393 protein-coding genes, 4 pseudogenes and 1 riboswitch (2 of these 398 running past the window's edge) are annotated in these 461,373 nt (G+C 71.8%); of the genes and pseudogenes, 221 read left to right on the top strand and 176 right to left on the bottom strand.

The window, feature by feature from the left end; all coding sequences use genetic code 11:
• On the bottom strand, positions 1–2,159 hold the 5' portion of the coding sequence (locus NNW99_RS08565) for a DNA topoisomerase (ATP-hydrolyzing) subunit A (RefSeq protein WP_215118106.1). It extends 298 nt beyond the left edge of the window; 2,159 of the gene's 2,457 nt are visible here — the first part of the coding sequence; its start codon is at positions 2,157–2,159; the stop codon falls past the left edge of the window.
• A gap of 324 nt (positions 2,160–2,483) precedes the next feature.
• On the opposite strand from NNW99_RS08565, the gene NNW99_RS08560 reads away from it, so the two are divergent.
• The 4 genes from NNW99_RS08560 (at position 2,484) to NNW99_RS08545 (ending at position 7,313) form a co-directional block, all read left to right on the top strand.
• Positions 2,484–3,854 carry a pitrilysin family protein gene (locus NNW99_RS08560; protein WP_215124206.1) on the top strand — a complete coding sequence of 457 codons (1,371 nt, stop codon included), beginning with the start codon at positions 2,484–2,486 and terminating at the stop codon, positions 3,852–3,854.
• On the top strand, positions 3,851–5,239 hold the full coding sequence (locus NNW99_RS08555; RefSeq protein WP_215118105.1) for a pitrilysin family protein: 1,389 nt from the start codon (positions 3,851–3,853) through the stop codon (positions 5,237–5,239). The genes NNW99_RS08560 and NNW99_RS08555 overlap by 4 nt, the downstream gene beginning before the upstream one ends.
• A gap of 203 nt (positions 5,240–5,442) precedes the next feature.
• Positions 5,443–5,607: riboswitch (cyclic di-AMP (ydaO/yuaA leader) on the top strand.
• A 12-nt stretch (positions 5,608–5,619) separates the two neighbouring features.
• A complete protein-coding gene (locus tag NNW99_RS08550) occupies positions 5,620–6,405 on the top strand; it encodes a M23 family metallopeptidase (RefSeq protein ID WP_215118104.1) in 786 nt (261 codons plus the stop codon).
• 212 nt (positions 6,406–6,617) lie between these two features.
• A complete protein-coding gene (locus NNW99_RS08545) occupies positions 6,618–7,313 on the top strand; it encodes a GntR family transcriptional regulator (RefSeq protein WP_215118103.1) in 696 nt (231 codons plus the stop codon).
• A gap of 147 nt (positions 7,314–7,460) precedes the next feature.
• Here NNW99_RS08545 and NNW99_RS08540 read toward each other — a convergent pair whose 3' ends face one another.
• A complete protein-coding gene (locus NNW99_RS08540) occupies positions 7,461–7,742 on the bottom strand; it encodes an HPr family phosphocarrier protein (protein WP_003993478.1) in 282 nt (93 codons plus the stop codon).
• 178 nt (positions 7,743–7,920) lie between these two features.
• Between NNW99_RS08540 and NNW99_RS08535 the strand changes: the two genes are divergently transcribed.
• From NNW99_RS08535 to NNW99_RS08520, 4 genes are read left to right on the top strand one after another with little or no spacing between them, the layout of a single operon-like run.
• Entirely contained in the window at positions 7,921–10,743 is a 2,823-nt protein-coding gene (locus NNW99_RS08535) for a bifunctional GNAT family N-acetyltransferase/acetate--CoA ligase family protein (protein WP_215118102.1), read from the top strand.
• 51 nt (positions 10,744–10,794) lie between these two features.
• The gene (locus NNW99_RS08530) at positions 10,795–11,382 is read left to right on the top strand and encodes a DUF5998 family protein (RefSeq protein WP_184589709.1); all 588 of its coding nucleotides are present in this window, start codon (positions 10,795–10,797) and stop codon (positions 11,380–11,382) included.
• A complete protein-coding gene (locus NNW99_RS08525) occupies positions 11,382–12,578 on the top strand; it encodes an alkaline phosphatase family protein (RefSeq protein WP_215118101.1) in 1,197 nt (398 codons plus the stop codon). The genes NNW99_RS08530 and NNW99_RS08525 overlap by 1 nt, the downstream gene beginning before the upstream one ends.
• Positions 12,579–12,622: 44 nt before the next feature.
• A complete protein-coding gene (locus tag NNW99_RS08520) occupies positions 12,623–13,273 on the top strand; it encodes a thymidine kinase (protein WP_215118100.1) in 651 nt (216 codons plus the stop codon).
• A 16-nt stretch (positions 13,274–13,289) separates the two neighbouring features.
• Here the strand turns inward: NNW99_RS08520 and NNW99_RS08515 are convergent, their stop codons facing one another.
• Complete coding sequence (locus NNW99_RS08515) at positions 13,290–14,087, bottom strand: VOC family protein (protein WP_215118099.1); 798 nt, start codon at positions 14,085–14,087, stop codon at positions 13,290–13,292.
• A gap of 252 nt (positions 14,088–14,339) precedes the next feature.
• Here NNW99_RS08515 and NNW99_RS08510 point away from each other — a divergent pair, with 252 nt between their 5' ends.
• Entirely contained in the window at positions 14,340–15,188 is an 849-nt protein-coding gene (locus NNW99_RS08510) for a sulfurtransferase (protein ID WP_215118098.1), read from the top strand.
• 89 nt (positions 15,189–15,277) lie between these two features.
• Here NNW99_RS08510 and sepH read toward each other — a convergent pair whose 3' ends face one another.
• On the bottom strand, positions 15,278–16,327 hold the full coding sequence (gene sepH / locus NNW99_RS08505; RefSeq protein ID WP_215118097.1) for a septation protein SepH: 1,050 nt from the start codon (positions 16,325–16,327) through the stop codon (positions 15,278–15,280).
• Positions 16,328–16,798: 471 nt separating this feature from the next.
• On the opposite strand from sepH, the gene NNW99_RS08500 reads away from it, so the two are divergent.
• Entirely contained in the window at positions 16,799–17,647 is an 849-nt protein-coding gene (locus NNW99_RS08500) for a hypothetical protein (protein WP_215118096.1), read from the top strand.
• On the opposite strand, the gene NNW99_RS08495 is transcribed toward NNW99_RS08500, so the two are convergent.
• Together NNW99_RS08495 and NNW99_RS08490 are read right to left on the bottom strand one after the other, a co-directional pair.
• Positions 17,571–18,890 carry a D-arabinono-1,4-lactone oxidase gene (locus tag NNW99_RS08495; RefSeq protein WP_215118095.1) on the bottom strand — a complete coding sequence of 440 codons (1,320 nt, stop codon included), beginning with the start codon at positions 18,888–18,890 and terminating at the stop codon, positions 17,571–17,573. The two genes, NNW99_RS08500 and NNW99_RS08495, sit on opposite strands and share 77 nt — an antisense overlap.
• The gene (locus NNW99_RS08490) at positions 18,850–20,091 is read right to left on the bottom strand and encodes an MFS transporter (RefSeq protein WP_215118094.1); all 1,242 of its coding nucleotides are present in this window, start codon (positions 20,089–20,091) and stop codon (positions 18,850–18,852) included. The genes NNW99_RS08495 and NNW99_RS08490 overlap by 41 nt, the downstream gene beginning before the upstream one ends.
• A gap of 170 nt (positions 20,092–20,261) precedes the next feature.
• Here NNW99_RS08490 and NNW99_RS08485 point away from each other — a divergent pair, with 170 nt between their 5' ends.
• Positions 20,262–21,389: a ferrochelatase gene (locus tag NNW99_RS08485; RefSeq protein WP_215118093.1), complete on the top strand. Its 1,128-nt coding sequence runs from the start codon at positions 20,262–20,264 to the stop codon at positions 21,387–21,389.
• 8 nt (positions 21,390–21,397) lie between these two features.
• Positions 21,398–22,213: an inositol monophosphatase family protein gene (locus NNW99_RS08480; RefSeq protein ID WP_215118092.1), complete on the top strand. Its 816-nt coding sequence runs from the start codon at positions 21,398–21,400 to the stop codon at positions 22,211–22,213.
• 121 nt (positions 22,214–22,334) lie between these two features.
• Here NNW99_RS08480 and NNW99_RS08475 read toward each other — a convergent pair whose 3' ends face one another.
• Positions 22,335–22,508 (bottom strand): hypothetical protein, encoded by a 174-nt coding sequence (locus NNW99_RS08475; RefSeq protein ID WP_215118091.1) that lies wholly within the window; start codon positions 22,506–22,508, stop codon positions 22,335–22,337.
• Positions 22,509–22,946: 438 nt separating this feature from the next.
• Here NNW99_RS08475 and NNW99_RS08470 point away from each other — a divergent pair, with 438 nt between their 5' ends.
• From NNW99_RS08470 to NNW99_RS08455, 4 genes are all read left to right on the top strand, one after another.
• Positions 22,947–23,600 (top strand): response regulator transcription factor, encoded by a 654-nt coding sequence (locus NNW99_RS08470; protein ID WP_016432179.1) that lies wholly within the window; start codon positions 22,947–22,949, stop codon positions 23,598–23,600.
• 6 nt (positions 23,601–23,606) lie between these two features.
• A complete protein-coding gene (locus NNW99_RS08465; protein WP_215118090.1) occupies positions 23,607–24,839 on the top strand; it encodes a HAMP domain-containing sensor histidine kinase in 1,233 nt (410 codons plus the stop codon).
• 406 nt (positions 24,840–25,245) lie between these two features.
• Complete coding sequence (locus NNW99_RS08460) at positions 25,246–25,542, top strand: DUF4193 domain-containing protein (protein WP_003993510.1); 297 nt, start codon at positions 25,246–25,248, stop codon at positions 25,540–25,542.
• Between the two features lie 13 nt (positions 25,543–25,555).
• Complete coding sequence (locus NNW99_RS08455) at positions 25,556–26,524, top strand: EcsC family protein (RefSeq protein WP_215118089.1); 969 nt, start codon at positions 25,556–25,558, stop codon at positions 26,522–26,524.
• Between the two features lie 43 nt (positions 26,525–26,567).
• Here NNW99_RS08455 and NNW99_RS08450 read toward each other — a convergent pair whose 3' ends face one another.
• Positions 26,568–27,035, bottom strand: coding sequence for a DUF3093 domain-containing protein (locus NNW99_RS08450; protein WP_215118088.1), 468 nt, complete (start codon positions 27,033–27,035; stop codon positions 26,568–26,570).
• 58 nt (positions 27,036–27,093) lie between these two features.
• Here NNW99_RS08450 and NNW99_RS08445 point away from each other — a divergent pair, with 58 nt between their 5' ends.
• The 8 genes from NNW99_RS08445 (at position 27,094) to NNW99_RS08410 (ending at position 34,955) form a co-directional block, all read left to right on the top strand.
• Entirely contained in the window at positions 27,094–27,678 is a 585-nt protein-coding gene (locus NNW99_RS08445; RefSeq protein ID WP_215118087.1) for a PaaI family thioesterase, read from the top strand.
• 86 nt (positions 27,679–27,764) lie between these two features.
• Positions 27,765–28,325, top strand: coding sequence for a dUTP diphosphatase (gene dut, locus NNW99_RS08440; protein WP_215124205.1), 561 nt, complete (start codon positions 27,765–27,767; stop codon positions 28,323–28,325).
• Position 28,326: 1 nt separating this feature from the next.
• On the top strand, positions 28,327–29,076 hold the full coding sequence (locus tag NNW99_RS08435; RefSeq protein WP_215118086.1) for a DUF3710 domain-containing protein: 750 nt from the start codon (positions 28,327–28,329) through the stop codon (positions 29,074–29,076).
• Between the two features lie 159 nt (positions 29,077–29,235).
• The gene (locus tag NNW99_RS08430) at positions 29,236–30,402 is read left to right on the top strand and encodes an alginate lyase family protein (RefSeq protein ID WP_215118085.1); all 1,167 of its coding nucleotides are present in this window, start codon (positions 29,236–29,238) and stop codon (positions 30,400–30,402) included.
• Positions 30,403–30,532: 130 nt separating this feature from the next.
• Entirely contained in the window at positions 30,533–33,076 is a 2,544-nt protein-coding gene (locus tag NNW99_RS08425; RefSeq protein WP_215118084.1) for an ATP-binding protein, read from the top strand.
• On the top strand, positions 33,073–33,756 hold the full coding sequence (locus tag NNW99_RS08420; protein WP_215118083.1) for a response regulator: 684 nt from the start codon (positions 33,073–33,075) through the stop codon (positions 33,754–33,756). The genes NNW99_RS08425 and NNW99_RS08420 overlap by 4 nt, the downstream gene beginning before the upstream one ends.
• Positions 33,757–33,809: 53 nt before the next feature.
• A complete protein-coding gene (locus tag NNW99_RS08415) occupies positions 33,810–34,208 on the top strand; it encodes an OB-fold nucleic acid binding domain-containing protein (protein WP_215118082.1) in 399 nt (132 codons plus the stop codon).
• A 3-nt stretch (positions 34,209–34,211) separates the two neighbouring features.
• Complete coding sequence (locus tag NNW99_RS08410) at positions 34,212–34,955, top strand: DUF3159 domain-containing protein (protein ID WP_215118081.1); 744 nt, start codon at positions 34,212–34,214, stop codon at positions 34,953–34,955.
• Between the two features lie 95 nt (positions 34,956–35,050).
• Here the strand turns inward: NNW99_RS08410 and NNW99_RS08405 are convergent, their stop codons facing one another.
• Positions 35,051–35,728, bottom strand: a complete 678-nt coding sequence (locus tag NNW99_RS08405; protein WP_215118080.1) for a TrkA family potassium uptake protein — start codon at positions 35,726–35,728, stop codon at positions 35,051–35,053.
• Positions 35,728–36,399, bottom strand: coding sequence for a TrkA family potassium uptake protein (locus tag NNW99_RS08400; RefSeq protein ID WP_215118079.1), 672 nt, complete (start codon positions 36,397–36,399; stop codon positions 35,728–35,730). Before NNW99_RS08400 ends, NNW99_RS08405 begins: the two co-directional genes overlap by 1 nt.
• Positions 36,400–36,683: 284 nt before the next feature.
• Here NNW99_RS08400 and NNW99_RS08395 point away from each other — a divergent pair, with 284 nt between their 5' ends.
• The 3 genes from NNW99_RS08395 to NNW99_RS08385 all read left to right on the top strand — a co-directional run bounded on the left by NNW99_RS08395 (position 36,684) and on the right by NNW99_RS08385 (position 41,393).
• The gene (locus NNW99_RS08395) at positions 36,684–37,598 is read left to right on the top strand and encodes an adenosine kinase (protein WP_215118078.1); all 915 of its coding nucleotides are present in this window, start codon (positions 36,684–36,686) and stop codon (positions 37,596–37,598) included.
• 265 nt (positions 37,599–37,863) lie between these two features.
• On the top strand, positions 37,864–39,915 hold the full coding sequence (locus tag NNW99_RS08390) for an APC family permease (protein WP_215118077.1): 2,052 nt from the start codon (positions 37,864–37,866) through the stop codon (positions 39,913–39,915).
• Positions 39,916–40,064: 149 nt separating this feature from the next.
• On the top strand, positions 40,065–41,393 hold the full coding sequence (locus tag NNW99_RS08385) for a class I SAM-dependent RNA methyltransferase (protein WP_215118076.1): 1,329 nt from the start codon (positions 40,065–40,067) through the stop codon (positions 41,391–41,393).
• Positions 41,394–41,514: 121 nt separating this feature from the next.
• Here the strand turns inward: NNW99_RS08385 and NNW99_RS08380 are convergent, their stop codons facing one another.
• Positions 41,515–41,748, bottom strand: coding sequence for a DUF4287 domain-containing protein (locus NNW99_RS08380; protein WP_215118075.1), 234 nt, complete (start codon positions 41,746–41,748; stop codon positions 41,515–41,517).
• A gap of 116 nt (positions 41,749–41,864) precedes the next feature.
• On the bottom strand, positions 41,865–42,194 hold the full coding sequence (locus NNW99_RS08375) for a TfoX/Sxy family protein (protein WP_215118074.1): 330 nt from the start codon (positions 42,192–42,194) through the stop codon (positions 41,865–41,867).
• Between NNW99_RS08375 and NNW99_RS39090 the strand changes: the two genes are divergently transcribed.
• From NNW99_RS39090 to NNW99_RS08360, 3 genes are read left to right on the top strand one after another with little or no spacing between them, the layout of a single operon-like run.
• The gene (locus NNW99_RS39090; RefSeq protein ID WP_215118073.1) at positions 42,082–43,392 is read left to right on the top strand and encodes an alkyl sulfatase dimerization domain-containing protein; all 1,311 of its coding nucleotides are present in this window, start codon (positions 42,082–42,084) and stop codon (positions 43,390–43,392) included. The genes NNW99_RS08375 and NNW99_RS39090 overlap by 113 nt on opposite strands.
• A gap of 27 nt (positions 43,393–43,419) precedes the next feature.
• Positions 43,420–43,857: an NfeD family protein gene (locus NNW99_RS08365; protein WP_215118072.1), complete on the top strand. Its 438-nt coding sequence runs from the start codon at positions 43,420–43,422 to the stop codon at positions 43,855–43,857.
• A 29-nt stretch (positions 43,858–43,886) separates the two neighbouring features.
• On the top strand, positions 43,887–44,996 hold the full coding sequence (locus NNW99_RS08360; protein ID WP_215118071.1) for an SPFH domain-containing protein: 1,110 nt from the start codon (positions 43,887–43,889) through the stop codon (positions 44,994–44,996).
• Positions 44,997–45,056: 60 nt separating this feature from the next.
• On the opposite strand, the gene NNW99_RS08355 is transcribed toward NNW99_RS08360, so the two are convergent.
• Positions 45,057–45,788 carry a MerR family transcriptional regulator gene (locus NNW99_RS08355; RefSeq protein WP_251057747.1) on the bottom strand — a complete coding sequence of 244 codons (732 nt, stop codon included), beginning with the start codon at positions 45,786–45,788 and terminating at the stop codon, positions 45,057–45,059.
• Between the two features lie 226 nt (positions 45,789–46,014).
• Here NNW99_RS08355 and NNW99_RS08350 point away from each other — a divergent pair, with 226 nt between their 5' ends.
• The 7 genes from NNW99_RS08350 (at position 46,015) to NNW99_RS08320 (ending at position 53,326) form a co-directional block, all read left to right on the top strand.
• On the top strand, positions 46,015–47,523 hold the full coding sequence (locus NNW99_RS08350; protein ID WP_215118069.1) for an alpha/beta hydrolase: 1,509 nt from the start codon (positions 46,015–46,017) through the stop codon (positions 47,521–47,523).
• A 31-nt stretch (positions 47,524–47,554) separates the two neighbouring features.
• Positions 47,555–48,208 carry a hypothetical protein gene (locus tag NNW99_RS08345; RefSeq protein ID WP_215118068.1) on the top strand — a complete coding sequence of 218 codons (654 nt, stop codon included), beginning with the start codon at positions 47,555–47,557 and terminating at the stop codon, positions 48,206–48,208.
• Positions 48,209–48,586: 378 nt separating this feature from the next.
• Positions 48,587–49,483 carry a hypothetical protein gene (locus NNW99_RS08340; RefSeq protein ID WP_215118067.1) on the top strand — a complete coding sequence of 299 codons (897 nt, stop codon included), beginning with the start codon at positions 48,587–48,589 and terminating at the stop codon, positions 49,481–49,483.
• A 91-nt stretch (positions 49,484–49,574) separates the two neighbouring features.
• On the top strand, positions 49,575–50,798 hold the full coding sequence (locus tag NNW99_RS08335) for a hypothetical protein (protein ID WP_215118066.1): 1,224 nt from the start codon (positions 49,575–49,577) through the stop codon (positions 50,796–50,798).
• A 146-nt stretch (positions 50,799–50,944) separates the two neighbouring features.
• Positions 50,945–51,358, top strand: a complete 414-nt coding sequence (locus NNW99_RS08330; RefSeq protein WP_215118065.1) for a hypothetical protein — start codon at positions 50,945–50,947, stop codon at positions 51,356–51,358.
• On the top strand, positions 51,355–52,485 hold the full coding sequence (locus NNW99_RS08325) for a hypothetical protein (RefSeq protein WP_215118064.1): 1,131 nt from the start codon (positions 51,355–51,357) through the stop codon (positions 52,483–52,485). The genes NNW99_RS08330 and NNW99_RS08325 overlap by 4 nt, the downstream gene beginning before the upstream one ends.
• A 238-nt stretch (positions 52,486–52,723) precedes the next feature.
• Positions 52,724–53,326, top strand: a complete 603-nt coding sequence (locus NNW99_RS08320; protein ID WP_215118063.1) for a hypothetical protein — start codon at positions 52,724–52,726, stop codon at positions 53,324–53,326.
• A 49-nt stretch (positions 53,327–53,375) separates the two neighbouring features.
• On the opposite strand, the gene NNW99_RS08315 is transcribed toward NNW99_RS08320, so the two are convergent.
• Complete coding sequence (locus tag NNW99_RS08315) at positions 53,376–54,992, bottom strand: sulfite oxidase (protein WP_215118062.1); 1,617 nt, start codon at positions 54,990–54,992, stop codon at positions 53,376–53,378.
• Between the two features lie 142 nt (positions 54,993–55,134).
• On the opposite strand from NNW99_RS08315, the gene NNW99_RS08310 reads away from it, so the two are divergent.
• The gene (locus NNW99_RS08310) at positions 55,135–55,551 is read left to right on the top strand and encodes an ATP-binding protein (RefSeq protein ID WP_215118061.1); all 417 of its coding nucleotides are present in this window, start codon (positions 55,135–55,137) and stop codon (positions 55,549–55,551) included.
• A 106-nt stretch (positions 55,552–55,657) separates the two neighbouring features.
• On the opposite strand, the gene NNW99_RS08305 is transcribed toward NNW99_RS08310, so the two are convergent.
• On the bottom strand, positions 55,658–56,506 hold the full coding sequence (locus NNW99_RS08305) for a DUF4394 domain-containing protein (protein ID WP_215124204.1): 849 nt from the start codon (positions 56,504–56,506) through the stop codon (positions 55,658–55,660).
• 305 nt (positions 56,507–56,811) lie between these two features.
• On the opposite strand from NNW99_RS08305, the gene NNW99_RS08300 reads away from it, so the two are divergent.
• Complete coding sequence (locus NNW99_RS08300) at positions 56,812–57,549, top strand: flavodoxin family protein (protein WP_215118060.1); 738 nt, start codon at positions 56,812–56,814, stop codon at positions 57,547–57,549.
• 51 nt (positions 57,550–57,600) lie between these two features.
• Here NNW99_RS08300 and NNW99_RS08295 read toward each other — a convergent pair whose 3' ends face one another.
• The gene (locus NNW99_RS08295; RefSeq protein WP_370869122.1) at positions 57,601–59,028 is read right to left on the bottom strand and encodes a hypothetical protein; all 1,428 of its coding nucleotides are present in this window, start codon (positions 59,026–59,028) and stop codon (positions 57,601–57,603) included.
• Positions 59,029–59,141: 113 nt separating this feature from the next.
• On the opposite strand from NNW99_RS08295, the gene NNW99_RS08290 reads away from it, so the two are divergent.
• Positions 59,142–60,410: a molybdopterin-dependent oxidoreductase gene (locus NNW99_RS08290; protein ID WP_215118059.1), complete on the top strand. Its 1,269-nt coding sequence runs from the start codon at positions 59,142–59,144 to the stop codon at positions 60,408–60,410.
• A 316-nt stretch (positions 60,411–60,726) separates the two neighbouring features.
• Here the strand turns inward: NNW99_RS08290 and NNW99_RS08285 are convergent, their stop codons facing one another.
• The 3 genes from NNW99_RS08285 to NNW99_RS08275 are packed head-to-tail and all read right to left on the bottom strand — an operon-like array spanning position 60,727 to position 62,920.
• Entirely contained in the window at positions 60,727–61,587 is an 861-nt protein-coding gene (locus NNW99_RS08285) for a bifunctional 2-polyprenyl-6-hydroxyphenol methylase/3-demethylubiquinol 3-O-methyltransferase UbiG (protein ID WP_215118058.1), read from the bottom strand.
• Entirely contained in the window at positions 61,584–62,201 is a 618-nt protein-coding gene (locus tag NNW99_RS08280) for a DUF2064 domain-containing protein (RefSeq protein ID WP_215118057.1), read from the bottom strand. Before NNW99_RS08280 ends, NNW99_RS08285 begins: the two co-directional genes overlap by 4 nt.
• On the bottom strand, positions 62,198–62,920 hold the full coding sequence (locus NNW99_RS08275; RefSeq protein ID WP_215118056.1) for a glycosyltransferase family 2 protein: 723 nt from the start codon (positions 62,918–62,920) through the stop codon (positions 62,198–62,200). The genes NNW99_RS08280 and NNW99_RS08275 overlap by 4 nt, the downstream gene beginning before the upstream one ends.
• 126 nt (positions 62,921–63,046) lie before the next feature.
• Here NNW99_RS08275 and NNW99_RS08270 point away from each other — a divergent pair, with 126 nt between their 5' ends.
• On the top strand, positions 63,047–63,787 hold the full coding sequence (locus NNW99_RS08270) for a response regulator transcription factor (protein ID WP_215118055.1): 741 nt from the start codon (positions 63,047–63,049) through the stop codon (positions 63,785–63,787).
• Positions 63,784–64,896, top strand: coding sequence for a sensor histidine kinase KdpD (locus NNW99_RS08265; protein ID WP_215118054.1), 1,113 nt, complete (start codon positions 63,784–63,786; stop codon positions 64,894–64,896). Before NNW99_RS08270 ends, NNW99_RS08265 begins: the two co-directional genes overlap by 4 nt.
• A 31-nt stretch (positions 64,897–64,927) precedes the next feature.
• Here the strand turns inward: NNW99_RS08265 and NNW99_RS08260 are convergent, their stop codons facing one another.
• Together NNW99_RS08260 and NNW99_RS08255 are read right to left on the bottom strand one after the other, a co-directional pair.
• Positions 64,928–65,929 carry an NAD(P)-dependent oxidoreductase gene (locus NNW99_RS08260; protein ID WP_215118053.1) on the bottom strand — a complete coding sequence of 334 codons (1,002 nt, stop codon included), beginning with the start codon at positions 65,927–65,929 and terminating at the stop codon, positions 64,928–64,930.
• A gap of 96 nt (positions 65,930–66,025) precedes the next feature.
• Positions 66,026–67,531, bottom strand: a complete 1,506-nt coding sequence (locus NNW99_RS08255; protein ID WP_215118052.1) for a SulP family inorganic anion transporter — start codon at positions 67,529–67,531, stop codon at positions 66,026–66,028.
• 392 nt (positions 67,532–67,923) lie between these two features.
• On the opposite strand from NNW99_RS08255, the gene NNW99_RS08250 reads away from it, so the two are divergent.
• The gene (locus NNW99_RS08250; protein ID WP_215118051.1) at positions 67,924–68,346 is read left to right on the top strand and encodes a MerR family transcriptional regulator; all 423 of its coding nucleotides are present in this window, start codon (positions 67,924–67,926) and stop codon (positions 68,344–68,346) included.
• A gap of 156 nt (positions 68,347–68,502) precedes the next feature.
• Here NNW99_RS08250 and NNW99_RS08245 read toward each other — a convergent pair whose 3' ends face one another.
• On the bottom strand, positions 68,503–70,488 hold the full coding sequence (locus NNW99_RS08245) for an FtsX-like permease family protein (protein WP_215118050.1): 1,986 nt from the start codon (positions 70,486–70,488) through the stop codon (positions 68,503–68,505).
• Entirely contained in the window at positions 70,488–71,234 is a 747-nt protein-coding gene (locus NNW99_RS08240) for an ABC transporter ATP-binding protein (protein WP_215118049.1), read from the bottom strand. Before NNW99_RS08240 ends, NNW99_RS08245 begins: the two co-directional genes overlap by 1 nt.
• Positions 71,235–71,382: 148 nt before the next feature.
• Between NNW99_RS08240 and NNW99_RS08235 the strand changes: the two genes are divergently transcribed.
• Both NNW99_RS08235 and NNW99_RS08230 read left to right on the top strand, forming a co-directional pair.
• Positions 71,383–72,660 carry a sensor histidine kinase gene (locus tag NNW99_RS08235; protein ID WP_215118048.1) on the top strand — a complete coding sequence of 426 codons (1,278 nt, stop codon included), beginning with the start codon at positions 71,383–71,385 and terminating at the stop codon, positions 72,658–72,660.
• A complete protein-coding gene (locus tag NNW99_RS08230) occupies positions 72,648–73,316 on the top strand; it encodes a response regulator transcription factor (protein WP_215118047.1) in 669 nt (222 codons plus the stop codon). Before NNW99_RS08235 ends, NNW99_RS08230 begins: the two co-directional genes overlap by 13 nt.
• 45 nt (positions 73,317–73,361) lie before the next feature.
• Here NNW99_RS08230 and NNW99_RS08225 read toward each other — a convergent pair whose 3' ends face one another.
• The 7 genes from NNW99_RS08225 to NNW99_RS08195 form a co-directional block, all read right to left on the bottom strand.
• Positions 73,362–74,531, bottom strand: coding sequence for a glycosyltransferase family 4 protein (locus NNW99_RS08225; protein ID WP_215118046.1), 1,170 nt, complete (start codon positions 74,529–74,531; stop codon positions 73,362–73,364).
• Positions 74,532–74,659: 128 nt separating this feature from the next.
• Entirely contained in the window at positions 74,660–75,802 is a 1,143-nt protein-coding gene (locus NNW99_RS08220; protein WP_251057745.1) for a glycosyltransferase 87 family protein, read from the bottom strand.
• Between the two features lie 440 nt (positions 75,803–76,242).
• Positions 76,243–76,734 carry a CinA family protein gene (locus NNW99_RS08215; RefSeq protein WP_215118044.1) on the bottom strand — a complete coding sequence of 164 codons (492 nt, stop codon included), beginning with the start codon at positions 76,732–76,734 and terminating at the stop codon, positions 76,243–76,245.
• Positions 76,735–76,887: 153 nt separating this feature from the next.
• Positions 76,888–77,118, bottom strand: a complete 231-nt coding sequence (locus tag NNW99_RS08210) for a hypothetical protein (protein WP_215118043.1) — start codon at positions 77,116–77,118, stop codon at positions 76,888–76,890.
• 33 nt (positions 77,119–77,151) lie between these two features.
• A complete protein-coding gene (locus tag NNW99_RS08205; protein ID WP_215118042.1) occupies positions 77,152–77,607 on the bottom strand; it encodes an SRPBCC family protein in 456 nt (151 codons plus the stop codon).
• 58 nt (positions 77,608–77,665) lie between these two features.
• Entirely contained in the window at positions 77,666–79,003 is a 1,338-nt protein-coding gene (locus NNW99_RS08200; RefSeq protein ID WP_215124202.1) for a carotenoid oxygenase family protein, read from the bottom strand.
• Between the two features lie 2 nt (positions 79,004–79,005).
• Positions 79,006–80,316: an MFS transporter gene (locus NNW99_RS08195; RefSeq protein ID WP_215118041.1), complete on the bottom strand. Its 1,311-nt coding sequence runs from the start codon at positions 80,314–80,316 to the stop codon at positions 79,006–79,008.
• 135 nt (positions 80,317–80,451) lie between these two features.
• Between NNW99_RS08195 and NNW99_RS08190 the strand changes: the two genes are divergently transcribed.
• Complete coding sequence (locus NNW99_RS08190) at positions 80,452–83,115, top strand: AAA family ATPase (RefSeq protein WP_215118040.1); 2,664 nt, start codon at positions 80,452–80,454, stop codon at positions 83,113–83,115.
• On the opposite strand, the gene NNW99_RS08185 is transcribed toward NNW99_RS08190, so the two are convergent.
• From NNW99_RS08185 to NNW99_RS08175, 3 genes are all read right to left on the bottom strand, one after another.
• Positions 83,077–83,451 carry a DUF2255 family protein gene (locus NNW99_RS08185; protein ID WP_215118039.1) on the bottom strand — a complete coding sequence of 125 codons (375 nt, stop codon included), beginning with the start codon at positions 83,449–83,451 and terminating at the stop codon, positions 83,077–83,079. The two genes, NNW99_RS08190 and NNW99_RS08185, sit on opposite strands and share 39 nt — an antisense overlap.
• Positions 83,452–83,544: 93 nt before the next feature.
• Positions 83,545–84,069 (bottom strand): DUF4232 domain-containing protein, encoded by a 525-nt coding sequence (locus NNW99_RS08180; RefSeq protein ID WP_215118038.1) that lies wholly within the window; start codon positions 84,067–84,069, stop codon positions 83,545–83,547.
• A 191-nt stretch (positions 84,070–84,260) separates the two neighbouring features.
• On the bottom strand, positions 84,261–84,569 hold the full coding sequence (locus NNW99_RS08175) for a hypothetical protein (protein WP_251057744.1): 309 nt from the start codon (positions 84,567–84,569) through the stop codon (positions 84,261–84,263).
• 139 nt (positions 84,570–84,708) lie between these two features.
• On the opposite strand from NNW99_RS08175, the gene NNW99_RS08170 reads away from it, so the two are divergent.
• The 5 genes from NNW99_RS08170 to NNW99_RS08150 all read left to right on the top strand — a co-directional run bounded on the left by NNW99_RS08170 (position 84,709) and on the right by NNW99_RS08150 (position 88,103).
• Entirely contained in the window at positions 84,709–85,311 is a 603-nt protein-coding gene (locus NNW99_RS08170; protein WP_215118037.1) for a response regulator transcription factor, read from the top strand.
• 52 nt (positions 85,312–85,363) lie between these two features.
• Entirely contained in the window at positions 85,364–86,104 is a 741-nt protein-coding gene (locus NNW99_RS08165; RefSeq protein ID WP_215118036.1) for a hypothetical protein, read from the top strand.
• A 131-nt stretch (positions 86,105–86,235) separates the two neighbouring features.
• Complete coding sequence (locus NNW99_RS08160) at positions 86,236–86,904, top strand: thioredoxin domain-containing protein (RefSeq protein WP_215118035.1); 669 nt, start codon at positions 86,236–86,238, stop codon at positions 86,902–86,904.
• 41 nt (positions 86,905–86,945) lie between these two features.
• Positions 86,946–87,341 (top strand): hypothetical protein, encoded by a 396-nt coding sequence (locus NNW99_RS08155; RefSeq protein ID WP_215118034.1) that lies wholly within the window; start codon positions 86,946–86,948, stop codon positions 87,339–87,341.
• A 108-nt stretch (positions 87,342–87,449) separates the two neighbouring features.
• Positions 87,450–88,103, top strand: coding sequence for a DUF3105 domain-containing protein (locus NNW99_RS08150; RefSeq protein WP_215118033.1), 654 nt, complete (start codon positions 87,450–87,452; stop codon positions 88,101–88,103).
• 1 nt (position 88,104) lies between these two features.
• Here the strand turns inward: NNW99_RS08150 and NNW99_RS08145 are convergent, their stop codons facing one another.
• Positions 88,105–88,242: a hypothetical protein gene (locus NNW99_RS08145; protein ID WP_215118032.1), complete on the bottom strand. Its 138-nt coding sequence runs from the start codon at positions 88,240–88,242 to the stop codon at positions 88,105–88,107.
• Between the two features lie 101 nt (positions 88,243–88,343).
• Here NNW99_RS08145 and dctA point away from each other — a divergent pair, with 101 nt between their 5' ends.
• The 5 genes from dctA to NNW99_RS08120 all read left to right on the top strand — a co-directional run bounded on the left by dctA (position 88,344) and on the right by NNW99_RS08120 (position 94,567).
• Positions 88,344–89,756, top strand: a complete 1,413-nt coding sequence (gene dctA, locus NNW99_RS08140; protein ID WP_251057743.1) for a C4-dicarboxylate transporter DctA — start codon at positions 88,344–88,346, stop codon at positions 89,754–89,756.
• Complete coding sequence (locus NNW99_RS08135) at positions 89,756–90,916, top strand: glycerate kinase (RefSeq protein ID WP_215118031.1); 1,161 nt, start codon at positions 89,756–89,758, stop codon at positions 90,914–90,916. The genes dctA and NNW99_RS08135 overlap by 1 nt, the downstream gene beginning before the upstream one ends.
• A gap of 37 nt (positions 90,917–90,953) precedes the next feature.
• Positions 90,954–91,883: a LysR family transcriptional regulator gene (locus NNW99_RS08130; protein WP_215118030.1), complete on the top strand. Its 930-nt coding sequence runs from the start codon at positions 90,954–90,956 to the stop codon at positions 91,881–91,883.
• Positions 91,884–92,005: 122 nt separating this feature from the next.
• Entirely contained in the window at positions 92,006–93,091 is a 1,086-nt protein-coding gene (locus NNW99_RS08125) for a tartrate dehydrogenase (RefSeq protein ID WP_215118029.1), read from the top strand.
• Positions 93,092–93,301: 210 nt separating this feature from the next.
• Complete coding sequence (locus NNW99_RS08120; RefSeq protein WP_251057742.1) at positions 93,302–94,567, top strand: phosphatase PAP2 family protein; 1,266 nt, start codon at positions 93,302–93,304, stop codon at positions 94,565–94,567.
• Positions 94,568–94,585: 18 nt separating this feature from the next.
• On the opposite strand, the gene NNW99_RS08115 is transcribed toward NNW99_RS08120, so the two are convergent.
• Entirely contained in the window at positions 94,586–96,319 is a 1,734-nt protein-coding gene (locus NNW99_RS08115; RefSeq protein ID WP_215118027.1) for a hypothetical protein, read from the bottom strand.
• Positions 96,320–96,567: 248 nt separating this feature from the next.
• Between NNW99_RS08115 and NNW99_RS08110 the strand changes: the two genes are divergently transcribed.
• Positions 96,568–97,629 carry an N-acetylmuramoyl-L-alanine amidase gene (locus tag NNW99_RS08110; RefSeq protein ID WP_215118026.1) on the top strand — a complete coding sequence of 354 codons (1,062 nt, stop codon included), beginning with the start codon at positions 96,568–96,570 and terminating at the stop codon, positions 97,627–97,629.
• A 33-nt stretch (positions 97,630–97,662) separates the two neighbouring features.
• Here NNW99_RS08110 and NNW99_RS08105 read toward each other — a convergent pair whose 3' ends face one another.
• Complete coding sequence (locus tag NNW99_RS08105; protein WP_251057741.1) at positions 97,663–99,153, bottom strand: alpha/beta hydrolase; 1,491 nt, start codon at positions 99,151–99,153, stop codon at positions 97,663–97,665.
• Between the two features lie 147 nt (positions 99,154–99,300).
• Between NNW99_RS08105 and NNW99_RS08100 the strand changes: the two genes are divergently transcribed.
• From NNW99_RS08100 to NNW99_RS08050, 11 genes are all read left to right on the top strand, one after another.
• Complete coding sequence (locus tag NNW99_RS08100) at positions 99,301–100,557, top strand: ATP-grasp domain-containing protein (protein WP_215118024.1); 1,257 nt, start codon at positions 99,301–99,303, stop codon at positions 100,555–100,557.
• On the top strand, positions 100,554–101,408 hold the full coding sequence (locus tag NNW99_RS08095) for a Rossmann-like domain-containing protein (protein ID WP_215118023.1): 855 nt from the start codon (positions 100,554–100,556) through the stop codon (positions 101,406–101,408). Before NNW99_RS08100 ends, NNW99_RS08095 begins: the two co-directional genes overlap by 4 nt.
• Positions 101,405–102,493, top strand: coding sequence for a PLP-dependent cysteine synthase family protein (locus NNW99_RS08090; RefSeq protein WP_215118022.1), 1,089 nt, complete (start codon positions 101,405–101,407; stop codon positions 102,491–102,493). Before NNW99_RS08095 ends, NNW99_RS08090 begins: the two co-directional genes overlap by 4 nt.
• Positions 102,490–103,542, top strand: coding sequence for a dipeptide epimerase (locus NNW99_RS08085; RefSeq protein WP_215118021.1), 1,053 nt, complete (start codon positions 102,490–102,492; stop codon positions 103,540–103,542). Before NNW99_RS08090 ends, NNW99_RS08085 begins: the two co-directional genes overlap by 4 nt.
• Positions 103,526–104,749, top strand: coding sequence for an MFS transporter (locus NNW99_RS08080; protein ID WP_215118020.1), 1,224 nt, complete (start codon positions 103,526–103,528; stop codon positions 104,747–104,749). Before NNW99_RS08085 ends, NNW99_RS08080 begins: the two co-directional genes overlap by 17 nt.
• Positions 104,746–105,552 carry a class I SAM-dependent methyltransferase gene (locus NNW99_RS08075; protein WP_215118019.1) on the top strand — a complete coding sequence of 269 codons (807 nt, stop codon included), beginning with the start codon at positions 104,746–104,748 and terminating at the stop codon, positions 105,550–105,552. The genes NNW99_RS08080 and NNW99_RS08075 overlap by 4 nt, the downstream gene beginning before the upstream one ends.
• Before the next feature lie 24 nt (positions 105,553–105,576).
• Positions 105,577–107,145: an ABC transporter substrate-binding protein gene (locus tag NNW99_RS08070; RefSeq protein ID WP_215118018.1), complete on the top strand. Its 1,569-nt coding sequence runs from the start codon at positions 105,577–105,579 to the stop codon at positions 107,143–107,145.
• Positions 107,146–107,225: 80 nt separating this feature from the next.
• A complete protein-coding gene (locus tag NNW99_RS08065; RefSeq protein ID WP_251058082.1) occupies positions 107,226–108,170 on the top strand; it encodes an ABC transporter permease in 945 nt (314 codons plus the stop codon).
• Positions 108,167–108,961, top strand: a complete 795-nt coding sequence (locus NNW99_RS08060) for an ABC transporter permease (RefSeq protein WP_215118016.1) — start codon at positions 108,167–108,169, stop codon at positions 108,959–108,961. The genes NNW99_RS08065 and NNW99_RS08060 overlap by 4 nt, the downstream gene beginning before the upstream one ends.
• Positions 108,958–110,532 carry an ABC transporter ATP-binding protein gene (locus NNW99_RS08055; protein WP_215118015.1) on the top strand — a complete coding sequence of 525 codons (1,575 nt, stop codon included), beginning with the start codon at positions 108,958–108,960 and terminating at the stop codon, positions 110,530–110,532. The genes NNW99_RS08060 and NNW99_RS08055 overlap by 4 nt, the downstream gene beginning before the upstream one ends.
• Positions 110,533–110,673: 141 nt before the next feature.
• A complete protein-coding gene (locus NNW99_RS08050; protein ID WP_215118014.1) occupies positions 110,674–111,822 on the top strand; it encodes an acyltransferase family protein in 1,149 nt (382 codons plus the stop codon).
• Between the two features lie 340 nt (positions 111,823–112,162).
• On the opposite strand, the gene NNW99_RS08045 is transcribed toward NNW99_RS08050, so the two are convergent.
• The 4 genes from NNW99_RS08045 to NNW99_RS08030 form a co-directional block, all read right to left on the bottom strand.
• The gene (locus NNW99_RS08045) at positions 112,163–112,390 is read right to left on the bottom strand and encodes a hypothetical protein (RefSeq protein ID WP_184589531.1); all 228 of its coding nucleotides are present in this window, start codon (positions 112,388–112,390) and stop codon (positions 112,163–112,165) included.
• A gap of 446 nt (positions 112,391–112,836) precedes the next feature.
• A complete protein-coding gene (locus NNW99_RS08040; RefSeq protein WP_215118013.1) occupies positions 112,837–113,859 on the bottom strand; it encodes a hemolysin family protein in 1,023 nt (340 codons plus the stop codon).
• A complete protein-coding gene (locus tag NNW99_RS08035) occupies positions 113,856–115,190 on the bottom strand; it encodes a hemolysin family protein (protein WP_215118012.1) in 1,335 nt (444 codons plus the stop codon). The genes NNW99_RS08040 and NNW99_RS08035 overlap by 4 nt, the downstream gene beginning before the upstream one ends.
• A gap of 200 nt (positions 115,191–115,390) precedes the next feature.
• Positions 115,391–115,894, bottom strand: a complete 504-nt coding sequence (locus NNW99_RS08030) for a MarR family winged helix-turn-helix transcriptional regulator (RefSeq protein WP_215118011.1) — start codon at positions 115,892–115,894, stop codon at positions 115,391–115,393.
• Positions 115,895–116,024: 130 nt separating this feature from the next.
• Here NNW99_RS08030 and NNW99_RS08025 point away from each other — a divergent pair, with 130 nt between their 5' ends.
• A complete protein-coding gene (locus tag NNW99_RS08025; protein WP_215118010.1) occupies positions 116,025–116,540 on the top strand; it encodes a YceI family protein in 516 nt (171 codons plus the stop codon).
• A 30-nt stretch (positions 116,541–116,570) separates the two neighbouring features.
• On the opposite strand, the gene NNW99_RS08020 is transcribed toward NNW99_RS08025, so the two are convergent.
• Positions 116,571–120,629 carry a bifunctional nitrate reductase/sulfite reductase flavoprotein subunit alpha gene (locus NNW99_RS08020; protein ID WP_215118009.1) on the bottom strand — a complete coding sequence of 1,353 codons (4,059 nt, stop codon included), beginning with the start codon at positions 120,627–120,629 and terminating at the stop codon, positions 116,571–116,573.
• Between the two features lie 194 nt (positions 120,630–120,823).
• Between NNW99_RS08020 and NNW99_RS08015 the strand changes: the two genes are divergently transcribed.
• The 4 genes from NNW99_RS08015 to NNW99_RS08000 all read left to right on the top strand — a co-directional run bounded on the left by NNW99_RS08015 (position 120,824) and on the right by NNW99_RS08000 (position 123,490).
• A complete protein-coding gene (locus NNW99_RS08015) occupies positions 120,824–121,219 on the top strand; it encodes a cell division protein SepF (protein ID WP_031134653.1) in 396 nt (131 codons plus the stop codon).
• Between the two features lie 129 nt (positions 121,220–121,348).
• The gene (locus NNW99_RS08010) at positions 121,349–122,524 is read left to right on the top strand and encodes an ATP-binding protein (RefSeq protein WP_215118008.1); all 1,176 of its coding nucleotides are present in this window, start codon (positions 121,349–121,351) and stop codon (positions 122,522–122,524) included.
• Positions 122,517–122,846, top strand: a complete 330-nt coding sequence (locus NNW99_RS08005) for a nucleotide pyrophosphohydrolase (RefSeq protein ID WP_215118007.1) — start codon at positions 122,517–122,519, stop codon at positions 122,844–122,846. The genes NNW99_RS08010 and NNW99_RS08005 overlap by 8 nt, the downstream gene beginning before the upstream one ends.
• Positions 122,847–123,019: 173 nt before the next feature.
• Entirely contained in the window at positions 123,020–123,490 is a 471-nt protein-coding gene (locus tag NNW99_RS08000; RefSeq protein WP_215118006.1) for a DUF6099 family protein, read from the top strand.
• A 117-nt stretch (positions 123,491–123,607) separates the two neighbouring features.
• Here NNW99_RS08000 and NNW99_RS07995 read toward each other — a convergent pair whose 3' ends face one another.
• Positions 123,608–123,790, bottom strand: coding sequence for a hypothetical protein (locus NNW99_RS07995; protein ID WP_215118005.1), 183 nt, complete (start codon positions 123,788–123,790; stop codon positions 123,608–123,610).
• Positions 123,791–124,028: 238 nt separating this feature from the next.
• Between NNW99_RS07995 and NNW99_RS07990 the strand changes: the two genes are divergently transcribed.
• A complete protein-coding gene (locus NNW99_RS07990; RefSeq protein WP_215118004.1) occupies positions 124,029–124,952 on the top strand; it encodes an LLM class F420-dependent oxidoreductase in 924 nt (307 codons plus the stop codon).
• Between the two features lie 78 nt (positions 124,953–125,030).
• On the opposite strand, the gene NNW99_RS07985 is transcribed toward NNW99_RS07990, so the two are convergent.
• Complete coding sequence (locus NNW99_RS07985; protein ID WP_215124201.1) at positions 125,031–125,783, bottom strand: SAM-dependent methyltransferase; 753 nt, start codon at positions 125,781–125,783, stop codon at positions 125,031–125,033.
• A gap of 166 nt (positions 125,784–125,949) precedes the next feature.
• Here NNW99_RS07985 and NNW99_RS07980 point away from each other — a divergent pair, with 166 nt between their 5' ends.
• The 5 genes from NNW99_RS07980 to fxsT all read left to right on the top strand — a co-directional run bounded on the left by NNW99_RS07980 (position 125,950) and on the right by fxsT (position 137,325).
• A complete protein-coding gene (locus NNW99_RS07980) occupies positions 125,950–127,422 on the top strand; it encodes a 3' terminal RNA ribose 2'-O-methyltransferase Hen1 (RefSeq protein WP_215118003.1) in 1,473 nt (490 codons plus the stop codon).
• Positions 127,419–129,959 (top strand): polynucleotide kinase-phosphatase, encoded by a 2,541-nt coding sequence (locus NNW99_RS07975; protein ID WP_215118002.1) that lies wholly within the window; start codon positions 127,419–127,421, stop codon positions 129,957–129,959. Before NNW99_RS07980 ends, NNW99_RS07975 begins: the two co-directional genes overlap by 4 nt.
• A gap of 178 nt (positions 129,960–130,137) precedes the next feature.
• Positions 130,138–131,688 (top strand): hypothetical protein, encoded by a 1,551-nt coding sequence (locus NNW99_RS07970; RefSeq protein ID WP_215118001.1) that lies wholly within the window; start codon positions 130,138–130,140, stop codon positions 131,686–131,688.
• The gene (locus NNW99_RS07965; RefSeq protein WP_215118000.1) at positions 131,685–132,776 is read left to right on the top strand and encodes a MoxR family ATPase; all 1,092 of its coding nucleotides are present in this window, start codon (positions 131,685–131,687) and stop codon (positions 132,774–132,776) included. Before NNW99_RS07970 ends, NNW99_RS07965 begins: the two co-directional genes overlap by 4 nt.
• A 1-nt stretch (position 132,777) precedes the next feature.
• Positions 132,778–137,325, top strand: coding sequence for an FxSxx-COOH system tetratricopeptide repeat protein (gene fxsT / locus NNW99_RS07960; protein ID WP_215117999.1), 4,548 nt, complete (start codon positions 132,778–132,780; stop codon positions 137,323–137,325).
• Between the two features lie 45 nt (positions 137,326–137,370).
• Here fxsT and NNW99_RS07955 read toward each other — a convergent pair whose 3' ends face one another.
• Positions 137,371–138,735 carry a cation:proton antiporter gene (locus tag NNW99_RS07955; RefSeq protein WP_215117998.1) on the bottom strand — a complete coding sequence of 455 codons (1,365 nt, stop codon included), beginning with the start codon at positions 138,733–138,735 and terminating at the stop codon, positions 137,371–137,373.
• 152 nt (positions 138,736–138,887) lie between these two features.
• On the opposite strand from NNW99_RS07955, the gene NNW99_RS07950 reads away from it, so the two are divergent.
• The 6 genes from NNW99_RS07950 (at position 138,888) to argF (ending at position 145,666) form a co-directional block, all read left to right on the top strand.
• Positions 138,888–140,054 (top strand): hypothetical protein, encoded by a 1,167-nt coding sequence (locus tag NNW99_RS07950; RefSeq protein WP_215117997.1) that lies wholly within the window; start codon positions 138,888–138,890, stop codon positions 140,052–140,054.
• A complete protein-coding gene (locus NNW99_RS07945) occupies positions 140,051–141,157 on the top strand; it encodes a caspase family protein (protein WP_215117996.1) in 1,107 nt (368 codons plus the stop codon). The genes NNW99_RS07950 and NNW99_RS07945 overlap by 4 nt, the downstream gene beginning before the upstream one ends.
• 99 nt (positions 141,158–141,256) lie before the next feature.
• Positions 141,257–141,484, top strand: coding sequence for a hypothetical protein (locus NNW99_RS07940; RefSeq protein WP_215117995.1), 228 nt, complete (start codon positions 141,257–141,259; stop codon positions 141,482–141,484).
• Between the two features lie 89 nt (positions 141,485–141,573).
• The gene (locus NNW99_RS07935; RefSeq protein ID WP_215117994.1) at positions 141,574–143,280 is read left to right on the top strand and encodes an HEXXH motif domain-containing protein; all 1,707 of its coding nucleotides are present in this window, start codon (positions 141,574–141,576) and stop codon (positions 143,278–143,280) included.
• A gap of 93 nt (positions 143,281–143,373) precedes the next feature.
• Positions 143,374–144,597 (top strand): arginine deiminase, encoded by a 1,224-nt coding sequence (locus tag NNW99_RS07930; protein ID WP_215117993.1) that lies wholly within the window; start codon positions 143,374–143,376, stop codon positions 144,595–144,597.
• A 61-nt stretch (positions 144,598–144,658) separates the two neighbouring features.
• Positions 144,659–145,666, top strand: coding sequence for an ornithine carbamoyltransferase (gene argF / locus NNW99_RS07925; protein WP_215117992.1), 1,008 nt, complete (start codon positions 144,659–144,661; stop codon positions 145,664–145,666).
• 7 nt (positions 145,667–145,673) lie between these two features.
• Here argF and NNW99_RS07920 read toward each other — a convergent pair whose 3' ends face one another.
• Positions 145,674–146,141: an ATP-binding protein gene (locus NNW99_RS07920; RefSeq protein ID WP_215117991.1), complete on the bottom strand. Its 468-nt coding sequence runs from the start codon at positions 146,139–146,141 to the stop codon at positions 145,674–145,676.
• Positions 146,142–146,451: 310 nt separating this feature from the next.
• Here NNW99_RS07920 and NNW99_RS07915 point away from each other — a divergent pair, with 310 nt between their 5' ends.
• A complete protein-coding gene (locus NNW99_RS07915) occupies positions 146,452–147,279 on the top strand; it encodes an enoyl-CoA hydratase family protein (protein WP_215117990.1) in 828 nt (275 codons plus the stop codon).
• The gene (locus NNW99_RS07910) at positions 147,264–149,615 is read left to right on the top strand and encodes a bifunctional salicylyl-CoA 5-hydroxylase/oxidoreductase (protein WP_215117989.1); all 2,352 of its coding nucleotides are present in this window, start codon (positions 147,264–147,266) and stop codon (positions 149,613–149,615) included. The genes NNW99_RS07915 and NNW99_RS07910 overlap by 16 nt, the downstream gene beginning before the upstream one ends.
• Here NNW99_RS07910 and NNW99_RS07905 read toward each other — a convergent pair.
• From NNW99_RS07905 to NNW99_RS07895, 3 genes are all read right to left on the bottom strand, one after another.
• Positions 149,612–150,181 (bottom strand): cysteine hydrolase family protein, encoded by a 570-nt coding sequence (locus NNW99_RS07905; RefSeq protein WP_215117988.1) that lies wholly within the window; start codon positions 150,179–150,181, stop codon positions 149,612–149,614. The genes NNW99_RS07910 and NNW99_RS07905 overlap by 4 nt on opposite strands.
• A gap of 116 nt (positions 150,182–150,297) precedes the next feature.
• On the bottom strand, positions 150,298–151,110 hold the full coding sequence (locus tag NNW99_RS07900) for a PaaX family transcriptional regulator C-terminal domain-containing protein (RefSeq protein WP_215117987.1): 813 nt from the start codon (positions 151,108–151,110) through the stop codon (positions 150,298–150,300).
• Positions 151,111–151,125: 15 nt separating this feature from the next.
• Positions 151,126–152,748: an AMP-binding protein gene (locus tag NNW99_RS07895; protein ID WP_215117986.1), complete on the bottom strand. Its 1,623-nt coding sequence runs from the start codon at positions 152,746–152,748 to the stop codon at positions 151,126–151,128.
• Positions 152,749–152,875: 127 nt separating this feature from the next.
• On the opposite strand from NNW99_RS07895, the gene NNW99_RS07890 reads away from it, so the two are divergent.
• Together NNW99_RS07890 and NNW99_RS07885 are read left to right on the top strand one after the other, a co-directional pair.
• Positions 152,876–154,015, top strand: coding sequence for an acyl-CoA dehydrogenase family protein (locus NNW99_RS07890; RefSeq protein WP_215117985.1), 1,140 nt, complete (start codon positions 152,876–152,878; stop codon positions 154,013–154,015).
• A complete protein-coding gene (locus NNW99_RS07885; protein WP_215117984.1) occupies positions 154,012–154,410 on the top strand; it encodes a RidA family protein in 399 nt (132 codons plus the stop codon). Before NNW99_RS07890 ends, NNW99_RS07885 begins: the two co-directional genes overlap by 4 nt.
• An 18-nt stretch (positions 154,411–154,428) precedes the next feature.
• Here NNW99_RS07885 and NNW99_RS07880 read toward each other — a convergent pair whose 3' ends face one another.
• Complete coding sequence (locus NNW99_RS07880; protein ID WP_215117983.1) at positions 154,429–154,620, bottom strand: DUF5999 family protein; 192 nt, start codon at positions 154,618–154,620, stop codon at positions 154,429–154,431.
• Between the two features lie 243 nt (positions 154,621–154,863).
• On the opposite strand from NNW99_RS07880, the gene NNW99_RS07875 reads away from it, so the two are divergent.
• The 6 genes from NNW99_RS07875 to NNW99_RS07850 all read left to right on the top strand — a co-directional run bounded on the left by NNW99_RS07875 (position 154,864) and on the right by NNW99_RS07850 (position 160,548).
• Complete coding sequence (locus tag NNW99_RS07875) at positions 154,864–155,304, top strand: DUF6299 family protein (RefSeq protein WP_215117982.1); 441 nt, start codon at positions 154,864–154,866, stop codon at positions 155,302–155,304.
• A 117-nt stretch (positions 155,305–155,421) separates the two neighbouring features.
• Positions 155,422–157,011, top strand: a complete 1,590-nt coding sequence (locus tag NNW99_RS07870; protein ID WP_215117981.1) for an ABC transporter substrate-binding protein — start codon at positions 155,422–155,424, stop codon at positions 157,009–157,011.
• 20 nt (positions 157,012–157,031) lie between these two features.
• A complete protein-coding gene (locus NNW99_RS07865) occupies positions 157,032–158,000 on the top strand; it encodes an ABC transporter permease (RefSeq protein ID WP_215117980.1) in 969 nt (322 codons plus the stop codon).
• Positions 157,990–158,877, top strand: coding sequence for an ABC transporter permease (locus NNW99_RS07860; protein WP_215117979.1), 888 nt, complete (start codon positions 157,990–157,992; stop codon positions 158,875–158,877). The genes NNW99_RS07865 and NNW99_RS07860 overlap by 11 nt, the downstream gene beginning before the upstream one ends.
• Positions 158,878–158,972: 95 nt before the next feature.
• The gene (locus NNW99_RS07855) at positions 158,973–159,899 is read left to right on the top strand and encodes an ABC transporter ATP-binding protein (protein WP_215124200.1); all 927 of its coding nucleotides are present in this window, start codon (positions 158,973–158,975) and stop codon (positions 159,897–159,899) included.
• Positions 159,892–160,548, top strand: a complete 657-nt coding sequence (locus NNW99_RS07850; protein ID WP_215117978.1) for an ABC transporter ATP-binding protein — start codon at positions 159,892–159,894, stop codon at positions 160,546–160,548. Before NNW99_RS07855 ends, NNW99_RS07850 begins: the two co-directional genes overlap by 8 nt.
• A gap of 28 nt (positions 160,549–160,576) precedes the next feature.
• Here the strand turns inward: NNW99_RS07850 and NNW99_RS07845 are convergent, their stop codons facing one another.
• The 5 genes from NNW99_RS07845 to NNW99_RS07825 form a co-directional block, all read right to left on the bottom strand.
• Positions 160,577–160,876, bottom strand: a complete 300-nt coding sequence (locus tag NNW99_RS07845) for a hypothetical protein (protein ID WP_215117977.1) — start codon at positions 160,874–160,876, stop codon at positions 160,577–160,579.
• Positions 160,877–161,028: 152 nt separating this feature from the next.
• Complete coding sequence (locus NNW99_RS07840) at positions 161,029–161,793, bottom strand: class I SAM-dependent methyltransferase (RefSeq protein ID WP_215117976.1); 765 nt, start codon at positions 161,791–161,793, stop codon at positions 161,029–161,031.
• 102 nt (positions 161,794–161,895) lie between these two features.
• Positions 161,896–163,092: an aminotransferase class V-fold PLP-dependent enzyme gene (locus NNW99_RS07835; RefSeq protein ID WP_215117975.1), complete on the bottom strand. Its 1,197-nt coding sequence runs from the start codon at positions 163,090–163,092 to the stop codon at positions 161,896–161,898.
• Between the two features lie 5 nt (positions 163,093–163,097).
• Positions 163,098–164,417, bottom strand: coding sequence for a pyridoxal-phosphate dependent enzyme (locus tag NNW99_RS07830; RefSeq protein ID WP_215117974.1), 1,320 nt, complete (start codon positions 164,415–164,417; stop codon positions 163,098–163,100).
• Positions 164,414–165,892, bottom strand: coding sequence for a Y4yA family PLP-dependent enzyme (locus NNW99_RS07825; protein ID WP_215117973.1), 1,479 nt, complete (start codon positions 165,890–165,892; stop codon positions 164,414–164,416). Before NNW99_RS07825 ends, NNW99_RS07830 begins: the two co-directional genes overlap by 4 nt.
• A gap of 328 nt (positions 165,893–166,220) precedes the next feature.
• Between NNW99_RS07825 and NNW99_RS07820 the strand changes: the two genes are divergently transcribed.
• A complete protein-coding gene (locus NNW99_RS07820; protein ID WP_215117972.1) occupies positions 166,221–166,853 on the top strand; it encodes a hypothetical protein in 633 nt (210 codons plus the stop codon).
• 13 nt (positions 166,854–166,866) lie between these two features.
• Here NNW99_RS07820 and NNW99_RS07815 read toward each other — a convergent pair whose 3' ends face one another.
• The 3 genes from NNW99_RS07815 to NNW99_RS07805 form a co-directional block, all read right to left on the bottom strand.
• Complete coding sequence (locus tag NNW99_RS07815; RefSeq protein ID WP_215117971.1) at positions 166,867–168,396, bottom strand: UDP-N-acetylglucosamine 1-carboxyvinyltransferase; 1,530 nt, start codon at positions 168,394–168,396, stop codon at positions 166,867–166,869.
• Between the two features lie 96 nt (positions 168,397–168,492).
• Positions 168,493–168,693 carry a DUF4236 domain-containing protein gene (locus NNW99_RS07810; RefSeq protein WP_033308449.1) on the bottom strand — a complete coding sequence of 67 codons (201 nt, stop codon included), beginning with the start codon at positions 168,691–168,693 and terminating at the stop codon, positions 168,493–168,495.
• A gap of 70 nt (positions 168,694–168,763) precedes the next feature.
• Positions 168,764–169,510, bottom strand: coding sequence for a class I SAM-dependent methyltransferase (locus tag NNW99_RS07805; RefSeq protein WP_215117970.1), 747 nt, complete (start codon positions 169,508–169,510; stop codon positions 168,764–168,766).
• A 312-nt stretch (positions 169,511–169,822) separates the two neighbouring features.
• Here NNW99_RS07805 and acnA point away from each other — a divergent pair, with 312 nt between their 5' ends.
• The gene (gene acnA, locus NNW99_RS07800; protein WP_285439949.1) at positions 169,823–172,540 is read left to right on the top strand and encodes an aconitate hydratase AcnA; all 2,718 of its coding nucleotides are present in this window, start codon (positions 169,823–169,825) and stop codon (positions 172,538–172,540) included.
• A 144-nt stretch (positions 172,541–172,684) separates the two neighbouring features.
• Positions 172,685–174,358, top strand: coding sequence for a HAMP domain-containing sensor histidine kinase (locus NNW99_RS07795; protein ID WP_251057739.1), 1,674 nt, complete (start codon positions 172,685–172,687; stop codon positions 174,356–174,358).
• Positions 174,359–174,366: 8 nt separating this feature from the next.
• Here NNW99_RS07795 and NNW99_RS07790 read toward each other — a convergent pair whose 3' ends face one another.
• The 5 genes and pseudogenes from NNW99_RS07790 to NNW99_RS07770 form a co-directional block, all read right to left on the bottom strand.
• On the bottom strand, positions 174,367–175,719 hold the full coding sequence (locus tag NNW99_RS07790) for an ABC transporter substrate-binding protein (RefSeq protein WP_215117968.1): 1,353 nt from the start codon (positions 175,717–175,719) through the stop codon (positions 174,367–174,369).
• Positions 175,720–175,778: 59 nt separating this feature from the next.
• A complete protein-coding gene (locus NNW99_RS07785) occupies positions 175,779–177,065 on the bottom strand; it encodes a sugar ABC transporter permease (RefSeq protein WP_370869120.1) in 1,287 nt (428 codons plus the stop codon).
• A complete protein-coding gene (locus tag NNW99_RS07780) occupies positions 177,062–177,841 on the bottom strand; it encodes an ATP-binding cassette domain-containing protein (RefSeq protein ID WP_215117967.1) in 780 nt (259 codons plus the stop codon). The genes NNW99_RS07785 and NNW99_RS07780 overlap by 4 nt, the downstream gene beginning before the upstream one ends.
• Positions 177,842–177,856: 15 nt before the next feature.
• Positions 177,857–178,939, bottom strand: a complete 1,083-nt coding sequence (locus NNW99_RS07775; RefSeq protein WP_251057738.1) for a substrate-binding domain-containing protein — start codon at positions 178,937–178,939, stop codon at positions 177,857–177,859.
• Positions 178,940–179,277: 338 nt separating this feature from the next.
• A pseudogene (locus NNW99_RS07770) lies at positions 179,278–181,656 on the bottom strand (SpoIIE family protein phosphatase); the annotation flags it as partial.
• Here NNW99_RS07770 and NNW99_RS07765 point away from each other — a divergent pair.
• Together NNW99_RS07765 and NNW99_RS07760 are read left to right on the top strand one after the other, a co-directional pair.
• On the top strand, positions 181,631–181,876 hold the full coding sequence (locus NNW99_RS07765) for a hypothetical protein (protein WP_215124620.1): 246 nt from the start codon (positions 181,631–181,633) through the stop codon (positions 181,874–181,876). The pseudogene NNW99_RS07770 and the gene NNW99_RS07765 overlap by 26 nt on opposite strands.
• A 261-nt stretch (positions 181,877–182,137) precedes the next feature.
• The gene (locus NNW99_RS07760) at positions 182,138–183,058 is read left to right on the top strand and encodes an aminoglycoside phosphotransferase family protein (protein WP_215117966.1); all 921 of its coding nucleotides are present in this window, start codon (positions 182,138–182,140) and stop codon (positions 183,056–183,058) included.
• Positions 183,059–183,143: 85 nt separating this feature from the next.
• On the opposite strand, the gene NNW99_RS07755 is transcribed toward NNW99_RS07760, so the two are convergent.
• Positions 183,144–184,235, bottom strand: a complete 1,092-nt coding sequence (locus tag NNW99_RS07755) for a lytic polysaccharide monooxygenase (protein ID WP_370869119.1) — start codon at positions 184,233–184,235, stop codon at positions 183,144–183,146.
• Positions 184,236–184,415: 180 nt separating this feature from the next.
• On the bottom strand, positions 184,416–185,096 hold the full coding sequence (locus NNW99_RS07750; RefSeq protein ID WP_215117965.1) for a TetR/AcrR family transcriptional regulator: 681 nt from the start codon (positions 185,094–185,096) through the stop codon (positions 184,416–184,418).
• Between the two features lie 100 nt (positions 185,097–185,196).
• On the opposite strand from NNW99_RS07750, the gene NNW99_RS07745 reads away from it, so the two are divergent.
• The gene (locus NNW99_RS07745; RefSeq protein WP_215117964.1) at positions 185,197–186,162 is read left to right on the top strand and encodes an NAD(P)-dependent alcohol dehydrogenase; all 966 of its coding nucleotides are present in this window, start codon (positions 185,197–185,199) and stop codon (positions 186,160–186,162) included.
• Positions 186,163–186,375: 213 nt separating this feature from the next.
• Here NNW99_RS07745 and NNW99_RS07740 read toward each other — a convergent pair whose 3' ends face one another.
• On the bottom strand, positions 186,376–186,783 hold the full coding sequence (locus NNW99_RS07740; protein WP_099284266.1) for a RidA family protein: 408 nt from the start codon (positions 186,781–186,783) through the stop codon (positions 186,376–186,378).
• A gap of 80 nt (positions 186,784–186,863) precedes the next feature.
• On the opposite strand from NNW99_RS07740, the gene NNW99_RS07735 reads away from it, so the two are divergent.
• Complete coding sequence (locus tag NNW99_RS07735) at positions 186,864–187,514, top strand: TetR/AcrR family transcriptional regulator (protein WP_215117963.1); 651 nt, start codon at positions 186,864–186,866, stop codon at positions 187,512–187,514.
• Here NNW99_RS07735 and NNW99_RS07730 read toward each other — a convergent pair.
• Both NNW99_RS07730 and NNW99_RS07725 read right to left on the bottom strand, forming a co-directional pair.
• Positions 187,511–188,410: a LysR family transcriptional regulator gene (locus NNW99_RS07730; protein ID WP_215117962.1), complete on the bottom strand. Its 900-nt coding sequence runs from the start codon at positions 188,408–188,410 to the stop codon at positions 187,511–187,513. The genes NNW99_RS07735 and NNW99_RS07730 overlap by 4 nt on opposite strands.
• Positions 188,411–188,466: 56 nt before the next feature.
• The gene (locus NNW99_RS07725; RefSeq protein WP_251058080.1) at positions 188,467–188,976 is read right to left on the bottom strand and encodes a GNAT family N-acetyltransferase; all 510 of its coding nucleotides are present in this window, start codon (positions 188,974–188,976) and stop codon (positions 188,467–188,469) included.
• 261 nt (positions 188,977–189,237) lie between these two features.
• Here NNW99_RS07725 and NNW99_RS07720 point away from each other — a divergent pair, with 261 nt between their 5' ends.
• Both NNW99_RS07720 and infA read left to right on the top strand, forming a co-directional pair.
• Positions 189,238–190,029: an N-acetyltransferase gene (locus NNW99_RS07720; protein ID WP_215117960.1), complete on the top strand. Its 792-nt coding sequence runs from the start codon at positions 189,238–189,240 to the stop codon at positions 190,027–190,029.
• The gene (gene infA, locus NNW99_RS07715) at positions 190,026–190,250 is read left to right on the top strand and encodes a translation initiation factor IF-1 (protein WP_123099872.1); all 225 of its coding nucleotides are present in this window, start codon (positions 190,026–190,028) and stop codon (positions 190,248–190,250) included. The genes NNW99_RS07720 and infA overlap by 4 nt, the downstream gene beginning before the upstream one ends.
• Positions 190,251–190,390: 140 nt before the next feature.
• On the opposite strand, the gene NNW99_RS07710 is transcribed toward infA, so the two are convergent.
• Complete coding sequence (locus tag NNW99_RS07710; RefSeq protein ID WP_215117959.1) at positions 190,391–191,389, bottom strand: acetylxylan esterase; 999 nt, start codon at positions 191,387–191,389, stop codon at positions 190,391–190,393.
• Positions 191,390–191,621: 232 nt separating this feature from the next.
• On the opposite strand from NNW99_RS07710, the gene NNW99_RS07705 reads away from it, so the two are divergent.
• The 9 genes from NNW99_RS07705 (at position 191,622) to NNW99_RS07665 (ending at position 207,682) form a co-directional block, all read left to right on the top strand.
• Positions 191,622–192,614 carry a sugar ABC transporter permease gene (locus tag NNW99_RS07705; protein ID WP_215117958.1) on the top strand — a complete coding sequence of 331 codons (993 nt, stop codon included), beginning with the start codon at positions 191,622–191,624 and terminating at the stop codon, positions 192,612–192,614.
• Positions 192,608–193,480: a carbohydrate ABC transporter permease gene (locus tag NNW99_RS07700; protein ID WP_215117957.1), complete on the top strand. Its 873-nt coding sequence runs from the start codon at positions 192,608–192,610 to the stop codon at positions 193,478–193,480. The genes NNW99_RS07705 and NNW99_RS07700 overlap by 7 nt, the downstream gene beginning before the upstream one ends.
• Before the next feature lie 43 nt (positions 193,481–193,523).
• Complete coding sequence (locus NNW99_RS07695; RefSeq protein ID WP_215117956.1) at positions 193,524–195,179, top strand: extracellular solute-binding protein; 1,656 nt, start codon at positions 193,524–193,526, stop codon at positions 195,177–195,179.
• Positions 195,179–196,690: a xylan 1,4-beta-xylosidase gene (locus tag NNW99_RS07690; RefSeq protein WP_215124195.1), complete on the top strand. Its 1,512-nt coding sequence runs from the start codon at positions 195,179–195,181 to the stop codon at positions 196,688–196,690. Before NNW99_RS07695 ends, NNW99_RS07690 begins: the two co-directional genes overlap by 1 nt.
• Positions 196,687–197,370, top strand: coding sequence for a hypothetical protein (locus tag NNW99_RS07685; RefSeq protein WP_215117955.1), 684 nt, complete (start codon positions 196,687–196,689; stop codon positions 197,368–197,370). The genes NNW99_RS07690 and NNW99_RS07685 overlap by 4 nt, the downstream gene beginning before the upstream one ends.
• A complete protein-coding gene (locus NNW99_RS07680) occupies positions 197,367–199,373 on the top strand; it encodes a beta-galactosidase (protein ID WP_215117954.1) in 2,007 nt (668 codons plus the stop codon). The genes NNW99_RS07685 and NNW99_RS07680 overlap by 4 nt, the downstream gene beginning before the upstream one ends.
• Before the next feature lie 178 nt (positions 199,374–199,551).
• Positions 199,552–205,065 (top strand): glutamate synthase-related protein, encoded by a 5,514-nt coding sequence (locus NNW99_RS07675; RefSeq protein ID WP_215117953.1) that lies wholly within the window; start codon positions 199,552–199,554, stop codon positions 205,063–205,065.
• Complete coding sequence (locus NNW99_RS07670) at positions 205,062–206,783, top strand: sulfite reductase flavoprotein subunit alpha (protein ID WP_215117952.1); 1,722 nt, start codon at positions 205,062–205,064, stop codon at positions 206,781–206,783. Before NNW99_RS07675 ends, NNW99_RS07670 begins: the two co-directional genes overlap by 4 nt.
• A gap of 2 nt (positions 206,784–206,785) precedes the next feature.
• Complete coding sequence (locus NNW99_RS07665) at positions 206,786–207,682, top strand: hypothetical protein (protein ID WP_215117951.1); 897 nt, start codon at positions 206,786–206,788, stop codon at positions 207,680–207,682.
• A gap of 14 nt (positions 207,683–207,696) precedes the next feature.
• Here the strand turns inward: NNW99_RS07665 and NNW99_RS07660 are convergent, their stop codons facing one another.
• The gene (locus tag NNW99_RS07660; protein ID WP_215117950.1) at positions 207,697–209,676 is read right to left on the bottom strand and encodes an alpha-glucuronidase; all 1,980 of its coding nucleotides are present in this window, start codon (positions 209,674–209,676) and stop codon (positions 207,697–207,699) included.
• Between the two features lie 20 nt (positions 209,677–209,696).
• Positions 209,697–213,500, bottom strand: coding sequence for a GH92 family glycosyl hydrolase (locus NNW99_RS07655; protein WP_215117949.1), 3,804 nt, complete (start codon positions 213,498–213,500; stop codon positions 209,697–209,699).
• A 368-nt stretch (positions 213,501–213,868) separates the two neighbouring features.
• On the opposite strand from NNW99_RS07655, the gene ngcE reads away from it, so the two are divergent.
• The 9 genes from ngcE (at position 213,869) to NNW99_RS07610 (ending at position 225,803) form a co-directional block, all read left to right on the top strand.
• Positions 213,869–215,323, top strand: coding sequence for an N-acetylglucosamine/diacetylchitobiose ABC transporter substrate-binding protein (gene ngcE / locus NNW99_RS07650; RefSeq protein ID WP_215117948.1), 1,455 nt, complete (start codon positions 213,869–213,871; stop codon positions 215,321–215,323).
• Between the two features lie 31 nt (positions 215,324–215,354).
• Entirely contained in the window at positions 215,355–216,281 is a 927-nt protein-coding gene (locus tag NNW99_RS07645; RefSeq protein WP_215117947.1) for a carbohydrate ABC transporter permease, read from the top strand.
• Positions 216,281–217,204: a carbohydrate ABC transporter permease gene (locus NNW99_RS07640; protein WP_215117946.1), complete on the top strand. Its 924-nt coding sequence runs from the start codon at positions 216,281–216,283 to the stop codon at positions 217,202–217,204. The genes NNW99_RS07645 and NNW99_RS07640 overlap by 1 nt, the downstream gene beginning before the upstream one ends.
• A gap of 183 nt (positions 217,205–217,387) precedes the next feature.
• Positions 217,388–218,599 carry an ROK family transcriptional regulator gene (locus NNW99_RS07635; RefSeq protein ID WP_215117945.1) on the top strand — a complete coding sequence of 404 codons (1,212 nt, stop codon included), beginning with the start codon at positions 217,388–217,390 and terminating at the stop codon, positions 218,597–218,599.
• Positions 218,600–218,732: 133 nt separating this feature from the next.
• The gene (locus NNW99_RS07630; RefSeq protein WP_215124194.1) at positions 218,733–219,839 is read left to right on the top strand and encodes a sugar ABC transporter substrate-binding protein; all 1,107 of its coding nucleotides are present in this window, start codon (positions 218,733–218,735) and stop codon (positions 219,837–219,839) included.
• Positions 219,840–219,957: 118 nt separating this feature from the next.
• Positions 219,958–220,749 (top strand): ATP-binding cassette domain-containing protein, encoded by a 792-nt coding sequence (locus NNW99_RS07625; RefSeq protein ID WP_215117944.1) that lies wholly within the window; start codon positions 219,958–219,960, stop codon positions 220,747–220,749.
• The gene (locus tag NNW99_RS07620; protein WP_215117943.1) at positions 220,746–222,047 is read left to right on the top strand and encodes a sugar ABC transporter permease; all 1,302 of its coding nucleotides are present in this window, start codon (positions 220,746–220,748) and stop codon (positions 222,045–222,047) included. Before NNW99_RS07625 ends, NNW99_RS07620 begins: the two co-directional genes overlap by 4 nt.
• A gap of 188 nt (positions 222,048–222,235) precedes the next feature.
• Positions 222,236–224,158, top strand: a complete 1,923-nt coding sequence (gene dxs / locus NNW99_RS07615) for a 1-deoxy-D-xylulose-5-phosphate synthase (protein ID WP_215117942.1) — start codon at positions 222,236–222,238, stop codon at positions 224,156–224,158.
• A gap of 145 nt (positions 224,159–224,303) precedes the next feature.
• Complete coding sequence (locus tag NNW99_RS07610; RefSeq protein ID WP_215117941.1) at positions 224,304–225,803, top strand: amino acid permease; 1,500 nt, start codon at positions 224,304–224,306, stop codon at positions 225,801–225,803.
• A 518-nt stretch (positions 225,804–226,321) separates the two neighbouring features.
• Here NNW99_RS07610 and NNW99_RS07605 read toward each other — a convergent pair.
• Positions 226,322–226,693 carry an NTP pyrophosphohydrolase gene (locus NNW99_RS07605; protein WP_215117940.1) on the bottom strand — a complete coding sequence of 124 codons (372 nt, stop codon included), beginning with the start codon at positions 226,691–226,693 and terminating at the stop codon, positions 226,322–226,324.
• A gap of 83 nt (positions 226,694–226,776) precedes the next feature.
• Between NNW99_RS07605 and NNW99_RS07600 the strand changes: the two genes are divergently transcribed.
• The 3 genes from NNW99_RS07600 to NNW99_RS07590 all read left to right on the top strand — a co-directional run bounded on the left by NNW99_RS07600 (position 226,777) and on the right by NNW99_RS07590 (position 228,711).
• A complete protein-coding gene (locus NNW99_RS07600; RefSeq protein WP_215117939.1) occupies positions 226,777–227,793 on the top strand; it encodes a hypothetical protein in 1,017 nt (338 codons plus the stop codon).
• A 62-nt stretch (positions 227,794–227,855) separates the two neighbouring features.
• A complete protein-coding gene (locus tag NNW99_RS07595; protein ID WP_215117938.1) occupies positions 227,856–228,554 on the top strand; it encodes a hyaluronoglucosaminidase in 699 nt (232 codons plus the stop codon).
• A 10-nt stretch (positions 228,555–228,564) separates the two neighbouring features.
• A complete protein-coding gene (locus NNW99_RS07590; protein WP_215117937.1) occupies positions 228,565–228,711 on the top strand; it encodes a hypothetical protein in 147 nt (48 codons plus the stop codon).
• A 54-nt stretch (positions 228,712–228,765) separates the two neighbouring features.
• Here NNW99_RS07590 and NNW99_RS07585 read toward each other — a convergent pair whose 3' ends face one another.
• The 4 genes from NNW99_RS07585 to NNW99_RS07570 form a co-directional block, all read right to left on the bottom strand.
• Positions 228,766–230,895, bottom strand: a complete 2,130-nt coding sequence (locus NNW99_RS07585; protein ID WP_215117936.1) for a 3-hydroxyacyl-CoA dehydrogenase NAD-binding domain-containing protein — start codon at positions 230,893–230,895, stop codon at positions 228,766–228,768.
• Positions 230,892–232,109, bottom strand: a complete 1,218-nt coding sequence (locus tag NNW99_RS07580; RefSeq protein ID WP_215117935.1) for an acetyl-CoA C-acyltransferase — start codon at positions 232,107–232,109, stop codon at positions 230,892–230,894. The genes NNW99_RS07585 and NNW99_RS07580 overlap by 4 nt, the downstream gene beginning before the upstream one ends.
• 122 nt (positions 232,110–232,231) lie before the next feature.
• A complete protein-coding gene (locus tag NNW99_RS07575) occupies positions 232,232–233,266 on the bottom strand; it encodes a LacI family DNA-binding transcriptional regulator (protein WP_215117934.1) in 1,035 nt (344 codons plus the stop codon).
• Positions 233,263–235,632 (bottom strand): glycoside hydrolase family 2 protein, encoded by a 2,370-nt coding sequence (locus NNW99_RS07570; protein ID WP_215117933.1) that lies wholly within the window; start codon positions 235,630–235,632, stop codon positions 233,263–233,265. The genes NNW99_RS07575 and NNW99_RS07570 overlap by 4 nt, the downstream gene beginning before the upstream one ends.
• A gap of 164 nt (positions 235,633–235,796) precedes the next feature.
• On the opposite strand from NNW99_RS07570, the gene NNW99_RS07565 reads away from it, so the two are divergent.
• The 3 genes from NNW99_RS07565 to NNW99_RS07555 are packed head-to-tail and all read left to right on the top strand — an operon-like array spanning position 235,797 to position 238,815.
• On the top strand, positions 235,797–237,110 hold the full coding sequence (locus NNW99_RS07565) for an ABC transporter substrate-binding protein (RefSeq protein ID WP_215117932.1): 1,314 nt from the start codon (positions 235,797–235,799) through the stop codon (positions 237,108–237,110).
• Complete coding sequence (locus NNW99_RS07560) at positions 237,110–237,988, top strand: carbohydrate ABC transporter permease (protein ID WP_215117931.1); 879 nt, start codon at positions 237,110–237,112, stop codon at positions 237,986–237,988. Before NNW99_RS07565 ends, NNW99_RS07560 begins: the two co-directional genes overlap by 1 nt.
• The gene (locus tag NNW99_RS07555) at positions 237,985–238,815 is read left to right on the top strand and encodes a carbohydrate ABC transporter permease (protein ID WP_215117930.1); all 831 of its coding nucleotides are present in this window, start codon (positions 237,985–237,987) and stop codon (positions 238,813–238,815) included. Before NNW99_RS07560 ends, NNW99_RS07555 begins: the two co-directional genes overlap by 4 nt.
• Before the next feature lie 81 nt (positions 238,816–238,896).
• Here NNW99_RS07555 and NNW99_RS07550 read toward each other — a convergent pair whose 3' ends face one another.
• From NNW99_RS07550 to NNW99_RS07540, 3 genes are all read right to left on the bottom strand, one after another.
• On the bottom strand, positions 238,897–240,186 hold the full coding sequence (locus NNW99_RS07550; RefSeq protein WP_215117929.1) for a ribonuclease D: 1,290 nt from the start codon (positions 240,184–240,186) through the stop codon (positions 238,897–238,899).
• A 186-nt stretch (positions 240,187–240,372) separates the two neighbouring features.
• Positions 240,373–241,035: a response regulator transcription factor gene (locus tag NNW99_RS07545; RefSeq protein ID WP_184589340.1), complete on the bottom strand. Its 663-nt coding sequence runs from the start codon at positions 241,033–241,035 to the stop codon at positions 240,373–240,375.
• Positions 241,036–241,406: 371 nt separating this feature from the next.
• A complete protein-coding gene (locus NNW99_RS07540) occupies positions 241,407–242,081 on the bottom strand; it encodes a DUF3000 domain-containing protein (protein WP_215117928.1) in 675 nt (224 codons plus the stop codon).
• A gap of 102 nt (positions 242,082–242,183) precedes the next feature.
• Between NNW99_RS07540 and hemE the strand changes: the two genes are divergently transcribed.
• Positions 242,184–243,251: a uroporphyrinogen decarboxylase gene (hemE, locus tag NNW99_RS07535; RefSeq protein ID WP_215117927.1), complete on the top strand. Its 1,068-nt coding sequence runs from the start codon at positions 242,184–242,186 to the stop codon at positions 243,249–243,251.
• Between the two features lie 7 nt (positions 243,252–243,258).
• Here hemE and NNW99_RS07530 read toward each other — a convergent pair whose 3' ends face one another.
• The 4 genes from NNW99_RS07530 to NNW99_RS07515 form a co-directional block, all read right to left on the bottom strand.
• Positions 243,259–244,479 carry a sugar MFS transporter gene (locus tag NNW99_RS07530; protein ID WP_251057737.1) on the bottom strand — a complete coding sequence of 407 codons (1,221 nt, stop codon included), beginning with the start codon at positions 244,477–244,479 and terminating at the stop codon, positions 243,259–243,261.
• 67 nt (positions 244,480–244,546) lie between these two features.
• Positions 244,547–245,605, bottom strand: a complete 1,059-nt coding sequence (locus NNW99_RS07525; RefSeq protein ID WP_215117926.1) for a Gfo/Idh/MocA family protein — start codon at positions 245,603–245,605, stop codon at positions 244,547–244,549.
• Between the two features lie 57 nt (positions 245,606–245,662).
• Complete coding sequence (locus NNW99_RS07520) at positions 245,663–246,547, bottom strand: HAD-IIB family hydrolase (RefSeq protein ID WP_215117925.1); 885 nt, start codon at positions 246,545–246,547, stop codon at positions 245,663–245,665.
• Positions 246,544–247,917, bottom strand: a complete 1,374-nt coding sequence (locus tag NNW99_RS07515) for a DegT/DnrJ/EryC1/StrS aminotransferase family protein (RefSeq protein ID WP_215117924.1) — start codon at positions 247,915–247,917, stop codon at positions 246,544–246,546. Before NNW99_RS07515 ends, NNW99_RS07520 begins: the two co-directional genes overlap by 4 nt.
• A 110-nt stretch (positions 247,918–248,027) precedes the next feature.
• Between NNW99_RS07515 and NNW99_RS07510 the strand changes: the two genes are divergently transcribed.
• The gene (locus tag NNW99_RS07510) at positions 248,028–248,936 is read left to right on the top strand and encodes a helix-turn-helix domain-containing protein (protein WP_215117923.1); all 909 of its coding nucleotides are present in this window, start codon (positions 248,028–248,030) and stop codon (positions 248,934–248,936) included.
• Between the two features lie 94 nt (positions 248,937–249,030).
• A complete protein-coding gene (locus tag NNW99_RS07505) occupies positions 249,031–249,360 on the top strand; it encodes a hypothetical protein (protein ID WP_215117922.1) in 330 nt (109 codons plus the stop codon).
• A 124-nt stretch (positions 249,361–249,484) separates the two neighbouring features.
• On the opposite strand, the gene NNW99_RS07500 is transcribed toward NNW99_RS07505, so the two are convergent.
• Both NNW99_RS07500 and NNW99_RS07495 read right to left on the bottom strand, forming a co-directional pair.
• Positions 249,485–250,882, bottom strand: coding sequence for an FAD-dependent oxidoreductase (locus NNW99_RS07500; RefSeq protein ID WP_215117921.1), 1,398 nt, complete (start codon positions 250,880–250,882; stop codon positions 249,485–249,487).
• A 27-nt stretch (positions 250,883–250,909) separates the two neighbouring features.
• Positions 250,910–251,926: a DUF4349 domain-containing protein gene (locus tag NNW99_RS07495; RefSeq protein ID WP_215117920.1), complete on the bottom strand. Its 1,017-nt coding sequence runs from the start codon at positions 251,924–251,926 to the stop codon at positions 250,910–250,912.
• Between the two features lie 189 nt (positions 251,927–252,115).
• On the opposite strand from NNW99_RS07495, the gene hemG reads away from it, so the two are divergent.
• Both hemG and hemQ read left to right on the top strand, forming a co-directional pair.
• Positions 252,116–253,579, top strand: coding sequence for a protoporphyrinogen oxidase (gene hemG, locus NNW99_RS07485; protein WP_215117919.1), 1,464 nt, complete (start codon positions 252,116–252,118; stop codon positions 253,577–253,579).
• A gap of 4 nt (positions 253,580–253,583) precedes the next feature.
• A complete protein-coding gene (hemQ, locus tag NNW99_RS07480; RefSeq protein WP_215117918.1) occupies positions 253,584–254,315 on the top strand; it encodes a hydrogen peroxide-dependent heme synthase in 732 nt (243 codons plus the stop codon).
• On the opposite strand, the gene NNW99_RS07475 is transcribed toward hemQ, so the two are convergent.
• From NNW99_RS07475 to NNW99_RS07465, 3 genes are all read right to left on the bottom strand, one after another.
• Positions 254,316–255,926, bottom strand: coding sequence for an alpha/beta hydrolase (locus NNW99_RS07475; RefSeq protein ID WP_215117917.1), 1,611 nt, complete (start codon positions 255,924–255,926; stop codon positions 254,316–254,318).
• 114 nt (positions 255,927–256,040) lie between these two features.
• A complete protein-coding gene (locus NNW99_RS07470; RefSeq protein WP_215117916.1) occupies positions 256,041–256,811 on the bottom strand; it encodes a TIGR04222 domain-containing membrane protein in 771 nt (256 codons plus the stop codon).
• An 86-nt stretch (positions 256,812–256,897) separates the two neighbouring features.
• Positions 256,898–257,620, bottom strand: a complete 723-nt coding sequence (locus NNW99_RS07465) for a DUF4142 domain-containing protein (protein ID WP_215117915.1) — start codon at positions 257,618–257,620, stop codon at positions 256,898–256,900.
• Positions 257,621–258,004: 384 nt separating this feature from the next.
• On the opposite strand from NNW99_RS07465, the gene NNW99_RS07460 reads away from it, so the two are divergent.
• The 3 genes from NNW99_RS07460 to NNW99_RS07450 all read left to right on the top strand — a co-directional run bounded on the left by NNW99_RS07460 (position 258,005) and on the right by NNW99_RS07450 (position 262,606).
• Positions 258,005–259,471 carry an aldehyde dehydrogenase family protein gene (locus NNW99_RS07460; RefSeq protein WP_215117914.1) on the top strand — a complete coding sequence of 489 codons (1,467 nt, stop codon included), beginning with the start codon at positions 258,005–258,007 and terminating at the stop codon, positions 259,469–259,471.
• Between the two features lie 97 nt (positions 259,472–259,568).
• Positions 259,569–261,140 carry a GMC family oxidoreductase gene (locus NNW99_RS07455; protein WP_215117913.1) on the top strand — a complete coding sequence of 524 codons (1,572 nt, stop codon included), beginning with the start codon at positions 259,569–259,571 and terminating at the stop codon, positions 261,138–261,140.
• Positions 261,137–262,606 (top strand): APC family permease, encoded by a 1,470-nt coding sequence (locus tag NNW99_RS07450; RefSeq protein WP_215117912.1) that lies wholly within the window; start codon positions 261,137–261,139, stop codon positions 262,604–262,606. Before NNW99_RS07455 ends, NNW99_RS07450 begins: the two co-directional genes overlap by 4 nt.
• Positions 262,607–262,618: 12 nt before the next feature.
• Here NNW99_RS07450 and NNW99_RS07445 read toward each other — a convergent pair whose 3' ends face one another.
• Positions 262,619–264,019, bottom strand: coding sequence for a DUF692 domain-containing protein (locus NNW99_RS07445; protein ID WP_215117911.1), 1,401 nt, complete (start codon positions 264,017–264,019; stop codon positions 262,619–262,621).
• A 162-nt stretch (positions 264,020–264,181) separates the two neighbouring features.
• On the opposite strand from NNW99_RS07445, the gene NNW99_RS07440 reads away from it, so the two are divergent.
• Positions 264,182–264,760, top strand: a complete 579-nt coding sequence (locus NNW99_RS07440; protein WP_215117910.1) for a potassium channel family protein — start codon at positions 264,182–264,184, stop codon at positions 264,758–264,760.
• A gap of 13 nt (positions 264,761–264,773) precedes the next feature.
• Here NNW99_RS07440 and NNW99_RS07435 read toward each other — a convergent pair whose 3' ends face one another.
• Both NNW99_RS07435 and NNW99_RS07430 read right to left on the bottom strand, forming a co-directional pair.
• Positions 264,774–265,226: a hypothetical protein gene (locus NNW99_RS07435; protein WP_215117909.1), complete on the bottom strand. Its 453-nt coding sequence runs from the start codon at positions 265,224–265,226 to the stop codon at positions 264,774–264,776.
• A 100-nt stretch (positions 265,227–265,326) separates the two neighbouring features.
• A complete protein-coding gene (locus NNW99_RS07430) occupies positions 265,327–266,259 on the bottom strand; it encodes a LysR family transcriptional regulator (protein WP_215117908.1) in 933 nt (310 codons plus the stop codon).
• Positions 266,260–266,373: 114 nt separating this feature from the next.
• Here NNW99_RS07430 and NNW99_RS07425 point away from each other — a divergent pair, with 114 nt between their 5' ends.
• Complete coding sequence (locus NNW99_RS07425; protein WP_215117907.1) at positions 266,374–267,267, top strand: NAD(P)H-binding protein; 894 nt, start codon at positions 266,374–266,376, stop codon at positions 267,265–267,267.
• 29 nt (positions 267,268–267,296) lie between these two features.
• Positions 267,297–267,662 (top strand): darcynin family protein, encoded by a 366-nt coding sequence (locus NNW99_RS07420; RefSeq protein ID WP_215117906.1) that lies wholly within the window; start codon positions 267,297–267,299, stop codon positions 267,660–267,662.
• Between the two features lie 9 nt (positions 267,663–267,671).
• Here the strand turns inward: NNW99_RS07420 and NNW99_RS07415 are convergent, their stop codons facing one another.
• Positions 267,672–268,457 carry a peptidyl-tRNA hydrolase gene (locus tag NNW99_RS07415; protein WP_215117905.1) on the bottom strand — a complete coding sequence of 262 codons (786 nt, stop codon included), beginning with the start codon at positions 268,455–268,457 and terminating at the stop codon, positions 267,672–267,674.
• Between NNW99_RS07415 and NNW99_RS07410 the strand changes: the two genes are divergently transcribed.
• Positions 268,456–269,322 (top strand): ATP-binding cassette domain-containing protein, encoded by an 867-nt coding sequence (locus NNW99_RS07410; protein ID WP_215117904.1) that lies wholly within the window; start codon positions 268,456–268,458, stop codon positions 269,320–269,322. The two genes, NNW99_RS07415 and NNW99_RS07410, sit on opposite strands and share 2 nt — an antisense overlap.
• A complete protein-coding gene (locus NNW99_RS07405) occupies positions 269,319–269,990 on the top strand; it encodes an ABC transporter (protein WP_215117903.1) in 672 nt (223 codons plus the stop codon). Before NNW99_RS07410 ends, NNW99_RS07405 begins: the two co-directional genes overlap by 4 nt.
• On the opposite strand, the gene NNW99_RS07400 is transcribed toward NNW99_RS07405, so the two are convergent.
• The 3 genes and pseudogenes from NNW99_RS07400 to NNW99_RS07390 form a co-directional block, all read right to left on the bottom strand.
• On the bottom strand, positions 269,982–270,161 hold the full coding sequence (locus NNW99_RS07400; protein WP_215117902.1) for a hypothetical protein: 180 nt from the start codon (positions 270,159–270,161) through the stop codon (positions 269,982–269,984). The two genes, NNW99_RS07405 and NNW99_RS07400, sit on opposite strands and share 9 nt — an antisense overlap.
• An 18-nt stretch (positions 270,162–270,179) precedes the next feature.
• Positions 270,180–271,012, bottom strand: a pseudogene (locus NNW99_RS07395) (polysaccharide deacetylase family protein).
• A gap of 62 nt (positions 271,013–271,074) precedes the next feature.
• Entirely contained in the window at positions 271,075–272,592 is a 1,518-nt protein-coding gene (locus NNW99_RS07390) for an FAD-dependent oxidoreductase (protein WP_215117901.1), read from the bottom strand.
• Between the two features lie 88 nt (positions 272,593–272,680).
• Between NNW99_RS07390 and NNW99_RS07385 the strand changes: the two genes are divergently transcribed.
• Both NNW99_RS07385 and NNW99_RS07380 read left to right on the top strand, forming a co-directional pair.
• On the top strand, positions 272,681–273,100 hold the full coding sequence (locus tag NNW99_RS07385) for a helix-turn-helix transcriptional regulator (RefSeq protein WP_251057734.1): 420 nt from the start codon (positions 272,681–272,683) through the stop codon (positions 273,098–273,100).
• Complete coding sequence (locus NNW99_RS07380) at positions 273,097–273,582, top strand: SRPBCC domain-containing protein (RefSeq protein WP_215117900.1); 486 nt, start codon at positions 273,097–273,099, stop codon at positions 273,580–273,582. Before NNW99_RS07385 ends, NNW99_RS07380 begins: the two co-directional genes overlap by 4 nt.
• Positions 273,583–273,591: 9 nt before the next feature.
• Here NNW99_RS07380 and NNW99_RS07375 read toward each other — a convergent pair whose 3' ends face one another.
• From NNW99_RS07375 to zapE, 7 genes are all read right to left on the bottom strand, one after another.
• Complete coding sequence (locus tag NNW99_RS07375; RefSeq protein WP_215117899.1) at positions 273,592–274,449, bottom strand: PPK2 family polyphosphate kinase; 858 nt, start codon at positions 274,447–274,449, stop codon at positions 273,592–273,594.
• 84 nt (positions 274,450–274,533) lie between these two features.
• Positions 274,534–275,919, bottom strand: coding sequence for a PhoX family protein (locus NNW99_RS07370; protein WP_215117898.1), 1,386 nt, complete (start codon positions 275,917–275,919; stop codon positions 274,534–274,536).
• A gap of 90 nt (positions 275,920–276,009) precedes the next feature.
• Positions 276,010–276,966, bottom strand: coding sequence for a slipin family protein (locus tag NNW99_RS07365; protein WP_215117897.1), 957 nt, complete (start codon positions 276,964–276,966; stop codon positions 276,010–276,012).
• Positions 276,967–277,161: 195 nt separating this feature from the next.
• Complete coding sequence (locus NNW99_RS07360; RefSeq protein ID WP_215117896.1) at positions 277,162–278,661, bottom strand: SulP family inorganic anion transporter; 1,500 nt, start codon at positions 278,659–278,661, stop codon at positions 277,162–277,164.
• A gap of 8 nt (positions 278,662–278,669) precedes the next feature.
• Positions 278,670–279,251 (bottom strand): carbonic anhydrase, encoded by a 582-nt coding sequence (locus NNW99_RS07355; RefSeq protein WP_215117895.1) that lies wholly within the window; start codon positions 279,249–279,251, stop codon positions 278,670–278,672.
• Positions 279,252–279,333: 82 nt separating this feature from the next.
• Positions 279,334–279,762, bottom strand: a complete 429-nt coding sequence (locus NNW99_RS07350; RefSeq protein WP_215117894.1) for a hypothetical protein — start codon at positions 279,760–279,762, stop codon at positions 279,334–279,336.
• A 199-nt stretch (positions 279,763–279,961) separates the two neighbouring features.
• A complete protein-coding gene (gene zapE, locus NNW99_RS07345; protein WP_215117893.1) occupies positions 279,962–281,059 on the bottom strand; it encodes a cell division protein ZapE in 1,098 nt (365 codons plus the stop codon).
• 37 nt (positions 281,060–281,096) lie between these two features.
• On the opposite strand from zapE, the gene NNW99_RS07340 reads away from it, so the two are divergent.
• From NNW99_RS07340 to msrB, 4 genes are all read left to right on the top strand, one after another.
• A complete protein-coding gene (locus tag NNW99_RS07340) occupies positions 281,097–281,903 on the top strand; it encodes a pyrimidine reductase family protein (RefSeq protein ID WP_215117892.1) in 807 nt (268 codons plus the stop codon).
• A gap of 164 nt (positions 281,904–282,067) precedes the next feature.
• The gene (locus tag NNW99_RS07335) at positions 282,068–282,541 is read left to right on the top strand and encodes an indole-3-glycerol phosphate synthase (protein WP_215117891.1); all 474 of its coding nucleotides are present in this window, start codon (positions 282,068–282,070) and stop codon (positions 282,539–282,541) included.
• A 76-nt stretch (positions 282,542–282,617) separates the two neighbouring features.
• A complete protein-coding gene (gene murC, locus NNW99_RS07330; protein WP_215117890.1) occupies positions 282,618–284,009 on the top strand; it encodes a UDP-N-acetylmuramate--L-alanine ligase in 1,392 nt (463 codons plus the stop codon).
• Positions 284,010–284,023: 14 nt separating this feature from the next.
• On the top strand, positions 284,024–284,431 hold the full coding sequence (gene msrB / locus NNW99_RS07325) for a peptide-methionine (R)-S-oxide reductase MsrB (protein WP_215117889.1): 408 nt from the start codon (positions 284,024–284,026) through the stop codon (positions 284,429–284,431).
• 8 nt (positions 284,432–284,439) lie between these two features.
• On the opposite strand, the gene NNW99_RS07320 is transcribed toward msrB, so the two are convergent.
• The gene (locus NNW99_RS07320) at positions 284,440–287,298 is read right to left on the bottom strand and encodes an ABC transporter substrate-binding protein (RefSeq protein WP_215117888.1); all 2,859 of its coding nucleotides are present in this window, start codon (positions 287,296–287,298) and stop codon (positions 284,440–284,442) included.
• A gap of 208 nt (positions 287,299–287,506) precedes the next feature.
• Here NNW99_RS07320 and NNW99_RS07315 point away from each other — a divergent pair, with 208 nt between their 5' ends.
• Positions 287,507–288,973, top strand: a complete 1,467-nt coding sequence (locus NNW99_RS07315; RefSeq protein WP_251057733.1) for a glycoside hydrolase family 3 N-terminal domain-containing protein — start codon at positions 287,507–287,509, stop codon at positions 288,971–288,973.
• 4 nt (positions 288,974–288,977) lie between these two features.
• On the opposite strand, the gene NNW99_RS07310 is transcribed toward NNW99_RS07315, so the two are convergent.
• Entirely contained in the window at positions 288,978–290,246 is a 1,269-nt protein-coding gene (locus NNW99_RS07310) for a cellulase family glycosylhydrolase (protein WP_215117887.1), read from the bottom strand.
• An 18-nt stretch (positions 290,247–290,264) separates the two neighbouring features.
• Between NNW99_RS07310 and NNW99_RS07305 the strand changes: the two genes are divergently transcribed.
• Positions 290,265–291,446: an N-acetylglucosamine kinase gene (locus NNW99_RS07305; RefSeq protein ID WP_215117886.1), complete on the top strand. Its 1,182-nt coding sequence runs from the start codon at positions 290,265–290,267 to the stop codon at positions 291,444–291,446.
• Positions 291,443–293,749 carry a glycoside hydrolase family 3 N-terminal domain-containing protein gene (locus tag NNW99_RS07300; protein WP_215117885.1) on the top strand — a complete coding sequence of 769 codons (2,307 nt, stop codon included), beginning with the start codon at positions 291,443–291,445 and terminating at the stop codon, positions 293,747–293,749. The genes NNW99_RS07305 and NNW99_RS07300 overlap by 4 nt, the downstream gene beginning before the upstream one ends.
• Here NNW99_RS07300 and NNW99_RS07295 read toward each other — a convergent pair.
• The 6 genes from NNW99_RS07295 to NNW99_RS07270 form a co-directional block, all read right to left on the bottom strand.
• Positions 293,713–294,591, bottom strand: a complete 879-nt coding sequence (locus NNW99_RS07295; RefSeq protein WP_215117884.1) for a carbohydrate ABC transporter permease — start codon at positions 294,589–294,591, stop codon at positions 293,713–293,715. The two genes, NNW99_RS07300 and NNW99_RS07295, sit on opposite strands and share 37 nt — an antisense overlap.
• Positions 294,588–295,625 (bottom strand): carbohydrate ABC transporter permease, encoded by a 1,038-nt coding sequence (locus NNW99_RS07290; protein ID WP_215117883.1) that lies wholly within the window; start codon positions 295,623–295,625, stop codon positions 294,588–294,590. The genes NNW99_RS07295 and NNW99_RS07290 overlap by 4 nt, the downstream gene beginning before the upstream one ends.
• 2 nt (positions 295,626–295,627) lie before the next feature.
• On the bottom strand, positions 295,628–297,001 hold the full coding sequence (locus NNW99_RS07285; RefSeq protein WP_215117882.1) for an extracellular solute-binding protein: 1,374 nt from the start codon (positions 296,999–297,001) through the stop codon (positions 295,628–295,630).
• Positions 297,002–297,115: 114 nt separating this feature from the next.
• The gene (locus NNW99_RS07280) at positions 297,116–297,715 is read right to left on the bottom strand and encodes a peptidyl-prolyl cis-trans isomerase (RefSeq protein ID WP_321170386.1); all 600 of its coding nucleotides are present in this window, start codon (positions 297,713–297,715) and stop codon (positions 297,116–297,118) included.
• A gap of 50 nt (positions 297,716–297,765) precedes the next feature.
• Positions 297,766–301,977 carry an NEW3 domain-containing protein gene (locus NNW99_RS07275; protein ID WP_215117880.1) on the bottom strand — a complete coding sequence of 1,404 codons (4,212 nt, stop codon included), beginning with the start codon at positions 301,975–301,977 and terminating at the stop codon, positions 297,766–297,768.
• Between the two features lie 141 nt (positions 301,978–302,118).
• Positions 302,119–303,003, bottom strand: a complete 885-nt coding sequence (locus NNW99_RS07270; protein ID WP_215117879.1) for a MurR/RpiR family transcriptional regulator — start codon at positions 303,001–303,003, stop codon at positions 302,119–302,121.
• 121 nt (positions 303,004–303,124) lie between these two features.
• Here NNW99_RS07270 and NNW99_RS07265 point away from each other — a divergent pair, with 121 nt between their 5' ends.
• Positions 303,125–303,889 carry a sugar isomerase domain-containing protein gene (locus NNW99_RS07265; RefSeq protein ID WP_215117878.1) on the top strand — a complete coding sequence of 255 codons (765 nt, stop codon included), beginning with the start codon at positions 303,125–303,127 and terminating at the stop codon, positions 303,887–303,889.
• 55 nt (positions 303,890–303,944) lie between these two features.
• On the opposite strand, the gene NNW99_RS07260 is transcribed toward NNW99_RS07265, so the two are convergent.
• Complete coding sequence (locus NNW99_RS07260; protein WP_251057732.1) at positions 303,945–307,073, bottom strand: beta-N-acetylglucosaminidase domain-containing protein; 3,129 nt, start codon at positions 307,071–307,073, stop codon at positions 303,945–303,947.
• A gap of 235 nt (positions 307,074–307,308) precedes the next feature.
• Between NNW99_RS07260 and NNW99_RS07255 the strand changes: the two genes are divergently transcribed.
• Complete coding sequence (locus tag NNW99_RS07255; RefSeq protein WP_215117877.1) at positions 307,309–308,367, top strand: LacI family DNA-binding transcriptional regulator; 1,059 nt, start codon at positions 307,309–307,311, stop codon at positions 308,365–308,367.
• A gap of 36 nt (positions 308,368–308,403) precedes the next feature.
• Here the strand turns inward: NNW99_RS07255 and NNW99_RS07250 are convergent, their stop codons facing one another.
• Both NNW99_RS07250 and NNW99_RS07245 read right to left on the bottom strand, forming a co-directional pair.
• Positions 308,404–310,047: a transposase gene (locus NNW99_RS07250; protein WP_215117876.1), complete on the bottom strand. Its 1,644-nt coding sequence runs from the start codon at positions 310,045–310,047 to the stop codon at positions 308,404–308,406.
• Positions 310,040–310,615 (bottom strand): IS607 family transposase, encoded by a 576-nt coding sequence (locus tag NNW99_RS07245; RefSeq protein WP_215117875.1) that lies wholly within the window; start codon positions 310,613–310,615, stop codon positions 310,040–310,042. The genes NNW99_RS07250 and NNW99_RS07245 overlap by 8 nt, the downstream gene beginning before the upstream one ends.
• Before the next feature lie 64 nt (positions 310,616–310,679).
• Here NNW99_RS07245 and NNW99_RS07240 point away from each other — a divergent pair, with 64 nt between their 5' ends.
• The 5 genes from NNW99_RS07240 to NNW99_RS07220 all read left to right on the top strand — a co-directional run bounded on the left by NNW99_RS07240 (position 310,680) and on the right by NNW99_RS07220 (position 316,954).
• On the top strand, positions 310,680–312,029 hold the full coding sequence (locus NNW99_RS07240; protein ID WP_215117874.1) for an ABC transporter substrate-binding protein: 1,350 nt from the start codon (positions 310,680–310,682) through the stop codon (positions 312,027–312,029).
• A 12-nt stretch (positions 312,030–312,041) separates the two neighbouring features.
• Positions 312,042–312,983: a carbohydrate ABC transporter permease gene (locus NNW99_RS07235; protein WP_215117873.1), complete on the top strand. Its 942-nt coding sequence runs from the start codon at positions 312,042–312,044 to the stop codon at positions 312,981–312,983.
• Positions 312,980–313,798 carry a carbohydrate ABC transporter permease gene (locus NNW99_RS07230; protein WP_215117872.1) on the top strand — a complete coding sequence of 273 codons (819 nt, stop codon included), beginning with the start codon at positions 312,980–312,982 and terminating at the stop codon, positions 313,796–313,798. The genes NNW99_RS07235 and NNW99_RS07230 overlap by 4 nt, the downstream gene beginning before the upstream one ends.
• Positions 313,799–313,827: 29 nt before the next feature.
• A complete protein-coding gene (locus NNW99_RS07225) occupies positions 313,828–315,888 on the top strand; it encodes a beta-galactosidase (protein ID WP_215117871.1) in 2,061 nt (686 codons plus the stop codon).
• A 127-nt stretch (positions 315,889–316,015) separates the two neighbouring features.
• A complete protein-coding gene (locus NNW99_RS07220) occupies positions 316,016–316,954 on the top strand; it encodes a Dyp-type peroxidase (RefSeq protein ID WP_215117870.1) in 939 nt (312 codons plus the stop codon).
• A 17-nt stretch (positions 316,955–316,971) separates the two neighbouring features.
• On the opposite strand, the gene NNW99_RS07215 is transcribed toward NNW99_RS07220, so the two are convergent.
• From NNW99_RS07215 to NNW99_RS07200, 4 genes are read right to left on the bottom strand one after another with little or no spacing between them, the layout of a single operon-like run.
• Positions 316,972–317,514 carry an MOSC domain-containing protein gene (locus NNW99_RS07215; RefSeq protein ID WP_215117869.1) on the bottom strand — a complete coding sequence of 181 codons (543 nt, stop codon included), beginning with the start codon at positions 317,512–317,514 and terminating at the stop codon, positions 316,972–316,974.
• 41 nt (positions 317,515–317,555) lie between these two features.
• Positions 317,556–318,299: an FAD:protein FMN transferase gene (locus tag NNW99_RS07210; protein WP_215117868.1), complete on the bottom strand. Its 744-nt coding sequence runs from the start codon at positions 318,297–318,299 to the stop codon at positions 317,556–317,558.
• A 4-nt stretch (positions 318,300–318,303) separates the two neighbouring features.
• Positions 318,304–318,717 carry an FMN-binding protein gene (locus tag NNW99_RS07205; RefSeq protein ID WP_215117867.1) on the bottom strand — a complete coding sequence of 138 codons (414 nt, stop codon included), beginning with the start codon at positions 318,715–318,717 and terminating at the stop codon, positions 318,304–318,306.
• A 13-nt stretch (positions 318,718–318,730) separates the two neighbouring features.
• Entirely contained in the window at positions 318,731–320,071 is a 1,341-nt protein-coding gene (locus NNW99_RS07200; RefSeq protein WP_215117866.1) for a ferric reductase-like transmembrane domain-containing protein, read from the bottom strand.
• A 152-nt stretch (positions 320,072–320,223) separates the two neighbouring features.
• Between NNW99_RS07200 and NNW99_RS07195 the strand changes: the two genes are divergently transcribed.
• From NNW99_RS07195 to NNW99_RS07170, 6 genes are all read left to right on the top strand, one after another.
• The gene (locus tag NNW99_RS07195; protein WP_215124190.1) at positions 320,224–320,922 is read left to right on the top strand and encodes a response regulator transcription factor; all 699 of its coding nucleotides are present in this window, start codon (positions 320,224–320,226) and stop codon (positions 320,920–320,922) included.
• Positions 320,919–322,406: a cell wall metabolism sensor histidine kinase WalK gene (locus NNW99_RS07190; RefSeq protein ID WP_215117865.1), complete on the top strand. Its 1,488-nt coding sequence runs from the start codon at positions 320,919–320,921 to the stop codon at positions 322,404–322,406. The genes NNW99_RS07195 and NNW99_RS07190 overlap by 4 nt, the downstream gene beginning before the upstream one ends.
• Before the next feature lie 66 nt (positions 322,407–322,472).
• Positions 322,473–323,606, top strand: coding sequence for an ABC transporter ATP-binding protein (locus tag NNW99_RS07185; RefSeq protein WP_215117864.1), 1,134 nt, complete (start codon positions 322,473–322,475; stop codon positions 323,604–323,606).
• Positions 323,603–324,301 carry an ABC transporter permease gene (locus NNW99_RS07180; protein ID WP_215117863.1) on the top strand — a complete coding sequence of 233 codons (699 nt, stop codon included), beginning with the start codon at positions 323,603–323,605 and terminating at the stop codon, positions 324,299–324,301. The genes NNW99_RS07185 and NNW99_RS07180 overlap by 4 nt, the downstream gene beginning before the upstream one ends.
• Positions 324,298–324,963, top strand: a complete 666-nt coding sequence (locus NNW99_RS07175) for an ABC transporter permease (protein WP_215117862.1) — start codon at positions 324,298–324,300, stop codon at positions 324,961–324,963. The genes NNW99_RS07180 and NNW99_RS07175 overlap by 4 nt, the downstream gene beginning before the upstream one ends.
• 63 nt (positions 324,964–325,026) lie before the next feature.
• The gene (locus NNW99_RS07170; protein ID WP_215117861.1) at positions 325,027–325,983 is read left to right on the top strand and encodes an ABC transporter substrate-binding protein; all 957 of its coding nucleotides are present in this window, start codon (positions 325,027–325,029) and stop codon (positions 325,981–325,983) included.
• Positions 325,984–326,038: 55 nt separating this feature from the next.
• Here NNW99_RS07170 and NNW99_RS07165 read toward each other — a convergent pair whose 3' ends face one another.
• The 6 genes from NNW99_RS07165 to NNW99_RS07140 form a co-directional block, all read right to left on the bottom strand.
• Positions 326,039–326,623 (bottom strand): ATP/GTP-binding protein, encoded by a 585-nt coding sequence (locus tag NNW99_RS07165; RefSeq protein ID WP_215117860.1) that lies wholly within the window; start codon positions 326,621–326,623, stop codon positions 326,039–326,041.
• Positions 326,610–326,969, bottom strand: coding sequence for a DUF742 domain-containing protein (locus NNW99_RS07160; RefSeq protein ID WP_215117859.1), 360 nt, complete (start codon positions 326,967–326,969; stop codon positions 326,610–326,612). Before NNW99_RS07160 ends, NNW99_RS07165 begins: the two co-directional genes overlap by 14 nt.
• A gap of 1 nt (position 326,970) precedes the next feature.
• Complete coding sequence (locus NNW99_RS07155; protein WP_020271575.1) at positions 326,971–327,402, bottom strand: roadblock/LC7 domain-containing protein; 432 nt, start codon at positions 327,400–327,402, stop codon at positions 326,971–326,973.
• Between the two features lie 14 nt (positions 327,403–327,416).
• Entirely contained in the window at positions 327,417–329,735 is a 2,319-nt protein-coding gene (locus NNW99_RS07150; protein ID WP_215117858.1) for a nitrate- and nitrite sensing domain-containing protein, read from the bottom strand.
• A gap of 131 nt (positions 329,736–329,866) precedes the next feature.
• Complete coding sequence (locus NNW99_RS07145) at positions 329,867–330,877, bottom strand: substrate-binding domain-containing protein (protein ID WP_215117857.1); 1,011 nt, start codon at positions 330,875–330,877, stop codon at positions 329,867–329,869.
• Positions 330,878–331,090: 213 nt separating this feature from the next.
• Positions 331,091–331,918, bottom strand: a complete 828-nt coding sequence (locus NNW99_RS07140) for an SAM-dependent methyltransferase (RefSeq protein WP_215117856.1) — start codon at positions 331,916–331,918, stop codon at positions 331,091–331,093.
• A gap of 182 nt (positions 331,919–332,100) precedes the next feature.
• On the opposite strand from NNW99_RS07140, the gene NNW99_RS07135 reads away from it, so the two are divergent.
• Both NNW99_RS07135 and mgtA read left to right on the top strand, forming a co-directional pair.
• On the top strand, positions 332,101–332,448 hold the full coding sequence (locus tag NNW99_RS07135; RefSeq protein ID WP_215117855.1) for a metalloregulator ArsR/SmtB family transcription factor: 348 nt from the start codon (positions 332,101–332,103) through the stop codon (positions 332,446–332,448).
• Positions 332,438–334,927, top strand: coding sequence for a magnesium-translocating P-type ATPase (gene mgtA / locus NNW99_RS07130; RefSeq protein ID WP_215117854.1), 2,490 nt, complete (start codon positions 332,438–332,440; stop codon positions 334,925–334,927). The genes NNW99_RS07135 and mgtA overlap by 11 nt, the downstream gene beginning before the upstream one ends.
• Here the strand turns inward: mgtA and NNW99_RS07125 are convergent.
• The gene (locus NNW99_RS07125) at positions 334,918–336,453 is read right to left on the bottom strand and encodes an LCP family protein (protein ID WP_251057731.1); all 1,536 of its coding nucleotides are present in this window, start codon (positions 336,451–336,453) and stop codon (positions 334,918–334,920) included. The two genes, mgtA and NNW99_RS07125, sit on opposite strands and share 10 nt — an antisense overlap.
• 92 nt (positions 336,454–336,545) lie before the next feature.
• Here NNW99_RS07125 and tatA point away from each other — a divergent pair, with 92 nt between their 5' ends.
• Positions 336,546–336,806 (top strand): Sec-independent protein translocase subunit TatA, encoded by a 261-nt coding sequence (tatA, locus tag NNW99_RS07120; protein WP_215117852.1) that lies wholly within the window; start codon positions 336,546–336,548, stop codon positions 336,804–336,806.
• On the opposite strand, the gene NNW99_RS07115 is transcribed toward tatA, so the two are convergent.
• From NNW99_RS07115 to NNW99_RS07105, 3 genes are all read right to left on the bottom strand, one after another.
• The gene (locus NNW99_RS07115) at positions 336,763–338,007 is read right to left on the bottom strand and encodes a cytochrome P450 (protein ID WP_215117851.1); all 1,245 of its coding nucleotides are present in this window, start codon (positions 338,005–338,007) and stop codon (positions 336,763–336,765) included. The two genes, tatA and NNW99_RS07115, sit on opposite strands and share 44 nt — an antisense overlap.
• Before the next feature lie 145 nt (positions 338,008–338,152).
• Entirely contained in the window at positions 338,153–338,611 is a 459-nt protein-coding gene (locus tag NNW99_RS07110; protein ID WP_215117850.1) for a DUF6114 domain-containing protein, read from the bottom strand.
• Entirely contained in the window at positions 338,611–339,273 is a 663-nt protein-coding gene (locus NNW99_RS07105; protein WP_215117849.1) for a DUF6230 family protein, read from the bottom strand. The genes NNW99_RS07110 and NNW99_RS07105 overlap by 1 nt, the downstream gene beginning before the upstream one ends.
• A gap of 656 nt (positions 339,274–339,929) precedes the next feature.
• Here NNW99_RS07105 and NNW99_RS07100 point away from each other — a divergent pair.
• Entirely contained in the window at positions 339,930–340,571 is a 642-nt protein-coding gene (locus NNW99_RS07100) for a Tat pathway signal sequence domain protein (RefSeq protein ID WP_215117848.1), read from the top strand.
• Between the two features lie 18 nt (positions 340,572–340,589).
• Here NNW99_RS07100 and NNW99_RS07095 read toward each other — a convergent pair whose 3' ends face one another.
• Entirely contained in the window at positions 340,590–341,537 is a 948-nt protein-coding gene (locus NNW99_RS07095; protein ID WP_215117847.1) for a lytic polysaccharide monooxygenase, read from the bottom strand.
• A gap of 363 nt (positions 341,538–341,900) precedes the next feature.
• Between NNW99_RS07095 and NNW99_RS07090 the strand changes: the two genes are divergently transcribed.
• From NNW99_RS07090 to NNW99_RS07070, 5 genes are all read left to right on the top strand, one after another.
• A complete protein-coding gene (locus NNW99_RS07090; protein ID WP_215117846.1) occupies positions 341,901–343,700 on the top strand; it encodes a S8 family serine peptidase in 1,800 nt (599 codons plus the stop codon).
• A gap of 257 nt (positions 343,701–343,957) precedes the next feature.
• Positions 343,958–344,605, top strand: coding sequence for a ScbR family autoregulator-binding transcription factor (locus NNW99_RS07085; RefSeq protein WP_215117845.1), 648 nt, complete (start codon positions 343,958–343,960; stop codon positions 344,603–344,605).
• Positions 344,606–344,649: 44 nt separating this feature from the next.
• Positions 344,650–345,834, top strand: a complete 1,185-nt coding sequence (locus NNW99_RS07080) for a damage-control phosphatase ARMT1 family protein (RefSeq protein ID WP_215117844.1) — start codon at positions 344,650–344,652, stop codon at positions 345,832–345,834.
• 105 nt (positions 345,835–345,939) lie between these two features.
• Complete coding sequence (cyc2, locus tag NNW99_RS07075) at positions 345,940–348,102, top strand: germacradienol/geosmin synthase Cyc2 (protein WP_215117843.1); 2,163 nt, start codon at positions 345,940–345,942, stop codon at positions 348,100–348,102.
• Between the two features lie 232 nt (positions 348,103–348,334).
• Positions 348,335–348,895 (top strand): PDZ domain-containing protein, encoded by a 561-nt coding sequence (locus NNW99_RS07070; RefSeq protein ID WP_215117842.1) that lies wholly within the window; start codon positions 348,335–348,337, stop codon positions 348,893–348,895.
• Here NNW99_RS07070 and NNW99_RS07065 read toward each other — a convergent pair.
• Positions 348,888–349,643 (bottom strand): phosphodiesterase, encoded by a 756-nt coding sequence (locus tag NNW99_RS07065; protein ID WP_215117841.1) that lies wholly within the window; start codon positions 349,641–349,643, stop codon positions 348,888–348,890. The two genes, NNW99_RS07070 and NNW99_RS07065, sit on opposite strands and share 8 nt — an antisense overlap.
• Positions 349,644–349,857: 214 nt before the next feature.
• On the opposite strand from NNW99_RS07065, the gene NNW99_RS07060 reads away from it, so the two are divergent.
• Together NNW99_RS07060 and NNW99_RS07055 are read left to right on the top strand one after the other, a co-directional pair.
• Positions 349,858–350,985 (top strand): aminopeptidase P family protein, encoded by a 1,128-nt coding sequence (locus NNW99_RS07060; protein WP_215117840.1) that lies wholly within the window; start codon positions 349,858–349,860, stop codon positions 350,983–350,985.
• 46 nt (positions 350,986–351,031) lie between these two features.
• Positions 351,032–352,012, top strand: coding sequence for an aminoglycoside phosphotransferase family protein (locus NNW99_RS07055; RefSeq protein WP_215124189.1), 981 nt, complete (start codon positions 351,032–351,034; stop codon positions 352,010–352,012).
• Positions 352,013–352,033: 21 nt separating this feature from the next.
• On the opposite strand, the gene treZ is transcribed toward NNW99_RS07055, so the two are convergent.
• Positions 352,034–353,779, bottom strand: a complete 1,746-nt coding sequence (gene treZ / locus NNW99_RS07050) for a malto-oligosyltrehalose trehalohydrolase (RefSeq protein WP_215117839.1) — start codon at positions 353,777–353,779, stop codon at positions 352,034–352,036.
• 173 nt (positions 353,780–353,952) lie between these two features.
• Here treZ and NNW99_RS07045 point away from each other — a divergent pair, with 173 nt between their 5' ends.
• Positions 353,953–354,519: a DUF1707 and FHA domain-containing protein gene (locus NNW99_RS07045; protein WP_215117838.1), complete on the top strand. Its 567-nt coding sequence runs from the start codon at positions 353,953–353,955 to the stop codon at positions 354,517–354,519.
• Between the two features lie 175 nt (positions 354,520–354,694).
• Entirely contained in the window at positions 354,695–356,053 is a 1,359-nt protein-coding gene (locus NNW99_RS07040) for a M14 family zinc carboxypeptidase (RefSeq protein ID WP_215124188.1), read from the top strand.
• 16 nt (positions 356,054–356,069) lie between these two features.
• On the opposite strand, the gene NNW99_RS07035 is transcribed toward NNW99_RS07040, so the two are convergent.
• From NNW99_RS07035 to glgX, 3 genes are all read right to left on the bottom strand, one after another.
• On the bottom strand, positions 356,070–357,320 hold the full coding sequence (locus tag NNW99_RS07035) for a M14 family zinc carboxypeptidase (RefSeq protein ID WP_215117837.1): 1,251 nt from the start codon (positions 357,318–357,320) through the stop codon (positions 356,070–356,072).
• Positions 357,321–357,506: 186 nt separating this feature from the next.
• Positions 357,507–359,876 carry a malto-oligosyltrehalose synthase gene (gene treY / locus NNW99_RS07030; RefSeq protein ID WP_215117836.1) on the bottom strand — a complete coding sequence of 790 codons (2,370 nt, stop codon included), beginning with the start codon at positions 359,874–359,876 and terminating at the stop codon, positions 357,507–357,509.
• Positions 359,877–360,002: 126 nt separating this feature from the next.
• Positions 360,003–362,132, bottom strand: coding sequence for a glycogen debranching protein GlgX (glgX, locus tag NNW99_RS07025; RefSeq protein WP_215117835.1), 2,130 nt, complete (start codon positions 362,130–362,132; stop codon positions 360,003–360,005).
• Between the two features lie 182 nt (positions 362,133–362,314).
• Here glgX and NNW99_RS07020 point away from each other — a divergent pair, with 182 nt between their 5' ends.
• The 4 genes from NNW99_RS07020 (at position 362,315) to NNW99_RS07005 (ending at position 366,681) form a co-directional block, all read left to right on the top strand.
• On the top strand, positions 362,315–363,127 hold the full coding sequence (locus NNW99_RS07020; protein WP_215117834.1) for a Tat pathway signal sequence domain protein: 813 nt from the start codon (positions 362,315–362,317) through the stop codon (positions 363,125–363,127).
• Between the two features lie 46 nt (positions 363,128–363,173).
• A complete protein-coding gene (locus NNW99_RS07015; protein ID WP_215117833.1) occupies positions 363,174–364,496 on the top strand; it encodes a copper amine oxidase in 1,323 nt (440 codons plus the stop codon).
• 114 nt (positions 364,497–364,610) lie between these two features.
• The gene (locus NNW99_RS07010) at positions 364,611–365,852 is read left to right on the top strand and encodes an SAV2148 family HEPN domain-containing protein (RefSeq protein WP_215117832.1); all 1,242 of its coding nucleotides are present in this window, start codon (positions 364,611–364,613) and stop codon (positions 365,850–365,852) included.
• Positions 365,853–365,958: 106 nt separating this feature from the next.
• Positions 365,959–366,681 carry a 3'-5' exonuclease gene (locus NNW99_RS07005; protein WP_215117831.1) on the top strand — a complete coding sequence of 241 codons (723 nt, stop codon included), beginning with the start codon at positions 365,959–365,961 and terminating at the stop codon, positions 366,679–366,681.
• A 34-nt stretch (positions 366,682–366,715) separates the two neighbouring features.
• Here NNW99_RS07005 and NNW99_RS07000 read toward each other — a convergent pair whose 3' ends face one another.
• Entirely contained in the window at positions 366,716–367,579 is an 864-nt protein-coding gene (locus NNW99_RS07000) for a phosphotransferase enzyme family protein (protein WP_215117830.1), read from the bottom strand.
• Between the two features lie 168 nt (positions 367,580–367,747).
• On the opposite strand from NNW99_RS07000, the gene NNW99_RS06995 reads away from it, so the two are divergent.
• The 3 genes from NNW99_RS06995 to NNW99_RS06985 are packed head-to-tail and all read left to right on the top strand — an operon-like array spanning position 367,748 to position 370,793.
• Positions 367,748–368,683, top strand: coding sequence for a carbohydrate ABC transporter permease (locus NNW99_RS06995; RefSeq protein ID WP_215117829.1), 936 nt, complete (start codon positions 367,748–367,750; stop codon positions 368,681–368,683).
• Positions 368,680–369,513, top strand: a complete 834-nt coding sequence (locus NNW99_RS06990) for a carbohydrate ABC transporter permease (protein ID WP_215117828.1) — start codon at positions 368,680–368,682, stop codon at positions 369,511–369,513. Before NNW99_RS06995 ends, NNW99_RS06990 begins: the two co-directional genes overlap by 4 nt.
• The gene (locus NNW99_RS06985; RefSeq protein ID WP_215117827.1) at positions 369,513–370,793 is read left to right on the top strand and encodes an ABC transporter substrate-binding protein; all 1,281 of its coding nucleotides are present in this window, start codon (positions 369,513–369,515) and stop codon (positions 370,791–370,793) included. The genes NNW99_RS06990 and NNW99_RS06985 overlap by 1 nt, the downstream gene beginning before the upstream one ends.
• Positions 370,794–370,816: 23 nt before the next feature.
• On the opposite strand, the gene NNW99_RS06980 is transcribed toward NNW99_RS06985, so the two are convergent.
• Entirely contained in the window at positions 370,817–371,713 is an 897-nt protein-coding gene (locus tag NNW99_RS06980; protein WP_215117826.1) for a DUF3152 domain-containing protein, read from the bottom strand.
• A gap of 139 nt (positions 371,714–371,852) precedes the next feature.
• On the opposite strand from NNW99_RS06980, the gene NNW99_RS06975 reads away from it, so the two are divergent.
• From NNW99_RS06975 to mgt, 4 genes are all read left to right on the top strand, one after another.
• Positions 371,853–372,548, top strand: coding sequence for a response regulator transcription factor (locus tag NNW99_RS06975; RefSeq protein ID WP_215117825.1), 696 nt, complete (start codon positions 371,853–371,855; stop codon positions 372,546–372,548).
• Between the two features lie 80 nt (positions 372,549–372,628).
• Complete coding sequence (locus tag NNW99_RS06970; RefSeq protein ID WP_215124187.1) at positions 372,629–374,053, top strand: cell wall metabolism sensor histidine kinase WalK; 1,425 nt, start codon at positions 372,629–372,631, stop codon at positions 374,051–374,053.
• Complete coding sequence (locus NNW99_RS06965; RefSeq protein WP_215117824.1) at positions 374,050–374,676, top strand: hypothetical protein; 627 nt, start codon at positions 374,050–374,052, stop codon at positions 374,674–374,676. The genes NNW99_RS06970 and NNW99_RS06965 overlap by 4 nt, the downstream gene beginning before the upstream one ends.
• Before the next feature lie 58 nt (positions 374,677–374,734).
• Positions 374,735–375,934, top strand: a complete 1,200-nt coding sequence (gene mgt, locus NNW99_RS06960; protein WP_215117823.1) for a macrolide-inactivating glycosyltransferase — start codon at positions 374,735–374,737, stop codon at positions 375,932–375,934.
• A gap of 107 nt (positions 375,935–376,041) precedes the next feature.
• Here mgt and NNW99_RS06955 read toward each other — a convergent pair whose 3' ends face one another.
• Positions 376,042–378,294 (bottom strand): MMPL family transporter, encoded by a 2,253-nt coding sequence (locus tag NNW99_RS06955; RefSeq protein WP_215117822.1) that lies wholly within the window; start codon positions 378,292–378,294, stop codon positions 376,042–376,044.
• A gap of 316 nt (positions 378,295–378,610) precedes the next feature.
• On the opposite strand from NNW99_RS06955, the gene NNW99_RS06950 reads away from it, so the two are divergent.
• The 10 genes and pseudogenes from NNW99_RS06950 to NNW99_RS06905 form a co-directional block, all read left to right on the top strand.
• A complete protein-coding gene (locus tag NNW99_RS06950; RefSeq protein WP_215117821.1) occupies positions 378,611–379,159 on the top strand; it encodes a DUF1697 domain-containing protein in 549 nt (182 codons plus the stop codon).
• On the top strand, positions 379,152–379,526 hold the full coding sequence (locus NNW99_RS06945) for a DUF4440 domain-containing protein (protein WP_215117820.1): 375 nt from the start codon (positions 379,152–379,154) through the stop codon (positions 379,524–379,526). The genes NNW99_RS06950 and NNW99_RS06945 overlap by 8 nt, the downstream gene beginning before the upstream one ends.
• Positions 379,527–379,611: 85 nt before the next feature.
• Entirely contained in the window at positions 379,612–379,908 is a 297-nt protein-coding gene (locus NNW99_RS06940; RefSeq protein ID WP_215117819.1) for a gas vesicle protein, read from the top strand.
• Positions 379,909–380,043: 135 nt separating this feature from the next.
• The gene (gene gvpJ, locus NNW99_RS06935; RefSeq protein ID WP_221298611.1) at positions 380,044–380,427 is read left to right on the top strand and encodes a gas vesicle protein GvpJ; all 384 of its coding nucleotides are present in this window, start codon (positions 380,044–380,046) and stop codon (positions 380,425–380,427) included.
• Complete coding sequence (locus NNW99_RS06930; protein ID WP_215117818.1) at positions 380,424–381,143, top strand: GvpL/GvpF family gas vesicle protein; 720 nt, start codon at positions 380,424–380,426, stop codon at positions 381,141–381,143. Before gvpJ ends, NNW99_RS06930 begins: the two co-directional genes overlap by 4 nt.
• 3 nt (positions 381,144–381,146) lie before the next feature.
• The gene (locus NNW99_RS06925) at positions 381,147–381,398 is read left to right on the top strand and encodes a gas vesicle protein GvpG (RefSeq protein ID WP_215117817.1); all 252 of its coding nucleotides are present in this window, start codon (positions 381,147–381,149) and stop codon (positions 381,396–381,398) included.
• Positions 381,395–381,757 (top strand): gas vesicle protein, encoded by a 363-nt coding sequence (locus NNW99_RS06920; protein WP_215117816.1) that lies wholly within the window; start codon positions 381,395–381,397, stop codon positions 381,755–381,757. Before NNW99_RS06925 ends, NNW99_RS06920 begins: the two co-directional genes overlap by 4 nt.
• A complete protein-coding gene (locus NNW99_RS06915) occupies positions 381,754–382,581 on the top strand; it encodes a GvpL/GvpF family gas vesicle protein (RefSeq protein ID WP_215117815.1) in 828 nt (275 codons plus the stop codon). The genes NNW99_RS06920 and NNW99_RS06915 overlap by 4 nt, the downstream gene beginning before the upstream one ends.
• Positions 382,578–382,793 carry a gas vesicle protein gene (locus tag NNW99_RS06910; RefSeq protein ID WP_215117814.1) on the top strand — a complete coding sequence of 72 codons (216 nt, stop codon included), beginning with the start codon at positions 382,578–382,580 and terminating at the stop codon, positions 382,791–382,793. The genes NNW99_RS06915 and NNW99_RS06910 overlap by 4 nt, the downstream gene beginning before the upstream one ends.
• Positions 382,781–383,053, top strand: a pseudogene (locus NNW99_RS06905) (gas vesicle protein K); the annotation flags it as partial. The gene NNW99_RS06910 and the pseudogene NNW99_RS06905, both read left to right, overlap by 13 nt.
• Positions 383,054–383,066: 13 nt before the next feature.
• Here the strand turns inward: NNW99_RS06905 and NNW99_RS06900 are convergent.
• The 15 genes from NNW99_RS06900 to NNW99_RS06835 all read right to left on the bottom strand — a co-directional run bounded on the left by NNW99_RS06900 (position 383,067) and on the right by NNW99_RS06835 (position 397,928).
• Positions 383,067–383,807: a sirohydrochlorin chelatase gene (locus NNW99_RS06900; RefSeq protein WP_215117812.1), complete on the bottom strand. Its 741-nt coding sequence runs from the start codon at positions 383,805–383,807 to the stop codon at positions 383,067–383,069.
• A 6-nt stretch (positions 383,808–383,813) separates the two neighbouring features.
• Positions 383,814–384,710, bottom strand: coding sequence for an ABC transporter permease (locus NNW99_RS06895; RefSeq protein ID WP_215117811.1), 897 nt, complete (start codon positions 384,708–384,710; stop codon positions 383,814–383,816).
• Positions 384,697–385,485, bottom strand: coding sequence for an ABC transporter ATP-binding protein (locus NNW99_RS06890; protein ID WP_215117810.1), 789 nt, complete (start codon positions 385,483–385,485; stop codon positions 384,697–384,699). Before NNW99_RS06890 ends, NNW99_RS06895 begins: the two co-directional genes overlap by 14 nt.
• Before the next feature lie 35 nt (positions 385,486–385,520).
• A complete protein-coding gene (locus NNW99_RS06885) occupies positions 385,521–386,624 on the bottom strand; it encodes an ABC transporter substrate-binding protein (RefSeq protein WP_215117809.1) in 1,104 nt (367 codons plus the stop codon).
• A 222-nt stretch (positions 386,625–386,846) separates the two neighbouring features.
• Entirely contained in the window at positions 386,847–388,181 is a 1,335-nt protein-coding gene (locus NNW99_RS06880; protein WP_215117808.1) for a sulfate adenylyltransferase subunit 1, read from the bottom strand.
• Positions 388,182–388,183: 2 nt separating this feature from the next.
• Positions 388,184–389,119 (bottom strand): sulfate adenylyltransferase subunit CysD, encoded by a 936-nt coding sequence (gene cysD / locus NNW99_RS06875; RefSeq protein ID WP_215117807.1) that lies wholly within the window; start codon positions 389,117–389,119, stop codon positions 388,184–388,186.
• Complete coding sequence (gene cysC / locus NNW99_RS06870; protein WP_215117806.1) at positions 389,116–389,652, bottom strand: adenylyl-sulfate kinase; 537 nt, start codon at positions 389,650–389,652, stop codon at positions 389,116–389,118. Before cysC ends, cysD begins: the two co-directional genes overlap by 4 nt.
• A gap of 23 nt (positions 389,653–389,675) precedes the next feature.
• On the bottom strand, positions 389,676–390,386 hold the full coding sequence (locus tag NNW99_RS06865; protein WP_215117805.1) for a phosphoadenylyl-sulfate reductase: 711 nt from the start codon (positions 390,384–390,386) through the stop codon (positions 389,676–389,678).
• Positions 390,383–390,562 (bottom strand): hypothetical protein, encoded by a 180-nt coding sequence (locus tag NNW99_RS06860; RefSeq protein WP_215117804.1) that lies wholly within the window; start codon positions 390,560–390,562, stop codon positions 390,383–390,385. Before NNW99_RS06860 ends, NNW99_RS06865 begins: the two co-directional genes overlap by 4 nt.
• Entirely contained in the window at positions 390,559–392,256 is a 1,698-nt protein-coding gene (locus NNW99_RS06855) for a nitrite/sulfite reductase (protein WP_215117803.1), read from the bottom strand. Before NNW99_RS06855 ends, NNW99_RS06860 begins: the two co-directional genes overlap by 4 nt.
• 129 nt (positions 392,257–392,385) lie before the next feature.
• A complete protein-coding gene (locus NNW99_RS39085; protein WP_310591794.1) occupies positions 392,386–392,469 on the bottom strand; it encodes a putative leader peptide in 84 nt (27 codons plus the stop codon).
• Positions 392,470–392,595: 126 nt separating this feature from the next.
• Positions 392,596–393,168, bottom strand: a complete 573-nt coding sequence (locus tag NNW99_RS06850; RefSeq protein WP_189721513.1) for a GNAT family N-acetyltransferase — start codon at positions 393,166–393,168, stop codon at positions 392,596–392,598.
• 81 nt (positions 393,169–393,249) lie between these two features.
• On the bottom strand, positions 393,250–394,557 hold the full coding sequence (locus NNW99_RS06845; protein WP_215117802.1) for a hypothetical protein: 1,308 nt from the start codon (positions 394,555–394,557) through the stop codon (positions 393,250–393,252).
• Between the two features lie 175 nt (positions 394,558–394,732).
• The gene (locus NNW99_RS06840; protein ID WP_215117801.1) at positions 394,733–396,010 is read right to left on the bottom strand and encodes a GAF domain-containing protein; all 1,278 of its coding nucleotides are present in this window, start codon (positions 396,008–396,010) and stop codon (positions 394,733–394,735) included.
• 283 nt (positions 396,011–396,293) lie between these two features.
• A complete protein-coding gene (locus NNW99_RS06835) occupies positions 396,294–397,928 on the bottom strand; it encodes an acyl-CoA dehydrogenase family protein (protein ID WP_215117800.1) in 1,635 nt (544 codons plus the stop codon).
• A gap of 52 nt (positions 397,929–397,980) precedes the next feature.
• On the opposite strand from NNW99_RS06835, the gene NNW99_RS06830 reads away from it, so the two are divergent.
• The gene (locus tag NNW99_RS06830; protein ID WP_251057730.1) at positions 397,981–399,147 is read left to right on the top strand and encodes a YihY/virulence factor BrkB family protein; all 1,167 of its coding nucleotides are present in this window, start codon (positions 397,981–397,983) and stop codon (positions 399,145–399,147) included.
• Positions 399,148–399,159: 12 nt separating this feature from the next.
• Here the strand turns inward: NNW99_RS06830 and NNW99_RS06825 are convergent, their stop codons facing one another.
• Positions 399,160–400,005 carry an NmrA family NAD(P)-binding protein gene (locus NNW99_RS06825; protein ID WP_215117799.1) on the bottom strand — a complete coding sequence of 282 codons (846 nt, stop codon included), beginning with the start codon at positions 400,003–400,005 and terminating at the stop codon, positions 399,160–399,162.
• Between the two features lie 81 nt (positions 400,006–400,086).
• On the opposite strand from NNW99_RS06825, the gene NNW99_RS06820 reads away from it, so the two are divergent.
• Together NNW99_RS06820 and NNW99_RS06815 are read left to right on the top strand one after the other, a co-directional pair.
• The gene (locus tag NNW99_RS06820; protein WP_215117798.1) at positions 400,087–401,022 is read left to right on the top strand and encodes an AraC family transcriptional regulator; all 936 of its coding nucleotides are present in this window, start codon (positions 400,087–400,089) and stop codon (positions 401,020–401,022) included.
• 28 nt (positions 401,023–401,050) lie between these two features.
• Positions 401,051–401,740: a helix-turn-helix domain-containing protein gene (locus tag NNW99_RS06815; protein WP_215117797.1), complete on the top strand. Its 690-nt coding sequence runs from the start codon at positions 401,051–401,053 to the stop codon at positions 401,738–401,740.
• Here NNW99_RS06815 and NNW99_RS06810 read toward each other — a convergent pair.
• Positions 401,720–402,124 carry a VOC family protein gene (locus NNW99_RS06810; protein WP_215117796.1) on the bottom strand — a complete coding sequence of 135 codons (405 nt, stop codon included), beginning with the start codon at positions 402,122–402,124 and terminating at the stop codon, positions 401,720–401,722. The two genes, NNW99_RS06815 and NNW99_RS06810, sit on opposite strands and share 21 nt — an antisense overlap.
• A 126-nt stretch (positions 402,125–402,250) precedes the next feature.
• Between NNW99_RS06810 and NNW99_RS06805 the strand changes: the two genes are divergently transcribed.
• Positions 402,251–402,658 (top strand): SRPBCC family protein, encoded by a 408-nt coding sequence (locus NNW99_RS06805; protein ID WP_215117795.1) that lies wholly within the window; start codon positions 402,251–402,253, stop codon positions 402,656–402,658.
• Positions 402,659–402,694: 36 nt separating this feature from the next.
• On the opposite strand, the gene NNW99_RS06800 is transcribed toward NNW99_RS06805, so the two are convergent.
• On the bottom strand, positions 402,695–403,726 hold the full coding sequence (locus NNW99_RS06800; protein ID WP_215117794.1) for a DUF5954 family protein: 1,032 nt from the start codon (positions 403,724–403,726) through the stop codon (positions 402,695–402,697).
• 293 nt (positions 403,727–404,019) lie between these two features.
• On the opposite strand from NNW99_RS06800, the gene NNW99_RS06795 reads away from it, so the two are divergent.
• The gene (locus tag NNW99_RS06795) at positions 404,020–404,556 is read left to right on the top strand and encodes a hypothetical protein (protein ID WP_215117793.1); all 537 of its coding nucleotides are present in this window, start codon (positions 404,020–404,022) and stop codon (positions 404,554–404,556) included.
• Between the two features lie 24 nt (positions 404,557–404,580).
• Here NNW99_RS06795 and NNW99_RS06790 read toward each other — a convergent pair whose 3' ends face one another.
• The 8 genes from NNW99_RS06790 to NNW99_RS06755 form a co-directional block, all read right to left on the bottom strand.
• Entirely contained in the window at positions 404,581–405,003 is a 423-nt protein-coding gene (locus NNW99_RS06790) for a helix-turn-helix transcriptional regulator (RefSeq protein ID WP_215117792.1), read from the bottom strand.
• Between the two features lie 185 nt (positions 405,004–405,188).
• Positions 405,189–406,232 carry a LacI family DNA-binding transcriptional regulator gene (locus NNW99_RS06785; RefSeq protein WP_215117791.1) on the bottom strand — a complete coding sequence of 348 codons (1,044 nt, stop codon included), beginning with the start codon at positions 406,230–406,232 and terminating at the stop codon, positions 405,189–405,191.
• Positions 406,233–406,361: 129 nt separating this feature from the next.
• Positions 406,362–407,786, bottom strand: coding sequence for a Gfo/Idh/MocA family protein (locus tag NNW99_RS06780; protein WP_215117790.1), 1,425 nt, complete (start codon positions 407,784–407,786; stop codon positions 406,362–406,364).
• Positions 407,787–407,957: 171 nt separating this feature from the next.
• Positions 407,958–409,547 carry a family 43 glycosylhydrolase gene (locus NNW99_RS06775; RefSeq protein WP_215117789.1) on the bottom strand — a complete coding sequence of 530 codons (1,590 nt, stop codon included), beginning with the start codon at positions 409,545–409,547 and terminating at the stop codon, positions 407,958–407,960.
• 91 nt (positions 409,548–409,638) lie between these two features.
• On the bottom strand, positions 409,639–410,556 hold the full coding sequence (locus NNW99_RS06770) for a carbohydrate ABC transporter permease (RefSeq protein WP_215117788.1): 918 nt from the start codon (positions 410,554–410,556) through the stop codon (positions 409,639–409,641).
• The gene (locus NNW99_RS06765; RefSeq protein ID WP_215117787.1) at positions 410,556–411,440 is read right to left on the bottom strand and encodes a carbohydrate ABC transporter permease; all 885 of its coding nucleotides are present in this window, start codon (positions 411,438–411,440) and stop codon (positions 410,556–410,558) included. Before NNW99_RS06765 ends, NNW99_RS06770 begins: the two co-directional genes overlap by 1 nt.
• A gap of 7 nt (positions 411,441–411,447) precedes the next feature.
• Positions 411,448–412,785, bottom strand: coding sequence for an ABC transporter substrate-binding protein (locus NNW99_RS06760; protein WP_215117786.1), 1,338 nt, complete (start codon positions 412,783–412,785; stop codon positions 411,448–411,450).
• Between the two features lie 384 nt (positions 412,786–413,169).
• Positions 413,170–414,258: a LacI family DNA-binding transcriptional regulator gene (locus tag NNW99_RS06755; RefSeq protein ID WP_215117785.1), complete on the bottom strand. Its 1,089-nt coding sequence runs from the start codon at positions 414,256–414,258 to the stop codon at positions 413,170–413,172.
• Between the two features lie 322 nt (positions 414,259–414,580).
• Between NNW99_RS06755 and NNW99_RS06750 the strand changes: the two genes are divergently transcribed.
• On the top strand, positions 414,581–415,138 hold the full coding sequence (locus tag NNW99_RS06750; protein WP_215117784.1) for a hypothetical protein: 558 nt from the start codon (positions 414,581–414,583) through the stop codon (positions 415,136–415,138).
• A 226-nt stretch (positions 415,139–415,364) separates the two neighbouring features.
• Here the strand turns inward: NNW99_RS06750 and NNW99_RS06745 are convergent, their stop codons facing one another.
• Positions 415,365–416,378 (bottom strand): hydroxyacid dehydrogenase, encoded by a 1,014-nt coding sequence (locus NNW99_RS06745; RefSeq protein ID WP_215117783.1) that lies wholly within the window; start codon positions 416,376–416,378, stop codon positions 415,365–415,367.
• 609 nt (positions 416,379–416,987) lie between these two features.
• On the opposite strand from NNW99_RS06745, the gene NNW99_RS06740 reads away from it, so the two are divergent.
• The 7 genes from NNW99_RS06740 (at position 416,988) to NNW99_RS06710 (ending at position 428,068) form a co-directional block, all read left to right on the top strand.
• Positions 416,988–418,337 (top strand): extracellular solute-binding protein, encoded by a 1,350-nt coding sequence (locus tag NNW99_RS06740; RefSeq protein ID WP_215117782.1) that lies wholly within the window; start codon positions 416,988–416,990, stop codon positions 418,335–418,337.
• A complete protein-coding gene (locus NNW99_RS06735) occupies positions 418,334–419,329 on the top strand; it encodes a carbohydrate ABC transporter permease (protein ID WP_215117781.1) in 996 nt (331 codons plus the stop codon). The genes NNW99_RS06740 and NNW99_RS06735 overlap by 4 nt, the downstream gene beginning before the upstream one ends.
• A complete protein-coding gene (locus NNW99_RS06730; protein ID WP_215117780.1) occupies positions 419,326–420,189 on the top strand; it encodes a carbohydrate ABC transporter permease in 864 nt (287 codons plus the stop codon). Before NNW99_RS06735 ends, NNW99_RS06730 begins: the two co-directional genes overlap by 4 nt.
• 41 nt (positions 420,190–420,230) lie before the next feature.
• Positions 420,231–421,751: a glycosyl hydrolase family 28 protein gene (locus NNW99_RS06725; RefSeq protein WP_215117779.1), complete on the top strand. Its 1,521-nt coding sequence runs from the start codon at positions 420,231–420,233 to the stop codon at positions 421,749–421,751.
• A complete protein-coding gene (locus NNW99_RS06720) occupies positions 421,748–425,095 on the top strand; it encodes an alginate lyase family protein (protein WP_215117778.1) in 3,348 nt (1,115 codons plus the stop codon). The genes NNW99_RS06725 and NNW99_RS06720 overlap by 4 nt, the downstream gene beginning before the upstream one ends.
• Positions 425,096–425,123: 28 nt before the next feature.
• Positions 425,124–426,371, top strand: coding sequence for an alginate lyase family protein (locus NNW99_RS06715; RefSeq protein WP_215117777.1), 1,248 nt, complete (start codon positions 425,124–425,126; stop codon positions 426,369–426,371).
• A 92-nt stretch (positions 426,372–426,463) separates the two neighbouring features.
• Positions 426,464–428,068, top strand: coding sequence for a carboxylesterase/lipase family protein (locus NNW99_RS06710; RefSeq protein WP_215117776.1), 1,605 nt, complete (start codon positions 426,464–426,466; stop codon positions 428,066–428,068).
• Here the strand turns inward: NNW99_RS06710 and NNW99_RS06705 are convergent.
• The 5 genes from NNW99_RS06705 to NNW99_RS06680 are packed head-to-tail and all read right to left on the bottom strand — an operon-like array spanning position 428,021 to position 436,213.
• Positions 428,021–428,608 carry an SLATT domain-containing protein gene (locus NNW99_RS06705; protein ID WP_251057729.1) on the bottom strand — a complete coding sequence of 196 codons (588 nt, stop codon included), beginning with the start codon at positions 428,606–428,608 and terminating at the stop codon, positions 428,021–428,023. The two genes, NNW99_RS06710 and NNW99_RS06705, sit on opposite strands and share 48 nt — an antisense overlap.
• 21 nt (positions 428,609–428,629) lie before the next feature.
• Complete coding sequence (locus NNW99_RS38975; protein ID WP_215117775.1) at positions 428,630–429,982, bottom strand: hypothetical protein; 1,353 nt, start codon at positions 429,980–429,982, stop codon at positions 428,630–428,632.
• Entirely contained in the window at positions 429,979–431,178 is a 1,200-nt protein-coding gene (locus NNW99_RS06690) for a hypothetical protein (RefSeq protein WP_215117774.1), read from the bottom strand. The genes NNW99_RS38975 and NNW99_RS06690 overlap by 4 nt, the downstream gene beginning before the upstream one ends.
• Positions 431,175–432,806 (bottom strand): hypothetical protein, encoded by a 1,632-nt coding sequence (locus NNW99_RS06685; protein ID WP_215117773.1) that lies wholly within the window; start codon positions 432,804–432,806, stop codon positions 431,175–431,177. The genes NNW99_RS06690 and NNW99_RS06685 overlap by 4 nt, the downstream gene beginning before the upstream one ends.
• Positions 432,803–436,213, bottom strand: coding sequence for a WD40 repeat domain-containing protein (locus tag NNW99_RS06680; RefSeq protein ID WP_215117772.1), 3,411 nt, complete (start codon positions 436,211–436,213; stop codon positions 432,803–432,805). Before NNW99_RS06680 ends, NNW99_RS06685 begins: the two co-directional genes overlap by 4 nt.
• A gap of 288 nt (positions 436,214–436,501) precedes the next feature.
• On the opposite strand from NNW99_RS06680, the gene NNW99_RS06675 reads away from it, so the two are divergent.
• A complete protein-coding gene (locus NNW99_RS06675) occupies positions 436,502–438,004 on the top strand; it encodes a hypothetical protein (RefSeq protein WP_215117771.1) in 1,503 nt (500 codons plus the stop codon).
• A 25-nt stretch (positions 438,005–438,029) separates the two neighbouring features.
• Here the strand turns inward: NNW99_RS06675 and NNW99_RS06670 are convergent, their stop codons facing one another.
• A complete protein-coding gene (locus tag NNW99_RS06670; RefSeq protein ID WP_215117770.1) occupies positions 438,030–439,088 on the bottom strand; it encodes a LacI family DNA-binding transcriptional regulator in 1,059 nt (352 codons plus the stop codon).
• A 148-nt stretch (positions 439,089–439,236) separates the two neighbouring features.
• Positions 439,237–440,148 carry a homocysteine S-methyltransferase gene (mmuM, locus tag NNW99_RS06665; RefSeq protein ID WP_215117769.1) on the bottom strand — a complete coding sequence of 304 codons (912 nt, stop codon included), beginning with the start codon at positions 440,146–440,148 and terminating at the stop codon, positions 439,237–439,239.
• Between the two features lie 128 nt (positions 440,149–440,276).
• Between mmuM and NNW99_RS06660 the strand changes: the two genes are divergently transcribed.
• The 3 genes from NNW99_RS06660 to NNW99_RS06650 are packed head-to-tail and all read left to right on the top strand — an operon-like array spanning position 440,277 to position 443,636.
• The gene (locus tag NNW99_RS06660; protein ID WP_215117768.1) at positions 440,277–441,659 is read left to right on the top strand and encodes an amino acid permease; all 1,383 of its coding nucleotides are present in this window, start codon (positions 440,277–440,279) and stop codon (positions 441,657–441,659) included.
• Between the two features lie 9 nt (positions 441,660–441,668).
• Positions 441,669–442,784 carry an aminoglycoside phosphotransferase gene (locus NNW99_RS06655; RefSeq protein WP_215117767.1) on the top strand — a complete coding sequence of 372 codons (1,116 nt, stop codon included), beginning with the start codon at positions 441,669–441,671 and terminating at the stop codon, positions 442,782–442,784.
• 24 nt (positions 442,785–442,808) lie between these two features.
• Positions 442,809–443,636: an MOSC domain-containing protein gene (locus tag NNW99_RS06650; protein WP_215117766.1), complete on the top strand. Its 828-nt coding sequence runs from the start codon at positions 442,809–442,811 to the stop codon at positions 443,634–443,636.
• A gap of 3 nt (positions 443,637–443,639) precedes the next feature.
• Here NNW99_RS06650 and NNW99_RS06645 read toward each other — a convergent pair whose 3' ends face one another.
• A complete protein-coding gene (locus NNW99_RS06645) occupies positions 443,640–445,754 on the bottom strand; it encodes an autotransporter-associated beta strand repeat-containing protein (RefSeq protein ID WP_215117765.1) in 2,115 nt (704 codons plus the stop codon).
• A gap of 108 nt (positions 445,755–445,862) precedes the next feature.
• Here NNW99_RS06645 and NNW99_RS06640 point away from each other — a divergent pair.
• The 3 genes and pseudogenes from NNW99_RS06640 (at position 445,863) to NNW99_RS06630 (ending at position 449,563) form a co-directional block, all read left to right on the top strand.
• A pseudogene (locus NNW99_RS06640) lies at positions 445,863–446,925 on the top strand (hypothetical protein).
• Positions 446,926–447,051: 126 nt separating this feature from the next.
• Positions 447,052–448,149 carry a family 43 glycosylhydrolase gene (locus tag NNW99_RS06635; protein WP_215117764.1) on the top strand — a complete coding sequence of 366 codons (1,098 nt, stop codon included), beginning with the start codon at positions 447,052–447,054 and terminating at the stop codon, positions 448,147–448,149.
• Between the two features lies 1 nt (position 448,150).
• On the top strand, positions 448,151–449,563 hold the full coding sequence (locus tag NNW99_RS06630) for an RICIN domain-containing protein (RefSeq protein WP_215117763.1): 1,413 nt from the start codon (positions 448,151–448,153) through the stop codon (positions 449,561–449,563).
• 15 nt (positions 449,564–449,578) lie between these two features.
• Here NNW99_RS06630 and NNW99_RS06625 read toward each other — a convergent pair whose 3' ends face one another.
• Positions 449,579–451,246: a rhamnogalacturonan lyase B N-terminal domain-containing protein gene (locus NNW99_RS06625; RefSeq protein ID WP_215117762.1), complete on the bottom strand. Its 1,668-nt coding sequence runs from the start codon at positions 451,244–451,246 to the stop codon at positions 449,579–449,581.
• A gap of 190 nt (positions 451,247–451,436) precedes the next feature.
• Here NNW99_RS06625 and NNW99_RS06620 point away from each other — a divergent pair, with 190 nt between their 5' ends.
• On the top strand, positions 451,437–452,480 hold the full coding sequence (locus NNW99_RS06620; RefSeq protein WP_215117761.1) for a rhamnogalacturonan acetylesterase: 1,044 nt from the start codon (positions 451,437–451,439) through the stop codon (positions 452,478–452,480).
• A gap of 142 nt (positions 452,481–452,622) precedes the next feature.
• Complete coding sequence (locus tag NNW99_RS06615; protein ID WP_215117760.1) at positions 452,623–454,317, top strand: DUF2264 domain-containing protein; 1,695 nt, start codon at positions 452,623–452,625, stop codon at positions 454,315–454,317.
• Here the strand turns inward: NNW99_RS06615 and NNW99_RS06610 are convergent.
• Entirely contained in the window at positions 454,307–455,707 is a 1,401-nt protein-coding gene (locus tag NNW99_RS06610; protein WP_215117759.1) for a hypothetical protein, read from the bottom strand. The genes NNW99_RS06615 and NNW99_RS06610 overlap by 11 nt on opposite strands.
• A gap of 95 nt (positions 455,708–455,802) precedes the next feature.
• Here NNW99_RS06610 and NNW99_RS06605 point away from each other — a divergent pair, with 95 nt between their 5' ends.
• Positions 455,803–456,570: an isocitrate lyase/phosphoenolpyruvate mutase family protein gene (locus NNW99_RS06605; protein WP_215117758.1), complete on the top strand. Its 768-nt coding sequence runs from the start codon at positions 455,803–455,805 to the stop codon at positions 456,568–456,570.
• On the opposite strand, the gene NNW99_RS06600 is transcribed toward NNW99_RS06605, so the two are convergent.
• Together NNW99_RS06600 and NNW99_RS06595 are read right to left on the bottom strand one after the other, a co-directional pair.
• Positions 456,567–457,541, bottom strand: a complete 975-nt coding sequence (locus tag NNW99_RS06600) for an aminoglycoside phosphotransferase family protein (RefSeq protein ID WP_215117757.1) — start codon at positions 457,539–457,541, stop codon at positions 456,567–456,569. The two genes, NNW99_RS06605 and NNW99_RS06600, sit on opposite strands and share 4 nt — an antisense overlap.
• Positions 457,534–458,124 (bottom strand): TetR/AcrR family transcriptional regulator, encoded by a 591-nt coding sequence (locus tag NNW99_RS06595; protein WP_215117756.1) that lies wholly within the window; start codon positions 458,122–458,124, stop codon positions 457,534–457,536. Before NNW99_RS06595 ends, NNW99_RS06600 begins: the two co-directional genes overlap by 8 nt.
• 294 nt (positions 458,125–458,418) lie before the next feature.
• On the opposite strand from NNW99_RS06595, the gene NNW99_RS06590 reads away from it, so the two are divergent.
• On the top strand, positions 458,419–459,423 hold the full coding sequence (locus NNW99_RS06590; protein WP_215117755.1) for a ketopantoate reductase family protein: 1,005 nt from the start codon (positions 458,419–458,421) through the stop codon (positions 459,421–459,423).
• Positions 459,424–459,432: 9 nt separating this feature from the next.
• On the opposite strand, the gene NNW99_RS06585 is transcribed toward NNW99_RS06590, so the two are convergent.
• Both NNW99_RS06585 and NNW99_RS06580 read right to left on the bottom strand, forming a co-directional pair.
• The gene (locus NNW99_RS06585; protein ID WP_215117754.1) at positions 459,433–460,752 is read right to left on the bottom strand and encodes a jacalin-like lectin; all 1,320 of its coding nucleotides are present in this window, start codon (positions 460,750–460,752) and stop codon (positions 459,433–459,435) included.
• Positions 460,753–460,881: 129 nt separating this feature from the next.
• Positions 460,882–461,373: the 3' portion of a hypothetical protein gene (locus NNW99_RS06580; protein ID WP_215117753.1), read on the bottom strand. Its footprint extends 252 nt past the window's final position; 492 of the gene's 744 nt are visible here — the last part of the coding sequence; the start codon falls outside the window, past its right edge; its stop codon occupies positions 460,882–460,884.

Raw genomic sequence — 461,373 nt, 5'->3', positions numbered from 1 at the left:
TCCGCCGCCGGATCCACCGCGGTGAAGGAGATGACCTTCGCGCCCTCCGTGAGCTTGATGCCCGCCATGCCGCCCGCCGCGCGGCCCTGGGCACGGACCTGTGCGGCCGGATAGCGCAGCAACTGCGCGTCGTCGGAGATGAAGATCAGATCCTCGTCGCCGGTGCGCAGCTCCACCGCGCCGACGATCCGGTCGCCCTCCTTGAGGGTGATGACCTCGAGCTCTTCCTTGTGGGACGGATAGTCCGGCACCACGCGCTTGACCACGCCCTGTGCCGTGCCGATCGCCAGGCCCTGCGACGACTCGTCGAGGGTCGTCAGACAGACCACCGTCTCGTCGTCCTCCAGGGAGACGAACTCCGCCAGCGGGGCGCCCCCCGCGAGGTTCGGCGTCGACAGCGACTCCGGGAGCTGGGGCAGGTCGATCACGTTCAGCCGCAGCAGCCGGCCCGTCGAGGTGACCGCGCCCACCTCGCCACGGGCGGTGGCCGGCACCGCCGAGACGATCACGTCGTGCTTCACGCGCTCCGCGCCGGCGTCCTCCGTGAACGGCTCGCCGTTCGCCGTACGGGCCAGCAGACCCGTCGAGGACAGCAGCACCCGGCACGGGTCGTCGGCCACCTGGAGCGGCACGGTCGCGACCGGTGTGCCACCCGCCTCCAGCAGGTCCGTACGCCGGTCGGTGCCGAACTTCTTGGCGACGGTGGCCAGTTCGGAGGAGACCAGCTTGCGCAGCTCGGCGTCCGAGTCGAGGATCCGGGTCAGTTCCTCGATCTCCGCGTTGAGCCGGTCCTTCTCCGCCTCCAGCTCGATGCGGTCGAACTTGGTCAGACGGCGCAGCGGCGTGTCGAGGATGTACTGCGTCTGCACCTCGCTCAGCGAGAACTGCTCCATCAGGCGCTGCTTCGCCTGCGCGGAGTTCTCGCTGGAGCGGATGAGGCGGATGACCTCGTCGATGTCGAGCAGGGCCGTGAGCAGGCCCTCGACCAGGTGCAGCCGGTCGCGCTTCTTGCCGCGGCGGAACTCCGAACGCCGCCGTACGACGGTGAAGCGGTGGTCGAGGTAGACCTCCAGGAGCTCCTTGAGGCCCAGCGTGAGCGGCTGGCCGTCGACCAGGGCCACGTTGTTGATGCCGAAGGACTCCTCCATCGGCGTCAGCTTGTAGAGCTGCTCCAGGACCGCCTCCGGCACGAAGCCGTTCTTGATCTCGATGACCAGGCGCAGGCCGTGCTCCCGGTCGGTGAGGTCCTTGACGTCGGCGATGCCCTGGAGCTTCTTCGAGCCGACCAGGTCCTTGATCTTGGCGATCACCTTCTCCGGGCCGACCGTGAAGGGCAGCTGGGTGACGACCAGTCCCTTGCGGCGGGCCGTCACGGTCTCCACGGCGACGGTCGCCCGCATCTTGAAGGTGCCGCGGCCCGTCTCGTACGCGTCCCGGATGCCGGGGAGGCCCACGATACGGCCGCCGGTGGGCAGGTCGGGGCCCGGGACGTGCTTCATCAGCGCGTCCAGATCGGCGTTCGGGTACCTGATCAGGTGGCGGGCGGCCGCGATGACCTCGCGCAGGTTGTGCGGCGGCATGTTCGTGGCCATACCGACGGCGATGCCCGAGGCGCCGTTGACCAGGAGGTTCGGGAAGGCGGCGGGCAGGGCCACCGGTTCCTGCTCCTGGCCGTCGTAGTTGGGGTTGAAGTCGACGGTGTCCTCGTCGATGGAGTCCGTCATCAGGCTCGTGGCCTCGGCCATCCGGCACTCGGTGTACCGCATGGCGGCCGGCGGGTCGTCGTTGCCCAGCGAGCCGAAGTTGCCGTGGCCGTCGACCAGGGGGACGCGCATCGAGAAGGGCTGGGCCATGCGCACGAGGGCGTCGTAGATCGACGCGTCGCCGTGCGGGTGCAGCTTGCCCATCACCTCGCCGACGACGCGGGCGCACTTGACGTACCCGCGCTCGGGGCGCAGGCCCATCTCGCTCATCTGGTAGACGATGCGGCGGTGCACCGGCTTGAGGCCGTCGCGTGCGTCCGGCAGGGCGCGGGAGTAGATGACCGAGTACGCGTACTCGAGGAAGGAGCCCTGCATCTCGTCGACGACGTCGATGTCGAGGATCCTCTCCTCGTACGAGTCGTCGGGCGGCGGGGTCTTCGTGCTGCGGCGGGCCATCGCTGCCGGCTCCTCCTGTTTGCTGGTCGCTCGCCTGCGGGGCGTTCCTGTCGGTGACGAGACGCCCCTTCGGCTCGCTCTTGCCTCTGCGATCCGGATCTGACGCCGACCATTGTGGACCGCCGCACTGACAACCGGGACAAGGACCCGGTCTCTGACGTCCGCCGCGCCGTCCGGGCCCGGCACAGCGGGTCACTCGATCTCGCTCTGCGCGTACGCGCAGCGGGAACTTCACCAGCGCTCCGCACGCTTGCATACAGTGGCAGGACCGGCAGGAATCCGCGGTCGGACGACCGCACCGCGATCGAAGGGACGTACATGCCCATGGGTCACACGGCCACAGCCCAGGCAGGCTCCGGGGGCCTGACAGCGACCGAGCACCGCCTGGCCAACGGCCTGCGCGTGGTGCTCTCCGAGGACCACTTGACCCCGGTCGCGGCGGTGTGCCTCTGGTACGACGTCGGCTCGCGCCACGAAGTCAAGGGGCGTACCGGCCTGGCTCACCTTTTCGAGCATCTGATGTTCCAGGGTTCCGCCCAGGTGAAGGGCAACGGCCACTTCGAGTTCGTCCAGGGCGCGGGCGGCTCGCTGAACGGCACCACCAGCTTCGAGCGCACCAACTATTTCGAGACCATGCCCGCCCACCAGCTGGAGCTCGCGCTCTGGCTGGAGGCCGACCGGATGGGCTCCCTGCTGACCGCCCTCGACGACGAGTCGATGGAGAACCAGCGCGACGTCGTCAAGAACGAGCGCCGCCAGCGCTACGACAACGTCCCCTACGGCACCGCTTTCGAGAAGCTGACCGCCCTCGCCTACCCGGAGGGCCACCCCTACCACCACACCCCGATCGGCTCGATGGCCGACCTGGACGCGGCGACCCTGGAGGACGCGCGCGCGTTCTTCCGGACCTACTACGCGCCGAACAACGCCGTGCTCTCCGTGGTCGGCGACATCGACCCGGAGCAGACCCTGGCCTGGGTCGAGAAGTACTTCGGCTCCATTCCCGGCCACGACGGCAAGCACCCGCCCCGGGACGGCTCGCTGCCGGAGACCATCGGCGAGCAGCTGCGCGAGGTCGTCGAGGAGGAGGTCCCGGCGCGCGCCCTGATGGCCGCCTACCGGCTGCCGCACGACGGCACACGCGCGTGCGACGCGGCCGACCTGGCCCTCACCGTCCTCGGCGGCGGCGAGTCCTCCCGGCTCTACAACCGCCTGGTACGACGGGACCGTACGGCCGTGGCGGCCGGCTTCGGTCTGCTGCGGCTCGCCGGGGCGCCGTCCCTGGGCTGGCTGGACGTGAAGACGTCCGGTGACGTGGAGGTGCCGGTCATCGAGACCGCCATCGACGAGGAGCTCGCCCGGTTCGCCGAGGAGGGCCCCACGGCCGAGGAGATGGAGCGCGCCCAGGCCCAGTTGGAGCGCGAGTGGCTGGACCGGCTCGGCACGGTCTCCGGCCGGGCGGACGAACTGTGCCGGTACGCCGTGCTGTTCGGCGACCCGCAGCTCGCCCTGACCGCCGTACAGCGCGTGCTGGAGGTCACTGCGGAGGAGGTCCAGGAGGTCGCCAAGGCCCGCCTGCGGCCCGACAACCGCGCGGTGCTCGTCTACGAGCCCGTAGCCGACGAGACCGGCGAGGACGCCGACGACGACACCGCAGCCGCGGCCACGAACGAGAACGAGGAGGCGGCCAAGTGACCGAGCTCGCCACAATGGACTTCCACCCGCAGCCGCAGGCGGGCGACGCCAAGCCGTGGGCCTTCCCGGCCCCCGAGCGCGGCACGCTCGACAACGGCCTCACGGTGCTGCGCTGCCACCGCCCCGGCCAGCAGGTCGTCGCCGTGGAGGTGCTGCTGGACGCGCCCCTGGACGCCGAGCCGGCCGGCCTCGACGGTGTGGCCACGATCATGGCGCGGGCCTTCTCCGAGGGCACCGACAAGCACTCCGCCGAGGAGTTCGCCGCCGAGCTGGAGCGCGCGGGGGCCACCCTCGACGCGCACGCCGACCACCCGGGCGTCCGGCTCAGCCTGGAGGTGCCGGCCTCCCGGCTCGCCAAGGGGCTCAACCTGATCGCCGACGCCCTCAGGGCGCCCGCGTTCGCGGACAGCGAGGTCGAGCGGCTGGTCACCAACCGTCTCGACGAGATCCCGCACGAGCTGGCCAACCCCGCCCGCCGTGCCGCCAAGGAGCTCTCCAAGGAGCTGTTCCCGGCGGGCTCGCGCATGTCGCGGCCCCGGCAGGGCACCGAGGAGACGGTCGCCACGATCGACTCCGCGGCCGTACGCGGCTACTACGAGAAGCACGTCCGCCCGGCGACGGCCACCGCCGTGGTCGTCGGCGACCTCACCGGCATCGACCTCGACGTGCTGCTCGGCGACACGCTGGGCGCCTGGACCGGCTCCTCGGCCGAGCCGCGGCCGGTGCCGCCGGTGACCGCCGACGACACGGGCCGGGTCGTCATCGTGGACCGCCCCGGCGCCGTCCAGACGCAGCTGCTGATCGGCCGGATCGGCTCGGACCGGCACGACCGCGTCTGGCCCGCCCAGGTGCTCGGCACGTACTGCCTCGGCGGCACCCTCACCTCCCGCCTGGACCGCGTCCTGCGCGAGGAGAAGGGCTACACCTACGGCGTGCGGGCGTTCGCCCAGGTCCTCAGGTCCGCCCCGGACGGGACCGGTGCCGCGATGCTCGCCATCAGCGGCTCCGTGGACACCCCCAACACCGGCCCCGCCCTCGAGGACCTCTGGACGGTGCTGCGCACCCTCGCCGCCGAGGGGCTGACCGACGCCGAGCGGGACGTCGCCGTGCAGAACCTGGTCGGCGTGGCGCCGCTCAAGTACGAGACGGCGGCGGCCGTCGCGAGCACGCTGGCGGACCAGGTCGAGCAGCACCTGCCCGACGACTACCAGGCCGCGCTGTACCGGCAGCTCGCCGCGACCGGCACCGTGGAGGCCACCGCGGCGGCCGTCAGCGCCTTCCCGGGGGACCGTCTGGTGACCGTCCTCGTCGGCGACGCGGCGCAGATCAAGGGCCCGGTGGAGGCCCTCGGCATCGGCGAAGTCACCGTCGTCACCGCCGAGTAGCGGGAAGCGAGCGGCACGCGCGCGTAGGGGCCCTGGTTGTCTTCTAAGGCACCAGGGCTCCCTTATGCCCGAATTGATGTGGGAGTTGCCTGTCTGCCCTGTGGGATGCGCTACAAAAGCCTGGATCCGTTTGGGAATTGAAAGTGGCGCCGCTTAGCGTCGTCCGGGCTGTTCGTCAGGCAGTGCGCCGCACCCGCGGCACCGGACAGTCATCGCCGAGTCCCCGTACGGCGCGAGCCAGGGGAGCCGGGGACCCACCGTAGTCCCTGGGGTGAATCGGACGCCCGCGCGAGTCGCGAGGGGGTCCGTAGGAGACCTTCCTGCTCCGAACCCGTCAGCTAACCCGGTAGGCGAGAGGGAAGGAAAGGACCAGCCACCACATGGCGTTCACGCGCGCCACCGGGAAGCACCGTCGTCCCAGCCGGATCCAGCGCCGCACGGCCCGCGCCGCGGGTGTCGCGGCCCTCGCCACCACCGGTGTCGTCGGCGCCGTGGCCGCCCCGGCCTTCGCCGCGGAGCCCGCCGCCGAGCAGACGGGCCTCACCCCGGTCGTCACCATGGGCGACACCGTGGCCCAGAAGATCGACGCCCAGGCCGTCGCCCAGAAGCAGGCGGCCGAAGAGGCCATCGCCAAGAAGAAGGCCGAGGAGGCCGCCCGCGAGCGCGCCGCCGAGGCGGCCAAGGAGGCCAAGGAGCGGGCCGAGAAGGTCCGCGAGGCCAAGGAGCGCGCCGCCCGCGAGGCCGAGCGTAAGCGTCTCAACACCTTCGTCTCCCCGATCTCCGGCTCGTACGTCTCCACCGGCTACAAGTCCGGCGGCGCCGTCTGGTCCTCCGGCAGCCACACCGGTGTCGACTTCCACGCCTCCAGCGGCACGGCCGTCCACTCGGTCGGCATGGGCGAGGTCGTCGAGGCCGGCTGGGGCGGTTCCTACGGCAACCAGGTCGTGATCAAGATGAACGACGGGACGTACACCCAGTACGGCCACCTGTCGTCCAGCAGCGTCTCGGTGGGCCAGAAGGTCACCCCCGGCCAGCAGATCGGCCTGTCCGGCGCGACCGGCAACGTCACCGGCCCGCATCTGCACTTCGAGGCCCGCACCGGCCCCGAGTACGGCTCCGACATCGACCCCGTCGCCTACCTCCGCTCGCACGGTGTGAACGTCTGAACATCCGACGGCGACTGTTCTTCCCGAAAGCCCCGGCTCCCTGAGCCGGGGCTTTCGGCGTTCGCCGCGACCGGCGTTCGTCACGGCTGCCGACTGTCCAAAAAATATCCCTGATTTCCTGCCTGCCGTCGGAAATTCCGGCTCATTGCAATAGAGTCACGGAACACGCGTCACCAGTCGACGTTTCACGGGGATTAATGGGGAGGTCGGTCATGCGTATTCCCGCGCACTCGGTGTGCACGGCCATCCGGGACGACATCGTCGCGGGTGTCTACGAGCGTGGCGGCCGGCTCACCGAGGAACTCCTCGCGCGCCGCTACGGCGTCTCGCGCGTCCCCGTCCGGGAGGCCCTGCGCACCCTGGAGGCCGAGGGCTTCGTGGTCACCCGGCGGCACGCGGGCGCGTGTGTCGCCGAACCCACCGAGCAGGAGGCCGCCGACCTGCTGGAGATGCGCATGCTGCTGGAGCCGCTGGGCGCCGCCCGCGCCGCCCAGCGTCGCACCGAGGCCCATCTGAAGGTGCTGCGCGGCCTGGTCAGGCTCGGCCAGGAGCGCGCCCGCCGGGGCAACAGCGACGACCTGCGCTCGCTGGGCGGCTGGTTCCACGAGACGCTGGCCCAGGCCTCCGGCAGCCCCGCGCTGACCTCGATGCTCACCCAGCTCCGGCACAAGATCGCCTGGATGTACGCCGTGGAGGCACCGGCCGGACCCGTGGAGTGCTGGGCCGAGCACGGCGCGATCGTGGACGCGGTGGCGCGCGGGGACGGCGAGCGCGCGCGGGCGGTCACGGCGCTGCACACCGAGCGCGCGACGGCCGCGCACCGGTTGCGTTTCGGTTCGGCGGGGGAGCGCGCCGAGCGTGTGAGGAACTCGCAACATGCCGTAAACACGGCAAGCCTGCGGCATTAACACAGGAGCCGTATACAAAGAGTGGGTAATTCGCGGGGGATTATTTCTGCTGCCCGCCGACGGGAAATGCACCGGAAAGGCGAAGAGCTCGCCCGAGGAATTCGGACGAGCTCTTCAGTGTGCGCCGGTTCGGGCGCGGGGAAATACTCAGACGGTCTCGGGCAGTTCCTCCAGGCCCTCGGAGACCAGCTTGGCCAGCCGGTCCAGGGCGGCGTCCGCGCCCTCGGCGTCGGAGGCGAGGACGATCTCCTCGCCGCCCTGGGCGCCCAGGCCGAGGACGGCCAGCATGGAGGCCGCGTTGACGGGGTTGCCGTCGGCCTTGGCGATCGTCACCGGGACGCCTGCGGCCGTGGCGGCTCGGACGAAGATGGAAGCGGGGCGGGCGTGGAGGCCCTCGGCCCAGCCGACGTTGACGCGGCGCTCAGCCATGTGTTGCTGCCCTTCGGTGTTCAGGGTTGTCTAGACCAGTTTCCCATAACGTGAAGCTGTGCCGGAGCGGCCCTGCTGACCGCCCCGGGGTGCCGTCGGATCGCGGCCTCGACCCGACTGACGCCCTCCACAGACTGCCTCGCGTCCGCTGTCGGACGCTAGCCGTACTCTGGGGCCCATGCAGACCTCGCCGGACCGGCACGAGTATCCCGCCCACTGGGAAGCCGACGTGGTGCTGCGCGACGGCGGTACCGCGCGCATCCGGCCCATCACCGTTGATGACGCCGATCGTCTGGTCAGCTTCTACGAGCAGGTCTCCGACGAGTCGAAGTACTACCGCTTCTTCGCGCCGTACCCTCGCCTGTCCGCCAAGGACGTCCACCGCTTCACGCACCACGACTTTGTGGACCGGGTGGGACTCGCGGCCACGGTCGGCGGCGAGTTCATCGCCACCGTACGCTACGACCGGATCGGCGCCGACGGAACTCCCGCGTCGGCACCGGCCGACGAGGCCGAGGTCGCCTTCCTCGTCCAGGACGCCCACCAGGGCCGCGGCGTCGCCTCCGCCCTGCTGGAGCACATCGGCGCCGTCGCCCGCGAGCGCGGCATCCGCCGCTTCGCCGCCGAGGTGCTGCCCGCCAACAACAAGATGATCAAGGTGTTCACGGACGCCGGCTACACCCAGAAGCGCAGCTTCGAGGACGGCGTGGTCCGTCTGGAGTTCGACCTCGAACCCACCGACCGCTCCCTCGCCGTGCAGTACGCGCGCGAGCACCGCGCCGAGGCCCGGTCCGTGCAGCGGCTGCTCGCGCCCGGCTCGGTCGCCGTCATCGGCGCCGGGCGCACACCGGGCGGCGTGGGCCGCAGTGTCCTGGGCAACATCCGCGACGCCGGGTTCACCGGCCGTCTGTACGCCGTGAACAAGGCCCTCCCCGAGGACCAGAAGGAACTCGACGGGGTGCCCGCCCACCGCTCGGTGCGCGACATCGACGGCCCGGTCGACGTCGCGGTCGTCGCCGTACCGGCCGAGCACGTCCCCGAGGTCGTCAACGAGTGCGGCGAGCACGGTGTGCAGGGGCTCGTCGTGGTCTCCGCCGGGTACGCCGAGAGCGGCCTCGACGGGCGCGAGAACCAGCGCGCACTCGTGCGGCACGCGCGCACGTACGGCATGCGGATCATCGGCCCGAACGCCTTCGGCGTCATCAACACCTCCCCGCGGGTACGGCTCAACGCCTCCCTCGCCCCCGAGACGCCCCGCCCGGGCCGGATCGGCCTGTTCGCCCAGTCCGGCGCCATCGGCATCGCCCTGCTGTCCCGGCTGCACCGCCGCGGCGGCGGCGTCACGGGCGTGACCGGCGTCTCCACCTTCGTCTCCTCCGGCAACCGGGCCGACGTCTCCGGCAACGACGTACTCCAGTACTGGTACGAGGACCCCGACACCGACGTCGTCCTCATGTACCTGGAGTCCATCGGCAACCCCCGTAAGTTCACCCGCCTCGCCCGCCGGACGGCCGCGGCGAAGCCGCTGGTCGTGGTCCAGGGCGCGCGGCACGGAGCCGCACCCCAGGGGCATGCCGTCCGGGCGACCCGGTTGCCGCACGAGACCGTCTCGGCCCTGCTGCGGCAGGCCGGCGTCATCCGCGTCGACACCATCACCGACCTGGTGGACGCGGGCCTGCTCCTCGCCCGCCAGCCCCTGCCGGCCGGACCCCGGGTGGCGATCCTCGGCAACTCCGAGTCGCTCGGCCTGCTCACCTACGACGCCTGCCTCGCCGAGGGCCTGAGGCCCCACCCCCCGCAGGACCTGACCACGGCGGCCTCCGCGGCGGACTTCCACGCGGCCCTCTCGCGCGCACTGGCCGACGACCGGTGCGACGCGGTCGTCGTGACGGCCATACCGGCGGTGGGCGAGGTCTCGGTCGCGGACGCGGCCCTCGCCGAGGCTCTGAGGTCGGCATCGGCCGCCGCCCCGGCCAAGCCCGTCCTGGTCGTGCACGTGGAGCTGGGCGGTCTGGCCGAGGCCCTGTCGGCGGCGGCGAGCACCGCACCCCAAGCGGAGTCGGGCATCCCGCCGCAAACCGCCCCGCGCCCGTCGCCCACCGAAGAGCGACCCCCCGCGGTCGAGGCCCCCGAAGGCGCCCACCTCATCCCCGCCTACCCCGCCGCCGAACGCGCCGTCCGCGCCCTCGCCCAGGCCGTCACCTACGCGCAGTGGCGGCGCGACGCCGCCGACCCCGGCAGGGTGCCCGAGTACGACGACATCGACCCGCGGGGCGCCGCCACGCTGATCGACGGGCTGCTCGCGCGCGGGCAGGGACTCACACTCGGCGCGGAAGAGACCTGCGACCTGCTCGGCCACTACGGCATCCACGTCCACCGCGCCCTGCCCGCCCCGACCCCCGACGCCGCCGTCGAGGCCGCCCGCACCCTCGGCTACCCCGTGGCCCTCAAGGCCACCGCCCCGCACCTGCGCCACCGCGCCGACCTGGGCGGAGTCCGCCTCGACCTCGCGGACGAGGACCAACTGCGACGCTCGTACACCGAGTTGACCGAGCTGTTCGGCGCACCGGACGAGCTGCGCCCCGTGGTGCAGCGGATGGCGCCGCGCGGCGTGGACGTCGTCGTCCGGGCCGTCATCGACCCCGCGGCCGGAGCCGTGCTCTCCTTCGGGCTCGCCGGCGCCGCCTCACAGCTCCTCGGGGACACGGCCCACCGGCTGATCCCGGTCACCGACCGGGAGGCGGGCTCCCTGGTGCGGTCGATCCGCACCGCACCCCTGCTGTTCGGCTGGCGCGGCTCCGCACCGGCCGACACCCGCGCCCTGGAGGAACTGCTGCTGCGCGTGTCCCGGCTGGTGGACGACCACCCCGAGGTCGTCGCGGTCACCCTGGAGCCGGTCGTCGTCGCCTCGCACGGCCTGAGCGTCCTCGGCGCCTCCGTCCGCCTGGCGACCCCGCCCGCCCGCGACGACCTCGGCCCGCGGACCCTCCCCGCGTACTGACAGGGGGCGAGCTGTGCCTCGCAGTCAGTGGGCCCCCGTAGGATGGGCGTCATGGCCAAGACCAGTACGACGACCCAGGGGCTGCGGGCGGCGATCGAGCGCAGCGGCTACTACCCGGCCCTCGTGGCCGAGGCGGTGGAGGCCGCCGTGGGCGGCGAGCCCATGCGGTCGTACCTGGTCCACCAGGAAACGACGTTCGACCAGAACGAGGTGCGGCGGCACGTGACGGTGCTCGTCCTCACCGACAACCGCTTCATCGTCAGCCACACCGACGAGCAGGCCGCCGACAGCACCTCCCCGACGCCGTACGCCACGACGTCGACGGAGTCCGTGAAGATCGGCCGCATCTCGTCGATCGTGGTCAGCCGGGTCGTCGCCAACCCCGAGTCGTACAAGCCGGGCACCCTGCCCCGCGAGGTCGTCCTCACCATCGGCTGGGGCGCCGTCTCCCGCATCGACCTGGAGCCGGCCGCCTGCGGCGATCCCAACTGCGAGGCGGACCACGGCTACACCGGCAACTCGACGGCGGACGACCTCAGCCTGCGCGTCAGCGAGGCCGGGGACGGACCGGAGACCGTGCGCCAGGCACTCGCCTTCGCGCAGGCCCTCTCCGAGGCGACCGCGGACACCACCCGCTGATGGCACAGCCCGACACGGTCTGGGACCACCACCCCGAACCGCTCGCCGTCTCCTCCGCGCCGGTCCCCGAGTACGGCAGCGGCTCCCTCGCCGACCTGCTGCCCACCCTGGCCGCCGGCCTCGACGTGCCGGGGATGAACGCCGCGATCTCCGAGCTGACCCCCGCCGACCGGAACTGCGTGTTCCTGATCGACGGCCTCGGCTGGGAGCAGCTCAGGGCGCACCCCGAGGACGCCCCGTTCATGACGTCCCTGCTCGCCACCTCGCGCGGCGGCACCGGGCGCCCGCTCACCGCCGGCTACCCGGCGACCACCGCGACCTCCCTCGCCTCCGTCGGCACCGGCCTGCCGCCCGGCGCGCACGGCCTGCCCGGCTACACCGTGCGCAACCCGGACACCGGCGAGCTGATGAACCAGCTCCGCTGGCAGCCGTGGGCCCCGCCCGGCCCCTGGCAGCCCTACCCGACGGTCTTCCAGTTGGCGCACGAGGCGGGTGTGCACGCCGCGCAGGTGTCGTCCCCGACCTTCGAGAACACCCCGCTGACCAAGGTCGCGCTCAGCGGCGGACGGTTCCTCGGGCGGCTGCCCGGCGAGGACCGCGTCGACCTGGCGGCCGAGCAACTGGCCGCCGGTGACCGCTCCCTGGTCTACACGTACTTCGCCGAGGTCGACGGCGCCGGCCACCGCTTCGGCGTCGACTCCGACGCCTGGCGCGGCCAGCTCATGTACGCCGACCGCCTGGTCCAGCGCCTCGCCGAGCAACTGCCGCCCCGCAGCGCCCTCTACGTCACCGCCGACCACGGCATGATCGACGTGCCCTTCGACGAGCAGCACCGCATCGACTTCGACGAGGACTGGGAGCTGAGCGCCGGAGTCGCCCTGCTCGGCGGCGAGGGCCGCGCCCGGCATGTCTACGCGGTACCCGGTGCCGCCAACGACGTCCTGACCTGCTGGCGCGAGGTGCTCGGCGAGCAGTTCTGGGTCGCCTCACGCGACGAGGCCATCGCGGCGGGCTGGTTCGGCCCGCGGATCGACGAGCGCGTGTACGGCCGCATCGGCGACGTGGTCGCCGCCGCCCGGGACGATGTCCTGATCATCGCCTCCGAGCGGGAGCCGAACGAGTCGGCGATGGTCGGCAACCACGGTTCGATGACCCCTGCCGAGCAGCTGGTCCCCCTGCTCGAAGTACGCTCCTGACGTCCCGCCACATCCCCGCTTCACCGAAAGGTGCTCACCTTCCCATGCCCGAGCTGGTGTTCTTCTCCGGAACGATGGACTGCGGGAAGTCGACCCTGGCTCTCCAGATCGAGCACAACCGCTCGGCGCGCGGCCTCGCGGGCATGATCTTCTCGCGCGACGACCGCGCCGGCGAGGGCAAGCTGTCCTCGCGCCTCGGCCTCGTCACGGACGCGGTGGAGGTCGGGGACGGGCAGGACCTCTATGCCTACCTCGTCGACCACCTCTCGCAGGGCGGCCGCGCGGACTATGTGATCGCCGACGAGGCGCAGTTCCTCGCGCCGGAGCAGATCGACCAACTCGCGCGCGTGGTCGACGACCTGAGCCTCGACGTCTACGCCTTCGGTATTACGACGGACTTCCGCTCCAAGCTGTTCCCCGGCTCCCAGCGGCTGGTGGAACTGGCCGACCGGGTCGAGGTGCTCCAGGTCGAGGCCCTGTGCTGGTGCGGCGCCCGCGCCACGCACAACGCCCGCACCATAGGCGGGGCCATGGTCGTCGAGGGCGCCCAGGTGGTCGTCGGCGACGTCACCCACTCCGCCGACGAGGTCGGCTACGAGGTCCTGTGCCGCCGCCACCACCGCCGCCGGATGACCGCCGCGACGGCCCACGCGGCGGCCCTGTCCCCGGACGTGCTGCCGATGTCCTCGGCCTGACCGCCCCGGCGGTACGTCAGCGCTGCAGCACGGCGAACCGCGCCCCCTCCGGATCCGCCACCGTCGCCACCCGGCCGTGTGCGGTGTCATGGGCCGGCTTGAGGACGTGCCCGCCCAGATGGACGAGATGGTCCAGCGTGTCGTCGACGTCGGCGACCTGGAAGTACGTCACCCAGTGCGGCCCCCGGTCGCGGGGCAGGGCCTGCCCCAGGCCGTGGATGCCGGCGACGGGCTCGCCGTCCCGGAGCAGGGTCACGTAGTCGAAGTCGGCGGAGACCACCGGCTCCTCCTCGTAGCCGAACACCGTCTGGTAGAACTTGGCGACGCTCGCCGACTCGAAGGTCAGCAGCTCGTTCCAGACGGGCGTCCCGGGGACGCCCGAGACCGCCGTGCCGAGGTGCGCGGCGGCCTGCCAGACGCCGAAGACCGCGCCAGCGGGGTCGGAGCCGATCGCGAGGCGGCCGGCGTCGGAGGCATCCAGCGGGCCGACCCCGATCGTGCCGCCGCGGCTGCGCACCATGCCGGCCGTCAAGTCCGCGTTCCGGGAGGCGAAGTAGGGGGTCCACGCGATGGGCAGCTGACGGTCGGGCGGAAGCCGGCCGAGGCCCGCGACCTCACGCCCGTCCAGCAGCGCCCGCACATACGGGCCGAGTTGCTGGGGGCCCGGCCGGAACTCCCAGCCGAACAGAGCCCCGTAGAACTCCTCGGTCGCGGCCAGCCCGTGCACCATCAGGCTCACCCAGCAGGGTGTGCCGGGTGTGTGCCGAGCGGGCGCTTCGCCGGTCGGGCCGGTGGACTCCCGTGCGTCGGTCATCGTCACTCTCTTCTCGGCCTCGCGGTGGCCGTGCTCTCCGCAGCCCTCGTGGGGCCCGCCCTGTGGGGCGAGCCGTGTCCGGGAGAATGCCCGATGTGAGGGGCGCTTTCCCCGGCGGCGCGCTTGTCAGCACGTGTCGTTCAGCTGTACAGCATGTGCTCGTCCCCGTACGCCACGTGATCGTCCCGGTCCGGCCGAGCAGAGTAGCCGGACACGGACGGCTCGGCCACCCCCGTGCGCGAGGATGGGGCCATGAACGCCATCATCTCCGCATCCGACCTCGCGAACGATCTGATGGGCGCGGGCCCGCCGGTCCTGCTCGACGTCCGCTGGCAGCTCACCGCGGCCAGGGCAGCGGGTGAGCCGCCGTACGACGGCCGGGCCGACTACGAGAGGGGGCACCTGCCCGGGGCCGTCTTCGTCGACCTGGACCGGGAGTTGGCCTCCGCGCCGGGCAAGGGCGGCCGGCATCCACTGCCCGGCCTCGAGCACTTCGGCGCCGCGATGCGCCGGGCGGGCGTGTCGTCCGGAACGCCGGTCGTCGTCTACGACGGCGGACAGGGCTGGGCGGCCGCCCGGGCGTGGTGGATGCTGCGCTGGACGGGTCACCCGGACGTGCGGGTCCTCGACGGCGGGTTGCCGTCCTGGGAGGGGGCGTTGGAGAAGTCCGTGCCCGCCCCCGCGGAGGGCGACTTCGTGCCCGAGCCCGGGGCGGGGCTGCTCGACGCCGACGCCGCCGCGGAGTTGGCGCGGTCCGGGGTGCTGCTGGACGCGCGGGCGGGGGAGCGGTACCGGGGAGAGGTGGAGCCGATCGACCCGGTGGCCGGGCACATTCCGGGCGCGCTGTCGGCGCCCACCACCGAGAACGTGGGGGCGGACGGGCGCTACCTCCCCGCCCAGGAGCTGCGGGAGCGCTTCAAGGGGCTCGGGGTGTCCGAGGGTTCACGGGTCGGCGTGTACTGCGGCTCGGGCGTGTCCGCGGCCCATGAGGTCCTGGCGCTGGCGGTCGCGGGGATTCCGGCGGAGCTGTATGTGGGGTCGTGGTCGGAGTGGTCCTCGGACCCGGACCGGCCGGTCGCGGTGGGGCCGGATCCCCAGTAGCCCGGCGTGCACAGAGGGCCGCGCCCGGAAGGCGCGGCCCTCATGGCCGTACGGTCGGCGTCAACGCCGTGTGTTCCGGCTGCTCCCCGCTATTCCTGCTTCTTGCGGCGCGTCCCGAACACGATCTCGTCCCAGCTCGGGACGGCGGCTCTGCGACCCGGACGGACGCCGTCGGCCTCGGCCTGGCGGTCGGTGGAGCCGATGAGCCGGTCGCGGTGGCTGCCGACGGAGCGCGGCATGAGGACGTCCGCGTACGCGGAGCCGGCCGAGGCGGCGGGGGCCGGGGGCTCCTCCTCCTCGGGCTCGACGACGAGGGGCTCCTCGTCCTCGGGCTCCGCTACCGGGCGCTCCGGCACCACCAGATCGCCGCGGAAGCTCGGCACCGCCTCCAGCAGGCTGGTCAGCGAGTCCCGCTCGCCCGTCGCGGTCGTGCTCTCCTCGAGCGGTTCGGACGCCTGCGCGGGCAGGGCGGGCCGCTCGCGCTCGACGGGCCGGTCCAGCGGCCGGTCGCGCGGCAGCCGGGCGATCCGCGGGACGAACGGGAAGCTGGGCTCGGGCGCGGCCAGGTCGTCGGTCTCGCCGATGAGCATGCGTGCCTCGTCGTCGACGGCCTGGACGAGCCGCCGGGGCGGGTCGTAGGTCCAGCTCGCCGAGTGCGGCTCGCTCGCGACGCGGTAGACCAGCAGAACCTCCCACGTGCCGTCGTCACGACGCCACGAGTCCCACTGGACGGTGTCCTTGTCGACACCGCGCACCATCAGCCGCTCCTGCACGGCCTCGCCCAGCGGCGGGCCGGAGTTCTCGCCGGGGCGGCGGACCGGGGTCTTGCGGGCCCGCTCGGCCATGAACGCACGCTCGGCGAGCACCGGGCCCTCGAAGCGGCGCACCCGGTCGACGGGGATGCCTGCCATTTGCGCGACCTCTTCCGCGGTCGCGCCGGCTCGTATACGCGCCTGGATGTCGCGGGGGCGGAGATGGCTCTCCACCTCGATCTCGATCTGGCCGAGGCGGGGACGGTCGCCGCGCACGGCGGCGCGGAGCCGTTCGTCGATCGGAAGCGTGTACTCCGTGCTGTCCGCAGCCTTCAGCACCAGCCGTGTGCCGTCATTCGAGACGGCCACGACACGCAGTTCGGGCATGGGGACCTCCCGGGTGGTGCCTGCCGACGTCACGTGCGTCGCTGCTTCCGCTAGTCGAGTGTGGCCTGCCCGGGTGCAGCCTGCCACAACCTTGCCGAGTTGCCCGGCGTGTCGGGCACGGGCCCTGGATCGCCGTTATGGCACGGTTACCTATTCGCAACGCTAAGTGACGAACTCTGTCACCCTGTGCAACTAGCCCCCTCCCGGCGGTCCTTAAAGGCCCCGTACACCCTGGTGGGAGACCGGACCCAGGGCTCGCCACAGTACTCCATTTGGGCCACGTGCGTGGATTGGCACGCCGCCCAACTTCTGACAAGAGGGGGGACTTGGTCGCCCCGTGCCCCCGATTCGTGATCTTGAACGTGGGGAAGTTCACGTAATCACCAGAAACGGAACTATCAGTTTCGGTCGGCCGTCCCCTTCTTGTGCAGTTGAACGACCATGTACGGGAAGGGCAGGCAAGATCCGGGGATGCGTGAAAGGTCCGATGGTGTCGGTGGAGCGAGCGATCCGGAGCCGGAGGGGCGGCGGCGGATCGACCTGAACATGCCGCAGGTCGCGGGCGGCGCCCTCGCGGCGGTCCTGGCCGCCAAACTGGCGTCCTACTTCGGGGTGTACGGGACGATCCTCGGCGCCGGCGTCGTCAGTGTCGTCGCCACCTGTGGCGGCTCCCTCTTCCAGCACTTCTTCAAGCAGACCGGCGAGCAGATCCGCGGCGCCGCGACCGGGCCCGCCAGGCCGGCGGCCGGGCCCGCGGGACAGGCGCCTCCGGCGCCCGGCGAGTTCACCGAGGGCACCGTCTACCGCGCCCGGGCCAGGGGCTGGAAGCGGCCGGTGCTCGCGGCGGCCGTGGTCTTCGGCGTCACGATGGCCGGAATCACCACCTACGAGCTGGCCTCGGGCCACAACCTCAGCGGCGGACGCAGCACGACCGTCGGCGACGCCCTGACCGGAAACACCTCTTCGGGCTCCGGGGGTTCGGGCGGCCGCGGTTCGAGGGACCCCGGGACCGCCGACGACTCCGGCGGCACCGACTCAGGTGGCTCCGAGTCAGGGGGCTCCGAGTCCGGCGCCGACACCGCGACGCCCAGCCCGTCCGGCACGGGCGAGGGCACCGGCACATCGAGGGGAGGGGGCACATCGCCCTCGCCCGGCGAGGACACCGGCACGGCGACCGACCCGGCGCCCACGCCGAGCGACGAGGGGAGTGCGGACCCCGGGAGCACCACCCCCAGCGCGTCGCCTACGCCCCCAGAACCCGCCGCAAGTAGTCGTTCTGGAACCGCCGATCAGGGTCGAGACGGTCCCGCAGCTCCGTGAACTCGCCGAAGCGCGGATACACCCGGGAGAAGTACTCGGCGTCCCTGGTGTGGACCTTGCCCCAGTGCGGACGGCCCTCGTGGGCGGTGAGGATGCGCTCGGCCGCGGTGAAGTACCGCTGGTAGGGCGTGCCCTGGAACATATGGACGGCGATGTACGCGGTGTCGCGGCCCGAGGCGGTGGACAGCGTGATGTCGTCGGCGGGAGCGGTGCGCACCTCGACGGGGAAGCTGACCCTCAGGCCCGAGCGGTCGACCATGGCCTTCAGCTCGCGCAGCGCGTCCGCGACGGCCGCGCGCTGTACGGCGTACTCCATCTCCACGAAGCGCACCCGGCGCGGAGACGTGAAGACCTTGTAAGGGATGTCGGTGTAGCTCCGCGCGGACAGCGCCTTGCTGGAGATCTGCGCGATCGCGGGGATCGTGGCGGGCACCGCGCGGCCGACCCAGTTGGCCACCTGGAAGACGCCGTTGGAGAGGAACTCGTCCTCGAACCAGCCCTGGAGCTGCGGCACGGGCTTCTCCGGGCCCGCGCTGCGGTTGTTGCGCTTGGTGTTGGTGCTGCCGGTGTGCGGGAACCAGTAGAACTCGAAGTGCTCGTTCTCGGCCCAGAGTTCCTCGAAGTCGGCGAGGACCCTGTCGAACGGCATCGGTTCCTCGCGGGCCGTGAGCAGGAAGACCGGCTCGACGGCGAACGTGATCGCGGTGACGATGCCCAGCGCCCCGAGGCCGATACGGGCCGCCGCGAAGACCTCCGGGTTCTCCTTCTCGGAGCAGCTGAGGACCGAGCCGTCCGCGGTGACCAGTTCCAGTCCCCGGATCTGGGCGGCGATCGAGGCGGAGTCGCGGCCCGTGCCGTGCGTGCCCGTGCTCGTGGCGCCGGAGACGGTCTGCTCCATGATGTCGCCCATGTTGGTGAGCGACAGGCCCTCACGCGCGAGGGCCATGTTGAGCCTCTTGAGCGGGGTGCCCGCCTCCACCGTGACCGTCATGGCATCGCGATCAATACCGCGTATGCCGGTCAACAGTTGAGGGCGGATCAATACGCCGTCCGTCGCGGCTATGGACGTGAAGGAATGTCCCGTGCCGACGGCCTTCACCCTCAGTCCGTCCTCGGCGGCCTGCCGCACGGCGGCGGCCAGCTCGTCGACGGATGCCGGGGTGACCTGCCGCGCGGGACGCGCGGAGACGTTGCCGCCCCAGTTACGCCACGTGCCGTTCTTTCCGTTCGCTGTGCTGCTCAACGGAGCCTCCCCGACCCGGAGCCGGCCGCTTGAGCCGGCGGAATCCCAGGAAACCCACCGCGACCGCGACGGCTCCGGCCACCACCGGAACCCCGTACCCGGCACGTGCCCCGGCCGCGTCGATCACCCAGCCGGCCGCGGAGGAGCCGAGTGCGACTCCCACCGCGAGCCCGGTGCTCACCCAGGTCATGCCCTCGGTGAGCTGCGCACGTGGTACGTGCTCTTCGATGAGGGACATCGTCGTGACCATCGTCGGAGCGACGGACAGACCCGCAACGAACAGCGCCACGGCCAGAAACGGCAAGTTTCCGACCAGTAGGAGGGGGATCATACTCACGGCCATGGCGCACACGCCCAGCAACCACCGACGTTCCGGCGCCCCGGCGAAGTGCAGCAGCCCGAAGATCATGCCCGCCAGGCAGGAACCCGCCGCGTACAGCGCGAGGACGATGCTCGCGGCGGCCTTGTGTCCCTCCTCGTCGGCGAAGGCCACGGTGACCACGTCGACCGACCCGAAGATCGCCCCGGTCGCCACGAACGTGGCCACCAGGACCTGAAGACCCCCCGCGCGGATCGCCGAACCGCCGCCGCCGTGCCGCTCGCGCGGGTGAGGCTCGGGCTCGGTGGCGCGCTGCGCGGTCAGCCAGAAGACGCCGGCCGCCAGGAAGCAGGCGGCGAGCAGCGGACCGGCCTCCGGGAACCAGGCCGTGGACAGGCCGATGGAGATGATCGGCCCGAAGACGAAGCACACCTCGTCCACCACGGACTCGAAGGAGTACGCCGTGTGCAGGTGCGGCGTGCCCCGGTACAGGGCCGCCCAGCGGGCCCGGATCATCGCGCCGACGCTCGGCACGCAGCCGATGCCGGCGCAGGCCACGAACAGCACCCAGTCCGGCCACCCGTAGTGCGCGGCGAACAGCAGCACGGTCGCGGCGGCCAGCGAGATCAGGGTCGCCGGGCGCAGCACCCGCCGCTGTCCGTACTGATCGACCAGCCGGGAGACCTGCGGCCCGGCCACCGCGGCGGAGAGCGCGATGGTCGCCGAAAGCGCGCCGGCCAGCCCGTAGCGCCCGGTGAGCTGCGAGATCATCGTGACCACGCCGATGCCCATCATCGACACCGGGATGCGACCGAGGAAGCCCGCGGCGGAGAAACCCTTGGAGCCTGGGGCTGCGAACAGAGCGCGGTAAGGGCTGGGCAACGGGTTCTCCGAAGGGCTCAGTAAGCTGCGAACGCAGTCGACACAGCTTACGCCCGGAGCGGATCGTTCCACCCGGGCGGACTCAGCCCCGGATCCGTCCCGGCCCGGCTGCCGCGCGGGTGTCACCCCGCCGTTTCCCGGGTGTCAGTGCAGGGTGGCAGGATCGACTCATGCCAGACGCGCGCGATGTCACCCCCTACGACGCCCTGCTGCTGCTCTCCTTCGGCGGCCCGGAAGGCCCGGACGACGTGGTCCCGTTCCTGGAGAACGTGACGCGCGGGCGTGGCATCCCCAAGGAACGCCTCAAGGAAGTCGGGCAGCACTACTTCCTGTTCGGCGGGGTCAGCCCCATCAACGACCAGAACCGCGCCCTGCTGGACGCCCTGCGCAAGGACTTCGCCGACCACGGCCTCGACCTGCCGGTCTACTGGGGCAACCGCAACTGGGCGCCGTACCTGACGGACACCCTGCGCGAGATGGTCCGCGACGGGCGCCGCCGCGTCCTGGTCCTCGCCACCAGCGCCTACGCCTCCTACTCGGGCTGCCGCCAGTACCGCGAGAACCTCGCCGACGCACTCGCGGCCCTGGAGAGCGAGGGCCTGGAGCTGCCCCGGGTCGACAAGCTGCGGCACTACTTCAACCACCCGGGCTTCCTGGAGCCCATGATCGACGGGGTGCTCCGCTCTCTCGCCGAGCTCGACGAGGACGTCCGGGACGGGGCGCACCTCGCCTTCTCGACCCACTCGATCCCGACGGCCTCCGCCGACACCTCCGGGCCCGCCCGGGACCACGGCGACGGCGGCGCCTACGTCCGGCAGCACCTGGACGCGGCGAAGCTGATCGCGGACGCCGTCCGGGAGCGCACCGGCGTCGACCACCCCTGGCAGCTCGTCTACCAGTCGCGGTCCGGCGCCCCGCACATCCCGTGGCTGGAGCCCGACATCTGCGACCACCTGGAGGAGCGGCACGCGGCCGGTGTCCCGGCCGTCGTGATCGCGCCCATCGGGTTCGTCTCCGACCACATGGAGGTCCTGTACGACCTCGACACGGAGGCGAGGGCGAAGGCCGAGGAGCTGGGGCTGCCGATGCGCCGCTCGGCCACCGTCGGTGCCGACCCCCGGTTCGCCGCCGCCGTCCGCGAACTCATCGTGGAGCGGGCCGCCGCCGAGCGCGGGCAGGAGGTCACCCCGTGCGCCCTCGGCGCCCTCGGGGCGAGCCACGACCTCTGCCCGGTCGGCTGCTGCCCGGCCCGCGCCCCCCGGCCCGCCGCGGCGGGCGCCGACAGCACCTACGCGTGAGGAGCCTTGTGACCGACCCCCTGCACTCGGACCTGCTCGACCTCGCCCAGGAGGCCGCCCGCCGCGCCGGCGCCCTGCTGCGGGACGGGCGCCCGGCCGACCTGGCGGTCGCCGCGACCAAGTCCAGCCCCATCGACGTCGTCACGGAGATGGACATCGCGGCCGAGAAGCTGATCACCGGCCTGATCGCCGAGCGCCGCCCGGACGACGGCATCCTCGGCGAGGAGGGCGCCTCCACGGAGGGCACCAGCGGCATCCGCTGGGTCGTCGACCCGCTCGACGGCACGGTCAACTACCTGTACGGGCTGCCCACCTGGTCCGTCTCCATCGCCGCCGAGCAGGACGGCGAGACCGTCGTCGGAGTGGTCACGGCCCCGATGCGCGGCGAGACGTTCCACGCCGTGCGCGGCGGCGGCGCCTGGGCCACGGGAGCCTGGGACGGCGAGCGCCGGCTGGCCTGCCGCCCCGCGCCGCCCCTGGACCAGGCGCTGGTCTCGACGGGCTTCAACTACGTCACCGAGGTCCGCACCCACCAGGCCGAGGTCGCCCAGCGGCTGATCCCGCTGCTGCGCGACATCCGGCGCGGCGGCTCGGCCGCGGTCGACCTGTGCGACCTGGCCGCGGGACGCCTCGACGGCTACTACGAGCGCGGTCTGCACGCCTGGGACCTGGCGGCGGGTGACCTCATCGCCCGGGAGGCGGGCGCCCTGACCGGTGGACGCCCCGGAGAACGCCCGTCGGGTGATCTGACGGTCGCGGGGACCCCGGGTGTCTTCGAACCCTTCCAGCGCCTCCTGGAGGACTTCGGCGCGTGGCACGACTGAGGGCGGCGCGGACCGGCGTACGACGGCCCACGCCGGGCTGAACACCTGGTGAACGAGCCCGTACGACGACGAAGCGGGCCCCGGCGCTGGATTCGCCGGGGCCCGCTTCGTACGCCTTGAGTCAGACGCTCGCTGCGCTGACCTCCACACCGTGCTCGGCGGCGAGGCGGCGCAGGTCGTCGAGCTCGCCCTGCTCCACTTCGACGAGGAAGTCGTCGCCCTCGTCTCGAGCCCGGGACAGATCGGACTCGGTCGCCCTTATGCGCTGCAGAAGTCCTGCGGTGAATGCGTCCATGCTGCGCCCCCTCGTCCTGGGTCGTGGGTCGTCGGCACGGGGGTGTGCCGTTCGGAAGGGACGATCACGCCTCCGGTGGATGCCCAGCGCCGCTCTGCTGGGCGGCGGCGGTGCCGGACACCCACGCCCGCTCTGCGGAAAAGCGGATTGATGCGCACCGCATGGTGGCGCGGTACCAGCAGAGTGTGATCGTGGGATGTAAAGCCGTCCTCCCCAAGCTCTCTTCCGTGGAAACCTAACCGGAGGAGAAAATCTCCTATTCCCCGCGCCCGCACCCGCGCTCACACCCGGGCCCGACCTCTCCCTCACCCGCCTTACCTCCGACTTATGGCCGAAAAGGGCAGGATGGAGGGCAACACACCAACAGACCGTCGAAGACCCCTGCCCGCATGCGCCCGTGAAGCGCCGCGCGGGTGGACATGAGGAAGGACTAGGGACGTGCGCGTACTCGTCGTCGAGGACGAGCAACTGCTCGCCGATGCGGTGGCCACCGGACTGCGCCGGGAGGCCATGGCCGTCGACGTCGTGTACGACGGTGCGGCCGCCCTGGAGCGCATCGGCGTCAACGACTACGACGTGGTCGTCCTCGACCGCGACCTCCCGCTCGTGCACGGCGACGACGTCTGCCGCAAGATCGTCGAGCTCGGCATGCCCACCCGCGTGCTGATGCTCACGGCCTCCGGCGATGTCAGCGACCGGGTCGAGGGCCTGGAGATCGGTGCCGACGACTATCTGCCCAAGCCCTTCGCGTTCAGCGAGCTCATCGCGCGCGTGCGGGCCCTCGGCCGGCGCACCAGCGTGCCCCTGCCGCCCGTGCTGGAGCGCTCCGGCATCAAGCTCGACCCCAACCGCCGCGAGGTCTTCCGCGACGGCAAGGAGGTCCAGCTCGCGCCCAAGGAGTTCGCCGTCCTCGAGGTGCTGATGCGCAGCGAGGGCGCCGTCGTCTCGGCGGAGCAGCTGCTGGAGAAGGCCTGGGACGAGAACACCGACCCGTTCACGAACGTCGTGCGGGTGACCGTCATGACCCTGCGCCGCAAGCTCGGCGAGCCGCCCGTCATCGTCACCGTCCCCGGCTCCGGCTACCGGATCTGATCCCCCGTGGCAGCGACTCCCGCGCCCCCGCAGGCGCCCCCGAAGCCCACCTGGGACCCCAGAAGGCCCGCGCCGCCCATCCCGTGGCTGCGCCCGACCATCCGCATACGGCTCACGCTGCTCTACGGCGGCATGTTCCTGATCGCCGGCATCCTGCTGCTGTCGATCATCTACCTGCTGGCCGCGCAGGCGCTCAACGTGGGCAGCGAGCTGCCGTTCAAGATCGTCGAGGGCAAGGTCACCAGCGACATCTGCAATCTGCCCGGCCAGGCCTCGCCCAGCGAGTTCAACGAGGCCATGAACCGCTGCGTCAACGACCAGCGCCAGCACGCCCTGGACAACCTGCTCAGCCGCTCGCTCCTGGCCTTGCTGGGCCTGGCGGTCATCGCCTTCGCCTTCGGCTACGCGATGGCCGGCCGGGTCCTGTCGCCGCTGGGCCGCATCACCCGTACCGCCCGTACGGTGGCGGGCTCCGACCTGTCCCGCCGGATCGAGCTGGACGGCCCGGACGACGAGCTGAAGGAGCTGGCGGACACCTTCGACGACATGCTGGAGCGGCTGCAGCGCGCCTTCACCGCCCAGCAGCGCTTCGTCGGCAACGCCTCGCACGAGCTGCGGACGCCGCTGGCGATCAACCGCACGCTCCTGGAGGTGCATCTGTCCGACCCGGGCGCGCCGGTGGAGCTCCAGCAGCTCGGAAAAACGCTGCTGGCCACCAACGAGCGCAGCGAGCAGCTCGTCGAGGGCCTGCTGCTGCTCGCCCGCAGCGACAACCAGATCGTGGAGCGGGGGCCGGTGGACCTCGCCGAGGTCGCCTCGCAGGCGATCGACCAGGTGCACGGCGAGGCCGAGGACAAGGGCGTGCGGATCCGTGGCGAACAGAAGCCCGCGGTCGTCCAGGGCAACGGCGTGCTGCTGGAGCGGATCGCGCTCAACCTGGTGCAGAACGCCGTGCGCTACAACGTGGCCGAGGACGGCTGGGTCGAGGTCACCACCGAGATCCAGCACGGCCAGGCGATCCTGGTCGTCTCGAACACGGGCCCGGTCGTACCGGCGTACGAGATCGACAACCTCTTCGAGCCGTTCCGGCGGCTGCGCACGGAGCGCACGGGCAGCGACAAGGGCGTAGGCCTCGGCCTGTCCATCGTCCGGTCCGTGGCCCGGGCGCACGGCGGGCACATCTACGCCCAGCCGCGGGAGGGAGGTGGGCTCGTGATGCGAGTCACGCTGCCCATCTGAGATCATGTCGCCGATCAACTCGGCGGTGCACGGGGATGTTCGCTTTGCGCGGAATTTCTGAGGCCTCACCTCGCGCACCCCGTGTGTGATCGATCACAGGGGCGCCTTTCCGGCCATCTACTCTCCGTGATCATGAGTCCTGTCGGAAAGCCGGGAAAATCCCGGTTTTCGGGGGTCTTGATCACGGGAAGTACAGGGTGAGACGCCTTTGAGGTGCGGCATTCGGACCGTGTACGGTCCCCATCGCCATCCAAGCCGATCACTCGTGAGGAGTCCGGTTGGGTGTCGATTGAGTAACAGACCTTGATGTGAGGCAAAATCTCCGCCTCAGGTCGGGCACAAGTCCGGCCTCTCACGCGTTACGTGCGCTGGAGACACCGCAGACACCCAGAGGGGGAGAGCGACCATGGCAACCGATTACGACACTCCACGCAAGACCGACGACGACGTTGACTCGGACAGCCTCGAAGAGCTGAAGGCTCGACGGAACGACAAGTCGGCTTCCGCAGTGGACGTCGACGAATTCGAGGCCGCCGAAGGCCTCGAGCTGCCCGGAGCCGATCTCTCGAACGAGGAACTGGCCGTCCGGGTGCTCCCGAAGCAGCAGGACGAGTTCACGTGCATGAGCTGCTTCCTGGTGCACCACCGCAGCCAGCTGGCCCGGGAGAAGAACGGCCAGCCGATCTGCCGCGACTGCGACTGAGGCGGGGTCGGCCGTGACTGGCTCGACCCCTCCCTGGAAGCGCCGCTTCTCCAAGCGGAAAGCGGACGAAGGGCCGATGGAAGGCCCGCAGTACGGCGTGCGTGACGACGAGCGAGGCCGGGCCGGCACGGGGGCGGCCTCGCTCGAACCGGTCGCGGACCGGGGTGACCTCCCGGCGTCCGCGGACGTCCCCGCGCCCGTCGCCCGACGGCGGGCGGGGGCGATCCGGGAGAAGGCCAGGGAGAGCGCCCGCAAGGGCGGTGCCCGGGCCCGGGCGGGGCTCGCGTACCTCACCGACCGGATCATCGAACTCTCACCGCGGATCCCCGTGCGGGACCTGGCGACGCTGCGCAGGCAGTTCCCGGGCCTCGGACCGGAAGAGCTCGCGGACAAACTCGTGGCGGGCGCGGCGAGCGCGACGGCGACGGTCGGAGCGGGCATCGGCGCGGCCGCGATGCTTCCCGTACCACCCGCGCTGCCGACGGAACTGGCCGCCGAGGTCACCGGCGTCGCCGCGATCGAGCTGAAGCTGATCGCCGAACTCCACGAGGTCTACGGCGCGCGACCGCCCGGCAACCTCAAGCAGCGCAGCACCGCGTATCTCGACTCGTGGTCGGGGGAGCGCGGGATCGACGCCACCAAGCCGTCGACGCTGAGCGTGGCGCTGAACAGCCGCATGAAGCGGGAGCTGCGGCAGCGGATCATGAAGCGGATGGTCCGCAGCATGCCGAACCTGATCCCGTTCCTGGTGGGCGCAGCCGTCGGGGCGGCCATGAACCGCAGCGAGACGAGAAAGCTCGCCGCCCGGATCCGCGAGGACCTGCGCAGGATTCAGGTGCCCTGGGAGGCCCTGGAGGCGCTTCCCGCACTGGAACGTCCGGCGGACGCCCTGGAGATGGGCGAGATCACCAGCGACCCTCTGGGCCGCCGCGAGGACGCGAAGCACGACATCGAGGGCGACGACAAGCACGACGGGCGCTGAAGCCCTCCCGGCCGCCCGTCGGGTGAAGCCCCGATCGGATGTCCTACTCCGGCTTCCCCGGCTTCGTGGTCTTCAGCGCCTCCGCCAGACGCTCCGGCTCGCGCGTGGACAGATACAGGTACGGAGTCGGGTCCTCCGGGTCCGTGACCTTCACGCGCAGGGCCGTGGGGATGTAGGCGCGCAGCAGCAGAAAGGCGCGCGGGTCGGCCTTGTGCGTGCGCCAGGCGCGCGCCTCCTCCGCGTCCAGGACCTCCGAGTCGCCCAGCGCCGCCAGCGGGATCTTCGCCTCGCCCGCGATCAGCGAATCGCCCACCACACGGATGCGGACGGCGCCGTACGAACTCGCGGCGACGGCCGCGACCGCGGTGCCCCCGGCCAGGCCGCCGAGCATGGGCAGCGTGCCGAACGGCAGCAGGAGCAGGGCCATCGATACGCCGACGAGGAACGAGATCAGCCACCAGGTCCGGGGGGCGGTGAGGCGTTCTTCGTACGGGGCGGCGGAGAGCTGCATGGAGCCAAGCTTGACACGGTGTCCGCGGCGGGCCGACGCGCGGGTAAGGTCTCCGGCTGTGAGTCGTACATCCGCAGCTCTTCAGCCTCCGGCCGACGCCGTGCGACCGGTGCGGCATCCGGACGCTCCGGCGCCCGGTGAGCTCCTCGGCGCGCACTACGGCCAGTGCTTCGGCTGCGGTGGCGACCAGCCGCACGGGCTGCACCTGGAGGCGCGGGCCGGCGAGGGCGTGTCACTCACCGCCGAGTTCACCGTGCGGCCCGCCCACCAGGGCGCCCCCGGCCTCGCGCACGGCGGGGTGCTCGCCACCGCCCTGGACGAGGCCCTCGGCTCGCTGAACTGGCTGCTGCGCACGATCGCCGTGACCGGGCGACTGGAGACCGACTTCGTCGGGCCCGTGCCCGTCGGCACCACGCTGCACCTCCAGGCCGAGGTGACGGCGGTGGCCGGGCGGAAGATCTACTCGACCGCGACCGGACGCGTGGGAGGCCCCGACGGGCCCGTCGCCGTGCGCGCCGACGCGCTCTTCGTCGAGGTGAAGGTCGACCACTTCGTCGACCACGGCCGCCAGGAGGAGATCCAGGCGGCCATGAACGACCCGGACCAGGTCCGGCGCGCCCGTGCCTTCGAGGTGAATCCGTGAGCCTGGAAGGCCCCGTGAGCCCTGCCGGCCTCATCAGCCCCACCGATTCCACCGACCCCGCGAGCCCGGAAAGCCCCATGACTCCCATGAGCCCCGCGAGCCGTCAGCCCCTGGACGTGCTGATCCGGCGCGTCGACCCGGACGTACCCCTTCCGTCGTATGCGCAGCCCGGTGACGCGGGAGCCGATCTGCGCACCACCGAGGCGTGTCAACTGGAGCCGGGCGAGCGGGCCGTGCTGCCCACGGGCGTGTCTGTGGCGCTGCCGGAGGGGTACGCGGCCTTCGTGCACCCGCGATCCGGTCTGGCCGCGCGCTGCGGCGTCGCCCTGGTGAATGCCCCGGGGACGGTTGATGCCGGGTACCGTGGGGAGATCAAGGTGATCGTGGTGAATCTCGACCCGCGCGAGGCCGTGCGGTTCGAGCGCTTCGACCGGATTGCCCAACTGGTAGTCCAGCAGGTCGAGAAGGTTCGCTTCCAAGAGGTGGCAAAACTTCCCGACTCGGCGCGGGCCGAGGGGGGCTTCGGGTCCACCGGAGGCCATGCGGCGGTGGACGGGACGAGCGGCACAAGCGGTCAGGCCGCCCTGGGCGGTCGGACGGGTGGGAATCGATACGCTTCGGTCGTATCCGACCGGGAAGGACAGTGACGTGTTCGGACGTCGCAAGAATAGGGATGCCGCCGAAGACGCGGCCGGCGAGACCGAGCAGGTCGTCGACGGTGTCGACAGTGAGGCGGACGAGGGCGAGCGCCTGAGGCTCGAGCCGGCGCCTCGGCCCGACGGGCCCTGGGACAGCTCCGAGGTCCATGACCCGGCCGAGGGCCGGGTCGACCTGGGCGGTCTGTTCGTGCCCGGCGTCGAGGGCATGGAGCTCAGGGTCGAGGTCGCGGGCGACGCGATCGTCGCGGCGACGGTGGTGCTGCGGGACAGCGCCGTGCAGCTCCAGGGCTTCGCCGCGCCCAAGCGTGAGGGCATCTGGGGCGAGGTGCGCGAGGAGATCGGCTCGGGCATCACCCAGCAGGGCGGCATCGTCGACGAGGTCGAGGGTCCGCTGGGCTGGGAGCTGCGGGCCCAGGTGCCGGTACAGCTGCCGGACGGCACCGGCGGCTTCCAGGTCGTACGGTTCATCGGCGTCGACGGACCCCGGTGGTTCCTGCGCGGGGTCATCTCGGGCCAGGGCGCGGTGCAGCCGCAGGCGGCCGGGCTGCTCGAGCAGATCTTCCGGGACACGGTCGTGGTCCGCGGCGAGGGCCCGATGGCGCCCCGCGACCCGATCGTCCTGAAGCTGCCGAACGACGCCCAGATGGTCCCCGAGGGCGTCCAGCAGGAGGAGGGCTCCCGCTTCGCCGGCGGAATGGGCCAGCTCCAGCGCGGACCGGAGATCACCGAGGTCCGCTGAGGCGGTTGGAGACAGCAGGGCCGTACCCCGCAGGGGGTACGGCCCTTTCTCATGCGTGAACCCTTGACGGCTCATTGGTCTGTACCTACCGTTTCGGTTCATCGCGTCTGTTCATAAAGGCGCTTCACGTTCACATACAAGAACGGAAGGCTCCTGCGCATGCACAGAACCGCTCTGTTGGCCGCCACGGCCTCCCTCGTGGCCGGCCTCCTCGCCTGGCCCGCGAACGCCGCTCCCAGCGACTTCGTCCACCCCGGAGTCACCGTCTCCAAGGGGCAGCTGGACTTCACCCGCTCCAAGGTCGGCTCCGGCGCCCAGCCCTGGAAGGGTGCCTTCGACCGGATGATCGCGAGCAAGTACGCCGACCTGAACCGCACGCCCGAGCCCCGGGCCGTCGTCGAGTGCGGTTCGTACTCCAACCCCAACCACGGCTGCACCGACGAACGCGAGGACGCGATCGCCGCCTACACCCAGGCCCTCGCCTGGTACGTCACCCGCGACGAACGGCACGCGCGCAAGGCCATCGAGCTGATGGACGCCTGGTCGGCCGTGATCAGGGACCACACCAACAGCAACGCGCCCCTGCAGACCGGCTGGGCCGGCTCCTCCTGGCCCAAGGCCGCCGAGATCATCAAGCACACCTACACCGGGACCTGGGCGAACTCCGGCCGCTTCGCCACCATGCTGCGCAACGTCTACCTCCCCGAGGTGATCAACGGCTCCCACTCCAACGGGAACTGGGAGCTGTCGATGATGGAGGCCGCCGTCGGCATCTCCGTCTTCCTGGAGGACAAGACGTCGTACGACAAGGCCATGGCGAAGTTCCGCACGCGGACCGCCGCCTACGTCTACCTGGCCTCCGACGGTGAGCTGCCGAAGACCGTGCCGAGCCAGAACCTCAACACCCGGGAGAAGATCGTCCGGTACTGGCAGGGGCAGTCGACCTTCGTCGACGGCCTCAGCCAGGAGACCTGCCGGGACTTCACCCACACCGGCTACGGCCTCTCGGCCATCTCGCACATCGCCGAGACCAGCCGGATCCAGGGCCAGGACCTCTACGGCACCGACGTGGGCGAGCGGCTGCGGCACGGGCTCGGCTTCCACGCCAAGTACGAGCTCGGCACCGCCGCCCCGGCATGGCTGTGCGGCGGCTCGCTCAAGCCCGGGCTCGGGCCGGTCCCCGAGGTCGGCCACAACGCCCTGGCCAACCGCCTCGGACACGCCATGACCAACACCGGGACACTGACCCAGCGGGGGCGCCCGGCCGGCAGCAACAACCTCTTCGTCGCCTGGGAGACCCTCACCCACGGCGACAATCCCGGGTGAGGCCCTGACCCGCCGGGCGCGTCAGAGTTCCGTCAAAGACGGTCCGCGGCCGCGCCCGGCACCCATATGCCGTAATTGCTGGCCGTAAGGTCGACGCTGCGCAAGCAGCAGACCGGAAGACAATGAGGCCATGGCACGCGGCAAGTTTCGGATCTACCTCGGTGCGGCACCGGGCGTCGGCAAGACGTACGCGATGCTCTCCGAGGCGCATCGCCGCGTCGAGCGGGGCACCGACTGCGTGGTCGCCTTCGTCGAGCACTACGACCGGCCCCGCACCGAGGTGATGCTGCACGGCCTGGAGCAGGTGTCGCGCAAGCAGCTGGAGTACCGCGGCGGCGTCTTCCCCGAGATGGACCTCGACGCCGTCCTGCGGCGCGCCCCCGCCGTCGCCCTGGTGGACGAACTGGCCCACACGAACGTCCCCGGCTCCCGCAACGCCAAGCGCTGGCAGGACGTGGAGGAGCTGCTGGCGGCCGGCATCGACGTGATCTCGACCGTCAACATCCAGCATCTGGAGTCCCTCGGCGACGTCGTCGAGTCGATCACCGGGGTGCGGCAGCAGGAGACCGTGCCGGACGAGGTGGTACGGCGGGCCGACCAGATCGAGCTGGTCGACATGTCGCCCGAGGCGCTGCGGCGGCGGATGGCGCACGGCAACATCTACAAGCCGGACAAGGTCGACGCGGCCCTCTCCAACTACTTCCGGCCCGGGAACCTGACCGCCCTGCGCGAGCTGGCGCTGCTGTGGGTGGCCGACCGGGTCGACGCCTATCTCACGCAGTACCGCAGCGAGCACCGGGTCTCGAGGATCTGGGGCTCGCGCGAGCGGATCGTGGTCGGCCTGACCGGAGGCCCGGAGGGCCGGACGCTGATCCGCCGTGCCGCGCGGCTGGCCGAGAAGGGCGCCGGCGGCGAGGTGCTGGCCGTCTACATAGCCCGCAGCGACGGGCTGACCTCGGCCTCGCCCAAGGAACTGGCGATGCAGCGGACCCTGGCCGAGGACCTCGGCGGTACCTTCCACCACGTCGTGGGCGACGACATACCGGCCGCCCTCCTCGACTTCGCCCGCGGTGTGAACGCCACCCAGATCGTGCTGGGCTCCTCGCGCCGCAAGACCTGGCAGTACGTCTTCGGGCCCGGTGTCGGCGCGACGGTCGCCCGGGAGTCCGGGCCCGACCTCGACGTGCACATCGTCACCCACGACGAGGTCGCCAAGGGCCGCGGCCTTCCCGTGGCCCGGGACGCGCGCCTCGGGCGCTCCCGGCGCGTATGGGGCTGGATCGTCGGCGTCGCCGGACCGCCGGCCCTGGCGGCGCTGCTCAACACCGTCGATCTCGGCCTCGCCAACGACATGCTGCTGTTCCTGGCGCTGACGGTCGCGGCGGCCCTGCTCGGCGGGCTGCTCCCCGCGCTGGCCTCGGCCGCGGTGGGATCCCTGCTGCTGAACTACTTCTACACACCGCCGCTGCACCGGTGGACCATCGCCGACCCGAAGAACATCGTCGCCATCGTCATCTTCGTGGCCGTCGGCGTGGCGGTGGCCTCCGTGGTCGACCTGGCCGCCCGCCGCACCCACCAGGCGGCCAGGCTGCGGGCCGAGTCGGAGATCCTGTCCTTCCTCGCGGGCAACGTGCTGCGCGGTGAGACCGGCCTGGAGGAGCTGCTGGAACGCGTCCGGGAGACCTTCGGGATGGAGTCGGCGGCCCTGCTGGAGCGGGCGAGCGACGTCGAGCCGTGGACCTGCGCGGGCCGCGTCGGGCAGGGGCATCCCGTGGAGCGGCCCGAGCAGGCGGACGTGGACATGCCGGTCGGGGACCATATGGCCCTCGCGCTCACCGGCCGCGTCCTGCCCGCCGAGGACCGCCGGGTGCTGGCCGCCTTCGCCGCCCAGGCCGCCGTCGTACTGGACCGCCGCCGGCTCCAGGAGGAGGCCGACCGGGCCCGCGCGCTCGCGGAGGGCAACCGCATCCGTACGGCGCTGCTGGCCGCCGTCAGCCACGATCTGCGCACCCCGCTCGCCGGGATCAAGGCGGCCGTGACCTCCCTGCGCTCCGAGGACGTCGAGTGGTCCGACGAGGACCAGGCGGAACTGCTGGAGGGCATCGAGGAGGGCGCGGACCGCCTCGACCACCTCGTCGGCAACCTGCTCGACATGTCCCGCCTCCAGACCGGCACGGTCACCCCCCTGATCCGCGAGATCGACCTCGACGAGGTGGTGCCCATGGCGCTCGGCGGGGTGCCCGAGGGCAGCGCCGACCTGGACGTCCCCGAGACCCTGCCGATGGTCGCCGTGGACCCGGGGCTGCTGGAGCGGGCGATGGCCAACCTGGTCGAGAACGCCGTCAAGTACAGTCCGCCCGGCTCGCCCGTGCTGGTCGCCGCCAGCGCGCTCGCCGACCGGGTGGAGGTGCGGGTGGTCGACCGGGGGCCGGGCGTCCCCGACGCGGCCAAGGACCGCATATTCGAACCCTTCCAGCGCTACGGCGACGCCCCCCGCGGCGCAGGCGTGGGCCTGGGGCTCGCGGTGGCGCGAGGCTTCGCCGAGGCCATGAGCGGCACCCTGAACGCCGAGGACACGCCCGGCGGCGGCCTCACCATGGTCCTCACCCTCCGCGCGGCGGGAACCCGCCCGGAGCCGCTGCACGCGGCAGAACCCGAAAGGCAGGTCTCATGACCCGCGTCCTGGTGGTCGACGACGAGCCCCAGATCGTGCGCGCTCTCGTGATCAACCTCAAGGCACGCAAGTACGAGGTCGACGCGGCCCATGACGGCGCCACCGCCCTCCAGCTCGCCGCCGCCCGCCACCCCGACGTGGTCGTCCTCGACCTCGGGCTGCCCGACATGGACGGCGTCGAGGTGATCAGGGGGCTGCGCGGCTGGACACGGGTGCCGATCCTGGTGCTCTCCGCCCGGCACTCCTCCGACGAGAAGGTCGAGGCGCTGGACGCGGGGGCCGACGACTACGTCACCAAGCCGTTCGGCATGGACGAGCTGCTGGCCCGGCTGCGGGCCGCCGTACGCCGGGCCGAGCCGGCCGGAGGAGGTGAGGACGACGTGATCGTGGAGACCGACGAGTTCACCGTCGACCTGGCCGCGAAGAAGGTCAACCGCGCCGGGAAGGACGTACGTCTGACCCCCACGGAATGGCATCTGCTGGAGGTCCTGGTGCGCCACAGCGGCCGCCTGGTCGGGCAGAAGCAGCTGCTCCAGGAGGTGTGGGGGCCGTCGTACGGGACGGAGACGAACTATCTGCGCGTGTACATGGCACAGCTGAGGCGGAAGCTGGAGGCGGACCCGTCGCATCCGAAGCACTTCATCACCGAGCCGGGGATGGGGTACCGCTTCGAGAAGTAGGGCCTGTGCCACAGGGCTACGTAGCTGTCAGCGGGCCCCGGTACGCTCTAGTCATGAGTGCTGTTCCTCGTTCGCAGAAGCCGGCGGGCCGGTTCCGGCGCATGCTCGACCGGCTCTCCTCGTCGCAGGAGGACCTGGAGTCCGAGGAGCTGCGGGAGGACACCGAGACGGCGGGCTGTATCCGGATCGGAGACTGTCAGGACCGGCAGATAGTGACGGTTACTGGTACCTTGCGCACGGTCACCCTGCGGCCGCGCGCGGGAGTCCCGGCCCTGGAGGCCGAGCTGTTCGACGGCTCCGCCGCGCTGGACGTGGTGTGGCTCGGCAGGCGCTCCATCGTGGGCATAGAACCGGGGCGCAGGCTGATCGCATCGGGCCGCGTCTCCATGAGCCGGGGCCGCCGGGTGCTGTTCAATCCCAAGTACGAACTGAGACCCCTCGGACGGGAGTAGCCGGTGACGTCGCTCGACAAGCCGACCGAAGAGACATCTGCGGACGACAACCGGGCGGTGACCGAGGCCGCCCTGTTCGAGGCGTTCGGCGGCGTCCGGGGCATGGTCGAGACGGTGCTGCCCGGCCTGCTCTTCGTCAGCATCTACACGATCAACAAGGATCTGCATCTGTCGGCGATCGCGGCCCTGGCCGTGTCGCTGGTGCTGGTCGTGGTCCGGCTGGTGATGAAGGACACCGTCAAGCACGCCTTCAGCGGTGTCTTCGGCGTCGCCTTCGGTGTCGTCTTCGCGATGATGACCGGCAACGCCAAGGACTTCTACCTGCCGGGCATGCTCTACACGCTGGGCCTCGGACTCGCGTACATCGTCACCACGCTGTGCGGTGTCCCGCTGATCGGGCTGATCCTCGGCCCGGTCTTCAAGGAGAACCTCTCCTGGCGCACGCGTAACCCCGGCCGCAAGAAGGCCTACGCCAAGGCCAGTTACGCGTGGGGCGCGATCCTGCTCGCCAAGTGCGCGATCCTCTTCCCGCTGTACTGGTGGGCCGACACCACGCAGCTCGGCTGGGTCCTGATCGCCCTGAAGATCCCGCCGTTCCTGCTCGCCGTCTGGCTGACCTGGGTGTTCCTGGCGAAGGCGCCCGCGCCGATCGATGTGTTCGCGGAGATGGAGGCGGAGGAGAAGGCCGCCGAGGAGAGGGAGCGGGAGAGGGAGAGGGAAGCCGCTGCCCGGTCCGCCGAGCAGTGAACTCCGAGAGCTGACCTCGAGACCTCGAGAACCGGGGGAGGGGGCGTCCTGGAAGTCCAGGGCGCCCCCTCCTGCTTGCCCCGAAAGGCACCGCCTCAGCTCTTCGCGCTGTCCTTGCGCACCGACAGCAGGTCCTCCAGCTGCTCCTCACGCGCCTGCGCGGCCACGAAGAGGAGTTCGTCGCCCGCCTCCAGGGAGTCCTCCCGGGAGGGGGTGAGGACGCGGGTGCCGCGGATGATCGTCACCAGGGACGTGTCCTCGGGCCACTCCACGTCGCCGACCTGCGTGCCGGCCAGGGCCGACTCCTCCGGCAGGGTCAGCTCGACCAGGTTGGCGTCGCCGTGGCTGAAGCGGAGCAGACGGACCAGGTCGCCGACGCTCACCGCCTCCTCGACCAGGGCGGACATCAGACGCGGCGTGGAGACGGCGACGTCCACGCCCCAGGACTCGTTGAAGAGCCACTCGTTCTTCGGGTTGTTCACCCGCGCGACCACCCGCGGAACGCCGTACTCCGTCTTGGCGAGGAGCGAGACGACCAGGTTCACCTTGTCGTCGCCGGTCGCGGCGATGACGACGTTGCAGCGCTGGAGCGCTGCCTCGTCCAGGGAGGTGATCTCGCAGGCGTCGGCGAGCAGCCACTCGGCCTGCGGGACGCGTTCGACCGAGATGGCCGTCGGCGCCTTGTCGATGAGCAGGACCTCGTGGCCGTTCTCCAGCAGCTCGCCCGCGATCGAGCGGCCGACCGCGCCGGCTCCGGCAATGGCGACCCTCATCAGTGACCGCCCTCCTCTTCAGGACCCTTGGCGAACGCCGCCTCGACCGTGTCGACCTCGTCGGTGCGCATCATCACGTGCACCAGGTCGCCCTCCTGCAACACCGTCTGCGAGGTGGGCAGGACCGCCTCGCCGAGCCGGGTCAGAAACGCCACGCGCACACCCGTCTCCTCCTGGAGCCGGCTGATCTTGTGGCCGACCCAGGCGGTGGAGGCGTGCACCTCGGCGAGCTGGACGCCGCCCGTGGGGTCGCGCCACAGCGGCTCGGCGCCGGAGGGCAGCAGCCGGCGCAGCATCTGGTCGGCCGTCCAGCGGACCGTCGCGACGGTCGGGATGCCCAGGCGCTGGTAGACCTCCGCGCGGCGGGGGTCGTAGATGCGGGCGGCGACGTTCTCGATGCCGAACATCTCGCGGGCCACGCGTGCGGCGATGATGTTGGAGTTGTCACCGCTGGAGACGGCGGCGAAAGCGCCGGCCTCCTCGATGCCGGCCTCCCGCAGGGTGTCCTGGTCGAAGCCGACCCCGGTGACCCGGCGGCCGCCGAAGGAGGACCCCAGGCGGCGGAAGGCGGTGGGGTCCTGGTCGACCACGGCGACCGTGTGGCCCTGTTGCTCCAGGTTCTGGGCGAGGGCGGAGCCCACTCGCCCGCACCCCATGATGACAATATGCATCGCGTCACACCGCGCTTCCTGCAGGCCCTCTGACCTGCATGAATGTCCTGATCATGTCTCTCTTTCGGCTCGCCGGGCATCACATCGCGGCCTGCGTGCGGACCGCCGGGCAACATCATGCCGGGGGAATCAGGCCATGATGCCCTGCGGGGGCGGTGCCGCGTTCGACTGCCCGACTCCAACGTATCGGCAAAGTCGAGGGGGTTGCCGACGGCCCTGCCCGGGCCGGAGCCTGCTTCGACCGGGGCCCGGGGCGGCTGCCCTCGGCGGGGGAGGAACAGACCATGAGCACCCAGATCGACGTCCTGGTCCTGGGCGGCGCCGGCGTGGACACCATCGTGCACGTGCCCGAACTGCCCGTGCCGCTCGCCGACAGCCACATGATCCGGCCCGGGATCGTGACGCGCGCGGGCCAGAGCGGAGACTTCGTCGCCCTCGGGACGAGCGCCCTGGGCCTGCGCACCCACCACCTCGACATGCTGGGCGACGACCCCGAGGGCGACCTCGTCCGCGCCCTGCACCGCGACCGCGGCATCGCCCTCACCGCCGTCCCCCAGCCGCTCGGCACCAAGCGCGCGGTCAACCTCGTCGGCCCCGACGGCGGACGGCTCTCCCTCTACGACGCCACGCGCACGGCGGAGACCGACCGGCTGCCCGAGGCCACCGTGCGGGAGCTGGCCGCCGTCAGCCGGCACGCCCACGTCGTCATCACCCAGCCGTGCGGCCACGCGCTGCCCACCCTGCGCGAGGCGGGCGTGACCGTCTCGACCGACCTGCACGACTGGGACGGGTCCAACCCCTACCACGAGCCCTTCGCGCTCCGGGCCGACCTGGTCTTCCTGTCCAGCGCGGCTCTGGCCGACCCGGAGCGCACCATGCGGTGGATCACCGAGCGGGGCCGGGCCCGGGCGGTCGTCGCCACCGCCGGGGCCGACGGGGCCTGCCTGCTGGCCGACGGTGAGTTCACTCACGTACCCGCCGCCACACCTCCGGCGCCGGTGGTCGACTCCAACGGCGCGGGCGACGCCTTCGCCGCCGCGTTCCTCTACGCCTGGCTGAACGCCGAGCCGCCCCGCCGCTGCGCCCTGTACGGCGCGGTGGCGGGGGCGTACGCCTGCACGGTGCCCTCGACCCGGGCCGACAGCATCGGCCGGGCGGAACTGTGCGCCCGTGTCACCGAGCTGATCAGCGGCGGTTGATGCTGCGCACGCTCGCAAGAGTCAGGATTCCGAGGGCGATGACGGTGGCCGCGGCGCCGATCAGTTCTGCGGACGTGTGCATGGGACCTCCGGGGTCGACAACGGCCGGGAAGCGGACGGAGCTTAGTCATATAGGCATGGGAACCGGGTGACCTGCGGAATCCGCAGCCGCAGCGGCCTCGGAATTCACTCGGAGAGCAGAGCGGGGCCCGATGAGGGGTGGCGGGTGGGCGAGCCCGCAATCGAACGCTTACGATCCTCTGTTGTGTCCAAACTGACCGACGTGCCCAAGCGGATCCTGATCGGGCGCGCACTGCGCAGTGACCGGCTGGGGGAGACCCTCCTGCCGAAGCGCATCGCACTACCCGTCTTCGCCTCCGACCCGCTGTCCTCCGTGGCGTATGCGCCAGGGGAGGTGCTGCTGGTCCTGTCCATCGCGGGCGTGACGGCGTACCACTTCAGTCCGTGGATCGCCGTCGCGGTCGTCGTACTGATGTTCACCGTGGTGGCTTCGTACCGGCAGAACGTGCACGCCTACCCCAGCGGCGGCGGCGACTACGAGGTGGCGAACACCAACCTCGGCCCCAAGGCGGGCCTCACGGTCGCCAGCGCGCTGCTCGTCGACTACGTCCTCACCGTCGCGGTGTCGATCTCCTCCGGCATCGAGAACCTGGGCTCGGCGATCCCGTTCGTCGTCGAGCACAAGGTGCTCTGTGCGATAGGCGTGATCGTGCTGCTCACGCTGATGAACCTGCGCGGGGTGAAGGAGTCCGGCTCGCTGTTCGCGATCCCGACGTACATCTTCGTCGCGGGCGTCTTCACCATGATCGCGTGGGGCGCCTTCCGCGGGCTCGTCCTGGACGACACCATGCGGGCCCCGACGGCGGACTACGTCATCAAACCCGAGCACCAGGGCCTCGCGGGCTTCGCCCTCGTCTTCCTCCTCCTGCGCGCCTTCTCCTCCGGCTGTGCCGCCCTCACCGGCGTCGAGGCGATCTCCAACGGCGTCCCGGCCTTCCGCAAGCCCAAGTCCAAGAACGCCGCGACCACCCTCGCGATGATGGGCCTGCTGGCCGTCACCATGTTCTGCGGCATCATCGCGCTGGCCGCCGCGACCGACGTCCGCATGGCCGAGAACCCGGCCAAGGACCTCATCCACAACGGCGTCCCGCTCGGCGCGGACTACGTCCAGAACCCGGTGATCTCCCAGGTCGCCGAAGCCGTCTTCGGCAAGGGTAGCTTCCTCTTCATCATCCTGGCCGCGGCCACCGCGCTGGTGCTCTTCCTCGCCGCGAACACCGCCTACAACGGCTTCCCGCTGCTCGGCTCGATCCTCGCCCAGGACCGCTACCTGCCCCGCCAGTTGCACACCCGCGGCGACCGCCTGGCCTTCTCCAACGGCATCGTGCTCCTCGCCGGTGCCGCCGGACTCCTGGTCGGGATCTACGGCGCCGACTCCACACGCCTGATCCAGCTCTACATCGTCGGCGTGTTCGTGTCCTTCACGCTCAGCCAGACCGGCATGGTCCGCCACTGGAACCGCCATCTGGCGACGGAGACGGACCCGGCCAAGCGCCGCCACATGATCCGCTCCCGCGCGATCAACGCCTTCGGCGCCTTCTTCACCGGCCTCGTGCTGGTCGTCGTCCTCGTCACCAAGTTCACGCACGGCGCGTGGGTCGCCCTGCTCGGCATGGTGATCTTCTACGTGACGATGTCGGCCATCCGTAAGCACTACGACCGCGTCGCCGAGGAGATCGCCGCCCCCGAGGGCCCGAGCGACGACAGCGTGCGGCCCTCCCGCATCCACTCCGTCGTCCTGATCTCCAAGATCCACCGTCCGACGCTGCGCGCCCTGGCCTACGCCAAGCTGATGCGCTCGGACAGCCTGGAGGCGCTGAGCGTCAACGTCGACCCGGCGGAGACCAAGGCGCTCAGGGACGAGTGGGAGCGGCGCGGCATCGACGTACCGCTGAAGGTCCTGGACTCGCCCTATCGCGAGATCACGCGGCCGATCATCGAGTACGTCAAGGGCCTGCGCAAGGAGTCGCCGCGCGACGCGGTGTCCGTGATCATCCCCGAGTACGTCGTCGGCCACTGGTACGAGCATCTGCTGCACAACCAGAGCGCCCTGCGCCTCAAGGGCCGGCTGCTCTTCACGCCGGGCATCATGGTGACCTCGGTGCCGTACCAGCTCCAGTCCTCCGAGGCGGCCAAGCGGCGCGCCCGCAAGCAGCAGGACTGGAACGCGCCGGGATCGGTGCGGCGGGGGCCGGCGCAGGTGCGGTCGAAGGAGTCTTCGGAGCCGAAGGGCTGAGACCAGGATTCGACGGGCCTGAGGCCCGTGCGAAACGGGCGTGAATCGGCCGGGCGGCAGCCACGTAGACTGGTGGGCTGTTGTCCGGCCGCCTCCGTTCGGCCGCACCCCTTTGATCGTTCCCCTCACGCTTTTGGAGTCACCCCGCCATGCAGGCAGAACCGAGGAAGTCGCTGGTGGGGGAGGAGTACGAGGTCGAGGTCGGCCCCGTCGCCCACGGCGGCCACTGCATCGCCCGTACGTCCGAGGGCCAGGTGCTGTTCGTCCGGCACGCGCTGCCCGGTGAGCGGGTCGTGGCGCGGGTGACGGACGGCGAGGAGGGTGCCCGTTTCCTGCGCGCCGACGCGGTCGAGATCCTGGACGCCTCCAAGGACCGCATCGACGTGCCCTGCCCGTTCGCCGGCCCCGGCCGCTGCGGCGGCTGCGACTGGCAGCACGCCAAGCCGGGGGCGCAGCGGCGCCTGAAGGCCGACGTCATCGCCGAACAGCTCCAGCGGCTCGCCGGGCTCACCCCGGAGGAGGCCGGCTGGGACGGCACGGTGGTGCCCGCCGAGGGCGACAAGCTGCCCGCGGGCCAGGTCCCCGCGTGGCGCACCCGCGTCCAGTACGCCGTCACCGCCGACGGCCGCGCGGGCCTGCGCCGGCACCGCTCCCACGAGGTCGAGCCGATCGACCACTGCATGATCGCCGCCGACGAGGTCAGCGAGCTGGGCATCGAGAAGCGCGACTGGACCGGCATGGACTCCGTCGAGGCGATCGCGGCGACGGGTTCCCAGGACCGCCAGGTGGTCCTGACGCCGAAGCCGGGCGCGCGCCTGCCGCTGGTCGAACTGGACCGCCCCGTCTCCGTCCTGCGGGTCGACGAACGCGACGGCGGTGTTCACCGTGTCCACGGCCGTCCCTTCGTCCGCGAACGCGCGGACGGCCGGACCCACCGGGTCGGCAACGGCGGCTTCTGGCAGGTCCACCCGAAGTCGGCCGACACGCTCGTGACCGCGGTCATGCAGGGCCTGCTGCCCCGCAAGGGCGACATGGCCCTCGACCTCTACTGCGGCGTCGGCCTCTTCGCCGGCGCCCTCGCCGACCGGGTCGGCGACGCCGGGGCGGTCCTCGGAATCGAGTCCGGCAAGCGGGCGGTGGAGGATGCGCGCCACAATCTCGCGGACTTCGACCGCGTCCGCATCGAACAGGGCAAGGTCGAGAGCGTGTTGCCGCGCACGGGCATCACGGACGTCGACCTCATCGTCCTTGACCCGCCGCGCGCGGGCGCCGGGCGGAAGACGGTGAAGCATCTGTCGTCGCTCGGCGCACGGCGCATCGCGTATGTGGCTTGCGATCCGGCGGCGTTGGCGCGGGACTTGGGGTATTTCCGGGATGGGGGGTATCGGGTGCGGATGCTTCGGGCGTTTGATCTGTTCCCGATGACGCATCACGTGGAGTGCGTGGCGATTCTTGAGCCGGCGGCAAAGGGCTCCTGATCTGTCTGTTCTCCGCGTGCGCGTTATGCGCGGTGTGGGCGGCGGCCCTCCCGTCGAAGGGTCTGCGCAGTTACCCGGCCGCCTGGCCGCGGCGGCGCGGATGCGGATGTGGCTGCGGGCCTCACTTGCCGGCGTGCTCCGCGAGCGTGTGGGCGACGAGCGCGTTGGCGTGGCCGTGCCCCAGTCCGTGTTCGGACTTCAGCCAGTTCACCAGCTCCATGTGCCGGGTCAGCGGCGAGGAGCGGATGAGGTCCTGCCAGTCCGCGATCGGGCGGCCGTACTTCTTCTCGATGGAAGGGAAGTAGCTCGCGGGGCCCTTCACGGTCGAGGGCGTGGTGGAGGACGTGGTGGTCATGGCGGTGGTCTCCCGTCTGTTCCGATGCAGTCCGCCGTATGACCTGGGGCCGCGCCCGAAGTCATCGGCGATGGAGAGTGTGCTGCGTCACATGCCGTGCGCGCCGTGCCCCCGCCTCACTTGGGAGGCAGGCTCGCCGCGAACGCGCGTCCCTCGTCGACCCACGCGCCGAGCGCCTGGTCCTCCGCGACCGCGGCGCCCTCGACCACGACCCAGCCGCGCATCGGACGGCCGGTCAAGTCGAAGAACCGTGCCCCGGGCCGTACCAGCGCCGTGTCCGTCGCCTCCGGGCCGACCCTGACCATGAGGTCGTCGCTGGTGACGCCCACGGCCATGTTGCCGCGGTACAGAAAGGCGAGCCCGCCGAACATCCGTTTCTCGCTGATCGCCGGGTCCGCGCCCAGCCGTTCCCGGATTCGCTCGGCCAGTCCTTCGTCGTACGCCATCGCCGTCTCACCCCTGTTCCACAAGCCGTGCTTGCGGGTCGCGCTGGTCCTTGGCGATGTTGCCTCGCGCCTGGCGGACGAGCAGCGGGGAGGTGCCGCCGGTCCGTGGCGTACGCGGCCACCCGCTCGCGCGGCCGCGGGACGACGCGCGTGGCCGTCACGTCGATCGTCATGTCTTCGCCTTCCGCTTCCACCTTCCTCTCTCCCGACCCGCGTCACCACCCGGTGCTCACCAGCTGGTCGAGGAGGAGTGCGAGTACCGCCCGAGCGGCAAGCCAGGGGCGGGACCCGGAATCGATCCAGGGCGCCTGGCGCCCTGTGCGGTGCGCTTCCCGTACGTAGCCCAGCCCCAGCCCCAGCCACCGCTCCTCACCTCGCCGATCGGCGAACCACTCGGCGCCGCACGCTTGGCGACCTTGGCTCGGTCAGTCACAACGTCAAGGCGGTCTACCAGCACTACCTGGGCTGGTTCGACGGCAATCCCGCCCAGCGGTACGTGGACTTCATCGGCGGCCCCGAACACGTACTGCGCCGGGCCCGCGAGTCCTTCGCCGCCGGAGATTTCCGCTGGGTCGCGCAGGTCGTCAACCATGTCGTCTTCACCCATCCCGGCAACGCCGAGGCACGCGCCCTGCAGGCCGACGCCCTGGAACAGCTCGGCTACGGCAGCGAGAACGGTACTTGGCGCAACTTCTACCTGACCGGAGCGCTCGAACTGCGCACGGGCTCGGTGGGCACCCCGACCGTCACCAACTCGCCCGACCTGTTGGCTGCCCTGACTCTTGACCAGCTTGTCGACTCCCTGGCCATCCGAGTCGACGGACCCCGTAGCCGGCACGCGGATCTCACCATCCGCTTCAGCCCGCACGGCGCGGACCCGGTCAACCTGCGCCTGCGCAACGGCGTCCTCGTCCACACCACCGGTACGACACCCGAAATGGCCGAACCTGACACCGACATCACCCTGAGTGACGCCGAACTACGGACCCCGACCCTGACTTCGCCATCGTCACTCCCTGACAGCAATCCTTGCTCCCTGTACAGCCCCGTCGCCCAGCGACCGAGCACCGCCCAGGATCACGAGTCGCCCGTGCGACATCTACGTCACCTGCCTCGCCGCCGTCGCACGCTTCGTCCTGCCATGAGCGGCGGCTGCCGTGTCTGTTCTGCCCGGCGGGTCCGGGCGGTAGCTTGGTGAGGAGGGCCCCAGAAGGAGGGCGATCCGATGCCGTGGTTCGTATGGCTGCTCGCCGCCGCGGCACTGGGTGCCGCGGAGTTCTTCACCCTGACTCTCGTCTTCGGTTTGCTGGCCGGTGCCGCGTTGGTTGCCGCTGTGGTCGCCGGCGTGGGTATTGGCCTTCTCGGCCAGCTCCTGGCCCTCGCAGCGGCAGCGGCGGCGGGCCTCGTCATCGTCCGTCCTGTCGCGCTGCGGCATCTGGCACAGCAGCCCCTGACTCGCGAGGGCAGTGACGCGCTGATCGGCAAGCGTGCCGAGGTCATGCAGGAGGTCACCGCGACCCGTGGCCTGATCAAGCTCTCCGGTGAGGAATGGTCCGCCCGCGCGCTCGACGAAAGCCTCGTCATCCCGGTGGGAGCGCTGGTCGACGTCATGGAGATCGAAGGTGCCACGGCCGTCGTCTACCCCCGCGAGCTTCTTCCGTGAACGGCTGAACGCACAGCAATGGAGGCACTGTGGATCCGGTTGTCGTCCTCGCCCTCGTGGCGGCCATCGTGGTCGTCTTCCTCGTGGCCTCCAGCGTGCGGATCGTTCCGCAGGCTCGCCGCTACAACGTCGAGCGGTTCGGCCGATACCGCCGGACGCTGCAGCCCGGGCTGAACCTGGTCGTGCCGGTGGCGGACCGCATCAACACCAAACTCGACGTGCGCGAGCAGGTCTACTCGTCCGACCCCAGGCCGGTGATCACCGAGGACAACCTCGTGGTGAACATCGACACCGTTCTCTACTACCAGATCACCGACCCCCGGGCCGCGGCCTACGAGGTGGCCGACTACCTCCACGCCATCGATCAGCTCACCGTGACCACCCTCCGGAATGTCATCGGCAGCATGGATCTGGAGGAGACGCTCACCTCGCGCGAGGAGATCAACTCCCGGCTGCGTGCCGTCCTCGACGACGCCACCGGCAAGTGGGGCATCCGGGTCAACCGTGTCGAGATCAAGGCCATCGATCCACCGCACACGATCAAGGAGGCGATGGAGAAGCAGATGCGGGCCGAGCGTGACAAGCGCGCGGCCATCCTGCATGCCGAGGGGGAACGGCAAGCCAAGATCCTTACCGCGGAAGGTACGAAGCAGAAGGACATCCTGGAGGCGCAGGGCACGCAACAAGCCATGATCCTGCGGGCGGACGGTGAGGCGAAGGCGGTGGAGCTGGTGTTCCAGGCCGTCCATCGGAACAACGCCGATCCGAAGATCCTGGCCTACAAGTACCTTGAGACGCTGCCGCACCTGGCAAGCAGCGACAACAACACGTTCTGGGTGATCCCGGGGGAGCTGACCGAGGCGGTCCGGACCGTCACCCGCGCGTTCGGTGATCAGCCGACGGCGGGGCAGCACACAACCGCGCAACCCGATGAAGCGGCCGCTGCCGGTACTGAGGACCTGTCGGACGATGGCCGCACTCCGGAGCTCGGCGCGGGCTGGACGGCATCGCTCGGCGCCGCCGCCGCTGCCGACGAGGCCGGGAAACAGGCCGCCGCCGCGGTGAGCGACGCCAAGGCGGAGGCGGAGGCCGCGAAGTCGCCCCAGACTCCGCGCCGGGGGCAGACGTCCGACGATTGAGCCGACCCTCGGTCGCCGCACGACCCCGGTACATCGCCACAGCGACATCAGCTGTCGTTGTCACGTCCCGGGAGCGTCGTGCTGCGAAAGCAGTGCGTGCACGCGTCGCAGGACGTCGAGCTGCGCCTCGTTGTAGAACTCGGCCAATGCCTGCGCGACAACCGACTGGGTGACCGCCGCTCCCCGGCGGGAGGAGGCTTCCAGGTCCCTCAGGAACGGGTGATCCCTCTGCTGTTTGCGGACTTCGGGCGCGAGGCGTTGCGCGAGCCGTAGGCGAACGTCCTCGGTGGCGTCCGAGGGGAGGGCCTCGAACTCCGCTCCGACGGCACTGCGAGGCGCTGAGAGCTGCTCCTCGAGAGCGGCCATCGCCGAGGGCGTGAGGATGCTGGAGTACGCCACCAGGAGGGATCGCTGAGCCTCGGGCAGGTCGTCGGCGAGTTCCTTGAAGGGCGCCGGCACGTCGATCGAGGCCCGGTTGTCCAGGATCGCCGCCAGTTCCCGCCGCATCCGTTCCTGGCGTTCGATGCTCGCCGCGAGTTCCGCGTCCAGGGCACGCAGGATCTGCTTGCCTGCCTCGTCGCCGGTTTCGGCCGAGGGGATGTCCGGCAGCGGCACGCCGAGGTCGACCAGCCTGCGGATGCGCAGCAGGCGGACCAGGTGATGGATGCCGTACCGCTTGTAGCCGTTGGCCGCTCGTTCCGGCTCGTCCAGCAAACCGACCCGGTGATAGTGCCGGACGGTTTTCAGCGTCGTACCGGCGAGTTCGGCCAGCTGACTCGTGCTCCATGCCACCGCAAGGCCCTTTCCTGAGGGCTCCGTTCTCCGTCGCCGTCGGTGTCCTGCCGGTCGGCGAGACCGTCTCCGGGACGCGATCCATTCAAGACCGTGCCCCAAGGGCACAGTCAACCCCGGCTCCGCTCGTCCCTTCACGGCGGCGGGACGGTATTGACCGTGCCCCAAGGGCACGGAGTGCGATGGGTGGCGACCGACATCGCGCAACCGGTTCTGGAGACTGGACATGAAACGACATCGCAGTATCGGCCGGAGCCCGGCCCTGGCGGTCGTCCTCGGCCTCAGCGGCTCGCTGGTCGCCGTGCCCGCCGCCGCGGACGGGCCGCGGGCATCGCAGGTGCGGTGGGGCGCTTGTCCCGAGGACGTCGTGGCCGAGGCGGCTCCGACCGAGCTGCGGTGCGCCACCGTGCCCGTACCGGTGGACTACGCCGACCCCGGCGGCGCCCGGATCGACCTCATGATCTCCCGGCTGGCCAGTACGAACCCCGAAGAACGACGTGGCACGCTCATGCTCAATCCGGGCGGCCCCGGAGGGGCCGGACTGGCGCAGGCCGCGCTGCTGGTGGCCCGGGGTCTTCCCGCCGACGTCCTCGACAGCTACGACCTGATCGGCATGGACACCCGCGGCATCGGGCACTCGGCACCGGTCACATGCGGGTTCACGCCCGACGGCCCCTACACCTCCAACATTCCTCCCTACGCGGCCGACGACACCGCGGTCACCGAACAGGCGAAGACCGCCGAAAAGGTGGCCGAGCAGTGCGCACGCCAGGACCGCGACGGGCGGCTGCGCCACCTGACCACGGCGAACACCGCCCGCGACCTGGACCGCATCCGGGCCGAGCTCGGCGAGGAGAAGACCAGCTACCTCGGCTACTCCTACGGCACGGCACTGGGCGCCGCCTACGCGTCGATGTTCCCCGAGCGCTCCGACCGGATCGTGCTCGACAGCAACATCGGTGACACCCACCTCGACCGCGACGGCCTGCGCCGCTACGCCCTCGGGATGGAACAGACCTTTCCCGACTTCGCGAAGTGGGCGGCCGCACGGCACGACAGCTACGGGCTGGGCCGCACTCCCGCGCAGGTTCGCGCGACCTACCTCACCCTCGCCGAGCGACTCGACAAGGCTCCGGTGGCAGGCTTCGACGGCAGCCTGCTGCGGCAGTACACCTTCGGTCTCCTGTTCAAGAAGCTGCAGTACCCCAAGCTGGCGCAGCAGTGGCAGGCGCTGGCGGACGGTGACGACACGGCGGCCCGCCGCATGCCGTCCCAGAGCGCCACCGCAGGCGAGGCGACGTCCTCGATCGACAACCCCTTGGCGGTGTTTGCCGCCGTGACCTGCAACGACATCAAGTGGCCCGCGAACGTCGACACCTACCGGAACGGCGTCGCCGAGGACCGCACCCGCTACCCACTGTTCGGCGCCGCCACCGCCAACATCACACCCTGCGCCTTCTGGCCGCACACCCCGGCCGAGCCGCCGGTCGCCGTCAACGACGACGGGCCCCGCAACGTGCTGCTCGTACAGAACCTGCGCGACCCGGCGACGCCCCACCTCGGCGGGAGGATGCTGCGCCAGAAGTTCGCGGACCGATCCCGGCTGCTCAGCGTCGACGACAGCGGGCACGGTGCCTACGTCCTCGGCGACAACCCCTGTGCCCTGAACACCACCACGCGCTACCTCGTCGAAGGCGCGATGCCCGGCAAGGACACACTCTGCCGCGCGGGCTGATCCCGGGCCGGGCGAACAACGGGAGTCAAGCATGATCAAAGAGTGGCGGCGGCGTCGGGCCGTGCAGCGGGTCAAGCCCGGAGACGGGCGAGCCCTGAAGCGTTTCCGCTGGTGGCAATTACCCTTCCGCGCGCTGTTCTGTCTTCGGCTGACGGGCGACGACGGCCAGCGCACGGTCTACGCCGTCGATGTCAGGCACTGGCAGAACCACTCGTCCGACCACCTCAAGGCCCACCTGTACACCGACGGCAGGCAGCGCGCCGTGTCCAGACTCCCCGCCGCCTTCCCCGTCCCGGGCGGCACCGTCGAGGTGAGGATGAGTGCCTTCGGGATCAAGCGGTGCCACTATGTCACCGACGAAGGCCCCGAGTACCGGCTCGTCCCGGACCCCCGGTCCGCCGAGGGACGCCGCGCGCGCCTCGAACGCGATCACCCCGCACTGAGCCGCGCGATCGGTCTCCTCTCACTGTGCGTGCTCGTCGCCGCCCTCGCCCTCCTCCTTCCACAAGCGGCCGAACAGCTCACCAGATCCGAGGGCATCGCCCGGCACACCGGAACCTTCACCTCGCCCGTCGATCTGCCGAAGTGGGGCAACATCGCACTCGGCTTGGCCACGGCGGCGGCCAGCACCGAGCGGGCGCTACGGCTGCGCCACAGCTGGTTGCTCGACGGCGGAACGGGCTGACGCGCGCCCTCTGCTTGCCCCGGCGTCGACGCCGCGCGCTGCTCATGCGCCGCTCGCATCGGCGCGCTGGTAGCTGTCGGGGATGCCGTCCGCGTCCTTGTCGAGGTTCTCCTCCTCGTACAGCTCAAGCCGGGCGAGCGACCCGCGGCGTCCGATCGCCAACCCGGCGGCTGGGCACGCGGCGTGGCCGGTGCCGGAGGGTGGCGGGTCCTGCGACGAGAGGGGCCTGTCCGGCAGTCTGAGAGCTTGTCGCTCAAAGTCTCACGCGTTTCGGTGGACTTGGGCCGTCACGACTTCGGAACCTCCAAGTATGTGTGACTATCCACCCACAGTGGGTAATCATCGCTACCTCGGATCCGAGGCCACCCAGGGGGACACATGAACGACAACGGGTACACCAGCCTGCCGGGATGGAGAGGCGGTGACGCCAACGCCGCGTATCTCGACAAGAACCTGAAGCACGTGCCGGTGGAGACGTCCCTCGACGACTCGGTCAGCTGGCGGCAGCTGCTCCAACTGCTCGTCTACGCCGTCCTCGCCTCGTTCCTGGTTTTCCTCCCGCTCATCTTCTTCGGGCTCATCCTCCTCGTCGGAGGCAGTGGCGAGGGATTCGCCGTCATGGCCGGGCTGGCGTACATCGTCTCCGGAATCGCCTTCTGGGTGACCCTGCTCGGGATGCGCCTGGTCGAACCGATCGCCGAGTGGCGGGTTCTGCTGGCGGACCGGAGGGGATCTCTCGACTCGGCGTACAGCTCCATCAGGGGTACGCTCGCGCGTCGCAGTGTCCCCGTCGACCATGCCGTGCGCATCGTCCCCACCGGGCTGGGCCGGGATCAGGTGCGCAACCGCCTGGTGCTCTCGGAGGGCCAGTGCCAGGCCTACGTCTCGGTCTTCTCGTACGGCACGAACCTCTACCTGGGGTGGCAGATGTGGCGCTCGCGCCGCGGGTACGCCCTGATCGGCCAGTTCGTCTCCGACCTGCTCGCGTCCATCATGGGTCGTCTCAGCCCCGAGCGGATCATGATGCGGACCGAGGGTGTGCGGGCCATGCGGGAGGCGGTGCACGCGGCGTGCCGGGAGGGACTGGCCACGGCGGTGGACCAGGTCGCCGTGCCCGTCAGCTACGGCTTCCCGGAAGGGCTGCCGGCAGTGCAGAACGACCGCGCGAAGTCCGCTCCGACGCCGGGCCTCCAGCCCACGCCCGCCTGGGGGCCGCCCGGCGGACCTCCGCCCGCAAGCGGCCCTCACGCGGGCGGTACCCAAACGGGTAGTTGACGCGCCCCGAGGGAACGGGCGGGCCCGGGAGCACCGACGGACTGGCGGGCCCGCCCGGGAAGACCGGTGAGAGCGGAAAGGGAAGGGCCAGATGACCGAAGCCGGTCCCAGGGACGCGCGGGGCATCCTGCTGCGCGGTGCCCCCAACGGGGAGACCTGGGCCTACGTCGCCTTCGCGCTGAGTCCCGTTCCGCTGCCCGGGGGCCTCTACCCGGAGTTCTCCGAAGCCCGTCGCGGAGCCGACCGGGTCGCCGCCGAGCGGACCTGGCTCGCGGCGCTCTGGACGGATCGCACCACAGCCCGCTGGGATCTGCGGTTCATCAGCGATCCGGCGAGCGGACGGATCGAAACCGTCGTCATCGCCCAGGTGTACGGCGCCGACCCGGCAGCCGCGGTCCGGGCCGCGCGGGAGGCGCTGCCCACCCTGGCCCGGTTCCCGGCGCACGTGACGGGAACCCGGATCGAGGACACCACGGAGCTCGCGCGTCTGCTCGCCCCGTTCGTGCCGGCGGGCGGCGCGATCGCCGAGATCCGCAAACGCATCACCTGCCGGACCTTGACCCGCCTCTGGGGAGCGGAACGCATCGCGACCGCGGTGTCCCGATTCGACGCCCATGAGCCTTCCTGGACCCGGATCTGGGCCCAACTGGCGGCGGAGCCACGGCGGACGGTGGTCAGCGTGTGCCTCGAACCGTGCTCCGCTCCGCCCGGACTGGCCGAGGGCCTGACGATGAGAGCGCAGGTGTTCGGGACCCTCGCGGCACCGGGACCACCCGACCCCATGTACGGGGGGCCCGTGCCGGGCGACCCCTTCGCCCAGGAGGCTCACGCTCTGTACGACGCGGCATCGCGACGCTGCACCGGGCGGCTGCACCGGGCACGCGTCTCGGTCGCCGTCGAGGGCGACGGCCCGGTGTCCGATGTCCTGACCAGCCTCATCGGCCACACCCTGGCGCCGACGAGTTCCGGGGCGAGGGTCGTTCACCCGCAGAGCTGGGAGGAACACCAGGTGGCCTGCGGCAACCTGCTGGGCGTCAACCGGGACTGGCTTCCGGAGGCCTACTGGCAGGAGGTCCCGCCGTTCTTGCGTGTTCCGGCTGCGGGGCAGCTGTGGCTGAGCGACCCGAGTACGGTGACGGCGCTCGCCGATCTCGTGGACGCCGACGAGGTGGCTGCCGTTTTCCGCCTGCCCCACGAGGAGCCCGGCGAGCCCGAACTCTTCGCGCTGAGTCGACAGGCGCCGAGCATCCCGCGCCACGCGGCACCCGCCGGCAGCACCGACGCCGGCTGGGCCGACTTCGACTCCGATGCCTGACCGCCGAACGCCCGGTGTCGCAGCGATCCGACCGCCGAACGCCCGGTGTCCCAGCGATCCGACCACAGAACCCCAGGTCCCGCATCAACCCAACCGCCGAACTCCGGCCCCGCAATGATCCCACCGACCGACAGGAGCCACTGGACATGCCCGAAGCACCCGCATCCCGGCTGCAGGAGAACGCGCTGACCTTCGCCTTCCCGGGTTCGGAGGCTCAAGCCGACACCCTGAACAGGGACCTGGCGGAGTGGATCAACGACACGGATCAGCTGGACGGCAGGGCGAGCCTGCGCACCCAGCCGCCCGCCCCCGGTGAACAGGGCGATGTCGCCGTCGCCGTGGACGTCATCAACGCCTCCGCAGCGGTGATCGCCGCGGTCACCAACACCTTCTTCCTCTGGCTGCAGCAACGGCGTCCGGCCTACCGGCGGATCGATTTCGAAGTGGTGCGGCCCGACGGCACCCGCGTCAGTGGCACGGTCGACGACGAGGACCAACTGGCCGCGGTCATGGACCAGCTGTCCGCGTTCGCCGTCACCCCGCCCGGAGCGGATGGATGACCTGGGCCGTGTGGCCCCCCGCACCCGGCGCCGCGTACGCGCTGCTCGTCGGCACCGGTCGGCACGTCGGCCCCAAGTCCCTGACCCGCATACCTCAGGCTGTGACCACAGCCCGAGCCCTGGGGGCCGCCCTCAGCGGAGAAAGGGGGGTGTTCGACGCGCGCCGAACCACGGTGGTCCTGGATCCCGCCGACACCCGCCAGGTGCTGGATCCCCTGCGCCGTATGGTCCGGGAACCGGACCTCGACCTGCTGCTCTTCTCCTACTGCGGCCATGGACTGCTGGGCCGCAACGACCGTCTCTGCCTGGCCCTCACTCCCACCAGACAGGACGACGGAGGGGGTGAGCCGAGCCCGGCCCTGCCGTTCGCCGAAGTCGCCAGCCTGATGAGGGAATCGTCGGCGAGACACAAGGTCGCGATTCTCGACTGCTGCTTCTCCGCCCGCGCCCTCGGACCGGACGGACACGGCATCCACCTGCTCACCGCGTGCGGCCGCACCGTCAAGGCCCTGTTCCCGCCCGAGGGAACGCATACCGGCTTTACCGGGGAGCTGCTCCGGATCCTCGACGAGGGACTGCCCGACGGGCCTCGCCATCTCGCCCTCTCCGCGCTCTACGACAGGCTGGCGGTGGTACTGCCGACCACCCCGGCACCGCGGGCGGGGATCATCCCCACCGGATATCCCGCGCCCCACCAGCAGACGGTCGACGGCTCGGGCCACATCGCGCTGGCGCTCAACCCGGCTCACGGCACCCAGCGGACACCGGCGGGACTGCGTGCCCGGGCCGCCTTCGCCCAGCGGCTCAAGAACCTCACCGAGCCGTCACCCGAAACCCCCGTGCCCGACCCGGCGCGGCTGCCCCAACTGCTCCACGTCCTGGCCGATCTGGCCCGGGACGCGGCCGAGGTCCTGGGCCCGCTCGACGACTTCAGCATCGACGTCCGCCGCAACCACGCCGTCATGACCGGCATCGCCGGATTCCCCGACCAGGCCACGGCCCTGCTGTCCGCCCTGGTGGACACCCTCCGCACCAAGCCGTCCCCCCACCGGGCCCTTCCCAAGGCGGAACGTGCCTTGGCCTACTGGACCCGAGAGCACTCCAGCGGTGGACCCACGCGAACGTGACGGCGCGGCCATCCCGCCTCCGCCGATGGCCCGGGCAGTCCAAGGGGCGACGGGGCAGTCCGGCTACCTGTGTCGCGGGCTGCAGCGAGTCTGCTGAGGGCGCATCAAGCACTGCCGTCCAGAACTCGATATCAACATGATCCGGCACAGCCGGACCGGCATGGCCTCGGGTACGCCGAGGTGATGCCGTTGCGTAACTCGGGTGACGGTTGGCTGCGGTCGGCGCTAGCGTGCAGCGGTGATCAGTGATGAGGGGGTACGCCTGGGTGCGGAGGCCGCATGTCGTCTGGCACGGACAGGTCTCTATGAGTTCGAGTCGGGGCTGACGGAAGCCGAGTTCACGCGCATCGAGGGCGAGTGCGGCTTCGAGTTCGCGGACGATCACCGAGCGTTTCTTGCGGCCGGGCTTCCGGTCAATGTCCCTCCCGAGGACGGGCAGACCTGGTCCAGGCCCTGGCCGGAGTGGCGCGGCGGCGATTCGGGCAGCTTGCGTCGACAACTCGACTGGCCGGTCGAGGGTGTTCTGCTCGATGTCGAGGACAACGGGTTCTGGTACGAGGGGTGGGGTGAGCGTCCGGCTGACGGGACGACGGCACTGGCGACGGCGCGGCATCATCTGGCAGAGGCGCCGGTGCTGGTGCCCGTGTATGCCCACCGATACCTGCCGGCGGGCCGGGGAAGCTTCGGGCATCCGGTGCTCTCGATGTGGCAGACCGACATCGTGTATTACGGCATGGACCTGGCCGATTACATGAATCGGGAGTTCGACGAGGCGCGGGGCGAGGTCGACGATCGCCTGAGCCCGCGAGCGACTGCCCCCTTCTGGCGGGACCTTCTCTAGCCCGGAGGTGCGTCGGGCGGCCCCAGCTCGGGACGTGGCTCGGGTGGGGCTAATCGACGGTCACCACCACTGAGTGCCAGCCGCTGGCCCCGTCGGGGACCGTGCGGGTGCGTTTCTCGGTCTGGAGGGTGCCGGTGCGGTCGGTGGCGCGCGCTGTGAGGGTGTGGGTGCCCTGGGTGGCCCGCCAGGGGAAGGACCACTGGCGCCAGGTGTCCCGGGAGTCCTCGGTGGCGAGGCGGGCCTCCTGCCAGGGGCCGTCGTCGACGCGGAGTTCGACCTTGTCGATGCCGCGGTGCTGGGCCCAGGCGACGCCGCCGACCATGACCGTGCCGGAACCGGGGCGGGCGAAGGGCTTCGGGGTGTCGATGCGGGACTGGGTCTTGATCGGAGCTCTGCGGGCCCAGTTGCGTTTGACCCAGTACGCGTCGTAGGCGTCGAAGGTGGTGAGTTCGATGTCCTTGATCCATTTGCAGGCCGAGACGTAGCCGTAGAGGCCGGGGACGACCATGCGGACCGGGAAGCCGTGGGCGAAGGGCAGGGGCTCGCCGTTCATGCCGAGGGCGAGGAGGGCGTCGCGGCCGTCCATGATGTCCTCGACGGGGGTTCCGATCGTCATGCCGTCCACCGAGCGGGCCACCAGCTGGTCGGCCGGTCCGCCCCGGGACGGGGGCCGTACCCCGCACTCGGCCAGCAGGTCCGCGAGGCGTACGCCGGTCCAGCGGGCGTTGCCGACGTAGGGGCCGCCGACCTCGTTCGACACACAGGTGAGGGTGATGTCGCGCTCGATCAGCTCCCGCCGCAGCAGGTCGTCGAAGGAGAGGGTGACCGGGCGGGGGACGCCCCGGCCGTGGATGCGCAGCCGCCATCGCGTCGCGTCCACCTTCGGAACGACGAGCGCGGTGTCCACGCGGTAGAAGTCGCTGTTCGGGGTGGTGAAGGCACTGATCCCGGGGATTCGGAGCTGGGCGCCCCTCGGGACGGCGGGGGCCGCAGACGCGGGGGGCGGCAGGGCGACGTCCTTGCGTGAGGCGATCGCCTCCTGGCCGCGTGAACCGTTCAGGGTTCGGCCCAGGGCGCCTGCCCCGGCGGATGCTGCGGCGGCAAGCGTCGCCGCGATCACGAAGCCGCGACGGTCCCAGCCTGGTGAGTGCGCCGAGTCGTCCTCCTCGTGGCCGATCGCGCTCGGCGTGGGGCCGGGCAGTGCGAGGCGTCCGGCCAGGGCGAAAAGGACGCAGGAGCCGATGAGCGCGCCCGCGATCGAGGGCAGCGCGTCTGCCAGTCCGGTCGAGTCGGGGCGCGTCGTGGCCGCTGCCGCTCCGACCACCCCGAACACCAAGACGCCCGCCGCCCCGGACCGCCGGTAGCGCAGTGCCACAAGGCCCAATGCCAGTGCGAACACCGACAGCACAGCGAGGATCCCGAGTTGGAGAACCAGCTTGTCGTTGGTGCCGAAGTTTCGGATCGCCCAGTCCTTCACGCCCGTCGGCGTGCGGTCGATCGCCGCACCTCCGACCGCGACGACGGGACCGGCCTGCGGGCGTACTCCTGCCGACACGAGTTCGGCGACAGCGAGCGCCGCGAATCCCGCGAGGGCGCCGCTGAGTGCCCCGAGCGACCTCCGTAGCCAGGGGCGGGGATTTCGTGGCTTCCTCGTCGTCTCTGTCACGTGGGGAATCCGGTACCGGGGGACCGAAGGATTGGTCGCCCGATCGCTAGATCGGAAGTGACCTTCTCTCCGACCGAGCCGAATCCCATCCGCATCCGCACCTGCAACGGATCACCAGTGAGAAGGAAAGGGATGAGGCGCCATGAGAACGGCATGTGGGGAACTCGTCGGCTCGTCGGCCTGCCGCTTCAGTTCCGTGCGCAGGAATGTCCGCGGCCGGCTGGAGCGCTGGGGCATAGGCGAACTGGCTGATGACGCCGTACTCATCGTCAGTGAGTTGTTGGCCAACGCCTTGCGGTACGGAGAGCCGCCGGTCCGGCTGTCCCTCACTCTTCGGGGCGCGGGCGGAGGCCAGCGGGTCAGGATCGGGGTCACGGACGCCGGCACCCCGTTCAGTAGCGAACTGGTTCGGGCGAAGTGGAGGCATCCCTCGGCGTACCTGAGCGGGGGAGGGCGTGGACTCCGTCTCGTCGACGCGCTCGCCTGTGACTGGGGTGACCTGCCTGACGGCCTCGGCCACACGGTGTGGGCCGAGTTGCCGTGCGGCACCGATGAATGACATCCCGGCGACGTCCCCCCTGCCCGGCTGAACGGCGGAGGGCCCTCGGCCATGACCGCCAGGGGTGTGGAACCGCTGGAGATCCAGCCGAGGGCGACTGCTGTGCCTAGTTCTGGTCGAGGGGCAGGGCGATGTCGAAGACCTGCCGGCCGGCGGGGAAGGCGCCGAGGCTGTCGGTGTCGCCATTGAGGACGTTGACGCTGTAGAAGCGGTATCGACCCGACGTGCTCAGGGCGGCGAAGCCCTTGTTGTCCCCGGTTTCCTTCTTGTAGTAGATGTCGAACCCGGCCGAGGGACCGGCGTTGAAGCCGAGGTTGCCGGTGGGGGCCAGGTTGCCGGCGTTCGCCGGGGACTGCACCACGACGCGGTCGTGGACGGTGTCGATGTCGAACAGCGTCGTCGCGGTCGCCGCGTTGAGGTCGTTGTTCGTGTACGCCGCTCCGGTCACGCCCCGTGCCCTGGTCGGCGGTGTGGTCGGGTTGGTCAGCGCGCCGTCGGCGATGGTGGTGAACCGTGCGGAGGGGTCGTCGATGTTGTGCCGCAGGTTCTGCCCGGTGTCGCTGATCACCCTCAGCCGGTTCGCGGCCGGGTTGAAGTCCACTCCGAAGTTCGTGCCCGACAGCGGGACGGTCAGCCGGGAGACCTTCACCGCCTGGGCCCTGCTGGTGATGGTGTAGATGCCGCCGGCGTTTCCGACACCGTAGAGCTTGCCGTTCTGCACGCGGAAGTCGATCCCGATCAGCCTTCTGTCGCCGGACAGGCCGCTGATCCGGCCCAGGTCCCATGGGTCGCCGGGGGTGTGGATGTCGAAGCCGACCAGGCGCTGGTCCGTGGTCAGCCCGACGCTGAGCAGGCGCTTTCCGTTACCGTCCCAACTGCCCTGGGCGTGGGCGGTGGCTGGGGTGGCGGCGGCCGTGGTGGCGGCCAGGGCGACAGCGACAACTGCGCTACGCATCATGCGTCTCCGAACAGATTCGAGGGCCGCCTGGAAGGCAGCCTCAGCACCCAGCAGAAAACCAGACAAACGGGACTAAAGTGTGGCTGTGGTGCGTGCGCGTGACCGTGTCGCAGCCAACGGAGCAACAGCCCTCGTGCGGAGGGCCCGCCGCGGCGCCCAGTCGTCCTGGGGGAATGGGGCGTCCTCGGGTGGGTCGTAGCCGGACATCGCGTGAGTTCCGCGAGACGCTGCCGTAGGGGCGGCCCGGAGCGCCGTCCTCCCCCCGGTCCTTCACCTGTCCGTTCTCCTCACCGGAGTCCGCCATGGCAGCGCAGCCCGCCTCTCCCACCGATGCCGTGCACCGCTACGACGATCTGACCGCGCTCTACATCAACTGCACCCTCAAGCCGTCTCCGCAGCTCAGCCACACCCAGGGCCTGATCGACAAGAGCCGGGCCATCATGGACGGCGCGGGTGTGACCACGGACCTGATCCGCGCCGTCGACCACGACATCGCACCCGGTGTCCACCCGGACATGACCCGGTATGGCTTCGCCACCGACGCCTGGCCGGAGTTGTACGAGAGGGTGATGGCGGCGGACATCCTCGTCCTGGCCGGCCCCATCTGGCTGGGTGACAACAGTTCGGTGACCAAGCAGATCGTCGAGCGCCTCTACGCGTGCTCCTCCCTGCTGAACTCCCAGGGCCAGTACGCCTACTACGGTCGCGTCGGAGGCTGTCTGATCACCGGCAACGAGGACGGCGTGAAGCACTGCGCCATGAATCTCCTCTACAGCCTCCAGCACCTCGGGTACACGATCCCGCCCCAGGCGGACGCGGGCTGGATCGGTGCGGCCGGCCCGGGGCCGTCGTACCTCGACGCGGGCTCGGGCGGCCCGGAGAACGACTTCACCAACCGCAACACCAGCTTCATGACCTGGAACCTGATGCACCTCGCCGCCCTGCTGAAGCGCGCCGGGGGCGTTCCCGCCCACGGCAACCAACGCTCGGAGTGGGACGCGGGCTGCCGTCCGGGCGCGGACAACCCCGAACACCGCTGAGCCGGACGGACGCCCAGCCCCGCCCACCGGAACATGCGGGGTTCCGCCCCGTCACCAGCCGGTCATGAGCAGGTGGTTCAGGAGCAGGGCCAGTACGGCCTGCGCGGTGAGCCAGGCGCGGGGGTGGGTCAGGAACGCGCAGGCGGCCGGGAGCCACATCGCGAACGGCAGCCAGATGCGCTCGGTCTCCGCCTTGCTCATCCCGGACAGATCGGCGACGAGCAGAGCGGCGAGAGCGGCGGTGGTCAGCAGGGCGAGGCGGAGGTGAGGGGGCAGGTCGGGGGAGTTGGGGAGGGAACGTGCCCTGAGCCGTGTCGCTGACCTGAGGAGCGTGGCCCCGGTGCGTCGCAGGCCCGCCACCGTGGCCGGGCCCACGATCAGGACCGTGCAGGCCAGGTTCGCCCACACCCAGTAGCCGTACGGCCGGACGCCGCCGGCTCCTTGGTAGTAGCGGTCGACGAGCAGCCGGTACGCCTCCCACCAGTTGAAGCCGGTGAAGGTGAACGCGAGCGGGACGACGACGGCTCCGGCGAGGGCGTAGGGCAGGGGGCGGGCTCGTTTCCGACCGAGGAGGATGACCGCGCCCGCGACCACGGCGAAGAGGGTGAGGCCGTAGGAGAGGTAGCAGGTGAGGCCGAAGAGGAGGCCCGAGGCGAAGCCGGTGAGCCGGGGGCGGTGTCCGGTGACGGCGAGGGCGAGGAAGGCGATGGTCCAGGCGGCGACCGCCGTGAAGTAGCCGTCCGCGGACGTCCCCATCCACACGGCTGCCGGTGCCAGCACCAGGAACGGTGCCGCCCGCCGTGCGAGTGCCTCGTCGGCGAGGGCCCGTACGGCGACCAGGACCGCCACGCAGGCCGACGCGCCTACGGTGATGCACCAGGTTCCGGCCCAGCCCCCGCCGCCGAGTCCGGCCCGGTCGAGCAGGACGAAGGTGAGGGGCGCCGCCGGAGGGTGGCCGGCCACATGCGCGGGCCAGTGGTCGGGGGACTGGAGCAGGATGTGGTGGGTGAAGTCCCGCAGGGTCGCCGGGATGTCCTGGAAGCGGTCGACGACCCGCAGATACTCGTGCCGGGTCGTGAGCCGGGCCGCGACCCCGCGCTGCCAGCCGTCGATCAGCGCCAGTGACCACGTCCACGCCATCGCCGTAGCCCAGGCGGCGCCGAGGAGCGCGCGCCACGGCAGTCGGTCGGCCACGCGCGGGCCGTACGTCACCACCAGGACGGCGACGGCGAGCGCCGCCGGGGTGCCGGGGCCGAGGTGAGGGTTCCAGTCGGCCAGGAGGGGAGGCAGGCCCACATGCAGGGTGCCGTGCTCCCGTTCGATCGCGGCGCCGACCAGTGCGGCCGTCGCGACGAGCAGTGCAGCTGCCGTGGTCGCGTACAGGTCGCGGCGAAGAGCACGGCCGGGTCCACGGCGAAGGCCACCGGAAGGACCACGGGCAGGATCACGGGAAGGATCACGGTGAAGATCACGGGTCACACGGGAACGCTAGGCCGCGCGGACCATGCCGAGGCCGCTGCACGTGCGGACGTCAGCGTTTCGTCATGGGTCGCGCACCCTTTTCCGGTGTGGTCCGCGCCTACCGTCGGGACATGCGAGACGACCCACGGCTTCCCTCCTCACCGGGCTTCTGGCGCAGCCCCCTGCGCGGCCCCTGGTTCACCTCGGTGCTGGGCCTCGTCCTGCTCGTCGGCATCACCCTGCTGTTCGTGACGGGACTGGTCTCGTACGCGGCCTACAACCCGGACCTGTCGCCGGTGAACGACAAGACACCGGACAAGGGGATCCTCGGCTTCTATCTGTTCGCCTGGCCCACGAACCCGCACTGGCTGTACCGGCTCAACCAGGGCGTCCACGTCACCCTCGGCATCACCCTGGTCCCCGTCCTGCTCGCCAAGCTGTGGTCGGTGGTGCCGAAGCTGTTCGCGCTGCCGCCGGCCCGCTCGCTCGCCCACGCCCTGGAGCGGATCTCGCTGCTCCTGCTGGTCGGCGGGGCGCTGTTCGAGTTCGTGACGGGCGTGCTCAACATCCAGCTCGACTACGTGTTTCCCGGCTCCTTCTACACGCTGCACTTCTACGGTGCCTGGGTGTTCTTCGCGGCGTTCCTCGCGCACGTGGTGCTGCGGGCGCCGGCCGCCGTACGCAATCTGCGACGTATGCGGGACGAGCGGGGACCGCAGGAGGAGTCCGGCGCGCAGCCCGAGTTCCCTCTCGTCTCTCCCCGGCCCGCGGAGCCCACCGTGACCCGGCGCGGCGGGCTGTGGCTGGTCGGGGGCGGTTCACTGCTGCTGTTCGGGACCACGGTGGGGCAGAGCTTCGACGGTCCGCTGCGGCGGACGGCCCTCCTCGCTCCGCACGGAGGCGCCGATCCGGGCAGCGGACCGAACGGCTTCCAGATCAACAAGACGGCCGCGTCCAGGGGCATCAGCGCGACGGAGACGAGTGAGGCGGCGTGGAGGCTGGTGGTCAGGGGCCGCTCCGGGACCGTCCGGCTGAGCCGGGCCGAGCTGCTGGAGCTCCCCCTGCACAGCGCGGCGTTGCCCATCGCCTGCGTGGAGGGCTGGTCGACCTCCGACCAGTGGTGGCGGGGCGTACGGCTGCGGGATCTCGCCGCCCTGGTCGGCTACGACGCGGACGCGGCGCCCGATGTGTTCGTGGAGTCCCTGCAGCGCAGCGGCGCCTTCCGCAGCGCGGCCCTGCGCGCCAACCAGGTCCGGGACCCGCGCTCCCTGCTGGCGCTGGACGTCAACGGCGAGCCCCTCAGTCCCGACCACGGGCATCCGGCCCGGGTCATCGTGCCCGCGGCGCCCGGTGTGCTCAACACCAAGTGGGTCGCCCGGATGACCTTCGGAGACCTGTGATGCGCACCGTGGTCCCGCCGCTGGGGAGTCCCCTGCGGATCCTGCTCCTGGCCTGTTCGTTCGCGCTCGCGGGATACGCGGGCGTGCGGCTGCTGTCGGACGACTGGTTCGGTGTGGCGCTGTGGTTCGTGGGTGCCGCACTGCTGCACGACCTGGTGTTCCTGCCGCTGTACGCGGTGGCGGACCGGGCGCTCGTCCGGTCGTTCGGGGCGGTCGGTCACCGGGAGCGGACGATGTACGTCCGGGTGCCGACCGCCCTGTCCCTGCTGCTCCTGCTGGTGTGGTTCCCCCTGATCAGCGGCCGGGTGGCGGACCACTACCCGGCGGCGACGGGCCTGTCCGCCGACGGCTTCCTCGCCCGCTGGCTGTTGATCACGGCCGTGCTCTTCGGCGGCTCGGCGCTGCTGCTGGTCCTGCGGTTGCGCAGGGCGAGGAAGCAGCGGCCGCCGGCCGACCACTGAGCGACGGTGTGCCAGCCCAGCGGGCGGGCGTAGCGGATCAGCGCCGGCGTGCCGAGCCGGGCCCAGGGGAACGGGGTGCCGCAGGTGCCCTGATCGCCGGGGCGGCCGGTGCCGTCGGTGCCGCCAGTCGCGCCGGTGCTGCCAGCTCCGCCGGTCCCGCCGGTCCCGCCGGTACCGCCGGTTCCGCCAGTGACACCGACGAGGCGGACGCTGGCCCGCTCGTCGATGTCCAGCGGATCCGTCTCGGCGATGAGCAGGCCGCCGGGGGCGAGGAGCCGGGTGAGCCGTTCGAGCAGGGCACCCGGGTCACCGCCGATACCGAGATTCCCGTCGACGAGCAGGGCGCTGCCCCAGCGGCCCTCACCCGGGAGCGGTTCGAAGACCGAACGCAGCAGCGCCGGGCCGCCGAGCCCCACGGTGTGGGCGACCGCGGCGGAGCTGACGTCGATGCCGAGCGCTGTCCGGCCCCGTGCCGCCAACTCCACGACCAGCCGCCCCGGCCCGCACCCCACGTCGAGGACGGCACCCTCGCACCGGTCGAGCACCTCCCGGTCCACGGCGTCGGCGCGGGCACACCACCGCTCCACCTCCAGGGGCAGCAGCCATCCGTCGCTGCGGCGCAGGAAGAGCGGCCCGCGGCCGGCCCGGAGGGCGTCGGCGTAGGGGTCGGCGGACCAGCTGTGCTCCGCCGTGCCCGGCATCGCAACCGTGCTCATCGGCCGTCGCCGTCCCGCAGCCGGGCCAGCTCGGCGGCGAAACGACCGTGCGGCGCCGCGGCGGCTACCGCTTCGGCGTCCGCAGCGGTGTCCACGTCCCGCAGACACGGCAGTTCACGCACGTGCAGTCCGGCGGCGAGGAGCCGGGAGCGCTGGACAGCGCCGGTCGTGGGAGTCGACATCGGGACCTCGCGCACCAGCTCCGGATCCGGGACGGCCAGTCCGAGCGCCCAGAAGCCGCCGTCCTCGGCGGCGCCGAAGCAGGCGTCGTACCCGTCGAAGTCCACGGCGAGCAGGCCCGGCGTGACCTGCGGGGTGTCCATTCCGATCAGCAGGGCCGGGCCGTCGCAGCCGGCGAAGGCCGCGGCCAGTCGGGCGTCGAGGCCGCCCGCGCACTGCGCCACGACGTCGAAGCCGGGCGGCAGCCAGGGCCCGGCCTCTCCCTCCAGGACCAGGATCCGGCGCCGCGCGGGCGCCGCGGCCACCGCGCACAGGGTGTCGGCGAGGGCCGCCTCGGCCAGCGTCGCCGCCTCCTCCGGCGTGAACGGCGGACAGAGCCGGGTCTTCACCCGTCCCGGGAGAGGCTCCTTGGCGATGACGAGCAGAGTGGTCATCGACGGCTGCCTCCTCGTGAGGGCGCCGCGGCCGTCTCCGGCGGGGCCGGTGCCTCGGCCAGGACGCGGCTCATGTCCCGTACCGCCTGCCACGTGCCGCGCCAGGTGCCGGTCACCTTCGAGGCACCGCTGCGCGGCAGGTAGGGGACGTCGTGCTCGGTGATGTGCCAGTCCGCGTCGGCGGCGCGCACGACCATCTGCAGGGGGTAGCCGCTGCGCCGGTCGGTGAGGTCCAGGGCGAGCAGTGACGCGCGGCGGGCGGCGCGCAGCGGCCCGAGGTCGTGCAGCCGAAGGCCGGTGCGGCGGCGCAGCATCAGGGAGAGCGCGAGATTGCCGGCCCGGGCGTGTGCGGGCCAGGCACCCCTGCCCTGGGGCCGGCGCCGCCCGAGGACCAGGTCGGCCGAGCCGTCGCGCACCTCGCGTACGAAGGGCACGAGCAGGGCCGGATCCAGGGAGGCGTCGCAGTCGCAGAAGCACACGATGCCGGCCGTGGCGGCGGTCAGTCCCGCATGGCAGGCGGCGCCGAAGCCGCGGCGAGGCTCGTCGACGACGGTCGCGCCGAGTGCGCGGGCGATGTCGCCCGAGCCGTCGGTGGACCCGTTGTCCACGACGAGGGCACGCCAGCCGGGAGGGACGCGGTCGAGCACCCAGGGCAGGGCTTCGGCCTCGTTCAGACAGGGGAGGACGACATCGACGTCCTCGGGTGCGGGAGAGGTCATCACGGCTTTCACCCTACGAACGCGAACTGCGCATATCGGACTTCATGTCCTTACGAAACGCGGACGGCGGCGGCAGGGGCCGGCTGGGGGCGCGACGCGCAAGGCCCGGGGTGCGAGGCTGGCGGCATGGACAAGCAACCTGCGGAGCCGGTGGCGGCCGGCCGGGCGTCCGGGGCCGGTCGGGTCCTGGTCGTCGACGACGATCCCACGGTCGCGGAGGTCGTCTCGGGCTACCTCGACCGCGCCGGATACGCGGTGGACCGGGCCGGGGACGGGCCGAGCGCACTGGCCGGCGCCGCCGCGCACTGGCCGGACCTGGTGGTGCTCGATCTGATGCTGCCCGGCATGGACGGCCTGGAGGTGTGCCGCCGGCTGCGCGGCCTCGGGCCCGTCCCGGTCATCATGCTCACCGCCCGCGGGGATGAGGACGATCGCATCATGGGCCTGGAAGTGGGCGCGGACGACTACGTCACCAAGCCGTTCAGTCCCCGCGAGCTGGTGCTGCGGGTGGAGTCGGTGCTGCGCCGGGCGCGGCCCCTCGCCGGCACGCCTCCCCTGAGCGCGGCCGGACTCACCGTCGACCCCGCCGCCCGCCGCGCCGCCAAGAACGGCGTCGAACTCGCCCTCACCCTGCGTGAGTTCGACCTGCTCGCGTTCCTCCTGCGGCATCCGGGCCGGGCGTACAGCCGCGAGGACCTGATGCGCGAGGTGTGGGGCTGGGACTTCGGCGATCTGTCGACCGTCACGGTCCATGTCCGCCGGCTGCGCGGCAAGGTCGAGGACGACCCGGCCCGGCCCCGCCTGATCCAGACCGTGTGGGGCGTGGGCTACCGCTTCGACCCCGACGGAGAGGAGCCCGGACCGTGAACGACACCCTCCTCATCGCGCTGTACGCCCTGCTCGGTGCCGGCGTCGCCGGGCTGCTCGGCGCCGGGACACTGTGGCTGCTGCGCCGCCGGTCGCTGACCGCGTCGCTCACCGTCGTGGCGGCGGTGGCCGTGACCGCGATGCTCGCGGGCACGCTCGTCGTGGCATGGGCGATGTTCCTGTCCGCGCACGACCTGACCGTGGTCACGACCGTCGTCGCGATGGCGGCCGTCGTCTCGCTGGCCACCGCGTTGCTGCTGGGCCGCTGGGTGGTCGCCCGCAGCCGCGAACTCGCCCTCGCCGCACGCTCCTTCGGCGACGGCGGCGACTTCAACGCGCCCCGAGGTCCCGCCACCGCCGAACTCGCCGACGTCAGCCGCGAACTGGAGGCCACGAGCGCGAAGCTCGCCGAGTCCCGGGAGCGTGAGCGCGCCCTGGAGACCTCCCGCCGTGAGCTGGTCGCCTGGATCTCGCACGACCTGCGCACCCCGCTGGCCGGTCTGCGCGCGATGTCCGAGGCGCTGGAGGACGGCGTCGCCGCCGACCCCGACCGCTATCTGAAGCAGATGCGCACCGAGGTCGAACGCCTCAACGACATGGTTGGCGACCTCTTCGAACTCTCCCGCATCCACGCCGGAACCCTGGCCCTGTCGCCCTCCCGGATGTCCGTCTACGACCTGGTCGGCGACGCTCTCGCCGGGGCGTATCCGCTGGCCCACGAACACGGGGTGCGACTGCTCGGGGACCGCGTCGAGCCGGTGCCGGTGGAAGTGGACGGCAAGGAGATGAGCCGAGTGCTGGGCAATCTCCTGGTCAACGCGATCCGGCGCACTCCGGCGGACGGAACCGTCATGGTGGCCGCCGAACGCCTGCCCGACGGCGTCGTGCTGTCCGTCACCGACGGCTGCGGCGGCATCCCCGAGGAGGACCTGCCCCGCGTGTTCGACACCGGCTGGCGCGGCTCCCACGCCCGGACCCCGCCCGCCGGTGCCGGTCTGGGCCTGGCCATCGTCCGCGGCATCGTGGAGGCGCACCAGGGTCGGGCCACCGTCCGCAATATCCCCGGCGGCTGCCGCTTTGAGGTGGTGCTGCCCGCTGCCGCTTCCTGAAAACGGGCAGCACCACCGGTCCATCAGGGCCCTACGAGTCACGCAGGGCCGAACCCGCGAACTCCCGCATGCCCTCGTCGAACCCGACCTCCGGCTTCCACCCCAGCTCCGCCCGCAGCCGGGACGAGTCAGCCGTGATGTGCCGGACGTCCCCGAGCCGGAACTCGCCGGTCACGACCGGCTCGGGCCCGCCGTACGCCGAGGCCAGCGCCCGCGCCATGTCCCCGACGGTGTGCGGGTCGCCGCTGCCGGTGTTGTACGCCGTGAGCACACCCGGGGCGGTCTCCGCCTCCAACGCCACCGCGTTGGCGATCGCCACGTCCCGGACGTGCACGAAGTCCCGCCGCTGCCGTCCGTCCTCGAACACCCGCGGAGCCTCGCCCCGGGCGAGCGCCGAACGGAAGAAGGAGGCGACACCGGCGTACGGCGTGTCCCGGGGCATCCCGGGCCCGTACACGTTGTGATACCGCAACGACACCGCCGCCCCGCCCGTCGAGCGTGCCCAAGCGGCAGCCAGATGCTCCTGAGTGAGCTTGGTCGTCGCGTACACGTTCCGCGGATCGACGGGCGCGTCCTCACCGACCAGCCCCGGCGTCAGCTCCTCCCCGCACATCGGACACGTCGGCTCGAATCGTCCGGCCGCGAGGTCGGTGGCGGCCCGGGGCCCCGGCCGCACCACCCCGTGACGTCCGCAGGTGTACCGACCCTCCCCGTAGACCACCATCGACCCGGCCAGCACCAGTCGCCGCACGCCCTGTTCGGCCATGGCCGTCAGCAGCACGGCGGTCCCGAGGTCGTTGTGGGAGACGTAGTCCGCCGCATCGGCGAACCCGGTGCCCAGCCCCACCATCGCGGCCTGATGACACACGGCGTCCACACCGGACAGCGCACGCAGCACCGCGTCCCGGTCCCGTACGTCCGCGCCCGGGTCCTCGCGCACGTCGAACACGACGGGCTCATGCCCGCGCGCCCGAAGCACGTCGACGACCTGGGACCCGATGAACCCGGCACCGCCGGAGACCAGTACACGCATGCGCCCACGGTAGGGCGGAGCAGCCGCCAGATCATGCGGCCGCGCCTACCTGTCACGGGTCCGTAAGACCTGCCGAGCGCTCTGAGAAGGAGCCGGTCAGTTGCTGCCGGTGAGTTCGCCGCTGAGGGTTCCGTGGATCCGGGCGCTGGGCTCGTTCAGGCCGGTGATCTCGACGGTCTTGCCGCGCTGGGCGTACTTGGTCTCGATGGCGTCCAGGGCGGCCACGGAGGAGGCGTCCCAGACGTGTGCGGCGGAGAAGTCGATGACGACCCGGTCGGGGTCGGCGGCGTAGTCGAACCGGCCGACGAGGTCGTTGGAGGAGGCGAAGAACAGCTCTCCCGTCACCCGGTAGACGACCGTGGTGCCGTCGCGGTCGGTGACAGCGGTGACGTCGGCGAGGTGGGCGACCCGCTTGGCGAAGACGACCATGGCGGTGACCGAGCCGACGACCACGCCGATGGCGAGGTTGTGGGTGGCGACCACGCAGGCGACGGTGACCGCCATGACGGTGATCTCCCCGGCGGGCATGCGCTTCAGCGTCTTCGGCGCGATGGAGTGCCAGTCGAAGGTCGCGAAGCACACCATGACCATCACCGCCACCAGGGCGGCCATGGGAATGTCGGAGACGACCGGCCCGAAGACGATGCACAGCACCATCAGGAACGCGCCCGCCAGGAACGTCGACATCCGCGTACGGGCGCCGGAGACCCGCACGTTGATCATCGTCTGGCCGATCATGGCGCAGCCGCCCATGCCGCCGAAGAACCCCGTGACGATGTTGGCGACGCCCTGCCCGACGGACTCGCGGGTCTTGGAGGAGTGGGTGTCGGTGATCTCGTCGACGAGCTTGGCGGTCATCAGCGACTCCATGAGGCCGACCAGGGCCATGGCGAGCGCGTACGGCGCGATGGTCGTCAGGGTGTCCGGCGTGAACGGCACGTCCGGCAGCCCCGGCACGGGCAGGGAGGACGGCAGCTCGCCCTTGTCACCGACGGTCGGCACGGCGATCCCGGCCGCGACCGTGACGACGGTCAGGACGACGATCGACACCAGCGGCGCCGGGACCACGGTGGTGACCTTCGGGAGGAACACCAGCAGCGCCAGCCCGGCCGCGAGCAGCGGATAGACCGGCCAGGGCACGTCCGTCATCTCCGGTACCTGCGCCATGAAGATGAGGATGGCGAGGGAGTTGACGAAGCCGACCATCACGCTGCGCGGCACGAACCGCATCAGCTTCGCCACGCCGAGCGCGCCGAGGACGATCTGGAACACGCCGGCCAGGATCACGGCGGCGACCAGATAGCCGAAACCGTGCTCGCGGTTCAGCGGAGCGATCACGAGGGCGACGGCACCGGTGGCCGCGGAGATCATCGCCCGTCGTCCGCCGACGATCGCGATGGTCACGGCCATGGTGAAGGAGGCGAACAGGCCGATCGCCGGGTCGACCCCGGCGATGATCGAGAAGGAGATCGCCTCCGGGATCAGCGCGAGAGCGACCACGAGCCCGCCCAGCACCTCGGTGCGCCAGACCTTCGGATCACGCAGCCAGTCGGGCTCGAGGCCGCGCAGCCGTGCGGCGGGAGACAGTACGGAGGAAGACAAGGGAACGGCTACCTGTCGTGCTCGGGCACCCCCCGGGCAGGGCGAGGCGTGCGGAAGACGGCGCGGAAGGCCGGGCGTGCTTCCCGCGATCGGCCCGCTGACGGGCCGGAAGTCCCAAGGCAGAGCCGACGGGCGCGATCGGACGCGCGGCTGGGCTCTGGTCAGGGGCGAAGGGTCACGGCGGACAGCCGGCGGCGTCCGGCACCACGGACTCGCGCACGCGTCTCACCGACAAACTGGAAGTTCCTCGCCGGGGGCGGCATCGGCCCCGACACGGCATCGGCCGGGCCCGCGGCCCGCGCCGCACGGAACTCTACCCTAACGTTAGGGTAGAGATCGGCGGGGACGCTTCGGACGAGGCCGGGGCAGGACAGGGCAGGCAGGGCAGGGACGTGGACGACAAGCACATGCAGATCGGCGAGGTCGCGGCGCGCACCGAGCTGTCCCTGCGCACCATCCGGCACTACGAGGAGACCGGACTCGTGGTCCCCTCGGCCCGCTCCCAGGGCGGCTTCCGCCTCTACACCGAGCGGGACGTCGAGCGGCTGATGGTCATCCGCCGGATGAAGCCGCTCGGGTTCACGCTCGACGAGATGCGTGAACTGCTCGCGGCGACCGACCGCCTCGATTCCGCCGACGAACTGCGCGCTTCCGACCGGGAGGAACTCCTGGAGCGGGTACGCGGTTTCGAACAGGCGGCGCAGCGGCGAGTCGAGGACCTGCGTACGCAGCTGGAGCGCGCCGAGGACTTCGCCGCAACTCTTCGCGACCGGCTGGGCGGCGCGAGCGAGCCGGGTTCCGCCACGGCACGCTGACCGACGGCAGCGCGCGAAGGGTCGCTTGCGGGGAGCCACTCGGAGCTGGCTGCGACGGCCTCGCGCGTGGTGGTTCGCGTCCCTTTCATTCAGCAGCGGTCAGCATCTGCTCCGGCAGGCGACGTCGAGCAAGGTCCGGCCACCGGACGGAGCGGCCTACCGACGGGAAGAGACCATCGCCACGCCGGCTTGCCGGAGCAAACGACCCGTCGCTGCCAGACTCACCACGACACCCGCGAGCACGCACGCCGCCGTGAGCGCCGAGAGCATCCCCCACTCCACGCTCAGCGGTGCCTCGCCACCGAACACCGAGAGCGCCCCCCGGTAGGCCCGCGCGCCCACCGCGACCACTCCCGCGGCGATCAGCACGCCCAGCAGGGAGGTGGACAGCGTCTCCCACAGAGCCATGCGGCGCACCTGCCCGGCGCTGACGCCGACCATCCGCATGCCCGCGATCTCCCCTCCGCGCCGGCTGTACGACATCACCAGCGTGCCCGCCACGGCGATCAGCGCGTACAGCGACGCGGGCACCGTCAGCACGCCCAGCACCAGCCGGTTGAGCCGGTCCTGATCGGACGCGGACTCGCCGAACCACTCGGCCGACGGCACCACCCTGACCCGCTCGGCGCCCACCCGCGCGGTCAGCTCGGCGGCCACCGCACGCGCCGAACCCGCGGCCTCCTCGTCGAGCAGCACCGAAGCACGCGCCGGCGTCGCGGCCGCACCCCGCGTACCACCCGGCAGCAGCAGGGACGGCACGGCCGATCCGCCCTCCAGCACCGCCGCCACACGCGCCTTGACCGGCCGGCCGCCGAACAGCCCATAGGTCACCGTCGATCCCGCGCGATGCCCGTACCAGTCGGCGAACTCCCGCGACACGGCGACCGTTCCCGGCCGGAGCGCCTCGAGCGATCCGTCGACCACGGAGATCCGGTGCGTACGGGCCAGGGCGGCCGGGTCCGCGACCGCGGACTGTTCCCTCCACACCGAGTCCGGACCCGCCACCGCCACCTCCAGCGCGGCGGGCGCCGAGACAGCCGCCACCCTCGGGTCGGCGCGCAGCGCCTTCACGTCGTCCGCGCTCAGCGAGTCGCCCCGGGCGGGCTCCACGACGAGCTGGGCGACGGTACGCGCCCGGTCGTCCGCCTCCGTCGCCGCACCCGTGGTGGACAACACCGTGGTGAAGGCGCCGACGACCGCGAGGATGGCCAGCACCGGTCCGACCAGCGACGCCGTACGACGCCGCGAGGTGCGCACCGACTCCGCGGCCAGGCGCCCGGCCACCGGATCGGCCCAGCGCAGGGGCAGCGCCATCAGCCTCAGCACCGGCGGCAGGTACACCGGCCCCAGCAACGTGGCGGCCACCGCCAGCGCCATGGTGCCGAACAGCGCCAGCGGAGTCGCCGCCTCCGCCCCCGCGCCGGGGGCCAGCGCCAGCATCACGGCGCCGGTCACCAGGGACAGCGCGCCCGCCGTCCCGCGCCCCGCCGTCATGGTCCGGGCGTCCAGGTCCGCCTCGCGCAGCGCCTCCGTCGGGCGGACCCGGGCGGCTCGCTTCGACGCGGCCAGCGTTCCCAGCACGGCCATGAACAGGCCGCCGGCCACCGCGCACACGAGCGGCCAGAGCAACGGTCCCGGCCGCAAATCGACCGGCGACAGGCCGGTCCCGTCGAGCGCCTCCACCGCGACCGGCGCCGCCACGGCGGCGATCACGCAGCCCGTGAGCGCGGCGGGCACCGCCACCGCCAGTGACTCGCCGAGCACCATCCGGCGCACCTGCGGCCCGCCCGCGCCCACCATGCGCAGCAGCCCCATGTCGCGGCGGCGCAGGGCGATCCCGAACGCGCAGGTGCCGGTGATGACGAACACCGTCACGAACGCGGACACCACCCCCGCCATCGCCAGCACGCTCTGCACCCCGCCCAGGTCCACGTCACCGCTGGACAGGGTGCGTGCCGTACCCGTGCCGTCCGTGAGCGTCACCGACGGCCGGCCGGCCTCCGTCGACGTCGGCACCGCCCAGGTCGCGGCCAGCGCCGAGGCGGACATGCCGATCAGTGCCACGCCGAGCGCCAGCGCCACGAACGTACCGGCGAACAGGGCCCAGTAATGCCGCACCGAGTACAGGGAGATCCGCCACATCACCGCTCCCACAGGCTCAGCCGGCCGGCGACCGCTTCGGCGGTCGGGTGGTCGAGCCGCCCGACGACCTTGCCGTCGGAGAGGAACACCACCCGGTCCGCGCACGCCGCGACCGCGGGGTCGTGCGTCACCATGACGACCGTGCGCCCCGCCCGGTCGACCACGGCGCGCAGCAGCTCCATGACCTGCCGTCCGCTCTGCAGGTCCAGGGAACCGGTCGGCTCGTCGGCGAAGACGATCTCCGGCTCGGCCACCAGGGTCCGCGCGATCGCGACACGCTGCTGCTGGCCGCCGGACAGCTGCGCGGGCCGCCGGTCGGCCTTGTCCGCCAGACCCACCTCGCGCAGGGCCTCCATGACCCGGTCCCGTTTCACCGACCGGCGCCGCAGTCGCAGCGGCAGGGCCACGTTCTCGTACGCGGTCAGCATCGGCAGCAGGTTGAACTGCTGGAAGACGAAACCGATCCGGCCCCTGCGCACCGCCGTCAGCTCCCGCTCGTCGCAGACGGCGAGATCCGTGTCACCGAGGAGGACCTTGCCGCTGTCGGGCCTGTCCAGGCCGGCCGCGCAGTTCAGCAGCGTCGTCTTGCCGGAGCCGGACGGTCCCATCACCGCGGTCAGCGCCCGCTGCGAAAAACCCAGACTGACCTCGCGGAGCACCGGGACAGGGCCCGCGGCGCCCGCGTAGCTCTTGGAGACGGCGGCCAGTTGGACGGCCGGGAGTTGGATGTCGGTGAGCAGTGACATGCTCCCAGTCCAGCAGCGCGGGCCGCCCGGGTCAGTGGAGCTGCACAGAGTCCTGGAGGGCGGGTTTTCCCTACCATCCGCCGAGGCCACCGGCCGATTAGAGTGACCGTGGACCCGCACGCGCACGGCCCTCGGAGGAATACCAACCATGACCGTCGCCGTCTGGGAGGCCCTGCGAGAACGCCCCCTGCGTTTCGCGCTCTCCGCCTGGCCGCTGCGGTGCTGGGCGTTCCTGCTGAGCGGCACGGTCGTGGGCTTCTTCGTGCTGCTCCTGCTGGCGGTCCTCCTCTTCGTGGGGGTCGGACTGTCCGTGGTGGGCGTCGGGCTGGTCGTCCTCATGGCCGTCGCCGTCCTGGGCATCCCCGTCGCCACGCTGGAGCGGCACCGGTTACGGCTCGTCGAACCGGAACCACTCCTGGACCCGCACGGTTCCCTGCCCGGCACAGGCGCCTGGCCCTGGCTGCGCACCCGGCTGCGTGAGCGGGCCACCTGGCGGGAGCTGGGCTACACCCTCGCCCTGGGCGTCGTCTTCACCGCCACGGGGATCGGCTTCACGGCCCTGCTCGGCCTGTCCTTGATGCTGACCGCCACACCGGTCATCGTGTGGGCGATCGCCCCCGACACGGTGATGCTGGTGCCCGGCCGGTCCATCTCCGACCCCCTCGCGGCCCTGCCGGGCAGCGCCGCGGGACTGCTCGGACTGCTCGTCTCGGCCTATGTCGGCGGCCTCCTCACCGGCGCACAGGTGTGGGTCGCCCAGTCCCTGCTGTCGGCGCGGGACGAGGACTTGAGCACGCGCGTCATCGAACTGACCCGCTCCCGCGCCCGGTTGGTCGACGCCTTCGAAGCGGAGCGACGACGTATCGAACGCGATCTGCACGACGGTGCGCAGCAGCAACTCGTGGCGCTCAGCATGACCCTGGGGCTGGCCGAACTGGAGCTGCGCGGCAAGGACTCGCCGGCCACCCCGCTCATCGCCCGCGCCCGGGGCGAGGCCCGCCAGGCCCTGGACCAGCTGCGTTCCCTGGTGCGCGGCATCCACCCCCAGGTCCTCACCGACCACGGACTGCCGGCCGCCGTGTCCGAACTGGCCCTGCGCAACCCGATTCCGGTGGCCGTCGACCTGCATCTGCCGGACCGGTTGCCGTCGGCGGTCGAGACGACCGCGTACTTCACCGTCACCGAGGCGCTGACCAACGCCTCCAAGCACAGCGGCGCCGACCAGGTCAGCGTCGTAGGCCGGCTGCGCGACGACAAACTGGTCCTGCTCATCACCGACAACGGGCACGGCGGAGCGGATCCCGCCGCCGGAGCCGGTCTGCAAGGATTGGCCGACCGCGTGGCCATTCTCAAAGGGAGACTCGTCGTGACCAGTCCCGTCGGCGGACCCACACAACTGCGGGTGGAGGTGCCGTGCTCCGCGTAGTGCTCGCCGAGGACGCCGTCCTGCTGCGCGCCGGCCTCGTGGAACTGCTGTCCCGGGTCGGACACGAGGTGACCGCCGCCGTGGGGGACGCCGCGGAACTGGCGCGCGCCGTGGACGCCGACCGGCCGGACGTGGTCATCACCGATGTGCGGATGCCGCCCGACTTCCGCGACGAAGGCCTGAAGGCGGCACTGGAACTGCGCGGCCGGCACCCGGGCCTGCCGGTTCTGGTGCTGTCGCAGTACGTCGCCACGGCCTACGCGACCCAGTTGTTCAGCGGCGGTTCGTCGGCCGAGGGAGGACTCGGGTACCTGCTGAAGGACCGGGTCGGGGAGGTCACCGACTTCCTCGACGCGCTGGACCGCGTCGCCGGCGGGCAGACCGTCATCGACCCGGAGGTGGTCCGGGTGCTGCTGCAGCAGCGGACCGCCGACGAACCGCTGGGGCGCCTGACACCCCGTGAGCGGGAGGTGCTGGCTCTCATGGCGGAGGGACTCAACAACCAGGCCATCGCGGGGCGGCTCACCATCACGGAGGCGTCGGTGGTCAAGCACTCGAGCAACATCTTCATGAAGCTGGACCTCGACCCGGCCGAGGGCAACCGCCGCGTCCTGGCGGTCCTCGCCCACCTCCGGCGGGAGGCCCCACAGGTCTGACCGGCGGGCGCACCGCGACCGCCCGCGGCGGAGCCTGAACCGTCGTCAGCCCTCCCCGTCACCCCGCCCGGACACCACCGCCTCGAGGTCGGCGCCCGGGGAGAGCAGCCGCGTCAGCCGCTGCGCCGACGTGTCCCAGGACCACTGCGAAGCCACCCATGCCCGGCCGGACTCGCTCATCGCCGCGGCCCTCTCCGGGGTGCGCAGGATCCCGGACACCGCGCGGGCCACGGCCCCCGCGTCAGCGCCGTCCACGACGGTGCCCGTCACCCCGTCGACGACCGCGTCCGGCGCACCGCCCGAGTCCCCGGCGACCACGGGCAGCCCGCTGGCGGCCGCCTCCAGGAACACGATGCCCAGCCCCTCCGCCTCGAGCCCGCCCTTCCGGGTCCGGCACGGCATGGCGAACACGTCCGCCGCCGCGTAGTACGAGGCCGTCGCCGAGTGGTCCAGCCCACCGACGAACACCACGTGCCCGTCGGCGTGCCGGCGCGCGAGCCCCCGCAGCCGCTCCTCGTCCGGACCGCTCCCCACGATCACCAGCACCGCCTCCGGCACGGCTCGCCGTATCGCGGGCAACGCCCGTATCAGCATGTCCTGGCCCTTGCGCCGGACCAGCCGCGAGACGCACAGGACGACCTTGCGGCCCACGATGCCGTGCTGCTCCCGGATCTGCCGGGCCCGGCCGGGGAGAGGCAGGAACGCCGCCGCGTCCACGCCCGGAACCAGCCGTACCAGTGCGGCCCGCGGCCCCAGCGCAGGCGCGATACGGCGCCGGGTGTACTCGCCGAGGTACGTGACGGCGTCCACGTGGTCCCCGATGCGCCGCATCACCTGCCGGGCGCCCGGTGTGCGGGCCCACCAGATCTCGTGACCGTGTGTCGTGGCGACCATCCGCCGTATCCCGCCGCGCCGCAGCGCCGGCGCCATCGCCGCGAGCGGAGCGGCGGCCCCGAACCAGACCCGGTCGCAGCCGTACCGCCGGGCGATCTCCAGGGTGCGGCGGGTCACCGCGGGGGTGGGTAACAGCATGCGGCCGGGGTCCCGGACCACCGGGAACGGCAGGGTGGCGTCGTAGGCGGCGGCACCCGGCTCACTGGAGGTGTGGACGACCACGTCATGGCCGGGGACGCGGGTCGCCATGGCATGGACGAAGGTCTCGATGCCTCCTTGGCGGGGCGGAAAATCGTTGGTGACGATCAGAGTGGTGCCCATGATGGGTCGCTGCCTCCGGGACGGGGGTGATCAGGCGGTGAAGAGGTGGTTGCCGCAGTCGTGGGTGACGCCGCTCGATGGGGCGCTCCACCGCAGGGCCGCCCCCACCGCCGCGGTCCGACGGGCCCTCATCGGGCACCCCGCGCCAGCGGAACCGGGACCGGGCGCGCGGGCCGGGACGTCCGTACGACGACGTCGTGGGCGGGCACCTTCCGGCGGGCGCCGCCCACCAGCCGGGCGAGCACGGCCAGGGTGAGAGGCAGCGCGAGGTATCCGAAGCGCCCGGCGGGCGCGAGGAGGAAGGCGACACACAGGCCGACGGCGAGCCGGTCGGCGGCCGACACGAGATCGTGCGGCGGCCGGACCAGGAGGGACACGGCGACGGCCAGCCCACCGGCCGACAGCAGGGCCACCGCCGCGTACCAACCGGCCGGCCCGAGGTCGGCGAGCAACCGGCCCGGCAGCGGACTGGCCGCCGGGGTCTCGAACGGCCCGCGCCCGGTCGGGAACGCGAACACCTGCCGCACCAGGGGGCCGGGTGACAGCAGCGCGCTCGGCAGGACGAGCAGGACGGTGCTTCCCACCGCCACGGCCGCCCCGCGCACGGCCTTCCGGATCCCTCCGTGGTGGGCGAGCAGCGCCACGGCGACCGCGACGGCGGGCCAGGCCGTCCACTTGAGGGAGCAGGCGGCAGCGAGCGCCAGCCCGGCGGCCACCGGTCGCCGCCGCGCCGCGAACACCAGCGCCAGGAACAGCAGTCCGGTCAACGGCAGGTCCACGCCGCTGACGCAGAGCGGAAGCGCCACGGCCGGCGAGGCGACGAGCGCGCCGACGGCGTAACCGCTCGCGACGCCGCCGGTGGCAGCGGAGGGGGCGCCGGTCCGGTGCCCGATCGCACGCCGGGCCGCCCACAGACAGCCCAGGAACGCCACCGCGCACCAGAGGCGGGCATCGCCCAGCAGTCTGGGCAGGGGGCCACCGTCACCCAGCACCGCGCGCGGCAACCCGAACACGGCCATGCCCGGCAGGTAGGGGGTGACCTCGACCACCGTGCGGGGATCCGCCAGATACGGGGTGGCCTGGCGCAGCGTCAGCATCCCCGAGCGCTCGACCACGCCGACCTCGCTCTGTGCCGTGCCGGTCAGCACCAGCAGCGCGAGGGGCACGATGACGGCACCTCCGACGGCCAGCCACACCGAGACGGCGAGGCCGCGAGAGCGGGACGACAGCGCGGCGACCGCCGCGCAGAGGTAACCCAGGCAGGCGCTCATGCCCCACAGACGGTGTGGCTCGGGTGCCGTGATCAACGGAAAGACAGCGGCCCACCCGGCTGCCACGAGCCAGCCGCCGCACCACAATTTCCGCTTGTCTGGACGAAGTTGAGCCCGATGAATCAGCACTCGTCCATTGCATCGGGAGCGTCAGACCAGGTCATGACGGCCAGGTCGAGACCTGATGGTCGGGTTTTCCCCACCAACGTGGGCTTCACCGCACAGGTCATGGAGCGAGCCGTCCGATGGCTGCTGCCGTGCGAGTTCGGCGGCGACCTCGGCGGCCGTCGGGCGATGAGTTGCTATGCGCTGATAAGGCTGCCTGTCGCGAACACCGTTCCCGCCTCGGACGTGGCTCTCGCCGATGATGCCTGTCCAGGATTTCTGAAACGCCAGGCAGGTTGAGTCCTTCGGGTGCTGGCGGGGCCGCAGTGGTGCCGTCAGCTTCCCTCGGAGCGGTTCAGGTGGTCGACAAGCAGGCTCAGCGCCCGCTCCACAGCCTGGCGGCGCACCTCGTCGCGAGTCGTGCCGGTGCTGTTGAACTCGTGGGAGACCGTGCGCCCCGTGTCGGAGATGCCGATGTGGACGAGGCCCACGGGCTTGCCGTCCTGGCCGGTGGGGCCGGCGACGCCGGTGGTCGAGATGCCGAAGGAGCTGCCGAACAACTCCCGTACGCCGTGGGCCATCTGCTCGGCTGTCGCGGGGCTCACAGGGCCGTCGGAGGCGAGGGTCGTCTCGGACACGGAGAGGACCGTCGCCTTGGAGTCCGTCGCGTAGGTGATCGCGCCGCCGCGGTAGTAGTCCGACGCGCCCGGAGTGCTGGTGATCGTCGCGCCGAGCAGGCCGCCGGTGAGGGATTCCGCCGTGCTGACGGACAGACCGCCGGCGCGGAGCAGCGACCCGAGCCGCGCCGCGATGTCCTCCAGTGACACTGAGACTCCTTCGTTGCGGGCGGGCGCGGGGGTGGTGGCCGTCGCCGCGCGTGCCCATTGAATCAGCTGAATCAGCCGAAGTGGGAAGGCCGGGCGATACAGGCCGGCCCCGGGAATCGCCATGGGATTCCCGGGGCCTGGAAGGTGGAGCGTCTAGCGGCCGATGTCGTTGATGTTCACCGGGAGGAGGCTCGTGAGCGGGTTGAGGGCGTGGGTGGTTCGGCTGAGGAGGTTGTCGCCGCTCGTGCTCACGGAGGTGCTGCTGGACCGGTCCTTGGACTGGGCGCCCTTGTCGCCGGGGTCGGCGGCGTGGGCCGTGTGGGCGGTGCTCAGGGCGGCTCCTGCGAGAGCCAGGGCGGCGAGTGCGCGTCGCGTGTTGGTCATGCACTGCTGAACGAGGACGGGCCGTATGCGTAACTAGGCCAAATCGGCGCACTCCGCCGCCCTCTTGAGAGCGTTGAGCCAGCTGCTCAGTGATGCGTCCAGCGCGGCGGCCAGGTTGTCCCGGTCGGCGTCGACCGGCGCGCCCGACCAGGACTCCCGGGTGCGGACCACGACGCCGTCGCCGTCCTCGGTGAAGGTCCACTCGTGTACGCCGGTGATGCCGTGCGCGGGACCGCCCCAGAGGATGCGGCGCCGGGCTTCGACGGCGTAGAGGGTGGAGTCGATGGACAGGCCCGCGGTCGTCCAGTGGAAGGTGCTGCCGGGGGCGAGAGGGCCGTCGAGCCGGGCCTCGGCGATGTCGGGCTGCCAGGCCGGCCAGGAGCCGATCTCGGTGTGCAGCTCCCAGATCCGGTCGAGGGGAGCGGCGATCCGGATGGTGTGGTCGGCGATGACGGGGGCGGTCTCGTCGATCGTCGTGGGGTGGGTCATGGTCAAGGCTTCTCTTCCTCGGGTCTTCCTCGGGGGTTGGGTGTGGTGGAGAGGCCGATCAGGCCGACTGCTCCGCGTCCGGGATCCAGTCCCCGTGGATGCCCGCCGGCACCCTCCGGGGAAGTTCGACGGCGGCCACGGTGCTCAGGTCGCTCGCGTCCAGGACCAGCAGTTCCGAGGCGTCGGCCTTGAGGTCGCTGACGATGGTGAGCAGGTAGCCGTCGTCCTCGGTGGTCGCGCCCTCGGCGGGTGTGAAGACGGCCTCGCCGGGCATGCGGCCCTCGCCGTGGGAGAGGAGCTTCTCCCGGCCGGTGCGGGTGTCGAGTTTGACGGTGTGGTAGCCGGACAGGCCCGCGCCGGGGAAGGCGATGGCGTAGCTGTAGCGGTGGGCCGAGCCGGTGTGGGCCTCGTTGATCGACGGGAACTCGGTGACCAGGCTGTTGAGGGATTCCGTGGTGACCTTGCCCGTGGCCGGGTCGATGATCCACCGGTGGAAGGTGGAGCCGGCGGCGGGGCTGGTGCCGTAGCCGGGAGCGCCGACCCACCACTTCCAGGAGTTCTCCCAGGCGGAACGGTCGAAGCGCGGCGCTTCGAGGACGATCCGGCCCTGGGGGTCGGTGTAGGCGTTGGCGATGTGCAGCAGGGCCGCCTGGTCGGGCGCCTCGAACCACGTGGTCCGGCCGCCGGCGCGCGGCATCACGCCGATGCGCAGCGGGACGTCGTCGTGCCAGCGGTAGGGGATGCCGGAGTGCTCGGCGTGGTCGAAGACCACGGGCGAGTTGATGAAGACGACGTGCTCGCGGGTGATGGCGAAGTCGTGCATCAGCGAAGGGCCGGAGCCGTCGACGAGGTGGGAGGTGACGATGTCGCCGGTCGCGTCGGCGACGTAGTAGGTCAGGTACGGCGGGAAGGGGCTGTAGCTGAAGAAGTGCAGCTCGCCGGTTGCCGGGTCCTCCTTGGGGTGGGCGGTCATCGAGCTGGTGAGCTTGCCGCCGAAGTCGTGGACGCCGATCGTGTCGAGCTCGGCGGTGACCTCGTAGGGCAGGTTGGCCTCCTGCAGGGCCAGATAGCGGCCCCCGTGGAAGACGATGTTGGTGGCGGCGGCGCTGACCTCCAGCTCGGTTCCGGTGAACGGCACGCCGTCCAGGAAGGGAGTGCGCACCCAGCGGTTGCGGTACCACTCGGCCCGGCCATCGGCGAGGCGTACGCCGTGCAGCATGCCTTCGCCGCGGAACCAGTGGGTGGGGGTGACGCCCGGCTTGGGGTTGTGGCCGTTGCGGAAGTAGCGGCCGTTCAGCTCGAGCGGGAGGGTGCCGCGCACCTTCAGCTCGCGGCCGGTGATCTCGTCGGTGACAGGGGTGAAGTGGCCGTTGATGTACGGCTTGTCGAGGGTCATGGTCATGCCTTTCGGGTGGAGGGGGCCGAGAGAGTCGAGAGCGCTGAGATGAGCAGGGCCAGGGCGGCGCAGGCCGCGAACGCCGTGCCGGGGGAGGGGAACAGGGTCAGGAAGGACAGGCCGATGGCTCCGCCGATCTGCCGGGTGGCGTTGACGAGCCCGCCGGCCAGGCCGTTGTCGGCGGCCGGGACGCCCGTGGAGGACAGCGCGGTGAGCCGGACGAAGGCCGCTCCCAGCCCGATGCCGATGAGGAGCGTCGGGCCGAGCAGGTCCACGAGGAAGGTGCCGTCGGTCGGAGTCCGGGACAGCCAGGCCAGTCCGGCCGCGAGGGCCAGCAGGCCCACGGGGAGGAGCACGCGGCGGCCGGAGAGCCGGCCGGTGAGCCACGACGCGAGGGTGACCATGAGGGCGAGGGGGAGCTGGGTCAGCCCGGCCTCCAACGGCGTGTAGCCGAGGGCGCGTTGCTGGTAGAGGGGCAGGAAGTAGAACAGGCCGAGCCAGACCGCGCCCAGCAGGGCCATCAGCACGTTGGGCACCGCCACCACGCTCATGCGCACCGGCAGCAGCGGGTCGGCGGCCCGGCGCTGGAGGACCGCGAACAGGCCGAGCAGCGCCAGACCGATCACCGCGAGCGGCCAGGGGCGGCCTGACAGGCCGTAGGTGAGCGCGACCAGGCCCGCCGTCACCGTCACCGTGCCCGGCGCGTCCATGCTTCCGCCGCGTGGCCGGTCGGCACCGACCAGCAGCCGGGTGGCCACCAGGACGGCCAGGGCGAGGGGCACCATCACGACGAACACCGCACGCCACCCGTACAGGCTGGTGAGCAGACCGCTCAGCAGCACGCCCGCCGCCCCGCCGGCACCGGAGACCGCGCCCCACACACCGAGTGCGGTGCCGCGCCGTCCCCCGTCGGGATAGAGCGTCAGTACGAGGGCCAGCGCCGTGGGCGCCAGCAGCGCGGCACCGATTCCCTGCACCGCCCGGCAGACGATCAGCACCATCGCCGTCGGCGCCAGTGCCGCGCCCAGGGAGGCCAGGGCGAACAGGCCGGTGCCGAGCAGGAACACACGGCGCAGACCGAGGACGTCGCCCGCGCGGCCACCCGGCAGCAGCAGTGCGCCGAAGACCAGGACGTAGGCGTTGACCACCCACGCCTGGCCCGTGTCCGACAGGCCGAGCCCGGTCCGGATCTGCGGCAGGGCGACGTTCACGATCGACGTGCTCAGTACGACCAGGAACTGGGCCGTGGCCAGGACCGCCAGCGGCATCCAGCCGGTGGTGGTGGTCGTCCTTTTCGGTGCGGTGCGGGTCATGGCTCGACACTCGCAGCGGGCGTACGCCGCTCGCGTCGGTAGTCATCACCTATACGTAGCCCAGGAGTTGGGCCGTCGTGCCGGACACCCCGGGGCGCGTTCCCCTGCGGCGTACGACCGCATAGGTTGTCGATCATGCCCGAGAACTGCACAGATGTACTGATCGGTCGCCAGGACGAGATACGCCGGTTCGACGCCCTGCTCCGAGCGGCACGGGAGGGCCGGGGCGGCGCCCTGGTGCTGCGGGGTGAGCCGGGCATCGGCAAGAGCGCGCTGCTGCGGCGTCTGGACGAGTCCGCGACCGGGTTTCTCGTCATGCGGGCGTCCGGCGCCGAGTTCGAGATGGAGCTGCCGTTCGCCGCGCTGCACCAGTTGCTCGCGCCCGTCACCGGCGGGCTGACCGCGTTGCCCGCGCCGCACCGCAAGGCGCTGGAGATCGCCTTCGGCCTCGACACCGGCACACCCGATCCGTTCCTGGTCGGGGTCGCGTCGCTGGGCCTGCTGGCGGAGACCGCGCGGGAACGCCCGCTGCTGTGCGTCGTGGACGACGCGCAGTGGCTGGACCGGGCGTCGGCCAAGGCGCTGGCCTTCCTGGCCCGCCGGGTCTCGGCCGAGTCGATCGTCCTCGTGTTCGCGGCCCGTGAGCCGAGCCGGCTGCCCGAACTGGACGAGCTGCCCGGCCACGCGCTGCGGGGCCTCGGTGCGTCGGATGCCCGCGCGCTGCTGGCCGCGGCGGTCCGCGCACCCCTGGACGAGCGGGTGCGCGACCGCATCCTGGCCGAGGCACGCGGCAACCCCCTCGCGCTGGTGGAGCTGCCCGCGACCGCCGGACTCGCCGGGATGGCGGGCGGCTTCGACCAGCCCGACTCGGTACCCGGCGTGATCGAGCAGAGCTTCCGGTCCCGTCTGGAGCTTCTGCCGGAGGCGGCCAGGACGCTGGTGACCGTCGCCGCCGCCGACCCGATCGGCGATCCGATCCTGCTGTGGCGGGCGGCCGAACACCTGGGCATCGACGCGACCGCCGTCGCGCGGTCCGTCCCGCTGGTCGAGTTCGGCACCAGGATCCGGTTCAGCCACCCGCTCGCCCGCTCGGCGGCCTACCGCGCCGCGGCGCCGGAGGAGCGGCGCAGGGCGCACGAGGCGCTGGCCGCCGTGACCGACCCGGTCGCCGACCCCGACCGGCGGGCCTGGCATCGCGCCCAGGCCAGTGCCGGGCCGGACGAGCAGGTCGCCGACGAGCTCGAAGCCTCCGCCCACCGCGCCCGGGAACGCGGCGGTGTCGCCGCCACGGCGGCCTTCCTCGCCCGCTCGGCGGCGCTCACGATCAGCCCGGTCCGGCGTGCCGAGCGGGCCCTCGCCGCGGTCGAAGCCAAGCTCGCGGCGGGTGACTTCGACACGGCGGCCGATCTGCTCACCACCGTCCCCGCCGACGAGCCGGGCCGGGCCGCGAGGGCCGACCTGCTGCGGGGCAGGCTGTCGTTCGCCCGCCGCCGGGGGGACGAGAGCCCCACGGCGTACCTCGTGCGTGCCGCCGCCCGGCTGGCGGACACCGATCCCGACCGGTCACGGGAGTGCGCGCTGGACGCCATCGAGATGGGGCTCCTGCTGGGCGGTCTCGACGACGTGGTGCAGGCCGTCCGGAAGACGACGCCGCCGGGCGGGGCGGGCCGCGGTTCCGCGGCGGTTCTGGCCGGGCTGATCAGCCTGGTCGGGGAGGGGCATGCGGCGGCGGGGGAGATCCTGCGGCCGGTCGTCGCGGACGCCGGCGACGAGGTGTGGGCCAGACGGCCGTCACTGGGCTTCATGGTGGCCACCGAGCTGTGGGACTTCGACGCCCTGTGCGGCATCGCAGCCCGTGCCGTCGCGGCCGGCCGCGCGTCGGGATCCTTCCACACGCTGCCCGTCGCACTGGCCATGCGGGCCACCGCGAACGTCCACCGGGGCGACTTCGGCGCCGCGACGGAGCTGATCTCCGAGGAGGAGGCGATCGCCGACGCCACCGGCGCGGCACCGCTGGTCTATCCGCGCCTCCACCTGGCCGCCATGCGCGGGCGGCGCCAGGAGGCCCTCGACCTGTTCGCGTCGGTGGACCACCGTATGAGCCTCAGCGTGGCATGGGCGACGGCCGTGCTCGGCAACGGCTTTGCCGACTACCCGGCCGCGCTGGAGGCGGCGAAGCAGGCGGTCGAGTACGGCGCCGTCGGCACGGCGGGCCTTGCCCTGCCCGAACTGGTCGAGGCGGCCGTGCGGTGCGGCGAGACCGAGGTCGCCGCCGCGGCCCTGACGTCCCTCCAGGAGCGCACGCGGGCGGGCCGGCACGCCTGGGGGCTCGGCGTCGAGGCCTGCGCCCGGGCCCAGGTGACCGAGGACGAGTCCGCCTACCAGGAGGCGATCGGCCTGCTCGACGACAGCGCGCTGGTCGTCTACCGGGCCCGGGCGCAGCTCCTGTACGGGGAGTGGCTGCGCCGCCAGGGCCGGCGGCGCGACGCCCGGTCGGCGTTGCGGACGGCGCACGAGTCGCTGTCCGGCCTCGGCATGGAGGCGTTCGCCGAGCGCGCGGCGGGCGAACTGCGCGCCACGGGCGAGCAGGCCCGCGGTCGTACGTCCACGGCATCGGACGAGCTGACGATGCAGGAGACGCACATCGCACGCCTGGTCGCCGACGGCGCCACCTCCAAGGAGGTCGCGGCGAAGCTGTTCCTCAGCCCGCGGACGGTCGACGCGCATCTGCGCAACATCTTCCGCAAGCTCGGGCTCACGTCACGCAGGCAACTGCGGGACCTGCCCGGCCTGCGCTAGCCGCATGGTGGTGGCCGCGGCCTCGGACCCGTTCATGGACTCCACGGGCCCGGGCCAGGCCAGACCGTACTTGACCCGGTAGGCGTCGGAGACCCGACGGACGAGCTCCGGGTCGCCCACCGGCAGGAGACGGACGGGCAGGCGGACCCCGCCCACCGCCACCTCCGTCTCCGCGTGCCGCAGAACCCGGCGGTACCAGGCGCCGCGCCGCCCGAACGCCGAGCGGACGTACGCCTCCCCGTCGACCACCACCACCCAGAGAGTCCTGGCCGACCACCGGCCGCTCGCATGCCGTACCCACAAGACGATCTCCGTGCGATCCATGACAGCGTCCATGGACCGACTGTCGCCGTGTGGGCACGGTGTGCGCGTCGGTGGTCATCACCTAGACGGGGGTGCTGGTTAGGACGGCGAGCGCGCCGTCCCCCGTCAGCCCGAGAACGGGACGGCGTCGGCCGGGTCGGCGTGCCAGTTGGTGGCCACGGGCCGGTCGACCAGGGCGGTGTCGGGGAGGTCGAGGCTGACGGAGTTGGCCTCGTCGCCCGCGACGGACAGGTGGATCCGCTCGAACTCCTTGCCGAAATCGTTGTTGGTGGTCTTGGGGTTGATGCCGGCGTAGGCCCGGGTGGAGCCGGACAGCACGACGTTGTCGCTGACGGCGTGCTCGGCCGGTCCCACCTCGGTGTCGGCGGCCGAGCCGAAGGACGCGGACGGGAAGACACCCTTCAGGTAGCAGGTGACGCCCGACTTGGCCTTGGCGGTCAGGAGGTAGTAGCCACCCGCCTGCGTCTCCGTGGTGATCTTGAAGGTCAGGTCCTTGGTGACACAGGCCCGCGGCGCGGCGCTGCCTCGGCTTTCGGCGGTGGCCGTCGCGGTCGCGGTGGCGGTGAGAGCCACCGCCGCGACGGCGGCCAGGGCGAGGCGGGCGGGACGGGCGGCAAAGCGCGAACGCATCGATATCTCCATCGTGCAGAGGTGTGTCGTCCAGCGGGTCGCTGAGACGACCGAAGCCTGTTCCGCGATCCGTCCCGCCCGCCACAGCCGACGGCGATCCCGGGACGCCGGAACGCTGGAACGGGGTCTGACCAGCGGAGATACCGGTGGCCTGGAACGGGGGACTGGGACGGCTCGCCTCCGAAGCCCGCTCAGCGGCGCGGCTCCCAGCGGAACATGCGGGAGGCCAGGGCGATGGCGACGACGACCCAGCTCAGGGTGGGGGCCAGCAGGAGGAGGGAGTCCGTCACGGGGACGCCGCCGTTCCAGGCGTTGAGGACGAGCTCCGTGGCCGAGCCGCCGGGGAGCAGGCGCTTGAGCAGGGGGAGTTCCTCGGTGCCGCTGATTCCGACCCAGCCGGCGACGGCGATGGTGCCGAGGCTGACCGGCAAGGTGGTCACCTGGGCGTGTTCGGGGGAGTTCGTCAGGCCGGCCGTGGCCAGGCCCAGGCCGAGCATCATGGCGACCGTGGAGAGGATCGCCGCCGCCAGGAGGGGAACCCAGGGAGCGCGTGGGCGACAGCGGAGGAGAGCTGACGGTGGAGCAGACGGACGGGCGCTTCCTCACGGCCGCCGCGTTCTCGCACGGGAGGACCGACCGATGACCACCGTGGTGCTCGCCGACGACGAGGCCCTGCTCCGCAAGGCGCTGGCCGCGTTGCTGAGCCTGGAGGACGAGATCACCGTGCTCGCCGAAGCGCAGGACGGCGAATCCGCGGTCCGGGCCACGCTCCTGCACCGGCCCGACGTGCTCGCCATCGATCTGGAGATGCCCGGTGTGGACGGACTGGGCGCTGTCGCGGAGATCCGCCGTACCCGGCCGGAGCAGGTGATCCTCATGCTGACCCGCCACGCCAGGCCCGGAGTGCTCCGCAAGGCCTTGAAGTTGGGCGTCCAGGGCTTCGTCAGCAAGTCGGCGGAACCCGCGCACATCACGGCGGTCATCAACACCCTGCACGCCGGCAAGCGCTGGATCGACCCGGACGTCTCCGCGCTCGCCGTCGTCGACGACTGTCCCCTCACCGACCGGGAGATCGACGTCCTGCGCGTCACCCGCGACGGCTATTCCGTCGCCGACATCGCCGCCCGCCTCCACCTGGCGGAGGGCACCGTACGCAACTACCTCTCGAACGCCATGCGGAAGACCCAGACCCGGACCCGGCACGCAGCGGCGCGCTACGCCCGGGAGCGCGACTGGCTGTAGCGGCGGGCACCGCGAGAGGGGTGTCAGGAGTGGCCCGGTACGCTGCCGAGGCGTGCGGGGGAACCGACCCTCGCAGCCCGACGCTCCCGAAGGCCCGGCCCTGATGCGACCGCACCGCCCGCGAGGACTCGCCTCCCCGGCGTCCGGTGTGCTGCGCGGGCTCAGGGCGGGTGTGCTCGCGGTGCTGTGTGTGCTGCTGCCGCTGGCCGGGCACGTGCTGGCGCGGTGCCACGCCCCTCGGTGGATCATCGTGGCCGGGATGGCCGCGGTGGCCGTGCCGGGCGCGACGGTGCTGACACGGCGGAGGCTGACGGACACCCAGGTGCTGGCGGTGCTCGCCGCCGCGCAACTGGCCTGTCACGCCGCCTACTCCCTGCCCGGCGCGTGTGCGGCGGTGGCGGAACGGGGCGGCCCGGGCGGCGGCTTGTCCCCGCTGGTCGAACACAGCGCGGTCGCCGGGCCGTCGCCCGGGGCTGTGCTGGCCGGTCATGCGGTCATGCTCCTGCTCGCCGCCCGACTGCTGGGCCTCACCGAGCGGCTGCTGTGGCAGAGCCGGACCCTCTGGACGGTCGTACGACGTCTGCTGCTGTTCCTGTGGCCGCTGCTGAGCCGTCGCCACGGCAACGGCCCGCGGATCGTGGTGCGCGAGAGCGCCGCTCCGCCGGTGTCGGCGCTGCTGGTGCGGCTGAACGAGGGCAGGGCGCCCCCGCGTCACGGGCACGGCCCGTCCGTCCCGCCCCTGCCTCAGCCCCTGCTCCGGCCGATGCCGGTCGCCGGCCCCTGCCTGCCCTGACGGGCACGCGGCCTTGTCGTAACCGCCGTTGTCGTAGCGGTCCTGGGTCGAGGGCGTGACACCTCCCCTGCCCGCACGCCCGCGACGGGCGTCCCGCCGGGCACCACCACGACCACACCCCCCGAGGAATCATGAAGAAGCTGTACAAGCACCTGATCGTCGCCGCCGTCCTCGCCGCCGGTTTCGCCGCCGCCCTCGGCTCCTACCTGTTGCTGCGGCCCGACGACCGCGGCAGCGCCGGGGCGGACGTAAGGCCCGTCGCCGAGGCGCTGCCCGTCCGGGCCTCCAGTCACCGGCTGTCCGAGCCGGAGCGCAGCGAGCTCACGATCGTCGAGTTCCTCGACTTCGAGTGCGAGGCCTGCGGGGCGTACTACCCGGTCGTGGAGCGGCTGCGTGAGGAGTACGGCGACCGGGTCACCTTCGTCGCCCGGTACTTCCCCATGCCCGGACACCGCAACGCCGAGCCGGCCGCACGTGCCGCCGAGGCCGCCGCCCGGCAGGGCGCATTCGAGGCGATGTACACCAAGCTCTTCACCACGCAGAAGGAGTGGGGCGAGTCGCAGGAGTGGAAGGCGCCCGTCTTCCGCGGCTACGCCGAGGAACTCGGCCTGAACATGAAGAAGTTCGACGCCGACTTCGCCGATCCGGAGACGGCCGGACGCGTTCAGGCCGACCAGCGCGACGGCCTCGGCCTGGGCGTCCAGGGCACTCCGACCTTCCTCATCGACGGGACCAGGATCCAACCACCCGCCTCCTACAAGGAGTTCAAGGCGCTCATCGAGGACAGGCTCGGCGACTGACCCCGCCCCGGCACCTCCGGAAACCGCTTAACATCACCGTGATGACGAGCAGGACGCCGCTGACGCAGCGCAGATCCCGCGGAGCGTGGTGGACCACGTGGGCCCGGGTCCTGAGTCCTGCCCTCGCCGTCCTGCTCGCGGCGCTGGTGATGTGCCTGGGGTACGCGGGACACGGCGGCGTCGACGGCGGCCACCGGGCCGGACATCACGCCGTCGCGGCCGTGCATGTGGACGACTGTCCCACCGGGGACGCGTGCTGTGCTCAGGCCGTACACCCGGCGGCGGGGGTGCTCGCAACCCCCGTCCAGCCGATGCCGGCGCTCCTGCCCCGCATGCCGGATCCGCCCAGGCGGCAGGGCGGCCCCGCGCTCCTCGCCCAGCCTCCTCCCGTGAGCGGCGCTCCCGACCTTCATGCCCTTCAGGTGCTGCGGACCTGAGCCGGATGCCGGGACGCCGTGCGCCCACACGAGCGCACGGCGCCCGAGACATCCATGCCATCCCCGCACTGACCGCCGTACGGCGCGAAGGAAGAAGGACACCCCGCCATGAGCAAGAGCAGCAAGAAGGCCGCCGCCGTCTCCCGCAAGGCCCGCATCGAGGAGATGCGCCGCGCAGAGAGAGCCCGCGAGCGCCGCAGCCGCGTCATCACCATCACGCTCAGCGTGGTCATCGTCGCCGGACTGGCCGGCTTCGGCGCCTACGCCCTGAACAAGGCCGACGAGAAGGACGAGCAGCAGGCCGCCGCGGCGAAGAAGCCCGTACGCGGCGAGAAGACCTGGAACGCGAAGAAGCTCGGCCGCGAGCACGTGCAGACGGCCGTCGACTACCCGATGAACCCGCCCGTCGGCGGCGACCACAGCCAGGCGTGGATGACCTGCGACGGCACCGTCTACACCAAGGCCATAGGCAAGGAGAACGCCGTCCACTCGCTCGAACACGGGGCGGTCTGGGTGACGTACAACGACAAGGCCGCCGACGCCGACGTCAAGGCGCTCGGAGACAAGGTCTCCAGGACCCCCTACACACTGATGAGCCCGGTCGACGACCAGGCCGGGAAGATCATGCTGTCGGCCTGGGGCTACCAGCTCACCGTGGACAAGGCGTCGGATCCCCGCGTCGAGCAGTTCCTGACCAAGTACGTCCAGGGCTCGCAGACCCCTGAGCCTGGCGCCGCCTGCACGAACGGACTGACCCAGTAGGTCACCGGGCGACGTGGCCGCCGTCGACGGGAGGGCCCAGGTCGGTGGCGGCGGCCTCGACCTGCGCGGCCATGCCCGCACCCGGCGGGCGCCGCCCCCGGGTGCGCCGGCACAGATAGGCACCGCCTATACGGGGCATCGATTTTTGGTCGTGGACCCCCTGAGCCGGGCCCCGGTTCACTGTGGCGCAAGCTGGCGCGGACCGGTCGGGCCCGGTGTCGCGCGATCAGGGAGGCCGCAATGACGCATACCCCGGGCACCGAGCGAGCCGAGCAAGCCGTGCGGATCGCGGCGACGCCGTGGTACCGGCAGTTGTACGTACAGGTGCTGGTGGCGATCGTGATCGGCATCGTGCTGGGCTGGCGATGGCCGGATCTCGCCACCGACATGGAGCCGATCGGCACCACGTTCATCACCGCGATGAAGATGCTGATCGGCCCGATCGTGTTCCTGACGATCATCGGCGGTATCGCCGGGGTCGCCGATCTGAAGAAGGTCGGCCGGACCGGCATCAAGGCGCTGACCTACTTCCAGGTCGGCACGATCGTCGCCCTGCTGACCGGCCTGGTGGCGATCAACCTCTTTCGGCTCGGCGACGGTGTGCACGCCGACCCGTCGACGCTCAAGGCCTCGGGCGACGCGGGCCAGTACATCGACCAGGGCGAACACCAGCACTGGTGGGAGTTCCTCACCAATATCGTGCCGGACAGCTTCTTCGGGCCGTTCGTCGAGGGCGACATCCTCCAGGTGATCTTCCTGGCCGTCGTCTTCGGCATTGCGCTGAAGATGGTCGGGAAGACGGGCGAGCCGATCATCGCGGCCGTGGGACGGCTGACCGAGGTCGTCTTCAAGGTCCTTTCGTTCGTCATGAAGGCCGCACCGCTGGGCGCCTTCGGCGCGATGTCGTACGCCATCGGGAAGTTCGGCCTGTCCACGCTGACCAGCCTCGGCTCGCTGATCCTCCTCTTCTACGTCACCTCCGCCCTGTTCGTCGTGGTTGTGCTCGGCGGAGTGCTCGCGCTGTACGTGCGGCTGAACATCTTCCAGCTCTTCCGCTACTTCAAGGAGGAGTTCTGGCTGGTCCTCGGCACCTCCACGGCCGAGCCGGCGCTGCCCGGGCTGATGCGCAAGCTGCAGTTCATGGGCGCCGAGCGGTCCACGGTCGGACTGGTCGTGCCGACCGGCTACAGCTTCAACCTCGACGGCGCGGCCATCTACCTCTCACTGGCCACCCTCTACATCGCCCAGGCCACCGACACGTCCCTCTCCCTCGGCCAGCAACTCGGGCTGCTGGCCGTCATGCTGCTGACGTCCAAAGGCGCGGCGGGAGTGGCCGGGGGCGGCTTCATCGCGCTCACCGCGACGCTGTCGACGGTCGGTTCCGTCCCGGCCGCGGGGATCATGCTCATCTTCGGCATCGACAAGTTCATGTCCGAGTGCCGGGCGCTGGTGAACTTCTTCGGCAACGCCGTCGCCACCCTGTTCGTCGCCAAGTGGGAGAACGGACTGGACCTGGCCAGGGCTCGCGCGGTCCTGGCCGGTGAGGCGGGAGAGCCACCGGCGACGGCGGAGTCCGAGGGCGCGGAACGCCCGGCCGGGGCGCCCGCGCCCGTCCAGCGCACCCCCGTCGAACCGGCCGAGGTGACGCCCTGATGGCGTCCGTCCTGATCGCCCCGGACAAGTTCAAGGGCTCCCTCAGCGCCGACGAGGTGGCCCGCGCACTGGAGCGGGGGCTGCTGGAGGCCGCCCCGGACACGCGGGTCGACCGGCTGCCGTTGGCCGACGGCGGAGAGGGCAGCGTGGCCGCCGCCTGCGCGGGCCGGTTCCGCCGCGAGGACCTCGTGGTGACCGGCCCGACCGGGCAGCCTCTCACCGCCGGCGTCGCCATACACGGCCGCACCGTCCTGATCGAAGCCGCGGCCGTCTGCGGACTCGGCGTCCTGCCGGGCGGCCGGAAAGCGCCGCTCACGGCCACGAGTCAGGGCGTCGGCGAGGCGGTCCGGTACGCGTTGGAGGGCGCCGCCGACACGATCGTCCTCGCACTCGGCGGCGTCGCGACCACCGACGGCGGCGCGGGCCTGCTACGGTCCCTCGGCGCGGTGCTCGCCCGAGCGGACGGCACCCCGATCGGCCCGGGCGGCGGCGGACTGGCCGACCTCCGCACCGCCGACCTCACCGAAGCCCGTACCGCCCTGAAAGACATCGACCTCGTCCTCGCCACCGACGTGGACAACCCGCTGCTCGGGCCGACGGGCGCGGCCGCCGTCTACGGACCACAGAAGGGGGCGAGCGCGGCGGAAGTGCGAGAACTGGACGACGCCCTCGCCGGGTTCGTACGCCGGCTGGCGGCGACCGGCGACCCGGACGCCGCGCGAGGAGCGGAGACGCCAGGCGCCGGAGCCGCCGGCGGGCTCGGCTACGCCGGGATGCTGCTCGGCGGGCGCGTGTGCTCCGGGGCGGACTACTTCCTCACCCTGCTCGGAGCCGACGAACTGCTCGCCGCGAGCGACTTCGTCGTCACCGGTGAGGGCAGCCTCGACGAGCAGTCCCTGTCGGGCAAGCTGCCGGTCGCGCTCGCCCGGCGGGCCCGCCGGTACGGCACGGAGGTGCACGCGGTGGCCGGCCGCTGCACCTTGCCCGCCGAGCGGACCGCCGCCCACTTCCGTTCCGTCCAGGCCCTGACCGACCTCACCGACCAGGACTGCGCGCACGACAGCGACTTGTCCGCGCGGCTGCTCGAGCGGTGCGGGCGCGCACTCGCCGAGCGCCGGCTCATAGGTAAGGGACGGGAGACAGCGGAAACCGCCAGGTAGGCTCGCCTGTCGCACCAGGACGGAGCGGGGAGGCACCATGGACGCCCGGCAACTGGAGTACTTCCTCGCCATCGTCGAGCACGGCGGCTTCAGCAAGGCCGCCGCCGCCCTGCACGTCGCCCAGCCCTCGCTGTCCCAGTCGATGGCGAACCTGGAGGCCGACCTCGGGGTGGCCCTCTTCCACCGGGTGGGCCGGGGCGTCGTGCTGAGCGAGGCCGGCCGGGAGCTGCTGGAGCCGAGCAGACGTGTGCTGCGCGACCTGACGGCCGTACGGGACACCGCCGCCGCGCTCGCCGGGCTGCACGGCGGCACCGTCGAGGTCGCCACCATGCCCTCGCCCGGCATCGAACCGCTCACGACCCTCGTCCACCGCTTCGCCGAGCTGCATCCGTCCGTGACGGTGAGCACCCAGGCCGCCTTCACCCCCGACGAGGTGCTCTCCCTGGTCCGCAGCGGCGCCTGCGAACTGGGGCTGCTGGGCAGCGCCGCCCCGGTGCGGCCGGCCGGGCTGGACGTCCTGCACGTCGAGGACCAGCCGTTCGTGGTCGTCGCCGCCCCCGGCGGGGCCGTCGAGGACGACGTCACGATCCGGCCCGGGGACCTCGCCGGGCAGAAACTCATCGCCTCCCGCACCGGCAGCCTGATGCGCGGCATCGTCGACGACATCACCGCGGGCGGCACCGGCACGGAGATCGTGACGGTCGTGGACCACCGCACCTCGATCCTGCCGCTGGTCCTCACCGGGGTGGGCGTCGCGGTCCTGCCGTCCTCCTGGACCCGGCTGGCCCGCCGCTGCGGCGCCGTGGTCGCGCCCATCGAGCCGACCGCCCACCTCCACGTCGCGATGGTCAGCCTGCCCGCGCATCTCACGCCGGCCGCGCGCGCCTTCCTCGCCCTCACCGCATCGCTCGCCCGGCGCCGGGCGGCACACGGCACCGGCGGGCCACCCCCGACGCCTGACGCGTGACCGATCGGCCGCGCCTATACGTCGCATCGGAACCAGGTCTTGGACGCCGTACGACCGCCCTGTGTTGACTCGCAACCGATCCCGTCACAGCGAGCCGGCGAGCCGGCGCCCCGGAGGTACCCATGACCACCGCACCCCGTACGTTCCGTATCGCCGCCATTCCCGCCGACGGCGTGGGCAAGGAGGTCGTCGCCGCCGGGCGGACCGTCCTCGACGCCCTGGCCGCGGAATCCGGCGGCGCCTTCGCCTTCGAGTGGGAGGAGTTCCCCTGGGGCTGCGCCTACTACGAGCGCACCGGCCGGATGATGGACGAGGACGGGCTCAACCGGCTCAAGGACTTCGACGCGATCTACTTCGGTGCCGTCGGCTGGCCCACCGTCCCCGACCACATCAGCCTGTGGGGCCTGCGGCTGAAGATCTGCCAGAGCTTCGACCAGTGGGCCAACGTCCGCCCCGTGCACTTCCTGCCGGGCGTCGTCAGCCCCCTGCGCAAGGCCGACGACACCGAGCTGGACTGGGTCGTCGTCCGGGAGAACAGCGAGGGCGAGTACGCCGGGCTCGGCGGGCGCAACCTCGGCGGTCGCGGGCCGGGCGGCGAAGTCGCCGTACAGTCGGCCCTGTTCACCGAGGTCGGCTGCGAACGCATCATGCGCTTCGCCTTCGACCTGGCCCGCACCCGCGGCCGCCGCAAGGTGTCGTCGGTGACGAAGAGCAACGCCCAGCAGTACGGCATGGTCCTGTGGGACGACGTCTTCAAGCGGGTCGCCGCCGACTACCCGGACGTGGAGACCGAGAGCGTCCTGGTCGACGCCATGTCCGCGAAGTTCGTCCTGCGCCCCGAGGACCTGTCGGTGGTCGTCGCCTCGAACCTGAACGCCGACATCCTCTCCGACCTCGGCAGCGCCCTGGCCGGCAGCCTGGGCCTCGCGGCCAGCGCCAACCTCAACCCGGAGCGCCGCTTCCCGAGCATGTTCGAGCCGGTGCACGGCTCCGCCCCGGACATCGCGGGCCAGGGCCTGGCCAACCCGATCGGCGCCGTCGGCAGCGCGGCCCTGATGCTGGAGCACTTCGGGCTGCCGGACCAGGCGGCCCGGCTGAACAAGGCGATCGAGGCGACCACGGCCGCGGGCATCCTCACCCGCGACGTGGGCGGCACCGCCGCCACGGAGGACGTCACCAAGGCCCTGATCGATGCCCTGACCATCTGAGTCGGCTCGAATCACCCGTAATCGCGAGACTCATCCGCATCGCTCCGTTAGCATGTTCGAGCTTGTGACGAGCACCCATCGCCCATCTTCACCGGAAAACAGACTAAAAAATTGATATCCATGGCATCACGGTTGTTTGCGCGAATAGGCAGCAGAACGACGTTCGCCGCATGGCGTCAACCGCGGGTGCTGCTATGGACCCTGGTGGGGGTGATCACCCTCGGGTTCCTCATCGCGCTGGAGATCGCCGCACGTCGCTACGGCATGCCGGGGCCGATCACCTGCCAGGTGCAAGAGGTGATACTCCCGCCCAAATCGGGCTGGCTGCTGTATGCCTGTCTGGCCATGGCGCTGGTGGTGCTGAACAACCGGCAGCGGTTCATCGCGGTCGGTGTCGCGGTCGGCATCGACGCCGTCTTCCAGCTCGTGCGGTGGGCGATCGGCGCGCCCTTCCTGGCCGAGGGACACCCCTTCGGCAACGGTGCGTTGTGGGTGATTCTGGGCATAGCAGTCATGGCCGTCACGCGCCGCACCGGCGCGGAGCGGGTGCTGCTGCTGAAGGGCGTCGGGCTCGGACTGCTGCTGGTGGCCGGCCGTAAGACCGGAGACACCTGGCTGCTCATCACGTCGAAGACCCAGCCGACGGTTCTCGACCAGTACCTGGCGTCCGCCGACCACGCGCTCGGCAACCCCTCGTGGCTGGTGGGCCGTCTCGTCACGGCGACCGGCCCGGTCGGCATCGGGCTGCTCGACGTCGTCTACGCGCAGCTCGCGGTGGGCGCGGTCGTCGTCGCGCTGTACCAGTTCCGCAACGTGGCGGCCGAGCGCGGCTTCCCGAAGCATCATCTGGTGCGCACGTTCCTGGTGATCGGCCTCCTCGGCCCGGGCATCTACATGATCTTCCCGGTGGTCGGGCCGGTCTACGCCTACGGTGCCGACGGTGGCCAGTGGGCGCTGGCCAACCTCTGGCCCGACCTGCCGCCGCCGATCGGGGCCCCGCAGTCGATGCCGTTCGACGGGATCACCCCGCGCAACTGCATGCCCAGCCTGCACACGGCCTGGGCCGTCGCGATCTACCTCCACTCCCGCCGGGGCCCGCGCCTGCTGCGCTACGGGGGCACGTTCTGGCTGATCGCCACGCTCACCGCGACGCTCGGCTTCGGCTACCACTACGGCGTGGACCTCGTCGCCGGCGTGGTGTTCACGCTCACCATCGAGGCGGCCCTGCGCGCCCAGGCACGCGGCTGGGACCGGTCGGGAATCCAGCTGGTCACCTACGGCACGGCGGTGTTCGGCGCGCTCCTGGTGTCCTACCGCTATCTGCCGGTGGAGATGGCCGCGCACCCGAAGCTGTTCGGCCCGCTCCTCATCGCCTTGATGGCCTCCGTGATCTACGGCTACATCCGGACCACGCGGGTGTGGGAACCCGAGCCCGCGCCGATACCGAAGCCGGAACCGCAGCCCGAGCTGGTCTGACCGCCGGACGGCCCTTCGTCAGGTGTCGCGCAGGTCGGCGGCGAGTTCGTCGCGCCAGTGGAGGGACATCCGCCGCTGGAGGACCGTCTCGGCGGCGATGGGCAACGGGAGCCGGAGGAAGGCCCGTAGCGCGTCGGCCGCGTCTCTTCGCGCGACCCATGCGGTGAGGTCGTCCTGGGACACGGGCCCGCTGTCGTCGCCGGACAGCGTCTCCCTGGTGGCGTGGACCTCCGCGACCAGGGTCCGCATCCGCACGGCCAGGGGTTCGTCCTGGTCGCAGTCGACCGGCAGGCCGTGCCGGATCCGGTCGAGGGCCTCGCTGACCTCCGGGTGGGAGTCGAGGTGCGTCTCGGCGGCCAGTCGGGCGACCTGGGCCGCGACGGCCGTACGCAGTCGCCGGTGCGGGGTGCGCTCCACGAGCCCGGCCAGGTCGAAGTCCCGTACGCAGGACCCGGGTTCACGCTCCGGCAGGTCGTCCAGGAGGGGCAGCAGCAGCGCGCTGGTCAGCTCCGCGGGCCCCTCCGCGTCCGGGTGGTAGGCGATCTTGAACTCCTCCTCCAGGACGGCCAGGAAGTCGGTGTAGGCGGCGGTGGAGCCCGGCCAGAGGTCCACACCGAGGCGCCGCGCCCACGGTCCGCCCATGTGGTTGCCCTCCCGTGGTGACATGACGCGCCGGGTGTCCTCCGCCGGGCCCGGCACCCCGTCCTCCGCGAAGGCGAGAGCGACCTCGGGGCCCTGCCTGGTCAGGACCACCACGCGCGTTCCGGCGGACAGGGCGCGCAGCACCTCCTGCCGGGCGAACTGGGCGGCGCCGCCCTCGATCGTGGCGTACGCCCACCCGTCGAGGGCGCCCGCACGGGCCAGGGGCCGGTGCGCGGCCCACGCCGACTCCACCGCCCGCTGGGCCTGCCGCCGGTCGCGCGGCCGGACCGTGGCGGGTATCGCGCCGAGCCGGCGCAGCATCTCGGCCGGTGTCAGCCCCGCGGCGAACGCCACGTCCGGCTGGTCCGGAAGCGGTTCGCGACGCCGGCGGCCGGTGCGGACGAAGAAGAGCCGCTGCGTCCCCTGCTCCGTGCCGCCCTGCGGGGGTTCCGGCACGGAGCTGTCGGCGTGGTCCGGGAAGACCGGTGTCCGCGGGGGCGGGTCCGACTCCGGCTCGGTCAGCGTGGTGGCATGGGTGAGCGGAGAGACCGCGTCGGCGGGCACGGTTCCCTCCGTCTCCCACAGCAGCCTTCCGTCCACGGCGAGGGGGGTACGGCCGTAGAACCGGCGGCCCTGCTCCAGAGCATCCGCGAAGTCCGCCAGAACGTGGCGCAGCGACGGCCAGTTCGCGCGGGAGAGCATGTCCTCCTCGAAAGAGCGGCCCACCCGGCCGTGGTGGGGCCCGGGACGGCAGGAGACGAACAGGCTGTCCGAGGGCTTCCCCGCGATGCCCGGCGTGATGGGCAGCCGGTCGTCATAGATCTCTGCCGCGACGCCTCGGAGGAAGGTCGCGCTCCGCACGATGTCCCCGACTGCGGACAGCGGCCCGTGATACGTCAACTCCAGAGCGGCAGGGCCGGGTTCCACCCCGTCGTGGCACCGCAGAGACGCCACCAGGTCGGGAGGGAACTCCAGCCCGAGGGTGCGCTCGGCCGCCTCGATGGCGGCCCGGGCCGCCGGCGGGCGCAGGGTGGCGTGGGTGAGAGGGGCGTGCCGGGTCAGCCAGGCGTCCAGGCGGAGCCAGGACTCCTCGACGGCGGGGATGCTCATGGCAGCGGACCCTACGCCGGGCCACTGACAGTGCCCTGCCGTTCCTGAGGCGGCAGGGGCGTAATCCCGCCGAATTTGTGTGCGGGGGTACGGCGAGGTGAGGGAGGCGGCGAGCGGCGGAACAATGGTGAGTGAGGGCCTGGCGAGTTTCCAGGGCAAGTTCCGGCGAAGCGTTCCGCAGGCACGCTCCGTCGCCGGGCCCGCAGTCTTCGGACCGGCGCGAGCGCGCCGAAACGGAGGACCGACGCATGGCCACACCACTCACCGCCGCCCGGCTCGTCGCCGCGTTGAAGGCCGAGGGCTGCGCCGTCCACGAGGTCGGCGGCTGGCGCACCAACAACCGTAATCACAAGGGCCCCTGGGGCCCCGTGCACGGTGTGATGATCCACCACACCGTCACCGGGCCGAGCACGGACGTCGTCGAGTTGATCTACCACGGCCACAGCGCCCTGCCCGGCCCGCTGGCCACCGGCTGCATCACCAAGGACGGCGTCGTCCATCTGACCGGCAACGGCCGGGCCAACCACGCCGGCGGCGGTGACGGTGACGTGCTGAACGCCGTCATAGGCGAGTCGTACGGCACGTATCCGCCGGCGACGCACGAGCACGACGGCTCGGCCGGCGCGGTCGACGGCAACGCCCGGTTCTACGGGTGGGAGTGCGAGAACAAGGGCGACGGCCAGGACCCGTGGCCGCGCGAGCAGTACCTCGCCATGGTCAAGGCCACCGTCGCGATCTGCCGCGCGCACGGCTGGGGCCACAAGAGCGCGATCGGCCACCTGGAATGGAGCGACTGGAAGGTCGACCCGCGCGGATTCGACATGGCCGACTTCCGCCGTGATGTCGCCGACGCCCTGGCCCTCCCGGCGGGCCGGTGGGAAGGAGAGGACCCCATGCCCCACTACGTCAACTTAGGTGTCGCCGGGGAGTACGAGCTCGCGCCCGGCGCCTGGGACTCGGTCGAGTTCACCACGGAGTGGACCGACGAGACCGGCCACCACGCCACCGGCGGGAGCGTGTTCGCCCGTGGACCGTCCCGCTTCAGCGGGACGCTCAGCCTCCAGATCGACGGTCTGCCGGCGGGCGCGGTCGTGCAGGCGCGCATGTCGGAGTACGAGGGCGACGAGCACCGCGCGGACCACCCGATCCACGAGATCGCCGGCACCGGCGGCGGCAGCTTCGTCGTCGTGCCCCTGACGAAGCGGCTCGCCTCCGGGCGCAGCATGCGGGTGCGGCTGCTGAGCCAGGCCGCCGTGCCGGTCACCGTCGCGAACGCGGTGCTGACCGTGCTGGTGTGGACGGAGGCCTGAGACCGGTGTGGACGGAGGCCTGAGGCCGGCGCTCTACCGGACCGTCGGCAGGCCCGGGCCCGCGCAGCGCACGTCCGCCGACGGCACCGTTCCGCGCACCAGATAGTCCGCGACGGTGTCGTCGACGCAGGCGTTCCCACGGCTCGCGAACACGCCGTGGGAGTAGTCGTCGTCGAGGGTGACCAGGCGTGAACCGGGCAGCAGGCGCCGCATGGAGTGGGCCCCCTCGACCGGTGTGACGGGGTCGTGCGCGGAGGCGACCAGGAGGACCGGCGGCGCGTCCGGACTGCCGAGCGGTGTGCGGTGGCCGGGTCGGTGGTGCCAGGAGGCGCAGGCGTTCGCCTCCATGCCCGTCAGAACCGGCTGCGGGTCGAGACGGCGGGTGCGGCGGATGTCCGCGACGATGTCGCGGGCGCTGGGGCCCGGTCCGTCGGCGCACTTGACGACGCGGTTGGCCGCTTCGTAGTTGCGGGAGCCCGGGCCGTCGAATGCGGTGGCCGGAAGCAGTCCGTCCGGGTCACCGTCGGCCAGGTAGCCGCGCAGACCGTCGGCGAGGCCCTCCCAGCGTTCGGTGCGGCCCAGCGCGCGGTACACCGCCCGGTCGAACTCCGCCGGACCGAACCCTGCCACCGGCCGCGCGGCGAGCCCCCGGCGCACCCGCAGATACGCCTCCCGCACCGCGCCCGGTGTCCCGCCCAGGCCGAAACGCTCGCCATGGTCCGCCGCCCAGGCGAAGAACGTCCCGCGCTGACGCAGCAGCGCCCGGCTCTGGATCACGTCGAAGTCGTACCAGTCCCACGGCCCGACCACGCTGTCCAGCACCATCCGCCCGACGCGGTGCGGGAAGCGTGCGCTGTAGGCGGCGCCGAGATAACTGCCGTAGGAGACGCCGAGGAAGCTCGTCCGAGGCTCGCCGAGGGCCTCGCGTATCGCGTCCATGTCGTACGCGGTCTGCTCGGTGGACAGATGCGGCAGCAGGCGGCCCGCGTGCGCCGCGCAGTCGTCGGCCATCGCGCGCAGGGACGACAGATACGCCCGCTCGGCCGGGGCCCCGTCCGGTACCGGGTCACCGCCCGGGCTGTCGAAGAGGCCGCCCATCGGGCCGCAGGAGACCGGGGTGCTCTGCCCGACGCCGCGCGGATCGAAGCCGATCACGTCGTACGCGCGCCGCACGCTCTCGGGGAGCTTGGCGCGCTTGGTGACCGCGTAGGGGAGCCCGGAGCCGCCGGGGCCGCCCGGGTTGACCAGCAGGATGCCGCGCCGTTCGGCGGGGGTGCCCGAGGCGCGGACCCGTGAGACGGCCACCTCGATGCGCGGCCCTCGGGGGCGCCGCGAGTCCAGCGGCACGCTGATCCGCCCGCACTCGACACGCTCCGGCGCGGCCGGCCGGGGGACGGAGTCGGGGCAGTCGGTGAAGCGGAGCGGGGAGCGCGGCTCGGCCGCCCCGACGGGGGCGGCGGGGAGCAGGGCGGTGGCGGCCGCGAGGGCGCACAGCAGTGCGGTGCGGCGTACGGGACGGGTCAAGGGGTCTCCAGAAGATCTTCGCCCGATCAGATGACAATGAAAATGATTATCGATAACGTCTGGGGCGGGCAACCCCCGGCACCCTCCTCCCGGAGGGCTCGCCGGGCTGCCCGCACGCCTCTGACTCACTGCAAGAAAGGGGGAGTTGTGGCTCATCTGTTGGTGGTCGAGAGCTGGGTCGGGTCCATGAGCCGGCTGCTGCCGCGGGCGATCCGGGAGAACGGGCACGCCTTCACGTTCCTCACTCGTGACCTGCACCACTATCTGCGCTCGGCCCCGGAGGGAACGGCCCATCCGCTGCTCGGCGCCCGTCATGTCATCACCGCCGACACCAACGACATCGAGGCGCTGCTGCCCGAGGTCGAGCGGCTGCACGGGGTGCTCGGCTTCGACGGGGTCGTCACGTCCTGCGACTACTACCTGCCGGCCGTGGCGCGGATCGCGGAGCGCCTCGGCCTGCCCGGGCCCGGCCCCGAGGCGGTCCACCACGCCTGCCGCAAGGACGCCACCCGCCGCGTCCTCGGCGACGCGGGCGTGCCGGGCCCGCGCTTCGCCGTCCGGGAGGAGTGGGCCGACCTCGCACGGGCCGCGCGGGACATCGGCTACCCGCTGGTCGTCAAGCCCGTCGACCTGTGCGCGGGCATGTACGTGCGCCGCGTGGACGACGAGGCCCAGCTCGCCGCCGCCTGCCGGGCCCTGGCCGACTTCCCGGTCAACGCGCGCGGACAGCGGCGGACGCCCGCGGTGCTGCTCGAAGAGCTGCTGGACGGTCCCGAGGTGAGCGTCGAGACGGTGTCGTACGCGGGCGCGGTCCATGTCGTGGGCGTGACCGACAAGAGCGTCGGCGGGGCGCCCGCCTTCGTCGAGACCGGGCACATGTTCCCCGCCGACCTGACGCCGGCCGACGCCGAGGCCGCCGAACACACCGCCCTGGCCGCCCTCAAGGCCCTCGGTCTGACCGACGGGGTCGTGGCGCACACGGAGATCAAACTGACCTCGGCCGGGCCGCGCGTGGTCGAGGTCAACCCCCGGCCCGCCGGGAACCGCATCACCGAGCTCGTCCGGCACGTCACCGGCATCGACCTCGCCGCCGCCTTCGTGGACGTCGCCCTCGGCCGCGCACCCGACCTGCGGCACACGGACACCGGGCTGCGCAGCGCGGCCATCGGCTTCCTGGTCCCGGACTCCTCGGGCACCCTCGAAGCGCTGGACGACGAGGGCGTGAGCGACCTGCCCGGTGTGCTGGAGGTCCAACTCGCCGAACCCGGCAGGGCGGTGCAGGCGGCGGGCAGCAACAACGAGTATCTGGGGCACGTCATGGCCGGCGACCCCGACGGACCCGGCGCCCGCGCACGCGTCGAGACCTTGCTGGACGGGTTGCGGACGGGGCTGGTGATCCGATGACCGCCCTCACCGACACCGACACCGACACCGACACCTCCTACGACGACCTCGTGGACCGAGTGCGCGCCGGGGCCCTCGGGCCCGACCCGGGCACGCTGCGCGTCGCCGTCGCCTTCACCACCCGGCAGGCCGTCCGGCACGCCGGGCGGGGCACCGGCTACCGCAACGAGGTGCTCAGCCTGCGCCTCGGCGAGGCGGTCGGCTCCTGCGCGGTCGAACCCGGGGCGCTGCCCGACAGCGCGGTCGAGGAGTGTGTGGGCGCGGACGTGGCCCGGCTGCTGGAACATCCGCTTCAGGCGGTGCGGGTCGCGGCCCTCGACGCCTATCTGATGCACGTCCTGCCGCACACCCCGGCGAACGGGGCCCTCCCCGTCCCGCTGCCCGCCGGTTCGTCGCTGGAGAAGTCCCGGGCCCGGGCTCAGACGGTCGTCGGCCTGCTCGACCTGCCGCCCGGAGCCACCGTGCTGGTCGTGGGGGTGGTCAACTCCCTTCTGGAGGTGCTGCGTTCACGCGGTCTGCGCTATGTCCCGTGTGACCTCAAGGGCGGCGCGACCGAGTGGGACGAGCCGGTCGTCGCCGACGCGCTCGCCGCGGCCGGGCGCTGTGACGCGCTGCTCGTCTCCGGCATGACCCTGGGCAACGGCACCTTCGAACCGCTGCGGCGGCACGCGCTGGCGCACGGCAAGCAGCTGGTGATGTTCGCCCAGACCGGCAGCGCCGTACTGCCGCGCTTCCTCGGGCAGGGCGGCGTCAGCGCGGTGTGCGCGGAGCCGTACCCGTTCTTCTGGCTCGACGGCGGCCCCGGTGTCCTGCACCGCTACGACGGCTCCTGTCCGGGAGGCGCCCGATGAGCGCGACCGTGCTCCGCCCGGCCGCGCGACGGGAACTGCTCTCCCTGGTCGGCCGTACGCCCCTGGCCCGCATCACCGCCGACCTGCCGGGCCCGCACCCCGGGTTCTGGGCCAAGCTCGAAGGGCTCGCCGCGGGCGGCATGAAGGCACGGGCCGCCGTGTCGATGCTGCTGGGCGCCCGAGAGCGCGGCGAACTGCTGCCCGGCGCCCCGGTGGTGGAGTCCACCTCCGGCACCCTCGGTATCGGGCTCGCCTTCGCCGGACAGGCCCTCGGCCATCCCGTCGTGCTGGTCGGCGACCGGGAACTGGAGCCGTCCATGCGTCAGTTGCTGCGCTCCCACGGGGTGCGGCTGGAGATCGCCGACCGTCCGGCCGAGCGGGGCGGCTGGCAGGCAGCGCGCCTGGCGAGGCTGCGGGAACTGCTGGCCGAACTGCCCGGCGCCTACTGGCCCGACCAGTACAACAACCCCGACAACACCGCCGGTTACGCCTCTCTGGCCGCCGAGATCGCCGTCGAGCTGGACCATCTGGACATCCTGGTGTGCAGCGTCGGCACCGGCGGCCACAGCGCGGGCATCATCGGCCCGCTGCGCCGCCACTGGCCCGCCCTGCGGCTCATCGGCGTCGACGCCACCGGCTCCACCATCTTCGGCCAGCCCGCCAGGCCCCGCCTGATGCGCGGCCTCGGCAGCAGCATCCACCCGCGCAACGTCGCCTACGACGCCTTCGACGAGGTCCACTGGGTCGGCCCCGCCGAGGCCGTCGACAGCTGCCGCCGACTGGCGAGGGGCGCCTTCGTCAGCGGCGGCTGGTCCACCGGAGCCGCCGCCCGGGTCGCCGCCTGGGCCGCCCGCGTCCACCCCGGGGCGGTCGTCGCCACCGTCTTCCCCGACGGCCCGCACCGCTACCTCGGCACGGTCTACGACGACGACTTCACCGCCGCCCACGGCCTCGACCCGGACGCCGCGGCCACCCGGCCCGTCGAGATACCGCACCCGTACGCGGCGGAGGCCGCCGGCTGGGTCCGCTGCACGCGTGTCAGCGATCCGCTCGCCGCCCCCGCCCTGAAGAAAGAGACCTTGTGAAGTCCAGCCCGCGCACCGTACGCCTCGAACTCGCCGAGCCGCTGCGCATCTCCCGTTCCACCATGACCGCACGCGACGCCGTATGGCTCACCGTCGAACACGACGGGCTGCGCGGCCACGGCGAGGCCGTCACCAGCGTCTACTACGGACTCGGCACCGAGACCCTCGTACGGCTCCTCACCGCCGTGGACCTGAGCCGTTTCGCCGATCCGGAGAGCGCCCTGGAGGCCCTGCGGGCGGGGGAGCTGACCGCGAGTGACACACCGCCCGCAGTCACCGCCGCCGTCGAGTCGGCGCTGCTCGACCTGGTGGGCAAGCGCGCGGGCGTCCCCGTGCACCGCCTCCTCGGGACCACCGCCCCGCCCGTCGCCGCGACCGCCCGCACCATCGGCATCACTGCACTCGCCCGTGCGGCGGCCGAGGCCCGGCGGCTCGCCGCGAGCGGCTTCGAGGTCATCAAGGTCAAGGCGGGCGCACCCGACCCCGAGGACGACATCGAGCGCGTGCGCGTGATCCGCGACGCCGCTCCCCGTGCCCGGCTGCTCCTCGACCCCAACGGCGCCTGGTCCGTGGCACAGGCGGACGCCCTGCTGCCACGCTTCGCCGACCTCGGTGTGGAGGCCGTCGAGCAGCCCGTCCCGCCCGGCGACCCGGACGCCCTGGGCGCCCTCGCGCAGCGCGCGCCGCTGCCCGTCATCGCCGACGAGGATGCCGTGACCCTGGAGGACGTCCGCCGTCTCGCCGGACGCGTCCAGGGCGTCAACGTCAAGCTCGCCAAGTGCGGCGGCGTCCACGCGGCCCTGCGCATCGCCGAGTTGATCGAGGGCAGCGGCACCGACCTGATGCTCGGCTGCCTGACCGCGAGCACCCTCGGACTCGCCCCCGCCGTCCACCTCGCCGACCAGGCCCGCTGGGCCGACCTCGACGGGCATCTGCTGCTCGCCCACGACCCGTGGACCGGCATCGGCGGCACCGACGGCGTCGTCCGCGCCAGCGGCCTCGCCGGCCTGGGCGTCGAGGAGGTGGCGGCCCGTGCGCACGTGGCATGAGATACGCCGCTTCCCGCTCGCCGTGCGGCTCCTGCTGGTCAACCAGCTCGGCGTCAACACCGGTTTCTATCTGCTCATCCCCTACCTCGCCACCCATCTCACCGAGAACCTCGGCATGTCGGCGGCGGTCGTCGGCATCGTCCTCGGGGTCCGCAACCTCAGCCAGCAGGGCCTGTTCATCATCGGAGGCTCCGCCTCCGACCGGCTCGGCGCACGCGGCGTGATCATCGCGGGCTGTGCCCTGCGCACCCTCGGGTTCGCGCTGTTCGCGCTCGGCGACGGGCTGGCGGTGCTGCTCGCCGCGTCCGTGCTGAGCGGGCTCGCGGGGGCGCTGTTCAACCCGGCCGTGCGGGCGTATCTCGCGCAGGAGTCCGGGGAGCGCAAGGCGGAGGCGTTCGCCCTGTTCAACGTGTTCGCCACGACCGGAGCGCTCATCGGCCCGCTGCTGGGCAGCGCCCTGCTCCTCGTCGACTTCCGCACGTCCGCGCTCACCGCCGCCGGGATCTTCGCCGTCCTCACCGTGGCGCAGGCCCTCGTGCTTCCCGCGCGGAAGGTCGAGCCGAGCGGCGGCGGGGTCCTCGGGGACTGGCGCGAGGTGCTCGGCAACCGGGCCTTCGTTGCCTTCGCCCTCGCCATGGTCGGCATGTTCACCCTGGAGAACCAGCTCTATCTGCTGCTGCCCGACGGCGCCAGGAAGGCGACCGGCTGGGACGGGGCGGCGGGCATCGTCTTCCTCGTCGGCACGGTCGCCAATCTGGCCCTTCAGCTCAGGATCACCAAGCGCCTCAAGTCCTCCGGCGACAGGGCGCGTTGGATAGTCGTCGGGCTCGCGGTGATGGGCGTCGCGTTCCTGCCACCGGCCCTCATGGCAGGTGCCGTGCCCGTGCTGGCGGGCGCGCTGCTGCTCTACCTCGGCATCATGATCGCGCAGCCGTTCGTGATGGAGCTGATCCCGCGCTTCGGCCGGCCCGAGCTGACCGGCACCTACTTCGGGATCTTCTACGTCGTCTCGGGCGTCGCCGCCGCCCTCGGCAACACGGCCGTCGGCTGGGCCATGGACACGGGCGAGCGGGGCGGGCAGTCCTGGCTGCCGTGGGTCTCCTGTGCCCTGTTCGGGCTGGCCTCGGCGGGCGCGGTCGCGTGGCTGTACCGCCGCGGGGCGCTGCCGGAGCCCGTGGAACCGGTGCGTGAGCGGAGCACGGCATGAGCGACTCCCGCAGCGGCACGCCCGGCAACCTCCTCACCGACCACCCGGAGCTGTACGAGGCCCGCTTCCCCGACCCCGAGCGGCTGGCCGCCCGGTGGACGGAGGACACCCTGCGCCGCCACGGAGCCGGGCCGCGCGTCCTGGACCTGGGCTGCGGCACCGGCCGCGACGCCGCCGCCCTGCACCGCTCCGGCCGGACCGTGACCGGCGCCGACCTCTCCGAGGCGATGCTCGCCCACGCCCGCGACCACCATCCCGGCCCCGCCTACGTCCGAGCCGACCTGCACGGCTTCGACCTGGGCCAAGGCGCCTTCGACGCGGTCGTCTGCCTGGACAGCTCCCTGCTGTACTGCCACACCAACGACCAGCTCGACGGCTTCCTCGCCTCCTGCCGCCACGCTCTCGCACCGGGCGGGCTGCTGGTCGCCGAGATGCGCAACGGCTCGTACTTCCTCGGCCGCACCGACCTGCTCGACCGGCCGGCCGTCGCCGAGTTCGCCTGGCAGGGCACGGCCTACCGGTCGCACACCACGCTGACCGTCGACCGCACCGCCCAGCTCCTGCGCCGTACCCGCGTCTGGACCACGGACGACGGCTCGCCGCCCGCCGCACAGCACTCCGCCTGGCGCCTGCTGTTCCCGCAGGAGCTACGGCGCTTCCTCACCGCGCACGGCTTCGAGGTGCTCGAACTGCACGACGGCCCCGGCCCGCGCACCGAACCCCGCTGGCACCACGGCGAGTTGCCGGGCACCACCACCGACGGGGACCGGCTGCACGTCGTAGCGCGCCTCCCCACCCCCTGACCCGAAGGACACGAAGGACCAGCCATGCACGACGAACACTTCCCCGGCCTGCGCCGACGCGGCTTTCTCGCCGCCACCACCGGCGCCGCCGCCCTCGCCCTCACCGGCTGCGGCGGCGGCACGGACGACAAGAAGGGCAGCGGCACCGGCGGCACGCCGAAGCGCGGTGGTCGGCTGCGCGCCGCCTTCGCCGGCGGCGGCGCGAGCGAGACTCTCGATCCGCACCTGGCCAGCCTGTTCGCCGACGTCGCCCGCGCCAAGGCCCTCTACGACAAGCTCGCCGACTATGACGCCGACCTCTCCGCCAGCCCCCGCCTCGCCGCGAAGTGGGAGCCGAACAAGACCCTCGACCGCTGGCAGATCACCCTGCGCGAGGCCACCTTCCACGACGGCAGGCCGGTCACCGCCCAGGACGTCCTCCACAGCTACCGCCGGATCGCCGACCCGAAGCAGGCGTTCCGCGCCAAGGCATCCCTGGAACCCATCGACCTCGACGCCAGCCGCGCCACCGGCGAGCGGTCGGTCGAGTTCGTTCTCAAGCGCCCCACGGCCGAATTCCCCAACGTGCTGGCCGCGTTCGGCGCGTACATCGTCCCCGAGCACGTGAGCGACTTCGACAAGAAGCCGATCGGCTCCGGCCCCTTCCGCTTCGTCTCCTTCGCGCCCGGCCGCTCCGCCGTCTTCCGCCGATACGAGGACCACTGGGACGGAGCCCCGTACCTCGACGAGCTCGAATTCGTCGTCGCCAACGAGGAGTCCGCGCGCGTCAACGCCCTCCTCGCGGGCCAGGTCGAATACGCCCACGAACTCAACCCCACCACCGCACGCGCCCACGAGGGCCGGGGGCAGATCGAGATCGTCCGGCTGCGCAACAGCGCCATGCAGGCGTTCTGCATGAAGACCGACCGGCCGCCCTTCGACGACCGTCGGGTGCGTGAGGCGTTCTTCCTCATCGCCGACCGGAAGGAACTCGTCGACGGCGCCCTGTCCGGCGCGGGCGAGACCGGCAACGACCTGTTCGGCAAGGGCTACGAGTACTACGCCGACGGTCTGCCCCAGCGCGAACAGGACCTCGACCGCGCCCGCGCCCTGCTGAAGAAGGCCGGCGCCGAGAAGCTGAAGGTCACCCTGGACACCTCGGCCGTCGCCGCCGGTTTCACCGAGGCCGCCGGCATCTTCCGCGACCAGGCCGCCAAGGCGGGCGTCACGATCGACGTGCGGATGGGCAGCAAGGACTCCTACTGGAGCGATATCCTCGACGGCGGCACCCTGTGCTGCTACCGCTCCGGCGCCATGCCCATCGAGGCCCACATCTCCCAGCGGCTGCTCACCGACTCCACGACCAACGCCACCCACTGGCGGCACAAGGACTTCGACGCCCTCTACCAGCAGGCGCAGTCCACCCGCGACAAGACCGAGCGGTCCGCCGTCTACGAGCGGATGCAACGCCGCCTGTACGCCGAAGGCGGCTTCCTCGTCTGGGGCTTCGCCGACTGGATCCTGGGCACGGCCCGCAAGGTCAGGGGAGTCGAGACCAAGGCCCCGGCCAACACCCTCGACTGGGCGCGCTTCGACAAGGTATGGCTGACGTGACGGACCTGAAGGGGCGCGGGGAACTGCGCGACCAGCCACGACGGCGCGGCAGCCGTACGTCGAGCGCGGCGCCCGGTGGCATCCGTTCCTTCGTCGCCCGGCGCCTCACCCTCGGCTTGGTACAGACCGTGGCCGTCGTCCTTCTGGTCTTCACCCTCACCGAGGCCCTCCCGGGCGACGCCGCCGTGGCCCTCGCCGGCGACCAGCCGGACCCGGCGCGCATCGCCGCGATCCGCGAGGCCATGGACCTGGACCAGCCTGCCCACGAACGGCTGCTGAGCTGGGCCGCCGGACTGTCGCACGGCGACTTCGGCACCTCCCTGACCTCCGGCCGCCCGGTCGCCGACTACATCACCGACGGCTTCGGCCCGAGCCTGCTGCTCGCCGCGCTCACCGTCGCCCTGCTCGTCCCGCTCGGCTTCGGGCTCGGCGTGCTCGCCGCGCACCACGAGGGGCGGCTGATCGACCGGCTGATCAGCTCCGTGACGCTCGCCGTCTACGCCGTGCCCGAATTCGCCCTCGGGGTGCTGCTGGTGACGGTCGTCGCACTGAAGCTGGCCTGGCTGCCGCCGACGGCCGTGGGCTACGGCACGGACCTGCTCGGCCACCCGGCCGTGCTCGTCCTGCCGGTGCTGGTCCTGCTGTCCCGCCCGGTCTGCTCCCTGTCCCGCCTGGTCCGGGCCGGCATGGTCGACGCCCTCGCCTCGCCCTACACCGCCCACGCCCGCCGCTATGGCGTCCCCGGCGCCCGCGTCCGCTACGCCCATGCCCTGCCCAACGCCCTGGCCCCGGCAGCCCAGCAACTCGCCCGCACCGTCGACTGGCTGCTGTGCGGGGTCATCGTCGTGGAGGCGCTCTTCGTGATCCCCGGCCTCGGAACCGTCCTCCTCAACGCCGTCGCCGAGCGGGACGTGCCGGTGGTGCAGGGGCTGGCGGTGGTGTTCGGCGTCCTGACCGTCGTACTGAACCTGGGCGCGGACCTGGTGGCGTACCGGCTGACGCCACGGGCGGGGGTGGCGGCGTGAGGGCCCCGCGCCGACTGCTGCTCGGCCTCGCCGTCGTCGCGGTCCCGCTGTTTCTCGCCCTCCTTGGGCCCCTGTTCGCCGGCGAGCCCGGCCCCCGCGCCGTCTCCTTCACCCTCGGCGACGGGCACTGGCTCGGCACCGACTTCGTCGGCCGGGACGTCTGGCAGCAGGTGCTGCACGGCGGCCGTACGGTCGTGCTGACCGCGCTCGCCGCGACGGCCCTCGCCTACGCCGTCGCCCTGCCGGTCGGACTCGCCGCCGCGGTCACCCGCGCACGGTGGCTGGAGGAGCTGCTGATGCGGCCGCTGGACGTGCTGCTCGCCGTACCGTCGCTGCTGCTGATCCTGCTGGTGGCGTCCGTGTTCTCGCCGGGCGCGGCCGGACTCGCGCTGCTCGTCGCGCTGGTGAACGTGCCCGACGCCGCCCGGATCGTCCGGGCCGCTGCGGCCGAGGCGGCGGCCCGGCCCGCCGTGGAGGCGCTGCGCATGCAGGGCGAGTCGTGGTGGCGCGTCGCCGTCGGCTACGTCGGCCGCTCCGCCCTGCGCACGCTGGCCGCCGACGCCGGTGTCCGGCTGACCGGCGTGCTGTACCTGGTGTCGACGGCCGCGTTCCTCGGCGTGGGCGTCGCCCCGGACGCCGCCGACTGGGCGGTCATGGTCGACCGCAACCGCACGGGCCTGTTCCTCCAGCCCTGGGCCGTGGTCGTGCCCGCCCTGCTGATCGTCGCCCTGACGACGGGCACCAACCTCCTCTTCGACGCCGCACTGGACAAGAAAGGACGCCGCCCGTGAGCCACGCAACCGAACCGGTCGCCGAGATCCGTGACCTGCGCGTCGAGATCGCCGGCCGGGCCATCGTCGACGGGGTGGACCTGCGCGTGTTCCCCGGCCGGGTGACCGCCCTGGTCGGTGCCTCGGGGAGCGGCAAGACCACCACCGGCCTCGCGCTGCTGGGGGAGTACCCGCCCGGCGCCCGGGTCACCGGAGAGGTACGCCGGTGCGGTGACGGCCCGGTCGGATACGTGCCCCAGCACCCCGCCGCCGTCCTCAACCCGGCCCGCCGCGTCAGCGCCCTGCTCGACGACATCGCCCGCGCTCAGGTACGCCATCTGCCCCGCGCCCAGCGCCGCACGGCGGCTCGGGACCGGGTACGCGAAGCCCTCGCCGCCGCCCAACTTCCCGACCCCGAAGCCCTGTTGCGCCGCTACCCCCACCAGCTCTCCGGCGGCCAGCAGCAACGCGTCGTCCTCGCCCAGGCCCTCCTCCTCGGCGCCCGCGTCATCGTCGCCGACGAACCCACCACCGGCCAGGACGCGCTCACCAAGCGCGGCATCGTCGACCAGCTGGCGGCGGTCGCGGCCCGCGGCATCGCGGTCGTCCTGCTCAGCCACGACCTGGACGTGGTCCGCGCGCTCGCCGACGAGGTCCTCGTCCTGCGCGCCGGCCGGGTCGTCGAGTCGGGCCCCGCGCAACGCCTGTGGCACGCACCCCGCCACGACTGGACCCGCCGTCTGCTCGCCGAACACGTCCCGGCGCTCGCCGACGAGGCCGGCGCCGACTCGGCTCGGAACGGTCTCGCCCCCGCCCGTCCCCCCGTCCTCCGCATCAGCCACCTCACCGCCCGCCACGGCAACGGCACCACCCCCGTCCTGCACACCCCCCACCTCGCCCTGCACCCCGGCGAATGTCTCGCCGTCGTGGGCCGCTCGGGCAGCGGCAAGACCACCCTCGCCCGCTGTCTGGCCGGACTCCATCGGGACCACAACGGCGAGATCCTGCTCGACGGAACCGCCCTGCCGCGCAGCCTGCGGCAGCGCAGCCGCGACCAACTGGCCGCCGTGCAGTACGTCTTCCAGGACGCCCGGGCCGCCTTCGACGAGCACCGGCCCGTCCTCGCCCAAGTCGCCCGCACCGCCGTCCGGCTGCGCGGAACGGAAGGGAAAGCGGCCGTCGACGAGGCCCTGACCACGCTCGCGAGCCTCGGGCTCCCGGAGCCCCTCGTCCGCCGCCGCCCCGGCGAACTCTCCGGTGGTGAACTCCAGCGCGCCGCCCTCGCCCGCGCCCTCCTCGCCCGCCCCCGGGTCCTGGTGTGCGACGAGATCACCTCCGGCCTGGACACCGTCACCCGCCGCGGCATCCTCGACCTGCTCACCGCACTGGTCCGCGACCGCGACGACCTCGCCCTCGTGCTCATCACACACGACCTGGACACGGCGGCGCTCGCCGACCGCCTCGCCGTACTGGACGCGGGCGAACTCGTCGAACAGGGCCCGGCCCGAAGGGTCCTGACCGAGCCGCGGCACCCTTTCACCGCCGCCCTCGCGGAGACGAACGCCCGTCTCGGTACGTATACCCGGGCATGAGCCGAAGCGATTCACACCCGTTACGAGTTGAACGAGGGCACGGCCCTGTGATTAAGGTGCGGGCGATGTTCTGCGCAGACACCACACCTTTACTCCAGGCAAGACGAGGCACAGCCGCTTCGAGTCGCTGGGGGAGGGCCCGTGAGTGACACGGTGACGACGGCCCGACCTGCGGCCGAAGAAGTCCGGGTGACACGGACGAAAGAGCAGGAGGCACCCGCCCGGCCGGTCCGGCAGCGGGACGCGTTCTTCGACAACGCCAAGTATCTGGCGATCGTGCTGGTGGCCGTGGGGCACGCCTGGGAGCCGTTGCGGGAGGGCAGCAGGGCCGTCACCGCGCTCTACATGCTCGTCTACGCCTTCCACATGCCGGCGTTCATCATCATCTCCGGCTACTTCTCGCGCACCTTCGACGGGAGCCCGGGGAAGCTGAAGCGACTGGTCACCGGCGTCGTCGTCCCGTACGTCGTGTTCGAGACGGCGTACACCCTGTTCACCCGCTGGACCAGCCAGGACCCCGACCGGCCGATCACCCTGCTGGATCCGCTGTATCTGACCTGGTTCCTGGCGGCGCTGTTCGTCTGGCGGCTGACCACGCCGCTGTGGCGTCATGTGCGGTGGCCGCTGCCGCTGGCCTTCGTCATCGCGATGCTGGCGACGCTCTCGCCGTCCATCGGCAACGACCTCGACCTGCAACGCACGCTGCAGTTCCTGCCGTACTTCGTCTTCGGGCTGCTGCTGCGGCCGGAGCACTTCCGGCTGGTACGGCGGCGCAAGGCGCGCGTCCTCGCCGTGCCGGTCGCCGTCGGCGCGCTCGCCGTGGCGTACTGGGCGGTTCCGCGGATGAACTACGCCTGGTTCTTCCACGCCGACAGCGCCCGCGCCCTGGCCGCGCCCTTCTGGTACGGGCCCCTGATGACGCTGGCAGCCTTCGGCTGCTCGGTCGTCCTGGTCGCCTGTTTCCTCGCCTGGGTGCCGGGTCGCCGGATGTGGTTCACCGTGCTGGGCGCGGGCACGCTGTGCGGCTATCTGCTGCACGGCTTCGTCGCGCAGGCCGCCAAGTACTGGGGCTGGTACGAACCGGCCTGGGTCCGGGGACCCGTCGGTGCGCTCATCGCCACGCTGGTGGCCGCCGCGGTCATGACCGCGCTGTGCACGCCGTCCGTACGGCGTCTGTTCCGCTGCGTGACGGAGCCGGGGATGGAGTGGGCCTTCGGCCCGGGAGGCAGAGCCGCGGCCCCCCGGTGGCGTTTCTCACTCAGGAACCGGGGCCATGACCCGTCGGCGTGACGCCGTTCAGTGCCTGCGTCACCTGGTGCTGCGTCTCCTCGGCCACCACGCGGGCCTCCTCCACGACGTCTCCGCGTTCGCGCACGAGGCTTTCGTAGATGGGCAGTTCTTCGGTCCGGGTCGAGTCGGATTTCACTGGGCTGGGTCCTATCGCTTTACAGCCGGGGTCTGAGGGCCGCTGCAAGTCTGCGTCATCCCCCTTCGCCGTGTCGACCGCCCCCGTCGTGTCCAGAATTCCGTCATGATCTTCGCGAATTCCTCAACATTGCGACGGCGGGCAGGGTCGCACGGCACGGCGAAGGGCCCCGGGAAGCCTCCCGGGGCCCTTCGCGCGGGGTTTTCAGAGCGAGGTCGTGTGAACGCCCGCGTTCGCGCCCGCCGCGGCGCCCTCCGTCGACAGCGCAGCCTGCAGGTTCCCGCAGACCTCGGCGGTCAGCGGCCCGACCAGGCCGGCGGAGAGGCCGCCCGCGAGCCCCGCGGAGGCGGCGCCGCCCGCGTTGCCGCCGGAGACCTGCTCCAGGTCCGCGTCGGAGAGCTCGGCGATGTCGACCCGGGGGGTGAGGTTCATGGGGGTGTTTCCCTTCGCGTGAATGTGCGCCATGGCGGAGCGGCGCGGGTGATCGCGGGATTCCGGGGACCGGGATTGCGCATCCGCGGCGCCGCCGTGCGCAGGATCAAAACATTCCGCAGGGCGGAGGGCCAGCCGCATGCCGCCGCCGCACCCCGTATTTCGGCGAACGCCTTCACCGCCATGACCACGGGGCCACCGAATTGCGCGCACTCCTTCACACACCCCGCCGCCCGGCGGCACACCCGTGTATTGCGCCCCGAATTCCGAAGCGGGCACTTCGGCGCCAAATTCCCAAGCCGTGGGACGCACTTGGCGCCGGGCGCGACGCCCCACGGCATCCTGGCGAGCGGTGTGCAGATGTGCTGGATGTTCGGTCCCGCCCGCCAGGCCCCGCCCCGTCAGGCCGCGCCCCGTCAGGCCGCGCCCCGTCAGGCCGCGCCCCGTCAGGCCGCCGCGGCCGGCTGCATCAGACGGGCCAGCAGGTCGTCCAGGGTGACCAGCCCGGTGAGACCCCCGGCGGGATCGCGGACGACGGCCAGGGACGCCCGGCGGCGGCGCAGCACCTCGATCGCGTCCGCGACCGTGGTGGCCTCCGTCAGCTCGGGCACCGGCCGGGCCAGTTCCCGCGCGGTCGTCGCGCGCCCCCGGGCCCGGGCCACCAGCGCGTCACGGGCGTGGACCGAGCCGAGGACGACGCCGTTCTCCCGGACGAGCAGCCGGGTGCGGTCGTGCTCGGCGGCGAAACGCAACAGCGCGTCGACGTCCGCGCCGCCCTCGGCCCAGGTGATCTCGGCGGCCGGGATGCGCAGCGCCGCCACCGGCGTCTCCGGCTCGGTCAGCGAGCGGGTCAGCAGCTCCGAGTCGGTCGCGCTGATCAGGCCCAGCCGCTCCGACTCCTCCACCAGATGCGTCAGCTGCTCCCGGTCGTGCACCGAGGCCAGCTCGTCGCGCGGGGCCACCCTGCACAGCCGTACCAGCGCGTTGCTCACCGCGTTGAGCAGCCGGATCAGCGGGCGCACGGCCCGCACCACGGCCCGGAAGGGCGGGGAGAGCAGCATCGCCGAACGCTCCGGGTGGGCGATCGCCCAGGACTTGGGCGCCATCTCGCCGACCACCATGTGCAGGAACACCACCACGACCATCGCCACGGCGAAGGCCACGCCGTAGCTCACGGCGCTGGGCAGGCCCAGCTTGTGCAGCAGCGGGTCCAGTTCGTGCGAGATCGCCGGCTTGGACACCGAACCCAGGCCCAGCGTGCACACGGTGATGCCGAGCTGCGCGCCGGCCAGCATCAGCGACAGCTCGCGGATGCCGGCCAGTGCCGCCCCGGCCCCGCGCCGCCCCTCGGCCGCCGCCTTCTCCATGCGGTGCCGTTTGGCGGCGACCAGCGCGAACTCGGCCGCCACGAAGAAACCGCTGCCGATCAGCAGCAGCACGGTCACGAAGACCGCCATGGGGAAACTCACGCCATCTCCTCGGCTTCCACGAGCGGGTTGATCCGCACCCGGTCGGCCACATGCCGGTCGAGCGTGCGGACCTCGATCACGGCCCGGCCGCCCTCGGGCAGCTCGACCGTGACGCTGTCCCCGACCGTCGGGAAGCGGCCGAGCCGGTCCACGACCAGACCGGCCACGGTGTCGTAGTCGTCGTCCTCCGGCAGCAGGACGCCGGTGGCCTCGGCCACCTCGTCCAGCCGGCGGCCGGCGTCCACCAGCCAGCCGTCGCCGTCCGCGACGGCGAGCACGGTGACGGTGTCGGACTCGTCCGCGATGTCACCGACCAGTTCCTCGGCGATGTCCTCGTAGGTGACGATGCCCGCCACGCCGCCGTGCTCGTCGAGGACGACCGCGAACTCGTCGTCCTGCTCCCGCATCCGCGTCACCGCGTCGGGCAGCGCGAGCGTGTCCGGCAGCAGCAGGGGCCGCCGGGCCAGCTCACCGGCCGTCGCGTGGGCGATGCGGGCGGCGGGCAGCGCCATCAGCTCGCGCACGCCCAGCACCCCCGCGATGTCGTCCGGGTGGTCGCCGAGGACCGGGTAGTTGGAGTGGCCGTGCCCGGCGATCAGACCGATCGCCTCCTCGGCGCCGGCGTCCTTGCGGACGAAGACGGCGTCGGCGCGCGGCACCATCACCTCGTCGAGGGAGCGCTCGGAGAACTCCAGCGCGTGGTCCAGCAGCGCGGCGGTGTCCTTCGGCAGTGCGCCCTGCTCATGGGACTCGCCGATCAGATGGCCCAGCTCCTCCAGCGTGGCGCCGTGGTGCAGTTCCTCGACCGGCTCGATCCCGGCCTTGCGCAGCAGCTTGTTCGCCGCGTTGTCGAAGACGCGGACGACGGGGCCGACGACCTTCAGATACGCCAGCGTGGACGGGGCCAGGGCCTTCGCCAGCCGCTCGGGCACGGCGATCGCGAGGTTCTTCGGGGCCAGCTCGCCCAGCACCATCTGTACGACCGTGGCCAGTACGAAGGCGAGGACGACGGCGATACCGCTGACGGCCGCGTCGGGCAGGCCGAGCCCGGCGAGGGCGGGCCGCAGCAGCGCGGACACCGACGGCTCGGCGATGAAGCCGACGACCAGGCCGGTGACGGTGATGCCGAGCTGCGCGCCGGACAGCATGAACGACAGCCGCTCCAGCACCTTCAGGGCCCGGGCGGCCTTGCGGTCCCCGGCCTCGGCCGCACGCGCGAGGGCGAGGCGGTCGGCGGAGACGTAGGCGAACTCCTGGGCGACGAAGTAGCCGGTGCCGGCGGTCAGCACGAACACGGCGAGCAGGCCCAGCAGGGCCTCGGCGGCACTCATGAAACACCACCCCGCCGTGTGCCGCGATCACTCATGTCGTGGCGGGATGGTCGGGGACTGTGCCCCGGAGGGTCCGTCGATCTGGCGGACAAGGAGTCGCTCCTCATGTGTGGTGGCTACTCGGGTCAACGACCGTCGTCGCGCCCGTGTTCCCGAATTCTACGACGCTGTAGAGAGCAGCGCCCCGCTCCGGGTGCCCCTCACTCCGGGCGGGACTCCTCCGCGAGATCCGGCACCAGCCCGCACAGCGCCGCACGCTGGTCCGGGCCCATGAAGCGGGCGAGGGACCGCGTGACCGTCTCGGCGAGCGCGCCGGAGACCTCGGCCAGCAGGCCCCGGGCCTTGTCCGTCAGGGCGACCTCGATACCGCGCTTGTCCCCGCACACCGACCTGCGGGTGACGAGGCCGGCGTGCTGGAGGCAGGCGATCTGGTAGGTGAGGCGGGTCTTGGGGCGGCCCAGCAGCTCCGCGACGCGCGTCATGCGCAGCCCGCCCTCGGGCTGCTCGGCGAGCAGGCACAGGATCAGGAACTCGTCGTGCGAGATGTCCAGCTTCTCCTTCACGGCCGCCCCCAGCCGCTGCTCCACCGCTCCCGTCGCGGCGAGCAGCAGCATCCAGGCGCGCAACTCGGCGGGCAGCAGCCCACCGCCCCCGGCGGACGGACATCCGGGCAGGTCGGCGGGGTGCTCCTGGGGGTCGGCCATGCGTTCAAGCCTACCTGTCGTCCAAATTTGGAGCAGGGGGTTGTTCAAATTTGGACCAGCCGCTAGCGTGCAGTCAGTGCAGTCATCCAAATTTGGACGACGCGTGGACGACACGAGTGGGAGAAGGATCATGACCGTCGCCGTGGAAACCGGACTGTGGCAGCTCGACGCGACTGCCTCGATCGTCGGCATCCGGCACAGGACCATGTGGGGCCTGGTCACCGTGAAGGGCCGCTTCGGCGCGTTGAGCGGCACGGGCGAGGTCCGGCCCGACGGCTCCGCCGTCGGCACCCTGACCTTCGACGTCGCCTCCCTCGACACCGGGAACGCCAAGCGCGACACCCATCTGAGGTCCGCCGACTTCTTCGACGCCGACCACCACCCCGAGATCACCTTCGCGGCCCGCAGTGCCGAGCTCCGCGACGGCGACCAGGTGCACGTGGTCGGTCAGCTCACCGTGCGCGGCATCAGCCGGCCGCTGTCCCTCACCGCCCGTCTCACGGACGGGGGAGCCACCGGGCTCACCCTGGACACCGAGTTCAGCGTGGACCGGGAGCAGTTCGGCCTGGGCTGGAACCAGCTGGGCATGATCCGCGGCCTGACCACGGTCACCGCGGCCCTCCGGTTCGTCCGGGCGGCGAACTGACGGGCCCCCGGCCCCGCGTCGGCCCGCGGGTCAGTACACGTCCCGCACGTACCGCTTGTCCGCCGCGAGTTGCTTCACATACGCGGCGGCCTCCGTCTCGCTCAGCCCGCCGTGCGTCGCCGCGATGTCCCTGAGCGCCCGGTCCACGTCCTTGGCCATGCGGGAGGCGTCGCCGCAGACGTAGAAACGGGCGCCCTCGCACAGCCAGTGCCACAGCTCGGGCCCGTGCTCGCGCATCCGGTCCTGCACGTACACCTTGTTGCGCTGGTCGCGGGAGAAGGCCGTGTCCAGGCGGCTGAGGGTGCCCTCGTCGAGCAGCGCGGTCAGCTCGTCCTCGTAGTAGAAGTCCGTCGCGCGGTGCTGCTCGCCGAAGAACAGCCAGTTGGGAGCCCGGTGGCCGAGCGCCCGCCGCTCCTGGAGGAAACCGACGAAGGGCGCGACCCCCGTGCCCGGGCCGACCATGACCATCGGCGTCGAGGCGTCGCCCGGGGGCCGGAAGTGCGGGGAGCGCTGCACGAACACGGGCACCTCCGTGTCCGCCTCGGCGTCCGCGAGGAACGGCGAGCAGACCCCGCCGCGCGCCCGGCCGCGCAGATTCTCGTACCGCACCACGGACACCGTCAGCGACACCCGCCGGGCGTCCACCAGCGGGCTCGACGATATGGAGTACAGCCGCGGCTGAAGCCCCCGCAGCACCCCCGCCCACTCCTCGGCGCTCGCCCGCACCGCGTACTCGGCGACCACGTCCACGGCCTGCCGGCCCCAGCTCCACTTCGCCAGCCCGTCCTTGTTGTCGGGCCGCAGGAGCCTGCGCAACTCATGCTTGTCCCGGGCGCGTTCGGCGACGAAGCGCAGCAGGTCGGGCGTGATCCTCGTGATGTCGAAGTGCCGGTGCAGGGCCTCGGCGAACGGCACCTCGCCGATGCCCTTGACCTGCACGGCCGTGGTCGCGTCCAGGCCGGTCACCGCCAGCCACTCGTCCACCAGGGCGGGCGCGTTGACCGGCCGCACACCGAGCGCGTCCCCGGCCTCGTACGCCAGGTCCGTCCCGCTCGTGTCGAAGGTGAACCGGCGGACCTCCTTGCCCGCACCGGGCCGGCTGAGCAGCTCGTTGCCGACGAGCCGGGCCGTGGCGGCGGGCTTGGAGGCGGATTTCGGCTTCTCGGCCGGGGCGGGTGCCGGGGCCGTGCCCGTGCCGCCCAGCGCCGAGAGCACTTCATCGAGCCACTGCCCGGCGGAGGGTTCGTAGTCCGGCTCGCAGTCCGCACGCGGGGCCAGCCGCACCCCGCCCAGCTCGTCGAGCCGCGCGTCCAGCCGCCGTCCGTGCCCGCAGAAGTCGTCGTACGAGGAGTCCCCGAAGGCGAGCACGGCGTACCGCACCCCGTCCAGCCGCGGGGCTCCGGCGTCGGCGAGCGTGTCCCAGAGGCCGCTGCCGTTGTCGGGCGCGTCGCCGTCCCCGAAGGTGCTGGTGATGAAGAGCAGGTCGGACGTGCCGGCCAGCGCCCCGACGTCGGCCTCGTCCATGCCGACGAGTCGCGCGCGATGCCCGGTCGCGGTCAGGCGCTCGGCGGTGGCGGAGGCGAACTCCTCGGCGTTGCCGGTCTGCGAGGCCCACAGCACGACGATCTCGCGCCCGGCCGGCTCCTGCGGCGCGGGCGTCGCCGTCGGCGTCGCGGTCCTGGAGTACATGCCGGCGAGGACCCCGTTGACCCACAGGGCGTGCTCGGGGGAGAAGGGCGCGTCGGGCGGCAGCACCGGGACACCGCCGAGGGTGCCCGAGCGGAGCCCGGCGAGGAAACCGGTGAGGTAGCGGCGTTCCTGGGCGGAGAGGACCGGCGGAGGGGAGGGTTCCAGGCCGAAGGGGTCGGCGGCGCCCGGGGTCACCTCCGTCGGCACGAGCGCCTCGGCGGGCGGTGCCGGTGCCGGTATCGGCGCGGCCACCTTCGCCAGCGACACCGCGCACACCTTGAACTCGGGCTGGAACGACAGCGGATCCACCGCGTCGCTCGTCACCGCGTTGATGCTCAGATACTCGCCGAACAGGTCGTTCCAGTGGAACGGCGCGAAACAGCACCCCGGCCGCACCCGGTCCGTCACCACCGCCGGCAGCACGGCCCGCCCGCGCCGCGAGGCGACCTCGACCAGATCGCCCTCCGCGACACCCTGCGCTGCCGCGTCCAGCGGATGGAGCTCCACGAAGGGCCCGGAGTTCAGCTTGTTGAGCTTCGCGACCTTCCCGGTCTTGGTGAGCGTGTGCCACTGGTGCTGCACCCGCCCGGTGTTGAGCACGAACGGATAGTCGTCGTCCGGCATCTCGGCGGCGGGCAGATGCGGACGCGCGAAGAACACGCCCCGCCCGGAGGCGGTCGGAAAACGCAGCCCCTCGTCGCCGACGTACCGGATGGGATTGCGGTCCGGCCCGTCCTCCCGCGCGGCCGGCCACTGCACGGGCGTCTCGCGCAGCCGCTCGTAGGACACCCCGCGCAGGTCCCACCCGGTCTTCGGGTTCCAGAACCGCCGGATCTCCTCGAAGACCTGCTCGGCGCTGTCGTACGAGAACCCCTTCTCGTACCCCATCGCGCACGCCACCTCCGCGATGATCCGCCAGTCGGCCATCGCCTCCCCGGGCGGGTCCGCGGCCGGCTGCGTCAGCGTGAGGGTGCGCTCGCTGTTGACGAAGACGCCCTCGGCCTCGGTCCACATCGCGCCCGGCAGGACGACGTCGGCGTACGCGTTCGTCTCGGTGTCGGTGAACACGTCCTGCGTGACGACGAACTCGGCGGCCTCCAGTCCCTCGATGACCGTACGGCGGTTGGATACCGAGGCGACGGGGTTGGTGCAGATGATCCAGCAGGCCTTGATCTCCCCGTCGGCCATCTTCCGGAACATCTCGACGGTGCCCTTGCCGACGCCGTCCTTGCGCAGGGTCCCCGGCGGCAGCTCCCACACGTCCTCGACGAACGCCCGCTCCTCGTCCACGAGCACCGACCGCTGCCCCGGCAGCCCCGGGCCCATGTAGCCCATCTCGCGCCCGCCCATGGCGTTCGGCTGACCGGTCAGGGAGAACGGCCCGGCGCCCGGACGGCAGATCGCCCCCGTGGCCAGATGCAGATTGACCAGGGCGTTGGTGTTCCAGGTGCCGTGCGTGGACTGGTTGAGCCCCATGGTCCAGCAGCTCATCCACCGCTTGCCCGCCGCGCCGATCAACCGGGCGGCGGTGCGCAGATCGTCCTCGGCGATCCCGGTGATCTCCGCGACCGCGGCCGGGGCGTAGTCGGCGAGGAACCCGGGCAGGGCCTCCCAGCCCTCGGTGTGCGCGGCCATGAACTCCTGGTCGGTGTGCCCGCCCTCGTGCAGCAGCCGCAGCAGACCGTTCAGCAGCGCCAGGTCGGTCCCCGGCTTGACCTGCAGGAACAGATCGGCCTTCGCCGCGGTCGCGGTCCGCCGCGGATCGACGACGATCAGCTTGGCACCCGCCTTGACCCGCTCCATCATCCGCAGGAACAGGATGGGATGGCAGTCGGCCATGTTCGACCCGATGACCAGAAAGGCATCCGCCTGATCGAAGTCCTCGTACGACCCGGGCGGCCCGTCCGCCCCCAGCGACAGCTTGTAGCCCGTGCCCGCGCTCGCCATGCACAGCCGTGAGTTCGACTCGATCCCGTTCGTCCGCACGAACCCCTTGGCCAGCTTGTTGGCCAGATACTGCGCCTCCAGGCTCATCTGCCCCGAGACGTAGAAGGCGACCGCGTCCGGCCCGTGCTCGTCGACGATCGCCCGCAGCCGCGCCGCGGTCTCGGCGATCGCGTCGGACACCGGCGCCGGAACCGGCTCCTCGCCCCGGTCGCCCCGCACCAGCGCGCCGGTCAGCCGCCCGGGCGCGGCGAGCATGTCGGCCGTGGTCGCGCCCTTGGTGCACAGCCGCCCCGCGTTCGCGGGATGCGCCTTGTCACCGGACGCCTTGAAGATCTTGCGCCGGCCGTCCGGCCCCGCCCCGACATCGAGGACGAGGCCGCAGCCCACACCGCAGTACGAGCAGACGGTGCGCACCTGCTTCGTCTCCTGCTGCGGCCGGGGAGTCGTGGTCATGCCGTCGACGGTACGAAGACCCCGTTACGCAGGTGTGACATTGCTTGATCACGAGGAGTTACGCCCGTCACACAGCCGTCTTCTGGCCGTTGTGAGGTGCATTGAGGTCGCGGAGCGTGTCGCTGTTGGGCCGAACGGGTGACTCTGCGCAAGAATTGCCCGATGCAGACAGTCAGTGCGAGCCAGGACGGAGCATGCCGGTGAACAGCCACGATGTCACCGACGAACAGTGGGAGGGGCTCGCCCAGGTCGTGCCGCTGCGGGGCCGGGACGCCTGGCCGTCCTCCGTCGGCCACCGGTCCATACCCGAGGCGGAGACGGAGACGCGCCGCCGCTTCGTCGTCCTGCGGGTGAACGTCTTCGCCGACGCCCGTGACGTCGCCGAGCGGCTGATGGCGGGGGTGCCCGTGCTGCTCGACCTGACCGGTGCGGAGACGGAGGTCGCCAAGCGCGTCCTCGACTTCAGCACGGGCGTCGTCTTCGGCCTGGCGAGCGGGATGCACCGCGTGGACCGCAATGTGTTCCTGCTGACGCCGGCCGGCACCGAGGTGACGGGGCTGATGGAGGGGGCCGGTCTGCCCGGGGTGTGACGGTTCGACCGGTGTGGCGGTGGCTCGATCGGTGTGACGGCGGCTCGATCGGTGTGACGGTAGCTCGATCGTAGGAAAGGCCCGGAGACGGAACGGTTCGTCCTGTCGCCGGAGCCCTACCGTCCGGATATGACCCAGCCCCCCGCATCCCCGATTGCCCCCGCACCTCACGCGGCTCTCGCGCATCCAGACCGCCCCCGCCTCACCGAGCTGCGCCTGGCCGCCTTCACCACCCACCGCCGCGCCGCCTTCCCGCTCGGGCCGCTCACCCTCCTCGCCGGCCCCAGCGGCTGCGGCAAGACCAGCGCGTTACGGGCGTACGAGGCTCTGGCCCGGCTCGGCGGCGGCGCCGGGCTCGGCGAGGCGTTCCCGGACCCCGTCGCCTGTGTCCCGGAGCGGGCCCGGCCCGACGCGCAGCGCCGCCGCGGCTTCCGCATCGGCTGCACGGCCGACGGCCCCGCGGGCCCGGTCCGGCTCGACGTGGCCGTGCAGGCCGAGCCCGAACTGCGGATCGTGGGGGAGCGGTTGACGGCCGACGGCCTGGTCCTGCTGGAGACGGCCCTGCGCGACCCCGGCAAGCGCGCCGTCCAGGCCGCCTGGCACACGGCCGGGCCGACGCCGGTCACCCGCGGCCCACTGCCGGACGACCGGCTCGGCACGGCCCTGCTGCCGCTGCGCGTGGCCGGCACGACACCCGGCCAGCGCAGGGTGCTGGCCGCCGCCGAGCAGATGGTGGTCGCCCTGCGCTCCGTCTTCGCCTGCGACCCCCAGCCCGCCCGGATGCGCGGCCCCGTACCCTCCGGCTCCGGCCGACTGCTCGGAGGCTGCGGCAATCTGGCCGACGTCCTCGGCCGCACCCGCGCCGAGTGCGGACGACGGCACGCGCTGTTCGTGGCGGCGGTACGCGCCGGCTGCGCCGGGCCGGTCGCCGACGTCCTCGCCAAGGCGGAGGAGGCGACGGGAACGATCCGCGCGATCCTCGACCGGGGCGACGGCGTCCTTACGGACCTGCGGCGCCTCGGCGACGGCGAACTGCGCTACGTGGCCCTCGCGCTGGTCCTGCTCACCGGACCGGGCGTGCTGGAGGTCGACCCGGCCGGCGAGGTGCCCGCCGCGCTCCAGACGCTCACCGTCCTCGCCGACGGCCTCGACCGGGGCCTGGACGGACGGCAGCGGCTGGAACTGCTGCGCCTCGCGGTCCGGATGTGCGACCGGGGGCACATCCGCCTCGTCGGCACGGTCAGTGACGCCTCGTGGGCCGCCGGGACGGAGGGTGTCACGGTGGTACACCTGGACCGTGACTGATCACCTGGACGTGGCCGGACTGCAGCGCCGCCTGGCCGAATTCGCGGCCGCGCGGAACTGGCAGCAGTACCACACCCCCAAGAACCTGGTCGCCGCGCTCAGCGTGGAGGCCTCCGAACTGGTCGAGATCTTCCAGTGGTTGACCCCCGAGGAGTCGGCCCGCGTCATGACCGACCCCGACTCCGCGCACCGCGTCACCGACGAGGTCGCCGACGTGCTCGCGTATCTGCTCCAGCTCTGCGAGGTGCTCGGCATCGACCCGCTGGCGGCGCTGAACGCGAAGATCGACCGGAACGAAGGGAGGTTCCCGATCCAGGAGTAGCAAAGTCCGTTTGTACGCTGCGTAATCAAAATGCGGCCCGAATCCGAATTGTTGTCCGCAGATTTCCGTCTTCCTCTGGCTTTTCGTCTCAGCCCCCTTCACTCTGGGTAGTGAACAAGGGAGTTCGGGCAGGCGTACGCGCGAAAGCGCGTCGGGACAGACGGGGGCAGCGCATGGACGCTGTGCGGCTCATCGTGACGAGCAGGCGGTCCCTGGCCGTCGGCGGGGACCAGCGGGAGATCCTGGCCGAGGTGTGGCAGGCACAGGCCCTCGCGCAGGCGATAGGCAGCCGCCTCGCGGTCGCCGGACCTCCCGAACTACGCGGCGAGGCACTGGGATTGACGGAGCTGGCGGGCCGGGGCTGCGGCGTCCTCGACCCGCCCGAACTGGCCCCCGGTGAGCTGCGGGCGGGCCAGCTCACCGAGTTGGGCGACGCCCGCCACACCCTGATGTTCCTCGGCGGCCTCCTCGGCGAGGTCGGCATCGCCCTCGTCGGCCTCGCCTGCGCCGCCGACGACGAGGGCACGTACTGGCAGTGCATGGAGGCCATCGACGCGGCGGACGAGTCCCGCGACCGCGTCCTGGAAATGCTCCGCAGACTCGCGGACCGCGAGCAGGTGGTACCGGAGCGGGAGGCGGGCTAGGCGCCGCCGCAGTAGCCCTGGCGGCTGCCCCGGCGTTGATCCCGGGCAGGCTTGTCGTCCGGGTGCGGGCCGGTGGGGGTTGTTCGCGCAGTTCCCCGCGCCCCTAGGGCGACGTCCTCAGCCCGAACGCCCCCGGTCGCCCTCCTCGCCCGGCCCCCGGCCCGCATCCCCCGCCGCCTGAAGATCCGCGTCCAACGCCGACAGGTCCGCGTTCAACGCCGCCATCAGCTCCTCCATCTGCTGCAACAGCCCTTTCGGCTGCCCGGTCCCGCCCTGCTGCGGCACGGTCTCTTCGGACATGACGGCCTCCTCGGCCCATGGCCCCCGGGGAGGCCGACGCGGGTGACGCCCCGGCGGTCGCGGGCCGGTGCGGAAGCCGGGGGCTCCGGCTCCGCCCGAGCCAACGATCATCACTGGGGCCGGTCACTGGCCGGGTCAGGCGGCACGCGCGGTATGGACGTAATTTCACCCGACCGGGGCGCGCGGGGGACCGGGGACCGACCGCGTCGCCCCGCACCCCGGCGTGCAGGATGGACGTATGGATCTGCGCATCTTCACCGAGCCCCAGCAGGGGGCCACCTATGACACGCTGCTCGCCGTCGCCAAGGCCACCGAGGACCTGGGATTCGACGCCTTTTTCCGCTCCGACCATTACCTCCGCATGGGCTCCGGCGACGGCCTCCCCGGCCCCACCGACGCCTGGCTGACCCTGGCCGGACTCGCCCGTGAGACCAAGCGCATCCGGCTCGGCACCCTGATGACCGCCGGCACCTTCCGGCTGCCCGGCGTGCTCGCCATCCAGGTCGCGCAGGTCGACCAGATGTCCGGCGGCCGTGTCGAGCTCGGCCTCGGTGCCGGCTGGTTCGAGGAGGAGCACAAGGCCTACGGCATCCCGTTCCCCAAGGAGAAGTTCTCCCGCCTCGAGGAGCAGCTGGAGATCGTCACCGGCCTCTGGGCGACGGAGCCCGGCAAGACCTTCGACTTCCACGGCACCCATTACGACCTCACGGACTCTCCCGCGCTGCCCAAGCCCGCGCAGCGGAAGATCCCCGTGCTCGTCGGCGGCCACGGCGCCACCCGCACCCCGCGGCTGGCCGCGAAGTACGCCGACGAGTTCAACATCCCCTTCGCCTCCCTCGAGGACAGCGCGCGCCAGTTCGGCCGGGTGCGTGCCGCCGCCGAGGAGGCCGGCCGGGACGGCGACGACCTGACCTACTCCAACGCCCTCGTCGTCTGCGTCGGCCGGGACGAGGCGGAGATCGCCCGCCGGGCCGCCGCGATCGGCCGCGAGGCCGACGAGCTGAAGCTCAACGGCCTGGCCGGTTCCCCGTCCGAGGTCGTCGACAAGATCGGCCGCTACGCCGAGATCGGCGCCCAGCGGATCTACCTCCAGATCCTCGACCTGTACGACCTCGACCACCTGGAGCTGATCTCCTCGCAGGTGCAGTCGCAGCTGTCGTAGAACCGGCGGGCACTGCCCGGCCCGGCACGTCGGCCGTCCGGCGGACCGGGCCGTGGAGCGCGAACCGCCGGGCCCGTGTCAGGGCTTGCGGGCGACCGCCACGTAGAGGGGGATCTCGTTGCCCCCGCCGTCCCCTCCACGCCGTTCGCCGAGCCCGGGATGCCACCGCGCGGCCAGGACCACACCCGGGTCCACCAGCTCAAGGCCCGTGAAGAACTCCGAGAACTCCTCCCGGCTGCGCACCTGCGCCGCCGTGCCGCCCTTGCGGTACACCTCGACGACCCGCTCCCAGGTCTCCGGGTCGAAGTCGCCCGTCGCGTGGGAGAGCGTCAAGTGGCTTCCGGGCGGCAGCGGTTCGAGGAGTTCCCGGACCAGCCGGAGGGGCTCGTCCTCGTCGCCCACCAGGTGCAGGAGTGCCACCAGGGACAGGGCGATCGGCCGGCTGAAGTCGAGGGTCTCCCGGGCCGTCGCGATGATCTTTGCGGGGTCCCGCACATCGGCCTGGACGTAGGCGGTCCTCCCCTCGGGCGCGCTGTGCAGCAGGGCCTCGGCGTGCCGGAGCACGATCGGGTCGTTGTCCGCGTAGACCACCCGGGCGTCGGGGGCGACCCCTTGGACGATCTGGTGGAGGTTCGGCTCGGTCGGGATGCCGGTCCCGATGTCGAGGAACTGGCGGACGCCCCGCTCGGCCAGCAGCCGGGAGGCGCGGTGCATGAAGGCGCGATTGGTGCGCGCCATCGCGCTCACGGCGGGGAAGTGCGAGGTCACCTGCTCGGCCGCCGCCACGTCGACCGGGTAGTTGTCCTTCCCGCCCAGGAAGTAGTCGTACATCCGCGCCGAATGGGGCTTGCTGGTGTCGATCGTGCCCACAGTCGCACATCCTCCCTCGAACGCCCGGTCGACCGGAGGCTAGCGAAAATTCCCGGATGCTGCCGAAGTTCGCTCTGTACGGTGAGGGGATCCGCAGTTCAGACCACTGATCAAAGGTCGATCCACCGTGTTTCTGACCATCACCACCACCGGCACCCCGGAGCGCCCCGCCACCGATCTCGGCTTCCTGCTGCACAAGCACCCCGAGAAGGCCCAGGCGTTCTCCACCTCCTACGGCACGGCCCATGTCCTCTACCCCGAGGCGGACGCCGAGCGCTGCACGGCGGCGCTGCTGCTGGAGGTGGATGCCGTGGCACTGGTCAGGCGCGGCAAGGGCAAGGGCCGGGGCGGCGCCCCGGACGCGGCACTCGCGCAGTACGTCAACGACCGCCCCTACGCCGCCTCCTCCCTGCTCGCCGTGGCGCTGAGCAATGTCTTCTCCAGCGCGATGAAGGGCGTCTGCAACGCCCGGCCCGAACTGCCCGCCGTACCGTGGCCGCTGCGTATCGAGGTACCGGCGCTGCCCGCCCGCGGCGGCCCCGGGCTCGTACAGCGGCTGTTCGAGCCGCTGGGCTGGACGGTCACCGCCGAACCCGTGCCGCTGGACACCGAGTTCCCGCAGTGGGGCGACTCCCGCTACGTCCGACTCGAACTGGAGTCCACGGACCGTACTCTCGCCGAGGCCCTGCGCCACCTCTACGTCCTGCTCCCGGTCCTGGACGACGCCAAGCACTACTGGGTCGCCCCCGACGAGGTCGACAAGCTGCTGCGCGCCGGTGAGGGCTGGCTGCCCGGCCACCCCGAGCAGCAGCTGATCACCAGCCGCTACCTCTCGCGCCGCTGGTCGCTGACCCGTGCGGCGACGGAGCGGCTGGAGCTGGTCCGGCTGGCCGAGACCGACGACAGCGAGGTCGAGGAGATCGACAACGCGGTCGGGGCGGAGACCGAGACCGAGGAGCGGCCCACCCCGCTCGCCGTACAGCGCCGGGAGGCCATCACCGCCGCGCTCAAGGCGTCCGGGGCCGCCCGCGTCCTGGATCTCGGCTGCGGCCAGGGCCAGTTGGTGCAGACCCTCCTCAAGGACCCGGCGTTCACCGAGATCGTGGGCGTGGACGTGTCGATGCGGGCGCTCACCATCGCCTCCCGGCGGCTCAAGCTGGATCGCATGGGGGAGCGGCAGGCCTCGCGCGTCAAGCTCTTCCAGGGCTCGCTCGCCTACACCGACCCGCGGATCAAGGGCTACGACGCCGCCGTGCTCAGCGAGGTCGTCGAGCACCTCGACCTGCCCCGGCTGCCCGCCCTGGAGTACGCCGTGTTCGGCTCGGCCCGCCCGCGCGCGGTCCTCGTGACGACCCCGAACGTCGAGTACAACGTGCGCTGGGAGAGCCTCCCGGCCGGCCACGTCCGCCACCGCGACCACCGCTTCGAATGGACCCGCGCCGAGTTCCGGGCCTGGGCGGAGGCGGTCGCCGAACGGCACGGCTACTCGGCCGAGTTCATACCCGTCGGCCCTGACGACCCCGAGGTGGGACCGCCCACCCAGATGGCCGTGTTCACCCTGACCACCCCGACCAGTCCGAAGGAGGCGAAGGCGGCATGACCGACGTACGCGAGGGGCGGGTCCTGCCCGTCACCGACCTCTCCCTGGTGGTGCTCGTCGGTGCCTCCGGCTCCGGCAAGTCCACCTTCGCCCGCAGGCACTTCAAGCCCACGGAGATCATCTCGTCCGACTTCTGCCGCGGCCTCGTCTCGGACGACGAGAACGACCAGAGCGCCACCAAGGACGCCTTCGACGTCCTGCACTACATCGCGGGCAAGCGCCTCGCCGCCGGCCGCCGCACCGTCGTGGACGCGACCAGCGTGCAGCCCGACGCCCGACGCCAGCTGGTCGACCTGGCCCGGAGTCACGACGTCCTGCCGATAGCCATCGTGCTCGACGTGCCCGAGGAGGTGTGCGCCGAGCGCAACGCGGGCCGCACCGACCGCGCCGACATGCCCCGCCGCGTCATCCAGCGCCACACCCGGGAACTGCGCCGTTCCCTCAGGCACCTGGAGCGCGAGGGCTTCCGCAAGGTGCACATCCTGCGCGGCGTCGACGAGGTCGAGCACGCCACCGTCGTCACCGAGAAGCGCTTCAACGACCTCACCCACCTCACCGGCCCCTTCGACATCGTCGGCGACATCCACGGCTGCGCCGCCGAACTGGACTCGCTGCTCGGCAAGCTGGGCTACAAGGACGGAGTCCACCCCGAGGGCCGTACCGCCGTCTTCGTCGGCGACCTGGTCGACCGCGGCCCCGACAGCCCGGGCGTGCTGCGCCGCGTCATGGCGATGGTGAAGTCCGGCAACGCCCTGTGCGTGCCCGGAAACCACGAGAACAAGTACGGCCGTCACCTGCGCGGCCGCAAGGTCCGGCACACCCACGGCCTCGCCGAGACCATCGAGCAGATGACGGGCCAGAGCGAGGAGTTCGTCGCCGAGGTGCGGGAGTTCCTCGACGGCCTCGTCAGCCACTACGTCCTCGACGGCGGCCGCCTGGTCGTCTGCCACGCCGGCCTGCCCGAGAAGTACCACGGCCGCACCTCCGGCCGGGTCCGCAGCCACGCCCTGTACGGCGACACCACCGGCGAGACCGACGAGTTCGGCCTGCCGGTGCGCTACCCCTGGGCGGAGGACTACCGAGGTCGTGCGGCCGTCGTCTACGGTCACACCCCCGTCCCGGAGGCCACCTGGCTCAACAACACCATCTGCCTGGACACCGGCGCCGTCTTCGGCGGCAAGCTCACCGCGCTGCGCTGGCCGGAGCGCGAGCTGGTCGACGTACCGGCGGAGCGCGTCTGGTACGAGCCCGCGAAGCCGCTGCTCACGGAGGCCCCCGGCGGACACGACGGCCGCCCGCTGGCCCTGGCCGACGTGCAGGGCCGCCGGATCGTGGAGACCCGGCACCAGGGCCGGATCTCGATCCGCGAGGAGAACGCGGCGGCGGCCCTGGAGGTCATGAGCCGCTTCGCGGTGGACCCGCGGCTGCTGCCGTACCTCCCGCCCACCATGGCACCGACGGCGACCAGCAAGGTCGATGGCTACCTCGAACACCCCGTCGAGGCCTTCGCGCAGTACGCGGCGGACGGGGTCGAGCGGGTCGTGTGCGAGGAGAAGCACATGGGATCGCGGGCGGTGGCGCTGGTCTGCCGGGACGCGGACGCGGCCCGCAAGCGCTTCGGCGTGGACGGCCCGACCGGGGCGCTCTACACCCGCACCGGCCGCCCCTTCCTCGACGACGACGCCCTCACCGAGGAGATCCTCGACCGGGTGCGCACGGCGATCGGCGAGGCCGGCCTCTGGGACGAACTGGCCACCGACTGGCTGCTGCTGGACGCCGAACTGATGCCCTGGTCCCTGAAGGCCTCCGGCCTGCTGCGCTCCCAGTACGCCGCGGTGGGCGCCGCCTCCGGCGCGGTGCTCCCGGGCGCGCTGGCCGCGCTGGAGGGCACGGCCGCACGCGGCGTGGACGTCACCGGCCTGCTGGCCCGCACCCGCGAACGCTCCGCCGACGCCGCCGCGTTCACCGAGGCCTACCGCCGCTACTGCTGGACCACGGACGGCCTGGACGGCGTCCACCTGGCACCGTTCCAGATCCTCGCCGTCCAGGGCCGCAGCCTCACCGCCCTGCCCCACGACGAGCAGCTCGCCCTGCTCGACCGGCTCGTCGAGCACGACGGCAGCGGCCTGCTGCGCACCACCCGGCGGCTGTACGTCGACACGGCCGACCCGGAGTCCGTCCGGGCCGGTGTCGACTGGTGGCTGGAGATGACCGGCCGCGGCGGCGAGGGCATGGTCGTCAAGCCGATCGGCGCCCTCGTCCGCGACCCCCAGGGCCGCCTCGTCCAGCCCGGCATCAAATGCCGCGGCCGCGAGTACCTGCGGATCATCTACGGCCCCGAGTACACCCGCCCGGAGAACCTCGCCCGCCTGCGCTCCCGCTTCCTCAACCACAAGCGGTCCCTGGCGATCCGCGAGTACGCCCTGGGCCTGGAGGCCCTGGACCGACTCGCCGACGGTGAGCCGCTGTGGCGGGTGCACGAGGCGGTGTTCGGGGTGCTGGCGCTGGAATCGGAGCCGGTGGACCCGAGGCTCTGAGCCGGAAGGGCGGCCTCCACAAGGTCGAGTCCGATCGAATCCGGCCAGGCTTGTCCCGTCTGGGGCGATCCTGGCCGGACGTCGTCCTTCCGGTCCCATTCGTCCCTGGTTAACCGCTGGTTGCCGTGCTAACTTCGCTGGTCGATCAGGCAGGTATACCGGCTCAGGGGGAAAGTCGGTGGAGACACACGCGGGGTTCGGCGAACCCGAGGGCGGGTCCGGGCGTGCGGAAGGCTTACGGCTGCTGCTGGGGCTGACCAACGCCCTGTGCGGTCTGGGCTGCATGGAGGACGCGCAGGGGCGGCTGCACTTCGGTGTCGTCCTCGGAGGCCTGCTGGGGCGCCGGATCGACCTGCGCGGCATCAAGTTGCGCGAGGACGTGGTCCTGCTGACGCGCGCCGCGCTGAACATGCCGGGCGGGGAACGCGTACTGGTCGAGGTGGTGCGGATCCTCGAAGGCGAACTGGCGGGCGACGAACTCGATCAGCTGCTCGACCAGTGGCTCGCGCCCGCCCCGCCCCCTGCCCTCCAGGGGCCCCTCTCCCGCGACGACGAGGCCGGCGCCCGCGCCCTCCTCGCCAAGGGCGAACTCCCCGCCGCCCGGCTGCGCGACGCCCTGGTCGAGGAGCTCAACGGCCTCGACCTGCCCACCGGACTCGCCCCGGAGCAACTCCTCGCGCACGTCCTGGACTGGAACGTGCAGCCGGACGGACTGCCCCCCGCCGTCCTGCTGATCGACCACGCCGCCCTGCTCGCCGCCAGCCCGGGGCACCGCACCGCCCTGTCCGGCTGGGCCGACGACTGGGCCCGGCGCGCGGGCCTGACCGGGCCGGTGGAGGAACGCCGCAAGGCCCGCGGCTCGGCCAAGAGCGATCCGGACATCCCGCGCTGCCTGGTCGTCGCCGTCGAACCGGCACGGGACGGCTCCGGCGAGATCGTCGTCCGCCCCTGGCTCAACACCGTCCCCGGCCGCTGGGACCCACAGCCCGGCGAACCCGCCACGACCACCCTCGACGAGCTCGGCCCGGCCGTCCAGCGCGCGTTACGGCAGGGCGCCCGCCTCTGGTCGGCGCCCCGTGAACCCGACCCGGGCGGACGCCGGCAGCCACCGCCGTACATCGAGTTCGTCCTTCCGTACGAACTCCTCAACCACGATGTGGCCGGTCTGACCTTCCGGATCGGCGACGGGCAGCCGCTGCCGCTCAGCCTGAAGTACGGGGTGCATCTGCGCAGCCTGGAGCGGATGCGCACGGACGACGCCCTGGTCCGCGACCAGTGGCAGGAGCGTTGGCGAACCCTGAACGAGCACGGCGTCCAGGTGCACGGCTGGCGCGAACCGGACGGCGGCCGGATCGGCGCGTGGCAGGCCGGGCTCGCCGGGGAACCAAGACATACGGCGGTGGTGCTCGACGCCCCGTCCGACGTCCTGGCACTGGAGGCTCTCAAGGCCGCCATAGCGGAAGGGGTGGGGCTCGCGATCTGGGACCGCAGAGGTGCCTTCCGCGAGGAGCGCCGGGAAGTGGTGACCGCCCTGTTCGCCGCGGCGCCCACACCGGCGAGGATCCCGGTGGCCGTCCACCTCCTGCGCAGGAACGCCGAGAGCGAGGGCCGGGGCCCAGGCGAGCTGCTCGGCCGGCACATCGGCTTTTTCTGGGACGATCCGACGCGTCCCGTTGACTTCCAGCCCACCGACCCAGGCGATCTCGCCAGCGAGGAGGCATCCGCATGAGCGGGCAGGAGCAGACGGTCCCGAACGACTGGTGGATCTTCCACGGCACGGGCAGCGCCCCCGCCGTCCCGCCCGATCTGCCCGTGCCGCCGCCCTGGCGCAGCTTCCGGGGCGAACCGGCCCGGCCCGTACCGGCGGCCGACCCCCAGGCCGCGCTGCGCCGCCTGGGCCCCGGTGACGTCACTCCGCAGCTGGGCAAGGACGAGATCGACGTCGTCAACACCGCGCTGCTGCTGCGCCGGCCCCTGCTGATCACCGGCCCGCCCGGCGTCGGCAAGTCCACCCTGGCCTACCTCATCTCCCGCGAACTCGGCCTCGGCCGGGTCCTGGAGTGGAACATCGTCAGCCGCACCACCCTGCGCGAGGGCCTCTACGCCCACGACGCCATGGGCCGCGCCCAGGCCATCGCCGCCTGGCGGGCCGGCCTGCGGCATGCCGCGTCCCTGGAACCGGACGACATCGATCCGGCTACGGACGTCAACACCGCGCTTCAGCAAAATCCGCGCCAACTACCCCCGTTTCTCGGTGACTTCATCACGCTGGGCCCCCTGGGGACCGCGCTGCTGCCCTACGATCGTCCCCGTGTGCTTCTCGTCGACGAGCTCGACAAGAGCGACATCGACCTGCCGAACGACCTGTTGCACGTCCTGGAGAACGGAAGCTATGAAGTCCCCGAGCTGGTACGCGACGCCGAGGACAGCGCGCGCGTCCACACCAGCGACCCCGGGGGCCGCGCCGAGGTGCGCGACGGGCGCATCGAGTGCCGGGAGTTCCCGGTCGTGGTGATCACCAGCAACGGAGAACGCGAATTCCCCGCGGCCTTCCGCCGGCGCTGCCTCCCGCTGGAGATGCGCACGCCCACCCGGGAGCAACTCCTGGCCATGGTCGAAGGGCACCTCGGAACCCGCCCGCAGGGCACCGAAGACCTCGTCGACCTGTTCGTTCAGCGGGTCCAGGCCGGCGGAACCCACTCCCTGGACCAGTTGCTCAACGCTGTCCAGATGACGACGGCGGGTGGTTTCCAGGCGGATGGTGACGGGCGTAAGCTCGTGGAAATGCTCCTGCGCGACCTCGCGAAGGGCCGCTGAATTGAAGGGCTATCCCAGGGAGCACGCATCCGGGCTCGGCGACGGATTTCCCGTTTCGGGGTCGTCGCCTCCTTCGGCGTTGCCCGAGTCCGCCGATCAGGCGGCTGAGCACGGAGCGACGCCACCGGACACCCTGGAACAGTCCCTCCCGCGCTGGCAGGACGTCGCCGACGCGGTCTGGCTCGCCGTGCACTGGAACCGCCACGGCGGCCCGGCCTCCTCCGGCCCCGAGCCGGCGCCGGGCCGGACGACGACATCCCCGGCCCCGACTCCCGTACGCCCGCGGGACACGGAGGACACGAACCAGCGGGACACCTCACCGGCCGACCAGCCGGGTCCCTCCCCTGACACCACCCCCGACGCGGTGCGCGCTCCGCGCCCGCCGGCCACTCCCGACGGTCTCGACGACCGTCCGCGGCAGGGGACCGGCTCCCCCCTGCCCGGAGAGCCCCGCGCCTCGGCGCGCCTGTTACCCGACGCCGAGGGCCGTTTCACCCTGCGCCTCGGGCAGCCGCTGCTGCCCGCCGACGACCGCCCGCAGCAGGCCCCGGGCCGCGCCACCGCCCGGTTCGCCCGCGCCCTGCACCAGCTGGCCCGCCGTGTGCCGTCCCGCGACACGCTCGAACTCGACGAGGAGACCACGGCCGAGCAGGGGATCATCGACGGCATGTGGGTGCCGTTCCTGCGTCCCGCCCGGACGGCCGCCTTCGACCTGGTCCTGCTGGTGGACGACGCGCCCACCCTGCGGATCTGGGAGGAGTCCACCGCCCGGCTCGCCCAGGCCGCCGAGCACAGCGGCGCCTTCCGGGCCGTGCGAACGGTCCGGGTGAACGTGCCGCGCACCGGCACCGCCACCCTGCGCTGGAGCGTCGGCCGGGCCGCCGCCGACCCCGCCGAACTCCTCGGCGGACGCGGTGACCGCGTCTTCCTCGTCGTCACCGACGGGCTCGCCCACGGCTGGGCCTCGCCCGCCGCCGACGACCTGCTCGCCCGGCTCGCCCACGCCGGCCCCACGGCCCTGGTGCATCTGCTCCCGCCGCACCTGCGCCACCGCGCCTCGCTCTACCCCCACCCGGCCGTCCTGGAGGCCGGCGGCTTCGGCGCCGCCAACGACGGACTCGAGCACTGGGCGCCGCCCGGCGGCCCCGACCCCCTGCGACCGCTGCCCGACGCGGGCGACGGCTCCGTGCCCGTCCCCGTGCTCTCCCTCAAGCCCGCCTCGCTCGCGGCCTGGGCCGACCTCGTCACCGGGGAACGCGGAGTGCGCCGCGCCCTGCCCGTCGTCCTGGCCGGCACCCTCACCAAGGGATCGCCCGCGCCCGGCCTGCGCGCCCCCCGCTTCCCGCGCGCCGCCAAAGCCGCCGTACGCCGATTCTTCACGCTGGCCACCCCCGCGGCACGCCGCCTCGCAACGCAACTGGCGGCGGTTCCCTTCGAGTTCGACCTCGTGGAACAGCTGCGGCGGCGCACCATGCCGGAGACCGGCCCGGACCACCTCGCCGAGATCCTGATGGGCGGGCTGATCGACTGGGACAGCGGCGGCGAGGGCCGTCCGGAGTTCGCCGACGGGGTCCGCGAGGAACTGCTCGCCACCACCACCCGCAGCCAACTCGCCCACACCGTCAGCGTGGTGGGCGAACTTCCCGCCGCGGGCGCCCGGGGCCTCGCCCTGCGCGCCGCCCTGCGCGACCCGATGGGCGCCACGCTGCCCGACCCGTCCGAGCGGGGCTGGGCGCGCAGCGAGCTGGCCGTGATGCGGGCGCTCTCGGGGCCGTACTCCGAGCGGGCCCGCCGGATCGAGCCCGGTCTGTCCAGGGCCCGAGGGCCCGGTGACGCCGAACGAGTGAGTCCGGGAACGCCCGGAGCTGCAACTTCCGAGGTGAACCGCGCGGCTCCTGGGGGATTGTCCGACGGAACGGGAAGTCTGCCACCGTCGACCGCCCCCCAAGAAGCTGGAGAACCACCCGTGCCACCCCTGGTATCCGACGCCATCCCACAAGAACCCTCGGAGGCTGAGCTCCCCATGCCGAGCACCACGACCGGAACGCCCGCCGCCCTCCTGGTGAACGTGCCTCTGCGCAACACGTCGTTCGTCGGCCGGCAGGCGCTGCTGAGTGCCGTGGAGGAGCAGCTGGCGGCTCAGGACACGGCGGCGGTGCTCCCCAACGCCCTCCATGGGCTCGGTGGCGTCGGCAAGTCCCAGCTGGCACTCGAGTACGTCTACACCCACCAGCACGACTACCGGGTGATCTGCTGGATCCCCGCCGAGCGGGAGAGCCTCATTCTCGCCGCGTTGGCCCAGTTGGCGGCACAGCTCGGCGTCGCCCCCACCGGCCAGGACAGCCTCGGCGCCCCCGCCGCCAACACGGCCGTGCCGGCCGTACTGGAGGCGCTGAGCACCGGAACGCCGTACGACAGCTGGCTGCTCGTCTTCGACAACGCCGAGGACGTCGACACGGTGCGCCAGTACTTCCCGGCCAACGGACCGGGCAAGGTCATCGTCACGTCCCGGAACCGGGCCTGGGAAAGGGTGGCCACGTCGCTGCCGGTCAACGTGTTCGAGCGCGAGGAGTCGATCGAGCTGCTCCAGAGGCGCTCGCCCGACCTGTCCGTCGAGGACGCCGGGCGGCTCGCCGACGCCCTGGGCGACCTGCCGCTCGCGGTGGAGCAGGCGGGCGCTTGGCGCGCGGTGACCGGCATGCAGGTCGACGAGTATCTCGACCTGCTCGCGCAGCGCAGTCCCGAGATCCTCGAACTCGACCCGGCTCCCGACTATCCGGTCTCCGTCGCCGCCGCCTGGGACATCTCGCTGGAGCGGATCAAGGAGAACAACCCGGGCGCCCGGCAGCTGCTCGACATCTGCGCCAGCATGGCCCCCGAGCCCATCCCGAGGGCGATGCTGCGCGGGAGCCGCGGCGTCAATGTCACGCCCGAGGTCGATCCCCTGCTGCGGGAGTCGATCAAACTCAACCGGGCCGTCCGCGACCTGAGCCAGTTCTCCCTGGTCCGGGTGGACCCGCGTTCCGACACCCTCCAGATGCACCGCCTGCTGCAGACGGTGCTCCTGGCCAAACTGAGCGCCGACGAGCGGGAGCGGATGCGTGACGCCGCGCACCAGTTGCTGTCGGCCGCCAAGCCCGGCCCCTCCGGCTCGTCACTGGAATGGCGTGCCTATCAGGCGCTGCTGCCCCATGTGCTCACCTCACAGGCCGTGACCAGCACCGACACCTATGTGCGGGAGCTGGTCTTCGACACGGTGTGGTTCCTCTACTACTGGGGAGACCACGTGGGCGCCGCCGACTTCGCCCGCCAGGCCTGGAGCGCCTGGCTCGGGTCCTCGGACGAGGATGACCTCCACGTCCTCCGGATGACGAAGAGCCTCGGATTCCTGCTGCGGCAGAACGGCCAGGTCCCCGAGTCCATCCCGCTCACCGAGAAGGCCCTGGAGATCTCGCGCCGCTCCGATGTCGACTCCGAGAACCTGATCGACTCGCTGTGCGAGATGGCGGACGCCCGCGGCTACCAGGGCGGGTTCGAGGAAGCCCGGGCGCTGACGCAGGAGGCCACCGAGCTGGCCCGGTCCCTGTTCGGCCCGGACGATCCGATGACGCTGCGGGCCACCCACGCCTGGGGAGTCGCCCTGCGGCTGTGCGGCCGGTTCAGGGAAGCGCTGCCGCTGGACCAGGAGAACGCCCAGCAGCGTGAGCTGCTGTTCGGCCCTGCCAGCTTCTTCACCCTCAACACCCTCAACGCGCTCTCCATCGACATGCGCGAGAGCGGGGACTACCCCGGCGCCCGCGACTTCCAGGAGGACGCGTACCGCCGGGCGCGCACCGAACTCGGTGAGGAACACCCGCTCACCTTGCGCATCGCCCGCAATCTCGCGGTCTGCCGACGCCGGGACGGGGCCCACGAAGAGGCGGCCAAGCTCTCGGACGAGACGCTGCGGCGCTTCGTCTCCCGCTACGGAAAGGACCACTTCGACGCCGTGTCGTCGGCGACCAACGTGTCCGTCGACCGGCGTCTGAACGGCGACCTCGACGGCTCCCGGGAGCTGGCGGAGGAGACCCTGCGTCGATTCGAGCAGCGCCTCGGTCAGGGCCACGCGTACACCCTCCTGACCAAGGCGAACCTGGCCGCCACCCTGCGTGCCCTCGGGGCCCTGGACCAGGCACAGGAGCTGGAGGACGACGCGGCGAGCCGGCTGGCCGCGGGTGTGGGCGCCCGGCACATCACCGCGCTGACCGTCGCCATCGGCCAGGCCAACACGGCCTACGCACGCGTCGACTTCGAGCGGGCGCACGAGATCGACCAGGCCAATCTGCCGCTGCTCGCCGAGATCGCCGGTGAGGAGCACCCGTTGACGCTGGCCTGCACGGCGAACCTCGGCCTCGACCTGCGGGGCCTGGGCCGCAGGGCGGAGGCCGACGAACTGCAGCGCAAGGCGACGGACGGCTTCGCCCGCGTGGTTCGCGCCGACCACCCGTGGCACGTGGCCGCACGCCAGGGCCGCCGTATCGAGTGCGACATGGCGCCGATGCCGCTGTAGACCACCGCCTCGTCCGGGGTGGCACCCGTGTGCCACCCCGGACCGTCAGCCCGCGTCCGCCACCGGTGTGGGGGGCACGCCGTCCGACGGGTGACGAGGTGCCGGGGTGTCGCCCGCGTGGTCCGGGAGAGTCAGATGCACCGGCACGACCTCGGCAGGGCCCGGGGCGCGGGTCGGCTCGTGGTCGGACAGGCGGCGCACCAGGATCAGCAGGGGCTGCGTGAGCAGCGTGGTGGCCAGGGCCATGAAGACCAGCACCGTATAGAGGGGCTTGCTCACCAGGCCCGCCTGGAAGCCGGCGTTGAGGGCGATCAGCTCCGTGAGACCGCGGGCGCTCAGCAGGACACCGACGGTCCGGGCGTCGTCGCGGTCCAGTCCGCCCATCCGGGCCGCCACCACGCCACTGCCGACCTTCGTGGTGACCGCCAGCACCGTCACCACCAGCAGCGCGATCCAGCCGGTGGCATTCATGCTGTTGAGGGTGACGGACTGCCCGGAGAACACGAAGAAGTAGGGCACCAGCAGCGAGCTGACGACATGCAGCGGCCGCAGCAGATCCGGGTCGAGCGTGCCGCGCTGCTCACGCGGGCAGACGATCCCCGCGAGCAGCGCACCGCAGATGGCGTGCAGCCCGAGGTACTGCGTCACGGACGCCGACGCACAGGCGAAGCCGATGAGCACCGCCAGCCGCAGGGACGGCTCCATCCGGGTCCGCCACAGCAGCCTGCGCAGCACGGGCCGGGCCGCCGCCAGCATCAGCAGGGCGAACCCGGCCGCGATGAGGGCCCGCCACTGCCAGCCCAGGACGTGCTCACCGCTGTCGCTGTCCAGCATCGTCCCGGCCAGCACCGTCCACCCGATCACATCGAGCAGCCCGGCCGCGGACACCGCGAGGACGCCCGGCACCGTGTCGGCCAGGTTGTTCTCCCGCACGATGGCCGTCAGGACCGGTACGGCCGTTATCGACAGGGCGACCCCGGCGAACAGCACCATGCCGGTGGTGAGCGGGGGCATGTCCAGGGCCCGCAACTGCTCCCGGAACAGCAGCGCGCAGCCGCTGCCCACGATCATCGGGACCACGAACGCCGCCAGCGCCACCGTCACGACCGTGCGCGCCCGGTCGCCCAGGATCTTCAGATCCAGCTCGTATCCCACCGCGAACAGGAAGACCACCAGGGAGAACTGCGCGAGCCCGGTCAGCGCGGTGCCGATCTCCTGGGGGAACACCGTCCGGTAGACATCCGGCGCCGCACTGCCGAGCAAGGAGGGACCGAGGGCGATGCCCGCCGTCAGCTGCCCCACGATGTACGGCTGCCTCAGCCGCTGGGCCACCCAGCCGGCGCCATGGCCGACCGCCAGGATCAGGGCCGAGGCGAACAGGAAATGCGTGACCACCGCGTCAGCGCTCACTGCGTCCCCCTGTGTCCAGTTGTCATGGCCGGTGGTTCGGCCGCGGGCGGGTCCTCGCACGTGTGCTCGACCCCCAACCTCCTTATGATACTGGTAAGTTGACGGCGTAACGGCAGTCGTACACAACTCTGTACCGGTGTCACGGGGGGCACATGGCGACGGTCGTCTTCATCCATGGAACAGGGGTGCGCGAACCAGGCTTCTCGAAGCTTGCGGGGCGCGTGGCGGCCGGACTGACCGCCCTGCGCGAGGGACTACGCATCGTGCCGTACTACTGGGGCGGCACGCACGGCGCCACGCTCGCGGCGGGCGGGGTCAGCCTTCCCGCCGAGCCGGGCGGCACGGCCCGGGGCCTGCCCGACGGTGACGGCGACGACGCGTCGGCCGCCGCCTGGGCCGCCCTCTACGCCGACCCGTACGCCGAACTCGTGCTCGCCGCGGCCGGCGCGCCGCAGGTCGTCGAGCGTCCGCCCGGCTCCCTGCCTCCCGACCAGGCGATACGAACCGGTCTCCTCGCCCTAGCGGCTCAAGGGGACGTTCCTGCCGCCGAACTGGGCCCGGGACTGGCCCGCGCCGCCACCGATCTGGCCGCCCATCCGCTGCTCGCCCCGGCCGCCGTCGCCCTCGCCCCCGACGACCTCGGGGCCCTCGCCGGACGCAGTCTTGCGGCCCGGGTCATCGCCGACGCCCTGGACTCCGACGTCCCGTTGGTGCCGGTCGGTGACAGCCGTGACGCCGTCGCCGACGTGCTCGCCGTGGCACTCGGTGCACAGCCCCGGGGCACGGAACGCGGGGTGCGCTCTCTGGTGCTGCGGGTCGCGGGTTCGGCGGCATCCCGTGCCGTTGTGCGCCGCCGCCGCGCCCTCACCGAGGCCGCCCACCCCGCCGCCGCCGACATCCTGCGCTACCTCAGCCGCGGCGAGGCGGTCCGCGCCGAACTGCGTCACCTGATCACGGGCCTCGAACCGCCCGTCACCCTGGTCGGCCACAGCCTCGGCGGCATCATCGCCCTGGACACCCTGATCTCCGCGCCGCTGCCACAGGTCCGATTCCTGGTGACGGCGGGATCCCAGGGGCCGTTCCTCTACGAGTCGGGCTCACTGCCCTCCCTCGAACACCCCGCACCCCTGCCGTCGCACGTCCCGGACTGGTTGAACCTGTACGACTCCCGCGACCTGCTCTCCTATCTGGGCGCGGGCCTGTTCCCCGGACGGGTCACGGACGTGGCGGTCGACAGCCGTCAGCCCTTCCCGGCCTCGCACAGCGCCTATTGGACGAACCCCGAGGTCTACCGGCACATCGTGGACCGGCTGCAGTGAACCCCGCCCGGGTGCATGCGCTGATCGTCGGCGTCGAGCGGTACGACGCCGGGTCCGGCTGGGATCTGCCCGGGCCGGCGCGCGATGCGGTGGCCTTTCACCGGCTGCTGCGTGCGGCCGGGGTGCCGGACGACCAGCTCCGTCTGCACCTCGCCCCGCTGCCGCCGTACGTCCCCGAGGTCGCCCACCAGCCCGCCGATCACGCGACTCTGCGCCGCGTCCTCGTCCGCGAACTGCCCCTGGCCCAGGGCGATGTCCTCTGGGTGTGGTGGGGCGGGCACGGCGTCCTCGACCGGGCCGGGCACCTGCGGTTGTTCTGCTCGGACGCCACTACCGCCGACAAGCTGGGCATCGACCTGGACTCCGCGCTCGACCGGTACGCCGGGGACGCCGTAGCGGCCTTCGGTGATCAGCTGTGGATCGTGGACGCCTGCGAGACTTTCGAAGAGGACCTGGCCTTCCGGGAGCAACTGCCGCCGGACGCCCTGCCGGTGGGGCGGCGCAACCTCGCCCATCGGCAGACGCTGCTGCGGGCGGCCGGGCGGGGGCGGGTCGCCGCCAACGACCGGGAGCGCGGGACGGGGCTGTTCTCCGAGATCCTGCTCGGGCTGTTGGCCGACCGAGTCGCCGTTCTGCCCGCGTTGCCCGATCCGGAGGGACTGTTTCCGGCCGTACGGGCACGTATCGCGGCCCTCAGGGAAGCGGGACGTACTCTGCAGTATCCGGAGATTCGGCTGCAGAGCCCCGAGCGCACCGAGATCGTGGCGCCGGCCGTACCGTCGCCCGGGCGGCGTCGGGCCTCGCCGTTGCAGCGGGCGGTGGACGCCCTTCTCGCCTATTCGCTGATGGGAGACCCCATCGAACGACAGGCGGTGGTCGCCTCGTTGGACCCGCGTGTCACTGCCACGCTGCCCCGGCACAGCAAGGCCCGCACCGATGTCGTCGGTATCCTCAACAGGCTGGCCCGGGGCCGCCCGGAGATGTTGTGGGAGCTGTTCGACGCCGTCGTCTCCCTCGATGACGATTCAGATCTCAGGGGCGAACTGGACGCTGCGTTACGGGAGTTCGAGGCCTCCCTGATGCGTCCGCGTGATCGGAAATGATCGAGTGGCGTGATCGTACGGTTTTCGACCGGGGCAGGAATGGCCATGATGGAAAGGACACGGGGCATCGCGTGCCACCGTGCGAGAAGGGGGAACATCTTGGACCAGCCGCCCGCTCTGTGCCACGCCGGAGCCGCCGTTCGTGAGCCGGCCACAGCTGGTGGTACCGACGTCTGGGAGTCGGATCTCGTCGACCTGGCGGGGCTGCCCGTGACCGCGGTGGACCGTCTCGCCCCGCTGCCTCCCTCTGCTCGTCTGCTCGGAGAGGTCCTGCGCGCACGCGAGAGCATCCGAGGGGGCGGCGAGGGGTCCGCCAGGGCCGAATAGCCGCACCCTGCCGCACGGCAGACCCCGGACGGGCATGCCGTGTTCCCGCCGGGGTCTGTACGCCCGTACTCCCCGACCGGAGGTCCCGCATGCCCAGCGAGCCGCGCCACGCCCCGTTCCGCATGCCCGAACGGCTCTTCGCGGAACTGGCGGCGGGAGGCGGCTCCGCCGAGGCCGTCGCCTTCCTCGAACGGGCGGAGCGGGCGCGCAGGCTGCTGCTTCTGCGGACCCTGCTGGACCGGCTCGGCACGCTGCACACGCCGCTGAGCCCGGCCGCCGAGGCCTGGGACGTCCTCAAGGAGGCCGCCGCCGCGGCACCCGGGCCGGTCGACCGGCTGCTGCTCGCCCCGGCGACCGGCGGCTGGCTCGCCCACGCGCTGCGCCGGCTGCACGGCACCGCGTCGGGCCCGCCGCTGTGGGCGGAAGCCGGGCATCTGTGCGCCCTGGCCGTCGCGGCGTCGCTGCACGCCGGGACGCGGGCGGACCTCAAGGTGCCCCTCACCGACGGCGGACTGCCGCTGCCGGGGCTGGGGCTGGCCCGGCTCTCCGGCGCGGAGGACGGGGTGACGGTCGCTCACGCCCGGACGAGCGGCGGCGAGCTGACCCTGTCCGGCCCGGGCCGCGACGGCGGCACCGTCACCGTGACGATCCGCCCGGCGACGCAACCCCTGCCGAGACCGGCACCGACGGCCTCGGACGCCAACCCCGCCTGGACCCCCCTGCGCACCCTCGCCCACCCCACCCCCGCCGGAACCGTCGCCATCCCCCTCGAAGACCTCGACCCCTACCGCGACCTGGACGACCCTCTGCCGCCCGCACCGCTCGACGCCGACGAAGCCGAGGCCTGGCAACGGCTGTTCGAGGAGGCCGTCGGGTTGCTCGCCGCGCCGGGCGGCGAGGGGCCGGGCCGGTTCGACCCCGGCGCGATACGGGCCGTGGTGCCCTGGGGACGTACGAGCACACAGCCGCCAGCGCCGCCGACCGTCCTGGTCTCCGCCACCAGCGGCGACTCCTTCGCCGCCATGGTCATCGCCCGCCCCTCCTGCCCGCTCGCCCTCGCCGAGACCCTCGTGCACGAGTTCCAGCACAGCAAACTGGCCGCGCTCCTGCACCTGTTCCCGCTGCTCGACGACGACCGGGAGGAGCGCTACTACGCCCCCTGGCGGCCGGATCCGCGGCATCTGACGGGGCTGCTGCACGGGGCGTACGCCTTCACCGGGGTCGCGGGGTTCTGGCGGGACCGGATGGCCGTGGCGGGGGACGACGAGGCGGCCGACACGGCCGGGTACCACTTCGCGCTGCGCCGGCTGCAGAGCCGGCTCGTCGTGCGCACCCTGCTGGTGGAGGGGCGTCTCACCCCGCAGGGCCGGGCCCTGGTGTCGGGGCTCGCCCGTACGCTCGACGGCTGGCTGCGCGAGCCGGTGCCGTACGCCGCGCTCACCCGGGCCCGGACGGCCGCGGCGCTGCACCGCACCGAGTGGCGGCTGCGCAACGTCGCCCCGCCGTCCGCCGGTTCCGCGGGCCCCCGCTTCCGTCCCGACCGCACCTCCTGGCCCGACGTCCGCACCCACGCCTTCGCCGCCCGGTCCGTCGCCCCGGACACCGCCGACGAGCGGCTCGCCGCCGGGGACGCCGCCGCCGCGCTCGCCGGGTACGCCGACGAGCTGGCCGACGACCCCGCCGAACCGCACGCCCTGGCCGGCTGGATCGTCGCGCGGGCCGTGCTCGACCCGGGGCGGACGACCCGGCGGATGCTGGCGCGGCCGGAGCTGCTCCAGCCGCTGCCGAGCGGATGACCGCGCTGGTTGTCGTCACTGAGACGTAAACAAGAGTGCGCGGAAACGTGCGAGCAGCGAGTCAACGGGCGCCGCGATGGTCAGGATGGAGGCATGGCATACCACGTCCACTCCGAGGCCGGGCGGCTGCGCCGCGTCATCCTGCACCGGCCCGATCTCGAGCTCAAAAGGCTCACCCCCAGCAACAAGACCTCGCTGCTCTTCGACGACGTGCTGTGGGTGCGCAGGGCCCGCGCCGAGCACGACGGATTCGCCGATGTGCTGCGCGACCGGGGCGTCGCCGTCCACCTCTTCGGTGACCTCCTGGCCGAGACGCTTCAGGTCCCGGTGGCCAGAACCCTCGTCCTGGACCGGGTCTTCGACGAGAAGGAGTACGGCCCCCTGGCCACCGACCACCTCAGAGCCGCCTTCGAGGACCTGCCCGCGCGGGAACTGGCCGAGCTCCTGGTCGGCGGCATGACGAAACGCGAGTTCCTGGACGGGCACCCCGAGCCGACCTCCGTGCGCTTCCACGTCATGGACCTGGACGACTTCCTGCTGGACCCCCTGCCCAACCACCTCTTCACCCGCGACACCTCGGCCTGGATCTACGACGGCGTCTCCATCAACGCCATGCGCTGGCCGGCCCGGCAGCGCGAGACCGTGCACTTCGAGGCGATCTACCGGCACCACCCGCTGTTCCGGGACGAGGCATTCCATGTCTGGTCCGAGGGGCAGGCCGACTATCCGTCGACCATCGAGGGCGGGGACGTCCTGGTCATCGGCAACGGGGCCGTTCTCATCGGCATGAGCGAGCGCACCACCCCGCAGGCCGTCGAGATGCTCGCGCACAAGCTGTTCGCCGCCGGTTCCGCCGAGACGATCGTGGCGCTCGACATGCCCAAGCGGCGTGCCTTCATGCACCTCGACACCGTGATGACCATGGTCGACGGCGACACCTTCACCCAGTACGCGGGCCTCGGCATGCTCCGCTCGTACACCATCGAGCCGGGCGTGGGGGAGAAGGAGCTGAAGGTCACCGACCATCCCGCCGAGCACATGCACCGCGCGATCGCCGCCGCGCTCGGCCTCAACGAGATCCGGGTGCTGACCGCCACCCAGGACGTGCACGCCGCCGAGCGCGAGCAGTGGGACGACGGCTGCAACGTCCTGGCCGTCGAGCCGGGCGTCGTGGTCGCCTACGAACGGAACGCCACCACCAACACCCACCTGCGCAAACAGGGCATCGAGGTGATAGAGATCCCGGGCAGCGAGCTGGGGCGGGGGAGAGGCGGGCCACGCTGTATGAGCTGCCCGGTCGAACGGGGGCCCGTATAGACATGCTGAGCTTCGTATAGTATTCCAGGAGTCTGTGTCCCCGTATCCCTGGAGCGCCCCCATGGCGACAGCCCCGAGCGCCCTCGCCGGCCGCCACTTCCTCAAGGAGCTGGACTTCACCGAGGAGGAGTTCCGCGGTCTGGTCGAGCTGGCCTCCGAGCTGAAGGCCGCCAAGAAGGCCGGGACCGAGACCCAGTACCTGCGGGGCCGGAACATCGCGCTGATCTTCGAGAAGACCTCCACCCGCACCCGCTGCGCGTTCGAGGTCGCGGCCGCCGACCAGGGCGCCTCGACCACGTACCTCGACCCCTCAGGTTCCCAGATCGGCCACAAGGAGTCGGTCAGGGACACCGCGCGGGTGCTGGGCCGGATGTACGACGGGATCGAGTACCGGGGCGACAGCCAGCTGAAGGTCGAGGAGCTGGCGGCGCACGCCGGGGTGCCCGTCTTCAACGGGCTCACCGATGACTGGCACCCCACCCAGATGCTGGCCGACGTGCTGACCATGACCGAGCACTGCGCCAAGCCGCTGAACGAGATCGCCTTCGCCTACCTGGGCGACGCCCGCTTCAACATGGGCAACTCCTACCTGGTCACCGGCGCTCTGCTCGGCATGGACGTGCGTCTGGTCGCGCCGAAGGCCTACTGGCCGGCCGAGGAGGTCGTCGACCGGGCCCGCGCGCTCGCCGAGAGCAGCGGCGCCCGCATCACGCTCACCGAGATCCTGGACGACGGCGTCCGCGGCGTCGACTTCGTCGCCACGGACGTCTGGGTCTCCATGGGCGAGCCCAAGGAGGTCTGGGACGAGCGGATCACCGCCCTCGGCCCGTACGCCGTGACCATGGACGTCCTGCGCGCCACCGGCAACCCGGACGTGCGGTTCCTGCACTGCCTGCCCGCCTTCCACGACCTGGGCACCAAGGTCGGCCGCGAGATCCACGCCTCGCACGGCCTGGCGTACCTGGAGGTCTCCGACGAGGTCTTCGAGTCGGCGCATTCCGTGGTCTTCGACGAGGCGGAGAACCGGATGCACACCATCAAGGCGGTCCTGGTGGCGACCCTGGCCTGAAGAGGCCCTACGCCGACGGACGCCGCTGCTCCGGCACCGCGGGCAGCCTGAACCACACCGCCTTGCCGGACTCGGTCGGCCGGTGCCCGCACGACGAGCTCAGGGCGCGGATCAGCAGCAGCCCCCGCCCGTGCTCCTGCCAGGGGTCGGGCGGCCCGCCGGCCGGGCGGGTGAGGTCGCCGGGCGGCGCCGGGTCGGTGTCGTGCACCTCGACCTGACATCCCGACGGCATCAGCTCCACGACCAGCTCTATCGGAGCCTCGCCGGTGGTGTGCTCCACCGCGTTGGCCACCAGCTCCGCCGTGAGCAGCTCCGCCGTGTCGCAGTCGGCCCCGTACTCCAGCTCGGCCAGCGCCGTACGGACCAGGGCACGGGCCACGGGCACCGCCGCGACGGTGTGCGGCAGCGCGATGCGCCAGGAGGCGGGGGCTGAGGAGAGTTCGTACAAGGCGGGTCCGTTCATGGAGCAGGACATCCTGCTTTCAACCTGATGAATGGTACGGCGCCGCTCTTCAGAGGCGTCCGAGGGGCCGTCGTCCGGGGGCGCCTTCGCCCCCTTGCCGGACGGCTTACCCAGGTGAACGCGGTGCCGCGCACCGCTGCTCCCGCCGTTACGCCGGTGTGGGTGATCTGTGACGGATGTGACCGACCCGGGTCACCCCGGCTCCACACGGAAGTCCTACCCGAACGGTCTATCGCGCACTCATGACGACAGTCACGGATGAGTGATAGCTTCGTGGGGTAGAGCTCAGTGAGACAGTGCCCGCCCGAGGAGGCCGCACGTCATGAGTCCCTTCACCGGCTCCGCCGCCCGCACCCCCCGCTGGGAGCATCTGCGCGTCGATCTCACCGACGGTGTCGCCACCGTCACCCTGGCCCGCCCCGAGAAACTCAACGCGCTCACCTTCGGCGCCTACGCCGACCTGCGCGACCTGCTCGCGGAGCTGTCCCGGGAGCGGTCCGTACGGGCCCTGGTGCTGGCCGGCGAGGGACGCGGCTTCTGCTCCGGCGGCGACGTCGACGAGATCATCGGCGCCACCCTCGGCATGGACACCGCCGGCCTCCTGGACTTCAACCGCATGACCGGCCAGGTGGTGCGCGCCGTCCGGGAGTGCCCCTTCCCGGTGATCGCGGCGCTGCACGGCGTGGCGGCCGGTGCCGGAGCGGTCCTTGCCCTGGCGGCGGACTTCCGCGTCGCCGACCCCTCGGCCCGTTTCGCCTTCCTCTTCACCCGGGTCGGCCTCTCCGGCGGCGACATGGGCGCGGCCTACCTCCTGCCCAGAGTCGTGGGCCTGGGCCACGCGACCCGCCTCCTGATGCTGGGCGACCCGGTCCGCGCCACCGAGGCCGAGCGCATCGGCCTGATCAGCGAACTGACGGAGGACGGCGCCGCCGATGAGACCGCCCAGAACCTGGCTCACCGCCTGGCGAACGGCCCGGCCCTGGCCTACGCCCAGACCAAGGCCCTCCTCACGGCAGAGCTGGACATGCCCCTGGCGGCATCAGTGGAACTGGACGCCTCGACACAGGCCCTCCTGATGACCGGGGAGGACTACGCAGAGTTCCACGCGGCTTTCACGGAAAAGCGCCCCCCGAAATGGAGCGGACGATAGTGAATGTCCCTGAAGGGGCGCGGGGAACTGCGCGATCAACCACAACAAACCCGCACCCGCACAACGACCCGAGCCACCCCCTACGCGTCGCAGTCATCGGCGGCGGCCCCGGCGGCCTCTACGCCGCCGCCCTGCTGAAGCGCCTCGACCCGTCCCGGGACATCACCGTCTGGGAACGCAACGCCCCGGACGACACCTTCGGCTTCGGCGTGGTCCTCTCCGACGAAACCCTCGGCGGCATAGAACACGCCGACCCCCAGGTCTACGAGGCCCTCCAGAGGGACTTCATCCGCTGGGACGACATCGACATCACCCACCGCAACACCCGCCACACCTCCGGCGGCCACGGCTTCGCCGCCCTGGGACGCAAACGGCTCCTGGAAATCCTCCACACCCGCTGCCGCGACCTCGGCGTGGCCCTCCGCTTCCACACCGAGGCCCCGAAAGACCTCCCGGGGACCCACGACCTGGTCATCGCCGCGGACGGCATCCACAGCACCACCCGCGAGACCTACGCGGACGTCTTCCACCCCCGGGTCACCACCCACCACTGCCGCTACATCTGGCTCGCCACCGACTTCCCCTTCGACTCCTTCCGCTTCGACATCGCCGAGACCGAACACGGCGTGATGCAACTGCACGGCTACCCCTACGCCCCGGACGCCTCCACGGTGATCATCGAGATGCGCGAGGAGGTCTGGCAGCGGGCCGGTTTCGACGCGCTCGACGAGACCGAGTCGATCGAACGCTGCGGCAAGATCTTCGCGGAGACACTCCGCGGCCGCCCCCTGCGCTCCAACAACTCGGCGTGGACGACCTTCCGTACGGTCGTCAACGACCGCTGGTCGCACGGCAACCTCGTCCTGCTCGGCGACGCCGCCCACACCGCGCACTTCTCCATCGGCTCCGGCACCAAGCTCGCCGTCGAGGACGCCCTGGCCCTGGCCGCCTGCCTGGAGGAGCGGGACTCCCTGGAGGAGGCCCTGGCCGCGTACGAGGAGGAGCGGCGGCCCGTCGTGTCCTCCACGCAGCGCGCGGCCCGTGCCAGCCTGGAGTGGTTCGAGAACCTCGGCCTGTACCTGGACCAGCCGCCCCGCCAGTTCGCCTTCAACCTGCTCACCCGCAGCCGCCGCGTCACCCACGACAACCTGCGGCTGCGCGACCCGGACTTCACGGAGGCGGTGGAGCGCGAGTTCGGCTGCCCGCCCGGCACGCCCCCGATGTTCACCCCGTTCCGGCTGCGCGGGCTGACCTTGCGCAACCGGGTCGTCGTCTCGCCCATGGACATGTACTCGGCGGCCGACGGCGTCCCCGGCGATTTCCACCTGGTCCATCTGGGCGCGCGGGCGCTCGGCGGGGCCGGGCTGGTGATGACCGAGATGGTGTGCGTCAGCGAGGAGGGCCGGATCACGCCCGGCTGCGCCGGCCTCTACACCGGCCGGCAGGCCGAGGCGTGGCGGCGTATCACCGACTTCGTGCACGCGCAGGCGCCCGGCACCGCGATCGGCGTGCAGCTCGGCCACAGCGGCCGCAAGGGCTCCACGAAGCTGATGTGGGAGGGCATGGACGAGCCCCTCCAGGACGGCAACTGGCCGCTCGTGGCCGCCTCCGCGCTGCCGTACAAGCCGTACAGCCAGACCCCGCGCGCGCTGTCCCGTGCCCAGCTCACCGACATCCGTGAGCAGTTCACGGCAGCCGCAGGCCGCGCCGCCCGGGCCGGCTTCGATCTGCTCGAACTGCACTGCGCGCACGGCTATCTGCTCTCCGGGTTCCTCTCCCCGCTGACCAACCGGCGCACCGACGCCTACGGCGGCTCGCCGGAGAAGCGGCTCCGTTTCCCGCTGGAGGTGTTCGACGCCGTACGGAACGTGTGGCCGGGGGAGCGGCCCCTGACCGTGCGGATCTCCGCCACCGACTGGGCCGAGGGCGGGACCACGGCCGAGGACGCCGTCGAGATCGCCCGGGCCTTCGCCGCGCACGGCGCCGACGCGATCGACGTGTCGACGGGGCAGGTCGTGGCGGACGAGCGGCCGGAGTACGGGCGGTCGTACCAGACGCCGTTCGCGGACCGGATCCGGCGTGCCGCCGGTGTCCCGGTGATCGCGGTCGGCGCGATCTCCTCCTGGGACGACGTCAACTCCCTGATCCTGGCGGGCCGCACGGACCTGTGCGCCCTGGCCCGCCCGCACCTCTACGACCCGCACTGGACCCTGCACGCGGCGGCCGAGCAGGGCTACACGGGCCCGGGCGTCGACTGGCCCGCCCCGTACCGCGCGGGCAGCCGAAGGCCCCAGACGGGCCGGACGGACGCGCCAAAACCGCGGCTGACCATCTAGCTCGCGGCAAGCGGGAAGTCCGTCTCCTTCGCGTCGGTGATCCGGGCGCCCATGTTGCGCTCCATCATCTCCAGGGCGGCGGACGCCAGGTGCGGGTGGATGGAGGCGACGGCGTCCCTCGGCACCGTGACCTCCAGATGGCGGATGTGCGCGTCGAGGGCCGAGTAGAGGACGCACTGCTCGGTGACCTGGCCGGTCAGCACGACGTGTCCGACGCCCAGGCTCCACAGGAGATAGGCGAGGGGCGTCTCGTAGAAGGCCGAATGGCGGGCCTTCACCACGAAGAGCGACTCGTCGTCCGGCCGGATCGGCTCGATCAGGTCGCCGTGCGGCTGGGCCAGCGCCGCGTCGACGAGCTCCCCGTGGTGCGAGCGCCACAGCCCGAAGTTGTCGTTCGCGTAGATCACCGGCACGTCCACCTCGCGGGCCCGGGCGATCAGCTCGGCGATGACGGGCACGACCCGCTCGACGGACGGCACGAGCAGCCCGGCGTCGGCGTGGTCGTACGTGTTGATCATGTCGACCACGATCAGAGCCGGCCGCGTCGGGCCTGCCCGCCGTTCCATCGCGTTCCGCCGTCCGTCCGGTGCTGCCGTACGGGCCACCGGGTACCCGGTGGCCCGGTGGGGCCAAACAAGGCGGCGCGGGTGTCCTGGGGGCGGTGGGAGCCGTGGGACGTGGCCTACAGCCCCACGAAGTCCGCCCCCGCGTCCCGCAGCCGCTCGTGCAGGCCCCGGAACACCGCCGAGGAGCGCTCCCCTGGCCAGTCCCCGGGGAGCAGCGCCGACGGCAGGCCGGGATCGGCGTAGGGCAGGTGGCGCCAGGAGTCCAGGGCGAGGAGATAGTCGCGGTAGGCCTCCTCGGGCGGGGTGTCCTCGCGTTTCTCCCAGCCGAGCAGGACGGGCGCGTGGCGGTCGAGGAACGCCTCGTGCTCCTTGGCGATGGCGGCCAGGTCCCACCAGCGCGTGACGGCCTCGGCGGTCGGCGCGAAGCCGAGGTGGCCGCCCCGGAAGAAGTCCACGTACCCGTCGAGCCGCAGCCGCTGGAGGGTGTGCCGGGACTCCTCGTACAGCCGCGCGGGCGCGATCCACACGCCCGGTGCCGCCGTGCCGAAGCCGAGGCCGGCCAGCCGGGAGCGCAGGACGTGCCGCTTCTGCCGCTCCGACTCCGGCACGGAGAACACGGCGAGCACCCAGCCCTCGTCCTCGGGCGGAGCCGTGGCGTAGATGCGCCGGTCGCCGTCGTCGAGCAACTGCCTCGCGTCCGGTGACAGTTCGTACCCGGCGGCACCCTGAGCGGTGCGGGCGGGCACGAGCAGTCCGCGTCTCTTGAGCCGCGACACCGAGGAGCGGACGGACGGGGCGTCCACACCGACCGCGGCCAGCAGCCGGATCAGTTCGGCTACCGGCACGGGGCCCGGGACGAAGCGGCCGTACGCGCCGTAGAGCGTGACGATGAGAGACCGTGGTGCATGCTGGTCGGACACGTTGATCATCTTAGGTCGTACGGCTCAATCCCGTTGGTCTTCGGGTCCGCCGTCCGGGACCCCTCCGGTACGCAGCCGGAATCGCTGGAGCTTGCCGGTGGCGGTACGCGGCAGCACGTCCAGGAAGACGATCTCGCGCGGGCACTTGTAGGGCGCCAGCTCGCTCTTCACGAAGTCGCGCAGCGCCCCGGCGTCCCGCTGCGCGCCCTCCTTGAGGACGGCGTAGGCCACCACGACCTGCCCGCGCGCCTCGTCGGGCCGTCCCACGACCGCCGCCTCCAGCACGTCCGGGTGCCTGAGCAGGGCGTCCTCGACCTCGGGTCCGGCGATGTTGTACCCGGCCGAGATGATCATGTCGTCGGCGCGGGCGACGTAGCGGAAGTAGCCGTCGGGTTCGCGGACGTAGGTGTCGCCGGTGATGTTCCAGCCGCCCTGTACGTACTCCCGCTGTCGCGGGTCGGCGAGATACCGGCAGCCGACCGGTCCGCGCACGGCGAGCAGCCCCGGCTGCCCGTCGGGCACCGGCCGGCCCTCCGCGTCCTGCACGCGCGCGTGCCAGCCCGGTACGGGCACGCCCGTCGCCCCGGGCCGGATCCGGTCGTCGGCCGCGGAGATGAAGATGTGCAGCAGCTCGGTGGCGCCGATGCCGTTGATGACGCGCACGCCGGTGCGCTCGTGCCAGGCCTGCCAGGTGGCCGCGGGCAGGTTCTCGCCGGCGGAGACGCAGCGGCGCAGGGACGACACGTCGTGGCCGTCGAGCGCGTCGAGCATCGCGCGGTACGCCGTCGGCGCCGTGAACAGCACGGAGACCCGGTGCCGGGCGATGGCGGGCAGCAGCTGCTTCGGACCCGCCTGCTCCAGCAGCAGGGCGCTCGCCCCGGCCCGCAGCGGGAACACCACCAGACCGCCCAGCCCGAAGGTGAAGCCGAGCGGCGGGCTGCCGGTGAAGACGTCGTCGGCCCGGGGCTTCAGCACATGCCGGGAGAAGGTGTCGGCGATCGCCAGCACGTCCCGGTGGAAGTGCATACAGCCCTTGGGGCGGCCGGTGGTGCCGGAGGTGAAGGCGATCAGCGCCACGTCGTCGGCCGCCGTCCGGACGGCCTCGTACGGCGTGCCGGGCGCCTGCCGGTTGAGGAGGTCGTCCGGGGCGTCACCGCCGTACGTCGTGATCCGCAGGTCCGGGATCTCGGCCTTGGCGAGGTCGTCGACGGCCCGGATGTCGCACAGCGCGTGCCGAACCCGGGCGATCTCGCACATCGTGCGCAGCTCGTGCGGGCGCTGCTGGGCGAGCACCGTGACCGCCACGGCCCCCGCCTTCAGCACGGCCAGCCAGCAGGCCGCGAGCCACGGTGTGGTGGGGCCGCGCAGCAGCACCCGGTTGCCGGGGACGACGCCGAGGTCGGCGGTGAGCAGGTGCGCGATGCGGTCGACCCGGGCGCGCAGCTCGCCGTACGTCCAGGGGTCACCGGCGGGGGTGAGGAAGGCGGGCCGGTCGTCCTCAGGGCCGTTCAGCAGTTCGGCGGCGCAGTTGAGCCGTTCGGGGTAGCGCAGCTCCGGCAGGTCGAAGCGGAGCTCGGGCCAGTGGTCCCGGGGTGGCAGATGGTCGCGGCTGAAGGTGTCGATGTGCGCCGTGTCCGGTGGATTCATACGGTTCGCCCCCTTGGCGTGGTGGGCTCGCCCCTGGAGCGTATCGTGTTGGTGACGACAGTCAACGGTCCGCGATAGCCTCGGAGTGGCCCAGCCGGGAAGCAGGGTGGCGGAGAAGGGACCGGCAATGACCGCATTCTCGCTCGAACCGGCACAACTCGCCTGGTGTGCCGAGCTGCGCACCCTGGCCGCCGAGCGGCTCCGCCCGCTCGCAGAGAAGGGGGAACCGGGTCATGTGAACCGCGCCCTGGTCGCCGAACTGGGCCGACTGGGCCTGCTCGGGCGGCTCTTCACATCCGGCGCGCTCGATCTGTGCTTGATGCGCGAGTCCCTGGCCCACGGCTGCACGGAGGCCGAGACGGCCCTCGCCCTCCAAGGCCTCGGCGCCCACCCGGTCCACGCCCACGGCACCCAGTCCCAGCGCGCCCGCTGGCTCCCCCGGGTGGCCGACGGCACCGCGGTCGCGGCGTTCGCGCTGAGCGAGCCGGGCGCCGGGTCGGACGCGGCGGCGCTGGCCCTGCGGGCGGACCGGGACGGCCCGGACCGCTGGCGCCTGACCGGCGAGAAGTGCTGGATCTCCAACGCCCCCGAGGCCGACTTCTACACCGTCTTCGCCCGGACGGCCCCCGACGCCGGGGCCCGGGGTGTCACGGCCTTCCTGCTGCCCGCCGACCGGCCGGGCCTGACCGGCACGGGCCTCGACATGCTCTCCCCGCACCCCATCGGGTCGCTCGACTTCGACGCCGTACCGGTGACGGCCGAGGACGTGCTCGGTGAGGTGGACCGGGGGTTCCGGGTCGCGATGGGGACCCTCAACCTCTTCCGCCCGAGCGTCGGCGCCTTCGCCGTCGGCATGGCCCGGGCCGCCCTCGACGCGACCCTCGCCCACACCGCCGGGCGGGACGCCTTCGGCGGCAAGCTGAAGGACCTTCAGGCCGTCTCCCACCAGGTCGCCGAGATGGCCCTGCGCACGGAGGCGGCCCGGCTGATGGTCTACGCGGCGGCGACGGCCTACGACGAGGGCGCCCCGGACGTGCCCCAGCGCTCCGCCATGGCGAAACTGCTCGCCACCGAGACCGCCCAGTACGTCGTCGACACGGCCGTCCAGCTGCACGGCGCCCGGGCGCTGCGACGCGGGCACCTGCTCGAACACCTCTACCGCGAGGTGCGCGCCCCCCGCGTCTACGAAGGGGCCAGCGAGGTGCAACGCGGCATCATCGCCAAGGAGTTGTACGCCGAGTTGTACGCCCACCAGGAGGCCCGGTGACCACCGAGCGCGTCAACCCGCCCGAGCTGTCCCCGCCGACCGGCTTCTCCCACGCCGTCGTGGCCTCCGGGTCGAGAGTGGTGTTCCTGGCGGGCCAGACCGCCCTCGACACCGACGGCAAGGTGGTGGGCGCGACGCTGCCGGAACAGTTCGCGAGGGCGCTGGCGAACCTGCTGGCCGCTCTCACGGCGGCCGGTGGCACCCCGTCCGACCTCGCCCGCGTCACCGTCTACGCCACGGACGTCGCCGCGTACCGCGCGCACGCCCCCGAGTTGGGACGGCTGTGGCGCGAGGCGGCCGGGCGCGACTACCCCGCCATGGCCGTCGTCGAGGTCGTCCGGCTGTGGGACGAGGAGGCGCTGGTCGAGCTCGACGGCTTCGCGGTGCTGCCTTAGGGGTCCTTATGGCCGCTCTCAGGCCGCGACGGTCAGCCCGGCCGTCACCCGGTGCGGTTCCACCACGCGGCCGTCCGGCAGCAGCTCACCGGTGTCGTCGAAGACGATCGCCCCGTCGCACAGCAGGCTCCAGCCCTGCTCGGGGTGGGCGGCGACGACATGCGCCGCAAGGGAGTCGGTCGCGGGGCACTGGGTCTGGTGGGCACACATGGCGCACCTCCACGTCGGTAGGGCCATCCGGAGGATTCGTATGACTCTTACGTACAGACCATGCTCCCGACTCGAACTCATCGGAACGGCCCGTCAGGAAGCGTGACACGCCCCGGACATTCCCCGGACGGTTCCACGACGGCCGGTGCGGATTCGCCACCGAAGGAGTGAGGGGTACGGGCGTCCGCCCGGGCGCCGGGTACGAGTGGAACAAAAAACCACTCATTTCGGGAGGTTCCCCCCATGCGTGTACGTCCCCTGCTCGGCGCGACGGCCGGTGCCGCGCTGCTCCTGCTCACCGGTGCCACCGCGGCACCCGCCACCGCCTCCGCCGCGGCCCCGTACGAGGCCGTGACGGTCGACGCGGTGGGCCGCATCACCGCCGACGGCACCGTCACCCTCTCCGGCACCTACCGCTGCCGGAGCGCCGTCGGCCCGGTCTTCGTCAGCTCCTCCGTGAGCCAGGGCGCCTCCACCACCCGCTACGGCATCGGCGGCACCCGGGCCGTGTGCGACGGCGTGAAGCACCGCTGGGTCAACACGGGCCGGCCCAAGCCGGGCGCGCTCGCTCCCGGAGCGGCCCACGTCCAGGCCACCCTGATGGAACTGCGCACCTTCAGCGGCCTGCCGCTGCCCAGCTTCCACGCGGTCCACGGACGGGACATCACCCTGTCCCGAGGCTGAGCGGAAGCCGGTGACCTGGGCCTCCCGCACCGCGGTGGTGCGCGGAGGCCCTCCTTGACTGTTTAATTGCGAGGCCTGTGCAAGAACGTGACTAGAGCAACAACGGGGTGAGGTCATATGTCGACCCGTCGGATACGAGGAGCCGCCGCCACGGCGGCACTGGCCGCGGCGGTCACCGCCTGCTCGGCCCCCAGCAGCGGCGGCGGCGAGGGCGACGCCAAGTCCGGATCCGTCGTCATCGGGGTGGCCTCCGAGCCGGACACCCTCAACCCGCTGCTCGGCTACGGCAAGGACGGCAACTCCAAGATCTTCGACGGGCTGCTCGCCCACGACGCCGACCTCAAGCTGAAGCCGGCCCTCGCGGCGGCGCTCCCCGAGGTCGCCGACGGCGGCCGCACCTACACCTACACGCTGCGCGACGGCGTGGAGTTCAGCGACGGCGAGCCGCTGACGGCCGCCGACGTCGTCTACACCTACCGGACCGCCCTCGACGCCAAGACCAACAACACCTTCAAGAGCGAGCTGGACGCCGTCAAGAAGGTCGAGGCGAGCGGCGACGACAAGGTCGTCTTCACCCTCAAGTACCCCTACGCCGCCTTCGCCGCCCGCACCGTGCTGCCCATCGTCCCGGAGCACATCGCCGGCGAGCAGGACCCCAACACCGGCACCTTCAACACCCGGCCGGTCGGCACCGGCCCGTACGTCCTGTCCAAGTGGAGCAAGGGCGAGAAGCTCACCTTCAAGGCCAACCCCCGCTACTGGGGCGGCAAGCCGAAGGTGAAGACCTTCACCATGGCGGTCATCTCCGACGACGACGTACGCGCCACCCGGCTGCGCTCCGGCGACCTCGACGGCGCGGTCCTCCCGCCCAACCTCGCCGCCACCTTCAAGAGCGACGACGGCAAGCGCACGTACGACGCCAAGTCCTACGACTTCCGGGCCGTCACCCTCCCCACCCCGAACAAGGTCACCGGCGACCGCGCGATCCGCCGGGCCCTCGACGCCGCCGTGGACCGCGAGGCCATGGTCGACAAGATCCTCGACGGCGCCGGCCGCCCGGCCTACGGGCCGCTGCCCGTCGACGACCCCGCCTTCACCAAGGCCGTCGAGCGCGACCAGGACCTCGGCAAGGCCAAGAAGATCCTGGACGAGGCCGGCTGGAAGCCCGCCGGGGACGGCATCCGCGCCAAGGACGGACAGCGGGCGTCGTTCACGCTGCTGTACCCCTCCGGCGACAAGGTCCGCCAGGACCACGCCCTCGCCTACGCCTCCGACGCCAAGAAGGCCGGCATCGAGGTGAAGGCGGAGAGCGCCACCTGGGAGGTCATCGAGCCGCGCATGAAGAACACCGCCGTCCTCGCGGGCTTCGGCAGCACCGGCGACCCCGACTTCGGCCTGTACACCCTGCTGCACTCCTCCCTGGCCGGCGACGGCTTCAACAACATGGCCCGCTACGACAACCCGGCCGTGGACCGCGCCCTCGACACCGGCCGCCGCGGCCAGGACCCGGCGGAGCGCAAGGCCGCCTACGACAAGCTCCAGCGCGCCCTGGTGATGGACCCCGGCTACACCTTCCTCACCCACATCGACCACCTCTACGTCCTGGCCGACCGCTGGGAGGACCTGGGCACCCAGCTGGAGCCGCACGAGCACGGCTTCGCCAGCGGCCCCTGGTGGAACATCGAGGACTGGCAGCCGAAGAAGTGACCCGCCTCCCCTGGGGAGCGATGGCACGACTGGCGGGGCGGCGGGCACTGTTCGCCGTCCCCGTCCTGCTCGTCGTCACCTTCGGCGTCTTCGCGATCGCCGCCGCCTCCCCGTTCGACCCCGTCAAGGCCTACGCCGGCACCGCCGCGCTCGGCGCCGACCAGCAGACCCTGGACCGGCTGCGCGAGAACCTCGGCGCGGACCAGCCCTTCGCCGCCCGCTGGTGGCAGTGGCTGACCTCCGCGCTCACCGGCGACCTCGGCGACTCCAGCGTGCTGCGGCAGCCGGTCGCCCAGGTGATCGGTGAACGGCTCGTGTGGTCCTCGCTGCTGTGCGCGGTCGCCTTCGCCGCCGCCGTGCTGGTGGGCACGGTCCTCGGCGTGCTCGCCGCCCGCCGGCCCGGGTCGCTGATCGACCGGACCGTCACCTCCCTCGCCTACACCCTGGAGGCGGCCCCGGTCTTCTGGATCGCCCTGCTCGCCGTCTGGCTGTTCGCCCTCCAGTGGGACGTCCTCCCGGCGGGCGGTCTGACCGACACCGCCAGCGAACAGGTCACGGCGGGCCAGGTCGCGAGCCACGTCATCCTGCCGGCCGGCGTCCTCGCGGTCTCCCAGCTGCCCTGGTTCACGCTCTACGTCCGCCAGGGCGTCGGCGACGCCCTCGCCGAGGACCCCGTACGCGGCGCCCGCGCCCGCGGCCTGAGCGAACGCACCGTCCTGCTCGGCCACGCCCTGCGCTCCGGAGTGCTGCCGGTGCTCACCCTGATCGGCTCCCGCGTACCCGAACTCATCACCGGGGCCCTGCTGGTGGAGAGCGTCTTCAGCTGGCCGGGCATCGCCGCCGCCACCGTCGAGGCGGCCACCGCCGTCGACTTCCCGCTGCTCGCCGCCCTGACGACCCTGGCCACGGCCGCCGTCCTCGCCGGGAACCTGCTCGCCGACCTGCTCTACGGACTGTTCGACCCGAGGGTGAAGCTCAGTGACATGTGACGCACCGGCACCGGCCGAGACCCGGTGGCGCTCGCACGGCCCGAAACGCCGCTCCACCCGTGCCCTGCGCGTGCGCACCTCCGCCGTCATCGTGGGCGCGACGGTCCTCGCCGTGCTGCTCGTACCGCCCCTGGTCCAGCTCGACCAGCAGGCCGTCGACCTGGCCGCCAAGCTCCTGCCGCCGTCCTGGGCCCACCCCTTCGGCACCGACGACGTCGGCCGCGACCTGCTGCTGCGCTGCGTCTACGGCCTGCGCGTCTCGCTGCTCGTGGGAGTGGCGGCGGCGCTGACGGCGACGGTGGTCGGTACGGCCGTGGGCGCTGCGGCGGGCGCCCTGGGCGGCTGGGCCGACCGTGCCCTGATGCGGGTGGTCGACGCGTTCTCGTCCGTGCCGCATCTGCTGCTCGGCATCTTCATCGTCGCGATGTTCCGCCCCGGTGTCTGGCCGGTGGTCATCTCCGTCGCGCTCACCCACTGGCTGTCCACGGCCCGGATCGTCCGCGCCGAGGTGCTGTCCCTGCGCTCCCGGCCCTATGTCGACGCCGCCGTCTCCGGCGGGGCGTCCCGGTGGCGGGTGACCGTACGGCATCTGCTGCCCGCCGTCCTGCCCCAAGCCGCCCTCGCCGCCGTGCTGATGGTGCCGCACGCCATGTGGCACGAGTCGGCGCTGTCCTTCCTCGGGCTCGGCCTGCCCACCCATACGGCGAGCCTCGGCACCCTGATCCAGACGGCCCGCGGCTCCCTGCTCGCCGGACAGTGGTGGCCGACCCTGTTCCCGGGCCTGTTCCTCATCGTCCCCACCCTCGCGATCGCCGGCCTCGCCGGAGCCTGGCGGGAGCGGATCAACCCCCGCCACCGATCGGAGCTGATGCTGTGAGCACCGGAGTCGAGACCGGGCCGGGCGACATCGCCGCGGTGCCGGCCGAAGACCAGCCCGTGCTGTCCGTGCGCGGCCTCTCCGTGCGGTTCCTCATGCCCGGCGGGCGTCGTGTCGCCGCCGTCACCGACGCCCGGTTCGAGGTGGCGGCCGGTGAGTGTCTGGCCCTGATCGGGGAGAGCGGCTGCGGCAAGTCCGTGCTGGCCTCCGCCCTGCTCGGCCTGCTCCCCGGCAACGCGCAGACCGCCGGGGCGGCGCACCTCGGCGACTTGGACCTGCTCGCGGCCGACGAGCGGACCCTCGCCCGTACCGTACGCGGCCGGCTCATCGGCCTCGTACCGCAGAGCCCGGCCGCCCACCTCACCCCCGTGCGCACCGTCCGCTCCCAACTGGAGGAGACGGTCGCAGCGTTGACAGCGACCCGGGGACGCGCCGCCCTGCGCGCCGCCGCCGAGGCCGCCGCCGCACGGGCCGCGTTCCCCGCGGACCACCTCGACCGCCACCCCCACCAGCTCTCCGGAGGCCTCGCCCAGCGCGCCGCCACCGCCCTGGCCCTCGTCGGCGACGCGCCTCTGCTGCTCGCCGACGAACCGACCACCGGCCTCGACCGCGACCTGGTGGACCGTACGGCCGACGAACTGCGGCGGCACGTCGACGAGCCGGGGGAGTCCGGCGGCCGGGGACGGGGCCTGCTGATGATCACCCATGACCTGTCCGCCGCCGAGCGCATCGCCGACCGGGTCGCCGTGATGTACGCGGGCCGGATCGTCGAACTGGCCACCGCCGAGGACTTCTTCGGCTCACCGGGGCCACGCCACCCCTACAGCCGCGGTCTGCTCCAGGCCCTGCCCGAGCGCGCCTTCACGCCCATCCCCGGTATGCCGCCCGAACTCGGTGACCTCCCCGACGGCTGCGCCTTCGCCGCCCGCTGCGACCGGGCCACCGACACCTGTGCCGCCCCGCCGCCCCCGGGCACGGTCGCCTGCCACCACCCGCACCCGGCGGAGGACGCCCGTGCTTGAACTGCGCTCCATCACCGCCGGATACCTCAGGAACGCGCCGGTGGTCCGGGAGGTCTCCCTGACCGTGGCACCGGGGGAGTCCGTCGGCCTGCTCGGCCCGAGCGGCTGCGGCAAGTCGACCCTGGCACGGGTCGCGGCCCTGCTGCACCGGCCCGACTCCGGGACCGTCGTCCTCGACGGCGAACCCGTACGGCACTGGCGCCACCGCGCCCCGCGCGCCCTGCGCACCGCCTTCGGGGTCGTCTTCCAGCAGGCCCGGCTCTCCGCCGACCCCCGGCTGCCGCTCACCGACCTGATCGCCGAACCCCTGCGCGCCACCGGCCGCGGCAAGGAGATCCCCGACCGGGTGGCGGAGCTGACCCCCGTCGTCGGCCTCACCCCGGACCTGCTGACCCGACGGCCGCACGAGGTCAGCGACGGCCAGCTGCAACGCGCCTGCCTCGCCCGGGCCCTCGTGCTGCGCCCGCGCCTGCTGGTGTGCGACGAGATGACCGCCATGCTCGACGCCTCCACGGCCGCCGCCCTGGTCTCGGCCGTCGAGGACTACCGGGCCTCCAGCGGCGCCGCCCTGCTGGCCGTCGGCCACGACCGCACCCTGCTCGGGCGCTGGTGCGACCGCACGGTCGACTGGGACAGCCTGGCGGCCTGAGCAGCGTTACCGCGGGGTTGGCGGGGGTTCAGTGATCGTCCCAGTGCCCCTCGTGGCCGGCGTGCCGGTGACCGTCGTGCACGTAGTCGGTGTGGTCGCCGTGCCGCACGGCCAGATGACCGCAGTCGTCGCCGTGCTGGTGGTCGTGGTTCTGGTGCACCGTGTGTCCGCCGTTCGCGCACTCGTCGACATGGCCTTCGTGCATCCGGTGGATATGGCCGTCATGGGCGTAGTCCGTGTGGTCGCCGTGGGTGAAGGCGACGTGCCCGCAGTCCTCGCCGTGGGCGTGCGGGTGGTTCTCGTGCGTGATGTGCTCGGCGGTGGTCATGGGGTGGCTCCTCACGTGGGGGCGCTACGGCCCGTGGCCCTTCGGCCGGGGCTGCGGTACGGCGGCAGGAATATAGGGCGACATCTGCGTGTATTGTCCGAGCACTCGCCGCCACCCGCCATCCGAGGGAGCACGAAGGGGCCATGCGGGCCCTAGCGCACCGCGACGACCACGCAGCTGTCGCCGTACTGCCAGACCGGCCCCGCCGTGCCGAACCCCGCCTGCCGCAGCAGCTCCAGATGGGCCGAGAGGGGCAGCTCCGCGGGGCGACCGCTGTCGAGCGGGTCCTCCCGGCGGCGGCGCTCCGCGAGGAGGTCGGTCAGCTCGGGGTCGCGGGAGAGGGCGGCCCACCAGGAGCCCCAGTCCTCCTGGGTGAACACTCGCTGCCGGTCGGCCCGGCACCGTCCGACATGGGCGGCGATCCCGGCCGGGCCCGCGGCGTCCTGGGGGAGATGGTCGCCGTTGACGAGGACGCCCCCGGGCCGCAGCAGCGAGGCGAGCTGCCGGTAGGTGCGCAGCAGGGTGTCGCGGTCGAGGTAGTGCAGGGCCGTCGTGGAGACGGCCGCGTCCAGGGGCCGGTCCAGGCCCAGTTCGTCGGCCCAGCCGGGTGCGCCGATCTCCGTGTCGACATAGCGGGCCGCGTCGGGGTGGTGGGTCCGGCCCAGTTCCAGCAGGACGGGGTCCCGGTCCACGGCCACGATCTCCGCGTCCGGCAGCCGCCGCACCAGCCGGGCCGGCAGCGAGCCGGGCCCGCAGCCCAGGTCGACGACGAGGGGCCGCCCCTCGCGCCCCGCCGTGATGTGCTCGACGACATCGGCGATCACCGTGAACCGCTCCTCGCGGTCGACGGCGTACCGCTGCTGCTGGAGCTCCCAGCGCTCCACCCACCGCTCCGCCGTCGCCAGACTCAGCCCCATCCGGACGCGCCACCTCGCCGTCTCGCACCTGACTCCTGTCGATCCGAGCCTACAGGTGGAAACGGTTCTCATTACGCTCAGCGGTACGCCCAAGGGACGCAGTCACTGGAGTGATGCAAGGACGGTCAGCAACCGGTCGATCTCCTCAACGGTGTTGTACACATGCAGACTCACCCGCACCGAACCGGTCTTCTCGCCCGCGTCGCCCTGGCAGTGATGGTCGGAGCGGACCATGAAACCGTGGCTGAAGAGGATGAAGCCCAGGTCGCCCGAGTCGATGGCGCGGTGCCGCAGGGTCACGATGCTCTGGCGCCGCTGCACGGCCGAGTCGGCCGCCAGGCTGAGCGGGCAGCCGAGGATCTCGTAGGCGTCCATACGGCGCAGCCCGTCGGTGAGCCGGGCCGCCAGGGCGACCGTCCACCGCTCGATACGGTCCACTCCGGCGGCGTCCAGCCAGTCCAGGGCCGCCTCCAGCGAGGCGATGCCCACCGTGTTCGGCGTGCCGCTCCACCCGCCGGGCGTGAACGCCGGGCCGCGCGCCTGCCGGGCCCACACCGCGCCCGACCCCGGCAGGGCCAGCGCCTTGTGCCCGGAGAAGACGACGAAGTCGACGTCCGACTCGGCCACGGACACCGGCAGATGCCCGACACTCTGCGCCGCGTCCAGACAGATCACCGCCTCCGGCCCGACCGCCTCGCGGATGCGGTGCACGTTCATGTCGCCGCCGTACACGTGGTGCACATGGGTCGTGGCGACGAACCGGGTGCGCGGCCCGGCCCGTTCGGCCAGCGCGGTGTGGTCGTAGTCCCCGGAACCGCTCTGGTACGGCATCGGCAGCACCCGGACGTGCACGCCCTCCCGCGCGAGCAGCCCCTGGACCTCCAGCCAGGGCGCGATGTTGGCCTGGTGGTCGGCGTCCGGGACGACGATCTCGTCGCCGTCGCGCAGGAACCCCGGCAGCCAGTCGCGGGCGATCGTCCGCAGCCCCTCGGTCGTGCCGCTCGTGAAGTGGACGGCCGACCGCTCAGGCCGGTCGTCCCCGAGGAACCGGGCGACGCGCTCCCGGGTCCGCTCCACCAGCTCCGTGGTCCGGTTGGCCCAGGTGTAGGTGCCGCGCGCGGAGTTGGCGTTGCTGGTGGTGAGGTACGTCTGCACGGCGTCCAATACCGCCTGCGGCTTCTGGGCCGTGGCCGCGCTGTCCAGGTACGCCAGCTCCGGGTGCCCGGTGACGATGGGGAACTGGGCGCGCAGCGCCTGCTGCCACTGCTCCAGGTCCTCGCGGGTGATCGGTGCGGTCATGGCCGTCAGTCCCGCACCAGGGGCGCGCCCGCGTCCCGCCAGGCGATGATGCCGCCGGTCAGGCTGCGCACCTCGGCATGGCCCATCCGGGTCAGCAGCGCCGCGTACCGCGCGGACTGCTCGCCCACCGGACACGCCAGCAGCACCGGCCTGCTCCGGCTGAACGGCAGGCCGCCCCGCAGGAGTTCGGCGAACAGCTCGTCGACGATGTTGACCGACCCGTCGATGTGCAGCGCCGCGTAGGCGAAGGGGCTGCGCAGGTCGACCACGAGCGGCCGGTCGCTGTCGATCCAGCGCCGGGCGTCGGCCACGGTGACCGACGGAGCCCCGCTTACCTCGGCCTCGGTCAGGTCGGCCAGGGTGTTCTTCCGGGCGGGCCGGCCCAGCAGGTCGGGCCGCCGCTGACGGACGTAGCTCAGATAGCTCTCGACCCGGTCGCAGACGATGAACACCGCCGTCCGGCGCTCGTTCAACTCCTCGTCGAGGGCGCGCAGATGGCGGACGGCACCGAAGTAGGCGGCCCCTCCGGTGGGGCCGCCCAGGATGCCGCAGCGGCGGTTGAGGGTCAGCATCCCCTCGATGGCCTCGTCGGCGCTCACCGACTCCATCGTGTCGTAGGTCTCCGGGTCGAACAGGCCGACCTCCTGCACCTCGTCGATGGTGCGGATGCCGGGGATGAAGTCCGACTTGGCCGCGACCAGCCCGACCACCCGCACCGAGGGGTCCTCCTCCCGCAGCGCGCGGGCCACGCCCGTGGAGGAACCGGCCGTGCCCACACAGGCGACGAACCAGTCCGGCACCCGGCCGTCCAGGTCCTTGACGATCTCCGGGCCGGTCCCGGTCAGATGGGCCTCGGTGTTGCGTGGGTTGAAGTACTGGTCGGTGTGCAGATAGGCGCTGCCGGAGGCGGACAGCGTCCGGTGGAAGAGGGTCAGCGGATCGTCCGTCGCCGTCGGGTCCAGGCACTCGCTCTGCCCCGGCAGCTCCTCGATCTCCGCGCCGAGCAGCAGCAGGAGGTCCTTGATCTCCGGTACCCGCATCCGGTTGGTGACGCTCTTGAAGCCCAGTCCGTGCATGCCCGCGACGACCGCCAGCGCCTTCGCGGTGTTGCCGCTGGACAGCTCCACGACCTGGCTGCCGTGTTCGACGGCCTCGGAGAGCAGCGGGCCGGCCATGCTCCAGGCCGCCCGGTCCTTGACCGAGCCCCAGGGGTTGAGCATCTCCAGCTTGGCGAACAGGTCGATGTTCCGCAGTCCGTGCACGGCCGGGTCCAGCCGTACCAGCGGGGTGTTGCCTATCGCCTCCGTGATGCTGTCGTACCTCACTGGGCTCCCCCCGAGGGCGTGATCGGCCAGAACTGGTCGTCGAGACACCAGCGCCACCCGTCGCCGTCCTGCCAGGCGGCGACCTTGCGGGCGGCGGGCTGGTGCTGGGCGCGGGTGGCGTGGAAGTCCATGGCGTACCCGGCGGTGTTGGCGAACGCCAGCAGGTCGCCGGGGACGGGACGGCGCGGCAGGAACACCGTGCGCCGGGTGATCAGGTCGGTCTCCAGGCAGAGGCTGCCGAAGAGGTGGACGGCGACGGGCCCTTCGCCCGGCCCGGCTCCACTCCGGGGCACGACCACGGGGTCCATCAGCACCCCGTGGTCCTCCAGGGCGATGTCGTCCGCCTTCGCGGCCAGCCGTACGAGCAACTCCCCGCCGTTCTCAGTGCCGTTCTCCTGCTCGCGGACCTCCAGCACCTTCGCCAGGGTCAGCCCGCACTGGTCCAGCAGCGCCCGGCCGGGCTCGGTGTGCAGGTCGTACAGGTGCTCCAGCAGCAGTCCGGCCAGCGGACGGCCGCCCAGGGAAGCGGCGGGCTGGGCGAGCAGCTCGTCCAGGTAGGCCGCGCCGGCGACGGGCCGGTGGGCGGGGTAGAGGCCGAGGGCGCCGCGCAGGGTGCCGGACTCGTTCCGCAGCCCGTAGCCGTGTCCGCCCCAGGCCAGCGGCGGGCGGCGGCCCAGGACGGCGTCCGTGAGCGCCGTCGTGTACGCCTCCCACTGCTCCCGCTCGGCGAGGTAGCTGACGCCGAACCCGCCGCCGACGTCCACGGCCCGGGGCCTGAGCCCCCGGCTCCGGCACGCCTCCAGAGCGGCCAGACACCCTTCGAGGGCGGTCGCCTTCTCCGCGACGCTGGTGGTGTCCAGATGGAAGGCCGCGCCCGTCGCCTCCACCGCGTCACCGTGCCGCTCGACCGCCTCCAGCAGCGCCTCCAACTCCCGTACGGGCGTACCGAACCGGCTGCGGCGGCTCAGCACTCTCACCCCCGACGTCTCGAACCCCGACAGCCGCAGCAGCACCCGCACCGGGGCGAGCGCGTGCTTGCGCACCAGCGCGCCGAGCTGGTCCAGCTCGGCCACGCCGTCCACGCCGACCGTGACCCCCGCCCGGGCCGCGAGCCACAGGAACTCGGGGTTCTTCGGCCCGGTGGCGATGATCCGGTCGGCGGAGAATCCGGCACCGAGCGCGTGCTGTAACTCGCCCAGCGAGGCGACGTCCACGCCCGCGTCAGTCGCGGCGAGGCGGCGCAGCAGGGCGCTGGACCGGTTGGCCTTGTGGGCGTAGAACACCTGGCCCGAAAGGTGATGCGCCCGGTACACGGACCGGAAGCGCTCCAGATTCTCGGCGATCTGGTCGGGCACCACCATGTGCAGCGGTGAGCCGAGCGCGTCGATGAGCGAGTGCAACGTCCCTGTCGCCGCCACGAGCGACCTCAGCCGTGGCTCCAGCCGCGGTTCGAGAAACAAGGGCCGGCCGTCCATGCGCGCTCCCTCCCCTGAAGCCGCTGCGCCCGGCATCCGGGCACGTCGGACACTCCCCGCGTTTCGCCGTATAGCCCATATCCATTCTTCGGTCGCTTTACGCCCTGAAAGGGCCGGGCCTGTCCGGTCGCCGCTGTGAAGCCGACCACGGACTTCCTCAGCTTGTCCGGAAGCCGTCCCTGGCGTGGCGCCCTGGTCCGTAGCGCGCCGGTGACATTCGGGACGAATCCGTAGCGGGCGGGCAGGGCAACGTATCCGGGCGGTGGCGGGTCGTACGGGGTGCAAGGGCTGAAGTCCGTGCATTCGAGACGAAGATCATGGGGGAAACATGGGGAAGACCGTGCAGATCCGCGCCCGAGGCATCCGTACCACCGTGGCCGCGCTGGCGGCCGCGGCCGCTGTCGCCGCAGTCGCGGTACCCGCTGCCGCCGCCACCGCACCGGCCGCCGCCACACCCCGGTTCCTGAAGCCGGCCGAACTGCCGCCGCACCCGACCTCGCCCTGGTACGCCGGACCCGTCACGGCCGGTCAGCCCGACCCGCTGCCGCTCTGCGTGGGCGAGGCCCTGCCGTCCATCGCGAGCCACCGCTCCTACGGGACGGAGTTCGACACCAACGCCCAGCAGATCACGGTCGTGGAGCGCACCGAACAGCGCGCCAAGGACTTCGCGGCGCTGCTGCGCGAGGACATCACCGGCTGCGCGAAGAAGCTGATGGAGCAGGACCCCGACCTGACGGCGACGCAGAAGTCCTACGGCCGGCTGAACGTCGAGGAGGGCGCCCACGTCTACGGCCTCCACACCGCCTCGGCGTGGGGCTCCTCCGACATCGGCCTGTTCTCGGTCGGCCGCGACGGCCGGACCGTGACGGTCGTCCTGTGGGGCCAGATGGGCAATTTCCAGCACGCCCAGGTGGCCGACTTCAAGAAGACCACCGTCACGGCCGTCAACAAGCTGTACTGACCGCCCGGCGGCCTCAGATGTCGCGGAACGTCTCGATCTGCGCCCCGATCGAGTTCAGCCGCTCCGCCAGGTCCTCGTAACCCCGGTTGATGACGTACACGTTGCGCAGCACCGACGTGCCCTCGGCCGCCATCATCGCCAGGAGGACGACCACGGCGGGGCGCAGGGCGGGCGGGCACATCATCTCGGCGGCGCGCCAGCGGGTCGGGCCCTCGACCAGGACGCGGTGGGGGTCGAGGAGCTGGAGGCGGCCGCCGAGGCGGTTCAGGTCGGTCAGGTAGATGGCGCGGTTGTCGTAGACCCAGTCGTGGATGAGGGTCTGGCCCTGGGCGACCGCCGCGATGGCCGCGAAGAACGGGACGTTGTCGATGTTCAGGCCGGGGAACGGCATGGGGTGGATCTTGTCGATCGGCGCCTCCAGCTTGGAGGGCCGGACGGTGAGGTCCACCAGCCGGGTGCGGCCGTTGTCGGCGAAGTACTCGGGCGTGCGGTCGTGGTCGAGGCCCATCTCCTCGAGCACGGCCAGCTCGATCTCCAGGAACTCGATCGGCACCCGGCGAACCGTCAGCTGCGACTCGGTGACGACGGCCGCGGCGACCAGGCTCATCGCCTCGACCGGGTCCTCGGAGGGGGAGTAGTCCACGTCGACGTCGATGGTGGGCACGCCGTGCACGGTGAGCGTGGTGGTGCCGATGCCGTCGACCTTGACGCCGAGCGCCTCCAGGAAGAAGCACAGGTCCTGGACCATGTAGTTGGAGGAGGCGTTGCGGATGACGGTGATGCCGTCGTGCCGGGCGGCGGCGAGCAGCGCGTTCTCGGTGACGGTGTCGCCGCGCTCGGTCAGCACGATCGGACGCTCGGGGCGGACCGAGCGGTCCACCACGCCGTGGTACTGGCCCTCGGTCGCGGCGATGTCGAGGCCGAACCGGCGCAGCGCGATCATGTGCGGCTCGACCGTGCGCGTGCCGAGGTCGCAGCCGCCGGCGTACGGCAGCTTGAAGTGGTCCATGCGGTGCAGCAGCGGGCCGAGGAACATGATGATCGAGCGGGTGCGGCGGGCCGCGTCCGCGTCGATCGCCGCCAGGTCCAGCTCGGCCGGCGGCACGATCTCCAGGTCGACACCGTCGTTGATCCACCGGGTGCGGACGCCGATGGAGCCCAGCACCTCCAGGAGGCGGTAGACCTCCTCGATCCGGGCGACGCGACGCAGCACGGTGCGCCCCTGGTTGAGCAGTGAGGCGCACAGCAGCGCCACGCACGCGTTCTTGCTCGTCTTCACGTCGATGGCGCCGGACAGCCGGCGCCCGCCGACCACCCGCAGATGCATCGGACCGGCGTAGCCGAGCGACACGATCTCGCTGTCGAGGGCCTCCCCGATGCGCGCGATCATCTCAAGGCTGATGTTCTGGTTGCCGCGCTCGATCCGGTTGACGGCGCTCTGGCTGGTGCCGAGCGCCTCGGCAAGCTGCGACTGCGTCCAGCCCCGGTGCTGCCGGGCGTCACGGATGAGCTTGCCGATGCGTACGAGGTAGTCGTCTGCCATGAGGTTGAGGTTATCTCAGATATGAGATGGAGCCTGGTAGGGGGGTCCATCCGGGTGACGGGACGTCAATCCCGCCGCCCGGCCCGCCCGGCGGGCTCAGTGCCGCCGCGCCTTGGTGGTGCGCCGCCATCCGAAAGGTCCGGGCAAATCCATCGATGTCGTACGACGTCCTGTGCTGCTGCGCGTGTACCGCGGGCCGTTCTTCCCGCCGCCGGTGGTGATGGACCAGGAGCGCTTGTTGATGTTCAGTCGCACCCCCGGAAGGATCCGGAAACTCTTGCGGAACGTGAGCGGCATGCCTGTCTCCCTTCCGTTCGTGGTGTGGATACCTGGTTCGGTTACCCCGGGATCGGGCTGAGGCACCTCGTCATCGGACGGCGACGGCCAGGCTGACCACGTAGCGCTCCTCGACGGCGCCGTTCGGGAAGGCGCGCGTCAGCAGGTCGCGTTCCTCGGCGAGGAAGGTCTTGGTGGCGTCCTCGCCGAGGACCAGGAAGTCGGAGTAGCTGGCGAGGTTCGCGAGATGGGTGTCGAGCGGCACGCTCCTGGTCCACGACACCTGCCGCCGGGCGAAGTCGAGTTCCGCCGGAAGCCCGCGGAAGCGGGCCAGGGGGTCGGGTGCGCCTTCCTCGGCGCCGAAGAGGCGGCGCAGGCGGGCGTCCTGGTCGGCGATCCAGGGGGCGCTGCCGTCCGAGTCGTTCCACCAGAGGGCGAGCGCGCCGCCGGGGCGCAGGACGCGCAGGGCCTCCGGGACGGACTCGCGCGGATCGGTCCAGTGCCAGGCCTGGGCGTAGGTGAGGAGGTCGACGGACTCGGAGGCGAGCGGCAAGGCGTTGCCACTGCCGAGCACGACGGGCACGTCGGGCAGTCCGCGACGGAACTGGGAGGCCATCCCGGAGCCCGGCTCCACCGCGACGACGCGTGCGCCTCGGGCATGGAGGAGGGCGGTCGCCAGGCCGGTGCCCGCGCCGATGTCCGCGACGCGGGAGCCGCTCAAGGGGCGCCCGGCGAGTTCCTCGACGGCGTCGAGCAGCGCGGGCGGATAGGAGGGGCGGTTCGCGGCGTACTCCGCGGCGGCTTTGTCGAAGGACAGGGCCTGTGAGGTGATCGTCATAAGGCCATCCTGTGGCGCCCCGGGCGGCTCAGGCAGTGCTTTCCCGCCATGGCCGGGGGTGCCGTGGCCGCAGGGCGGCGCGGGCCCGCCGAGGCAGGGCGGAGACAGGGACCGGTCCGGGCATGACCATCCGGCCCTCGTGTATTAGAGTTATCTCGACATCGAGATATCTGCCGAGGTGACACCGCAGCCGCGCGGCACCACCGGTCCGGCGGTAAGGCCTACCTAACTTAGCCTTACCTTAGCGGATCGGCCAAGTAGTCGTCGCGGCAGGATCGTGGTGGTACGCGCACATCAATGAAGGAGACTGTCGTGTCGGCGAACAGCTTCGACGCCCGCAGCACGCTGCAGGTGGGCGACGAGTCGTACGAGATCTTCCGGCTGGACAAGGTCGAGGGCGCCGCGCGCCTCCCCTACAGCCTGAAGGTGCTGCTGGAGAACCTCCTCCGCACCGAGGACGGCGCGAACATCACCGCCGACCACATCCGCGCCCTTGGCGGCTGGGACTCGCAGGCCCAGCCCTCCCAGGAGATCCAGTTCACGCCGGCCCGCGTGATCATGCAGGACTTCACCGGCGTGCCCTGTGTCGTCGACCTCGCCACCATGCGTGAGGCCGTCAAGGAGCTCGGCGGCGACCCCGCGAAGGTCAACCCGCTCTCCCCGGCCGAGCTGGTCATCGACCACTCCGTCATCGCCGACAAGTTCGGCACCAACGACGCCTTCGCGCAGAACGTCGAGCTGGAGTACGGCCGCAACCGCGAGCGCTACCAGTTCCTGCGCTGGGGCCAGACCGCGTTCGACGACTTCAAGGTCGTCCCGCCCGGCACCGGCATCGTCCACCAGGTGAACATCGAGCACCTGGCGCGCACGGTCATGGTCCGTAACGGCCAGGCCTACCCCGACACCCTCGTCGGTACCGACTCGCACACCACCATGGTCAACGGCCTGGGCGTCCTCGGCTGGGGCGTCGGCGGCATCGAGGCCGAGGCCGCGATGCTCGGCCAGCCGGTCTCCATGCTCATCCCGCGCGTCGTCGGCTTCAAGCTGACCGGTGAGCTCAAGGCCGGCACGACCGCCACCGACCTGGTCCTCACGATCACCGAGATGCTGCGCAAGCACGGCGTCGTCGGCAAGTTCGTCGAGTTCTACGGCGAGGGCGTCGCCGCCACCTCGCTCGCCAACCGCGCCACCATCGGCAACATGTCGCCGGAGTTCGGCTCCACCGCCGCGATCTTCCCGATCGACGGCGAGACCCTGAACTACCTCAAGCTCACCGGCCGCTCCGAGCAGCAGGTCGCGCTCGTCGAGGCGTACGCCAAGGAGCAGGGCCTCTGGCTCGACCCGGCCGCCGAGCCCGACTTCTCCGAGAAGCTCGAGCTCGACCTGTCGACGGTCGTCCCCTCCATCGCCGGCCCGAAGCGCCCGCAGGACCGTATCGTCCTCGCGAACGCCGCCGAGCAGTTCAAGCAGGACGTCCTCAACTACGTCGACACCGTCGACGAGTCCGGCAAGGAGTCCTTCCCGGCCTCCGACGCCCCGGCCGTCGCCCCGAACGGCGCCCCGTCCAACCCGGTCACCGTGACCGCCCCCGACGGCACGTCGTACGAGATCGACCACGGTGCGGTGACGGTCGCGGCCATCACCTCCTGCACCAACACCTCCAACCCGTACGTCATGGTCGCCGCCGCCCTGGTGGCCAAGAAGGCGGTGGAGAAGGGCCTGACCCGCAAGCCGTGGGTCAAGACCACCCTCGCCCCGGGCTCCAAGGTCGTCACCGACTACTTCGAGAAGTCGGGCCTCACCCCGTACCTCGACAAGGTCGGCTTCAACCTCGTCGGCTACGGCTGCACCACCTGCATCGGCAACTCCGGCCCGCTGCCGGACGAGGTCTCCAAGGCCGTCAACGACCACGACCTCGCGGTCACCTCGGTCCTCTCCGGCAACCGGAACTTCGAGGGCCGTATCAACCCCGACGTCAAGATGAACTACCTGGCGTCCCCGCCGCTGGTCGTGGCCTACGCGATCGCCGGCTCCATGAAGGTCGACATCACGCGTGACGCCCTGGGCACCGACCAGGACGGCAAGCCGGTCTTCCTCGCGGACATCTGGCCCTCCGAGGCCGAGGTGAACGACGTCGTCGCCAACGCCATCGGCGAGGACATGTTCTCCAAGTCCTACTCGGACGTCTTCGCGGGCGACGCCCAGTGGCAGGCGCTGCCGATCCCGACCGGCAACACCTTCGAGTGGGACGCCGAGTCGACCTACGTCCGCAAGCCCCCGTACTTCGAGGGCATGACGATGGAGACCACCCCGGTCTCCGACATCTCCGGCGCCCGTGTGCTCGCCAAGCTGGGCGACTCGGTGACGACGGACCACATCTCGCCCGCCGGTGCCATCAAGGCCGACACCCCGGCCGGCAAGTACCTCACCGAGCACGGTGTGGAGCGTCGTGACTTCAACTCCTACGGCTCCCGCCGAGGCAACCACGAGGTCATGATCCGCGGCACGTTCGCCAACATCCGCCTGCGCAACCAGCTCGCGCCGGGCACCGAGGGCGGCTACACCCGCGACTTCACCCAGGCCGACGGCCCGGTGTCGTTCATCTACGACGCCTCGCGCAACTACATCGACCAGGGCATCCCGCTGGTCATCCTGGGCGGCAAGGAGTACGGCTCCGGCTCGTCCCGCGACTGGGCCGCCAAGGGCACCGCGCTCCTCGGCGTCAAGGCCGTCATCACCGAGTCGTACGAGCGCATCCACCGCTCGAACCTCATCGGCATGGGCGTCCTGCCGCTCCAGTTCCCCGAGGGTGCCTCCGCCGAGTCCCTCGGCCTGACCGGCGAGGAGACCTTCTCCTTCACCGGTGTCGAGGAGCTCAACAACGGCACCACCCCGCGCACGGTGAAGGTCACCACCGACACCGGCGTCGAGTTCGACGCGGTCGTCCGCATCGACACCCCCGGCGAGGCGGACTACTACCGCAACGGCGGCATCATGCAGTACGTGCTGCGCAGCCTGATCCGCAAGTAAGCGGACCGGTAGGGCAGTTCGAGGCAGTTCGAGGGCCGCGTTCCCGGGTGACCGGGGGCGCGGCCCGCGCCGTTCCCGCAGGGACATCGCCCGTGCTCAGCCGGAACACAGGGTTCCCTCAGCGGACCGGGACACGATCGGGACATGTCTGGCACCCCCGGGTCCCTGCGCACCCGGCTCCTCCTCCGCATCGGCGCCGCCCTCGTCGCCGTCTGCGCCGTGACGGCGCTCGCCGCCGTCCTCGCCCAACGGGCCCTGCTGCTGGACCATCTCGACGGCCGGGTCACGGAGGCCGCCGAACACGGCCTGGCCGGGGCCTCGCTCCGTCCCGGCGACGACCGCGACCTGACGTTCCTCGACGGGAACGGCCACCCCGACGGAACTCTCGCGGCCCGGCTCGACGCACACGGCACGGTCACCGCCGCTGCGGTCACCGGACCGGACCGCACGCCCCGGGCCCTCAGCGCCGGCCAGCGCGCCGCCCTGCGCGGCATCGCCCCCGACGGCACACCCCACACCCGGACCGTCCCCGGCCTCGGCACCTACCGGGTCACCGGGCTGGAGACGAGCGGGGTGCGGATCCTCGCCGGGCTCCCCATGGGCGACGTACGGGACGTGCTGAACCGTCTGGTCCTGGTCGAGGCGGTCGTCGGAGCCGCCGGACTCGCCGTCGCGGGCGGCGTCTGTGCCGTGGTCGTACGGCGTCAGCTGCGCCCCCTCGGCCGGGTCGCCGCCACCGCCGCCGATCTCGCCCGGGCGCCGCTCGGCCACGAACGGCCCACCGGCCTGCCCCGGGTGCCCGAGGCGGACACCGACCCCGGCAGCGAGGCCGGGCAGGTCGGCGCCGCGCTCAACCGCATGATCGACCAGGTGGAGAGCGACCGTGCGGCACGCCGCCGCAGCGAGGAACGCATGCGCCGCTTCCTCGCCGACGCCGGCCATGAACTCCGTACCCCGCTCGCCTCGATCGCCGGATACGCCGAGCTCATGAACCGCGGCGCCGGCCCGGTCGAGCCGACGCTCGCCTGGCGCCGGGTCTCCGCAGAGTCGGCGCGGATGACGGGCCTGGTCGAGGACCTCCTGCTGCTGGCCCGGCTGGACGAGGGCCGGCCCCCGCGGTCCGCCGAGGTGGACCTGGTTGCCTTGGTCGCCGAGGCCGTCCAGGAGGCACGGGCGGCCGACCCGGACCGCACCTGGCGGCTGGCGCTGCGGCTCGACGCGTCGGCGCTGGTCATCGGCGACGAGACGGGGCTGGGCAAGGCCGTGGCGAACCTGCTCGCCAACGCCCGCGCCCACACCCCGCCCGGCACCACGGTCGTGGCCGCGGTGGAGGCCACCGCCGAGCGCCGCGTCGTCCGCGTCCGGGACGACGGCCCCGGCATCCCCCCGCACCTCCTCGCCTCGGTCTTCGACCGCTTCACCCGCGCCGACCCCTCACGCTCCCGCCGCGCCCCCGGCGACGCCGGCTCCGGCCTCGGCCTGGCCGTCGTCCAGGCGATCACAACGGCCCACGGCGGCCGCGCCACGGCACGCAGCACGCCCGGACACACCGAGTTCACCGTGGAACTTCCCCCGGCCCCAGAGCCGGAGGGGGAGCTGCCTCTGGTCCCGGAGGCGGAGGGGGAGCTGCCTCCCGCCCCAGAGGCGGAGGGCGAACCGCCGTTGCGTGCCGAGGTGCCGGAGCTTCCGAGCGGCGCTGGCAGTGGTGTGGAGGGCGCCGGGGGACACCCCGTTCATCATGAGGGGCCTCCGGTCCCGGAGCCGGAGGGGGAGCCGTCGTTGCCGGTCGAGGTGCCGGAGCTCTCCGAGCGGCGCTGACTGTCGGCTCACTCGCCCCGGTACTTCGCCGCCGCGGCCTGGGCGAGGTCCTGGGCCTTGTCCAGGGCCGTGTCCACCGACTGCTGACCGGCGATGGCGGCGGCGATCTGCTGGGAGACCGCCGTGCCGAGCACGGCGAACTCCGGGATGCCCAGGAAGCCGATGCCGGTGTAGGGGCGGGGGCCCACGCCGGGGCTCTTCGGGTCGGCGGAGTCCGTCGCCGCCGTGTATTCCTGCCGGTACCAGGCGCCGGCCGCCTGCTGGTACTCGGGATTGGCGTAGAGCGACTTGCGGTTGCCGGCGGGCGCCGCGGTCCAGCCCATCTCCTGGCCGACCTGCTCCTGGTACTCCTTGGACGAGGCCCAGGAGATGAACTCCCACGCGGCGTCCTTGTCGTCGGAGGCCTTCTGTATGCCCCACGCCCAGGTCCACAGCCAGCCGGCCTTGTCGGTCCTGTCGTGCGGGGCCGGGACATAACCCACCTTGCCCTTGACCGAGGAACCGTCGGCCTCCACCGACGAGGCCAGCGACGTGGCGTCGTACATCATGGCGCACTTGCCCTCGACGAAGCTGTCCAGGATCTCCAGCACGCCCATCCGGTCGGCGCCGGGCTGGCCGTGCGAGCGGAGCAGATCGACGTAGAACTCGACGGCCTTCTTGAACTCGGGGGAGTTCAGGCGCGCGTTCCAGTCCATGTCGTACCAGGACCCGCCGAAGGTGTTGACGACCGTGTTGATCGGGGCGAGGTTCTGGCCCCAGCCGGGCAGCCCGCGCAGACAGATGCCGCTGGTGCCGTCCACGCCGTCGACCTCGGCGGCGAGGTCGGCGACCTGCTTCCAGGTCGGGTTCGGCGGCATGACCAGCCCTTCCTTGCGGAAGAGGTCCTTGCGGTACATCAGGAAGGAGCCCTCGCCGTAGAAGGGCTCGGCGTAGATCTTGCCGTCCTTCCCCGTCAGCGACGCCACCAGGTTGGGGAAGACATCGTCCTGGTCGAAGTCCTCGTCCGCCCGCACATAGGAGTCCAGCGGGGCGAGCCAGCCGTTGTCCGAGTAGATCGGCACCTCGTACGCGCTGACGCTCGCCACGTCGTAGGTACCGCCCTGGGTCGCGAACTCGCGGTTCATCCGCTCCCGCGCCTCGTTCTCCGGCAGCAGGGTGTAGTCGACCGTGATGCCCGTCTCCGCGGTGAAGTGCTCCTTGGTGAGCTTCTTGAGCGTCTGCACCTGGGGCACGTCCATCGCGAGCACCTTGAGGTCGGCCTGCTCGCCGCCGGGCGGGTCGGTGTCACCGCATCCGGCGAGGACCAGGCCGAGGACGGCCGTGGCTGCCAGGGCCATCCGGGCGAGGCGGCTGCGTTTCATGACATTTCGGCCCTTACCCACCTTTCTCTTTCTTAGGCGTAGGGAAAAGAAAGAATGATTCACGGACGGTCCCGGCGTGGCTCCCCGCGTCTGGAGAGCGCGTCGGCCGCCACCGCGGCCAGCAGCACCCCACCGGTGATCATGAACTGCACGGCGTCCTCGACCCCCAGCAGCCCCATCCCCGAGGCGATCGACTGGATGACCAGCACCCCGAGCAGCACCGACCAGGGCGAGCCGCGCCCGCCGAACAGACTCGTACCGCCGATGACGGCCGCCGCGATCGCGTTGATCAGCAGCATCCCGGAACCGGCGGCCCGGGCCGTCGTGGGGCTCGCCGAGGTCAGCTCCGAGGCCACGAACAGCCCGCCGAACGCGGCCAGCGTTCCCGACACCATGAACATCGCGACCCGCACCCGCTCCACCCCGATACCGGCCCGCCGCGCCGCCTCGACCCCGCCGCCGAGCGCGTACACCCGCCGCCCGTAGCGGGTGCGGCGCAGCACGTAGTCCGAGACGACCAGCACCACCAGGAAGATCAGCAGCGCGAGCGGCAGCCCCTGGAACCGGTTGAGGGTGTAGGCGGCGGCGAAGGCGACCGCCGCGAGCAGACCGGTGCGCAGCCAGACATCACCCGTCGGCTGGTGCGGCATCCCGGCGGCCAGATGCCGGGCGCGCTTGCGCCGGGCGGCCAGGAAGTACCCGGCCGTGCCGAGCGCCGCCACCGTGTAGGCCGCCGCGTCGTCCTCGAAGTGGCGGCTGGTCAGGGAGGCGACCAGCCCCTCCTCGTCGATGTTGATCGTGCCGCTCGCGCCCAGCAGGTAGAGCGTCAGGCCGTTCCAGATCAGCAGGCCCGCCAGCGTCACGACGAACGCGGGCACGCCGAGCGAGGCGAAGAAGAACCCGTGGAAGGCGCCCACGGCCATGCCCACCGCGACCGCCACGATCACCGCGAGCCACTCCGGCATCCCGTGGTTCACGTTCAGCACGGCGAACGAGGCGCCCGCCAGGCCGCTGACCGAGCCGACCGACAGATCGATCTCCCGGATCAGCAGCACGAACACGATGCCGACGGCGACCAGACCGGTCCCCACGATGCCCACGCCGAGGTTGGACAGGTTGCGCGGCGAGAGGAACTTGTCGTCCAGACCCTGGAAGACGCACCAGATCACGATCAGCCCGGCGATGACCAGCAGCGGCCCGCGCTCGCTGTCGCGCACACTGCCGCGCACCTCCAGGGCGTACTCGCGCAGATTGCCGGACCAGCCCCGGGTGCGCGGCCCGCGGTCGGGCGCCAGGGGACCGGCGCTGCCCGGTCCGCCGTCCCGGTGCGGCCCGCCCCGGCTCACGGCCAGGCCTCCTCGTCGCCCTTCGAGCGATGCGCCACCGCGTTGTCCGCCGCCCCGGTGACCGAGGAGATGATCTGCTCCTGCGTCACCGTGCTCACGTCGAACAGACCGTTGTTGCGCCCCAGCCGCAGCACGGCCACCCGGTCCGCGACGGCCTTGATGTCGCCCATGTTGTGACTGATCAGGATGATCGCCATCCCGCGGTCGCGCACCTCCTCGATGAGGTCGAGCAGATGGCTGGTCTGCTCCACGCCCAGGGCGGCGGTGGGCTCGTCCAGCAGCAGCACCTTGGGCGCGCCCATGAGCGAGCGGGAGATCGCGACGGCCTGGCGCTGACCGGCGGACAGCGCCGCGACCGGCACCCGCACATCGGGGATCCGGATCGACAGGGCGCGCATCAGGTCACGGGAGCGGCGCTCCATCTCCACCTCGTCGAGGACACCGACCCGGTCGATCTCCCGGCCGAGGAAGAGATTGCCTACGACGTCCAGGTTGTCGCACATGGCGAGGTCCTGGTAGACGGTCGCGATGCCCAGGGCGTGGGCGTCGTGCGGGCGTTTGATCTGCACGAGCCGCCCCTCCCACTCGACGATGCCCCGGTCGGCGGGGCTGACCCCGGAGATCACCTTGATCAGCGTGGACTTGCCGGCGCCGTTGTCGCCCGCCAGGGCCACGACCTCACCGGCCCGGACCTGAAGGTCGACGTCCACGAGCGCCTGCACGCCGCCGAACCGCTTGGAGATGCCGCGCAACGCCAGAACAGGGGGATGGGCCACGGGGAATCACGTCCCTCACCGGGTGAGCCCGATCCGGTCACAGGCCGGCCGGAGCTTCGGGGTGCAGATCTGGTCGATCGTGTAGACGCCGTCCCGGACGAGCGTCCGCCCGATCGTCTCGGCCGTCACGGCGATCGGAGTGAGCAGCACCGCCGGGATGTTCTTCGTGGTCGGGCTGTCCACGCTCCGTGTGACGAGGGCGTCGAGGTCGTTGTCGCGCGCCAGGGCGACGGCCATCGCGGCGGCCGCCTCGGTCTCCAGCCGGAAGGGCTTGTAGACGGTCATGTACTGCTCGCCCTCGACGATGCGCCGCACCGCGTCGAGATCGGCGTCCTGGCCGGTGACCGGGGGCAGCGGCGAGATACGGGCGCTCTTGAGCGCCGCGATGACACCGGCGGCGATGGAGTCGTTGGCCGCCAGCACGCCGTCGATCTGGTTCGGGCCGAGGTCGCTGATCGCGGCGGACATGTGGTCGTTCGCGTTCTCCGTGCGCCACCCCAGGGTGTTGTACGACTTGAGGATCCGCACCTTGTCCTTGAGAACGGACCGGGACCCGCCCTCGTACCAGGCGGCGTTGGGGCTGGAGGGGTCGCCGTTCATCATGACGACGCCGCCGCCGTCGGCCCTGGCCCCCATGCCCTTGAGCAGGTCCTGGCCCTGGAGCCGGCCGACCTGGCCGCCGTTGAAACTGACGAAACCCGAGATCGGGCCCTCGGCGAGCCGGTCGTAGGCGACCACGGGGATGCCCTCGCGGTCCGCCGCCCGGACCGAGGAACGCAGGGCCTTGGGATCCACGACGTCCAGGATCAGGGCCGAGACACCCCTGGTGATCATGGAGTTCATCTGCTGCCGCTGGCTCGCCGCGTCGTTCTCTGCGTTGGCGTACACCACCGAGCACTCGGGGCACAGCTCCTTCACCCGCTTCTCGATCAGGGGCTTGTCGGACTGCTCCCATCGGGGCACCGCACGGCTCGGCAGCAGCAGACCGAGGGTCAGGCTGTCGTCGCCCTCCTCTCCGCTCTCGGTACAGCCGACCAGGGAGGTGGCCAGGACACCGGCCATCAGAGCGACGAACACACGCCAGCTGCGCCCTCTCACGGCGGTCCTCCTTCGTCGGGCCGCGATCGGCTCCGGCCGGCGGTTCGGCCGGGGGCGGGGTTCCAGTCCCGGTCCCTGCTTCGGCCACGGTCTCGGTCGCCCGAGGGGGAGTCCGGAGTCCGGTCCCGGTCCCTGTTCCGGCCGAGGAACCGGCGGCCCAGGGGTGGGTCGGGAGTCCGGTCGCGGCCCTTGTTCCGGTCGCGGCCCCGGCCCATGCCCCAGCTCCGGTCGCGGACCAGGCTCCAGCCGCGGTCCCAGGTCCGGCCCGGCTCCGGCACCCGCTCCGGCTCGGCCCGCGGCGGTTCCGGTCCCCGCTCGGGTTCCGGTTCCTCGTCCTCCGGCCCCGGCCGGGACACGACGATCTCGCTCCACACCTGCTTGCCGCCGCCGACCGGCACCGAACCCCAGCCCGTCGACATCGCCTCGACCAGGAAGAGCCCGCGGCCGCCCGTCGACTCCCAGTCCACCACCACCGGCTTGGCGGGCGCGCGCGGCGAGGAGTCGCTCACCGTCACCCGCAGCCGGTCCGCGGCCAGCGTCAGATCCACCCGGACCGCGCCCTGCGTGTGCACCAGCGCGTTGGTGACCAGTTCCGACACCACCAGCAGCACGGTGTCGGCCTCGGCCACGATGTCCCACGAGCGCAGCGTGCGCGCGCTGAACCGGCGGGCGTGCATGACCGCGTCCGGCAGCCGCCACACCACCCAGCCCGCCCGCACCGGGCGCACCCGCATCCCGTCGTAGCGCAGCAGCAGCACCGCCACGTCGTCCTCCCGGCGGCCGGCGTCGCCCAGCAGCTCGTCGGCCATCCGCCCCGGGTCGGAGGGGTCGGCCGCGGCGAGGGCCTCGCGCACGAGCCGCATGCCCTCGTCCACCTGCAGATCGGTCGACTCGACCAGACCGTCCGTCACCAGCGCGAGCACCGAGCCCGGGGCCAGGGCCAGCGCCGTCAGCGGGAACTCCGCGTCCGCGAGGACGCCCAGCGGCAGTCCGCCCTCCACCGCGATCTCCTCGGTGCCGCCGTCGGGCAGACGCACCAGCGGGGACAGATGCCCGGCCCGCACGAACAGCGCGTTGCCCTCCTCCATGTCCAGTTCGACATAGCAGCAGGTGGCGAAGAGGTCGGTCTCCATGCCGACGAGCAGCCGGTTGGCGTGCCCGACGACCACGTCCGGAGGATGGCCCTCCACGGCGTAGGCCCGGACCGCGGTCCGCATCTGGCCCATGATCGTCGCGGCCCCGGCGCTGTGCCCCTGCACATCACCGATGACCAGGGCGACCTTCCCCTCCGACAGCGCGATCACGTCGTACCAGTCGCCGCCCACCTGGAGCCCGCGCCGGGCGGGCAGATAGCGGGCCACGGCGGTGCCCCCGGGCAGCCGGGGCAGCCGGCGCGGCAGCAGGCTGCGCTGCAGCATCGTCGCCAGCTCCTGCTCGGCGTCATAGGCGTGCGCGCGTTTCAGGGCCTGCCCCACCAGCCCCGCGGTCGCCGTCAGCAGGGCCCGCTCCTCGGGGGCGAACTCGTGCGGCGCGTCCCAGCCGACCAGGCACACCCCGGTCACCCTGCTCTTGGCCGGCAGCGGCAGGACCGCCAGCCCGCCGGGGCCGATCCCCTCCAGCCCGGGTTCCAGCGCGGCCCCGGCCGGCCACAGGCTCATACGGCCGTCCCGCAGCGCCGCCTGGAGCGTGGGCAGGGCGGAGACCGGCGCGTCGGGCCACTCCGAGCGCCACTCGGCACGCCACAGGTCCGGCCAGGCGCCGGCACTCGGCGGATCGAGGACGGTGACCGCCAGCCGGTCCTCCAGCAGCTCGGCGAGCGCCACCCGGTCCGCGTCCAGCGGCTCGCGCAGCGCGGCGACGACCACACGGCCGACGTCCCGGACCGTCACGGCGTCGTCGAGCGCGGCCGTCAGCCACTGGATCCGGGCGACGTCGCTGGCGGACCGGCGCAGCACGGGGGCGGCGGTCACCACGCCGAGCACGCGCTCCGGAGCGCCGTCAGGGCCCTTCCGCACCCGGCAGTTCAGGCGCAGCCAGCACAGTTCACCGGTGGGCCGGCGGATCCGGAACTCCAGTTCCCGGCGGCCCGGGGTCTGCGCGGACGGTTCGATCACCGACATCAGGGCGGGGACGTCCTCCGGGACGCAGGCCGAGAGCAGGGTGTCGGTCTTGCCGTCGAAGCCGTTCTCGGGGATGCCGACGAGTTCGAGCAGGGCCTCGTCCGTCTCGACCAGGCCGGTGCCCGGAGCCAGGGCGAAGGAACCGACGCCCATGGCGCGCAGCGCCGGATCCAGCACGGGGGAGGGGGCGCACCGGTCGGCCTCGCCCCGGAGCCGCCCGGCGACCGCCTCGGCGTACCGCTCCAGGAACTCCCGCTGCTCGGGCCCGAAGCCCTCCCCGGCCTCTCCCACCAGCAGCAGACACCCCAGCCACCCACCGGCGGCGCCCAGCGGCAACGCCCCGAGCGGGGCGGCGGAGGCTCCGCCTTCCTCCGGACCGGCGGACACCGCGCTCCCGAGCCACAACGCCCGCCCGCTCCGGAAGGCCTTGGCGATGGTCGGCCCGCCGTCCTCGGCTCCGCTTCCGGTCGCGGTTAGGCTTCCCGTTCCGTTTCCGTTTCCGTTTCCGGTTCCGTCCTCGGCTGCGGGCGGGACTCCGGGGGAGGGCGGGGGCGACCCGGAAGGTCCCGGGGTGGCTGACGCCTCCGCGACCGGCACACAGCCCTGCAACCCGTACCGCTCCGGCTCGGCGCCGGCCGACTCCACGGAGCGGAGTTCCGTGCCGTCCTCGCTCCGTACGTACACCGCCGCCAGTGCCACCCCGGCGAACGCCAGGACCCGCTCCCGCGCGGCCGGCTCCGGCGCGGGGCGAGGCGGACCGGTGCCCCCGTTCCCCGGCGCCCGAAGACCGGGGACCGCGGCCCGGGCATCGCCGTAATGGGGCATCTCCGCATCCACCTCCCGTCCGTGCCGCCGGCCACCGGCAGGTGGGAGTCCCCGGAACTCGGAGTCCCCGGAACTCAGGCGACGACGACACGGCGGATCCACGCCGCGCATGAGCGGCAGGGCACCCACACAACAGAATCGCACACCTGGATATCAGCGACATATGGGGCATACGGCATGGCCGGTCCGGGCGCGCGGCGTTTTCCGGCCACTCGTACCCCTTCGTGCTCCCGCCCGGCTAGCGTTGCGCCGCATGACCCACACCGAGATCGAGATCACGCCGGAACTGATCCGGGAGTTGCTGCGCGACCAGCACCCCGACCTGGCCGATCGCCCCCTGCGGCTCGGTGCGCGCGGCTGGGACAACCAGCTCTGGCGTCTCGGTGACGACCTGGCCGTGCGGCTGCCCTGGGCGACGGGGCCCGTGGACGCGCTGCTGCGCAAGGAGCACACCTGGCTCCCCGAACTCGCCCCGAGTCTGCCCCTGGAGATTCCGGTCCCGCAGCGCCTCGGTGAGCCCTCCGACCGTTTTCCGCACACCTGGATCGTCACCACCTGGGTGCAGGGCGCCCCCGCCGACCGCGCCCCCGCCACCCGTGCCGCGGAGTCGGCCGAGGCCCTGGCCGCCTTCCTGACGGCGCTGCACCGCCCCGCCCCCGAGGGCGCACCCGTGGGCCGGAGCCGAGGCGGGCCGTTGTCCGAGCACGCCGAGGGGTTCGCCCACCAACTCGCCACGGCCACGGAGCTGGGCCTGGTCGCGAACCCGGAGGCGGTCCGCGCGATCCTGGACGACGCCGTCGCGGCGCCCGACTGGACGGGCCCGGCGGTGTGGATCCACGCCGACCTGCACGCGGCCAACGTGCTCACCGCCGACGGCACCTTCTGCGGTGTGATCGACTTCGGCGATCTCTGCGCCGGTGACCCCGCCTGCGATCTCGCCGCCGCCTGGAACCTGCTGCCGGACGGCGCCGCCGACCGCTTCTTCGATCTCTACCGCCCGGCCGCCGACCCCGCGACCTGGCGCCGCGCCCGGGGCTGGGCCGTCGCGCGGGCCCTCGTCTGCATGATCATCGGGGACGCCGGGGTCCATGGCCGCCTCGGCGGCAAGGCGACGTGGGGCCCACCGGCCGAGGCCGCCCTGCACCGTGTCCTGGCCACGGCGGACGGCCTCTGACCCGGGCGGGTGCGGTCACCCGGCAGCAACGAGCCCGGCGACCGAGGTTCCACCGGTCACCGGGCCCGTCTTGCGAAGCGCCGGTTCAGCCCACCCGGCAGGGCAGGCTCGTCGTACTGTCACCGCCCGGAGCGGTGGCGGTATAGCCGAAGGTCGTGCTCTTGCCCGGAGCCAGGGAGCCGTTCCAGCCGGCGTTGTGGACCATCACCGACTGGCCGTTGTAGGTCGCGTTGCCGCTCCACAAACTCTCGATCTTGTGGCCCGCCGGGAGGTTCCAGTCGACCATCCAGCCGAGCATCGGGACGGTGCCGGTGTTGGTGACGGTCACCTCGGACTGGTAGCCGCCGTTCCAGCTGCCGGTCGTCTTGCGGGTGGCCGTGCAGGTGCCGGGCACCGGCTCGGAGGGGTTGCCCGGCTCCTTGATGCCGGTCACCTCGCCGTTGCCGCCGTCGAAGACGATGTCGGAGCAGGAGTAGAAGGTCTCCTGACTGTCGGAGCGCTGCCAGACCATGTAGACGATGTGGCGGCCCGACTTGTTGGCGGGGAGCTTGCCGGTCCAGGAGTAGTTGGCCTCGACCGTGCCCGGGGAGCCGTTCAGCGGCGGGTGGTCGACGCTCAGGAACGGCCGTTCCTCCATGTCGTTCCAGGTGAGCGTCTTGGCCGGGTCGAAGCCGTCCTTGGTGATGTAGACGTAGAACCAACCCGGGTGCGCCGCCCAGGCGTTGTACGAGAAGTCGACCGTCGCGCCCGAGGTGAGATGGGTGAGCGGCCAGTCCTTGCTGGGGGTGTTGAACCCGGTGAAGTTGGTGTTGCCGCCGCTGCACAGCTCGCCGTCCGGCACGAAGCCCCGGGTGCGGCCGGCGCCGTCGGAGCGGAGCACCGAGAACCAGTTGTAGAACGGCGTGGTGCCGCTGGTCTGCTGGGCGGACCGGCAGGCCGGGTTGACCGGCTTGATCTCGCCGGTGTCGGTCAGACCGTCCTGCCAGCACAGGAAGGTACGGCTGCCGGGCTTCATGGGCGTGCCGTGGGCCTCCGCCTCACCACCGGACGTCATGACCAGACCGAGGGCCGGGACCGTGACGAGCAGGGAGAGCATGACGAGGAAGAGGGACTTGGCCCGGGTGGGGAGCGTTAATCGGCGCATCGGGAGCCTGCCGGGCTCTTTTGTCAGGATCATGACAGCATCATCCGTTCCTTGGGATACGGGTTCGCGGATGCGTGTGTGGGGATGCGCGGGGTGGGGGCGACTTCAGGGCGGGTTCCGGTCCACCGTAATGGGAGCGCTCCCACCCCGCTTGTTGCGGAAGTTAGCGCCGAGGGGCGCGGTTGTAAACGGTTGCCGCACGTGCCGTGTCGGTCAGGCTCTGGGGGTCCGCTGCCGCTGGGGGCTGACAGCCGCGATCGGGAGACTGCGCAGTGTCAGCGCGGTCGGTGGAGGCAGTGGCTCGTCGGCCGTGTCGGCGCGGAACGACTGGAGCAGGTAGGCCACCAGGCGCCGGGAGGCCGCACCGTCGCCCGGCAGGGCGGTCACCAGACCGCAGTGTGCCAACAGGACCACGGCGAGGTCGGAAGGGTGAAAATCGGCCCGCAGAGCGCCCGACGCCTGAGCCCTGCGTACCAGGGTGGTGAAGTCCCGCTCGGCTCGTCGCCGGGACCGCGCGTGCTCCGACGTGCTGTCCGGGAAGGCCGCGACGAACGCGGCAGGGAACCCGCGTTCCTCCCGTTGCAGTGCGCAGACCGTCTCGATCAGCTGCTGGAATCCCTGCCACGGGTCAGGAGCGGCCAGAGCCTCGGTGAGCGCCCGCACGCAGGTGTCCATCTGCTGCGCGAACGCGCCCCGCACCAGGGCGTCGCGGGTCGGGAAATGCCGGTACAGCGTCGCCACGCCGACTCCGGCCCGACGCGCCACGGTCGCCATCGGGGCGTCGATGCCGTGTTCCGCGAAGACCGCACGGGCGGCGGCGAGGACGCGCTCCCGGTTGCGCCGGGCGTCGGCCCGCAGCCCGTCCTCGGCTGCGATCCGAGAGGATTCCACCATCACTGCCTCTCGCTTAGGTCCAAACGGACGATCGCGTCCGATTAGGAGCCTACCGTCGGTGTCAGTTCCCTCCACGACCACCGGCGGCAAAGGCAGAACGATGAACGACCGCATGATGAAGGCAGTGCTCTACGACCGCTACGGCGGCCCCGATGTGCTGTACCTGGGCCGCGTGCCACGCCCCGAGCCGGCCGCCGGCGAGGTGCTGGTGAAGGTGCACGCCTTCAGTGTCAACGGCGGGGAACTGGCAGCCCGTGCCGGCCGCGTCCGCCTCGTGACCGGCCGGAAATTCCCCCAGCGTGTCGGCTTGGACTTCACCGGCGAGGTCGCCGCATCGGGTGCCGGAGTCACACGGCTTGCGGATGGCGACCGCGTATGGGGGGTCCTGGGCCGCACCTCCGGGTTCGGCAGCGCCGCCGAGTACGTGACCGTGCCTGCCGAGCGGATCGGCCGGGTCCCCGACGGACTGGATCTGGTGGACGCGGCCGCGCTGCCGGTGGCCACCACGGCCGTCACCGCCCTGCGGGACAAAGCCGGGCTGCGCCCCGGGGAACGACTCCTCGTCCGGGGCGCGGCGGGCGGCGTCGGCAATGCCGCCGTCCAGCTCGGACGGGCGTACGGCGCCGAGGTCACGGCCCTCGCCCGTGCGGCCAACCTCGACTTCGTCCGCGGGCTCGGCGCGCACCAGGCCGTCGACCACCGGATCGCGCGGCCTGGGGAACTGGACCGCTTCGACGTGGTGCTGGACACCGCGGGGACCGAACTACGGGCCTACCGCGGCCTGCTGAATCCCGGCGGACGCATGGTCACCATCGCCTTCGACCTGAAACGGCCCGCCGCGTCGCTCGGCTACCTCGCCGCCAGCACGGTGCACGGACACGGCCGGGTGCGCTTCTTCAGCGGCGACCCCAAGCGGGCGCACTTCGACGACCTCGCCCGCCATGTGGTCGAGGGCAAGCTGAGCCCCGCGGTGGACACGGTCTTCCCTCTGGAGGAGACCGCGGCGGCCCATCGGGCGCTGGAGGCGGGCGGCGTCCAGGGCAAGTACGTGGTCAGGGTCGCGTAGGACTCCCTGTGGAGGTGCTGATCACAGCCACTCGTTGATCGCCGCTGCTCGTCATGGCGAGTGGCCGCCGTCGGCCGATCTCGGCAAGTGGCGCTTGTGGACGGTCGTCCAGGGGCCGAGGTGTTCGGGCAGCTCCCGTCACCGGCCGCACCGATTGCTGCTCACGGCAGCAGCGGCTCCGGCCCCACGGTCCCCCTGCTCGCGGTGATACGGCTATTCGATGACCGCGGTGGCTTCGACCTCGACCAGAAGGTCGGGTTCCCCCAGCGCCGCAACGCCCAGCAGGGTGATCGGCTTGACCGGATCGATGCCCAGCTTCGCTGCGGCCCGGCCCACGCCCTCACCCAGCAGCGGCATCTTCTCGGGACTCCAGTCGACGACGTAGACGGTCAGCTTCGCCACGTCATCGAAGGAGCCACCGATCCCGGCCAGCGCGGTGGCGATGTTGAGATAGCACTGCTCGACCTGGGCGGCGAAATCTCCCTCGCCCACGGGGCGGCCGTCGGCATCACGGGCGACCTGCCCCGCAAGGAACACCAGCTTCGATCCGGTGGCGACCGACAACTGCCGGTAGACCTCGGGCTTCGGCAACCCCTCGGGATTGACCAGCGTCACGGACATGAACGGCCTCTTCCTCGTGGCGTCGAGAGCAGCAGGATCAGCACCCATGAAAGTATAGCGATGCTATGTATTGTGGGGCCATGGCGAGGACGAAGGATCCAGCGGTCCGCTCTCTGCTGCTCGACCGGGCCGCACAGATGCTGCGGACGAGGCAACCGGTCACACTCCGCACCCTGGTCGCCGGAACCGGCGTGTCAACGATGGCCGTCTACACCTACTTCGGCGGCATGGACGGCCTGTGGAAAGCGTTGCGGCAGGAAGGCTTCACACGCCTGGCCGCCCGACTCGCGGCCGTCAAGATGTCCGCGGACCCGGTACGAGACCTCGCCGCCCTGGGCGCCGCCTACCTGGCCAATGCCATGGAGAACCCCGATCTCTACCGCGTCATGTTCGACGCGGGCTTCGACCTCGAAGACACCGGCGCCGCGGACGAAACACTGCACCGCCTCGTTCGCGCCATCGACCGGGCCAAGACCAGCAGTCGCTTCCGCGACGAGGTCGACCCGCTGGAGCTGGCGACACAAAGCTGGCTCGTCGGCCACGGCCTCGCCTCACTTGTCGCCACAGGACCCCTGCCGCACCAGGCGCTCGCTCACGGAGTGCCCATGCTGACCGCACTGTTCACCAGCGCAGGAGACGAACCTGACCGATGTCGCCAGTCGGTCGAGCGCGGCTGGGGCCGGATGCTCCCGGCCGGCCGCGTCACCAACCTGTCCGGACAGCGCACCTAGCCCCGGCGCAGAACACGCTGTGCCGCCTGCCGCAGCGCGGCGACGAGCGGCTCGTCCCGTCGTCCCGGGAGCCAGCCCAGCGCGGCCGTCCAGGGTGGGAGGTCGGTGACGTCGACGTACGACACTCCGCGGCGCGGGTAGAGCCAGCGGGTCGCGTCCGGCGGCAACTGGATGCCCTGCCCCATGGCGATCAGCGGCAGGGCGCTCTCGTAGTCGACGATGGCGTGCGCGGTGCGCAGCACGGGGGTGCCGTCCGGTCGCGGGTCGGCGGACCAGAAGTCCCGGAACACCTTCGGGACCTGCTCCGACCAGCCGATGCGGGGCTCGTCGGCGAGGTCCGCGAGGGTCAGCGCGTCCCGGGCGGCGAGCGGATGACCGTCGGCCATCGCCACACAGCGCGGCCCGCCGGACAGGGCCAGCGTCTGGACGCCGTCGGGCACGGGCAGAAACAGGAACGCCGCGTCGACCTCGCCCCGCAGGATCGCCGGTCCTGCGTCGAAGCCCATGCGTACGACGTCGACCTCCACCTGCGGGACGTTCTCCCGCAGTTCCTCCAGGACGGCCGGGACGGGGTCCATCGCGGTGATCGCCTCCAGCGAGCCGATCACGATCCGGCCGGAGGCCGCGTTGGCCTGCTTCTCCGCCTCGCGGCGCAGCTCCTCGGCCGCCTCCACCACGGCCCGGGCCCGCCCCACGAGCGCCTCACCCGCCGCGCTCAGAGCGACCCTGCGCGTCGTCCGATCCACCACGGCGACACCCAACCGCTCCTCCAGAACGGTGATGTGCCGCGAGAACGTCGGCTGCGCCATGAACGCCCGCCGCGCCGCCCGACCGAAGTGCAACTCCTCGGCGAGGAGCAGAAACAGCTGCAACTGCTGGATGCTCGGATGTCTCACGTCGCGCCTGCCGCAGCCATGCCGCCGAGGCTACCAACGCCCTACGACCGGCCACGTCACAAGGGCGCCGCGTAACAGCGGACGGCCACCGTCTGGTCCGGACTCCACCGCTGCTCGACCGTGGCCATCAGCTCCCAGCCCAGCCGCTCGTACAGGGCCGTCGCCGCGGTGTCGGAGGCGACGACGTCGAGCACCGGATGCAGGCCACGATGCCGCGCCTCCTCCACTGCCCGGCCGATCAGCAGCGCTCCGATCCCATGCCCCCTCGCCTGCGGGGCAACGAACAGCCTGCTGACCACGGCGGTCATGCTCCGCGTCGCCCCGTTCCGCTCACTCCACAGCCCCGGCGCCAGATCGTCTTCGCCGCCTCGCGACAGACTCACATGCCCGACCAGACCGCCTTCGAGTCCGGCGACCCAGGAGCCCAGCAACGGACCGCCGGACAGCCACTCGCCGGGCTGATCGGGCCAGTTGACCGGATAGCCGTCGCCCGCGTGGACCGCCGCGAGGACCCGTACGCACTCCTCGACATCGCCATCGGTCCTCGGCCGGACCCGAGGGCGCACACTCTCGACAGTCACCCCGGGGCTCTTGGTGTTCACTCCCGCATGGAAACACGGGCCACACAGCCGAGGACAGCGGAAATCATTGGAACGAGGCGACGCCCCGTTGCTACGTTCGTGGTGGACCGTGAAGTCGTCGTAGGGAGGTGAGCCCCGTGAACACAGTTACCCGTGGGTGCTCCCTCAACCCGTCACGGTCCGGCGGCTGACATTCGGTGTCGCCAGGAGCGCCTGAGATCGAGGCACTCCTGGGAGGAGAAGCCGATGGACACAAAGCCTTTCGCAGCCGGCCTGGGCGGGGACGCGGTGATGATCACACGCGTCGCGGACAGGCAATGGCATGCGCTGGAAGACGATCTGGTGGTCGGTCGTGGGCATGCGCAACACCGGCCCGACGGACGCCTGTTCGTCAGTATCGACGCCTGGCATGACGCCACCTTCGACCGGCTCGCCGAGGCGATGTCGGTGGAACTGCCGGCGCCGCTGTACACGGTGGTCGACGAAGCCGACGCCGAGCTGACGGCCGGCTGGCGGCGGGCCGGGTTCACGGTCCGGCGCCGCGAGTGGGAGTACGCCGTACCGACCGACCCGCGCGTCACGGGGCTCGAAGCGGTCCTGCCGCCTCCGGGCGTGACGATCGTGCCGGCCGGTCGGGCGGACGAGCGTCTGCTGCGGGCCGTCGACCGCGCGATCCGTGACGAAGTCGAGGCGAGTGTCGGGTGGCAGTCGATGCCCGCTGAGGTCATGGCCCGCCCCGAGGGCGACACCATCGTCGACCCGGCGATGTACGCGGTGGCCGCGGCGGCGGACCGCTACCTGGGGCTGATCCGGGTGGTCAGGGTGATCCGGCCCCGCATCGGGCTGCTCGCGGTCCGGGCCGGAGAGCAGCGCCGCGGCATCGCGCGGGCGCTGCTGGCCCACGCGTTGGGGACGCTGCACCGCTCCGGATGCGCCGAGGCGTGGACCGAGGTCGACGAGTCCAACCGGGCGGCCTCGGCGCTGTTCGAGGGCATCGGCGCCCGGCCGATGAGCAGCAACCTGGAGCTGGTGCGATGACGAGGAACAAGAACGTCATCGAAGTCGAGGGCAAGGTCGTCGAGTGCCTGCGCAGCGCCATGTTCACCGTGGAACTCGAGAACGGCCATCGGGTGCTCGCGCACATCAGCGGGAAGATCCGCAAGAACTACATCAAAATCATGCTGGAGGACCGGGTGCTGGTGGAACTCCCGCCGTACGACCTGACGCGCGGCCGGATCGTGTTCCGCTACCGGAACTAGCGGCGGTCGGCACCCTCCGAGGCAACTGATCCTGAGGCCCCGGTCACGGCGTTCCCGTGGCCGGGGTCCCGATGGTGGTTCACATGCTGCGGCGGACACGGCACCGGCCGGTCGCCCACAGCTATGACCCGAGCCGCGCCCTACGAAGCACCATCCCCGAGCACCCCGGCCACCCAGGTCAGTTGGCGCCGTACATGCACCGCGTCCCCACCCTCGTGCCCGTTGAACGGATAGGCGTGGATCTCCTTCACCGGGTCCGCCCCCGCCGACTCCCCGTAGACATTGAAGGCCCCGTACGCCCCACTCGGCGGACAGACCGTGTCCCGCAACCCCACGCCGAAGTGGGCGGCGGCCGAGGCCCGGCGGGCGAAGGAGACGCCCTCCATGTACGACAGCGTGCGGTACGCCTCTCGCTCGGCGCCCCGGTGGACGGACAGATACGCGGCGATCTCCCCGTACGGCCCCGCGTCCGTGAGGTCCAGGGCCCGTCGGATGCCGCACAGCAGGGGAGCGGTGACCAGCAGCGCCGCCAGATCGGGGACGAGTCCCGCGACGGCCAACGCCACCCCGCCGCCCTGGCTGTTGCCGGCCGCGACGGTCCGCCCGGCATCCACGCCGGGCAGCGCCCGCACCGCCGAGACCGCCCGCACGGCGTCGGTGATCAGGCGTCGGTAGTGGTAGTCCTCGGGGGTGAGCAGCCCGCGCACGGCAGGCCCGGGCCCGCCCGGCGCCCCGGCGTGCGGATCGGGGGTGTCGCCACCGCAGCCGTACTGGTCGCCCTGGCCGCGGTTGTCCATGAGCAGATGCGCGTACCCGGCGTTCACCCACGTCAGGCGCTCATGCGGAAGCCCGCGCCCGCGCCCGTACCCGGCGAACTCGACCACGGCGGGCAGGGGTTCGTCGACCCCGGCGGGTCGGCTGAACCACGCCCGCACCGGGTCGCCCGCGAAACCCCGGAACGTCACGTCCCAGGTCCGGGTCAGCCGTAGCCCCGTCTCCACCGGCCGCACCGACACCAGGGGATCGGTCTGCCCGGCCTCCTTCAACGTGCTCAGCCAGAACGCGTCGAAGTCGGCGGGCTCCGCCAAGTCCGGGCGGTGGCGCTGCAGTTCCGTCAGCGGCAGGTCGAACGCGGGCACGGCGGCACCTCGCAGGAGTCGGTGGGCATCCAGAAACTTGCGACGGACAACGGGCGGTAGATCTCCGGGGTCTACCCACCTTCGACGCGATTCCAACGCGACACGGACGCCCCACCTGACTGCCGCAGCACCCATTGACAGCGCTTTCTGCTGCCCTTAGGTTGCCGCGAAGTTACCGGTAAGAGCTCGAAAGTTTCGGTTCCGCGTCCCTTGCCCATGGGAGGCCCGAGCAATGAGCACGTCCACCACATCGGCCCCGCCGGGCACCGAGGACTCGCCTCCGGCCAGAGCCGCACCCCGCCGCCGTGGACGGGCACCCGCCCGCACCGGCTGGCGGCGGGCGCTGCGCCGTGACTGGCAGTTGTACTCACTGGCGGTCCTGCCGCTGCTGTTCTTCCTGGTCTTCCGCTATCTGCCGATGATCGGCAACGTGATCGCCTTCCGCCGCTTCGAGCCCGGAGGGTCGATCTTCGGCGAGGACTGGGTGGGGCTGCGCTATGTGGAGATGTTCCTCAGCGACCCCACCTTCTGGCAGGTGTTCCGCAACACGCTGTGGATCGGCGGGCTCACCCTGCTGTTCTGCTTCCCGGTGCCGATCGTGCTGGCGCTGCTGCTCAACGAGGTGCGCCGGCGTTCCCTGAAGCGGTTCGTGCAGTCGGTGTCGTACCTTCCGCACTTCCTGTCGATCGTGATCGTCGCGGGCATCACGATGCAGATGCTGGCCAGTGACGGCCCCGTCAACCACGTCCTCGGCTGGCTGGGGCACGAACCGGTCCGCTTCATCCAGGAGCCCGAGTGGTTCCGCACCATCTACGTCGGCTCGGAGATCTGGCAGACCGCCGGCTGGGGCACGATCCTCTACCTCGCCGCGCTCACCACGATCGACGAGGACCTGTACGAGGCGGCGCGCATCGACGGTGCCAACCGCTGGCAGCAGATCTGGCACGTCACCCTGCCCGGCATCCGGCCCACCATGGTCACGCTGCTGATCCTCAACATCGGCACGTTCATGGTGGTCGGCTTCGAGAAGGTGCTGCTGCTGTACAACCCGCTGACGTATCCGACCGCCGACGTGATCTCGACGTACGTCTACCGGTCCGGGGTGGAGTCCAACAGCTTCAGTTACGCCGCGGCCATCGGGCTCTTCGAGGCGATCATCGGCCTGGTCCTCATCACGTCCGCCAACCAGCTCTCGCGTCGCACAGTGGGGACGAGCCTGTGGTGAAGCCGAGTCGCTCCTACCGGGTCTTCCAGGGCGTCAACGGGGTGGTCCTCACCCTGGTCGTGCTGGTGACGCTCTATCCCTTCACCAACATCCTCGCGCGGTCCTTCAGCGGGGAGCGGCAGATCCGGGCCGGTGAGGTGACGCTGCTGCCCAAGGGGTTCAACCTCACCACGTACAAGATCGTGTTCCAGGACGAGATGTTCTGGCGGAACTACGGCAACACCGTGCTGTACACGGTCGTCGCGACGGCCGTGGCCATGGTGCTGACGACGTGTTACGCCTATGTGCTGTCGAAGAAGAACCTCAAGGGCCGGGGCGTGCTCGTCGGGGTCGCCGTGTTCACCATGTTCTTCACCGGCGGCCTGATCCCGAACTACATCCTGGTCACCAGCCTCGGCCTGAAGAACAGTGTCTGGGCGATCGCCCTGCCGAACGCGATCAGCGTCTTCAACCTCCTGGTGATGAAGGCCTTCTTCGAGAATCTGCCGACCGAGCTGGAGGAGGCCGCGCAGATCGACGGCCTGAGCACCTACGGCACCCTGTTCAGGATCGTGCTGCCGCTGTCCAAGGCGGTCGTGGCGACCATGGTGCTCTTCTACTCGGTGTCCTTCTGGAACTCCTGGTTCAGCGCGTTCCTGTACATGGACCGAACCGATCTGATGCCGGTCACCGTCTACCTCCGCAACCTCATCCAGGGCGCCACGGGCGGCGGCAACGCGGGCGCGGGCACCGAGCAGCTCAGCCAGGTCGCCGCGAACATCCAGTCGGTGACCATCGTCCTCACCGCCCTGCCGATCCTCTGCGTGTACCCCTTCGTCCAGCGCTACTTCGTCTCGGGCGTGATGCTCGGCGCGGTCAAGGGCTGACGCCGCCTCCTCCTCAACTCGCTTACGGAACAAAGGAGTCTCCGTGCAGAACGCAGGACAGCTCTCGCGGCGCCAGATCCTCGCCGCCGCCGGTTTCATCGGGCTCGCCACGGTCACCGGCTGCGGCAGCGGCGAGGACGGGGGCGACTCCAAGGACCTCTCCAAGAAGCGGAACGGCGCGATGAAGAACTACCGCGCCGGCCAGCAGTTCAAGGCGGCCGAGCCGCTGTCCTTCTCCGTTCTGCACAACAACAACCCGGTGTACCCGATGAAGGACGGCTGGCTGTTCTGGAAGGAGCTCACCAAGCGCACCGGGGTCACCCTCAAGCCGGTCGACGTCCCGCTGGCCGACTACGAGAAGAAGCGCAGTGTCCTCATCGGGGCCGGGGACGCCCCGTTCCTCATCCCGAAGACGTACCACCCCTCGGAGGTCGCCTTCGTCTCCTCGGGCGCGGTCCTCGCGGTCAGCGAGTACGTCGATCTGATGCCCAACTTCCGCGACAAGGTGCGCAAGTGGAAGCTGGAGCCCGAGCTCGACTCGATCCGTCAGTCCGACGGCAAGTACTACCTGCTGCCCGGCCTGCACGAGAAGGCCAAGTCCGGCTACTCGCTGTCCTTCCGCACGGACGTCCTCGACAAGCACGGGCTGAGCCTGCCCACCACCTGGGACGAGGTGTACGACGTCCTCAAGGCGCTCAAGGGGGAGTACCCCGGCAAGTACCCCTTCTCCGACCGCTGGAGCACCAACACCCCGTTCCCCTGCGGCGCCCTGTTCAGCTATCTGGGCCAGGCGTTCGGCGTCAAGGCCGGTTGGACGTACGACAACATCAGCTTCGACCACAAGGCGGGGAAGTACGTCTTCACCGGCGCCCGGGACTCCTACCGCCAGATGGTGGAGTATCTGCGCAAGCTCGTCGCCGAGAAGCTCATGGACCCCGAGAGCTTCAGCCAGACCGACGACCAGGCCGTGCAGAAGCTCCTCGCCGAGAAGACCTACGTGATGAGCGCCAACCCCCAGGAGCTGGTGCAGAACTATCGCTACAACCTTCAGAAGCAGGTCAAGGGCGCGAAGATCGAGATGGTCCCGGTGCCCCTCGGGCCCGCCGGTCCGGTGGTGCTGGGCGGCAGCCGCCTGGAGAACGGGGTGATGGTCTCCAGCAAGGCCCTCAAGAGCGACAGCTTCGTCGCGATGATGCAGTTCCTCGACTGGCTCTGGTACTCGGACGAGGGCCAGAAGTTCTGCAAGTGGGGTGTCGAGGGCGTCACCTACACCGGCTCCGGCGGCGGCTACGAGCTGAAGCCCGGCATCTCCCTCATGGGCTCCGACCCGGACGCCCCGAAGGACCTCCAGAAGGACTACGGCTTCTTCAACGGCGTCTTCACCTACGGCGGCAGCTGGGACCTGGTCTCCTCCTCGTTCAGCCCGGACGAGGAGAAGTTCCAGGACGCCATGGCCCAGCGCGAGCAGCTGCCCATCGACCCGGCCCACCCGCTCCAGTCCTTCGAGCAGGAACAGGCGACCCTCTGGGACACCCCCCTCAAGGACACCGTCATCCAGAACACCCTCCAGTTCGTGCTCGGCAAGCGGCCGATGTCCCAGTGGAACGCGTACCTCTCCGAGCTGAAGTCGAAGAACATGCAGCAGCTCGTCGACCTGCACAACAAGGCGTACGAGCGGTTCAAGAAGGAGAACGGGTGATCCTCCGCGTCCCCGATACGCCGAGCGGCCGGCTGACCGACGCCTGGCGGCACTGCGTCGGCACCGGCCGTCTCGAACTCGCCCTGCGCGCCGACTACCAGGAGTCGCTGAGAGTCCTGCGGCGCGACATCGGCTTCCGGTACATCCGGGGCCACGGCCTGCTCAGCGACGGCATGGCGGTGCACCGGCCCTACGAATGGCAGGGCCGCCGGCACGTCCGGCACTCCTTCACCCACGTCGACCAGGTCCTCGACGCCTACCTCGGCCTCGGTATCCGTCCCTTCCTCGAACTCGGCTTCATGCCGGGCGAGCTGGCCTCGGGCGAGCAGACCGTGTTCTGGTGGCGCGGCAACGTCACCCCGCCTCGCTCGCACCAGGAGTGGGCCGACCTGGTCCGCGCCCTCCTCACGCATCTCGTCGACCGCTACGGCCTCGACGAGGTCCGCACCTGGCCCGTCGAGGTGTGGAACGAGCCCAATCTGCCCGACTTCTGGCAGGACGCCGACGAGAAGGCCTACCACCGGCTGTACGAGGTGACCGCGCACGCCGTGAAGGAGGTGGACGCCGGGATCCAGGTCGGCGGTCCGGCGATCTCGCCCGGCGCGGACGAGTGGCTGGAGCGGTTCGCCGAGTTCACCGACCGCCATGACGTGCCGCTGAACTTCGTCTCCCGGCACGCCTACACCTCCGGCCCCGCCCAGCACGTGCCGTTCGGCGTCCACCAGACCCTGGGACCGGCGTCCGGCCTGCTCGACCAGTTCGCCACGCCGAGACGGCAGCTGGAAGGGACCCGGTACGCCGGACTCCCGGTGCACATCACCGAGTTCAACTCCTCCTACCGGCCGGACAATCCGGTGCACGACACCGCCTTCCACGCCGCTTACCTCGCCCCAGTCGTGGCGAACGGCGGCGAGCACGCCGACTCCTTCTCGTACTGGACGTTCAGCGACGTCTTCGAGGAGGCCGGGGTGCCGACCGCGCTGTTCCACGGCGGGTTCGGGCTCCTCACCCACCGGCAGGTGCGCAAGCCGACGTACCACCTCTACGCGTTCATGGCCCGGCTGGGACCCGACGTGCTCGCGCGCGGCGACGACCACCTGGTCACCCGGCACCACGACGGCCGGGTCACCGTCCTGGCCTGGGCACCCGTCGACCCGACCGGCGAGACCCCCGGCCCCGACCGGCACACCCTGCGCCTGTCCCTGCCGGTGCGCGGAGGCGAGGTCTTCGTCCGCCGTTCCTCCGTGGACGAGGAGCGGGGCAACGCGTACACGGCCTGGCGGCACCTGGGCAGCCCGGCCTCCCCGAAACCCGGGCAGCTCGACGTCCTGCACGAGGCCGCCGAGCCCGCGCGCACCCACCGGCGTCTGACCACCGAGGACGGCCGCGTCGACCTCCCGCTCACCCTGAGCCGCCACGAGGTCACCCTGGTCGAGCTCACGCCCGTCGTGGACGAGACGCCGCCCTGGTGGGACGAGCGGCGCCTGCTCGGCCGGGAGGTGACGGCATGAGCACCGTCCGCGCCTCCGACTTCGGCACCGGCGCCCTCTCCCGTGCCGCCGCCCTGATCCACACCGTCCTGACCGTCGAGGCGCTGCTGCTCCTCACCGCCTCCCCGGGCCTGGCGGGCCTGCTCCTGCTCGGCCCCGACCCGGCGGGCCTCCCGCTCGCGGCCCTGTGCCTGCTGCCCCTCGGACCGGCCCTGTCCGCCGCGCTCTACGCCCTCCACCACCGCAGCCGCGACCTCACCGCGCTGCGTCCGGCCCGCGCCTTCCTGCGCGGCTGGCGGCTCAACGCCGTACCGGCCCTGAAGCTGTGGACGCCCCTGCTGGCCTGGCTGACGGTCATCGCCTTCACCCTCACCCACTTCTCCGCGACGGGCCTGCCCGGCTGGTGGGCGCTGCTGCTCGCGGCGATCGGAGCGGGCGCCCTCCTCTGGGGCGCGCACGCCCTCGTCCTCACCTCGCTGTTCACCTTCCGCGCCCGGGACACCGCCCGCCTCGCCGGGTACTTCCTGTTCCGGCACGGCCGAGCCACCCTCGCCGCGGCCTCCCTGCTGATCCTGACGGCCGCCCTGACCGCGTGGCTGACCGAGGCCCTGCCCGCCCTGCTGGCCGCCCCGCTGCTGCTGTCCCTGCTGCACGGCAGCCGCACGGTGATCACCGAGACCCAGGAGGAGTTCACCGCATGAGCGCGCCCCGCACCCCGAAGATCCCCTACGGCGGCGACTACAACCCCGAGCAGTGGCCCGAGGGCGTCTGGGACGACGACCACCGCCTGTTCACCCGGGCCGGCATCGACACGCTCACCGTCGGCGTCTTCACCTGGTCCCTCACCCAACCGGCCCCGGACACCTACGACTTCACGGTCCTGGACCGCGTTCTCGACCGGGCCGCCGCCGAAGGCCGGCAGGTCTGCCTGGCCACCGGTACCGCCGCCCTCCCGCCCTGGCTCGCCAAGCGGCACCCCGAGGTCAACCGCACCGACTTCGAGGGCCGCCGCCACCGCTACGGCCAGCGCCACAACTTCTGCCCCAGCTCACCGGCGTACCGCGAGCACGCCACCGCGATGGCCTCCCGCCTCGCCGAACGGTACGCGCACCACCCGGCCCTGCTCGCCTGGCACATCAACAACGAGTACGGCGGCGTCTGTTACTGCGAGCTGTGCGCCGAGGCGTTCCGGGCGTGGCTGCGCGACCGGCACGGCACCCTCGACGCCCTCAACGACGCCTGGTGGACCACCTTCTGGTCGCACCGCTACACCGACTGGGACCAGATCGAGCCGCCGAACGCCCTCACCGAGCACTGGCGCGGCCCCAACCACACCGCGTTTCAGGGCATCACCCTCGACTACTTCCGCTTCACCACCGACGCCCTCCTCGGCTGCTTCCTCGCCGAGAAGGAGGTGATCCGCGCCCACGACCCCGACACACCCGTCACCACCAACTTCATGGGCACCTTTCGCCCCCTCGACTACCACCGCTGGGCGCCCCACCTCGACTTCGCCTCCTGGGACAGCTACCCGCCCCTCGACGCCCCGCCGACCCGGCCCGCCCTCGCCCACGACCTGATGCGCGGGCTGAAGGACGGCGCCCCCTTCTGGCTGATGGAGCACACGCCGTCCACCACCGCCTGCCGCGACGTCAACCCGCTCCGGCGCCCCGGCGAACTGCGCCTCGCCACCTTCCAGGCCCTCGCCCACGGCGCCGACGCCGCCCTCTACTTCCAGATGCGCGCGTCACGGGGCGCCTGCGAGAAGTACCACGGGGCGGTCATCGGCCACGCGGGTCGCGACGACACCCGTGTCTTCCGCGAAGTCGCCGAACTGGGAGGGGAGTTGGGGATCCTGGGCAACCGGACCCTCGGCGCCCGCACCCCGGCCCGCACCGCCCTGCTCTTCGACTGGGACAGCTGGTGGGCCCTGGAGATCTCCGACGGACCGTCCCGGCTGGTCAAGTACCCGGACGTGGTCCACGCCTACTACCGGGCCGCCCGCGAGGCCGGCGCCGACGTGGACGTCATCCCGCAGACAGCCGACCTCACGCCCTACGACGTGGTCCTCGCGCCCGCCCTGTACGTGGTCAAGGGTGACCTCGCCACCCGCCTCGAAGCTGTGGCGGCACGCGGCGGCACGGTCCTGGCCACCTTCCTCTCCGGCCGCGTCGACGCACACGACCGCGCCTTCCTCACCGACGTCCCCGGCCCGCTCGCCCCCCTCATGGGCGTCCGCGTCGACGAATGGGACGCCCGCCCGCCGGAGTTCACCCAGACCGTCCCCGAGCTGGCGGCCGAGGCCCGGCTCGTCTTCGAGATCGTGCTCCCGCGCGGCGCCGAACCGGTCGCCACCTACGGCACCGACTTCTACGCGGGCACCCCGGCCGTGACCCGCAACCGCTTCGGCGACGGCGAGGGCTGGTACGTCGCCACCGCCCTCGACCAGCCGGGCGTCGACACAGTCGTCCGCCGGATCCTGGCCCGCCACGACCTGCTCGGCCCCTACGCCGACCACCCGGCGGTCGAGACGGCCACCCGGGTCGCCCCCGACGGCACCCGCCTGCTCTTCCTCCTCAACCACGCCCCCGAACCGGCCCGTCTCACCGCCCACTCCACCGCCACCGACCTGCTCACCGGCAAGCGCGTGGACCAGGGCGAACCCCTGGTCCTCGACCCCCTGGGCGTGGCGATCCTTCATTGATGCACACTTGCCCAATAACTTAGGTAAGCCTTACCGTGATCCATCGCACCACTCAGGGCACGGCCGTCCCACCGGTCCGCCCGCGGCGAGCGCTTCAGCGACGCAGCCTGGCCGTTCCTCCCCAGTGCCTCCAGGCGCTGGGAGGTACCCCCAGCCGGCACACGCTCACAGGACCCGCATGCCTCACTCCCCCTTCGGTCTGTACGACCCTGCCCGCGACCACAGCGACTGCGGCGTCGGATTCATCACCCGCCTCGACGGGACGCCGAGCCATGACGTCATCCGCAAGGGCGACGAAGCGCTCTGCGCCATCCCGCACCGCGGCGGCGCCTCCGCCGAGGGCGTGGGGGACGGCGCGGGAGTGAGCGTCGATCTGTCGGTGGAGTTCTTCGGCGCGATCACCGGCGAGAGCCTGCGGGCCGGCCACTTCGGTGTCGCCAACTGCTTCGTGCCGACCGACGCCGGCCGCCGCGGCGACGCCGTGGACCTCGTCGGCCGGTGCCTCGCCGAGCAGGGCTTCGAGACGCTGCTCGTCCGGGACGTCCCCGTCGACCACTCCGTGGCCAGGCCCGCCGCCGAGCGCGACCAACTGCCCCTGGTGCAGTGGGTGTTCCGTGCCCCGGACGCCTGGCGTCGCGCCGACGTCGACGCCGCCGCGAACCGCGCCCTGCTCGCGATCGAGTCCGTCGCCTACGCCGACGACGACACATACGCCGGGCTGTACCCGCTGTCGCTGAGCGCGCGCACCCAGGTGCTCAAGGGGCGGCTCAACTCGGGGGAGGTCATCGGGTACTTCCGTGACCTGTGCGACCCGCAGCACGCCGTCCGGACGCTGTACTTCCACACCCGGTTCTCCACGAACACCGAACCGCACCCGACCATGGCGCAGCCGTTCCGCCTGATGGCGCACAACGGCGAGCTGAACACCGACCGCAAGAACCGGCTCTCCGACGAGGCCCTCGCCCGGGCCCGCACCCGGAGCATCGTGCGTCCGCCCGGGCAGTCCGACTCCAGCCGGCTCGACCAGACCCTGCAGAGCCGGGTGTTCGACGACGGTCTGGACCTCGTCGAGGCGGTCGTGTCGCTGATGCCGCCCGCGTGGGAGAACGACCGCACCCTGCCCTCCGCCGTCCGCGACATGCTGGAGTACTACTCGCTGTACGAGGAGAAGAACGACGGCCCGGCCGCCGTGATCTTCAGCGACGGCGATGTCGTCGGTGCCCGACTCGACCGGCTCGGGCTGCGTCCGCTGCGGACCGTCGAGACCGCCGAGTACCTGATGGTGGCCTCGGAGGCCGGGCAGGTCGCCTTCCCTGACGAGGAGGTCGTGCACCGGGGCCGTATCGAGGCCGGCGGCATGCTCGTCTTCGACCACCGCACCGGCCGCCGGATGCGCACCCGGGACGTCCTCGACGCGCTCGCCGCGCGCCGGCCGTACTCCGAACTGCTCGCCGCGGCCCGGGAGAACCTCGACGACCTGCCCGCCCCCGGCTACGACCGCGGCACGACGACGCTCGGGTACGACGGCGACCTCACCCTCGCCGGGCGGTACGTGGCGTACTCGCTGAACCAGGAGAGCTTCCGGTTCATGCTCGACCCGATGCTCGCCGACGGGTCGGAGCGGATCTCCGCGATGGGCTACGGCAACGCCATCAACGCGCTCAGCGACACCGAGGGCGGCATGGCCAAGTACTTCTCGCAGCGCTTCGCCCAGGTCACCAACCCGCCGCTGGACAGCATCCGCGAGGCCGACGGCATGAGCATGCGGGTCGCGCTCGGCCCGAAGCCCGACGGCACCGGCAGCACCGGCTGCCGGCAGCTCGTGGTGTCCTCGCCGGTGCTCGGGCACCTCGACATGGTCCGGCTGCGCGACCAGCGGACCGTGCCGCTGGAGCGGTTCGACATGCTCTACGAGCCGGTGGCCGGGGACGAGACGGCGAACGCCGACGCGCTGCGGTCGGCGCTGCACAGGCTCTGCGACGACGTCGAGCGGTTCGCCGCCGAGCGGGGCGGCATCGCGCTCCTCACCGACCGGGCCGTGTCCTCCACGCGGGCTCCGCTGCCGGTGATCCTCGCCGTCGCGGCCGTCAACCAGCGGCTCATCGAGACCGGGCTGCGGCTGCGCGTCTCGCTCGTGGCGGAGAGCGGCCAGCTGGCCTCGTCGCACCATGTCGCGACCGCGCTCGGCTTCGGCGCCTCCGCCGTCTACAGCCTCTCCGCCCGGCTGCGCGCCGAGGAGAAGTACCCGAGCGCACCGGCCCCCGCGGGCGAGGTCACCGAGACGGACCGCGCGCTCGCGAGGTTCCGCAAGGCCGCCGAGAAGTCCCTCGCGAAGACGATGGGCCGGGTCGGGCTGTGCACCGCCGAGAGCTACATCGGGGGCGCGTTCTTCGAGCCGAACTACCTCGACACCCGCGACGACGTGTTCGCACGGGTCTTCCCCTACATGGATGCCCCGGTCGGCGGTGTCGGGTTCGCGCGGATCGCGCAGGCCGCGACGGACTGGCACGAACGGGCCCGTACGGTCGGGAGCGAGCAGCAGGTGCCCCTGCTCGGGCTGTTCAAGGAGCGGTCGGACGGCGCCGGGCACTCGTTCGGTGTCTCCGCGGTGCGCGGCTTCGGCGGGATGACCGAGGAGAAGCCGGAGTTCGGCAGGGAGGGCGACCCGGACGCGCTGCGTCTGCTCACGCTCGGACGCCTCGACGACGCCTTCGGCATCACCGACGCCGCCTACCGGAACACCGGCTACGACCGGCTGAGCGACGCCGAGATCGACGCGTTCCGGATCACGCCCGGGTACCGCGCCTTCCTGCGGACCACGCACGAGGAGCGCTCCCGCCGCCCCTCCGCGCTGCGTGACGTGCTCGCCCTGCCGGCCGACGTCACCGGGCTGCGTACGCCGGAGGACTTCGCGCGCGAGCTGGGCCGGTTCTCGACGAGCGGCAACGCGAGCGTCACCGTCCGCGGGGTCACGGCGACCGCCGTGGACCCGGCCACCTTCCGGCTGTGTCTGGCCGGAGACGGCGAGCGCCACGCCGCCCTCGCCGAAGGCCTCGCCCTCGCGCACCCCGGCGAGGTCGAGACGCTCTCCGTGACCGCCGAGGGCGTGGACGTCACCGCCACCGGCACCGCCGCCCGGCTCCTCGCCCTCCTGGACCACGCCCCCGACAGCGTCCCGCTCGACGAGGTGCAGCCGGCGCACGAGATCACCCGCTCCCTCGCCTCCGGCGCGATGAGCCACGGGGCGCTCGTGGCGACCGCGCACGAGGCCGTCGCGCACGGCACGAACATGGTCGGCGCGATGTCCAACAGCGGTGAGGGCGGCGAGCACCACACCCGGTACGGCACCGTCCGGGGCTCCCGGATCAAGCAGTTCGCGTCGGGCCGGTTCGGCATCTGGGCGGGCTATCTCGCCGACCCGATGCTGGAGGAACTCGAGATCAAGATCGGGCAGGGCGCCAAGCCCGGCGAGGGCGGGCAGCTGCCCGCGCCGAAGGTGACGGTGGACATCGCCGCCGCGCGGGGCGGCACCCCCGGCATCGAGCTGATCTCCCCGCCCCCGCACCACGACACCTACTCCATCGAGGACCTCGCCCAGCTCATCCACGACTGCAAGGCCGCCCGGGTCAGGGTCATCGTGAAGCTGGTGTCCTCGGAAGGCATCGGCACCATCGCGGTCGGTGTCGCCAAGGCCGGCGCGGACGTCATCAACATCGCCGGGAACACCGGCGGCACGGGAGCCGCCGCCGTCACGAGCCTGAAGTACGCGGGGCGTTCGGCGGAGATCGGCGTCGCCGAGGTGCACCAGGCGCTGGTCGCCAACGGCCTGCGGCAGAAGGTCGTGCTCCGGTGTTCGGGCGCGCACCAGACCGGGGGCGACGTCGTCACCTCCGCGCTGCTCGGGGCCGACAGCTTCGAGTTCGGTACGACCGCGCTGATGATGCTCGGCTGCGTCATGGCGAAGAACTGCAACGTGAAGTGCCCCGCCGGGCTCACCACCAACGCCGAGGCCTTCGAGGGCGACCCGCGCGCCCTCGCGCAGTACCTGCTCAACATCGCACACGACGTCCGGCAGATCCTCGCCCGCCTCGGGCTGCGGTCCCTGCGGGAGGCCCGGGGGCGTACGGACCTGCTGCAGCTCCTCGACCACCCGGCGAGCGTCGGGCGCCTGGACGTCCGCCGGCTGCTGGCCCGCGCGGCGGAGAAGGTCGTCGCGGAACCGGAATACCTGGAGAAGGACTTCAGCACCGACGACGCCATGATCGAGCGCGTGCGGGAGGCACTCGTCGACCGGCGCGAGCCGTCCCTGCTCGTCGAGGGCGTCCGCCTCGGCAACAGCGACAAGTCGGTCGGCGGGCAGCTCTCCATCGACGTGGAGCGGCTCCTCAACCACGGCGGCCTCACAGCGGATGCCCCCGCCGTCATCACCGACGACCGCGGCCGCCACCGCCTCGTCGACGACGCCGTCCGCATCCGCACCACCGGATCGGCCGGCCAGTCGTACGGTGTGTTCTGCAACGACGGCATCACCCTGGAACACACCGGCACCGCCAACGACGGCGTCGGCAAGAGCCAGAGCGGTGGCCGGATCGTCGTCCGCGCCCCGGGCGGCGGCGCCGCCGAACGCGGCGGCAACGTACTGGTCGGGAACTTCGCGTTGTTCGGTGCGACCGGCGGCCGGACGTTCGTGCAGGGCGAGGCCGGTGACCGGTTCGCCGTGCGCAACTCCGGCGCCACGGCCGTCGTCGAGGGCCTCGGCGACTTCGGCTGCGAGTACATGACCGGCGGCACCGTGCTCAACCTCGGCGGCTTCGGCAAGGGCCTGGGCAACGGCATGAGCGGCGGGTTCCTCTACCAGTACGACCCGTCGGGCGCACTGCGCGACCGGGTGAGCGCCGACTCGCTGCTGGTGTTCCCGGTGACCGACACCGGGCACGGCGCCTTCCACGAGGCGGCCGTACGGCTGCTGCTGGAGTGGCATCTCCAAGCCACCGGATCGCCGCTCGCGGCACGGCTGCTGGAGAACTGGGAGAGCGAACGGCGGCACGTGTACTGCGGGATGCCCCGCGCGCTGCTCCTCTACCAGGACGCCGGCGAGATCCTCGCCGCCGCGACCCGCTCCGAGCTGCTCGACGAGCTGGCCGGCTCGATCGCGACCGACAAGCTCCGCGCGTTCAAGGTCGACTACCGCGACCGCCGCACCGTGCTCGGCGGCCGGGCCCCCGCCTTCGGCGACCAGGGCAGCGACGACATGTTCTCGCTGCTGTCGTCGTACACGGTGCTCGGCGTCGCGCAGGACCTCGCGCTGAAGCGGGTGCCGGGGGCGAGTGGCCCCGACGATCCGCGGGTCGCCGAGGCGGTCCGGAACCTGGTGCTGACCGAGGACTTCTTCGTCAAGCAGCGGGTCGTGAAGTACCTGCGCGGCACGCTGGAGCGGTTCGACGACGGCGAACTCGCCACGCTCATCGCCATCAAGCGCCTCGACGACTACAAGCGCGCGCTGCGGCAGCGCAACAACCTCAGCGTGGACGCCCCCGGCACCTACGGCTGGATCATCCACCAGACCACCAAGAACGCGGGCCGGGTCCGTGCCGCCCGGTTCGACGAACTGCTCGCGACCGCGGCACTCGACGACATCGCCGCACGCCACACCCACATTCCGCAGGCCCCGACCGAGGCGGTGACCGCATGACCCTCATGCCCCCGAGCGGCTCCCTCATCCCGGCCGACGCGCCCTTCTCCGCCCAGCAGGAGTCCTGGCTCGCCGGGTTCATCGCCGGTATCGCCGCCGCCGGACGCCGGGACAGCGCCGGCGCCGACGCGCCCGCGGCCACGATCGACGTGCTGATCGGCACCCAGACCGGCAACGCCGAGCTGGTGGCCGGCGACGTGGTCGCCGGTGCCCGTGCGCGCGGCTTGGGCGGGCGGGCCACCGCGCTCGACGACGTCACGCCCGAGGCGCTCGCCGCCATGTCCCATGTGATCGTGGTGACGTCGACCTACGGCGAGGGCGAGATGCCCGACAACGCCGGGCTGTTCTGGGAGGCGTTGCAGTCCGACACGGTCCCGCGCCTCGAAGGCGTGCGCTACTCGGTGCTCGGCCTCGGCGACCGTGGCTACGACGACTTCTGCCAGGCCGCGAAGCTCATCGACACCCGGCTGGAGCAGCTCGGGGCGACCCGGCTGCATGAACGCGTCGACTGCGACGTGGACTTCGAGGAGCCCGCAGCGGAGTGGACGGCGGCGGTGCTCGACCTGGTCGCCGCCGAGACCGGCGCGAAGGGCACGGGGAGCGGCGCCGCGGAGGCACCGAAGAAGCCCCGCTCCCAGTGGAACAAGCGCACCCCCTACCGGTCCCGGCTCGCCACGAATCGGCTCCTGTCCGCGCCGCACAGTGCGAAGGAGATCCGCCACTACGAGTTCGACCTCGGCGACAGCGGCATCACGTACGAGGCGGGCGACGCCCTGGCCGTCGTACCGCTGAACGATCCCGCACTGGTGGGGGAGTTGCTGGCGCACCTCGGTGCGGCCGGCGACGAGGCGACCGCCGAACTCCTGCGCACGGAACGGGAGATCCGCACCCCGTCGAAGGAGCTGATCGCCGATCTCGTCGAGCGTGCCCCGTCGAGCGAACTCGCCTCGGTCGTCGCGCACGGCGACCGGTCCGACCTCGACTCCTGGCTCTGGGGCCGGGATGTGCTCGACCTGCTCCGGGACGCCGGTCCGGCCGCACCGGGCCTCGCCGAACTGCTGCCGTTCCTGCGGCCGTTGCAGGCCCGCCAGTACTCGATCTCGTCGAGCCCGCTCGCCCACCCGGGCAGCGTCCACCTCACGATCGCGTCCGTGCGGTACGACAGGTACGAGGGCGTGGCGTCGACGTATCTGGCGGACCGGGTCGGCGCGGACTCGACCGTGGGCATCTACCTCCAGCCGAACGCCTCCTTCAGCGTCCCGGCCGACGACGATGCCCCCATGGTCATGATCGGCCCCGGCACGGGCATCGCCCCCTTCCGCGGCTTCCTCCACGAGCGGGCCGCGCGCGGCGCCTCCGGACGGAACTGGCTGTTCTTCGGCGACCGGAACCGCGAGACGGACTTCGTGTACCAGGACGAGCTGACCGAGCTCCAGCAGCGCGGTGTGCTCACCGAGCTGGATCTGGCGTTCTCACGCGACCAGGCCGAGAAGGTCTATGTGCAGACGCGGATGCGGGAGCGGTCGCGCGAGCTCTACGCGTGGCTGGAGGAGGGCGCACACGTCTACGTCTGCGGTGACGCCTCCCGGATGGCGAAGGACGTCGAGAAGGCCCTGCTGGCCGTCGTCGCCGAGCAGCGCCGACGCGGCGGTGACGACGCCGCCGAGTACCTGGCGAACCTGCGCCGGGCCAAGCGCTACGTACGGGACGTGTACTGAGCATGACGGACCACCAAGGGTGCGCCTTCGAAGGGTGCTGCGGCCGGCGCAGGCGCAGTGGGCGGCTGATCGACGCCCGGATGCCGGAGCTGGCACGCTGCCTGACGCTCTTCCGGTACGTCCAGGCGGTCACCGGGGGACCGGTCGCCCGGATCGACCAGGCCGGCAGCTACGCGGTCCCGAGCCTGCGCGGGGACGCGTTCGGCGTGCCCCCGGGCAAGATCGCGCTGCGCATCGACAGCGCCGGGGTCGCCTCGGCCGTCGTCGCGCGGGACGAGGACACGGTGGCGCTGCGACTGCTGGACGCGCGGGGCCGGACCGTGCACCAGGGGCGGCTGCTGTCGGAAGGAGACCGGCTGCTGGCCGGCCTCGCGGGCACCGTCGACGCCGGTTCCCCGGCCGCCGCCCCACCTGCCCCGGCCTCCGGGGCACCGGCCTGGGAGAACGGCGACCAGCTCGCCCAGCTCGACACGATCCTCGCGGACGGCGGCGTCGCCAGACGCCGCTCCTTCCACCGGTACCGCGGCGAACACCGGCCGATCGACACCGGCGTGGTCGCCGCCGTCCTCGACCACGTCTGCTCCGTCGGGCTGCCGATCGGTGTCGCGGTGTTCGCCCCGGCGGCGATGCAGGCCTGCGGCGGCCGGGTGCACGTCACCGACCGGACCGTGGGCGGGCGGGTGTTCGCGGCGGTCGCGGACAGCTCGGTGGAGATCGACCTCGCGCGCGTCCGCGCCTGCCACCTCGTCCGCTCCACGGCCGCGCACGGCCCGACCTCGGCACTCGAACTCGACGACGAGGACGGCCGCTGCGTCGCGGTCATCACCCAGTTCGGCATCGTCGGGGAGCAGGTCCACGGGGCGTGGGAGCACCTCACGGCGTCACTCCCCGACGCCTGACGTGCCGCGCGAGGTCAAGGGTGGACGCGCCGCCCCCGCTCGTCCGGCACCCCGGACTTGCGGAAGAAGTAGCTGTTGATCTGGTCGCGCCACTCGCGGGCACTACGGAGCTGCTCCTCGTAACGCTCCGCCACCCGCGTGTGGCGCACCGGATCCACCAGCCCGGCCAGCGAGGCCCATAGCTCCCGGGCCTCCTCGACCTCCGCCACGCCCTCGAAGTGCGTGTCGTAGATGTGCTGGATCACCGTCTTGCCGCTGTGCAGGGTGTGGCCGTACGACACGTGGTGGAAGAACAGCAGCAGCTCGTCGGGGCAGGTGTCCGGCGACTCGTAGAGCTCGGCCCACGGCTTGGCGTACTGCCCGGCGTACCCGGTGCCGGTCGCCACGCTGCGGTCGACGCCGATGCCGTCCCGGTCGGCGAAGTGGTACGTCCCCCAGGGGCTGTACTCGTAGCCGTCCACGCTCGGCCCGTAGTGATGCCCCGGCTGCACCATGAAGCCCACGCCGAGGGGAGCGGTGTACTTCTCGTACGTCCGCCACGAGCCGTCGAACACGGCGTGCAGCCCGGCCTCGGGCCCCGGTCCGAAGGTGAGCCCGATCCACTCGTCGAGCACCTCTCCCGGCTCGGCGTCCGGCCGCCAGGCCAGCCGCCCGAAGGTGTAGAGGTTCGCTTGGGCGAGGGGATGCCCGGTCCAGAACGGGTCGTCGCCGGCGTTGGACACGGCGATCAGCCCGCCCCGCGTCAACTCGCCGACGGAAGACCCCTGTTCAGCCGGGAAGCGCAGCACCTCGCTCCACATCGGCCCCAGCCAGCACACATGCCGCTGCTGCCCGGTGTACTCCTGGGTGACCTGCAGCTCCACCGCCAGCCGGGTGCCGGGCATCGCCCCGATCAGCGGCGAGACCGGCTCGCGCACCTGGAAGTCGATCGGCCCGTGCTTCACCTGGAGCACGGCGTTGTCGGCGAACGCCCCGTCCAGCGGCACGAAGTGGTCGTACGCGGCCCGGGCCCGGTCCGTCCCCCGGTCCCGCCAGTCCTGGCAGTGGTCGTAGACGAACGCCCTCCAGTGCACGGTGCCGCCGTACGGCTCCAGTGCGGCGGCCAGCAGGTTGGCCCCGTCGGCGTGGCTGCGGCCGTAGGCGAACGGCCCGGGCTGGCCCTCCGAGTCGGCCTTCACCACGTACCCGCCGAAGTCGGGGATCGCCTCGTACACCGCTCCCGTGGCCTCGGCCCACCAGCCGCGCACGCCCTCGTCCAGCGGGTCGGCCGTGGGCAGCCCGCCGAGCAGCACCGGCGCGGCGAAGGACACGGACAGGTGGGTGCGGATCCCGTAGGGCTGCAGCGCCTCGGCGATCGCGGCGACCTCGCCGATCCGGTCGGTCAGCAGATGCGCCTCGGTCTCGTGGACATTGACGTTGTTGACGGCGACCGCGTTGATCCCGCACGCCGCCAGCAGCCTCCCGTAGGCCCGCACCCGCTCCAGGTCCCCGCGCGCCCGCCCGTCCTCCCAGAACAGCGAGCCGCCCGCGTACCCGCGCTCCACCTGGCCCATGACCGGGTGCACGGCGACGTTGTCCCAGTGGTCGAGCATGCGCAGGGCGAGAGCGGGGTGATGTCTCTCCCGCTCCCGCTCGCCCGTGAACGCCGCCTCCCCGAGCCGTACGACATGGAACAGGCCGTAGAGCAGCCCGCGTCCGCCGGAGGCGGTGACGGCCGTCGTGCCGCCCTGCCGGGCGAGCGTGAAGTCCTCGTCGCCGAGGTCATGGACGCCGAGGTCGAGGACCAGGTCGTACGCGCCGCCCTCCGGCTCGGCGTCGCGCACGACCCGGCCCCCGAACCGTCGGCAGGCCTCCGCCACCTCCCCGTGCACCGTCTCCACCAGCGGACCCGATCCACGGATCAGCGTCCGACCGCTGCCCACCGCCCGGAAGGCGGCGGGCGGCAGCCAGGCCGGGTCGACACCCTCGGGCAGGACGGGCACGGGAAGCGGCATGAGACCCCCAACTCGATTGCTCAGGAGAGCAGTTCGACCTCCGCCAGGGTGCCCTCGCCGTCGAGGACCAGGCGGTATTTCTCGTACGTACCCGGTGACCTCACCGTGAACGCGCGGGTCTGCCTGTCCCAGGCGAAGGACTCGTCGGAGCGCCGGTCCAGCGTCCGCCAGGTCTCGCCGTCGGAAGAGCCCTGGAGCGTCCAGCCGGCCGGTGCCTTCGCCCGGTCCGACGACGACGTCAGCGTGTACTGGACCGCCTCGGCGCCCTCCGGGACCGGAAGATCCACGGACGTCACCGCCGCGTCCGTCGCCGACGTGTCGTCGAACAGGGCACCCTCGCCCTTCAGCACGTCCGCGCGGGGCGTCGGCACCTCGTCGTCCCGGGTGATCGACACGGGCTGGGCGTGCTTGCCCGTGCCCCAGGACGACGGCCGCGGGCCCATGTCGAACTCCAGGACACCGCCCTCGGCGACGACCGAGTGCGGCAGGGAGGTCTTGGACCAGGTCCGGCCGTTGACCTTCAGCCCCTGCACATACACGTTCCTCGCGCTGTTCCGGGGCGCCTTCACCACCAGCTCGCGCCCGTTCTCCAGATGCACGGTCGCCTTCGTGAACAGCGGTGAGCCGATCGCGTACTCGCCGCTGCCCATCACCAGCGGATAGAAGCCGAGCGCGGAGAACAGGTACCAGGCCGACTGCTCGCCGTTGTCCTCGTCACCGTGGTAGCCCTGGCCGATCTCGCTGCCCGTGTACAGACGGGACAGCACCTCGCGGACGTTCTTCTGCGCCTTCCAGGGCTGCCCGGCCGCGTCGTACATGTAGATCGCGTGATGGGCGACCTGGTTGGAGTGCCCGTACATGCCCATCCGCACATCCCGCGCCTCGGTCATCTCGTGGATGACACCGCCGTAGGAGCCGACGAACTCGGGGGAGGCGGTCTCCGGCGTGGAGAAGTAGGTGTCGAGCTTGTCTCCCAGCCCCTTCCGGCCGCCGTACAGATTCGCCAGACCCCGGCTGTCCTGAGGGGCGGTAAAGGCGTATCCGTACCCGTTTGTCTCGGTGTAGTCGTGGCCCCAGACCCGCGGGTCGTACTTCGAGGACTCGACCCGCCAGTCGCCCTTCGCGTCCTTGCCCTGGAAGAAACCGGCCTTCGGGTCGAAGAGGTTCACATAGTCCTGGGCGCGGTCGCGGAAGTACTCCGACTCCTCCTTGTAGCGCCGCTCGCCGGTCTCCTCGTAGAGCTTCCGGCCCAAACGGGAGATGCCGTAGTCATTGAGGTAGCCCTCCAGCGCCCACGACAGGCCCTCGTGCGTCTCGGTGCTGGTGTAGCCGAGGAAGGGGGAGGTGGTCATGCCCTTGCGGCCGACGCCCGGGTTCGGGGGGACGACTGTCGCGTTCTTCACGGCCGCGTCGTAGGCCGCCTTCGCGTCGAAGTCGACGCCCTTCACGTACGCGTCTGCGAACGCCACGTCCGAGGACGTGCCCGTCATGAGGTCCGCGTAGCCGGGGGAGGACCAGCGCGAGGTCCAGCCGCCGTCCTTGTACTGCTGCACGAACCCGTCGACCAGCTCACCGGCCCGGGACGGAGTCAGGAACGAGTACGCCGGCCAGGTCGTCCGGTAGGTGTCCCAGAAGCCGTTGTTGACGTACACCTCGCCGTCGACGATCTTCGCGCCGGTGTGGGTCGGGGTGTCCGGGTTCGGCATGGGGGAGAAGGGCGAGGCGTACTGGTGCTTCCCGCCGACCTTCTCGAAACCGGAGTTCGGGTACAGGTACAGCCGGTAGAGGCTGGAGTACAGCGTCGTCAGCTGGTCCGGTGTCGCGCCCTCGACCTCGACCTTGCCGAGCAGCCGGTCCCACTGCCGCTGGGCGCTCTTCTTGACGGCCTCGAAGGACGTGCCGTCGGGGATCTCCTGGCGGAGGTTGTCCTTCGCCTGTTCGAGGCTGATCAGCGAGGTCGCCAGACGCAGGGTGACGGTCCGGTCGTCGGCCTTGAAGCGCAGATGGCCCTTCACTCCGGACGACGAGCCCTCGGTCACCGGCTTGTCGAACGTGCCGTAGACGAACAGCCGGGTCGCGCCCGTCGACAGCCCGGACTTCACGTCCGAGTAGCCGGTGACGATCCCGTTCTCCTTGTCGAGGGTCAGGCCCGCCTGGTCGGTGACATTGTCGAAGAGGACGCTCGCGTCGTCGCCGGGGTAGGTGAAGCGCAGGGCCGCCGCGTGGTCGGTCGGCGCCATCTCGGCCTTCAGCCCGTTCTCGAACCGCACCCCGTAGTAGTACGGCCGCGCCGTCTCGTTCTCGTGCCGGAAGGCCAGCTCCCGGGCCTCCCGGCCGAGGTCGGGGGTGCCGGTGGCGAGGGACGGCATCACCTGGAAGGTCTGCCGGTCGCCCATCCAGGGGCTCGGCTCATGGCTCGCGCTGAACGCCTGGATCGTCGGCAGGTTGTCCGCGTTGTTCCCGCGTGCGTAGTCGTACAGCCAGCTCAGCGAGCCCGCGTTGGTCACCGGCGTCCAGAAGTTGAAGCCGTGCGGCACCGCCGTCGCCGGGAAGTTGTTGCCCCGCGAGAAGCCGCCGCTGGAGTTGGTGCCGCGGGTCGTCACCGCGTAGTCCGACAGATGCGCCTTCGGGCGCTCGGGGGCGACGGAGTCCAGGGTCACGTCGTCCAGCCAGCCCCGGAACTTCGCCGGGCCCTTGGGCGAGTCGTACGCCACCAGGATCCGGTCCACGGTCTTCCCGGCCGCCACCGACCCGATCCGCGAGGCCACGTTGTTCCACTGGTTGACGTAGAGGATCTTCGCCTCGCCCTGCCCGCGCGGGGTGAGCGGGAAGCCGTGCTGGTCGGTGGCGCGCAGCTCGCTCAGCCGGGTGCCGTCGGTGAAGGCGAGGTCGACGGAGACGTTCGTCGCGTCGTAGTCGAGGTCGCCGTCCGCCATCGACGGGAAGATCCGGTAGGACAGCTCGGTGTTCCGGCCGACGGCCACGTTCACGTCGAAGACCTTGTTGTACGAGTAGGCCCGCCCCTCGGCGGTGTGCCGGCCGGCGTAGCGCAGGGCCCGTTTCCCGGTGAACCCGGCGCCCGCCTTGGCGGTGGGGGAGCCGCTCGGGCCGCGGTCGACGAGGGAGAGCATGTCCTGCGGCACGGGCCCTTCGCCGCCGCCCGTGGAGAGCTGGAGGTCGGCGAGCTGGAGGATGTCGCCGCCGTTGTTGCCGGTGATGTCGAGCCGGAAGTGCCGGTACTCGGCCGGGGCGGGCTCCGCGATGTCGTACGTCTTCGTCTGGAAGCGCTCGGAGAAGGACTCGCCGGAGCGGGAGTCGAGGGTCTTCCAGTCCTTGCCGTCGGCGGAGCCCTTCAGGGTCCAGGCCTTCGGGTCGCGCTCGCCGTGGTCGTTGGCCGACGTCAGTGCGTAACGCACCAGTTTGACTGGTTTGTCCAGGTCGAACTCGGCCCAGCCCGTGGGCTCGAAGGTGAGCCACTTGGTGCTCGGCTCGCCGTCGACGAGATTCTCCTTCACCTCACCCCCGCCCGTGTTCTCGGCGCTGGCCCGGACGTCGGTGACATGGTCGGTCACATTGCCCGGTATGCCGCTGCTGTAGCCGCCGTCGACGCCGGAGGCCCTCTTGCTGCCGTCGGGCGCCGTGTCGACGGTGTTCAACCAGTCCGGAACCGGGTCGTCCGGCTCGAACGAGGAGGCGAACCTCCGGTCGGGGGTCTCGGGGGCTTCGGGCAGTGCGACCGCAACGCCCTGTGAGCTCAGGGCCAAAGTGAAGGCGGTCGCCGACACGACCGCCGAACCCCATCTGTGCCGAGCTTTCCGCTGCATCAACGGGTACCCTCCCTGCGCAGTGGACAACGTTGTCAGCTTCGATGCGCAAGGACCAGTAGTTGCCCAAGTGCCGGGGAGTGTCAAGGGTGTTGGTTGTGGCATTCGAGGGCGCCGACCGGGATATTTCCGCCGAGGAGCACACGGACCGCTCGACTTTCCGCGAGGTCTCAACTCGGATAAGACCCACGGCCAACCTTGTGTTCGATCTTGATCCGCTGGCGGGAAGTGGACTATACCTGTCGGGCGCTTCACACCATCCGCACGTCATCACCCGCACTTTCCTGCACGACCCAGCGTGACCCGATCGCGGTGCCGGGGAGGATCCGGTTCACCGCCTGAGTCCTGGAGAAGGCGAGGACTTGAGCATGGGATCCACTTCCGCCGAGAACCACGGCACCGAGGGTGTCGGCCGCCGTGATCTGATCAAGAGGTCCGCAGCGCTCGGGCTGATCTCCGTCCCGACGATGAGCTTCCTGTCCGCCTGTGCCAGCGGCGGCGGAGGCGACAGCGGCGACAAGGCCAAGGCCGGCAAGAAGACCGCGAAGAACCCGCTCGGCGTCAACGACACCGCGGGCATGGAGTTCGTCCTGTTCGACGGCGGCTTCGGCAAGGAGTACGCCGAGGACGCGGTGAAGGTCTACGAGAAGAACTTCCCCAAGGTCGAGGTGAAGTTCTCCGCGACCCAGAAGATCCAGTCCACCCTCCAGCCCCGCTTCAACCAGGGCACCCCGCCGGACCTCATCGACAACTCCGGCGCCGAGCAGATGGACATGGGCGTCCTGGTCGGCAAGGACCAGCTCACCGACCTCACCCCGCTGCTGGACGCGCCCTCCTACGACGATCCGAACAAGAAGGTGCGCGACACCCTGCGCCCCGGCATCGTCGAGATGGGCCAGTTCGACGGCGAGAAGGTCTGGATCTTCTACTACGCCTACACGGTCTACGGCGTCTGGTACTCGCAGAAGGCCCTGGACTCGCTCGACGAGCAGTACCCCGAGACCTGGGACCAGATGCTCGCGGTCTGCGAGAAGGCCAAGAAGAAGGGCATGGCGGGCTGGACGTACGCGGGCAAGTACCCGTACTACCTGCCCTTCTCGCTCTACCCGATGATCGGCAAGGTCGGCGGTGTCGAGGTGCTCGACGCCATCGACAACCTGGAGCCGAACGCCTGGAAGCACCCGGCCGTCAAGGCCTGCTTCGAGGCCTACTACGAGCTCTACAAGAAGGGCTACATCCTCAAGGGCACCCCCGGCCTCGACCACATCCAGTCGCAGACCGCCTGGGCCGAGGGCAAGGCGCTGTTCATCCCGAACGGCTCCTGGGTGGAGAACGAGTCGGCCAACGTCATCCCAGAGGACTTCGCCCTCTCCGTCTCCGCGCCCACCGGAATCGACTCCTCCGACAAGCTGCCCTTCGGCACCATCTGGGCCTCCGGCGGCGAGCCCTTCATCGTCCCGTCCAAGGCGAAGAACGCCGAGGGCGGCATGGAGCAGTTGCGCATCATGCTCAGCGAGGCCTCCTCGAAGAACTTCACGAGCAAGGTGAAGTCGCTCACCGCCTACAACGGCGGCACCGACGGCATCGCCCTCACCCCGGGTCTGAAGTCGGGTGTCGCGGCCCTGGAGAAGGCCGGCGACAACGTGGTGAATCCCCGTCTGCAGGACTGGTACGTGCAGTTGCAGAAGGAGAAGATCGGTGTCTCCGGCCTGGGCGAGATGATGGCCGGCCGTCTCACCCCGGCCGAGGCGATCAAGAAGATCCAGGGCTTCGCCGACGAGGCCGCCAAGGACGACTCGATCAAGCACTACAAGCACCAGTAAGTCCTATTCCGCAAACGGCACCGGAGTGGCGATGCAGCACGGCAAGTACCGGTTCATCGTGGGCTTCCTCGCGTTGCCCCTCGGCCTGTACGCGCTATTCGTGATCTGGCCGTTCATCCAGTCCATCTACTACTCGTTCACGGACTGGACCGGCCTGAGCCCCGAATTCAAGATGGTCGGCTTCGACAACTACAGCCGGATGCTCGACGACGAGATCTTCTGGAAGTCGTTGCAGCACAGCCTGCTGTTCGCCCTCCTGCTGCCGGTGGTGACGATCGGCCTCGCGCTGTTCTTCGCCTTCATGATCAATGTGGGCGGCAGGAAACGGAGGAACGGACCGGTCGTCACCGGCGTCCGGGGCTCCTCGTTCTACAAGATCGTCTATTTCTTTCCGCAGGTCCTCTCGATCGCCATCGTCGCGCTGCTGTTCGCGTTCGCGTACAACCCGGACAGCGGCGCGATCAACTCGATCCTGCGCGGGATCGGCCTCGACGACGTCCAGCCGCTGTGGCTCGGCGACCCCGACCTCGCGCTGTGGGCCGTCATGGCCGTGCTCGTCTGGTCCACGGTCGGCTTCTTCGTGGTGCTCTTCTCCGCCGGCATGGCCTCCATCCCGGCGGAGATGTACGAGGCGGCCCTGCTGGACGGGGCGGGCCGCGCCACGACCTTCTTCCGCGTCACCCTGCCCCTGCTCTGGGACACCGTGCAGTCCGGCTGGGTCTACATGGGCATCCTGGCCCTCGGCGCCGAGTCGTTCGCGGTCGTGCAGATCATGACGACCGGGCCGGGCGGCCCCGACTACTCGACCACCGTCATGGTCCTGTACGTGTACCAGAAGGCGTTCCGTGACGGGCAGGCCGCCTACGCCACCACCATCGGTGTCGCCCTGCTCGTCGTCACGCTGGCCTTCGCCGCCGTGGTGATGCGGCTGGGCCGTCGCGAGCGGCTGGAGTACTGATGAAGACGACGCAGACCCCCGCGCCCGTGCCGGCCGAGTCCGGCGCGCCCGTCACCAAGGAGGACATCCCCCCGGCCCCGCCGCCGAAGGCGAGGAAGGAGGGCACGGTCCTCAACGTCTTCTCCCACGGCGTCCTCGTCATCTGGGCGATCATGGTGGTGATGCCGCTGCTGTGGGCGGTGATGACGTCCTTCAAGGACGACCGGTCCATCTTCTCCTCGCCCTGGTCGCTGCCGGACACCCTGCACTTCGACAACTGGTCGCGGGCGTGGACCCAGGCCAACATGAGCGACTACTTCCTCAACACCGTCCTGGTGGTGGGCGGTTCGCTCGTCGGCACCCTGGTGCTCGGCTCGATGGCGGCCTATGTCCTGGCTCGCTTCGACTTCCCGGGCAACCGCTTCATCTACTTCCTGTTCATCGGCGGCATGAGCTTCCCGATCATGCTCGCGCTGGTCCCGCTCTTCTACGTCGTGAACAACATGGGCCTGCTGAACACCATCCACGGGCTGATCCTGGTCTACATCGCCTACTCGCTGCCGTTCACGGTGTTCTTCCTGACCGCGTTCTTCCGGACCCTGCCGACGTCCATCGCGGAGGCGGCCTTCGTCGACGGCGCCTCCCACAGCCGTACGTTCTTCCAGATCATGCTGCCCATGGCCAAGCCGGGCCTGATCAGCGTCGGCATCTTCAACTTCCTGGGCCAGTGGAACCAGTACATGCTTCCCACGGTCCTCAACACGGACCCGGACAAACGCGTCCTCACCCAGGGCCTGGTGCAGCTCGCGGTCAGCCAGGGCTACAAGGGCGACTGGTCGGGCCTCTTCGCGGGCCTGGTGATGGCGATGCTGCCGGTGCTCGCCGCGTACATCGTCTTCCAGCGGCAGGTGGTGCAGGGGCTGACGGCCGGCGCGCTCAAATAACCCTGCGCGTTCGCTCGCGTACACGCCGCTCCCGGTCTCGGGGGCGGCGTGCGGACGTGTGTCCAGGGACCCGGAAACGGTTCAACCTCTTGACGGGAGGCGACCCGAACAGCTCAGCTTAGAGTTCACTAGTTGGACATGGACGGGGTCTCATCGAAGCGACCCCGCGCGCAGGAGGTCGTCGTGGAGACTCCGGGGTCGCAGTCGTCGCTGCACCGAGCCAACCTGGAGCGGGTCGTACGAGCCGTGCGTCTGGCGGGCTCCCTCACCCAGGCCGAGATCGCGCGGACGACGGGCCTGTCCGCGGCGACGGTCTCCAACATCGTCCGGGAGTTGAAGGACGGCGGCACCGTCGAGGTCACGCCCACCTCCGCCGGCGGGCGCCGGGCCCGCAGCGTCTCGCTGAGCGGGGACGCCGGGATCGTCATAGGAGTCGACTTCGGGCACACCCATCTGCGCGTCGCGGTCGGGAACCTCGCCCACCAGGTGCTCGCCGAGGAGTCCGAGCCACTCGACGTGGACGCCTCCTCGACCCAGGGCTTCGACCGGGCGGAACAACTGGTCAGCCGGCTGATCGAGGCCACCGGGGTCGACCGGTCCAAGATCGCCGGGGTCGGTCTCGGCGTGCCCGGCCCCATCGACGTCGAGTCGGGGACCCTCGGCTCGACCGCCATCCTGCCCGGCTGGACCGGCACCAAGCCCGCCGAGGAGCTGCGGGGGCGGCTCGGCGTGCCGGTGCACGTGGACAACGACGCCAACCTCGGTGCCCTCGGCGAGATGGTCTGGGGCAGCGGTCGCGGGGTGCGCGACCTGGCGTACATCAAGGTCGCCAGCGGTGTCGGCGCCGGTCTGGTGATCAACGGCAAGATCTACCGGGGGCCCGGCGGCACCGCCGGGGAGATCGGACATATCACTCTGGACGAGTCCGGCCCCGTCTGCCGCTGCGGAAACCGCGGCTGCCTGGAGACCTTCGCGGCTGCGCGCTATGTGCTGCCGCTCCTGCAGTCCAGCCACGGCACCGACTTGACCATGGAAGGCGTCGTACGGCTCGCACGGGACGGCGACCCGGGCTGCCGTCGGGTGGTCGCCGACGTCGGCCGCCACATCGGCAGCGGCGTGGCCAACCTCTGCAATCTGCTGAACCCGAGCCGGGTGGTCCTCGGGGGTGATCTCGCCGAGGCCGGTGAGCTGGTGCTGGGGCCGATCAGGGAGTCCGTGGGGCGCTACGCGATCCCCAGCGCGGCCCGGCAGTTGTCCGTGCTCCCGGGGGCCCTCGGAGGCCGTGCGGAGGTCCTCGGAGCGCTTGCTCTCGCCCTCAGCGAGATGGGCGATTCGACCCTTTTGGACGGAACTGCCCCTGGGGTACTGCAGGCTGCGGCGCCCGCCTTCACTTAGAGAACGGATGGCACCGTTGCCATCTCGTTAAGGATTTACTTCTTGACGTCGCACGTGTGGCCGAGTTGACTTCCAGCCACCTCGGCCGCAATGTCGCGGCCTCGTCAGGGAGGTTTCTGAAGTGAACACGCGTATGCGTCGCGCCGCCGTTGCGATCGCCGCCGGTGCGATGGCCGTTTCGCTTGCTGCCTGTGGCAGCGCCAAGGAGTCCGGCGACAACGCCGATTCCAGCGGGTCCGGGTCCGCCAAGAAGGGCGACGACATCAAGGTCGGTCTGCTCCTTCCGGAGAACGCGACCGCGCGCTACGAGAAGTTCGACCGGGTGCTCATCGAGAAGAAGGTCAAGGAACTCACGAGCGGCAAGGGCGAGGTCGTCTACGCCAACGCCAAGCAGGACGCCGCCACGCAGAACCAGCAGGTCGACACCATGGTGACCAACAAGGTCGACGTGCTGATCGTGGACGCGGTGGACTCCAAGGCCATCGCCGGCTCGGTGAAGAAGGCCAAGGACGCCGGCATCCCCGTCGTCGCCTACGACCGCCTGGCCGAGGGCCCGATCGACGCCTACACCTCGTTCGACAACGTCACCGTCGGCAAGACCCAGGGCGAGGCCCTGCTGAAGGCCCTGGGCGACAAGGCCGAGGACGGCCAGATCGTCATGATGAACGGGTCGTCCACCGACCCGAACGCCGCCCTGTTCAAGAAGGGCGCGCACTCCGTCCTCGACGGCAAGGTGAAGGTCGGCCGCGAGTACGACACCAAGGAGTGGAAGCCGGAGAACGCCAACGCCAACATGGAGGGCGCCATCTCCGCCCTCGGCAAGGACAAGATCGTCGGCGTCTACTCCGCCAACGACGGCATGGCCGGCGGCATCATCACGGCCCTGAAGGCCGCGGGCATCGCCGACGTCCCGGTCACCGGCCAGGACGCCGAACTCTCCGGCGTGCAGCGCATCGTGGCCGGCGAGCAGTACATGAGCGTCTACAAGCCCTACCCGCAGGAGGCCGACGTCGCCGCGGAGATGGCCGTCGCGCTCGCCCAGGGCAAGTCGCTCGACTCCATCGCCAAGGACAAGGTCGACAGCCCGACCACCAAGGCCGTCCCCTCCGTCCTCGTCCCGGTCGTGTCGCTGACCAAGGACAACATCAAGGACACCGTCATCAAGGACGGCATCTACACCGTGAGCGAGATCTGCACGGCCAAGTACAAGGCCGCGTGCGACAAGATCGGCCTCAAGTAGTCACCCCGAGTTCCTCCGGCGCCCCGCACACCAGCCCCGCAAAGCTACGCGGGGCGCCGGAGTGATCACTCCTCCCATACTTCTGCACAACCTCCCGCCGGGTCAGGCGGCGAAGGAGATGGTTCACGTGTCCGCTACGCCCGTGCTGGCGTTGCGCGGGGTCTCCAAGCGGTTCGGTGCCGTACAGGCGCTCACCGACGTAGAGCTTGAGGTCCACGCCGGTGAGGTGGTCGCCCTGGTCGGCGACAACGGCGCCGGAAAGTCCACGCTGGTCAAGACGATCGCCGGCGTGCACCCCATCGATGAGGGCGTCATCGAATGGGACGGCAGGTCCGTCCAGATCAACAAGCCGCACGACGCCCAGAACCTGGGCATCGCGACCGTCTACCAGGACCTCGCGCTGTGCGACAACATCGACGTCGTCGGCAACCTCTACCTGGGCCGGGAGATCCGCAAGCGCGGCGTCCTGGACGAGGTGGAGATGGAGCGCCGCTCCCGCGAGCTCCTGCACACGCTGTCGATCCGCATCCCCAGCGTGCGCATCCCGATCGCCTCGCTCTCCGGCGGCCAGCGCCAGACCGTGGCCATCGCCCGGTCCATGCTCGGCGAGCCGAAGCTGGTCATCCTCGACGAGCCCACCGCCGCCCTCGGCGTCGAGCAGACCGCCCAGGTCCTCGACCTCGTCGAGCGGCTGCGCGAGCGCGGCCACGCCGTCATCCTCATCAGCCACAACATGGCCGACGTCAAGGCCGTCGCGGACAAGGTCGCCGTGCTGCGCCTCGGGCGCAACAACGGCATCTTCGAGGTCAAGTCGACCTCGCAGGAAGAGATCATCTCCGCCATCACCGGCGCCACCGACAACGCCGTGACCCGCCGTGCGGCGCGCACGAACGGGGAGGCTTCCAAGTGAGCATCGACAAGACCTCAGCGGCTCCGGGAGCCCCCGAAGACCACGTCGTGGCGAACCCCGAGGCGGCCAAGGCCGCCGTCACGGTCGTCGACCCCCGGCTGCTGGTGCGCGAGCAGGGCTTCGCGGGCTACCTCACCGAGTTCAAGCGGAAGATGAAGTCCGGCGACCTGGGTTCCATCCCGGTGGTCCTCGGCCTGGCCATCATCTGGATCATCTTCCAGAGCCTGAACTCCAACTTCCTCACCGCGGGCAACCTGTCCGACATGTCGGTCGCCATGGTCGGCACCGGCATGATCGCCGTCGGCATCGTCTTCGTGCTGCTGCTCGGCGAGATCGACCTGTCGGTCGGCTCGGTCAGCGGTGTGGCGGGCGCGAGCTTCGCCGTGCTCAACGTCACCAACGGCATGAACGAGTGGCTGGCCTTCGCGCTGTCCATCGTCACCGGCACGGTCGCCGGCGCGCTGCACGGCTTCTTCTTCGCGAAGATCGGCGTCCCCGCCTTCGCCGTCACCCTGGCCGGCCTGCTGTTCTGGAACGGCTTCATGCTCCAGGTCCTGGGCGACAACGGCACGATCAACCTCGACCCGGACGGGGTCGTGGCCCAGCTCACCAGCTACTACTTCTCCGACGTGGCCGCCGCCTACGGTCTGGCCGCGGTGGTGACCGCCGGGTACTTCCTCAGCTCCTTCCTCGGCAACCGGCGGCGCGAGGCCGCGGGCGTGCCGTCGCAGCCGCTGAGCGAGACGGTGGTGCGCACGGTACTGCTCGCGGTCCTGGCCTTCGCCGTCGCGATCGTCTTCAACCAGTACAAGGGCCTGCCGCTCGCCGTGGTGATCTTCATCGTGGTGCTCCTGGTCACGGACTTCGTGCTGCGCCGTACGTCGTACGGGCGGAAGGTGTTCGCGCTCGGCGGCAGCGTCGAGGCGTCGCGACGCGCCGGTATCAACGTGGAGCTGGTCCGGATCTCCGTGTTCGCGATCTCCGGGACCTTCGCCGCGGTCGGCGGTCTGTTCATCGCGTCGAAGATCGCCGCGGCGAACCAGGGCGCGGGCGGCGGTGACCTGCTGATGAACGCGATCGCCGCCGCGGTGATCGGCGGTACGTCGCTCTTCGGCGGACGCGGGCGGACCTGGAACGCGCTGCTCGGCGTGCTGGTCATCGTGTCGATCCAGTACGGGCTCGCCCTGGAGGGCATCGCCTCTCCGGTGCAGTACATGATCACCGGTGGTGTGCTGTTGGCCACGGTCGTGATCGACGCGGTGACGCGCAAGACGCAGAAGACCGCGGGCCGCGCGTAGCACCGGCCGACCCCCTGTGCCCGGCACCTGCAGGTGCCGGGCACAGTTGTGTCGTAGGTATGACACAACTTGGGTACAGCCGAATGCGTGATGTATCCCCCATGGCCTCGGCGCAGTCCTCAGGAGCGGAACATTAGACTCGACACGCCCGGCAACTGCTCGATCAGCTCTACTGCAAGGAGGCACGGGTGCCGCTGCTGACCCGTATCAGGGGACCGCGCGATCTGGACCGGCTCAACCTGGAGGAGCTGAACCAGCTGGCGGAGGAGATCCGGAGCTTCCTCGTCGAAGCGGTCTCCAAGACCGGCGGTCACCTCGGCCCCAATCTCGGCGTGGTGGAGCTCACCATCGCCCTGCACCGGGTCTTCGACTCGCCCCGGGACAAGGTGCTCTGGGACACAGGCCACCAGTCCTACGTCCACAAGCTGCTCACCGGCCGTCAGGACTTCTCCAAGCTCAAGATGAAGGGCGGCCTGTCCGGCTACCCCTCGCAAGGAGAGTCCGAGCACGACGTCATCGAGAACTCGCACGCCTCGACCGTCCTCGGCTGGGCCGACGGCATCGCCAAGGCCAACCAGATCAAGGACCGCGACGACCATGTGGTCGCCGTGATCGGTGACGGTGCCCTGACCGGCGGTATGGCCTGGGAGGCGCTGAACAACATCGCCGACGCCAAGGACCGCCCGCTCGTCATCGTCGTCAACGACAACGAGCGGTCCTACGCGCCGACCATCGGCGGCCTCGCCAACCACCTCGCGACGCTGCGCACGACGGACGGCTACGAGCGCTTCCTCGCCCGCACCAAGGAGGTGCTGGAGCGCACCCCCGTCGTCGGCCAGGCGCTCTACGACACCCTGCACGGCGCCAAGAAGGGCCTGAAGGACTTCATCGCCCCGCAGGGCATGTTCGAGGACCTCGGCCTGAAATACGTCGGCCCGATCGACGGGCACGACCTCGAGGCGCTGGAGTCCGCGCTCGCCAAGGCCAAGCGGTTCGGCGGCCCCGTCATCGTGCACTGCCTCACCGAGAAGGGCCGCGGCTACCAGCCCGCCCTCCAGGACGAGGCCGACCGCTTCCACGCCGTCGGCAAGATCCACCCCGACACCGGCCTGCCCATCAAGAGCTCCGGCGCCGACTGGACCTCCGTCTTCGGCGACGAGATGGTCGAACTCGGCAAGGAGCGCGAGGACATCGTCGCCATCACGGCCGCGATGCTCCAGCCGGTGGGCCTGGAGAAGTTCGCCAAGCGCTTCCCCGACCGGGTCTACGACGTCGGCATCGCCGAGCAGCACGGCGCCGTCTCGGCGGCCGGCCTGGCGACGGGCGGAGTGCACCCCGTGTTCGCGGTGTACGCCACCTTCCTCAACCGCGCCTTCGACCAGGTGCTGATGGATGTGGCCCTGCACAAGTGCGGTGTCACCTTCGTACTGGACCGGGCCGGTGTCACCGGCACCGACGGGGCCTCCCACAACGGCATGTGGGACATGTCGATCCTCCAGGTCGTGCCCGGGCTGCGGCTGGCCGCGCCGCGTGACGCCGACCAGGTCCGCGCGCAGCTGCGCGAGGCCGTCGCGGTCGACGACGCGCCGACCGTGGTCCGCTTCTCCAAGGGCGCCGTCGGCCCCGCCGTACCGGCCGTCGGCCGCGTCGGCGGCATGGACGTGCTGCGCGAGCCCGGCACCGACCGGCCGGACGTCCTGCTGGTCTCCGTCGGCGCCCTCGCCCCGATGTGCCTGGAGATCGCCGCGCTCCTCGACAAGCAGGGCATCTCCACCACCGTCGTCGACCCGCGCTGGGTCAAGCCCGTCGACGAGGCCATGGCCCCGCTCGCCGAGCGGCACCGCGTGGTCGTCACCGTCGAGGACAACAGCCGCGTCGGCGGTGTGGGGTCGGCGATCGCGCAGGCCCTGCGCGACGCGGGCGTGGATGTGCCGCTGCGTGACTTCGGCATCCCGCCGCGCTTCCTCGACCACGCCACGCGTGCCGAGATCCTCGCCGAGATCGGTCTCACCGCGCCGGACATCGCCCGGCAGGTGACCGGGCTGGTCGCCAAGCTGGACGGGCGGTACGAGGGCGGTGCCGTGGAGTCCGTGGAGTCCGTGCGCGACTGACACGGCCGAACGGGTTCGGATGGGCCGGTTTCCCCACCATGAGGGTGGAGAAACCGGCCCATTGGCGTGAATGCGTCCGTGCCGGGGCATACGGATGGTGCCACCTCTCGATCATGTCGAGGACGACAAGCGTGGGAGGTATCCCGTGAGCAGCACCCTCTTCCGGACGAAGAAGGTCGAGCAGTCCATCCTCGATACCGAGGAGCCAGAACACGCGCTCAAGAAGTCCTTGTCCGCGCTGGATCTGACGGTCTTCGGCGTCGGCGTGATCATCGGCACCGGCATCTTCGTACTCACCGGCACTGTCGCCAAGGACAACGCCGGGCCCGCCACGGCCCTGGCGTTCGTCGCGGCCGGCGTCGCCTGCGCCCTGGCCGCGCTCTGTTACGCCGAGTTCGCGTCCACGGTCCCGGTCGCCGGGTCCGCCTACACGTTCTCGTACGCGTCCCTCGGTGAACTGACCGCCTGGATCATCGGCTGGGACCTGGTTCTGGAGTTCGCGCTCGGGACGGCGGTGGTGGCCGTCGGCTGGTCGGGCTACATCCAGTCACTCATGGAGAACGCGGGCTGGACGATGCCCGCGTCGCTGGGCAGCCGGGAGGGCGCCGACGCCTTCGGCTTCGACATCCTCGCCGCCGCGCTGGTCCTCGTCCTCACCTGCATCCTCGTGATCGGCATGAAGCTGTCCGCGCGGATCACCTCGGTCGTCGTCGCCATCAAGGTGACGGTCGTCCTCGTCGTGATCATCGCGGGTGCGTTCCTCATCAACGCCGACAACTACGACCCGTTCATCCCGAAGGAGAAGCCGGTACCGGCCGGCTCCAGTCTCGATTCCCCACTGATCCAGCTCATGTTCGGCTGGGCGCCGTCCAACTTCGGCGTGATGGGCATCTTCACCGCCGCCTCCGTCGTGTTCTTCGCCTTCATCGGCTTCGACGTCGTGGCCACGGCGGCGGAGGAGACCAAGAACCCGCAGCGTGACATGCCGCGCGGCATCCTGGGCTCCCTGGTGATCTGCACGACGCTGTACGTCCTCGTGTCGATCGTCGTCACCGGTATGCAGCACTACAGCGAGCTGTCCGTCGACGCGCCGCTCGCCGACGCGTTCAAGGCGACCGGGCATCCGTGGTTCGCGGGCTTCATCAGCTTCGGGGCCGCGGTCGGTCTGACGACCGTGTGCATGATCCTGCTCCTGGGCCAGACCCGGGTGTTCTTCGCGATGAGCCGTGACGGGCTGCTGCCGCGGTTCTTCTCGCGCGTCCACCCGCGCTTCAAGACCCCGCACCGGCCGACGATCCTGCTCGGCGTGATCATCGCGGTGCTGGCGGGCTTCACGCCGCTGACCGAACTCGCCGCGCTGGTGAACATCGGCACGCTGTTCGCCTTCGTGGTCGTCGCCATCGGCGTGATCATCCTCCGCAGGACGCGCCCCGACCTGCCGCGGTCCTTCCGCACCCCGTGGGTGCCGGTCATCCCGATCCTGTCGGTGTGCGCCTCCCTGTGGCTGATGATCAACCTGCCCGCCGAGACGTGGGTGCGGTTCGGGTTCTGGATGGCCGCCGGGTTCCTCGTGTACTTCCTCTACGGCCGCACGCACAGCCGCCTCGCGACGGGGGAGGAACCGAAGACCGAGAACACGCCGTAGCGGCCGTGGTCGTGGCCGTGGCCTGGCCGTCGCGGGGTGCCTGCGGCGGCCTGTGGCTGCTTCGGTGGGGGTGCGCGTAGCGCCTGCGCGGTGGTGGTGGGTCGGGGCCGCGCCGGGGGGTGTCCGTCCTCGGAACGGCGCGATGGGGTCGGATACCAACTGACTGTCCGTTGACGCGCCAACCGCTGCGGGCGGACACCCCCCGACACGTCCCCTTCCGTGATCCGGCGAGTGCGGGCGCGTCGTGGCTCCCGCCAGCCGCCGCACCCGCCCTGGCCGGCCGCAGGCCGCCGTTGCGGGCCCGCCCTCGCCGCCCCAGCCGCGGGCCCGGCTTTGCCGCCCTAGCCGCGGGCCCGGCCTTGCCGCTCCAGCCGCGGGCCCGCCCCTGCCGCCCCAGCTGCGGGCATGCGTGCCGCTGGGGGCGGCACGGGTGGGCGCAGCGGCACCCCGCTACGCCGGGCTGCGGACCCACCCGGCCTCAGCATCGATGCCGAGGTCAGTTGCACGGGGCCCGGCCCCTACGGCCGTACCGTGCGCGGCCCCGCCACCTCCGCCCCCAGTTCCGCAACCCGCCGCCGTAGCTCCCGGTCCGCCGTGACGACCAGCACGGATCGCCCAGCCGCCCCCGCGACCACGTCCACGATGTGATCGTCACCGCTGCCCGGCGCCGACTCCACCCGCACCCCCGGCACCGACTCCACCCCCCGGGCCGCCCCCTCGACCACGAGGAGGACCTCCACCGGCCCGGCAACCCCCGGCACACCGTCCGACGCCAACCGGTCGCGCAGCCGCTCCGCGGCACCCCGCCGGTCCCGCCACCAGCCGTCCGGTACCGATCCGACGACGTTCGCGGCGTCGACCACGACGAGGACAGGCGCGTTGTCGTTCATGCGGCCAGGGTCGCACGGCGGTTGTCGGCCAGGCAGGGGGGCGGGCCGGACGATGGGCCGTCCCGCCCGACTAAAGTGAACTGGTGAACGGCGACTGGCTCATCCGCGGCCGCGACGGCCGCCTCACCGTCTATCTCCCCTCCGGCGACGCCGTCCTGTGCCGCGCGGAACGCGGCCCCGCGGGCCCCTGGGACGCCGCCCGCACCGTCGGCGGCGGCCAGAAGCTGCTCCCGGGCCCGGCGATCGGCCAGGGCGCCGACGGCTACGCCCATCTGGCCGCCTGGCGGCCCACCGTGCCCGGCGAGTCGGGACTCGTGCACTCGACGCACTTCCGGCCCCGGCTCGCGCCCCTGGACTGGGCCTCGATCGGGCACCCGGACAAGAAGGGCGACCGGACGGGCCCGCCGGCCGTTGCCGTCGACTCGGCGGGGCGTGGCTATGTCTTCGTCCGCAACCAGGGCGGTGGGCTGAGCCTGCGCAACCAGAAGGAGAAGGGCGGCTGGGGGCCCTGGCAGAACCTCGGAGGGCATGACGTGGAGGGCGAGCCGGCCGCCGTGACGGGGGAGTCGGGGCTGGTGGAGGTGTACGCGTCCGTGCCCGGCGGGGTGTTGCACTGGCGACAGGAGGAGCCGGGCAGGACGCCGGTGCGCACGGAGGGCGTCGATGTGCCCGTCCGGCCGGGGACGCTGTGCGCCCTCGCCACGTCCGCCGAGCACACCACCCTCTTCTTCACGGACACCTCGGGCGATGTGTGCGCCTGGCGGCCGGGCGAGAAGCCGGTGACGCTCATCGCCTCCGCCGGACCCGGTCCGGTGTCCGCCGTGCGCTGCGCCATCGAGGGCCACGACTGCACCGTGCTCGCCCAGCGCTCGGCAAGCGGCCGCGTCGCCTTCGCCGCCTATCCGACGGAGCAGGAGCCGGCCGGAGCCTGGTGGACCGAGTCGGGCCCCCAACTGCCCTCCGACGCCGTGGTGTCGGTGGCACTCGACGAGCAGGACGAGGTCGTCGCCGCGAGTGTGTCCCCGTCCACCGGGACGCTCCTGCTCGCCCGCCGCAAGGACGAACCGGGGCTGGCGCTCACCGCGTGGCGGGAACTCTGAGACTTCTCCGAGCCACACCAGCAGTCGATCGACTTCGCACGTCGCAGACAAAGGGAGTTCATATGGCAGTGGGACGAAGACTGTTCCTCGGCGCCTTCACCGCGGGCGCCGTGACCGTCGCCACCGGATCGGAGGCGGCAGCGGCCGACGACGGGTACACCCAGTACGCCGCCCCTGCCGCGTTCTTCGGTGCGTCGCCCACCGAGTACGCCGTGAAGATCAACTACGCGGCCACGTCGGGCGACAAGGCGGCGTTGAATGTGACGTCGGTCAACCCGGAGTCGTCCGCAATGTACCTCAGCGGTGCCGAGCGGGCCCAGCGCGGCACGCTGAAGATCACCCACAACGGGTATGCCGACGGTTCGGACCACGGCGCCTCGGGGATCTCCATCAACCTCAGGACGCAGGGGACGGCCGCCCAGGGCATCTTCGTCACCGCGGGCGACGGCCCGACCAAGGGCGCACTGGTCGTGCTGCGCAACAACCCCGGCCTGGAGGACTTCGTCGTCAAGGGCAGCGGACGCACCGGCATAGGCATCGGCATCGGAGCCACCCCCGGCGGCCAGCTCCACGTGGTTCAGCGGTCCGAGGCGCCCGCCCTGCTCGTCGAGGGCACGACGCGGCTCGACGGCACGGCACGCCTCGACGACGTCGCCGCCGAACCGGCCAAGGAGCAGGGCGGCGGCTCCCTCTTCGCACGGGGCGGTGCCCTGTACTGGAAGGGCGGCAGCGGCAAGGTCACCCTCCTGGCCCAGGCCTAGGGGGACCGCGATGGAACTGACCCCCGAGCAGCTCGTAGCGGAGTTCCAGGACGCCGTGATGGAGCTGTACTTCGCCCGTAAGCGCATCGCCGTCCTGGAGGCGGAGAACGCCGCACTGAGGACACGGCTCGAAGCCACCGAACAGCGCGACACATGAGAAGAGGGCCTCCGCACACCGCGGAGGCCCTCCTCACTTACCCCACAGGGGGAGTCACGCCGGCACGCTCGCCACGCCCTGCGCGAGGAACCGCTTGCCGTTGACCCGCTCGGAGACGCCCTCGCGGTCCAGGTACGGCGTGATGCCGCCCAGGTGGAAGGGCCAGCCGGCGCCCGTGATGAGGCACAGGTCGATGTCCTGGGCCTCGGCGACGACGCCCTCGTCGAGCATGATGCCGATCTCCTGCGCCACCGCGTCCAGCACGCGGGTGCGGACCTGCTCCTCCGTCAGGACGCTGTCGCCCTGCTTGAGGAGCGCGGCGACCTCGGGGTCCAGCTCCGGCTTGCCGGAGTCGTAGACGTAGAAGCCGCGCTTGCCGGCCTTGACGACGGCCGCGAGGTTCGGGGAGACCGTGAAGCGGTCCGGGAACGCCCGGTTGAGCGTCTCCGAGACGTGCAGACCGATCGCCGGGCCGACCAGCTCCAGCAGGACCAGCGGCGACATCGGCAGACCGAGCGGCTCGATGGCCTTCTCTGCGACCTCGACGGGGGTGCCCTCGTCGATGACGTTCTGGATCTCGCCCATGAAGCGCGTCAGGATGCGGTTCACGACGAACGCCGGGGCGTCCTTGGTGAGGACCGCGGTCTTCTTCAGCTTCTTGGCGACGGCGAACGCCGTGGCCAGGGAGGCGTCGTCGGTCTTCTCGCCGCGCACGATCTCCAGCAGCGGGAGCACCGCGACCGGGTTGAAGAAGTGGAAGCCCACGACCCGCTCGGGGTTCTTCAGCTTCGACGCCATCTCCGAGACGGAGAGGGAGGAGGTGTTCGTCGCGAAGATCGCGTGCGCCGGGGCGACCGCCTCGACCTCCGCGAACACCTGCTGCTTGACGCCGATCTCCTCGAACACGGCCTCGATGATGAAGTCCGCGTCCGCGAAGCCCTCGGCCTTGTCCAGCACACCGGACACCAGCGCCTTGAGGCGGTTGGCCTTGTCCTGGTTGACACGGCCCTTGCCGAGCAGCTTGTCGATCTCGGCGTGGACGTAGCCCACACCCTTGTCGACGCGCTCCTGGTCGATGTCGGTCAGCACGACCGGCACCTCCAGGCGGCGCAGGAACAGCAGCGCGAGCTGGCTGGCCATCAGACCGGCGCCGACGACACCGACCTTGGTGACCGGGCGGGCCAGGTTCTTGTCCGGGGCGCCGGCCGGGCGCTTGCCGCGCTTCTGCACCAGGTTGAAGGCGTAGATGCCGGAGCGCAGTTCACCGCCCATGATCAGGTCGGCGAGCGCCTTGTCCTCGGCGTCGTAGCCCTGCTGGAGGTCACCGTCCTTGGCGGCGGCGATGATGTCCAGGGCGCGGTAGGCGGCCGGGGCCGCGCCGTGCACCTTGGAGTCCGCGATGAAACGGCCCTTGGCGACGGCCTGGTCCCAGGCCTCGCCGCGGTCGATCACCGGGCGCTCGATCTGGATCTCGCCCTTGAGGACGGCCGCGGTCCAGATCAGCGACTGCTCCAGGAAGTCCGCGCCCTCGAAGATGGCGTCGGCGATCCCGAGCTCGTAGACCTGCTTGCCCTTGAGCTGCTTGTTCTGGTTGAGGCTGTTCTCGATGATCACCGAGACGGCCTTCTCCGGGCCGATCAGGTTCGGCAGCAGGGCGCAGCCGCCCCAGCCGGGTACCAGACCGAGGAAGACCTCGGGCAGCGAGAACGCCGGCAGGGCCGCGGAGACGGTGCGGTAGGTGCAGTGCAGACCGACCTCGACACCGCCGCCCATCGCGGCGCCGTTGTAGTACGCGAAGGTCGGCACGGCCAGCTCGGACAGCCGCTTGAAGACCTCGTGGCCGCCCTTGCCGATGGCGAGCGCGTGCTCGTACTCCTTGAGGATCTCCACGCCCTTGAGGTCGGCGCCGACCGCGAAGATGAACGGCTTGCCGGTGAGGCCGACGCCGATGATCTCGCCGTCCGCCGCCTCCTTCTCGACCTGGTCGATCGCGGCGTTCAGGTTCGCCAGCGAGGCCGGGCCGAAGGTGGTCGGCTTGGTGTGGTCGTGGCCGTTGTCCAGGGTGATCAGGGCGAAGCGGCCCGCACCCAGCGGCAGGTCGAAGTGGCGCACGTGCGCACTCGTGACGACCTCGTCCGGGAACAGCTCGGAAGCCTGCTTCAGAAGCTCGGCGGTGGTGCTCACTTGTCCCCCTCGAAGTGCGGGTTCTCCCAGATGACCGTCGCGCCCATGCCGAAGCCGACGCACATGGTGGTCAGGCCGTAGCGGACGTGCGGCTGCTCCTCGAACTGGCGGGCCAGCTGCGTCATCAGACGGACGCCGGAGGAGGCCAGCGGGTGGCCGAAGGCGATGGCGCCGCCGTACTGGTTGACGCGCGCGTCGTCGTCGGCGATGCCGTAGTGGTCGAGGAAGGCCAGGACCTGGACGGCGAAGGCCTCGTTGATCTCGAACAGGCCGATGTCGGAGATCGACAGGCCCGCCTGGGCCAGCGCCTTCTCCGTGGCCGGGATCGGGCCGTAGCCCATGACCTCGGGCTCGACGCCCACGAAGGAGTACGAGACCAGACGCATCTTGACGGGAAGGTCGTGCTCCCGCGCGAAGTCCTCGGAGGCGATGACCGAGGCGGTCGCGCCGTCGTTCAGACCGGCCGCGTTACCGGCGGTGACCCGGCCGTGCACACGGAAGGGGGTCTTCAGGCCGGAGAGGTTCTCCAGGGTCGTGCCCGGGCGCATCGGCTCGTCGGCGGTGACCAGGCCCCAGCCCGTCTCGCCGGCCTCGGGGGAGGTACGGCGTACGGAGATCGGCACCAGGTCGGCCTGGATCTTGCCGTCGGCGTACGCCTTGGCGGCCTTCTCCTGGGAGCGCACGGCGTACTCGTCGGCGCGCTGCTTGGTGATCTGCGGGTAACGGTCGTGCAGGTTCTCCGCGGTCATGCCCATGAACAGGGCCGACTCGTCGACCAGCTTCTCGCTCACGAACCGCGGGTTCGGGTCGACGCCCTCACCCATGGGGTGGCGGCCCATGTGCTCGACACCGCCGGCGATGGCGACGTCGTAGGCACCGAAGGCGACGGAACCGGCGACCGCGGTCACGGCCGTCAGGGCACCGGCGCACATGCGGTCGATCGAGTAGCCCGGGACGGACTGCGGGAGACCGGCCAGGATCCCGGCCGTACGGCCGATGGTCAGGCCCTGGTCGCCGATCTGCGTGGTCGCGGCGATGGCGACCTCGTCGATCTTCTTCGGGTCGAGACCGGGGTTGCGGCGCAGCAGCTCCCGGATCGCCTTCACGACGAGGTCGTCGGCACGGGTCTCGTGGTAGATGCCCTTCGGTCCCGCCTTGCCGAACGGGGTGCGGACGCCGTCGACGAAGACGACGTCCCTGACGGTACGAGGCACGATGGCTCTCCTCCAGGGTCCGGAACTGCATTGCTGCTGCGAGGTGCGCTGAGCGCGCGCTCAGGCCCATGCTACTTATGGGTAACGTAGCTGCACAGTCCTGACAGGCGGAGCGGTGAAGGTCACACCTTCGGGGGTGCCGTGGAGCCCCGTGGCGTCAGTACGGGGGTGGGTACGGGATGCGATCCGGCCGCCCCCTCTCCGGTGATCACCCCGAACAACGTCCGGGCCACCTCCGCCCCGAACCCGTGCACGTCATGACTCATCGCGGACAGCGTCGGATGCGTCAGCCGGCACAGCTGCGAGTCGTCCCACGCCAGCAGCGACACGTCGTCCGGGACCCGCAGGCCCATCTCCGCCGCGACCGACAGGCCCGCCACCGCCATGATGTCGTTGTCGTACACGATCGCGGTCGGCCGGTCCGGCGCCGAAGCGCTCAGCAGGGACCGTGTCGCCCGCGCCCCCGCGTCGCCGGAGAAGTCCGTCGCGACCTGCCGTGCCCCGGCCAGGGAGCCCGCCGCCTCGTCGAACGCCGCCGTCCGGATGGCCGTGTGGCCGAGGGCCGCCGCGCCGCCGACGCGGGCGATGCGCCGGTGTCCGAGTGCGGCCAGATAGCGCACCGCCTCCGTCACGGCCGTGGCGTCGTCGGTCCACACCGAGGTGAGGCCCCCGGTCAGCGAGGGATGGCCGACCGCGACCACCGGCAGTCCGAGCCGCTCCACCAGGCCCACCCGGGGATCGTCGGCGCGGAAGTCGACGAGGATCGAACCGCCGATCTGCCGGCCCCGCCACCATGCCTCCTGGACCCCGATCTCCTCGTCCATGTTCCGTACGAGCCGCAGCAGCAGGGAGCAGGAGTGCTCGGCCAGTACGCTCTCGACGCCCGAGACGAAGTCCATGTACCAGGGCTCCAGCCCCAGCATCCGGGCCGGCCGGCACACCGCGAGTCCCACCACGTCCACGCGTGAGCCGGCCAGCGTCCGTGCGGTGAGGTTCGGCGCCCAGCCCAGTTCCCGCGCCGCGCGGAAGATCCGGTCCCGGGTCGCCTCCGACAGGCCCGGCTTGTGGTTGAAGGCGAGCGACACGGCACCTTTGGACACACCGGCACGCGCGGCGACGTCCTTGATGGTGACGCGGGGGGTCGGCGTTGCCGTCATCGGGTGGGCTCCACGCAGTACAGGGCCGAACGGGCACTCCGGGCGTCCGGAGTCTTCCAGCCGCGCACCCCGATGGTCACCTCTTCGCCCGGCAGCAAGGTCACCAGACCCCGGTCGGCCCGGGCCTCGGGGTCCAGCCGGTCGGCCTGGAGGAGCAGGTCCCGGACCAGGGTGCGGGCGGTCACGGTGATGCCGCCGGGCGCGAGAGTGACCTCGAACTGCGGTGTGGGGTAGGGGATTTCGCGGTCCGGCACGGGGAAGTGCAGCGCGCGCAGGCCGTCCGTGTCCGCGACCAGGAACTCCTTCGGCCCGGCGGGCGTCAGCTCCCGTGGGACGGCGACCCGGGCCACCGTCCGCCCCCCGGCCGCGAACTCCACATCCGCCTGCCCCAGCACCTCGCCCTCGACGGACATCCGGCGCAGGGTCAGGCTCCCGGTCCAGCCCTCCGCGCCCTGGTTCACGGCGGCCAGCACCAGCGCGCCGTCCTCCTCCTGGAGCGTCAGCAACCGGTCCGCGTACAGCCGCTTCAGCTCGTGGTAGAGCGGCTTCTCGCGGCCGTCGCCGTCGATCGCTGCCCAGGACGTCACCGGCCAGCAGTCGTTGAGCTGCCAGACGATCGTGCCCGCGCACTCCGGCCAGTGCGAGCGCCAGTGCTCGATCCCGGCGGCGACCGCACGCGCCTGGTTGAGCTGCGTCAGATAGTGCCAGCGGTCGAAGTCGCCGTCGGGTACGGCGAAATGCCGGGCCAGACCTCGTTCCAGTTTGCCGTTGCCGTCGTCGGCCTTCTGGTGGTGCAGCATGCCGGGGGAGTCCGGCGCGAGCGCCTCCCCGGGCAGCGCCCGGCGCAGGGTGGCGTACGCGGGCGGGGCCTGCCAGCCGAACTCCGCGACGAACCGGGGCACGTTCAGCCGGTAGTCGGCGTAGTCCTCGCGGTTCCACACCTCCCAGGAGTGGTGCGTGCCGTGCGCCGGGTCGTTCGGATGGTGCCGCCAGGAACCCGACCAGGGGCTGCCCGCCGTGTACGGCCGGGTCGGATCCAACTCGGCCACCACACGCGGCAGCACACCCAGGTAGTAGCCCTCGCCCCAGGAGTCCCCGGCCAGCCTCGGCTCCCACTCCCAGTCCCTGAAGCCCCACAGGTTCTCGTTGTTGCCGTTCCACAGCACCAGCGACGGATGCGGCATCAGCCGTACGACGTTCTCCCGCGCCTCGGCCTCCACCTCGCCGCGCAGCGGCTGCTCCTCCGGGTAGGCCGCGCACGCGAACGGGAAGTCCTGCCAGACCAGCAGCCCGAGTTCGTCGCAGGCGTCGTAGAAGTCCTCGCTCTCGTAGAGTCCGCCGCCCCAGATCCGTACGAGGTCCACGCCCGCGGCGGCGGCCTGCTCCAGCCGCTGGCGGTAGCGCGCGCGGGTGACGCGGGAGGGGAAGACGTCGTCGGGGATCCAGTTGACGCCGCGTGCGAAGAGCCGCTCGCCGTTGACGACGAGGGTGAAGCCGGTGCCGTGCGCGTCGGGCCGCTGGTCCAGCTCCACCGTCCGGAAGCCGATCCGCCGCCGCCACACGTCCAGGGTGCCGCCCTCGCTCAGCAACCTCAACTCGACGTCGTACAGCGGCTGTTCGCCGTACCCGCGCGGCCACCACAGCTCCGCGTCCGGCACCCGCAGCCGTACCACCCCGTGCGCCCCGTCCAGCTCCGCGCGGGCGCGCACCCCACCGACGGTCGCCTCCACGGCGAGCGGCACCTCCACCCGGGTCCGCTCGACGTCGACGGCCAGTTCGACGACCCCCACGCCCTCCTCGACGGTGACCAGCGGGCGCACCCGGGCGATCCGGGCGGTCGACCAGTGCTCCAGGCGCACCGGACGCCAGATCCCGGCCGTCACCAGGGTCGGCCCCCAGTCCCAGCCGAAGGAGCAGGCCATCTTGCGGACGTACTGGTAGGGCTCGGCGTAGGCGGCGGGCCGTTCGCCCAGCCGTCCCCGCACCGCCTCGGCCTCGGCGTAGGCGGAGACGAACCGCACGGACAGCAGCCCGGACAGCCCCGTCACATCGAAGCGGTACGAGCGGTGCATGTTCCGCACCGTGCCCAGCGGCCGTCCGTCCAGGGAGATCTCGGCGACGGTGTCGAGCCCGTCGAAGACCAGGTCCGTCTGCTCCTGCGTGCCCGGGATCTCGAGCTCCCGCTCGTACGTCCAGTCCCGGCGCCCCACCCACGCCACCTCGGACTCGCCCCGGCCCAGGAACGGATCCGGGATCACCCCGGCCGCCATCAGGTCGGTGTGCACACAGCCCGGCACGGCGGCCGGCAGTGTCTCCGACTCGTGCCGAAGGATCCATCCGTCGCCGAGCGGTGTGGCCTCCAGCATGCGCACTCCTTTGACCGGTCCAGTGAAGAGTCGGGTTCAGACTTCGCAGCGTTGGCGGGAATGGGACTTTACCGGTTGAGGAAAGCGCTGTCAGAGTGCCGAACCAGCCATACCGCACGTGCTCTTCCGTCCCGAGTTCCTCTCCGCGAACGGAGCTGACGCACATGAACCGCCGTACCCTCCTCGCCCTCGCCGTGGGGGCCGCCCTGCTCGCCTCGGGCTGCACCGGTACCGGAGGCACCTCCAAGGGCGCGGATGCCGAGGTACCCGACGATCCCGCCAAGGTGACCGGGACCATCACCGTCCTCACCCACCGCACCGACCTCGTGCAGGACGGGACGATGAAGAAGTACGCCGCCGAGTTCGGCAAGACCTACCCGAAGGTGAAGGTCGAGTTCGAGGGCCTCACCGACTACGAGGGCGAGGTCAAGATCCGGATGAACACGGAGAACTACGGCGACGTCCTGATGATCCCGGCCGTGATCGAGAAGAAGGACTACCCGAAGTTCTTCGCCTCCCTCGGCACCGGCGCCGAGCGGAGCAAGAAGTACCGCTTCACCGACTACTCCACCGTCCAGGGCAAGGTCTACGGGCAGAGCCCGATCGGCGTGGTCCCCGGCTTCGTCTACAACAAGAAGGTCTGGAACGCGGCCGGCGTCACCGACTGGCCCACCACCCCGGCCGGGTTCCTCGACGACCTCAAGGCGATCAAGGCCAAGTCCGAGGCGGTGCCGTACTACACCAACTTCAAGGACATGTGGCCGCTGACCCAGTGGACGAGCGTCAACGGCTCGGTCGGCTGTGACACCGGCGCCACCACGCGGCTCGCCGAGGGCGACCCGTGGGCCGACGGCGCCGATCTGCGCGTCGGCGACACGCTGCTGTACGACATCGTGAAGTCGGGCCTCGTCGAGAAGGACCCGACGACCACCAACTGGGAAGCCTCCAAGCCGAAGTTGGCCAAGGGCGAGATCGCCACGATGTGGCTCGGATCCTGGGCGGTCGTGCAGATGCGGGACGCGGCGAAGCAGGCCGGCACCGACCCCGCCGACATCGGCTTCATGCCCTTCCCCGCCCAGAAGGACGGCGCGTTCTGCGCGGTGACGTCCCCCGACTACCAGCAGGCCGTCAACGTCCACTCCGACCACAAGGCCGCCGCCCGCGCCTGGATCGACTGGTTCACCGACAAGTCCGGCTACGCGGACGCCAACCTCGCCCTCTCGCCGCTCAAGGACGCCCCGCTGCCCGACATCCTGAAGCCCTACGAGGAGGCGGGCGTGAAGCTCCTCGACCTCGACGACACCAAGGGCGCCGAGGTCAAGTCCGTCGACAACCAGTCCGAGGTCGGCATCTACAAGCCCGACTACCGCCAGGACCTCGTCGATCTCGCCCGCGGTGCGCGCAAGGGCGGCCTGGACGACTTCCTCGCCGGGCTCGGCGACAAGTGGACCGAGGCGCAGCGGAACCTGGGGTCCTGATGGCCCGGTCCACCCGGCGGTGGCGGGGCGTGACGCCCTGGCTGTTCCTCCTCGCCCCGCTCGCCTTGCTGATCACGTTCACCTACGCGCCGATCGTCAACATGGTCGCGTACAGCTTCACCGACTGGGACGGCGTCAGCCCCGAGCTGCACTACACGGGCGCCGAGAACTACGCCGAACTCTTCACCCGATCCGAGCTGTTCGAGGTGTTCTTCGTCAGCGGCTACTACCTCGTCGCGTCGGTGGTGCAGATCGTGGCCGCGCTCTACTTCGCCACCGTCCTGAGCTTCAACGTCCGCTTCCGGAACTTCTTCAAGGGCGTGCTCTTCTTCCCGTACCTGATCAACGGCGTCGCGATCGGCTTCGTCTTCCTGTACTTCTTCCAGGACGGCGGCACCCTGGACGCGATCCTGGGACTCGTCGGCTACGACGGCGACCGCGCCTGGCTGGGTACGCCCACCTCGGCCAACGTCTCCCTCGCCGGCGTCTCGGTCTGGCGCTACATGGGCCTGAACTTCGTCCTCTTCCTCGGGGCGATCCAGTCCATCCCGGGGGAGCTGTACGAGGCGGCCGAGATCGACGGGGCGAACCGCTGGCAGCAGTTCCGCCACATCATCGCGCCCGGCATCCGGCCCGTGCTGAGCCTCTCGGTGATCCTGTCCGTCTCCGGGTCGCTGTCCGTCTTCGAGATCCCGTACATCATGACCGGCGGCGCGACCGGCACCGAGACCTTTGTGATCCAGACCGTGAAGCTGGCCTTCCAGTTCAACAAGACGGGCCTCGCCTCGGCGGCGGCCGTCGTACTGCTGCTGATCATCCTGGCGGTGACGTGGGTGCAGCGGCGGCTCGTCCCGGACGACAAGGTGGACCTCGTATGACGCGCCGTACGGTGGCCCGGGCCCTCGTGTATCTGTCCCTGGTCCTCGCGACCCTGGTCGTGTTCCTGCCGCTGGCCGTGGTCTTCCTGACCTCGCTGAAGACCTCCGGGGAGATGGCGGACGACAGCGGCGCGCTCACGCTGCCCGACGATCCGCTCAACTTCTCCAACTACGTGACGGCGTTCCAGGACGGCCGGATGCTCTCGGCGTTCGCCAACACGGCGATCATCCTGGTCGTCGCCATCGGGGGCACGATCCTGATCGGCTCGATGACGGCCTACGCCATCGACCGCTTCCGGTTCCGCTTCCGGAAGCTCATCCTGGCCCTGTTCCTGGTCGCCGCGCTGGTCCCCGGGGTGACCACCCAGGTGGCCACCTTCCAGATCGTCAACAGCGTCGGTATGTTCGACAGTCTCTGGGCGCCGATCGCGCTCTACATGGGCACGGACATCGTCTCGATCTACATCTTCCTGCAGTTCGTACGATCGATCCCGGTCTCGCTCGACGAGTCGGCCCGCCTCGACGGGGCCAACGCCTTCACGATCTACCGGAAGATCATCTTCCCGCTCCTGAAACCGGCGATCGCGACGGTCGTGATCGTGAAGGGGATCAACGTCTACAACGACTTCTACATCCCCTTCCTCTACATGCCCTCCGAAGATCTTGGCGTGATATCGACGTCCCTGTTCCGCTTCAAGGGCCCCTTCGGCGCCCACTGGGAGACCATCTCGGCGGGCGCGATCCTGGTCATCGCCCCCACGCTGATCGTCTTCCTGCTCCTGCAGAGGTTCATCTACAACGGCTTCACCAGGGGAGCGACCAAATGACGACGCCCTAGGGGCGCGGGGAACTGCGCGAACAACCACAACGAGCCCGCAGCCGCCGTACGACGGAAGGAACCACGGCGGCTACGCCTCCTTCACGGACAGCGCCTCCACCAGCACCGGTGTCACCAGCTCCACCTGCCAAGCCCGGGCCCCATACCCTTCAAGGGCCGCGCTCACGGACTCCGCGTCCACCACACCCGGCGGCTCCCAGCACACCCGCCGCACCGTGTCCGGAGTGATCAGATTCTCCTGCGGCATATTGATCTGCTCGGCCAGCGCCGAAACCCCGGCCCGGGCCGCGGACAGCCGCGCCGCGGCGACGGGATCCTTGTCGGCCCAGGCCCGCGGCGGCGGCGGCCCCGCGACCGGCTGCCCCGGCTGCGGCAACTGCGCCTCGGTCAGCGCCTTCGCCCGGTCCACCGCCGCCTGCCACTGCTCCAGCTGCCGCTTGCCCGTGCGGTGTCCGAAACCGTTCAGCGCGGCAAGCGCCTGCACGTTGGCCGGAAGGGCCAGCGCGGCCTCCACGATCGCCGCGTCCCCGAGCACCTTGCCGGGCGAGACGTCCCGCCGCTGCGCGATCCGGTCCCGGGCCTGCCACAGCTCCCGTACGACGGCGAGCTGCCGCCGCCTGCGCACCTTGTGCATGCCGGACGTACGCCGCCAGGGATCCTTGCGGGGCTCGGGCGGCGGGGCCGAGGCGATCGCGTCGAACTCCTGGCGGGCCCACTCCAGCTTGCCCTGCCGGTCCAGCTCCTTCTCCAGCGCGTCACGCAGGTCGACGAGCAGTTCGACGTCGAGCGCCGCGTACCGCAGCCAGGGCTCGGGCAGGGGGCGGGTGGACCAGTCGACCGCGGAGTGGCCCTTCTCCAGGACGAAGCCGAGCACGCCCTCGACCATCGCGCCGAGGCCGACCCGGGGGAACCCGGCGAGCCGCCCGGCCAGCTCGGTGTCGAACAGGCGCGTCGGCACCATGCCTATCTCGCGCAGACAGGGCAGGTCCTGGGTGGCGGCGTGCAGCACCCACTCGACGCCGGAGAGGGCCTCGCCCAGCCCGGACAGGTCGGGGCAGGCCACGGGGTCGATCAGCGCCGAGCCGGCGCCCTCGCGGCGCAGCTGCACCAGATAGGCGCGCTGGCCGTAGCGGTAGCCGGACGCCCGCTCGGCGTCGACGGCGACCGGGCCGGTCCCCGCCGCGAAGGCGGCGATCACCCGGGCCAGGGCGGTCTCGTCCGCGATCACGGGCGGAATGCCCTCGCGCGGCTCCAGCAAGGGGGTCGGCGCCTCCGTAGCAGAAGATCCGCCGTCGTCCGGAGGGGCGCCTCCGGTGGTTCGCAGTGAGCTGTCTGCTGCGGTGTCGTGGGCGTCGGTCACATGTCAAGGGTATCCATGTATGGACAGCGCCCGCCGACGGAACGTTCCGTCGACGGGCGCCCGAGGGTCGCAAACCAGTCACGTCGGGGAAGTACGGGGTTCGCGAGCCACGTGTGGAGCGAAAGGGACCGGCGGACGATCCCGTTCAGGTGAGTGAATGATCACCAAGGGTCATGACGGAGCGGATCAGTGGATGATCCCGGTCCGCAGCGCCACCGCCACCATGCCGGCGCGGTCGCCCGTGCCGAGCTTGCGGGCGATGCGGGCGAGGTGGCTCTTGACGGTCAGTGCGGACAGGCCCATCGAGACGCCGATGGCCTTGTTCGACTGGCCCTCCGCGACCAGTCGCAGCACCTCGACCTCACGGCCGGACAGTTCGCGGTAGCCGCCCGGGTGGCTCGGGGCGCCCGGGGGGCGGCGGTGCAGACGCGCGGCGGCGGCGCCGATGGGGGCGGCGCCCGGCCGGGTGGGGAGCCCGACGTTCGTACGGGTGCCGGTGACGACGTAACCCTTCACCCCGCCGGCGAGCGCGTTGCGCACGGCGGCGATGTCGTCGGCGGCGGAGAGGGCGAGGCCGTTGGGCCAGCCCGCGGCGCGGGTCTCCGACAGCAGGGTGAGGCCGGAGCCGTCGGGCAGGTGGACGTCGGCGACGCAGATGTCGCGGGGGTTGCCGATGCGGGGACGAGCCTCCGCGATGGACGAGGCCTCGATGACGTCGCGCACACCGAGCGCCCACAGATGGCGGGTGACGGTGGAGCGGACGCGCGGGTCGGCCACGACCACCATGGCGGTCGGCTTGTTCGGGCGGTAGGCGACCAGGCTTGCGGGCTGCTCGAGGAGAACGGACACCAGGCCTCCTGGGGTGCGGGACGGGGCCGGCTCGTGGGGATGAAGCCGGGACGAACCGTGCTTTCAAGGTCACAGTCGTCTTCGGCACCGAACCCGTCCGCCTTTAGAGAATGATCACGATTCGGTGATAACAATCCGTGCAATTCGGACACGCGGTCGATCATTCGAAGGTCGAACGGTTTCGCTCTGCGTCGCTACGCGGTCGAAAGTGGCCGTATCGACAAAGTGATTCGGCCAAGAGGAGTACGTGGGTGTGATCGTCGACCGGACATGGTTGACCGCCCCGCACAAGGTCGATCAGTGCGGGGCGGTCAGGGGTCGTTCAGGGTTGGTTCAGCGGGCCTCTGGCCGACGGGACAGGGGTCCCGGGGTCAGCGGGACTGGGGGCCCCGCCGTTGCGGCAGGGTCACCACCGAGGCGTCGCCCGGCCCGGCCGGAGGCAGGCCCGCGACCTGGGCGAGCAGATCGCACCAGGCCGAAAGGTGCGCGGCCGTGTCCGGAACCCCGCCCAGGCCCTCGCGCGGCGTCCACGACGCGCGGATCTCGATCTGCGAGGCGGCCGGGCGCGCGGACAGACCGCCGAAGTAGTGCGAACTCGCGCGCGTGACGGTGCCGCTCGGCTCCCCGCACGCCAGCCCGCGCGCCTGGAGCGCGCCGGTCAGCCAGGTCCAGCACACCTCCGGCAGCAGCGGGTCCGCCGCCATCTCCGGCTCCAGCTCCGCGCGCACCAGCGTCACCAGCCGGAACGTGCCCCGCCAGGCCTCGTGCCCCGCCGGGTCGTGCAGCAGCACCAGCCGGCCGTCGGCCAGATCCTGGTCGCCGTCGACGACCGCCGCCTCCAGCGCGTAGGTGTAGGGGGCGAGCCGCTGCGGCGGGCGCGTCGGCTCGATCTCGATCTGGGGCCGCAGCCGCGCCGTCCTGAGCGCGTCGACGGCGGACCGGAAGGGCAGCGGGGCGGTGTCCGCCTCCCTCCGGTCGTTCTCGGTGTCCTTCGCTTCGTCCGTTCCGCCAGCGTCGTCCGACAGTCGTCCCTGAGCCGCAGCCATGCGGGAAGGTTACGGGGACCGGGCCCCGGGTGCCGGGCTAGACACCCCGCGCCGCTCCAGGGGCTGAATCGCGCTCCTTGACGGCGTGCGAAACTTGGCCCCGTGAGTGCCAACGACGCCCCCCGGGCCCAGCAGCCGTCCGCCACGTACGACTCAGCCTTCCTCAAGGCCTGCCGGCGCGAGCCCGTGCCGCACACGCCGGTGTGGTTCATGCGGCAGGCCGGGCGCTCACTGCCGGAGTACCGCAAGGTGCGCGAGGGCATTCCGATGCTCGAGTCCTGCATGCGGCCCGAACTGGTCACCGAGATCACGCTCCAGCCGGTGCGCCGGCACGACGTGGACGCGGCGATCTACTTCAGCGACATCGTCGTCCCGCTCAAGGCCATCGGCATCGACCTCGACATCAAGCCCGGCGTCGGCCCGGTCGTCGAGCGCCCGATCCGCACCCGCGCCGACCTCGCACAGCTGCGCGACCTGACCCCCGAGGACGTCTCCTACGTCACCGAGGCCATCGGCCTGCTGACGCGCGAGCTCGGCGCCACGCCTCTGATCGGCTTCGCCGGCGCCCCGTTCACCCTCGCCAGCTACCTCGTCGAGGGCGGCCCGTCCCGCACGTACGAGAACGCCAAGGCGATGATGTACGGCGACCCCGAGCTCTGGGCCGACCTGCTCGACCGCCTCGCGGACATCACGACCGCCTTCCTGAAGGTGCAGATCGAGGCGGGCGCCTCCGCGGTCCAGCTCTTCGACTCCTGGGCCGGCGCCCTGGCCCCCGTCGACTACCGGCGTTCGGTGCTGCCCGCCTCGGCGAAGGTCTTCGACGCCGTGGCCGGCTACGGCGTCCCGCGCATCCACTTCGGTGTCGGCACCGGCGAGCTGCTGGGCCTCATGGGCGAGGCCGGCGCGGACGTCGTCGGCGTCGACTGGCGCGTCCCGCTGGACGAGGCCGTCCGCCGCGTCGGCCCCGGCAAGGCGCTCCAGGGCAACCTCGACCCGACCGTGCTCTTCGCCTCGACGGAGGCCGTCGAGGCGAAGACCCGGGAGGTCCTGGACAGCGCGGCGGACCTGGAGGGCCACATCTTCAACCTGGGCCACGGCGTCATGCCGTCCACCGACCCGGACGCGCTGACGCGGCTCGTGGAGTACGTCCACACGCGCAGCGTCCGCTGACGGGCCTTCAGGACGACGGGCCCTCCCGCGTCGCCCGGATCAGCCACCAGGTGGCCGCCAGGCATCCGGCCGCGGGCAGGGCCAGCAGCACCGGTACGGCGTCGACACCGGCCAGTTCGATGCCCTTGCCCAGCACCGGCCCGGCCGCGACCCCGCCGATCATCGACGCGGCGATCACATAGGCCCCCGCCCGCCGCGCCCGCGGCACCGCCCGGGACAGCCAGGGCAGGCCCGTGGGGAAGATCGGCGCGTGGAACAGGCCGACACCGGCGTACGCGTACGGGGCCGCCGCCGGGATCAGGGCCAGCAGAAGGCAGACCACCATGCCGACCGAGCTGACCACCATGATCGTCTGCACCGACCAGCGCAGCGTCAGCGGTGCGACCAGCAGCCGTCCCACGGTCACCATCAGCCAGAAGGCGGAGGTCGCCGTGGCCGCGGTCGCCGCGTCGTGCCCGACGGACTCCAGATGCGTCGGCTCCCAGCCGCCGACCCCGGTCTCCACCGCCACCATCAGGACGTACAGCGCGATGAAGACCGTGACGACCAGGGTCGCGGAAGCCCGCAGTCCGGGTGTCCCCTTCCCGTCCTCCTCTCCGGGTTCTTCGGGCGCCGTCGGGACGGGCGTCTCCCCGCCCTCGCGGACGCCGCGCTGTGCCAGCACCAGTACGGCGGACAGCGCGGCGAACCCGGCGAAGACGGCCGGGTACTCGCCCGGGCCCAGCAGCCCCAGGAGCGCGGGACCGCCCACGGCGCCGAGGCCGTAGGCCGCGCCGATGATGTTGAGCATCGCCGGGCTGCGACGGCCGAACCCCACCGAGAACAGCTGATTGAGTCCGTAGTCGATGCCGCCGAAGCCCACCCCGGTCAGCAGCGCGCAGGCCAGCGCCCACGGCCAGGCGGAGGCCAGCGCGAAGCCGGTCCCGCCGAGTGCCATCAGCGCGTACGAGGCGGACAGCAGGGTTCTGTTGCCCAGCCGCCCGTGCGCCCGGTTGAGCAGCAGCACACCGGCCACGCCGCCGACGAAGTGAGCGCTCAGGCTCAGCCCGGCGGCGGCCGGTGACAGGCCGAACTCCGCGCGGAACGCGGGGATCGCCGGACCGTACAGCGCCTGAAGGGCCCCGATCAGGGCGAAGCCCACGCATGAGGCGACGACGGCGAACGGGCTGAACAGGGGCCGCGCCACAGCGGTGTCGTGCGGCGCGGCCCGCGTCGAGGTCCCGGTCAAGAGACGTTCCTCTTCGCCGCGAAACCGATGCCGATGCCGATGCCCCTGCCCTGTGCGTCGCGCGCGGTCACGAGGGCATCGCCGCGGCGAGCGCGTCCTGCTCGTCGCCCGCCAGCAGGCGTTCCAGCACCCGCTGGCTGCGCAGCCCGTCGCCGAAGCGGGCCAGCGCGCTGTCGGCGGTGTCCCGGGCGGAGACCGCGTCGCGCCACTCCCGCAGCTGGTGCCGGAACGTGTCGCTCCACCCGGGCACCTCGCCGGGCGGCGAGGCGAGCGTCTCCTCGCGGGCGAACGTGCCCTGCTCCCAGGTGACACGGGACTTCAGGAAGTACGTCGTGTCGTCCTTGGAGTGGTAGTACAGCTCCTTGCGGTCGCCGATGATCTTCAACGAGAAGCCGAGCTCCTCCGGCAGCGAGGACTTGGAGGTGACCAGGTTGAAGAAGGTGCCGTTCTCCAGACGGCCGCTGACGAAGGCGTAGTCGTCCACCTGGACGTCCTGGCCCTCCTTCTGCGGCACGTTGACCTGGAGCTTGGTGCGGCAGCTCGTGCTGTCGACCGGGCTGTCGAAGAGCCGGTCGAGCATGTCCACCAGATGCACGCCCAGGTCGCCGAGGGAGCCGCTGGTGGAGCGGCCCAGCGCGCTGTCCCGCCAGGTGAAGCGGGAGCGGGTCAGGGCGCTGCCGCGCCGGAAGCCGGCCTCCGCGAAGAGGATGGAGCCCAGCTCCCTGCTCCGCACCAGGTTCCTGATCTCGCCGATGGCCTCCAGATAGCGGTAGTTGAAGCCCATGGCGCACACCAGGCCGCTCTCCTCGGCCAGCGCGGTGATGCGCTCGGCCTCCGCGACCGTCGTCGTCATCGGCTTCTCGCACAGCACATGCCTGCCGTGCCGGACGGCCTCCTCGGCGTAGTCGGCGTGGGTGTGGTTGGGCGAGGCGATGACGACCGCGTCGACATGCCGGTACAGCTCGGTCGTGGAGGAGAAGACGGGGCAGCCGAAACGCTCGGCCAGTTCCGCCGCCTTCTCGGGCAGTACGTCGTACACGCCGGCCGCGACGACGCCGGGGACGGTCTCGGCGGCGCGCAGGTGGGCGAGGGCGATGCCGCCGGCGCCGATGATTCCTATGTGCATGGTCTGCCTCTTTCAGGACGGCCCTCCGGCCCGGGATCACCGGACCGGGGGAGCGGTTCAGTGGCCGAGGTGGTGGCGGAAGGCGGTGAGGAGGGCCTGGGCGTGCGGGTGCGGCGACACCCGGGTGAAGCGGCTCCTGGCCTCGGGCGTGCAGTTGGCGACGAGGTAGCCGTGGCGCACGGCGCCCAGCATCTCCAGGTCGTTGCCGCTGTCGCCGAACGCGAGGGTCCGCTCCGCTGCGACGCCGAAGCGGGCGCACAGGTGCCGGACGACGTTGCGCTTGCCGCACACCGTCGGGATGAAGTCGACGTCGTAGCAGTCGGCGGGGTCCCCGGTGGCGGGGTTGCAGCGGCTGATGTTGAGCCCGAGGCCGTGCTCGCGGGCCAGGTCCCGCACGAGGTCGAGGCTCTGCGCGTCGCGTCGCGGGTCGCCGAGGGAGCGGAAGTAGTAGTTGAACAGGAACTCGGTGGGGCTGCCGGTGTGCGGGTCGGCTTGCGGGAGCAAGTCGACCCCGTACCGGGCGAGACGCTCCACGGCCGTCCGCACCCGGTCCCGGTCGAAGCCGCTGTCCCGCAGCAGTTGCCCCCACTCGGGGTCGGGGCGGGCGACGCCGTCGGGGAAGAACGTCAGCTCGGTGCCGAGCGAACCGGCCACGAAGTGCGGCAGGACGCGGGCACCGCAGCGCGCCATCTTCTCCCGTACGGAGGCCGGTGAGCTGCCGGTGACCCAGCCGAACAGCAGGCCGTGCTCGACGGCCTCGCTCAGCAGGAACTCCTCCAGCGCGGCGAGGTGGGCGCGTTGTTCAGGGGTCGCGGCATGGGCGAGGTAGGTCTCGTCGAAGTCGGAGAACGCGGCCCAGCCCACCCGGTCCGGCAGGCGCAGATGGGGCGGCGGACCGAGGTCCGGGCCGCCGCCGGCCTCGAACGGCAGGGTGTCGGTCATGCCGCCGCCCGGCGCCTCGCCGCGTACAGGGCCTCGACCACGCGGTCCTGCTCGCCGAGGGACAGCCCCGCGTGCAACGGCAGATGCAGCACCCGGTCGTGCAGCCACTCGGTGCGCGGCAGGTGCGCCTGCCCGAAGAACCGCTCGCGCACCGGGGTCTTCTGCCGGTGCGTCAGGACGGGGTAGTAGACATCCGTCTCCACCCGGCTCGTCCGCGCCAGCCGCTCCAGCAGGGCGTCACGGGCCGCCGCACCACCGGCCGTGAGGACGGGGAACAGGTGCCAGGAGTGGTCGGGAGCGAAGGCGGGCGCCTCGATCAGGCCCTCCTCGGCCAGCGGCCGCAGCGCCTCGACGTAGCGCCGGGCCAGATACGTGCGCCGCAGCCCGCGCAGACTCGTCCAGGGCAGCAGGGCCAGACCGATCGCGGCCATGGTGTTGTCGATGCGCGCGTTGAGCCCGTACGCCTCGCGCTTGACGTTCTTCCGGCCCGGCTCGAAACCGTGGTAGCCGAGCACCCGGCAGCGCTCGGCGATCTCGGCGGAGCCGGTGACCACGGCACCGGCCTTCCCGCACAGTCCGACGTTCTTGTACGGGTTGAAGCTGAGGGCCGCCGCGTCGGAGTACCGCCCGACACCGGTGACCCCGATCGCCTGGCAGGCGTCCTCGACGATCCGCAGCCCGTGCCGGTCGGCGACGGCCCGCAGCCCGGCCATGTCGGCGAGCTTGCCGTACAGATGGACCGGGAGCAGCGCCACGGTGCGCGGGGTGATCCGCTCCGCCACCGACTCGGGGTCCAGGTTGCCGTCCGGGGTGGTCACATCGGCGAGGACGGGTACGGCACCGCAGGCGAACACCGCGTTCTCGGTGGCGGCGAAGCTGTTGGCCGGCAGGATCACCTCGTCGCCCGGCTCGACGCCCACGGCACGCAGGGCGATGGCGAGCGCGTCCGTACCGCTGCCGGTCGCGACGGCGCAGGACAGCCCGGCGTAGTCGGCGAGGGCGTCCTCGAAGGCCGTGACGGCGGGGCCGCTGGTGAACTCGCAGCTCTCCAGCACCTGTGCGAAGGCGTCGGCGGCGGCGCTCTTCTCCCGCGGCGACAGGAGCCGTTCCTTCGGCAGGAAGGGGACGTTCGACGCCGGAGGCGGCTCGGGGAAGAGGGAGGCGACGAACGCGTCGGGATGTTCCGGAGCGGAGTTCCACGACGAAAGGGCCTGCGCCAGTTCCCGGTTGGCGAGGGTGTCCCGTAAGGACCGGGCGACCCTCGTGCCGCGGGCGAGGTCCTCGGCCACGCGGTGCAGGCCGCGGCTGTCGCCGAGGAGGAGGGAGCCGGTGAGCGTGCCGGTTTCGGCGGCGACGGTGGAGACGGTCATGCGTACTCCTTGCGTTCGGATAGCGGGAATCCTGGCGCGAACGCGCGCATGGGTAGGGAATGCGAATTGATTGACGGGCCGAATAGCGCTCGGACCGCATTCCGTGGGGAATGCGAGCGGCGTACGTCGGCGATGCTGTCAGCGGTCGACAAGAGGAGTCAACCGGCAGCTTTTTGCCGCACGTTGTGCATGCAACTCCCGCTCTTGTTACGGTGTGTTCCCCCGGCGATACGCAGAGGGAGTGTTTCCGAGCGGTGTCACGTCATGTCCAGTCTGTTTCCTCGCTGCCCGATCTGCTGCGCGCGTGGCGCGTCGACGCCGGAAACAAAATGAACAGAGGAAGACAGTTACCTCAAAAAGAAGTTGCGGACCGGATGGGTGTCAGCGAGCGCTGGTATCGGAATCTCGAAACCGGGCTGCACGCCCCGCTTTCCGGCGAAATACTCGAGCGCCTTTCCAAGGCCCTGCTGCTCGGCCCCGACGAACGCATGGCCCTTTACGGGAACGCACTCGGCGGTGCGGGCGGGCAGCCGGCCGAGAACGACATCACCGACGCCCTCGCCGAACTCGCCTCGGCGCAGACCGACTTCCCCACCTACCTCACCGACCAGGCGTGGAACCTCCTCGACCACAACGCGGCCATGGCCCGCTGGTTCCCCTGGGTCCTGGAGCCCGGTGCCAACCTGATGCGCTGGGCGCTGACCACGACCGAGGCCCGCGAGCAGATCGTGGACTGGCCCCGGCACGCCGCGCAGTACCTCGCGCTGCTGCGTTTCGCGCTGGTGACGCGCCCCGACGACGCCGACCTCGGCGCGCTGCGCGACGCCGTCCTCGACGACCGGGTGTGCCGCGACCTCTGGGATCGAAGCCCCAAGGTGCTCGCCTACCGGCACGGCCACCGCTACGAACTGCGCCTGCCCCACGTCTGTCCGGAGACCCTCACCGTCACCTCCCAGGTGCTGCTTCCCGCGTACCGGCAGGAGCTTCGCTATGTCCTGCTGCTGCCCGTGGATCGGTGAGCCGGTGAACGCTGCCCCGGGGGCGTGCGTATGTGTCGGCAACCGCCCGCGGCGCGGGGAAGGCGGGTCGCGGGGCCGACGTGAGGAACAGGCGATGAACGACCGAGTGAACCCCGCGATGCACGCACTGCCCGACGGCGAGGCGGAGCTCACGCTGGTGGTGCGGCTGCCCTGGGAGGACGTGGCCCGCCTCGGCCAGGAGGCCGGGCGGCTGGCGTCCCAGATGCGGCGGCCCGTGACGCTGGAGGAGGCGGTGAGCCATCGGTTGCGTTCGTCGCGGGCAGCGGCGCATGCGAAGCCGGCGGGGGAGCAGCCGCCGGCGGTGACGGCTTCGGCGTCGGTGTCGTCGTTGCCGGCGCGGCCGCCGGCGGAGCAGGCGCGGCAGGCGATCGATCGGATCAACGGTACGGCCGGGACCGCGTAGGGGGTTCGCCGTGGGGGTGCGGGTGCGTGGCCGGGTGCGGCGCCCTCGTGGCCGTTCGCGCCCACGCGGCGGAGCCGCACATGGATACAGCCCCGCGCCCCTGAGGAAAAGGACCCTCACCCCGTTACAAAGAACTGCGGACCTTCGTCGCCGCCTTGCGGGCCGCTACCAGGATCGGGTCCCAGACGGGGGAGAAGGGTGGGGCGTAGCCGAGGTCGAGGGTTGTCATCTGTTCCGCCGTCATGCCCGCGGTGAGGGCGACCGCCGCGATGTCGACGCGTTTGCCCGCACCCTCCCTGCCGACGATCTGGACGCCGAGGAGGCGGCCCGTGCGGTGTTCGGCGAGCATCTTGACCGTCATGGGGGAGGAGTTCGGGTAGTAGCCGGCGCGGTTGGTCGACTCGATGGTGACCGTCTCGAAGCGCAGGCCCACACGGTGGGCGTCCTTCTCGCGCAGTCCCGTACGCGCGATCTCCAGATCGCAGACCTTGCTGACGGCGGTGCCGACCACACCGGGGAAGGTGGCGTAGCCGCCGCCCGCGTTGGTGCCGATGACCTGGCCGTGCTTGTTGGCGTGGGTGCCGAGCGGAATGTGCCGTTGCTGGCCGGAGACCAGGTCGAGGACCTCGACGCAGTCGCCGCCCGCCCAGATGTTCTCGTGGCCGCGCACCCGCATCGAGCGGTCCGTGAGAAGACCCTGGTGCGTGCCGAGCGGGAGTCCGGCCGCCCGGGCGAGGGTCGTCTCGGGGCGTACGCCGATGCCGAGCACGACGACGTCCGCCGGGAACTCTCGGTCCTTCGTGGCCACCGCGCGCACCCGGCCGTCGTCGCCCGTCAGGACCTCGGTGACCTCGGTGTCGTTCACCATCGTGATGCCCAGGCCCTCCATGGCCTCGTGCACCAGACGGCCCATGTCGGGGTCGAGGGTCGACATGGGCTCGCTGCCGCGGTTGACGACCGTCACCTCGTAACCGCGGTTGATGAGCGCCTCGGCCATCTCCACGCCGATGTAACCGGCCCCCACGACCACCGCGCGACGGCCACGCGTGCGTGCCAGCGTGTCCAGCAGCGCCTGGCCGTCGTCCAGCGTCTGCACCCCGTGCACCCCGGGCGCGTCCACCCCGGGCAGGCCGGGCCGGATCGGCCGGGCACCGGTCGCGATCACGAGCTTGTCGTACGACGTCCAGGACTCGGCCCCGGAGTCGACGTCACGCGCGCGTACCCGCTGCCCGTCGGGGTCGATCTCGGTGACCTCGGTGCGCAGCCGCAGATCGATGTCCCGCGCGCGGTGCTCCTCGGGGGTGCGGGCGATGAGCCGGTCCCGGTCGGGGACGTCGCCGCCCACCCAGTAGGGGATGCCGCACGCCGAGTACGACGTGAAGTTGCCGCGCTCGAACGCCACGATCTCCAGCTCGTCGGGCTTGTTCAGCCGGCGTGCCTGTGACGCCGCGGACATCCCCGCGGCGTCACCGCCGATCACGACCAGTCGCTCCCGGGTACCCCGCGTACGGTTGATGCTCATGTGAACACGCTACGGGAGCAGGGCACTTCAGTCCTGTCGGTCCTGCTCGCCGGGCGTGCGCGGCTGCCCGGACTCCGGGGCCGGGCGGGCCGTCGGCAGCGGGCCGAGCGCGCTCATCGCGGGCGACGCGGGCCGCGTGCGGCGCGGCAGGCGGGGGCGTACGACACGCAGCCACAGCAGCGTGATCAGGGCCGCGACCGCCGCGAACGGCAGGATCGCGCCGAGGGCCACCGCGAGCCAGCGCAGCATCGTCACGAAGGCGTTCCAGCCGCCCGCGAGCGCGTCCAGGAAGCCCGGGTCGTCGTCCTTCGCCTCCTTCTTCTTCACCGGGGTCTCGGACAGCGAGAGGGTGATGGTGGCCAGGCTCGTGCGGTCCTTCAGGGACTCCTGCCGGGCGAGCAGCGCCTCCAGGTCGGCCTGGCGGGTGCTCAGCTCACCCTCCAGGGTCACCACGTCGCCGATCTTGGTGGCCCGGTCCATCAGCTCGCGGATCCGGGCCACGCTGGCGCGCTGCGACTTGATCCGGCTCTCCACGTCCACGACCTGTTCGGTGACGTCCTCGGCCTTGGCGCTGCGGTCGAGGAGTTTGCCGGTGCCCTCCAGCTCGGCCAGGACCTCGTCGTACTTCTCGACGGGCACGCGCAGCACGACCCGGGTCCGCTCGTGGCCGTCCCCGTCGCGGGTGGTGGTCTCGTTGCCGACGTAGCCGCCCGCGTTCTCGGTGCCGGTGCGGGCCTGGTCCAGGGCCTTCGGGACGTCCTTGACCTGCACGGTCAGCGAGGCCGTGCGGATGATGTGGTTCTCGGTGAGCTTCGGCGGCGCGGTCGCCCGGGCTCCGCTTCCGGCGCCCTCGGGGGCGGCCTCCTGCGCGCCGGACGCGTCGCCCGCCTTGTCGTCGGCCTGAGGGGCGGCGAGCCCGCGGTCGGAGCTCTTGCCGCCGGAGTCGTCGCCCGCGCCGCTGCATCCGGTGAGTGCGAGGGCCGCGGCCAGCAGCAGCGCGACCAGGGTCGGGGCGGGGTGGCGTGCGGGTCGTCGTGTGCGCATGTGGGCTTCCCCCGGGGTTCGATTCCGCTGACGCTTCTTCGACGCCCGGACGGCGCCGGACGTTTGGCCCGGGACGGTTCCGATGCGGTCACGGTCGGGACTCGTCCGGGACACCGGAACACCGGAACACCGGAACACCGGACAGCGGGCCACGGCGGCGCTGTCGGAGGGGTCTGAGAGGCTGGAGACATGCGCGAAGTTCAAGCCCCTGCGGGCGCGGGACAGGTCATCGTCATCGGGGCGGGTATCGCGGGCCTGGCCGCCGCGCACCGGCTGCTGGAGCGCGGGGCGCGGGTGACCGTGCTGGAGGCCTCCGACCGGGTCGGCGGCAAGCTGCTGCCCGGCGAGATCGCGGGCGCGCGCGTGGACCTCGGCGCCGAGTCGATGCTGGCCCGCCGACCCGAGGCGGTGGCGCTCGCGCGCGAGGTGGGCCTCACCGACCGCCTCCGGCCCCCGGCCACGGCCACGGCCTCGATCTGGACCCGGGGTGCGTTGCGCCCGATGCCCAAGGGGCATGTGATGGGTGTCCCCGGCACCGCCGCCGCCCTGTCCGGCCTGCTGTCCGACGAGGGCCTCGCCCGCATCGAGCGCGACGCCGAGCTGCCCCGCACCGAGGTCGGCGACGACGTGGCCGTCGGGGAGTACGTGGCGGAGCGCCTGGGCCGCGAGGTCGTCGACCGCCTGGTGGAACCCCTGCTGGGCGGCGTGTACGCGGGCGACGCCTACCGCATCTCGATGCGCTCGGCCGTCCCCCAGCTCTTCCAGGCCGCCCGCGGCCACACCTCCCTCACGGAGGGAGTCCGCGAGATCCAGGCGAAGGCGGCCGCGGCCCAGCAGACCGGCCCGGTGTTCATGGGCCTCCAGGGCGGGGTGGGCACCCTGCCCCTCGCGGTCGCCGAGTCCGTCCGGGCCCGCGGGGGCGAGATCCTGACGGGGACACCGGTGACCGAGCTGCGCCGTACCCCGGTGGACGGCGGGTGGCGGGTCGTCTCCGGGGTGCACGTGTGGCACGCGGACGCGGTCGTCGTCGCCGTCCCCGCCCCGGCGGCCGCCGGCCTCCTGCGCTCCGACAGCCCCGGGGCCGCCGCCGAGCTCGGCGCCGTCGAGTACGCCTCCCTGGCCCTGGTCACCCTCGCCTATCGCCGCGCCGAGACGGCCCTGCCCGAGGGCAGCGGCTTCCTGGTGCCGCCCGTCGACGGACGCACCATCAAGGCCTCCACCTTCGCCTCCCGCAAATGGGGCTGGATCGCGGAGGAGAACCCCGACCTGCTCGTCCTGCGCACGTCCGTCGGGCGGTACGGCGAGACGGAGATCCTCCAGCGTGACGACAGCGGGCTCGTGGACGTCTCCCGGCACGATCTGAAGGCGGCGACCGGCCTGGACGCCACGCCCGTCGCCACCCGGGTCACCCGCTGGGACGACGGCCTGCCGCAGTACCCGGTCGGCCACCACGCGCGCGTGGCCCGCATCCGCGAGCACATCGCCCGACTGCCCGGGCTCGCCGTGTGCGGCGCCCCCTACGACGGCGTCGGCATCCCGGCGTGCATCGCGAGCGCCTACGCCGCCGTCGACCAGATCCAGGGTGACCTGCGGGGTGTGGAGGAGCTCACCGCCCACCCGGTGCAGAGCCTGCACGGCGGAGCAGGAGAATGAGGACATGAGCAACGACGCCTCCACCCCCGAGACCGGCAGGATCCCGAACAAGGGCAAGCTGGCCAAGGACCTCAACGAGGTCATCCGCTACACGCTCTGGTCCGTCTTCAAGCTGAAGGACGTCCTCCCCGAGGACCGCGCCGGGTACGCCGACGAGGTCCAGGAGCTGTTCGACCAGCTCGCCGCGAAGGACGTGACGATCCGCGGCACGTACGACGTCTCGGGCCTGCGCGCCGACGCCGACGTCATGATCTGGTGGCACGCGGAGACCAGCGACGCGCTGCAGGAGGCGTACAACCTCTTCCGCCGCACGAAGCTGGGCCGGGCGCTCACGCCGGTGTGGTCGAACATGGCGCTGCACCGCCCCGCCGAGTTCAACCGCTCGCACATCCCGGCGTTCCTCGCCGACGAGACGCCCCGCAACTATGTGAGCGTCTACCCCTTCGTGCGCTCCTACGACTGGTACCTGCTGCCCGACGAGGACCGCCGCCGCATGCTCGCCGACCACGGCAAGATGGCCCGCGGCTACCCGGACGTGCGCGCCAACACCGTCGCCTCGTTCTCCCTCGGCGACTACGAGTGGCTCCTCGCCTTCGAGGCCGACGAGCTGTACCGCATCGTCGACCTCATGCGTCACCTGCGCGCCTCCGAGGCCCGGATGCACGTCCGTGAGGAGGTCCCGTTCTTCACGGGCCGCCGCAAGGACGTCGCCGAACTGGTCGCCGGTCTGGCCTGATCAGCGGATCCGTCGCTCGGCCCCGGGCTGCTCCGGGGCCGTCGACCGCGGCTCGGGCTCGGCGTGCGGTGCGCACCCCGCGCTCCGTCCCGGCAGCCGGCCCTCCAGCAGATACGCCTCCATGTGGCCGTTGACGCAGGCGTTCGGCCCGCCCGCCAGGCCGTGCGCGCCCGCGTTCCGCTCCGTCACCAGGACCGAGCCCGGGAGACGGCGGCGGAGTTCCAGGGCACCGTCGTACGGCGTGGCGGCGTCCCGCTCGGCGGCCAGGATCAGCGTCGGCGGGAGCACGCCCGGCGCGGCGCCGACATCGAGCGGCCGCTGTCGCGGCGCCCGCCAGTAGGCGCACGGCAGGTTCGTCCACACGTTGTCCCAGGTCTCGAACGGCGCGACCCGCGCGAGCCGGGTGTTGTCCCGGTCCCACACCCGCCAGTCCGTCGGCCAGGGGGCGTCGTTGCACTCGACGGCCAGATACACCGCGCGGGTGTTCTCCGCCTCGACGGCCGCCTCGGGATACCGGCTCGCCTGCTCGACCAGCGGCTTGGGATCGCCCTTGAGGTACGCCGACAGCGCGTGCGCGAGGAGCGGCCACTGGTCGTCGTAGTACCCGGCCTGAAGGTACGCCTCCTGCAACTGCCCCGGCCCCACCTTCCCGCCGGCCGGGTCGGCGGCCAGCCGTGCGTGCGCACGCGCGTAGCGGCGCTGTACCTCCCGCGCGGTCCCGCCCAGCCCGTACACGCCGTGGTGCCGGGCGACCCACCTCCGGAAGTCCCGCCAGCGGCGCTCGAACGCCGCCGACTGGGCGAGGTTGTTGCGGTACCAGATCTCCGCCGGGTCGGGATCGACCACCGAGTCGAACACCATCCGCCGGACATGCGCGGGGAACAGCGTCGCGTACACGGCCCCGAGGTAGGTGCCGTACGAGGAGCCCAGGAACGTCAGCCGCGTCTCGCCGAGCGCGGCGCGCAGTACGTCCAGGTCGCGGGCGTTGTTCAGCGAGTGGTAGTGCCGCAGCGCGCTGCCGGCCCGCTCGGCGCAGCCGCGCGCGTACGCCTTCGCCTGCGCGACCCGTTCCCTCTTGAACGCCGCCGAGGGGTACGTCTGCGCCTGGGTGGGCGCCTTGAAGAACCGCACGGGGTCCTGGCAGGACAGCGGCGCGGACCGGCCGACACCGCGCGGGGCGTAGCCGACGAGGTCGTAGGCGGCCGCGATGCGCTTCCACTCGGGGAGCAGTCCGACGATCGGGAAGTACAGGCCGGTGGCACCGGGCCCGCCGGGGTTGTAGACCAGGGCGCCCTGCCGGGGGACCTTGCGCTTGCTGTTGTTCGGGTCCTTCTGCGTGGCCCGGGTGCGGCTGACGGCGAGTCGGATCTGCGGGCCGTTCGGCCGGGCGTAGTCCAGCGGGACGGTCACCGTGCCGCACCGCATGCCGCCCGGCAGGTCCTGCGCGTCGTCGCACGGGCCGAACCGGATGCCGGCCGCCTTCGCGCGCGCGGCGGCCACCGCGGTGCCCTGCGACTCGGGCGCCGCGGACCGGCCCTCGACGTCCGGGGCCGCGGTCAGGGCGCTCAACAGCAAGGACCCCGCTGCCGAGTAGAGGAGGGCGGCTCTCATCGCGTTTCCCTTCGGTGCACAGTGGCGACAAAAGGGATGTTTGGTGCGGCGATTGAGGAAGGCAAGCACCGTCCGCCGGTGTCGGAGCCAATGCTCCCGTGCGCCCCCGGTCCGTCAGTCGTGTGCCTCGCGGTGCGCGAAGGCGGCCCGCAGATCCGGTTCGCCGACCGCGCGGACCCCGCGTACGGCCACCGAGGTGAGGTACGTACGGTCGTCGGCGGTGCCGTCCGCGTTCCGGGCCAGCGCGCCGAGCAGCCGCTGACCCGCCGGGGAGGCCCAGCGCGAGTACGGGTGGATCTCGACCCGCGCGACGGCGAGGCAGCTCAGGGTCAGGGTGAGCGGCAGCGCGAACCACAGGGCGACCAGATGGCGCGGCAGGTCCGGCGGGACCGGCGTCAGCAGGGCGGCGACGCCGAGACCGAGCACGGCGACCGTCGCCACGCGGACCTGCCGGACTCCGGTCGCGACCGTCGTACGGGCGCTGTCGGGCACCGCGAGGCCCGCGCGCACCAGTCCGTCGGCGATCCCGCGCACCGCGTCCGCCGCGGCGGCGGTGGCCCGCACCGGGGCGATCCGGGACTGGCCCTCGGGTCCGATGGCCCCTATCACCGAGCGCTCCATCGCGTCCCGGCCGCGCGGATCGACGACCGTCGCCCAGCCGGTGTGCGCCAGCAGCAGACGCCGCTGACGCGCCATCGCGACGAGGGTGACATCGGCGACCCGCCGGGGTCCGCCGGAGAGGAACGCGGCCTCGTACAGGGTGAGTTCATGGACCTGGCCGGTGTCCGCGCCGCCGGTCGCGGCGCGCACGGCGGCCAGGCACAGCCGCGTGCACGCCGTGCCCGCCACGACCCAGGCCGCCAGCAGGAAAAGAACCCAGAGCATATGTTGTTTGTATGTGACACGGTCCCGAAAGCACCATGCCTCATTCACGATCCGGACGGAGTGTTGTCGGTATGTGACGTTCCGTTTCACCGTTCCGGGGGTGGGCGGAAGGCGGGCGGCGGGAGCGTCCGGGACGGGACCGAGGTCGGGGCCGGGGTCGACGGCGTGCCGCCGGTGGCCATGTCACGGGCCACGGCGTCGAAGTCGACGTCGCCCGTCGCCTCCAGGGTCTTGATGTGGCCGAGGACGGTCGTGGTGGCGTCGTCGGCGAGGTCGCGCACCAGGGAGTTGCGGGTGCTCGCGCGGACCTGGGCGACGACCGGGAACACCTGGCCCTGGGCCAGCCGCAGGGCGGTGGCGAACCGCCGGTCGTACTCCTCGCCCCGCGCCTCGTCCAGCGTGGCCAGCCACTGCTTCTGCTGGTCGTCCGCCGCGTCCGGCAGGGTGAAGCTCAGCTGGGCGGCGGCGCCGCGGACCCGCTCGTCCAGGAACCGGTGCCCCTCGACAAGACTCCGGCCGGCCGCCCGCACGGCCGGGGTGGTCCCCTTCGTCCCCGCCTGCCGCCCCGCGGCCGGCTCCCACAGCCCGGCCCGCCGGATCTTGACGAGGAACTCCTGGTCGAGGGCGGACAGCGGGCCGTAGCTCGTCCGCAGCGTCTGCGCGCTCAGCGCGCCCGGCGCCGTCTCCGGCCGGCCGTCGTACGGCCAGAGCGAGAAGACCAGCGCGGCGAGCGTCGCCGCGAGGCACATGACGATGAGTCCGGTGCCGCTGACGATGCCTCGGCCCTTGACGGGGGGTCGGGGTCGCATGGTGGTGCCTCCTGGTACGGCACCGCACGCTAGTGCGCTTCGGGTGCGGAAACGACATGGTACGGCGCGCTCTACGCCAACTGCCGTACACGGGCGAATGGTTGCATCGGGGACAGGACGGGGCGATCGGGGGAGCCGCGTCGGGGGTCCTATCCGCGTAAACAGGCGCATACCGGCCCCTGGGTCTCGGCGGGCCCGGCCCGGGTGTTAGTCCCGGCACACTCGGGCGCGCAGGCGCGGGGCCGGGCGACTAGCCCACCCGGGTCCTCTGGGCGGCCCGGACGCCGTCGCGGCGGTGTGCCCTGTGGCCGCCGACCTCCCGATGGGCCATGTTGCTGACCGTCGAGCCGATCGGCACCGGCCGGATCCGAAGGAGGCCCCGCGGTGGGTGAGCTGTACATCGACGGCGAGTGGACACAGGCCACGGCCGGTGGGCGGCGGGAGGTGGTCAACCCCTACGACGCCTCGGTCGTCACCAGCGTCGACGAGGCCGACGCCTCCGACGTGGACCGCGCCGTACGCGCCGCCCGGCGTGCCTTCGCCGAGGAGGACTGGGCGAACGCCCCCTCCCGCCAGCGCGCCGACCTGCTGCTGCGCGTCCACGACCTGCTGCTGCGCGACCAGGAGGAGATCGCCCGCACCGAGACCCTCGACACCGGCAAGACGCTGGCCGAGGCCCGCATCGACGTGGAGGACGTGGCCAACGCCTTCCGCTACTTCGCCGAACTCGCGGGCAAGGACGGCGGCCGGATCGTGGACGTCGGCCCCGACGTGCTGAGCCGCGTCGTCTACCAGCCGATCGGCGTGTGCGCGCTCATCGCCCCCTGGAACTACCCGCTGCTCCAGGCCTCCTGGAAGGTGGCCCCGGCGCTCGCCGCCGGCAACACCTTCGTCCTCAAGCCCAGCGAGGTCACACCGCTCACCACGATCCACATGGTGCGGCTCATCGAGGAGGCCGGCGCCCCGCCCGGCGTCGCCAACCTGGTGCTGGGCTCCGGGGCGACCGTCGGCGCGGCCCTCACCAGCCACCCCGACGTCGACCTGGTGTCCTTCACCGGCGGCCTCAACACCGGACGGTCCATCATGGCCAGCGCCGCCGAGGGGCCGCGGAACATCGCCCTGGAACTGGGCGGCAAGAACCCCAACATCGTCTTCGCGGACGCCGACTTCGACGCCGCCGTGGACTACGCGCTCGACGCCGCGTTCCTGCACTCCGGGCAGGTCTGCTCGGCCGGTTCGCGCCTGCTCGTCGAGGACTCCCTGCACGACCGGTTCGTCGAGGCCTACGCCGAGCGCGCACGGGCGATCCGGCTCGGCAGCGGCCTGGAGGAGGGCACCGAGAGCGGCCCGCTCAGCTCCGCCGAGCACCGCGACAAGGTCGAGGGCTACATCGCCATCGGCCGGGAGGAGGGCGCCCGGCTCGTCACCGGCGGCACCCGCCCCGACGACCCCGCCCTGAGCCGCGGCTTCTTCCTGCTGCCGACGATCTTCGCCGACTGCGACCGGTCCATGCGCATCGTCCAGGAGGAGGTCTTCGGCCCGGTCGTCACCGTCGAGCGCTTCCGCACCGAGGACGAGGCCGTGGAACTCGCCAACGACACCCGCTACGGCCTGGCCGGCGGCGTATGGACCTCCGACGCGAGCCGCGCCCAGCGCGTCGCGCAGCGGCTGCGGCACGGCACGGTCTGGATCAACGACTTCCACCCCTATGTGCCGCAGGCCGAATGGGGCGGCTTCGGCCGCTCGGGCGTCGGCCGCGAGCTGGGCCCCACCGGGCTGCGCGAGTACCAGGAGGCCAAGCACATCTACCAGAACCTCGCCCCCGCACCCTCCGGCTGGTTCAAGGGCTGACCTTCCGGCAGCACGGCGCCCGCCCGCGGCGCGACGACCACCGAAGACCGGCCGCCCGCCCGCCCGCGGCGCGACGGCCACCGAAGAAAGGCACCGCATGGCCCCCACCACCGCGCACGGCGCCGAGTCCGCCTACGACTACGTCATCGTCGGCGGCGGCACCGCCGGCTGCGTGCTCGCCGCCCGGCTGAGCGAGGACCCCGACTGCCGCGTCTGCGTCATCGAGGGCGGCCCCAGCGATGTCGGCGACGAGCGCATCCTGCGCCTGCGCAACTGGATCAACCTGCTCGACTCGGAGTACGACTACGGGTACACCACGGTCGAACAGCCGCGCGGCAACTCCCACATCCTGCACTCCCGGGCCCGCGTGCTCGGCGGCTGTTCCTCCCACAACACGCTGATCAGCTTCCTGCCGCTGCCGCAGGACCTCGACGACTGGGTGGCCCGGGGCTGCCGCGGCTGGGACCCGGCGACGATCCTCCCCTACCGGGACCGGCTGCGGACGAACATCGTCCCGGTGGCCGAGGCCGACCGCAATCCCATCGCCAAGGACTTCGTCACCGCGGCCACCCGCGCCCTCGGCGTCCCCGTGGTCGACGACTTCAACGCCGAACCCTTCGCCGACGGCACCGGCTTCTTCTCGCTGGCCTACGAGCCGGAGGGCAATCTGCGCTCCTCCGCCTCCGTGGCCTACCTGCACCCGATCATGGACCGGCCCAACCTCACGCTCCTGCTGGAGACCTGGGCGCACCGGCTGCTCACCGACGACGCGGGACGGCTGACCCGGGTCGCCGTGCGCGGCGCAGACGGGGAGCCCGCCACCGTACGCGCCGAACGCGAACTCCTGCTGTGCGCCGGTGCCGTCGACACCCCCCGCCTGCTGATGCTCTCCGGCATCGGCCCCGCCGACGACCTGCGCAAGCTGGGTATCGAGGTACGGGCCGATCTGCCCGGCGTCGGCGAGAACCTGCTCGACCACCCCGAGTCCGTGATCGTCTGGGAGACCGACGGCCCGCTGCCGCCCAACTCCGCGATGGACTCCGACGCCGGACTGTTCCTGCGCCGCGACAAGAGCGGGCCGCGCCCCGACCTGATGTTCCACTTCTACCAGGTGCCGTTCACCGTCAACACCGAACGCCTGGGCTACCCCGTGCCGCAGCACGGCGTCTGCATGACGCCGAACGTGCCGCGCGCCCGGTCCACCGGCCGCATGTGGCTGCGCAGCGCCGACCCCGCCGAGCACCCCGCCCTGGACTTCCGGTACTTCACCGACTCGGAGGGGCACGACGAGCGCACCATCGTGGACGGTCTGAAGATCGCCCGCGAGGTCGCCGCCACCGCCCCGCTGAGCGACTGGCTGGTCCGCGAGGTCGCGCCCGGCCCGGACGTCGTCTCCGACGCCGACCTGTCGGAGTATGGCCGCCGCGTGGCGCACACCGTCTACCACCCCGCCGGCACCTGCCGCATGGGCGCCCCGGACGATCCGCTGGCCGTCTGCGATCCGGAGCTGAGACTGCGCGGCTTCGAGGGCGTACGGATCGTCGACGCGTCGATCTTCCCGACGATGCCCACGATCAACCCCATGGTGACCGTCCTGCTCACCGCCGAACGCGCCGCCGACCTGATCAGCGGCCGCACCCCGGCCGCGGAACGGAGGGCCGGACAGTGACCACCGCACCGCCTCCCGCACCGGCCGCGGGCACCCCGGGAGGGGAGCCCGGCTCGGAGTTCCGCAAGGACATGGGCCCCTGGGCCAACTTCGCCCTCGGCTTCACCTACCTCTCCCCGGTGGTGAGCACCTACACCCTCTTCGGCATCGCGATCGTCGACGGCGGACCGCCGATGATCTGGGCGTTCGTGCTGGCCGGCTGCGGCCAGTTCCTCGTCGCGCTGATCTTCGGCGAGATCGTCGCCCAGTACCCGATCGCGGGCGGCGTCTACCCCTGGGCCCGGCGGCTGTGGGGCAAGCGCTGGGCGTGGATGACCGGCTGGGTGTACATGTGGGCGCTGCTGGTGACCATCACCTCCGTCGCGTACGGCGCAGGCCCCTACATCGCCATCCTCTTCGGCTTCGACGCCACCGTGCACACCACCGTGCTGTGCACCGCCGTGCTCATCGTCGTCGCCATCCTCATCAACTACTGCGGCACCAAGTGGCTCTCGGCGGCGGCCATCATCGGTTTCGCCGGTGAGCTCATCGGCGCCCTCGTCGTCGGCATCTACCTGCTGGCCACCCACCGTCACCACAACATCGGCATCATCTTCGACACCTACGGCACCGAGGGCGACGGCTCCTATCTGCCGGCGTTCCTGGCGGCCGCCATCATCGGCCTCTACCAGTACTACGGCTTCGAGGCGTGCGGCGACACCGCCGAGGAGGTCGCCCACCCGGGCCGGGTCATCCCCCGGGCGATGCGGCGCACCATCTACATCGGCGGCGCGGCGGCCACGTTCACCTGTATGTCGCTGCTGCTGTCGGTCACCGACTTCAACGCGATCATCTCGGGCGAGCAGGCCGACCCGGTGGTGACCGTGCTGTACGACGCGATGGGCGAGACCGGGGCGCGGCTGGTGATGGCCGTGGTGCTGATCTCCTTCCTGTCCTGCACGATCAGCCTCCAGGCGGCGGCCGGGCGGCTCATCTACTCCTACGCCCGGGACGAGATGATCGTCGGGCACAAGCTGCTGCGGCGGTTCGTCCACTCCCGTGCGGTGCCGAGCTGGGCGCTGTTCGTGTCCGCGGCGGTGCCCCTGCTCATCGCCTTCGCCTCACTGCTGTCCGAGGACGCCCTCACCAACATCGTCTCGTTCGCGATCCTCGGCATCTACGGTTCGTTCCAGATGGTGGTCCTGGCCGCGCTGCGCGCCCGCCTCAAGGGCTGGCGTCCGGCGGGGGAGTTCACCCTGGGCCGCTGGGGCCTGACCGTGAACATCGCGGCGCTGGTCTACGGCATCCTCGCCATCATCAACATCTGCTGGGCCCGCTCCCCGGAGAAGTCGTGGTGGGAGAACTGGATCGTCCTGATCTGCGGCGGTGTGGTGGTGGGGTCGGGCCTGATCTACATGTTCACGACGCACCACTACGGCCGGGGCGACGCCCTGGCGGGCGACGCGGTACCGGAGAAGCAGCTCTAGGGGCCGGGGCCCTCAACGCCGCAGCAGGACCCTGCGTGTGGCGCGAGCGAGTCGGTGGCCGGGGCGGCGGGAGCGCGGACTCGGTCCCGACCGCTCCAGCCACCACTCCCGTAGTTCCCGCCGCGCCTGCGCGTCCCCGGGGCGACCTGAGGACAGCAGGTGCTCGGCGAAGGTGAGGGCGTCGCGTCGGTAGCCGTCGGTCATCGGGTGGGTCTGGGCGTAGCCGAGGAAGGCGGTGCGGTAGTCCTCCCCGAGGATCACCGGCAGCTCGGGCGCGACCTTCCCCACGACATCCGCCCGCTTCGCGGCGAGCGCCCGCGCCTGTACAGCGACCCGCACCCGGTCGAACCCCTCGGGCACGGGCGTCCCCGCGACCAGCGCCGACAACAACGCGGCCTGCGCGAGCCCCACCCGCTCCCGGGCCCCGGGGTGGGGCAGGTCGAAGGCGCCCCGTGTCGCCCCGACCGCCCCGGTCTCTGTGGTCCGTCCGGCATCGGTGAGCAGCCCACCGTCGTGACCTGCCCCTTCCTTCGCGCGCCGCGCGGCCGCGCTGCCCTCCTCCAGGAGCTGCGTCTTCACGCGTTCGACCGCGCCCGTCTCCAGTGCCCGTCGGATCGAGCCCAGCTCGCGCTCCAGTTCCGCCGGTTCCGGGAAGTTCTCGTCGCGTTCCAGGAGGACGCCCGGAGGGGAGACGCGGGAGGCGAGGTCGGTGAGGATGTCGAGGACCGGGCGGGGGACGGGGTGGGCGTGGCTGTCGTGCCAGACGCCGTCGCGTTCGAAGCCGCCCGCGACATGGACGTAGGCGATGGCCTCCAGGGGCAGCTCGGAGAGGGCCTTGGCCGGGTCCTCGCCGCGGTTGACGTGGTTGGTGTGCAGGTTGGCCACGTCGATGAGGAGCCGGACACCGGTGCGGTCGGCCAGCTCGTACAGGAACTGGCCCTCCGTCATCTCCTCGCCCGGCCAGGAGATCAGCGCGGCGATGTTCTCGACGGCCAGCGGCACCGGCAGCGACTCCTGCGCGATACGGACGTTCTCGCAGAGGACGTCGAGGGCGTCCCGGGTCCGGGGCACGGGCAGCAGATGGCCCGCCTCCAGGCGCGGGGACGCCGTCAGCGCGCCGCCCGCCCGTACGAACGCGATGTGCTCGGTGACCAGCGGCGAGCCGAGCGCCTCCACCCGCTCGGCCAGCGCGGCCAGCCGCCCTTCGTCGGGCCGGTCCGCGCCCCCGAGGCCGAGCGAGACGCCGTGCGGCACCACGGTGACGCCGCGCTCGCGCAGCCGCTCCAGCGCCTTTGGCAGATGCCCGGGGCAGACGTTCTCGGCCACGGCCTCGACCCAGTCGATCCCCGGCATGCGCTCCACGGCGTCCGCGATCTCCGGCCGCCACCCGATGCCCGTCCCCAGTCGCTCCATTCGTCCCCCTCCTCCGCACGGCCCGTACCTCGAACGTGAGGGGGGTATGGCCCAGCCGCCCGGCCCCGAACCCTGCCCCGGATGCCTTCAGAGGAACATTTGAGGTTCACCGACGGAGGCACCGGGCTAGCGCCACCCCCCGATGCGTCGTAGACCGGACCTATGCGCGACGGCAGCGAGCAGCCGCACCACCCCGCGCGAAAGCGGAGACGGGACCCGGGGCATCCGGCCGTGGCCCGCTGGCTGTGGGCCGGTGCGGGAGTCCTGGTCCTGGCCGGGGGCACCGCCTACTTCCTGCTGCCCCTGGAGGGGCTCAGCGCGGAACGCCCCTGGCTGGGCTGGCCGCTGTTCGTCCTGTGCCTCGGACTGGTGGCCGCGCTGCTGCTGCGCCAGGTGCGCGACATCGTGCTGGAGAAGCCGCACACCCGGTCGGGCCTCGTCATCTCCCTGCTGATGTGCCTGGCCGTACTGGTCTTCTCGTCCGGCTACTACGCACTCGCCCAGCAGCCGGGCCAGTTCACCGGCCTGCGCACCCGGGTCGACGCGCTGTACTTCACCGTCGTCACGCTCGCGACCGTCGGCTACGGCGACATCACCCCGAGCGGGCAGGAGGCCCGCATGGTGGCCGTCGTCCAGATCCTGTACACGTTCGTCTTCCTCACGGCGGCGGCCACCGCGCTGACGCGCCATCTGCACACGGTCGTCGCCCAGCGCGACCGGCGTCCGCCGCCGACGTCCTGACCCCGGGCGGCGGCTACGCCGGTGGGGAGGCGCGGTAGTTGAAGACCGACCACAGCACGAACAGGCCGGTCACGATCATGATGATCGACCAGAACGGCTGGTACGGCAGCCAGATGAAGTTCGCGATCAGCGCCAGCCCGACCACGCCCGCGCCGACGACCCGCGCCCAGGTGGCGCCGGTGAACAGGCCGAACCCGGCCAGCACCACGAGCACCCCGACGACGAGGTGGATCCAGCCCCACGCGGTCAGGTCGAACGCGAAGACGTACTCGCCGAAGCTCGTGTACACCTCGTCGTTCGCGATCGCCGCGATGCCCTGGAACACCGCGAAGAGGCCGTAGACGACCATCAGGGTGCCACCGAGCGTGAGACCCCCGGCAGCCCAGGCGTCGCCACTGCTGCCGGAGTCGCCGGGCGTCCGGTCGGGGGCGGGCGGAGCGGGGGGAGGGGGCGCGGCACTGGTCATGGCTGCCTCCTGGGTCGGGTGTCTGGTAACCCCACTGGAGCACCCGCCCGCGACCGGCGCGCCCGCGGCTGCGCCGAACGGGTGGACGCCCGCGCCTTTGTCAGGGACTTGGGCGCAGGGTCCGGCGGACCGCGTCCCGGAGCCAGCGGTGCGCTCCGTCGGCGGCGTGGCGGGGATGCCAGGCGATGCCGATGACCAGGGGCGGCAGCGGCAGGGGGATGTCGAGCAGGTCGAGACCGAGGGTGCCGGCGGCCTCGGTCACGGGTGACGGCGGGTCGCCGGGCAGGGCGGCGGGGACGAGGCAGACGACGTCGCCGCGGGCGGCGAGGTGCAGTGCGGCCAGGTGGCTGGGGAGGACGGCGCTGACCCGTCGGCGGAGGTTCCGCTCGGCCAGGGCGCTGTCGAGGGGCCCGGTGAACCGGCCGCGGCGGCTGACCACGACATGCTCGGCGGCGGCGAGCCGGTCCGGGGTCAGGGTTTCCCGGGTGAGGGGGTGACCGGGCCGGACCGCCGCCACCATCCGCAGCGTGACCAGCTCCTCGACCCGGGTCTCCGGGTCGACGTGGTCGATCGATCCGACCTCCAGGTCGATCCGGCCGTCGCGGAGGGCCGGCCCGGCCTCCAGCTCCTCGGCGCGCAGCCGCAACGAGACACCCGGCGCCTCCTCCCGGGCCAGGCGCAGCAGCCCGGGGCCCAGCGCCGCGGCGAGCAGGTCGGAGGCCTGGAGGGTGAAGGTGCCGCGCAGGGTGGCGGGGTCGGCCTCGGCGCCGGGGCCGAGCAGTGCCCCGAGGCGGTGCACCACCGCGGCGGCCTCCTCACGCAGCGCCTGGGCACGGGGGGTGGGGACCATGGTCTGCCCCGCCCGCACCAGCAGGGGGTCATGGAGGAGACGGCGGAGCCGGGCGAGGGCGCGGCTCATGGCCGCGGGGGAGGTGTGCAGGCGCGCGGCGGCGCGGGTGACGCTCTGCTCGTCGAGCAGGGCGTGCAGGGCCACGGCGAGATTCGCGTCGATGACCGGGTCCGGGCTGTTCACCAGAGTAATTCCATTCCGGGCAATGATCCCTTGCTGAAGTTCCCATTGTGGCAACGGTGTTGGGCTCCGGAGGATGAGGACCACCGATCCGGCACCCGATCCGTGAGGTTCTCCATGATCGTCATCACCGCTCCCACCGGGAACATCGGCCGCTGTCTGCTGCCGCTGCTCCTGGACTCCGCCCCCGCCCGGGGCGAGGAACTGCGCGTGGTCGTACGCGACCCCGCCCGGCTCCCCGGCACCGTGCGCGACCGCGTCGAGGTGGTCACCGGCTCGCACGGCGACGCCGAGGTCGTCGACCGGGCCTTCGAAGGCGCGGACGCCGTCTTCTGGCTCGTGCCCCCGGACTCCTCCCGGACCCCGTACGACGCCTACTCCGGCTTCACCCTCCCCGCCACGAAGGCGCTCGCCGCCCACCGCGTCGGCCATGTCGTCGGCGTCTCCGCGCTCGGCCGCGGCACCCCGCTCGCCGACCGCGCCGGACTGGTCACCGCCTCCCTCGCCATGGACGACCTCATCGCGGGCACCGGCGTCGCCCACCGGGCCCTCGCCTGCCCGTCGTTCTTCGAGAACCTCCTGGAGGAGGCCGACGCGATCCGCGAGAGGGGCGTCTTCACCGACACCGTCGCCGCCGGCCGCAAGGCCCCGCTCGTCGCGGTCGCCGACATCGCCGCCGTCGCGGCCCGCCTGCTGCTGGACCGCTCCTGGACCGGCACGGACAGCGTCCCGGTCCTCGGCCCCGAGGATCTCTCGCCGGACGATCTCGCCCGCGTCATGAGCGAGCGGTTGGGCCGCCCCGTCCGCTACGCACGCCAGACGCTCGACGACCTGCGCGCCACCCTCGCCGGCCACGGCCTCGACGAGGCGTTCGTCCAGGGCGTCGCCGACATGAAGCGGGCCAAGGACGAGGGCCTCGACGCCGGTGCCGTCCGCACCCCGGACACCGCGACCCCCACCACGTTCGCGCGGTGGTGCGCCGAGACCCTCGATCCCGCGGTCCGGAGCTGACCCCACCCACCCACACCGAAGGAGCCACCATGTCCACCGAGGAAACCACCGCGCCCGTGACGGCTTTCATGCTCGTCAAGACCACACCCGAATGGCTCGCCATGACACCCGGGGAGCGCGTGAACGCCCTCGCCACCGAGGTCGTCCCCGTGGTCAAGGCCAGGACCACGGGCGTCCGGTCACGCTTCTACGACACGGAGTTCTACTCCGCGCGCGTCACCGACGTCTGGGTCTGGGAGGCCGACGACCACCACGCCTACCAGCTCCTCGTCGACGCCCTGCGGGAAACCCCCTTCTGGGACCGCTGGTTCGAGGTCGTCGACCTCCTCGTCGGCACCGAGAACGGCTACGCGCGCACCTACGGCGTCGACGCCGTCACCACCATCACGACCTGACGCCCCGCCCTAGGGCCGTCCCGCACGCGCGAGGGCGCGGATACGGTCGACCCCCTCCACCGCGAAGGTCGGCCCGGGGGCGATCTCCGTGAACCCCGCGTCCCGGACCACCGGCAGCCCGCTGTCCGTCAGCTCCGGCCAGCGGGCCGGGGCGGCCGTCCGCACGGCGAGCGGGAAGCCGGCGTCGCGCCAGGCTGCCTGCTCCTCGCCGGTCAGTTCCCACCAGGCCAGTTGGGCGGCATGACCGGCCTGCGCCATCGCCTTGCCGGCCGTCATGCCGAGGTGCGGGTTCACCCACAGCACGGGAGCGGCCGGATCCGCGGCCACCGGCGCTTCCGGGTCGTCCAGATCGGTGCCGGAGACCTGAAGCCGGGCCAGGTCCTTGGGCCAGCCGTCCAGCGGGACGGGCGGGAAGACCCGCACCTCGGCCGACTCCCCGGTGACCGTGATCCCCGGCAGCGCCTCGGCCCGCCGCCACTCGGCGCCCCGGGCCCGCCGCACCACCTTGCGGATCCGCGCGTCCTGCCAGTCCCGCATGGCCCGCGCCCACTCACCGTCCCCGGCCGACCGCTCGTCGCCCAGAATCGTCAGCACCGCCCGCGCGGCCGTCTCCAGCGCGTCCGTACGCACCGGCGGATCCCCCCGCTCGATCCGCACGACCAACGGCAGCACGAACTGCGGCGCCGTGTCGCGCACCGAGGTCTCGGACCGGAAGGGACTGTCGCTCACGGGCGTCGGGTCTTCGCTCACAAAGCCCAGTGTGCCAGCCGCAAGATCGTGCAGGATGGGCCCCATGCGACCCGACCTGTGCCTGGAGAACGCGGGCCGCCGCTACGGCCTGCGCGGCCCCTGGGTGCTGCGTGGCGTCGACCTGACGGTGGCCCCGGGCCGGCTCGTCCGCGTCGAAGGGGCCAACGGCACCGGCAAGTCCACGCTCCTGCGCCTGCTCGCGGGCATCGACGCCCCCAGCGAGGGCCGGATCACCGGCCGGCCGCGCACGGCGTACGTCCCCGAACGGTTCCCGCCGGCCCTGCCCTTCACGGCCGTCGGCTACCTCACCCACCTCGGCACCGTGCACGGTCTGTCCCGTGCGGCGGCCGCCCGAGCCGCCGGCGAGTGGCTGGAGCGCCTCGGGGCCGCCGCGTACGCCGATACGCCGATGGCCCGGCTGTCCAAGGGCAGCAGCCAGAAGGTCGCGGTCGCGCAGGCCCTGCTGGCGGACCCCGAGCTGCTGGTGCTGGACGAGGCGTGGACCGGCCTGGACAGCGATGCCCGCGCGGAGTTGGAACGGGCGGTCGCCGAACGCACGGCGGCCGGCGGCTCCGTGGTGTTCGTCGACCACGACCCGCGCCGCCTCGCGGGCCTGCCGGACGCGACGTACACCGTGCGCGAGGGGACGCTCGTCCCGTGGGACGTGGCGCAGCCGCTCCCGTCCGGACCGTGTGTCACGGTCGAGGTGCAGGGTCCGCCGGACGGGCGCCTCCCCGACGACGTGCGGCGGACCGCAGCCTCCGCCGAGGAGACAGAGCCGGGCGGCTACCGACTGACCGTCCCCGCCCCGCACTCCGACCTTCTGCTCCGCGCCCTGCTCACGGCCCGCCCGCCCTGGCACGTGGTGCGCGTGGCTCCGCAGCCGGACGCCCCCGGGAGCAGCCGATGACCGCCCTCCTGCGCTACCACGCCGCCCTGCTGCTGCGCTCGCAGCGCTGGCTGCCGCCGTTCCTGCTGTACGCCGCCTTCCTCGCCATCAGCATCCAGGGCGGCCAGCCGGTGCTCGACTCGCTCGGCTACGCCGCCGCCGCGCTGCTGCCCGTCGCGGCCTGGCTGGCGCGGATCTGCGTCACGGGCGAGCCGGAGGCCGCGCGCGGCTGTGCGGCGGCTGCCGTCGGGCCCGCCCGGGCCCATGTGGCCTGCTTGCTGGTGGCGCTGGCCGGCGCGGCGGCGCTCGGTACCGTCACGACCCTTCTCGTGACCCTGCTCAGCGACCCGGTCACCTCGGACCACCGAGCCCGGGTGCCGCTCGCCCCCGCCTGCGGTGCCGGGCTGCTCGCCACCCTGGCCTGCGCCCTGCTCGGCACGGCCGTCGGGGCGCTCACGAGCCGGCCGTTGCTGCGGTCGCGGGGCCGTGCCGTCCTGGCCCTGCTGCTCGCGGCCCTGCTGTCCCTGGTGGCCACCGGCTCCCCGGCACAGGCGGCGGTGCAGGGCCTGGTGACCGGCTCCCGGTCGGGCACCGTCTCCCTCCCGCTGCTGCCCCTGGCGGCGGCAGCCCTGGTCACGGCCGGGGCACTGGCCCTGGCCGGTGCGCTCGCCTCCCGCCGATCACCCTGAGCAGGCCGTGCGCTGGGCCTCCTGCCATTCGCAGACCGGGCAGAGGGTGATGCCCTTGTACGACTCCGGGTACTCCGTGGGCTTGCGGCACAGCACGCACTCGGCGTAGGGCGGGCCCTCCGCCCGGGGTGGCCTGGTCGGGGCGATCAGGCAGTAGTCGTTGTCGTTCATATGTCCAGCGTAGGACGGTCAGGGGCGGTTGCCCACGGCCTCGATCAGCTCGGACACCTTGACGAACCGGAAGCCCCTGCGGCGCAGCTCCGGGACGATCGTCCGCACCGCGCGTTCGGTCGCCGGGGCGGCGCTGCGGGTGCAGTGCAGGACGACGACCGAGCCGGGCCGCACCTCGTCGAGCACCTGCCGGGCGACGACGTCCGGGTCCGTCTCGAAGGCGTCACCGCCGACCACGTCCCACTGCACGGCGGTGACTCCGGTCGGGGCCAGGGCCTTCAGGGCCCGGCGGTCGTAACAGCCGCCGGGGAAGCGGAAGTACGGCAGGGGGTCCCGTACGCCGGCCTTCCGGAGCGCGGCGTAGGCCCGCTCCACGTCCGACCGCCTCCGCTCCTCGGGCACGGTCGGCAGGCCGTAGCAGTCCGGGGTGTAGGCGTAGTGGCTGTAGGAGTGGTTGGCGACCTCGAAGAGCGGGTCCCGGCCGATGGAGCGGGCCTGGGCGGGGTACTCCTCGGCCCAGCGGCCGGTCATGAACACGGTGGCCCGCACCTTCAGCGCGCGCAGCGTCGAGATCAGCCGCGGGTGGTCGAACCGCTCACCGGCCGCCGCCCGGGCCCCCTGACCGGCGGTCATGTCGGCGTCGAAGGTGAGCGCGACGGTCCTGCCGCGGGTGCGGGGGCCGTGCTCGAAAACGGGGGTGAGGCCCGCCGGACCGGGGCCAGGGTCGGGGGTCTCGGCGGTGGAGCGGGCACCGGTGACGTCGCCGCCCGCGGGGGGTGGGTGGTGCCGCAGGCGGCGAGAGCCGTGCACAGGGCGCATGCGGCGGTGACACGACGGAAGAGTGTGATCACTGTATGAAGATATGGGTGGAATCGCCCTCTTATGCGTCGTGGCTTCGGGTGTCACCCGGCCGTCAGATGTCCCGCCGCTCCAGCGGCTTGGTCGCCGGGCCCTGGATCACCTTGCCGTCCGTGTCGAAGCGGGAGCCGTGGCAGGGGCACTCCCAGGCGCGCTCGGCGCCGTTGAAGGCGACCAGGCAACCCAGGTGGGTGCAGCGGGCGGAGACGGCGTGCAGGGAGCCGTCGTCGTCGCGGTAGACCGCGAGGCGGTGGCCGTCGGCGCGGACCACGGCGCCCTCGCCGGGCGGCAGGGCCTCCACGGGCGGCACCGGCCGCAACCGGTCGCCCACGAAGTGGCCGGCGACCTTGGCCTGCGTCCTGAGGAACGACGGCGCCTCCCGCACGGCCGGACGCAGCCGGCGCGGGTCGTACAGCCCGCTCCACGCGCACTCCTCGCCCGTGATCTGCGCCGCGAGGAGGCGGCCCGCCATCATGCCGCCGCTCATGCCCCAGCCGCCGAAGCCGGTGGCCACGTACGTGTGCCGCGCGCCCGGGTGCAGCGGGCCCACCAGCGGCACGGTGTCGGTGGGGTCGGTGTCCTGCGTGGCCCAGCGGTGGGTGACGTCCAGGTCGGGGAAGTGCTCCCTGGCCCAGGCGGTGAGGTGTGCGAAGCGGGCCCGTGGGTCGCCGGTGCCCGGGGTGAAGTGCTCGCCGGTGACGACGAGCAGCCGCCGGTCGCCCTCGTGCGGAGCCGTGCGCACCGAGCGGATGCCCTCGTCGGGCGTGATGAACATGCCGTCGGGGTCCTGGTCCGCGGGGATCGTCCCGGCCACGACCAGCTCGCGGCGCGGCGACAGCCGGGCGAACAGCAGGGCCCGGTCGAAGATCGGGTAGTGCGTCGCCACGACGACGTCCCGGGCCCTGACCGTCGCCCCGGTCGTGGTGGACAGCCGGCACGGCTCGCCCTCGTCCAGGCCGAGGACGGCGGTGTCCTCGTAGATCCGCCCGCCGTGTTCGACCAGGTCGGCGGCGAGCGCCAGCAGGTATTTGCGGGGGTGGAACTGCGCCTGCCCGGTGACCCGGACCGCGCCCGCCACCGGGAAGGGCAGCCCGGTCTCCGTCACGAACGAGGCGGGCAGCCCGGCCTCGGCGGCCGCCCGCGCCTCGGCGCGCAGTTCGTCCACCCGGCCCGTGTCGCACGCGTAGGTGTAGGCGCTCCGGGTCTCCCACGCGCAGTCGATGCCCAGCTCCTCGACGATCCCGGCCGCGCGCTCGATCGCCTCGGACTGGGAGCGGGCGTACAGCCGGGCGCCCTCGGGGCCGCGGGTGCGCCGGAGCTTGTCGTAGACGAGCGTGTGCAGGGCGGTGACCTTGGCGGTGGTGTGTCCGGTGACCCCGGCCGCGACCCGCCCGGCCTCCAGCACCGCCACGCTCCGTCCGGCCCGCGTCAGCTCCCACGCCGTGCACAGTCCGGCGATCCCGGCGCCGATCACCGCCACGTCGACGTCCAGCTCGTCGGCAAGGGCGGGGTGGCGGCCGTCCGGTGCCGTCTGAATCCAGTACGAGCTGCTGACCTGCTCGTTCTCGCTCATGGGGCGCCGAGTACCCCCGTCGGGCCGCTTCAGTGGGCGGGCGTGTCGCGCTTTACAGAAGGGGGCGACGGAGCTAACGTACAACCAAATGGTTGTAGATGTTGCGGATGAACCGGGCGACGAGACGGTGGACCGGCTGTTCCACGCCCTGGCCGACACCACGCGCCGGGACATAGTGCGCCGCTGCGTGCGTGGGGACCTGTCGGTGTCGCGGCTGGCCGAGTCCTACCCGATGAGCTTCGCGGCGGTGCAGAAGCACGTCGCCGTGCTGGAGCGGGCGGGTCTCGTCACCAAGCGGCGCAGCGGACGGGAGCAGCTCGTGTGCACGGACCCCGAAGCGGTGGACCGCGCACGCCAGGCCCTCGACGAACTCGAGTCGGCATGGCGCGGGCGTGTGGACCGGATGGCCCGGCTGCTCGCCGAGGACCCCGGACCGGAAGAGAACCAACAGAACCAAGAGAGCGACGAGAACGCCGAGAACGACGCCACGGAAGGACCCTTGAGATGAGTGTCACCAGTGTCGACAAGGACCTCGACCACCTCACCCTCACCCTGATCGCCGACTTCGCCGCCCCCGTCGAGCGGGTGTGGCTGCTGTGGGCCGACCCCCGGCAGCTGGAGCGCTGGTGGGGACCGCCGACCTACCCGGCGACCGTCGAGCAGCACGATCTGACCCCGGGCGGGGACGTCACGTACTTCATGACCGGCCCGGAGGGCGACCGGCACCGCGGCTGGTGGCGGATCACCTCGGTCACCGCGCCGACGTCCCTGGAGTTCACCGACGGCTTCGCCGACGACGACGGAAAGCCCAAGGACGACATGCCGACCATCTCCGTGCGGGTCACCCTCACCGAGCACGGCGGCGGCACCCGGATGGAGATGCGCTCCCTCTTCGACTCCCGTGAGCAGATGGAGCAGCTCGTCACCATGGGCATGGACGAGGGCCTGAAGGAGGCCGTCGGCCAGATCGACGCCCTGCTCGCCGCCTGACCGGCCCGCTCAGGGCTGCCGCAGCAGCCGCTCCCGGATCTCCGCCACGTCGAAGTCGGCCTCCGGATACCGCGGATCCAGCTCCTCCAGATGCTCCAGGAGCAGGGTGCTGACCGCCCAGTTGCGGTACCACTTGCGGTCGGCCGGGACCAGGTACCAGGGCGCGTACGAGGTGCCGCAGCGCTCCATGGCGATCTCGTAGGCCTCCTGGTACGCGGGCCACAGGGCCCGGTCGTCGATGTCGGAGGCGGCGAACTTCCAGCGCTTCTCCGGCTCGTCGAGCCGCTTGAGCAGCCGGCGGCGCTGCTCCTCGTAGGAGACGTGCAGGAAGCACTTGACCAGGGTCACGCCGTCGTCCGCGAGGGACTTCTCGAAACGGTTGATCTGCTCGTAGCGCCGGTTGATCTCGGGGGCGGACGCCAGGCCGCGCACGCGGGCGATCAGGACGTCCTCGTAGTGCGAGCGGTCGAAGATGCCCAGTTCGCCGGGGAGCGGGAGCGCCTTCTCCACGCGCCACAGGAAGGGGTGCGCGCGCTCCTCGTCCGTGGGCGCCTTGAACGGCGTGATGCGGCAGCCGGACGGGTTGAGCAGGCCGATCACATGCTTGACCGTGCCGCCCTTGCCGCTGGTGTCCATGCCCTGGAGGACCAGCAGGACGCGCCGCCGGTCGCCCGCGGTGCTCGCCGCCCACAGCCGCTCCTGGAGGACGGCGAGGCGCTCGCCGATCCGGGCCGTGGCGGCCTTGCCCGCCGCCTTGCCGTCCGGGCCCCCGGGTGTGGCGGCGGCCCCGTGACGGGACAGGTCGAGCGGCTCACCGGCCGGGACGCGCAGCCGCTCACGCAACGAGGTGCGGTGTTCGTGACCCACCGGGGCCCCTTTCGGCCTGGAGCCTCGATCATCCGCCGGGGCGCCGGGTTCCGCACCCGGCGCCCCGGTCGGGAGCGCGGCCGGCTACCGGCGCCAGGGGCCCGTCACCGCGAACGTGGTGCCGGGGGTGTAGCAGTTGACGTACATCGTGTCGCCGTCGGGGGAGAAGGTCACGCCGGCGAACTCACCCCACTCGGGCTCCTCGGGGGTGCCGATGTTCTGCCGGCCGCGCGCCATCGCGTACACCTCGCCGCGCCGGGTCACGCCGTAGACGTGCTGTGCGCCGTTGCCGTCCTCGCAGACCATGAGGCCGCCGCTGGGCGCCAGGCAGATGTTGTCCGGCGACTCTCCCGGCAGCTGGATGTCGGTGCCCGGGCCGAAGACGATCACCAGGGTCAGCCGGCGGCGCTCGGGGTCGTAGCGCCAGATCTGCCCGTAGTGGTCGGCCGTCGAACCGTCCGAGCGGCGGGCGAAGGACGACACGAAGTACACCGAACGGCCGCCCCAGTAGCAGCCCTCCAGCTTCTGCGCGTGGGTGATGCCCCCGCGGCCGAAGTCCTGGAACCGGATCGGCGTCTCGCCGGCCAGCGGGTCCGGTACGTCCACCCACTCGATGCCGTCGAACTCGGCGCCGATCTCCTGGATCGTGGACAGGTCGGGCACACCGGGCACCCGCATGGCCTGGAGCCGGCCGCCCGCGCGCAGCGAACCCCGGCCGCCCAGCGGCTTCCTCGGCAGGAAGCGGTAGAAGAGGCCGAAGGGCTTCTCGAAGGCGTCCTCCGTCTCGTACACCACACCGCGCCGGGGGTCGACGGCGATCGCCTCGTGCTGGAAGCGGCCCATCGCGGTCAGCGGTACGGCACCGGTGCGGTGCGGGTCGGCCGGGTCGACCTCGAAGATGAAGCCGTGGTCCTTGGTGTAGCCGTTGGTGCCGGCCTTGTCCTCGGTCTCCTCGCAGGTCAGCCAGGTGTCCCACGGGGTGGGGCCGCCCGCGCAGTTCACGGCGGTGCCGGCGATCGCGACGCGCTCCGACACGACGTTGCCCCGGGCGTCCAGCGTCAGGGCCGTACAGCCGCCCTTGCCCGCCGGGTCGTAGGTGAGGCCCTCGACCGTGGGGACGGGGATCCTGCCGTCGGCGCGGTTCTCGTGGTTGCGGACCAGATGGACCCGGCCGCCCTTGCCCGCGAAGGCCGACATGCCGTCGTGGTTGGAGGGGACCTTGCCCTCACCCGAGCGGAGCCGGTCTCCCTCGCGGGACAGGACCCGGTAGCGGAAGCCCTTAGGGAGGTCGAGCAGACCTTTCGGATCGGGGACGAGCGGGCCGTAGCCGTGGTGGCCGAGGCCCTGTGCGGAGGCGGTGCCGGCGAAGAGTTCGGGCAGGGCACCGGAGAATCCGATCCCGATGCCCAGAGCACCCGTTCCGGCGAGCACCTGACGTCGTGTAGCGGTGAAACGACCGGTTTCGGTCATGGGGGAACCTTCCTGCTGGCGGACAGGAACTGTGATCCCGCTGTGTCTATCACCTGGTGCGGGCGGCGTGAACCACGCGCGTAGCGCGGGTCACTGCTCCACCGCCCGTCGCAGGTGCTCCATGGCCTGTTCGGTCTTGTCGAGGGGGTGCTCCCCGTTGTCGAGCGTGTCGAGCGCGGGCTCCGCCGGAGCAGGAGCAGGAGCAGGAGCAGGAGCAGCAGTCGGAGCCGGCTCCGATGTCTGTGCCTGCGTCTGCGGCTGTGCCTGTGTCTGGGACTGCCGGCCTTCCTCGTGGCCCCGCTCCAGGAACCGCAGCAGCTCCACCGGGATGGGCAGCACCAGCGTGGAGTTCTTCTCCGCCGCCACGGCCATCACGGTCTGGAGCAGCCGGAGCTGGAGCGCGGACGGTGTGTCGGCCATCTGGTGCGCGGCCTGGGCCAGCTTCTTCGAGGCCTGGTACTCGGCGTCCGCGTTGATCAGCCGGGCCCGCCGCTCCCGGTCGGCCTCGGCCTGTCGGGCCATGGAACGCTTCATCGTGTCCGGCAGGGACACGTCCTTGATCTCCACCCGGTCGATGGTCACGCCCCACTCCACGGCCGGGCTGTCGATCATCAGCTCCAGGCCCTGGTTGAGCTTCTCCCGGTTGGACAGCAGGTCGTCCAGCTCGCTCTTGCCGATGATCGAGCGCAGGGAGGTCTGCGCCATCTGGGAGACGGCGAAGCGGTAGTCCTCGACGTTGACGATCGCGGCCGACGGGTCCACGACCTTGAAGTACACCACCGCGTCGACCCGCACGGTCACGTTGTCGCGGGAGATGCCCTCCTGGGCGGGGATCGGCATCGTCACGATCTGCAGATTGACTTTGCGCATCCGGTCCACCGCGGGAACGATCATGGTGAACCCGGGCCGCCGCACGTCCCCGTGCACGCGCCCGAGCCGGAAGACGAGCCCGCGTTCGTACTGCTTGACGACCCGCGCCGCCGCGGCCACGTACACGAGGCCACCGGCGCAGACCGCCGCCACCGCCCCCATCAGCTCTTCGACCATGCCGACCTCCCCGTTCAGAGGTCCGATTTCGTATGCTTCTGTAACGATATGCCGGGAGCGGGGGTCGGGGCCATGCCCCGGCGGCACGGGGAACCGCGCGCCCCGTCAGGGCCGGCCCGCGACGGACATGCGAACGGCCCGGAGCGCGCTGGAAGGCGCGTCCCGGGCCGGGGGCGTGGGCGGTGCGGCGGGCCGCTAGGCCACCGTCACCTTCTCGCCCTCTTTCGACTGCTCGGAGTCCAGCTCGGGCTCCGTGACCTTCACCGGCTCCGTGTCCGTGTCGCTGTGGCGCTCGGCCCAGTTCTCCAGGGCCGTGCGGCAGGCGTGGTCGAGGTGGTGCAGACCCGAGAGGTCCAGCTTGATCGGGCGGTCCTGCGGCAGGCCTTCCAGGTTGTCCAGGATCTTCGGCAGCCGCAGGAACGTCGCGTTGCCCGACAGGTACGCCTGGATGGGGCCGGCGCCCTTGTCGATGACCTCGAGCTTGATGTGCGACGCCTCCCAGGCGGTCTTGACGACCGACAGGGCCAGACCGATGAGCACACCCTCGAACATGTTCACCGCGACGATCGACACGGCGGTGACGGCCAGGATGACCGCCTCGCCCCGGTGCTCACGCCACAGCGGCACGATCTTGCGGAACGGGATGAGCTTGAAGCCCGCGTGGACCAGGATGCCGGCGAGCGCGGGCAGCGGGATCAGGGCCAGCGTGGCCGGCAGGAGCGCCGCGAAGAGCAGCAGCCACACACCGTGCATCACCCGGGAGGCCTTGGTCTTGGCACCCGCGCTGACATTGGCCGAGCTGCGGACGATGACCGCGGTCATCGGCAGCGCGCCGAGCACACCGCAGAGCGTGTTGCCCGCGCCCTGCGCCATGAGCTCCTTGTCGTACTGGGTGCGCGGTCCGTCGTGCAGCCGGTCCACCGCGGCGGCGCTGAAGAGGCTCTCGGCGGAGGCGATCAGGGTGAAGGCGATGATCGTGCCGATGATGCCGATGCCCACGCTGCCGAAGGCGTCGAGGCCGGGGGGCTGGATGGAGTCCAGCAGACCCTTCACCTCGACGGTGGCGACCGGCAGGTTGAACGCGGCGGTGGCCGCGATCGCCAGGATCACCGCGGCGAGCGCGCCGGGAACGGCCTGCGCCTGCTTCGGCAGCTTCTTCCACAGCACCATCACCGCGATGGTGGCCGCGCCGAGCGCGAGGGAGGTGAGCGCCTTGGTGCTGCCGAGCGCGTCGACGGCGGCCCCGGGCAGGCCCAGGATCTTGTCGATGCCGGAGGCGGGGGCCTTCAGCCCGGCCGTCGCATACAGCTGACCGGCGATGAGCACCAGACCGATTCCGGCCAGCATGCCCTCGACGACCGAGACGGATATCGCGCGGAACCAGCGGCCGAGCTTGAGCGCGCCCATGATGAGCTGCAGCAGACCGGCGGCCAGCACGATCACACCGAGCGCGGGCAGCCCGTAGGTGTCGACCGCCTCGTAGACGAGCACGGTCAGACCGGCGGCCGGGCCGGACACCTGCAGGCTGCTGCCCGGCAGGAATCCGGTGACGAGGCCGCCCACGATGCCGGTGACCAGGCCGAGTTCGGCCGGGACACCGGAGGCGACGGCCACACCCACGCACAGCGGGAGCGCGACCAGGAAGACGACGAGGGAGGCGGTGAAGTCCTGCCTCAGGTGGGGGAACTTGGTCATGGCGCCCCTCACAGCTTCTCGAAGGTGTCGGTGTCCGCGCGGTGGTCCCGCACGGCGCCGGTGTGCACTTCGTAGAACCAGGCGTGCAGCCGCAGCCGGCCGTCCGCCAGACGGCTCTCCACGCTCGGGTACGAGCGCAGCCGCTCCACCTGGGTCAGGACGTGGTTCTGCACGGCTTCGGCGACCGTCTTGTCGGTCGGGTCCGCGCACTTGGGCTCGTCGCAGGCGTGCGCGAGCCAGTCCCGCACGGCGGGCACGCCGCTGAGGTCGTCGCCCCGCACCACCGCGCCGACGGCGCCGCAGTGCGAGTGGCCGCAGACCACGATCTCCTTGACGCCGAGGACTTCCACGGCGTACTCGATCGTGGCCGCCTCGGAGGTGGGGTGTCCGAGGGTGTAGGGGGGAACGACGTTGCCCGCGGTGCGCAGCTCGAACAGCTCGCCGGGCCGGGCGCCCGTGATCAGAGCCGGTACGACCCTGGAGTCGGAGCAGGTGATGAACAGGACGTCGGGGGACTGGCCCTCGGCGAGGCGGGCGAACTCCTCAGGGCGCTGTCCGTGCGTGCGGGCGTTGTCGATGAGGGGTTGCATGAGTGTGGTGACTCCTCCTGGCGCGCAGTGGGGACGCGTCGGACGGGCATGACAGAGGTGGGGGAAGGAACGACTCTGTTCCTCAGCAGCGGAAGACCTGAAGTGCTGCCGGTGTGTGCGACGTCGAGGATCTCGACGCGCGTTGGTGCGCGGCGCCGGCTCTGACCTGGTCCGGTGCTGTCGGCGGGATGTGCCGCAGCAGGGGCCGCTCCGGCGCGCAGGGCGCGGAGTCGGCGTGGTGGAACCGGTCGCGGGTCCGCAGGGGACCGGTCGGGTCCCCGTGGTGTCCGGTGCGGCAGTGGGCGATCTCGTCGCGCAGCGCCTTCCCGGAGAACGTGCTTCCGGGGCGTGAGGACAGGCCGGAGGGTTCAGTTCCGGGCTGAGCCTTGGCCTCGGCTTTACGGGGTGTGTGCGCGGATGCGAAGGACGCCGTCGGTGCGAAGAACTGAAGGGCGAGCAGGACGGCGGCGAGGATCGAAACCACGGTCCGTGCCGTCGTACCTCGGTACATGCGCCCCCCTTCAGGTGATTGACACGTCTAGCGCTGACCAACACTTGGTCAATGACTGGTCAAGAAACACGTTAACCCTGCAAAGTCATTTGCAGGGTTAACTTAACGTTTCAAGCTGAAGAGAGCCTGAAAACCGTGGGTGGGTTGGCTTGAACCACCCCTTGGCCCCACGGCAGTTGGTGCGGTATTGGGGTTGTGGTTACCGGGAGTTCGCCAGCTTGCCCGCGTCGCGCGCCAGGGCGGTCAGCCGGGAGATGGCCCGGAAGTACTTCTTGCGGTAGCCGCCGTTCAGCATCTCCTCGCTGAAGAGCTGGTCGAAGGGCAGACCCGAGGCCATCACGGGCACCTCGCGGTCGTAGAGCCGGTCCGCGAGGACGACCAGCCTGAGGGCCGTCGACTGGTCGGGAACCGGCCGCACACCGGTGAGGCACACCGCCCTGATTCCGTCGGTCAGCGCGCCGTACCGGCTGGGGTGGACGCGGGCGAGATGCTCCAGGAGGGGCGAGAACGCGTCGAGGGAGGCGCCCTCGGTGGCGTTCGCCGTCTCGGTCACCTGTTCGTCGGAGTACGGTGGCGGCGCCTCGGGCAGACCGCGGTGGCGGTAGTCCTCGCCGTCGATGCGCAGGGCGCGGAAGTGGGCCGACAGGCCCTGGATCTCCCGCAGGAAGTCGGCCGAGGCGAACCGGCCCTCACCGAGCTTGCCGGGCAGCGTGTTGGAGGTGGCGGCGAGCGCCACGCCCGCGTCGACGAGCTTGCCGAGGAGCGTGGAGACCAGGACGGTGTCGCCCGGGTCGTCCAGCTCGAACTCGTCGATGCACAGCAGACGGTGGCCGGACAGGGTCTGGACGGTCTTCTGGAACCCGAGGGCGCCGACCAGGTTGGTCAGCTCCACGAAGGTGCCGAACGCCTTGAGCTCGGGCTCGGCCGGGGTGGCGTGCCACAGGGAGGCCAGCAGATGGGTCTTGCCGACGCCGTAGCCGCCGTCGAGGTAGACACCGCGCGGGCCCACCGGGGCCTTCGGCGCCTTGCCGAAACCGAACAGCCGCCGCTTGCCGGAGGCGCCCGCACCCTGGCCGAGGCCGGCCGCGAAGCTCTCCAGGACCTGGACGGCCTCGGTCTGGCTGGGCTGGTTCGGGTCCGGGATGTACGTGCTGAAGCGCACCGAGTCGAACCGCGGCGGCGGCACCATCTCGGCCACCAGCCGATCCGCGGGGACGTGCGGCTCACGGGCGCACAGGGAGAGCGGGGCCGCGTCGGCTATCGGGCCGGTACCGGAGGGGGCGGGGGAAGAGGACACGGTTCACCATGCTACGGCGCGTGGAACACTGCACGGCATGCGACGTCTGTTCCCTGTGACCGATGAAACAGCAGCTCCGGCCCCGGGTGGGGCGGCCGGTGAGGAGGGTGCCGGGCGCGAGTGGGGCCTGGCCGAGCTGGCCGCCGCCTACGCCTATCCCGAGCCGGGGGCCGGGGGACCGGCGCCGTGGCTGCGCGCCAACATGGTGTCCACGCTGGACGGGGCCGCCCAGCACGACGGCCGTTCGCAGCCCATCTCCAACGCGACCGACATGCGGATCTTCGGCACGCTGCGGGCGCTGGCGGACGTCGTGGTCGTCGGCGCGGAGACGGTACGCCAGGAGGGGTACCGGCCGGCCCGCGCGCGTGCCGAGTTCGCGGCGGCGCGGGAGGCGGCCGGGCAGGGGCCCGCCGCCGCGATCGCGGTCGTCACCGCCGGCCTCGACCTGGACTTCTCGCTCCCGCTCTTCACCTCGCCCCTGGTGCCCACCCTGGTCCTCACCGGAGCCTCCGCCGCCCCGGACCGCGTCGCCGCCGCCGAGAAGGCGGGCGCGCGCGTGGTGGCCGCGGGGGACGGCATCGGCGTGGACCCCGCCCGGGCCGTCCAGGCCCTCGCCGGGCTCGGCCACACGCGGCTGCTGACCGAGGGCGGCCCGCGGCTGCTGGGGCAGCTCGTGGCGGCCGGTGTGCTCGACGAGCTCTGTCTGACCGTCTCCCCGATGCTCACGGCAGGCGACGCCCAGCGCATCGCCGGAGGGCCCGCCGTCACGGTCCCGCGGCGCTTCTCGCTGCTGTCGATGCTGGAGGAGGACGGCTTCCTGTTCACGAGGTACGGGCGGTCCTGACGTACTGAACCGCGCGGCACGGGGTAGAGGCGCTCTGGAAGCCGGACGGTCAGTACGTTCGGAATATGCCGTTCTGTTTGGATTCCGGAGGGCACACTGGATCCGGCAGTTCCCGTGCGAACGCGGGGCAGGATGGTTTCCGCAAGGATGAGAAGGGGCGCCTGGTGTTCACAAGCGTATTGATGATCGAGAAGGCCCTGACGTCCGCCGACGTGGAGTTCGTCACCACCTTGCACGGGGAGGAGCGGGTCTCCTTCCAGGTGCTGCTCCAGCCGCGCGGCGAGCAGGCGGACCGTCTGCTGCGGGCCATCGACGACGTCGCGCTCGGCGAACTCGACGACGCCGTCCGCGAGGGGGAGACCCCGGAGGGCCAGGAGGCGCTGAGCGTCGGGCAGCGGGCGCTGGAGGTGTCCCTCGCGGCGCTGCGGACGTCCGGGAGCGGGGCGGAGGGGCGGCTGATCGAGGATCACCCGCTGGACGCGCTCAAGTCCCTCGTGGAGGAGGTCGGCGCGGACGAGGTGATCGTGCTGACCGACCCCCACTACGTGGAGGAGTTCTTCCACCGGGACTGGGCGTCGCGGGCCCGGCACAAGGTCGGGGTGCCGGTGCTGAAGCTGTTCTCCCACAGCAAGGCGTAGTGCCGGGGCGGATGCGGTGGCGCTTCTGAAATAGGCTGTGGGCGCTCACCGCCCCGATACGCCTTTGGAGATCTGCATGGCACCCGGCCTTCCCACCGCCATGGACCGACCGCACTTCATCGGGATCGGTGGGGCCGGTATGTCGGGTATCGCGAAGATCCTCGCCCAGCGCGGGGCCGTCGTGGCCGGCAGCGACGCGAAGGAGTCGGCGACGGCCGAGGCGCTGCGGGCTCTGGGTGTGACGGTGCACATCGGGCACGCCGCCGAGCACCTGGCCGACGACGCGAGCTGCGTGGTCGTGTCCTCGGCGATCCGGCAGGACAACCCCGAGCTGGCCCGCGCGGCCGCGCTCGGCATCCCCGTCGTGCACCGCTCCGACGCGCTCGCCGCCCTGATGGACGGCCTGCGGCCGATCGCGGTCGCCGGTACGCACGGCAAGACGACCACGACCTCGATGCTCGCGGTGTCGCTGAGCGAGCTGGGCCTGACGCCGTCGTACGCGATCGGCGGGGACCTGGACGCGCCCGGCTCCAACGCGCTGCACGGCGACGGCGAGATCTTCGTCGCCGAGGCCGACGAGTCCGACCGCAGCTTCCACAAGTACGCGCCCGAGGTCGCGATCATCCTCAACGTGGAGCTGGACCACCACGCCAACTACGCCTCGATGGACGAGATCTACGAGTCGTTCGAGACGTTCGTGGACCGGATCACCGAGGGCGGCACGCTGGTCATCGCCGCCGACCACGAGGGCTCCCGGGAGCTGACCCGACGGGTCGCGGGGCGCGGTGTGCGGGTGGTGACCTACGGCGAGTCCGAGGACGCCGGCGTGCGCATCCTGTCGGTCGTGCCGCAGGGCCTCAAGAGCGAGGTCACCGTGGTCCTGGACGGCGAGACGCTGACCTTCACGGTCTCCGTCCCCGGCCGGCACTACGCGCACAACGCGGTCGCCGCGCTGGCGGCGGGCGTCGCCCTCGGCGTCCCGGCGGCCGAGCTGGCCCCGGCGATCGCCGCGTACACGGGCGTGAAGCGGCGGCTGCAGCTCAAGGGCGAGGCCGCGGGCGTCCAGGTCATCGACTCCTACGCGCACCACCCCACCGAGATGACCGCCGACCTGGAGGCCATGCGCGCTGCGGCGGGCGACTCCCGGATCCTGGTCGTCTTCCAGCCGCACCTCTTCTCGCGGACGCAGGAGCTGGGCAAGGAGATGGGGCAGTCCCTGGCCCTCGCGGACGCCTCGGTCGTGCTGGACATCTACCCGGCCCGCGAGGACCCGATCCCCGGCGTGACCAGCGAGCTGATCATCGAGGCGGCCCGGGTGGCGGGCGCGGACGTGACGCCCGTGCACGACAAGGCGGACGTCCCCTCGGTCGTCGCGGGAATGGCGAAGCCGGGTGATCTCGTTCTCACCATGGGAGCGGGCGACGTCACCGACCTCGGCCCGCGCATCCTGGACCGTCTGTCGAACTGAGGGGCTGGAAGCTCATGCCGTACGACGTCGAGAAGCCGGACGAGCAGTGGCGCACGGAACTGACCCCGGGCGAGTACGTGGTCCTGCGCCAGGCGGGCACGGAGCCCGCCTTCACCGGTGAGTACACCGACACCAAGACCCAGGGCGTCTACTCCTGCCGCGCCTGCGGCGCGGAGCTGTTCACCTCGGAAACGAAGTTCGAGTCGCACTGCGGCTGGCCGTCCTTCTTCGACCCGAGGGACACCGACGCGGTGGAACTGATCGAGGACCGGACCCACGGCATGGTGCGCACCGAGGTGCGCTGTGCGCGCTGCGGCTCGCACCTCGGGCATGTGTTCGCGGGCGAGGGCTATCCGACGCCCACGGACCAGCGGTACTGCATCAACAGCATCGCGCTGCGCCTGACCCCCGCCGAGGGCTGAGAGGGCCCTCAGCGTCGGATCCGGCACTCCTTCTGTGTCAGCCGCTTCGTGTCCCCGGCGGCGCGGCTGCACACCACGCGGGGCTCGGAGGTGCCGTCGCGGGCGCGGCGGACCTCTTTCAGGACGATGCTGTGGCCGGTGCGGTCGCCGTACAGCGGGGCGCGGGTGAAGTCGATGGTGCCGGTGGCCATGCCCTCGATCTTGACGTTGCGCAGGTTCACCCAGGTCGAGGCCCGGCTCTGCGGCCGGTCGTCCCGGGTGGCCGCCCAGTACAGGGAACGGGTCGCGTCGTGGGCCAGGGCGGTCTGGCCGCTGGCCAGGGCGGGACTGTCGTAGCGCAGGCGGCCGCCCCCCAGTCCCGGCAGGTGCGCGCCGGCGTCCAGATAGAAGGTCGTCCTGGTGGCGGCCTTCTCGAGCTCGGCCAGGGCCGCGTGGTACAGCGTGACCTTCGGCGCGACGGACTGCCCGCCCGCGGCGAAGTCGGCCTTGGACAGGTCGTCGCCGGTGAGGATGGCCAGGGGCGTGCCGGCGCAGCCCGGCTCGGTGCCGAGCTGGGTCATCAGGGGGTCGATGTCCTCCACCCGTCCGGCGAAGTAGATCACCGACGGGACCCGGCCGCCCCGGCAGATCTCCTGGGCGTGCGAACGGAGTTCCGGCTTGCCGCCGCTGAGGGTGTAGCGGCGCTGTTCGAGCGGGGTGAAGCCCTGCCGGCGCAGCATGTCCTCGCCGTAGCGCGCCTGTTCATCGGTGTAGAGGTCGTCGGTCTTCGCCGTGTCCCGGGCGAGGACTAGGGCGTACTGCCGACGGTCCGTGCGCAACTGGGCCGCTATCAGGCCGAGCTGCTCGGTCTGCCACTGGTCCGTGGCGGCCAGGCTGAACCAGTTGGCGAACTCCCGGGGCAGATAGGTGGCGGAGTTGGTGCCGGAGACGATCGGCAGCCCGGCCTCCATCAGCGTGCGGGTCGTCGCCCTGCTCGACTTCAGGTCACGGCCGGTGCCCACGACCCCCACCACGGTCGGGTCCTGGGCGGCGTAGGAGGCGATCTCCTCGGCCATCTCCTCCTGATGGCCCAGGTCCACGCCGCCGTTGGCGAGCAGGACCCGCAGTTTCACGCTGGAGTTCTCGTTGATGACGGCCTGCGCCAGGTACACGCCCGCCAGTTCCTCGGCGCCCTTCACGAGCGAGGAGCCGTCCGAGGAGTCGGCGCTCAGCGGCCCGGCGTAGACGACGGTGACGTATTTGCCGGAGTGGTGGGCGAGGACGTTCGCGTTCTGCTTCGCGATGCGGTCCTCCAGTTCGTCCACCGTCCAGGGCGTCGCGTCGCCGGCCGTCAGGGCCTTGGGCTCGTCGGCGGGGTCGGGTACGGGCAGCCAGTCGGCGAAGCGGACGCCGTTCGTCGCTATGCCGATGCATTCGGTGCCGCCGCCGGGTGTCTGCGCGCGCCGGGTGTCCCGGTTGGCGGTCAGCACGGACGCCGAGCAGTACCGGTCGTGCAGGGCGTCGGCCCGCATGACGGTCCCGGCCGTCAGCAGGGCGATCACCAGGACCAGGGTGTGCAGGGCCCACACCAGCCGGGCGGGCGTGGGACGGGTGGAGGCCCGCAGATGGCGGGTGCGTTCCTCGACGGGGGCGAGCTGGTCGGGCGGCAGCGGGATCTTCATCACCCAGGGCAGGACGGACCGCTCCCGGCTGGGCGACTGCTCGGCGCGCAGATTGTGCGCCCACTGCCGGTGCCAGGTGCGCAGCCGCTCGCCGAACCGGGGCGGTACGGCGGCCGGGTCGGGCGCCGGCGGCACCACGCCGCGCTCCAGGCGCGGCACGTCCCGCGTGTGCACCGCGGCGACCACCATCAGCGGGTCCAGCTCGCTGCGCCGGCTGCGGACGTCGCTGATGGCCCGGATCAGTTCGATGCCGCCGTTGCGGGCGTCCGCGTGGGGCAGGAACAGCATCGGCGGGCGCGGCCGCTTGAAGCCGCGCAGGTCCCAGCTCCAGCGGCGGTGGTTGTCCCGCAGGTCCTCCCGCAGCGCCAGCACGCACAACTGGAGGTGGAAGTCGCCGCCCGCCGTGAGCGCCTCGGCCACGTCGTACGCCCGGGCCGCGATCGCCTTCCAGGACCGCACCGGCCGCAGCAGCGACACCTCGGTGGGATCCTCGTGGTCCGCCGCCCTGAGGAAGGTCGTCGTCATGAACCAGCGGCTCTCCCGGCGCAGCCACAGGAAGATCGGCGCCCGCCCCGGCAGCACGTAGTTGAGGACGGTCAGCAGCAGCAGGAAGACCAGCCCCGCGCCCACCGCCACGTACCACTCGCTGCGGGCCATGAGCGCGGCGAGCACGGTCACGAGGCTCGCCGGGAGGATGTGCGCCATGTCGAACAGCGGCAGACCGGAGCGCCAGCGCGCGGTGTTCCTGGGCCTCCAGCGCTGCTGGGCGAGCTGGTTCAGCAGCCGTTGCCGCTGGTCCTGACCGGCCTCGGGGCTGCCCGGCTCGGGCGCGGGCCAGGTCTCGCCGAGGGCCGCGACGGCGTCGTCGATGGCATGCACCAGCCGCAGCCGCGGGAACGCGTAGCGCCGGTAGACCGCCTTCGGGCCGCCCCACTTCTTCGGGTCGCTCAGCGCCCGCACCATGGCCGCCGCCCGGCGCACCTCCGTGGCGCCCTCGTAGGCGTCCTGCGCCACCGCGCAGCGCGTGCCGTGCGCCTCCTGACCCGCGTGCAGCTGCCGGACCAGCCCGGTCACCGCGTCGTCGTCCGCACTCTCCTGCGCGTGCACGACGAACACCGGCATCGGCGGCTCGGCGCTCGTGCGGAAGTCCTGGATGAGGATTTCGAGCTGATCCTGGAGGTGGAGCCCGGCGCCACGCTCCGGCATGCCGTCATGCCCCCCGGGACAGTCCGGCGGCGTGCGATCAGCGTTCACCATGGGCAATCCCCCGTTCGCCTTCGGTGACCTACGAGGCTAGCGGGTGTCGGTGAGGTGGGAGTGGGTGACGGACGAACTTCAGGAACGTTTCGGCTAGCTGAATGGTCAATCCATCAAGCTGTTGACATTTGGTTGAACGAGCCAGAGGATTCCCGGGGTGACCCACTCCGCGCACCTGCCCCCCGGCCTCGACGAGGCCGCCCACCGCTGCCTCGTCGCCGGCTTCGCCGGTACCACGGCCGTGCCCGACACCCTCAAGCGACTCGTCGACCGGGGGCTCGGCGGAGTCATCCTCTTCACCCGCAACGTGCGGGACGCCGAGCAGGTGCGGCGGCTCACCGCCGAGTTGCGGTCCCTGCGCCCGGACCTGCTCGTCGGCATCGACAACGAGGGCGGCGGGATCGGGCACCTGGTCGGCGCGGACGCTCCCGAGGTGCCCGGATCGTACGCGCTCGGCGTGGCCGACGACCCCGGGCTGACCGGCCGTTGCGCCGACGCCCTGGCCGGGCATCTGGCCTCGCTCGGCATCACGGTCTCCTACGCCCCGGTCGCCGACCTCCAGCACCATCCGCGCAACCCGATCGTGCGCACCCGGTCCTTCGGCGCCGAACCCGACCTGGCCGCCCGCCATCTGCGGGCCTGGATCACCGCCACCGAGCGCCGGGGCGTCGCCTCCTGCGCCAAGCACTTCCCCGGGCACGGCGGCACCGAGACCGACAGCCACCACGGCATCGCCGTCGACCCGCGGTCGCACGACGAACTGCGGGCCGACTTCGAACCGTTCCGGGCGGCCGTCGCGGCCGGCGTGCCGATGATCATGAGCGCTCATGTCGTCTACCCGGCGCTGGACCCCGAGCGGCCCGCCACCCTGAGCCGCCGCATCCTGGGCGATCTGCTCCGCCACGAGCTGGACTTCGACGGGGTCCTGGTCAGCGACGCCCTGGAGATGAAGGCCATCGCCGAGCGCTACGGCGAGGCCGCCGGGGCGCGGATCGCCCTCGCGGCCGGTGCCGACCAGGTCATCGTGGCCGTGCCGGACCTGGAAGTCACCCTGGCCTGCCGGGACGCGGTGCTCGACGCGCTGCGCTCGGGCGTGCTGCCCGAGGAGCGGGTGCGGGAGGCTGCCGGGCGGGTGCGGCGCCTCGCCGTGCGGTACGCCGCCCCGGCCGCCGGGGCGGTCGACGGCTGGGACGCGGGGGCCGGTCTCGAGGCGGCCCGCCGGGCGGTCCGTAGCCGGGAGGTGCCGTCGGCGGTGCGGGGCGCCCATGTCGTCGACCTGTTTCCGCCGCCGCATCCCGCGCTCAACTGGGGTGGCGAGGACCTGCTGACGGAGGTGCGCGCCCTCGACCCCACGGCCACGGGGACCGCGGTCAGCGGAGAGCACACGGATCCGGCTCCCTTCGTGGAGGAGATCCTGCGCGCCTCCGGTGACACCCCGCTCGTCATCGCCACCTGTGACGCCGGGCTCCACCCCTGGCAGGAACGGTTGTCCGCCGCCCTGCTGTCCCGGCGGCCCGACGCCGTACGGATCGACACCGGGCTGCCGGAGGGCGGCGCGCTCTGCTCCTACGGGCGGGGCCGGGTGAATCTCCGGGCCGTCGCCGAGGCGCTGGTCGGCGCCTGAGCGCTCAGGGCACCCGTACGACCTCCTTGATGCCGCGCGCCGCCAGGTAGGCGGCGTCGTCCGCCCGCCCCGCCAGGACCACCGCCGGGTGCACACCCTCGGCGCGCAGGGCCATCCACGCGTCGAAGTACGCGCCTCCCGGGCCGGATACGGAGCGGGTGGACGGCGTGCAGTCCAGGACCAGGGCCGTGTCGCGGGGCCGGACGGGATGGTGCCCCGCCCGCACCTCGGCGACGGTCTCGGCCAGGGCCGTCGCGATCGGCTTGGCGCCGCCCCGCGCGTCGAACAGGCCCAGGGTGTACTCCAGTTCCGGGTAGTCGGCGAGCGAGCGGTCCACGTCGTGGGAGCACCACCACGTCACGCCCCACAGCCCCTCGCACCCGGCCGCGTTCCGCACGGTCGCCCGCGCGAAGTCCGGGGCGTCGGCCGCCGGGATGTGCGGCTCCGGGGCGCCCGTCTCCTGCACCCAGACCGGGCGGGCCGGGTCCTCGGCGTAGGCCTTGGCGAGTTCCGTGCCGTATTCGGCGAGGTGCTGCACCTGAGGGGAGCGGGGGCCGTAGCGGCGGGCGCAGTCGCCGGAGAACACCCAGGGGTGGACGGTGGTGACATCGCCCTTGCGGGCCGAGGCCTCGGGGGTGAAGGGGTGGTCGTCGCCGTACCAGGCCGCGTCGTAGGCCGAGTGGGTCGCGAGCCGGCCCGGGGGCAGGTGCTCGCGGGTGGCGGCGAGCAGGGTGTCGAGGTAGCGGTCCACCTCGTCCGCGGTCACCGGATTGTGCTCGACCAGGTTGTTGAGCTCGTTGCCGAGTTGCAGGCCGATGAGGTTGGGGCGGCCGGCCAGGGCGCGGCCGAGGGTGCGCATCAGCTCGGCCTGGGCGGCGACGGCCTCCGGGTCGGTGAAGACATTGCGGTGGTGCCAGCTTCGCGTCCACTCCGGGTAGAAGTCGAAGCTGGACAGATGGCCCTGCACACCGTCCACCAGGACGTCGAGACCGGCCTCGGCGGCCAGGTCGACCAGGTGCGCGAGCTGGTCCACGGCGGCGGGGCGGATGAGGGTGCGGTTGGGCTGGAGGAGCGGCCACAGATGGAAGACCCGGACGTGGTCGAGGCCGAGCGCGGCGATCTGGTCCAGGTCCTCGCGGGCGTGCGCCGGGTCGAAGTCGTGCCAGGCGTGGAACCAGCCGCGGCGGGGCGTGTAGTTGACGCCGAAGCGGAGCGTGGGAATGGGATCCTCCTCGGGTCGAGCACCCAGATCCCTTGCTCTGGGTGAATGCATCAATCACCATAGTCAGCGATGGGTAATGAATTGAACCAGGAGCTTCGGGATCTGGTGGTCGGTCTCGACGCGGGCGGCACCCGGACCCGGGCGGTCCTGGCGACCGCCGCCGACGGACGTCCGCTGGGCGAGGGCGCCGCCGGGCCGGGCAACGCCCTGACCGTGCCGGTGCCGCGGCTCACCGAGCATCTCGCCGAGGCCGTCGGACAGGCCGTGCCCGAGTCCGTCCGTGCCCGGATCGTGGCCGTCGCCGGCGGTTTCGCGGGCGCGACGGGCGCCGTCGCCGACGAACCGGGGCGGCGCAACGCCCTGGCCGCCCTCACCGCAGCCCTGAGCCGACTGGGCATCGACGCCGGACCGCCCGTCATCTGCAGCGACATCGAGGCCGCCTTCGCCTCCGCCCCGGGCGCCCCGGCCGACGGCCTCGCCCTGGTGGCCGGCACGGGCGCGGTCGCCATGCGCATCACCGACCGCCGCGGCATCGCCACCGTGGACGGCGACGGCTGGCTCCTCGGCGACGACGGCAGCGGCTTCTGGATCGGCCGCGCGGCGGTCCGGGCCGCACTGCGGATGGCCGACGGGAGGGGCGCGCCGACGGTGCTGGCGGAGCTGGTGGGGCGGGAACTCGGGGTGCCGGGCGAGGTGCTGCCGGGCGGAACCTCCGGCGGTACGGTGCGGCGGCTGTCCCCCGAGGTGGTCCAGGGCATGGAGGAGGGCGGCGCGGGGGACGAGGCGGCGCCACCCGCGAGCGGCCCGGCAGGGACCGGAGCGGCCGGGGCGGTGCCCAACGGCATGACCGGTTCCCCGGTCGAACGGCGCCCCCTCCCGCCCCTCGACGACACCCCCTGGTCCCGCCCCCACCGCGAGGCCTATCGCAGACACCTGCTCCCCGCCGTCATGGCGGAACCCCCCATCCGCCTGGCCCGGCTCGCGCCACTGGTCGTCGAGGCGGCCGGGGACACCGTCGCCCTGGCCATCCTGGACGAGGCCGCCGACCAACTCACCGAGGCAGTACGAGCGTTGGACCCCTCCTCGGGAGAAAGGGTCGTGGCCACCGGAGGCCTCCTCGGCCCCGACGGGCCGCTCACCTCGCGCCTGGACGCCCGCCTCCGCACCCTCGCTCTGACCCTCGACTGGGTCCCCGACGGCCGCCGGGGCGCCGTGGCCCTGGCCCGGCTCGCCCACCAGGGCCGTCCATGACCGCCACCCGGCAGTCCACGCCTGTGTACCGCGACCCCACCGCCCCCGTCGACGACCGCGTTCGCGACCTGCTGTCGCGCATGACCCCGCGCGAGAAGGCCGGCCAGCTCAACCAGCGGATGTACGGCTGGGACGCCTACCGGCGCACCCCCGACGGCGGCTTCGAACTCACCGACGCCCTGTACGCCGAGACCGAGCGCTTCGCCGGACTCGGGGCCCTGTACGGGCTGTTGCGCGCCGACGCCTGGTCGGGCGTCGACCACACCACCGGCTCCGGCGCCGAGGCCGGTGCCGAACTGGCCCACCTCGTCCAGCGGCATGTCGTCGAGCACAGCCGGCTCGGCATCCCGGCCCTGTTCGTCGAGGAGGTGCCGCACGGGCACATGGCCCTTGACGGCACGGTCCTGCCCGTCAACCTGGCCGTCGGCGCCACATGGGACCCCGGGCTGTACGAGCGGGCCGCCGCCCACGCCGCCGCCGAACTGCGCGCCCGGGGCGGCCATGTCGCCCTGGTGTCGGCTCTGGACATCGCCCGGGATCCGCGCTGGGGCCGGACCGAGGAGTGCTTCGGCGAGGACCCGTATCTGGCCGCCCGGCTCACCGAGGCGCTCGTACGCGGTATGCAGGGGGAGCCCCTCGGCCGGCCGGACGGGCTCTTCGCCCCGGACAAGGCGCCCGTCGTCCTCAAGCACTTCGCCGGGCAGGGCGCCACCGTCGGCGGCCGCAACTCCGCCGAGTCCGAACTCGGTCTCCGGGAGCTGCACGAGATCCACCTCCCCGCCGCCCACGCCGGTGTCCGGGCCGGAGCCGCCGCCGTCATGGCCGCCTACAACGAGGTCGACGGCATGCCCTGCTGCGGCAACCGCGCCCTCCTGACCGGACTGCTGCGCCACCGCTGGGGTTTCGACGGACTCGTCATGGCGGACGGACTGGCCGTGGACCGGCTGGCCCGCGTCACCGGGGACAAGGTGGCGGCCGGGGCTCTCGCGCTCCACGCAGGGATCGACCTGAGCCTGTGGGATGAGGGCTTCACCCATCTCGAGGAGGCGGTCGAGCGGGGGCTGGTGAGCGTGGAGGCCCTGGACACGGCCGTCGCGCGGGTGCTGCGGCTCAAGTTCCGGCTCGGGCTGTTCGAACAGCCCTACAGCGCGGGCCCGTTCCCGGACCCCGCCGTCGGACGTGATCTGAGCACCGCCCTCGCCCGGGCCGCCGTGACCCTGCTCCACAACGACCAGGGTGTGCTGCCCGTGCCGACCGGCTCCCGTATCGCCGTCCTGGGGCCGCACGCCGACACCGTCGCCCACCAACTGGGCGACTACACCGCCCCACAACGCCCCGGCACCGGCACCAGCGTCCTCGACGCGCTCCGGCGCACCGGCATCGACGTACGCCACGCCAAGGGCTGCGCCCTGACCGGCGACGACCTCTCCGGCATCCCGGAGGCGATCGCCGAGGCCGCCGCGTCCGACCTCGCCGTGCTCGTACTGGGCGGCAGCAGCGCCCGTACGCCCGGCACGGAGTTCGACGCCAACGGCGCCGCGCGCACCGTCGTGTCCGAGATGACCTGCGGCGAAGGCGTCGACCTGGCCGGGCTCCGGCTCGGCGCGGCCCAGCACGCCCTGCTCGACGCCGTCACGGCGACCGGCACACCCACCGTCGTCGTCCTGCTCCAGGGCCGCCCGCACGCCGTCCCCGAGGCCGCCGAACGGGCCGCCGCGCTGCTCACCGCCTGGTACCCGGGCTCCTGGGGCGGCGAGGCGATCGCGGACGTCCTGCTGGGACGGGCCGAGCCCGTCGGGCGGCTGCCCGTGTCCGTGCCGCGCTCGGCAGGTCAACTGCCCGTCCACTACAACCACAAGGACATCGAGTACGGCGGCTACGCCGATGACAGCGCCGAGCCGCTCTACGGCTTCGGGCACGGGCTGGCGTACACGAGCTTCGCCTACGGTCCGCCCCGGCTGTCGGGGCGGACCGTCGAGGTCGACGTCACCAACACCGGGCAACGGCACGGGCGTACCGTCGCGCAGCTCTATCTGCGCCGCCTCGTCACGCCGGTCTGGCCGCGCGCACTGGAGCTGAGGGGCTTCAGGGCCGTCGAGCTGGAGCCGGGAGAGTGCCGTACGGTCGCGTTCGCTCTCGGTCCGGACCAACTGGCCCAAGTGGGCCCGGACCTGGAGACGGCGGTCCTGCCCGGCACGGTCGAGATCCGCGTGGCGGAGTCGGCGCGCCGGGCCCTGACCGCCGTACCGGTCGGGCTCCGGGTCGATCAGAGCTTCACGGCACCGGACGAGACGCCCCTGTAGAACCACCGCTGCGTGATGACGAACAGCACCAGCACCGGGATCACGGAGATGACGGAACCCGCCATCACCATGCGCTGGTCATAGCCGAACGACGAGCTCTGCAGCCGGGCCAGACCGAGCGTCAGGGTGAAGTGCTCCTCCGAGCGCAGCACGATCAAGGGCCACAGGAAGTCGTCCCAGGCGCTGATGAAGGTGTTGATGGTGACGACGAGGATCGCGCCGTAGGCGGAGGGCAGATACAGATACCGGAAGCGTTTCCACTCGCCCGCCCCGTCCAGCATCGCCGCGTCCTCTATCTCGCGCGGTACGGCGAGGAACGCGGCCCGCATGATGAGGACGTTGATCGCGGCGACGAAGCCGGGCAGCCAGACACCGGCCAGATGGTCGACCAGGCCCATGTCCCGGATGCTGAGGAACAGCGACACCATGATCGACTCGAAGGGGAACATCATGGACGCCATCAGCACCACCCAGATCAGCTTCCGGCCCTTCCAGCCCGGCTTGGAGAGCATGTAGCCCGCCAGGGTGGAGAAGACGAGCTGGCTCGTGACGGACAGCGCGACGATCACCATGCTGTTCCCGATGTACGTCCACACCGGCACCTGGTCGAAGATCTCGCGGTAGGCCCGCAGGGTCGGGTGGTGGGGGATCAGCGAGGCACCGGCGCCGAAGACGTCCTCTCCCGCGCCCTTGAGGGACGACAGCAATTGCCACAGCAGCGGGCCGACGGTGATGAACAGGACGAACACCAGCAGCAGATAGCGGACGACCAGTTCACGCGGCCGGCCGTAGTCCCGCCAGCGGGGTATCAGACGGCGGCGCTTGTCGACGGCGGTCGTCATCCCTCGTCCTCCTTCGTCAGACGCTGGGCGAGCAGCGTGAGGCCCAGGGTCAGGGCGAACAGGGCGACGCTGACGGCGGCGCCGTAGCCGGCGTTGCCGGTGAGCGGGTCGAGGCCGACGTCGCGGATGTAGAAGGGCAGCGTGCGGTCGGCGCCGCCGGGGCCGCCGGTCGCGCCGCCCAGCATGTAGATCTCGGTGAAGACCCGCAGCGAGCCGATGCCGGTCAGGGTGCCGACCAGCATCATCGAGGTGCGTACGCCGGGCACGGTGACGTGCCAGAAGCGGCGCACCACGCCCGCGCCGTCCACGGCCGCCGCCTCGTGCAGCTCCTTGGGGACGTTCCCGAGGGCCGCCAGGTAGAAGATCATGTACCAGCCGAGGCCCTTCCACAGCGTCAGGCCCATCGCCGACAGCAGGATCAGCCACGAGTCCGACAGGAACGGGATCGCCTCGCGGATGATGTGGGCCTTCTGCAGCCAGGTGTTGACCAGCCCCTGGTCGCTCAGCAGCCACTGCCAGCTCAGGCCCACGACCACGCTGGAGGCCAGCACCGGTGTGTAGAAGGCGGAGCGGAAGAAGCCGATGCCCGGCAGGTTCTTCTCCACCAGGATCGCGAGCAGCAGCGGCAGCAGCACCATCAGCGGGACGACGAACAGCGCGTACAGCAGGCTGTTGCGGGTGGCCAGCCAGAAGTCCGGATCGCCCAGCATCCGGCGGTAGTTGTCCAGCCCGACGAGGTTGTACGCACCGCCCAGCGGCTTGGCGTCGGTGAAGGAGACGACGACCGTGTTGAGGAACGGGAACACCCCGAACACGGTCGCGCCGATGATCGCCGGGGTCATCCACAGCCAGGGCAGCCACCAGCGGCGGTGGAGCGCCGCGCCCCCCGCGTCGGCGCTCGGGCCGGGCGTCACGAAGCGGAGGGCGCGGCGCAGGGGCCCCGGCGGCCGGGCGGGGGAGGCGCCGCCGGGGCGTCGGGCGTCCGCACCCGGGGGAGCGGGGACGGGCGCCTGGTGGACGGTCGGTTGCGTCATCCTCAGCTGCCCTGCTCTATCAGCCGGGTGGCCTTGGACTGTGCCTCCTTCAGAGCGTCCTCGGCGCTCTTCTTGCCCTGCATGGCCAGTTGGATCTGGGCCGAGATGGCGTTCAGCTCACCGGGGGTGAGGGCGATCTCGTCGGCCGTGGCGGTCTTGCGGTCACTGGCGACGATCTTGCGGGCCTCGGCGAAGGGGTCGTCGCCCTTGACCGACTGGAAGAACGGGTCGTTCAGGGAGGCCGTAGTGGAGGGGAAGATGACGACGTTCGGGTCCTTGGCCCAGGCGAGCTGGTTCTCGGCGTTCGTCAGGAACTGCGCGAAGGCCAGCGCGGTGGGGGCGTTCTTGCTGGTGGACGCGACGCCGACGTACTGCGGGGCGCCGACGGTGTGGCCGAGGGCGTCGAGCATGAACCGGCCGACACCGGTCTTCTTGTAGACGCTCGGGTTGTTCTGCTGGATGAACCGCAGGAAGTTGGGGTTCGTCGGGCCGTAGACCAGCTTGCCCTGGCCGTAGACGTTGGCCGGGTCCTGCGTGGACGACAGGGAGTCCCTGGGCATGCCGCCGGCCTTGTAGAGCCTGGTCATGGCCTCGACCCACTGCGCGGTCTTCGGGTCGTCGGCGAAGGTGAACTTCTTGCCGTCGGCCGAGAGGATCTCTATGCCCATCTGCTGCCAGTCGGCCGGGATGCGCAGCTGCGGATTGGCGAGGAACGCGTAGTACTTGCCGCCGGAGGCCTTGGCCACCTTCTCCGCGTCGTCGAACAGGCCCAGCACGGTCGTCGGAGGTTTGGCCGGGTCCAGGCCCGCCTTCTTCATCAGATCGGTGTTGAAGGTCTGCACGATGCCGCCGGAGTACCAGGGCAGCACGCTGTGCACCTTCTTGCCGTCCGCGTCGGCGTACATGCTGGACTTCCACAGCGCGGGGGCGAACGGCTTGCCCGCGTCCGGCGCCTTGTTGTCCAGGTTGAGCAGGTAGCCGTTCTTCGTCAGCGCGACCGCCGTGTTGACGTTGACGTTCACCACGTCCGGGAGCGTGCAGCCCTGCGCGTCGGCGACCAGGCGCTGGGTGAAGGTGGCGTCGCCCGGGTCGTCGATCCAGTTCACCTCGGCGCCGGGGTGGGCCTGCTCGAAGGCGTCGATGACGCCGTTGAAGTACGTCCCGAAGTCCTTCTTCAGGTTGGTCGTCTGGAACGTGATCTTTCCCTTGACCTCGCCGGAGAGCTTCCCGGAACCGACGTTGTTCTGGTCGACCTTGCAGCCGCCGGCCGTGGCGTCACCGCCGTCGGAACCGCCGCCGGACAGGCCGCAGCCGGCGGCCGTCAGGGTCAGGACGACCAGACAGGTCAGGGATCCGGTGAGTCTTCTTGCGCGCATTGCTGCCCTCCTGGGACCAGTCGTCGCTGGATCGAGTCGCTGGATCAAATCACCAAGTCGGACTTCGATTGATGAAAATGTGGACCAGAATTCATCGGAGGTCAATGGTTTTGCTCAGTGGCGGTGTTCGTGGTCCTGGTGCGTGGGGTCGCCGGGGTGTTCGTAGCCCTCGGCGTACTCGACGTCCGCGCGGGCCTTGTCGAGCCAGGTGAAGAAGGCGCGGTGGGCTGCGGCTTGGCGTAGTTCGCCTTCGATGTCGTGGCGGACCTGCTCGTACGGATGGATGTCCGAGGGGGCTGGTGCGTCGTAGGGGTCGACGCCGCGGCGTAGGGCGTCGGGGGTGAGGAAGCGGTCCTGGTTGCGGTCGTAGTAGTCGCGTACGGCCGTCTCGGGGATGTGCTGCTCGTTTTCCAGGTCGGTGAGCAGGGCTTGGGCGGCGGGGGAGTGGGTGAGCGCTGCCGCGATGATGCTGCCGAGGGTTGCTACGTCGGGTTCGGGGATGGTGAGCCGGTGTGGGGGGAGGGTGGCGGGGGGTGGGGGGAGGCCTCGTTCCGCGCAGGCGTGGCGGGCTAGTTCGTCTGCGATGAGTACCTGGGTTGCCCAGCGGCGTTGTTGGCGGTGTCGTCTTGCGGGTGCGGCGGTGTTGTGGCTTGTCGCGCAGTTCCCCGCGCCCCTAGGGGGCGATGTGCCGCCCCCACTTAGGAAGGCTGCCACCTTTTCCTTCGGTAGTGCTTCGCCCCGGACGCGTGCCGCGTGATCTTGCGTCATGGCGTCACCACCAGCTCCACGGCCTTCGTGTACGCCACGCAGCCGTGCCAGGCCAGCTTCGCCAGTAGCCAGTACGAACCCGGTGGGATCGCTGAGCCGTCCACCTCGATCATGGACTCGGTCTGCTCCCCGCCCGGCAACGTGAAGCCCTGGCAGCCCGGGGTGACTCCCGGCCAGGTGCCCCAGGAGGAGACGGCCCAGATCGTGCCGTTGACGGGGGTGTGGGTGGGGTTTCGGAGGGTGAGGGGGACCCGAGTCCGTTCTCCCCGGCGGACGGTCACCTGCTCGACTCCCAGGTCCGCCAGCAGGGTCGGGCCGGTGTGGCCGTCCGGTACGTCCAGGGACACCGCGTCCTCGTACGTCTGGCCGCCGTACGACAGCCGGGCGGCGAGTCGGTGGCGGCCGGGGGTGGGGTCCGGGGGCGGGGTCACCGTGATGTCCGTGAGGGTGAAGCCGCCGGGGGCGAGGGAGTACGGGAGTTCGGCGGGGTCGGTGGTCCAGCCGGGTGGGGGCTCGAAGGTCACCGTGCCTGACACGGGGGTGTCGGTGAGTTCCGAGGAGACCCGGACCGTCGCGGTGACGGGGCCGTCGGCGGTGAGGGTGGTGGGGGAGAGGTAGACCGCGAGGGGCATGTTGCCGCGTGGGGCGGGGCCGGAGTTGTGGAGCCAGTAGCGGGTGGCGATCGGCTGGGCGGGCTCGTGGGCGTCGATGCCCGGCCCGGGCGCGAGGTCCGGCGCGTGGGCCGGGGTGGCCAGGATCGTGGCGACCTCGAAGCCGGACAGCTCCACCCCCAAGGCGCCGTCCCCGTCCGGGGCGAGTGGCTCCCCGGGTGTCTCCAGGACGTCGGCGCGGGCGCCCGCCGACCAGGGCAGCGGGCCAACCACTCGTGTCCGCTTCGGGCGTCCGTCGGCCTCGTGCACGCGGACCACGACGCCCTGCCCCGGGTCCACGGGAGCCGCGCCGCCCCGGGCCAGCGGGGAGCCGGCCGGTTTCAGCGCGTCGAGCAGTACCTCGCCGTCGGATTCCAGGCCCAGCAACGTGACTTCCCTCGGGAGAGCGCCCGAGGAGCGACGGAGCCGGGCCGTCAGGGGGCGGTTGAAGGCGTGCCCGGCCTGGGGCAGGCGCAGTGCGCGCCAGTCGCCCGGGCCCGCGACCACGGCGTACTCGAAGGTGTGCGACCAGCGCTGGAGCTGGAAGCCGGAGCCGTCCGGGGCGGTGCGGCGGGGCGGGTCGATCCAGATGCCGGACGGCCAGCCGGTGCAGGAGCGCATCAGGGACATGTAGAGGTCGCCGGAGGAGGTCACCACGCAGCCGGGCGTGCCACGGTTGAGGACGGCGAAGCCGCGTCCGTCCCAGGCGTCGCCGGGCGGGAGTGCCTCGCCGCCGCCCGCTGCCGTGGCCGTCACCGTGAAGTCGTCCAGGTCGGCGACGATCGCGTCGACCGCCTTGGCGTCGTCCTCCGGGCGGGCGCCCGCCACCACCAGCAGCGGCAGGCGTTCCAGGTCGCGCAGGTCGGCGCCGGGGATCCACTCCTCGCGCAGAGAGGCGCGCGGTGCGACCCAGACGGCGGCCACGCCCCGCTCGGCGAGCTGGCGCCGGAGTTCCCGCCCGGCCGCCGGGTCCCAGCCGAGCGCCTCGGCGACCACGGTGCTGCGGTCGGGGCCGCCGACGGCGATCCGGATGTCGGGGAGGTTGGAGTCGACCTCCAGGTCGCCGTAGCGGGGCCCGCCCGCGATGGTCGAGGTCGCCGTGACCCCGGCCCGGACCAGGGCCGCCGCGAGCGGGGCCCCGAGGTCGCCCGCCGTGTCCCAGTCGGCGTAGACGAGTTCGGCGACACCGATCGAGCGGTGCCCGAGGAGCGTGCCGGAGTCGTCGTGCACCGCGACCCGGGCGGTGGAGCCGAGACCGAACCAGGTGTTCGCCGGGTTGTCCAGCGTCCAGGGGAACCGCTCGCTGTCCACCTCCACGAACCCGAACCCGCGCCCGATCACCGCGTCCGCCACCTCGTGCACCGGCAGCCCGCCCCGTACGTCCGACGGCCAGCGCACCCGGATCAGCCGGTCGGCGCCGTCGTAGCCGTCGAGGGTCGTGGTGACGTCGAGCCGGTCGACGCCCTGCCACAGCGTCAGGCGCTGGGTGCAGCGGAAGAGGCCGAGATCGGCGGTGACGGTGAGCCGGGAACCGGCGGCGGAGTGCTCGGCGCGCACCTCGGCTCTCACGTCCCGGCCGCGGGCGGCGGTCGTGCCGGTCGGGGTGAGGTGCCAGGGGCCCTCGCCGAAGCGCGGGTGCCTCGGGTACTCCTCCTGGACGACGATCTCGTTGCCGATGTCCCCGGGCCGCAGCAGCTCCCGGCCGCCCTCGGCCAGGGCGCGCAGACTGCTGACGCCACCGCCGCGTGCCGGATCGACCGTCACCTCGTAGAACTCGTTGCGGATGGTGAGGCCTTCGGCGGGCTCCCAGCCCGGGACCGATCCCTCGGTGAGCGGGAGCGCCTTGAGGCCCATGCCGGGCACCTCCGGGACGACGACATGCAGGCGGCCGTCCTCGCGGACCGCGGGGAGCCCTTGGGGCACGAGGCCCGGGTCGTCGACCGTCAGCACGTCCCGGCGCGTCCAGGTCGCGGAGTTGAAGACGACCAGGTCGGGGCCGTCGCCGGGAGCCACCTGGTCGGCCAGGGCCTGGGTGGCGTCGGCGTGCACGCTCACCGCCAGGTCGTGCAGCTCCCGCCAGCCGGTCATCAGGTCGATGTACACCTGGTCCGACTCCGAGCCGGTGATGGCGTCGTGGTGGGCGCCGTAGACGAGCTGCCGCCAGGCCTTGTCCAGGGCCGCGTCCGGATAGGGGTGCCCGGTGACGAGCGAGGCGAGCGTCGCCCAGGCCTCGGCGTCGGCGAGGAGCGATTCGCCGTGGCGCTGGGCCTGCTTGGTGTCGATGTAGGAGACGTCCTTGCCGGTGTAGATCGGGTTCATGTCGCGGGTCTGCGGGGAGGCCTTGCGGCCCTCCGCCTCCAGCTCCGCGCGGACGGCGGCGAAGAAGTCCCGGGGGATCGCGCTGATGAAGCGCGGCCACACGTACCGGGCGTTCCAGTCGCGGTGGATGTCCATCACCCAGCGGCACGGCGGCGCGTAGTCCCCGCCCACCGGGAGCAGCACATTGCGGGTGAGGGCGACCTGCTTGAGCCGCTGGAACAGCTTGTACGCGGCGGCGTTCGCCTCCGGCAGGGTGGGGGCGTTGTCGATCGCCCAGCCGGCGCCGTAGTGGTTGACCATGTACGCGGTCAGCAGGCCGCGCCCCGACGGGGCGATCCAGTCGAACTCGGCCGGGAACTGCATCCGGCCCGGGTCCCTCGGCTCCTCGCCGAACACCGACAGCGTCGGCCCCCACTGGTGGAACGGCCCGCGCGCCCACGAACTGGACGTGACCCCCGCGTCCGCCATCAGCCCCGGGAATTGCGGGTCGTGCCCGAAGGCGTCCAGCTGCCAGGCCGTCTCGGGCGAGGCCCCGATGATCCCGCGCTGGAAGCCGTCGCCGTACAGGGCGTTGCGCACGGTCGCCTCGGCGCCGGTGAGGTTGGTGTTGGGCTCGTTGTAGGTGCCGCCCATGATCTCGACGCGGCCGGTGCGGATCAGCTGCCGCAGGAAGGCGCGCTCCTCCGGGAAGGAGTCCCAGTAGGGCTTGAGGTAGTCGACCTCGGCGAGCACGAAGGTGTACGCCGGGTCGCGGCGGGCCAGGTCGCAGTGGGCCCTCACCAGGCTCATGCCGGACTGGCCGCGCGAGTCGAAGGTACGGGCGGGCAGCCCGCTGGTCGCCGGGTCGTCGGCGACGTCCCAGGTCTCGGTGTAGGCGCCCTGGGTGTTCCACCAGACGGGGTCGTAGTGGAAGTGGCTGACCATGAACATGGTCCAGCCGGGCTCGGCCGCCGTGAACTCGCCGGTGTGGGTGGTGACTTCGTCCCCGTCCGCGGCGGTGACGGTGATCTCGCGGCGGTCGCCGGGGACCAGGTCCTCGCCGGTCACGGATATCTCGGCCCGTACGGTGCCGTCCTCGCCGACGGTGGTGTCCGTGCTGCCGGTGAGGCCGCCCGGGCCCTCGACCGTGAGCCGGACGGTCCGGCCCGGGGCATGGCTCAGCTCGACGGCCACCACTTGGCGGGGCTGTTCGGTGGTCCCGGTGAAGAGCTCGGTCGACTCGACAGAGGTGAGGCGCATGGGGCTCCTACGCGTGCGCTGGGGGAGCCCCATCCTGCACGGCAGGAATGATTCAAACAACCATCTTCACGTCAACTTGGTGGTTCATCCATGCACCCTCGGCCAGGCTCACCCGCCGCCCTCGCGCCTCCTCGGCCAGGCTCACCTGGTCCGACGGGACTTCACCGCGTGTTGCCCGGCGATGTGGTCGGTCAGTGCCAGTGAGGCGCTCGCGCGCTGGTAGGAGAGCTGGGCGACCCGGACGTACAGGCAGTCGATGAGCACCAGCACGCTGTGCCGGGCGCCGATGCTGCCGGTGCGGAAACTGGTCTCCGAGGACGAGGAGACGAGCCGGACGTCGGCGGCCCGGGCCAGCGGTGAACGGGTGTCGGCCGTGATCGCGATGGTGGTGGCCCCGCGCTCCTTGGCCAGTTCGAACGGCTCGATGGTCTCGCGCGTCACCCCGGAGTGGGAGATGCCGATCGCCACGTCCGCGGGTGTGAGCAGGGCGGCGGAGGTCGTCGCGGCGTGCACCTCGGTCCAGCCGCGCACCGCGCAGCCGATCCGGAACAGCCGGGTCTCGGTCTCCTGCGCCACGGCCCCGCTGCCGCCGACGCCGTAGACGTCGATACGGCGGGCCCGGGCGGTGGCCTGCGCCGCACGCTCGACCGCGTCGAGATCGATCCGGTCGATCGTCTGCTGCACCGCCCGCAGATCCGCACTGCCGACGACCTGCACGACCCGCTCCAGGCTGTCGTCCGGCGAGATGTCCGGACCGATCTCGGCGGTCCCCCAGTCGGAGACCTCGCCCCGGCCGCGCTCCTGGGCCAGTTCGATCAGCAGGTGCTGGTACGAGTCCAGCCCGATGGCCCGGCAGAAACGGGTCACCGTCGCCTGCGAGGTGCCGGTGCGGCGGCCCAGCTCGGCGGCCGAACAGTGGGTGACGGCGGCCGGATCCTCCAGGATCAGCTCGCCGACCTTCCGCAGGGAGCCCGCCAGCCGGGGCAGCTCGGTGCGGATCAGTGTGGTGACGTCCGTGGGAGGCATGGGGAGAAGGTACCAGCCACCCTTCCCCGCGTGACTTGAATACCAGGACCCGATATGGTTGGTGGATTCATCGATGGATAAAATATAGGGTGGTTCAATCCATCAGTGGGGAGTGTGTCGCGTGTCCGTCGAGTCTGTGAGCGCCCAGGGGTTCGCGCGGGAGAGCCTCACCGTCCTCCAGAAGGTCATCGAGTCCGCCCGCGACGATGTGGCCGCCGCCGCCGACCTGGTCGCCGAGTGCGTGCGCGCCGACGGCGTCGTCCATGCCTTCGGCACGGGCCACTCGCAGGCCCTCGTCCTCGAACTGGCCGGGCGCGCCGGCGGGCTGGTCCCCACCAACCGGCTGAGCATCGCCGACCTCGTCCTCTACGGCGGCGAGGACCCGTCCGTCCTCGACGACCCGCTCCTCGAACGGCAGGCCGGGGTGGCGCAGCGGATCTACGACCTCGCCGCCCCGAACCCCCAGGACCTGTTCGTCGTCATCTCCAACTCCGGCGTCAACAACGTCATCGTGGAGATGGCCCTGCACGCCAAGGAGCACGGCCACCGCGTCCTGGCCCTCACCTCCCTCACCCACACCCGGGCCGTCCCCGCCGCCCACCCCAGTGGGCGGAAGCTGGCCGACATCGCCGACGTCGTCCTCGACAACGCGGCCCCGCGCGGCGACTCCCTGCTCGAACTCCCCGGCGGCGGCTCGGTCTGCGCCCTGTCCACGCTCACCGGCGTGATGCTGGTCCAGATGACCGTCGCCGAGGCCGCCGGACGCCTCCTCGCCGCCGGCGAACGCCCCCCGGTCTACGTCTCGGCCAATGTGCCCGGCGGTTTCGAGGGCAACCTGGAGCTGGAGAAGAGGTACGCGGGCCGGATCCGCCGCACCGCGAGCTGAACCGGACCGTACGAGACGGCCGGGGCCCCGATGAGGGACCCCGGCCGTCCGCATCTCACTTCACGGGCACGGGCACGGGCACAGGTACAGGCACCGGCGTCAGCGCGACAGCCAGCGGATACGCCCCGGTCGTCAGCGGCGCCCCGACGGCACCGGACGCCGTGTCCACGGGGACCAGGGCGCCCGCGTCGGCGGTGGTGACGTACGCCGTGCCGCCGTCCCAGTCCAGGGCGACGTCGAAGGCGGACCTGCCGACCGTCACCGTCTTGCCCGGGGCGCCGGTGACCGTGTCGACGGGCGTGACGGTGTCGCCGGTGCTGGGGCTGACCCACAGGGTCCGGCCGTCCGGGGAGAGCGCGAGACCGTAGGCCTGGCCGGAGACCAGGAGGGTCGGCTCGGTGTCGTTCGTGGCCGTGTCGATCGGAGTGACCGTCGAGCCACCGGAGTTGGACACGTACACCGTCTTCCCGTCCGGCGCGGCCACGATGTTGAAGGGGCTCGGGCCCACGGGAACGGCGGCAGCGGCCTTCCGGGTAGTCAGGTCTACCGGCGTGACCGTGTTGTCCTTGATGTTGGGCACGTAGAGCGTCCGGCCGTCCGGCGTGATCGCCATGTTCTCCGGCCCGTTGCCGACCTGGACGGGTGCTCCCGGGGTGAGGGAGGCCGTGTCGACGGGCTGGACCGTGCCGTCCCCGTAGTTGGCGACCCACAGCGTGCGGCCGTCCGGGGTGAGCGCCAGCCCGGCGGGGATCTTGCCGACGGAGACCGTGGCGGTCACCTCGCCCCGCGCCACATCGATCACGCTGACCGTGTTCGAGCCCTGGTTGGCCGCGTAGGCGGTGCGCCCGTCCGCACTCGTCACCACCTCACCGGGGTTGGCACCCACGGCGATGTCGGTGGTCTTCTTCGAGGACAGGTCGACGGAACTGACCGACGCCCCGCTGAAGTTGGCCGTCAGGGCCCTCGACGAGCCCGTGCCGTCGGTGATCTGGACCGGGAGCGCACGGTCGAGGACGCCCTCGCCGGCCACCCCGAGGGACCGCACTCCGGCACGCGCGTTCTCCCCGGCCGTGACGGTGACCGTCGCCGACGCGCTGCCCCCGGCCGGGACGGTCGCGGTGCCCTCGGCGGGGGAGACGGTGACGCCGTCGGGGGCGGTCAGCTTCCAGGTCACCGTCCGGGCGGCGGTGGCGGCCCGGTCGGAGAAGGAGAGCGTGATCTTCGCGGAACCGCCCGGCTTCAGACTGACGGAACCCGGCGCGAACGCCGCGTCCACCCCCGGGTCGGGCGCGTTCTCGATCATCGCCGTGTAGAGGAACCGGTCCATCACGCCCGGAGAGACCTGCTGGGGTATCGCGTCCAGCTCCTTGCGCTGGGACCTCAGCCGGTTCCAGTACGTGGCGACCGCGTCGGAGTCACCGCGCTTGCCGGCCAGCAGCAGATCCACGGCCGTGCGCCCCGCGCCGCCGTAGCGGCCGAGCTTGTCCAGCCAGGCCGACGTCTCCCGGAGGAACCCGGGGTTGTCCAGGCGGGCCCGGAGTTCACGGGGTGTGGCGGCCATATCGGCGAAGTACGACCGGAGCGCGGCGGCGGCATGATCGAGCCCGGAGTCCTCGTCGTACGCCTTGTGGAACGCGGCGATGAGGGCGCTCAGCGTCGGGGACTCGGTCGCGTCCAACTGGGACGAGTAGTTGTTCTCGGCGAAGATCCGCAGCCACTCGGCGGCATCCGGCCCGGCCAGATCGCGGACGGAGGCGAGGAACGCGGCCCGTGGGTCGTAGCTGTCCGGGTTCCACAGATAGGCAGCGGAGGTGAACAGGGCGAGCCGGCTCGCCTGGCCCTGGACCATCGGATTGGCGGTCACCCCGGTCGCCGCCTTCGCCACGCCGGGCTCGCGGCCGGTGTAGGGGCCGAGCAGGAGGCGGCTGGTGACGTAGTCGTTGACCGGGTAGTTGTCCCAGATCAGGATCGGATGGCCGTAGACCTCACGGGCCTTCGCGACCTGCTCGGCCGTGATGGTCGGGGCGATCACGCCGACGCCGGTCCACTCCACGACCACCGACGGGTCCAGCTTCTCCCGCAGCGCCTTCTTGTAGGGGGAGTCGGCGAGGTCGGAGTACTCGGTGGGGACCATCTCCAGGGGGTGCAGGCCGGAGTGGCCGGCCGAGAAGTCCTTCCAGACCTCGTTGAGGAGATGCGCCTGCGCCGCTCCCGCCGCGCCGCCGCCCGTGCCGAACTCTCTCTCGTCGGCCTCGCAGTTCCATTTCGTGTAGCTGATGTCGTCCAGCGGGATCGCGAAGGAGCGCACCCCGATGGCGTACAGCGAGTCGAATTTGCGGGTGAGGGCGGCGATGTCGGCGGCCGAGGAGTAGCAGACGGACAGCCCCGGGGAGAGGGCGTAGGTGAAGCGGACATGGTTGGCGTCGGCCCGGTCGACGAGTTCCTTCAACTGCCGCAGTTCGGCGGGCGGATACTCGTCGCGCCACCGGTCACGCAGGTACGGGTCGTCCTTGGGGGAGTAGACGTAGACGTTCTGCTTGGTGCGGCCGTAGAAGTCGAGCTGGCTCAGCCGCTCGGTGTGCGACCAGGGGGTGCCGTAGAAGCCCTCGATCACTCCGCGCAGCGCGGCCGTGGGCCAGTCCCGGACGGTCACCACCGGCACGGTTCTCGTGACCAGTTGGCGCAGGGTCTGGGCGGCGTAGAAGGTGCCGGTGCGGTCGGTGCCGGACAGGGCGAGGAGGGTGCGGCCGTCCTCGCGGCCGGAGGCGAGGACGTAGCCGCCGGAGGGCAGCCCGGCGGGGGAGGGGGCCTTGAGGTGCTTCAGGGCCGCGGCCGTCGCGGTGTTCTCCTTCGGGCCGCCGATGAAGACGGTGAACCCGGCCTTCGCGGGCGGCTTGTCGGCCGTCACGATCCGCTCGGCTCCGGCGTCGCGCAGGACGCTCTCGACGACCCGCCGGGCCGACGGGTCGCTCCCGCGTCCGACGACCGTCACGACCCGTTCGGGGACCGCGAGCCGGCCGGGCCCCGTGTGCATGCTCTGCGGCCGTGGCCACACCTGGGGCGGGGCGGCGGTTTTCGAGGGCTGGTCCGGTGCGGCGGCCGAAGGCGGCACCTGTGTGAGCGTGAGGCCGAGGGCCAGCAGGAGCGCGGCGCCGGGCAGTCTGAGACGAGTGGCTGGGAACACGGATTCTCCTTCCCGGGAGAGGGATGAAGGGAGAGGTGAATGGAGCCACCGAGTGATGCTAGAGATGCTGAATCAAGCAATCAATGGGGTGTCGGAGATCGGCTCCGTCCGGAGCATTGACGCCGCCCGCCCTTGCTCCCACACTGGCGTGACTACGTAGTCAAGCAAGCTCTTTCTGCCTTGATGCCGCGATTGACTACGTAGTCCATGCCCGTGCCACCTCCTGGGAGCCCTCATGACGACGAGTGGAGCCGCCGACGGCCGTCGCCGTCGTGGTCCCGGCATGACCGAGGTCGCACGGGCCGCCGGGGTGTCGCAGAAGACCGTCTCCCGGGTCGTCAACGGCGAGCCGCATGTCAGCCCGGAGGTGCGCGATCGCGTGCTGAGGGCCATCCGCGAACTGGACTACCGTCCCAACACCGCGGCCCGGGCCCTGCTCCTCGGCCGCTACCGGCGGATCGGCGTGGTCTCGCTGGGCAGTTCGCTCTACGGCCCCTCGACCCTGCTCATCGCCCTGGAGCGGGCGATGCAGCGCGCCGGGTATTCCGTCGCCCTGGCCAGCACCCTGGAGGGGCAGAAGGTCTCGGTCGCCGTGGACGCGCTGCTGGAGCAGGGCGTGGACGGGATCGTGCTGTCCGAGCCCATCGACGACGGCGTGCCGCTCCGGCTCAGCGCCGATGTGCCGGTGGTCAGCGTCGGCGAGGGCGTGGAACTCGCCCAGGGCACCTGTGCCGTGGTCGGCGGCGACGGCGTCACGGCCGCCCGGCTCGCCACCGAGTATCTGCTGTCCCTGGGCCACCGCACCGTCTGGCACCTGCCAGGACCGCAGGACTGGTGGGCCGCCCGGGACCGGCTGCGCGGCTGGCGCGAGGCCCTCGCCGCCGCCGGCGCGCCCGAACCGCCCCTGCCGTCACCCGGCGACTGGAGCCCGGCCTCCGGGTACGCCGCCGGACGGCAGCTCGCCCGGCTCTCCGATGTCACGGCCGTGTTCGCCGCCAACGACGACATGGCCATCGGCGCCCTGCGCGCGTTCGCCGACGCGGGCCGCGCCGTCCCCGGTGACGTGAGCGTCGTCGGCTACGACGACATACCCGCCGCCGCCTATCTCTCCCCGCCGCTGACCACCGTCCGGCAGAACTTCGCCGCCGTCGCCGACCGCGCCGTCGACGTACTCATCGCCCTGATCGAGGGCCGCCCCGCACCGGCCGAACCCGCCGACCAGGCGGTCGAGTTGACCGTGCGGGCCTCCACCGGCCCGGTTCGGGACCCGGGCCTCGCGCACCCCCACCCGTAGCCGCACCACGTGAGGAGTCACGTGTGTACACCGTTCCTAGAGACTGAGTGGGAGTGAGTTCTGTTGCCAGACCCCATGCTCAGCCGAACACCCCGAACGGTCTTGGGTGTTCTGGTTCACCGCGTTCGCTCCGCGTCCGGCGCGAACGGATCGTGTCCGTGGTCCGGGGGCGCGGGGGCGGTTTTCCTCGCTTTCTCGGTCGCCGGGTCGGGCCTGGGCGGTCCGATGCCCGTGCACATCTCTCTGGTGTGCACGGGGCGGTGTCGTCCGTCGCCTGATCCGGTGTCCGAGGGCGCGCCTGCCGATGGCCACCGAAGCGGCGGCGTGTCGGCTGGTCTTGTGGGTGTTGCTGGTGAGGGGAGCTTGCCAGTGCTGGGCGCCCCAGAGGCTGGTGTAGGCGGGGTCGACGGCGATCACGCCGATGCCGGCTTCCGCGCACATGGACAGCAGTCGTGCGCGCAGTCGGCCGGTGGGGATGCCGGAGATGAGCTGCCTGAAGCGCTTACGGCGGCCGTGTTTCTCGCGTGTGGTGGAGTCGGTGAAGTCGAGGTCTTCGATCGCGACGGCCTTGACGCCGGTCTGTTTGGCCCAGTGCAGGAGGCGGGTGAGGGCGTGGCGGAGCTGGGCGTCGCGGTGCGAAGCGCTGCCGCTGAGCTGGTAGTTGAAGCGGCGGGGCGTGCCGCTGGGGTTGCCGTGTTCGTCGAGGCGCCATGCAGCGAGGTGGTCGGCGTTGGTGTCCACGGCAATCACTCCGTGAGCGCGCAGCGTGGCCAGTGGCACGACGGGGAAATCTTTGCGGGTCCAGGAGGCGTCGAGATACCAGCGGCCCCGGGCCGTGTCCAGGTGGATGCGGTAGGCCACAGCCCGGTTCGCTTGGATCCGGTCTCGCCATTCGTCGCCCCGGTGCCAGAAGGTGACCTTCGCGGCCAGCACGTACCGACCATGCTTGGTGTTTGCGTGCTCGGCGAGGGGGGCGGGCAGCTTGATGCTGATCTCGCCGTCGGCGCTGACGCGGATCGTCTCGTTCCCGAACCTTTTACCGGACTCGCCGTCGGCGGTCAGGAACCACCGCGCCGCCTCCCACTGTGCCCGCCACTGCGCCTCGGTCAGGTTCGCGGCGGTGAGGTTGTGACGGGTGCCCAGCAGTCGCCGGCCCCCGCGTGTGATCGACACCCGTCCGGCGTCGCGTTCGGCCCTGATCTGCTCGTAGCGCTCTTCGAGGATCGCCAGGCGCCGGGATTTGTTGAACCACTCGTGCGAGGACCGGTAGCCGCCGGGCTTGCCCCGGCTGCCCTTCTGGCCGACGGGCAGGGACAGCCGGTAGCGGATCATGCGTATACCGGCATCCAGGGATTGCTGGTGCGCGTGCTGCGCACGCCGGGACAGACCCCACTGGTCGTGTGTGCTGGCCGTGATCGAACCGGCCCAGCGGGAGGACGACAACGCCGTCAGGTCGCGTTTGCGCCCGGCCCACGTGTCGGTGGAGTGCTCCAGGCCGTCACGGCACCTGCGGGCCAGATCACGCGAGGCCAGCATGCCCAGGTGCGCGCCGACCAGGCGCAACACCTTCTCGTCGTCGGCCGTCAGTTGCTTGAGTCGGTCGCGGATGCTGACGCCCGTCGGGCCGTCGGCGACGAACGGCCGGGCAATCTGCCGCAGCGGCCTGCGCTGGTCAGCCATGCTCGGCAGCGTGAAGCGCCTTGCGGGCACGGTTCTTCGCCGACCGGTGCCCGTACAGGCGGGCACAGAACGAGGTCAGCACCTCCGCCATATCCGGCACCAGGTCGTCCTCGACCTCGCCGTCGTCTAGCACAACCAGGCGGCGCCCCGTCGCGGACAGGGCGGCCTCGACCAACTCGACGTTCATGCGGCCAAGGCGGTCCTTGTGCTCCACCACCAGAGCCTGCACGGCCGGATCGGCAAGCAGCCGCCTGGCCTTGGGACGGGATCCGCGAATGCCGGAGGCGATTTCGGACTCCACCCGCACCACCCGGTGACCCGCGGCGGCAGCCCACCGGGCCAGCCGGGCGACCTGGCGCTCCAGATCGTCCTTCTGATCGTGCGAGGAGACGCGGGCATACAGACCCAGCCTGGCAAATGCCTCGGGCGCGGCGTTGGCCCCCGCGTTCACGAGGATCGTGCGCGGTCCTACCCGCTGAGCCGGTACCGGCAGCGTCCCCTCACGGAACCAGCGATACGCGGTCTGCGGATGCACGCCCTGCGTCTTGGCCCATTCCGTGAGATTCACGCTCTGACAACGACACTCACTCATACATGGTTACGCTCACTTATCTGACAGCGAGGGCCGGCAGTTGAAGACCTCAGAGCCCCCTGCCCCTCCGACCCGCCGCGCCCTGCTGCGCGGAGCGCTCGGCCTCGGTACGGCCGCCGCGCTCTCCGCCTGCGGACAGGGCGATACGACGCCCCGCACTTCCGGCGACGTCACCCTGTCCCTGTGGACCCACGACCCGGGCTACGAGGCGTTCTTCGTGAAGGGCGTCCCGGCGGCCGACCGGGCCACCGACTTCCGCTACCACCTGAAGGTCACCCGCTCCGGGCCTCCGGACATCGTCACCAAACTGCTCGCGCAGGCCGTCGCCGGGCGCGGCACACCCGACATGGTGGGCTTCGAGATCGGTAGCTTCCCGCGCATGCTGCGCGGCGACATCGCCGAGCGGCTGCTGCACGACTTCACGCCCGACATAGAGGCCGTGCCCGGCCTGAAGGACGATCTGCTGCCCGCCCGTACCGCCCCCTTCAGCAGGGACGGCCGGGTCTACGCGTTCGACTCGGACACCCCGATGGTCGTCTACTTCCACCGCGAGGACCTCTTCGACGCGTACGGGCTCCTGCGAGGCGACCAGACCTGGGAGGAGTTCGCCGAGGCCGGTGCCCGGGTGTACCGGGACCACAACGCGTCGATGTGCGTCGTCTCCACGGTGGGCAGCGACCCGGGCCAGGTCGTGCAGTCCTTCCAGATGCTGCTCTACCAGCGCGGCGGCGCGTTCTTCGACGCGGACGGGACGCTGCGGCTGGACTCGCCGGAGGCCGAGGAGGTGCTGCGGTTCCTCTGCGAGGGGCTGCGCAGCGGGTTCGTCATCGATGTCGCCGACTACTACGGGGCCGCCATGCAGACCGCGCTGAAGAGCGGCCGGGTCATCGGTCTGCCCATGGCGATCTGGTACAAGAACTACGGCCTGTTGTCCAACGTGCCCGAGCAGAAGGGGAAGTGGCGGGTGCGGGCGCTGCCGCCCTTTGCCGGAGGCGGGGGAGTGACCGCCGCGCTCGGCGGGACCGGCTTCGGCGTCATCAAGGACAAGGCCAACACCCGGGCCGCCACGGAGTTCCTCTTCAAGACCTGGCTCACTCACGACGGCCAGGTGCGGCGGTTCACCGAGACCGGGTATCTGCCCACGCGGCGCTCCGTGTACGAGGATCCGCGCCTGGGGGCCTACAAGGACGAGTTCTGCGGCGGGCAGCGGCTGTTCGGGCTCTACCGCTCGCTGCTGCCGGACGTGCCGGCGTTCCATCAGAGTCCGGACCAGTCGATCCTCTACGACGTCCTCGCGGGCAACCTGTTGCGCGCCTATCGCGGCAGCCTGACCCCTCGGCAGGCCCTGAAGCAGACCGCGGCGGATTTTCGTGACCAGGCCGGACGTTAGGAGGACGACGACATGACCACCACCGTCACCGGACCGTCCGGCCTCACGCACCGGCACAGCGACCCGGACCGCACCGCGCACCGCCCCCGCGGATCCTGGGCGCCCTACCTCTTCATCTCCCCCTTCTATCTCCTCTACGTCCTGTTCATGCTGATCCCGGTCGGGGTCTCGCTGTGGCTGAGTCTCACCGAGTGGGTGGGGCTCGGCACCCCGCAGTGGGTGGGGCTGCGCAACTACCGGCTGCTCGCCACCGACATCAGCTTCCACCGGGCCCTCGGGAACACCGCCGTCTTCGTGCTGGTCGCGGTCTGTGTGATCGTGCCGCTCGCGCTGCTGATCGCCCAGGCGCTCAACGCCAAGGGGCTCAGGGCACGTGACCTGTGGCGGACCGCCTACTTCGTGCCGATCGTCGTCTCACCGATCCTCGTCGCCCTGGTCTTCGGCCTGATCTTCGACCGGCAGTTCGGGCTGGCGAACGCGGTGCTGAAAGCACTGTTCGGCACCGGCGGTGTCGACTGGCTCGGCGACCCGACCCTCGCCAGGGTGAGCATCGCCCTGGTCATGCTGTGGCGCTGGACCGGCTACCTCACCGTCTTCTTCCTCGCCGGGCTCCAGAACGTGCCCAGGGAGCTGTACGAGGCCGCCGCGATCGACGGGGCCGGGCGGCTGCGCACCTTCACCACCGTCACCCTGCCGGCGCTGAAGCCCGTGACGGCGTTCGTCGTCGTCACGTCCTTCATCTGCGCGGCGCAGATCTTCGAGGAGCCGTATCTGCTGACCGGCGGCGGACCGGCCGAGTCGACCCTCTCGGTGACCATGTTCATCTACCGGGCCGCCTTCCAACGCCAGCAGTTCGGCTACGCGGCGGCCGCCGCGGTCGTCCTCTTCGTCCTCGTCTTCGGTCTCAGCCGGCTCTGCAACCGTCTCCTCGGCATCGGGAGGGCCACCTCATGACACGCGCCCGACTGCCCCTCTACGGCGTCCTGGTCCTGCTGTTCCTGGGCTTTCTCGCGCCGCTGCTGTGGGCGCTGAGCGGCTCGTTCAAGCCGCGCGGCGAGATCTTCGGCTACCCGCCGGAACTCGTCCCCGACCCCTTCACCCTGGACAACTACCGCACCCTGCTCACCGAGCAGCCCTTCGGCCGCTGGTTCCTGATGAGCACCGTGGTCGCCGTCGTCGCCACCACCGTGTCCGTCTTCGTCTGTGCGCTCGCCGGCTACGGCTTCGCCAAGTTCCGCTTCGCCGGGAAGCGGCTGCTGTTCAACGTCATGTTCAGCTCGCTGTCGATACCGTTCGCGGTGATCCTCGTGCCGCTGTTCGTGATCCTCGTGAAGACCGGGCTCGGCAGCCCGTGGTTCGCGCTGATCGTGCCGTGGGTGGCGCCCGCGTTCGGGATCTTCATGATGCAGCAGTACATCGTGCAGTCGATCCCGGACTCGGTGCTGGAGGCCGCCCGGATCGACGGGGCGAGCGAGTTCGGCATCTTCCGCACCATCGTGCTGCCGCTGCTGCGGCCCTCGCTGGGCGCCCTGGCCGTCTGGCAGTTCCTGCAGAGCTACAACAGCTTCCTGTGGCCGCTGGTGCTGGTCTCCGACAGCTCCCAGTACACCCTGCCGCTGGGCCTGCAGACCCTGTTCGTGTCGGAGCAACGGCAGTACGACCTCGTGCTCGCCGGAGCCGTCCTCGCCGTCCTGCCCGCCGTCGCCCTCTTCGTGCTGCTGCGCAAACAGCTCCTCGAAGGCCTGTCCACGGGCGCGGTCAAGGGCTGACCTCCCGCCAACTCACTTGAAGGAGAAGCATGTTCGAGCTGCCCCGGCGCGTCCTGTTCGGTGCCGCCTACTACCACGAGTACCAGCCGTACGAGCGCCTCAAGGACGACCTCGACCTGATGGCCGAGGCCCGTTTCACGGTGATCCGCGTCGGCGAGTCGGTGTGGTCCACCTGGGAGCCCGAGAACGGCCGCTTCGACCTCGACTGGCTCCAGCCGGTCCTGGACGGCGCGCACGAGCGGGGCATCTCGGTGATCCTCGGGACGCCGACGTACGCGGTGCCGCCGTGGCTGGCCCGGCAGTACCCGGAGATCGCGGGCGAGTCCCGCACCGGCGAGCGCCACGGCTGGGGCGCCCGCCAGGAGGTCGACTTCACCCACCCCGCGTTCCGCTTCCACGCCGAGCGGATCATCCGCAAGGTCGTCGGCCGCTACGCCGACCACCCGGCCGTCATCGGCTTCCAGGTCGACAACGAACCGGGCCTGCACCTCTTCCACAACCACGGCGTCTTCCAGCGCTTCACCGACGAACTGCGCGAGCGGTACGGCGACGTGGAGACCCTCAACCGCGAATGGGGCCTCGTCTACTGGTCGCACCGGCTCTCCACCTGGGCCGACCTGTGGACCCCGGACGGCAACGCCCAGCCGCAGTACGACCTGGCCTGGCGGCGCTTCCAGGCCCGGCTCACCACCGAGTTCATCGCCTGGCAGGCCGGGATCGTGCGCGAGTACGCCCACCCCGGCCAGTTCGTCACGACCTGCATCTCCTACGACCGCCAGGGCGTCGAGGACGACCGCCTCACCGAGCGCCTCGACGTCACCGCGGGTAACCCCTACTACACGATGCAGGACGCCCTCGCCCTGCCCGACGTCAACGGCGACGGGCAGCACTGGACGACCAACGGCACCTGGGCGCTCTACCGCAGCGCCGACCGCATGTACTCCTCCCGCCAGGAGCCCTACCTGGTCACCGAGACCAACGCGCAGGCCATCAGCGGGCCGTGGGACAACCGCCCCGCCTACGACGGCCAGTGGCGCCAGGCCGCCTGGGCGCTGATCTCCCGGGGCGCCTCGATGATCGAGTACTGGCACTGGCACACCCTGCACTTCGGCGCCGAGACCTACTGGGGCGGCATCCTCCCGCACAACGGCCGGCCCGGCCGCGTCTATCGCGAACTGGCCGTACTGGGCGCGGAGTTGGAGAAGGCCGGTGACCTCGTGTCGGCCCTCACCCCGGACGCCGACGTCGCCTTCCTGTACGACGGGCCCAGCAAGTGGGCGCTCAAGGGCCAGCCGCCGCTGGCCGACGCCGACGGAAACCCGGACGGGAGGTCGTACGAGAAGATCTTCGACGCGTTCTATCGCGGTGCCTTCGACGCCGGACTCCAGGCACGCGTCCTGCATCCCGGGCAGCTCCCGGACACCGACCTGCCGCCCCTCCTGGTCGTGCCCGGCTACTACGCCGCCGACGACTCGGTCCTCGACCGACTCCGCGCCTACGCCGAGGCCGGGGGCCATCTCGTCCTCGGTCCGCGCACCGGCTACGGCGACACCGAGGCCAGGGCCCGCACCGACCTCCAGCCGGGCCGCCTGGCCGAGGCCGCAGGGGTGACGTACGACGAGTTCAGCAACCTGCGCGACCCGCTGCCCGTCACCGGCACGGACTCCCTCCCCCTCCCGGCCGACGCGCACGCCCTGCACTGGGCGGACGGACTGCGGCCACAGGGCGCCGAGACGCTGGCGGCGTACACGCATCCGCACTTCGGCCGCTGGCCCGCGATCACCACCCACCGCCACGGCACCGGCCGCATCACCTACGTCGGCACCGTGCCCGATCCGGTCCTCGCCCGGGCCCTGTTCGACCGGTACGCCCCCGACTCCGCCTGGCGCCCCGGCCACCCGAGTGTCACGGCCACCTCGGCGACCGCCCGGGACGGCCGCCGCGTGCGCTTCCTGCACAACTGGTCGTGGGACGAGGTGTCCGTGCCGGTGCCCGTGGCCGTGCGGGACGTGCTCTCGGACACCGTGTACGGCGACACGGTGCCGCTCGGGCCCTGGGACGTGAAGGTGCTTCAGGACGAAGCGGTGTAGCAACCATCCTTGTCCGGCCGGGGAGTTCCGGCCGCCTGTTCGCTGGGCATCGTGTCAGGGGCGTGGGCCGCGCCGCCCCGGAGGGGGAGCGGGCGGGCCCTGTCGGCCGGCGAAGGGATGGGAAGCCATGACGTCACCGCTGCCCCCGGGAGAGACGCTGTCACAGCCGGTGCTGAACCCGCCGGCATCGATCGCGGTGTTCCTGGTCGCCACGATCGAACCCGGCGGGGAGACCGCCGTACGGGAGGCGCTGGGCTCCCTCGCGGGCCTGGTGCGCTCCGTCGGTTTCCCCAGCCCCGACGGCGGTCTCGGCTGTGTCGCCGGGGTCGGGTCCCGGGCCTGGGGACGGCTGTTCGGCGGCCTCCGGCCCGCCGAACTGCACCCGTTCCGCGAACTGGCAGGGCCCCGGCACCACGCCCCGGCCACCCCGGGCGACCTGTTCTTCCACATCAAGGCCGCCCGCACCGACCTGTGCTTCGCGCTCGCCGCCGAGCTGGTGCGGCGGCTGCGCGGCGCGGTCACCGTACGGGACGAGACACAGGCCTTCGCCTACTTCGACTCGCGCAACCTCCTCGGCTTCGTCGACGGCACCGAGAACCCCGTCGGCCCGCCGGCCGCCGACGCGGCACTGGTCGGTGAGGAGGATCCCGCCTTCCGCGGCGGCAGTTACGCGATGGTGCAGAAGTATCTGCACGACGTGGACGCGTGGGAGGCCCTCGCCGTGGAGGCCCAGGAGAAGGTGATCGGCCGCACGAAGCTCACCAACCTCGAACTCGACGCGCCCGGCTCCCACAAGGACGTCAACACCGTCCTCGGCCCGGACGGCTCGGAGCAGAAGATCCTGCGCTCCGCGATGCCGTTCGGCAGGCCGGGGCACGGGGAGTTCGGCACGTACTTCGTGGCCTACGCGCGCACGCCCGGGATACCCGAGACGATGCTGCGCAAGATGTTCCTCGGCGGGCCGGGCTCGGGTCCCGACCCGCTGCTGGACTACTCACGGGCCGTCACCGGCAGCCTGTTCTTCATACCGCCGGCGGACTTCCTGGAGGCCTTGCCGGAGGGCTGACGGGGCCCCGTCTGTGATCAGACGCGTTCCAGCGGCCGGTGCGGTTCCTCGGGGAGCCGCACCTCGACGGTGTCGCCGGGGCGTACGACGCCGCCTTCCCGGACGACGCTCATGATGCCGGCCTTGCGCACGATCCGGCCCGCCTCGTCACGGCCGACGACCTGCTTCAGCAGCCCGTCCTGGAAGGCGTCGATCTGGATGCACGGGTTGCGCAGGCCCGTCACCTCCACCACCGCGGCCTCGCCGATGTGCAGCAGGGTGCCGGCCGGCAGGCCGAGCAGGTCGATGCCGCGGGTGGTGATGTTCTCCCCGAGGGCGCCGGGCGCCACCTCGAACCCCGCGTCCGCGACCTCGGCGAAGAGCTCCTCGTGGATGAGATGCACCTGGCGCAGGTTCGGCTGGGTGGGGTCCTGGGCGATCCGCGAACGGTGCTTGACCGTCACGCCCGCATGGATGTCGCCCTCCACCCCCAGCCCCGCGAGCAGGGTGATGCTGTCCCGGTTCGGCTTGGTGAACGAGTACTCGCCGTTGCTGCTGACCGCCGTCACCGTCGCGCTCATGCCTTCGGCCCCCTTCCGTCCGGCAGTGATCCTTCAGGAGCCTAACCCGCCGACGCCGGGGCCGTCCGTTCGCTCGCGACCGGGAATCCCGGCGACCGCAGGACCCGGCGCCCGGCGTCCACCGCGAACACCTCGCAGTTCTCCCGGGCCGCCGCCCACTCGACGCCCTCGGCGCCCAGCGCGAAGGCCGCCGTCGCGACGGTGTCGGCCTCGGTCAGGGTGGGGGCGACCACCGTGAGGCTGAGCAGCCCGGTCGCCGGGCGCCCGGTACGGCCGTCGACGATGTGGTCGCCGCGCTCGTAGCGGGCGGACGTCGCGACGGCCCGGTCCGTGAGATCCAGGACCGTGCACAACTGGTCGGCGTGCTCGGGATGCCGTACGCCCACCCGCCAGGGGCCGCCGACGGCGACCACGTCACCGCCCGCGTTGAGGCAGAAGCGCCGTGCCCCGGCCGCCGCCAGCAGCTCCGCCCCCTTCTGCACCGACCAGCCCTTCACCACGGCGCAGGGGTCGAGGCCGCGCCCCGGCAGGCGTACGTCGAACGCGCCCCCGGTCGCGACCCGGTACTCCTCGCACAGGTCCAGAACCTCCCGGAGTGCCGGGCTCGGCTCGGACACCTCGCCGCGGTCCAGCCGCGACACCTCGCTGTCCGGCCGGAACGGGCTGAACCGCGCGTCGACCTCGTGCAGCCAGGCGAAGAGGCCGTCCACCGCCGCCTCGGAGAAGCCCTTGTCGTCGATGCGGACCGACACCGGGAACCCCATCACGTGCTCGACGCGCCGCATCCCCTCAGCCCTTCGCGTCGATGGCGGCCTGGAGCGACTCCTTGTAGCCGTCGCTGGTGACCGTGGCACCGGACACCGTGTCGATGTCCGCGCTCTGCGCCTGGAGCGTCTCCTCGATCAGCTTGGGTACGGCGGCCGTGGTCTGCGGATGGTCCGGCTGCTGCAGCATCCGCACCGAGGCGATCTTGTCGCTCTCGAAGGTGACCTCGACCTGCACCGGGCCCTTCTCGGTGTCGAGGGTCGAGCCCTTCACGACCGTGGTCGTGGAGCCGCCCGACGACGAGGCCGAGGGCGTGGACGCCGGCGCCGCGGCCTCCGTGGCGGTCGACGACGACCCGGTGTCGTGGGAGGGCGCGTAGCGCCAGACCGGGATCAGGCCCGCGACGCTCAGGACGAGGACGGGTATGGCTCGCTTCACGACAATCTCCTCGTCATCCGGCCAGGCTGAAGCGTTCGAAGTGGATCTGCGCCTTGGGCACGTCGAGTTCGCGCAGGCTGCCGAGCACGGCGTTCATCATCGGCGGCGGGCCGCACAGATAGATGTCCCGCCCGGCGATGTCCGGCACCAGCCGGGTGAGTTCCCCGGGCGCCAGCAGGTCCGGCACGGGCGGGCCGGTCACCAGGTGCAGTTCGGCGCCCTTGGCGTGCGCGAGGTCGCGCAGTTCGTCGTAGAGGACGGCGTCCTGGTCCGTGGCGACCCGGTAGATCACGACCGCGTGGCCGCGCAGCTCCTCCAGCAGGGCCCGGATCGGCGTGACTCCGACGCCGCCCGCGATGAGCACCGCGTCGGGGCGGGTGCGGTGCAGGGTGGTGAAGGCGCCGTAGGGGCCCTCGGCGAACACGCGGGTGCCCACCTTCAGGTGCCGCAGGGCCTCGCTGCCGTCGCCCGCGCGCTTGGCGGTCAGCCGCAGCGTACGGCCGTCCGGCGCGGCGGACAGCGAGAACGGGTTGGCCTGCCACCAGCGGTCCTTCGTCAGGAACCGCCACAGGAAGAACTGTCCGGCCCGCGCGGGCAGCCGGTCCAGGTCGCGGCCCGTGATGTAGACGGAGACCACGTGGTCGCTCTCGGGGACGACCGCCGTCACACGGAGCTGGTGGCGGAGGTTGCGCCACAGCGGCAGCACCAGACGCCCCACGAAGACCGAGGCGAGGGCCAGGCCCCACACGGCGTACCAGTACGTCTTCGCCGCGGTCGACGAGGTGAACGTCGTGCCCGCCGCGACCTGGTGCGTGAACGCCAGCACCACCGCGACGTAGGTGTACAGATGGATGAAGTGCCAGGTCTCGTAGGCCAGCCGGCGCCGGGCGGAGCGGGCCGAGACCACACCCACCACGATGACGATCGCCAGGGCGGTGATCGCGCGCAGCACGCCCTCGACGGTCTCGGCGAGGTCCACGAGCTGGTTCACCGGGTCCAGGGACGAGGACTGTGCGTAGCCGAAGACGATGAACACCGCGTGCGCGAGCAGCAGCCACAGCACCGAGAAGCCCGTCCAGCGGTGCCAGGACGTCAGCCGGTCCATGCCGATCCGCCGGTCGAACCACGGCAGCCGCGCCACCAGCAGCAGCTGGAACGCCATGAGCAGCGAACCGTACAGCCCGGTCAGCCGGCCCAGCACGATCAGCGTGTTCGAGGCGAAGCCGGCCTGGACGAAGAACACGGCCACCACGACCGCGTTGGCGAGCAGCAGCGCGTACAGGCCGGTGCGCCCCACCACTCTGGGGCGCACGCCCGCGCGGGTCGCCGCGGGAGGTTCTTGGAGGGTCGTCACGGTCGGCAGCTCCTTGATCGGATCCTGGGACACCGAGCTTGTCGCGGGGGAGCTGTCGAAATACTGTCGCCCGACTTTCAAGTGTTTATCGATCGGGCCGCGAAGGGGCGGACGGCTATGGAGGCGAGGGACAGGTGAAGCACTATGAGCGGGTGGAAAAAGTACGCCTCCTCGTCGTCGACGACGACCCGCCCATCGCCGATCTCGTCGCGACCGTCGCCCGCTACGAGGGCTGGGACGCGGTCACGGCGTACACCGGCGAGGACGCGCTGAAGCGGGCCGCCGAGTTCCACCCGGACATCGTGGTGCTCGACCTGATGCTGCCCGGCGTGGACGGCTTCGGCGTCCTGGACCGGCTGCGCGCCTCCGGGACGATGGTGCCGGTGGTGTTCCTCACCGCGCGCGACGGCGTCGCCGACCGGGTCGCGGGCCTGACGCGGGGCGGTGACGACTACCTGGTCAAGCCGTTCGCCGTGGAGGAGCTGATGGCCCGGCTGCGGACCGTGCTGCGGCGCAGCGCCGGACCCTCCTTCCAGCGGTCCGTGCTCCAGGTCGGCGATCTGACGATGGACGAGGACACCCGCGAGGTGCGGCGCGGCGAGCGGCTGCTGTCGCTGACCCCGACCGAGTACGAGGTGCTGCGCTACCTCATGCGCAAGTCGCCCACCGTCCTCACGAAGGCGCAGATCCTCGACCACGTCTGGGAGTACGGCTTCGGCGGCCGCTCCAACGTCGTCGAGCTGGTCGTCAGCCGGCTGCGCCGCAAGCTCGACGAGACCGACGACGGCGGCGCGCCCCTGATCCACACCGTGCGGGGCTTCGGATACGTGCTGCGGCAGGCCTCCGAGTGATCGCCCGGCTGCGGAGCACCTACCGCAGGATGCGCCTGGGCACCCGGCTGGCCCTCGGCCTCGGCGCCCTGGCGCTGGTCGTGTTCGCCGTCGTCGGCACCGCCCTGACCACCTATATGCGGGACTACCTCTCGGCCCAGCTCGACACCCAGCTCGCCCAGGCCCAGATCGCCCAGTCCAAGAGCATCGCGGACTACGGCACCCTCTCGGGCAAGAAGTACTACAGCTGGTTCTACGCCGTGTACGACGTCTCGGACGGCAGACCCGAGCTCCGCAGACCCGAGGACCCCGCCGACCTGCCCAAGGACGTCGACGACTTCACCTCCCTGGCCCGGGCGCAGACCGCCGCGCACACCGAGGTCCTGCGCACCGAGCACCTCAAGGGCGCCGGCTCCTACCGGCTGCGCGCCTGCCAGGTGGAGCCCGGGGTCGTCCTGGTCAGCGCCGCGCCCATGGAGGACATCGAGGACACGGTCGGGCAGCTCATCACCATCCAGGTCGTCATCTTCGGGGCCGCGCTGCTCGCGCTGGTCGTCTTCGGCCGCAGGACGCTGCGCCGCGGACTGAAGCCCCTCAGCGACATGGCGTCCACCGCGCACGGCATCGCCTCGCACGATCTGACCGAGTCCGCGGCCCGGCTGTCGCTGCGCGCCGACGGCCGGGACGGCGGGCCCGAGGTGGACGAACTGCGGACCGCCTTCAACACGATGCTGGAGCACATCGACCACTCCCTCGGCGTGCGCGCCGAGGCCGAGCAGCGGCTGCGCCGCTTCGTCGCCGACGCCTCGCACGAGCTGCGCACCCCGCTGATGTCGGTACGCGGCTACGCCGACCTCTTCCAGTACGCCGCCGCCAACGCCCCCGAGGAACGCGACCGGCATCTGGCCCGGCTGCGCGCCGAGGCCGCCCGCATGGGCGTCCTCCTGGACGACCTGCTGCTGCTCGCCCGGCTGGACGCGGCGGAGGTGGAGGAGCCGCTGCGACTGGAGGACGCCGACCTGGTCGAGTTGGCGGGCCAGGCCGCGGACGCCTTCCGCGCGGGCCGTCCCGACCATGAGCTGACCGTGCTCGCGGGTCCGCGTCCGGTGCGGCTGCGGATGGACCCGCTGCGCATCCGGCAGGTCGTCGACAACCTCCTCGCCAACGCCGCCGTGCACACCCCCGCCGGGACGAAGGTGTCCGTGGAGGTGTGCGTCGCGCCCGGCTCGGCCGAGGTGCGGGTCGCCGACACCGGTCCGGGCATCCCGCCCGACGACCGGGCCCGGGTCTTCGACCGCTTCTACCGCGTCGACAAGGCCCGCAGCCGCGACCGCGGCGGCAGCGGCCTCGGCCTCGCGGTCGCCCAGTCCCTCGTCCGGGCCCACGGCGGTCGCATCGAGCTGGACAGCGAGCCGGGGGCGACGGTGTTCACCGTCCGCCTGCCGCTGAACGGGAACGGGAATGAGCCACCGGCCGCCCAGGGGCCGGAAAACACCGCGGTCTAGACTCGTCCGGCACAGCCCGTACGACCATGGCCAGACGTCTCCGCCAACCCGAAGGGCCCCGGCGCCTTGATACGGATCGAATCAGTCACCAAGCGGTACCCGGACGGCACGGTGGCGGTCGACCGGCTCTCCATGGAGATACCCGACCGCTCGATCACCGTCCTCGTCGGACCCTCGGGCTGCGGCAAGACGACCACCCTGCGGATGATCAACAGAATGGTCGAGCCGAGCGAGGGAACGATCCTCCTCGACGGCGAGGACATCCAGCGGCAGCCCGTCACCACCCTGCGCCGGTCCATGGGCTACGTCATCCAGAACGCCGGACTCTTCCAGCACCGCACGATCGTCGACAACATCGCGACCGTGCCCCGCATGCTCGGCTGGGGCAAGCAGAAGGCCCGGGCCCGGGCGGCCGAACTGATGGAGCGCGTGGGCCTCGACGCCGCGCTCGCCAAGCGGTACCCGTACCAGCTGTCCGGCGGCCAGCAGCAGCGCGTCGGCGTGGCCCGGGCGCTCGCCGCCGACCCGCCGGTGCTGCTCATGGACGAGCCGTTCTCGGCGGTCGACCCCGTGGTGCGCAAGGTCCTCCAGGACGAACTGCTGCGCATCCAGGAAGAGCTGGGCAAGACCATCGTCTTCGTCACCCACGACATCGACGAGGCGATCAAGCTCGGCACGATGGTCGCCGTACTGCGGGAAGGCGGCCACCTCGCCCAGTACGCACCGCCCGCCGAACTGCTCTCCAACCCCGCCGACTCCTTCGTCGAGGACTTCCTCGGCGCCGACCGCGGCATCCGGGGCCTGTCCTTCTTCCCGTCCGCCGGGCTCACGCTCACGACCGACCCGGTGATCCGGGTCGACGCCACCGCCGAGCAGATCGCCGCTCCCGACGCCCCCTGGCTCCTGGTGACCGACGCCGACGGCAGGCCGCTCGGCTGGAGCGCGCCGGACGATCTGACGGCCGGTGACATCAGGCCCGACCGGCTCCTGTCCCACGGGCGGCCGTTCGTGCCCGGCACCGACTCGCTGCGGGCCGCCCTCGACTGCGCCGTGCTCTCCCCGACCGGCTGGGCCGTCGCCGTGGACGCCGGCGGACGGGTCACCGGAGTGGTCGAACAGCACACCATCGGCGAGGCCATCCGCAGCGCCCACGAGGCACGGCGCGACGACGAGCGCGACGACGAGAAGGTCGCCGGATGAGCGAGTACCTCCACGACTTCTTCGACATCCCGAGCGATCTCCAGCACAGCTGGTTCGGGCTGATCGGGCTGCACTTGAGGGAGGCCCTGCTGCCGGTGGCGGCCGGACTGCTCCTGGCACTGCCGATCGCCCAGCTCTGTGTGCGCTTCCGCTGGCTGTACCCGCCCGTCCTCGGCCTGACGACCGTCCTCTACGCGATCCCGTCCCTGGCGTTCTTCGTGGTCCTCATCGACTACACCGGGCAGACCGAACTCACCGTCATGATCCCGCTGGCCGTGTACAGCCTGGTGGTGCTCGTCCCGGCGATCGTCGACGGGGTGCGCTCGGTGCCCCCGGAGACCCTGGCCGCCGCCACCGCCATGGGCTTCGGGCCCGTACGGCGGTACTTCCAGGTGCAGTTGCCGATCGCGGTACCGGCGATCATCGCGGGCCTCAGGGTGGCGACCGTGTCGAGCATCTCCCTCGTCAGCGTCGGCATGCTCATCGGCAACCAGGGCGCGCTCGGCAATCTGCTCCACGACGCGCAGATCTACAACCGGCCCGAGCTCACCTGGAACTCCGTGATCACCACGGCGCTCCTGGCGATCCTCGTCGACGCCCTGCTGGTCCTCGTCCGGGTGCTGCTGACGCCCTGGATGCCGAGCGGGAGGGCCCGTCGCAAGCCGGCGCCCGCCCTTGAGGAAGCCGCCCGGTGAACGTACTCAACTTCGTCCACGCGTTCTTCAGCGACAGCGCCCACTGGCAGGGCTACGACGGCATCCCGGCCCGGCTCGGGGAGCACGTCCAGTACACCCTGGAGGCGCTGCTCCTGGCCGCCGCGATCGGGCTGCCGATCGGCCTGGTCACCGGGCACTACGGGCGCGGCGGCAACGCCCTGTCCCTGGTCGCCACCGCCGGGCGGGCCCTGCCCAGCTTCGGTCTGCTGGTGCTGATGACCACCCTGCTGGGCTTCGGGATGCTGCCCGTGATGATCCCGCTGGTCATCCTCGCCGTCCCGCCGATCCTGGTCACCACCTACGAGGCGATGCGCTCCGTCGACCCCTCGCCGGTGGACGCCGCCCGCGGCATGGGCATGCACGAGTCCCGGATCCTCTTCCAGGTGGAACTGCCGGTCGCCCTGCCGCTGATCCTCAGCGGTCTGCGCTCGGCGGCCATCCAGATCGTGTCGACGGCCACCATCGCCGCCTACGTCAGCCTGGGCGGTCTCGGCCGCTACATCGTGGACGGCCTTTACCAGCGCAACTACGAGAAGGTGGTGGGCGGCGCGACGCTGGTGGCCGTCCTCGCGCTGGTCACGCTCGCCCTGTTCTGGGCGGCGGCCCGGGTCGCGGTGTCTCCGGGTGTGCGCAGGAGATGACGCCAATTGGTGACCAAGCTGCTCTTGACTGACCGAATATCCGCTGGCTTGGATCAGTGGGTGATGACTACACGGAAGAGCAGCACCCGGTCCATATCGAGGCACCCCGGCGCGGCAGCGGTCGCGCTGGCCGCGGCGGCAGCTCTTCTCGGGGGCTGTTCCTCCGGCGGCACCTCCGACGACCCGCTCAAGGGCGGCGGGGCGGAGGGCGGGGCCGTCGTCGTCGGCTCCAACAACTTCGCCGAGTCCATCCTGCTCGCCGACATCTACGGCGAGGCCCTCAAGGCCAAGGGCATCAAGGTCACCTACAAGCCCAACATCGGCAGCCGCGAGACCACCTACGGCCTGATGAAGAACGGCAGCGTCACGGTGCTGCCGGAGTACAACGGCTCCCTGCTGGCCTACCTCGACGCCAAGGCCAAGCCGAAGACGGTCGAGGAGACCACGACCGCCATCAACGGCAAGCTCGACTCCCAGCTGGAGCTGCTGAAGCCGTCGGCCGCGCAGAACAAGGACTCCGTGACGGTCAACGCGGAGACCGCGAAGAAGTACAAGCTGACCGCGGACTCCTCCATCGCGGACCTCAAGGACGTCGCGAAGGACCTGGACTTCGGCGGCTCCCCGGAGTTCCAGACCCGGCACCAGGGCCTGGTGGGCCTGAAGTCCGTCTACGGTCTCGAGTTCAAGTCCTTCAAGTCCCTCGACGCGGGCGGTCCGCTGACCCAGGCGGCGCTGAAGAAGAACACCGTGCAGGCCGCGGACCTCTTCACCACCGACCCGACCATCGCCCGGGACAAGTTCGTCGTCCTGAAGGACCCGGAGAACCTCTTCGGCTTCCAGAACGTGCAGCCGCTGGTCCGCAAGGGCGAGCTGTCCAAGGAGGGCGCCGCGGCACTCGACGCGGTCTCGGCCAAGCTCGACACGAAGGCCCTGCTCGAACTGGACGCGCGGGTACAGCTGGAGAAGCAGGACCCGCTGGACGTCGCCAAGGCCTGGCTGAAGTCGGCGGGCCTGACCTGACGTTCCGCTCCCACGGCCCGGGCGGTGCGCACCGCCCGGGCCGCGGCATGTCGCCCTAGGCCTGCACGGCCGACGCGATCAACTGGTCGATCAGGGCGATCAGCACGTCCCGGCACGACTCCCGGTCCCGCGCGTCGCACAGCAGCACCCGCACATGCTCCGGCAAGGCGAGGGCGTCCCGGATGTCCTCGGGCGGATACGGGTGCTTGCCGTGGAAGCCGTTGACCCCGACGACGAACGGGATCTTCCGGCGTTCGAAGAAGTCGATCGCGGCGAAACTGGACTCGGGTCTGCGGACGTCGACCAGGACCACGGCGCCCAGCGCGCCGAGCGCCAGGTCGTTCCACATGAACCAGAACCGCTGCTGCCCCGGTGTACCGAACAGGTACAGCACCAGTTCCCGGCTGATGGTGATTCTGCCGAAGTCCAGGGCCACCGTGGTGGCGCGCTTCTCCTCGATGCCGTCGAGGTCGTCGATGCCCAGACCGGCCATGGTCAGGGGTTCCTCGGTGCGCAGCGGGGCGATCTCGCTGACCGACCCGACCATGGTGGTCTTGCCCACGCCGAAGCCTCCGGCGATGAGGATCTTGACCGTGTCGGGTGCCGAGGACGCGTCCGTGACGGGGTCAGAGCCGGCCAAGGCCGTCCCTCACTTTCTGCAGCAGGTCCAGGTCCGGAGTGGTACGGGAGACGAGGCGCGGCGGGCGTACGGTGATCCGGCCCGCCTCCAGCAGGTCGCAGAGCAGGATGACGACCACGCTCACCGGCAGGTCCAGCCGCGCGGCCAGCTCCGCCACGGCGAGCGGCTCGGCACACAGCCTCAGGATGCGGGTGTGCTCGGGCTGGCACCGGGCCGCGGTGGCCGGCGGCGGATCGACCGCGGTCACCGTCGCGATGAGCGTGAAGTCGGCGCGGCTGGGCCGGGTCCGGCCACCGGTCAGCGCGAACGGTCGTACGAGCCGGCCCGCCGAGTCGCCTTCGCCCACCTCACACGCCTGGGTCGACGACGGGTCCGGCCATGCCCCGCGGTGCCGCGCTGAGGTGCTCGCCGATCTTCTTCACCAGCATGTTCATCTGGTACGCCACCACACCGACGTCCGCGCCCGGGCCGGTCAGCACCACCAGATGGGCGCCGGGGCCGGCGGAGGTCAGGATCAGATAGCTGTTGGCCATCTCGATGAGTGCCTGGCGCACCGGACCGCCCCGGAAGTCCATGCTGACGCCCTTGCTCAGGCTCATCAGACCGGACGCGGTCGCCGCGAGCCGCTCGGCGTCGTCGCGCAGGAACCCGGTGGACTTGCTGACCACCAGGCCGTCCTCGGAGAGCACCACGGCCTGGTTCACATCGGCGACCCGCTCCACGAGTCCGGTCAGCAGCTGGTCGAGCTGGGTGTGGGTGGCGGGGATGGGGCGTGTCATTGCGGAGTCCTTCGTCAGCGGTCGGCGGGCGGAGTCGAGGGGAGGGAATCGGCGGTGGCCTGCCGGGGTGGTGCGGCCGGGTCCTCGTCACGGGCCCGGAGCGTGCCGCGCTGGAAACCGGCCAGGGAGGAGGCGGCGGCTTCCGCGGTGAAGTCGTCGAGGGAGTCGTCGTCGCGCTCGGGCGCGGACTCCTCACGCAGTTCGTCGACCAGGCTGGTCTGCGGCACCCGCCGGGGCAGCGGGGCGAGACCGTCCCCGCGGGGGGTGCGAGCGGCGGGTGCGGTCCGGGCCGCGACGAGGGGCCGAGGCTCCTCACGAGCGGAAACGGCGTCCTCGGTTCTGCCGGAGACGCTCTCGGGCACCTCGGCGGGCTTGGCGTCCGCCGAGTCCTGCTCGGGCGACGGGGTCTCCCGGACCACGATGTCGTGCGGTATCAGCACGATCGCCGTGGTCCCGCCGTACGGCGACAGCCGCAGGGTGGCGGTGATGCCGTGCCGGTGGGCGAGCTGGGCGATCACGAACATGCCGAGGCGCAGATCGTCGGCGAGGGCGACCACGTCGAACTGCGGGGGCACCGCGAGCTGTTCGTTGAAGGACGCGTAGTCCTCCTCCGACATGCCGAGGCCGCGGTCCTCGACCTCGACGGCGAGGCCCTTGGCGACCATCCCGGCCCGCACCGTGACGGGGCTCGGGGCGGGGGAGTAGGCGGTCGCGTTGTCGATGAGCTCGGCCAGCAGATGGATGACGTCGGCGACCGCGGGAGGGGCGACGTACACCTCCTCCTCGGTGTGCACGTCCACCCGCTGGTACTCGGCGACCTCGCCGACCGCGCTGCGCAGGATGTCCATCAGCGCGACCGGCTCGGCCCAGCTGCGGCCCGGCCGTTCGCCGCTGACGATGACGAGGTTCTCCTCGTAGCGACGCAACTGGCTGGCTGTGGAGTCCAGTTCGTACAGGCCCTTGAGGATGTCGGGGTCGCTGTGCTCGCGCTCCAGCGCGTCGAGCTTGCTGAGCTGGAGGTTGACCAGGTTCTGGCTCTGCCGGGCGATGCCCAGGATGACCTTCTGGAAGCCGCGCCGGGTGTCGGCGAGTTCGACCGCGGTGTGCACGGCCGTGCGCTGGGCGGTGTTGAACGCCTGGGCCACCTGGCCGAGTTCGTCGTGCCCGTAGTCCAGCGGGGTCGTCGCCGACTCCGGGTCGACCGTCTCGCCCCGCTCCAGCCGCGCCACCACGTCCGGCAGCCGCTCCTCGGCGAGGCTGAGCGTGGCCAGGCGCAGACCGCGCAGCCGCCGGGACAGCGAGCGGGTGATCCGCCAGGACATGCCGACGCACAGCAGCAGCGCGAGCAGTCCGCCGGCGCTCAGGGACGCCGCCTTGATCAGCGTCCCGTCCGCCTTGTCGGCACTGCGCTCCAGCAGCCCCGTCGTCTGCTGCTCGATGAGGCTCGCGTAGTGCGCGGACAGCTTGTCCATGGCGGCGTTCCACCGCTTCTGGGCGTCCGGCAGGGCGATCCGGTCCGCGTCGGCGCTGGAGTTCCGGGCCGCCAGCACCTGGTCCTCGATCGACTCCAGCGTCCGCCACTCCGGGCTCGCCAGGATCCGCTCGGTCCGTGCCTTGGCCTCGCCGGTGAGCTGGGGCACGACCTGGTCCTGGACCAGCCAGCGCCGGGTGTTGACGAGTTCCGCGTACTGCACCCACGCCTTGTCGTCCAGATGTCCCGACGGCCAGGCCAGGGTCAGCTGCGCGTCCTCCCGGGAGACCAGCTCCGCCGCGTGTTCCAGCGCGACCAGCGGGCCGGCCTGCGAGGTGAGGTCGCCGTCGTCGACCTGGGAGAGCTCCTGGAAGGCGTGGATCTGGTCGTCGATGATCGAGGAGTACTGGTCCAGCGCCTGCTGGGGGGTGATGTCGGTGGGGTCGTCCACCTGGTCCCGGTAGTACTCCAGGCTTCCCACCGAGCCCAGCACCGAGTACAGCCGGTCGGAGATGCGGGCAGGCGCCTTCTCGATCGCGTCGGCCTGCCCGACCAGCTTCGCGACGGCCTTGTCGGTCTCCTCGCGCTGCGCGTCGAGGGCGGTCCGGGAGCCGTGCGGCGAGGCCAGCCAGGCGGCGGACAGGCTGCGTTCCCGCTGCAGCGCGAGCGTCGCGTCGGTGCCCATGGCGCCGGTCGAGCGGCTCAGCTCCGTCTGGTCGCGCAGCCGCAGGCCCTCCGAGAACATCTGGATCGTCGTCACACCCCACATGGCGGCGAGGGTGACGCTGGGCACCAGGGCCAGCAGCCACAGGGAGAGGCGTATGGAACCGAGACGGCGCCGGGCACCTGTCCGTCGAGACATCGTCGTCCTAGGGCGATCAGCGGGGAGCGAGGAACGGGGAAGATGGGATGCGCAGGATGTTATCCGTACAAGTGGGGGTGCGAACCGGGCCTGACCGAATCTTTGGCGACACCATCACAGGAAGTGTCCGGTCACCGGGTTCCGGCGGCCGCGAACCGTGCCACAGCGGACACGTTCGACCTGGTCACGAACGCGGGACCGGTGAGCACCGGGGCCGTTCCGCCGCCGCTGACGTTGCCGTTGGTGCGGTACAGCCACAGGGCGTCCACCGCGAGGTAGCCCTGCAGATACGGCTGCTGGTCCACGGCGAACTGCACATCGCCGCGCTGGACCGCCTTGACCAGATCCTTGTTGAGGTCGAAGGTGGCCACCTCGGTCCTGCTGCGGGCGCCGGCCTGCTCGACGGCCTTGACCGCGCTGAGCGCGAACTGGGCGCCGTTGGTGACGACCTCGTCGATGCTGGTGTCCTGCCGCAGCCGGGACGCGATCGTGGCGGTCACCGCGTCCATGTCGGCGCCGTCCACGTACAGGTTGTCGGTGTCGCCGCCGAACGTCTTCCGCACACCGGCGCAGCGGGCCTCCAGCGCCACATTGCCCCGCTCGTGCACCACGCACAGGGCGTGCTCGGCCTTGACCTCGTCCAGCTTGTCGCCGACGGCCCGGCCGGCGACGGACTCGTCCTGGCCGAAGTACTCCAGGAGTCCCGCGGGCCGCCAGGCGTCGATGCCGGAGTTGAGCCCGACGACGGGGATGCCGGCCGCCCTGGCCTGGGCGACCGGGCCGCGCATCGCCGCCGGCTTGGCCAGCGTCACGGCGATGCCGTCGACCTTGTCGCGGACCGCGTCCTTCACCAGCGCGGCCTGCGCGGCCGGGTCGGAGTCCCCGGCGTACGTCAGGTCGATGCCGTCCTTGGCGGCCGCCGCCTCCGCGCCTCTGCGCACCAGGTCCCAGAAGGCGTCGCCCTTGCCGCCGTGCGTCACGAGGGCGACCTTCATCCCGCCGCCGGACGTGGCCGCCGTGTCCGCCCCGTCGTCGGCCGCGCCGAGGGCGGAGCAGCCGGACACCAGCAGACAGGCGGCCAGGGCCAGGGCCACGGATCGGGAGAGTCTCGCGGAGGTGGGCTGCGGGGGACGAGTGTTCATGGGGGGTGGACCTCGCTGTGCGGCCGAGCAAGAGCAGGGTGAGAGCACAGCGGGGCCGTGAACGTGCACGACCCGATGACTCTCTCTGGCCCGGAGCCAACCGTGTGTGACCACTGGTCGTCAAGTGAGCGGCCACAAGCCGTGAGTTGATGCTGCCGCATCGTGATGATCCGTCCGACGGGCCGAACGGCGAGGTCAGGGCCCCTTTCCCGGCTACGGCTTGCGCGCCACCGCCCCGTACATCGCGATGTCCTCGTCCCGAATCGTGACACCGTTTCCGGCACCGCCGCTTTCCGTACCGTCCGTGCGGTTCGGGCGCCACTTGTGTACCTGCGCGATACCGGGCTCCACCAGGTCGAGACCCTCGAAGAACTCCGCCGCCTCGGGCAGGGTGCGCAGCCGCATCGGCATGCCGCGCGCGGCGTACTCCCGGGCCACCCGGCCGACCTCGTCGGGCGCGAAGTCGGCGGTGCCGACGGACATCGCGAGACAGCTTCCGGGCGGCAGGGGGTCGAGGAGCCGGCGGACGATGCCGACGGCGTCGTGCTCGTCCAGCATGAAGTGCACGATCGCGATGACGGTCAGCGCGACCGGCTCCGACAGATCGAGGGTTTCCCGGAAGCCCGGGGCGCCGAGGATGGCCGCCGGATCGCGCATGTCCTCCTCGACGTACGCCGTCCTTCCCTCGGGCGTGCTCGACAGCAGGTCCTTGGAGAGGGAGAGGACGAGCGGGTCGTTGTCGACGTAGACGACCCGCGCGTCCGGAGCGGCTGCCTGGGCGATCTCGTGCAGGTTGGGCGGGGTCGGGATGCCGGTGCCGATGTCGAGGAACTGGCGTATCCCCGCCTCGGCGGCCAGGTACCGCACGGCGCGGTGCATGAAGTCGCGGTTGGCCCGCATGTGGACCGGCAGCGCGGGCCACTCACGGCACATGGCGTCGCCCGCCTCCCGGTCGGCGGGGTAGTTGTCGTCGCCGCCGAGGATGTAGTCGTAGATCCGCGCGGAGTGCGCGCTCTCGGTGTCGATACGGTGCTCCGGCATCCGGGCCTCCCGGTCATCAACTCGCTTGCCACCGGCCACGGTTGGACCGCTGCGCGCGATTCCATCACTCCTGGCCCCGCGAGGGAAGAAACGGCTTTCCGGGGCGGGTCCCGCGAGCCGCCTAAACTGGTGCGGCTCGCGGGACGACGGGCGCGACGGACACGACGGAAGGGGCGATCACGGTGGCGGCAGCCGGCAGTGGCTTCGAGGACCCCTCCGCCGATGTGCTCGCCCAGGCCGCCGCGGCCTTCGGGCTGCTGGCCTCGCCCGCCCGGCTGCACATCGTCTGGGCGCTGGCCCAGGGCGAGAGCGACGTGACCGGGCTCGCCGAGCGGGTCGGCGGCGCGCTGCCCGCGGTCAGCCAGCACCTCACCAAGCTGAAGCTGGCCGGCCTCGTCCGCTCCCGCCGCGAGGGCCGCCGGCAGGTCTACTACGTCGACGACCCGGACATCGTCGACGTCGTACGGCTCCTGGTGGACCGGCTCACCGACCGCGCCGCACCGGCGCGCCGCCGGCTCCATGGCCTCTGAGCCCGCCGAGGGCACCACCCTGGAGGTGCTGCGGCGGCTGGAGTCGGGGCCCCGAGGGCTGACCGAGGCCGAGGCCGAGGCGCGGCTGATCGCCTCCGGCGAGAACACGCTGCCGGAGGTGCGCACACCCTCCTGGCCCCTGCGGGCCGTGCGCGCCCTGCGCGACCCCTTCACCGCCGTCCTGCTCTGCCTCGGCCTGGTGTCCGTCGCCATAGCGTCCTGGGGCACCGGGGTGGTCATCCTCGCCCTGGTCGTCGTGAGCTGCGTGCTGCGCGCGACCGGGGAGCACCGGGCCGACCGGTCCATGTCCGCCCTGCGCGAGCTGGTCGCCGGCACCGCCGCGGTACTCCGCCGGGCCGACGGCCGGGAGCCGCCGGAGCCCCGGGAGATACCGGTCGCCGAACTGGTCCCCGGCGATGTGATCCGCCTCGGCCCGGGAGACCTGATCCCGGCCGATGTACGGCTGCTGCGGGCGCGGGGACTCACGGTGCACGAGGCGGCCCTCACCGGGGAGTCGGCGCCGGTGGCCAAGAGGGCGGACGGGACGGGCGAGTCCCTTCTGTGTCTCCAGGGCAGCAGCGTCGCCTCGGGCACCGCCACCGCCGTCGTGGTCGCCACCGGCACCGGGACCCGGTTCGCCGCCGCGCACCGGCAGCCCGCCGCGCGCCGGGAGGGCGGGGCCTTCGACCGGTCCGTGCACGGGATCTCCTGGGTGCTGATCCGGTTCATGCTGCTGACCCCGCCCCTGGTGCTGATGGCCAACGCGGCGCTGCGCGGACGCGGTCTGGAGACCCTGCCCTTCGCCGTCGCGGTCGCCGTCGGTCTGACGCCCGAGATGCTGCCGGTGATCGTCACCACCTGCCTCGCCCGGGGCGCCGCCCTCCTGGCCCGCACCCACGGCGTCATCGTCAAACGGCTGCCCGCGCTGCACGACCTGGGCGCCGTCGACGTGCTGTGCGTCGACAAGACCGGCACCCTCACCCAGGACCGGCCGGTCGTCGCACGCTCCCTCGACCCGGCCGGGCGGGACGACCCGGAGATCCTGCGCTGGGCCGCCGTCGGCGCCTGGTGGACCCTCCAGCTCGCCGAACTGCCCGCCCCCGACGCCCTCGACGAGGCCCTGCTGGAGGCGGCCGGGCCGGTGGGCGAGGAGTACGACGGGGTGGACGCCGTGCCGTTCGACCCGGTACGGCGGATCGCGACGGCGGTGGTACGCGGCTCCCTCGGACGGCACACCGTCGTCGTCACCGGAGCCGTCGAGGCCGTACTGGAGCGCTGCGCGACGGAACCCGGTGAGCGTGACCGGCTGCTGGCGCTTGCCGCCCGGGAGGCGGACACCGGGCTGCGGGTGCTGGCCCTCGCCACGGCCGACCGCCCCGCCGCCGCGAGCCCGCCGACCGACCCCCGGGGCCTCGCCTTCCGGGGCCTGGTGACCTTCCGGGACGCCCTCGCCCCGACCGCCGCCGAAGCCCTGCGCGGCCTGGCCGACCGCGGCGTCACCGTCAAGGTCCTCACCGGCGACCACCCGGCCACCGCGGCCCGGGCCTGCCGGGAACTGGGCCTGGATCTGGGGCGGGTACGGACCGCCGCGGACCTGACGGACGCCGAAGCCGCCGGGACGACCGTGGTCGCCCGCTGCACCCCTCAGGACAAGGCCCGCCTCGTCGCCGCCCTGCGCGCCGCCGGGCACACCGTCGGATTCCTCGGCGACGGCGTGAACGACGTGGCCGCGCTGCGTACCGCCGACGTCTCTCTCGCACCCCGCTGTGCCGTCGGCGTGGCCCGGGAGAGCGCCGATGTCGTCCTCGCCGAGAAGGACCTCACGGCGATCGGCCACGCGGTCACGGCCGGCCGGCACGCGAGCGGCAACATCGCCTCCTACCTGCGCGTCACGCTCTCCTCCAACCTGGGCAACGTCGTCGCCATGCTCGCCGCGGGACTGCTCCTGCCCTTCCTGCCGATGCTCCCGGCCCAGGTGCTCGCGCAGAACCTGTGCTTCGACGCCGCCCAGCTCGCCTTCGCCCACGACCGTCCCGGCGCGGCGGCGCTGCGCGGCCCGGCCGTGCTGCGGCCGCGCTCCTTCCTGCGGTTCGTCACCGGCTTCGGCCTGCTCAACGCGCTCGCCGACCTCGCCACCTTCGCCGTCCTCGCCCTCGCGCTCGACGGCCCCGACGCCGTCGACGACGAGGCCGTGTTCCACTCCGCCTGGTTCACCGAGAACCTGCTCACCCAGGCCCTGGTGATGCTGCTCCTGCGCAGCGGCCGGGGCGTCGAGGGGAGCCGTGTGCCGGGCCCGGTCGGGCTGGCGGCGGCCGGTCTCGCCGCCGTCGGACTGCTGCTGCCGCCGAGCCCCCTCGGCAGCGCCCTCGGCATGACGGTCCTGCCCGCCGCCTACTACCTGCTGCCCGCCGTGGTGCTCGGCCTGTACGCCCTGGCCCTGACGGCGGCCAGGGCCCGGCTCCGGCGGCGTCAGCCGTAGGTGAGGTCCGAGCAGGGATCGTCGTCCGCCGAACGGGCCCCGTCGGCGACCTCGGACGGCAAGGAGGTCGGAGCCGGGGACGCCGACGCCGTCGCTGACGGGTCGTCGGCGTACGACTGCCCCAGTACGACGCTGATCCCGCTGCCGGTCACCGACCGGAGCTCGGCGCCGGGGAAGGCCGCCGCGACGGTCCGCGCCCGGTCCTCCAGGCCCGGGCCGTACTCGACCAGCGTGGCCGTGTGGTCCTGCTCGGACGCCGTCGCCGTATCCGTGACGGTGAAGCCGTCCGCGGTGAGGGACTCGGCGGCGCGGGCGGCCAGACCGGGGACGGCGGTGCCGTTGTAGACGGCGACCTCGATGCCGTCACCGGAGACCGGCGCGGGGGACGAGGAAGCGGAGGGAGACGCCGCCGGGGCGGGGGAATCCGACGATCCGGTCTGCTTTCCGCCGGCGTCCTGGCCGTCGATCGTGCGGTCGGCCTTGAGCGCGGCCCACAGGGCGTCGGCGTCCGGCTGCACGATCGCCACCCGGGAACCCTCGTAGCGCCAGGGCAGGGTGACGAACTTCGTGTTGTGCAGGTCGATGTCCTTCAGGGACATCGCGAAGGAGATCAGCTTGTCGGCGGAGCCGAGGCCAGGGTCGACGGTCAGGGACTCGGTGGCGGCGTCGGCCAGCGGCAACAGCCGCGTCGGGGTGAGGCCCTTGCTCTTCACCTCCTTCAGCAGACCGGCCACGAACGCCTGCTGCCGCTTGATCCGGCCGATGTCACTGCCGTCGCCCATGCCGTGCCGGATCCGGACGTAGTCCAGCGCCCGCTGTCCCGACACGCTCTGCTCGCCCCGGTGGAACAGCAGCTTGCCGGGGGCGGTGAGATGCGGGTTCAGGTCGTTCTCGTACACGTCCTTCGGCAGGCACACCCCTACGCCGCCCACCACCTCCGTCAGCCGTGCGAAACCCTTGAAGTCGACGACGACGGTGTGGTCGACGCGCAGTCCGGTGAGGTGCTCGACCGTGTTCTGGGTGCAGGCGGGGTTGCCCTCGGGGGTCTGCCCGACCGAGTACGCGGCGTTGAACATCGTGTCCGGCCGCGCCTTCGTCCAGCCGCCGTCGGGCAGTTTGCAGGACGGGACGGTGACCAGGGTGTCGCGCGGGATGGAGACGGCGAGCGCGTGCTGGTGGTCGGCGTAGACGTGCAGCAGGAACGCGGTGTCGGAGCGGCCCACGTCGTCCTTCTCGCCGCCGCCCAGCGCGCTGTTGCCGCCGGTGCGCGTGTCGGAGCCGATGACCAGGATGTTCTCGCCCTTCGACGAGCCGGCCCCGGGGCGGTCGTCGGAGAGGCCGCCGGAGTCGAAGGTGCTGATGTTGCCGTCCAGCTTCAGATACAGCCAGCCTGCACCGCCCGCGGCGAGCACCAGCAGGGCCAGGCCGACCAGGAGGGCGACGCGTGGGCCCCGGCGGCGGCGACCGCGCCGACGCCTCTGGTCCCGGGACGCGACCCGGTGCCGTGGTGGCTCTGTCCTGCGCATGCTGCTGACCGTCATCGGCGTCCGCTCGCCTCTCGCCCGGGGGTTGTACAGTTGCGCAATGTAGCAACTGTTGAAGAGAGGGAGGGCATGACGTGCTGCGCAACGGACTGGAGCCCTGGCATCTGCTGATCGTGGCGATCGTCGTGATCGTCCTGTTCGGCTCGAAGAAGCTGCCGGACACGGCGCGTTCACTCGGCCGCTCGATGCGGATCCTGAAGAGCGAGGCGAAGGCGATGAAGGAGGAGGGCGCCGGGGGACCGGCCTCCGCGGAGCCGGACACCCGTGATCCGGCACCCTCCGAGGGGTCCGTCAGCCCGTCAGGACCGGCAGCGTCCGATGGCCGTGCGAGATGAACGAGTCCACCGGCCGCAGCTCCCCGGCCGGTGCGGCCAGGGTGAGGCCGGGGAACCGCTCGAACAGGGCCGGCAGGGCCACGCGCGCCTCCAGCCGGCCGAGCGGGGCGCCGAGACAGTGGTGGACGCCGTAGCCGAAGGCCAGATGGTCCTTCGCGGCACGGGTCACGTCGAAGACGGCGGCGTCCGGGCCGTGGAGCTGCGGGTCGCGTCCGGCGGCGGCGTACGCGGCGAGGATCGCCTCGCCCTGGCGGATCACCGCGCCGTCCGGGCCGCCCAGTTCACCGAGGGGCAGATCCTCGACGGCGTACCGCAGCGGCAGGCTGGCCACCGGTGCCTCGGCCCGCAGGGTCTCCTCGATCACATCGTCCCAGGAGGCCCGCCCGTCGCGGACGTGCGCGAGCTGCCCGGGGTGGGTGAGCAGCGCGTGGACGGCGTTGTCGAGCAGGTTGACCGTCGTCTCGTGACCGGCGCTGATCATCAGCATCAGCGTGTCGAGCAGCTCCTGCTCGCTGAGCCGCGTGCCGCTCTCCTCCTCGTGGGCCGCGATCAGCGCGGAGGTGAGGTCGTCGCCGGGCGCCGCGCGTTTCACGGCGACGAGTTCGCCGAGGACGGCGTAGAACCGGGCGTAGATGTCGGCGACCTCGGCGGCGTCGGCCGAGGTGTAGAAGACGCCGTCCACCACGACCCGCAGTTCGTCCCCCAGCTCCTCGGGCAGCCCGAGGAGTTCGCCGATGACCTGGATGGGCAGCGGGTAGCAGAACTCCTCCCGCAGATCGGCCGCGTGGCCGTCGGCCCCCGCCTTGGCGACCCGGTCGAGCAGCGCGCCGGTGATCTCCTCGATCCGTGGCCGCAGCGCGTTGGTGCGGCGGCCGGTGAACGCCTTGGAGACCAGGGCGCGCAATCGTTTGTGCTCGGTGCTGTAGGCCGTGAACATGCTTCGCACCGCGACCCAGGTGTACAGCGGCCAGTCCGGTGAGACCTCGCCGTCGGTCCAGCGCTGCCAGTGCCGGCGCGGGTCCTTCGACACCCGCGGGTCGGTGAGCAGCCGTTTCAGAAGCGGGGTGCTGCTGACCGCCCAGGCCGGGACACCGTGGGGGAGTTCGACGGGGGTGACGGGTCCGCGCTCGCGGATCCGGGTCGCCTCGCCGTGGATGTCGCGGCCGGTCGGGTCGATCACAATCGGGTGGGTCTGATCCATCGGACTCTCCCTGGGCTGACGGCTGTTGCGCGCCGCGCGCCCGCCGCGTGGGCGAATGCGTGGCCCGCCCAGCCAAGTGGCCGCGGCCGGGCGATGTCAGGGGATGCGGAAGCACTGGCCTGAGAAGAGAGTCACGGGGCCTGATTCAGACGGTCTGGCCGGCCTCCCGCTCCAGGGGCGCTGCCAGGGCCCGCTCGGCCTCGGCGGCCTTCCTGCGCTGCCGCCGGCTGACGCGCGGCTCCTGGTCCGGAAGCCAGCCGAAGGTGAGGCAGCTTCCGACGATGCCCAGGAGCATGCCCACGAAGAAGCCGCCCAGGTTCGAGGTCATCCAGGTGCCCAGGGAGACCAGGACCCCGATGACCGAGTAGAACAGGCGCTGGGCGGGGTTGAAGAGGATCAGCACACCGCACAGCAGCATCACGGTCGGAAGCAGATAGCCGGCGAGCCCCTGCATGCCGACGTGCAGGATGACGTCCAGCGACGCCTTCAGGGTGAGCAGGACCTCCGCCCCGCCCAGGGTGAGCAGCAGCCCGCCCCAGAAGGGACGGCCCGCCCGCCACCGGCGGAAGGCGGGCCGGACCTTTCCGCGTGAGCCGCCGGGCATCAGCAGCCCGACCCGCTGAAGCCCAGCTTCAGCCCGGGCAGCTTGAACACACCGGCTGTCGTGGCGTAGTTGGTCTGCCGCAAGTTCTTGATGCGCACGGTGTCGGACTGCTGGCTGAACACGCCGATCGGCCCGCGGCCCAGCTCCCCGGCCTTGTTGAGCTTGCTGGCGTCGTTGCCGATCTCGATGTTGGTGAAGGCCGCGTCGCCCGAGAGCTGGGTGGAGTCGGTGGTCAGATCGGTGGCCCGGACCTTCTGCGCGCCCTCACCCGCCCGGATGACCAGGTTGGTGCCGCCCAGGTCCACGCTCTGGCACAGCTTGGTGAGCGTCGCGTCCTTGATCACGGAGGTGACGACCAGCACCTGGCCGCCGGTCTCACCGGCGTTGGGGCTGCCCTCGGCCATCTCGTCCAGACCGCCGAACTGGGCGAAGCCGTTGCCCTTCAGCTCCGTCGCGGTGACCGTGAAGGGCATGCCGGAGATGGCGAACTGCACACCCAGCGCCCCCTCCGCGGTGAGGACCGCGAGGCTCGCGGCGACCAAGGTGGCCGGCACCGCCATCACCGCGGCCCGGCGTGCGCGGACCCGGCCGCGGCGCGCGGGGGCGTCGGCGACGGCGGTGCCGTCCGGTCTTTCGGGGGTGTGCTCGGCGGAGGAGGTCATGTCTGCTCCAGGTGCGTGTCGGTGCGGATCGGGACTTCGGTGGCACGTTGCCCTGGCGCGGACACCGACCGCGTACGCACGTCCTCCCGCAACTCCCGTCGGTTGCAAGGGCTTTCTCGTTACGCCGCAGTAGCCGAGTCGGAAGTTACCGGGGGTTACATCAAGGGTCAAGGGAAGTGTGAACAAAGAGTGTGGAATGTGCGCCGGATGTGAGTCAACGGCGTTCGGAAACTCTCAGGCAGCGCACAACTCCCTTGTCATGCCTTGACGTTGACTCACCGGTAGGTCTACAACTCTCCTCGTCTCACCGGATCCGTGGCGCCGGATCCGCCGCGCGGCACCGTTCGCGCGCCCCGGACCGCCCCTCCAGAACGGGCGTCCCGGACGGGCATCCCGCCGCCCGGTGTGTCCGCACGGGCTTTCCATCGCCCGAGTCCACCCCTCCACGGCACGGCCGCTTCCTCTGGAGCCGCGCCACCAGCCACCCCCCGCCCGGCCCGGCCGGAGCCGCGCCCCCCGTGCGTGCCTCCGGCCGGTGACCGGACTGCCGTCGCCGGTCCGTCACGTACGGAGAAGGCGTGACGGACCGGTGGCGGCGGACGCCGACGCGCGTCCCCCGCCCCCTCACCCCCCGCTTCTGAAAGAGGTACACCCGCATGCGCATGCGCACCCTGCTCTCCCTCACCGCCGCCGTCGCCGCCCTGGGCCTCGCCGCCCCCGCCTCCGCGGCCGACACCCCCGTCCTGACCACGACCGACGGCGCGGCCGTCGCGGTCGGCGACGTCCTCGACGCGTCCCTGGCGAGCGGCACCGCCGCCACCTTCTACTCCAGCGCGACCGGCACCAGCGGCATCTCGTGCACCTCGTCGGCGTTCTCCGCCAAGGTCACCGACAACCCGGCCGCCCCGGGCACCGCCACCGAGTCCCTCGCCTCGCACACCTTCGACACCAGCGGCTGTACCACCAACGTCGTCGGCTCGCTCGGCGTCAGCGGCATCACCGTCGACAACCTGCCCTACACCACCAGCGTGTCCTCCGACGGCACCGTCTCCGTGACCCCGGGCGCGAGCTCCGCCATCCAGTCCACCGTCAAGCTGCGCACCCTGCTGGGCAGCATCACCTGCGTCTACCAGGCACCGAGCCTGACCGGCACCGCGAGCAACGCCGACCACAGCATCTCCTTCACCAACCAGCAGTTCACGAAGGTCTCCGGTTCGTCGCTCTGCTTCAGCAACGCCTTCTTCACCGCCAAGTACGCCCCGGTGACGACGGGCGGCGTGGCCATCAACGTCAACTGAGCTGCCAGGAAGGTTCGTTCAGCGTCGCCGTAGTCGTACGGCCAGGGCGGCGCCGCCGGTGAGCAACAGCACCGCCGCGGCGCCGCCCGCCAGCATGGGCGTGGACGGGCCCGAGCCGGGGCCGGAGGTGGCGGCGACCGGGGTGTGCTCGTCCTGGGGCTGCTGCTGCTGCGGCTGCTGGGGCGTCTGCGGGGCGGCGGAGTTCTCCGCCGGGTCCTGCTTCTGCTCCTGCTCTTTCTTCTCCTTCTCTTTCTCCTTCTCCTCTTCCTCTGCCTCCGTCTTCTCGCTCTCCTTCTGCTCCTTCTCCTCCGGAGACGCCGCCGCCTTCTCCGGGAACACCACGTCCGAGCACGAGTAATAGGTGTCCGGCGTACTGCTGTTCTGCCACACCGTGTACAGCACGTGCCGCCCGGTCCGGTCGGACGGCAGGGTCGCCTTCATGCGGTAGGCGCCGTCCGTCAGGGCCGGGTCCGTCACCTCCGCGAACGGCTTCTCGGGCAGGTCGGACCAGGACAGCGGCCCGGCCGGGTCGTAGCCGGGCTTCGTCAGGTACATCCGGAACGTGCCTGTGTGCGGGATCGTCGAGACGTAGCGCATGGTCAGCGTCGCGCCGGGCGTCATCCGGGTCGACGGCCAGTCGGCGCGGGCGAGGTCGAGGCCCCGGTAGGCCGGCAGCCCCCCGCTGCACAGCTTCCCGTCGGGGACGACCTGCCGGTCACGGCCGTTCACGTTCGCGATCCGCAGGTTGTCCCAGGCCGTGAAGGGCGCGCCGTTCGCGGCGACGGCCGCGCGGCACGCCGCCGAGCCGGCGCGCTCGCCGCCCTCGGGGGAGCAGGCCACCACCCGGCTCACCGGATCCGTCGGCGCGCCGTGCGCCCCCGCGGGGCCGGCGGCCCACAGCGGCAGCAGCAGCGGAGTCACGAGGGCGGCCGCGAGTGCGGTGCGGTGTGCGGTCGTACGAGGCATCCCTCTGCGTCTCCTCGGCCGGGGCGGCAACGGTCGGTAGTGCAGTACGGGAAAGCCTCCTGGCGCGTTCACCACGCATGGTGTGTTCGAAAAGAGGCCATTCGCGCCAACTGCCCTCCATAGAGGGTGGGTTCCCGGCCGGATCGAGGGTTTCCCCCGTATCCCGATGACCTTCCCTTTGCCTATCGTTCGACCACAGCCGAGCACAGCCGACCTACAGGTAACCCCGAACGGGTCCGCTCGTCTTCTCGCGCCTGGCCGGCCATCGCGTCGCTTTTCGAACCACCCCCCTCCGCTTCGAGGACGAAGCGAGTCCGCTGCCGCTCCGCCCAGCCCGGAGTCCGGCCACGAAAGGCAACGACCGTGCGTACCTCCCCAGAGCTCAGACGGAAGCTGATATCCGTCGCCGTCGTCTCCGCCGCGCTGCTGACCGCCGCCCCCGCCTCGGTCGCCGTCGCCCAGGAGTCCGCCCCGGGCCCCGCCGCCGTCCCCACCGCGCAGACCGAGGCCGCCCCCGGCGCCACGGCCGAGCGCCTCATCGTCGGTTACAAGTCCGGCGCCACCGAGGCCAAGTCGAACAAGGCCGCTGAGGCCGACGCCGAGGCCAAGGCCGAGAAGACCGGCGAGGACGTCGACTTCCAGCGCCGCCTCGGCACCGGTGCCGCCCTCGTCGACCTGGGCGCCGACACCACCCGCGCGTCCGTCGCCGATGTCGTCGCCCAGTACCAGGCCGACCCGCAGGTCGCCTACGTCGTTCCAGACCGTCTGAACAAGCCGACGGCCGTCACCCCGAACGACACCGACTACAGCAAGCAGTGGGACCTGTTCGAGTCCACCGCGGGCATGAACGTCCCGGCCGCCTGGGACACCACCACCGGCAGCGGTGTGACCGTCGCCGTCATCGACACCGGCTATGTCACCCACTCCGACCTGGCCGCGAACATCGTCGGCGGCTACGACTTCATCTCCGACACCGCCGTCTCCGTCGACGGCAACGGCCGTGACAGCAACCCGGCCGACCCGGGCGACTGGTACAACGCCAATGAGTGCGGCACGGGCATCCCGGCCTCCACCTCCTCCTGGCACGGCACCCACGTGGCCGGCACCATCGCCGCCGCCACCCACAATGGCAAGGGCATCGCCGGCATCGCCTACGGCGCGAAGATCTCCCCGGTCCGCGTCCTCGGCAAGTGCGGCGGCTACGACTCCGACATCATCGACGCCATCACCTGGGCGTCGGGCGGCACCGTCTCCGGTGTGCCCGCCAACACCAACGTCGCCAAGGTCATCAACATGAGCCTCGGCGGGGGCGGCGCCTGCTCCACCGCCACGCAGAGCGCCATCACCGGCGCCGTGAACCGCGGCACCTCGGTCGTCGTCGCGGCCGGCAACGAGAACCAGAACGTCTCCAACTCCTCCCCGGCGAACTGCAACAACGTCATCTCCGTCGCCGCGACCAACCGCGCGGGCAGCCGTGCCTCGTACTCCAACTTCGGCTCGCTGGTGGACATCTCCGCCCCCGGTGGCGAGACCCGCACCTCCTCCGCCAACGGCATCCTGTCGACGCTGAACTCCGGCACGAAGACGCCGTCGAGCGAGAACTACGCCGCCTACCAGGGCACCAGCATGGCCACCCCGCACGTCGCGGGCCTCGCCGCGCTGCTGAAGTCGGCGAACTCCGCCCTCACCCCGGCGCAGATCGAGTCGGCCATCAAGGCCAATGCCCGCGCCCTGCCCGGCACCTGCTCCGGCGGCTGCGGCGCCGGCCTCGCGGACGCCGCCAAGACGGTCCAGGCCGTCAAGGGCGGTACGTCCACCGGCACGACCTTCTCCAGCACCACCGCGGTCGCCGTCCCGGACAACGGCGCGGCGATCGAGTCGCCGATCAGCGTCACCGGCCGCAGCGGCAACGCCCCCTCGGCCCTCCAGGTCGGCGTCGACATCACCCACACCTACCGCGGCGACCTCGTCATCGACCTCGTCGCGCCGGACGGTTCGACGTACCGCCTGAAGTCCGCCGCCTCGGACTCCGCCGACGACGTGCGGACCACCTACACGGTGAACGCGTCCAGCGAGACCGCCAACGGCACCTGGAAGCTGCGCGTCCAGGACACCTCGGCGCAGGACACGGGCACGCTCAACAACTGGAAGCTGACCTTCTGATTCGCGCTCACCAGCGGGCGGGTCGACCGGTGCGGATGGGGCACCGGCCGGCCCGCCTTTACGTCTGCCCGCACAACCCCCACAGTCAGATACCGAACGCGCTGTTTTGTTTCACCGGGCGCGGTTGTTTTGCCGGATGTGCACCCGCACTCCGGCACACTGGGGTGGTGAGCGCCGTCTGAGGGTGAGTTATCGTGTACGAGGGGTAAAAACAAACGGCATGACCCGTTCATTTCCGTCCCGGGAGAGTTCAGCCGATGGCGAGGCAGTTGCGAGCCGAGCAGACCCGCTCGACGATCATCACGGCAGCCGCTGACCTGTTCGACCGTCGCGGCTACGAATCGACCAGTCTCAGCGACATCGTGGAGCACGCTCAGGTCACCAAGGGTGCCCTGTACTTCCACTTCGCGGCGAAGGAGGATCTCGCCCACGCGATCCTCGAACTCCAGTCGCACACCGCCCGCAGACTGGCGACGGAGACCGACAGCCGCGGCCACACCTCACTGGAGGCGCTGATGCGCCTCACGTTCGGCATCACCCGCATGTCCGTCGAGGACCCGGTCCTGCGGGCCGGACTGCGGCTCGCCACGGGTGGGATCGAGCCGCGGCCGCCGCTGAGCCACCCCTTCACGGAGTGGCTGGACATCGTCACGAACCGGCTCGTCGGCGCCGTCAAGGAATCCGACGTCCACCCGGACATCGACGTCGATGTCGTGGCCCACTCCCTGGTCTGCTTCTTCGTCGGCACCCGCGTCGTGGGCCGCTCCCGCGAGCCCGTCGCGCGGCAGCCCCGCAGGACCGCCGAGATGTGGAACATACTCATCCGCAGCCTGGTCCCGGTGACGCGCCGCGCCCGCTATCTGAGTCTGGCGGCCCGGCTGGAGCGGGAGATCGCGCCGGTCTGACCGGTGCGACCCGGGCAGGGGGGCCGCGCGCTACGGTGAGCCGCATGCCCGACACCCCCACCCCACCCGTGCTCCTCGGCAACCAGCCGGGCTCGTTCCCCCACAGCGTGCTGGCCGAGCGGCACCCCGCGATCATCCGGCAGGTCCGCGAGGCCTTCCCCTACGAACCCGGGCAGCACCGCGCGCTCGACGAACTGCTGGCCAACTGCACCAAGGGCGAGATCGAACCGCTCCCCGCCGACGCGCACGACCGGGACCTCTGGGAGACCTGGGGCCTCGGCGAGTACACCGGCCGCTCCTGGTTCGACGTGCCGTGGCTGTGGTCCGAGAGCTGGTTCTACCGGCGACTGCTCCAGGCCGTCGGGTACTTCGGCCCGGGCCCCTGGCAGGGCATTGACCCCTTCCGCTCGTTCAAGCTGGCCGAACTCGACTCCGCCGAGACCGACGAGGAACTGGCCGCACTCGACGACCTCGCGAACCGGCCCGTCGGCGAACAGGCACAGGCCCTGCTGCACGGCTCCCTCTGGGGCAACCGGGCCGACCTCGGCTTCCGTCTCTCCGCCGAGGGAGCGCGGGACGCGGACGCCGCCCCGGGCCTGGTGGCCGACGACAGCGACGCACTGTGGTCGCTGCTCGGCACGACCGGCACCGGCACCCTCTGCCTGGTCGCCGACAACGCGGGCCGCGAACTCGTGCCCGACCTGCTGCTCATCGCCCACCTCCTGGCCCACGGCCGGATCTCACGGGCGGTCCTGCACATCAAGCCGTACCCCTACTACGTCTCCGACGCCACCACCGCCGACGTCGTCGACGCGCTGCGCCGGCTGACCGGAGCCGGGGGAGCGGCCGCCGAGCACGGACGGCAGCTGTGGTCGGCCCTGGCCGACGGCCGCCTCGTCCTGCGCGCCCACCCCTTCTCCAGCGCCCCGCTGCCGTACGAGGAGATGCCCGGCGACCTGCGCGCCGAGTTCGCCTCGGCCACGCTCACGATCTTCAAGGGCGACCTCAACTACCGCCGCCTGGTGGGCGACCGGCTCTGGTCCCCGACGACCCCCTTCGGGGACGTCACCGCGTACTTCCCCGGCCCGGTCGCCGCCCTGCGCACCCTGAAGTCCGATGTGATCACCGGCCTCGACAGCCGTACGGAGGCCGAACTGGTCGCGGCGGAGGACCAGCGCTGGCGCACCAGTGGCACCCACGCGCTGATCCAGGTGCGGGTCCCCGGCTAAGTCAGACCGCCTCCAGAACGGCTGCTTTCACGTTCGATTCACGCGATGGTGTGATCATGTCCCGCCCCGCGGATGCCGCCGCGGGGCGCCGGGTAGGGCCCGGCCATGACGCAGCCGTTCGAACTCCCGCACTTCTACATGCCGCACCCCGCGCGGCTGAACCCCCATCTCGAGGAGGCCCGCGCCCACTCGACCCGGTGGGCGCGCGAGATGGGCATGCTGGAGGGATCCGGCGTCTGGGAGCAGGCCGACCTCGACGCGCACGACTACGGCCTGCTCTGCGCGTACACCCACCCCGACTGCGACGGCCCGGCCCTCTCCCTCGTCACCGACTGGTATGTGTGGGTCTTCTTCTTCGACGACCACTTCCTGGAGAAGTACAAGCGCAGCCAGGACCGCCTCGCCGGCAAGGCCCATCTGGACCGGTTGCCGCTGTTCATGCCGCTGGACCTCTCGACTCCCGTGCCGGAACCGGAGAACCCCGTCGAGGCGGGCCTCGCCGATCTGTGGGCGCGCACCGTGCCGAAGATGTCGGGGGACTGGCGCCGCCGCTTCGCCGTGGCCACCGAGCATCTGCTGAACGAGTCCATGTGGGAGCTGTCCAACATCAACGAGGGGCGGATCTCCAACCCCGTCGAATACATCGAGATGCGCCGCAAGGTGGGCGGCGCCCCCTGGTCGGCGGGGCTCGTGGAGTACGCGACCGCCGAAGTGCCCGCCGCCGTCGCCGGATCGAGGCCGCTGCGGGTGCTGATGGAGACGTTCTCCGACGCCGTGCATCTGCGCAACGACCTGTTCTCCTACCAGCGGGAGGTCGAGGACGAGGGCGAGCTCAGCAACGGCGTGCTCGTCCTGGAGACCTTCTTCGGCTGCACCACCCAGGAGGCCGCCGACACCGTCAACGACGTCCTCACCTCCCGCCTCCACCAGTTCGAGCACACGGCGTTCACCGAAGTGCCCGCGGTGGCGCTGGACAAGGGCCTCACCCCGGGCGAGGTGGCGGCCGTCGCGGCGTACACCAAGGGGCTGCAGGACTGGCAGTCCGGCGGCCACGAGTGGCATCTGCGCTCCAGCCGCTACATGAACGAGAACGCGCGCGGCAGCAAGCCCTGGCCGGGCTGCAGCGGCATGGGCACCTCCGCCGCCGACGTCCGCACCCTGCTCGCCTCCACCGGCGTCGAGCGGCTCCGCTCCTACACACACGTGCCGTATCAGAAGGTCGGGCCCTCCCAAATCCCCGACATCCGCATGCCGTTCCCGCTGTCCCTCAGCCCGCACCTCGACGACGCCCGCCGGAATCTGCGCCACTGGGCGGACCGCGTGGGCATCCTCGCCGAGGGCGTCTGGGACGAGGACAAGCTCAGGGCCTACGACCTCGCGCTCTGCTCGGCGGGCCTCGACCCCGACGCCACACCGGAGGCCCTCGACCTCAGCGCACAGTGGCTCGCCTGGGGCACCTACGGCGACGACTACTACCCGCTGGTCTACGGGCACCGGCGTGACCTGGCGGCCGCCCGGCTGACCACGGCCCGTCTGTCCGACTGCATGCCGGTCGACGGCGAGGCACCGCCGGTCCCGGTCAACGCCATGGAGCGGGGCCTGGCCGACCTGTGGCTGCGCACCACCGCGGGCATGACGCCCGAGGCGCGGCGCACCCTGAAGGACGCGGTGGACGTCATGACCGAGAGCTGGGTCTGGGAGCTGTCCAACCAGCTGCAGAACCGCGTCCCCGACCCGGTCGACTACCTGGAGATGCGCCGCGCGACCTTCGGCTCCGACCTCACCCTCAGCATGTGCCGGATGGGCCACGGCCCGGCCGTCCCGCCCGAGGTCTACCGCAGCGGCCCGGTCCGCTCCCTGGAGAACGCCGCGATCGACTTCGCGTGCCTCATCAACGACGTCTTCTCGTACCAGAAGGAGATCGAGTACGAGGGCGAGATCCACAACGCGATCCTCGTCGTGCAGTCCTTCTTCGGCTGCGACTACCCGGCCGCGCTCGGCGTCGTGCACGACCTGATGAGCCAGCGCATGCGGCAGTTCGAGCACGTGGTCGAACACGAACTGCCCATCCTGTACGACGACTTCCAGCTCTCGGCCGAGGCGCGCGCCGTCATGGCGGAGTACGTCACGGACCTGCGGAACTGGCTGGCGGGCATCCTGCACTGGCACCAGCAGGTGGACCGCTACAAGGCCGACTGGCTGGCCCGCCGCGCCCACGGCTTCCTCCCGGACCGGGCCCCCGCCGTGCCGGTGCCCGCCCTCGGCTGAGGCGGCGCCGGCCTTCCGCCCTTCGTGATCTGCGGCTCGCACCGCACCCGCCTGCCGGGTGCGGTGCGAGCCGTGCCTTGTCTCCGTCTGTTCCGACGGGAGGTATGGCCCGTGTGGGGGCCGGTCAGTCTCACTCGTTCGTGGCTCGTCGCGTGCCGAGGTGCCGGGTAGAGCACCAGCCGTGATCGTCCCGCGTCCGACGGAGGCGATCGGCACCATCCGGAGGCGAGCCATGGAACAGACCGCGCTGCGACCCAAGCCGATGCCCGGTCGGGAACCCGGCGCGGCGGCGCCGGCCACCGAGGCCGGCCCGGACCGGCCGCGCCCGCGCGCCGCCCGGCGGCGCGGCCGGCGGCTCGTCAACGCCCTGTTCGCCGCCTTCCTGGGCGCGGTGCTCGTCCTCTCCGGGATCGGCCTCGCGGCGGTGGGCAGCACGGTGGCCGCCACGGGCGAGGTCCTCGGCCCGCGAGGGTGGCACAAGCCGTCGCCTTCCGGGCCCTCGCCGTCCGCCGCCGCGTCCGTGCCCGCCGCCGTGACGCTCGGCGTACAGGTCATGGACGCCCGGAAGCCGGGAGCCCTGGTCGTCGGCATCCAGGTCCCCGGCCCGGGACACGCGGCGGGCCTGGAGCGCGGCGATCTGCTCCTCGTCTTCGGGAGGACCCGCATCGACACGGCCGCCGACCTGGCCCGGGCCGTCGCCCGCGCCCGGCCCGGCTCCGAGGTCCGGCTGACGGTGCGGCACCGCGGGGGCGGCTACCAGCAGCTGACGGTCGTACCCGCCGTCGTCACATGACCACCCGGAAGTGGCTCGTGAGCCGGCCCGCGTCGTCCAGGACATGGAAGGCGAGTCCGGGCGGCGCGTCCCGGTCCGCGACCTGGTCGCCCTCCCAGGGCAGCCGCAGCGTCCATGTCACACCGGGGCCGGTGACCAGCGGCCGCCCCGCGAACGAGGTGGCGGCGGGGGTGTGGGCGTGGCCGGTGATCAGCCCGGCGATCTCGGGTCGGCGCGCCAGCAGCGAGGCCAGCCGGTCGGGTCGGCGCAGCCGGCAGGAGTCGGGCAGCGGGTGGTGCAGCGCCACCGGCGGGTGGTGGAAGGCGAGCAGCGCCGGAAGGCCGCCGTCGAGTTCGTCCAGGGTCGCCTCGATCCAGTCGTACGTCTCCTCGTCCAGCTCCCCGTCGTCGCTCCCCGGGACGCTGGAGTCGCACATCAGCACGGCGCCGTCCTCGAAGACCTGCACGCTGTTGACCGGCCCCTCGGCCCCGGGCAGGCCCAGCAGCGCCTTGCGATAGGGGGCGCGGCTGTCGTGGTTGCCCGGGCAGGTCAGCACCGGGAACGGGGCGTCGCCGTCGCGCAGCCCCAGCAGACGGGCCGCCTCCTCGTACTCGGACTCCGTGCCGTGGTCCGCGATGTCCCCGGTCACCAGCAGCGCTTCGACGCGCCCCGGCAGTTCCCGCAGACGGTCGCGGACACGCTCGGCACGCTCCGTCGCCCGCGCGCTCCCGTCGAGATGCAGATCGCTGATGTGTGCCAGTACGAGCACGGCGGCACGCCCCCTCGTTCGAACGACTGATGAATGCCACCAGCAGGTGCTGCTGCTAATGGCTATAGCGCATCTAAGCATTAGACCTAACGGTTGGGAAACCTCCTGCCGTTAGGGGGGATCCTCAAGTGGAGTCCGCAGACGGCTCGCGCCGCCCCCTTTGGCCGGGCAGGATGTCTGCCCGTAGCCCCTTCGCCCGTCCTGGGAGGCCCGGATGACCGGAAGCACGGCCGCGTCCTTCACCGCCGACGACTACCGGGCCCGCATGGAGCGCGCCGCCCTTACGGCAGCAGAGGCCGGTCTCGCGGGCCTGCTGGTGGCCCCGGGCCCGGACCTGGTCTGGCTCACCGGCTACACGCCCCCAGCGGTCACCGAGCGGCTCACCCTGCTGGTCCTCGCCGCCGGACAGGACCCCGTCCTCGTCGTCCCCGCCCTGGAGGCCCCGGACGCGCACAAGGCGGCCGGCGCGCCCGCCCTGACCCTGCGTGACTGGACCGACGGCAAGGACCCCTACGCCGCCACCGCCGCCCTGCTCGACGCCTCGGGCCGGTTCGGCATCAGCGACAACGCCTGGGCGCTGCACCTGCTGGCCTTGCGGCAGGCCCTGCCCGGCAGTTCCTACGCCTCGCTCACCGAGGCCCTGCCCATGCTGCGCGCCGTCAAGGACGCGGCCGAGCTGGAGCTCATGGCGGCCGCGGGAGCCGCCGCCGACGCCACGTTCGACGAGATCCGGAACGTCCCGTTCGCCGGGCGCCGGGAATCCGAGGTCGCCGCGGACCTCGACCGGCGTCTGCGCCGGCACGGACACGAACAGGTCGACTTCACCATCGTCGCCTCCGGCCCCAACGGCGCCAACCCGCACCACGAGGCCGGCGACCGCGTCATCGAACGCGGCGACATGGTCGTCCTCGACTTCGGCGGCCTGAAGGACGGCTACGGCTCCGACACCTCCCGCACCGTCCATGTCGGCGAACCCACCGACGAGGAACGCTCCGTGCACGACCTCGTGCGCGCGGCCCAGGAGGCCGGCTTCCGCGCCGTACGGCCCGGGGCCACCTGCCAGGATGTCGACCGGGCCGCCCGCGCGGTCATCGCCGACGCCGGCTACGGCGAGTACTTCATCCACCGCACCGGACACGGCATCGGCGTCACCACCCACGAACCGCCCTACATGATCGAGGGCGAGTTGCAGCCCCTCGTGCCCGGCATGTGCTTCTCCGTGGAACCCGGCGTCTATCTGCCGGGCCGGTTCGGCGTGCGCATCGAGGACATCGTGACCGTCACCGAGGACGGCGGGCGGCGCCTGAACACCACCTCCCGCGAGCTGGTCACAGTGGAGTGACGCCACCATGCCCCCACCACGCCTCCCGAACGGCAACGGCGCGACCATGACCCAGGCACCGACACCCACCGCGGACACCGTCCGCAGGCTGGTCCAGTCCCTCCTCAAGGACAAGAAGGACAAGAAGGACAGGGATGGCAAGGAGACGAAGCGGGGCAGGGAAGGCACCGGCCCCGACGTCCGGCCCGCCGCCCCGGGCGCCGAACCCGCCACCTGGTGGGTCGGCAGCCGCCATGTGCTGCGCCTGGCCCCCGACCGCGAGGCCACCGTGCGCCAGCGCCGCGAACTGCGCCTGCGCGACCTCGTCCGCCCGCACCTCCCGATGGCGGTGCCGGCCAGCGTGGCGCACGGCGAGTGGGCGGCCGGGCTGACCTACACGCTGGACACCAAGGTGCCGGGCGGCTCGGGGCAGGAGCACGACGTGTCCGCCGTCGGCGAGGCCGACCTCGCGGCACTGCTCACCGGGCTGCGCGAGGTGCCGGTCCGGCAGGCCGAGACCCTCGGTGTGCCGCGCGCCGCGCCGCGCTCCCTGGAGGCACTGCGCCGGGCCGCCGTACGCGCCGCCGAACTGTGCGCCGACGCCGACGAGTTCGACGCCGCGCGCCTGCACCAGCTCACCCAGGCCGCCGCGGCCCAGCTCGCCGCCCAGTCCGGCTCGGCCGTCCTCACCCACCACGCCCTCACCGGCGGCCATCTCGTGGTCAGCGCCGACGGCCGGGTGCGCGGCGTCCTCGGCTGGGGCGGCGCGGTCGTCGGCGACCCGGCCGAGGACATCGCGGGCCTCTCACTCGCCGTCGGCTCACCCGCCGCCGTACGCGCCGCCACCCTCGCCGGCTACGGCGCCCGGCCCTGTCTGCGCGGACTGTGGCTCGCCCGCTGCGACAGCGTCGTCCACCTCGCCGAGGCCCTCACGGGCGGCGACGCGCGCCGGCTCGGCGCGTCGCGGACACGGCTGCGCCACGCCTGGGAGCCGATCCTGCTGGAACGCGTGACGGACCTGCGCGAGACGGACGACGACGCCCTGTAGCCGGGCGCCGCCGCCGGTGCCTCACCCCTGCGACAGCACCACGCCCGACTCCCCGGGCAGCCGCAGCACCCCGTCGGCGCCGGGCGTCTCGACCGGCTCCCACGCGGCCAGCAACCGCGCGCGCGGCACACCGAGCGACAGCTCCGCCGGTTCCGGCGCCAGGTTCACCGCCACGAGGACGTCCCCGCGCCGGAAGGCGATCCAGCGGCGCTGCTCGTCATAGGCCACCTTGGTGTCGGCGAGGTCGGGGTCGGTCAGGTCGGGCTGTTCGCGGCGCAGGGCGATCAGGCTCCGGTACCAGGCCAGCACGCGCGCGTGCGGCTCGCGTTCCGGCTCGGACCAGTCGAGGCAGGAGCGGTCCCGGGTCGCCGGATCCTGCGGGTCGGGCACGTCCTCCTCCTTCCAGCCGTGCGCCGCGAACTCCCGCCGCCTGCCCCGCCGTACGGCGTCGGCCAGCTCCGGGTCGGTGTGGTCGGTGAAGAACTGCCAGGGCGTGCCTGCCGCCCACTCCTCGCCCATGAAGAGCATCGGCGTGAACGGCGCCGTCAGCGTCAGCGTCGCCGCACAGGCCAGCAGCCCGGGGGAGAGCTGGGCCGAAAGCCGGTCCCCCTGGGCGCGGTTGCCGATCTGGTCGTGGGTCTGGCTGTAGCCGAGGAGCCGGTGCGCGGCCACGCGGTTGCGGTCCAGGGGCCGTCCGTGGTGGCGCTCGCGGAAGCTCGAGTACGTCCCGTCGTGGAACCAGCCGCCGCCGAGGGTCTTGGCGAGCCCGCCGAGCCCGGCGCGCGCGAAGTCGGCGTAGTAGCCCTGCGACTCGCCGGTCAGCGTGGTGTGCAGGGCGTGGTGGAAGTCGTCGTTCCACTGCGCGTGCAGCCCGAGGCCGCCCCCGGCGCGGGAGGTGATGAGCCGCGGGTCGTTCAGATCCGACTCGGCGACCAGGAACAGCGGCCGGTCCACCTCGGCGGCCAACGCGTCCACGGCCGCCGACAGTTCCTCCAGGAAGTGCCGCGCGCGCGTGTCCACCAGCGCGTGCACCGCGTCCAGGCGCAGCCCGTCGATCCGGTAGTCGCGCAGCCAGGCCAGCGCGCTGCCGACGAGGAACGCGCGCACCTCGTCCGACCCGGGCGCGTCCAGGTTCACCGCGGCGCCCCAGGGCGTGTGATGCGTGTCCGTGAGATACGGCCCGAAGACGGGCAGGTAGTTGCCGGACGGGCCGAAGTGGTTGTGCACCACGTCGAGGACCACGCCCAGGCCGAGTTCATGGGCCCGGTCGACGAAGCGTTTCAGCGCCTCGGGTCCGCCGTACGGCTCGTGCACCGCCCACAGCGACACACCCTCGTACCCCCAGCCGTGCGTGCCCGGGAAGGGGCACAGCGGCATCAGCTGCACATGCGTGACGCCCAGTTCGGCGAGATGACCGAGCCGCTCGGCGGCGGCGTCCAGGGTGCCCTCGCGCGTGTACGTCCCCACATGCAGCTCGTACAGCACCGCGCCGGGCAGCGGCCGCCCCGCCCACCGCGCGCGCCACGCGTACCGGTCGTGGTCGACGACCGCGCTCAGTCCGTCCGGGCCGTCCGGCTGCCGCCGCGAGCGCGGATCGGGCAGCACGGGCCCGTCGTCGAGTGCGAAGCCGTACCGGGACCCCTCGCGCGCCTCGGCCTCGCCCCGCCACCACCCCGGCCGCTCCGGGTCGCGCTCCAACGCGCGTGTGACGTCGTCGCACCGGAGCGTCACACGGCCGGCCTGTGGTGCCCACACCTCGAACTGCACGGACGGTTCCCCTTCGTCTGCTCACCGTGATGTAGCCCGTCCATGGTGCGTCAAACGAGATCAATCCGCTGGCGCATCCTCCCTTTTGCGGCAGGTGTCGCCGGGTACGCGCGCGTGGCGGGCGTTTTCCCGTTTTCTGGACAGCCCGGCCGCGCTGCCCGACAATCACCTGCGTGACGTCGTCCTTCGAGTTCAACACGTACCCCGCGCGACTCTCCGACGTGGAGCGCGAAAGGGCGCTGAAGGTGCTCCGCGACGGCGCCGCCATGGGCCGCCTGTCCCACGACACGTTCGTCCGCCGTATGGAACTGGCGCTGACCGCCCGCCGCCCGGACGAGCTCGCCGTGCTCACCGCCGACCTGCCCTCGGAGAGCCGGTTCTCCCGGATGGTTTTCGGCACCGTCGAGTCGGTCTCCGGATTCACCGTGCGGCTGCGCCGCGCCTGGCAGGCCGAGCGGCTGCCCAAGCTGCTGCTGCCCCACCCGGAGCACGGCCATCCGCTGAGCATAGGCCGCGACCCCGCCAGCGGGCTGCGCCTCACCCACGAGACCGTCTCCCGCGTGCACGCCGAACTCCGCCACCAGGGCGGCATGTGGGTGCTGCGCGACCTCGGCTCCACCAACGGCACGACCGTGAACGGCCGACGGGTCGTCGGCGCGGCCCTCGTCCGCGAGGGCGACCAGGTCGGATTCGGGCAGATGGCGTTCCGGCTGACCGGGGTCCGGCCGGCGGCCGACTGACCTGAAACCGAGGCACTCCCGGGCTCCGGCCTGGGAGTTGTCGGCGGCCCTTCCATCAGGGTGGCTCAAATCCCGTTGTCGTCCGTGGTGTTGACGTACCCCTGAAGTCGTGACTCACTGTGCGTACGCCATCTACATCTGGTGAACCGACGGCACCGCATGGGGGAGGTGTGCCCTGCCGCCCTTTCCGCGCTACCCGACCGTCGACGAACTGGGCGCCCGGGCCGCCGCCCTCGTCGCCCGCCACCCCCGTGACGCCCGGCTGCGCCGGATCGGCACCTCCCGCGCGGGCACCCCCCTGTGGCTGCTCTCCGTCGGCCACGGAAGCCGCCAGGCCCTCGTCGTCGCCGGCCCGCACGCCAACGAACCCGTGGGCGGCGCCACCGTCCTGCGGCTGGCCGAACGGGCCCTGGCCGACGTACGGCTCACCGAGGGCGCCGACGCCACCTGGAATCTGCTGCTGTGCCTCGACCCGGACGGACTGCGCCGCAACGAGGGCTGGCTCACCGGCCCCTACACCCTCGGCCGGTACTTCCGTAACTTCTTCCGGCCCGGCTTCCTGGAACAGCCCGAATGGCTGCCCGACGGCGCGGCCGACGCCGCCCTGCCCGAGACCCGGGCGCTGCTCGACGTCCAGGACGAGCTGCGCCCCTTCCTCCAGTGCTCCCTGCACGGCGTGGACATCGGCGGCGGCTTCGTCGAGCTCACCCGCGACCTGCCCGGTCTCGCCCCGCGCCTCGCCCACATCGCCGCCCGGCTCGGCATCCCCCGCGAACTCGGCGCGTACGACGCCCTGTACTGGCCCGGCCTCGGTCCCGCTGTCTACCGGATACCGCCGCCGCGCCGGGCCGGTCTCGCCGCGGCCATCACGGAGGCGGCCGTGGAGTCGACGTGGTTCCACCCGCAGCGGCACGGCACCGTCACCGCGGTCGTCGAGGCGCCCATGTGGGGCGTGACGGCCGTGTCGGACGGCTCCCCGCCCGCCGACGGGGACGTGGTGCTCCGGTCCGTCAGCCGCGCCCTGCGCCACGACACGGCGCTCCTGCGGCACCTGCTGGCCCGGATCCGCCCGCACCTGTCCGCCGTGCCCGACGCGGAGCGGCTGCTCGCCCCGGTCGACGACTATCTCCTGGTCTGCCCCGGCCTCGCCGACGCCTGGGACCCCGAGACCGGCGACGGCGCGCCCCACCCCCTCCCGCCCCTGACCACCGCCCACCTGGCCGCCCTGCGCATCTCCGGGCGACGGCTGGTGCTGCGCACCGCCGGGCTGCTGCACCAGCTCGTGCGGGCGTCGGGCCGCGACCCGGCCGGGGCCCTGCCGGAGCTGGATCGGCTGATCGACGAGTGGTGCGCCGACTACCGCGACGGCTGCGGGGCGCGCTGGATCCCGGTGGCACGCCAGGCGGAGTACCAGGCGCGGGTGGTGCACTCGGTCTTCGAACTGGCCGGGCGGCACACACGCGCGGGCTCGGGCTCGGGCTCGGGGCAGCCGGAGTGGGAGGCCGGTGCGGTGGTGCCGGTGCAGCGCGACTGAACGCCGCGGGGGCCGCCTACAACGCCCTCTCGCGCGCGTGCAGCGCCGCCGCGACCACCGTGCGGGACTGATGCTCCACCTGGTTCTCCAACGGCACCCAGCGGGCACGGAAGCGCTCCGCGAAGGCGTCGCTCCAGGTCCCGACGAGCTCCTCCAACTGCTTCGCCGCCCGGTCGTCCGTCCCGCGCAGCACCCGCAGCAGCATGGCCGCCGCCCGCAGCGGCACCCGCCGTACGAACGCGTCCACGCTGCCGACGTAGGCCATGGTGCGGTCGGCGGGCGGGGTGTGGACCAGGTCGGAGGCCAGCCCCGGCACCAGCTCCAGACCCCACTTGGCGGCCCGCAGCAACGGCCCGTCCAGACCCGCCAGCCGCGGCAGCGCGCCGTCGAGCACGCGCGTCACCTCCAGCGCGTCGCGCTGCAGCCGGCGCGCGAGCCGGCCGATCGCCGCCGCCGGAGCCGGATGCGGAGCCGGGTCGTCCACCAGGTCGCTCGCCCACATCGGCACCTCGACCACCGCGGTCATACCGCCGTACCGATGGGCGTGGAACCAGGTGCTGTGCCGCGCGTCGTCCGGCAGGCTCGGATACGCCGGACCGATCCCCGGCGCCGGCATCACATGCACCCCCGGCCCCGAGGCCGGCCACCCAGCGGCGTCCGAGGCGCCGGTCTCCACCGGGATGTGCAGCTCCGCCGCGGACTTGGCGAACGGCTCGGCCAGCCCGGGCACGTCCTTCGTCAGCTGCACCCAGCTCCCGCCCAGGTCCGTGCCGTGCAGGGTCACCTGGAGGTAGGGCCGCAGCTCGTCGATGACGCCGGTCAGGGCCAGGGTCTCGGGAGGCAGCCGGTCGGGCGGCAGCACGGACGGCGCCCACTCCGGCTGCTCCGGGCCCGCGGGACGGAAGAAGCCGAGGTGGTAGTCGAACAGGCTGCGCGGCGCCGGCGTCACATGCAGGCTCGCCCCGTCGGGGTCCGCGCACAGCAGGAAGTGCCAGGACATGCCGTCCCGCAACTCCCGCTCGGCCAGCACCCGCCGGGCGAGCGCGAGCAGCGTGCAGGAGCCGGTCGGCTCGTTGGCGTGGGCGCCGGCGACCACCAGTACGGCTCGGCGGGCGCGGCCCACGGACAGTAGGTGCAGCGGTCGGCCGGCCCGCGAGACACCCACCTGCCGCAGGGTGCACACACCGGGGCGGTGAGCGGCCAACGCCCGGGCAGCCGAGACCAGTTCGGTAACCGTCGGGTAGCGCAGCTCCGGCAGGACACTCACCCCCGTCACATCCGCCCGAGTTCGCCATCGCAGTACCCCACGGCCATGGTGCGGTGTCAAGAGCACGGCCGGGGAGCCTCCAGGGGGCGCCCGGAAGCACGGACGGCGGGTGTGCGGCGGGTGCCGTGAACGTGTGGTCCCCGAGGGCCCGCCAGGGTCGCCTGAGCGAGGTGATTCAGCCCCGCCTCACTCGCCCACCCGCTCCAGCAGCGCGACCGGCAGCCCCGCGAAAAGCTCCTCCACGCGTGCGTGCCCCGTGAACTCGCGCCCGGGCTCCAGCACATCCGCCCAGCGCCCCGGCGGCAGCGGCAGCCGGGTGTCACGCCAGCCGCCCGCCTCGGCCAGCCGCAGGGACAGCCGCGTCACGGCCGTGAGCACCTCGCCGGAGCGGACGAACGCCGCGCAGTACGCCGCCGCGGGGCCCTCGGCGGTCAGCGGGGCGTACGTCGCCGTGTCGCCGAAGGCGTCGGGGCGCCGCTTCCGCAGCCCCAGTGCCGCCCGGGTCACCGCGGCCTTCTCCCCGGAGGTCCGGCCCGGCTCCTCGGGCGGGAAGCCCACCGCCCGCCGGTTGTCGGGGTCGACCAGCGCCCGGTACTCGGCCTCCGTGCCCTGGTAGACGTCCGGAACGCCCGGCATCGTCAGCTGCACCAGGGCCATGCCCAGCACGTTCGCCCGGATGTGCGGCTCCAGGGCCTCCCGGAAGGCCGCCACCCGCTCGGCCGGCGCCCCGCACGGCCCGGCCGCCACGAACCCCGCCACCGCCTCCTCGTACGGCGGCTCCTGCTCGGTCCAGCTCGTGTACAGGCCCGCCTCGCGCACATGCTTCAGCAAGGCACCCTGCACCCGCTCGGGCGACCCCGGCTCCGGACCCAGCCCGAACACCGTCTGCCAGGCCGCCCAGGCCAGTTGCGCGTCCGGCACGCCCTCCCCGGTGCGGGTCACCTCGGCGAGGACGTCCGCCCAGCGGTCCGGGCACTCGGTGAGCACGTTCAGCGCCGCCCGGACATCGCCGCTGCGCTTGGTGTCGTGCGTCGAGGCGACCGTTCCGCTCACCGGCCAGTCGCGCTGCACGCGCGCGCAGTAGGCGTGGAACTCCTCCGGCGCCAGCGCGGGAGCGCCCGGATTCCCGCCGACCTCGGTCGCCGACAGCAGCGGCACGTACCGGTAGAACGCCGTGTCCTCCACCGACTTCGCCCGCAGCGCCGACGCGGTCTGCGCGAACCGGGTGCGGAACTCCACCTGCGCGGGCCCGTCGCCGTACCGCCCCAGCACCAGGTCCCGTACGACGTCCACCGCGCCGGCCTCCTCGGGCACGGCGAAGGCCTGCCGGGCCTCGGCCGCGGCCTCCTCGGTGACCACGGACGCGGCGTCGGCCGACTCGTAGGGCCGGTAGACCTCCATGCGCACCAGCAGCTCCTGGAGCGCGGTGCGCAGCGCCCAGGGCGCGCGGTCGCGCAGGGCGGGCTCGGGCGAGGTCGCGCACAGCCGGGCCGCCACCCGGGTCAGCCGGTCCATCTCCGTGGCCAGCTCGTGCGTGAGGACCTTGTACGCCGCCCTGCGCACCGTCGCCTCCCACCGCCCGCCCCGGTCCGTCTGCGGGGCCGCGAACCGCCGGTACTGCCCCAGCAGGTCCCCGAACCCGGCCGGGTCCGTGAAGAGCCCGTCCACATGCCGCAGGGCGTCGTAGCCGGTGGTCCCGGCGACGGGCCAGGACGCCGGGAGATGCTCACCGTCGGCCAGGATCTTCTCCACGACCGTCCAGCGGCCGCCCGTCGCCTCGTGCAGCCGCCTGAGGTAGCCGTCGGGGTCGGCGAGCCCGTCGGGGTGGTCGATCCGCAGCCCGTCGATCACGCCCTCGTGCAGCAGCTCCAGGATCTTGCCGTGGGTCGCCTCGAACACCTCGGGGTCCTCCACCCGCACCCCGATCAGCTCCGAGATGCTGAAGAACCGCCGGTAGTTGAGCTCGGTCCGGGCCAGCCGCCACCACACGGGCCGGTACCACTGCGCGTCCAGCAGATGCGGCAGCGGCAGGTCCTCGGTGCCCTCGCGCAGCGGGAACACATGGTCGTAGTAGCGCAGGACGTCACCGTCGACACGCAGCTCCTCGAGCACCTCGCCCAGCGGCCCGCCGAGCACCGGCAGCAGCACCTGGCCGTCCTGCGCCTCCCAGTCGATGTCGAACCAGCGCGCGTACGGCGACTTGGGGCCCTCGCGCAGCACCTCCCACAGGGCGCGGTTGTGGCGCGGGGCCATGGCCATGTGGTTCGGGACGATGTCCGCCACCAGGCCGAGCCCGTGCTCACGCGCCGTGCGGGCCAGCGCCCGCAGCCCCTCCTCGCCGCCCAGCTCAGCGCGCACGCGCGCGTGGTCGACGACGTCATAGCCGTGCGTCGAACCCGGCACGGCCTCCAGGACGGGGGACAGATGCAGATGCGAGACGCCGAGCGAGGCCAGGTACGGCACCACGGCCGCCGCGGCCCCGAAGGGGAAATCGGGCTGCAGCTGCAGCCGGTACGTGGCCGTGGGCACCACCGGGTCAGGACGCTCAGGTGTCATGGACCGTACGTACCCGCCCCGCCGCCGTATCTGTCATCGCCCGCGCCGGGTGCGCCGCGCGTCGCCCGGACGAGTGGCTCTTTCCGGACGACGCGCCGCCATCGCGAGGCGAGGCCGCGGGGGCGGCTACACGGGCCTCTGGAGCACCGTGAGGCTCCGGTCGGTCAGGGTCAGCCGGTCCCCGGCCTGCACCTTCTCGCCGGTGTCCGCCGGCACCCCGTCGGCGCGGGCCGTGTCGACCACGACCTGCCACTGCCGCCCGTGGTCGACCGGCACCACGAATTCCAGCGTCTTCGGCGAGGCGTTGAACATCAGCAGGAACGAGTCGTCGGAGATGCGCTCCCCGCGCGCGCCCGGCTCCGAGATCGCGTTGCCGTTGAGGAACACGGTCAGCGCCGACGCCTGCGCCGAGTCCCAGTCCCGCTGGGTCATCTCCCGGCCCTCCGGAGTGAACCAGGCGATGTCGGAGAGATCGTCGTGCGTGCCCTCCACCGGCCGGCCGTGGAAGAAGCGGCGTCTGCGGAAGACCGGGTGGTCGCGGCGCAGCCACACCATCGCGCGCGTGAAGGCCAGCAGCTCCCGCTTGAGTCCGCCCTCCTCCTCGTCGCCCTCCGGCCACTCGACCCAGGCCAGCTCGTTGTCCTGGCAGTACGCGTTGTTGTTGCCGCGCTGGGTGCGGGCGAACTCGTCGCCGTGGCTGATCATGGGCACGCCCTGGGACAGCATCAGCGTCGCGATGAAGTTGCGCATCTGCCGGGCCCGCAGCCGCCGCACGTCCGGATCGTCCGTCTCGCCCTCGGCCCCGCAGTTCCAGGACCGGTTGTGGCTCTCGCCGTCCCGGTTGTCCTCGCCGTTGGCGTGGTTGTGCTTGTCGTTGTAGGCCACCAGGTCGTGCATCGTGAAGCCGTCGTGGCAGGTCACGAAGTTGATGGAGGCCAGCGGGCGGCGTCCGTCGTCCTGGTAGAGATCGGACGAGCCGGTCAGCCGTGAGGCGAACTCCGCGAGGGTGCGCTGCTCGCCCCGCCACAGGTCGCGCACGGTGTCCCGGTACTTGCCGTTCCACTCGGTCCACAGCGGCGGGAAATTGCCCACCTGGTAGCCGCCCTCGCCCACGTCCCACGGCTCGGCGATCAGCTTCACCTGCGAGACCACCGGGTCCTGCTGCACCAGGTCGAAGAACGACGACAGCCGGTCCACCTCGTGGAACTGCCGGGCCAGCGTCGCGGCGAGGTCGAAGCGGAACCCGTCGACATGCATCTCCGTGACCCAGTACCGCAGCGAGTCCATGATCAGCTGGAGCACGTGCGGGGACCTCATGAGCAGGGAGTTCCCTGTCCCTGTCGTGTCCATGTAGTAGCGGGGGTCGTCGGTGAGCCGGTAGTAGCGCGCGTTGTCCAGGCCCTTGAAGGACAGCGTCGGGCCCATGTGGTTGCCCTCGGCGGTGTGGTTGTAGACCACGTCGAGGATCACCTCGATCCCGGCCTCGTGCAGCGCCTTCACCGCCGACTTGAACTCCAGCACCTGCTGGCCCCGGTCGCCCCAGGACGCGTAGGCGTTGTGCGGGGCGAAGAAACCGATCGTGTTGTAGCCCCAGTAGTTGTTCAGGCCCATGTCGACCAGGCGGTGATCGTTCACGAACTGGTGTACGGGCATCATCTCCAGGGCCGTGACCCCGAGCTCGGTGAGGTGCTCGATGACCGCCGGGTGGGCGAGGGCCGCGTAGGTGCCGCGCAGCTCCTCCGGCAGCCCCGGGTGGCGCATGGTGAGGCCCTTGACATGGGCCTCGTAGATCACCGTGTGGTGGTACTCGGTGCGCGGGAGCCGGTCGTCGCCCCAGTCGAAGTACGGGTTGACCACGACCGACGTCATCGTGTGCGGCGCCGAGTCCAGGTCGTTGCGCCGGTCGGGCTCGTCGAAGTGGTAGCCGTAGACCTCCTCGCCCCAGCCGATCGAGCCGCTGATCGCACGCGCGTACGGGTCGAGCAGCAGCTTCGCGGAGTTGCAGCGCAGCCCGTGCTCCGGGGCGTACGGTCCGTGCACCCGGAAGCCGTACCGCTGCCCCGGCATGATGCCCGGCACGTACGCGTGCCGCACGAAGGCGTCGCTCTCCCGGAGCTCGATCGCCGTCTCCGAGCCGTCGTCGTGCAGCAGACACAGCTCTACTCGGTCCGCGGCCTCCGTGAAGACCGCGAAGTTGGTACCGGCGCCGTCGTACGTGGCACCGAGTGGATACGCCTCTCCAGGCCAGACCTGCATGGATTCGACTCTTTCAGGTGTGCGGCGCCGGTGGGGACGCCTTGGCCCCGAGTCTCCCCGAAAGTGAGGGAACCTCCTATGACTTATGTCCCTCTTACCGGGTGACCAGTGCATACGCGGTATGCCAAATAAATGGGGCAAGGATGTACTCCCGGGGCTGATGGGGGGAGTAAGGGGATGATGTGCGCAAGATAGTGCACCGTCACTTAGGCAAGGTGGTGGCCGGTACGGCCATCGCCGTGGCCGGGACCGCGGTGATGGTGGGGATCACCCTGCCGGGCACGGCGGGGGCCGACGACACGGCGACCAGGGCGGGGCAGGCGGGGCAGACCCTGCGGCAGGAGGCCGACGCCGGCCGGGCCGTGCCGCCGGGCGTGGTGGAGGAGGCGCCCGCCGAAGGGGAGAAGGGCGCGGGCCGCGACCCGCTGACCGACGACGAGACGGAGCGGGTCGCGAAGATCGCGCTGAACCGGCAGCTGCTCCAGAGCAGCGAGGGCGTCGACGGGGAGCGCGGCCCGCAGCGGCTCGGCGTCGACCTCGCCGAACCGGAGGCCGACGAGGTCGGCGACCCGAACGCGCCGCGGCGCGCCGACGTGACGTTCTACGACTACCGGGACGACACCCTCGTCACCAGGACCGTCGACCTCTCCACCGGCAAGGTGGTGCAGACCGGCACCCAGCGCGGCGTCCAGCCGCCCCTGAGTCGCGACGAGAAGGCCGAGGCGGCGAAGCTGCTGATCGCCGACCCGCTGGGCGCGGGCCTGAAGGCCGACTACCGGGACGCCACCGGCAAGGAGCTCACCTCCGCGGACCAGCTCCAGCTCAGCGGCGCCGTCTACCGGGCCGCGCCGGGAGCCCAGCCCGCCGTGCTCGACCGCTGCGGCGAGCACCGCTGCGTCCGGCTGTTCCCGAAGATCAAGAACGGCCCGTGGGTCGACGCGAGGTCGATCGTGATCGACCTGAGCGCCCGCAAGGCCGCCCGGCTCGACCACTGACCCGCTCGCCTCGCTCTCACTCTCCACTTCAGGGAGTCATCTCGTCATGTCTGTGAACAGACACAGCAAGGTCCGCACCCGGGCGGCCGTGGGCCTGACCGTGGCCACGCTCGCCGCCGGTGTCACGGCCGGCGCGGGACCCGCCACCGCCCGGCCGCAGGCCGCCCCCGCGGCACCGGCCGCCGAGTGCAGCGCCGACTACCGCGTCGAGCAGAAGCTCTCCACCGGCACCACCTGGCGGATGTGCTGGCGCTACGACGGCAAGGCCGGCCTCGTCCTGGAGAACATCTCCTACCAGCCCAAGGGCGAGCCCAAGCCGATCAAGGTCCTCAACAGCGCCCGGCTCGGCCAGATCCACGTCCCGTACGACGACGGGAACGTCGAGTACGACGACCTGACCGGGTTCGACTTCGCCCAGGGCCTGATGAGCCTGGCGCCCAGTGAGTGTCCCGGCGGCACCATCAAGACGGTCAAGGTCCCGGAGTCCTGGAACGAGGACCCGAACGTCAAGGGCCTGTGCACCACCACCCGTTCCCGCGGCCACGCCTACCGCATGCAGGGCGACACCGCGAACAAGGTCTACCAGGCCCAGGGCAAGGACCTGCTCGTCTACACCGTCAACCAGGTCGGCTGGTACGAGTACATGACCGAGTGGCGCTTCCAGGACGACGGCACGATCACCATGAACGTCGGCGCCACCGGCAGCCTGTCGTGGGAGGACTACGACGCCGGGGACGGCCGCGGCTGGCCGATCGGCAAGGGCGCGAACGCCGCCAAGGCCACCAGCCACAGCCACAACGCCTTCTGGCGGCTCGACTTCGCCCTCGACGGCTCCACCGCCAACAAGATCGAGCAGTACGACTCGACCGTCACCGCCCCGGCCGCCGGCCAGCGCGCCCCGAGCACCAAGACGACCCGCACCAAGGTCACCAAGGAACTCGCCGGGGACAGCAAGAACTACCGCTGGTGGCGCGTCGTCAGCGCGACCGGCAAGAACAAGGACGGGCACCCGCGCTCGTACGAGATCGTCCCCGGCCCGACGACCAAGTACCCGGGCCGCAGCTACACCAAGCACGACGTGTACTTCACCGAGTACAACAAGTGCGAGCTGTTCGCCAGCCACAACCCCGGCGCCTGCGGAGCCGGAGCCGGCACCTCCGTCGACAAGTGGGTCAACGGCCAGGCCCTCAAGCACCCGGTGGTCTGGACGAACATCGGCTTCCACCACATAGCCCGGGACGAGGACCAGCAGCCCATGCCCGTCCACTGGCAGGGATTCTCCATCGCCCCGCGCGACGTCACGGCTATGAATCCGCTCACTCCGGCCGAGCTCGGCTGGCAGAACGGGCACTGGCGACCGCGCAGTTGAGAACGACCCTGCCCATCCGGCTGCACCGCCGACCGCTCCCGGAGTACCCTTCCTTGATCGTTGGGTGGGGCCAGGCCCCTCGGGAGGCTCGGGGGAGCGGAAGGCGGTGCGCGGGTGGGCTCGGGAGGGCTGGAGCTGCCCCCTGGTGACGAGGGTCACGAGGGGAACTCCACAGACGTCCCGACCGGTGCGGTGTCCCTGGCGCGGCCGATGGACGCGACGGGCTCGATCGGCCCGGAACTGGACTGGGACACCGACGCCTGGCGCGAGGTACGCACCCGCGCCCAGCGGGCCGGCCGTGCCTACATCTGGCTGAACCTCGTCGAACAGCGGCTGCGCTCGGTCGTCGCCGCCGTCCTGCGGCCCATCTACGAGCCCGTCCACGGCGACGACTGGGTGGTGGCCGCCGCCGGACCCGCCGGGCAGGAATGGGTGCAGCGCGCCGTCGCCGTACGTGAGGTCAGCCGCCGCAAGGGCTATCTGCTCGACCCGGCCGACGACAACGTGCTGTCCTTCCTCACCCTGCCGCAGCTGCGCGAGCTGATGGTGCAGCACTGGCCCTGCTTCGAGCCCTACTTCGACGACCGCCGCGACGTCGAGCTCGCCCTGGACGAGCTGGAGGTCACCCGGAACGTCGTCTCCCGCAACCGGGCCCTGTCCGAGGCCGTCCTGAACCAGGCCGAGCGGGCCTCGGCCCGGCTGCTGGAGATGCTCGGCGCCGACGGTGACGTGCCGTCGGCTCGCCGGCTGCCCGTCGACGCCGTCGAGGACCTGGTCGGCGACCGGTACGCCGACGTGGTCGCCGTCCACCCGGACCGGGTGCGGCTGATGCGCCAGTTCCCGGCCGAGGACATCTTCGGCGGCGCCCGCCGCCTCGACGCCATCGGCATAGGCCTCAACCTGCTCGTGCAGAACTTCTCCGGCCGCCGGCTGGTGCGGCTGGCCGAGTCGGGCTGCCGGGTACGGCTGCTGTTCCTCAACCCGGCCTCCAGCGCGGTCAAGCGGCGCGAGCGCGAACTGGGCATCAAGCGCGGCGAGCTCAGCCGGGCCGTCGAGATGAACATCCTGCACATGCGCCGGGTGCGCGCCCGGCTGCGCGACCCGGGTGCCTTCGAGATCCAGGTCTTCGACGAGACGCCCCGCTTCACGGCGTATCTGGTCGACGGCGACGGTGCGGACGGCATCGCGGTCGTGCAGAACTATCTGCGCCGGACACGCGGCATGGAGGCACCGGTGCTCGTGCTGCGCAACGGCAGCAAGGTGGTCAAGTCGGGCGAGATCGACGAAAGCGGCCTCTTTCCCACCTACCGCGAGGAGTTCGAGGTGATGTGGGCGGATTCGCGGCCGGTGTCGTGAACGGTGCCCCGCGGACCGCGCTCCTCGGATTGTCAGTGGTGCGTGCGAGGGTGGAGACCACTGGGGGACACCACCGGGGGACGCACCACAAGAAGGGGGACCGCCCATGGGCTGGCACCGGGAGCTGCTGATCGGCTTCGACCTGGAGACGACGGGCACCGATCCGCGCGAGGCGCGCATCGTCACGGGGGCCGTGATCGAGGTCAGGGGCGGGGAGCCGATGGGGCGCCGCGAGTGGCTGGCCGACCCGGGGGTTCCGATCCCCGAGGAAGCGGTCGCGGTGCACGGCGTCAGCAATGAACGCGCGGCGGCCGAGGGCCGGCCGGCCGACCAGGTGGCGGACGCCCTCGCCGACGTCCTCACCTCCTACTGGAAGACGGGCGTGCCGGTCGTCGCCTACAACGCGGCCTTCGACCTGACCCTGCTCTCCGCCGAACTGCGGCGGTACGGACTGCCGTCCCTGCGTGACCGCCTGGGCGGCGTGGACCCCGCCCCGGTCATCGACCCGTACACCATCGACCGCTGGGTCGACCGCTACCGCCGGGGCAAACGCAACCTCGCGGCGGTCTGCTCGGAGTACGGCGTGGTCCTCGACTCCGCCCACGACGCCACGGCCGACGCCCTGGCGGCGGCCCGGCTGGCCTGCGCGATAGCCGACCGCCACCCCAAGATCGCGAGCCTGGGCCCGGCGGACCTGCACCACCGCCAGATCGAGTGGTACGCGCAGTGGGCGGCGGACTTCCAGAGTTTCCTGCGCGGCAAGGGCGACGCGACGGCCGTGGTGGACGGGGCGTGGCCGCTGCGGGAGCCGGCCGACGAGCGGGTCTGAGCCGAGGGAGGGTCTGAGCCGAGGGCTCCGGCCCTCAGAACGGATACCACCGCACCGTCTCGTCGCCCTCCCGCAGCGACGCCACCCGCCGCTCGAACTCGGCCAGTGCCTTGGGGTTGCTCGGCGCGTGCTGGGCCACCCACGCACAACTGGCCGTCTCCCGGGCGCCGCGCAGCACCGAGCACCCGTCCCACTCCCGCACGTCCCAGCCGTAGGTCTCGGTGAAGGACGCGTACGCCTCGTCCGTGAGGCCGTACCGGTCGTGGGACAGCGCCATCACCACCAGATCGTGCTCGCGCAGGTCGGCGGAGACCGTCTCCAGGTCGACCAGAACCGGTCCGTCAGGGCCGACATGCACATTGCGGGGCAGCGCGTCGCCGTGGATCGGCCCGGGCGGCAGATGGGGCGTCAGCGCGGCGGCCCGCGCGGCGAAGCCGTCCCGCCGCTCGCGCAGATACGCCGCGTCCGCGGGGGCGATCGCCTCGCCCGCGAGCCGCAGCCAGCGTTCCACACCGCCCAGCAGATCGCGGGCCGGCAGTGCGAAAGGAGGAAGAGGCGTGGCGTGCACGACCCGGAGCAGTTCGGCCAGATCCCTCGGCTCGGCGGGCCGTACGGCATCGGGCAGCCGGTGCCACACCGTCACCGGGTGCCCCTCGACCAGCAGCGCCTTCGGCTCGGCCGCGCGCACCGCGGGCACGCCCGCCTCGGCGAGCCAGACCGCGATGTCCAGCTCGCGGCGCGCCCGGTCCAGGAGTTCGGCGTCGCGGCCGACCTTGACGACCAGGTCGCCGGCGGCGAACACCGCGTTCTCGCCCAGCGCCAGCAGCCGCGCCTCGCGGGCCGCGCCGCCCACCGCGCCCGCCGATGCCAGGACGTCCCGCGCCCGTGCCTCGTCCATCGTCCGCCTCCGTGGTCCCGGTCCTCGTACGTCACCGTCGCGTTCTGGCCATCCGCCCGCCAGTGTCCCATTCGCACAGGTGGGACCGTGTGCGCGGTGCCTTGACGAGGCAGGCCGCCTTCACGACCATGACCTGGCCCGCCCGAGCCGTGCGAAGGGGCTGATGCCGTGACCTCGGTGACCGAGGTGAGGAAGCCGGCCGATCCGGCACCGGGCCGGGCCCGGCCCCGCCGGGTCGTGGACCACGGCGCCTGGTTCCTGGTGCTGCCCGCCCTGATCCCCATCCTCGTCCTCAGCGTCGGCCCGCTGCTGTACGGGATTCTGCTGGCCTTCACCGACGCCCAGTCGGGCCGTACCGAGCCCACGCAGTGGATCGGCGGCCTCAACTTCCGGGACCTGCTGCACGACACGCTGTTCTGGGAGTCGTTCCGCATCGGGCTGGTGTGGGCGGTCGGGGTGACCGTGCCGCAGTTCCTGCTCGCGCTGGGCCTCGCCCTGCTGCTCAATCAGGAGCTGCGGCTGCGCTGGCTGGCCCGCGCCCTGGCGATCATCCCCTGGGCCATGCCCGAGGTCGTCGTAGGCATCATGTGGCGGCTCGTCTACAACCCGGACGCGGGCATCCTCAACGAGACCCTGCGCGACATCGGCCTGGGCGGCGGCCGCGACTGGCTCAGCGGGCTGGCGACCGCACTGCCCGCCGTGATCCTCGTCGGCGTCTGGGCGGGCATGCCCCAGACGACGGTGGCGCTGCTCGCCGGGCTGCAGAACACCCCGCGCGAACTGCACGAGGCGGCGGCGGTCGACGGGGCGGGTGCCTGGCGCCGCTTCCGCACGGTGACCTGGCCCGCCCTCAGACCCATCGCCCTCGCCATCACCGCGCTCAACCTGATCTGGAACTTCAACTCCTTCGCCCTGGTCTACGTACTCACCAACGGCGGCCCCGGCGGCCGGACCCGGCTGCCCATGCTCTTCGCCTACGAAGAGGCCTTCCGCTACGGGCAGTTCGGCTACGCGGCGGCGATGGGCTGCGTGATGGTGGCCGTGATCTCGATCGCCCTGGCCGTCTTCCTCGTCGGCCGCCTCAGGGGAGGTGACGACGCGTGAGGACCTCCGCACCGGCCCGCGTCGGCCAGTACACCGCGCTGCTCGCCTACCTCGTCTTCCTCGCCTTCCCGTTCCTCTGGCTGCTCTCCACGGCGTTCAAGCCGCCGCGCGAACTGGGCAGTCTGCATCCGACGTGGATCCCGAAGGACCCCACCCTCGACAACTTCCGGCAGGCCTTCGACGAACAGCCGCTGCTGCACGCCGCCCTCAACTCCCTCGTCGCGGCGCTCGCGGCGGCGGTCGTCGCCGTGCTGATCGCGACGCCGATGGCCTATGTCGTCGCCCGGCGGCGCACCCGGCTGGCGAAGGCGGTGACGGGCTGGGTGGTGGTCAGCCAGGCGTTCCCGTTCGTGCTGCTGATCATCCCGCTGTTCCTCGTGCTGAAGAACCTCCGAATGATCAACTCCGTGCCGGGGCTGGTGCTGGTGTACGTGGTGTGGGCGCTGCCCTTCGCGCTGTGGATGCTCGCCGGGTATGTGCGGGCGGTGCCGCCCGAGTTGGAGGAGGCCGCCGCTGTCGACGGGGCCGGGCGGGTGCGGACGCTGGTGTCGGTGACGGCACCGCTGCTCGCGCCGGGCATCGTGGCGACGGGCCTGTTCGCGTTCATCACCGCGTGGAACGAGTTCTTCTTCGCGCTGGTGCTGCTCAAGACACCGGAGAAGCAGACCCTGCCGGTGGTGCTCACCCACTTCATCGGGGCCGAGGGCGTCGCCGACCTCGGCCCGCTCGCGGCCGCCGCGTTCCTCGCGACGCTGCCCTCGCTGGTGGTCTTCGCGATCATCCAGCGGCGGATCACGGGCGGCATGCTCACCGGGGCGGTGAAGAGCTGATGCGCGCCCGTCTGCCGGCCCTGGCCCTGGTCCTGCTGCTGCTCCTCGCCGGCTGCTCCTCCGGCGGCACCCGCGACGACGGCCGGATCACCCTGCGCTTCCAGTCCCTGGCCTGGCAGGAGGAGTCCGTCGAGGCCAACAAGGCGCTGGTGAAGGAGTGGAACGCCACCCACCCGGACATCCGCGTCGAGTACGTCCAGGGCTCCTGGGACAGCGTCCACGACCAGCTCCTCACCGCCTTCGAGGGCGGCGAGGCACCCGACATCATCCATGACGCCTCCGACGACCTGGCGGACTTCGCCTACGGCGGCTACCTGGCCGATCTCACCGACCTGCTGCCCGCGCGGCTGAAGTCGGACATCCCGCGGCGCAGTTGGGAGACGACCACCTTCGGGGACGGCGTCTACGGCGTGCCGTTCCTCCAGGAACCGCGCGTGCTGATCGCCAACGCCAAGTGGCTCCGGCAGTCCGGGGTGCGGATCCCGACCCCGGAGAAGCCATGGAGCTGGGCCGAGTTCCGCCGGATCACCGAACGCCTCAGCGGCCGGGGGAAGTACGGCATCGCCTGGCCCCTGAAGGAGCCCGTCTCGGCCACGCTCAACCTCTCCCTCTCAACAGGCGGACAGCTCTTCCACCGCGGGGCGAACGGCAAGGTGACGGTCCGGTTCGGGGAGGCCGACCAGGTGGTGCCGCGCACCATCCACGCCCAGGCCGGCACCGACGGCAGCGCCTCGCCCACGACCCTGGGCAGCGGCGGCTCCGACACCCTGCCCGGCTTCTTCGGCGGCAGATACGCGATGGTCCCGCTCGGCTTCTCCTACCGTCAGCAGATCGTGCAGCAGGCGCCGAAGGGCTTCGACTGGCAGGTGCTGCCCGCCCCCGCAGGCGCCGGAGGGCTCACCCAGGGCGTCAGCCCGCAGACCCTCTCCGTCGCCGAGGACTGCCCGCACAAGAAGGAGGCCGCCGCCTTCATCGACTTCCTCCTCAGACCGCCCAACATGGTCCGCCTCGCCCTCGGCGACTGGATGCTGCCCACGGGCCGCCAGGCTCTGAGCGATCCGGCCCTGCGCACGTCCGAGCACGGCTGGGCCACCGGCACCGCCCTCGCCGAGCACCTGCGCCCTGCACCCGCGCAGACGGTGCGGGGCTACCCCGAGTGGAAGGACAAGGTGGCGACCCCGGCCCTCCAGGAGTACTACAGCGGAGCCATCGGACTCGGCGCACTGCGCGAACGGCTGGAGGAGGACGGCAACTTGGTGCTGGCGCGCTATCAGCGCTGACGGCGTCGCCGGTCCGGCTCCGTTCATGGCACGGCGGGTCCCGTGAGGTAGCGGCCCTGCTCGTCGTAGGGCCAGACATTGGGCGCGCAGCCGCGCATGCCCTTGATCTGCTGCATCATCGCGGGGGCCGGCTTGCCGGGGCCGGGGCAGCCGACATGGCCGTGGCCGAGGAAGTGACCGACCTCGTGGTTGACGATGAGGGCCCGGTAGGCCTTGACGTCCTTGGCGTAGACGGGAGTCGCCAGGAGCCAGCGCTTGAGGTTGACCATGACGTTCTTGGCGACGTTGCAGTTGACCTCGCCGCCGGTGTCCAGGCCGTACTGCCCGCAGATCTTGTCCACGGTCCCGGCGGTGGCGACCTTCACGACGAAGTCGGTGGGCCCGCTCGACACCCTCCGGAAGGCGGAGCGGCCGTCCGCCGTCCAGCCGCGCCGGTCGGCCAGGACGTTCTCCACCTGCCGGGCGACGTCCGGGGCGGACAGGTCGATGCCGTCCTCGACGTCGACCCGGTAGCGCAGGGCCGTGCCCTTCCCCGTCTTGGGGCCCGAGCCGGGGGCGACGGTGAAGGTGCCGGGGCCGGTGGCGGGGATCTTCGGCCGTGCGGTGGGAGAGGGAGGCAGGGTGGGGGAGGGCGAGCCGGTCGGGGAGGACGGGTCCGACGGGGTGAGGGGCCTGGCCGGGGCGGTGGTGGACGGGGAGTCGGGCGCGGGCTCGGTCGCCGGTCCGGAGCCGGCCTCGGCCGCCGTACCTCCGCGCTTCGCCGACGTCCATTCCACCGAGGCGAGTCCGGCCACCCCGAGCAGCGCCAGCGCGGACAGGCCCGCTAACAGCGGGCCCTTGTGGCCGCGGCGGCTCGTGGAGTGTGTGGGTCCGCGGCCCCTGCGGCGGCTGCGGGACGGAGGTGTGGAGTGCGCGGTCATGGTCGTTCAGATTGCGAGGGTCATGTGATCGAACATAGCGCGAATGATAACGGAAAGATTACGAAGATAGGTCGGAAGGCTTGTGTGATCATCCGGTAACAGGAGCCCAACCGTGCGCGGGCCTGCGGATACTGAGCCCATGCCACGAGTTCTGCTGATCGAAGACGACCGCGCCGTCCGTGAAGGAGTCGCCCTCGCCCTGCGCCGCCAGGGGCACGACGTCGCCGCCGTCGAGACGGGGGAGGAGGGACTGGAGCGGCTGCGGTCCTTCCGGCCGGACGTCGTGGTGCTCGACCTGATGCTGCCCGGCATGCCGGGACTGGACGTGTGCCGCGCGATGCGCGCCCTGGACCAGACGCTGCCGATCCTCATGGCGACCGCGCGCGGGGACGACGTGGACATCGTCGTAGGGCTGGAGGCCGGAGCCGACGACTACGTCGTCAAGCCCGTGCGGGCCCGGGTCCTCGAGGCGCGTATCCGGGCCGTCCTGCGCCGGGCGACGGCCGTGGCGGCGGCCGACGGCGGCATACCGAAGATCGACACCTACGGCGAGCTGGCCATCGACCGCGCCGGGCACGCCGTCACCTGGCGGGGCGACCCGGTCCCGCTCGCCCCGTCCGAACTGCGGCTGCTGCTGACGCTGTCCGCCGCACCCGGCCAGGTGTTCAGCCGGCAGCAACTCCTGGAAGCGGTCTGGGAACACAGCTACCACGGCGACGCGCGCCTGGTGGACGCCTGCGTCCGACGGCTGCGGGCCAAGATGGGCGAGCCCTCGCGGGAGCCGCGCTACATCCAGACCGTGCGCGGCTTCGGCTACCGGTTCGTGTCCCCGTGAGAAGCCTCCCCGCGAGAAGCGCCTCGGCCCCTCGCCTGCGCGGGCTGTTCCCGCGTCCGCGCGGGCTGCGCACGCGTCTGGTGGTGGCGTTCGCGCTCGTCGCCGCGCTCACCGCGGCGACCACCGGCGCCCTGAGCTTCCGGGAGGCGCGCACGGGTGTGCTCCAGCAGAGCCAGGACACCGTGATCAAGCAGCTGCGTACCCAGGTCGACCGGCTCGCCCCGCAGCTCTCCTTTCCCCCGGCCGAGGCCGAACTGCGGCGCTTCGCCGGTGACGTGGCCCGCGCCGAGCCGTCCGGAAGCTGGCGGGTGCTGGTCGGCTACGAGGACCTGAGCGCCACGTCCCGCCCCGGCGACCCCTTCGAGGAGCTGACGCCCGATCTGCGCGAGGCCGTGGACTCCAGCCCGGCCACCGTCTTCCAGCGGGTGAATACCGGCGACCACACCTCGCTCGTCGTCGGCATGTCGGTCACCTTCTCCGGTGACGAGAACCGCGGGATCGCCTCCGGGCTCCAGGTCTTCCTCACAGTGCCGCAGGCAACCGAACAGCGCTATGTGGACGCCCTGGTCACCGCCGTGGAACGGGCCACCGTGCCCGCGCTGGGCGTCGCCGTGCTGCTTGCGCTGCTCGCCGCGCGCGGGGTGCTGCGGCCCGTGCGCGCACTGCGGCACGCCACCCGCAGCATCGCCGAAGGGCGGCTCGACACCCGGCTCGCGGTCAACGGCTCCGACGAACTCGCCGATCTGTCCCACACGTTCAACGAGACGGCGGCAGCCCTGGAGGAATCGGTGGCCGAACTGCGCGGCATGGAGGCCCGGGCCCGCCGGTTCGCCGCGGACGTCTCGCACGAACTGCGCACCCCGCTGGCCGCCATGGCGGCCGTCACCGACGTCCTCGACGAGGACGCCGCCCGTCTCGACCCGGACACCGCCACCGCCGTCCGGCTGATCAGCGAGGAGACCGTGAAACTGGCCCGTCTCGTGGACGACCTGATGGAGATCTCCCGTTTCGACGCGGGCGCCGCGGTGCTGCACCTCGACGAGATCGACCTCGCCGAGTCGCTGCGCCGCACCCTCGCCGACCGCGCCTGGGCGGACCTGGTGGACGCCGACCTGCCGCCGCCGGACGCCGTACGCGGCCGGGTCGACCCGCGCCGGCTGGACGTCGTGGTGGCGAACCTGGTCGGCAACGCGCTCCGGCACGGCGCCCGGCCGGTCCGGCTGCGCCTGCGCGCGGACGGCGAGCGGTCGGCGGTCATCGAGGTGCTGGACAGCGGCCCCGGCATCCCCGAGGACGTCCTTCCGCACGTCTTCGAGCGGTTCTACAAGTCGGACACCGCCCGTACCCGGACCGAGGGCAGCGGTCTGGGTCTCGCCATCACCGCGGAGAACGTCCGGGTGCACGGCGGCAGCGTCCGGGCGGGCAACCGTCCGGAGGGCGGCGCGGTGTTCACCGTCGAACTCCCGCTGCGGCGGGACGAATCGGCCCACGGGGAGCACCGGTGAGGGCGGCCCGGCGCCGAGCCGCGCTGCTGGCCGTCCCCGCGCTGTGCGGGCTCGCCTCCTGCGGTATCCCGGCCACCGGAGTGGTGGAGGCGGGCGGTCCCGCCGGCGGGGTCGTGCCGACGCTACGGGTCTACTTCGTGGCGGACGGCAGGCTCTCGCCCGTCCCCCGCAGGGTCGTCGCCCCGATCGGCGCGGCCTCGGCCGTGGAGGTACTGCTGCAGGGGCCCACGGCGGAGGAGCAGGCCTCTGGGCTGAAGTCGTTGCTGCCCCTGACCGGGGCCGACCGGCCGACGGCCACCCCGGCCGACCCTGCCCCGCCTCCGGCGGCGGAGGCGACGCGGACACCGACCGCGGAGGCATCGCTGGCGCCTGCCACGGAGGCCCCGCAGGCGGCCGAGGCCACGGACTTCGCGAAGGTCACCACCCGGGGCGACCGCGTGTCCGTCGAACTGTCCCTGCCCTCCACCGGCGCACTGCCCGATCTCGCGCTGACCCAGCTCATCTGTACCGCGGGCGCCGCCGCCGAGATCTCGACCCCCGGGGGCGACCCGGTGACGGTCACGGTCGAGGGCCGGGACGGCCGCCGCGTCGAAGGCACGGCGGCGCGCTGCCCCACCACCTGATCGGCGCCGGTGGCTCAAACAGTTGCACGAGACGTCTCGTCTCGCGTACGGTCGGCGCATGACCAGTCGCGCGCACATCGCCATGTTCTCCATCGCCGCCCACGGCCACGTGAACCCGAGCCTGGAGGTGATCCGCGAGCTCGTGGCGCGCGGCCACCGGGTGACCTACGCGATCCCGCCGGTCTTCGCGGAGAAGATCGCGGAGACCGGTGCCGAGGTGAAGTCCTGGAACTCCACGCTGCCCTCGCCCGACGACGACCCCGAGGCGTGGGGGAGCACGCTCCTGGACAATGTGGAGCCGTTCCTCGACGACGCGATCCAGGCCCTCCCGCAGCTGATCGAGGCCTACGAGGGTGACGAGCCGGACCTCGTGCTGCACGACATCGCCTCCTACCCGGCCCGCGTCCTCGCCCACCGCTGGGGCGTGCCCGCGATCTCCCTGTCACCGGCCATGGTCGCCTGGGAGGGGTACGAGAAGGAGGTCGCCGAGCCCATGTGGGAGGAGCCGAGGAAGACCGAGCGCGGGCGCGCCTACTACGCCCGGTTCCAGGCCTGGCTGGAGGAGAACGGGATCACCCGGCACCCCGACCCGTTCGCGGGCCGCCCCGCTCGCTCGATCGTCCTGATCCCCAAGGCGCTCCAGCCGAACGCGGACCGTGTCGACGAGACCGTGTACTCCTTCGTCGGGGCCTGCCAGGGCGAGCGTCCCGCCGAGGGCGGCTGGCAGCGGCCGGCCGGTGCCGAGAAGGTCGTCCTCGTCTCCCTCGGGTCCGCGTTCACCAAGCAGCCCGGCTTCTACCGGGAATGCGTCAAGGCGTTCGGCGATCTGCCCGGCTGGCATCTGGTGCTGTCGATCGGCAAGCACGTCGACCCGGCCGACCTCGGGGACGTCCCCGCGAATGTCGAGGTGCGCTCCTGGGTGCCGCAGTTGGCGATCCTGAAGCAGGCCGACCTGTTCGTGACGCACGCCGGCGCGGGCGGCAGTCAGGAGGGCCTCGCCACCGCCACGCCGATGATCGCCGTACCGCAGGCCGTGGACCAGTTCGGCAACGCGGAGATGCTCCGGAACCTCGGCGTCGCCCGGTACCTCGCCACGGAGGAGGCGACCGGCGAGGCCCTGCGCGAAGCGGCCCTCGCCCTCGTCGACGACCCCGAGGTCGCCCGTCGCCTGAAGACCCAGGCGGAGCTGCTCAAGGAGGGCGGCACCCACCGCGCGGCCGACCTCATCGAGGCCGAACTGCCGGTCAGTCAGGGCTAGTCGGGGCGTTCCTCCGCCCCTCGGTGGGCGCCGCTGAAAGGGCCCGTTGGCTGCCGGAGCAACCAACGGGCCCTTTCAGTGGCGGGGATCAGCCCCCGCTGCGGGCATCAGACCCTGACGGGCTCGCCCTCGTCGTCCCGCGCCCCCTGCCCGGCCACGACCGCCTGGGGTGCCTCGTCGTGCGTGAGGTCCGGCAGCCGGTGCAGCCACTTCGGCAGATACCAGTTGCGCTCCCCGAGCAGTGCCATGACCGCCGGCAGCAGCACACCCCGGATGATCGTCGCGTCGATGAGCACCGCCGCCGCGAGGCCGACGCCCATCTGCTTCATGGACTGCATGGACAGCGTCCCGAAGATCGCGAACACGGCGACCATGATGACCGCGGCACTGGTGACGACCCCGGCCGTGGTGACCACGCCGTGCCGGATCGCGTCCTTCGTCTCCAGACCCCGCAGCCGCGCCTCCCGTATCCGGGACACCACGAACACGTGGTAGTCCATCGACAGGCCGAACAGGATCACGAACAGGAACAGCGGCAGCCAGGTGATGATCGCGCCGACGCCCTCCGCGCCCACCAGGGACGCGCCCCAGCCGTGCTGGAAGACCGCGACGAGGATGCCGTAGGCCGCGCCCACCGACAGCAGGTTCAGCACGATCGAGGTGAGCGCGATCGTCAGCGAGCGGAACGACAGCAGCATCAGCGCGAAGGCGAAGACCACCACGAACGCGAAGACCGGGACGACGGCTCCGGCGAGCTGGTCGTTGAAGTCCTTCGACCCCGCGATCTGTCCGGTGATCGGCGCCTCGACCCCGTCGACCCTGCCGAGCGTGGCCGGACGCACCTCGTCGCGCAGCGTGTCCAGGCTCGCGCCCGCCTTGTCCTGGTCGGAGCCGCCGACCAGCGGGACGTAGACGAACGCGACGTTCTGCGTGTCGTGCAGCTTGATCTCCACCGGGCCGCGCGAGGCGCCCGAACTGATCGCCCGGTCACGGAAGTCGGCGAGCGCCGACTTCACCTCCGGCGCGTTGATGTCGTCCGCCTTGACGACCACCTCGGCCGGCTCCGAGCCGCCCGGGAAGGCCTCGTTGAGCCGGTTGTACGTCTGCACGATCGGCAGCGAGTCGCCGAACTCCTGGTCCAGCGTGAACTGCTGCGTCTTCATGCCGAGCGCGGGAGCCGTGATGGCGAGCAGCGCACCGGCCGCCACCGCCGCGGCGATCACGGGCCGGGCGAGGACGCGCCGCAGCACGGCCGTCCAGAACCGGCTGTCCTGGCTGCCGCCCCGCTTGCGCCGGCGCAGGAACGGAATACGGCCCTTCTCCACGCGCCCGCCCAGCAGCGACAGCAGCGCGGGCAGCACCGTCACGGACCCCACCATGGCCACGGCCACCACCATCAGCGAGGCCAGACCCATCGCCTCGAACTCGGCGAGCCCGGTGAACAGCATGCCCGCCATGGCCACGCAGACCGTGACACCGGAGACGACGATCGCGCGGCCACTGGTCGCGGCGGCGATCCTCAGGGCCGTCTGCGCGTCATGGCCGGCCTCGCGCTCCTCACGCTCCCGGCGCAGATAGAACAGGCAGTAGTCGACGCCGACCGCCATGCCGACCAGCAGCATCACGGAGTTGGCGGTGTCGCTCATCGGCTGGAGATGGCTGACGAGGCCCATCAGGCCCATCGTCGCCATGATCGCGGTGACCGCCAGCGCCACCGGCAGCAGCGCCGCCACCAGCGCCCCGAAGGCGATCAGCAGAATGCCGAGGGCCACCGGCACCGCGGAGTACTCGGCCTTCTTGAAGTCGTCCCCGAAGGCGTCGTCGAACGTCTTCATCATGCTGGCGCCGCCGATCTCCTCGATCCGCAGCGACGCGTGGTCCTTCTGGACGCCCTCGACGGCCTTCAGCACCGGCTCGACCCGCTCGCCCGCGGTGTCCGCCGCGCCGCGCATGTCGAACTGCACGAGCGCGCTGCGCCCGTCCTTCGAGATCGTCTTCGTGTCGTACGGCGAGGTCACGTCGGTGACCTCGCCGGTCCCCTCGACGGCCGAGACCACGGCGGTCACGGCGCTCCTGAACTCGGCGTCCGTGGCCTTGAGACCACCGCCCCTGGCCTGGATCAGGACGCTCTCACCGGCCGGTTCGTCGATCCCGGCGTCCTCGATGATCCGCGCGGCGGTGTGGGTCTCCCCCTTGAGCTGGTCGCTGTCCTTGACGTCGACCCGGCCGGCCGCCGAACCGAGCCCCACCGCCAGGACGACGAACAGCACCCAGATGCCGACGGCGGCCCATCGGTGCCGGGCGCTCCAGCCGCCGGCCCGGGCCGCAAAGCCCCGCACCCGCGCTTCTCCGTTCCCCATGACGGGCTCGCCCCCTCGTACAGCGGTGGCGGCCCCCTGCCGCCCCCTGTCGATTCGAAGGTATGGGCCGGATAAAGCCAGCACCTCGTGCTGCCCGGTGAAGTGGCGGGGCCGGAACTCATCCCCATGGACCCGGCCTTCTCCCCACTGGGGAGGACCGCCAGGGACCGTGGCCCCTTACACATACTGTGTGGATCCTGAGCAGATGGTTGTGCCCCTCGGTGACCGATGAGTAATTTACGGGGCCGGGCAGCCGCCCGCCGACGGCCGTCGTGCCCGCCCCCACGGGGCACGACGGCCGTCCTAAGGTGTGCGGATGACGACGACGTACGCGGCACTGCTGCGCGGCATCAACGTGGGCGGCAGCCGGAAGGTCCCGATGGCGGACCTGCGCACACTCCTGGAGAACCTCGGTCACGAGGGCGTGCGCACGTATCTGCAGAGCGGCCAGGCGGTGTTCACCTCCGGTCACGGCGACGAGCGGTCGCTGGCGGCCGGGATCGCACAGGCCGTCGAGCGGCACTTCGGCTTCGGCGTCGACGTGATCGTGCGCGACCACGCCTATCTCAAGGCGATCGCCGACGCGTGCCCCTTCCCGGCCGCCGAGCTGGAGGCCAAGCAGCTCCACGTCACCTACTTCTCCGAACCCGTGGACCCCGCCCGCCTCGCGGAGATCGACCAGGCCGCCTACCTCCCCGAGGAGTTCCGCCTGGGCGACCGCGCCCTGTACCTGTACGCCCCGAACGGCCTCGGCCGCTCCAAACTGGCCGAACATCTGTCGAAGCCGCGCATCAACAAGGGCCTGATCGCCACGACCCGCAACTGGAACACCGTGGTGAAGCTGGTGGAGATGACCGGTGCCTGAACACGACCCGGCCGTCGAGTCCGCCATCGACCGCGAACTGGCCCTGCTCACCCCGGAGGTCCGCCGCTCGCCCGAGCGGGTCGGGGCGCTGCTGCACCCGGACTTCCACGAGTTCGGCGCCTCCGGGCGCCACTGGGACCGGGCCGCCGTCATCGCCTCCCTGGCCGGGACCACCGACCTCGAAGCCCCGCCGATCGCCACCTACCGTATGCGCGGCGTCCAGCTGGCCCCCCACCTCGTCCACCTCACCTTCGACACCGAGTACGACGGCAGACGCGCGCACCGCAACTCGCTGTGGCGGCGGACGGACGCCGGGTGGCTGCTCTACTTCCACCAGGCGACGCCGTACGGCGACCCGCAGGAGTGACCCTCCGCCGGATCCCCGCCCCACCGGCACCGCACGTTTGGCCGAATCGCCCCCACGCGGCCCGGGGCCTTGGCACCGTAGGGCCATGACGAGCACCGATGATCAGACGACTCCCTCCGGTCGTACGACCGCCGTCCAGGCCATGCGCGGCGCGGCGAGCCAGCTCGCCGAACTGCTCGGCAAGACGCCCGACTCCGTCACCGCCGTGCGCCCGACCCCGGACGGCTGGACCGCGGACGTGGAGGTCGCGGAGCTGGAGCGGGTCCCCGACACCATGACCATCATGGCCACCTACCGGGTCACCCTCGACCCGCAAGGCCAGCTGCTCGGCTATGAGCGGGTGCGCCGCTATGCCCGGGGCCAGCTCGACCGGCGCCGCTAGCGCCGGCCCGACGGCTCCCAACTCCCTCTCGCTGCAAGTCTTTTGGTGTTCACGTGAACACGCCCGCCACCACCCCCGTAACTAGGGGCGGCACGGATACGGACTCTCGCGAGAGGAATCGCCCACGTGACCGTCATGACGCAGTCCGGCGGGATGCAACCCGCTGCCACTTCCAGCGGTTCGGGTTCGGCCGGACTCTTCGACATCCTCGAACTGATCCTGGACCGCGGGCTCGTCATCGACGTGTTCGTCCGGGTCTCCCTGGTCGGCATCGAGATCCTGAAGATCGACATACGGATCGTGATCGCCAGCGTCGACACCTACCTCCGCTTCGCCGAGGCCTGCAACCGCCTCGACCTGGAGGCCGGCCGCAAGGCCCCGGACAAGCTCACCGACATCGTCGGCAACCTCGTCGAGAGCGGCGCCCGGGGCAAGACCAGCGGCGCGATCGGCGGGGCCATCGACGCCATCGGGGACATCTTCGACCGCGACGACAAGGACCGGGAGGAGGAGCGGTGAGCGGCGTCTACGTCTACGCCGTCACCCGCTCCGACCACCCCCTGCGGCTCGACGGCCTGCGCACCGTCGGCGGGACCGAGGAGCCCCCGCGGGTGCTCGTGCACGGGCCGCTCGCCGCCGTGGTCAGCGCCGCACCCCCCGGCCTGCGTCCCAAACGCCGTGACCTCGCCGCCCACCAGGAACTCCAGGAACGCCTGATGGCCGACGGATCGGTCCTGCCCATGCGGTTCGGCCTGCTCGCCCCCGACGACACCGCCGTCACCACCGCCCTGGAGCACAAGGGCGAGGAGTACACCCGACGGCTCGGCGAACTGCACGGCACCGCCGAGTTCAACCTCAAGGCCGCCCGCTCCCAGGACGACCTGCTGCGCGAGGTGCTCGAGGAGTCCGAGGAGGCCCGCCGGCTCAACCGGCACACCCGCGAGGGCAGCGGAGCCTACGAGGACCGCCTCGCCCTCGGCGAACTCGTGGCCCGGCAGGTCGAAGCCCGGCAGCGGCACCAGGCCGAGGAGATCGTCGGGCGGCTGTCCGCACTGGCCCGGGCCAGCGTCGTGGCCGACCCCTCCCAGGACGACTTCCTCAATGTCTCCTTCCTCGTCGAACGCGCCCGCGCCGACGAGTTCACCGCGGCCGGGCAGGGCCTGGCCCACGACTACGGCGACGCCTACGACTTCCGGCTGCGCGGCCCGCTGCCTCCCTACAGCTTCGCCGCCTGACCCATGGGCCTGATCACCGGCATCCTCACCCTCCCGCTCGCGCCCCTGCGCACCACCCTCTGGGCCGCCGAGCAGCTCCAGGCCGCCGCCGAGGCGCAGTACTACGACCCCGCCCCCGTCCGCCAGGCCCTCGTCGGCCTGGAACGCGCCCTGCTGGAGGGACGGATCGACGAGACCGAGTACGACCGCCGCGAGGACGAACTGCTCGACCGGCTCGACGAGATCAACGCCCGAGGACAAGGCCCCCGACCATGAGCCACCCGGCAGCAGGCCCACTCACCGGACCGTCCCGCTTTCCCTCCCCCTACGACCAGGGGCCCGGCGCCCAGACCGCCAACCTCGCCGACATCCTCGAACGCGTCCTCGACAAGGGCGTGGTCATCGCCGGGGACATCCGGATCAACCTGCTCGACATCGAACTGCTCACCATCAAGCTGCGCCTGCTCGTCGCCTCCGTCGACAAGGCCAAGGAGATGGGCATCGACTGGTGGGAACACGATCCCTCCCTCTCCTCCCGGGCCGCCCGCCCCGAGCGGTCCCTCGCCGACGAGAACGAACGACTGCGTGCCGAGATCGCCGCACTCAAGGCGGCCGAGAGGAGCCCGGAGCCATGACCGACCCGAACCTCGTCTACATCTACGCCGTCCTGCGCCCCACCCCCGAGGCCACCGCCGCGGTGACGCAGCTGCGCGGGGTCGCCGGAGAGCCGGTCCACCTGGTCGCCCCGGCGGCCGGCACCCACCGGCTCGCCTTCGCCGTCGGCCACGTCCCGGCCGCCGACTACGCCGAGGCGCCCCTCGCGGCCCACCTCGACGACCTGGACTGGCTGGAGTCCACCGTCCGCTCCCACCACGCCGTGGTCGCCGCCCTGGTCGGCTGCGGCGCCGCCGTACTGCCCCTGCGCCTGGCCACCGTCTACCTCGACGAGGCCAGCGCCCGGCAGGCCCTCGACACCCGCCGCGACTACTTCCTGTCCCTGCTGGAGCGCCTCACCGGCCATGTGGAACTCGGCGTCAAGCTCTACGCCACGCCCGACATCACCCCGCCCGAGGCGGACACCGACGCCGCGCGGGAACAGCCCACCGGCCTCGGAGCCGGCCGCGCCTATCTGTCGATCCGCCGCCGCAGACAACGCCGCAACGATGAGGCCTGGCGCACGGTCGCCCAGGCCGCCGCACACCTCACCGAGACGGCCCGCGCCCTCGCCGTCGACCGTGTGGCACACAGCCCGCAACGCGGCAGCCTCGCGGGCCCCGGCCCGGGCACCAACGTCGGCAACGACGCCTACCTCGTCCGCGCCGACCGCGTCGACGCCTTCCGCACCGGCATACTCGCGGCCGCCGAGGGCGTCCCCGGCCTCCGCGTGGAGGTGACCGGCCCCTGGGCGCCCTACTCCTTCGCCCTCCAGCCGGAACCGCAGTCGGAGACCGCCGCGTGAGCGTCGCCCCCTGCACCGAACGCCCCGTCGCCCTCATCGATCTCCTCGACCGGCTCCTCCAGGGCGGTGTCGTCCTCACCGGCGACCTCGTCCTGTCCATCGCGGACGTCGACCTGGTCCGCATCGACCTGCGCGCGGTCATCGCCCCCGTGGCCGCGTCGGCACTCTCCCAGATCAGCGAGGCACCATGCCCCCGGCCACCCGCCGTCTGACCGCCGACCCCGACACCGTCGAACGCGACCTGGTCAAACTCGTCCTGACGGTCGTCGAACTCCTCCGCCAGCTCATGGAACGCCAAGCCCTCCACCGCGTCGACGTAGGAGACCTCACCGAGGAACAGGAGGAACGCGTCGGCCTGACCCTGATGCTCCTCGACGACCGCATGCGGGAACTCTGCGCGCGCTACGACCTCACCCCGGAGGACCTCAACCTGGACCTGGGCCCGCTGGGCACCCTGCTGCCACCCTGGTGACGGCTTCCTGCCGTCAGGCGCTCACGGCGGTCAGCATGGGCGCCCGCGCCGCCTCGTACCGCTCCAGCACCACCCGCGCCACCTCCGGCGCCGGGCCGAGCACGTCGGCCAGGACGTCCGCCTCCGCCGCGCCCCGGGCGATGCGGTCCGGGAGGCGGCCGGGGGCGAGGACGTAGGGGGCGACGGCCACCCTGGAGCAGCCGAGTTCGCGGAGTTCACGGACCGCGTCCTCGGTACGCGGGAGAGATGCGGAGGCGAACGCAGGCCGCACGGCGCACCAGCCGGTGTGCCGCCACTCCCGCGCGATTTCTGCGATCACTGCGATCGCCTCCGGGTCGGTGGACCCCGCCGAGGCCAGGACGACCCCGGTCGAGGACTTGTCGGCGGGCGTGAGGCCCGCCTCGTACAGGCGCCGTTCCAGCGCCGCCGACAGCAGCGGGGACGGGCCCAGGACCTCCGCCTGGTGGACGCGGAGCTGCGGGGGAGCGTCCGCGAGGACCGCCGGGATGTCCGCCTTGGCGTGGAACGCCCGGGTCAGCAGGAGGGGCAGGGCCACGACGTCACGGACGCCCTGGACCGCCAGGGACTCCAGGACCCCCTGCACCGAGGGGACGTTGAAGTCCAGGAAGCCTGTCTCCACCCGTACGTCGGGACGCAGGGCGCGGACCCGCCGCATCAGGGCGTGCACGGTCGCGGCGTGCCGCGGGTCGCGGCTGCCGTGGGCGATGACGAGGAGGACAGGCTTGTTGTTCATGGGACTTCAGCTCTTCACCAGCAGACCGCGGTTGCGCAGCACCCACCGCTCCAGCGGACTGAAGATGAGCAGGTCGATGGCGATACCGACGATCAGGATGAGCAGGATGGCCTCGAACACCATGGCCATGTCGCTGGCGTTGCGGCCGTTCTCCAGCAACTGGCCGAGGCCCACGCCGAGGTCGGGGAAGGACGCGATGATCTCCGCGGCCATCAGCGAGCGCCAGGAGAACGCCCAGCCCTGCTTCAGACCGGCCACATAGCCGGGCAGCGCGGCGGGCAGGACGATGTGCCAGGTGCCCTTCAGGCCGGTGGCGCCGAGGGTGCGGCCCGCGCGCAGGAACAGCGGGGGCACCTGGTCGACACCGGAGACGAGGCCGTTGGCGATCGAGGGGACCGCGCCGAGCAGGATCACCGCGTACATCATCGAGTTGTTCAGGCCCAGCCAGATCACCGCCGGCGGAACCCAGGCGACCGACGGCAGGGACTGCAGGCCCGACAGGATCGGGCCGAGGGCCGCGCGGACGAACTTCACCCGGGCCACCAGCAGACCCAGCGGCGTGCCGATCAGCAGGGCGAAGCAGAAGCCGAGCAGACCGCGCGAGACGCTGGTCCAGATGTAGCCGAGCAGCTCGCCCTCGAGCCACGCCGTGTGGACGACGTTCCACACGGCGGACGGCGCGGGCAGCTTGGTCGGGTCGTCGACGACCTTGAACGAGACGAGGGCCTGCCAGACCGCCAGCACCAGCGCGACGGCGAGGACGGGCGGCAGGATCTTCTGGACGAAGGTCTGCCGGAACGGCGTGCGGTGCGTCTGCCTCGACTCCAGCGCGTCGAGGCCCGCCTCCAGACCGGCGAGATCGCTGCCGTCCTTGGCGACGGTCGTCGAATCAGTGCTGGCCATGACGGCGGATCTCCCCACGCAGTTCTTCGGTGATCTCGACGGACAGCTCCGCCACCTGGGTGTCCTCGATGCGGCGCGGGTGCGGGATGTCCACCGTCCACTCACGGGCGATCTTGCCCGGACGGGAGGACAGCAGCACCACGCGCTGCGCGAGCCGGACCGCCTCGCGCACGTTGTGCGTGACGAACAGGACGGACAGCTGCGTCTCGCGCCAGATGCGGGTCAGCTCGTCGTGCAGCACGTCCCGCGTGATGGCGTCCAGCGCCGCGAACGGCTCGTCCATCAGGAGCAGCTTGCTCTCCTGGGCGAGCGCGCGGGCCAGCGCGACACGCTGGCGCATACCGCCCGACAGCTCGTGCACCCGCTTGCCGTACGCGCCCTTCAGCCGGACGAGTTCGAGCAGTTCCTCGGCCCGCTCGCGGCGCTCGGCCTTCGCGATGCCCCGCAGCTTCAGGGCGAGTTCGATGTTCTTGCCCGCGGTCAGCCACGGGAACAGCGCGTGCTCCTGGAACATCAGCGCCGGACGGCCGTCCGTGGTGATCTCCCCGGCGCTGGGCCGGTCCAGGCCCGCCACCAGGTTGAGCAGGGTGGACTTGCCGCAGCCCGAGGCCCCCAGGAGGGTGACGAACTCGCCGGGCGCGACATCGAGGGTGATGTCGTCCAGGACGAGCTGCTGCCCGGCGGGGCCCGCGAACGACTTCGAAACGTGTTCGATCCGGGCGGCGTGCGTGGCCGACTCAGTGCCGTCGGCGGCCTTGGCGAGGGTGGTGGCCATGGTCGTCACCTCCTGGGAACTCTTCGGGATGCGGGCTACTTGGCGCCGAGACCGGCGTCGTCGACCGCGGGCTCGCCCTCGGCCTTCAGGACCTTGTTCAGCGGCGCGAGGTCGTAGATGCCGTTCAGGTTCGGCTTCTGCAGCAGCCCCGCCTTCACGGCGTGCTCGGCCTCGGTGTTGAGGGTGGAGGCCAGCGGGTCGTCGGTGAACTGGATGGACTTCCACGCCGGGTCGAGCACCTCGGCCGGCAGCGCCTTGCCGGAGTCGGCCTCCAGCTGCTTGTTCGCCGCCGCCTTCGCCGCGTCCGGGTTGGCGTTGATCCACTTGTTGGTCTCGACCGAGCCCTTGAGCACGGCCTCGACGACCTTCGGGTGCTCCTTGAGGAACTCCTGCCGCACGATGATGTTCGTGATCACGAACTTCTTGTCGGGCCACAGCGACGCCTCGTCGAGCAGCACCTTGCCGCCCTCGGCGACCAGCTTCGACGCGGTCGGCTCCGGCACCCAGGCACCGTCGATCGAACCGGACTTGTAGGCGTCCGGGGTGACCTTGTTGTCGCTGCGGACGACGGTGACGTCACCCTTGCCGCTCTGCGGGTCGACCTTCCAGCCCTGCTCGGCCGCCCAGTTCAGGAACGCCACGTCCTGCGTGTTGCCGAGCTGCGGGGTCGCGATCCGCTTGCCCTTGACGTCCTTCAGGGACTTGATCTTGTCCGGGTTCACGACCAGCTTCACACCGCCGGACGCCGAACCGCCGATGATGCGCAGGTTCTTGCCGGCGGCCTTGGTGTAGCCGTTGATCGCCGGGGAGGGGCCGATCCAGCCGATGTCGATGGACTTGGAGTTCAGCGCCTCGATCTCGGACGGACCGGCGTTGAAGATCGCGGGCTTCACCTCGGTGGCCCCCAGGGCCTTCTGGAAGATGCCCTTCTGGAAGCCCACCAGCGCGGTTCCGTGGGTGAGGTTGCCGAAGTAACCGATCCTGACCTGGTCGAGACCGTCGATCTTCTTCGCTCCGGCGGCGACCTTGGCGCCCCCGTCGTCCTCGGCCTTGGAGCCGTAGCCGCAGGCGGCCAGGGTGAGCAGGGGAAGCGCGGCTATGACCGCGAGGGATCGGCGCAGAGCGGATGATGCAGGCACGGGAGGTGTTCCTCTCGGAGGCCCGGCGGTCACGGTCTCTCAGGTCGTGGCCGGGAGGTCGGCAGGTTTGCGTCTACGGCGGTGGGGGGTGAGGGCGCGCAGGCAGTGCGCGTACGTCAGCGCACACATCGCGCCACTCCGCCCTGCCCGCTGCCGAGAGCACCGCTGCCGACGCGGCCGCCCTCCTTCGCGAACGTGGAGTAGAAGTCGGGGGAGTTCATCTCAGAAGTCCCACCCGTCGTCCTCGGCCTCGTCCCGCACCGGCTCGGGGGCGGCGAAGGACTCGCCGACCATGCCCGCGGTGAGGGTCTGGCCGTCGTTCGGGTCGATCAGGATGAACGAGCCGGTGCGGCGCGAGTCGGAGTAGGAGTCGACCGGCAGCGGCTCGGCGGTACGGATCTTCACCCGGCCGATGTCGTTGGCGACGAGCTGCCCCGGGTGCGGGTGCAGGGACAGGTCGTCGAGCGTGAGACGGGACGGGATGTCCTTGACGATCGCCTTGACCGTGCGGGTGCCGTGCTTGAGCAGCACCCGGTGGCCGACGGTCAGCGGGGCGTCCGCCACATGGCAGACGGTCGCCTCGATGTCCTGCGTCGTCGCGGGCGCGTCCTTGGTGGGCACGATCAGGTCGCCGCGCGAGATGTCGATGTCGTCCTCCAGCAGGAGGGTCACCGACTGCGTGGTCCAGGCGACGTCGACCGGCTCGCCCAGCAGATCGATACCGGCGACCTTCGAGGTGCGGCCCGAGGGCAGCACGGTCACCTGCTCGCCGACGTGGAAGGAACCCGCCGCGATCTGGCCGGCGTAGCCCCGGTAGTCCGGGTGGTCGGAGTTCTGCGGCCGGATCACGTACTGCACGGGCAGCCGGGCGTGGCAGTGGCTCAGATCGTGGCTGACCGGCACCGTCTCCAGGTGCTCCAGCACCGTCGGGCCGCCGTACCAGTCCATGTTCGCGGACGGCTCCACCACGTTGTCGCCGACGAGCGCCGAGATCGGGATCGCGGTGACCTCGGGGACGCCCAGCTCGGTCGCGTACGCCGTGAACTCCTCGGCGATGGCGGCGAACACCTTCTCCTCGTAGGCGACGAGGTCCATCTTGTTGACCGCGAGGACCACGTGCGGGACGCGCAGCAGGGCGGCGAGGGCGGCGTGCCGGCGGGTCTGCTCGACGACGCCGTTGCGCGCATCGACCAGGATGACCGTCAGCTCGGCCGTCGAGGCGCCGGTGACCATGTTCCGCGTGTACTGCACATGGCCGGGGGTGTCGGCGAGGATGAACCGCCGCAGGGGCGTGGCGAAGTAGCGGTAGGCCACGTCGATGGTGATGCCCTGCTCCCGCTCGGCCCGCAGGCCGTCCGTCAGCAGCGCGAGGTCCGGAGCCTCCTGGCCCCGGCTCGCCGAAGCGCGCTCCACGGCCTCCAGCTGGTCGGTGAGGACCGACTTGGAGTCGTGCAGCAGCCGGCCCACCAGGGTGGACTTGCCGTCGTCGACGGAACCGGCGGTGGCGAACCGCAGCAGGGTGGTCTCCGCGAGTTCCTCGGTCGTGATGGTGCTCATCTTTAGAAGTACCCCTCGCGCTTGCGGTCTTCCATCGCGGCTTCGGACATCTTGTCGTCGGCGCGGGTGGCGCCCCGCTCGGTGAGCCGGGAGGCGGCGATCTCGACGATCACCTTCTCGATGGTGTCGGCCTCGGAGTCGACCGCCCCGGTGCAGGACATGTCACCGACCGTGCGGTAGCGCACCAGGCGCTTCTCCACGGACTCGTCGTCCTTCGGCCCGCCCCACTCGCCGGCGGTCAGCCACATGCCGCTGCGCCGGAACACCTCACGCTCGTGGGCGTAGTAGATCTGCGGCAGCTCGATGCCCTCGCGGGCGATGTACTGCCACACGTCCAGCTCGGTCCAGTTGGACAGCGGGAACACGCGCACGTGCTCGCCGGGGGCGTGCCGGCCGTTGTACAGGTTCCACAGCTCCGGGCGCTGCCGGCGCGGGTCCCACTGGGAGAACTCGTCCCGCAGGGAGAACACCCGCTCCTTGGCCCGGGCCTTCTCCTCGTCGCGGCGTCCGCCGCCGAAGACGGCGTCGAACTTCTCCGCCTGGATCTTCTCGGTCAGCGGCAGCGTCTGCAGCGGGTTGCGGGTGCCGTCCGGGCGCTCCTTGAGCACACCGCGGTCGATGTAGTCCTGCACGGAGGCGACGTGCAGCCGCAGCCCGTGCTTCTCGACCGTGCGGTCCCGGTAGTCGAGGACCTCGGGGAAGTTGTGCCCGGTGTCCACGTGCAGCAGCGAGAACGGCACCGACGCCGGCCGGAAGGCCTTCAGCGCCAGGTGCAGCATGACGATGGAGTCCTTGCCGCCGGAGAAGAGGATCACCGGCCGCTCGAACTCGCCCGCCACCTCGCGGAAGATGTGCACCGCCTCGGACTCGAGGGCGTCGAGGTGGGACAGCGCGTAGGGGCTGTCGGTCTCCTCGGAAACGGTGGCCGCGGTCGTCATGCCAGTCCCCTTTCGCTGAGCAGGGCGTACACCGACGCCGCGGACTCCTGCACGGTCTGGTTCTGCGACTCGATGCGCAGATCGGGCGACTCGGGCGCCTCGTAGGGGTCGTCGACCCCGGTGAGGCCCGTGAGCTCGCCCGCCGCCTGCTTGGCGTACAGGCCCTTCACATCGCGCTCGCTGCAGACCTCGACCGGCGTGGCCACGTGGATCTCCGCGTACGCCGTGCCGTTCGCCTGGTGCCGCTTGCGCACCGCCTCGCGGCTGTCCTGGTAGGGCGCGATGACCGGGACGAGGGCGAGCACGCCGTTGCGGGCGAGCAGTTCGGCGACGAAGCCGATCCGCTGCACGTTGGTGTGCCGGTCCTCGCGGGTGAAGCCGAGGCCCGCCGAGAGGAACTCGCGGATCTCGTCGCCGTCGAGCACCTCGACGCGGCGGCCCTCGGCGCGCAGCCGGCCGGCCAGCTCGTGGGCGATGGTGGTCTTGCCGGCACTCGGCAGACCCGTGAGCCAGACGGTGGCTCCGGTCGTCACGTCGGTCTCCTGAATCGTCGTCGTCATCCGTGCAGCCCGCACTCGGTCTTGTTGCTCCCCGCCCAGCGGCCGGCACGGGCGTCCTCGCCCTCCAGCACCCGGCGGGTGCAGGGGGCGCAGCCGACGGAGGGGTAGCCGTCCATCAGCAGCGGGTTCGTCAGGACGCCGTGTTCGGTGACGTAGGCGTCCACGTCGTCCTGGGTCCAGCGGGCGATCGGGGAGATCTTCACCTTCTGCCGCTTCTCGTCCCAGCCGACCACCGGGGTGTTCGCCCGGGTCGGGGACTCGTCGCGGCGCAGACCGGTCGCCCAGGCCCGGTAGTCCTTCAGGCCCTCCTGAAGCGGCTGCACCTTGCGCATCGCGCAGCACAGGTCGGGGTCGCGGTCGTGCAGCTTCGGGCCGTACTCGGCGTCCTGCTCGGCGACCGTCAGGCGCGGGGTGAGCGTGATGACGTTGACGTCCATCACGGCGTCGACCGCGTCGCGGGTGCCGATGGTCTCCTCGAAGTGGTAGCCGGTGTCGAGGAAGACGACGTCCACGCCGGGCATCGCCCGGGAGGCGAGGTGGGCGACGACGGCGTCCTCCATGGAGGAGGTCACGCAGAAGCGCTTGCCGAACGTCTCGGCCGCCCAGGTGAGGATCTCCAGCGCGGAGGCGTCCTCCAGGTCGCGGCCCGCCTGCTCGGCGAGCGCCTTCAGTTCTTCGGTGCTGCGCTCTTCCTGAGTGGTCGTCATATCTCTGCCCCTCCGGAGTCGGATCGCTTCAGTCCCTGGGACAGCAGTCCGAGGAACTTCAGCGAGAAGGCCCGGCTGCACGCCGCGCATTCCCACGCCCCGTGCCCCTCCTCGCTGGGACGCAGGTCCTCGTCACCGCAGTAGGGGCAGTAGAACGGGGCCGCGCGCTCGCTCATGTCAGAGACTCCTCGCCGGCCCGGGCGGCCCAGGCGGCGAACCGCTCGCCGTCCTCGCGCTCCGCCTCGAACCGCTTCAGGACGCGCTCGATGTAGTCGGGCAGCTCCTCGGAGGTGACCTTCAGACCGCGCACCTTGCGGCCGAAGCCGGCCTCGAGGCCCAGCGCGCCGCCGAGGTGCACCTGGTAGCCCTCGACCTGCTCGCCCTCGCTGTTGACGACCAGCTGCCCCTTGAGACCGATGTCCGCCACCTGGATACGGGCGCAGGCGTTCGGGCAGCCGTTGAGGTTGATGGTGAGCGGCTCGTCGAAGTCCGGCAGCCGGCGCTCCAGCTCGTCGATCAGCTGCGAGCCGCGCTGCTTGGTCTCGACGATGGCCAGCTTGCAGAACTCGATGCCGGTGCAGGCCATGGTGCCGCGCCGGAACGAGGACGGCCGGGCGGTCAGGTCGAGCGCCTCCAGGCCCTCGACCAGCGAGTCGACCTGGTCCTCCTCGACATCGAGGACGATCATCTTCTGCTCGACGGTGGTACGCACCCGGCCCGAGCCGTGGGCCTCGGCGAGGTCGGCGATCTTGGTGAGGGTGGCGCCGTCGACCCGGCCGACACGCGGCGCGAAACCGACGTAGAAGCGGCCGTCCTGCTGCCGGTGCACGCCGATGTGGTCGCGCCAGCGCTCCACGGGCTCGGCGGGCGGCGGTCCGTCGACGAGCTCACGCTTGAGGTACTCGTCCTGCAGCACCTGGCGGAACTTCTCCGGGCCCCAGTCGGCGACCAGGAACTTCAGCCGGGCGCGGGTGCGCAGGCGCCGGTAGCCGTAGTCGCGGAAGATGCCGATCACGCCGGCCCACACGTCCGGGACCTCGTCCAGCGGCACCCAGGTGCCGAGCCGGACGCCGATCTTCGGGTTGGTGGACAGCCCGCCGCCGACCCACAGGTCGAAGCCGGGGCCGTGCTCGGGGTGGTCGACGCCGACGAACGCCACGTCGTTGATCTCGTGGGCGACGTCGAGCAGCGGCGAGCCCGAGATCGCCGTCTTGAACTTGCGGGGCAGGTTGGAGAATTCCTTGCTGCCGATGTACCGGCGGTGGATCTCGTCGATGGCGGAGCTGCCGTCGACGATCTCGTCCTGCGCGATACCCGCGACCGGCGAGCCGATGACCACACGGGGCGTGTCACCGCAGGCCTCGGTCGTGGACAGGCCGACGGCCTCCAGCCGGTTCCAGATCTCGGGCACGTCCTCGATCCGGATCCAGTGGTACTGCACGTTCTGCCGGTCGGTGATGTCGGCGGTCCCGCGCGCGAACTCCTGCGAGATCTCGCCGACCACCCGCAGCTGGCGGGTGGTGAGCCGGCCGCCGTCGATGCGGACGCGGAGCATGAAGTACTCGTCGTCCAGCTCCTCCGGCTCCAGGATCGCGGTCTTGCCGCCGTCGATCCCGGGGCGGCGCTGGGTGTACAGACCCCACCAGCGCATCCGTCCGCGCAGGTCGTTCGGGTCGATCGAGTCGAAGCCCCGCTTGGAGTAGATCGTCTCAATGCGTGTCCGCACATTGAGACCGTCGTCGTCCTTCTTGAACTGCTCGTTGCCGTTGAGCGGGGTGTGGTGTCCCACGGCCCACTGACCCTCACCGCGGTGACGGCTCACCTTGCGGCGGGGAGTCGCGGCGGCAGGCTTCTGCGGGGTGGCGGCCATGGTTGATACGTCCTTCGGGACAGGCGGGAAAGCGGCTCTGACCTGCGCGTGCGGGCGCACGCTGGTACGGGCGCGTCATTGCGCAGGTATGGAGACAAGAAAGAGGGATGCCGGGCTGCGTGAGTGCTCTCAGCGCGCCGGACAGATGGCGCTGGACATGCGGCCGAGGTCGACGTGCCGCCGACTCACCAAGGCAATTCCAGTTCCAGACATGACGGAAGCGTGTCACGGCGATCTGGACACAGTCCAGCTTCGTCCAAGATTCGGACACTCGTGTCTCGGAATCCAAGACACGCGTGTCCTTGGTCACATCGGGTCATCCCGGGGTGTCCGACCAGGTCAGACGGGGAACGCCCCAGGCCACGGTCCCGGAGCGGCGACGTCCGCCTCCTCCTCGACCTTGGTGTCGAACAGCTGGAACCCACGGCGCTGGTAGTTGTCCATCGCGTGCTCGCCGTCCTTGCTGCAGGTGTGCAGCCAGACCCGCTTCGTCGGCGTCAGTCCCGCCCAGCGGTCCGCGAGGTCCCAGGCCCGGGCCGTGCCGTACGACAGCAGGTGCCCGCCGATGCGCCGGCCCCGGAAGCCGGGCAGCAGCCCGAAGTAGACGATCTCCACGACCGCGTCGTCCTGCGCCTCCAGCTCCACGTACCCGGCGGGCGTGCCCCGGTCGTAGGCCACCCACGTCTCCACGCCGGGCCGCTCCAGGTGCTCCTGCCAGCGGGCGTACGACCAGCTCAGCCGGTCGGTCCAGCGGATGTCGCCGCCCACCGACGCGTACAGGAACCGGCTGAACTCGGGCGAGGGCACCTCGGAGCGCACGACCCGGACGTCCCCTTCCGGCGCGACGGCCGGCAGCAGGTCGGTCGGGGCGGTCTGCTCCAGGGACCAGGTGGTCACGGCGATGGTCGGCATGAGGGTCAGGAAATCATCAGGTGTGACGAACTGTCGAACCCCCGGGGCCCGGGTCATGGGCGGCACGCGGCCGGAGGCGCCCTAGTCGAGGGCCCGGTCGACCGAGGACAGGGGCAGTGCGAACAGCATGCCGCCGGACTGGGACCAGACCTCGCCGGTCTCCTCCCAGTAGGACAGGGAGCCCGACCGGCCGCTCCAGCAGTGCCGGGTCTCGTCCGTCCCGCACTCCGTCGCCCGGGCGCTGCCGGTGTCCTGGCGCCACAGCGTCCCGTGCCCGCCCGGTGAGCCCGCCGCGCGGTCGAGATACCAGCCCGAGCGGTACGCCAGCACGCCCCGCACATCGGTCGTCTTCGTCTCGTACGCCTCGACCGGGTCCGCGCGTCCGAAGGAGTCGGTGCTGAGCAGGCCGGGCCGGGCCGGGTCCCGGCTCAGCGCGTAGCGCCACAGCCGGGTGCGCCGGTCGCCGTCCGCGGGCACCCACTCGCTCGCGACCAGACTGTCGGGGGAGGTACTGCGGTCCAGGGAGACGGTGGCCGGGCGCGCGTCGTCGCCGCCTTGCAGGGTGTACGAGCCGACGGCGGGCAGCACGTACCGGTAGCCGTGCGCCGCCCAGCCGCCGCGCACCCGGCCGACCGCCTCGGAGTCGACGGTGGCGCGCTGGATGCGGTCCATGTCGTACACGTACAGCGCGTTCCGGTCGCCCTCGCGGGTCGTCACCAGCAGCTTGTCCTGGTACCAGACCATGCCGGACAGAGGCGAGACCAGCCCCCGGTAGTCGTGCCCGCCGTCCACCGGGACGGCCAGCAGGGCCCAGGTGTAGCGGAGCCGGTCCGGGTCGTTCGCGTCGACGAAGGCGACCTTGGCCAGGCCCCGCTCGGGCGCCGGGCCGTCCATGGAGCCGCCCTCGGCGCCGTTGGTCCAGCCGGAGAGGATCACACGGTTGTCGCCCCAGCGGCCGTCGTCGTCCGCGTCTCCCGAGGTGGTGACCGCGCCGGGCCGCCAGCCCCGGGTGTCGGCGCCGCCGAAGCAGTACGCGCGGGTGGCCGCCGGTTCTATGGGCAGGGCCTGCTTCTCGGCGGTCGAACAGCCGGCCGCGTCCCGCAGCGGGCGGTCGGCGCTCTCCAGCACCGCGCCGACGCCGACGGGGCGGCCCATCTCGGAGGAGAGCCGGTCGAGCCACTGATCCGGCACCCGGTGCTCGGCCAGCGGCAGCCGCCCGGCCTCGGCGGTCGCACTGATCGGCTTCAGGGTCCCCGGGGCGTCCGTGACCTCGGCCTGCGAAGCGCTGATCAGGGTGGCTGCGGCGGTGAGCGCGAGGGCCGTCCCGGCCAGCGTCGCCCGTACCGCCCTGCCCCGCCTGCGCCGCCGGTGTCTGCCGCGATGCTTCATAACGCCCTCCTGAGGCGGGCCAACTGCGCCTGATGATCCATACGTTGACGGAGGAGCAGGTGGGGTGACCCGTAGAGGGATGCTACGGCAGGTGAGCGGGGTGGCGGACGAAGACCCCGCAAATATGCGAAAGATGTACCCCTGGGCGACAGTCGGGCGACACGTCCGGTGAACCTCAGGGGGCCGGTGCGGAGGCGCGGAGCCCGCGCACCGCCGGTGCCGTGGTGTACGGCAGCAGATCTTGCGGGTCGTCCGGGAGCAGCAGCTCGACCTCGGCGTCCTCGGCGAACCGGTACGGCCGGTGCTCCAGCAACGCCCCCAGATACCGCCGTACCCGCGACATCTCGGCGCGCACCGTCACCGTGCGGGCCGGGTCGCCGAACACGTCCCCGGCCAGGCCCGAGGCGCTGCGCCCGGTGCGGTGGACGGCGAGGAGGTACAGCAACTCGGCATGCCGGGGACTCAGTTCGCGGGCCCAGGACCCGGCGCCTTGGGAGACCTCCACCGACCAGCTCCGCGCCTGTCTGAGGTCCAGCACGATCCTGGTCGCCCCGTGCGGCACCGGCTCGTCGGCGGCGGCCCGCACCAGCCAGCCCCCGGCCAGCGGCTCGACCGAGCACGGCCCGAGCACCGGCAGCCACCGCGGGCCCGCCGACAGCGACTTGGGCAGGGCGATCCGCCGGGTGTACGGCATCCCGCTCACCGCGGCGGTCCAGCCGTCCGGGTCGACCACCAGGGCGCGCCCGCCGAGCCGGGCCAGCACCGGCGCCGCCACCGCGCGCAGCCGCTCCAGCGACTCCACGTGCATCTCCCGCAGCCGGGCCTCGGCGAGCTTGGCCACCGAGTCGACCCAGGCGAGCGTGGCCGGATGCATCGTCTCCAGCGGCCCGCTCACGTCCACCACGCCGAGCAGCCTGCCGTCCCGGGGATCCGTCAGGGGAGCGCCGGCGCAGGTCCAGCCGGCCTGGGAGCGCACGAAGTGCTCGGCGGCGAAGACCTGCACGGGCCGGCGCACCACCGCCGGAGTGCCCAGGCCGTTCGTGCCGACGACGTCCTCGCGCCAGTCCGCGCCGAGTTCGAACCCGAGCCCGTCGGCCTTGCGCAGCACCGGCGCGCTGCCCTCGCGCCACAGCACCCGGCCCTCCTCGTCGGCGACCACCATGATGTGGTGCGCGATGTCCGCGACCGCCAGCAGCCCCTCCCGCAGCACCGGCAGCACATGGCGCAGCGCCGAGGTCTCGCGCCGCCGCCGCACCTCGTCCAGGGGCAGCAGCCCCGCCCGGACGTCGTGGTCCGGGTCGACGCCGCCGCGCAGCATCCGCTCCCAGGACTGCTCGATGACCGGCCGCGGCGCCACGGGGGCGGGCTGCCCGGCGAGCCGGGCGGAACGGACCTCGTCGAGGACCCGGGCCGCCCGCGTGGCGTTCACCGCGGCGAGCTGCGTGACGTCCATCGGCGTGTCCCCCCGGAGCCGTTTCCGACTGTCCGTCTCATAGTGCCGTCTGCCCCTGACGGACGCGCACACTCCGCACACAGTCGGCATCAAGTTGCAACCCCTTGCAACCCTGGTGAACGGCCGGGCCGTGGCTGAAAATTGAGCAGCGCCGTCCCGAGCGGCGTTCGATGGCTCGAACGGGCCAGTGCCGCGGGGGTGGTGCCGTGTCGGCGCAGCACCACCCCCGCTCCCGGGCGAGCGGTTCAGAACACCAGGTCAGAGCACCAGGTCGAACACCGGGTCAGGACACCGGACGCGCCCGCTCCACCACCGCCGCCAGATCCAGCGTGTGCGGCAGCGTCCCGAAGGCCGCGCCCCCGTCACCGCCCAGCCGGGCGGCGCAGAACGCGTCGGCCACCTGCGGCGGCGCGAACCTGACCAGCAGCGATCCCTGGAGCACCAGCGCGAGCCGCTCCGCCAGCCGTCGCGCCCGCCCCTCCACGCCCTCCAGATCGGCCAGTTCGGTCAGCAGGTTCTTGATGGCCCCGTCGAGCCGGTGGTCGGCGCCGCGCGCCTGCCCGACCTCCCGCAGATACGCGTCCAGCGCGCCCGGCTCCCGCTGCAACGCCCGCAGCACATCGAGGGCCTGGACATTGCCCGCGCCCTCCCAGACCGAGTTGAGCGGCGACTCCCGCACCAGCCGGGGCATTCCGGACTCCTCGACGTACCCGTTGCCGCCCAGGCACTCCGCCGCCTCCACCGCCACCGGCGGGCACCGCTTGGTCACCCAGTACTTGGCGGCCGGCACCGCGATCCGCAGCAGCGCCCGCTCCTGCTCGCCGCCGTCGTCGTAGGCGGCCGCGAGCCGCAGCGCCAGCGTCGTCGCCGCCTCCGACTCCAGGGCGAGATCGGCGAGGACATTGCGCATCAGCGGCTTGTCGACGAGCTTCCCGCCGAACGCCTCGCGGTGGGTGCAGTGGTGCACCGCCTGCGCCACGGCCTGCCGCATCAGCCCCGCCGAGCCCAGCACACAGTCGAGCCGGGTCGCCGCGACCATCCCGATGATGGTGCGCACCCCGCGCCCCTCCTCGCCGACCCGGCGCGCCCAGGTCCCGTCGAACTCGACCTCCGCCGAGGCGTTCGACCGGTTGCCGAGCTTGTCCTTGAGCCGCTGGACCAGGAACACGTTGCGCGTCCCGTCCGCCAGCACCCGCGGCACCAGGAAGCAGGTCAGCCCGCCCGGAGCCTGCGCCAGCACCAGGAAGCCGTCGGACATCGGCGCCGAGCAGAACCACTTGTGCCCGGTCAGTTCGTACGTCCCGTCCTCGGCGAGGGGCCGCGCGGAGGTCGTGTTCGCCCGGACGTCGCTGCCGCCCTGCTTCTCCGTCATGCCCATCCCGAACAGCGCGCCGGCCTTCAGGTGCGCGGGCCGCAGCTCACGGTCGTAGACCATGGACGTCAGCCGCGGCTCCCACTCGGCGGCCAGCTCCGGGTCCGTGCGCAGGGCGGGCACCGCCGCGTGCGTCATCGACAGCGGGCAGCCGTTGCCCGCCTCGACCTGCGTCCACACCAGGAACGCCGCCGCCCGCCGGACGTGCCCGCCGGGCCGGGCCCAGGCCGCCGTCAGACCGGCCGAGACACCCTTGCCGAGCAGCCGGTGCCAGGACGGATGGAAGTCGACCTCGTCGATCCGCTCGCCGTACCGGTCGTGGGTGCGCAGCCGCGGCGGATTCTCGTTGGCGCGCACGCCCCACTCCTGCACCTGGGCCGCGCCGGAGGCCCGCCCGAGCGCCGACAGCTCGCCGAGCACCTCGTCGAGCAGCTCCGGATCCAGATGCCGTTCGACCCCGGCCGTGAGGGCCTGGTCCGCGGTGAAGACGTCGTACCCGACCAGCGGCGGGACCTGGTTGCTCACGGAGTGCGTGCTGCCAGCCATGGTGCGAACCTACCGGGTGAGTGCGCTCGGGCGCGACGGATACCGTTAGGGGGTGCAGCCAGGAAGTGAAACCCCCGACACACCCTCCGGACGCCTCCACCGGGCGCGGGCCCTCTACCGGAACGTATCCAAGCGCAGGACCGCCTGGCTGCTGCTCAAGGACACCGTCAACTCCTGCATCGAGTACCGCATCCTGGGCCTCGCCGCCGAGGCCGCGTTCTTCACGCTGCTGTCGGTGCCGCCGCTGCTGCTCAGCATGATCGGACTGCTCGGCTACGTCGACGCCTGGACCGGCGCCGACACCATCGAGAGCCTCCAGGCCAACATCCTGGAGGCCGCGCGCACGATCCTCTCCGACCAGGGCGTCAGGGAGATCGCCGAGCCGATCCTGCACGACGTGATGAAGGGCGGCCGGCCCGACGTCATCTCCATCGGCTTCCTGTTCGCCCTGTGGTCCGGCTCCCGTGCCGTGAACGTCTTCATCGACACCATCACCGTCATGTACGGCCTCGACGGGGTCCGGGGCATCGTCAAGACGCGGCTGCTGGCCTTCGCGCTGTTCATCGTGGCCCTGCTGATCGGCTCCATCGCGCTGCCGCTGATGGTGGCCGGGCCGGACGCGGTGGTGCGGATCGTGCCGTGGTCGACGACGGTCGTGCAGGTCCTGTACTGGCCCGTGGTGATACTGCTGTCGATCGCCTTCCTCACGACCCTCTATCACGTGTCCGTGCCCGTCCGCTCTCCGTGGATCGAGGACGTGCCCGGAGCGCTCGTCGCCCTCGGCATGTGGGTGCTCGGCAGCTTCCTGCTGCGGATCTATCTGACCAGCACGGTCGAGGGCCCCACGATCTACGGCTCCCTGGCCGCGCCCGTCGCCGTGCTGCTGTGGATCGGTGTGTCCGCGTTCGCGGTGCTGGTCGGGGCCGCGGTCAACGCCGCCATCGACCGGGTCTGGCCGGCCGCCGCCACGGCCGCGGCCCGTGAGGCCAACGAGCGGCTGCGCCAGGCGCAGGTCGCCGAGTACGTGGCCCGCGCCGCCGCCCACGGGGAGGCCGACCCCGACATGCCCTCCGAGTTCCCCGAACGCTGGTCCCGCTTCCTGCCCCCGGAGGACGTCTCGGCCCGCCTGCGCACGCATGTGAAGAGCACCCATGTGAAGAGCGCCCACGCGAAGAACAGCGAGGCCAACGGGGAGAGGCAGCCGCCCGAGGAGAAGTGACGGACGGCGGTCTCAGGCCTTCCAGGTCCCGGCCGCCGCCTCCTCCCGCACGAACTCGGCGAAGTCCCGGGGCGCGCGGCCCAGGACCTCGCGCACACCGTCCTCGAGGTGCGCGTTGCGGCCGTCGAGGAGGGTGTCGAAGATGCCGGTCATGGCCGCGACCTCCTCCGGTGGCAGACCGAAGCCGACCATGGCCTCGCCGTAGTCCCGCGTGGAGACGGCCCGGTACGTCAGCGGCCGCCCCGTCGCCGCGGCGATCTCCGCGACCGCCTCCCCGAAGGTCAGCAGCCGCGCCCCCGACAGGGTGAGCGTCCGGCCCACGTACCGCTCGCCGCCCGTCAGCGCGGCCACCACCACGTCCGCGATGTCGCGCACGTCGAGGAACGGCTCGCGCACCTCGTCGGCCGGGAACACCAGCTCACCGCGCTCCCGCAGCTCCGCCACCAGCGGGCCCTCGCTGAAGTTCTGCGCGAACCACGCGGCCCGTACGACCGTCCAGTCCGCTCCCGAGGCGTGCAGCGCCTCCTCGGTCGCCACGGCCTGGTCCTCGCCCCGCGCGGACAGCAGCACCAGCCGCCGCACCCCGAGCCCGACCGCCTCCCGCGCCAGCGCCCCGACCGCCTCGGCGGCGCCGGGCGCGCCGACGTCCGAGGGGTGGGCGAGATAGGCCGCGTCGGCCCCGCGCAGGGTCGCCGCCCAGGTCGAGCGGTCCCACCAGTCGAACCCGGTCGCCCGGGACGCGGCCCGCACCGTGAGCCCCGCGGCCTCCGCGGCCCGCGCCACCCGGCTCCCCGTGCGGCCCGAGGCGCCCGTCACCACCACCGTCATGCCCTGCGTGTTCCGTGTCGTGTTCGTCATGCCGTCGAGTCAACTGCCGTACGCGCCACGGAACCATCGCTGAACGGCTCATTCCCATACGCCCGCGTCTAACCTGGCCCCATGGACGCAGTCGCAGGGCTACTGGACGGCCCCCGCGCGCGGGGCGCGTTCATGATCAGGGCGTGTTTCGACCCGCCGTGGGCGGTCCGCGTGGAGGACCGGGCCCCGCTCACCGTGATGCTCGTAGCGCGCGGCGAGGCCTGGGTGGTGCCCGACCGGGGCGAGCGCGTCCTGCTGCGGGCCGGGGACCTCGCCATCGCCCGCGGCCCGGACCCGTACACCTGCGCCGACGACCCCGGTACGGCCCCGCAGGCACTGATCCTTCCCGACCAGGAGTGCCGCTACCCCGACGGACGGCCCCTCAACGGCTCCATGGACCTGGGGGTGCGCACCTGGGGCGACCGGCTCGACGGCGCCACCGTGATGCTGATCGGCACCTACCCGATGCGGGGCGAGGTCGGCCGACGGCTGCTGGACGCCCTGCCGCCCCTGCTCACCCTCCCTTCCGACGTGTGGGCCTGCCCGCTCACGCCGTACGTCGCCGAGGAGATCGTCCGCGACGAGCCCGGCCAGGAGGTCGTCCTGGACCGGCTGCTCGACCTGCTGGTCATCGCCGCCCTGCGGGCCTGGTTCGCCCGCCCGGAGGCGGCGGCCCCCGCCTGGTACCGGGCCCTCGCCGACCCGGTCGTCGGCGGTGTGCTGCGTCTGCTCCAGGACGACCCCGCCCACCCGTGGACCGTCTCCTCGCTCGCCGCCAAGGCGGGAGTGTCCCGCGCCGCGCTCGCCCGCCGCTTCACCGGCCTGGTGGGCGAGCCCCCGATGACGTACCTCACCGGCTGGCGCCTCGCCCTGGCCGCCGACCGGCTGCGCGACTCCGACGACACGCTCGACGCGGTGGCCCGCCGGGTCGGCTACGGCAGCGCGTTCGCCCTGTCGACCGCGTTCAAGCGGGTGTACGGGGTGAGCCCGGTGGAGTACCGGGCACGGGCGGCGTGAGGGGCCAGGGGCGGCGTAGCCTGGCCACGTGTACGTGGAGTGGGCGTCGCGGCTGGCGGGAGCGGTCGTGTGGACCAACACCCCGGACCGGGACGGGGTGGGGCGCGTGCTGCCCGACGGATGCATGGACCTGCTGTGGCACGAAGGGCGGCTGCTGGTCGCCGGGCCCGACACCCACGCCTACCTGACGGACGGCGAGGCCGGTGCCTGGGCCGGGATCCGCTTCTACCCGGGCACGGCTCCCGCGCTCCTCGGCGTCCCCGCGCACGAGCTGCGAGACCGCCGCGTCGAGCTGGCGGATCTGTGGCCGGCCTCGGAGGTGCGCCGCCTGGCCGACCGCGTGAACGCGGCCCCCGACCCGGCGAGCGGCCTGGAGGAGGCGGCGCTGCGGCAGGCGGCCGGTGCCGGACCCCCGGACCCGGTACTGCGGCAGGTCGTCACGGCCCTCGACACGGGCCGCCCGGTCGCCGCCACCGCCGATGAACTCGGCCTGGGGGCACGCCAGTTGCATCGCCGTTCGCTCGCCGCGTTCGGCTACGGCCCCAAGACCCTGGCCCGTATCCTGCGGCTGCGCCGCGCGCTCGCACTGGCCCGGCGCGGTGTGCCCTTCGCGGATACGGCCGCCCGGGCCGGATACGCCGACCAGGCCCATCTGGCCCGTGACGTCAGGGAGCTGGCGGGTGTGCCGCTGGGTGAGCTACTCGCCGGCCGAGGCTAGCGGGGCGAACAGGTCCACCCCATTGCCGTCAGGGTCGAGCACGACGGCGTACCGCTGGCCCCAGAAGGCGTCCCAGGGCTTGAGTTCGCCGTGGTACCCGGAGCCCACCAGTTCCTCGTACATCGCGTCCACGTCCGCCGGCCCGTCGCACCGCAGGGCCAGCGAGGCCCGGCCCCCGCCGGCGGGCGGCTGCCACGCCGGGAGGAAGGAGCGGACCGTCTCCTCGGTGTCGAACATCAGCCGGAGCCCGCCGGGCAGTTCCGCCTCGGCGTGCGGCTGCTCCTCGGCGCCGTCCGGGAAGGCGAACCCGAGCCGGCGGTAGAAGGCGACGGAGGCGGCCATGTCGGAGACGACCAGGCCGATGGCATCGAATCGTGCGTTCATGGGCCCACCGTAGGCAGGCCCGGGGCGGGCGGTCTTGAAGGAAACGGACACCCGGTCCCACCCCGGCCGCGCCCGTGTCCGATCCGTTCAAGACCCTCTCCCGGCCGCCCGCGTAACGTCGCCGCCATGACGACCACGACACAGCGATCCCGGCACCTCGGCATTCCGATCGACCGTCCCGCCCAGGAGGTCTACGACTACGTCTGCGACCCCGTCAACGTCCCCGGCTGGGCTCCCGGGCTGGCCCGTTCCATGGAGAAGGTGGACGGCCGGTGGGTGGGGGAGTCGCCCATGGGGCGGGTCGTGGTCGTGTTCACGCCCAGGAACGAGTTCGGCGTGCTCGACCACGACGTCACCCTGCCCTCGGGGCAGACCGTGCACAATCCGATGCGGGTGATCGCCGACGGCGACGGCTGCGAGGTGGTGTTCACCCTGCGCCGGCGGCCCGGGATGAGCGACGAGGAGTTCCGCCGCGACGGTGAGGCGGTCTCCGCCGACCTCACCGCCCTCAAGCGGCTGATGGAACGGGCCTAGTCCTTCCTGGGCCTCCCCGGTCCTCCCCGGTCCTCTCTAGTCCGCCGTCTCCGACTCGTAGTGGATGGTGCCGTCCTCGTCCATCGTCGGGTGCATCTTCATGGGGCCGTACTCGTCGATGTCCGAAGGGCGCGGGCCTTCCGGTCCGTCGGGGCCCATGCGCAGAAAGCGTTCGACGCGGCAGATCCGGAAGAGGCGGTCGTCGAAGCGGAACTCGTCGGCGCGGTCGAGTGCCTTGTACTCCTCGGCGGCGCGCGCGTACCGCGCCTTCTTGGCGTCGTCGTACTGGTAGAGCATCGCCCAGATCTCGGACATGCCGTTGTAGAGCAGCCGCCGGGCGTCGTGGGGTGAGGCCATGAGCGTGCCGCATGGCTGCCAGCCGTGCCGGCCGCGCTCGACCACGCCGAATCCGGTGGGCAGCAGCACGGGCTCCGGGTGGGTGGTCACCGCACGCTCGGAGTCCCGGCGGACGTCGGAGGGAAAGCGGGCGCCCGTGTACGCGAAGTCGCTCAGCCCCAGCCGCAGCGCGCCCGCCGCCAGACCGTCCGGGCGGGCCGGGTCGAGGAGGAAGCCGACGTCCGGGGAGGGGGTGTCCTTCGCTCGCTTGTCCCACGACCGCGAGGCCGGCTCCAGGTCGGTGGGGCGCGGCGGTTCGAGACCGTCGTCGTCGCAGCGGGCGAACTCGTCGCCGCGTACGACCCGGTAGCGCACCCCGCACGCCTCCACCTCGTTCACCGGCTCGCGCTCCATCACCGCGACGGCGGCCAGCAGTTCGCGCCGGACGGCCGGGTCGTCGGTGTCGTCCTTCGCCATGAACCACAGGTGCGAGTGCAGCCCGTCCCGGGCCATCTGCGGCATGCCGTCCGTCACCGGCTTCAGCAGCCGCCAGTCCGGTCCCGCTGCGGGATCCTGCGCGGCGACCCCGAAGACCGGCCCGCGCAGCGACAGAGCGGGATAGCGCCGCGAGGCGTCCATCGCGTCGGCCTCCCGGACCCAGGCGGCGGGGTCGTCGCGGCGGACCAACTCCTCCTGGAGAGCGTCGATCTGTTGCTGCCAGTCATCATCCATGCACGCATTGTGCCGTCCGGGGGGAGGTGCGGGGGGCCGGGCGACCCAACAAACACTTTTGTTGGGAACCGGCCCGGATGCCGGGGAGCCGTCTTCCGGCCCAGGACGGCCCCGTGCGTCCCACGCTCGGCCGGGACTTGGCCGCCCCGCGCCCGAGTCGTCCCTGGGCGGTCCGTGAACGCCGGGAACGCTCGCCCTGCCCGGGGGCCGGACGTGAGGCTGTGCGGTGCCAGACGAGACGAGCCGCCCCAGGGGTGACCCGCGGGGGACGGCGGTTCGGAAAGGAACACCGCATGAGCATGCGCATTCGGGCCACGGCGATGGTGACGGCCCTGTTGCTGGGGGGCGGGGCCACCGGGATCGCCCTGGCACCGGCCGCGAACGCCGCCGCGTACTTCGGCATCGACGGCGGCGGCGCTGTCACCAACGACTGGGAGGACGAGGAGAACCTCGGCGTCGATGCCTACTCCAGGGGCAACGCCATCGCCCTGTGGGAGACGGTCCTGTGGGCGGACGGCGCCCTGTGGGAGGACGACGAGGGCGAGTGGCGGCCCTTCAAGAAGAGCCAGATGGACGGCTCGTTCGGACCGGAGACCGAGTCGGCCACGCAGTGGTGGCAGAGCCGGCACAACCTCCCCGAGACCGACGGCACCGTCGTCAGCGAGAGCTGGGACTTCGCCCAGACCCGGCTGCAGAGCCTCCCGGGCAACATCGTCCAGTACAAGGGCGACGCGCGGAACGTCAACTTCAAGCGCGTGGGCGGCAAGTACCAGGTGAAGCTCAAGAACGTCGGGCCCTGGAAGAACGCGCACTACCGCACGGTCGGCTGAGTGCCCGGGCGGGTGACCCCGGGGTCACCCGCTCCCCGTGGGCAGCGCCCACAGCAGCCCCGCCACCAGTACGACGATGACCGCGAAGGAGACCAGCGCCGCCGCTCGCCACCGCCGGTACTCGGCACCGGGCGGCGGCGCCACGACGTCCACCGCCTGCCCGGCCGGCATCGCCGCACCGCGCGGCCATGTCGGATCGGCCAGCTCCCACACCGCCAGCAGCCGTGCCTGATCCGCTCCGGCCACCCGGCACAGCGCCTGCACCGCCCCCCTCGGCGGCTGCTTGGCCCCGCTGAGATACCGCTGCCACGACGACTTGCTGTACGCCGTCCGCCGCGCCAGTTCGGCCAAGCTCAGACCGGTGCGGTCCTTCAGGGCCCGCAGCTGCTCGACCAGATGCCGGGCCTCCCTCGGCAGTGCGTCCGGAAGCGGCTGCCAGCGTGTCATGGTCGTCCCCCCACTGCCCGCCGCCATCCCGCCCCCGGGCAACGGCCCCTCCCCACCGCACCGTTCGACGCCGGCCCGTGCGCACCAGTTCCCCACGGCGACGGGCGCGCGGCGCGCGCAGGGGGTGTGCGACGGACGAGGGAGCGACCGTCAGTGGGGGAGGGCGCACGCGCGTGCCGAACGTCCTACGCTCGCGGCGCCGCCGTACTGGCCCGTTCCACCAGCCGGGTCGACAACTCCGTCCGTGTGCTCTCCGGGCGGTGCCCGTCCATCACGCGCAGCAGCGCGCGCAGGGCCGTCGCGGCCATCTCCGACAGCGGCTGGCGGACCGTCGTCAGGGCGGGGGAGGCCCAGCGGGCCTCGGGCAGGTCGTCGAAGCCCACCACGCTGACGTCGTGCGGGACCTTCAACCCCCGCTCGGCCAGGGCCTCGTACACCCCCAGCGCCATCCGGTCCGAGCAGACGAAGACGGCCGTCGGCGGCTCGGGCAGGTCGAGGAGCTCCAGCATGCGGCCGCGGGCCAGGCCCTCGTCGAAACCGGCGTGCCGTACGTATTCGGCGCGGTGCCGCACCCCGGCCGAGGCGAGCGCCGAGCGGTAACCGGCGACCCGGGCGCTGCTGCACAGCGTGCGCCGGTCGCCGGCGATCACGGCGACGCGCTCATGCCCCAGGGACAGCAGATGCCCGGTGGCCGTCAGACCGCCCTGCCAGTTCGCCGCCCCCACCGAGACGACTCCCTCCGGCGGCTCCTGGACCGGGTCGATCATCACGAACGGGATGCGGTGCTGCTCCAGCCAGGCGTACTGCGAGTCGCTCAGCTCGGCCAGATTGAACAGGACCCCGGAGGAGCCCCGGGCGACCAGCTTGTCCAGCCAGCCGCGCTCCGGGCGGCCGACCCGGGAGCGGGTCAGGGCCGCCGACACCACGACCTCCAGGCCCGCGTCGTGCGCCGCCTCCTCCACCCCGTGCAGCACCGCGCCCGACCAGGAGCTCTCCAGCGAGTGCACGACCAGGTCGACCAGTCGGGGCGCCTTCGCCGCGTCGAAGCGGGGTCTGCGCACATAGCCGAGCCGGTCGAGCGCCTCGGTGACCCGGCGGCGGGTCTCGGGCGCCACGTCCTCCCGGCCGTTGACCACCTTGGACGCGGTCGGCACCGACACCCCCGCCTCACGGGCCACGACCGCCAGCGTCGGACCTGCCGCCACGCTCGCACTCGCCGTACGGACCATCGGGAACCCACCTCTCCACCGGGCAGAAAGCGCTTCCTACTCTAGGTGCGGGGCAGGACGGCGGGTAGACAGGCGACTGAATGCCGGTGGATCACGTCCGGGCCGGGTGTCGTGGCCGGCCGGGGCGTCTCAGCCGACGGGCGGCATCTCCGTCGGGTCCGAGTCGAGGCCGGGCCGTCGGCCGGCCCAGGCGCCACGGGTGAAGTCCGGGATCTCGACCGGGCGGCCCTGCCGCTCCAGGGACGCGGCGCTCAGCGGGACCGCCGCGCACCAGGCGGCCGAGTCGTAGACGTCGATGTCGGGCACCAGCCCGGCGCGCATGAGCTGGACGGTGCGCCACTGCAGGACGTAGTCCATGCCGCCGTGACCGCCGTTGTTCGCGGCGTCGTCGCCGACCTTCCGCCACAGCCAGTGGTCGTACTCCTTGCGGTAGTCGGCGAAGTCGCGCCAGGTGTGGCCGCCGTGGTCCGGTTCCAGGTAGACGCGTGCGCCGGTCGGGCTGGGCCCGGTGTAGTCCTCGACGATCCCGCGGCTGCCGGCGAGGGTGTTGATCCTGCTGTACGGCCGGGGTGAACTCACGTCGTGCTCGGCCCGGACGACCCTGCCCCGTTCCGTCTCGATGAGACAGGTGACCAGGTCCCCGTTGATGTACGTCTCCTTCCAGGACGGGTGGTCCCGGGGGACGAAGCGCTCGCGGTAGTCGGCCAGCCCCTTCGGGGCGGTCGCGGTGGCGGACAGGGTGGCCATGCGGTCACCGCGGTTGACGTCCATGGCCGCCGCGATCGGGGCCAGCCCGTGCATCGGGTAGAGGGACGCGGTGCTGCGGGTGTGCCACAGCCGCCGCCAGGAGTCGGTGTAGTACGTGTCGGAGAAGAGGAGTTCACGCAGGTCGTGGAGGTAGCCGCCATGGCCGTTGGTGATGTCGCCGAACACACCGGCGTGCGCCATCCGCAGCATGGCCAGTTCATTGCGGCCGTAGCTGCAGTTCTCGGCGAGGAGCAGATGCCTGCGGGTGCGCTCGGAGGTGTCGACCAGGTCCCACAGCTCGCGCAGTTCGGTCGCGACGGGCAGCTCCACCACCGCGTGTCTGCCGCTCAGCAGCGCGGCCCTGCCGTGCTCGTGGTGGAACTCCCAGGGCGTGGCGACATATACGAGGTCGATGTCGTCGCGCCGGAGCATGCGGGCGTAGGAGCCGGCCGATCCGCCGTACTCGGCGGGGCGGGGCTTGCCCTTGCTCACCAGCCGGTCGGCGGCGCGGCGCGCCCGGTCGGCGCGGATGTCGCAGACGGCGGTCACGGTGCAGCCGGGCACGGCCGCCCAGCCCTCGACCATGCCCGCGCCGCGGTTGCCCAGGCCGATGACACCGACGCGGACGGTTCTGTGGGCCTCGAACGGCACGCCGATCATCGACTTCTGCCCGGGACGGCGGCGGGGCGCCTGCCCGGTCGCGGCGGCCGCGGCCGGTGCCGCGGAGCTCATCCCGGCCGCGAGCGCACCGGTGGCGACGGCTCCGCCCAGGAGCAGTCGGCGTGAGACAGCGGGTGTTTCGGACATGACGGCAACACTCCTCGGTGAGGTGGCTCGCATCACTGCCGGGGCACTGTCGGGACTTTCGGGGCATGACTCTGAGGGCTTCGACCGTGGCATGTCAATACGTGCTCGGAGAGAAGCAGTTCCGAGCAGAATCGAGCATCGCTTTTCGATACCCCGAACGCGCCGCCGCGCTCAGCCGGGTGTGCAGGTCAGCCGGAATCCCGTGAAGTCCGCCGTGAACGCCGCGTCGACGAGGTCCCGGGCGTGGATGCCCGCCATCGCCCCGGTGAAGCGCAGCCGGGAACCGTGGTCGTCGGACAGCCGGCTGAAGTCCAGGGCCGGTCCGACCGCCGTACGCACCCCGTCCCGTACGTACCAGAACCGGGCGTCGGCCCCCTCGACCGTCGCCCCCAACGTCACCGGTGCCTCCACCGGCACGTCCACCACGGCGACCTGCCGCGCACCGTGCTCATCCCGCTCCACGAGGCTGAGCACCGTACGACCACCCCCGCTCCACTGCTGCCCCCGCTGCGGCTCGCCCTCCGGTTCCGCCCAGGTCAGGTCCAGGCTGAGATACGCCTCGGCGTCGTACCGGAGCACCAGCCCCGCGGCCTGGGCGAAGGTCACCGGCCGTGCCTCGACGGTGACTTCGGCCTCGGCGCGGTGCTCGGTGACGCGCTGCGCCAGCAGGCTGGTCGCCCAGCGGGACTCCGGCCCCTGCCGGCCGCGCAGCCGGATCCAGCCCGGGCGTGCCGTCGTATCGGCCCAGGACGGATCCGGCGCCTCGCGCAGGGTGCTCCACGGCCAGGACAAGCCCTCGGGCGGGGCGGCGGGCGGCAGCGGGTGCGGCCGGGTCGGCACGTCGACGTCGACCGCCGGGTGCCAACCGCCCTGCCGCAGCCGGGGCCAGCCCTCCGCGTCCCAGGTCACCGCCTGGATCGCGGTCTCCCGGCCGAGCGTGCAGCGACGGCCCTGCGGCGTGTGCAGCGGACGGGCCGTCAGATGACCGAGCAGCCACCGCCCCTCCGGCGTCTCGACCAGCTCGCCGTGCCCGGCCTTCTGCAACGGCACGCCCTCGTCGTCCCGCGTGGTCAGCAGCGGCCGGTCGTCGAGCGTGTACGGCCCGGTCAGTTCCCGGCCGCGGGCCACCCGCACCCCGTGCTCCCAGCCCGTGCCGCCCTCGGCGAGCACCAGGTAGTACCAGCCCTCGCGCCGCAGCAGCTTCGGCCCCTCGACCAGCCGGTCGTGCTGGAGCAGCAGACGTGTCCGCCCGACGGGTGTCAGCGTGTCCCGGTCCAGCTCCGTGACGACGATCCCCGCGAACCGCCGCCCTCCCGGCCGATGGTCGTTCTGCAGGTTCAGCAGCCACAGCCGGCCGTCCTCGTGGAACAGCGCCGGATCGAACCCATGGCTCACCACCCGGCGCGGGGCACTCCACGCGCCGCCCACGCCGGTGGCCGTCGAGACGTAGGTGTCCAGGTCGAAGTACGGCGTGCCGACCGACCGTACGACGGTGTACGTCACCCAGAACCGTTCCCCGTCCCAGCTCAGCGACGGAGCCCAGACGCCGCCCGAGTCGGGCACCCCGGCCAGCGTGCCCCCGGGCGCCGCCCCCTCGACGTGCCCCGCGTACTCCCAGTGGGCCAGGTCGCGGGAGCGGTGGATCGGGATCGTCGGGAACCACTCGAAGGAACTCGTGGCCACGTAGTACCAGTCGCCGACCCGGATCAGTGAGGGGTCGGGGGCGAAGCCGCGGAGGACGGGGTTGTGCAGGACGGTCACGCGGGAACTCCGGGGGAGTCGGGCACCCGGGGGCCGCGGGGAGTCGGGTCACCCGCGGCCCCCGGGAGTCAGGGAAGGAGGCCGGCCGGGATCACTTGAGGGCGCCGAGCGTCACGCCCGTCCGCCAGTAGCGGCGCATCGCGACCATCATGATCGCCATCGGCACGATGGACAGCAGCGCCCCGGTCAGCACCAGACCGGTCAGGTCGATGCCGGACTCCAGCCGGGTGCCCGTCCAGTTGTAGAGGCCGAGGTTGAGCGTCCAGTTCTCCTTGCCGCGCAGCACCGTCAGCGGCAGGAAGAAGGCGTTCCAGGTGTTCACGAAGGCCAGCAGGAACACCGTCGCGCCGCCCGTCGTCATCATCCGCAGCACGATGCTGAAGAAGATCCGCAGCTCGCCGGCGCCGTCGATCCGCGCCGCCTCCAGCAGCTCGTAGGGGATCGTGGCCTCGGTGTACACCTTGGCCAGATAGACGCTGAACGGGTTGATGAGGCAGGGGACGAGCATCGCCCAGGGGGTGTCCACCATGCCGATCGCCGAGAACAGCAGATACAGCGGGAGCGTGAGCAGCGCGATCGGGATCAGGAACGAGCCCACGACACACGCGAAGATCGCGTTGCGGCCCGGGAAGTCGAACCGGGCCAGTCCGTACCCGGTCGCGAGGGCGATCAGCGTGCCGCCGAGCGAGCCGACCCCGGCGTACAGCAGCGAGTTGGCCGTCCACCGCAGGAAGATGCCGTCCTGGTAGGTGAACACCTGATGCAGGTTGTCCCACAGATGCCAGCCCGAGAACCACAGGCCGTTGCTCTGGTACAGCGCCGTGCGGTCCTTGGTCGCGGCGACGATCAGCCACCACACCGGGAACAGGCTGTAGACGCTCGCCAGGACCAGCCCGACGAGGAGGAAGCGCTGGCCGCCCCGCCCGCGCGAGGCCGGATCCGGGCGGGACAGGCGCCGCACGCCCCGGACTTCGGGCCGCTCGGTGGCGGTCCGCTCGGTCAGCACCATCAGTCGGCCTCCTTCGAGGTGAGCCGGTAGAAGAGGAAGGAGGCGACACCCAGGATGAGCGCCAGGAGCACGGACAGGGCGGCCGCGTAGTGGTAGTTGCCCGCGTTGAACGCCTGGTTGTAGATGATCATGATCGGGGTGAAGCTGTCGCTGACCGTCTGCGGGGTGATGTTCCGGAACAGCGCCGGCTCGTTGAAGATCTGCAGCATCTGGATGATCGACAGCAGACCGGTCAGGACCAGCGCCCCGCGCACGAACGGGATCTTGATGCTGCGCGCGATCCGCAGCTCGGAGGCGCCGTCCAGCCGCGCCGCCTCGAACAGCTCGCGCGGCACGCCCTGCAGCGCCGAGTAGATGATCACCATGTTGTAGCCGATGCCGTGCCAGGTCAGCAGATTGCCGATGGACGGCCACACCATCGACGGCGCGAAGAAGTTCCAGTCGAAGCCGAGGGCGTGGCCGATCGGGGTGAGCGGGCCGACGTCCGGGCTGTAGAGATTGACCCACACGATCGCCGCGACCACGCCGGGGATCATGTACGGCACCAGCAGCAGGATCCGGAACCGGCTCGCCACCCTGGAGGTCAGCGCGTCCAGGAACAGCGCCAGCAGCAGGCTGACCAGCAGCATGAACGGGATCTGCACACAGGCGAAGAGCACCACCCGCAGGACGGAGTCCATGAACGCCGAGTCGGTCAGGCCCTGGGTGTAGTTGTCGAGCCCGACGAACTCCGTCGTCGCGCCGCCGAGGCCGAGCCCGGACTGCTTCTCCGTGAACAGCGACTCGTAGGCGGCGTAGCCGATCGGGAGCAGATACAGGAAGACGAAGCCGAGCTGGAAGGGCACCGTGAACGCGGCGCCCTTCCAGCGCAGGGAGCGAGTCATCGATGCCTCAGCCCTTGACGCTGATACCGCGGGACTTCAGGTCCTTGACCGTCCACTCCTGCATGTGCGCGAGCAGGTCGGTGACCTTCTCCTGCTTGTTGACCACCTTGGCCCAGCCCGCCTGGAGTTCGGTGAACATCGCGGTCCAGTTGGGTCCGTAGGTCCAGTCGGTGGTGACGGTGCCCAGGCTGTCCGTGACGACCTTCTGCGCCGGCTCGTAGTTCTCGCCGAGCAGCTTCCGCGAGATCGACTCACCGACGTAGGAGCCGCTGTCCTTGAGCGCCGGCATCACGCCGTTGCCGGTCTCCGGGCTCGCCATCGTCTTGACGGCGTCCTGGTTCGTCGACATCCAGAGCGCCGCCTTGGCCGCCTGCTCCTGGTTCTCGCACTGCTTGGTCACCAGGGTCACGCTGCCGGTCAGATTCGTACCGGCCGGCGTCTTGGCCGCCTCGCCCTGGTACGTCGGCCAGGGCGCGAGCGCCCAGTCGCCGAAGGACTTGGTGAAGTTCTGCACCATGCCGGCCATCTGCCAGGTGGAGATCTGCCGGGTCGCGGTGGCGCCGGTGTCGTAACTGCGCTGCACGGCCGCGTAGTCGGCGAAGGACAGCTTGGCGTTCAGATCGTTGTCGATGATCTCCTGGATGACCTTCGCGGCCTTGAGGGTGCCCTCGTCCTGGAAGTTCACCTTCCAGGCGTTGCCGTCGATCGCGTACCAGTGGGCACCGGCCTGCATCGCGAGCACCTCCAGGGTGCTCGGGTCCTCACCGGCGTAGTTGGTGATCTTGATGCCGTGCTTCTTCAGCACCTTGCCGGCGGCGATGAAGTCGTCCCAGGTGGCCGGGGGCTTCAGGCCGTACTTCTCGAAGATGTCGGTGCGGTAGATCGTGAACTGCGGCGCCGAGCTGGTGGGAACGCCGTAGAGCTTGCCCTGCACCTGCGCGCTCGCCCAGGCGCCGGTGTTGAACGTGTCCTTCTCGCCCTCGACATACCGCGTGATGTCGGCGAGCGCGTCCTGCGACACCCAGCTCGTCACGTACTCGGCGGTGTTCTGCACCAGGCAGGGGGCGTTGCCGGCCTTCACCGCGTTGGTGAGCTGCTTCTGCATGGTGAGCTGGTCGGTGACCTTGGTGTACTTCAGCCGGATGTCCTTGTGCGAGGCGTTGAACGCCTTGACGACCGCCTCCTGCCCGTTGGCCCAGCCCCAGTAGGGGAGGGTGACCGGACCGGACTTCGACGCGGCGTCGTCGCCCGAGCCGGATCCGCCGCAGGCGGAGAGCAGACCTGTCAGCGCGATGCCCGCGACAGCGGCGGAGGCGAACCTTCTCCGGGGGCTGGTGAAGTTCATCTGACCGTGATCCTTCGGAATAGGACGTTCTCAGAACGAGAGGACGGCGGACGGCGGCGGCTCGGTGGTGCCGGCCGGGAACGGCGGCCGGAAAACCGTCGGCTCGCGGTTGCGGGGGGTCGGCCAAGCAGAAGCTGTAGTAAGCGGTTGCTGGGACGGTAGGCGGACAGATCCGTTCAGAGCAAGAGGTGCGCGTCAATTTGTTACGGCGGATTGTCCGGCGGGTTATCACCGGGTGCACGGCGAGGCCTCGCACCCGGACCGACATACGTGCAGCTCAAGGCGCTGCAGGAGTCGCCGCTCCGCAGCGGGGCGGGCACGCCGACGGCACCCGTGAGAGGCCGTAAAGTCTCGGGAAAACGGTTACGTAACGACGCTTGCGTGTCAGGCGCGCGCAGCCGGCGGCCGCACCGAGTTGCGGACCACGACATGCGTGCCCAGCACCAGATGGTCGCCGTCGGCGCTCTTGCGGCGGCCCGCGCCGCCCTCGCGCCGGTCCGCCACCGCGCGCAGCGCGACCTGGCCCATCTCCTCGTACGGCACGTGCACGGTGGTCAGTTGGGGCGTGAGCTGGGAGGCGAGGGGGATGTCGTCGTAGCCGACGATCGAGACGTCCTCGGGCACCCGCAGGCCCGCCGCGCGCAGGGCCTGAGCGGCGCCCGCGGCGACCACGTCCGTGCCGGCGAGCACGGCGGTGAAGTCCGGAGTGTCGCGCAGGGCCGCCTCAACCGCCTCGTAGCCGTGCTCGTAGTCGTACGGGCCGTGCCGGACCATGCCCGCCTCGAAGGGCACGCCGTACGCCTCGAAGGCCCGCCGGGCTCCCTTCAACCTGCCCTGGGCGGTGGTCAGTTCCGCGTGTCCGGGCAGGACGAGGACGCGCCGGTGACCGGCCGACAGCAGGTGGCTGGCCATCGCGTAGGCGCCGCCCTCGTTGTCGTAGTCGACGGTCGTCGCCGGGACGTCGCCCTCCAGCGGGGGCCTGCCCACCAGGACCAGATGCGAGCCGGCCGCGTCCAGGGAACGGGCGAAGCGGGCCATGCGCAGCTGGTACTCGTCGTAGTCGTAGGCGCCGCCGAGCAGGATCACGGCCGCCACGCCCTGCTGCCGCATCATGTTCACCAGGGCCAGCTCGCGCTCAGGGTCGTCGCCGGTCGTGCCGACCAGGGAGAGCCAGCCGCGCAGGGTGGCGGCGCCCTCGACGCCCTTCGCGACGTGCGCGAACGCGGCGCCGGTGATGTTGTTGATGAGGATCGCCACCGTCGGTGTGCCGCCGCCGGCGAGGGAGCGGGCGTGCGCGTTGGTGACGTAGTCCAGCTCCCGGACCACCTTCATCACCCGGCGGCGCAGCTCCTCCGACACCGGATAGTTGCCGGACAGCACCCGCGAGACGCTGGCCACGGAGACGCCCGCGCGCTCCGCGACATCGCGGATGGTCGCCCGGCCGGCGTCATTCGTCGCCTTGCGCTGACTCACCCTTGCGGCTCCTTCACGTTGTGGCCCGGCTTGTCGCCGTCCGGCCGGTGGCGGGCCCGGCCGCGCCGACCGCGGCGGTCGTACGCGCGCGGTGCGGAAACCGTATCCCATCGTTACTCCGAGGCCGGAGGGCCTGGGGGCAGAGGTTGAGGGCGACGCCCGCCCGGCGTGCCGTGTGCTCTGGACGCCCGCCGGGCGGTGCCGAGCCGCGACGCGTTCTCACGCCGCCGGTCACCGAGCCGTGACGGGGTCTGTGGCGGCGTCCCTCGGGCGGGCACACTGAGTGGCCGTACGGAAGCGCTGTCGGCACGGGGGAGGCGTGATGGACTCGGCTGCGGCGGGCCTGCTGGCGGCAGTTGTGGGCGTGGGCGGCACGCTGGGGTCGGCGTGGCTGACCCAGCGCCGCGGGGACGTGTCCCGCCGCGAGGAGTGGGAACGGCTCGAAGGGACGCGCCGCGCCGAGATCGCCGCCCAGCTCGCGGAGTCGGGCCGGGAGGCCCGCACAGCGGCGTACACGGAGTTCAACGCCGCCGCCCGCCACTATCTGGCGACCCTCAACGACCACTCCCACGTCCTGCGCATCGGGTACGACCCGCAGGAGTCGCTGGCCGTGGTCGAGGCGGCCCGCGTGGACTACCGTCGCCGGCACGCCGAGGCCCAGATGATCGTGCCGGACGTCGTGCTGACGGAGGTGAAGCGGGTCGACAGCGACCTCAATGCCGTCTACGGCGTCCTGGCCCGCCTGACCCGGGGCACCACACGCGAAGGCGACGACATCGAGGGCGTGCGGGATGCGATCAGGAAGGGCTGGCAGGACCTGTCCAGGATGCGCACCGCCATGCGTGAGGACCTGGGAGTGACCAGGCCGTCCCCGGACTGAGGCGGCTTGGCCGGCCGGCGTCGAGACCCTTCTCCCTGGCCTGGTCGCCCGCCCGAGCAGCGGGCCGGGGCCCGCCATGAGTCCGGGCCGCCGTGAGCCCGTGCCCGTCGTGAGTCCGGGCCGCCCGTTCGTCACGAGCAGTGTGCCCGGACCCTGGCATGCCGTGAGTCCGGGCCGCCGTGAACCCGGGCCCGTCGTGAGTCCGTACCGCCCACCCGTCACGGCGTCACGCCACCCGCGCCAGATCCGCGTGCCGTACCTGGTGCACCGGCGGCGCCCCCGCCGCCAGGCGCTCCAGTTCCTCGACCACGATGCGGCCCAGCCGCTCCAGTTCGTTGCCGAGCGAGCCCGCGATGTGCGGGGTGAGGAACACGTTGGGCAGCCGGTACAGCGGGGATCCGGCGGGCAGCGGCTCCGGGTCGGTGACGTCGAGGACCGCGCTGAGCCGGCCCGAGACCAGCTCGCCGGTGAGTGCCTCGTGGTCGACCAGCGCACCGCGGGCGGTGTTGATGAGCACGCCCCCGTCCCGCACCAGGGCGAGCCGGTCGCGGTCGAGCATGTGGTGGGTCTCGGGGATGTCGGGGGCGTGCAGGCTGACGATGTCACTGCGTCCGAGCAGCTCCTCCAGCGACAGCGACTCGGCCCCGAGCGCGGCGGCCTCGGCCGGGCTCACATACGGGTCGTGCAGCAGGACGGTGAGGTCGAACGGCCGCAGCAGCTCCAGCAGCCGGCGCCCCACCCGGGACGCGCCGATGACCCCGACACGGCGGCCGAGGTTGCCGGTCGCGGCGGTCTCGCCGGGGCCCGGATAGGCATGGGTGCTGCGGAAGTGCTCGCGATGGTCGAAGGCGTCCTTGCCCACCAGCAGGATCATCGCGAGCGTGTACTCCGCGACGGGCAGGGCGTTGCCCGTCACCGCGCTGGAGACGGTGACCCCGCGTTCCCACAGGGCCTCGCCCACCAGGGAGCGCACGGAGCCGGCCGCGTGCAGCACGGTGTCGAGCTTCGGCACCGCCGAGAGGACACCGGCGTCCAGGTGCGGACAGCCCCAGCCGGTGATCAGCACCTCGGCGGACGCCAGGACACCGGCCGCGGCCGGATCGGCGAAGTCCCGCACCACCAGCCCGGGGTCGATATCGGCCGTACGCCTCAGTCGCTCCATCAGCGGCGGAGGGAAGAGCAGCGGGAGGTGCACCGGGTCCATCGCGAACACGGTCCGCGGCAGCTGAGGGCTGGGCATGACTCTCCTGGAGCAGAGGACGGAGAACGGAAACTGTTTCAGAAAGCGCCTTCTACCGTAGATCCGCCGGGAAGCGGCGGTCAATCGGCGGGGCGGTGATCGCTGCGGGGGACGCCGGTTCGGTGCAACGCCCTTGATGAGAGCAGGTCGTGGCGCGACCGGAGAGGGTGAGGTCGGTGGGGTGGGGGAGTGGGGTGGGTGTGGTCGGGGGGATCTGGTCGGGGAGGTGGGCCGACTGTGCGGCTCGCTGTGAGACCTGGCCGTGGAAATCGATTACTGCGGTTTCGGTGAGGGTCGGCGGGGTCTGTGCGCACCGCCGCCGACGCCTCGACGCCCAGACGGCCCGTTAGACAACCGGTTCCCAAATCTGTTGCCGGCTCGACCTCGCGGACATCCCCTGGTCACGACGCTGGGCGCACGCTCCGATGGCTTGATCATGCCGACCGAAAGCAGGTCTGACCCGCCCTCGCGCTGATGACGCCGAGGTTACACAGTCTTTTCGAAAATTCGTCAAGGCCCTTGACGCGCCCTGCCGACCGGAAGAAGCTCTGCCCCACGCACAACAACCGGTTGCCAAGCGCGCCGGAACCGCAAGGAGGTGGTGCGTTCATGCACCCTCGTGCTGGTGCTTCCCTGAGCCGCCGCCGATTCCTCGCCCTCTCGGCAGCGGGCGCCGCGACCGGCGCGGCGACGCTGAGCGGCTGCGCGATGCAGGTCTCCAGTGGCGTCGGCGGCGGCGGTGAGACCGTCACGGTGATGGCCAAGCCCGACGACTTCCCCCCGGAGCTGGTCAGGCAGGCCCGGAAGGACCTCGGCGTCAAGATCGTCACGGTGCGGTACGACATCACCAAGCTCATCGGGATGATGACCAACGGTGCCCCGCCCGACCTGGTGCGCGGGGTCGGCGCCACGGACGCGCCCTACTTCGCGGCGCGGGATGTCATGGAGGACCTGGACCCGTACTTCGCCGGGAGCGACGTCCTCAAGGCCGACGACCTGGACCCGGTCAACGACCTGTGGCGCTTCGACGGCCGCACCCAGGGCAAGGGCCCCCGCTACGGCATGGCGAAGGACTTCTCCCAGGATTCGATGTACTGGTACAACACCGCGCTCTTCGACCGAGCCGGCGAGGCGCACCCGCCGGAGACCGAGCCGGTCACCTTCGAGGAGTGGCTGGAGACCGCCGGGCGACTGACGCGGCGCGAGAACGGCCAGACGACCGTCTTCGGCGGCAGTTACAACGGCGTGCTCACGCCCAATCTGCTGGCGAGTCTCACCGTGGCGGCCGGAGGCAGCCTCTTCACCGACGACTTCTCCCGCGTCGACTTCACCACCCCCGAGGCCCGCAAGGCGCTGAACTGGTACATCGAGTACGGCAGGGCCAGGGTCGGCCCCAGCATCGTCCAGCCCGACCCCAACACCTGGGACGGGCCCACCTTCCAGGCGAACCGCATGGCCATGTCCAACTCCGGCTACTGGCTCGGCGGCCTGATCAACTCCGACAAGAAGCTGGCGCCGCACGCCCGGCTCGCACCGGCCCCGGTGTTCGAGGGCGGCCGGCGGGTCAGCCCCTGCCAGGCGGGCACCGGCCTGTGGATGCCGAGGAAGGCGAGGAACAAGGACGCCGCCTGGCGGGTCTTCGAATGGTTCTTCGGCGAGGGACCCGCCAAGGCCCGCGCCGCCGGCGGCTGGGGCATCCCCACCCTGAAGTCCCTGCGCCCGCTGATGCCGGCCCAGGAGGACTACCAGAAGCGGGTGCTCAAGGTGCAGAACGCCGAGCTGAAGCACTTCTCGGTGATCGCCTACACCCCCTACGCCACGGCGGACTCCCTCTACGCCCTGTTCAACCAGGAGGCCCCGGCCGCGATGAACGGCCACCTGTCCGTCGACGCCCTGGCCGGCCGCCTGAACTCGGTCATGAACGAGCAGCTGAAGCGCGGTAAGGAGCAGGTGGGATGACGGTCGACCAGATACCCGCCACCGGGCGGACCGGCCCGGTCGAGAGCACCGGCCGCACCGCGCCGCCCCAGCGGCCCCGGATCTCCATGACCGCGCGCAGGCATCGCGCCTTCTACCTGTTCACCTCGCCCTGGATCATCGGCTTCCTGCTGCTCACCGTCGTACCCATGGCGTACGCGCTGTGGCTGAGCTTCACCACCTACGACGGCATCTCGCCGCACTGGAGCTATGTCGGCCTCGGAAACTACACCGAGCTGTTCTCCGACCCGCAGACCTGGAACTCCCTCGGTCGCACGGGCCTGTTCGCCCTCACCTCGGTGCCGCTGTCGATCATCGCCGGGCTCGGGCTCGCGGTCCAGGTCAACCGGCCCATCAAGGCACGCGGACTGTTCCGCACCCTGCTCTATCTCCCGGCCGTGGTGCCCCCGGTCGGCGTAGGCCTCACCTTCAAGGCGCTCTTCGACCAGAACTCCGGTGCCGCCAACGGCGTCATCACCCTCTTCGGCTTCGACGCGCTCGGCTGGCTCGCCGACCCCTACGCCCGCTACGTGCTGCTGATGAGCGTGCTGTGGGCCGCCGGGAACGTCATGATCATCTCGCTGGCGGGGCTCCAGGACGTGCCCCGCGAACTGCACGAGGCCGCCCGTATCGACGGGGCGAGCGCCTGGCGGACCTTCCGCAGCATCACCGTGCCGCTGCTGTCGCCGGTCCTGCTCTTCCAGACGGTCACCGGCGTGATCGCCTCGGTGCAGACCATCATGCCGCTGCTGCTCTCCCCGGACGGCACGACCGCCGGCGTCACCGCGCTGCCGCAGTCCAACTACCTCTACATGATGCATGTGTTCTCGCAGTACTTCGCGCTCGGCCGCTACGGCTACGCCTCCGCACTGCTGTGGGTGCTCTTCGTCCTGATCCTCATCGTGACCGGACTCATCTTCAAGTTCACGTCCGGAGTCGTGTTCTACAACGTCGACCCGGAGGCGAAGAAGTGACCGCCACCAGTCTGCCCCCGAACGCCGCGCCCCGGGTGCGGGTGCGCGTCAACCGTCTCGTCCTCTACACGGTCCTCGTCGCCCTCACCGGCCTGTTCATCGGCCCCTTCGGCTGGCTGATCCTGTCCGGCCTGAAGACCCCGGCGGAGCTGGCCGCCTCGCCCGTGCACTGGCTGCCCACCCAGGTCCAGTGGCACAACTTCGCCGACGCCTTCAATCTGATCGACTTCCTCGGCTACGCCCGCAACTCCCTGATCATCGCCCTGATCTACGCCACGCTCGTCACGCTCAGCTCCGCCTGGGTCGGCTTCGGCTTCGCCCGCCTGGACGCCCCCGGCAAGAAGACGCTGTTCGGCATCCTCATCGGCTCGATGATGCTGCCCCAGATGATCACCCTGCTGCCGACGTATCTGATCTTCGCCAAGCTCGGCATGGTCGACACGTACTGGCCGTGGGTGTTCTGGGGACTGGCCGCCGCCCCCTATCTCGTCTTCCTCTTCCGGCAGTTCTTCGCCGGGCTGCCCCGCGAGCTGGAGGAGGCCGCGATCGTCGACGGCTGCGGCTACGGCACCATCTTCTGGCGGATCTTCCTGCCCCAGTCCTGGCCGGTGCTCTCCGCGAGCTTCGTCATCGCCTTCACCTGGTCCTGGGGCGACTACATCGCCCCGCAACTGCTGCTCTCCACCGACAGGTCGACCCTGGCCGTCGCCGTGATGTCCACCTACGTCACCTCGGCCGGAACACCCGTGGCCAACCTCCAGGCCGCGGCCTCCGTGATGTACGTCGTGCCGATCCTGCTGATCTTCCTGATCGCCCAGCGCGGCTTCGTCGCCGGCATGTCCACCACCGGCCTGAAGTGACCTCGGCCGTCTCCCGCCTTCGTATCCGCAAGGAGCTCACCATGACCCCGTCCCTGTCCCGCCGCGGCGCCCTCCAGGCGGCCGGTGCCACCGTGCTCGCCGCGGGCCTCACCGATCTCACGGCCACGGCCGCCCGCGCCGACGCGTCGGCCGCCGCGCCGAAGCTGGTGACCTACCTCCGTCCGGCCGCCATGCCGACCAACACCAGCTTCAGGGTGCGGGTCCGTACCGCGCCCGACGGCGAGTGGCAGACGCTGGACATCTGGCGCCCCCAGCTCGGCGAGATCAACCCGACCACGGGGTCGAGCAAGATCTACAACTCGTCGCTGGCGTACTTCGACTTCCAGGGCTCCGTCGAGGTCGAGGTCACCTATCTCAAGGGCGGCACCACCAAGGTCCGGGTCAGACCGGACTCCTACGGCATCAAGCCCGAAGTGGGCGGCGACACCCTGCGGTTCACCCTCGACCGGCCGCGCAATGTCGTCGTGCAGATCAACGACGACATCTTCGACGTCCTGCATCTGTTCGCCCGCGCGGTGGAGAAGAAGGTCCCGAAGCAGGACGATCCCAACGTCCTTTACTACGGCCCCGGCGTCCACACCACGGCCGACGGCTATCTGAACGTCCCCTCCGGCAAGACCGTGTACCTCGACGGCGGCGCCGTCCTCAAGGCGACCGTCGTCTTCCGGAACGTCGAGCACGCGGGGATCGCCGGCCGTGGCGTCCTCGCCGGGACGGCGGCGGGCGGCGCCCTGGTGGAGAACTCGCGGAACATCTCCATCGGCGCCGTCACCGTCCTCAACCCCAACGGCTACGCCGTCCAGCTCGGCGAGGCCACCGGCGTCACCATCAAGGGCCTCGGCTCCTTCAGCTCCAAGGGCTGGGGCGACGGCATCGACGTCTTCTGCAGCAGCAACGTCGTCATCGACGGCGTCTTCATGCGCAACTCCGACGACTGCATCGCCATATACACCCACCGCTGGGAGTACTACGGCGACACCAGCAACATCACCGTCCGCAACTCCACCCTCTGGGCGGACGTCGCCCACCCCATCAACGTCGGCACGCACGGCAACACCGACAACCCCGAGGTGCTGAAGAACCTCACCTTCAGGAACCTCGACATCTGCGACCACCGCGAGCCCCAGATGGGCTACCAGGGCTGTATCGCCCTCAACCCCGGCGACAGCAACCTGATCAAGAACGTGAAGGTCGACAACGTCCGCGTCGAGGACTTCCGCTGGGGCCAGCTCATCCACATGCGGATCGCGTACAACACGAAGTACAACACCTCGGTCGGCCGCGGCATCCAGAACGTCCACATCAAGGACCTCTCCTACACGGGCAAGCCGCTCGCCACCTGCCTGCTGCTCGGCTACGACGCCAAGCACGCCATCAAGGACGTCACCTTCGAGAACCTCGTCGTCAACGGCACGGTCATCGCCGACTCGATGAAGAAGCCGACCTGGTACCTCACCACCGACACCGTCCCGATGCACGCCAACGAGCACGTGCTGAACCTCAAGTTCCTCACCACCGCCGAGGCGGCCGCCGCGTCATGAGCACCAGCCCCCTGAGACCGATCGCACCGAGCCGCCGGGGCTTCCTCGGCGGTACCGCCGCCCTGCTGCTGGTGTCCGGCGCGAGCGGCCTGCTCGCCCCCGGCACCGCCCGGGCCGCCACAGCCGCCGCCCCCCGGACGTTCACCCACCCCGGACTCCTGCACAGCGCCGACGACCTGGCCCGGATGAAGGCCGCGGTCGCCGCCAAGGAATCGCCCGTCTACGACGGCTACCTCGCCTTCGCCGCCCACGCGCGCTCGAAGGCGACATACGCCGTGCAGAACACCGGCCAGATCACCTCCTGGGGCCGGGGCCCCACCAACTTCCAGAACCAGGCCGTCGCCGACTCGGCCGCCGCCTACCAGACCGCGCTGATGTGGTGCCTCACCGGCGAGCGCGCCTACGCCGACAAGGCCCGGGACATCCTCAACGCCTGGTCGGCGTCCCTCACCGCGATCACCGGCGCCGACGGGCCGCTCGGCGCGGGCCTCCAGGTCTTCAAGTTCGTCAACGCGGCCGAACTGCTGCGCCACAGCGGCTACGACGGCTGGGCGAAGGAGGACATCGCCCGCTGCGAGGAGTCCTTCCTGCGCGTCTGGTATCCGGCGATCTCCGGCTACATGCTCTACGCCAACGGCAACTGGGACCTCACCTCCGTCCAGTCGATCCTGGCCATCGGCGTGTTCTGCGAGGAGCCCACCCTCTTCGAGGACGCCCTGCGCTTCGCCGCCGCCGGAGCCGGCAACGGCAGCGTCCCGCACCGCATCGTCACCGACGCGGGCCAGGGCCAGGAGTCCGGCCGCGACCAGGGCCATGAGCAGCTCGCCGTCGGCCTGCTCGCCGACGCCGCGCAGGTCGCCTGGAACCAGGGCGTCGACCTGTACGCCTTCGACGACAACCGGCTGCTGAAGAACACCGAGTACGCCGCCCGCTACAACCTCGGCGGCGAGGTCCCCTTCGTCCCCGACCTGGACCGCACCGGCAAGTACGTCAAGACGTCGGTCTCGGCCGTCGGACGCGGCACCCTGCCCCCCATCTACGAGATGGCGTACGCGCACTACGCCGGTGTCCGCGGCCTCGACACCCCCTACACCAAAGCGGCCGTCTTCCGAGGCACGGGCGGCGCCCGCGTCGTCGAGGGCAGCAATGACGACCTGCCCGGCTGGGGCACCCTCACCTTCGCCGGTACGAAGGCCCCGGCCCCGTCCGTACCGACGGCCCCGGCCGGGGTCACTGCGGTCGGCGGCGACCGGTCCGTCACCGTGGCCTGGCTGCCCTCGGCGTGGGCCGAGTCGTACACCGTCCTGCGGGCGAGCAGCCCCGACGGGCCGTACGAGAAGATCGCCACGGGTCTCGGCGAGCCGACGTACACCGACCGCCGCGCCCGCCCCGGCCGCACCTCCTACTACACCGTGGCAGCCGTCAACTCCCAGGGCAGGAGCGGCCGTTCCGCATGGGCCTCCGCAGTGCCCGGCCTGCCCGCCCCCTGGTCCACCCGGGACATCGGCGACGTCAGAATCCCCGGGGCGGCGGTCTTCGACGGCGAGCGGTTCGTGCTGGAGGCCTCCGGCACCGCCGACGCCCACCGCCTGGCCCATCTGCCGCTGCGCGGCGACGGCACCATCACCGCGCGGATCGTATGGCCGCTCAGCTCCCAGTACTCCAGGATCGGCGTCACCGTACGGGCCGGGCTGGACGCGGACGCGGCCCACGCCGCCATGCTGATCCAGGGCCTGCCGCTGCACACCTGGAGCGGAGTGTGGAGCGTACGGGCCAAGGCGGGAGCCGGGATCAAGGGCACCGGCAGTACGCCCGTGCCGCCCTCCCAGCAACAGGCGATCACGACCGGCGCCGCCTTCCCGATCTCCTCCCTCGGCGAACTGCCCGAGTCGGCGACCCCGCTCCGGGCCCCCTACGTCGAGGGGGCGGGCGACGGCTACCGGCTGCGGATGCCCTACTGGGTCCGGGTGACCCGCAAGGGCGACCGCTGCACCGGGGCCATCTCCCCGGACGGCGTCCGCTGGACCGAAGTCGGCTCCAGTGACGTGGAGGTGGGCAGGACCGTGCACGTCGGACTCACCCTCACCTCCTGCCTGGGAGTGGCAGAGGACTACGCCGAGACCGGCACCGGCGCCTTCGACAACGTCAGCGTCGTCTCCCGTACGGGCGGTGAGGTCTGGTCCGTGCCGCGCCCGGCCCGCGCCGCGGGTGACCTCCGGGCCGTCGCCGGCGCCGACGCGGTCGAGTTGGCCTGGACCGACCCGGACCTCTCGGCCCGCTACACGGTGCTGCGCTCCACCTCCGCCAAGGGCCCGTTCCGGACGATCGCGACCGGCATCGGCCCCGTCGGCTTCGGCACCCGCGTCCGGTACGCCGACGCCACCGGCAGGCCCGGCACGACGTACCACTACGCCGTCGCCAAGACGAACAGCTCCGGGCGCGGGCCCCTGTCCGAGGCGGCGAAGGCCGCGATGCCGACCCCGTCCGCGCCCCGACTCACCTCACCCACGACGGCGTTCGCGAACAAAGGCGTCCCCTTCCGGCACCTCCTGCGCGCCGCGCACGAGCCGATCCGGTTCACGGCGAAGGGACTCCCCGACGGCCTCCATCTGGACAGGCGCACCGGCCTGATCTCCGGAACCCCCACCCGGACCGGCGAGTTCACCGTCACCGCCGGCGCGGGCAACGCCGCCGGAGACACCACCGGCACCCTCACGCTCACGGTCGGCACCCCGCCGCCCGCGCCCTGGAGCCACGGCGACCTGGGCGATGTCATCCTCGACGACCGCGCCTACGGCACTCTCGGCGTGGTCGCCGTCCAGACCCCCGGCTCCACCGCCCACGAGGACGGGACCTTCGTGGTGCGGGGCGCCGGGACCGACCTCACCGTCAACAACCAGGGCATGACGGGCCAGTTCGTACGACGGCCCGTCAGCGGTGACTGCGAGGTCACCGTCCGCCTGGTCTCCCGTTCCGGAGCCGGCGGCGACCGGGTCGGCCTGCTGATGGCCAAGTCCCTGTCGCCGTTCGACCAGGCGGCCGGGGCGATCGTCACCGGCGGCACGAGCGCCCAGCTGATGCTGCGCCCGACCGTCGCCGGAAAGTCCACCTTCACGGGCAACGCGGCCGTCACCGCCCCCTGCCTGCTGCGGCTGAGGCGCACCGGGACGCACTTCACCGCATCCGCCTCGACCGACGGCGGCGCCACCTTCACCCCCCTCGCCGAGGGAGACCTCCCCGGCTTCGGTGACGCCCCCTACTACGTGGGCCTCGTGGTCTGCTCCCGCGACCCCCTGGCCCGCAGCACCACCGAGTTCGACGAGGTGAGCATCACCCCCCTGTAGGCCTCCACCGAACGAAAGAAGCCCCCACATGAGCCGCACTTCCCCCCACACGCACCACGAGGGCGGCCGGGTGAGCCGCCGCGGTCTGCTCAAGACCGCCGGCGGCCTCACCGCGGCCCTCGCCCTCGGCGCCGGAGCCACCGCCACCACGGCGGACGCCGCCCCCGGCACCTTCACCCACCCCGGCATGCTCCACAACGCAGGCGACATCAACCGCGCCAAGGTCAGGGTCGCCGCGGGCGACGACCCCTGGCTGTCCGGCTGGAACAAGCTCGTCGCCAACTCCCACTCCCAGTCCACCTGGACCAACCGCGCCACCGCCACGATCATCCGCGGCGGCACCGGACAGAACTACGGCCTCCTCTACAACGACATCGCCGCCGCCTACCAGAACGCGCTGCGCTGGAGGGTCGGCGGCACCGAGGCCAACGCCCAGTGCGCCGCCCGGATCCTCAACGCCTGGGCGACGACCCTGACGACCGTCACCGGAAACGCCGACCGGTTCCTCGCCGCCGGCCTCTACGGCTGGCAGTTCGCCAACGCGGCCGAACTCATGCGGGACTACAGCGCGTTCGACCTCGGCGCCTTCCAGGAGATGATGGCCAACGTCTTCTACCCGCTCAACAACCAGTTCCTGACCGGCCACAACGACGCCTGCATCACCAACTACTGGGCCAACTGGGACCTGTGCAACATGGCCTCCGTCCTGGCTATCGGCATCCTCAACAACGACGGCGCCAAGTACGACCAGGCCGTGACCTACTTCAAGAACGGCGCCGGGAACGGCTCCATCAAGAACGCCGTCCCGTTCCTGTACAGCAATGTCGAGGGCTACGACCTCGGCCAGTGGCAGGAGTCCGGCCGCGACCAGGGCCACACCGTCATGGGCATGGGCCAGATGGGCGCGATCTGCGAGATGGCCTGGAACCAGGGCGAGGACCTCTACTCGTACGACGGCCGCCGCTTCATGAAGGCCGCCCAGTACGTCGCCAAGTACAACCTGAACATGGACGTGCCCTTCACCACCTACAACTGGGGCAGCGGCCAGAACTGCTCCCCGCAGTCGCAGACCGTGCCCGGCGCCGGGTCGCGCGGCCAGGTCCGACCCGTGTGGGCGATGCTCCACTACCACTACGGCAGGCGCCTGCTCCTCGACGACAAGTACATCTCCCAGATGTGCTTCTCCGTCGCCCCCGAGGGCGGAGGGGGTGACTACGGCAGCGACAGCGGCGGCTACGACCAGCTCGGCTTCGGCACCCTGATGTACGCCAAATAGCCGTCCAGCCGGCTCGTGCACCGGAATACCCGTGAGCGATGTGGTGCTCTGGTGATACCGGTGCACGAGCTCGGCGAAGGGCTGGTGGGCAGATGACGGCAGACCAGACGGATCCCGTGGTCAGGAGCCCGTACGGGGCCGTACGCGGCAGGTTCGAGCGGGGTGTGGCGGTCTTCCGCGGCATCCCGTACGCGGCGCCCCCCTTCGGCCCCCGCCGCTTCCGTCCGCCCGTCCCGCTCCCGCCCTGGGACGGCGTCCGGGACGCCGCCGCCTTCGGCCCCACCCCGCCGAAACCCCCGTACTCCGGCGCCTTCGCCCACTATCTGTCCGACCCGGTCGTGCCCGGCGACGACTGCCTCAACCTCAACGTCTGGACCCCCGACCCGTCCCCCGGAGCCCGTCTCCCGGTCCTTCTCTGGCTGCACGGCGGCGCCCTGACCAGGGGTTCCTCCGCCGTACCCGTCTACGACGGCCATGCCTTCGCCCGTGACGGGGTGGTCTGTGTCTCGGTCAACTACCGGCTGGGCGTCGAGGGCTACGGACTGTTCCCGGACACGCCCCCGAACCCCGGCCTGCGCGACCAGATAGCGGCCCTGACCTGGGTGTACGAGGCCATCGAGGCCTTCGGCGGCGACCCCGGCCGCATCACCCTCGCGGGCCAGTCCGCCGGGGCGATCAGCATCGGCGCCCTCGTCGCCGCCCCGCAGACCCAGGGGCTCGTCCGGCGGGCGATCCTGCAGAGCGGGCCGCCCGAGGCGTCCGAGCGGGCCAAGGTACGGCGGATGGTCCGCCGGATGGCCACCCGGCTGAAGATCCCCGCCACCGCCGAGGCCTTCGCCGCCGTCGACCGCGACCTGCTGCTGAGCGCCCAGGCCGAGGTGGGCAGGCTGAGCAGCCCGGTCGTCGGCGGCCCCGCCTTCGGCATCGTCGTCGACGGCGACACCGTCCCGCGCGACCCCCTTCAGGCCCTCATCGACGGCGGCGCGGCCCCCGGCGTCGAGCTGCTGATGGGCTGGACCCGGGACGAGTACCGGCTGTGGCTGGTCCCGGGCGGCCTCCTGGAGCGCGTCGACCGCCTCGGAGCCGTCGCCCTGGCCGGTGCCATGGCCCGCTGCCACTGCGGCAGCGAGGTCCCGCGCGGCTACCGCGCCCTGCACCCCGAGGCGAGCACGGCGGACCTCGTCGGCCAGCTCGTCACCGACCACCTCCTGCGCGTCCCCCTGCACCACCTGGCCGACGCCCGGACGGAACCCTCCTACGTCTACGAATTCGCCTGGCCCTCGAACCTCCCCGACCTCGGCGCCTGCCACGCGCTGGAACTCGGCTTCGTCTTCGACACCGGGGAGGTCCCCGAGGCCCGCAAACTGGCCGGGGAGGGCGCCCCGCAGGACCTGGCCGACGCGATGCACACGGCCTGGGCGCGCTTCGCCGCGGACGGCGACCCGGGCTGGGAGCGCTGGGACGAGGCCCATCCGGTGCGCGTCTTCGGAGACCGCGCCCCGGACGCCGACCACGGCGTGGCCTATACGGCGTACGGCCCCCGGGACCGCGAACTCGCCCTCTGGGCGAGCGACGCCGTCACGCCCGAGGAACCCCCGCTCGCCTCGGTCCCCGTCGACGGTTCACCCACGCGCGGTACGGAACTGCGCTCAGCCGTACGACGACTCCGCCGCTCCGGGGCGCTCCGTCGGCACTGACCGTCCCGCCGCCGGACGGTCGTGGTCCACCGCGTACGTCTGGCCGCCGCGCCCGATATTGGCCTGGGCGCGCCGGTAGGCGCGTCGGCCCGGGGGATCGGCGGCCCGGTTCTGCTCGTCCCGGCGGGCCGTCAACTCCGCCAGCACGAGCCGGGCCTCGTCGACGGGCAGCACGGGCAGGTCCACGGTCCGGGCCTGCCGGGCGGCCGTCTGCACCTCCAGATAGGCGTTGGCGCAGCCCGTGGCGTGGGACATGCGCAGCGGCGCGTTCACCGTGGTCATGACGGCGCTGATCCCGGCCGACACCAGCGCGAGGATGCCGGCGGCGATCCGCCCCGTCGACTCCACCAGCGCGGTCGTACCGGCCACCGCGGCCAGCAGACTGGTGGGGATGCCCATCATCAGATGCACGCCCCGCCAGTGCTTCGCCGTCTCGAACTGCGTCTGGGCGCTGTACATCGCGCTCTCCTCGAGCCGGCGCAGCTCGTCCGCGATCGCCGCCCGCCGGGCCCGCGCCTCCGGCTCGGGGTTCTCTGCCACTGTGTGCCTCCTCGTAGTCGGTCACCGGCGGGCGATGTCCTCCAGGCGGAGCCGGAGGGCCACGGGTACGGGATGCTCGGGCGGCAGGGCGCTCGCCGCCGTCTCCCACAGGCGCAGGGTGGCGTTCGAGGACGCGTGCAGCGAGGGCACCAGCTCGATCGCGGGCACCGTGCGCAGCGCCGCGAAGGGCACGGGTGGCTCGTCCGCGACCAGTTCGAACCGGTCCTGCGGGGCGAACAGCTCGATGACACCGAGCAGGGCGCTCTCCCGGCTGCGCAGGGCGACCCAGTACCGCTGGGGTGCCGCCTCGGCCGGGCGGAGCACGAACGGCGCCACGATGCCGTCCGAGGCGTCGATCCAGCTCTCCTCGGCCGTGCGCAGGGGTTTCGGCAGCGTCAGCGTCACCCGCACCCGGCCCCCGGGGGTGTGCTCGGCGGCGGCCTCGAACAACTCGTCCTCGGCGGTCGTCCCGTAGGAACGCTCGGTCCGCCTGGCCGCGGCGGGCAGCACGGACTCCAGGCGCAGGGACAAGGACGGGGGCCGCCCGGTCCGGGGCCCGGGGTGGAGCCGGGAGGCGACCACCCGGGCCGTGTGCCGCAGCAGCGGGTCGCGTCTGCCGAGCCGGTCGGCCAGCAGGGCGAGCCGCTGGGCGGTGTGGCCGGGGATCCTCTCCGCGGGGGCGGACAGCAGCCCCGTCAGCAGGGAGACGGCTTCATGCCGCAGGGCTGCGGGCCCCCGCCCTTCCCGCATACCGCGCTCCAGGACCGCCAGGGGACCCGCCAGCCGGGTCGCCGCGGGAGTGAACCAGTGGCGGAGTTCGAACCCGGGCGGCTCGACGGACGTGGCCCCGTCGAGCACGGCCAGCACATTGCCCGTGACGGTGTCCAGGTCGCTCCAGGGCAGCGCGTGGAAGAGCACCGGGGGCGCGGTGGTCTCGGAGGCGAGCCGGTACAGCAGGGCGTGTCTGAGGTCGAGGCTCTCCCCGGCGAGGACCCGCAGGACGTCCGGTTCGGCGGGCGGGGCCTCCCAGTGCTCCTCGATACGGGCGACCAGGTCCGTGCCGTCCGCGCTCGCGGGCAGGGGGCGGCCGTGGTCGTCCAGCTCCACATAGGAGATGCCGCGGCCGGGGTGGCTGAGCGCCAGGGCCGGGACGGCGGGGCCGCCGTCCCGCCGCGCCACCAGGCCCGTTCTGCGCCAGGCCGGGTCCTGGAACAGGGGGAGCGTGCGCGCGTCGGTCCGTTCGGCCCCGTCGTTCACCGGTCCGGTGATGCGGTGCGCTCCTTCGTCGACGCCGAGGCGGGCGACCCAGGCGGAGAGGGGGCGGTGGGGAACGGTGTCACCCGTCGAGGGAGCGTTCATCGTGGGGCCGTTCATTCGGCGCTCCCCAGCAGCGTCTTCAGCAGTCGCTCCACGCCCGCTCCCAGCGTGCTCGCCACCGCCGTCTGACGCTGCGCGGGGACGCCGCCCAGGCATTCGTGGTGCAGGGCCAGCAGCCGGTCCCATGCCTGGTCTCCTCGCTCCCGGACGTGGTCGGCCAAGTCCTCGGGGAACTCGTCGGTCCACGCGCGCAGTTCGCGCGTGTCCACCGGACCGTCGGTCTGCCAGCGTACGAGGAACTTCACCGCCCGCACCGCCAGAGCGGCCCGCACCAGCGGGTCGCCCGAGGCGCTGACGGGGACGAGGGCGCGCCCCGGTGCCGACAGATGCGGCAGGCCGCGCTCGCTCGGGTCGAGGACGAGGTGCCGCTCGAAGTCGTAGAGGACGCAGTTGACGGTGAAGTCCCGTTGCAGGCTGTCGGCGACGAGGTCGGTGCCGGTGGCCGGGAAGCGGAAGCCGCCGAGCCCGAGGCCCCGGTACTCGATGAGCGGGGTGGGCCCGCCGTCGCGGTAGACGGTGCAGACCAGGGTGTCGGGGCTCACGCGGGCCCGCAGCTCGTAGGTCTCGCCGTCCTCCTCCAGGGTCCGGCGTGCCAGCTCCGCGAAGCGGCCCGCCGGCGCGGTGCCCGTCAGATCCAGATCCCGGACCGCCTCACGGCCGTTGCCCGCCACCAGTTCCCGGGGCGCCCCACCGCTCAGCCAGAGCTCGTGCCCGGCCTCCCGTACGGTCCGGGCGATGGGGTCGAAGACCCGCCCCCAGGGCGCGGAGCCGTCGGCCAGCAGGTCGTCCACCGCCGCCGGCAGACACCGGGAGCGCCGGGCGGCGGGCACCACGGCCCGCGCCGGCAGCCGGTCGTGGGGGAGCCGTTCGTCGCCCGGCCCCGGGGGCCTGACCGTGGGCACGGGCCGTTGCGGAGGCGCGTCCGGCTGGTGATCGGCCTCGGTCAGCAGCCGGTCGTCCCGTGCCTCGGGCAGGCGACCGTCGGGCGGCTGCGCGTAGGAGAAGCCGACGACGCGCTCCCCGCGCAGTACGTCCCCCGCCATCACCGGCCCGTTCGAGGCACGTGACTCCACCGCCTCGGGGCCGGGTGCGTACGGCGGACAGCCGCGGCCGCAGAGGCAGTCCGCCGCCTCCGCCGCCGCCGAATCCGCGCCTTCCTGCTCCGGGCCCTCGATCTCGTCGGCGCACGTCACGGCGCCCACCTCCCCACCCACAGCGCCTTGCCGCCCGAACCCGTCCGCAGGTGCAGCCGCTGCTCGAAATCCGCCTCGTACACGGTGCCCTCGTAGGTGTCCTGGTCCGCCTCGGGAATGTCCAGCAGCGCGATGTCGTGGATCTGCGCGGCGGTGCAGGTGATGTCCTGCCCGGGGTGGTCGACGCAGCGGTGGGCCGCGAGCCCCGGGAACACGATGCTGTGCTCCTTGAGCCCCGGGTGGCTGCTGAGGAGCCGCACCAGGTCGCGGCGGCCCTCGGCGGTCCGCAGGGCCGCCCGGGTCTCGTCGTCGCAGTGGTCGCACAGCGCCCGCAGCGCCGCCACGTCGTCGTCCTCGGCCGCGTCCCTGATGCGCTGCGCGAGCGCCCGCAGATGGGCCGGGACCGGCTCCCCGCGGTCGGTCGTCCTCGCCACACCGGTCCGTGCGGGCTGGGGTGCCGCCTTGGGTACGGCTGCCCCGGCGCTCTCCGCCGAGGTGAACACGAACGACGACACCCGGGTACCGATGACCCGGCGCTCACCGTCCCCGTCCGTGAACTCCAGATCGCCGAGGGGCGGATGATACAACTCGTCGGGATTCTCGGGCCGGGGCCGCTCGGGCGCCAGGAGCCGCGCGGCACGGCCCTTCGCGCCGTAGCCGACCGCGAGCATGCCCGAGCCGATGTAGCGCCACGCGCCGTCGCGCAGGTAGTACGACACGAAGCGCTCGGGCGGCACGGCCTGGCATCCCGTCATCGGCCCGAACGTCGCGGTGAGGCCCTCGCCCGCCCAGGCGAGACCGGTCACGTGCAGCCGGTCCTCCAGCAGGGCGCGGGTCATCGCGACGTCGGCGGGACGCTCGGGCTCCTCGCGGCCCTTCTGCCCGTAGGCCGCGACGCGCACGCTCCCGACGTTCCAGCAGGCTCCGCCGGAGTCGTGCGAGGACCAGCCGATGCGCCGCCCGTCGGGGGACTGCACGCCCTCGCTGAACGCCGTGGGCGTCCCGGCCGGCCGGAACGGGCGGACCGTTCCGGACCGGTCGACCGCGAGCATCTGGAACTGGCCGCGGCCCGCCTTCTCCTCGGGCAGCAGGTCGGCGATCGTCACGGCGTCCCGGCCGCCGGCGGCGACCCGGGCGTAGGCCGACACCGGGGTGCTGAGCTGTGCGCGCCGGACCCGCCCGTCGGCGGTGTACAGCAGCAGCGCCTCGCCGCTGGTGTTCACCGTGGCCGCGGCGTCACCGAGGAAGCCGACTCCCCGGCAGGCGCAGGGTGTTGTCCGTTCGCGCCCCGAGGCGATGTCGAGGCGGTGCAGGCGCCGTCCGTCGGGGCTGTCGTTCTCGTCGTCGATCCAGGCCAGGGCGGAGCCGTCGGGGGACCAGCGGACATCGTCCGCCCCGGCGGTCAGTTTCGCGCCGCGCCAGGTCCGGCCGGCCGCGTCCGCCAGGACGATCTCCCGGGCCACCGGCCGGACGAAGGCGAGCACCGGCGCACCGTGCGCGGCGTTCGGCCCGTTCCCGTCGTCCGACGCGTCGTCCCCGCCGCCCGGCACGTCACAGCCCGCGCCCAGCAGCGCGGCCGCCGCCACCAGGGCCGCCGCCCGTCTCACCCCCGCGCCGAGCCGCTTCACTCCTTCACGTCCTCGCACAGCTCGATGTACGACACGGACTCGTCCACGTGCTTCTCCCACTCGTCGCGCGACAGACCGCCGTCGGTCCAGTCGCACAGGCGCTTCTCGAGGGAACCCTCGGTCATCTTCCAGATGTTGACGGCGCCCGGCTGCTTGTGCTCGCGCTGCGGAGGCAGGGAGGCCCCGGCGAGATAGGTACCGTCCGGTGACCATTTCACCTGCACCACGTCGGTGCCGTTGACGTCGCGCAGCGGCGGCATCGACTGCTGCCCGGAGTCGAGGTTGTGGACGAGGACGCGGTCTCCCATCGCCGTCGCCACCAGCCGGCCGTCCGGCGAGATCGCGCTGTCGACGGCGAGTTCACCCTCGGGCATGCGCAGGGGGTCGCCCAGCGCGGTCAGTTTCCTGCCGTCCAGCAGCCGTACGGTGCCGCTGGTCATGTCGAGGGTGACGAGCCGCGAGCCGTCCCGTGAGTACGTCACCCGCACGACGCCGGGGGCGGCGACCGAGCGCAGCTTCCGGCGGGTGACGAGGTCCACCATGACGAGCCGGGCCTCGTCCCCCTCGCCCTCGGTGAAGACACCGGTCCTGCCGTGGATCGCCATGTCCGAGGTCCCTGCCGCCAGGTCGATCGTGCCCAGGCGCCGCCAGGTCCCGGTCTGCCAGACCCCCACGTCTCCGCTGACGTGCCGAGCCACCAGCAGGCCGTGATGCGGTACGAAGTCGACCTGGGAGACGATGCGTTCGGGAAGCTCTGTGCGCTTTTTGTCCTCCTCGGGGGACATGTCGAGTTGCCGGAGATAGGTGCCGTCCCGCTTCCACAAGGTCACCGTCCCGATGCCCCGGCTCTGGCCGACGGCGGCCACGAACTTGTCGGACAGCGCGAGGGCGTTGATGTACGAGCCCGAGGCGGGGTAATCGGTGACGTGCTCGTAGGAGGCTCCCACGGCGCTGATCGTCTCGGGCACGGAGTCGAGGTCGATCGAGTAGGCACCGTAGGAGGCGTTCGTCCTGAAGTCGGTGAGCAGCAGGATGTTTCCGGGGCCGAAGACAGAGCCCGTGGACGGCTGCGCGGGGGGCAGGGCGCGGTGCACCGGGGTGTTGCCGAGCACGGTGACACGGCCCTCTCCCGCCGTCACGACCGTGCCGTCACCGGCCCGTACCGCGGCGACGGTGCGCCCGCCGCTCGGCACGGACAGCGGCGCGGAGGCGCCGTCGGGGGAGGACTGCACGGGAATCACGGCCGTGCCGCCCGGCCCGGCGATCACGACGTCGTTGGCTTCCAGCTCCATCGCCGTGGGCCGGGTGGACAGCCCGCCCAGGGGATAGGTGCTGCGCTTGCGGGCGCGGTCCCAGGCCAGGACTCCGCCACTGGTGGCCACCGTCACCACGTCCTGCGACGCCTGGACCAGTGAGGCGCCGCCGGGGACGTCCTCGGCGGGCAGGACTGTGGCCGCCTTCTTCGTGCGGAGGTTCACCGACACCACCTCGTTCGTGGTGAGCAGCAGGACCACTTGGTCCGCGCCGCCGCCGGGGCCGGCATAGGAGGGCACGACATCCGCGCTCATCGCCAGCCGGTTCGTCGTCGGCAGCCGTCCGAGCAGCGTCTTTCCCGCGACATCCCTGAGCCGCGTACAGCCGGTCACCGTGCGGCTGGCGGGTTCGATCTCGCTGACGGCGCCGTCGTCCCAGACGGTGGTGAGCCCTGACCCGTTGTCGGTGAAGCCCATCCCCACGATCTCGCTGTAGGCACCGGTACAGGACGGCGCCTTCACCGTCCCCAGCTCCTCGGGCTTGTCGCCGGAGGCATCGAACAGCCTCACGTCCCTGCCGTCATGGGCCGCGAGGATGCCCGATTCCACGCCCCGGACGAGACCGGACGCCCGCCCCTTCACCTCGGCCAGCTTCCGCCCCGACCCGGTGTCCCACACCTGGATCGTGTCGGCGATGCCCGAGGTGTACGCCCGGTGCCCGGCGTCGTCGACGGCCAGGACGCTGACGGTCCGGTCGGCCTTCCAGCTGCGCACGGTGTTGCGGTTGGTCTCCAGGACCTCCTGGATCGCGTTCTCGGCGTCCTTGTTCCCGGGGTCGATCCGGTACCCGGCGAGGGCCAGCAGACCTGCCGTGCGCGGTTCGCTGCCGCGCATGCCGACCGCCTTCGCGGCGAGTCCGGCCGCCACCGCCCGGCGGTTGTTCCGCTCGCTCTCGCCGCTGGCGAAGCCCCACGCCACGAGGGAGGCGACGAGGCCGGTCGCCAGCACCCCGGCCACCAGCCGTGAGGCCGCGCGCACGTCCAGCCGCCGGGCGGCCTTGGCGGCCTCCTCGACGGTGGCCGCGCCGACGACACTCGCCCCGCCGCCGAGGTCACGGACCTGCCGCTCGTCCCGTTCCGGTACGACGACGCGTTCGCCGTCCTCCACCACGCTGAGCTTGGCCCGGTACCCGGTCACGGACTGGATGACGCGGGTGTTCTCGGCGGACATCGCCCCGACCACGGACGTACGGGGATTGACCCTGCTCAGCCGCAGCGGCCCGAGCGGGTTGCCCCGGGTCCTGCCGAGTTCCGACAGCAGGACGGCGAAGGCCGCGCCGAAGGAGGAGTCGCCGACGTGGTCCACGGGGCCGTCCCCGCCCCGCAGCGACCACAGCACGGCGCCTTTCGGTTTCGCCGGGCGGGCGATCCGCCAGGCGTCCTCCAGCGCACTGCGGAATCCCTCATCGCCGAGGAACCCCGACATGACACGCGGATCCGGCAGCAGCCCGGAGGGCAGCCCGCGGACCAGGTCCAGCCGGAGATCGAAACGCGCTCCGATACTGCCCCGTTCGGCGAGCACCGTCAGGCCCGGCCCGCGCAGCGGCTTGGGCAGCGCCCCGTCGAGAGCGAGCAGTACGAGGGCGAGATGCGTCCGGACCGAGTCGTCCACGCTGTCCGAGGCGAGCAGCGAGGCCAGTCGCTCGCCGTGTCGCGAGTCGTCCGGCGCGGTCCACTCCGCCGTCTCCGGGCCGTTCGCCCGCGCGGCGGCGGCGCTGCGCGCCAGCCAGGACGTGCCGATGCGCAGATGGTGCCCGGCGTCGTCGGCGTCCCCGACGAGGACGAGCCCGAGGGCGGCGTAGGCCCGTAACGCGCGCGCGGCGGCCGGTTCGCCCACGACGAGGGGAGCGTCCGCGGGTTCTTCTATTCGGGTGTAGGCGGGGGCCTCGTCGAGGACGTCGTGCAACGGCGTCCGGTCGGTCAGGACTTGACGGAGCGTCGCCTTGTCGTCCCTCGCGACGCAGTCGGTGAGGAAGCCCCACAGCGGCTGGCCCTTGCCGGTGAGGGGGTCGATGAGATCCCAGGTGTCGGTCCCGGGCGGCAGGCGGTGCAGCAGTGCGCGGACCGCGGAGGGGAGCATGGGGTCTTCGGCCACGACTGCCTTTCATGACTGCACGATTTGTGGGAGGTCATCTTGGCAGCAAACAAGGGCGGAAAGCAGCCAGAAATCCCTAATTCGCAGAGGAGTCGGATTACCGGACGCACAAGCGAGATCACAAACGCATCATCAGAAGCACAAGAAACAGGAGTTTCACGGGCGAGTTGATTCGCCATCATGTGCGAGGAAAATCGAACTCCCTCTCGTGTGTGCGGAGATGTCACAAGAACTCCGAAGCTCTGTCATCCTTCCTTTCCCGGCACGGCACCCGACCGAAGGAGAGCAGTGGCCACCACGCCCCCGACCCGGCGTCCCCGGCAGCTTCTGTGCCTGCTCAGCGCCGTGCTCCTGCTCTCGTCCTGTCAGGGAGGACGCGACGACGACCGGTCCGGCCCCGACACGGCCGGCGCGCAATGGCGCCAGATTCCCCTCACCGACCTGCCGCCCGACTTCTTCGGGATGTCGGAACCCGCACTCGTCGGGGCGAAGGACGGATTCCTTCTCGCGGCCCGCCCGCAGAGCGGCAACGCGCAGATATACCGCTCCACGGACGGAATCGCATGGCGCCGGTCCCGGCCCTCGGAGCAGCAGATGTCGGCGAGCGTCCTGGCCGAGCACGAGGGCGAGGTCATCGCCGCCGGGTCCCTCTTCCGGGACGGGGAGACTTTCCCCGCGGCCATCCGCTACCGCGGAAAAGGCCGGTGGGAAAAGGCGGAACACCTGCCGAAGGCGGACTCCTCCGACATCGTGCTGGCGGCGGCCCGGGGGCCGCACGGCACCGTCGTGGTCGGACACGACGGCGGGCCGTTCGAACCGAACACCGAGCAGAAGAGGGGCCGCAGTCTGCGGGTCTGGACCGCCGCGGACCAGGGCTCCTTCGCCGCTCCGCACGACGTCGGCTGCCCCCAGTGGCCCGACCGGGCCCCCGAGGTCGCCGCCCTCGCCGACGAGGACGGGTTCACGGTGTGGGCGAAGTGCACCGACCCCTGGGGCACTTCGGCCGTCACCCTGCACAGCTCCGACGGCGCGACCTGGCGCAGACAGGCCGATCCGCCCCGGCCCCTGGCCCTGCGCGCGGGCACGGCCGGCGCGTCGGGCGGGGCCCGGGGCGAGGGCCGCACGGTCGGCCATGTCGTCGCGGTGCGCGGCGGATTCCTGGCCCTCGGTTCCGCCGAGACGGCCACCAGCAGCACCGGCGCCCTGTGGTCCTCGGCGGACGGCCGGAGCTGGACCAAGTCGACGGGCGGCAAGGACGGCTTCCGGCAGTCGGTGCGGCTGGACGCCGCCGCCGAGTACGGGGGCACCCTCCTCGCCTTCGGCACCGACCCGGAACCGGACGGCCACCCGCCCGCCCGCACCCGGGTCTGGATCGGCACCCCCGAGGGCCGCGCCCCGAAGCCGATCCCCACGAAGGGCGAGGGACTGAAGGCTCTCACCGGCACCTGGACCTGGGCCCAGGGCTCGCTGAAGGTCACCGCTCAGGGCGAGTTCACCTACCGCCACCGGCTCATGAGCGACTGCACCACCGACGCCCCGCCCTGCGATGACCCGGCCACCGCCACCTGGGGCGGCGTCGTCACCGGCACCGTGAAGGAAGGTCCCCGGGGAGCCCTGCGCGGCAAGGTGCTCAGCTCCAACACCCGCGAACTGGGCCACACTCCGGGCGACGCGGCCACCATCGCCCGCATCCCCTACGGCGCGGTCAGCCTCACCATCGGAGACTCCGTGGCGGGCATCTTCTGCACACCCGGCTTCTACGACAACCGCTGCACCGACGTACACGGCTGACCCGGCCCCGCGCCTCCCGGGGGAGTCACCGGGCCGGGGGCGGTCCCACCGAGTCCCGCACCACCACGTGCGTGCCCAGCAGCAGGTGCTCGTCCGCGCCGCCCGGGGTGTGTTCGAGGGCCGTGCGGACGGCGAGACGGCCCAGTTCCTCGTAGGGGACGTGGACCGTCGTCAGGGCGGGATGCAGATCGCGGGCGAAGGGGATGTCGTCGTAGCCGGCGAGGGAGACATCGCCCGGGACGGACAGACCGGCCTCGTGCAGGGCGGTGAGGGCGCCCGCCGCGACCATGTCCGTGGCGGCCACGACGGCCGTGAAGTCGAGGTCGTCCTGGAGCGCCTGCCGCATCAGGCGGTGGCCCGCGTCGCGTGTGAAGTCGCCGTGCAGGACGAGGGACTCGTCGGGGGTGAGGCCCCGGGCCCGGTGCGCGGCGAGGTAGCCGCGTTCACGGCCCAGGGCCGTGGTGTGGTCCGCCCGGCCACCGAGGAACAGCACCCGGCGATGCCCCTGCGCGAGCACATGGGCGACCAGGGTGTAGGCGCCGCCCTCGTTGTCGTACTCGATGACCGTCACCGGGGCCCCGGGGTCCAGCGGCGGCCGGCCGCACAGCACCAGGCGCGAACCGGCCGAGGCCAGGGAGTCCGCCATGCGGTGGGTGCGTTCGCGGTACTCGGGGGTGTCGGCGCTGCCGCCGACCAGGATCACCGCGGCGGCCCGCTGGGCGCGCATCATCTCGACGAACTCCAACTCGTGCCGGACATCGCCCTCCGTGCTGCACACCAGGCAGAGATGGCCGAGCCGGGTCGCCTCGCGCTCCACGCCGTGGGCCATGTGCGCGAACGACGGGCCGGTGATGTCCTCCAGCACGAAGGCGAGGGTGGGCGTGCCGACACCGGCGATCGCCTTCGCCCGCGCGTCGGCCACATAGTCCAGGTCACGGACCGCCCGCAGCACGCTCCCGCGGGTCGCCGCGCTCACCGGATACACACCGCCGAGCACCCGGGACACCGTCGACGCCGAGACGCCCGCGCGCAGCGCCACGTCCCGGATGGTGCTGCGGCTCGCGTCCCCGCTCTTCCTCGTCATGCCTGCCTCGTCTCTCCCGGGCACCGGCCCGCACCCGCCCCCTCGGGAGCTGCGGCAACGCCATGGCAACCGGTTCCCATGGACGGAGGCTAGCAGTGGCCGGGGGAGGGGAGGAGGGGTGTGCGCGCACTGGTGCCGGGCTTCCCGGCTACGCCGCGCCCAGCGTCCCCGCGATCCCCGAGATCGCCTCCGGCCCCACCCGGCAGCACCCGCCGATCAGCCGGGCACCCGCCTGCTGCCAGCCCGTCACCTGGTCCGCGGTGAACCGGGATCGTCCGGTCCAGGCGCGGGCCCCGGCGTCCCAGGTCTCGCCGCTGTTGGGGTAGACGACCACCGGCTTGCCGGTGACCCGGGCCGCGGTCGAGGCGGCGGCGTCCACGTCCTCGGGCGCGCAGCAGTTCACACCGACGGCGATGACCTCGTCCGCGTCGGCGGCCAGGGCGAAGGCCTCCTCCAGCGACTGCCCGGCATGCGTGCGGCCACCGGCGACGGAGTACGTCAGCCAGGCCGGCACCCCGAGCCCGCGCACCGCCCGCAGCAGCGCCGCGGCCTCGTCGGCGTCGGGGACCGTCTCCAAGGCGAGGACGTCCGGGCGGGCCGCCGCCAGCACCTCCAGACGCGGGCGGTGGAAACGCTCCAGTTCGTCGATCGTGAGCCCGTAGCGGCCCCGGTACTCCGAGCCGTCCGCGAGCATCGCGCCGTAGGGCCCCGCCGAGGCCGCCACCCACAGGGGCCGCGAGACGCGCGCCCGGCGAGCCGCCTCCCGCGCCGACTCCACGCTGAGCGCCATGAGTTCGGCCGCCCGGTCGTGGCCGATCCCGCGCTTGGCGAAGCCCTCGAAGGTGGCCTGGTAGCTGGAGGTGATCGCCACGTCCGCGCCCGCCCGGAAGTAGGCCAGGTGCGCCTCGGTGATCGCCTCCGGCTGTTCGGCGAGCAGCCGCGCCGACCACAGCTCGTCGCTCAGGTCGTGCCCGGCGGATTCGAGCTGATTGGACATGCCGCCGTCGAGGACGACCGTCCCGGCGGCGAGGGCTTCGGCGAGGGTGATGGTGCTCGTCATAGGCACGACGGTAATCGAGATCCGGCGGCGGAACCCAGCCGATTGTGTCCAGCACATGAACAGGTCGACCACCATGTGGGATGGCGGTTACGATCAGGACCCTCCCCCTCCGCTTGTCAGGAACGCTCATGACCGTCCCCAGCCCCACCGAGGCCGCCGAGCCCGCCGAACCGGCCACCCCGGCGGCCCCCGCTCCCCGCCGCACCTTCGGCCTCGCGGCCGCCACGGCACTCGTCATGGGCAACATCATCGGCGGCGGCATCTTCGCCCTGCCCGCCACCGTCGCCCCCTATGGCACGATCAGCCTGCTCGCCTTCGTCGTGCTCTCGGTGGGGGCCGTGGCGCTCGCGCTGCTCTTCGGCAAGCTGGCCCGGCGCAGCCCGGTCACCGGCGGTCTCTACGTCTACCCGCGCGACGCGTTCGGCGAGTTCGCCGGGTTCCTGTCGGCCTGGTCGTACTGGACGATGTGCTGGGTCAGCATCGCCGCCCTGGCCGTCGCGGTCGTCGGCTACGTCGACGTCCTGATACCCCTGCACGGCAACCACGCCCTGCAGGCCGTCGTCGCCCTGGCCGCCCTCTGGCTGCCCGCCGCCGCCAACTTCGCGGGCACGCGCTGGGTCGGCACGGTGCAGGTCGTCTCGACGATCCTGAAGTTCGTACCGCTCCTGCTGCTCGCCACGATCGGGCTGTTCTTCGTCGACACGGACAACTTCGGCCCGTTCAACGCCTCCGGCCAGAGCGTCTCGGGGGCGCTGGCCGCCTCCGCCGCGCTGCTGCTGTACAGCTTCCTCGGGGTGGAGTCGGCCGCCGTCAGCGCGGGCGAGGTCCGCGACCCGGAGCGCACGGTCGGCCGGGCGAGCGTCCTCGGCACCCTGGCCTCGGCCCTGGTCTACATCCTCGGCACGATCGCCGTCTTCGGCCTCGTCCCGCACGACCGGCTCGTCGACTCCGGCGCCCCCTTCGCCGACGCCGTCAACGCCATCACCGGCAGCTCCTGGGGCGGCACCGCCATCGCCCTGGTCGCCGTCGCCTCGATCACCGGCTGCCTCAACGGCTGGATCCTCATGGCCGCGCAGATGCCGTACGCCGCCGCCCGCGACGGTCTCTTCCCCGCGCCGTTCGCGAAGCTCGGCAAGGGCGGTGTCCCCGGCTTCGGCGTGTGGGCCTGCGCGGTCCTCGGCACGCTCCTCATCGGCCTCAACTACACGGCCGGCCCGGACACCACCTTCCGCGTCCTCGTCCTGATCACCACGTTCACCGGCTGTGTGCCGTATCTGCTCTCGGCGGCGGCCCAGCTCTACTGGCTGGCCCGGGGCTCGCGCGAGCGCGTCCGCCCCGCGGGTCTCACCCGCGACCTGATCGTGGCGGCCCTCTCCTTCGGCTTCTCCTTCTGGCTGATCGCGGGCGCCGGGTACGCGGCCGTCTACCAGGGTGTGCTGTTCCTGTTCGCCGGGATTCCGGTGTACGTGTGGCTGCGCGGACGCAAGGACACGGCGGAGGCGTCGGCATAGCATCGGGGGATGCCCGAGGTCGCTGTCGCTGATGCCGAAGTACGTGAGGTCCTGGGAGTCCCGGCCGGGAAGGCGGTGTTCGAACCGCTCCCGCACAACCCGTACAACGGCGTCACGGCCGGGGTGTGGAGGGTCACCGGAGGCGACCGCTCGGCCGTCGTGAAGGTGCTGACGCGCACGAAGGAGACCAGCGTCGCCTGGTCCGCCTCCAACGACCCCCGGCACTGGAACTTCTGGCGCCGCGAGGCCTACGTCTACCGCTCCGGGCTCGCCCAGGTCTGGCAGCGGCACGGCATCCGCGCGCCCCGGCTGCTGGCCTGCGTCGACCGCCCCGACGGCGATGTGGCGCTGTGGCTGGAGGACGTACCGGGTGAAGCGGCGACGACCTGGCCGCTCGCCCGGCACATCGAGCACGCCCACCGGCTCGGCGCCGCGCAGGGCGCGACGGGAGCGGGGGAGGACCAGCCGTGGCTGTCCCGGTCCTTCCTGCGCGACTACGTCTCAGGGAGGACGGCGAACCACGACCTCCTCGACGACGACGAGGCCTGGCGGCACCCCCTGGTCCGGGAGCACTTCCCGGCGGGCCTACGCGCCGACATGGTCCGCCTCCACCAGGACCGCGAGTGGTTCCTCACGGTCATGGAGTCCCTGCCCCGCACCTTCTCCCACCTCGACCAGTGGCCGGCCAACGTCCGCTCCGACGGCCCCGACAGCGTCCTGTTCGACTGGGCGTTCGCCGGCGAAGGAGCGCTCGGCGAGGACCTCGGCAACTACCTCCCCGACTCCGTCTTCGACCTCTTCGTCCCCGCCGCCGACCTCCCCGGCCTGGCCAAGGCGGCCTACGACGCCTATGTGCACGGCCTGCGCGAGAGCGGCTGGCACGGCGACGAACGACTCGTACGGCTCGGCGTGTGCGCCTCCGCCGTGAAGTACGACTGGCTCACCGCGCTGATGCTGGCCCGGGCCGACGACGAGCAGACGGACTACGGCGGCGCGGGCACCGTCCCCGCCGCACTCCGCTACCGCGAACGCGGCCTGACCCTCGCCTTCCTCGCCGACTGGGCGGCCGAGGCCCGGCTGCTGGCTCCCCGAGTCGGCTTTCCCGAGCCGCCCAGCGGACGCTGACGGCAGACGGAAGGGGGGGGAAGCATGGCACGCGTGGTCGAGTTGACGTACTACCCCCTCAAGGGGTGCGCCGGGACATCGGTCCGGGAGGCGCTGCTGACGCCCGCCGGACTGGCAGACGACCGCAGCTTCATGGTGGTCAGCGAGGAGGGCGTGTACCGGACGCAGCGCCGAGACCCCCGCCTCGCCCTCATCCGGCCCGCTGTCACCGCCGACGGCGCTCACCTCACGCTCCGGGCACCAGGACTTCGGGCCCTGCACCTGAGCGTGGACGCCTCCGGCACCCGGCAGAAGGTCGACCTGTTCGGTGACACCTTCCAGGGCATCGACCAGGGCGATGAGGCGGCCGCCTGGCTCTCGGACGTGCTCGGCGCCCGGAGCCGGCTCGTGCGCGTACCGCCGGAGCACGACCGGGTGACCGACGGCATGACACCGGGCACCTCCGGCTATGCCGACAGCTGCGCCTTGCACGTCCTCTCCCGCTCCACCCTCGACCTGCTCAACCGGAGACTGGCCGAGCGCGGAGAACGCCCGCTGCCCATGGACCGCTTCCGCCCCAACCTCGTCATCGACGGCTGGGACGACCCCCACACCGAGGACCGCGCCCACCGCATCCGCGTCGGCGACACCGAACTGGGCTATGCGAAGCTCGCCATCCGCTGCGCGGTCACCCTGGTCGACCAGCACTCCGGAACCAGGGCGGGCCCGGAACCCCTGCGCACCCTCGCCGGCTACCGGCGCGCCTCCCAGGGCGGCATCGCCTTCGGCACGAAGTACGCGGTCCTGCGGCCCGGCAAGGTGTCGGTCGGCGACGAAGCGGTGGTCACGTCGTGGGGCGAGTCCGAGGTGTGAGCCTCACCGGCGAGCCCGGCCCGCATGACGTCCGCCGCCCCGCCGCCCCCGCCCCCGCCCGCGCCGCGTCGCCATCGGTACGGCGAGGCTGACGACGAGGGCCAGGCCGAGCGCGTAGGGCCACCAGCCGAAGCCGATGTTCTCCGAGGCGCCGGCGCTGCGGGGCGTCACCGTGTCGGAGGCGGGCGAGTCCGGCGCGGTGGGGGACGGGACCGGGGTGGCGGTGGCCGCTGTCAGGGCGATGTCGTTGCCGTCACCGGCGCGGTAGCTGATGCGGTAGGTGGTGCCGGCCAGCTTCAGCCGGGCGCCCTCCTTCAGGCCGGTGAAGGTTCCCGAGGGCTTGGAGCGGCCCTGGTTGTCGAGCACGGGGATCACCCGAGCGGTCCGCTTCCCGGCCGCCGGCACATCGAGGTCTCCGGACAGCCGTACCGCGCCCGTCACCTTCAGTGGCTTCTCCCGCAGGAGCAGGGAGCCTTTCGCGCCCTGCGTGTAGGGGCCGTCGACGGTGAGGCCGGTCGTGACGGTTCCCTCGTTGGTGACCGCCCCTTGCACTGTGCCCTTGCCGCTCAGGGTGGTCGAGACGTGCAGGCCCGCCCGGCCCGTGTCCAGGCGGGCTCCGGCCGAGGTGAGCCGGATCGCCTTGCTCCGGGCGAGTGTGGCGCCTTCGCGCAGGGCCAGTGTGCCCCGGGAGACCGTGGTCGGCCCGGTGTACGTCACCGCGCCGCCCGTGAGGGTCGTTGTGGCCGCGCCCGACTGGGTGAGCGAGCCGCTGCCGCCGACGCGGGACAGGGTGAGGGGCTGGTCCGTGTTGCGCAGGACGAGGGAGCCGTTGTTGACGACCTCGGAGCGGGCGCCTCGCGTGTACAGACCGCCGTCGCCGCCGCGCTTCCCGCTGCCGAGGCGCAGGACCGCGCCCTTCTCGACCGTGGTGGAGCCGTCGTAGTGCTGGACGGCCGCGAAGGTCACGTCGTTGCCGGGAGTTCCGGCGATGACGATGTCACCGGCTCCGGGGGCGGAGAGCGAGTCGTGGAACCGGCCGCCGCCGATGGGGGCGCCGAGCGTCACCGGGCCGTTGTAGTCGAAGGTGAGCCTCGAACGCTCCCGGGCCGCGAGGAGGTTGATGTACACGGTCTCCGCCGTGCCCGGCATGAAGATCCTGTTCGTGGTGCCGTCGCCCCACCGGACGTTCGCGCCCTTGATGTTGGTGCCGCGCTTGTTCACGTTCTTTCGGGCGGGCGTCCAGTTCAGGGCGGGGTCGCTGAGCGAGGGGTCGGTGTCGCCGCCCCGGTCCGACCAGCTGTACTGCCCGGTCAGGACGACCTTGCCGCCCGGCCGCGACTGGACGTTGATGTCGCTGCCGTACTCGCGCTGGTAGAAGTCCATGCCCATCGTGACGGTCTGCCCCAGCGGGGTGTCCACGGTGAAGGTGCCCTGGTTGAGGAGCTTGCGCAGGCGCGGCAGCGAGGTCGCGTACTCCGGTCGCCCGGCGTTCACCTGTGTGCCGTTGTCGATCACCCCGGAGAAGGAGTGGGCCCCCGACAGGTCCCAGGTGCCCCAGAGGAAACGCGGCTGGCTGATCAGCCCGGAGCCGCTGATGGTGCCCAGGTTGTAGGCGCTCCTCAGGGCGAGCCGCAGGGTGCCGTCGACCCGGATGTTGTCCTGGTTGAGCCGGAACGCCGGTGTGCCGTAAGGGAAGTGGCCGATGAGCCCGGTCGTGCCCCCGTCGCCGTACTGGAGGGTCGCCCCGCGCTCCACGGTGATCGCGGGCGGGTCGGGTCGGGCCACGGTCACATACGGGTGGTTCCCGCCGAGCGTCCGCACGGTCTGCCGCTGCCGGGACCGGGGCAGCGTGACGTCACTGTCCCTGGTGAGGACCAGTGTCCCGCTGCCCCGCACGGTCAGCGTCCCCTCACCCCGGAACACGCCGTCGTACGTCGTCGTCCCGGGCGGCACGGCGACGACCGTGTCCCCGGCGAGCGTCACATCCCGCCCGGCGAGCACGGCGCCCGTGACATCCCGGGGACCGTCGGCCGCCGCCGGGGGAGCGGTGACGAGGGGCACGACCGCCGCGAGGACGCCGACGGCCGCTGCTGTGGTGTGGGTGGTGAGGCTGCGCACATCACCGGAGACGGGGGCGGCGGGCGCCGATAACAGAAATTGGGTTGGCGACCTGTGGCCGCGCCGCGATACTCCCCCTGACCAGGGGGAGAGCAAGGGGGAGGCCAATTGCCCGTGTTCGGGTGTACGCGATGCGGCGCCGAGCTGACCGTGCCCGTGTCGCGGGTGGCGCTTCCCGACCACGCCCGTCAGACCTACAGCCATGAGCTGCTCCCCGCCCTGATGGAATCGGGCACCTACGCCGTCGAACCCGAACCCTTCGGACCGCCCTGGCGGCAGTGGAGCGAGGTCGCGGCGCAAGAGTCCTCGGCCCGGGGCGTGTTCGCGCCCGTACCCGCGCTGTCCTTCGGGTCGCCCGGCGCGATCGTCGTCGCGCCCGGTGATGTGCGCGGCACCGTTCTCATCCCCGGGCGATGCGAGGGCTACTGCCTGGGGCTGGACGGGAGCAGCGGCCCCAACCTGGCCTGCGCCCGGTGCGGACGGCCCGTCGCGACACGCGTCGACGACTGCACGCTCTGGCAGGCGGTGTGGCTCGACCCGGACGCCGTTCACCCCCTCACCGCCGACGCACCCGCTCTCCCGGCGGACTGGGCGGCGCTGGGCCGGGAGTACGAGGCCGTCCCGCCCGTCGAGCAGGGCGGGTGGTGGGATCCCCGCTGGGAGGCGGCCCTCGGATCGGCCCTGGCCCACCTGCTGGCCGCCGCGGTGGGCACACCGGTGAGCGTTCCCGACGGTCTCCTCGCCGAGACGCTGGGCCGAGCGCTCGATCTGCTGCTCCCGCACAAGCGTGCACCGAGGAAAGACGGCCGCCCTCGCCGGACCGGGCCTGCCCGCCCTCGACCCCGCCCCCGACATCGCCCTCGTCCCCCGGCACCCGCGCACCGGCGAGGTGTGGCAGGCACCGCCCGGCGTCGCGCACACCGTGCCCGTGCCCGCCGGCGTGTGGCTCCACCTGGCCCTTGAGCCCGCGCAGTTGCCCACGCCCACCAGCGGCCGCCTGCCCGACGGAGTCGAGCGCGACGATCCCCTGCCCCTGCGCCCACGGTCGCTGTTCCGGCCCGACCCGCGCATCCTCCTCCACACACTGGCCCGATTGCCCGCCGTCCGCGAGCCATGGCTGCGCGCGATCCACGACCGAGTGGACAAGTACCCGTACCGCCGCCCCTTCTGAGGCCCGGCCGTCTTCGTCCCGTCAGACCCGTTGACCTCCCCGTGACACACCCTTACCTTTTCGGCGTTCGTAATGACAGATGGTGTTCGAAATATCAGACAACGCCAGTGAGAGGCAGCCCCCCGCATGAGCCGCGAACGCGACCACGCCCTGCCCGAACCCCCCAGCCGCAGACTTCTGCTGAAGGGTGCCGCAGCCGCCGGCGCCCTGGCCGCCGTGCCCGTCGTCCCCGGTGTGGCCCAGGCCGCCGCGCCGGTGAGGCGCCCGAAGCCGGCGCCCTTCGAGAACCCGCTCGTCCGCAACCGGGCCGATCCGCACATCCACCGGCACACGGACGGCTTCTACTACTTCACCGCCACCGCCCCCGAGTACGACCGCATCATCCTGCGCCGCTCCCGCACCCTGAACGGCCTCGGCACGGCCGACGAGTCCGTCATCTGGCGTGCCCACCCCACCGGGAACATGGGCGCGCACATCTGGGCGCCCGAACTGCACCGCATCGGCGGCAAGTGGTACATCTACTTCGCCTCCGCGCCCGCCGAGGACGTCTGGGCGATCCGCATCTGGGTCCTGGAGAACGCCCACCCCAACCCCTTCCAGGGCACCTGGGTGGAGAAGGGCCAGGTCAAGACGGCCTGGGAGACCTTCTCCCTGGACGCCACCACCTTCACCCACCGGGGCTCCCGCTACCTCGCCTGGGCGCAGCACGAGCCCGGCATGGACAACAACACCGGCATCTTCCTCTCCGAGATGGCGAACCCCTGGACCCTCACGGGCCCGCAGGTGCGGCTCTCCACCCCGGAGTACGACTGGGAGCGCATCGGCTACAAGGTCAACGAGGGCCCCTACGTGCTGAAGCGCAACGGCCGCCTCTTCATGACCTACTCGGCCAGCGCCACCGACTCCCACTACTGCGTGGGCCTGCTGACCGCCGACGCCGACAGCCACCTCCTGGACCCCGTCAGCTGGGCCAAGTCGCCGACCCCGGTCTTCACCAGCAACGACACCACCAAGCAGTACGGCCCCGGCCACAACTGCTTCACGGTCGCCGAGGACGGCCGCACCGACGTCCTCGTCTACCACGCCCGCCAGTACAAGGACATCAACGGCGACCCCCTGAACGACCCCAACCGCCACACCCGCATCCAGAAGCTCGGCTGGAAGCCGGACGGCACCCCGGACTTCGGCATCCCCGTCGCCGACACGGCCCCGGCGGGTGAGTGAGATGAGACGCGCGTACGCCGCCCTCCTCGCCCTGTGCCTCGGACTGTTCGGCGCCCTCGCCAGCGCCGGCCCCGCCCAGGCCGCGCCCCAGACGATCACCAACGGCACCCAGTTCAAGGACACCTCGGGCAACCCCGTCCACGCGCACGGCGGCGGAGTCCTCAAGGTCGGCTCCTACTACTACTGGTTCGGCGAGCACCGCAACGCCGACAACACCTTCCGGTACGTCGACGCCTACCGCTCGACCGACCTGAAGAACTGGGAGTTCCGCAACCACGTCCTGACCGAGGCCAGCGACCCGGAGCTCGCGACCGCCAACATCGAGCGGCCCAAGGTCATGTACAACGCGTCCACCGGCAAGTTCGTCATGTGGATGCACAAGGAGAACGGCACCGACTACAGCGAAGCCCGCGCGGCCGTCGCCGTCTCCGACACCGTCGACGGGAACTACACCTGGAAGGGCAGCTTCCGGCCGCTCGGCCAGCACATGTCCCGGGACATCACGGTCTTCGTCGACACCGACGGCGCCGGGTACATGATCTCCGCCGCCCGCGAGAACTACGACCTCCAGATCTACCGGCTCACCGCCGACTACACCGGCATAGCGAGCCTGGTCGCCAACCCCTGGCCCGGCGGCCACCGCGAGGCCCCGGCCCTGTTCAAGCGGGGCGGCGTCTACTTCATGCTGACCTCGGGCGCCACGGGCTGGAACCCCAACCAGCAGCAGTACGCCACGGCCACGAGCATCGGCGGACCCTGGTCGGCCATGAGGAACATCGGCGACGCGACGACCTACGGCTCACAGACCGCGTTCGTCCTGCCCGTGCAGGGCACCTCGGGGACCTCGTACCTCTACCTCGGCGACCGCTGGGGCAACTCCTTCGGCGGGACCGTCAACGACTCGCGGTACGTGTGGCTGCCCCTGAACTTCTCCAACTCGACCACGATGTCCATGTCCTGGTCGCCGGAGGTCACCGTCGACACGGCCGCCGGGACCGTCACCGGCACGAGCGCCACCTACAACACCCTGATCGCCCGCCACTCCGCCAAGTGCGCGGACGTGACCAGCCAGTCGCTCTGGGCCGGTGCCCAGCTCAAGCAGTACGCCTGCAACGGCGGCAGCAACCAGAAGTACTGGTTCAAGTCCGTCGGCGGCGGCTACTACCAACTGGCGGTCCGCAACAGCTCCCTGTGCGTGCGGGAGAACGCGAGCACCCTCACGCAGGAGAACTGCGACGCCTCCGCGACGAGCCAGCAGTGGTCCCTGACCACCACCGGCTCGTACGTGAACGTCAAGTCCCGGGCGACCGGCGAGTGCCTGGACGTGAACGGCGCGTCCACCGCCGACTCCGCCGCCCTCATCACCTACACGTGCAACGGAGGAACCAACCAGCAGTGGACGCGCGGGACATGACGGCCCCGAGGGCCGCTAGGCCAGCAGATCGATCGCGTCGATCGCCGTCCCGGCGCTGAGGAACCCTGTCGCCCCCGACCCGCTCACCACGTCGATCCTGAGCACGTTGTACTGACTCGTGTCCGTCTTCCAGGCGGACGCCGGGACGCTGTACGTGAACGTGTGGTTGTTGCCGCGGTAGGAACCGTTGGTCAGCGACCGGGTGTTCGGCTGCGTGGGCGGGGACGGGATGGCTGACGTCCAGGTGTCGTTGACCGTGATCTGGGGCCGGCCGTTCGCGTACGCCGTCGTCACGCCGATGCGCAGGGTGTGCGCGGCGGCGGCCTGCGCGGCGGTCAGCCTGAAGTACACGAGCAGCCCGCTGTTGACGTCCTTCCAGAGGTAGCAGGGGAAGGCCGCCGTCTCACCGCCGCCGCCGATCACCACGTTCCCGGTCCAGGACGCGGCCCGTACGTCCGACGGATGCGCGTACGTCATCAGGTCCGCGTTCTTGAACCCGCCCGGCGTGCCGTTCCAGTCCCCGATCCGCCAGATCGCGCCGGCGTTGGCGGGGTCGTTCGAGGACGGCAGGGCGATCGTGTTCAGCGTGGTCGTCCCGCCCGCCGACACGCTCACCGACGTCGTATACAGCGCCAGCTCACCCTTGAAGACGGTCAGCGTGTACGTCCCCGGCAGCACGCCTCCGACGGAGAAGTAGCCGTCCGAGGAACGCGCCGAACCCCAGTACTGGGCAGCCGAGTTGGCCAGACCGACGGTGTACGGGTACGCCGAGTTCCGGCCCGATATCCCGACGCCCGCCACCTTGCCCCGGCCGCTCGCCGGCACGTATCCCGAGATGCCGAGCGAGTCGGCCCACGGTGTGGTCAGCGTGCCCGGGAACAGCGCCGAGGAGGGCGCCCCGCCGTCCGTGAAGGCGATGACGTAAGGGCCCTGGAGGCCGAAGCGCTGGGACTCGGTCTGGTTCTGGCCGTAGTACAGGATCTCGTAGAGACCGCCGCCGTCGGCGCTCTGGTGGCGCAGCAGGGAGCGGTAGAAGGGGCCGCCGGACGCCTTCTCGTGGTTGCTGCGCACGACCCACAGGCCGACCCCGCCGGCCGACCAGCCGACGTAGTCGTAGTCCATGACGCGCCGCTTGGAGTAGTGCTTCGAGCGGGTCTGTCCGTCGGACTTCCTGAAGACGTCCGAGGCCTCGATGGCGGTCGGCGCGTAGGTGTAGGAGTCGGGCTCGTCGTTGAGGAACGCGCCCTTCTTCACGCGCACGATGTACCGGGTCGCGGAGACGGACGTATCGGCCTTGTTGGTCCACAGGTAGATGTTGTTCTCGCCGCTGCGGGCCGCGTAGTAGTGCTTCAGCGTGCCGTGCGTGACGGAGACCAGGATCGTCGAGCCGGACTGACTGATGCCGACGGTGGAGGCGCCGAGGCCGGACTCGATGTGCGAGTTCATGCCGCCGTAGCCCTGGTACTCCGTGCCCCGGTAGACCAGCGAGGTCAGGTCGCCGGTGGACTTGCTGACCTTGAAGACCAGTTGGGCGCCGGTGTCGACGACGTAGTGCGAGCCGTCGTCGCTCCAGCCGAAGGCGGCGGCGTGCGCCGTGCCGGTGAGGGCCGTGCCGGCGGCCGCGGCGGTGGCGGCGAGGACGAAGGTGCGGCGGCCGACCGGTCTGTGCGCGGATCCGGACATGGGGGGCCTCCTCGGGAGGTGGGGGGGAGTTCGGGTGGGAGTGAGGGTGACAGTTGAATCGATTTCGCGAAAGGGCTTTCGGTCATGTGAAGTTGTCCATCTCGTGAATGCTGCTCGGGGTCTAGAAAGCGCTTGTCCGGAGCGGTACGGTCCACCTCCAGGTCTTGTCGTCCGCTGGGAGGAGCCGCGAGTGAGACGTTTCAGCATCGCCGTCGTGGCGGCGTTGGCTCTGGGGAGCGCGTTGCCGTCCGTACCGGCGCAGGCGCACTCCGGCCGCCCGTCCCTGGGCCTGGCACAGTGCGCCGCCGGCACCTGCCACTTCGACGTCCCGCCCGGCACATACGACGTGCGGGTCGTGCTCGGCGGAGAAACCGCGTCCGCCACCAGCGTCAGCGGCGAGACCCGCCGTGCCCTGCTCCCCGAGACAACCGCCCCTGCGGGCAAGCGCGTGACCCGCAGCTTCACCGTGAACGTCCGCACCCCCGAGGGCGAGCCCACCGGCCCCGAGGGAACCCCCGGCCTCGACCTGCGGATCGGCGGTTCCGCACCCGCCCTCGCCGACATCCGGGTCACCCCCGCCCGGCACACCCGCCAGATCTTCCTCGTCGGCGACTCCACCGTCTGTGACCAGCCCGGCGACCCGTACTCCGGCTGGGGCCAGCAACTGCCCCAGTACCTCCGCGAGGGCGTGTCCGTCGCCAACTACGCCGATTCCGGGGAGAGTACGGTCTCCTATCTGGGGAACCCGAAGCTGTGGGCCACCGTACGGCCCCTGATCCGCTCCGGCGATCTGGTCCTGGTCCAGCTCGCCCACAACGACAAGACCACGGACGAGGCCACCTACCGGGCCAACCTGGAGACCCTGGTGGACGGCGTCCGGGCGCGGGGCGGACAGCCGGTCCTTGTCACCCCCATCGTGCGCCGCTGGTTCAACGCGGACGGCACGCTGAACAACGGCACCGCCCTCCTGGTCAACGGCCTCGGCGTCGACCACCCGGCGGTCACCCGCTCCGTCGCCGCCGAGCGTGACGTCCCGCTGATCGACCTCACCGCGAAGACGAAGGCGCTCGTGGAGTCCCTGGGCGTGGAGGGCTCGAAGGCGCTGTACCTCTACAACGAGGCGCGGGACAACACGCACACCTCCGTGCGCGGTGCCACGGCCTACGCGGGCCTCGTCCGCGACGAACTCGTCACCCGGCATCTGGTGCCGAAGGGCAGAGTGCGGGTGGGATAGAGCCCCTGGGGCGCCCCGACCGGAACCGGGGCGCTCCAGGTCCGGCCTGTCCGGGCCGAGCCAGGTCCGCCTGTGCGGGCCGATCCAAGCGTCCGAGCACGAACCCGCGCACGAACACGAACCCGCGCACGAAAGAGAACCGATGCACCTGCCTCCGGCCGACGGCACGACGTCTCCGTTCACCGGCTGCACCCGCGCCCACTGGGAGGCGGCGGCCGACGCCCTGCTCACCGCCGTCGAGCCGTACGCGACCGAGGACCGGGCGCTGTACCACCTGCCCGGCGAGCGGACCAGCTGGTCGGGCCGTCTCTCCGACGGTCTGGAGGGCTACGCCCGCACCCTGCTGCTGGCCGCCTTCCGCCGCGACGAGAAGGCCCTGGAGCGCTACGCCACCGGCCTCGCCGCCGGTGTCTCGGGCGTCTGGCCCCGTATCGAGGACCGCAGCCAGCCCCTGGTGGAGGCGGCCTCGATCGCGCTCGCCCTGCGCCTGACCCGGGATCTGCTGTGGGACCGGCTGGACGACGGCGTACGGCAGCGGACGGCCGACTGGCTCGGCGACGCCCTCACCGCCGAGGCATGGCCCTGCAACTGGGAGCTGTTCCCGGTCACGGTCGGCGGCTTCCTGGCCGAGATCGGCCACGAGCCGGATGCGTCCCGCGCGGCGATCTACCGCGGCCTGGAACGCATCGAGCGGTGGTACCTGGGCGACGGCTGGTACACCGACGGCGACGGCCGCAAGTTCGACTACTACAACGGCTGGGCGATGCACCTCTACCCGGTGCTGCACGCCTGGCTGGAGCAGGACGAGCGCCTGCTGGATCTCTACGGCGACCGCCTCTCCCGCCACCTCTCGGACTACGCCCGGCTGTTCGGCGGCGACGGCGCCCCGATGCACCAGGGCCGCTCCCTCACCTACCGCTTCGCCACGACGGCCCCCCTCTGGCTGGGCGCGCTGACCGGCCGTACGCCCCTGTCGCCCGGGGAGACCCGGCGGCTGGCCTCGGGTGCGCTGCGGTACTTCCTCGACCGGGGTGCGGTGGACGACAAGGGCCTGCTCTCCCTCGGCTGGCACGGCCCCGACGCGTCCGTCCTCCAGGGCTACTCGGGCCCGGCCTCCCCGTACTGGGCGAGCAAGGGCTTCCTCGGCCTGCTGCTGCCCGCCGACCACGAGGTGTGGACGGCGGCGGAGGAACCCGGCCCGGCCGAGCGCGCCGACGCCGTCACCCCCGTCGGACCGCCCAACTGGCTTCTCCAGTCGACCCGTTCGGACGGCGTGGTCCGCCTCCACAACCACGGCAGCGAGGACGTCCGCTACGACCCGTACTACACGCGCCTGGCGTACTCGACGGTGACGGCCCCGGCCGCGGCGCCCTCCCCGCCCGACAACAGCGTGATCGTCGGCGACGACCCGAGCCGCACCGGCATCGAACCGCTCGGTGTCGGCGAGGGCTGGGCGGCCTCCCGGCACACGGCGGGCGGGGGAGCGCGGGTGACGAGCGTGGTGCTGGCGCGCGGGGCCGTGGAGGTGCGGGCGCACCTGGTGTCGGGAGCGGAGCCCGGGACGGCGGTACGGGTCACCGGCTGGCCGACCGGGGAGGGGCTGAGGGCGGAACTCCTGCCGGCGATCGGCCTCACGGACACCCTGACGGGCGCCGTGGGCGAGCGGGCCACCCTGTTCGTCGCCCTGGCCCGACTGACGGCCGAGCCGGACCCGGCCGCGCTGCAGGAGTTGGTCTCCGTACGCGCCGACGATGCCGGAGCACTGGAGGTCCGCTGGAGCGACGGCGGCGTGACACGGGTCCGGCTGACGGAGTCGGGCGTGGACGTCACGGCTTGAGACGGGCGATCTTCAAGGTCGTGGACGTCGGGGACGCACCGGTGAGCGGCTTCGCGTAGGAGGGCGTGGCCGGGGCGTAGGCCCAGGTCAGCGTCCCGTCGGCGGACACCGCGATATCGCCCGTGATCCTGTCCTGGACGACCTTGGCCGCGCTCTGGAACGTGCCGTTCCAGTCGATGAGGCGCAGATGCGTGCCCGCGAAGGTGCCGGTGCAGGTGCCGTCCTTGCAGGTGGCGTTCTTGACCGACTCCCAGGACAGCAGCAGCCGGTCCTTGCCGTACGGGGCGAGATGGACGTTGACGTGTTCCACGCCCTTCGTCTCGGAGAGGCGGATCGCCTTGCCGGGGCCGGAGTTGCGGTCCTTCAGAATCGCCACCGCCACCTGGTGCGTACCCGTCTTCGGGGTGACCGTCCAGCCACGGCCGCTCGCGTCGTCCGGGTTCTTCTTCGCGGAGGCCGCGCCCCGGGACGCGAAGGCGGTGGCGTAGCGGCCGGTCGCCGACTTGACGAGGTCGCCGGTACGGCTCGGGAAGGTGCCGCCGCAGTAGCCTGCCCAGCACTGTTCGCGCTGCACGACCGGGGCGTTGTCGGGGGCGCCGATGCCCGTCGACACGAACAGGCCCGAGCGCCAGTCGTCGAAGCAGAGCGAGGTGAAGGCGCCGGTCTTCTCGGCGTGCAGCGCGATGCCCTCGTTGTGGCTGCACCCCCAGCCCCAGCCGCCGCTCAGCTTCGCGCCCTTGGCGCTGACGTACGCCAGCTTGTCGCCGAAGTGCCCGTCGGCCGCGCCGCCCGCCCCGTGCACCACGAAGTACGCGCCGTACTTGCTGCCGTTCCAGGTGAGCTGCCCGTCCAGCAGCGGGGCCGTGTCCTTGGACGCGGTGCCGGTGAGCCTCGTACGGAAGGTCTCCTTGCCGCCCTGGTAGCGGACCAGGGCCGCCGCCGTCTCCTTCCACTTGTTGCTGTCGGAGACGCGGGTGAGCAGCGCGAAGCCGTCGTTGTGCGCGACCAGGCCGCCGACCTCCTTGGCACCCTTGACGACGGTGTCGGAGCCCGCCCGCTTACCGGCTTTGGTCAGCGGGGTGACGTGGATGCCGTCCGCCGCGGGCCAGGCCACCCGGAGGGTGCCGTCGGGAGCGGCCGCCGTCGCCGTGCGGGTCCACTCTCGGGTGTTGTTGTAACCGGCCGACAGGTAGGGGAACGCGGTCGGCAGGCTGACGGCCGTGCTGGTCACCGCGAGGGCCGGGGCCGTCGCCGCACCGGCGGTCGCCCACCACGCCCCGGCCAGCAGACCGGCCGCCGCGAGCGCCCCGATCGCGGGCTTGCGGGCCGCGCGGACGCGGCGGTGGCGTGTGGTGCGGCGGGGCTGTGTTTCGGGTTGTGCTGTTGTCATGATCTGTGGTTGCCGTGGGGGCGGCGAAGGTTGCCACGGCACCCGGAACCCATACTTCGGCGTGCGCCGAAGTGAGCCGGTCCTAGCGTGGCGCCATGACTGCCTTCGCCGACCTCCACCACCAAGACGAGCCCCTCCTCCTGCCCAACGCCTGGGACCACGCCTCGGCCCGGGCCCTCGCCGGGCAGGGCTTCCGGGCGGTCGCGACGACGAGCCTGGGCGTCGCGGCGGTCGCGGGACTGCCCGACGGTGTGGCGGCGACCCGGGAGGAGACGCTCCGGCTGGCCTTCGCCCTGGGATCCGAACCGTTCCAGCTGTCGGTCGACGCGGAGGGCGGCTTCAGCGACGACCCGGACGAGGTGGCGGAGTTCGCGCGCGAGCTGTACGCCGTAGGAGCGGTCGGTATCAACCTGGAGGACGGCCTCGGGCCCGTCGCCCGGCACGCGGCGAAGATCGCCGCGGTCAAGAAGGCGGCACCCGCCCTCTTCGTCAACGCCCGCACGGACACCCACTGGCTCGGCGAAGGCGACGGCGACGGCGACACCAGGGACATGCTCACCCGGCTCGACGCCTACCGACAGGCGGGCGCGGACGGCGTGTTCGTCCCCGGCCTCACCGACCTACGGCAGATCGCCGCCCTGGTGCGCTACCTGGACGTCCCCCTCAACGTCCTCTACTCGCCCGGCGGCCCGACCGTCGCCCACCTCGCCGACGTCGGCGTACGCCGGATCAGCCTCGGCTCGCTGCTCTACCGGAGGGCACTGGGCGCGGCGCTGGAGGCGGTGGCGGACATCAGGGCGGGACGCATGCCGACGGGAGTGACACCGTCGTACGACGAGGTGGCCGGGTTCGTGACCCGCTAGGTGTCGAGCGCGGCGACCAGCAGGGCGACGGCGGCCAGGTCCGGCACGCCGCGCAGGAAGGAGACGGCCTGCACGCTCGCGAACCGGCGTTGCGCATCGGTCACAGTGGGGTCGACGGCCGTCTCGGCCTGTACATGGACGTAGTTGAGGGCGGTCGCGAAGAGCATCGAGAACGACTCCGGGCCGGTGATGACGGCCGGGCCCCCGGCATCGCGGTAGGCCCGGGCCAGCAGCCGGGCGGATTCGATGTCCACCTCGTTGCCGCCCGACCAGACGTGGACGGCCCGCGCGAACTCCCGTTCCGCCGCGACCGGCCCCGCGTTGTCCCAGTCGAGGAGGACCGGCCCGTCGGGGCCGACGAGGACGTTCTGGGGCTGGAGGTCGAGGTGCGAGGTGACGAGGCCGTGTGATGCCGACGGGGTGACCCAGTGGGCCAGCGGGGGCGCGGACGTGGCGACGAAGCGGCCGAGCTCCTCCGACCAGGGCAGGCCGGCGTCCCGCACCTTCTTGAGCACGTCCTCCCACTCGGCGTCGTCGGGGCACCGCTCGTACCAGTCGCCCGGCGTCCCGACGGCGCCCTCGCCGGCCTGGTGCAGCAGCGCCATGGTCCGGCCGAACCAGTCCAGGACGTCCGGGTCGGAGGCGTCCGCCGGACTGCCGTCCACCCAGTCGTACAGCTTCACCCAGGAGCCGCCGTCCGGGGAGTCGAGGCGGGTGGCGTGCGCGCCGTACGGGTCGGCGTGGAGCCGGGGTGAGGCGATGCCGAGGCCTTCCGCGGCCTCCCGTAAGGCGGCCTCGCGTCGTACCTGGGCCTCGTCGCAGCCGAAGAGGAGCTCCTTCACGGCCCAGGACCGGCCGTTCCCGGTGAGCTTCCAGATCTGGCCCAGGGCGCCCCGGGTGACGGGTGTCATCGTCCAGGGGCCGGTGCCGAGGGAGTAGATCTCGGCTATCGAACCGGCGGTGTCACGCATCGGGGTTCCTCTCCTCGCGGGGCCAGGTCAGAAGCAGCGCGTGCAGGGCGTCGATCGACCGGTCCCAGGACGCCTGTACGTCACGGGGCGCGCCGAAGGCGCCGTTGGACTCCAGGGCGCAGTACCCGTGGAAGGTACTGCGCAGCAGGCGCACGGCGTCGGTGAGGTCGGGTTCCTCCAGGCCGTAGGCGCGGAGCATGCCGTAGGTGACGTCGGCCGTGCGGCGCATCGCGGGGGAGTCGGCGAGGAGGTCCTGGTCGACGGGGATCTGGGTCGCCGCGTACCGGCCCGGGTGTTCCAGCGCGTAGGCCCGGTAGGCACCGGCGAAGGCGGCGAGCGTGTCCCGGCCGGCCTCCCGCCCCTCGACCGCCGCCGCGATCCGGTCGATCATCTCGCCGCCCGCGAGGAGGGCCAGGCGGGTGCGCAGGTCCTTGAGGCTCCGGACGTGGGTGTACAGGCTGGCGTCCTTCACACCGAAGCGGCGTGCCAGGGCGGAGAGGGTGACGTGCTCGTAGCCGGCCTCGTCGGCGAGGTCGGCTGCGGCGGCCACGAGGCGGTCGGGGGTGAGGCCGGCTCTGGGCATGGGGGTTTCCGGGGTTACCTCTCGCAGAGGGCCACGACGTGATGCCGTGTCGGGTGTGAAGGTCCCACAGGCGCACGGCGATCGTAGCCTGAGGGCCCACGGTTGCGGCGCCCATGACCAGGGCACCTCCCACGTCCCGCGCCGGCACACCGCCTGCGCCGAGTTGCCTTCGACGCCTGCGGGGTACGGTGGGAACGGAGTACCAGGGGGGAGTCAAGTCCGGTGTGTACGTGGCGCCTTGGCGAAGACCTGTACGACGCGTATGACGTCTGAAGCGGAGAGCCAGGGAGCGGAATGCGCTACATCTTCATCGGGTCCGGAGCCATCGGCGGTGCGATCGGGGGGCGGTTGCACGAAAGCGGCCGGTCCGTCGTCCTGGTCGCGCGCGGCGCGCACTTCGAGGCGCTGCGCGACAACGGCCTGCGGCTCACCGTCCCCGCCGGCACACTCACCCTCGACACGCCCATCGTGGCAGGGCCAGAGGACGTCGAGCTGCGCGAGGACGATGTGCTCGTCCTCGCCGTCAAGGCCCAGGACAGCGTGGCCGCCCTGGACGCCTGGGCCGCACGGCCGGTGGCGGGCGGGGGCACGGCGGGCGAACGCCTGCCGCTGGTGTGCGCCCAGAACGGAGTGGAGAACGAGCGCCTGGCACTGCGCCGCTTCCACGAGGTGCACGGCATGTGCGTCATCCTGCCCAGCACCCACCTGAACCCGGGAGAGGTCGTCGCGCCCTGCGGCCCGTACACCGGTGTCCTGGTCCTCGGCCGGTACGGGACGGGCTCGGACGAGACCGCCCGGCGGATCGCGGACGACCTCGAGAAAGCCCACTTCCTGGCTCCGGTGGTGACGGACGTGATGCGCTGGAAGTACGGAAAACTCCTCGGCAACCTCGCCAACGTGGTCGAGGCCGTGTGCGGCTCCGCCTCCGACGCCGCCGCGCGGGACCTGATCGCCCGGGCGAAGGCCGAGGGTGCCGCGGCCCTCGACGCCGCGGGCATCGCCGCCGCGAGCGCGGCCGAGATCACCGAGCTGCGCGCCGGGACGGTCGACCCGCAGCCGATCGCCGGCGAGCCCACGCGCGGCTCCTCCTGGCAGAGCCTGGCGCGGGGCACGGGATCGATCGAGACGGACTACCTCAACGGCGAGATCGTGCTGCTCGGCCGGCAGCACGGCGTGCCCACCCCGGTGAACGCGGCCCTCCAGCAGGCCGCCCGGGAGAGCGTGTCCCAGGGGCGGGAACCGGGCGGCTTGACGGCCGGGGAACTGAGCAGGCGCATCACGGAGGGCGTCACCGCCTGAGTACGGGCCTCAGCGGATCGGCGCGTACACCACACCCAGCTTGTCGACCTCGGATCCCGCCCGCCCCGTGAAGCCCACGATCTGCCGGCCGGCGGGGGCCGTGAAGGTCTTCGTGTCGGACGTGGCCGTGCCGGTGGAGAGGGTGCGGCCCTTGTCGGTGGTGAAGGACGCCGAGAACAGGCGTGTGCGGCCGTCCTTCTGGCCCTGTGTGAGCTTTACGGAGGTGAGGTGCTCACCGGAGGCGAGGGTGAGGGATGTCGCCGTGCCGCCCGTGCCGCCGTGGCTGAGTGTCGTACCGCCGTCGTGGGTGAGGGACACCGCGTCCAGGCGGGCGTTGCCGCGCAGGGTCAGCGTGCGCGGGGCCGGGGTGGCCGGCAGGTCGTCCGCGTCGTTGAAGGCCGTGCCGTGGGGGCCGCCGAAGAAGTCGCTCGCGCGCAGGGAGGGGTCGAGAGTGTAGGAGAAGTCGACCGCGTGCGGGAAGTGGTCGGACAGGTTGGCGCCCGCCGGGTCGAGGAAGGACGCCCACTCGTTGCTGTAGCGGGTCGCGTTGAGGCTGAGCAGCTTGCTGCCGCGGTAGAGGACCTTGTCCACGACCTCGCAGTCGTTCGTGGGCGCCGTCGTGGGGCAGACGAGCGCGTCACTGCCCTGGGCCGGGGGTGTTCCGCCCTTCACCCGCTGGACCCAGGCGTCGGTGAGACCGTTCTCGCTCAGGAGCGTGCGGATGTTGTCGCCGGAGCGCGTGTACCGCGTGTTCGTGTCGCCCATGACGATCACCGCGTTGCCCGCGGAGTTCGCCTGGATGAAGTCGGAGAGCTGCTCGACGTTGGCCCGGCGGGCGGCGAGCGCGTCGTCGGTGGCGTCCGCGTTCGTGTGCACGTTGTAGAGGTCGAGGAAGACGCCCTCGGCGAGCCGTACCCGGGCCAGTGAGAAGCCCTTGGGGGTGAGGCAGTTGGTGCCGGTGCAGTTGTTCCACTTCACCCGCTGGAAGTCCTCGAAGGGATGGTCCGAGAGGGTGTTGAGGCCGTCGCCGAAGGGGACACCGCCGCTGGTCGCGGTGCGGTGGGCGTGGTCGTCGCCCCCGTACAGGGCCGCGTGGTAGTTGAAGTCCTCCTGCACATTGACGATGTCGTACGCCCCGAGACGAGGGGAGATCAGCGGGGTGTTCTTCTCCGGGTTGCCGGAGCTCAGGCCCTCGGGGAGGCCCGCGACGTTGTAGGTGAGGACGTTGAACGACCCGGAGCCCGCGGCGACGGCGGGTGTCGCGGAGGTGGCGGCCAGGCCCGTGACGCCCAGGGCGGCGGCCATGAGGGTGCCGATCAGTCTCTTCATGGGGGGTGTCTCCGGTCGGGGAGGGGAGGGAGCGGAGGGGAGAAGAAAGTTGAACGGTGCTCAGGTTGGAGCCGAACACCCCTGATACGCAAGGGAAGTCGGGAAAACAGTGGGAGACGCCCCGGCGCTTCAGGGGTGACGCAGCAGCTCCAGGTCCGTGCCCCAGGAGTCGAGGACCTCGCCGTGCCCCGCCTTGCGCGCCGCCTCCTCGATACCGGTGAAGAGCGTGCGCTGTGTGCCCGGGTCGCCGTCGGCGAGCAGCCGTTCCACGACGGGCAGCAGCCGGTCCACGCCCCACCGCCGCTCGCCGAGCGGGCTGCGTTCCAGCTCCCATCGCAGGTACTTGTTGTAGGGCCGGACGCGGCGGTGCAGCGCGAAGAGCACCTCCAGCGCGTACGGCACTGACTCGGCGGCGTCCAGATGGCCCATGGCCGGGTGGCCGTCGCGGTAGCTCTTCAGGGACCGGTAGGTCTGGTTGACGTAGGCGTCCAGCCAGCCGTCGACCGCGGCCCGGGCCTCGTCGGCGCCCAGGCTCCGCTTCTCGTCGAGGATCCGGGCGATGTCCCCGTCGAGCCGGTCGAGCAGTACTTCCGCGTGGACGTAGGAGTAGCGCGCGAAGTG

This window comes from Streptomyces sp. CRCS-T-1, assembly GCF_024442335.1.
Taxonomy (GTDB): domain Bacteria; phylum Actinomycetota; class Actinomycetes; order Streptomycetales; family Streptomycetaceae; genus Streptomyces; species Streptomyces koelreuteriae.
This window is presented reverse-complemented; position numbering and strand designations above follow the sequence as displayed.

Excerpts from the sequence above, each read along its gene's own strand:
- NNW99_RS08560 (WP_215124206.1), top strand. The coding sequence starts at position 2,484 with ATGGGTCACACGGCCACAGCCCAGGCAGGCTCCGGGGGCCTGACAGCG.
- NNW99_RS08550 (WP_215118104.1), top strand. The coding sequence starts at position 5,620 with ATGGCGTTCACGCGCGCCACCGGGAAGCACCGTCGTCCCAGCCGGATC.
- NNW99_RS08545 (WP_215118103.1), top strand. The coding sequence starts at position 6,618 with ATGCGTATTCCCGCGCACTCGGTGTGCACGGCCATCCGGGACGACATC.
- NNW99_RS08540 (WP_003993478.1), bottom strand. The coding sequence starts at position 7,742 with ATGGCTGAGCGCCGCGTCAACGTCGGCTGGGCCGAGGGCCTCCACGCC.
- NNW99_RS08535 (WP_215118102.1), top strand. The coding sequence starts at position 7,921 with ATGCAGACCTCGCCGGACCGGCACGAGTATCCCGCCCACTGGGAAGCC.
- NNW99_RS08530 (WP_184589709.1), top strand. The coding sequence starts at position 10,795 with ATGGCCAAGACCAGTACGACGACCCAGGGGCTGCGGGCGGCGATCGAG.
- NNW99_RS08525 (WP_215118101.1), top strand. The coding sequence starts at position 11,382 with ATGGCACAGCCCGACACGGTCTGGGACCACCACCCCGAACCGCTCGCC.
- NNW99_RS08520 (WP_215118100.1), top strand. The coding sequence starts at position 12,623 with ATGCCCGAGCTGGTGTTCTTCTCCGGAACGATGGACTGCGGGAAGTCG.
- NNW99_RS08515 (WP_215118099.1), bottom strand. The coding sequence starts at position 14,087 with ATGACCGACGCACGGGAGTCCACCGGCCCGACCGGCGAAGCGCCCGCT.
- NNW99_RS08510 (WP_215118098.1), top strand. The coding sequence starts at position 14,340 with ATGAACGCCATCATCTCCGCATCCGACCTCGCGAACGATCTGATGGGC.
- sepH (WP_215118097.1), bottom strand. The coding sequence starts at position 16,327 with ATGCCCGAACTGCGTGTCGTGGCCGTCTCGAATGACGGCACACGGCTG.
- NNW99_RS08500 (WP_215118096.1), top strand. The coding sequence starts at position 16,799 with ATGCGTGAAAGGTCCGATGGTGTCGGTGGAGCGAGCGATCCGGAGCCG.
- NNW99_RS08485 (WP_215118093.1), top strand. The coding sequence starts at position 20,262 with ATGCCAGACGCGCGCGATGTCACCCCCTACGACGCCCTGCTGCTGCTC.
- NNW99_RS08475 (WP_215118091.1), bottom strand. The coding sequence starts at position 22,508 with ATGGACGCATTCACCGCAGGACTTCTGCAGCGCATAAGGGCGACCGAG.
- NNW99_RS08460 (WP_003993510.1), top strand. The coding sequence starts at position 25,246 with ATGGCAACCGATTACGACACTCCACGCAAGACCGACGACGACGTTGAC.
- NNW99_RS08450 (WP_215118088.1), bottom strand. The coding sequence starts at position 27,035 with ATGCAGCTCTCCGCCGCCCCGTACGAAGAACGCCTCACCGCCCCCCGG.
- dut (WP_215124205.1), top strand. The coding sequence starts at position 27,765 with ATGAGCCCCGCGAGCCGTCAGCCCCTGGACGTGCTGATCCGGCGCGTC.
- NNW99_RS08430 (WP_215118085.1), top strand. The coding sequence starts at position 29,236 with ATGCACAGAACCGCTCTGTTGGCCGCCACGGCCTCCCTCGTGGCCGGC.
- NNW99_RS08425 (WP_215118084.1), top strand. The coding sequence starts at position 30,533 with ATGGCACGCGGCAAGTTTCGGATCTACCTCGGTGCGGCACCGGGCGTC.
- NNW99_RS08420 (WP_215118083.1), top strand. The coding sequence starts at position 33,073 with ATGACCCGCGTCCTGGTGGTCGACGACGAGCCCCAGATCGTGCGCGCT.
- NNW99_RS08415 (WP_215118082.1), top strand. The coding sequence starts at position 33,810 with ATGAGTGCTGTTCCTCGTTCGCAGAAGCCGGCGGGCCGGTTCCGGCGC.
- NNW99_RS08405 (WP_215118080.1), bottom strand. The coding sequence starts at position 35,728 with ATGAGGGTCGCCATTGCCGGAGCCGGCGCGGTCGGCCGCTCGATCGCG.
- NNW99_RS08400 (WP_215118079.1), bottom strand. The coding sequence starts at position 36,399 with ATGCATATTGTCATCATGGGGTGCGGGCGAGTGGGCTCCGCCCTCGCC.
- NNW99_RS08395 (WP_215118078.1), top strand. The coding sequence starts at position 36,684 with ATGAGCACCCAGATCGACGTCCTGGTCCTGGGCGGCGCCGGCGTGGAC.
- NNW99_RS08385 (WP_215118076.1), top strand. The coding sequence starts at position 40,065 with ATGCAGGCAGAACCGAGGAAGTCGCTGGTGGGGGAGGAGTACGAGGTC.
- NNW99_RS08380 (WP_215118075.1), bottom strand. The coding sequence starts at position 41,748 with ATGACCACCACGTCCTCCACCACGCCCTCGACCGTGAAGGGCCCCGCG.
- NNW99_RS39090 (WP_215118073.1), top strand. The coding sequence starts at position 42,082 with ATGTTGCCGCGGTACAGAAAGGCGAGCCCGCCGAACATCCGTTTCTCG.
- NNW99_RS08375 (WP_215118074.1), bottom strand. The coding sequence starts at position 42,194 with ATGGCGTACGACGAAGGACTGGCCGAGCGAATCCGGGAACGGCTGGGC.
- NNW99_RS08365 (WP_215118072.1), top strand. The coding sequence starts at position 43,420 with ATGCCGTGGTTCGTATGGCTGCTCGCCGCCGCGGCACTGGGTGCCGCG.
- NNW99_RS08350 (WP_215118069.1), top strand. The coding sequence starts at position 46,015 with ATGAAACGACATCGCAGTATCGGCCGGAGCCCGGCCCTGGCGGTCGTC.
- NNW99_RS08345 (WP_215118068.1), top strand. The coding sequence starts at position 47,555 with ATGATCAAAGAGTGGCGGCGGCGTCGGGCCGTGCAGCGGGTCAAGCCC.
- NNW99_RS08340 (WP_215118067.1), top strand. The coding sequence starts at position 48,587 with ATGAACGACAACGGGTACACCAGCCTGCCGGGATGGAGAGGCGGTGAC.
- NNW99_RS08335 (WP_215118066.1), top strand. The coding sequence starts at position 49,575 with ATGACCGAAGCCGGTCCCAGGGACGCGCGGGGCATCCTGCTGCGCGGT.
- NNW99_RS08330 (WP_215118065.1), top strand. The coding sequence starts at position 50,945 with ATGCCCGAAGCACCCGCATCCCGGCTGCAGGAGAACGCGCTGACCTTC.
- NNW99_RS08325 (WP_215118064.1), top strand. The coding sequence starts at position 51,355 with ATGACCTGGGCCGTGTGGCCCCCCGCACCCGGCGCCGCGTACGCGCTG.
- NNW99_RS08310 (WP_215118061.1), top strand. The coding sequence starts at position 55,135 with ATGAGAACGGCATGTGGGGAACTCGTCGGCTCGTCGGCCTGCCGCTTC.
- NNW99_RS08305 (WP_215124204.1), bottom strand. The coding sequence starts at position 56,506 with ATGCGTAGCGCAGTTGTCGCTGTCGCCCTGGCCGCCACCACGGCCGCC.
- NNW99_RS08300 (WP_215118060.1), top strand. The coding sequence starts at position 56,812 with ATGGCAGCGCAGCCCGCCTCTCCCACCGATGCCGTGCACCGCTACGAC.
- NNW99_RS08290 (WP_215118059.1), top strand. The coding sequence starts at position 59,142 with ATGCGAGACGACCCACGGCTTCCCTCCTCACCGGGCTTCTGGCGCAGC.
- NNW99_RS08285 (WP_215118058.1), bottom strand. The coding sequence starts at position 61,587 with ATGAGCACGGTTGCGATGCCGGGCACGGCGGAGCACAGCTGGTCCGCC.
- NNW99_RS08280 (WP_215118057.1), bottom strand. The coding sequence starts at position 62,201 with ATGACCACTCTGCTCGTCATCGCCAAGGAGCCTCTCCCGGGACGGGTG.
- NNW99_RS08275 (WP_215118056.1), bottom strand. The coding sequence starts at position 62,920 with ATGACCTCTCCCGCACCCGAGGACGTCGATGTCGTCCTCCCCTGTCTG.
- NNW99_RS08270 (WP_215118055.1), top strand. The coding sequence starts at position 63,047 with ATGGACAAGCAACCTGCGGAGCCGGTGGCGGCCGGCCGGGCGTCCGGG.
- NNW99_RS08260 (WP_215118053.1), bottom strand. The coding sequence starts at position 65,929 with ATGCGTGTACTGGTCTCCGGCGGTGCCGGGTTCATCGGGTCCCAGGTC.
- NNW99_RS08245 (WP_215118050.1), bottom strand. The coding sequence starts at position 70,488 with ATGTGGCGGATCTCCCTGTACTCGGTGCGGCATTACTGGGCCCTGTTC.
- NNW99_RS08240 (WP_215118049.1), bottom strand. The coding sequence starts at position 71,234 with ATGTCACTGCTCACCGACATCCAACTCCCGGCCGTCCAACTGGCCGCC.
- NNW99_RS08235 (WP_215118048.1), top strand. The coding sequence starts at position 71,383 with ATGACCGTCGCCGTCTGGGAGGCCCTGCGAGAACGCCCCCTGCGTTTC.
- NNW99_RS08225 (WP_215118046.1), bottom strand. The coding sequence starts at position 74,531 with ATGGGCACCACTCTGATCGTCACCAACGATTTTCCGCCCCGCCAAGGA.
- NNW99_RS08220 (WP_251057745.1), bottom strand. The coding sequence starts at position 75,802 with ATGAGCGCCTGCCTGGGTTACCTCTGCGCGGCGGTCGCCGCGCTGTCG.
- NNW99_RS08210 (WP_215118043.1), bottom strand. The coding sequence starts at position 77,118 with ATGACCAACACGCGACGCGCACTCGCCGCCCTGGCTCTCGCAGGAGCC.
- NNW99_RS08205 (WP_215118042.1), bottom strand. The coding sequence starts at position 77,607 with ATGACCCACCCCACGACGATCGACGAGACCGCCCCCGTCATCGCCGAC.
- NNW99_RS08200 (WP_215124202.1), bottom strand. The coding sequence starts at position 79,003 with ATGACCCTCGACAAGCCGTACATCAACGGCCACTTCACCCCTGTCACC.
- NNW99_RS08195 (WP_215118041.1), bottom strand. The coding sequence starts at position 80,316 with ATGACCCGCACCGCACCGAAAAGGACGACCACCACCACCGGCTGGATG.
- NNW99_RS08190 (WP_215118040.1), top strand. The coding sequence starts at position 80,452 with ATGCCCGAGAACTGCACAGATGTACTGATCGGTCGCCAGGACGAGATA.
- NNW99_RS08185 (WP_215118039.1), bottom strand. The coding sequence starts at position 83,451 with ATGGACGCTGTCATGGATCGCACGGAGATCGTCTTGTGGGTACGGCAT.
- NNW99_RS08180 (WP_215118038.1), bottom strand. The coding sequence starts at position 84,069 with ATGCGTTCGCGCTTTGCCGCCCGTCCCGCCCGCCTCGCCCTGGCCGCC.
- NNW99_RS08175 (WP_251057744.1), bottom strand. The coding sequence starts at position 84,569 with ATGATGCTCGGCCTGGGCCTGGCCACGGCCGGCCTGACGAACTCCCCC.
- NNW99_RS08170 (WP_215118037.1), top strand. The coding sequence starts at position 84,709 with ATGACCACCGTGGTGCTCGCCGACGACGAGGCCCTGCTCCGCAAGGCG.
- NNW99_RS08160 (WP_215118035.1), top strand. The coding sequence starts at position 86,236 with ATGAAGAAGCTGTACAAGCACCTGATCGTCGCCGCCGTCCTCGCCGCC.
- NNW99_RS08155 (WP_215118034.1), top strand. The coding sequence starts at position 86,946 with ATGACGAGCAGGACGCCGCTGACGCAGCGCAGATCCCGCGGAGCGTGG.
- NNW99_RS08150 (WP_215118033.1), top strand. The coding sequence starts at position 87,450 with ATGAGCAAGAGCAGCAAGAAGGCCGCCGCCGTCTCCCGCAAGGCCCGC.
- NNW99_RS08145 (WP_215118032.1), bottom strand. The coding sequence starts at position 88,242 with ATGCCCCGTATAGGCGGTGCCTATCTGTGCCGGCGCACCCGGGGGCGG.
- dctA (WP_251057743.1), top strand. The coding sequence starts at position 88,344 with ATGACGCATACCCCGGGCACCGAGCGAGCCGAGCAAGCCGTGCGGATC.
- NNW99_RS08135 (WP_215118031.1), top strand. The coding sequence starts at position 89,756 with ATGGCGTCCGTCCTGATCGCCCCGGACAAGTTCAAGGGCTCCCTCAGC.
- NNW99_RS08130 (WP_215118030.1), top strand. The coding sequence starts at position 90,954 with ATGGACGCCCGGCAACTGGAGTACTTCCTCGCCATCGTCGAGCACGGC.
- NNW99_RS08125 (WP_215118029.1), top strand. The coding sequence starts at position 92,006 with ATGACCACCGCACCCCGTACGTTCCGTATCGCCGCCATTCCCGCCGAC.
- NNW99_RS08115 (WP_215118027.1), bottom strand. The coding sequence starts at position 96,319 with ATGAGCATCCCCGCCGTCGAGGAGTCCTGGCTCCGCCTGGACGCCTGG.
- NNW99_RS08110 (WP_215118026.1), top strand. The coding sequence starts at position 96,568 with ATGGCCACACCACTCACCGCCGCCCGGCTCGTCGCCGCGTTGAAGGCC.
- NNW99_RS08095 (WP_215118023.1), top strand. The coding sequence starts at position 100,554 with ATGACCGCCCTCACCGACACCGACACCGACACCGACACCTCCTACGAC.
- NNW99_RS08090 (WP_215118022.1), top strand. The coding sequence starts at position 101,405 with ATGAGCGCGACCGTGCTCCGCCCGGCCGCGCGACGGGAACTGCTCTCC.
- NNW99_RS08075 (WP_215118019.1), top strand. The coding sequence starts at position 104,746 with ATGAGCGACTCCCGCAGCGGCACGCCCGGCAACCTCCTCACCGACCAC.
- NNW99_RS08070 (WP_215118018.1), top strand. The coding sequence starts at position 105,577 with ATGCACGACGAACACTTCCCCGGCCTGCGCCGACGCGGCTTTCTCGCC.
- NNW99_RS08045 (WP_184589531.1), bottom strand. The coding sequence starts at position 112,390 with ATGAACCTCACCCCCCGGGTCGACATCGCCGAGCTCTCCGACGCGGAC.
- NNW99_RS08035 (WP_215118012.1), bottom strand. The coding sequence starts at position 115,190 with ATGAGTGCCGCCGAGGCCCTGCTGGGCCTGCTCGCCGTGTTCGTGCTG.
- NNW99_RS08030 (WP_215118011.1), bottom strand. The coding sequence starts at position 115,894 with ATGGCCGACCCCCAGGAGCACCCCGCCGACCTGCCCGGATGTCCGTCC.
- NNW99_RS08025 (WP_215118010.1), top strand. The coding sequence starts at position 116,025 with ATGACCGTCGCCGTGGAAACCGGACTGTGGCAGCTCGACGCGACTGCC.
- NNW99_RS08020 (WP_215118009.1), bottom strand. The coding sequence starts at position 120,629 with ATGACCACGACTCCCCGGCCGCAGCAGGAGACGAAGCAGGTGCGCACC.
- NNW99_RS08015 (WP_031134653.1), top strand. The coding sequence starts at position 120,824 with ATGCCGGTGAACAGCCACGATGTCACCGACGAACAGTGGGAGGGGCTC.
- NNW99_RS08010 (WP_215118008.1), top strand. The coding sequence starts at position 121,349 with ATGACCCAGCCCCCCGCATCCCCGATTGCCCCCGCACCTCACGCGGCT.
- NNW99_RS08000 (WP_215118006.1), top strand. The coding sequence starts at position 123,020 with ATGGACGCTGTGCGGCTCATCGTGACGAGCAGGCGGTCCCTGGCCGTC.
- NNW99_RS07995 (WP_215118005.1), bottom strand. The coding sequence starts at position 123,790 with ATGTCCGAAGAGACCGTGCCGCAGCAGGGCGGGACCGGGCAGCCGAAA.
- NNW99_RS07990 (WP_215118004.1), top strand. The coding sequence starts at position 124,029 with ATGGATCTGCGCATCTTCACCGAGCCCCAGCAGGGGGCCACCTATGAC.
- NNW99_RS07985 (WP_215124201.1), bottom strand. The coding sequence starts at position 125,783 with ATGTACGACTACTTCCTGGGCGGGAAGGACAACTACCCGGTCGACGTG.
- NNW99_RS07975 (WP_215118002.1), top strand. The coding sequence starts at position 127,419 with ATGACCGACGTACGCGAGGGGCGGGTCCTGCCCGTCACCGACCTCTCC.
- NNW99_RS07965 (WP_215118000.1), top strand. The coding sequence starts at position 131,685 with ATGAGCGGGCAGGAGCAGACGGTCCCGAACGACTGGTGGATCTTCCAC.
- NNW99_RS07950 (WP_215117997.1), top strand. The coding sequence starts at position 138,888 with ATGGCGACGGTCGTCTTCATCCATGGAACAGGGGTGCGCGAACCAGGC.
- NNW99_RS07935 (WP_215117994.1), top strand. The coding sequence starts at position 141,574 with ATGCCCAGCGAGCCGCGCCACGCCCCGTTCCGCATGCCCGAACGGCTC.
- NNW99_RS07930 (WP_215117993.1), top strand. The coding sequence starts at position 143,374 with ATGGCATACCACGTCCACTCCGAGGCCGGGCGGCTGCGCCGCGTCATC.
- argF (WP_215117992.1), top strand. The coding sequence starts at position 144,659 with ATGGCGACAGCCCCGAGCGCCCTCGCCGGCCGCCACTTCCTCAAGGAG.
- NNW99_RS07920 (WP_215117991.1), bottom strand. The coding sequence starts at position 146,141 with ATGTCCTGCTCCATGAACGGACCCGCCTTGTACGAACTCTCCTCAGCC.
- NNW99_RS07915 (WP_215117990.1), top strand. The coding sequence starts at position 146,452 with ATGAGTCCCTTCACCGGCTCCGCCGCCCGCACCCCCCGCTGGGAGCAT.
- NNW99_RS07910 (WP_215117989.1), top strand. The coding sequence starts at position 147,264 with ATGGAGCGGACGATAGTGAATGTCCCTGAAGGGGCGCGGGGAACTGCG.
- NNW99_RS07905 (WP_215117988.1), bottom strand. The coding sequence starts at position 150,181 with ATGGAACGGCGGGCAGGCCCGACGCGGCCGGCTCTGATCGTGGTCGAC.
- NNW99_RS07900 (WP_215117987.1), bottom strand. The coding sequence starts at position 151,110 with ATGATCAACGTGTCCGACCAGCATGCACCACGGTCTCTCATCGTCACG.
- NNW99_RS07895 (WP_215117986.1), bottom strand. The coding sequence starts at position 152,748 with ATGAATCCACCGGACACGGCGCACATCGACACCTTCAGCCGCGACCAT.
- NNW99_RS07890 (WP_215117985.1), top strand. The coding sequence starts at position 152,876 with ATGACCGCATTCTCGCTCGAACCGGCACAACTCGCCTGGTGTGCCGAG.
- NNW99_RS07880 (WP_215117983.1), bottom strand. The coding sequence starts at position 154,620 with ATGTGTGCCCACCAGACCCAGTGCCCCGCGACCGACTCCCTTGCGGCG.
- NNW99_RS07875 (WP_215117982.1), top strand. The coding sequence starts at position 154,864 with ATGCGTGTACGTCCCCTGCTCGGCGCGACGGCCGGTGCCGCGCTGCTC.
- NNW99_RS07870 (WP_215117981.1), top strand. The coding sequence starts at position 155,422 with ATGTCGACCCGTCGGATACGAGGAGCCGCCGCCACGGCGGCACTGGCC.
- NNW99_RS07865 (WP_215117980.1), top strand. The coding sequence starts at position 157,032 with ATGGCACGACTGGCGGGGCGGCGGGCACTGTTCGCCGTCCCCGTCCTG.
- NNW99_RS07855 (WP_215124200.1), top strand. The coding sequence starts at position 158,973 with ATGCCCGGCGGGCGTCGTGTCGCCGCCGTCACCGACGCCCGGTTCGAG.
- NNW99_RS07845 (WP_215117977.1), bottom strand. The coding sequence starts at position 160,876 with ATGACCACCGCCGAGCACATCACGCACGAGAACCACCCGCACGCCCAC.
- NNW99_RS07840 (WP_215117976.1), bottom strand. The coding sequence starts at position 161,793 with ATGGGGCTGAGTCTGGCGACGGCGGAGCGGTGGGTGGAGCGCTGGGAG.
- NNW99_RS07835 (WP_215117975.1), bottom strand. The coding sequence starts at position 163,092 with ATGACCGCACCGATCACCCGCGAGGACCTGGAGCAGTGGCAGCAGGCG.
- NNW99_RS07825 (WP_215117973.1), bottom strand. The coding sequence starts at position 165,892 with ATGGACGGCCGGCCCTTGTTTCTCGAACCGCGGCTGGAGCCACGGCTG.
- NNW99_RS07820 (WP_215117972.1), top strand. The coding sequence starts at position 166,221 with ATGGGGAAGACCGTGCAGATCCGCGCCCGAGGCATCCGTACCACCGTG.
- NNW99_RS07815 (WP_215117971.1), bottom strand. The coding sequence starts at position 168,396 with ATGGCAGACGACTACCTCGTACGCATCGGCAAGCTCATCCGTGACGCC.
- NNW99_RS07810 (WP_033308449.1), bottom strand. The coding sequence starts at position 168,693 with ATGCCGCTCACGTTCCGCAAGAGTTTCCGGATCCTTCCGGGGGTGCGA.
- NNW99_RS07805 (WP_215117970.1), bottom strand. The coding sequence starts at position 169,510 with ATGACGATCACCTCACAGGCCCTGTCCTTCGACAAAGCCGCCGCGGAG.
- NNW99_RS07795 (WP_251057739.1), top strand. The coding sequence starts at position 172,685 with ATGTCTGGCACCCCCGGGTCCCTGCGCACCCGGCTCCTCCTCCGCATC.
- NNW99_RS07790 (WP_215117968.1), bottom strand. The coding sequence starts at position 175,719 with ATGAAACGCAGCCGCCTCGCCCGGATGGCCCTGGCAGCCACGGCCGTC.
- NNW99_RS07760 (WP_215117966.1), top strand. The coding sequence starts at position 182,138 with ATGACCCACACCGAGATCGAGATCACGCCGGAACTGATCCGGGAGTTG.
- NNW99_RS07755 (WP_370869119.1), bottom strand. The coding sequence starts at position 184,235 with ATGATCCTGACAAAAGAGCCCGGCAGGCTCCCGATGCGCCGATTAACG.
- NNW99_RS07750 (WP_215117965.1), bottom strand. The coding sequence starts at position 185,096 with ATGGTGGAATCCTCTCGGATCGCAGCCGAGGACGGGCTGCGGGCCGAC.
- NNW99_RS07745 (WP_215117964.1), top strand. The coding sequence starts at position 185,197 with ATGAACGACCGCATGATGAAGGCAGTGCTCTACGACCGCTACGGCGGC.
- NNW99_RS07740 (WP_099284266.1), bottom strand. The coding sequence starts at position 186,783 with ATGTCCGTGACGCTGGTCAATCCCGAGGGGTTGCCGAAGCCCGAGGTC.
- NNW99_RS07735 (WP_215117963.1), top strand. The coding sequence starts at position 186,864 with ATGGCGAGGACGAAGGATCCAGCGGTCCGCTCTCTGCTGCTCGACCGG.
- NNW99_RS07720 (WP_215117960.1), top strand. The coding sequence starts at position 189,238 with ATGGACACAAAGCCTTTCGCAGCCGGCCTGGGCGGGGACGCGGTGATG.
- infA (WP_123099872.1), top strand. The coding sequence starts at position 190,026 with ATGACGAGGAACAAGAACGTCATCGAAGTCGAGGGCAAGGTCGTCGAG.
- NNW99_RS07705 (WP_215117958.1), top strand. The coding sequence starts at position 191,622 with ATGAGCACGTCCACCACATCGGCCCCGCCGGGCACCGAGGACTCGCCT.
- NNW99_RS07685 (WP_215117955.1), top strand. The coding sequence starts at position 196,687 with ATGAGCACCGTCCGCGCCTCCGACTTCGGCACCGGCGCCCTCTCCCGT.
- NNW99_RS07680 (WP_215117954.1), top strand. The coding sequence starts at position 197,367 with ATGAGCGCGCCCCGCACCCCGAAGATCCCCTACGGCGGCGACTACAAC.
- NNW99_RS07675 (WP_215117953.1), top strand. The coding sequence starts at position 199,552 with ATGCCTCACTCCCCCTTCGGTCTGTACGACCCTGCCCGCGACCACAGC.
- NNW99_RS07670 (WP_215117952.1), top strand. The coding sequence starts at position 205,062 with ATGACCCTCATGCCCCCGAGCGGCTCCCTCATCCCGGCCGACGCGCCC.
- NNW99_RS07665 (WP_215117951.1), top strand. The coding sequence starts at position 206,786 with ATGACGGACCACCAAGGGTGCGCCTTCGAAGGGTGCTGCGGCCGGCGC.
- NNW99_RS07660 (WP_215117950.1), bottom strand. The coding sequence starts at position 209,676 with ATGCCGCTTCCCGTGCCCGTCCTGCCCGAGGGTGTCGACCCGGCCTGG.
- NNW99_RS07655 (WP_215117949.1), bottom strand. The coding sequence starts at position 213,500 with ATGCAGCGGAAAGCTCGGCACAGATGGGGTTCGGCGGTCGTGTCGGCG.
- ngcE (WP_215117948.1), top strand. The coding sequence starts at position 213,869 with ATGGGATCCACTTCCGCCGAGAACCACGGCACCGAGGGTGTCGGCCGC.
- NNW99_RS07645 (WP_215117947.1), top strand. The coding sequence starts at position 215,355 with ATGCAGCACGGCAAGTACCGGTTCATCGTGGGCTTCCTCGCGTTGCCC.
- NNW99_RS07640 (WP_215117946.1), top strand. The coding sequence starts at position 216,281 with ATGAAGACGACGCAGACCCCCGCGCCCGTGCCGGCCGAGTCCGGCGCG.
- NNW99_RS07630 (WP_215124194.1), top strand. The coding sequence starts at position 218,733 with ATGCGTCGCGCCGCCGTTGCGATCGCCGCCGGTGCGATGGCCGTTTCG.
- NNW99_RS07625 (WP_215117944.1), top strand. The coding sequence starts at position 219,958 with ATGGTTCACGTGTCCGCTACGCCCGTGCTGGCGTTGCGCGGGGTCTCC.
- NNW99_RS07605 (WP_215117940.1), bottom strand. The coding sequence starts at position 226,693 with ATGAACGACAACGCGCCTGTCCTCGTCGTGGTCGACGCCGCGAACGTC.
- NNW99_RS07595 (WP_215117938.1), top strand. The coding sequence starts at position 227,856 with ATGGCAGTGGGACGAAGACTGTTCCTCGGCGCCTTCACCGCGGGCGCC.
- NNW99_RS07590 (WP_215117937.1), top strand. The coding sequence starts at position 228,565 with ATGGAACTGACCCCCGAGCAGCTCGTAGCGGAGTTCCAGGACGCCGTG.
- NNW99_RS07575 (WP_215117934.1), bottom strand. The coding sequence starts at position 233,266 with ATGACGGCAACGCCGACCCCCCGCGTCACCATCAAGGACGTCGCCGCG.
- NNW99_RS07570 (WP_215117933.1), bottom strand. The coding sequence starts at position 235,632 with ATGCTGGAGGCCACACCGCTCGGCGACGGATGGATCCTTCGGCACGAG.
- NNW99_RS07565 (WP_215117932.1), top strand. The coding sequence starts at position 235,797 with ATGAACCGCCGTACCCTCCTCGCCCTCGCCGTGGGGGCCGCCCTGCTC.
- NNW99_RS07560 (WP_215117931.1), top strand. The coding sequence starts at position 237,110 with ATGGCCCGGTCCACCCGGCGGTGGCGGGGCGTGACGCCCTGGCTGTTC.
- NNW99_RS07555 (WP_215117930.1), top strand. The coding sequence starts at position 237,985 with ATGACGCGCCGTACGGTGGCCCGGGCCCTCGTGTATCTGTCCCTGGTC.
- NNW99_RS07540 (WP_215117928.1), bottom strand. The coding sequence starts at position 242,081 with ATGGCTGCGGCTCAGGGACGACTGTCGGACGACGCTGGCGGAACGGAC.
- NNW99_RS07525 (WP_215117926.1), bottom strand. The coding sequence starts at position 245,605 with ATGCACATAGGAATCATCGGCGCCGGCGGCATCGCCCTCGCCCACCTG.
- NNW99_RS07520 (WP_215117925.1), bottom strand. The coding sequence starts at position 246,547 with ATGACCGACACCCTGCCGTTCGAGGCCGGCGGCGGCCCGGACCTCGGT.
- NNW99_RS07515 (WP_215117924.1), bottom strand. The coding sequence starts at position 247,917 with ATGACCGTCTCCACCGTCGCCGCCGAAACCGGCACGCTCACCGGCTCC.
- NNW99_RS07510 (WP_215117923.1), top strand. The coding sequence starts at position 248,028 with ATGCGAGCGGCGTACGTCGGCGATGCTGTCAGCGGTCGACAAGAGGAG.
- NNW99_RS07505 (WP_215117922.1), top strand. The coding sequence starts at position 249,031 with ATGAACGACCGAGTGAACCCCGCGATGCACGCACTGCCCGACGGCGAG.
- NNW99_RS07500 (WP_215117921.1), bottom strand. The coding sequence starts at position 250,882 with ATGAGCATCAACCGTACGCGGGGTACCCGGGAGCGACTGGTCGTGATC.
- NNW99_RS07495 (WP_215117920.1), bottom strand. The coding sequence starts at position 251,926 with ATGCGCACACGACGACCCGCACGCCACCCCGCCCCGACCCTGGTCGCG.
- hemG (WP_215117919.1), top strand. The coding sequence starts at position 252,116 with ATGCGCGAAGTTCAAGCCCCTGCGGGCGCGGGACAGGTCATCGTCATC.
- hemQ (WP_215117918.1), top strand. The coding sequence starts at position 253,584 with ATGAGCAACGACGCCTCCACCCCCGAGACCGGCAGGATCCCGAACAAG.
- NNW99_RS07475 (WP_215117917.1), bottom strand. The coding sequence starts at position 255,926 with ATGAGAGCCGCCCTCCTCTACTCGGCAGCGGGGTCCTTGCTGTTGAGC.
- NNW99_RS07470 (WP_215117916.1), bottom strand. The coding sequence starts at position 256,811 with ATGCTCTGGGTTCTTTTCCTGCTGGCGGCCTGGGTCGTGGCGGGCACG.
- NNW99_RS07465 (WP_215117915.1), bottom strand. The coding sequence starts at position 257,620 with ATGCGACCCCGACCCCCCGTCAAGGGCCGAGGCATCGTCAGCGGCACC.
- NNW99_RS07455 (WP_215117913.1), top strand. The coding sequence starts at position 259,569 with ATGGCCCCCACCACCGCGCACGGCGCCGAGTCCGCCTACGACTACGTC.
- NNW99_RS07445 (WP_215117911.1), bottom strand. The coding sequence starts at position 264,019 with ATGGAGCGACTGGGGACGGGCATCGGGTGGCGGCCGGAGATCGCGGAC.
- NNW99_RS07440 (WP_215117910.1), top strand. The coding sequence starts at position 264,182 with ATGCGCGACGGCAGCGAGCAGCCGCACCACCCCGCGCGAAAGCGGAGA.
- NNW99_RS07435 (WP_215117909.1), bottom strand. The coding sequence starts at position 265,226 with ATGACCAGTGCCGCGCCCCCTCCCCCCGCTCCGCCCGCCCCCGACCGG.
- NNW99_RS07425 (WP_215117907.1), top strand. The coding sequence starts at position 266,374 with ATGATCGTCATCACCGCTCCCACCGGGAACATCGGCCGCTGTCTGCTG.
- NNW99_RS07420 (WP_215117906.1), top strand. The coding sequence starts at position 267,297 with ATGTCCACCGAGGAAACCACCGCGCCCGTGACGGCTTTCATGCTCGTC.
- NNW99_RS07410 (WP_215117904.1), top strand. The coding sequence starts at position 268,456 with ATGCGACCCGACCTGTGCCTGGAGAACGCGGGCCGCCGCTACGGCCTG.
- NNW99_RS07415 (WP_215117905.1), bottom strand. The coding sequence starts at position 268,457 with ATGGGGCCCATCCTGCACGATCTTGCGGCTGGCACACTGGGCTTTGTG.
- NNW99_RS07405 (WP_215117903.1), top strand. The coding sequence starts at position 269,319 with ATGACCGCCCTCCTGCGCTACCACGCCGCCCTGCTGCTGCGCTCGCAG.
- NNW99_RS07400 (WP_215117902.1), bottom strand. The coding sequence starts at position 270,161 with ATGAACGACAACGACTACTGCCTGATCGCCCCGACCAGGCCACCCCGG.
- NNW99_RS07390 (WP_215117901.1), bottom strand. The coding sequence starts at position 272,592 with ATGAGCGAGAACGAGCAGGTCAGCAGCTCGTACTGGATTCAGACGGCA.
- NNW99_RS07385 (WP_251057734.1), top strand. The coding sequence starts at position 272,681 with ATGGTTGTAGATGTTGCGGATGAACCGGGCGACGAGACGGTGGACCGG.
- NNW99_RS07380 (WP_215117900.1), top strand. The coding sequence starts at position 273,097 with ATGAGTGTCACCAGTGTCGACAAGGACCTCGACCACCTCACCCTCACC.
- NNW99_RS07370 (WP_215117898.1), bottom strand. The coding sequence starts at position 275,919 with ATGACCGAAACCGGTCGTTTCACCGCTACACGACGTCAGGTGCTCGCC.
- NNW99_RS07365 (WP_215117897.1), bottom strand. The coding sequence starts at position 276,966 with ATGGTCGAAGAGCTGATGGGGGCGGTGGCGGCGGTCTGCGCCGGTGGC.
- NNW99_RS07360 (WP_215117896.1), bottom strand. The coding sequence starts at position 278,661 with ATGACCAAGTTCCCCCACCTGAGGCAGGACTTCACCGCCTCCCTCGTC.
- NNW99_RS07355 (WP_215117895.1), bottom strand. The coding sequence starts at position 279,251 with ATGCAACCCCTCATCGACAACGCCCGCACGCACGGACAGCGCCCTGAG.
- NNW99_RS07350 (WP_215117894.1), bottom strand. The coding sequence starts at position 279,762 with ATGTACCGAGGTACGACGGCACGGACCGTGGTTTCGATCCTCGCCGCC.
- NNW99_RS07340 (WP_215117892.1), top strand. The coding sequence starts at position 281,097 with ATGCGACGTCTGTTCCCTGTGACCGATGAAACAGCAGCTCCGGCCCCG.
- murC (WP_215117890.1), top strand. The coding sequence starts at position 282,618 with ATGGCACCCGGCCTTCCCACCGCCATGGACCGACCGCACTTCATCGGG.
- msrB (WP_215117889.1), top strand. The coding sequence starts at position 284,024 with ATGCCGTACGACGTCGAGAAGCCGGACGAGCAGTGGCGCACGGAACTG.
- NNW99_RS07320 (WP_215117888.1), bottom strand. The coding sequence starts at position 287,298 with ATGCCGGAGCGTGGCGCCGGGCTCCACCTCCAGGATCAGCTCGAAATC.
- NNW99_RS07310 (WP_215117887.1), bottom strand. The coding sequence starts at position 290,246 with ATGCATTCACCCAGAGCAAGGGATCTGGGTGCTCGACCCGAGGAGGAT.
- NNW99_RS07305 (WP_215117886.1), top strand. The coding sequence starts at position 290,265 with ATGGGTAATGAATTGAACCAGGAGCTTCGGGATCTGGTGGTCGGTCTC.
- NNW99_RS07300 (WP_215117885.1), top strand. The coding sequence starts at position 291,443 with ATGACCGCCACCCGGCAGTCCACGCCTGTGTACCGCGACCCCACCGCC.
- NNW99_RS07295 (WP_215117884.1), bottom strand. The coding sequence starts at position 294,591 with ATGACGACCGCCGTCGACAAGCGCCGCCGTCTGATACCCCGCTGGCGG.
- NNW99_RS07290 (WP_215117883.1), bottom strand. The coding sequence starts at position 295,625 with ATGACGCAACCGACCGTCCACCAGGCGCCCGTCCCCGCTCCCCCGGGT.
- NNW99_RS07285 (WP_215117882.1), bottom strand. The coding sequence starts at position 297,001 with ATGCGCGCAAGAAGACTCACCGGATCCCTGACCTGTCTGGTCGTCCTG.
- NNW99_RS07275 (WP_215117880.1), bottom strand. The coding sequence starts at position 301,977 with ATGCGCCTCACCTCTGTCGAGTCGACCGAGCTCTTCACCGGGACCACC.
- NNW99_RS07270 (WP_215117879.1), bottom strand. The coding sequence starts at position 303,003 with ATGCCTCCCACGGACGTCACCACACTGATCCGCACCGAGCTGCCCCGG.
- NNW99_RS07255 (WP_215117877.1), top strand. The coding sequence starts at position 307,309 with ATGACGACGAGTGGAGCCGCCGACGGCCGTCGCCGTCGTGGTCCCGGC.
- NNW99_RS07250 (WP_215117876.1), bottom strand. The coding sequence starts at position 310,047 with ATGGCTGACCAGCGCAGGCCGCTGCGGCAGATTGCCCGGCCGTTCGTC.
- NNW99_RS07235 (WP_215117873.1), top strand. The coding sequence starts at position 312,042 with ATGACCACCACCGTCACCGGACCGTCCGGCCTCACGCACCGGCACAGC.
- NNW99_RS07230 (WP_215117872.1), top strand. The coding sequence starts at position 312,980 with ATGACACGCGCCCGACTGCCCCTCTACGGCGTCCTGGTCCTGCTGTTC.
- NNW99_RS07225 (WP_215117871.1), top strand. The coding sequence starts at position 313,828 with ATGTTCGAGCTGCCCCGGCGCGTCCTGTTCGGTGCCGCCTACTACCAC.
- NNW99_RS07220 (WP_215117870.1), top strand. The coding sequence starts at position 316,016 with ATGACGTCACCGCTGCCCCCGGGAGAGACGCTGTCACAGCCGGTGCTG.
- NNW99_RS07215 (WP_215117869.1), bottom strand. The coding sequence starts at position 317,514 with ATGAGCGCGACGGTGACGGCGGTCAGCAGCAACGGCGAGTACTCGTTC.
- NNW99_RS07210 (WP_215117868.1), bottom strand. The coding sequence starts at position 318,299 with ATGCGGCGCGTCGAGCACGTGATGGGGTTCCCGGTGTCGGTCCGCATC.
- NNW99_RS07180 (WP_215117863.1), top strand. The coding sequence starts at position 323,603 with ATGAGCGAGTACCTCCACGACTTCTTCGACATCCCGAGCGATCTCCAG.
- NNW99_RS07170 (WP_215117861.1), top strand. The coding sequence starts at position 325,027 with ATGACTACACGGAAGAGCAGCACCCGGTCCATATCGAGGCACCCCGGC.
- NNW99_RS07155 (WP_020271575.1), bottom strand. The coding sequence starts at position 327,402 with ATGACACGCCCCATCCCCGCCACCCACACCCAGCTCGACCAGCTGCTG.
- NNW99_RS07150 (WP_215117858.1), bottom strand. The coding sequence starts at position 329,735 with ATGTCTCGACGGACAGGTGCCCGGCGCCGTCTCGGTTCCATACGCCTC.
- NNW99_RS07145 (WP_215117857.1), bottom strand. The coding sequence starts at position 330,877 with ATGAACACTCGTCCCCCGCAGCCCACCTCCGCGAGACTCTCCCGATCC.
- NNW99_RS07140 (WP_215117856.1), bottom strand. The coding sequence starts at position 331,918 with ATGCCGGAGCACCGTATCGACACCGAGAGCGCGCACTCCGCGCGGATC.
- mgtA (WP_215117854.1), top strand. The coding sequence starts at position 332,438 with ATGGCCTCTGAGCCCGCCGAGGGCACCACCCTGGAGGTGCTGCGGCGG.
- NNW99_RS07125 (WP_251057731.1), bottom strand. The coding sequence starts at position 336,453 with ATGCGCAGGACAGAGCCACCACGGCACCGGGTCGCGTCCCGGGACCAG.
- NNW99_RS07115 (WP_215117851.1), bottom strand. The coding sequence starts at position 338,007 with ATGGATCAGACCCACCCGATTGTGATCGACCCGACCGGCCGCGACATC.
- NNW99_RS07110 (WP_215117850.1), bottom strand. The coding sequence starts at position 338,611 with ATGCCCGGCGGCTCACGCGGAAAGGTCCGGCCCGCCTTCCGCCGGTGG.
- NNW99_RS07105 (WP_215117849.1), bottom strand. The coding sequence starts at position 339,273 with ATGACCTCCTCCGCCGAGCACACCCCCGAAAGACCGGACGGCACCGCC.
- NNW99_RS07100 (WP_215117848.1), top strand. The coding sequence starts at position 339,930 with ATGCGCATGCGCACCCTGCTCTCCCTCACCGCCGCCGTCGCCGCCCTG.
- NNW99_RS07095 (WP_215117847.1), bottom strand. The coding sequence starts at position 341,537 with ATGCCTCGTACGACCGCACACCGCACCGCACTCGCGGCCGCCCTCGTG.
- NNW99_RS07085 (WP_215117845.1), top strand. The coding sequence starts at position 343,958 with ATGGCGAGGCAGTTGCGAGCCGAGCAGACCCGCTCGACGATCATCACG.
- NNW99_RS07080 (WP_215117844.1), top strand. The coding sequence starts at position 344,650 with ATGCCCGACACCCCCACCCCACCCGTGCTCCTCGGCAACCAGCCGGGC.
- cyc2 (WP_215117843.1), top strand. The coding sequence starts at position 345,940 with ATGACGCAGCCGTTCGAACTCCCGCACTTCTACATGCCGCACCCCGCG.
- NNW99_RS07070 (WP_215117842.1), top strand. The coding sequence starts at position 348,335 with ATGGAACAGACCGCGCTGCGACCCAAGCCGATGCCCGGTCGGGAACCC.
- NNW99_RS07060 (WP_215117840.1), top strand. The coding sequence starts at position 349,858 with ATGACCGGAAGCACGGCCGCGTCCTTCACCGCCGACGACTACCGGGCC.
- NNW99_RS07055 (WP_215124189.1), top strand. The coding sequence starts at position 351,032 with ATGACCCAGGCACCGACACCCACCGCGGACACCGTCCGCAGGCTGGTC.
- treY (WP_215117836.1), bottom strand. The coding sequence starts at position 359,876 with ATGACACCTGAGCGTCCTGACCCGGTGGTGCCCACGGCCACGTACCGG.
- glgX (WP_215117835.1), bottom strand. The coding sequence starts at position 362,132 with ATGCAGGTCTGGCCTGGAGAGGCGTATCCACTCGGTGCCACGTACGAC.
- NNW99_RS07015 (WP_215117833.1), top strand. The coding sequence starts at position 363,174 with ATGTCTGTGAACAGACACAGCAAGGTCCGCACCCGGGCGGCCGTGGGC.
- NNW99_RS07005 (WP_215117831.1), top strand. The coding sequence starts at position 365,959 with ATGGGCTGGCACCGGGAGCTGCTGATCGGCTTCGACCTGGAGACGACG.
- NNW99_RS07000 (WP_215117830.1), bottom strand. The coding sequence starts at position 367,579 with ATGGACGAGGCACGGGCGCGGGACGTCCTGGCATCGGCGGGCGCGGTG.
- NNW99_RS06985 (WP_215117827.1), top strand. The coding sequence starts at position 369,513 with ATGCGCGCCCGTCTGCCGGCCCTGGCCCTGGTCCTGCTGCTGCTCCTC.
- NNW99_RS06980 (WP_215117826.1), bottom strand. The coding sequence starts at position 371,713 with ATGACCGCGCACTCCACACCTCCGTCCCGCAGCCGCCGCAGGGGCCGC.
- NNW99_RS06975 (WP_215117825.1), top strand. The coding sequence starts at position 371,853 with ATGCCACGAGTTCTGCTGATCGAAGACGACCGCGCCGTCCGTGAAGGA.
- mgt (WP_215117823.1), top strand. The coding sequence starts at position 374,735 with ATGACCAGTCGCGCGCACATCGCCATGTTCTCCATCGCCGCCCACGGC.
- NNW99_RS06955 (WP_215117822.1), bottom strand. The coding sequence starts at position 378,294 with ATGGGGAACGGAGAAGCGCGGGTGCGGGGCTTTGCGGCCCGGGCCGGC.
- NNW99_RS06950 (WP_215117821.1), top strand. The coding sequence starts at position 378,611 with ATGACGACGACGTACGCGGCACTGCTGCGCGGCATCAACGTGGGCGGC.
- NNW99_RS06940 (WP_215117819.1), top strand. The coding sequence starts at position 379,612 with ATGACGAGCACCGATGATCAGACGACTCCCTCCGGTCGTACGACCGCC.
- gvpJ (WP_221298611.1), top strand. The coding sequence starts at position 380,044 with ATGACGCAGTCCGGCGGGATGCAACCCGCTGCCACTTCCAGCGGTTCG.
- NNW99_RS06925 (WP_215117817.1), top strand. The coding sequence starts at position 381,147 with ATGGGCCTGATCACCGGCATCCTCACCCTCCCGCTCGCGCCCCTGCGC.
- NNW99_RS06920 (WP_215117816.1), top strand. The coding sequence starts at position 381,395 with ATGAGCCACCCGGCAGCAGGCCCACTCACCGGACCGTCCCGCTTTCCC.
- NNW99_RS06915 (WP_215117815.1), top strand. The coding sequence starts at position 381,754 with ATGACCGACCCGAACCTCGTCTACATCTACGCCGTCCTGCGCCCCACC.
- NNW99_RS06900 (WP_215117812.1), bottom strand. The coding sequence starts at position 383,807 with ATGAACAACAAGCCTGTCCTCCTCGTCATCGCCCACGGCAGCCGCGAC.
- NNW99_RS06895 (WP_215117811.1), bottom strand. The coding sequence starts at position 384,710 with ATGGCCAGCACTGATTCGACGACCGTCGCCAAGGACGGCAGCGATCTC.
- NNW99_RS06890 (WP_215117810.1), bottom strand. The coding sequence starts at position 385,485 with ATGGCCACCACCCTCGCCAAGGCCGCCGACGGCACTGAGTCGGCCACG.
- NNW99_RS06880 (WP_215117808.1), bottom strand. The coding sequence starts at position 388,181 with ATGAGCACCATCACGACCGAGGAACTCGCGGAGACCACCCTGCTGCGG.
- cysD (WP_215117807.1), bottom strand. The coding sequence starts at position 389,119 with ATGACGACCGCGGCCACCGTTTCCGAGGAGACCGACAGCCCCTACGCG.
- NNW99_RS06865 (WP_215117805.1), bottom strand. The coding sequence starts at position 390,386 with ATGACGACCACTCAGGAAGAGCGCAGCACCGAAGAACTGAAGGCGCTC.
- NNW99_RS06860 (WP_215117804.1), bottom strand. The coding sequence starts at position 390,562 with ATGAGCGAGCGCGCGGCCCCGTTCTACTGCCCCTACTGCGGTGACGAG.
- NNW99_RS06855 (WP_215117803.1), bottom strand. The coding sequence starts at position 392,256 with ATGGCCGCCACCCCGCAGAAGCCTGCCGCCGCGACTCCCCGCCGCAAG.
- NNW99_RS39085 (WP_310591794.1), bottom strand. The coding sequence starts at position 392,469 with ATGTCTGGAACTGGAATTGCCTTGGTGAGTCGGCGGCACGTCGACCTC.
- NNW99_RS06850 (WP_189721513.1), bottom strand. The coding sequence starts at position 393,168 with ATGCCGACCATCGCCGTGACCACCTGGTCCCTGGAGCAGACCGCCCCG.
- NNW99_RS06845 (WP_215117802.1), bottom strand. The coding sequence starts at position 394,557 with ATGAAGCATCGCGGCAGACACCGGCGGCGCAGGCGGGGCAGGGCGGTA.
- NNW99_RS06840 (WP_215117801.1), bottom strand. The coding sequence starts at position 396,010 with ATGGACGTCACGCAGCTCGCCGCGGTGAACGCCACGCGGGCGGCCCGG.
- NNW99_RS06835 (WP_215117800.1), bottom strand. The coding sequence starts at position 397,928 with ATGGCTGGCAGCACGCACTCCGTGAGCAACCAGGTCCCGCCGCTGGTC.
- NNW99_RS06825 (WP_215117799.1), bottom strand. The coding sequence starts at position 400,005 with ATGACGAACACGACACGGAACACGCAGGGCATGACGGTGGTGGTGACG.
- NNW99_RS06820 (WP_215117798.1), top strand. The coding sequence starts at position 400,087 with ATGGACGCAGTCGCAGGGCTACTGGACGGCCCCCGCGCGCGGGGCGCG.
- NNW99_RS06810 (WP_215117796.1), bottom strand. The coding sequence starts at position 402,124 with ATGAACGCACGATTCGATGCCATCGGCCTGGTCGTCTCCGACATGGCC.
- NNW99_RS06805 (WP_215117795.1), top strand. The coding sequence starts at position 402,251 with ATGACGACCACGACACAGCGATCCCGGCACCTCGGCATTCCGATCGAC.
- NNW99_RS06800 (WP_215117794.1), bottom strand. The coding sequence starts at position 403,726 with ATGGATGATGACTGGCAGCAACAGATCGACGCTCTCCAGGAGGAGTTG.
- NNW99_RS06795 (WP_215117793.1), top strand. The coding sequence starts at position 404,020 with ATGAGCATGCGCATTCGGGCCACGGCGATGGTGACGGCCCTGTTGCTG.
- NNW99_RS06790 (WP_215117792.1), bottom strand. The coding sequence starts at position 405,003 with ATGACACGCTGGCAGCCGCTTCCGGACGCACTGCCGAGGGAGGCCCGG.
- NNW99_RS06785 (WP_215117791.1), bottom strand. The coding sequence starts at position 406,232 with ATGGTCCGTACGGCGAGTGCGAGCGTGGCGGCAGGTCCGACGCTGGCG.
- NNW99_RS06780 (WP_215117790.1), bottom strand. The coding sequence starts at position 407,786 with ATGTCCGAAACACCCGCTGTCTCACGCCGACTGCTCCTGGGCGGAGCC.
- NNW99_RS06770 (WP_215117788.1), bottom strand. The coding sequence starts at position 410,556 with ATGGTGCTGACCGAGCGGACCGCCACCGAGCGGCCCGAAGTCCGGGGC.
- NNW99_RS06765 (WP_215117787.1), bottom strand. The coding sequence starts at position 411,440 with ATGACTCGCTCCCTGCGCTGGAAGGGCGCCGCGTTCACGGTGCCCTTC.
- NNW99_RS06760 (WP_215117786.1), bottom strand. The coding sequence starts at position 412,785 with ATGAACTTCACCAGCCCCCGGAGAAGGTTCGCCTCCGCCGCTGTCGCG.
- NNW99_RS06750 (WP_215117784.1), top strand. The coding sequence starts at position 414,581 with ATGGACTCGGCTGCGGCGGGCCTGCTGGCGGCAGTTGTGGGCGTGGGC.
- NNW99_RS06745 (WP_215117783.1), bottom strand. The coding sequence starts at position 416,378 with ATGCCCAGCCCTCAGCTGCCGCGGACCGTGTTCGCGATGGACCCGGTG.
- NNW99_RS06740 (WP_215117782.1), top strand. The coding sequence starts at position 416,988 with ATGCACCCTCGTGCTGGTGCTTCCCTGAGCCGCCGCCGATTCCTCGCC.
- NNW99_RS06735 (WP_215117781.1), top strand. The coding sequence starts at position 418,334 with ATGACGGTCGACCAGATACCCGCCACCGGGCGGACCGGCCCGGTCGAG.
- NNW99_RS06725 (WP_215117779.1), top strand. The coding sequence starts at position 420,231 with ATGACCCCGTCCCTGTCCCGCCGCGGCGCCCTCCAGGCGGCCGGTGCC.
- NNW99_RS06720 (WP_215117778.1), top strand. The coding sequence starts at position 421,748 with ATGAGCACCAGCCCCCTGAGACCGATCGCACCGAGCCGCCGGGGCTTC.
- NNW99_RS06715 (WP_215117777.1), top strand. The coding sequence starts at position 425,124 with ATGAGCCGCACTTCCCCCCACACGCACCACGAGGGCGGCCGGGTGAGC.
- NNW99_RS06710 (WP_215117776.1), top strand. The coding sequence starts at position 426,464 with ATGACGGCAGACCAGACGGATCCCGTGGTCAGGAGCCCGTACGGGGCC.
- NNW99_RS38975 (WP_215117775.1), bottom strand. The coding sequence starts at position 429,982 with ATGAACGGCCCCACGATGAACGCTCCCTCGACGGGTGACACCGTTCCC.
- NNW99_RS06670 (WP_215117770.1), bottom strand. The coding sequence starts at position 439,088 with ATGACGAGGAAGAGCGGGGACGCGAGCCGCAGCACCATCCGGGACGTG.
- mmuM (WP_215117769.1), bottom strand. The coding sequence starts at position 440,148 with ATGACGAGCACCATCACCCTCGCCGAAGCCCTCGCCGCCGGGACGGTC.
- NNW99_RS06660 (WP_215117768.1), top strand. The coding sequence starts at position 440,277 with ATGACCGTCCCCAGCCCCACCGAGGCCGCCGAGCCCGCCGAACCGGCC.
- NNW99_RS06655 (WP_215117767.1), top strand. The coding sequence starts at position 441,669 with ATGCCCGAGGTCGCTGTCGCTGATGCCGAAGTACGTGAGGTCCTGGGA.
- NNW99_RS06650 (WP_215117766.1), top strand. The coding sequence starts at position 442,809 with ATGGCACGCGTGGTCGAGTTGACGTACTACCCCCTCAAGGGGTGCGCC.
- NNW99_RS06635 (WP_215117764.1), top strand. The coding sequence starts at position 447,052 with ATGAGCCGCGAACGCGACCACGCCCTGCCCGAACCCCCCAGCCGCAGA.
- NNW99_RS06630 (WP_215117763.1), top strand. The coding sequence starts at position 448,151 with ATGAGACGCGCGTACGCCGCCCTCCTCGCCCTGTGCCTCGGACTGTTC.
- NNW99_RS06625 (WP_215117762.1), bottom strand. The coding sequence starts at position 451,246 with ATGTCCGGATCCGCGCACAGACCGGTCGGCCGCCGCACCTTCGTCCTC.
- NNW99_RS06615 (WP_215117760.1), top strand. The coding sequence starts at position 452,623 with ATGCACCTGCCTCCGGCCGACGGCACGACGTCTCCGTTCACCGGCTGC.
- NNW99_RS06610 (WP_215117759.1), bottom strand. The coding sequence starts at position 455,707 with ATGACAACAGCACAACCCGAAACACAGCCCCGCCGCACCACACGCCAC.
- NNW99_RS06605 (WP_215117758.1), top strand. The coding sequence starts at position 455,803 with ATGACTGCCTTCGCCGACCTCCACCACCAAGACGAGCCCCTCCTCCTG.
- NNW99_RS06600 (WP_215117757.1), bottom strand. The coding sequence starts at position 457,541 with ATGCGTGACACCGCCGGTTCGATAGCCGAGATCTACTCCCTCGGCACC.
- NNW99_RS06595 (WP_215117756.1), bottom strand. The coding sequence starts at position 458,124 with ATGCCCAGAGCCGGCCTCACCCCCGACCGCCTCGTGGCCGCCGCAGCC.
- NNW99_RS06590 (WP_215117755.1), top strand. The coding sequence starts at position 458,419 with ATGCGCTACATCTTCATCGGGTCCGGAGCCATCGGCGGTGCGATCGGG.
- NNW99_RS06585 (WP_215117754.1), bottom strand. The coding sequence starts at position 460,752 with ATGAAGAGACTGATCGGCACCCTCATGGCCGCCGCCCTGGGCGTCACG.